418 protein-coding genes, 1 tRNA gene, 3 rRNA genes, 3 pseudogenes and 2 riboswitches (1 of these 427 only partly in view) are annotated in these 461,373 nt (G+C 71.6%); of the genes and pseudogenes, 158 read left to right on the plus strand and 267 right to left on the minus strand.

Features of this window, described 5'->3' with window-relative positions; all coding sequences use genetic code 11:
* Positions 1-132 precede the first annotated feature (132 nt).
* A pseudogene (locus IW248_RS12990) lies at positions 133-585 on the minus strand (type VI secretion protein); the annotation flags it as partial.
* A gap of 262 nt (positions 586-847) precedes the next feature.
* On the opposite strand from IW248_RS12990, the gene IW248_RS12995 reads away from it, so the two are divergent.
* The 3 genes from IW248_RS12995 to IW248_RS13005 are packed head-to-tail and all read left to right on the plus strand — an operon-like array spanning position 848 to position 2,649.
* Positions 848-1,531: a hypothetical protein gene (locus tag IW248_RS12995; RefSeq protein ID WP_196927206.1), complete on the plus strand. Its 684-nt coding sequence runs from the start codon at positions 848-850 to the stop codon at positions 1,529-1,531.
* Positions 1,532-1,540: 9 nt separating this feature from the next.
* Positions 1,541-1,858 (plus strand): hypothetical protein, encoded by a 318-nt coding sequence (locus IW248_RS13000; RefSeq protein ID WP_196927207.1) that lies wholly within the window; start codon positions 1,541-1,543, stop codon positions 1,856-1,858.
* Between the two features lie 41 nt (positions 1,859-1,899).
* Positions 1,900-2,649 (plus strand): DEAD/DEAH box helicase family protein, encoded by a 750-nt coding sequence (locus tag IW248_RS13005; RefSeq protein WP_196927208.1) that lies wholly within the window; start codon positions 1,900-1,902, stop codon positions 2,647-2,649.
* Between the two features lie 12 nt (positions 2,650-2,661).
* Here the strand turns inward: IW248_RS13005 and IW248_RS13010 are convergent, their stop codons facing one another.
* Positions 2,662-3,081 (minus strand): hypothetical protein, encoded by a 420-nt coding sequence (locus IW248_RS13010; RefSeq protein WP_231396297.1) that lies wholly within the window; start codon positions 3,079-3,081, stop codon positions 2,662-2,664.
* A 275-nt stretch (positions 3,082-3,356) separates the two neighbouring features.
* Here IW248_RS13010 and IW248_RS13015 point away from each other — a divergent pair, with 275 nt between their 5' ends.
* Positions 3,357-3,614, plus strand: coding sequence for a transcriptional regulator (locus IW248_RS13015; RefSeq protein WP_196927209.1), 258 nt, complete (start codon positions 3,357-3,359; stop codon positions 3,612-3,614).
* A gap of 377 nt (positions 3,615-3,991) precedes the next feature.
* Here the strand turns inward: IW248_RS13015 and IW248_RS13020 are convergent, their stop codons facing one another.
* Entirely contained in the window at positions 3,992-4,609 is a 618-nt protein-coding gene (locus tag IW248_RS13020) for a hypothetical protein (protein ID WP_196927210.1), read from the minus strand.
* 52 nt (positions 4,610-4,661) lie between these two features.
* On the opposite strand from IW248_RS13020, the gene IW248_RS13025 reads away from it, so the two are divergent.
* Positions 4,662-5,204, plus strand: a complete 543-nt coding sequence (locus IW248_RS13025; RefSeq protein WP_307787928.1) for an HAD domain-containing protein — start codon at positions 4,662-4,664, stop codon at positions 5,202-5,204.
* A gap of 169 nt (positions 5,205-5,373) precedes the next feature.
* Here the strand turns inward: IW248_RS13025 and IW248_RS13030 are convergent, their stop codons facing one another.
* From IW248_RS13030 to IW248_RS33510, 5 genes are all read right to left on the minus strand, one after another.
* A complete protein-coding gene (locus IW248_RS13030) occupies positions 5,374-5,742 on the minus strand; it encodes a hypothetical protein (RefSeq protein WP_196927212.1) in 369 nt (122 codons plus the stop codon).
* Positions 5,739-7,316, minus strand: coding sequence for a hypothetical protein (locus IW248_RS13035; RefSeq protein WP_231397154.1), 1,578 nt, complete (start codon positions 7,314-7,316; stop codon positions 5,739-5,741). The genes IW248_RS13030 and IW248_RS13035 overlap by 4 nt, the downstream gene beginning before the upstream one ends.
* A gap of 361 nt (positions 7,317-7,677) precedes the next feature.
* A complete protein-coding gene (locus IW248_RS13040) occupies positions 7,678-9,036 on the minus strand; it encodes a WXG100 family type VII secretion target (protein ID WP_196927213.1) in 1,359 nt (452 codons plus the stop codon).
* Between the two features lies 1 nt (position 9,037).
* Entirely contained in the window at positions 9,038-9,631 is a 594-nt protein-coding gene (locus IW248_RS13045; protein WP_196927214.1) for a hypothetical protein, read from the minus strand.
* Positions 9,632-9,664: 33 nt separating this feature from the next.
* Positions 9,665-11,095, minus strand: coding sequence for a S8 family serine peptidase (locus IW248_RS33510; RefSeq protein ID WP_196927215.1), 1,431 nt, complete (start codon positions 11,093-11,095; stop codon positions 9,665-9,667).
* Between the two features lie 162 nt (positions 11,096-11,257).
* Here IW248_RS33510 and IW248_RS13055 point away from each other — a divergent pair, with 162 nt between their 5' ends.
* The 6 genes from IW248_RS13055 (at position 11,258) to IW248_RS13080 (ending at position 15,864) form a co-directional block, all read left to right on the plus strand.
* Positions 11,258-11,446, plus strand: coding sequence for a hypothetical protein (locus IW248_RS13055; RefSeq protein WP_196927216.1), 189 nt, complete (start codon positions 11,258-11,260; stop codon positions 11,444-11,446).
* Positions 11,447-11,706: 260 nt separating this feature from the next.
* Positions 11,707-12,444, plus strand: a complete 738-nt coding sequence (locus IW248_RS13060) for a hypothetical protein (RefSeq protein ID WP_196927217.1) — start codon at positions 11,707-11,709, stop codon at positions 12,442-12,444.
* Entirely contained in the window at positions 12,437-13,015 is a 579-nt protein-coding gene (locus IW248_RS13065) for an XF1762 family protein (RefSeq protein ID WP_196927218.1), read from the plus strand. The genes IW248_RS13060 and IW248_RS13065 overlap by 8 nt, the downstream gene beginning before the upstream one ends.
* Before the next feature lie 91 nt (positions 13,016-13,106).
* Complete coding sequence (locus IW248_RS13070; protein ID WP_231396298.1) at positions 13,107-14,093, plus strand: tyrosine-type recombinase/integrase; 987 nt, start codon at positions 13,107-13,109, stop codon at positions 14,091-14,093.
* A gap of 476 nt (positions 14,094-14,569) precedes the next feature.
* Positions 14,570-15,067 (plus strand): hypothetical protein, encoded by a 498-nt coding sequence (locus tag IW248_RS13075; protein ID WP_196927219.1) that lies wholly within the window; start codon positions 14,570-14,572, stop codon positions 15,065-15,067.
* A 230-nt stretch (positions 15,068-15,297) separates the two neighbouring features.
* Positions 15,298-15,864 carry a hypothetical protein gene (locus IW248_RS13080; protein ID WP_196927220.1) on the plus strand — a complete coding sequence of 189 codons (567 nt, stop codon included), beginning with the start codon at positions 15,298-15,300 and terminating at the stop codon, positions 15,862-15,864.
* A gap of 401 nt (positions 15,865-16,265) precedes the next feature.
* On the opposite strand, the gene IW248_RS13085 is transcribed toward IW248_RS13080, so the two are convergent.
* The 12 genes from IW248_RS13085 to ald form a co-directional block, all read right to left on the minus strand.
* Positions 16,266-17,222: a tyrosine-type recombinase/integrase gene (locus tag IW248_RS13085; protein ID WP_196930170.1), complete on the minus strand. Its 957-nt coding sequence runs from the start codon at positions 17,220-17,222 to the stop codon at positions 16,266-16,268.
* 468 nt (positions 17,223-17,690) lie between these two features.
* On the minus strand, positions 17,691-18,014 hold the full coding sequence (locus IW248_RS13090; protein ID WP_196927221.1) for a hypothetical protein: 324 nt from the start codon (positions 18,012-18,014) through the stop codon (positions 17,691-17,693).
* A gap of 114 nt (positions 18,015-18,128) precedes the next feature.
* Positions 18,129-18,506 carry a hypothetical protein gene (locus tag IW248_RS33070; protein WP_231396299.1) on the minus strand — a complete coding sequence of 126 codons (378 nt, stop codon included), beginning with the start codon at positions 18,504-18,506 and terminating at the stop codon, positions 18,129-18,131.
* Between the two features lie 331 nt (positions 18,507-18,837).
* A tRNA-Pro gene (locus tag IW248_RS13100) sits at positions 18,838-18,911 on the minus strand.
* A gap of 211 nt (positions 18,912-19,122) precedes the next feature.
* A complete protein-coding gene (gene der, locus IW248_RS13105) occupies positions 19,123-20,529 on the minus strand; it encodes a ribosome biogenesis GTPase Der (RefSeq protein WP_231396300.1) in 1,407 nt (468 codons plus the stop codon).
* Positions 20,526-21,206: a (d)CMP kinase gene (cmk, locus tag IW248_RS13110; protein WP_124815513.1), complete on the minus strand. Its 681-nt coding sequence runs from the start codon at positions 21,204-21,206 to the stop codon at positions 20,526-20,528. The genes der and cmk overlap by 4 nt, the downstream gene beginning before the upstream one ends.
* 195 nt (positions 21,207-21,401) lie before the next feature.
* Positions 21,402-22,172, minus strand: a complete 771-nt coding sequence (locus IW248_RS13115; RefSeq protein WP_124815515.1) for a pseudouridine synthase — start codon at positions 22,170-22,172, stop codon at positions 21,402-21,404.
* Entirely contained in the window at positions 22,159-23,103 is a 945-nt protein-coding gene (gene scpB / locus IW248_RS13120; RefSeq protein ID WP_196927222.1) for an SMC-Scp complex subunit ScpB, read from the minus strand. The genes IW248_RS13115 and scpB overlap by 14 nt, the downstream gene beginning before the upstream one ends.
* Positions 23,096-24,091, minus strand: coding sequence for a segregation and condensation protein A (locus IW248_RS13125; protein ID WP_372432261.1), 996 nt, complete (start codon positions 24,089-24,091; stop codon positions 23,096-23,098). The genes scpB and IW248_RS13125 overlap by 8 nt, the downstream gene beginning before the upstream one ends.
* Before the next feature lie 41 nt (positions 24,092-24,132).
* Positions 24,133-25,056 (minus strand): ParA family protein, encoded by a 924-nt coding sequence (locus IW248_RS13130; protein WP_124817891.1) that lies wholly within the window; start codon positions 25,054-25,056, stop codon positions 24,133-24,135.
* Between the two features lie 180 nt (positions 25,057-25,236).
* The gene (locus IW248_RS13135) at positions 25,237-26,202 is read right to left on the minus strand and encodes a site-specific tyrosine recombinase XerD (RefSeq protein ID WP_196927224.1); all 966 of its coding nucleotides are present in this window, start codon (positions 26,200-26,202) and stop codon (positions 25,237-25,239) included.
* A 38-nt stretch (positions 26,203-26,240) separates the two neighbouring features.
* Positions 26,241-27,356 carry an alanine dehydrogenase gene (gene ald, locus IW248_RS13140; protein WP_196927225.1) on the minus strand — a complete coding sequence of 372 codons (1,116 nt, stop codon included), beginning with the start codon at positions 27,354-27,356 and terminating at the stop codon, positions 26,241-26,243.
* Between the two features lie 226 nt (positions 27,357-27,582).
* Here ald and IW248_RS13145 point away from each other — a divergent pair, with 226 nt between their 5' ends.
* Positions 27,583-27,924 (plus strand): TM2 domain-containing protein, encoded by a 342-nt coding sequence (locus IW248_RS13145; protein WP_307788375.1) that lies wholly within the window; start codon positions 27,583-27,585, stop codon positions 27,922-27,924.
* Between the two features lie 83 nt (positions 27,925-28,007).
* Here the strand turns inward: IW248_RS13145 and IW248_RS13150 are convergent, their stop codons facing one another.
* The 9 genes from IW248_RS13150 to recN all read right to left on the minus strand — a co-directional run bounded on the left by IW248_RS13150 (position 28,008) and on the right by recN (position 40,750).
* A complete protein-coding gene (locus tag IW248_RS13150; protein WP_196927227.1) occupies positions 28,008-28,613 on the minus strand; it encodes an NUDIX domain-containing protein in 606 nt (201 codons plus the stop codon).
* Positions 28,610-30,361: a CTP synthase gene (gene pyrG / locus IW248_RS13155; protein WP_196927228.1), complete on the minus strand. Its 1,752-nt coding sequence runs from the start codon at positions 30,359-30,361 to the stop codon at positions 28,610-28,612. Before pyrG ends, IW248_RS13150 begins: the two co-directional genes overlap by 4 nt.
* A gap of 163 nt (positions 30,362-30,524) precedes the next feature.
* A complete protein-coding gene (locus IW248_RS13160; protein ID WP_231396301.1) occupies positions 30,525-32,939 on the minus strand; it encodes a hypothetical protein in 2,415 nt (804 codons plus the stop codon).
* On the minus strand, positions 32,939-34,108 hold the full coding sequence (locus IW248_RS13165; RefSeq protein WP_196927229.1) for a glycosyltransferase family 4 protein: 1,170 nt from the start codon (positions 34,106-34,108) through the stop codon (positions 32,939-32,941). The genes IW248_RS13160 and IW248_RS13165 overlap by 1 nt, the downstream gene beginning before the upstream one ends.
* A complete protein-coding gene (gene murJ / locus IW248_RS13170) occupies positions 34,105-35,787 on the minus strand; it encodes a murein biosynthesis integral membrane protein MurJ (RefSeq protein WP_196927230.1) in 1,683 nt (560 codons plus the stop codon). Before murJ ends, IW248_RS13165 begins: the two co-directional genes overlap by 4 nt.
* A 1-nt stretch (position 35,788) precedes the next feature.
* The gene (locus tag IW248_RS13175; protein WP_196927231.1) at positions 35,789-36,655 is read right to left on the minus strand and encodes a hypothetical protein; all 867 of its coding nucleotides are present in this window, start codon (positions 36,653-36,655) and stop codon (positions 35,789-35,791) included.
* 67 nt (positions 36,656-36,722) lie between these two features.
* Positions 36,723-37,667 carry a copper transporter gene (locus IW248_RS13180; RefSeq protein ID WP_196927232.1) on the minus strand — a complete coding sequence of 315 codons (945 nt, stop codon included), beginning with the start codon at positions 37,665-37,667 and terminating at the stop codon, positions 36,723-36,725.
* 27 nt (positions 37,668-37,694) lie between these two features.
* A complete protein-coding gene (steA, locus tag IW248_RS13185; protein WP_124773929.1) occupies positions 37,695-38,873 on the minus strand; it encodes a putative cytokinetic ring protein SteA in 1,179 nt (392 codons plus the stop codon).
* A gap of 119 nt (positions 38,874-38,992) precedes the next feature.
* A complete protein-coding gene (gene recN, locus IW248_RS13190) occupies positions 38,993-40,750 on the minus strand; it encodes a DNA repair protein RecN (RefSeq protein WP_196930173.1) in 1,758 nt (585 codons plus the stop codon).
* Between the two features lie 89 nt (positions 40,751-40,839).
* Between recN and IW248_RS13195 the strand changes: the two genes are divergently transcribed.
* On the plus strand, positions 40,840-41,859 hold the full coding sequence (locus IW248_RS13195; protein WP_196927233.1) for a helix-turn-helix domain-containing protein: 1,020 nt from the start codon (positions 40,840-40,842) through the stop codon (positions 41,857-41,859).
* A 78-nt stretch (positions 41,860-41,937) separates the two neighbouring features.
* Here the strand turns inward: IW248_RS13195 and IW248_RS13200 are convergent, their stop codons facing one another.
* The 5 genes from IW248_RS13200 to IW248_RS13220 form a co-directional block, all read right to left on the minus strand.
* Entirely contained in the window at positions 41,938-45,657 is a 3,720-nt protein-coding gene (locus tag IW248_RS13200; protein WP_196927234.1) for a S8 family serine peptidase, read from the minus strand.
* A 158-nt stretch (positions 45,658-45,815) separates the two neighbouring features.
* Positions 45,816-46,700 carry an NAD kinase gene (locus IW248_RS13205; protein WP_196927235.1) on the minus strand — a complete coding sequence of 295 codons (885 nt, stop codon included), beginning with the start codon at positions 46,698-46,700 and terminating at the stop codon, positions 45,816-45,818.
* Positions 46,701-46,809: 109 nt separating this feature from the next.
* Positions 46,810-47,670, minus strand: coding sequence for a TlyA family RNA methyltransferase (locus IW248_RS13210; protein WP_196927236.1), 861 nt, complete (start codon positions 47,668-47,670; stop codon positions 46,810-46,812).
* A gap of 38 nt (positions 47,671-47,708) precedes the next feature.
* On the minus strand, positions 47,709-47,996 hold the full coding sequence (locus IW248_RS13215; RefSeq protein WP_196930468.1) for a hypothetical protein: 288 nt from the start codon (positions 47,994-47,996) through the stop codon (positions 47,709-47,711).
* Positions 47,993-48,571 (minus strand): phasin family protein, encoded by a 579-nt coding sequence (locus tag IW248_RS13220; RefSeq protein ID WP_196927237.1) that lies wholly within the window; start codon positions 48,569-48,571, stop codon positions 47,993-47,995. Before IW248_RS13220 ends, IW248_RS13215 begins: the two co-directional genes overlap by 4 nt.
* Positions 48,572-48,682: 111 nt before the next feature.
* Here IW248_RS13220 and IW248_RS13225 point away from each other — a divergent pair, with 111 nt between their 5' ends.
* Entirely contained in the window at positions 48,683-49,021 is a 339-nt protein-coding gene (locus IW248_RS13225) for an SCP2 sterol-binding domain-containing protein (RefSeq protein WP_124815234.1), read from the plus strand.
* 13 nt (positions 49,022-49,034) lie between these two features.
* On the opposite strand, the gene IW248_RS13230 is transcribed toward IW248_RS13225, so the two are convergent.
* Together IW248_RS13230 and IW248_RS13235 are read right to left on the minus strand one after the other, a co-directional pair.
* Positions 49,035-50,066 (minus strand): HAD-IIA family hydrolase, encoded by a 1,032-nt coding sequence (locus tag IW248_RS13230; protein ID WP_196927238.1) that lies wholly within the window; start codon positions 50,064-50,066, stop codon positions 49,035-49,037.
* Positions 50,063-51,067, minus strand: coding sequence for a tetratricopeptide repeat protein (locus IW248_RS13235; protein WP_307787930.1), 1,005 nt, complete (start codon positions 51,065-51,067; stop codon positions 50,063-50,065). Before IW248_RS13235 ends, IW248_RS13230 begins: the two co-directional genes overlap by 4 nt.
* On the opposite strand from IW248_RS13235, the gene IW248_RS13240 reads away from it, so the two are divergent.
* Entirely contained in the window at positions 51,056-53,059 is a 2,004-nt protein-coding gene (locus tag IW248_RS13240; RefSeq protein WP_196930469.1) for a hypothetical protein, read from the plus strand. The two genes, IW248_RS13235 and IW248_RS13240, sit on opposite strands and share 12 nt — an antisense overlap.
* Before the next feature lie 90 nt (positions 53,060-53,149).
* Here IW248_RS13240 and rrf read toward each other — a convergent pair.
* From rrf to tyrS, 4 genes are all read right to left on the minus strand, one after another.
* A 5S ribosomal RNA gene (gene rrf / locus IW248_RS13245) occupies positions 53,150-53,266 on the minus strand.
* An 86-nt stretch (positions 53,267-53,352) separates the two neighbouring features.
* A 23S ribosomal RNA gene (locus tag IW248_RS13250) occupies positions 53,353-56,464 on the minus strand.
* 389 nt (positions 56,465-56,853) lie between these two features.
* Positions 56,854-58,370 (minus strand): 16S ribosomal RNA (locus IW248_RS13255).
* Together the 16S, 23S and 5S rRNA genes form the textbook arrangement of a ribosomal RNA operon.
* 643 nt (positions 58,371-59,013) lie before the next feature.
* On the minus strand, positions 59,014-60,306 hold the full coding sequence (gene tyrS / locus IW248_RS13260; RefSeq protein WP_196930175.1) for a tyrosine--tRNA ligase: 1,293 nt from the start codon (positions 60,304-60,306) through the stop codon (positions 59,014-59,016).
* A 100-nt stretch (positions 60,307-60,406) separates the two neighbouring features.
* Here tyrS and IW248_RS13265 point away from each other — a divergent pair, with 100 nt between their 5' ends.
* Positions 60,407-60,796: a PaaI family thioesterase gene (locus tag IW248_RS13265; protein ID WP_196927239.1), complete on the plus strand. Its 390-nt coding sequence runs from the start codon at positions 60,407-60,409 to the stop codon at positions 60,794-60,796.
* Positions 60,797-60,818: 22 nt separating this feature from the next.
* On the opposite strand, the gene IW248_RS13270 is transcribed toward IW248_RS13265, so the two are convergent.
* From IW248_RS13270 to IW248_RS13290, 5 genes are all read right to left on the minus strand, one after another.
* Positions 60,819-62,150, minus strand: a complete 1,332-nt coding sequence (locus IW248_RS13270; RefSeq protein WP_124818802.1) for a hemolysin family protein — start codon at positions 62,148-62,150, stop codon at positions 60,819-60,821.
* Positions 62,151-62,354: 204 nt separating this feature from the next.
* Positions 62,355-62,996, minus strand: coding sequence for a YgjV family protein (locus IW248_RS13275; RefSeq protein ID WP_124818800.1), 642 nt, complete (start codon positions 62,994-62,996; stop codon positions 62,355-62,357).
* Positions 62,997-63,005: 9 nt separating this feature from the next.
* Positions 63,006-63,506 carry a GNAT family N-acetyltransferase gene (locus IW248_RS13280; RefSeq protein ID WP_196927240.1) on the minus strand — a complete coding sequence of 167 codons (501 nt, stop codon included), beginning with the start codon at positions 63,504-63,506 and terminating at the stop codon, positions 63,006-63,008.
* Positions 63,507-63,552: 46 nt separating this feature from the next.
* A complete protein-coding gene (locus IW248_RS13285) occupies positions 63,553-65,025 on the minus strand; it encodes a serine hydrolase domain-containing protein (RefSeq protein ID WP_124818796.1) in 1,473 nt (490 codons plus the stop codon).
* Positions 65,026-65,074: 49 nt separating this feature from the next.
* Entirely contained in the window at positions 65,075-65,578 is a 504-nt protein-coding gene (locus IW248_RS13290; RefSeq protein ID WP_196927241.1) for an ArsR/SmtB family transcription factor, read from the minus strand.
* A gap of 137 nt (positions 65,579-65,715) precedes the next feature.
* Between IW248_RS13290 and IW248_RS13295 the strand changes: the two genes are divergently transcribed.
* On the plus strand, positions 65,716-66,588 hold the full coding sequence (locus IW248_RS13295; RefSeq protein ID WP_196927242.1) for a universal stress protein: 873 nt from the start codon (positions 65,716-65,718) through the stop codon (positions 66,586-66,588).
* On the opposite strand, the gene IW248_RS13300 is transcribed toward IW248_RS13295, so the two are convergent.
* The 5 genes from IW248_RS13300 to IW248_RS13320 form a co-directional block, all read right to left on the minus strand.
* On the minus strand, positions 66,581-67,216 hold the full coding sequence (locus IW248_RS13300) for an FMN reductase (protein WP_196927243.1): 636 nt from the start codon (positions 67,214-67,216) through the stop codon (positions 66,581-66,583). The two genes, IW248_RS13295 and IW248_RS13300, sit on opposite strands and share 8 nt — an antisense overlap.
* A complete protein-coding gene (locus tag IW248_RS13305) occupies positions 67,213-68,355 on the minus strand; it encodes an LLM class flavin-dependent oxidoreductase (RefSeq protein ID WP_124818788.1) in 1,143 nt (380 codons plus the stop codon). The genes IW248_RS13300 and IW248_RS13305 overlap by 4 nt, the downstream gene beginning before the upstream one ends.
* Before the next feature lie 150 nt (positions 68,356-68,505).
* On the minus strand, positions 68,506-68,781 hold the full coding sequence (locus IW248_RS13310; RefSeq protein WP_112584619.1) for a ubiquitin-like small modifier protein 1: 276 nt from the start codon (positions 68,779-68,781) through the stop codon (positions 68,506-68,508).
* 2 nt (positions 68,782-68,783) lie between these two features.
* Positions 68,784-69,869: a WD40/YVTN/BNR-like repeat-containing protein gene (locus IW248_RS13315; RefSeq protein WP_196927244.1), complete on the minus strand. Its 1,086-nt coding sequence runs from the start codon at positions 69,867-69,869 to the stop codon at positions 68,784-68,786.
* Positions 69,870-69,957: 88 nt separating this feature from the next.
* Positions 69,958-70,599 carry a DNA-3-methyladenine glycosylase gene (locus IW248_RS13320; RefSeq protein WP_196927245.1) on the minus strand — a complete coding sequence of 214 codons (642 nt, stop codon included), beginning with the start codon at positions 70,597-70,599 and terminating at the stop codon, positions 69,958-69,960.
* Between the two features lie 158 nt (positions 70,600-70,757).
* On the opposite strand from IW248_RS13320, the gene IW248_RS13325 reads away from it, so the two are divergent.
* Positions 70,758-71,198: a DNA-binding protein gene (locus IW248_RS13325; protein WP_124818783.1), complete on the plus strand. Its 441-nt coding sequence runs from the start codon at positions 70,758-70,760 to the stop codon at positions 71,196-71,198.
* 77 nt (positions 71,199-71,275) lie between these two features.
* Entirely contained in the window at positions 71,276-71,629 is a 354-nt protein-coding gene (locus tag IW248_RS13330; protein WP_124818781.1) for an MmcQ/YjbR family DNA-binding protein, read from the plus strand.
* 43 nt (positions 71,630-71,672) lie between these two features.
* Here IW248_RS13330 and argH read toward each other — a convergent pair whose 3' ends face one another.
* The 9 genes from argH to IW248_RS13375 form a co-directional block, all read right to left on the minus strand.
* Positions 71,673-73,136, minus strand: coding sequence for an argininosuccinate lyase (argH, locus tag IW248_RS13335; protein ID WP_196930176.1), 1,464 nt, complete (start codon positions 73,134-73,136; stop codon positions 71,673-71,675).
* Positions 73,137-73,150: 14 nt separating this feature from the next.
* Complete coding sequence (locus tag IW248_RS13340) at positions 73,151-74,356, minus strand: argininosuccinate synthase (protein WP_124818779.1); 1,206 nt, start codon at positions 74,354-74,356, stop codon at positions 73,151-73,153.
* A complete protein-coding gene (locus IW248_RS13345; protein ID WP_124818777.1) occupies positions 74,353-74,868 on the minus strand; it encodes an arginine repressor in 516 nt (171 codons plus the stop codon). Before IW248_RS13345 ends, IW248_RS13340 begins: the two co-directional genes overlap by 4 nt.
* Complete coding sequence (gene argF / locus IW248_RS13350) at positions 74,865-75,833, minus strand: ornithine carbamoyltransferase (RefSeq protein ID WP_196927246.1); 969 nt, start codon at positions 75,831-75,833, stop codon at positions 74,865-74,867. Before argF ends, IW248_RS13345 begins: the two co-directional genes overlap by 4 nt.
* Complete coding sequence (locus tag IW248_RS13355; RefSeq protein WP_196927247.1) at positions 75,830-77,107, minus strand: acetylornithine transaminase; 1,278 nt, start codon at positions 77,105-77,107, stop codon at positions 75,830-75,832. Before IW248_RS13355 ends, argF begins: the two co-directional genes overlap by 4 nt.
* On the minus strand, positions 77,104-78,009 hold the full coding sequence (argB, locus tag IW248_RS13360; protein ID WP_196927248.1) for an acetylglutamate kinase: 906 nt from the start codon (positions 78,007-78,009) through the stop codon (positions 77,104-77,106). Before argB ends, IW248_RS13355 begins: the two co-directional genes overlap by 4 nt.
* Positions 78,010-78,064: 55 nt before the next feature.
* Positions 78,065-79,237 (minus strand): bifunctional glutamate N-acetyltransferase/amino-acid acetyltransferase ArgJ, encoded by a 1,173-nt coding sequence (argJ, locus tag IW248_RS13365; protein ID WP_124818771.1) that lies wholly within the window; start codon positions 79,235-79,237, stop codon positions 78,065-78,067.
* 55 nt (positions 79,238-79,292) lie between these two features.
* Positions 79,293-80,294, minus strand: a complete 1,002-nt coding sequence (argC, locus tag IW248_RS13370) for an N-acetyl-gamma-glutamyl-phosphate reductase (RefSeq protein WP_196927249.1) — start codon at positions 80,292-80,294, stop codon at positions 79,293-79,295.
* 112 nt (positions 80,295-80,406) lie between these two features.
* The gene (locus IW248_RS13375; RefSeq protein ID WP_196927250.1) at positions 80,407-80,730 is read right to left on the minus strand and encodes a hypothetical protein; all 324 of its coding nucleotides are present in this window, start codon (positions 80,728-80,730) and stop codon (positions 80,407-80,409) included.
* A gap of 241 nt (positions 80,731-80,971) precedes the next feature.
* Between IW248_RS13375 and IW248_RS13380 the strand changes: the two genes are divergently transcribed.
* Both IW248_RS13380 and IW248_RS13385 read left to right on the plus strand, forming a co-directional pair.
* On the plus strand, positions 80,972-82,138 hold the full coding sequence (locus IW248_RS13380) for a helix-turn-helix transcriptional regulator (protein ID WP_196927251.1): 1,167 nt from the start codon (positions 80,972-80,974) through the stop codon (positions 82,136-82,138).
* Positions 82,139-82,148: 10 nt separating this feature from the next.
* Positions 82,149-82,859 carry a 5-formyltetrahydrofolate cyclo-ligase gene (locus IW248_RS13385; RefSeq protein WP_196927252.1) on the plus strand — a complete coding sequence of 237 codons (711 nt, stop codon included), beginning with the start codon at positions 82,149-82,151 and terminating at the stop codon, positions 82,857-82,859.
* Between the two features lie 744 nt (positions 82,860-83,603).
* Here IW248_RS13385 and IW248_RS13390 read toward each other — a convergent pair.
* The 11 genes from IW248_RS13390 to IW248_RS13440 form a co-directional block, all read right to left on the minus strand.
* A complete protein-coding gene (locus IW248_RS13390) occupies positions 83,604-83,945 on the minus strand; it encodes a hypothetical protein (RefSeq protein ID WP_196927253.1) in 342 nt (113 codons plus the stop codon).
* 141 nt (positions 83,946-84,086) lie between these two features.
* The gene (locus IW248_RS13395; protein ID WP_196927254.1) at positions 84,087-84,383 is read right to left on the minus strand and encodes a hypothetical protein; all 297 of its coding nucleotides are present in this window, start codon (positions 84,381-84,383) and stop codon (positions 84,087-84,089) included.
* Positions 84,384-84,608: 225 nt separating this feature from the next.
* Positions 84,609-87,155 carry a phenylalanine--tRNA ligase subunit beta gene (gene pheT / locus IW248_RS13400; protein WP_196927255.1) on the minus strand — a complete coding sequence of 849 codons (2,547 nt, stop codon included), beginning with the start codon at positions 87,153-87,155 and terminating at the stop codon, positions 84,609-84,611.
* A gap of 40 nt (positions 87,156-87,195) precedes the next feature.
* On the minus strand, positions 87,196-88,263 hold the full coding sequence (pheS, locus tag IW248_RS13405) for a phenylalanine--tRNA ligase subunit alpha (RefSeq protein ID WP_196927256.1): 1,068 nt from the start codon (positions 88,261-88,263) through the stop codon (positions 87,196-87,198).
* A 219-nt stretch (positions 88,264-88,482) separates the two neighbouring features.
* On the minus strand, positions 88,483-89,280 hold the full coding sequence (locus tag IW248_RS13410) for a TrmH family RNA methyltransferase (protein ID WP_231396302.1): 798 nt from the start codon (positions 89,278-89,280) through the stop codon (positions 88,483-88,485).
* An 83-nt stretch (positions 89,281-89,363) separates the two neighbouring features.
* Positions 89,364-89,756 carry a 50S ribosomal protein L20 gene (gene rplT, locus IW248_RS13415; RefSeq protein WP_030488429.1) on the minus strand — a complete coding sequence of 131 codons (393 nt, stop codon included), beginning with the start codon at positions 89,754-89,756 and terminating at the stop codon, positions 89,364-89,366.
* Positions 89,757-89,788: 32 nt separating this feature from the next.
* Complete coding sequence (gene rpmI / locus IW248_RS13420; protein WP_007458415.1) at positions 89,789-89,983, minus strand: 50S ribosomal protein L35; 195 nt, start codon at positions 89,981-89,983, stop codon at positions 89,789-89,791.
* Between the two features lie 20 nt (positions 89,984-90,003).
* Positions 90,004-90,654, minus strand: a complete 651-nt coding sequence (gene infC, locus IW248_RS13425) for a translation initiation factor IF-3 (protein WP_124818759.1) — start codon at positions 90,652-90,654, stop codon at positions 90,004-90,006.
* A 583-nt stretch (positions 90,655-91,237) separates the two neighbouring features.
* Entirely contained in the window at positions 91,238-91,711 is a 474-nt protein-coding gene (locus IW248_RS13430) for a PH domain-containing protein (protein WP_196927258.1), read from the minus strand.
* Between the two features lie 250 nt (positions 91,712-91,961).
* On the minus strand, positions 91,962-92,807 hold the full coding sequence (gene hisG, locus IW248_RS13435) for an ATP phosphoribosyltransferase (RefSeq protein WP_030488425.1): 846 nt from the start codon (positions 92,805-92,807) through the stop codon (positions 91,962-91,964).
* 49 nt (positions 92,808-92,856) lie between these two features.
* Complete coding sequence (locus tag IW248_RS13440) at positions 92,857-93,120, minus strand: phosphoribosyl-ATP diphosphatase (protein WP_030335709.1); 264 nt, start codon at positions 93,118-93,120, stop codon at positions 92,857-92,859.
* Between the two features lie 133 nt (positions 93,121-93,253).
* On the opposite strand from IW248_RS13440, the gene IW248_RS13445 reads away from it, so the two are divergent.
* From IW248_RS13445 to IW248_RS13455, 3 genes are read left to right on the plus strand one after another with little or no spacing between them, the layout of a single operon-like run.
* Positions 93,254-94,117: an ABC transporter substrate-binding protein gene (locus IW248_RS13445; RefSeq protein WP_196927259.1), complete on the plus strand. Its 864-nt coding sequence runs from the start codon at positions 93,254-93,256 to the stop codon at positions 94,115-94,117.
* On the plus strand, positions 94,114-94,959 hold the full coding sequence (locus tag IW248_RS13450) for an amino acid ABC transporter permease (RefSeq protein ID WP_196927260.1): 846 nt from the start codon (positions 94,114-94,116) through the stop codon (positions 94,957-94,959). Before IW248_RS13445 ends, IW248_RS13450 begins: the two co-directional genes overlap by 4 nt.
* Before the next feature lie 3 nt (positions 94,960-94,962).
* On the plus strand, positions 94,963-95,706 hold the full coding sequence (locus tag IW248_RS13455) for an amino acid ABC transporter ATP-binding protein (protein ID WP_269155077.1): 744 nt from the start codon (positions 94,963-94,965) through the stop codon (positions 95,704-95,706).
* 36 nt (positions 95,707-95,742) lie between these two features.
* On the opposite strand, the gene ribH is transcribed toward IW248_RS13455, so the two are convergent.
* From ribH to rpe, 7 genes are all read right to left on the minus strand, one after another.
* Positions 95,743-96,243 carry a 6,7-dimethyl-8-ribityllumazine synthase gene (gene ribH, locus IW248_RS13460; protein WP_196930178.1) on the minus strand — a complete coding sequence of 167 codons (501 nt, stop codon included), beginning with the start codon at positions 96,241-96,243 and terminating at the stop codon, positions 95,743-95,745.
* 2 nt (positions 96,244-96,245) lie between these two features.
* Positions 96,246-97,511, minus strand: a complete 1,266-nt coding sequence (locus IW248_RS13465) for a bifunctional 3,4-dihydroxy-2-butanone-4-phosphate synthase/GTP cyclohydrolase II (protein WP_124821270.1) — start codon at positions 97,509-97,511, stop codon at positions 96,246-96,248.
* Positions 97,508-98,191 carry a nicotinamide riboside transporter PnuC gene (gene pnuC / locus IW248_RS13470; RefSeq protein ID WP_196927261.1) on the minus strand — a complete coding sequence of 228 codons (684 nt, stop codon included), beginning with the start codon at positions 98,189-98,191 and terminating at the stop codon, positions 97,508-97,510. Before pnuC ends, IW248_RS13465 begins: the two co-directional genes overlap by 4 nt.
* Entirely contained in the window at positions 98,191-98,835 is a 645-nt protein-coding gene (locus IW248_RS13475; protein WP_196927262.1) for a riboflavin synthase, read from the minus strand. The genes pnuC and IW248_RS13475 overlap by 1 nt, the downstream gene beginning before the upstream one ends.
* 1 nt (position 98,836) lies before the next feature.
* A complete protein-coding gene (gene ribD, locus IW248_RS13480) occupies positions 98,837-99,898 on the minus strand; it encodes a bifunctional diaminohydroxyphosphoribosylaminopyrimidine deaminase/5-amino-6-(5-phosphoribosylamino)uracil reductase RibD (protein ID WP_124821267.1) in 1,062 nt (353 codons plus the stop codon).
* A 167-nt stretch (positions 99,899-100,065) separates the two neighbouring features.
* Positions 100,066-100,236, minus strand: a riboswitch (FMN riboswitch).
* A gap of 78 nt (positions 100,237-100,314) precedes the next feature.
* The gene (locus tag IW248_RS13485; protein ID WP_124821266.1) at positions 100,315-101,271 is read right to left on the minus strand and encodes a response regulator; all 957 of its coding nucleotides are present in this window, start codon (positions 101,269-101,271) and stop codon (positions 100,315-100,317) included.
* Between the two features lies 1 nt (position 101,272).
* Entirely contained in the window at positions 101,273-101,953 is a 681-nt protein-coding gene (rpe, locus tag IW248_RS13490; protein WP_124821265.1) for a ribulose-phosphate 3-epimerase, read from the minus strand.
* 254 nt (positions 101,954-102,207) lie between these two features.
* Here rpe and IW248_RS13495 point away from each other — a divergent pair, with 254 nt between their 5' ends.
* Entirely contained in the window at positions 102,208-103,101 is an 894-nt protein-coding gene (locus IW248_RS13495) for a septum formation family protein (protein WP_196927263.1), read from the plus strand.
* Between the two features lie 82 nt (positions 103,102-103,183).
* The gene (locus IW248_RS13500) at positions 103,184-104,074 is read left to right on the plus strand and encodes a septum formation family protein (protein WP_196927264.1); all 891 of its coding nucleotides are present in this window, start codon (positions 103,184-103,186) and stop codon (positions 104,072-104,074) included.
* Between the two features lie 50 nt (positions 104,075-104,124).
* Here the strand turns inward: IW248_RS13500 and IW248_RS13505 are convergent, their stop codons facing one another.
* The 4 genes from IW248_RS13505 to IW248_RS13520 all read right to left on the minus strand — a co-directional run bounded on the left by IW248_RS13505 (position 104,125) and on the right by IW248_RS13520 (position 109,570).
* A complete protein-coding gene (locus IW248_RS13505) occupies positions 104,125-105,603 on the minus strand; it encodes an RsmB/NOP family class I SAM-dependent RNA methyltransferase (protein WP_196930180.1) in 1,479 nt (492 codons plus the stop codon).
* Positions 105,558-106,484, minus strand: coding sequence for a methionyl-tRNA formyltransferase (fmt, locus tag IW248_RS13510; protein WP_196927265.1), 927 nt, complete (start codon positions 106,482-106,484; stop codon positions 105,558-105,560). Before fmt ends, IW248_RS13505 begins: the two co-directional genes overlap by 46 nt.
* Before the next feature lie 5 nt (positions 106,485-106,489).
* On the minus strand, positions 106,490-107,047 hold the full coding sequence (gene def / locus IW248_RS13515) for a peptide deformylase (protein WP_196927266.1): 558 nt from the start codon (positions 107,045-107,047) through the stop codon (positions 106,490-106,492).
* Positions 107,048-107,134: 87 nt separating this feature from the next.
* The gene (locus IW248_RS13520; protein WP_307787935.1) at positions 107,135-109,570 is read right to left on the minus strand and encodes an ATP-binding protein; all 2,436 of its coding nucleotides are present in this window, start codon (positions 109,568-109,570) and stop codon (positions 107,135-107,137) included.
* 298 nt (positions 109,571-109,868) lie between these two features.
* Here IW248_RS13520 and IW248_RS13525 point away from each other — a divergent pair, with 298 nt between their 5' ends.
* Entirely contained in the window at positions 109,869-111,149 is a 1,281-nt protein-coding gene (locus IW248_RS13525) for a chymotrypsin family serine protease (protein ID WP_196927268.1), read from the plus strand.
* Between the two features lie 80 nt (positions 111,150-111,229).
* Here IW248_RS13525 and IW248_RS13530 read toward each other — a convergent pair whose 3' ends face one another.
* The 15 genes from IW248_RS13530 to pyrR form a co-directional block, all read right to left on the minus strand.
* Positions 111,230-112,213, minus strand: a complete 984-nt coding sequence (locus IW248_RS13530; protein WP_196927269.1) for an AAA family ATPase — start codon at positions 112,211-112,213, stop codon at positions 111,230-111,232.
* A gap of 201 nt (positions 112,214-112,414) precedes the next feature.
* Positions 112,415-114,388 (minus strand): primosomal protein N', encoded by a 1,974-nt coding sequence (locus IW248_RS13535; protein ID WP_196930181.1) that lies wholly within the window; start codon positions 114,386-114,388, stop codon positions 112,415-112,417.
* On the minus strand, positions 114,385-115,578 hold the full coding sequence (gene metK, locus IW248_RS13540; protein WP_124821257.1) for a methionine adenosyltransferase: 1,194 nt from the start codon (positions 115,576-115,578) through the stop codon (positions 114,385-114,387). Before metK ends, IW248_RS13535 begins: the two co-directional genes overlap by 4 nt.
* An 87-nt stretch (positions 115,579-115,665) precedes the next feature.
* A complete protein-coding gene (gene coaBC / locus IW248_RS13545) occupies positions 115,666-116,874 on the minus strand; it encodes a bifunctional phosphopantothenoylcysteine decarboxylase/phosphopantothenate--cysteine ligase CoaBC (RefSeq protein WP_196927270.1) in 1,209 nt (402 codons plus the stop codon).
* Between the two features lie 14 nt (positions 116,875-116,888).
* Positions 116,889-117,152, minus strand: a complete 264-nt coding sequence (gene rpoZ / locus IW248_RS13550) for a DNA-directed RNA polymerase subunit omega (protein WP_030335666.1) — start codon at positions 117,150-117,152, stop codon at positions 116,889-116,891.
* Positions 117,153-117,216: 64 nt separating this feature from the next.
* On the minus strand, positions 117,217-117,750 hold the full coding sequence (locus tag IW248_RS13555) for a nucleoside/nucleotide kinase family protein (protein ID WP_196927271.1): 534 nt from the start codon (positions 117,748-117,750) through the stop codon (positions 117,217-117,219).
* Between the two features lie 25 nt (positions 117,751-117,775).
* A complete protein-coding gene (gene mihF, locus IW248_RS13560) occupies positions 117,776-118,093 on the minus strand; it encodes an integration host factor, actinobacterial type (RefSeq protein WP_030335662.1) in 318 nt (105 codons plus the stop codon).
* Between the two features lie 178 nt (positions 118,094-118,271).
* The gene (gene pyrF, locus IW248_RS13565) at positions 118,272-119,108 is read right to left on the minus strand and encodes an orotidine-5'-phosphate decarboxylase (protein WP_196927272.1); all 837 of its coding nucleotides are present in this window, start codon (positions 119,106-119,108) and stop codon (positions 118,272-118,274) included.
* Positions 119,109-119,181: 73 nt separating this feature from the next.
* Positions 119,182-120,456, minus strand: coding sequence for an adenosylmethionine--8-amino-7-oxononanoate transaminase (locus IW248_RS13570; protein WP_196927273.1), 1,275 nt, complete (start codon positions 120,454-120,456; stop codon positions 119,182-119,184).
* A gap of 238 nt (positions 120,457-120,694) precedes the next feature.
* The gene (locus IW248_RS13575) at positions 120,695-121,741 is read right to left on the minus strand and encodes a quinone-dependent dihydroorotate dehydrogenase (protein WP_196927274.1); all 1,047 of its coding nucleotides are present in this window, start codon (positions 121,739-121,741) and stop codon (positions 120,695-120,697) included.
* Positions 121,738-125,085, minus strand: a complete 3,348-nt coding sequence (gene carB / locus IW248_RS13580) for a carbamoyl-phosphate synthase large subunit (RefSeq protein ID WP_196927275.1) — start codon at positions 125,083-125,085, stop codon at positions 121,738-121,740. Before carB ends, IW248_RS13575 begins: the two co-directional genes overlap by 4 nt.
* Positions 125,078-126,241 (minus strand): glutamine-hydrolyzing carbamoyl-phosphate synthase small subunit, encoded by a 1,164-nt coding sequence (gene carA, locus IW248_RS13585; protein WP_196927276.1) that lies wholly within the window; start codon positions 126,239-126,241, stop codon positions 125,078-125,080. The genes carB and carA overlap by 8 nt, the downstream gene beginning before the upstream one ends.
* Positions 126,241-127,572: a dihydroorotase gene (locus tag IW248_RS13590; RefSeq protein WP_196927277.1), complete on the minus strand. Its 1,332-nt coding sequence runs from the start codon at positions 127,570-127,572 to the stop codon at positions 126,241-126,243. The genes carA and IW248_RS13590 overlap by 1 nt, the downstream gene beginning before the upstream one ends.
* A complete protein-coding gene (locus IW248_RS13595) occupies positions 127,569-128,495 on the minus strand; it encodes an aspartate carbamoyltransferase catalytic subunit (protein ID WP_124821248.1) in 927 nt (308 codons plus the stop codon). The genes IW248_RS13590 and IW248_RS13595 overlap by 4 nt, the downstream gene beginning before the upstream one ends.
* Complete coding sequence (pyrR, locus tag IW248_RS13600; protein WP_124821247.1) at positions 128,492-129,076, minus strand: bifunctional pyr operon transcriptional regulator/uracil phosphoribosyltransferase PyrR; 585 nt, start codon at positions 129,074-129,076, stop codon at positions 128,492-128,494. Before pyrR ends, IW248_RS13595 begins: the two co-directional genes overlap by 4 nt.
* A gap of 288 nt (positions 129,077-129,364) precedes the next feature.
* On the opposite strand from pyrR, the gene bldD reads away from it, so the two are divergent.
* A complete protein-coding gene (gene bldD / locus IW248_RS13605; RefSeq protein ID WP_007458348.1) occupies positions 129,365-129,853 on the plus strand; it encodes a transcriptional regulator BldD in 489 nt (162 codons plus the stop codon).
* A 90-nt stretch (positions 129,854-129,943) separates the two neighbouring features.
* Here the strand turns inward: bldD and nusB are convergent, their stop codons facing one another.
* The 5 genes from nusB to IW248_RS13630 are packed head-to-tail and all read right to left on the minus strand — an operon-like array spanning position 129,944 to position 133,532.
* Complete coding sequence (gene nusB, locus IW248_RS13610) at positions 129,944-130,354, minus strand: transcription antitermination factor NusB (protein ID WP_184188983.1); 411 nt, start codon at positions 130,352-130,354, stop codon at positions 129,944-129,946.
* A gap of 23 nt (positions 130,355-130,377) precedes the next feature.
* The gene (gene efp / locus IW248_RS13615) at positions 130,378-130,935 is read right to left on the minus strand and encodes an elongation factor P (protein WP_007458344.1); all 558 of its coding nucleotides are present in this window, start codon (positions 130,933-130,935) and stop codon (positions 130,378-130,380) included.
* Positions 130,936-130,979: 44 nt separating this feature from the next.
* Entirely contained in the window at positions 130,980-131,447 is a 468-nt protein-coding gene (aroQ, locus tag IW248_RS13620) for a type II 3-dehydroquinate dehydratase (protein WP_124821246.1), read from the minus strand.
* On the minus strand, positions 131,444-132,523 hold the full coding sequence (gene aroB / locus IW248_RS13625; protein WP_196927278.1) for a 3-dehydroquinate synthase: 1,080 nt from the start codon (positions 132,521-132,523) through the stop codon (positions 131,444-131,446). The genes aroQ and aroB overlap by 4 nt, the downstream gene beginning before the upstream one ends.
* A 10-nt stretch (positions 132,524-132,533) precedes the next feature.
* Positions 132,534-133,532 (minus strand): helix-turn-helix transcriptional regulator, encoded by a 999-nt coding sequence (locus tag IW248_RS13630; RefSeq protein WP_196927279.1) that lies wholly within the window; start codon positions 133,530-133,532, stop codon positions 132,534-132,536.
* A gap of 79 nt (positions 133,533-133,611) precedes the next feature.
* Here IW248_RS13630 and IW248_RS13635 point away from each other — a divergent pair, with 79 nt between their 5' ends.
* Positions 133,612-134,340, plus strand: coding sequence for an alpha/beta fold hydrolase (locus tag IW248_RS13635; protein WP_196927280.1), 729 nt, complete (start codon positions 133,612-133,614; stop codon positions 134,338-134,340).
* Between the two features lie 100 nt (positions 134,341-134,440).
* Here IW248_RS13635 and IW248_RS13640 read toward each other — a convergent pair whose 3' ends face one another.
* From IW248_RS13640 to IW248_RS13745, 22 genes are all read right to left on the minus strand, one after another.
* Positions 134,441-134,944, minus strand: a complete 504-nt coding sequence (locus IW248_RS13640) for a shikimate kinase (protein WP_124821242.1) — start codon at positions 134,942-134,944, stop codon at positions 134,441-134,443.
* The gene (aroC, locus tag IW248_RS13645) at positions 134,944-136,122 is read right to left on the minus strand and encodes a chorismate synthase (protein ID WP_196927281.1); all 1,179 of its coding nucleotides are present in this window, start codon (positions 136,120-136,122) and stop codon (positions 134,944-134,946) included. Before aroC ends, IW248_RS13640 begins: the two co-directional genes overlap by 1 nt.
* A 94-nt stretch (positions 136,123-136,216) precedes the next feature.
* Positions 136,217-137,140 carry a glycosyltransferase family 2 protein gene (locus IW248_RS13650; protein ID WP_196927282.1) on the minus strand — a complete coding sequence of 308 codons (924 nt, stop codon included), beginning with the start codon at positions 137,138-137,140 and terminating at the stop codon, positions 136,217-136,219.
* On the minus strand, positions 137,137-137,811 hold the full coding sequence (locus IW248_RS13655) for a glycosyltransferase (RefSeq protein WP_196927283.1): 675 nt from the start codon (positions 137,809-137,811) through the stop codon (positions 137,137-137,139). Before IW248_RS13655 ends, IW248_RS13650 begins: the two co-directional genes overlap by 4 nt.
* Entirely contained in the window at positions 137,808-138,287 is a 480-nt protein-coding gene (locus IW248_RS13660) for a glycosyltransferase family 28 protein (RefSeq protein WP_124821238.1), read from the minus strand. Before IW248_RS13660 ends, IW248_RS13655 begins: the two co-directional genes overlap by 4 nt.
* Positions 138,288-138,501: 214 nt before the next feature.
* Entirely contained in the window at positions 138,502-139,764 is a 1,263-nt protein-coding gene (locus tag IW248_RS13665) for a hypothetical protein (protein WP_196927284.1), read from the minus strand.
* On the minus strand, positions 139,761-140,663 hold the full coding sequence (locus tag IW248_RS13670; RefSeq protein ID WP_196927285.1) for a sulfotransferase domain-containing protein: 903 nt from the start codon (positions 140,661-140,663) through the stop codon (positions 139,761-139,763). Before IW248_RS13670 ends, IW248_RS13665 begins: the two co-directional genes overlap by 4 nt.
* Before the next feature lie 8 nt (positions 140,664-140,671).
* Positions 140,672-142,231 carry a lipopolysaccharide biosynthesis protein gene (locus IW248_RS13675; protein ID WP_196930182.1) on the minus strand — a complete coding sequence of 520 codons (1,560 nt, stop codon included), beginning with the start codon at positions 142,229-142,231 and terminating at the stop codon, positions 140,672-140,674.
* A 65-nt stretch (positions 142,232-142,296) separates the two neighbouring features.
* Positions 142,297-143,544, minus strand: coding sequence for an O-antigen ligase family protein (locus tag IW248_RS13680; RefSeq protein ID WP_231397186.1), 1,248 nt, complete (start codon positions 143,542-143,544; stop codon positions 142,297-142,299).
* 113 nt (positions 143,545-143,657) lie between these two features.
* Positions 143,658-145,259 (minus strand): lipopolysaccharide biosynthesis protein, encoded by a 1,602-nt coding sequence (locus tag IW248_RS13685; RefSeq protein ID WP_196927286.1) that lies wholly within the window; start codon positions 145,257-145,259, stop codon positions 143,658-143,660.
* The gene (locus IW248_RS13690) at positions 145,252-145,803 is read right to left on the minus strand and encodes an acyltransferase (RefSeq protein WP_124823102.1); all 552 of its coding nucleotides are present in this window, start codon (positions 145,801-145,803) and stop codon (positions 145,252-145,254) included. Before IW248_RS13690 ends, IW248_RS13685 begins: the two co-directional genes overlap by 8 nt.
* Before the next feature lie 95 nt (positions 145,804-145,898).
* The gene (locus IW248_RS13695; protein WP_196927287.1) at positions 145,899-147,836 is read right to left on the minus strand and encodes a hypothetical protein; all 1,938 of its coding nucleotides are present in this window, start codon (positions 147,834-147,836) and stop codon (positions 145,899-145,901) included.
* 221 nt (positions 147,837-148,057) lie between these two features.
* Positions 148,058-149,764, minus strand: a complete 1,707-nt coding sequence (locus IW248_RS13700; RefSeq protein ID WP_196927288.1) for a glycoside hydrolase — start codon at positions 149,762-149,764, stop codon at positions 148,058-148,060.
* Between the two features lie 139 nt (positions 149,765-149,903).
* Positions 149,904-150,731, minus strand: a complete 828-nt coding sequence (locus IW248_RS13705) for a shikimate dehydrogenase (RefSeq protein ID WP_196930185.1) — start codon at positions 150,729-150,731, stop codon at positions 149,904-149,906.
* A 102-nt stretch (positions 150,732-150,833) separates the two neighbouring features.
* The gene (gene mltG, locus IW248_RS13710; RefSeq protein ID WP_196927289.1) at positions 150,834-152,030 is read right to left on the minus strand and encodes an endolytic transglycosylase MltG; all 1,197 of its coding nucleotides are present in this window, start codon (positions 152,028-152,030) and stop codon (positions 150,834-150,836) included.
* On the minus strand, positions 152,030-152,488 hold the full coding sequence (gene ruvX / locus IW248_RS13715; protein ID WP_184184558.1) for a Holliday junction resolvase RuvX: 459 nt from the start codon (positions 152,486-152,488) through the stop codon (positions 152,030-152,032). The genes mltG and ruvX overlap by 1 nt, the downstream gene beginning before the upstream one ends.
* 72 nt (positions 152,489-152,560) lie before the next feature.
* Entirely contained in the window at positions 152,561-155,239 is a 2,679-nt protein-coding gene (alaS, locus tag IW248_RS13720) for an alanine--tRNA ligase (RefSeq protein WP_196927290.1), read from the minus strand.
* The gene (locus tag IW248_RS13725; RefSeq protein WP_124823093.1) at positions 155,236-155,541 is read right to left on the minus strand and encodes a hypothetical protein; all 306 of its coding nucleotides are present in this window, start codon (positions 155,539-155,541) and stop codon (positions 155,236-155,238) included. The genes alaS and IW248_RS13725 overlap by 4 nt, the downstream gene beginning before the upstream one ends.
* 29 nt (positions 155,542-155,570) lie before the next feature.
* Positions 155,571-156,035, minus strand: coding sequence for a DUF948 domain-containing protein (locus IW248_RS13730; RefSeq protein ID WP_196927291.1), 465 nt, complete (start codon positions 156,033-156,035; stop codon positions 155,571-155,573).
* Positions 156,036-156,184: 149 nt separating this feature from the next.
* On the minus strand, positions 156,185-156,883 hold the full coding sequence (locus tag IW248_RS13735; protein ID WP_196930186.1) for a hypothetical protein: 699 nt from the start codon (positions 156,881-156,883) through the stop codon (positions 156,185-156,187).
* Positions 156,884-159,399: 2,516 nt separating this feature from the next.
* Positions 159,400-160,938 (minus strand): replication-associated recombination protein A, encoded by a 1,539-nt coding sequence (locus IW248_RS13740; protein ID WP_196927292.1) that lies wholly within the window; start codon positions 160,936-160,938, stop codon positions 159,400-159,402.
* Positions 160,939-161,012: 74 nt separating this feature from the next.
* Positions 161,013-161,234, minus strand: coding sequence for a hypothetical protein (locus tag IW248_RS13745; RefSeq protein WP_196927293.1), 222 nt, complete (start codon positions 161,232-161,234; stop codon positions 161,013-161,015).
* A 140-nt stretch (positions 161,235-161,374) separates the two neighbouring features.
* Between IW248_RS13745 and IW248_RS13750 the strand changes: the two genes are divergently transcribed.
* Positions 161,375-162,115 (plus strand): GNAT family N-acetyltransferase, encoded by a 741-nt coding sequence (locus tag IW248_RS13750; protein WP_196927294.1) that lies wholly within the window; start codon positions 161,375-161,377, stop codon positions 162,113-162,115.
* A 4-nt stretch (positions 162,116-162,119) separates the two neighbouring features.
* On the opposite strand, the gene IW248_RS13755 is transcribed toward IW248_RS13750, so the two are convergent.
* The 4 genes from IW248_RS13755 to aspS form a co-directional block, all read right to left on the minus strand.
* The gene (locus tag IW248_RS13755; protein ID WP_196927295.1) at positions 162,120-163,415 is read right to left on the minus strand and encodes an MFS transporter; all 1,296 of its coding nucleotides are present in this window, start codon (positions 163,413-163,415) and stop codon (positions 162,120-162,122) included.
* Positions 163,412-164,020, minus strand: a complete 609-nt coding sequence (locus IW248_RS13760; RefSeq protein WP_196927296.1) for a winged helix-turn-helix domain-containing protein — start codon at positions 164,018-164,020, stop codon at positions 163,412-163,414. The genes IW248_RS13755 and IW248_RS13760 overlap by 4 nt, the downstream gene beginning before the upstream one ends.
* Before the next feature lie 65 nt (positions 164,021-164,085).
* Entirely contained in the window at positions 164,086-164,898 is an 813-nt protein-coding gene (locus tag IW248_RS13765; protein ID WP_196927297.1) for an SDR family oxidoreductase, read from the minus strand.
* Positions 164,899-165,001: 103 nt separating this feature from the next.
* Positions 165,002-166,807 carry an aspartate--tRNA ligase gene (aspS, locus tag IW248_RS13770; protein WP_196927298.1) on the minus strand — a complete coding sequence of 602 codons (1,806 nt, stop codon included), beginning with the start codon at positions 166,805-166,807 and terminating at the stop codon, positions 165,002-165,004.
* A 154-nt stretch (positions 166,808-166,961) separates the two neighbouring features.
* Here aspS and IW248_RS13775 point away from each other — a divergent pair, with 154 nt between their 5' ends.
* Positions 166,962-167,696 (plus strand): DUF998 domain-containing protein, encoded by a 735-nt coding sequence (locus IW248_RS13775; protein WP_196927299.1) that lies wholly within the window; start codon positions 166,962-166,964, stop codon positions 167,694-167,696.
* 94 nt (positions 167,697-167,790) lie between these two features.
* Positions 167,791-168,414: a DUF998 domain-containing protein gene (locus tag IW248_RS13780; protein WP_196927300.1), complete on the plus strand. Its 624-nt coding sequence runs from the start codon at positions 167,791-167,793 to the stop codon at positions 168,412-168,414.
* A gap of 96 nt (positions 168,415-168,510) precedes the next feature.
* Here IW248_RS13780 and IW248_RS13785 read toward each other — a convergent pair whose 3' ends face one another.
* Both IW248_RS13785 and IW248_RS13790 read right to left on the minus strand, forming a co-directional pair.
* Positions 168,511-169,557 carry a S1 family peptidase gene (locus tag IW248_RS13785; RefSeq protein WP_196927301.1) on the minus strand — a complete coding sequence of 349 codons (1,047 nt, stop codon included), beginning with the start codon at positions 169,555-169,557 and terminating at the stop codon, positions 168,511-168,513.
* 301 nt (positions 169,558-169,858) lie between these two features.
* Entirely contained in the window at positions 169,859-170,335 is a 477-nt protein-coding gene (locus IW248_RS13790; RefSeq protein ID WP_196927302.1) for a winged helix-turn-helix transcriptional regulator, read from the minus strand.
* 55 nt (positions 170,336-170,390) lie between these two features.
* Here IW248_RS13790 and IW248_RS13795 point away from each other — a divergent pair, with 55 nt between their 5' ends.
* Positions 170,391-170,897: a PaaI family thioesterase gene (locus tag IW248_RS13795; protein ID WP_196927303.1), complete on the plus strand. Its 507-nt coding sequence runs from the start codon at positions 170,391-170,393 to the stop codon at positions 170,895-170,897.
* A gap of 151 nt (positions 170,898-171,048) precedes the next feature.
* Here the strand turns inward: IW248_RS13795 and IW248_RS13800 are convergent, their stop codons facing one another.
* The 3 genes from IW248_RS13800 to IW248_RS13810 form a co-directional block, all read right to left on the minus strand.
* Positions 171,049-171,990: an acyl-ACP desaturase gene (locus IW248_RS13800; protein WP_196927304.1), complete on the minus strand. Its 942-nt coding sequence runs from the start codon at positions 171,988-171,990 to the stop codon at positions 171,049-171,051.
* A gap of 70 nt (positions 171,991-172,060) precedes the next feature.
* Positions 172,061-173,389 (minus strand): histidine--tRNA ligase, encoded by a 1,329-nt coding sequence (hisS, locus tag IW248_RS13805; protein WP_196927305.1) that lies wholly within the window; start codon positions 173,387-173,389, stop codon positions 172,061-172,063.
* Between the two features lie 72 nt (positions 173,390-173,461).
* Entirely contained in the window at positions 173,462-174,172 is a 711-nt protein-coding gene (locus IW248_RS13810; RefSeq protein ID WP_124823030.1) for an MBL fold metallo-hydrolase, read from the minus strand.
* A gap of 271 nt (positions 174,173-174,443) precedes the next feature.
* Between IW248_RS13810 and IW248_RS13815 the strand changes: the two genes are divergently transcribed.
* Both IW248_RS13815 and IW248_RS13820 read left to right on the plus strand, forming a co-directional pair.
* On the plus strand, positions 174,444-175,328 hold the full coding sequence (locus IW248_RS13815) for a peptidylprolyl isomerase (RefSeq protein ID WP_196927306.1): 885 nt from the start codon (positions 174,444-174,446) through the stop codon (positions 175,326-175,328).
* Between the two features lie 58 nt (positions 175,329-175,386).
* Positions 175,387-176,229: a peptidylprolyl isomerase gene (locus tag IW248_RS13820; protein WP_196927307.1), complete on the plus strand. Its 843-nt coding sequence runs from the start codon at positions 175,387-175,389 to the stop codon at positions 176,227-176,229.
* Between the two features lie 94 nt (positions 176,230-176,323).
* Here IW248_RS13820 and IW248_RS13825 read toward each other — a convergent pair whose 3' ends face one another.
* The 8 genes from IW248_RS13825 to ruvC form a co-directional block, all read right to left on the minus strand.
* Positions 176,324-178,846, minus strand: a complete 2,523-nt coding sequence (locus IW248_RS13825) for a RelA/SpoT family protein (RefSeq protein ID WP_124823027.1) — start codon at positions 178,844-178,846, stop codon at positions 176,324-176,326.
* A 197-nt stretch (positions 178,847-179,043) separates the two neighbouring features.
* A complete protein-coding gene (locus IW248_RS13830) occupies positions 179,044-179,610 on the minus strand; it encodes an adenine phosphoribosyltransferase (RefSeq protein WP_196927308.1) in 567 nt (188 codons plus the stop codon).
* A 78-nt stretch (positions 179,611-179,688) separates the two neighbouring features.
* The gene (gene secF / locus IW248_RS13835) at positions 179,689-180,885 is read right to left on the minus strand and encodes a protein translocase subunit SecF (RefSeq protein ID WP_196927309.1); all 1,197 of its coding nucleotides are present in this window, start codon (positions 180,883-180,885) and stop codon (positions 179,689-179,691) included.
* Between the two features lies 1 nt (position 180,886).
* Positions 180,887-182,788: a protein translocase subunit SecD gene (gene secD, locus IW248_RS13840; RefSeq protein ID WP_196927310.1), complete on the minus strand. Its 1,902-nt coding sequence runs from the start codon at positions 182,786-182,788 to the stop codon at positions 180,887-180,889.
* Between the two features lie 276 nt (positions 182,789-183,064).
* Positions 183,065-183,421 (minus strand): preprotein translocase subunit YajC, encoded by a 357-nt coding sequence (yajC, locus tag IW248_RS13845; protein ID WP_124823024.1) that lies wholly within the window; start codon positions 183,419-183,421, stop codon positions 183,065-183,067.
* Positions 183,422-183,542: 121 nt separating this feature from the next.
* Positions 183,543-184,610, minus strand: a complete 1,068-nt coding sequence (gene ruvB / locus IW248_RS13850; RefSeq protein ID WP_196927311.1) for a Holliday junction branch migration DNA helicase RuvB — start codon at positions 184,608-184,610, stop codon at positions 183,543-183,545.
* Positions 184,607-185,209, minus strand: a complete 603-nt coding sequence (ruvA, locus tag IW248_RS13855; RefSeq protein ID WP_196927312.1) for a Holliday junction branch migration protein RuvA — start codon at positions 185,207-185,209, stop codon at positions 184,607-184,609. Before ruvA ends, ruvB begins: the two co-directional genes overlap by 4 nt.
* The gene (ruvC, locus tag IW248_RS13860; protein ID WP_124777804.1) at positions 185,206-185,733 is read right to left on the minus strand and encodes a crossover junction endodeoxyribonuclease RuvC; all 528 of its coding nucleotides are present in this window, start codon (positions 185,731-185,733) and stop codon (positions 185,206-185,208) included. The genes ruvA and ruvC overlap by 4 nt, the downstream gene beginning before the upstream one ends.
* 567 nt (positions 185,734-186,300) lie before the next feature.
* Here ruvC and IW248_RS13865 point away from each other — a divergent pair.
* Positions 186,301-187,083: a 3-hydroxybutyrate dehydrogenase gene (locus IW248_RS13865; protein ID WP_124817383.1), complete on the plus strand. Its 783-nt coding sequence runs from the start codon at positions 186,301-186,303 to the stop codon at positions 187,081-187,083.
* Between the two features lie 14 nt (positions 187,084-187,097).
* On the plus strand, positions 187,098-189,017 hold the full coding sequence (locus IW248_RS13870; protein ID WP_124817381.1) for a helix-turn-helix domain-containing protein: 1,920 nt from the start codon (positions 187,098-187,100) through the stop codon (positions 189,015-189,017).
* Positions 189,018-189,063: 46 nt separating this feature from the next.
* Here the strand turns inward: IW248_RS13870 and IW248_RS13875 are convergent, their stop codons facing one another.
* From IW248_RS13875 to IW248_RS13885, 3 genes are all read right to left on the minus strand, one after another.
* Entirely contained in the window at positions 189,064-189,672 is a 609-nt protein-coding gene (locus tag IW248_RS13875) for a TetR/AcrR family transcriptional regulator (RefSeq protein ID WP_124817379.1), read from the minus strand.
* An 11-nt stretch (positions 189,673-189,683) separates the two neighbouring features.
* The gene (locus IW248_RS13880) at positions 189,684-191,252 is read right to left on the minus strand and encodes an MFS transporter (protein ID WP_196930188.1); all 1,569 of its coding nucleotides are present in this window, start codon (positions 191,250-191,252) and stop codon (positions 189,684-189,686) included.
* Between the two features lie 84 nt (positions 191,253-191,336).
* Positions 191,337-192,008, minus strand: coding sequence for a transcriptional regulator (locus tag IW248_RS13885; protein WP_307787939.1), 672 nt, complete (start codon positions 192,006-192,008; stop codon positions 191,337-191,339).
* A 201-nt stretch (positions 192,009-192,209) separates the two neighbouring features.
* Here IW248_RS13885 and IW248_RS13890 point away from each other — a divergent pair, with 201 nt between their 5' ends.
* On the plus strand, positions 192,210-192,947 hold the full coding sequence (locus IW248_RS13890; protein WP_196927313.1) for a GDSL-type esterase/lipase family protein: 738 nt from the start codon (positions 192,210-192,212) through the stop codon (positions 192,945-192,947).
* Here IW248_RS13890 and IW248_RS33515 read toward each other — a convergent pair.
* The 4 genes from IW248_RS33515 to IW248_RS13910 all read right to left on the minus strand — a co-directional run bounded on the left by IW248_RS33515 (position 192,864) and on the right by IW248_RS13910 (position 196,560).
* Positions 192,864-194,138 carry an FAD-dependent oxidoreductase gene (locus IW248_RS33515; protein WP_196930190.1) on the minus strand — a complete coding sequence of 425 codons (1,275 nt, stop codon included), beginning with the start codon at positions 194,136-194,138 and terminating at the stop codon, positions 192,864-192,866. The two genes, IW248_RS13890 and IW248_RS33515, sit on opposite strands and share 84 nt — an antisense overlap.
* Positions 194,131-194,694 carry a TetR/AcrR family transcriptional regulator gene (locus tag IW248_RS13900; protein ID WP_196927314.1) on the minus strand — a complete coding sequence of 188 codons (564 nt, stop codon included), beginning with the start codon at positions 194,692-194,694 and terminating at the stop codon, positions 194,131-194,133. Before IW248_RS13900 ends, IW248_RS33515 begins: the two co-directional genes overlap by 8 nt.
* Positions 194,695-194,821: 127 nt before the next feature.
* On the minus strand, positions 194,822-196,198 hold the full coding sequence (locus tag IW248_RS13905; RefSeq protein WP_196927315.1) for a permease prefix domain 1-containing protein: 1,377 nt from the start codon (positions 196,196-196,198) through the stop codon (positions 194,822-194,824).
* Positions 196,195-196,560 carry a PadR family transcriptional regulator gene (locus IW248_RS13910; RefSeq protein ID WP_196927316.1) on the minus strand — a complete coding sequence of 122 codons (366 nt, stop codon included), beginning with the start codon at positions 196,558-196,560 and terminating at the stop codon, positions 196,195-196,197. The genes IW248_RS13905 and IW248_RS13910 overlap by 4 nt, the downstream gene beginning before the upstream one ends.
* Positions 196,561-196,711: 151 nt before the next feature.
* Here IW248_RS13910 and IW248_RS13915 point away from each other — a divergent pair, with 151 nt between their 5' ends.
* On the plus strand, positions 196,712-196,999 hold the full coding sequence (locus IW248_RS13915; RefSeq protein ID WP_231392589.1) for a hypothetical protein: 288 nt from the start codon (positions 196,712-196,714) through the stop codon (positions 196,997-196,999).
* Between the two features lie 78 nt (positions 197,000-197,077).
* Here the strand turns inward: IW248_RS13915 and IW248_RS13920 are convergent, their stop codons facing one another.
* The 3 genes from IW248_RS13920 to IW248_RS13930 form a co-directional block, all read right to left on the minus strand.
* Positions 197,078-198,253, minus strand: coding sequence for an alcohol dehydrogenase catalytic domain-containing protein (locus IW248_RS13920; RefSeq protein WP_231396306.1), 1,176 nt, complete (start codon positions 198,251-198,253; stop codon positions 197,078-197,080).
* A complete protein-coding gene (locus IW248_RS13925) occupies positions 198,250-199,704 on the minus strand; it encodes an aldehyde dehydrogenase family protein (protein ID WP_196927317.1) in 1,455 nt (484 codons plus the stop codon). Before IW248_RS13925 ends, IW248_RS13920 begins: the two co-directional genes overlap by 4 nt.
* Positions 199,705-199,785: 81 nt before the next feature.
* Positions 199,786-200,445 (minus strand): TetR/AcrR family transcriptional regulator C-terminal domain-containing protein, encoded by a 660-nt coding sequence (locus IW248_RS13930; RefSeq protein WP_124817364.1) that lies wholly within the window; start codon positions 200,443-200,445, stop codon positions 199,786-199,788.
* Positions 200,446-200,640: 195 nt separating this feature from the next.
* On the opposite strand from IW248_RS13930, the gene IW248_RS13935 reads away from it, so the two are divergent.
* Positions 200,641-201,813, plus strand: a complete 1,173-nt coding sequence (locus tag IW248_RS13935) for an acyl-CoA dehydrogenase family protein (RefSeq protein ID WP_124817362.1) — start codon at positions 200,641-200,643, stop codon at positions 201,811-201,813.
* A gap of 61 nt (positions 201,814-201,874) precedes the next feature.
* Here the strand turns inward: IW248_RS13935 and IW248_RS13940 are convergent, their stop codons facing one another.
* The 4 genes from IW248_RS13940 to IW248_RS13955 all read right to left on the minus strand — a co-directional run bounded on the left by IW248_RS13940 (position 201,875) and on the right by IW248_RS13955 (position 208,943).
* Positions 201,875-202,912, minus strand: a complete 1,038-nt coding sequence (locus IW248_RS13940; protein WP_196927318.1) for an aminotransferase class V-fold PLP-dependent enzyme — start codon at positions 202,910-202,912, stop codon at positions 201,875-201,877.
* Between the two features lie 202 nt (positions 202,913-203,114).
* Positions 203,115-205,298, minus strand: a complete 2,184-nt coding sequence (locus tag IW248_RS13945; protein WP_307787940.1) for an FUSC family protein — start codon at positions 205,296-205,298, stop codon at positions 203,115-203,117.
* A gap of 110 nt (positions 205,299-205,408) precedes the next feature.
* Positions 205,409-206,821 carry an FAD-dependent oxidoreductase gene (locus IW248_RS13950; protein ID WP_196927320.1) on the minus strand — a complete coding sequence of 471 codons (1,413 nt, stop codon included), beginning with the start codon at positions 206,819-206,821 and terminating at the stop codon, positions 205,409-205,411.
* A 73-nt stretch (positions 206,822-206,894) separates the two neighbouring features.
* Positions 206,895-208,943, minus strand: coding sequence for a serine/threonine protein kinase (locus IW248_RS13955; protein WP_196927321.1), 2,049 nt, complete (start codon positions 208,941-208,943; stop codon positions 206,895-206,897).
* 246 nt (positions 208,944-209,189) lie between these two features.
* Here IW248_RS13955 and IW248_RS13960 point away from each other — a divergent pair, with 246 nt between their 5' ends.
* The 3 genes from IW248_RS13960 to abc-f all read left to right on the plus strand — a co-directional run bounded on the left by IW248_RS13960 (position 209,190) and on the right by abc-f (position 212,861).
* Positions 209,190-209,717, plus strand: a complete 528-nt coding sequence (locus tag IW248_RS13960; RefSeq protein ID WP_196927322.1) for a hypothetical protein — start codon at positions 209,190-209,192, stop codon at positions 209,715-209,717.
* A 115-nt stretch (positions 209,718-209,832) separates the two neighbouring features.
* Complete coding sequence (locus tag IW248_RS13965; RefSeq protein ID WP_196927323.1) at positions 209,833-210,705, plus strand: DUF4231 domain-containing protein; 873 nt, start codon at positions 209,833-209,835, stop codon at positions 210,703-210,705.
* Between the two features lie 518 nt (positions 210,706-211,223).
* Positions 211,224-212,861: a ribosomal protection-like ABC-F family protein gene (gene abc-f, locus IW248_RS13970; RefSeq protein ID WP_196927324.1), complete on the plus strand. Its 1,638-nt coding sequence runs from the start codon at positions 211,224-211,226 to the stop codon at positions 212,859-212,861.
* 45 nt (positions 212,862-212,906) lie between these two features.
* Here abc-f and dnaE read toward each other — a convergent pair whose 3' ends face one another.
* The gene (gene dnaE, locus IW248_RS13975; protein WP_196927325.1) at positions 212,907-216,437 is read right to left on the minus strand and encodes a DNA polymerase III subunit alpha; all 3,531 of its coding nucleotides are present in this window, start codon (positions 216,435-216,437) and stop codon (positions 212,907-212,909) included.
* A 144-nt stretch (positions 216,438-216,581) separates the two neighbouring features.
* Here dnaE and IW248_RS13980 point away from each other — a divergent pair, with 144 nt between their 5' ends.
* The 3 genes from IW248_RS13980 (at position 216,582) to IW248_RS13990 (ending at position 218,373) form a co-directional block, all read left to right on the plus strand.
* Entirely contained in the window at positions 216,582-217,202 is a 621-nt protein-coding gene (locus IW248_RS13980) for an L-threonylcarbamoyladenylate synthase (protein ID WP_124822282.1), read from the plus strand.
* A gap of 98 nt (positions 217,203-217,300) precedes the next feature.
* Positions 217,301-217,840 (plus strand): RNA polymerase sigma factor, encoded by a 540-nt coding sequence (locus IW248_RS13985; RefSeq protein WP_196927326.1) that lies wholly within the window; start codon positions 217,301-217,303, stop codon positions 217,838-217,840.
* The gene (locus tag IW248_RS13990) at positions 217,837-218,373 is read left to right on the plus strand and encodes a hypothetical protein (protein ID WP_196927327.1); all 537 of its coding nucleotides are present in this window, start codon (positions 217,837-217,839) and stop codon (positions 218,371-218,373) included. Before IW248_RS13985 ends, IW248_RS13990 begins: the two co-directional genes overlap by 4 nt.
* Before the next feature lie 17 nt (positions 218,374-218,390).
* On the opposite strand, the gene IW248_RS13995 is transcribed toward IW248_RS13990, so the two are convergent.
* Positions 218,391-219,803: a serine/threonine-protein kinase gene (locus IW248_RS13995; protein WP_196927328.1), complete on the minus strand. Its 1,413-nt coding sequence runs from the start codon at positions 219,801-219,803 to the stop codon at positions 218,391-218,393.
* Positions 219,804-219,923: 120 nt separating this feature from the next.
* Between IW248_RS13995 and IW248_RS14000 the strand changes: the two genes are divergently transcribed.
* The 8 genes from IW248_RS14000 (at position 219,924) to IW248_RS14035 (ending at position 228,120) form a co-directional block, all read left to right on the plus strand.
* Positions 219,924-220,517 carry a hypothetical protein gene (locus IW248_RS14000; RefSeq protein ID WP_196927329.1) on the plus strand — a complete coding sequence of 198 codons (594 nt, stop codon included), beginning with the start codon at positions 219,924-219,926 and terminating at the stop codon, positions 220,515-220,517.
* A 131-nt stretch (positions 220,518-220,648) separates the two neighbouring features.
* Entirely contained in the window at positions 220,649-220,990 is a 342-nt protein-coding gene (locus tag IW248_RS14005; protein WP_124822287.1) for a PadR family transcriptional regulator, read from the plus strand.
* Positions 220,987-221,937 (plus strand): permease prefix domain 1-containing protein, encoded by a 951-nt coding sequence (locus IW248_RS14010; protein ID WP_196927330.1) that lies wholly within the window; start codon positions 220,987-220,989, stop codon positions 221,935-221,937. The genes IW248_RS14005 and IW248_RS14010 overlap by 4 nt, the downstream gene beginning before the upstream one ends.
* Before the next feature lie 122 nt (positions 221,938-222,059).
* Positions 222,060-223,397, plus strand: coding sequence for a sensor histidine kinase (locus tag IW248_RS14015; protein WP_196930192.1), 1,338 nt, complete (start codon positions 222,060-222,062; stop codon positions 223,395-223,397).
* On the plus strand, positions 223,394-224,098 hold the full coding sequence (locus IW248_RS14020) for a response regulator (RefSeq protein WP_124822290.1): 705 nt from the start codon (positions 223,394-223,396) through the stop codon (positions 224,096-224,098). Before IW248_RS14015 ends, IW248_RS14020 begins: the two co-directional genes overlap by 4 nt.
* A gap of 81 nt (positions 224,099-224,179) precedes the next feature.
* Positions 224,180-225,073, plus strand: coding sequence for an ABC transporter ATP-binding protein (locus tag IW248_RS14025; RefSeq protein WP_124822291.1), 894 nt, complete (start codon positions 224,180-224,182; stop codon positions 225,071-225,073).
* On the plus strand, positions 225,070-226,131 hold the full coding sequence (locus IW248_RS14030) for an ABC transporter permease (protein ID WP_196927331.1): 1,062 nt from the start codon (positions 225,070-225,072) through the stop codon (positions 226,129-226,131). Before IW248_RS14025 ends, IW248_RS14030 begins: the two co-directional genes overlap by 4 nt.
* 177 nt (positions 226,132-226,308) lie before the next feature.
* Positions 226,309-228,120, plus strand: coding sequence for a carbohydrate binding domain-containing protein (locus tag IW248_RS14035; RefSeq protein WP_196927332.1), 1,812 nt, complete (start codon positions 226,309-226,311; stop codon positions 228,118-228,120).
* 74 nt (positions 228,121-228,194) lie between these two features.
* Here IW248_RS14035 and IW248_RS14040 read toward each other — a convergent pair whose 3' ends face one another.
* Positions 228,195-229,223, minus strand: coding sequence for a helix-turn-helix domain-containing protein (locus tag IW248_RS14040; protein ID WP_196927333.1), 1,029 nt, complete (start codon positions 229,221-229,223; stop codon positions 228,195-228,197).
* A 253-nt stretch (positions 229,224-229,476) separates the two neighbouring features.
* Here IW248_RS14040 and IW248_RS14045 point away from each other — a divergent pair, with 253 nt between their 5' ends.
* Entirely contained in the window at positions 229,477-230,451 is a 975-nt protein-coding gene (locus IW248_RS14045; RefSeq protein ID WP_196927334.1) for an RICIN domain-containing protein, read from the plus strand.
* Between the two features lie 12 nt (positions 230,452-230,463).
* On the opposite strand, the gene IW248_RS14050 is transcribed toward IW248_RS14045, so the two are convergent.
* The 4 genes from IW248_RS14050 to IW248_RS14065 all read right to left on the minus strand — a co-directional run bounded on the left by IW248_RS14050 (position 230,464) and on the right by IW248_RS14065 (position 233,126).
* On the minus strand, positions 230,464-231,081 hold the full coding sequence (locus tag IW248_RS14050) for a ribonuclease FAU-1 family protein (protein WP_307787942.1): 618 nt from the start codon (positions 231,079-231,081) through the stop codon (positions 230,464-230,466).
* A 111-nt stretch (positions 231,082-231,192) separates the two neighbouring features.
* Positions 231,193-231,945 carry a YebC/PmpR family DNA-binding transcriptional regulator gene (locus IW248_RS14055; RefSeq protein ID WP_112583375.1) on the minus strand — a complete coding sequence of 251 codons (753 nt, stop codon included), beginning with the start codon at positions 231,943-231,945 and terminating at the stop codon, positions 231,193-231,195.
* Positions 231,946-232,168: 223 nt separating this feature from the next.
* The gene (locus IW248_RS14060) at positions 232,169-232,465 is read right to left on the minus strand and encodes a hypothetical protein (protein ID WP_196927336.1); all 297 of its coding nucleotides are present in this window, start codon (positions 232,463-232,465) and stop codon (positions 232,169-232,171) included.
* A 1-nt stretch (position 232,466) separates the two neighbouring features.
* Complete coding sequence (locus IW248_RS14065) at positions 232,467-233,126, minus strand: NADPH-dependent FMN reductase (protein ID WP_196927337.1); 660 nt, start codon at positions 233,124-233,126, stop codon at positions 232,467-232,469.
* A gap of 104 nt (positions 233,127-233,230) precedes the next feature.
* Here IW248_RS14065 and IW248_RS14070 point away from each other — a divergent pair, with 104 nt between their 5' ends.
* Positions 233,231-234,082: a helix-turn-helix transcriptional regulator gene (locus tag IW248_RS14070; RefSeq protein WP_231397203.1), complete on the plus strand. Its 852-nt coding sequence runs from the start codon at positions 233,231-233,233 to the stop codon at positions 234,080-234,082.
* A 16-nt stretch (positions 234,083-234,098) separates the two neighbouring features.
* Here IW248_RS14070 and pdxT read toward each other — a convergent pair whose 3' ends face one another.
* The 6 genes from pdxT to pgsA form a co-directional block, all read right to left on the minus strand.
* The gene (gene pdxT, locus IW248_RS14075; protein WP_196927339.1) at positions 234,099-234,704 is read right to left on the minus strand and encodes a pyridoxal 5'-phosphate synthase glutaminase subunit PdxT; all 606 of its coding nucleotides are present in this window, start codon (positions 234,702-234,704) and stop codon (positions 234,099-234,101) included.
* Positions 234,705-234,771: 67 nt separating this feature from the next.
* The gene (gene pdxS / locus IW248_RS14080) at positions 234,772-235,689 is read right to left on the minus strand and encodes a pyridoxal 5'-phosphate synthase lyase subunit PdxS (protein WP_196927340.1); all 918 of its coding nucleotides are present in this window, start codon (positions 235,687-235,689) and stop codon (positions 234,772-234,774) included.
* 149 nt (positions 235,690-235,838) lie between these two features.
* Complete coding sequence (locus tag IW248_RS14085) at positions 235,839-236,342, minus strand: hypothetical protein (protein WP_124823307.1); 504 nt, start codon at positions 236,340-236,342, stop codon at positions 235,839-235,841.
* Between the two features lie 81 nt (positions 236,343-236,423).
* Complete coding sequence (locus IW248_RS14090) at positions 236,424-237,584, minus strand: glycosyltransferase family 4 protein (RefSeq protein WP_196927341.1); 1,161 nt, start codon at positions 237,582-237,584, stop codon at positions 236,424-236,426.
* A gap of 16 nt (positions 237,585-237,600) precedes the next feature.
* Entirely contained in the window at positions 237,601-238,533 is a 933-nt protein-coding gene (locus IW248_RS14095) for a phosphatidylinositol mannoside acyltransferase (RefSeq protein ID WP_196927342.1), read from the minus strand.
* Between the two features lie 43 nt (positions 238,534-238,576).
* Positions 238,577-239,206, minus strand: a complete 630-nt coding sequence (gene pgsA / locus IW248_RS14100) for a phosphatidylinositol phosphate synthase (RefSeq protein ID WP_196927343.1) — start codon at positions 239,204-239,206, stop codon at positions 238,577-238,579.
* Positions 239,207-239,455: 249 nt separating this feature from the next.
* Here pgsA and IW248_RS14105 point away from each other — a divergent pair, with 249 nt between their 5' ends.
* Complete coding sequence (locus IW248_RS14105) at positions 239,456-241,612, plus strand: elongation factor G-like protein EF-G2 (RefSeq protein ID WP_196927344.1); 2,157 nt, start codon at positions 239,456-239,458, stop codon at positions 241,610-241,612.
* A gap of 166 nt (positions 241,613-241,778) precedes the next feature.
* On the opposite strand, the gene IW248_RS14110 is transcribed toward IW248_RS14105, so the two are convergent.
* Positions 241,779-242,837, minus strand: coding sequence for an aldo/keto reductase (locus IW248_RS14110; protein ID WP_196927345.1), 1,059 nt, complete (start codon positions 242,835-242,837; stop codon positions 241,779-241,781).
* Positions 242,838-242,936: 99 nt separating this feature from the next.
* On the opposite strand from IW248_RS14110, the gene IW248_RS14115 reads away from it, so the two are divergent.
* Positions 242,937-243,419: a hypothetical protein gene (locus IW248_RS14115; RefSeq protein ID WP_231396307.1), complete on the plus strand. Its 483-nt coding sequence runs from the start codon at positions 242,937-242,939 to the stop codon at positions 243,417-243,419.
* 49 nt (positions 243,420-243,468) lie between these two features.
* Here the strand turns inward: IW248_RS14115 and IW248_RS14120 are convergent, their stop codons facing one another.
* Positions 243,469-243,981, minus strand: a complete 513-nt coding sequence (locus IW248_RS14120) for an HIT family protein (protein ID WP_196930193.1) — start codon at positions 243,979-243,981, stop codon at positions 243,469-243,471.
* Positions 243,982-244,157: 176 nt separating this feature from the next.
* Here IW248_RS14120 and IW248_RS14125 point away from each other — a divergent pair, with 176 nt between their 5' ends.
* Entirely contained in the window at positions 244,158-244,886 is a 729-nt protein-coding gene (locus tag IW248_RS14125) for a D-Ala-D-Ala carboxypeptidase family metallohydrolase (RefSeq protein ID WP_196927347.1), read from the plus strand.
* 43 nt (positions 244,887-244,929) lie between these two features.
* Here the strand turns inward: IW248_RS14125 and thrS are convergent, their stop codons facing one another.
* Positions 244,930-246,939: a threonine--tRNA ligase gene (thrS, locus tag IW248_RS14130; RefSeq protein WP_196927348.1), complete on the minus strand. Its 2,010-nt coding sequence runs from the start codon at positions 246,937-246,939 to the stop codon at positions 244,930-244,932.
* A 202-nt stretch (positions 246,940-247,141) separates the two neighbouring features.
* Between thrS and IW248_RS14135 the strand changes: the two genes are divergently transcribed.
* The gene (locus IW248_RS14135) at positions 247,142-248,035 is read left to right on the plus strand and encodes a DUF1775 domain-containing protein (protein ID WP_196927349.1); all 894 of its coding nucleotides are present in this window, start codon (positions 247,142-247,144) and stop codon (positions 248,033-248,035) included.
* Here IW248_RS14135 and IW248_RS14140 read toward each other — a convergent pair.
* Positions 248,015-248,935: an ADP-ribosylglycohydrolase family protein gene (locus IW248_RS14140; protein ID WP_196927350.1), complete on the minus strand. Its 921-nt coding sequence runs from the start codon at positions 248,933-248,935 to the stop codon at positions 248,015-248,017. The genes IW248_RS14135 and IW248_RS14140 overlap by 21 nt on opposite strands.
* A 73-nt stretch (positions 248,936-249,008) precedes the next feature.
* On the opposite strand from IW248_RS14140, the gene IW248_RS14145 reads away from it, so the two are divergent.
* Both IW248_RS14145 and IW248_RS14150 read left to right on the plus strand, forming a co-directional pair.
* A complete protein-coding gene (locus tag IW248_RS14145) occupies positions 249,009-249,698 on the plus strand; it encodes a response regulator transcription factor (RefSeq protein ID WP_124817935.1) in 690 nt (229 codons plus the stop codon).
* A 29-nt stretch (positions 249,699-249,727) separates the two neighbouring features.
* A complete protein-coding gene (locus IW248_RS14150) occupies positions 249,728-251,131 on the plus strand; it encodes a HAMP domain-containing sensor histidine kinase (RefSeq protein ID WP_196927351.1) in 1,404 nt (467 codons plus the stop codon).
* A 256-nt stretch (positions 251,132-251,387) separates the two neighbouring features.
* On the opposite strand, the gene IW248_RS14155 is transcribed toward IW248_RS14150, so the two are convergent.
* Both IW248_RS14155 and IW248_RS14160 read right to left on the minus strand, forming a co-directional pair.
* Complete coding sequence (locus IW248_RS14155; RefSeq protein WP_196927352.1) at positions 251,388-252,410, minus strand: adenosine deaminase; 1,023 nt, start codon at positions 252,408-252,410, stop codon at positions 251,388-251,390.
* Entirely contained in the window at positions 252,407-253,201 is a 795-nt protein-coding gene (locus IW248_RS14160; RefSeq protein WP_196927353.1) for a trans-aconitate 2-methyltransferase, read from the minus strand. Before IW248_RS14160 ends, IW248_RS14155 begins: the two co-directional genes overlap by 4 nt.
* An 84-nt stretch (positions 253,202-253,285) precedes the next feature.
* Between IW248_RS14160 and IW248_RS14165 the strand changes: the two genes are divergently transcribed.
* Both IW248_RS14165 and IW248_RS14170 read left to right on the plus strand, forming a co-directional pair.
* Positions 253,286-254,269: an aldo/keto reductase gene (locus tag IW248_RS14165; RefSeq protein WP_196927354.1), complete on the plus strand. Its 984-nt coding sequence runs from the start codon at positions 253,286-253,288 to the stop codon at positions 254,267-254,269.
* A 7-nt stretch (positions 254,270-254,276) separates the two neighbouring features.
* Positions 254,277-254,468: a hypothetical protein gene (locus tag IW248_RS14170; protein ID WP_196927355.1), complete on the plus strand. Its 192-nt coding sequence runs from the start codon at positions 254,277-254,279 to the stop codon at positions 254,466-254,468.
* 122 nt (positions 254,469-254,590) lie between these two features.
* Here the strand turns inward: IW248_RS14170 and IW248_RS14175 are convergent, their stop codons facing one another.
* The 7 genes from IW248_RS14175 to IW248_RS14205 form a co-directional block, all read right to left on the minus strand.
* Entirely contained in the window at positions 254,591-254,794 is a 204-nt protein-coding gene (locus tag IW248_RS14175; RefSeq protein ID WP_030338233.1) for a cold-shock protein, read from the minus strand.
* Positions 254,795-255,082: 288 nt separating this feature from the next.
* Positions 255,083-255,355: a DUF4235 domain-containing protein gene (locus IW248_RS14180; RefSeq protein ID WP_124817926.1), complete on the minus strand. Its 273-nt coding sequence runs from the start codon at positions 255,353-255,355 to the stop codon at positions 255,083-255,085.
* Entirely contained in the window at positions 255,352-255,726 is a 375-nt protein-coding gene (locus IW248_RS14185; RefSeq protein ID WP_196927356.1) for a DUF3618 domain-containing protein, read from the minus strand. The genes IW248_RS14180 and IW248_RS14185 overlap by 4 nt, the downstream gene beginning before the upstream one ends.
* Positions 255,723-256,157 carry a phage holin family protein gene (locus IW248_RS14190; RefSeq protein ID WP_196927357.1) on the minus strand — a complete coding sequence of 145 codons (435 nt, stop codon included), beginning with the start codon at positions 256,155-256,157 and terminating at the stop codon, positions 255,723-255,725. The genes IW248_RS14185 and IW248_RS14190 overlap by 4 nt, the downstream gene beginning before the upstream one ends.
* Positions 256,158-256,362: 205 nt before the next feature.
* The gene (locus tag IW248_RS14195) at positions 256,363-257,550 is read right to left on the minus strand and encodes a mechanosensitive ion channel family protein (RefSeq protein ID WP_196930194.1); all 1,188 of its coding nucleotides are present in this window, start codon (positions 257,548-257,550) and stop codon (positions 256,363-256,365) included.
* Positions 257,551-257,633: 83 nt separating this feature from the next.
* Positions 257,634-258,455, minus strand: coding sequence for a DUF1206 domain-containing protein (locus IW248_RS14200; RefSeq protein ID WP_196927358.1), 822 nt, complete (start codon positions 258,453-258,455; stop codon positions 257,634-257,636).
* A 59-nt stretch (positions 258,456-258,514) separates the two neighbouring features.
* Positions 258,515-258,880, minus strand: coding sequence for a hypothetical protein (locus tag IW248_RS14205; protein ID WP_196927359.1), 366 nt, complete (start codon positions 258,878-258,880; stop codon positions 258,515-258,517).
* 96 nt (positions 258,881-258,976) lie between these two features.
* On the opposite strand from IW248_RS14205, the gene IW248_RS14210 reads away from it, so the two are divergent.
* Both IW248_RS14210 and IW248_RS14215 read left to right on the plus strand, forming a co-directional pair.
* Positions 258,977-260,203 carry a cysteine desulfurase-like protein gene (locus tag IW248_RS14210; RefSeq protein ID WP_196927360.1) on the plus strand — a complete coding sequence of 409 codons (1,227 nt, stop codon included), beginning with the start codon at positions 258,977-258,979 and terminating at the stop codon, positions 260,201-260,203.
* Entirely contained in the window at positions 260,200-260,487 is a 288-nt protein-coding gene (locus IW248_RS14215) for a GNAT family N-acetyltransferase (RefSeq protein ID WP_196922212.1), read from the plus strand. Before IW248_RS14210 ends, IW248_RS14215 begins: the two co-directional genes overlap by 4 nt.
* A gap of 10 nt (positions 260,488-260,497) precedes the next feature.
* Here IW248_RS14215 and IW248_RS14220 read toward each other — a convergent pair whose 3' ends face one another.
* Entirely contained in the window at positions 260,498-261,988 is a 1,491-nt protein-coding gene (locus IW248_RS14220; RefSeq protein WP_196927361.1) for a glycoside hydrolase family 3 protein, read from the minus strand.
* Positions 261,989-262,205: 217 nt separating this feature from the next.
* On the opposite strand from IW248_RS14220, the gene IW248_RS33520 reads away from it, so the two are divergent.
* The 4 genes from IW248_RS33520 to IW248_RS14235 all read left to right on the plus strand — a co-directional run bounded on the left by IW248_RS33520 (position 262,206) and on the right by IW248_RS14235 (position 265,666).
* Positions 262,206-262,331 (plus strand): hypothetical protein, encoded by a 126-nt coding sequence (locus IW248_RS33520; protein ID WP_255750123.1) that lies wholly within the window; start codon positions 262,206-262,208, stop codon positions 262,329-262,331.
* Between the two features lie 87 nt (positions 262,332-262,418).
* Entirely contained in the window at positions 262,419-263,369 is a 951-nt protein-coding gene (locus IW248_RS14225; RefSeq protein ID WP_196927362.1) for a TIGR03557 family F420-dependent LLM class oxidoreductase, read from the plus strand.
* 73 nt (positions 263,370-263,442) lie between these two features.
* Positions 263,443-265,074, plus strand: coding sequence for a RecQ family ATP-dependent DNA helicase (locus IW248_RS14230; RefSeq protein ID WP_196927364.1), 1,632 nt, complete (start codon positions 263,443-263,445; stop codon positions 265,072-265,074).
* An 88-nt stretch (positions 265,075-265,162) separates the two neighbouring features.
* On the plus strand, positions 265,163-265,666 hold the full coding sequence (locus IW248_RS14235; protein WP_196927367.1) for a hypothetical protein: 504 nt from the start codon (positions 265,163-265,165) through the stop codon (positions 265,664-265,666).
* On the opposite strand, the gene IW248_RS14240 is transcribed toward IW248_RS14235, so the two are convergent.
* Positions 265,656-267,245 carry an MFS transporter gene (locus IW248_RS14240; protein ID WP_196927370.1) on the minus strand — a complete coding sequence of 530 codons (1,590 nt, stop codon included), beginning with the start codon at positions 267,243-267,245 and terminating at the stop codon, positions 265,656-265,658. The two genes, IW248_RS14235 and IW248_RS14240, sit on opposite strands and share 11 nt — an antisense overlap.
* A gap of 82 nt (positions 267,246-267,327) precedes the next feature.
* Between IW248_RS14240 and IW248_RS14245 the strand changes: the two genes are divergently transcribed.
* Complete coding sequence (locus tag IW248_RS14245; protein WP_196927377.1) at positions 267,328-268,089, plus strand: TetR/AcrR family transcriptional regulator; 762 nt, start codon at positions 267,328-267,330, stop codon at positions 268,087-268,089.
* 10 nt (positions 268,090-268,099) lie between these two features.
* Positions 268,100-269,134: an AraC-like ligand-binding domain-containing protein gene (locus tag IW248_RS14250; protein ID WP_196927382.1), complete on the plus strand. Its 1,035-nt coding sequence runs from the start codon at positions 268,100-268,102 to the stop codon at positions 269,132-269,134.
* A 155-nt stretch (positions 269,135-269,289) separates the two neighbouring features.
* Here IW248_RS14250 and IW248_RS14255 read toward each other — a convergent pair whose 3' ends face one another.
* Genes IW248_RS14255 through IW248_RS14290 form a run of 8 tightly spaced genes read right to left on the minus strand, consistent with a single transcriptional unit; the run spans position 269,290 to position 277,926 of the window.
* On the minus strand, positions 269,290-270,273 hold the full coding sequence (locus IW248_RS14255) for a DNA topoisomerase IB (RefSeq protein WP_196927384.1): 984 nt from the start codon (positions 270,271-270,273) through the stop codon (positions 269,290-269,292).
* Entirely contained in the window at positions 270,257-271,219 is a 963-nt protein-coding gene (locus tag IW248_RS14260) for a glycosyltransferase family 9 protein (protein ID WP_196927385.1), read from the minus strand. The genes IW248_RS14255 and IW248_RS14260 overlap by 17 nt, the downstream gene beginning before the upstream one ends.
* Positions 271,216-271,917, minus strand: a complete 702-nt coding sequence (locus tag IW248_RS14265; protein ID WP_196927386.1) for an SDR family oxidoreductase — start codon at positions 271,915-271,917, stop codon at positions 271,216-271,218. The genes IW248_RS14260 and IW248_RS14265 overlap by 4 nt, the downstream gene beginning before the upstream one ends.
* Entirely contained in the window at positions 271,914-273,374 is a 1,461-nt protein-coding gene (locus tag IW248_RS14270; protein ID WP_196927387.1) for a PfkB family carbohydrate kinase, read from the minus strand. Before IW248_RS14270 ends, IW248_RS14265 begins: the two co-directional genes overlap by 4 nt.
* A gap of 16 nt (positions 273,375-273,390) precedes the next feature.
* Entirely contained in the window at positions 273,391-274,080 is a 690-nt protein-coding gene (locus IW248_RS14275; protein ID WP_372432321.1) for a D-sedoheptulose-7-phosphate isomerase, read from the minus strand.
* Positions 274,080-275,297 (minus strand): glycosyltransferase, encoded by a 1,218-nt coding sequence (locus IW248_RS14280; RefSeq protein WP_196927388.1) that lies wholly within the window; start codon positions 275,295-275,297, stop codon positions 274,080-274,082. Before IW248_RS14280 ends, IW248_RS14275 begins: the two co-directional genes overlap by 1 nt.
* Positions 275,282-276,256 (minus strand): glycosyltransferase, encoded by a 975-nt coding sequence (locus tag IW248_RS14285; RefSeq protein ID WP_196927389.1) that lies wholly within the window; start codon positions 276,254-276,256, stop codon positions 275,282-275,284. Before IW248_RS14285 ends, IW248_RS14280 begins: the two co-directional genes overlap by 16 nt.
* Positions 276,253-277,926: an HAD-IIIA family hydrolase gene (locus IW248_RS14290; RefSeq protein ID WP_196927390.1), complete on the minus strand. Its 1,674-nt coding sequence runs from the start codon at positions 277,924-277,926 to the stop codon at positions 276,253-276,255. Before IW248_RS14290 ends, IW248_RS14285 begins: the two co-directional genes overlap by 4 nt.
* 155 nt (positions 277,927-278,081) lie before the next feature.
* Between IW248_RS14290 and IW248_RS14295 the strand changes: the two genes are divergently transcribed.
* The 3 genes from IW248_RS14295 to IW248_RS14305 all read left to right on the plus strand — a co-directional run bounded on the left by IW248_RS14295 (position 278,082) and on the right by IW248_RS14305 (position 280,443).
* Positions 278,082-278,528, plus strand: coding sequence for an SRPBCC family protein (locus tag IW248_RS14295; RefSeq protein WP_196927391.1), 447 nt, complete (start codon positions 278,082-278,084; stop codon positions 278,526-278,528).
* Entirely contained in the window at positions 278,525-279,526 is a 1,002-nt protein-coding gene (locus tag IW248_RS14300) for an SDR family oxidoreductase (protein WP_196927392.1), read from the plus strand. The genes IW248_RS14295 and IW248_RS14300 overlap by 4 nt, the downstream gene beginning before the upstream one ends.
* A 149-nt stretch (positions 279,527-279,675) precedes the next feature.
* Positions 279,676-280,443: a polyprenol monophosphomannose synthase gene (locus IW248_RS14305; protein ID WP_196927393.1), complete on the plus strand. Its 768-nt coding sequence runs from the start codon at positions 279,676-279,678 to the stop codon at positions 280,441-280,443.
* A 49-nt stretch (positions 280,444-280,492) separates the two neighbouring features.
* Here IW248_RS14305 and IW248_RS14310 read toward each other — a convergent pair whose 3' ends face one another.
* Complete coding sequence (locus tag IW248_RS14310) at positions 280,493-282,100, minus strand: phytoene desaturase family protein (RefSeq protein WP_196927394.1); 1,608 nt, start codon at positions 282,098-282,100, stop codon at positions 280,493-280,495.
* A gap of 72 nt (positions 282,101-282,172) precedes the next feature.
* Here IW248_RS14310 and IW248_RS14315 point away from each other — a divergent pair, with 72 nt between their 5' ends.
* Entirely contained in the window at positions 282,173-283,606 is a 1,434-nt protein-coding gene (locus IW248_RS14315) for an aldehyde dehydrogenase family protein (protein ID WP_196927395.1), read from the plus strand.
* Between the two features lie 69 nt (positions 283,607-283,675).
* Here the strand turns inward: IW248_RS14315 and IW248_RS14320 are convergent, their stop codons facing one another.
* Entirely contained in the window at positions 283,676-284,077 is a 402-nt protein-coding gene (locus tag IW248_RS14320) for a ChaB family protein (protein WP_196927396.1), read from the minus strand.
* Positions 284,078-284,253: 176 nt separating this feature from the next.
* Here IW248_RS14320 and IW248_RS14325 point away from each other — a divergent pair, with 176 nt between their 5' ends.
* The 4 genes from IW248_RS14325 to IW248_RS14340 all read left to right on the plus strand — a co-directional run bounded on the left by IW248_RS14325 (position 284,254) and on the right by IW248_RS14340 (position 286,649).
* Entirely contained in the window at positions 284,254-285,240 is a 987-nt protein-coding gene (locus IW248_RS14325; RefSeq protein WP_196927397.1) for a YihY/virulence factor BrkB family protein, read from the plus strand.
* Between the two features lie 114 nt (positions 285,241-285,354).
* Positions 285,355-285,771, plus strand: coding sequence for a DUF2795 domain-containing protein (locus IW248_RS14330; RefSeq protein ID WP_124816596.1), 417 nt, complete (start codon positions 285,355-285,357; stop codon positions 285,769-285,771).
* A gap of 55 nt (positions 285,772-285,826) precedes the next feature.
* Positions 285,827-286,288 (plus strand): SRPBCC family protein, encoded by a 462-nt coding sequence (locus tag IW248_RS14335; protein ID WP_196927398.1) that lies wholly within the window; start codon positions 285,827-285,829, stop codon positions 286,286-286,288.
* A gap of 100 nt (positions 286,289-286,388) precedes the next feature.
* A complete protein-coding gene (locus IW248_RS14340; RefSeq protein ID WP_196927399.1) occupies positions 286,389-286,649 on the plus strand; it encodes a hypothetical protein in 261 nt (86 codons plus the stop codon).
* Here IW248_RS14340 and IW248_RS14345 read toward each other — a convergent pair.
* On the minus strand, positions 286,607-287,908 hold the full coding sequence (locus IW248_RS14345; protein ID WP_196927400.1) for an MFS transporter: 1,302 nt from the start codon (positions 287,906-287,908) through the stop codon (positions 286,607-286,609). The genes IW248_RS14340 and IW248_RS14345 overlap by 43 nt on opposite strands.
* A gap of 158 nt (positions 287,909-288,066) precedes the next feature.
* Here IW248_RS14345 and IW248_RS14350 point away from each other — a divergent pair, with 158 nt between their 5' ends.
* Positions 288,067-288,276, plus strand: a complete 210-nt coding sequence (locus IW248_RS14350; RefSeq protein ID WP_196927401.1) for a hypothetical protein — start codon at positions 288,067-288,069, stop codon at positions 288,274-288,276.
* Here IW248_RS14350 and IW248_RS14355 read toward each other — a convergent pair.
* Complete coding sequence (locus tag IW248_RS14355) at positions 288,273-288,722, minus strand: hypothetical protein (protein WP_196927402.1); 450 nt, start codon at positions 288,720-288,722, stop codon at positions 288,273-288,275. The genes IW248_RS14350 and IW248_RS14355 overlap by 4 nt on opposite strands.
* 163 nt (positions 288,723-288,885) lie before the next feature.
* Between IW248_RS14355 and IW248_RS14360 the strand changes: the two genes are divergently transcribed.
* Positions 288,886-289,239: a DUF6401 family natural product biosynthesis protein gene (locus IW248_RS14360; RefSeq protein WP_124816584.1), complete on the plus strand. Its 354-nt coding sequence runs from the start codon at positions 288,886-288,888 to the stop codon at positions 289,237-289,239.
* An 87-nt stretch (positions 289,240-289,326) separates the two neighbouring features.
* On the opposite strand, the gene IW248_RS14365 is transcribed toward IW248_RS14360, so the two are convergent.
* Positions 289,327-290,136: a mechanosensitive ion channel family protein gene (locus tag IW248_RS14365; RefSeq protein WP_124816583.1), complete on the minus strand. Its 810-nt coding sequence runs from the start codon at positions 290,134-290,136 to the stop codon at positions 289,327-289,329.
* 188 nt (positions 290,137-290,324) lie between these two features.
* On the opposite strand from IW248_RS14365, the gene IW248_RS14370 reads away from it, so the two are divergent.
* The 3 genes from IW248_RS14370 (at position 290,325) to IW248_RS14380 (ending at position 294,571) form a co-directional block, all read left to right on the plus strand.
* The gene (locus tag IW248_RS14370) at positions 290,325-292,463 is read left to right on the plus strand and encodes an ATP-binding SpoIIE family protein phosphatase (protein WP_196927403.1); all 2,139 of its coding nucleotides are present in this window, start codon (positions 290,325-290,327) and stop codon (positions 292,461-292,463) included.
* 28 nt (positions 292,464-292,491) lie between these two features.
* Positions 292,492-293,169: an HAD family hydrolase gene (locus IW248_RS14375; protein WP_196927404.1), complete on the plus strand. Its 678-nt coding sequence runs from the start codon at positions 292,492-292,494 to the stop codon at positions 293,167-293,169.
* Between the two features lie 106 nt (positions 293,170-293,275).
* Entirely contained in the window at positions 293,276-294,571 is a 1,296-nt protein-coding gene (locus tag IW248_RS14380; RefSeq protein WP_196927405.1) for a cation:proton antiporter, read from the plus strand.
* Positions 294,572-294,581: 10 nt separating this feature from the next.
* On the opposite strand, the gene IW248_RS14385 is transcribed toward IW248_RS14380, so the two are convergent.
* Entirely contained in the window at positions 294,582-295,541 is a 960-nt protein-coding gene (locus IW248_RS14385) for an NAD(P)/FAD-dependent oxidoreductase (RefSeq protein WP_196927406.1), read from the minus strand.
* An 83-nt stretch (positions 295,542-295,624) separates the two neighbouring features.
* On the opposite strand from IW248_RS14385, the gene IW248_RS14390 reads away from it, so the two are divergent.
* Positions 295,625-295,843, plus strand: a complete 219-nt coding sequence (locus IW248_RS14390) for a DUF3072 domain-containing protein (RefSeq protein WP_091402204.1) — start codon at positions 295,625-295,627, stop codon at positions 295,841-295,843.
* 116 nt (positions 295,844-295,959) lie between these two features.
* On the opposite strand, the gene IW248_RS14395 is transcribed toward IW248_RS14390, so the two are convergent.
* From IW248_RS14395 to IW248_RS14405, 3 genes are all read right to left on the minus strand, one after another.
* Positions 295,960-296,460 carry a metallophosphoesterase family protein gene (locus IW248_RS14395; RefSeq protein ID WP_196927407.1) on the minus strand — a complete coding sequence of 167 codons (501 nt, stop codon included), beginning with the start codon at positions 296,458-296,460 and terminating at the stop codon, positions 295,960-295,962.
* A 112-nt stretch (positions 296,461-296,572) separates the two neighbouring features.
* Positions 296,573-299,449 (minus strand): ricin-type beta-trefoil lectin domain protein, encoded by a 2,877-nt coding sequence (locus IW248_RS14400; RefSeq protein ID WP_196927408.1) that lies wholly within the window; start codon positions 299,447-299,449, stop codon positions 296,573-296,575.
* 152 nt (positions 299,450-299,601) lie between these two features.
* Entirely contained in the window at positions 299,602-301,431 is a 1,830-nt protein-coding gene (locus IW248_RS14405) for a glycoside hydrolase family 15 protein (protein WP_196927409.1), read from the minus strand.
* A gap of 111 nt (positions 301,432-301,542) precedes the next feature.
* Here IW248_RS14405 and IW248_RS14410 point away from each other — a divergent pair, with 111 nt between their 5' ends.
* Positions 301,543-302,130 (plus strand): YflT domain-containing protein, encoded by a 588-nt coding sequence (locus tag IW248_RS14410; protein WP_196927410.1) that lies wholly within the window; start codon positions 301,543-301,545, stop codon positions 302,128-302,130.
* 55 nt (positions 302,131-302,185) lie between these two features.
* Here IW248_RS14410 and IW248_RS14415 read toward each other — a convergent pair whose 3' ends face one another.
* On the minus strand, positions 302,186-302,773 hold the full coding sequence (locus tag IW248_RS14415; protein WP_196927411.1) for a DUF1684 domain-containing protein: 588 nt from the start codon (positions 302,771-302,773) through the stop codon (positions 302,186-302,188).
* A 33-nt stretch (positions 302,774-302,806) separates the two neighbouring features.
* Positions 302,807-303,376: a TetR/AcrR family transcriptional regulator gene (locus IW248_RS14420; RefSeq protein ID WP_124823266.1), complete on the minus strand. Its 570-nt coding sequence runs from the start codon at positions 303,374-303,376 to the stop codon at positions 302,807-302,809.
* 60 nt (positions 303,377-303,436) lie between these two features.
* Between IW248_RS14420 and IW248_RS14425 the strand changes: the two genes are divergently transcribed.
* Positions 303,437-303,925, plus strand: coding sequence for an FBP domain-containing protein (locus tag IW248_RS14425; protein WP_196927412.1), 489 nt, complete (start codon positions 303,437-303,439; stop codon positions 303,923-303,925).
* Between the two features lie 47 nt (positions 303,926-303,972).
* Here IW248_RS14425 and IW248_RS14430 read toward each other — a convergent pair whose 3' ends face one another.
* Positions 303,973-304,506: a GNAT family N-acetyltransferase gene (locus IW248_RS14430; protein ID WP_196927413.1), complete on the minus strand. Its 534-nt coding sequence runs from the start codon at positions 304,504-304,506 to the stop codon at positions 303,973-303,975.
* 157 nt (positions 304,507-304,663) lie between these two features.
* On the opposite strand from IW248_RS14430, the gene IW248_RS14435 reads away from it, so the two are divergent.
* On the plus strand, positions 304,664-305,146 hold the full coding sequence (locus IW248_RS14435) for a MarR family winged helix-turn-helix transcriptional regulator (RefSeq protein ID WP_196927414.1): 483 nt from the start codon (positions 304,664-304,666) through the stop codon (positions 305,144-305,146).
* Positions 305,147-305,157: 11 nt separating this feature from the next.
* Complete coding sequence (locus tag IW248_RS14440) at positions 305,158-306,147, plus strand: pirin family protein (protein WP_196927415.1); 990 nt, start codon at positions 305,158-305,160, stop codon at positions 306,145-306,147.
* Between the two features lie 66 nt (positions 306,148-306,213).
* On the opposite strand, the gene IW248_RS33525 is transcribed toward IW248_RS14440, so the two are convergent.
* Complete coding sequence (locus tag IW248_RS33525) at positions 306,214-306,342, minus strand: hypothetical protein (RefSeq protein ID WP_256441970.1); 129 nt, start codon at positions 306,340-306,342, stop codon at positions 306,214-306,216.
* A 134-nt stretch (positions 306,343-306,476) separates the two neighbouring features.
* On the opposite strand from IW248_RS33525, the gene IW248_RS14445 reads away from it, so the two are divergent.
* Positions 306,477-308,066: a phospholipase D family protein gene (locus tag IW248_RS14445; protein ID WP_196927416.1), complete on the plus strand. Its 1,590-nt coding sequence runs from the start codon at positions 306,477-306,479 to the stop codon at positions 308,064-308,066.
* On the opposite strand, the gene IW248_RS14450 is transcribed toward IW248_RS14445, so the two are convergent.
* Entirely contained in the window at positions 308,015-308,764 is a 750-nt protein-coding gene (locus IW248_RS14450) for a hypothetical protein (RefSeq protein ID WP_124823272.1), read from the minus strand. The two genes, IW248_RS14445 and IW248_RS14450, sit on opposite strands and share 52 nt — an antisense overlap.
* A 378-nt stretch (positions 308,765-309,142) precedes the next feature.
* Here IW248_RS14450 and IW248_RS14455 point away from each other — a divergent pair, with 378 nt between their 5' ends.
* Positions 309,143-309,967: a SigB/SigF/SigG family RNA polymerase sigma factor gene (locus tag IW248_RS14455; protein WP_196922151.1), complete on the plus strand. Its 825-nt coding sequence runs from the start codon at positions 309,143-309,145 to the stop codon at positions 309,965-309,967.
* 114 nt (positions 309,968-310,081) lie between these two features.
* On the opposite strand, the gene IW248_RS14460 is transcribed toward IW248_RS14455, so the two are convergent.
* The 3 genes from IW248_RS14460 to IW248_RS14470 are packed head-to-tail and all read right to left on the minus strand — an operon-like array spanning position 310,082 to position 312,853.
* Positions 310,082-310,672: a GNAT family N-acetyltransferase gene (locus IW248_RS14460; protein WP_196927417.1), complete on the minus strand. Its 591-nt coding sequence runs from the start codon at positions 310,670-310,672 to the stop codon at positions 310,082-310,084.
* Positions 310,669-312,180, minus strand: coding sequence for an APC family permease (locus tag IW248_RS14465; protein WP_196927418.1), 1,512 nt, complete (start codon positions 312,178-312,180; stop codon positions 310,669-310,671). Before IW248_RS14465 ends, IW248_RS14460 begins: the two co-directional genes overlap by 4 nt.
* Positions 312,181-312,226: 46 nt before the next feature.
* Positions 312,227-312,853, minus strand: a complete 627-nt coding sequence (locus IW248_RS14470; RefSeq protein ID WP_124823276.1) for a GOLPH3/VPS74 family protein — start codon at positions 312,851-312,853, stop codon at positions 312,227-312,229.
* A gap of 183 nt (positions 312,854-313,036) precedes the next feature.
* On the opposite strand from IW248_RS14470, the gene IW248_RS14475 reads away from it, so the two are divergent.
* From IW248_RS14475 to hrpB, 3 genes are read left to right on the plus strand one after another with little or no spacing between them, the layout of a single operon-like run.
* Entirely contained in the window at positions 313,037-313,861 is an 825-nt protein-coding gene (locus IW248_RS14475; RefSeq protein WP_276314663.1) for a helix-turn-helix domain-containing protein, read from the plus strand.
* 41 nt (positions 313,862-313,902) lie between these two features.
* Positions 313,903-314,103, plus strand: a complete 201-nt coding sequence (locus IW248_RS14480; RefSeq protein WP_196927419.1) for a DUF397 domain-containing protein — start codon at positions 313,903-313,905, stop codon at positions 314,101-314,103.
* Between the two features lie 28 nt (positions 314,104-314,131).
* The gene (gene hrpB, locus IW248_RS14485) at positions 314,132-316,672 is read left to right on the plus strand and encodes an ATP-dependent helicase HrpB (protein WP_196927420.1); all 2,541 of its coding nucleotides are present in this window, start codon (positions 314,132-314,134) and stop codon (positions 316,670-316,672) included.
* Positions 316,673-316,680: 8 nt separating this feature from the next.
* Here the strand turns inward: hrpB and IW248_RS14490 are convergent, their stop codons facing one another.
* Entirely contained in the window at positions 316,681-317,406 is a 726-nt protein-coding gene (locus IW248_RS14490) for a PP2C family protein-serine/threonine phosphatase (protein ID WP_124820596.1), read from the minus strand.
* A 262-nt stretch (positions 317,407-317,668) separates the two neighbouring features.
* On the opposite strand from IW248_RS14490, the gene IW248_RS14495 reads away from it, so the two are divergent.
* Positions 317,669-320,278: a glycoside hydrolase family 9 protein gene (locus IW248_RS14495; protein ID WP_196927421.1), complete on the plus strand. Its 2,610-nt coding sequence runs from the start codon at positions 317,669-317,671 to the stop codon at positions 320,276-320,278.
* Between the two features lie 65 nt (positions 320,279-320,343).
* Here the strand turns inward: IW248_RS14495 and IW248_RS14500 are convergent, their stop codons facing one another.
* Positions 320,344-321,000, minus strand: coding sequence for an HAD family hydrolase (locus IW248_RS14500; RefSeq protein WP_196927422.1), 657 nt, complete (start codon positions 320,998-321,000; stop codon positions 320,344-320,346).
* A 216-nt stretch (positions 321,001-321,216) separates the two neighbouring features.
* Here IW248_RS14500 and IW248_RS14505 point away from each other — a divergent pair, with 216 nt between their 5' ends.
* The 3 genes and pseudogenes from IW248_RS14505 (at position 321,217) to IW248_RS14515 (ending at position 324,921) form a co-directional block, all read left to right on the plus strand.
* On the plus strand, positions 321,217-322,131 hold the full coding sequence (locus tag IW248_RS14505; RefSeq protein ID WP_196927423.1) for a hypothetical protein: 915 nt from the start codon (positions 321,217-321,219) through the stop codon (positions 322,129-322,131).
* A 158-nt stretch (positions 322,132-322,289) separates the two neighbouring features.
* A pseudogene (locus IW248_RS14510) lies at positions 322,290-323,539 on the plus strand (HNH endonuclease signature motif containing protein).
* Positions 323,540-323,667: 128 nt separating this feature from the next.
* Positions 323,668-324,921: an MFS transporter gene (locus IW248_RS14515; RefSeq protein ID WP_196927424.1), complete on the plus strand. Its 1,254-nt coding sequence runs from the start codon at positions 323,668-323,670 to the stop codon at positions 324,919-324,921.
* A 3-nt stretch (positions 324,922-324,924) separates the two neighbouring features.
* Here the strand turns inward: IW248_RS14515 and IW248_RS14520 are convergent, their stop codons facing one another.
* From IW248_RS14520 to IW248_RS14545, 6 genes are read right to left on the minus strand one after another with little or no spacing between them, the layout of a single operon-like run.
* Positions 324,925-325,182, minus strand: coding sequence for a UBP-type zinc finger domain-containing protein (locus IW248_RS14520; protein ID WP_124820593.1), 258 nt, complete (start codon positions 325,180-325,182; stop codon positions 324,925-324,927).
* Positions 325,179-326,750 carry a Na+/H+ antiporter gene (locus tag IW248_RS14525; protein ID WP_196927425.1) on the minus strand — a complete coding sequence of 524 codons (1,572 nt, stop codon included), beginning with the start codon at positions 326,748-326,750 and terminating at the stop codon, positions 325,179-325,181. Before IW248_RS14525 ends, IW248_RS14520 begins: the two co-directional genes overlap by 4 nt.
* Positions 326,751-326,787: 37 nt before the next feature.
* Positions 326,788-327,753 carry a TIGR03885 family FMN-dependent LLM class oxidoreductase gene (locus IW248_RS14530; RefSeq protein ID WP_124820591.1) on the minus strand — a complete coding sequence of 322 codons (966 nt, stop codon included), beginning with the start codon at positions 327,751-327,753 and terminating at the stop codon, positions 326,788-326,790.
* Between the two features lie 52 nt (positions 327,754-327,805).
* On the minus strand, positions 327,806-329,221 hold the full coding sequence (locus IW248_RS14535) for an NADP-dependent succinic semialdehyde dehydrogenase (protein ID WP_196927426.1): 1,416 nt from the start codon (positions 329,219-329,221) through the stop codon (positions 327,806-327,808).
* A gap of 12 nt (positions 329,222-329,233) precedes the next feature.
* Positions 329,234-329,497, minus strand: coding sequence for a DUF6343 family protein (locus tag IW248_RS14540; protein ID WP_124820589.1), 264 nt, complete (start codon positions 329,495-329,497; stop codon positions 329,234-329,236).
* A gap of 52 nt (positions 329,498-329,549) precedes the next feature.
* Entirely contained in the window at positions 329,550-330,368 is an 819-nt protein-coding gene (locus IW248_RS14545) for an NmrA family NAD(P)-binding protein (RefSeq protein WP_196927427.1), read from the minus strand.
* 130 nt (positions 330,369-330,498) lie between these two features.
* On the opposite strand from IW248_RS14545, the gene IW248_RS14550 reads away from it, so the two are divergent.
* Together IW248_RS14550 and IW248_RS14555 are read left to right on the plus strand one after the other, a co-directional pair.
* On the plus strand, positions 330,499-331,092 hold the full coding sequence (locus IW248_RS14550) for an antibiotic biosynthesis monooxygenase (protein WP_124820587.1): 594 nt from the start codon (positions 330,499-330,501) through the stop codon (positions 331,090-331,092).
* Positions 331,093-331,212: 120 nt separating this feature from the next.
* Entirely contained in the window at positions 331,213-332,064 is an 852-nt protein-coding gene (locus tag IW248_RS14555; RefSeq protein ID WP_124820586.1) for a GDSL-type esterase/lipase family protein, read from the plus strand.
* Positions 332,065-332,080: 16 nt separating this feature from the next.
* Here the strand turns inward: IW248_RS14555 and IW248_RS14560 are convergent, their stop codons facing one another.
* From IW248_RS14560 to IW248_RS14570, 3 genes are all read right to left on the minus strand, one after another.
* Positions 332,081-332,836 carry an EcsC family protein gene (locus tag IW248_RS14560; protein ID WP_196927428.1) on the minus strand — a complete coding sequence of 252 codons (756 nt, stop codon included), beginning with the start codon at positions 332,834-332,836 and terminating at the stop codon, positions 332,081-332,083.
* A gap of 49 nt (positions 332,837-332,885) precedes the next feature.
* Positions 332,886-333,032, minus strand: a complete 147-nt coding sequence (locus IW248_RS14565) for a hypothetical protein (protein WP_167493040.1) — start codon at positions 333,030-333,032, stop codon at positions 332,886-332,888.
* A gap of 106 nt (positions 333,033-333,138) precedes the next feature.
* Positions 333,139-333,999 (minus strand): peptidase M23, encoded by an 861-nt coding sequence (locus IW248_RS14570; RefSeq protein WP_196927429.1) that lies wholly within the window; start codon positions 333,997-333,999, stop codon positions 333,139-333,141.
* Positions 334,000-334,420: 421 nt separating this feature from the next.
* Here IW248_RS14570 and IW248_RS14575 point away from each other — a divergent pair, with 421 nt between their 5' ends.
* The 4 genes from IW248_RS14575 (at position 334,421) to IW248_RS14590 (ending at position 337,546) form a co-directional block, all read left to right on the plus strand.
* On the plus strand, positions 334,421-335,341 hold the full coding sequence (locus IW248_RS14575) for a proteasome assembly chaperone family protein (protein WP_124820583.1): 921 nt from the start codon (positions 334,421-334,423) through the stop codon (positions 335,339-335,341).
* A 37-nt stretch (positions 335,342-335,378) separates the two neighbouring features.
* On the plus strand, positions 335,379-336,176 hold the full coding sequence (locus tag IW248_RS14580; protein WP_196927430.1) for an exodeoxyribonuclease III: 798 nt from the start codon (positions 335,379-335,381) through the stop codon (positions 336,174-336,176).
* Positions 336,177-336,193: 17 nt separating this feature from the next.
* On the plus strand, positions 336,194-336,511 hold the full coding sequence (locus IW248_RS14585) for an antibiotic biosynthesis monooxygenase family protein (RefSeq protein ID WP_196927431.1): 318 nt from the start codon (positions 336,194-336,196) through the stop codon (positions 336,509-336,511).
* 159 nt (positions 336,512-336,670) lie between these two features.
* Positions 336,671-337,546 carry an alpha/beta fold hydrolase gene (locus IW248_RS14590; protein WP_196927432.1) on the plus strand — a complete coding sequence of 292 codons (876 nt, stop codon included), beginning with the start codon at positions 336,671-336,673 and terminating at the stop codon, positions 337,544-337,546.
* Positions 337,547-337,584: 38 nt separating this feature from the next.
* Here IW248_RS14590 and IW248_RS14595 read toward each other — a convergent pair whose 3' ends face one another.
* Together IW248_RS14595 and IW248_RS14600 are read right to left on the minus strand one after the other, a co-directional pair.
* On the minus strand, positions 337,585-338,319 hold the full coding sequence (locus IW248_RS14595; protein ID WP_231396311.1) for a class F sortase: 735 nt from the start codon (positions 338,317-338,319) through the stop codon (positions 337,585-337,587).
* An 8-nt stretch (positions 338,320-338,327) separates the two neighbouring features.
* Positions 338,328-338,915: a hypothetical protein gene (locus IW248_RS14600; RefSeq protein ID WP_196930197.1), complete on the minus strand. Its 588-nt coding sequence runs from the start codon at positions 338,913-338,915 to the stop codon at positions 338,328-338,330.
* Between the two features lie 130 nt (positions 338,916-339,045).
* Here IW248_RS14600 and trmB point away from each other — a divergent pair, with 130 nt between their 5' ends.
* The 4 genes from trmB to IW248_RS14620 all read left to right on the plus strand — a co-directional run bounded on the left by trmB (position 339,046) and on the right by IW248_RS14620 (position 344,289).
* Positions 339,046-339,753, plus strand: a complete 708-nt coding sequence (trmB, locus tag IW248_RS14605) for a tRNA (guanosine(46)-N7)-methyltransferase TrmB (RefSeq protein WP_372432338.1) — start codon at positions 339,046-339,048, stop codon at positions 339,751-339,753.
* Between the two features lie 112 nt (positions 339,754-339,865).
* Positions 339,866-342,379, plus strand: a complete 2,514-nt coding sequence (locus tag IW248_RS14610) for a DEAD/DEAH box helicase (protein WP_196927434.1) — start codon at positions 339,866-339,868, stop codon at positions 342,377-342,379.
* A 156-nt stretch (positions 342,380-342,535) separates the two neighbouring features.
* Complete coding sequence (locus IW248_RS14615; RefSeq protein ID WP_196927435.1) at positions 342,536-343,180, plus strand: hypothetical protein; 645 nt, start codon at positions 342,536-342,538, stop codon at positions 343,178-343,180.
* A gap of 206 nt (positions 343,181-343,386) precedes the next feature.
* Positions 343,387-344,289: an endonuclease domain-containing protein gene (locus IW248_RS14620; RefSeq protein ID WP_196927436.1), complete on the plus strand. Its 903-nt coding sequence runs from the start codon at positions 343,387-343,389 to the stop codon at positions 344,287-344,289.
* Between the two features lie 112 nt (positions 344,290-344,401).
* On the opposite strand, the gene IW248_RS14625 is transcribed toward IW248_RS14620, so the two are convergent.
* The 4 genes from IW248_RS14625 to IW248_RS14640 are packed head-to-tail and all read right to left on the minus strand — an operon-like array spanning position 344,402 to position 348,423.
* Positions 344,402-345,349 (minus strand): ABC transporter substrate-binding protein, encoded by a 948-nt coding sequence (locus IW248_RS14625; protein ID WP_196927437.1) that lies wholly within the window; start codon positions 345,347-345,349, stop codon positions 344,402-344,404.
* Complete coding sequence (locus IW248_RS14630; RefSeq protein WP_196927438.1) at positions 345,349-346,251, minus strand: ABC transporter ATP-binding protein; 903 nt, start codon at positions 346,249-346,251, stop codon at positions 345,349-345,351. Before IW248_RS14630 ends, IW248_RS14625 begins: the two co-directional genes overlap by 1 nt.
* A gap of 19 nt (positions 346,252-346,270) precedes the next feature.
* A complete protein-coding gene (locus IW248_RS14635) occupies positions 346,271-347,380 on the minus strand; it encodes a FecCD family ABC transporter permease (RefSeq protein WP_307787954.1) in 1,110 nt (369 codons plus the stop codon).
* Positions 347,377-348,423, minus strand: a complete 1,047-nt coding sequence (locus IW248_RS14640; RefSeq protein ID WP_196927439.1) for a FecCD family ABC transporter permease — start codon at positions 348,421-348,423, stop codon at positions 347,377-347,379. The genes IW248_RS14635 and IW248_RS14640 overlap by 4 nt, the downstream gene beginning before the upstream one ends.
* A 141-nt stretch (positions 348,424-348,564) precedes the next feature.
* On the opposite strand from IW248_RS14640, the gene IW248_RS14645 reads away from it, so the two are divergent.
* Positions 348,565-348,924 carry a YciI family protein gene (locus IW248_RS14645; RefSeq protein ID WP_196927440.1) on the plus strand — a complete coding sequence of 120 codons (360 nt, stop codon included), beginning with the start codon at positions 348,565-348,567 and terminating at the stop codon, positions 348,922-348,924.
* Positions 348,925-348,936: 12 nt separating this feature from the next.
* Here IW248_RS14645 and IW248_RS14650 read toward each other — a convergent pair whose 3' ends face one another.
* Both IW248_RS14650 and IW248_RS14655 read right to left on the minus strand, forming a co-directional pair.
* Entirely contained in the window at positions 348,937-349,329 is a 393-nt protein-coding gene (locus tag IW248_RS14650) for a cytidine deaminase family protein (protein WP_196927441.1), read from the minus strand.
* 156 nt (positions 349,330-349,485) lie between these two features.
* The gene (locus IW248_RS14655; RefSeq protein ID WP_196927442.1) at positions 349,486-351,531 is read right to left on the minus strand and encodes a hypothetical protein; all 2,046 of its coding nucleotides are present in this window, start codon (positions 351,529-351,531) and stop codon (positions 349,486-349,488) included.
* A gap of 643 nt (positions 351,532-352,174) precedes the next feature.
* Between IW248_RS14655 and IW248_RS14660 the strand changes: the two genes are divergently transcribed.
* Complete coding sequence (locus IW248_RS14660; RefSeq protein WP_307787955.1) at positions 352,175-353,173, plus strand: helix-turn-helix transcriptional regulator; 999 nt, start codon at positions 352,175-352,177, stop codon at positions 353,171-353,173.
* 118 nt (positions 353,174-353,291) lie between these two features.
* On the plus strand, positions 353,292-357,362 hold the full coding sequence (gene hrpA / locus IW248_RS14665) for an ATP-dependent RNA helicase HrpA (protein ID WP_196927443.1): 4,071 nt from the start codon (positions 353,292-353,294) through the stop codon (positions 357,360-357,362).
* Between the two features lie 55 nt (positions 357,363-357,417).
* On the opposite strand, the gene rfbB is transcribed toward hrpA, so the two are convergent.
* Both rfbB and IW248_RS14675 read right to left on the minus strand, forming a co-directional pair.
* A complete protein-coding gene (rfbB, locus tag IW248_RS14670; protein ID WP_196927444.1) occupies positions 357,418-358,458 on the minus strand; it encodes a dTDP-glucose 4,6-dehydratase in 1,041 nt (346 codons plus the stop codon).
* A 165-nt stretch (positions 358,459-358,623) separates the two neighbouring features.
* The gene (locus IW248_RS14675; RefSeq protein ID WP_196927445.1) at positions 358,624-359,553 is read right to left on the minus strand and encodes a LysR family transcriptional regulator; all 930 of its coding nucleotides are present in this window, start codon (positions 359,551-359,553) and stop codon (positions 358,624-358,626) included.
* Between the two features lie 35 nt (positions 359,554-359,588).
* On the opposite strand from IW248_RS14675, the gene IW248_RS14680 reads away from it, so the two are divergent.
* The 3 genes from IW248_RS14680 to IW248_RS14690 are packed head-to-tail and all read left to right on the plus strand — an operon-like array spanning position 359,589 to position 363,020.
* Positions 359,589-360,320, plus strand: coding sequence for a succinate dehydrogenase cytochrome b subunit (locus IW248_RS14680; RefSeq protein WP_196927446.1), 732 nt, complete (start codon positions 359,589-359,591; stop codon positions 360,318-360,320).
* Between the two features lies 1 nt (position 360,321).
* Positions 360,322-362,259: a fumarate reductase/succinate dehydrogenase flavoprotein subunit gene (locus tag IW248_RS14685; protein ID WP_196927447.1), complete on the plus strand. Its 1,938-nt coding sequence runs from the start codon at positions 360,322-360,324 to the stop codon at positions 362,257-362,259.
* Complete coding sequence (locus tag IW248_RS14690; RefSeq protein ID WP_124818571.1) at positions 362,256-363,020, plus strand: succinate dehydrogenase/fumarate reductase iron-sulfur subunit; 765 nt, start codon at positions 362,256-362,258, stop codon at positions 363,018-363,020. Before IW248_RS14685 ends, IW248_RS14690 begins: the two co-directional genes overlap by 4 nt.
* A 357-nt stretch (positions 363,021-363,377) precedes the next feature.
* Here IW248_RS14690 and IW248_RS14695 read toward each other — a convergent pair whose 3' ends face one another.
* Entirely contained in the window at positions 363,378-363,533 is a 156-nt protein-coding gene (locus IW248_RS14695; protein WP_196927448.1) for a hypothetical protein, read from the minus strand.
* A 592-nt stretch (positions 363,534-364,125) separates the two neighbouring features.
* On the opposite strand from IW248_RS14695, the gene IW248_RS14700 reads away from it, so the two are divergent.
* From IW248_RS14700 to IW248_RS14715, 4 genes are all read left to right on the plus strand, one after another.
* Positions 364,126-365,310, plus strand: a complete 1,185-nt coding sequence (locus tag IW248_RS14700; RefSeq protein ID WP_196927449.1) for a zinc-dependent alcohol dehydrogenase — start codon at positions 364,126-364,128, stop codon at positions 365,308-365,310.
* Positions 365,311-365,365: 55 nt separating this feature from the next.
* Positions 365,366-366,295, plus strand: coding sequence for an SDR family NAD(P)-dependent oxidoreductase (locus tag IW248_RS14705; RefSeq protein WP_196927450.1), 930 nt, complete (start codon positions 365,366-365,368; stop codon positions 366,293-366,295).
* Positions 366,296-366,407: 112 nt separating this feature from the next.
* Positions 366,408-367,412, plus strand: a complete 1,005-nt coding sequence (locus IW248_RS14710; protein WP_231396312.1) for a serine hydrolase — start codon at positions 366,408-366,410, stop codon at positions 367,410-367,412.
* A 113-nt stretch (positions 367,413-367,525) separates the two neighbouring features.
* Positions 367,526-368,674 (plus strand): MBL fold metallo-hydrolase, encoded by a 1,149-nt coding sequence (locus tag IW248_RS14715; RefSeq protein ID WP_196927452.1) that lies wholly within the window; start codon positions 367,526-367,528, stop codon positions 368,672-368,674.
* 37 nt (positions 368,675-368,711) lie between these two features.
* On the opposite strand, the gene IW248_RS14720 is transcribed toward IW248_RS14715, so the two are convergent.
* Positions 368,712-370,223, minus strand: coding sequence for a deoxyguanosinetriphosphate triphosphohydrolase family protein (locus tag IW248_RS14720; RefSeq protein ID WP_196927453.1), 1,512 nt, complete (start codon positions 370,221-370,223; stop codon positions 368,712-368,714).
* 117 nt (positions 370,224-370,340) lie between these two features.
* Here IW248_RS14720 and IW248_RS14725 point away from each other — a divergent pair, with 117 nt between their 5' ends.
* The 7 genes from IW248_RS14725 (at position 370,341) to IW248_RS14755 (ending at position 378,441) form a co-directional block, all read left to right on the plus strand.
* Positions 370,341-372,815, plus strand: a complete 2,475-nt coding sequence (locus IW248_RS14725) for a Tex family protein (RefSeq protein ID WP_196927454.1) — start codon at positions 370,341-370,343, stop codon at positions 372,813-372,815.
* A gap of 293 nt (positions 372,816-373,108) precedes the next feature.
* Complete coding sequence (locus tag IW248_RS14730; RefSeq protein ID WP_196930200.1) at positions 373,109-373,993, plus strand: aminoglycoside phosphotransferase family protein; 885 nt, start codon at positions 373,109-373,111, stop codon at positions 373,991-373,993.
* Between the two features lie 24 nt (positions 373,994-374,017).
* A complete protein-coding gene (locus tag IW248_RS14735; RefSeq protein WP_196927455.1) occupies positions 374,018-374,485 on the plus strand; it encodes a hypothetical protein in 468 nt (155 codons plus the stop codon).
* Between the two features lie 260 nt (positions 374,486-374,745).
* A complete protein-coding gene (locus IW248_RS14740; protein ID WP_196927456.1) occupies positions 374,746-375,933 on the plus strand; it encodes a DegT/DnrJ/EryC1/StrS family aminotransferase in 1,188 nt (395 codons plus the stop codon).
* Positions 375,930-376,580: a sugar transferase gene (locus IW248_RS14745; RefSeq protein WP_196927457.1), complete on the plus strand. Its 651-nt coding sequence runs from the start codon at positions 375,930-375,932 to the stop codon at positions 376,578-376,580. The genes IW248_RS14740 and IW248_RS14745 overlap by 4 nt, the downstream gene beginning before the upstream one ends.
* Complete coding sequence (locus IW248_RS14750; protein WP_196927458.1) at positions 376,577-377,224, plus strand: NeuD/PglB/VioB family sugar acetyltransferase; 648 nt, start codon at positions 376,577-376,579, stop codon at positions 377,222-377,224. The genes IW248_RS14745 and IW248_RS14750 overlap by 4 nt, the downstream gene beginning before the upstream one ends.
* Positions 377,221-378,441 carry a glycosyltransferase gene (locus tag IW248_RS14755; protein ID WP_196927459.1) on the plus strand — a complete coding sequence of 407 codons (1,221 nt, stop codon included), beginning with the start codon at positions 377,221-377,223 and terminating at the stop codon, positions 378,439-378,441. Before IW248_RS14750 ends, IW248_RS14755 begins: the two co-directional genes overlap by 4 nt.
* 58 nt (positions 378,442-378,499) lie before the next feature.
* On the opposite strand, the gene wecB (IW248_RS14760) is transcribed toward IW248_RS14755, so the two are convergent.
* From wecB (IW248_RS14760) to IW248_RS14770, 3 genes are read right to left on the minus strand one after another with little or no spacing between them, the layout of a single operon-like run.
* On the minus strand, positions 378,500-379,624 hold the full coding sequence (gene wecB / locus IW248_RS14760) for a non-hydrolyzing UDP-N-acetylglucosamine 2-epimerase (protein WP_196927460.1): 1,125 nt from the start codon (positions 379,622-379,624) through the stop codon (positions 378,500-378,502).
* A gap of 22 nt (positions 379,625-379,646) precedes the next feature.
* Positions 379,647-380,771, minus strand: coding sequence for a polysaccharide biosynthesis C-terminal domain-containing protein (locus tag IW248_RS14765; RefSeq protein WP_196927461.1), 1,125 nt, complete (start codon positions 380,769-380,771; stop codon positions 379,647-379,649).
* The gene (locus IW248_RS14770; protein ID WP_269155078.1) at positions 380,765-381,805 is read right to left on the minus strand and encodes a polysaccharide biosynthesis protein; all 1,041 of its coding nucleotides are present in this window, start codon (positions 381,803-381,805) and stop codon (positions 380,765-380,767) included. Before IW248_RS14770 ends, IW248_RS14765 begins: the two co-directional genes overlap by 7 nt.
* Before the next feature lie 270 nt (positions 381,806-382,075).
* Here IW248_RS14770 and IW248_RS14775 point away from each other — a divergent pair, with 270 nt between their 5' ends.
* The gene (locus IW248_RS14775) at positions 382,076-383,332 is read left to right on the plus strand and encodes an O-antigen ligase family protein (RefSeq protein ID WP_196927462.1); all 1,257 of its coding nucleotides are present in this window, start codon (positions 382,076-382,078) and stop codon (positions 383,330-383,332) included.
* A gap of 17 nt (positions 383,333-383,349) precedes the next feature.
* Here the strand turns inward: IW248_RS14775 and IW248_RS14780 are convergent, their stop codons facing one another.
* From IW248_RS14780 to IW248_RS14790, 3 genes are read right to left on the minus strand one after another with little or no spacing between them, the layout of a single operon-like run.
* On the minus strand, positions 383,350-384,723 hold the full coding sequence (locus IW248_RS14780) for a glycosyltransferase family protein (protein WP_196927463.1): 1,374 nt from the start codon (positions 384,721-384,723) through the stop codon (positions 383,350-383,352).
* Entirely contained in the window at positions 384,710-386,119 is a 1,410-nt protein-coding gene (locus IW248_RS14785) for a lipopolysaccharide biosynthesis protein (protein ID WP_196927464.1), read from the minus strand. Before IW248_RS14785 ends, IW248_RS14780 begins: the two co-directional genes overlap by 14 nt.
* Positions 386,120-386,127: 8 nt before the next feature.
* Positions 386,128-387,072: an NAD-dependent epimerase/dehydratase family protein gene (locus tag IW248_RS14790; protein WP_196927465.1), complete on the minus strand. Its 945-nt coding sequence runs from the start codon at positions 387,070-387,072 to the stop codon at positions 386,128-386,130.
* A 227-nt stretch (positions 387,073-387,299) separates the two neighbouring features.
* Between IW248_RS14790 and IW248_RS14795 the strand changes: the two genes are divergently transcribed.
* Together IW248_RS14795 and IW248_RS33085 are read left to right on the plus strand one after the other, a co-directional pair.
* Positions 387,300-388,535, plus strand: a complete 1,236-nt coding sequence (locus IW248_RS14795; RefSeq protein WP_196927466.1) for a glycosyltransferase family 4 protein — start codon at positions 387,300-387,302, stop codon at positions 388,533-388,535.
* A 136-nt stretch (positions 388,536-388,671) separates the two neighbouring features.
* A complete protein-coding gene (locus IW248_RS33085) occupies positions 388,672-389,973 on the plus strand; it encodes an O-antigen ligase family protein (protein ID WP_196927467.1) in 1,302 nt (433 codons plus the stop codon).
* Between the two features lie 44 nt (positions 389,974-390,017).
* On the opposite strand, the gene IW248_RS14805 is transcribed toward IW248_RS33085, so the two are convergent.
* The 3 genes from IW248_RS14805 to IW248_RS14815 all read right to left on the minus strand — a co-directional run bounded on the left by IW248_RS14805 (position 390,018) and on the right by IW248_RS14815 (position 394,034).
* Entirely contained in the window at positions 390,018-391,295 is a 1,278-nt protein-coding gene (locus IW248_RS14805; protein WP_196927468.1) for a glycosyltransferase family 4 protein, read from the minus strand.
* A gap of 2 nt (positions 391,296-391,297) precedes the next feature.
* The gene (locus IW248_RS14810; RefSeq protein WP_196927469.1) at positions 391,298-392,398 is read right to left on the minus strand and encodes a glycosyltransferase family 4 protein; all 1,101 of its coding nucleotides are present in this window, start codon (positions 392,396-392,398) and stop codon (positions 391,298-391,300) included.
* Between the two features lie 175 nt (positions 392,399-392,573).
* Positions 392,574-394,034 (minus strand): lipopolysaccharide biosynthesis protein, encoded by a 1,461-nt coding sequence (locus IW248_RS14815; protein ID WP_196927470.1) that lies wholly within the window; start codon positions 394,032-394,034, stop codon positions 392,574-392,576.
* Between the two features lie 815 nt (positions 394,035-394,849).
* On the opposite strand from IW248_RS14815, the pseudogene IW248_RS33090 reads away from it, so the two are divergent.
* Positions 394,850-395,407: pseudogene (locus IW248_RS33090) on the plus strand (glycosyltransferase); the annotation flags it as partial.
* 20 nt (positions 395,408-395,427) lie between these two features.
* On the opposite strand, the gene IW248_RS33530 reads toward IW248_RS33090, so the two are convergent.
* Both IW248_RS33530 and IW248_RS14825 read right to left on the minus strand, forming a co-directional pair.
* Positions 395,428-396,126, minus strand: coding sequence for an acyltransferase (locus IW248_RS33530; RefSeq protein ID WP_196927471.1), 699 nt, complete (start codon positions 396,124-396,126; stop codon positions 395,428-395,430).
* Positions 396,126-396,680 carry a DapH/DapD/GlmU-related protein gene (locus tag IW248_RS14825; protein WP_231397247.1) on the minus strand — a complete coding sequence of 185 codons (555 nt, stop codon included), beginning with the start codon at positions 396,678-396,680 and terminating at the stop codon, positions 396,126-396,128. Before IW248_RS14825 ends, IW248_RS33530 begins: the two co-directional genes overlap by 1 nt.
* 352 nt (positions 396,681-397,032) lie before the next feature.
* Between IW248_RS14825 and IW248_RS14830 the strand changes: the two genes are divergently transcribed.
* From IW248_RS14830 to IW248_RS14850, 5 genes are all read left to right on the plus strand, one after another.
* Complete coding sequence (locus IW248_RS14830) at positions 397,033-398,172, plus strand: DegT/DnrJ/EryC1/StrS family aminotransferase (RefSeq protein WP_307787959.1); 1,140 nt, start codon at positions 397,033-397,035, stop codon at positions 398,170-398,172.
* A gap of 233 nt (positions 398,173-398,405) precedes the next feature.
* On the plus strand, positions 398,406-400,277 hold the full coding sequence (locus IW248_RS14835; protein WP_196927473.1) for a polysaccharide biosynthesis protein: 1,872 nt from the start codon (positions 398,406-398,408) through the stop codon (positions 400,275-400,277).
* 158 nt (positions 400,278-400,435) lie between these two features.
* On the plus strand, positions 400,436-401,854 hold the full coding sequence (locus tag IW248_RS14840; RefSeq protein ID WP_196927474.1) for a lipopolysaccharide biosynthesis protein: 1,419 nt from the start codon (positions 400,436-400,438) through the stop codon (positions 401,852-401,854).
* Between the two features lie 17 nt (positions 401,855-401,871).
* A complete protein-coding gene (locus tag IW248_RS14845; protein WP_231396313.1) occupies positions 401,872-403,203 on the plus strand; it encodes a glycosyltransferase in 1,332 nt (443 codons plus the stop codon).
* A 21-nt stretch (positions 403,204-403,224) separates the two neighbouring features.
* Positions 403,225-404,418 carry a glycosyltransferase gene (locus IW248_RS14850; RefSeq protein ID WP_196927475.1) on the plus strand — a complete coding sequence of 398 codons (1,194 nt, stop codon included), beginning with the start codon at positions 403,225-403,227 and terminating at the stop codon, positions 404,416-404,418.
* Here the strand turns inward: IW248_RS14850 and IW248_RS14855 are convergent.
* A complete protein-coding gene (locus tag IW248_RS14855) occupies positions 404,376-405,713 on the minus strand; it encodes a hypothetical protein (RefSeq protein WP_307787961.1) in 1,338 nt (445 codons plus the stop codon). The genes IW248_RS14850 and IW248_RS14855 overlap by 43 nt on opposite strands.
* Before the next feature lie 484 nt (positions 405,714-406,197).
* Here IW248_RS14855 and IW248_RS14860 point away from each other — a divergent pair, with 484 nt between their 5' ends.
* A complete protein-coding gene (locus IW248_RS14860) occupies positions 406,198-408,198 on the plus strand; it encodes a heparinase II/III domain-containing protein (RefSeq protein ID WP_196927476.1) in 2,001 nt (666 codons plus the stop codon).
* Positions 408,195-409,382, plus strand: a complete 1,188-nt coding sequence (locus tag IW248_RS14865; RefSeq protein ID WP_196927477.1) for a glycosyltransferase family 4 protein — start codon at positions 408,195-408,197, stop codon at positions 409,380-409,382. The genes IW248_RS14860 and IW248_RS14865 overlap by 4 nt, the downstream gene beginning before the upstream one ends.
* Before the next feature lie 24 nt (positions 409,383-409,406).
* On the opposite strand, the gene IW248_RS14870 is transcribed toward IW248_RS14865, so the two are convergent.
* Entirely contained in the window at positions 409,407-411,575 is a 2,169-nt protein-coding gene (locus IW248_RS14870; RefSeq protein ID WP_196927478.1) for a Gfo/Idh/MocA family oxidoreductase, read from the minus strand.
* A 178-nt stretch (positions 411,576-411,753) separates the two neighbouring features.
* Here IW248_RS14870 and wecB (IW248_RS14875) point away from each other — a divergent pair, with 178 nt between their 5' ends.
* Positions 411,754-412,836, plus strand: a complete 1,083-nt coding sequence (wecB, locus tag IW248_RS14875) for a non-hydrolyzing UDP-N-acetylglucosamine 2-epimerase (RefSeq protein ID WP_196927479.1) — start codon at positions 411,754-411,756, stop codon at positions 412,834-412,836.
* A gap of 58 nt (positions 412,837-412,894) precedes the next feature.
* Entirely contained in the window at positions 412,895-413,806 is a 912-nt protein-coding gene (locus IW248_RS14880) for an NAD(+)/NADH kinase (protein ID WP_231397250.1), read from the plus strand.
* A 35-nt stretch (positions 413,807-413,841) separates the two neighbouring features.
* Here the strand turns inward: IW248_RS14880 and pgm are convergent, their stop codons facing one another.
* Both pgm and glgC read right to left on the minus strand, forming a co-directional pair.
* A complete protein-coding gene (gene pgm / locus IW248_RS14885; RefSeq protein WP_196927481.1) occupies positions 413,842-415,485 on the minus strand; it encodes a phosphoglucomutase (alpha-D-glucose-1,6-bisphosphate-dependent) in 1,644 nt (547 codons plus the stop codon).
* A gap of 31 nt (positions 415,486-415,516) precedes the next feature.
* Positions 415,517-416,749, minus strand: a complete 1,233-nt coding sequence (glgC, locus tag IW248_RS14890; RefSeq protein WP_124823459.1) for a glucose-1-phosphate adenylyltransferase — start codon at positions 416,747-416,749, stop codon at positions 415,517-415,519.
* Between the two features lie 70 nt (positions 416,750-416,819).
* Here glgC and glgA point away from each other — a divergent pair, with 70 nt between their 5' ends.
* Complete coding sequence (gene glgA, locus IW248_RS14895) at positions 416,820-418,037, plus strand: glycogen synthase (RefSeq protein WP_231396314.1); 1,218 nt, start codon at positions 416,820-416,822, stop codon at positions 418,035-418,037.
* Positions 418,038-418,050: 13 nt separating this feature from the next.
* On the opposite strand, the gene IW248_RS14900 is transcribed toward glgA, so the two are convergent.
* Both IW248_RS14900 and IW248_RS14905 read right to left on the minus strand, forming a co-directional pair.
* A complete protein-coding gene (locus tag IW248_RS14900) occupies positions 418,051-418,995 on the minus strand; it encodes an inositol-3-phosphate synthase (RefSeq protein WP_196927482.1) in 945 nt (314 codons plus the stop codon).
* 120 nt (positions 418,996-419,115) lie between these two features.
* Positions 419,116-420,294, minus strand: coding sequence for a helix-turn-helix domain-containing protein (locus tag IW248_RS14905; RefSeq protein ID WP_307787963.1), 1,179 nt, complete (start codon positions 420,292-420,294; stop codon positions 419,116-419,118).
* A 445-nt stretch (positions 420,295-420,739) separates the two neighbouring features.
* Between IW248_RS14905 and IW248_RS14910 the strand changes: the two genes are divergently transcribed.
* Positions 420,740-420,967, plus strand: coding sequence for a winged helix-turn-helix domain-containing protein (locus tag IW248_RS14910; protein WP_196927483.1), 228 nt, complete (start codon positions 420,740-420,742; stop codon positions 420,965-420,967).
* A gap of 344 nt (positions 420,968-421,311) precedes the next feature.
* Here the strand turns inward: IW248_RS14910 and IW248_RS14915 are convergent, their stop codons facing one another.
* Together IW248_RS14915 and IW248_RS14920 are read right to left on the minus strand one after the other, a co-directional pair.
* A complete protein-coding gene (locus IW248_RS14915; RefSeq protein ID WP_196927484.1) occupies positions 421,312-421,767 on the minus strand; it encodes a type II toxin-antitoxin system VapC family toxin in 456 nt (151 codons plus the stop codon).
* Positions 421,757-421,996, minus strand: coding sequence for an AbrB/MazE/SpoVT family DNA-binding domain-containing protein (locus IW248_RS14920; protein WP_196927485.1), 240 nt, complete (start codon positions 421,994-421,996; stop codon positions 421,757-421,759). Before IW248_RS14920 ends, IW248_RS14915 begins: the two co-directional genes overlap by 11 nt.
* Positions 421,997-422,143: 147 nt before the next feature.
* On the opposite strand from IW248_RS14920, the gene IW248_RS14925 reads away from it, so the two are divergent.
* Both IW248_RS14925 and glgB read left to right on the plus strand, forming a co-directional pair.
* The gene (locus IW248_RS14925) at positions 422,144-424,354 is read left to right on the plus strand and encodes an alpha-1,4-glucan--maltose-1-phosphate maltosyltransferase (RefSeq protein ID WP_196927486.1); all 2,211 of its coding nucleotides are present in this window, start codon (positions 422,144-422,146) and stop codon (positions 424,352-424,354) included.
* The gene (glgB, locus tag IW248_RS14930) at positions 424,342-426,444 is read left to right on the plus strand and encodes a 1,4-alpha-glucan branching protein GlgB (protein WP_196927487.1); all 2,103 of its coding nucleotides are present in this window, start codon (positions 424,342-424,344) and stop codon (positions 426,442-426,444) included. The genes IW248_RS14925 and glgB overlap by 13 nt, the downstream gene beginning before the upstream one ends.
* A 43-nt stretch (positions 426,445-426,487) precedes the next feature.
* Here glgB and IW248_RS14935 read toward each other — a convergent pair whose 3' ends face one another.
* Entirely contained in the window at positions 426,488-427,483 is a 996-nt protein-coding gene (locus IW248_RS14935; RefSeq protein WP_231396315.1) for an alpha/beta fold hydrolase, read from the minus strand.
* 83 nt (positions 427,484-427,566) lie between these two features.
* Here IW248_RS14935 and IW248_RS14940 point away from each other — a divergent pair, with 83 nt between their 5' ends.
* On the plus strand, positions 427,567-428,214 hold the full coding sequence (locus IW248_RS14940; RefSeq protein ID WP_307787964.1) for a TetR/AcrR family transcriptional regulator: 648 nt from the start codon (positions 427,567-427,569) through the stop codon (positions 428,212-428,214).
* A gap of 7 nt (positions 428,215-428,221) precedes the next feature.
* Here IW248_RS14940 and IW248_RS14945 read toward each other — a convergent pair whose 3' ends face one another.
* On the minus strand, positions 428,222-429,262 hold the full coding sequence (locus IW248_RS14945; protein ID WP_124823489.1) for an App1 family protein phosphatidate phosphatase: 1,041 nt from the start codon (positions 429,260-429,262) through the stop codon (positions 428,222-428,224).
* A 125-nt stretch (positions 429,263-429,387) separates the two neighbouring features.
* Here IW248_RS14945 and IW248_RS14950 point away from each other — a divergent pair, with 125 nt between their 5' ends.
* From IW248_RS14950 to IW248_RS14965, 4 genes are all read left to right on the plus strand, one after another.
* Positions 429,388-431,007, plus strand: coding sequence for an ArnT family glycosyltransferase (locus tag IW248_RS14950; RefSeq protein ID WP_196927489.1), 1,620 nt, complete (start codon positions 429,388-429,390; stop codon positions 431,005-431,007).
* Between the two features lie 65 nt (positions 431,008-431,072).
* The gene (gene yaaA, locus IW248_RS14955) at positions 431,073-431,870 is read left to right on the plus strand and encodes a peroxide stress protein YaaA (RefSeq protein WP_196927490.1); all 798 of its coding nucleotides are present in this window, start codon (positions 431,073-431,075) and stop codon (positions 431,868-431,870) included.
* A gap of 106 nt (positions 431,871-431,976) precedes the next feature.
* Positions 431,977-432,693 (plus strand): hypothetical protein, encoded by a 717-nt coding sequence (locus IW248_RS14960; protein ID WP_196927491.1) that lies wholly within the window; start codon positions 431,977-431,979, stop codon positions 432,691-432,693.
* Positions 432,694-432,766: 73 nt separating this feature from the next.
* Positions 432,767-433,714 (plus strand): TAXI family TRAP transporter solute-binding subunit, encoded by a 948-nt coding sequence (locus IW248_RS14965; RefSeq protein WP_372432356.1) that lies wholly within the window; start codon positions 432,767-432,769, stop codon positions 433,712-433,714.
* A 10-nt stretch (positions 433,715-433,724) separates the two neighbouring features.
* Here the strand turns inward: IW248_RS14965 and IW248_RS14970 are convergent, their stop codons facing one another.
* The 3 genes from IW248_RS14970 to IW248_RS14980 form a co-directional block, all read right to left on the minus strand.
* Positions 433,725-435,155, minus strand: a complete 1,431-nt coding sequence (locus IW248_RS14970; protein ID WP_196927493.1) for a sensor histidine kinase — start codon at positions 435,153-435,155, stop codon at positions 433,725-433,727.
* A gap of 9 nt (positions 435,156-435,164) precedes the next feature.
* Positions 435,165-435,821, minus strand: a complete 657-nt coding sequence (locus IW248_RS14975; protein ID WP_124822714.1) for a response regulator transcription factor — start codon at positions 435,819-435,821, stop codon at positions 435,165-435,167.
* Positions 435,822-435,918: 97 nt separating this feature from the next.
* On the minus strand, positions 435,919-436,230 hold the full coding sequence (locus IW248_RS14980; protein ID WP_124822713.1) for a hypothetical protein: 312 nt from the start codon (positions 436,228-436,230) through the stop codon (positions 435,919-435,921).
* A gap of 113 nt (positions 436,231-436,343) precedes the next feature.
* Between IW248_RS14980 and IW248_RS14985 the strand changes: the two genes are divergently transcribed.
* Positions 436,344-436,682 (plus strand): DUF952 domain-containing protein, encoded by a 339-nt coding sequence (locus tag IW248_RS14985; protein ID WP_196927494.1) that lies wholly within the window; start codon positions 436,344-436,346, stop codon positions 436,680-436,682.
* A 73-nt stretch (positions 436,683-436,755) separates the two neighbouring features.
* On the opposite strand, the gene IW248_RS14990 is transcribed toward IW248_RS14985, so the two are convergent.
* From IW248_RS14990 to IW248_RS15000, 3 genes are all read right to left on the minus strand, one after another.
* Positions 436,756-438,513, minus strand: a complete 1,758-nt coding sequence (locus IW248_RS14990; protein ID WP_196927495.1) for a CDP-glycerol glycerophosphotransferase family protein — start codon at positions 438,511-438,513, stop codon at positions 436,756-436,758.
* Between the two features lie 357 nt (positions 438,514-438,870).
* The gene (locus IW248_RS14995) at positions 438,871-440,970 is read right to left on the minus strand and encodes a DUF6077 domain-containing protein (protein WP_196927496.1); all 2,100 of its coding nucleotides are present in this window, start codon (positions 440,968-440,970) and stop codon (positions 438,871-438,873) included.
* Positions 440,971-441,094: 124 nt separating this feature from the next.
* On the minus strand, positions 441,095-441,733 hold the full coding sequence (locus IW248_RS15000) for a TetR/AcrR family transcriptional regulator (RefSeq protein ID WP_196927497.1): 639 nt from the start codon (positions 441,731-441,733) through the stop codon (positions 441,095-441,097).
* A 180-nt stretch (positions 441,734-441,913) separates the two neighbouring features.
* On the opposite strand from IW248_RS15000, the gene IW248_RS15005 reads away from it, so the two are divergent.
* The 4 genes from IW248_RS15005 (at position 441,914) to IW248_RS15020 (ending at position 446,986) form a co-directional block, all read left to right on the plus strand.
* Positions 441,914-442,807, plus strand: a complete 894-nt coding sequence (locus IW248_RS15005) for an ABC transporter permease (RefSeq protein ID WP_124822709.1) — start codon at positions 441,914-441,916, stop codon at positions 442,805-442,807.
* A 34-nt stretch (positions 442,808-442,841) separates the two neighbouring features.
* A complete protein-coding gene (locus IW248_RS15010) occupies positions 442,842-443,618 on the plus strand; it encodes an ABC transporter ATP-binding protein (protein WP_112585647.1) in 777 nt (258 codons plus the stop codon).
* 146 nt (positions 443,619-443,764) lie between these two features.
* Entirely contained in the window at positions 443,765-445,282 is a 1,518-nt protein-coding gene (locus tag IW248_RS15015; protein WP_196927498.1) for a bifunctional cytidylyltransferase/SDR family oxidoreductase, read from the plus strand.
* A 33-nt stretch (positions 445,283-445,315) separates the two neighbouring features.
* Entirely contained in the window at positions 445,316-446,986 is a 1,671-nt protein-coding gene (locus IW248_RS15020) for a CDP-glycerol glycerophosphotransferase family protein (protein WP_196927499.1), read from the plus strand.
* Positions 446,987-446,990: 4 nt separating this feature from the next.
* On the opposite strand, the gene IW248_RS15025 is transcribed toward IW248_RS15020, so the two are convergent.
* The 5 genes from IW248_RS15025 to IW248_RS15045 all read right to left on the minus strand — a co-directional run bounded on the left by IW248_RS15025 (position 446,991) and on the right by IW248_RS15045 (position 452,037).
* Entirely contained in the window at positions 446,991-447,737 is a 747-nt protein-coding gene (locus tag IW248_RS15025) for an alpha/beta fold hydrolase (RefSeq protein WP_196927500.1), read from the minus strand.
* A gap of 136 nt (positions 447,738-447,873) precedes the next feature.
* Entirely contained in the window at positions 447,874-448,722 is an 849-nt protein-coding gene (locus IW248_RS15030; RefSeq protein ID WP_196927501.1) for a C39 family peptidase, read from the minus strand.
* Between the two features lie 232 nt (positions 448,723-448,954).
* Positions 448,955-449,096, minus strand: a riboswitch (cyclic di-AMP (ydaO/yuaA leader).
* Positions 449,097-449,380: 284 nt separating this feature from the next.
* Complete coding sequence (locus IW248_RS15035) at positions 449,381-450,151, minus strand: hypothetical protein (protein WP_196927502.1); 771 nt, start codon at positions 450,149-450,151, stop codon at positions 449,381-449,383.
* A gap of 132 nt (positions 450,152-450,283) precedes the next feature.
* Positions 450,284-450,709 carry a hypothetical protein gene (locus IW248_RS15040; protein ID WP_196927503.1) on the minus strand — a complete coding sequence of 142 codons (426 nt, stop codon included), beginning with the start codon at positions 450,707-450,709 and terminating at the stop codon, positions 450,284-450,286.
* A 92-nt stretch (positions 450,710-450,801) separates the two neighbouring features.
* Positions 450,802-452,037 (minus strand): acyltransferase family protein, encoded by a 1,236-nt coding sequence (locus IW248_RS15045; protein WP_196927504.1) that lies wholly within the window; start codon positions 452,035-452,037, stop codon positions 450,802-450,804.
* Between the two features lie 300 nt (positions 452,038-452,337).
* Here IW248_RS15045 and IW248_RS15050 point away from each other — a divergent pair, with 300 nt between their 5' ends.
* Positions 452,338-453,501 (plus strand): glycosyltransferase family 2 protein, encoded by a 1,164-nt coding sequence (locus IW248_RS15050; protein ID WP_196927505.1) that lies wholly within the window; start codon positions 452,338-452,340, stop codon positions 453,499-453,501.
* A gap of 133 nt (positions 453,502-453,634) precedes the next feature.
* Positions 453,635-454,687, plus strand: coding sequence for a pseudaminic acid synthase (gene pseI / locus IW248_RS15055; RefSeq protein WP_196927506.1), 1,053 nt, complete (start codon positions 453,635-453,637; stop codon positions 454,685-454,687).
* Between the two features lie 30 nt (positions 454,688-454,717).
* Here the strand turns inward: pseI and IW248_RS15060 are convergent, their stop codons facing one another.
* Genes IW248_RS15060 through IW248_RS15075 form a run of 4 tightly spaced genes read right to left on the minus strand, consistent with a single transcriptional unit; the run spans position 454,718 to position 457,451 of the window.
* Positions 454,718-455,206 carry a hypothetical protein gene (locus tag IW248_RS15060; protein ID WP_307787965.1) on the minus strand — a complete coding sequence of 163 codons (489 nt, stop codon included), beginning with the start codon at positions 455,204-455,206 and terminating at the stop codon, positions 454,718-454,720.
* Positions 455,190-455,945, minus strand: coding sequence for an SDR family NAD(P)-dependent oxidoreductase (locus IW248_RS15065; protein WP_196927507.1), 756 nt, complete (start codon positions 455,943-455,945; stop codon positions 455,190-455,192). The genes IW248_RS15060 and IW248_RS15065 overlap by 17 nt, the downstream gene beginning before the upstream one ends.
* Positions 455,938-457,203, minus strand: a complete 1,266-nt coding sequence (locus tag IW248_RS15070; protein WP_196927508.1) for an AMP-binding protein — start codon at positions 457,201-457,203, stop codon at positions 455,938-455,940. The genes IW248_RS15065 and IW248_RS15070 overlap by 8 nt, the downstream gene beginning before the upstream one ends.
* The gene (locus tag IW248_RS15075) at positions 457,200-457,451 is read right to left on the minus strand and encodes an acyl carrier protein (protein WP_231396317.1); all 252 of its coding nucleotides are present in this window, start codon (positions 457,449-457,451) and stop codon (positions 457,200-457,202) included. The genes IW248_RS15070 and IW248_RS15075 overlap by 4 nt, the downstream gene beginning before the upstream one ends.
* Positions 457,452-457,524: 73 nt before the next feature.
* On the opposite strand from IW248_RS15075, the gene IW248_RS15080 reads away from it, so the two are divergent.
* Entirely contained in the window at positions 457,525-458,061 is a 537-nt protein-coding gene (locus IW248_RS15080) for a GNAT family N-acetyltransferase (RefSeq protein ID WP_307787967.1), read from the plus strand.
* 102 nt (positions 458,062-458,163) lie between these two features.
* On the opposite strand, the gene IW248_RS15085 is transcribed toward IW248_RS15080, so the two are convergent.
* A complete protein-coding gene (locus tag IW248_RS15085; protein ID WP_196927509.1) occupies positions 458,164-459,900 on the minus strand; it encodes a hypothetical protein in 1,737 nt (578 codons plus the stop codon).
* A 366-nt stretch (positions 459,901-460,266) separates the two neighbouring features.
* On the opposite strand from IW248_RS15085, the gene pseB reads away from it, so the two are divergent.
* Both pseB and IW248_RS15095 read left to right on the plus strand, forming a co-directional pair.
* Positions 460,267-461,250 (plus strand): UDP-N-acetylglucosamine 4,6-dehydratase (inverting), encoded by a 984-nt coding sequence (gene pseB, locus IW248_RS15090; protein ID WP_196927510.1) that lies wholly within the window; start codon positions 460,267-460,269, stop codon positions 461,248-461,250.
* Positions 461,247-461,373, plus strand: the 5' end (the start) of a protein-coding gene (locus tag IW248_RS15095; protein ID WP_196927511.1) for a DegT/DnrJ/EryC1/StrS family aminotransferase. Its footprint extends 1,031 nt past the window's final position; only the first 127 of its 1,158 coding nucleotides appear in the window; the start codon lies at positions 461,247-461,249; its stop codon lies beyond the right edge, outside the window. Before pseB ends, IW248_RS15095 begins: the two co-directional genes overlap by 4 nt.

The raw sequence follows: 461,373 nt of genomic DNA on the forward strand, positions 1-461,373 counted from the left end.
ATGTAGGTCTCCTAGCTGCGCTGTTGGGTGAGCAGCGACTGATTTGCAGGCTGCCCGCAACGACCATGTCCGGGCCGGACCGCCGACCAGGGCGCGAACCCACTCCGGTGTATGGAGCAGGAGGCTCCGACGTCATTCGCTGCGGCGGGATGGACTCCCCCGTTCGCTGACGGCGAGACGCTTGGCGAGCTGCTCGATGGCGGTCGGGTCTGTCGCACTCCCGCTCGCAGCAGCACAGGCGGCCCGGATGTGCGTGGCGGCGCCGACCACAGGGCGGGGTGGCCGGGTGTGCAGGGTGAACGACGCGGTCTCCCGGTTGCCGATGACCAGCCTCGCGGCTGCCTGGTAGGCGTCCAGATGGCTCAGATCGTGTTCGGACAGTTCGGGGAACATGTGCCGGGCCATCTGGTGCGCATCTTCGGGCGCCACGTTGAAGGTGATCTTGTTGCGGGCGTTCGCGCTCAATGCGAGCTGGGTGGGTCGTGGCAATTGAGCGAGGTCCTGGTGGGCCAGCACCAGGCTCAGGCGGTAGCCGCGCGCTTCGGCAAGCATGTCGTCCACCGAGCCGGGCAGATTCAGAACGTTGTGGCGGGACCCCGCACGGAGATCGCCAACAGGGTCCGTTTCGACAGCTCAACAGTCTGTTGGCTGGCGTTGGGTAGAAACCTTGCCAACGGAGTGCGTCCGGCTTTCGCCGTGGGAAATCGGCTCGGGCCCCGGGGCGTCTCTGCCGCGACAATGTCCTCGCCATGGCGAGACGTCCAGCCCAGCGCCCGGGGTCCCCCGGATCTTGGTCATTCACGTACCGTGGTCCTACCTCGCCGTGGCGGGCGCATCACGGAAAGCGTTGGCCGAGCAGGAAGCCGGGGGGCGAATGCAGCAGGGCAGCAGGCATGAACGCCTTAAACTGGCGAGTCTGGACTTCCTGGGCGACGATTCCGCCTTGCGCGAGCAGGCCGATCGTGCGCTGCGCGGGACGGGACGTGAAGTGCGACCCGAGGAGCGCTCCGGGGCGGACCAGACCGGCTCCGTCCGCGTGGTGGTCGACACCCAGCGAGAGGTCTCAGCTGTCACGATCGCTCGTGACTGGCGCAGCCGGGTCGGCCCCAGCGGGTTCGCCGATGCGCTCTTCGAGGCGTACGCCGACGCCGTGCAGGCTGCCCTCGAACTGGCGGCTCTCCTTCGTCTGCAGGCGGAGGAGAGTGGTCCTGCATCGCCGGAACGGGAACCGCTGGACAGGAGCCCCGAGCGGGACGTCGACGAGCACACCTGGCTGCGCGACACCTGGCGAACGCTGTCCGCCCTCGACGCAGAGCTCGACGCTGCGACTCGCCTGCCCAAGCGGACGGACGAGTCGAGCATGTCGAGCCCGAACGGCTGTCTGACGTTGCACATCCGCGGCGGCGGCATCACCGGCATCACCGGCGACGTCAGGCGGATCGCACAGGCAGACGCGGGTCAGCTGCAGTTCGAAGCCGGTTCCCTCTTCCGCGCGTTCGAGCTGGCCAGCGCCAGACGGACTGGATCGTGAGGTAGTGAGATGGCTGAACTGAACGTCATCACCGATTCGCTACGTGATGAGGGAGCTAAGTGGCTGATGCTGTCGGACCGGGTCGCCGCCATCAAGGTCGCTGCGGAGCAGCTGCACCTCGACCCATCAGCCTTCTTCATCGGTGACGCGAATGTCCTCATCCACTCACTGGCATACAGGGATTTCCACACCTTCATGGTCGCCGTTCTGAATGGGGCGGTGACGGAATTCGAACAGGTGGGCGAGGCCCTGCGGCACATCGCCGACGAGTACGACCGGGCCGACGAGGTCGTCTCACTCGACCTCAACAAGATCTACAAGGCCTAGCGACCGACCGCGCGACGTTCGGAGAGGGCACGGAGCACCCCATGCAGCCAGGCACCACTGATCTCGAGTACGGGGAACCGTTCAACAAGGCGTTCGACCACATCCGCGCCGGCATCGACACGGCGATCGCCACGTTCAACGAGATCGTCGAGCACGTCCAGCAGTGGAAGTGGCTCCTCGGACCCGCAGCACTCCTGTGGATCAAGCACAGCCTGGACAGCACCAAAACGGCACTGAACGCCGTCCTCGACCGAGTCGAGCAAGCCTTGGAGCACCAACTGCCGGTGCTCTCGCTGATCGAGGTCAGCTTCCGCTGGGTCAACGACGTGAAGACCCCGGTCTCCGATCTTTCTTCCGCCACCACCGACCCGGCGAACGAGAACCTGCCCAAGTGGACCGGCGACGCCGCGAGTGCCTACAACGCCAAGGCACTCAAGCAGAAGGCCGCGGTCGACGAGTCCGTCGTCAAGTCGGAGTTCATCAGCCAGTGGCTGTTCACGATCGCCAAGGCGAACGTCGACTACGCCGTCGAACTCGCGAAGATCGTCACGGGACTGGTCGGCAAACTGGCGCAGGCCGCGGCCGAAGGGGCAACCGTCATCGACCTACCGTGGGCCATCTCCACCCTCGCCGAGTCGGTCGGAGACCTCGTCACCGCCGGCCTGGACGTTCTGCTCACCATCGGCCAACGCTTCATCGACGCGCTGGGCAACATCCGGGACATCGCCACGCAGGTCGGCGACCACTCGAAGCTACCCGGTGGGCGGTGGCCCGAGGCCGTCCGCGGATGACCAACGGGCACATCACACCGTGGGTACGGCCGCCTGGGTGGCCTTGAGCAACGTCAGCGCCTTCGGCGCGAGCGTTTCGGTGGCGGCGTACGAAGCACCGCCGACGGCCAACCAGACCTTCACCACCAGGTTGCCCGTGCGCGCCCGGACCATGTACTCGGCGTACTTGAAGCCGGGCTCGGAACGCCTGGTGTAGGCCTCGGCCTCGTCGCCCACACCGGTGATGACGCCGGCTGGAGTCATCACCGTCACCTGCGCCGTGCCACGGTAGAGCAGCCGAGCCTCCTGCTCGCTGACTGGCGTGGACGCCTCCACCCGCAGGTTCGCCTCGTGCCCGTCCTTCGTCCGCATCTCGAACAGACACGACGCACCCGGCTGCCCCAGCGGTGGCTTCGGATCGGTGCGGGCCACCGTCAAAGACAGCTCCGCCAACGGCCGAAGATCAGTACGCTTACACAGGTCCAGGTCTTGAGCGCGGTAGACAGGGCCGACCGAGGCTGCAGGTGCGGTGGAGGCAACGCTGCTCGTGGCCGCCCCGGCGGTCGGCGCAGCCTCCGGAGCCGAGGCACCGTCACAGGCGGCAGTGGCGAGTACCGCAACGAGCGCCACGACAAGTCGAGTAACACCGGCCGACGCAGACACGTCCCGAACATACCGGCTGCGACGCTGGCGAACTGCCCGAGCGACGAGCCACTATGGTGCCGGGTATGACCGCCGCAGAGACCCCGGAGCAGATCGCCCGGACCCGGATGGTCACCGCCCGAGCGGTCCTGCAGGGCCAAGCCGATCTTCGGACGTACCCCTATCGTCTCTTGGCCGTGGTCTCCCATCACGGCGTCAGCGGCGACAAGGTCAGCGATGCGGTTGCTGCCGCCGAGGTCCTCGGCCAGTTCGGCTGGGACCTCGTCAACATCTCGGAATTCGCCTCCAACAAGATCGTCTACGCCTTCCTGCGGAGACGGTGACGATGACTCCCGGACCCTGCTGACCTGACGCAGCTGAGCAGGTGACCGGCATCGGACCGATGCGTTCCGTGGATCTGCTGATCGCACTACTGGCGTGTCGAGCCGCCCAGCGATCTACAGGAGGTCAACGATCACCCGGAGCGAGGCCCGGAGGGGTGGATGCGGTGGAACGGGCCTTCGACAGGCCAGAACTGATGGCTGTCCCTGCCCGCAGGTCGCGTTGGACGCCTGCGATCGGCCCTTGGGGCCCCGTCCAGTACGGGCACGTCCCGTTGACCGAGCCGTCGGGAGCCTCGACAGTTGGCGCGCGGTCAGTTGGACACCGGAAGGGCTACGACGGCGGCATGGGTCGAGGTTGCTCCGGCGCGCCGAACGGATCAGAGGAAGTCCCGCCAGAACGCCACCGTCGCCCTCGGGTTCCAGCGCTGATCTGTCCTGTCCATACCCGGCCCGCCGAACTCCTGATGGATGTAGTCGACCAGGTCCATGCCGTAGTAGATGATGTCGGTCTGGACGATCGAGAGGACTGGGTGCCCGACGGTTCCACGCCCGGCGGGCAGGAACCGATGCCCGTAGACGGGTACCAGCCGTGGCGCCTGCGCAAGCTTGAGCCGCGCGGTCTCCAACGCCTCATCGCGGCCTGCCGGCCGATCGCCCCAGGTGTCGTGCCATACCGTGTTGTGTTCCACGTCGAAGAGCACCCCTTCCACGGGCCACTCCAGGCGCTCCCGAATGGCACCGGGGTCACCGCTGCGCCAGTCCGGCCAGGGCCTCTCCCACGCATAGGACACGCCCTCCTCCGGCTCGAACGGGACGTTCAGCGGCAGCCCCGCCGCAAGGAACGCCCGATGGTCATCGGCGAACTCGAAGCCGTACGTCCTCTCAATGCGATCGAACTCCTCATCCGTCAAGCCCGGCGCGATCTCACAACACCCGTTCTGCGCGAGTCGACGCGCCGCCTCCATGCCCAGTCGAGCACCATCACCGTTGATCACGCCGGCACGATAGTGCTTCGGGCCGGCCAGGATGAACCGCTATCGTGCTGCCGTGACCGGCTCTGCAGAGCGTCCGCTGCTCTTCCTCGATGTTGACGGACCCCTCATTCCGTTCGGTGGACCGCAGCAATACCCCACTTGCGATACGGGCACTGAACCACGAGAGACCAGCTCGAATCCGCTGCTGGGCAGGATCAATCCCGAACACGGACCCCGGTTGACGGCGCTACGGTGCGATCTGGTCTGGGCCACGACATGGATGGACGACGCAAACGAGACCATCGCGCCACGGATCGGTCTGCCGCAGCTGCCGGTGGTGATCTGGCCGGAGCCGACCGACACCGACGAGCAGGACGAGCGGAACGGGCTGCACTGGAAAACCCGCGCCCTCGTTGATTGGGCCGCAGGCCGCCCCTTCGCCTGGGTCGACGACGAAATCACGAACACCGACCGAGCCTGGGTGTCAGCACATCACGCAAGACACGCCCTGCTTCATCGCGTCGATCCCCGTCAGGGTCTCACTGATGCTGACTACGCCGCACTCATGGACTGGCTACACAGGATTCACGACACACCGCCGCGTGACGTGGCCTGAATCCCCAACCAGAGTTGGGTGCCGCGACACACCGACGACTCAAAGTCGAGAGCCTCACTAGGCTCACCCAGATACCGGGCCCGCCGCCGCTGGTCCGACATGAGCCCAACACCGTGCGGTTAATCCTGCGTCCGGCTGCTGCGCCTTCCATCCAGCTGAAGGCTGAGGCTTACCTCTGCGGACGGGCGTTGATCTGCTCGACCGGTGGAAGCCGCCGAACGGGTTCGTCACCGATGGAGTAGACCTCCAGGCAGCACAGATAGCCCTCACCATCGACGAGCAGCACAATGCCGGCGTAGAACTCGTCGTCGCTGATGTCAGCCGACACTGGCGCACCGGACAACACCGGAGCCGGCGCTGCGGCGCGGTCCACAGCAAGGTTAACGGTCACGCAGCCGCAGTCGCACCGACCCTCGACAGTGGCGAACGGCAACTGCGCACGCAACTCGTCGCGCCCGGGGAACGGCACGGACAGCAGCCGCACGACGACGTCCCGCTCGACGTCGCTGAGCGGGCGAGGCATGTCGTCGCCGGTCAAAGCGCCGCCTGATGGGGCAGGCCGGCATGGAACCGCAGCAGCCGGACCTTGTCCTCATCGAGGATCGGGCGGGCACGTTCGATCAGCTTGTCGAGTTCGGCGGCACGATCGCCCGATGGCCCGTGATAGGTCGTGGCCGCCTGCCGATTGAGCCACGCGCTGATGTCCGCCCGCGCACCCGCGCGCAACCGGTCGTCGGGATCATCGATCAGCCGTAGGTTGGTGGCCAGCCGCTGCCAGGCGTTGGCCAAGGTCAGTAGCCGGTAGCCCGCGAACCGGACATGCGGCGCGTTGCCCGGCCTGAGGAGGGCCTCGAGCATCTCCGGGTCAAGGACGCCGAGGTCGTGTCGCAGGGCCGCCACTATCTGGCGGGTCACCGCACCAGACTCGTCGCGCAGCAGTGGCACCAGTTCCGCTGGCCGGGTCACGCCGAGGCGACGCAATGCTCGGACCGCTTCGACCCGACCACGCGAACGTGGATGCGCCAGCCACCGTCGAACCAGGCCGGCATCCTCGACGCCACCGGTCTCGCCCAGCCCGGCGATCACCCCCGGCGCCGGCGGCTCCCGTCCAGCAAGCAGGCGATAGAACTCTGCCGGATCCGCGCCGCTGCGGCGCAGCCCGGCCTGAGCGATCGCCCGCACCAGCGGATGCCGATCCGGCAACGCCGCCTCAGCGGCACCCAGATCCCCGACCGCAGTCACGGCCTGCAGCGCCTCAGCCCGAACCAACGCAGTACGGCTGACCAGTAACCCCCGCAACTGAGCCGGGTCCGTCGCGGCCTGAACGGCCCCTCGGGCACACAGGGACCGGATCGGCAGGTCGTCATCCTTCATCGCGGCCGTGATCAACCGGCTCACGCTCAACAGGCCACCGGCCGTCGCGGCGCGGTACGCCGCCCGCCGGGTCCGACGATCCCGCGCCGCCAGCAACGGCTCCAAGTCGTCCAATGGCAGGTCCCGCAGGACACCTTCGACGCGCTCGGCCAACCAGGCGCCCTGACCTCGACCGCGCAGCGCGAACGCCATCTCCGTGAGCTGGGTCAACGACCCCCGCGATGACGACAGCCGACCATCCACCGCCGCCCGTGCCCGCTGGCGTACCTCGGCCACCCAGTCGGCGGTCCGAAGCGCGAGCACCGACAGCGCAGCCGGGTGCGCGTGCTTCGTCAGGTGAACGACCGCCGCTTCGCGGATCCGCCCGTCACGGTGGCAGCCGGCTACGACCAGGCGGAGTACCTCCACCTCACCGTCAGCCAGCTCCGCCGCAAGGCTCCGCGACCAGCGCGTCGCCGACCACCACCGCTCGCGCAGCGCTTCATCCACCGCCAAGCACCACCGCGCCTCAGCGGAACCAAACGCATCCACAGCCGCGGCCCGCAGGCCCGGCTCACCGTCGCGGGCCACCGTCAGCAACACGGCAGAGAACTCTGCGGGGCTAACGCTTCGATCGGCACCGCCAGCCCGCGCCCACTCGATGGCCGGCAGCTCAGGCAGGTAGTCACGTTCAGGCGACTCGCTCGAGCTGGCAGACATAGCTCGCAGCCAGCGCCGCAGCGCTTTGCCCAGCGACATCGCGTCCACCGACGCCCCCGTTCCCACCGCAGGTCACCATGATCGCAGCCATTCTGTCGCCCATGAGCCGACCGAGCGACCGCATTCACCCGTAGCCCACGGCGACTCCGCAGCGGGTGGCAACCAACCGTCAGACATGGCCCGAACCAGATAAATGACCTTCGAGGTACGGAGAAGGCGGGTCAGCCGCCGTTGGGCCGAAACTCGCCGTCGTTGGGTGACGGCGCCCCCGCTGTTGGGCTGACCTGACGGGCACGTCGGTATCCCTGTTCTCCGGATGGGTCTGCCGCGATCATTGTCGGGCACGACCCCAGAGACGACCGCTGCCGTCAACGTGCGGAGCACTGGTCGATGGCGAGCCTCAGCGCAACACGCCGTCCGTGCCGTCGTCGTCCGCGCCCCATACGTCGTCGTCTTCGCTGAGCCAGGTGCCGTGTTGGGACTCTTCGTTGCCGTCGTCGGCCCCACCGTTCGTCCCGGTCAGGCCGCCCCGGACGCCACCGCCGACCGCCCGGGCACCCGTGCTGCCGGACCCACCCCGGCCGCCCGCGCCGACCATGCCAGGCCCCATCGCCGCACCGCCCCTGCTGGACGGACCATTGGCACCGCGCCCGGCACCACCGGTACCAGCCGCGCCACCCGTCATCGGCGACATGCCGAGGCTGACCGGGCGGCCCAGGGAACCACCGCCCGGAATGGGGGCACCGGCCGCGCCCAGGCCTGCCGTGCCACCAAGGCCGCCGCCCCCGGCTCCCAGGCCGGTCGCGCTGGGCACGCCCCCGCCGGCACCAAACCCGGAGTTCACGCCGGTGAGGGTTCCCGTACCTGCGCCTGCGCCGGCCAGGCCACTGGTGTACTCGCCGGGCAGAGCGCCGTCACCGAGGTCGTTGCCGACGCCCGAGGGCTTGCCGCTGCCGCTTGGGGCGTTGCCGTCGTAGCCGCCAGTGCCAGAGGAGAGGTCCGGGTGGGTGCCCGAGCCGAAACCTGCCCCGCCGGAGCTGACGTGACCGGTTCCCAGAGAAGGTTCACCGCCGAGACCGCCGGTTGAAGGCCCTCCACCGAGGCTGGCCGCCTGGCCGGCACCACCGGTGTCCGTCGGACCTTCCAGGTCCACCCCGCTCGGGCCGCTGCCTGTGCGCTTCTCCGACAGAGCACCGCCCGGGGTCTCCCGCTCCCGGGCTGCGTAGTCGACGCTGACCTGGTCGTAGGCTTTGCGCGCGTCCTCGGTGTTGTTGTTGAAGAACTCGCCGATCCGGTCGTTGAGCTGGCCGAGCTTCTCCATCGGCCAACTACCCGCGAAGTCGGCCCGGATGCTCGCCTCGAACAGCCCCGTGTCGATGACTATGGCACCGTTGCGGGCCGCCGCCAGGTCACCCACGCACCCCTGTGGGACCGGCATCGCGTTCTGCGCACGCTCCAGATCCTGCGCGGCGGTTTGCAGCACGGTCACGATGCTGTGCTGACCGCTGCCCGACTCCCGGGCACCGTCCACAATCGTCTCGGCTTGCCTGGCCAGCGCTTCCATGTGCGTGCGAAACGCGTCATACGCCGGGCCCTTCCAGCTCTCGCCGAGGTCGAGGACGTCGGCGTCCACCAGGCGTTTGACCTCCTCGATGTTGCCCAGCAGCGCCTGCCAGCCCAACGCGGCGCTGGTGATGTCGGCCGGCCGGCCTGCGACCAGCACCTGCCGCGCCATTTCCTCCCAGCTCGGAGCGCTCACGTCAAACTCCTTCCGCGCTGCTGCCCGGAGCGGGGCCGCCGGCCCTCAGGGCGCGCTGCATCTCCTGCGCTGACATCTTGTTCGCGTCCTCGGCGGTGTCGTACTTACGCTTGACCTCGCGCAGCGCATCGGCCGCCCGGTACAGGTCGTTGGAGAGACTTGTCAGCGACTCCGAGGTGGTCCGGTGCAGACCATGGTGAGCGGCGGCAAGGCTCAGCCCTTTGGGAAAACCGCCCAGCGCGCCGCCGGGGCTGGCCAGTGCCGCTTCGCCGCCGAGCAGGTCCTTGATCTCCTCCATGTCGACGGCGAGCCGGCGCAGGTAGCTTGCGTGGCGCTCGATGTTGTCGGCGGCCGCTTCCAGACGGTCCGCCTCCCACTCGGTGACGTCGCGCTGACCGGGCCCGCCCACGAGCTGTGACGGCGCCGATCCTGCGCCGGCGCGGACGTCATCCTGACGGAACCCCACGGCCGGCCCATGCGCAGCCACCGTGGCAATGGGCCGCAACGGGCTGCCCGCCAGCATCGCGTCGGCGACGCCGGGCGGCACCCGTATCCAGCCCTCCACCTGCGGCGGGCTGTTGCCCTCGTCGCTCATCTCCGTCCTCCCCGTTGATCGGTCGGTGGTGTGTCAGCGCTGGTGCGGGCCGCCCAAGCCCTGGCGCGGCGCGGTCCCGGGCTGCCCCGATCCACCTGCCTGCCCCGACGCGGGCGGAGGGAACGGGGGTGAGGGCTGAGGTGGATGCGGATGCTGCGCAGAATCCGACCGCGGGGGTGGCGAACCTCCCGGCGGACCGTAGCCGGGCGGCGGGACGGCCGGGTGCCCGTATCCGGGCGGCGGGAACCCCGGACCACCGACCAGCGCTCGGCCCGGTTCGGGTCCGACCGGCGGCGCGGTGCGACGGCGCCGGCGGCGGGCGACGACTACGGCCAGCACCGCCGCGCCGATGACGACGGCCAGGCACAGCACGCCCGCCACCACGATGCCGGTCTTGTTCTTAACCTTGATGGCGACAGCCGGCCCTTCGGTCTGCTCGCCCTTCGGGGCGGTCGTCGCTTCACCCGGCAGCGCGCCGGCAGCCAGCAGCGGGTTGCCGTCTACGGCTGGCACCGGGCGCTGCAGCGCGGCAAGCGCGTCCACGGCGCCGAAGCCGAACTCCGGATCCCGACCCGGCACCCCCGCGTCACGGGCCGTTCGGATAAGGCGATTGATCACGTTCGCCGCGTCCAGGTCCGGGTAGCGTGACCGCACCAGCGCGGCCACACCGGCGAGGATGGCGGTCGCCTGACTAGTGCCCGAGGCAACCGCGTAACCGTTGTCCTGCACCGCCGTCGGCACGGGAGCGATGATGTCGTCGCCCGGGGCCGCGAGGACCACTTCAGGGCCGGCGACCGAGTAGCGGGCGAGGCCTCCCGATCGGGTTGTCGCATTGACCGCAATCACGCCGGGTGTGTTGGCCGGAGAGTTGACCGTTCGACCGCCCGCGCCGGTCGCCGCGACGAGCACGACGTTCTTGGTCAGGGCGTACTGGACCGCCTCGACGATCCGGACGTTGGCGGGCTGCTCGAAGCCGATGGACAGGCTGATCACGTCGGCTCCGGCGTCGGTGGCCCAACGGATGTCGCGTGCCACCTCACCGTCGTAGGCGTTGCCCTCGCTGCCGCTCAGCGCGATCGGCAGGACCTTCGCCTCCGGCGCGATCCCGAGCTGCCGGTTCCGGTCGCCGCCCCGCCCGACGATCAGGCCGGCCATCGACGTGCCGTGGCCCTCCTTCGTGTCCCGGTCGATCCGGCCTTGCGGAGATCCCGCCGGGGCAGCACCGGGACGGCCGGCCAGTTGGCCGGCGAGCGCCGGATGCGTCGCGTCGACGCCGCTGTCGATGACAGCGATCGTCACCCCACGCCCCTTGGTGATCTCGTGGGCCCGCGGGATCTGCAGCGCGTCGATATACCACTGCAGGCCGCGTACCGTGTCGGCCGCCGACGCTGGAGCTGGCACGCCCACCACCCCGGACCCGACCACCGCGCCGATCATCGACACGGCGACGGCGAACCTCAGCACCGATCGGCGACCTCTACCCGTACGCACGGCACTCCCCGAACCTCGACGACTCGCTACGCGTGCGGCTTCGGTCCGGCTCGAGCCGGACCGAAGCCGCACGTCTGATTTTCTCAGCCCCGCACCTTGGTTGGCGTTGCTCATCTCGGTGGAGACGTTCTTTGCATGGGCAGCGCCGACGGCGCCGCCAATCTCGTTCAGGATCTTGCCGACGTCCCGGACGGCGGTGTAGTCGCTGCTCCGACCTCGAACACCACGTTCACGCCCTTCCGTCTCTTGTGGCGGCGGATCCGCGACGCGAACCTCCACCGCATGGCCGCAACCAACCCGGCCGCGGCGCAGGTGAGACGCTAGCGCAACGCGTCAAGATCTCGCCACCCTGTGTGACCAGCTGAGCCGGCGCGACACCTCGTGCAGGTGATCCGACGGTCGCCATCCACGCCAGACTCGTCGGCAACCCGCCGCAGCAGTCCGGTACCACCGCCGGACCGGAGGTTGGCCAACCGTTGGCCAACGGTTGGGTAGCCAACGCGCTGCTCTCCCAGCAAACCCGCCGTCACGACCGCTCTTGGTGGTCGTGAGCACGGGCCAGCCGGTGTGGAAGCCACCCACCGATGACCAGATCCTCCGCGACACCCGAGAATCCCAGCGGGCCGGACCCATCGTCCCGAGACGGCAGACCCGACCCATACGCCGACAGCTCCACCTTCGGCCACCACCGCGACTTCCTTCACGTCGACGTCATCGTCGGTGGCTCGCCGATCTGGATCTCGGTGTGGCGCAGCGGCGCCCTTGGCGAGATCAGCGAGTCCACCTTTCGTCGCCTGCTGGCGCGTCGGATCATCGCCGTTTACAGCCGGCGCGGCGCGACCGTGGTCGACTTCGACGGCGACCCAACCGTTCGCGACGAGAGCATTGCCGCGGGCCGCACCTACCGCCCAATCACCCATGCTGCGGATCTGGCCGGCCTCGACACCATGGAGCAGGTCGACCTGGTCGTACTGCGCTGGCCGCGACCCCAGCCGCTCGCGCGACCCAGGCCGGTCGACGGTGCGGTGGCCGACCTCTTCCGTGCTCTCCGCCTGGTCATCACCCCGGACGGCTTCGCGGTCCTCATCGTCGAGCAGCGTCCGACCCAACCGGTGCCGACCGAGGTCGTGCACCTGGCCGGGCTTGTCCCCGAGGCTCACGCCGGTGGGATGAGCTACCTCCAGCACGTCCTCGCGATCACTCCACCCGTAGGCACGGCAGCGGACAGCGCAGACGCCGCACGGTCCGTGGCCAGCCAGCACGGCTCACCGACTCACCTGCACCTGCTGGTCTTCGTCGTACGAGCAGGCCGCCGTGACTGACCAGCCGGAACCTGCCGCCCACTATCGTCGGTCGCGTCGCCGCCCAGCCCGTCCGCGGGTACGGCCGATCAGCTACCGGCAGGCGTGCGCCTACATCAGCGCCCACCACCAGCAGCTCGAACGACCGCAGGGACACACGTTTTCCCTCGGACTGACCAACCACGCCGGCAACCTCATCGGGGTCGCAATGGTCGGCCGTCCCGACGCCCGCCACCACGACGACGGCCTGACCGCCGAAGTCACCCGCCTGGTGACCGACGGGCCACGCAACGCGTACTCGGTCCTGCTCGCCGCCGCGTGGCGAGTCGCCCGACGCATGGGCTACCAGCGCATGATCACCTACACCCGTACCGACAGGCCCGCCGCCGACCTACGGGCCGCGGGTTGGAAGGTCGTCGTCGAGGCGCCCTCCGCACCAGGGTGGAATCGGCTCGGCCGGCGCCGAGCGGCGCGCAGCACCGGCGACGGGACCCGCAGTCACTGGCAGGTCACCACTGAGGACTGGCGCACCCGAACCGAAGCCGCTGACCGCGTTCCCCGGCGCGCCAGAGAGGGACGGGGCCTACGGTGACCGGCCATACCGCGGCCGCGCACGTACCGGCGGATCGGTTGCTTCACCACCGCGACGGGCCCATCGGCACCCTGCGGCCGGTCCTCGACGAATGCTCGACCTGGAGCGTCACCTCATGCCAATAGATGCAGGAAAGATGCTTGCTGGTCTGCCCGCTCCGTGGCGCGGTTTCCTGGAGGACTGGCATCGGTCGTTGCGGTCCGGGAACTATCCGGAGACGACCCGCTACAACTATCTGCTCGCCGCGGCACAACTGGCCCGCTACTTGCAGGACCGCGCGAAATCGGCACCTGACACGGCAGAGGCAGCACACGATCCCACTGCCGTAGCCCGGGCACACGTGGAGGAGTTCCAGGCGTGGATGGTGGAGACCCGCTCACCCGCGACCGCCCTGAACAAGCACAAAGCTCTGCAGCAGTTCTTCGAGTGGCTCGCGCTCGACGTGGAGGAGATCGATCGGTCGCCGATGGAGCGCGTTCGGCAGCCCAAGACGCCGCAGAAGCTGATCCCAATCATGCGCGACGACGACACGCGACGCATCCTGGATACGTGTCGCGGCAGAGCGTTCGTCGACCGGCGAGACGAGGCGATCATCCGCCTGCTGTACAACACGGGTGCGCGGCTGTCCGAGGTCGCCAACCTTCATGTTGACGATGTCAGCCTCGCCGACACAGACACTATCCGCTACCACGGCAAGGGCGCCAAGGACCGCCGGGTGCGGCTGGGACCCAAGACCGCTCGCGCCATGAGCCGCTACCTCCGAACGCGGTCCCAGCACAAAGGATCACTCCTTGCCGAGCTCTGGCTCGCGGACCGAGGCACACGGGCACTCGCCGCCAACGGCATCAAGCTCATGCTGAAACGTCGCGGCCAGCGCGCCGGCGTCGCGAACGTCCACGCCCACCGCTGGCGGCACAACTTCGCCCACGAGTGGAAACGCGCCGGCGGCGACACGGGCGACCTGATGCTGCTGCTCGGTTGGACCTCAGACGACATGCCCCGGCACTACGGCGCGAGCGCAGCGGCCGAGCGCGCCCAGGAAAGCCAATCCCCTGTCGGGATCGGTGAGCGTGTCTGAACCCGAAGAACAGAAAGCCGGGTCGACGGGGCTGACACCGGAGCAGCGTCGACGCCGGGCACGCATCGCCGCCCACGCATCCTGGGCCAAAACGACCGACCGCCGCGCTCGCACGGCAGCTGGGACGCAGGGCTTCCTCGATCGCTTCGAGCGACAGGTCGATCCCGAGGGGGTGCTCGATCCAGATGTACGCGCGGAAATGGCACGACACGCCAGGACGGCGTACATGTTGCAGCTGGCGGAACGGTCCCGAAAGTCCCGCCGGCGGCGTACAAATCCGAGTGCATAGGCAGGTACGCCGCGATGTACAAGGATCGGCATGGCAAAGGGCTCCCCGGACGGCTGTCCACGGACCCCATCGCCGCGCGGGAGGCGGTGCCGTCGGTCACGCTGAGTCGAGGCATCGCGGACGCACAGGTGGATTCGACCAAAATGGACCCGTGGCCTTGTACGGCTGATCGGGCAGAATGCCCTACGTGAGCGCGCCAATATCACGCCGGGTCGAGGAGAGGGCCGTTCGGCTCGACTACGGGCAGTTCTGCCTTTGCGGTAATCCATCACCCGATGCCGACTACATGACCCTGCTCGAACAAGCGATCAACGGCTCAGGCGTCGCGGCAGACGACCACGGGGTCATCGTCATCTCCCCTCACCAGAACAACTTCGAGATGCCGTTCCGTCTGGAGCTGTGGGACGATCGGCCGCTCGATGATCATGAGGATTGGGAGGAGGTCTTCGAGGCCAACCTCCTGGTGGTCGATGACGTGCTTCGCTACTTCAGCCCCACAGACGCCGTCGCCGACTTCGAGGTGCCGAGCGGTCGGTATGCCGCACGAATATCAGGCCAGGGGTTCGTCAACCGAGGCTGGCCCGGCTCGATCACCCCCGGAGACAGATGGCGGGTGCAGCTCTGGCCGTCTGCCGGCGATATTCCCGTGCGCCGGATCAAGGAGTGGCATCATCCTGCCACCTGAAAGCGACCCCACGTACGGGCCGAGACACCCCTCCGAAGATGTGATGAACAGGCGCGTAGCGCCAGAAAGCACGGCCGGACCGTATCGATGACCGACACTCCCCTTAACGCCGGCCGGCGCGACCAGCCCGTGACATCCTCCGCAGCGCACGAGCGGCGGCAAGAGAGTGGACTCGATCTTGAGAGACAGCCCTCGCGACGGAGTGGTTCCCGTGGCCTACCTTGTAGGTCATGCTGGCTGCGGACTCTCCGACGATCACCGACTGGATGCAAGGTTGGGGCAGTATTCTCGGCCTGCTCGTTTCGACCGGTGCACTCATCTTTACAGGTTTACTGCTGCGCCATGAAATAGCGGTCCGCCGGGAGGAGAAGGCCGACGATCAAGCGGCGCAAGCGCGGTTAATCATTCCGAGGCTGCACGGTGCAGAATTTAAGGGAGAGCAGGGTCGGGCATTAACCGCTGTCAAGTGGGTCGTTCAAAACCATAGTGAGGCCCCCGTCATGGCCGTACTCGTCCGCGTTTATCCTAAAGGAGCATTTGATCGAGGACGGTATCACAAAGCCAAGTATGTCCTGGAACCACACGCTAAGCAGGACGGCTGGTGGGAACTCCCTGAAGTGATCCCGTGGCCTCCGGAGCAGATCGAACCGCCACTCGGCGGACTATCCATAGACGCGCAGTTCGTGGACTCTAGCGGGCTGCAGTGGAGACGAGTGCGGCTCCATCCCCCTCAGCGAATCATCGGCGAGGCCGCAGCGGGCTACCACCCGCGAGATGTGACCCACCTTCCAGATTAGGGGAAGACATACCGGCCGGCCGAGCAGTCAGTCGCCGTGTCGGGCGACGAGGGTGCGTGAGTAACGGCGGCGACGGTGACTGCGCAGACGCACTGTCGCCAGGATGGTCGAGTGCACCCAACTCGGCAGATCCGAACGCCGAGCTGCGCGTCGCTGCCTGGCCACCGGTTTACGCGACGTCACCAATCGGTACTACGACCGGTCCTACCACTGGCGTCACGAACTGCCGATCAGCGGTAGGCCGGCTACTCCAACGAAGCTCTGTACGGCCAGTCGTAACGGAACCTGCACCGGAGCCAGTACGCCAACCCCAGCCCGCCCCGACTCGGATCACCGGTCGACGACGAGAGCAACACGGTCGGCCAAGCCGGCACTCGAATCGACCGACCGTGTTGCCCGCGCTACACCCCTTCCCCGATGCCCAGTTGCACCTGAATCTCCTGGGCCCGTTCGGCCGCCGCGCTCGCGCCGTAGTGGCGAGGCATATCCTCCGAGGTCCAGCCCAACAGCAGCATCAGGTCACCGGTGTTCCCGCCGGCACGCTTCCACTCGTGGGCGAAGTTGTGCCGCCAGCGGTGGGCGTGCACATTCGCAACGCCGGCGGCGAGGCCCAACCGCTTCAGACGAATCTTGATGCCGTTGGCCGCCAACCTCCGCCCACCGCGGTCGGCGAGCCACAGATCCGGCAGCTCCGAGCCCTTGTGCTTGCCTCGCGCGCGGAGGTAGCGGCTGATGGCCCGTGCCGTCTTCGGTCCGAATCGCACCCGGCGGTCCTTGGCCCCCTTGCCGTGGTAATGCACCGACTCCGTGTTCAGGTCAACGTCATCGAGCAGCAGGTTGCCGACCTCCGACAGACGCGCTCCGGTGTTGTAGTACAGGCGAATGATCGCCTCGTCGCGCAGGTGCGGAAAGGTCTTGCCCTTACAGGCGTCGAGGAGCTTCTTCGTGTCCTCGTCCCGGATGATCGGGATCAGCTTCTGTGGCGTCTTGGGCTGTCGGACCCGATCCATTGGAGAGCGGTCGATGTCCTCCTCAGTCAGCAGCCATTTGAAGAACTGCTGCAGACCTTTGTGCTTGTTCAGCGCGGTCGACGCGGACCGGGTTTCGATCATCCATGCCTGAAACGCCTCCGCGTGTCCCCGGGTCACCTCGGTGGGGTCCTCCGCGGCGTCGGCGGCATCGGGGTCGGGCGAGTGCTCGGCCAGGTATCGGGCTAGTTGCGCCGCGGCGAGGAGGTAGTTGTACCGGGTCGTCTCCGGGTAGTTGCCCGCCCGCAGCGTCCGGTCCCAGTCCCGGAGGTATCCCGCCCAGGTCGAGGACAGGTCGGTGGTGAGCTTGTTCAGGTCCAGTAGAGCCATGTCGGTCACCCGTCGAGTCAAGGGGTCGATAAGCGGCGTACTCGACCTCGACGAACCACCATGAACACGAAAAAGAGGGTTCCCACAGGCTCTGACCTGTGGAAACCCTCTCGCTGTCGGGACGGCCGGATTCGAACCGACGACCCCTTGACCCCCAGGACGCTTCGCCACACGTCCACGCACGCGGCACACGCTATCCCCAAGATCAGGCCGTGCGGTCAACGTTGTACCGCGCGCCATCGCGCAGGCCGTGTGGTCCCTACATGGTCCCCGGGACGCCGACACGCTGGATGACCGCAGCGCACGGTTTGGAAACTGTGGTCACGGCCTCATCCCGCCCGGCAGTGATCTGGCGTGACCTGGACCGCCAGGCTTGCTGGCTCGTCAGGAGCTGACCGCCGTTGACCCTCGGCTCCCGCTCCATGGGGCACGCAACGGGCACGGGCAGCGCGGCGGAGGAGGCTCCGGTCATGTGTCGATGTTCATCGGCATGTACGCATCGTGGGTGGCGTAGTGAATGACGGCCGCGCAGGCATTGCCGGCAGTGGGCCTGCGGCCCTTCCTCCATTCCGACCACACGTCGACCGCCTCACGCGCAAGTTCGACCTCAAGGAGATGCGGGAGTTCGGTGGGTGACTCACCGCCTGGCCCCTCGATCGCGGCAACAGCGTCCGACTCAGGTGACCACGGACGAGCCGCGTAGAGGGTCGCGTCGTCCGGCAGCTCGGCCAGGCGCTCAATCAGTTGCAGGAGCGAACCATGCACACCTTCAGTATGGAAGAGCGCGCCCAACCGGTCGTGATGCCCGAAACGCCTGCGGCCGGTGGTTTGCCCGGCTGCGTTCCGTGCCCCCCTCGTGCCCGCTGGGTGCCACGGTTGCTGGCCACAGATGGCCCGTGCTGACCTTCAGACTCGGTCGTCGTGACCGGCGGCGGGGCGGAGGTGCTCCCACTGTGGGTCGTAGCAAACAAGCCCGTGATCGGCGGCCATCTGTGCCGCTCCGGCCGATACCTCGTCGGACCGGTTGAACGGGATCGTGAGGTAGAGCATCGGGCCTGACGCCTCGTCTATGAGCCCTTCGGACAGGGGATAGAGCTGGGCGTCGTGGCCATAGAGGTCGGGCCACCGAGCTGCCACAGCATCGACGTAGGCGCGGATGCGCGGCGTGGGCCGCAGTTCCTCTTCGCTCTCGAAGTACTGCTCGTAGAGGGCTTCGTATGCCTCAGCGGCCGCTTCGTCGTCGGCGGGCAGGTCGCCCTCCCACACCGCCAAGTCGTAACTCATGCGGGGAGTCTGCCACTGCTGGCGGATCTCTGAGGAGGGCCGGGGTTCGGGGAAGAGCCCCGAGGTCTTCTGATCCTTGCGACTCTCAAGCGTGGCCGACCGGCCCGGCCGATGCCGGCCGGAGGTCGCCAGCAAGCCGGGACCGGACCAGCGCGGCCCGCTTGCGGACCGCCTTGATCCAGAGAACGAGCGATTCGGCAGCCATCCCGGCTGGACACTTCAGACTTGACCGTCGGTCAAGCAGCGCCAAGCCAACTCCAACTTGACTAATCTTGGTCCCCAAAACGGCGAAAGGGCCGAACCGATTTCCGGATCAGCCCTTTGACCTGCGTCGGGACGGCCGGATTCGAACCGACGACCCCTTGACCCCCAGTCAAGTGCGCTACCAAGCTGCGCCACGTCCCGCCCCCGCGTGGTTTCCCCCGCGGCAGCCGGTACAGCTTAGCGCAGCAGCTCCGGCCCGTCCGCACAGGCCCCACCGGCGTCGCGACGTAGCCGAACCACCCCACAAGGAGCCACCGCACAACCCCTAAAGCGTCCTAGGAGGGTGAGGTTGGGCAGGCCGATGCCGGATGGGCAGGATCGCCCATCCGGCATCGGGAGAACTGGAACCGCGTCAGCCGTGCGCCTTGCCTCGGCCGCCGGGGCCGAGCTTCTTGCGCGGGCGGACCGAGATTTCGATGGGGCTGCCCTCGTACCCGAATTCCTCGCGGAGCTTGCGCTCGACGAAGCGCTGGTAGCCGGCGTCCAGCGGGCCCGTGGTGAAGAGCACGAACCGTGGCGGCGCGACACCGGCCTGGGTCGCGAACAGGATCCGCGGCGCCCGTCCACCACGTACCGGGTGGGGGGTGGCCTGCACCAGCGCGGTCAGCCACTGGTTGAGGTGCGCGGTCGGCACGCGGGTTTCCCAGCTGGCCAGCGCCTTGTTCAGGGCTGGGGCGAGCTTGTCCACGGCACGGCCGGTCATCGCGGACAGGTTCAGCCGGATCGCCCAGGGGATGCGGCGCAGTTCCCGGTCGATCTCCTTGTCCAGGTAGTACCGACGGTCGGCGTCGACAAGGTCCCACTTGTTGAACGCGATGACCAGCGCCCGGCCCGACTCGGTCACCATCGACAGGATCCGCTGGTCCTGCTCGCTGATCGGCTCACTGGAGTCCAGCAGCACAACGGCCACCTCGGCGGCCTCGATCGCGCCGGCGGTACGCAGGCTGGCGTAGTACTCGGTGCCGCTGGCCTTGCCGACCCGCTTGCGCAGCCCGGCCGTGTCGACCAGTTGCCAGGTCTGGCCGCCGATCTCGACCAGGCTGTCCACCGGGTCCACAGTGGTGCCGGCCACCGAGTCGACGACCGCCCGCTCCTCGCCGGAGAACCGGTTGAGCAGGCTCGACTTGCCGACGTTCGGCCGTCCGACCAGTGCCACCCGGCGCGGTCCACGCGGACGGTTCTCCACGATCGCCGGTGCCTCCGGCAGCGCGGCGAGGATGGCGTCGAGCAGGTCGCCGGAGCCGCGTCCGTGCAGCGCGGACACCGGGAACGGCTCACCGAGGCCGAGTGACCACAGCGACGTGGCCTCCATCTCGATGGAGGTGTTGTCGGCCTTGTTCGCGATCAGGATCACCGGCTTGGCGCTGCGCCGCAGCATCTTCACCGCGGCTTCGTCCACGTCGGTGGAGCCCACCATCGCGTCGACCACGAAAAGGACCACGTCGGCGGTGACGACAGCCGTCTCGGCCTGCGCCGCGATGGCCGCGGCACGGTCCTTCGCGTCGGGTTCCCAGCCGCCGGTGTCCACGACGGTGAACGCGCGGCCGTTCCACTGCGCGTCGTACGGGACCCGGTCGCGGGTCACACCGGGGACGTCCTCGACGACCGCCTGCCGGCGGCCGATGATCCGGTTGACAAGCGTCGACTTGCCCACGTTGGGGCGGCCGACGACGGCCACCACCGGCTGCGGGCCGCTCGGTTCCTCGACGATGACGGCGGGCTCACGCAGCTCGACCCAGCCACCACCATCGCTACTCATGCCACGCCCCGCTCGGTGAGCAGGTCGCGCAGCCGCGCCACGACCTCGTCGATGCCCAGCTCCGTGGTGTCCAGCACCACCGCGTCGGGCGCCTGGGCCAGTGGGTTGACCTTGCGGGTCGAGTCGAGACGGTCCCGCCGCGCCAGGTCGGCGGCCGTGGCCGCCACGTCGGCGGAGTCCTCGGCACTGCGCCGGGCGGCACGGGCCGCCTCGGAGGCGGTCAGGAAGACCTTCAGGTCAGCGTCCGGCGCGACGACCGAGCCGATGTCGCGACCCTCGACCACCATCCGACGAGCGTTGGCGATCATCTCGCGCTGCCGGGTGACGAGCAGCTCACGAACAGCCGGCACGGCGGCGACGGCGGAAACCGCGCCGGTCACCTCCGGGCCCCGGATATCCGCGTCCACGCCCACGCCGTCGACGGTCACGGCGTACCCCTGCGGGTGGGTGCCGATGTGCAGCTTGACCTCGCTGGCGACCTTCGCCACCGACGCGGCGTCGGCGAGGTCCACGCCGGAGCGCAGCACGGCAAACGTGATCGCCCGGTACATCGCCCCGGTGTCCAGGTAGCGCGCACCGATCGCGACGGCGAGCCGCCGCGACACGGTGGACTTACCCGAACCGGACGGCCCGTCCACAGCGACCACACATCGCCCGGCCCGTACGTTTTCCTCCACCGTGTCCTCCTCAGCCCGTACCTCACGGATCGCCCGGTGATCTGGCGCCGCAAGCGGTTTGTCAATCGTCATCAATCATGCCCGGGTCCTCTGGCGAACCCACGCGCGACGCCGCCGGAGGCGACCCACGCCACCCCGGCGGCCGCGTCTCGGCCGTTGCGAAGCCTACCGGCAGCCGTACCCCGAACTCGGGGGTCAGTCACCCACCGCGTTGAACAGGGCGGCGACCTCGGCGTTGGTCAACCGCCGGATCCGCCCGGTCCGCAGTTCACCCAGCCGGATGGGCCCGATCGAGGTACGCACCAGCCGGGTGACCGGGTGGCCGACCTCCTCCATCAGCCGCCGGACGATGTGCTTGCGGCCCTCGTGCAGGCTCAGCTCCACCTGGGCGGATTTACCCAGAGTGTCCACCACCTTGAACGAGTCGACAGTGACCGGCCCGTCCTCCAGCTCGACGCCGGCCAACAGCCGCTTGCTCAGGTTGCGCGGAATCGGCCCGACCACCTCGGCCAGGTAGGTCTTCAGCACCTGGTACGACGGGTGCATGAGCTTGTGCGCGAGGGTGCCGTCGTTGGTGAGCAGCAGCAGCCCCTCGCTGTCCGCGTCGAGCCGCCCGACGTGGTAGACCCGCTGCTCCAGCCGGGCACCGATGAAGTCGGCCAGCTCGTTGCGGCCCTTGTCGTCCGCCATGGAGGTAACCACCCCACGCGGCTTGTTCATCGCCACGTAGACCAGGCGAATGTCGACCTGGAGGCGCTCCCCGTCGACGTGGATCACGGAGATGGCCGGGTCGACCTTGTCGCCGAGCTTGGCGACCCGCCCGTCCACGGTCACCCGGCGGCGGAAGATCAGATCCTCACAGGCGCGCCGGGAACCCACGCCGGCGGCGGCGAGCACCTTCTGCAGGCGCTCAGCCCCCTCGTAGACGGGCGCGTCGGCTTTGGGGGAACGGTTATCGGGTCGCATCAGCAAGCTCTTCTACGTCGTCGGGCAGGAAGGGTGCGAGGGGCGGCAGCTCGTCGACGGTGTTCAGCCCGAGCTTCTCCAGGAACAACGTGGTGGTCCGGTAGAGGAACGCCCCGCTGTCCGTTTCGGTGCCGCACTCCTCTATGAGGCCACGGGTGACCAGCGTACGGATGACCCCGTCGCAGTTCACACCCCGGATGGCTGAGATTCGCGAACGGGTCACCGGCTGCTTGTACGCAACCACGGCGAGCGTCTCCAGCGCCGCCTGGGTCAGCCGCACGGACTGCCCGTCCAACACGAACCGCTCAACGTACGTAGCGTATTCCGGCCGGGTGTACAGCCGCCACCCGCCGGCCGCCCGGCGCAGCTCGAACCCGTGCCCGGCCGCTGTGTAACCGGCGGCGATCTCGTCGAGCATCGGCCCGACCCGCTCGGCGGGCTGCTCCAGCACCTGGGCCAACACCAGCTCGCTGACCGGCTCGTCGACGACCAGCAGGATCGCCTCCAACGCCCCGCGCAGCTCGGTGTCGGACAGTTCGGGCGCGGGCTCCGGCGCGGCCGTCGCCCGCCGCCGCCCCGCCAACTGCCGCCGGGGTACGTCCCCAGCGGCCGCGTCCGGCTCCCCCACCGTCGAGCCCGTCCCCGACTCCGAGCCCGACGCGTCCGAGCCCGACGCATTCGCGTCCGGCTCGGCGGAGATCTTGGAAGGTTCCGGCCCCTGGAGGGGCACGTCCCTTCCAAGATCTTCCTGTTCCGACGGTGGAGCGATGGCCGGGACCGGCGATGGGGTCGACTCGGCCCGCGGGAGGTCGGTGTTGTCGGGGGTGTTCTCGGGGGTGTCCTCGGCGGCGGGCGGGCGGAGGCGGTCCCACGGGGGGACCCAGGCTGCCGCCTGGTCGGCCAGCGAGTCCCGGCGTTCCTCGTCACTCATCCCGCGCACCCTCCGTCGTCCCCGCCCCGTCCGGCCCGCCGGCCTCCCCCACCGAACCAGGCCCAGGTCCCACCGGCCCAGGCTCCGGCGGCGCAGGCCCAAGCTCCACCGACTCAGGCCCAGGCTCCGGCGGCTCCGGGTCGGCCGGGGCGCCGGCGTACTCGTCGACGTGCAGCTCGGTGTCGCCGTCGGTCGGGCCGGTCCAGCGCACGGTCAGCTCCTCCAGGGCCTGCTCCTGCACGAAGGACACCAGGCCCTCCCGGTACAGCTCCAGCAGCGCGAGGAACCGGGCCACCACCTCAAGGGTGGCCTCGCAGTCGGCGCAGAGCAGCGAGAACGTGGCCGTCCCGGCCCGGCGCAGCCGGGCGGCGAGGATCGCCGCGTGTTCTCGGACACTGACCCGGACCATGTGGATGTGGGCGATGGAGACTTCCGGCACCGGTTTCGGGGTCATCGCCTTCACGGCAAGCCTCAGCAGCCGCTGGGGGCCGATGCCGAGCACCAGGTCGGGCAGCGCCTCGGCGTACCGGGGCTCCAGGCTCACCGCGCGCGGATACCGTCGGCCGCCGACGGCTTCCAGCTCGGCGATGTGCGCCGCCGCCTCCTTGTACGCCTTGTACTGCAACAGCCGGGCGAAGAGCAGGTCCCGTGCCTCCAGCAGGGCGAGGTCCGCCTCGTCCTCGACCTCGGCGGAGGGCAGCAGCCGGGCGGCCTTCAGGTCGAGCAGGGTCGCGGCGATGAGCAGGAACTCGCTGGCCTCGTCGAGGTCCCAGTCGTCGCCCATCGCCCGGATGTAGGCGATGAACTCGTCGGTGACCGTGTGCAGGGCCACCTCGGTGACGTCGAGTTTGTGCTTGCCGATCAATTGCAGCAGCAGGTCGAACGGGCCGGTGAAGTTGGCGAGCCGGACCGTGAACCCGGCGGGCTGCACACCGTCGACCACGGCCGGAGCGGCGGTCGCGGGCGGGTCGAGGGGTGGCGCGGTCACCGGACGACCGTAGTCCACGAGGCGGGCACCGGGCGTTCCGGCTACCGCTCCGACTGGGCGGCGATCACCTCGCGGGCCAGCTGACGGTAGTTACGTGCCCCGGAGGAGGCGGGGTCCATCGTGGTGATGGGGGCACCGGCCACGGTGGACTCGGGGAACTTGACCGTCTTGGTGATGACCGTCTGGTAGACCTTGTCGCCGAACGCCTCCACCACCCGCTGGAGGACCTGGCGGCAGTGTGTGGTGCGGCTGTCGTACATGGTGGCGAGGATGCCTTCGAGTTCCAGGTCGAAGTTGAGCCGCTCGCGCACCTTGTCGATGGTGTCCAGCAGCAGTGCCACACCGCGCAGGCTGAAGAACTCGCACTCCAGCGGGATGAGCACACCGTGCGCGACGGTCAGCGCGTTGATCGCCAGCAGGCCGAGCGACGGCTGGCAGTCGATCAGGATGTAGTCGTACTCCTTGCGGACCGTACGCAGGACCCGGGCCAGGGCCATCTCCCGGGCGACCTCGTTGACGAGCTGGATCTCGGCGGCGGAGAGGTCGATGTTGGCCGGCAGCAGGTGCAGCCCCGCGACGTCGGTCTTGATGACGACGTCCTCGGCGAGGATGTCGTCCTGCATGAGCAGGTTGTAGATGGACAGGTCGAGGTTGTGCGGGTTGACGCCCAGCCCCACCGAGAGCGCGCCCTGTGGGTCGAAGTCGACCAGCAGCACCTTGCGGCCGTACTCGGCGAGGGCGGCACCCAGGTTGATGGTGGTCGTGGTCTTGCCGACGCCACCCTTCTGGTTGGCCATCGCGATGATGCGCGCGGGGCCGTGCCGGTCGGTGGGCATCGGCTCGGGAATGGGCTTGCGCATCGTGTAGGCAGCCGGGTCCGCGGGACCGAGGTCCGCGCCGAGCGTGGCCTGCTGCTCGCGGAGCTCCGACGTCCAGGTCTCGGCACGGTCACCGTTGCCAGCCATGTGCTCGTTGCCCCCTCCCGACGACCCCACCCGGCGTCGGAGCCGTCCGACGTCCTTCGCGGCGCCGCTGCGCACCCCGGTCGTGTCGCCCCAGGAGGTCCGCGCCGATGCCGACTGTACGCCACCGACCAGCAGGGGGTTCGGCACCGGCCCGGCGTGTCGGCGCCGACCGCGACCCGTTCAGCCCCGGGCGCGCGGATGCGCGGTGGCGTACACCTCGCGCAACCGCTCCACCGTGACCAACGTGTAGACCTGGGTGGTGGTCACCGACGCGTGGCCGAGCAGTTCCTGGACCACCCGAACGTCGGCGCCGCCGTCGAGCAGGTGGGTGGCGTACGAGTGGCGCAGGGTGTGCGGCGAGACGGCGGCGGGCCCGTCGACGGGGAGCCCGGCCCGGTCGGCGGCGCGGCGCAGGATGCCCCAGGCGCCCTGGCGGGACAGCGCGCCGCCGCGGGCGTTGAGGAACACCGCCGGGGTGCCCCGGCCGGCGGCGGCCAGCCCGGGACGGGCCCGGACCAGGTAGGCGCGGACCGCCTCGACGGCGTACCCGCCGATGGGCACCAGCCGCACCCGGCCGCCCTTGCCGCGCAGCAACACCGTGCCCTCGTCGGTGTCGAGGTCGTCCACGGCGGCGCCGACCGCTTCGGAGATGCGCGCGCCGGTGCCGTACAGGAACTCCAGCAACGCCCGGTCGCGCAGCGCGAGGGGCGCGTCGTCGCCGGTCGCGGTGATCGGGCCGGCGGTTTCCAGCAGCCGGATCACGTCCTCGACCGGTAGCGCCCGGGGCAGCCGCCGGGGCGGCGTGGGCGGGCGGACGTCGCGGCTCGGATCGGCGCCGGCCAGGCCCTCGCGCAGCGCGAAGCGGTGCAGGCCGCGGACCGCGCTGGCCGCGCGGGCGGCGGAGGAGACGGCGAGGGGCGGGTGCGCGTCGTCGCCGGCGCGTAGCCGCGCCAGGTGCGACTCGACGAGGCCGGCGCCGACCGACGCGAGGTCGGCGACGCCGGCGTCGGCCAGGGTCGCGAGATAACGGTCCAGATCCCGACGGTACGAGGCGAGCGTGTTCGCGGAGAGGCCACGTTCGACGGTCAGGTGGTCGAGGTATCCGCGGACGGCACGGCGCAGCGCCGGCGTGGGTGGTGTGTCCACGCCGGCGGAGTCCGTGCCGCCGGTCAGCCCGCCACCGTTCAGGCCAGCGCGTCGGCCAGCGGGAGCACGTCCATGCCGTGCGCCTCGGCGACCGGGCCGTAGGTGACCTGACCGGCGTGGGTGTTGAGGCCCAGCGCCAGTGCCGGGTCGTTGCGCAGCGCCTCGCGCCAGCCCTGGTTGGCCAGCTCCAGGGCGTACGGCAGGGTGACGTTGGTCAGCGCGTACGTGCTGGTGTTCGGCACCGCGCCGGGCATGTTCGCGACGCAGTAGAAGATCGACTCGTGCACCTTGTAGACCGGGTCGGCGTGCGTGGTGGGACGCGAGTCCTCGAAGCAGCCGCCCTGGTCGATGGCGATGTCGACGAGCACGCTGCCCGGCTTCATCCGGGAGACCAGCTCGTTGGAGATCAGCGTCGGGGCCTTCGTGCCGGGCACCAGCACCGCGCCGATGACCAGGTCGGCGTCGAGCACGGCCCGCTCGACCTCGTACGCGTTCGACGCGACGGTCTGCAGGTGGCCCCGGTAGATCGCGTCGGCCTGCCGCAGCCGGGCGACGTTCTTGTCCAGCAGCAGCACCTCGGACTGCAGTCCCAGCGCGATCGCGGCGGCGTTCATGCCGGAGACGCCGGCGCCGATGACCACGGTCTTGGCCGCGTACACGCCGGAGACACCGCCGGGCAGCACACCGCGTCCACCGCCGGTGCGCATCATGTAGAAGGCGCCCATCTGCGGGGCGAGCCGGCCGGCCACTTCGGACATCGGGGCGAGCAGTGGCAGCGACCGGTCGGGCAGCTCGACGGTCTCGTACGCGATGCCGGTGACCCGGCGGTCGATCAGCGCGTCGGTGCACTCCTTGGAGGCGGCCAGGTGCAGGTAGGTGAAGAGCACCTGCCCCTCGCGCATCCGGTGGTACTCCTCGGCGATCGGCTCCTTGACCTTGAGCACCAGCTCGGCGGTCTCCCACACCTCGTCGGCGGTGGCGAGGATCGTCGCGCCGGCGGCGGCGAACTCCTCGTCGGTGATGCTGGAGCCAACCCCGGCGCCGGACTCGACGAAGACCTGGTGGCCGCTGCGGGTGAACTCGTTGACGCCCGCTGGCGTGATCGCCACGCGGTACTCGTGGTTCTTGACCTCGCGTGGGATTCCGACCTTCACGATGCAGACACCTCTCTTCGGGGCTGCTCTCCCCCGACTGCTCGGTGCCACGACGGCCCCTTTGCCGCCGCGGTACACCGGTCCCGCGGCGGCAGTCTAGGCGCGCCCGGCGCCGCCGCGAGCCAGCACAGTGGCATCCGGTGCGCGGGTGTCCTGACGAAGTGTCAGGGCGCCGCCCGGGTTCGGCGGCCGAGCGTCACCTCAGCCGACAGGACAGTGTTTCACCATTATCGTCCCATCTGCCGGACGGCGGTGCGGACAGCCGACCAGTGGATCACTAATGTGTCCGCCCATGACCACTCCTCCTTACCAGCCCGGTTACTCCCAGCCGGGGTACCCCCAGGGCGTTTCCGACAAGAGCAAGCTCGTCGCGGGCGTCCTCGGCATCCTGCTGGGCACCTTCGGCGCCGGCCGGTTCTACACCGGCCACACCAAGATCGCTGTTCTCCAGCTCGTCGTGAGCCTGGTGACCTGCGGCTTCGGCTCTCTCTGGGGCCTCATCGACGGCATCCTCATCCTGGTCAACGGCGGCACGGACGCGCAGGGCCGCCCGCTGCGCGACTCCTAGACCAGACCACGAGAGGGGCCCCGCGGCTGACCGCGGGGCCCCTCTTCGCGTACTTTCCTCGCCGGCTGGACCGGCGGCGACGCTCAGCGCCGCAGCGGCGCGTCCGCCCGGCGCAGCTGCGTGAAGCCGGTGTCCCGGGCGCGGGCCGCGGCCAGCAGCCCGGCCACCGCGGACGCGTTGGTGATCTCACCGGCCAGGACCATGGCGACCGCCTCGTCCAGGTCGATCCGGACGACCTGGAGGTCGGCCTCCTCGTCGTGGCGCTCGTGCCGCTCGTCGGCCGGCACGTCGCCGAGATCCCGGGCCAGGAACACCCGGACGATCTCGTTGGTGAACCCCGGCGAGCTGTGCAGGTCGACCAGCACGTCGACCCGCCCGGCCGTGAGGTCGGCCTCCTCGGCCAGCTCCCGCATGGCCGCCGCCGGCAACTCCTCGCCGGAGACGTCCATCAGACCGGCCGGCAGCTCCCACAGGTGCCGCCCGACCGGGTGCCGGTACTGCCGGATCAGCACCACCTGACCGGCGTCGTCGAGCGCCACCACGGCCACCGCCCCGACGTGCCGGACGAGGTCACGCAGCCCGGTCCCACCGCCCGGCATGGTCACCTCGTCGGTGACCACGTCGAAGATCCGCCCCCGGTACCGCTCCTGCCGGGAACGCACCTCGTACCGGTGCTCCACCGCACTCACGAGGAGGACGACGCCTTCGTCGCGGCGCCGTTGCGGGCGGCCTTGCGCGTCGTCGGGGCCTCCGCCGCCGCGTCCAGGTCGACCGGCAGCTGGTCGGCCTGCGAGTACGCCACCACCGCCTTGACGAACGAGGCGAACAGCGGGTGCGGGCGGGTCGGGCGGCTCTTCAACTCGGGGTGCGCCTGGGTGGCCACGAAGAACGGGTGCAGGCTGCGGTCCAGTTCGATGAACTCGACCAGCCGGCCGTCCGGCGAGGTGCCGGAGATGTGCAGGCCCGCCTTGGTCAGCGCGTCCCGGTAGGCGTTGTTCACCTCGTACCGGTGCCGGTGCCGCTCACTGATCTCGGTGCTGCCGTACGCCTCGGCGACGATCGAGCCCTCGGTCAACGTCGCCGGGTACGCGCCCAGCCGCATGGTGCCGCCCAGGTCGCCCCGGCCGGCGACGATGTCCTCCTGGTCGGCCATCGTGGCGATGACCGGGTGGGCCGCCTGCTCGTCGAACTCCAACGAGTTGGCGCCGTCCAGGCCGGCCAGGTGCCGGGCCACCTCGATGGTCATGCACTGCAGGCCGAGGCAGAGGCCGAGCAGCGGGATGCCGGCCTCGCGGGCGTACCGGGCGGTGCCGATCTTGCCCTCGATGCCGCGGACGCCGAAACCACCGGGGATGAGGACGCCGTCCACGCCGGCCAACGCCGCGGCGGCGCCGGCCGGGGTGACGCACTCGTCGCTGGGCACCCAGCGCAGCTGCACCCGGGCCCGGTGGCCGAAGCCCGCCGCCCGGATCGCCTCACTCACCGACAGGTACGCGTCGGGCAGGTCGACGTACTTGCCGACCACCGCGACGGTGACCGTGTGCCGGGGCCGGTGCACCCGCTCCAGCAGGTCGTCCCAGCTGGCCCAGTCCACGTCCCGGAAGGAGAGGCCGAGCCGACGCACCACGTACGCGTCGAGCCCCTCCCGGTGCAGCACCTTCGGGATGTCGTAGATGCTCGGGGCGTCCGGGGCGGCGACGACCGCCTCGGTGTCCACGTCGCAGTAGAGCGACAGCTTCTCCTTGAGCTTCACCGGGATCTCCCGGTCGCAGCGGAGCACGATCGCGTCCGGCTGGATACCGATGTTGCGCAGCTGCGCCACCGAGTGCTGGGTCGGCTTGGTCTTCAGCTCACCCGAGGGCGCCAGGTACGGCACCAGCGAGACGTGCAGGTAGAAGCAGTTGTCGCGGCCCAGGTCGTGGCGGACCTGACGGATCGCCTCCAGGAACGGCAGCGACTCGATGTCGCCGACCGTGCCACCGACCTCGGTGATCACCACGTCGGGGAGTTGGCCGTCCTCGTCCGGGTCGGCCATCGCCAGGATCCGCGACTTGATCTCGTTGGTGATGTGCGGGATGACCTGGACGGTGTCGCCCAGGTATTCCCCCCGGCGCTCCTTGGCGATCACGTCGGAGTAGATCTGGCCGGTGGTGACGTTCGCCTTGCCGGACAGCGCCCGGTCGAGGAACCGCTCGTAGTGCCCGACGTCGAGGTCGGTCTCGGCGCCGTCCTCGGTGACGAAGACCTCACCGTGCTGGAACGGGTTCATCGTCCCCGGGTCGACGTTCAGGTAGGGGTCGAGCTTCTGCATCACCACGCGCAACCCGCGCGCGGTCAGCAGGTTGCCGAGGCTGGAGGCGGTGAGGCCCTTACCCAGCGAGGAGGCGACGCCCCCGGTGACGAAAATGTGCCTGGTCGTCCGTGCTGATGGGGCCAAGGCCTGCTCCCGTGTCGTCTGTCGCGGTCATGCAGACCGCCGTGCTTGATCAGCAAAGTGATCACGCGATCCACGGGATTCGACGGTAACACCTCCCGGGCGGGTACCCGCAGGCCGCACCCCGGCTGCGACACCTCCGGGCCATCCGGGCGAGGCCCGACGGTCAGGACGCGGCAACCTCCGTCGATGACCGGGAGACCTGCCGGGGCGGCACGGGCACCGTCGGCGCGGCGTCCGGCGTCGACCCGCTCGCGGTCGGGTCGGCCGGTTCGTCGGCGTCCCCGCGGCGGTCGCCCGGAGTGTCCGACGCCGGTTGCGTGACAGTCGCCGGCGCGCTCGCGGGTGGGCCGCTGATCGGACGGGGGTGCACGGCGCCCAGTGGCCCACCGCCGCCGGTCGGGCCGTCACCCCCACCGACCGGGCCGACCCCGCCCGAGCCGGAGTCGTCGTCGGCGCCGTTGGCGCGGGAGCGGCCCGGTGCCGGGCGGGTCCGGTCCGCGGCGTGCCCGAGCACCCGCAGCGACGCCAGGGCGGCCATCGGCACCACCAGGGCCACGGCAGCGCCCATCACGTCCAGTGCCGCGCCGTCGAGCACACCACCGAGCACCGCGGCGACGACCGTGCCGGCCAGCGCGGCCCGGACCGCCGGGTAGATGCCGAACAGCCGCATCAGCCCACCCCACGGCTGCAACAGCGCGAACCACACCAACAACCCGCCGGTCAACGCCAGCACGGTCAACGGGCTGTTGACCAACGTCTCGAAATTCTCCGTGCTGGACCGGTGCACGGCGAACCCGCCGGTGCCGTCGCCGAGCGCGGAGAGGAACCGGCCCAGACTGCCCCGCTCCGCCGCAGGACGCCGCAGGTCCACCACCGCGAACCCGATACCGACCGCGAGCGCGGCCATGGCGGCCCAGGCCAGCCGGCTGATCGTCAGCCAGCCGCCGGCGCTGATCACGGCGGCGACGCTCACCCCGGCGGTGAGCGCGATCGCGCCGACCGGGTCGGCACCCAGGTACGGGCTGCCGACCACCACCACGGCGAGACCACCCACCGCCACCATCACCGCCGGCCGCCAGCCCCGGTGCACCCGTTGGGCGAACCAGCCGCCGGTGACCAACGCGCCGGCGAGGAACACTCCCAGCCCCACCGTGCTCAGCCCGGAATACCGGCCGCCCTGCAACGCGGAGTAGCCGACCACGCTGTTGAGCTGGAGACGGGACCCGGTGAGCACGTCCAGCCCGACCACGAGCGTGGCGAGGCCGGCCACCGCGCCGACCGGCCCGAGGGTCTTCGCGTACCCGGGCGCGAACCGCACCGCCGCGGTGCCGGCGGCCACCAACAGCGCGGTCACCCCGGCGAAGATCCACCCGGGGTGCTCGCTCCGCCACCAGGGCACCGCGTCGGCCAGCAGCGCCGCCGGCACAGTCAACGCCGCGGCGACCAGCAGCAGCTCCACCACCGCCACGATCCGCCCGGAGACGGGCGTCGGGCCGGCCGGGCCGGCGTGCGGGCGGGCCCGGCGCAGCAGTGGCAGGATCGCGACCGCCAGCAGCACCTGCACCCCGGCGAGCAACGCGAAGAACACACCGGAGACCGAGCGCTGGGCAGCCGCCTCCCGGTCGGCGTTCGCCGGCGCGTCGACGGCCTCGGTCAGGTCGGCGGGACGACCGCCGACGCTGAGCGCCGGACGGCCCAGGAAGAGCCGTTCCGGCATCGGCCGGCCCAGCGCGGCGAGGGCGGTCGGCGCGAGGTCGACAAGTTGCAGGTAACCGTCCCGGCCGGTGCTGGCCGAGGTGAGCCACCCCCGCTCCCAGCCCGGCCCGTCGGCGACCGCCACGTGCAGCCGCGACGACTGGGTGGTGTCGGAGATCCCCGCGACCAGCACCAACGACCGTGGGGGTCGCGCCGCCAGCACCCGGGCCAGCTCGGCGTCCGCCGCGCGGGCCTGCTCGGCGCGGGTCGCCGGGTCGGCCCCCCCGACCGTGCCGAGGTCGACGATGCTCAGCACACACGAGCCGAGCAGCGGCCGCGGGTCGGCCGGCAGCGCCGAGGCGTACCTGTCGACGCGGCCGAACGGTCGGGCGGCGGCCACGGCCGCGCCCGGGCCCACGGCGACGGAGCACCGCACCGACTCCGACAACGAGCCGGGCATGGCGCCCCAGGGCAGCCGCTGCTGGTTGTACTGGACCACGCTCTCCTGGTCGGGCAGGTTCGCGCCGATGCCGTCCGGTTGCTCCACCGTCACCGCCGCCGCCGGACAACCATCGGCCGCCCGGCTGCCGTTCCACGCGGCGAAGCTGCCCGCGCCCAGGGTCAACCAGCCGTCCACCGGGCAGGTGGGCCGGTGCGCGGAGCGCACGGACAGTGAGCCGATTGAGCCGTCCTGGGCCATCCGCCACAGCGTCGGGGTGCTCTGCGGATCCACGTCCTCCCAGCGCAGCCCGGCGATCCCGGCGAGCACCACGAAGTCGGCGGTGCGTTGCGGGGCGCCCTGGGGTGGGCGGGCGGCGAGCGCGGTGACGCCCAGCGCCACCACGATCACTGTCAACAGGGCGGGGGCGATTCGGCGCAGCATCACCGGTGTCCCGTTCTCGGGGCGTCGGAGCCCGGGGCGGTCGCCGGACCGCCGGGGTTCCCGGTCAGCTCGGCGTAGAGGGCGACGAGCGCGGCGACGGTGTCCTCCTCGGTCGGCCACGTCGCCGCCCGTGCGGAGCCCCGCCGGCCCAACTCCGCTCGCGCCGCCGGGTCGTCCAGCAACCCGCGTACGGCCGCGTCGACCGCGTCCACGTCGCCGGCGGGCACCAGCGTGGCGGCGTCGCCGACCAGGTCCGGGAGACCGCCGACAGCGGTGGCCACCAGTGGCACGCCGGCGCGCAGCGCCTCCTGGGCGAAGAGCTGCCGCGCCTCCCAGTCGCTGGTCACCACCGCCAGGTCGGCGCCGGCGAGCAGATCGGCCACGTCGGTGCGGTGCCCCAGCAGGGTCACCGGCGCGCGGGCGGCGGAGGTCCGTGCGGCGAGCGGCAGATAGGCCGGCCCGCTGCCCGCGATCACCACGACCGGCGGCGGGGTACGCGTACGCCAGCGGGCCGCTGCGTCGATCAGCACGTCGTAGCGCTTCTGCGGGTGCAGTCGACCGACCGAGACGATCAGCGGCTGGTCCGGGCGGACGCCGAACTCGGCGCGTACCGCCGCCGGGCGTCGACGCGGCGCGGGCAACGTCGGCGCGGCGACCGGGGCGAGCCGGGCGTCGGTGGCGCCCACCTCGGCGGCCCGTCGCACCAGGTCCGCGGAAGCGCCGAGCGCCACCCGGACGCCCCGGGCCACCACCCGTTCGACGAGCCGGGACACCCCGCCCCGCAGTCCCCCCGCGAGCACCGCGTTGTGCCAGGTGACGACGAGCGGGGCGGTCGGACGGGCCAGCACGGCGACCAACCCGGCCCGCAGGCCGTGCGCGTGCACCACGTCGACCCCGGCCGCGGTGAGCGCCCGACGCAGCGTGAGGACCGCGCGGGCGTCGGCCGGAGTCGGGCTGGCCGGGATCTCCACCGGCTCGAACCGCGCACCGACACCCGTGAAGTCGAACTGTTCCTGGGTGGCGGCGGGCCCGCAGACCAGGACGGTGGCGCCGCCCGCGACGAGGCCACGGGCCAGCGAGCGGACGTGCTGGCCGACGCCACCGGTGCTGGACGCGAGCACCAACGCGACGGTGCCCGACCATCCGGTGGGCAGAGCTGGCTCAGTCATCGCGTCGCCGTCTCCTTCCCGTCGCCCCGCTGCGCGGAGCCCGCGTCCGGCGGCGCACCGCCGGACGGCCCCCGCCGGCCCAGGCGCCGTAGCACCCCGGCGAGCAGTGGCTGTACGTCCCGCCGGTCGACGAACCAGACCACGGCGAGGAACACCACCCCAACCAGAACCCCGGACAGCATGCCCTGACCGAGCGTCGCCGCCATCGTCGGGGTGCCGCCGTCCGACTGGTCGAGCCAACGGGTGAGGCCGAACCCGGCGAGCCCGGCGAGCACACCGGCGAGGCCACCGGACGCCCCGGCCCGGGCCGCGCCGGCCAGGGCGGGACGGCCGGCGCCGCGCCGCACCGCCAGGAGCAGCAGGGCGCCGAGCACCAGCATCCCCACCGAGTTGGCCGACGTCACAGCGAGCACCCGGTCGGCGGTGGGCAGCAGCACCGTCAACGGCAGCGCCACGGCCGGGACGACAAGCCAGCCGACGGTGATCGCCACCGTCGCCGACCGGGTGTCGCCGCGTGCGTACAGCGCGCGGGACAGCACCGCGAACAAGCCGTAGCCGAGCAGACCCGGCGCGAACCCGCTGATGGCCGCCGCGGTGGACGCCGGATTGTCGGGATAGAAGAGGGCGGCGATCGGCTGCGCGGTACCGATCAACGCCGCGACGCCCAGGCAGCTGAAGAGCAGCACGCCCCGCACCGCGCCGGAGAGGGTCCGTCGATAACCGTCCTCGTCACCGGCGGCGCTCGCGGTGGCCAGCGTGGGATAGGACGCCACCGCCAGCGGCACGGCGAGGACCGCCCACGGCAGCAGGTAGATCGCCTGGGCCAGGTTGAACACCTGCGGGGAGCCGGTGGGGCCGCCGGAGACCCGGTTCAGCACCACCAGGAGCGCGACCTGCTGTGCGGCCACCGTGACCGCGCCGGCCGTGGCGAGCCCGCCGATCCGCGCCCGCGCGTCAGGGGTGAAGGCGTACCCGAATCGGGGCCGTACCCGCAGCCGCCGCAGCGGGATCAGCAACGAGAGCGACAGCACGACCACGCCCAGTGTGGTGCCGCCGGAGAGGAGCAGTTCGCCGCTGCGGCCGACCTGGGCCACCGACACGCCCCGCCCCTGGGCGGCGCCGAAGGCCACGTAGACGACGACCACGGTGAGGCTGGACAACAGCGGCGCGATGACCGGCCAGGCGAAGCGTCGGTGCGCCTGGAGGACGCCGGTGAGCACGATGCCGATCCCGTAGAGCGGCAACTGCGGAGCGAACACGCGCAGCATCCGGGCGCCGGCGGCGAGTTCCGCCGGCGATCGCCCCTCGCTGATCAGCGAGATGATCGGGTCGGCGAACAGGACGACGAGCACGGCGAGGGGAACCAGCAGGCTCACCGTCCAGGTGAGCAGGGCGCCGGTGGTCGCCGCGACCGTCCGCCGGTCCTCCGCCGCGACCGCCCCGGCCAGCAGTGGCACGACCAGGCTGGCCAACGCCCCGCCCGCGACGATCTCGAAGACGATGTTCGGCACCGTGTTGGCGATGACGTACATGCCGCCCAGGTCGCTCTGCTCGACCACCCAGGTGAACACGGCGGTGCGGCCGAAGCCGGCGAGTCGGCTGGCCACGGTGAGGACGGCGATGAGCGCGGCTGCCCCGGCCAGCCGGCCGGCGCCGGCGAGGGGTGCCGGTCTGGTCACGTCAGTCGGCGCGTCGGCCCAGTGCGTCGAGCTCGCGCAGCCCCGGGGTCCGCTGGATCACCGCCGTGAAGCTGACCTTCTCGCTGGCGGCGGTGAGCCCGGCGAGGACGGCGAGCAGACCGGCCCGGCCGAGCGGGCCGGTGCGGGCGGCGAGGGCGACGCCGAGCAGCGCCCCGAGCGCGTTCGCGCCACTGTCGCCGAGCATCACGTCCTCGGCCAGGTCGTCGCGGAGCAGGCCGGCGGCGGCGCCGGCCGCGCCCGCGGCGATCCCGCCCTGCGGGCCGCCGGTCAGCGGCGCGGCGAGCAGCAACCCGGACTTGATCGCCCGGCCCGGCCGCAGGTCGAGCAGGTTGAGCAGGTTGGCCGTGCCGGCGATCACGCCGGCGCCGAGCAGCACGTCGACACCCCGGCCGAACGCACGATGCCGCTGTCGGCGCGGGTGCGCGGCGACCCGGGGGTCGGCGGCGAGCAGCGCGGCGGCGCCCAGCCCGGCGGCGCCCACCCCGACGATCTTGACCAGACCGGCGGTGACCCGCCCTTCGCGCAACGCGGCGAGGTGCCCGGCGAAGCCCTTGGCCGTCTTCTGCTCCGGCCGCGCGCCGACCACGTCGTCGTACAGCCCGACGCCGCCCGCGCCGAGACCGGCGACCAGGGCGGCCCCACCGGCGGCGCCGCCGGTGGCACCGAACGCGCCGGCGGCGGCCGCTCCGGCGGCGAGCGCCGGCCCGGCGGCCAGGCTCACCGTGCGGCCACGGAAGTTGGTGCGCTCCAATGCGGGCCCGGCCGGCGAGGTACGCGCCTCACGAAGCGCGTAGCGGGCCGCAGCGGCACCCGCGCCGGCGATCAGCAGCCGGCCCAGCGTGCTCACGCCGCCACCTCGCTCGCTCGGTCAGGCGCCACCAGCTCGGATCCGGACACGGGGGTACGTCGTTCGCTCACTGGGGCAGTCTAGGCAACAGGCCGGAGGCCGCGTTGTCGCCGACGCCGTACTGCCCGGCCTTCTTCTCGGTGAGTTGCTGCACCAGGGCGAGGGTGGTGACCACCTGGCCCTGCACGGTGTTGGCGTTGTCGACCGTGGAGATGGTCTGGGCGAGCACCGGGTCGCCGCGCACCACACCGACCAGGTTGCCGCCGACGGAACCGTTGCCGGCCACCACGATCGAACCGGTGCGGTCGAACTGCTCCGCGATCTTGACCACCGACTCGTCGCGCCGGTCGGAGTCCTTGTCGACGTACGGCTGGCCGCTGACCACGACGACGGCCTCCGCCGAGGCGGTGACCTTGTTGCTGTCGGTGGTCAGGTAGCCGGCGTTGTTGTAGGCGGCGAGCACCGCCCGCCGGTCGGCGTCGCTGACCGGCGCGACGCCCTGGGCCCGGTCCAGCAGGACGCTGGCCAGCAGCGCGCTGGAGGTCTCCACGCCGTGCCCGTTGCCCGGCAGGCCGGTGGTCTGCGCGGTCGGGCGGGCCGCGGTGACGGCCAACTCCAACAGGTTGGAGTTGTTGTCCGGGTTGATGAACTTGTCCTGCAGCTCGACCTGGCCGGTGATGGTGGCCCCGGCGAGCTGGAGCTTCTTGAGCACGGCCTCCGTGTGGTCGCGCCCGTTGGGCAGGCTGAGCACCACGACCCGACGCCCGGTGAGGGTGTTGGGCAGGAGGAGCTGGGAGGTCGCCTCGGCGAATTCCTCTTCCAGCGCGAGTTGCTTCTCCATGTTGCTGACCGTCTGACGCCAGTGTTGGTTGTCCTTGCGCAGCCCGGTGACCTGCCCCTCGAGCGAGTCGGCGACGGGGCCGTTGAGGGCGGCTGTGCCGACCACCAGACCGATCGCCAGAGCCAGGAAGACCGCGGTGAGGGACACCACGTGGTAGCGGAAGTTGATCACGCTTGCAGCCTCTTGATCGGTCGGGAACTAGAAAAGCCGGTACAGCTGGAACACGAAATTGTCCCACCACTCGGCGACCACGCCCAGGTACGCCTTACCGACTGTCGACACGGCCACCGCGGACGCCATCGCCGCGATCGCCGACAGGACGAGCAGCAGCAGCGACGAGCCGGAGATGCTCTGCCGGTAGAGCCGGCTCACCCCCTTGGCGTCGACCAGCTTGCCGCCGACCTTCAGTCGGGTCAGGAACGTCGAGGCCATCCCGCCGCGCCCCTTGTCGAGGAACTCGACGAGGGTGGCATGGGTGCCGACGGCGACCAGCAGCGAGGCGCCCTTCTCGTCGGCGAGCAGCATGGCGAGATCCTCGCTGGTCGCCGCGGCCGGGAAGGTGATCGCCGGCACACCGAGGCCGTTGACCCGGGGCAGGCCGGGCGCACGCCCGTCCGGGTACGCGTGCACGATCACCTCGGCGCCGCAGCGCAGCACGTCGTCAGTGACCGAATCCATGTCCCCGATGATCATGTCGGGGGTGTAGCCGGCCTCGACCAGGGCGTCCGCGCCACCGTCGACGCCGATGAGCACCGGCTTGAACTCCCGGATGTACGGGCGCAGCACGTCCAGGTCGGCCTTGTAGTCGTAGCCGCGCACCACGATCAGGCAGTGCCGGCCCTGGATCTGGGTCTCGATGTCCGGCACCCCGACACCGTCGAGCAGCAGGTCGCGTTCCTGGCGCAGGTAGTCCATCGTGTTGGCGGCGAACGCCTCCAACTGCACCGACAGACCCTCCCGCGCGTCAGCCATCGCCTTGCCGACCGACTCGGCGTCCTGCAGGCTGCCGTGGGCCACCGGCTCGTCACCGGCGAAGACCGTGTTGCCCTCGATGCGCACCTGGTCGCCCTCGCGGATGCGTTCGAAGACGCCCTCACCCAGGTCGTCGAGGAGCGGAATGCCGGCGGCGATCAACACCTCCGGGCCGAGGTTCGGGTAACGGCCGGAGACCGAGGGCTTGGCGTTGAGCACCGCCGCGACACCGACGGCGACGAGCGAGTCGGCCGCCACCCGGTCCAGGTCGACGTGGTCGATGACCGCTATGTCACCGGGGCGCAGCCGACCGACCAGGCGTTTCGTCCGGCGGTCAAGGCGCGCGGTGCCGAGGACTCTGCCCGGTTCGGAGTTCCGGTTCCGGCGCAACGTGGGTAGACGCATCGTGACCATCCTGGCATGTGAGGCAGGCTTTTCTGTCGCGACATGCCTGAGCAGGGCCGCCTACCCAGGGAAGCACACGTCGGCACAAGCCGGTGTGCTTGCGCTCACAATACGCGGCGTCACAGCCGCCTTTCCTTGGCGGCCACGGCCAGAAGCTCCTCGGCGTGGGCGATACCCAGATCTGAATCGGGCAAACCCGCCAGCATGCGCGCCAACTCCCGGGCCCGCTCGGTGTCCTCCACCACCCGCACCCCGCTGGTCGTCACCGCGCCGCCGGTGTCCTTCGCCACCACCAGATGCCGGTCGGCGAACGCGGCCACCTGCGGCAGGTGCGTGACCACCAGCACCTGGTGACTGCGAGCCAGCCGGGCCAGCCGACGGCCGATCTCCACCGCCGCCTGACCGCCGACCCCCGCGTCGACCTCGTCGAAGACCAACGTGGGCGGGCCGCCCGAGCCGGCGAACACGACCTCGATGGCGAGCATCACCCGGGACAGCTCACCGCCGGAGGCGCCGCGCTGCAACGGCAGCGACGGCGCGCCCGGATGGGCCAGCAACCGCAGCTCCACCTCGTCACCGCCGTCCGGTGTGACACCCACCTCGACGCCGTTGACCGACAGCGTCGGCTCGGCACGCCCGGCCGGACGGGGCAGCACCGCCACCTCGATCCGCGCGTGCGGCATGGCCAGCCCGGCCAGCTCGACGGTGACCTGGTCGGCGAAGCGGACCGCCGCCTCCTGCCGGGAGGCGGACACCCGCCCGGCGAGGTCGGCCACCTCGACGGCGAGCCGCTGGCCCTCACGCTCCAACTCGTCGAGCACATCGTCGGACATGTCCAGGTCGGACAGTCGGGTGCGCGCCCGATCGGCCCAGGCGATCACCCCGTCGACGTCGTCGGCGTACTTGCGGGTCAACGCGCGCAGCGCCGCCCGCCGCTCGTAGACGTGCTGCAACCGGGCCGGGTCCGCGTCCAGCGTCGCCAGGTACGCCGACAGCTCCGCGGACACGTCGGTGACCAGCGTGGCCGCCTCCTCCAGGCGGGCCGCCAGCTCACCGAGCGCCGGATCGGTGCCGGACTGCGCCTCCAGGGTCCGCCGGGCGGTGCCGAGCAGCACCGCCGCGTCCGGGGTCTCGTCGGCGGCCTCCGCGCCACCGGCCACGCACTGCTGGGCGATCTGCGCGGCCGTCCGCAGGCCCTCGGCGTGCTCCAACCGCTGCGCCTCGGTCTTCAGCTCGTCGTCCTCACCGGGCTGCGGATCCACCCGGGTGATCTCGTCGAGGCCCAACCGCAGCAGGTCCGCCTCCTGGTTGCGCTCGCGGGCGTTGCGCCGCCGGTCGGCCAGGTCGTCGACCACCCGACGCCACCCCGTGTACGCCTCGCGCAACGCGTCGAGCAGCTTCTCGTGCGCCGGGCCGGCGAACCGGTCCAGTGCGGCCCGCTGCTCCGCCGGGCGCAGCAGCCGCAGCTGGTCGGACTGGCCGTGCACGGCGACCGCCTGCTCGCCGACCTCACCGAGCATCGACACCGGCATGCTCCGGCCGCCAACGTGGGCACGCGAGCGCCCCTCCACCGTCACCGTGCGGCTCAGCAGCACCGAGCCGTCCTCGTCGGGCTCGCCACCGGCCTCGGTGATCCGCGCGTGCACGGCGTCGGCGACCCGCCCGCGCAGCCGCAGCCGCCCCTCCACCACCGCGCGGCCGGGTTGGGCGCGGACCCGCCCGGCGTCGGCCCGGCCGCCGAAGAGCAGGCCGAGGCCGGTGACCACCATCGTCTTGCCCGCACCGGTCTCGCCGGTGATGACGTTCATGCCGCCGGTCAACGGCAGCGTGGTGTCCTCGATGACGCCCAGTCCGGTGATGCGCAGCTCTTCCAGCACAGCCACCGACAGTAGACGCGAGGCACGACAATTGACCAGCCGACGGGCCCGGGTACGGCCCGCACCCGGCCGACGTACAGTTCTGCCCCGTGTTGGACGTGATCGGCCTGACCCCGGCTGAGGAGGAGCTTTACCGCTGCCTGCTCCAGCTCACCACGGCCCGCATCGACGAGTTGGTCCGTCGCCTGCACCGGCCCCGTGAGCAGGTCGTCGCCCAGGTCGAGGCACTACGCGGCAAGGGCCTCGTGCAGCGCAGCGACAACGACCCGGACGCCCCGCTGCGCCCGACCGCCCCGGACGTCGCCCTCGGCGGGACGCTGCTGCGCCGCCAGGAGGACCTGGAGTCGGCCCGCCGACTGGTCACCCAACTGGCCGAGGAGTACCGCTCCGGACTGCGTCGACACCACGTCGACCACCTCGTGGAGGTGATCACCGGCGCCCGGGTTCTTCGGGACCGTCTGCGCGACCTGCAGAACTCGGCGCGTACCGAGGTGCTCTGGTTCTGCCGGGCCAATCCCCTGGCCATGGCCGGCCCGGAGAATGTCGAGGAGTTCGACGCGCTGGCCCGTGGGGTGAGCTACCGGGCCATCTACGAACGCGACCTGCTGCTGGAGCCGGGCGCGTTGGCCGACCTGGCCAAGGGCGTCGCCGCCGGTGAGCAGGCCCGCGTCCTGGACCGGCTGCCGGTCCGACTGGCCATCGTGGACGCCCGCACGGCCATCTGCCCGTTGGTGCCGGACCGCGACGGCGGCGAACCGAGCGCCGCCGTGATCGGCCGCAGTCAACTGCTCGACGCGCTGCTCGCCCTGTTCGAGAGTCACTGGCGGGTGGCCACCCGGCTGCGCCTCGACAATCCCCTCACCGTCGCGGCCCCCGAGAGTCGGCGGCCGGAGCCCGCGGACCATCCGGGCGACGGTTACCAGCCCGACGCCGACGAGGCCCGGCTGCTGTCGCTGTTCGTGGCGGGCGTACCGGACAAATCCATCGCCTCCCAGCTCGGGGTGAGCCGGCGGACCGTGCAACGGCGCATCGCCGACCTGATGGCCGCCGCCGGCGTGGACACCAGGCCCGGGTTGGCGTTCCAGGTGGCCCGACGCGGCTGGCTCTGACGCGTTAGGGCCCGCCGTCGACCGACGGCGGACCCTCGACCGGCAGGGCGGGACGGCCAGGCCGCCCCGCCCGCCCGATCAGCGCAGCCCGTACGCCTGGAGCACCGTCTGCTCGACGGTGTTCCCGGCCCGGTCGGCGGCGTGCACCCGCAGCGACACCGTTCCGCGTCCCGCCGGGACGGTAGCGGTGTACCGGGTGCCCGACCCCGTGGTCGGCGCGTTGCGCCAGGTGACACCGCCGTCGAAGGAGACCTGCACCCGGACGCCGGCACCGGTCGGCGTCGGCACCCCGGCCGGCTGCCGCAGGGTCAGCCCGAGCTGGTGCGGCCGGTTGCCGCGTACGGTGCCGAGCAGGTCGGCCGGCACCCGGTAGTCCACCTGGAGCAGCGACAACGCCGTGGCGGCGTCGCCCGCCGGTCGGGCCGAGGTGAACTCCCAGGCCGTCTCGGTGCGCGTGCCGTAACGCCACTCGGCCGAGGACCGCTGGGTGGTCACGTCCAGGCGGTAGCGGGCGGCCCCGGCGGTCGTGGGCACCGACTCCCAGCGGTCGGAGAGGTCGGCGATCTGCTGTCCGTTGCGGCTGACCCGCACCGTGACGGTGTCCGACTCCTCGCTCTCGCCGGCCACGCTGTAGTGCCCGTCGGCATCGACGAAGTCGGGCACCCGCAGCTCCAGGTTGTCACCGGTGCGGGTGGGCACCGGCGCCCCGCTGGCCGGGACGGCCGGGCGGAGCACCGGCGCGTGCCAGGTCTCGGTCACCCGGTCGTCGGCGGCGTAGCGCCGGGGCTGCTGGGTCAGACCACCGGCCAGCTGCCCCCACTGCATGAACATCTGCTTGTGCAGCACCCGTTGCTGCCACCAGGAGTCCCCGGCGCTGACGAACTCCTGCCGGGTGGTGCCGTTGCGGACCATGCGCTGGTCGTCGTTCCAGGCGTACTCCTGCCACGGACGCCAGCCGAACCGCTCCTCGGTGGCCCAACCCGCACCCGTGTCGCCGTAGCTCGCTGTCACCTCGGCGGTGTTCTTCGCGGTCACCGTGTGCACGACGCGCTCCGGCACCCGGCCCTTGGACACCTGCCACACGTCGTACAGGTAGGGGCTGTCCACGGTCAGCGTCAGGTCCAGCGTCGCCCGACCCTTGCGCGCCGCCGCGATCAGCCGCTGCCCGTCGTCGTACGCGACCGCCATCGACGGGATCGGCAGCCGCTCTCCGGTGGGCCGCCAGACCGTCCACGCGCTCTGGTCCTCCGGCCGGACGATCAGCACCGCGGCGGCGCCGGCTGCCGCGGCGGCGGCCACCTGCTCCTCTTCCGAGCGGTTCGGGTCGGCGCCGAGCAGCACGGCGGCGCCCCGCACCCGGGTCAGCTCGGCGGGGGTGCCGGTGCCGGCCCAGACCAGCGGCAGCTTCCGCCGACCGGTCGGTGCCGGCGACGTGCCCAGCAGGTTGATGTCCGACGGACCGGAGACCCCGCTGATCTTCGCGTCCACCATGGGCGCGACGAGCTGCCACCGCGAGGCGAACTCGAACTCGCCCTGGCGCACCTGGCGGGTCGGCGTGACGTTGACCTGCTGAACGGTGCTGTAGGCCATCACACCGTGGTCGATCTGCCGGCCGTTGCCCAGCACCCGGTGCACGTAGTAACTGAGCGTGGCCCGCTGCTCGCTGGGCTTCGGCGTCTCGATCCGCACCGGCGTGCCCTTGCGCGCGTCGAGCACCACTGTCAGGTCCCGGTCGACTGTCACCTCCGGCTCGATGATCTGGGTCATCTGCTCGTCCAGGGGGACGCCGTGCGTCATCAGCGCGGTCAGCACGTACGTGCCCTCCTCGACCTCCAGGGTGCCCTCGCCACCCCACATGCCCCAGAAGTCCGACTCAGGCTGCTCACCGAAGACGGTCAACCCCGGCGAGAGGCCCGGCTGACCCTCCCGGTCCAGCAGCTTGATGGTGAGGTGGTGCACGGGACCGCTGACGGTGAGCCCGACCGGGGTGCGCACGGCGACGCCGTCCGTGCCCGTCGCCACCAGCCAGCCACCGTGCGGGCCCCGGTCCAGCTTCGCCGGGTCGGCGCGCAACGGCACGGCCACGCTGCCGCCCGCCGGCACGGGCACCTCGCCGGAGGTCACGGCGACCCCGTCGGGCTCGGCCACTCCGGTGTCCAGGTTGCGCAGTTCCAGGGCCAGTCGCAGGGTCCGCGCGGTCTTCGTGCCGTTGGTGTACGTCACGGTCCGCTCGACCGCCGCACCGCCGGTGGAGATCCGGCCGAAGTCCGCGGTGGCCGAGGCGTACACCTGCTGGCCGAGCGCCCGCGCCACGTCGACCCGACCGCCACCCTGCTCGAAGACGGTCAGCGCCGGGTTCGCCTTCGTGGTGCTGACCAGCGCGTCCTTGAGCTTCGCGGCCGGCCAGTCGGGGTGTTCCTGGGCGAGGATCGCCGCCGCCCCGGCCACGTGCGGGGTGGCCATCGAGGTGCCGGACGCGGTGGTGTACGCGTCGTCCACCGGCGTACCCATTGTGGTGCCGGCGGCCCGGGCGGCGACGATGCCGACGCCCGGCGCGGTGATCTCGGGCTTGAGGCCGTTGTCGCCGAGGCGCGGGCCCCGGCTGGAGAACTCCGCCAGGTTGTCGGCACGGTCCACAGCGCCGACGGTGAGCGCCGCCGCGGCCGCGCCGGGCGCGCCGACGGTACGCGCGGCGCCCGAGTTGCCGGCGGCGACCACGAACAGCGCGCCGGTCTCGGCGGTCAGGTCGTTCACCGCCTGGCTCATCGGGTCGGTGCCGTCGGTGGGGTCGCCACCGAGGCTCATGCTGACCACCTTCGCGCCGGAGTGGGCGGCCCACTCCATACCCGCGATGATGGACGAGTCGTAGCCGGAGCCACCGTCGTCGAGCACCTTGCCGACCAGCAGTTGCGCGCCGGGCGCGACGCCCTTGCGCAGCCCCGCGGACGCCGCCCCGCTGCCGGCGATGGTGGCGGCCACGTGGGTGCCGTGGCCGTGCCCGTCACGGGCGCTGCCGCTACCGGAGAAGTCCTGCGCCTCGACGATCCGACCGGCCAGGTCCGGGTGGGTGGCGTCGACGCCGGTGTCGAGCACCGCCACCTTCACGCCGGCGCCGTCACGCCCGGCCGCCCAGGCGATCGGGGCGCCGATCTGCGGCACGGAGTGCTCCAGCGTCGGGCGGACCTTCCCGTCCAGCCAGATACGGGCGATGCCAGCACCCAGCCGGGGCGCGGCGGCAGTCGTGGTCCGGCTGGCCGGCGTACCGGCGAGCGTGGTCCACAGGCCGCCGAGGGCGCCCTTGCCGACTCGCAGCGCCGCGCCGTTGATGCTCTCCAGCGGCCGGGCGTCGGTGGCACCGGTGAGCGGCTTGACCCGCCCGGCCGCCTGCTCCTGGTAGCGCACGATCAGTGGCAACGCGCCCTGCGCGGCGTCGCCGTATCCGTCGGCGGCCAACTCCTGCACGTCGAACAGGTTGGCGTCGAGGACCCCGCTCGAAACGTAGGGCAGGGCGTCGCTGGGCAGCACCCGCAGCCGGCCGTCGACCTCCAGGGTCTGGAAGATGACGCGTTCGCGCCCGGGTCCCGGGCGGACGGTGGCGGCGACCCGGCCCGGCGCCGCGGGCGCGAGCTCGACCTGGTCGCCGGTGATCAGGGTGATGCGGACGGGTGCGTGCTGGGCGGGCGTGCCCGACGTCGGGCCGGTGGGCCGGGCGGGCGGGCCGGCGGACGCCGGTGCGGCGACGCCGACCACCAACGCGCCGACCGCGCCGACGGCGAGCCAGCGTGGGGACCAGTGCATGCGATGGGCTCCTCTACTCCGGAAGACCCGCCATCCGTAGATGAGGGCCGATCGGAGTCTGCGTCGGAGCCTGTCACCAGGTCACTAGTCGCCCGCCGCCGCAGCGGCGACATGTCGTCAGGTGGACAACCCACGTCCACCGACTGTGTGCGCCACGGTCACCGGCGGCTGCCGCGCCAACCGTGCACCGGGAGGGCGAACTTGGCCACCAGCCGGTCGGTGAACGGGCGGGGGCGCAACCGCACGATGCGCACCGGCAGTGCGCCCCGGCGCACCGTCACCCGCGCGCCGGGTGGCAGGTCGTAGACCCGCCGGCCATCGCAGGAGAGCACGGCGAGGGTGGTGAACGGGTCGACGGTGATCACGAAGGTGGACGTCGGGGCCGTGACCAACGGGCGGCTGAACAACGCGTGCGCGCTGATCGGCACCAGCAGCAGCGCCTCCACCTCCGGCCAGACCACCGGGCCGCCACCGGAGAACGCGTACGCGGTGGAGCCGGTGGGCGTGGCACAGACGACACCGTCGCAGCCGTAACGCGACAGCGGTCGGCCGTCCACGTCGACGAGCAGCTCGAGCATCTGGGCCCGCTCGCCCTTCTCGATGCTGATCTCGTTGAGCGCCCAGGACTCGATGGTCGGCCCACCGTCGAATTCGGCAGTGACGTCCAGGGTCAGCCGCTCGTCGACCGTGTAGTTGCGGCCGACGACGTCCCGGACGGCGGTGTCCAGGTCGTCGATCTCCGCCTCCGCCAGGAAGCCGACCTTGCCGAGGTTGATACCGAGCAGCGGCGCCTTCGCCGGCCGGGCCAGCTCGGCGGCGCGCAGGAAGGTGCCGTCCCCACCGAGCGCGAAAACGATCTCGGCGCCCTCGGCGGCCTGCGGGCCGGCCACCGGCACCACGCCGGGCAGGTCGAGGTCGTCGGCCTCGTCGGCGACCACCCGTACCTCGAAACCCGCGTCGATCAGGTCCGCGGCGACCGACCGGGCGTGCTCCGTGCTGCGCCGACGGCCGGTGTGGGTCACCAACAACGCGGTCCGGCTCATCGGCCCACCCGCCCACGTCGGACCGGGCGGCGTCGCGCCACCGGCGCGATCGCCTCGGCACGGCCGCCTGTCACCGCGCGGCCCATCGCGGCGCCCTCGCTGCGCACGTTCACCCTGCGACCTCCTCCGCCGCGACGTCCGACACGTCGCCGGCCCTCGTCGAGCCGTCCGGCCCGGCCGCCACCACGGCCCGCACCCGCTGTGGGTCGGCCGCTGGTGCGCCCCGGCGCAACCATACGAAGAACTCCACGTTGCCGCTCGGCCCGGGCAGTGGGCTGGCCGCCACGTCGGCCAACCCGAGGCCGAGCCGCGCCGCCGTCGCGGCCACGTCCAGCACCGCTTCGGCGCGCAACTCCGGATCACGGACCACACCGCCGGCGCCGACCCGGTCCTTACCGACCTCGAACTGCGGCTTGACCATCAACGCCAGGTCACCGTCGTCGCGGGTGCAGCCGGCCAACGCCGGCAGCACCAGCCGCAGCGAGATGAACGACAGGTCGGCCACCGTGAGGTCGACCTGGCCACCGATCGCGTCAGCATCGAGGGTACGGACATTGGTGCGCTCCAGGACGCGGACCCGCTCGTTCGTGCGCAGCGGCCAGGCGAGCTGCCCGTAGCCGACGTCCACGGCCACCACCTCGGCCGCGCCGGCGCGCAGCAACACGTCGGTGAACCCACCTGTCGACGCTCCCGCGTCCAGGCAACGCCGCCCGGCCACCTGCAACCCACCGGGGGCGAACGCGGCCAGCGCGCCGGCGAGCTTGTGCCCGCCCCGGGAGACGTACTCCTCGGCCGGGTCCGCGCCGGTCACCAGGAGCGGATCGGCGGGGTCGACCATCGCGGCCGCCTTGCGGGCGACCACGCCCCGCAGTTGGACCCGGCCGGCCTCCACCAACGCGGCGGCCTGCTCACGGGAGCGGGCCAGACCGCGGCGGACGAGTTCGGCGTCCAGCCGGTTACGACGTGCCATGGGTGGTTCTCCGGTCTGCTCAGGCCTGGTCGTCCCGCTCAGGTCTGGTCGATGGTGGCGAGGGTTTCCCGCAGCGTCTCGTAGGCCGCCTCGTACTGGGCGATCTGGTCGGCGGGGGCGAGCGTCGCCGCGTTGGCGATGGCCCGCACGGCGGCGTCCACCGCCGGATGCCGCGTCTCGTCGTCCCCGAGGTCCGGCGGCGGCCCGGGGCGGGCTGGAAACGACCCGCCGGCCGGCGGCGCGGGCCGGGCCGGGAACGAGCTACCGGCCGGCGGCGCGGGCCGGGCCGGGAAGGACCCCCCGGGCGGTGGACCGGGCCGGCTCATTCGGCGTCGTCCGGCGGCTGCTTGCGGACCGCCTTCTTGGCGGGCATGACCTTCTTGGCGGGCATGACCGCCGGCGTCGGGACGTCCTCGTCGGCGGTCCGGCTGATCGTCGCCGGCGGCTTCTTGGCGACCGCCTTCTTCGCCACGGCCTTCTTCGCCACCGGCGCGGAGACCGGGGCACCGGCCGAGCCGTCGGACGGCACGAGACCGCTGCCCGGCCGCGCGGCGACGGCGGAGGCGGGCTGCGCCGTGGGGCCGGCGGCCGGCTCGGCGGACCGCGCCTCCCGTAGCTGCCGTTCCAGGTCGTGCACCCGCCGGGTCAGCTCGGCCACCTCGTCGGCGGTGGCCAGACCGACCGCGCCGAGGGCCCGGTCGACCTCGAAGCGGACCAGCTTGGTCAGCGCCTCCCGGTTGGCGGCCCCGGTGGTGACCAGCTCCTCGCCGAGGGCCTGGAGTTGGGCGGCGGTCGCGCCGCCGGAGCCGACGAGGCGACGTGCCACGTCCTGGGCCTTCTTCCGGGGCGCCTCCGCAAGGCCCATGGCCAGCTCGAGGTAGGCGCGCCACGCGTCCTGCATGCCTGAGTCCTTCCACGGGGCGGGGTGTGCAGGTGTCACGCTACCGGGCACCCCCGACCGACCCGTGCGGTACGGTGCCGAGGACGGCGTGGCGATCAGCGAGGGGGAGATGTGGCCAGCGTGGACGAGTGCCGGCAGGCGTTGCAGGAGCTGGCCGCCCGGTTGGATCGCAACGCCGAGACGGTACGCGAACGGATCGACCTGGACCGGACGCTGGCCTGCCGGATCACCGACCTGGACACCGCGTTCCACGGCCGGATCACCGGCGGTCGGCTGGTCGAGCTGACCGACGGCGACAACCCCAAGGCCAAGATCGCGCTGAGCACGTCCAGTGACGACCTGCTGGCCCTGGTCCGGGGCGACCTGGACGTCACCAACGCGGTCACCTCCCGCCGGGTGTCGATCAAGGCCAACCCGTTCGACCTGCTCAAGTTGCGCAAACTGCTCTGACGACCGCGCCGGGTCACGCCGCCGCGGTCAGACCGAAACTCTCCACCGCGCCTGTCGCGTCCGGGCCCACCGGGCGGATCTTCGGCAGCGCCGGCACCGGCGCCGACCAGGCCACCGCGCAGAGCGCGGCCAGGGCGTCCAGCTCGCGACCGGCCCCGGCCAACTCCAGCGTGCCGTCCCGGTCGGTCACGGACCAACCGCCAGCGTCCGCCGGGCCCGGGACCCGCACGGCAGCGGCCGGGTCGAACAACCCCGCCAGGTCCCTCGCGACGTACGTGGGACGGCGCTGCGGCTCGGCGGCCAACAGATCCGGTACGCCGCTGACGCCGGTCAGCACGAGCAGGCTGTCCAGCCCAGCCCGGCGGGCACCTTCGATGTCGGTGTCCAACCGGTCACCCACCACCAGGCTCCGCCCACCGCCACTGCGCCGGGCGGCGGTCTCGAACAGCGCCGGCTCCGGCTTGCCGACCACCACGTCGGGGTCCCGCTCCAGTGCCGTACGCAGCACGGCGACCAGCGAACCGTTGCCGGGCAGTGGTCCCCGCCCACTGGGCAGGGTCCGATCGGTGTTGGTCGCGATCCAGATCGCACCCGCCCGCACCGCGATCGACGCCTCGGCCAACTCGGCCCAGCCGACCTGCGGGCCGTACCCCTGCACCACCGCTGCCGGCTTCTCATCGGCCTGGGTGACCGGGTTCAGACCGACCGCGCGCAGCTCCGCGCGCAGCGCCTCCGCGCCGACCACCAGCACCGACGCGCCGGCGGGCAGCCGGTCGCGCAGCAACTCGGCCGAGGCGGCGGCGGAGGTGAGGACCTCCTCCGGCCGGGCCGGCACACCCATCCCGGTCAGCAGGTCCGCGACCTCACTGGACCGGCGGGACGCGTTGTTGGTGGCGTACGCCACCGACCGTCCCTCGGCATGCAGCCGGGCCACCGCCTCGACGGCGCCGGGGATCGGCCGGTCGATCAGGTAGATCACGCCGTCCAGATCGAAGACGACCAGGGTGTACCCGTCGACCAGCCGCTCCCCCACGCCCGCGCTCACCGCTGCGTCGAACCCGACTCGTCGTCCCGGGCCGCCACGGTCCCGTCGGCCTTCGCCGCGTCGCCGTTCGCCACGTCGCCGGAAGTCACGCCGCTGTCGCCAGCGGTGTCCGCGTCGGCGTTGCCGCTTCCGCTGGGGTGACGGTCCTCGTCCTCGTCGTCGAAGCCTTCGTCGTCACCGGGACGGCCGACAGCGTCGTCCTCCTCGTCGTCGTCGAAGTCCTCGTCGTCCTCGTCGTCGTCGTCGTCGTCGTCGTCGTCATCGTCGTCATCGTCGTCGTCGGCGGCGGCGGCGGCGGCGGCGGCGTCTTCATCGTCGTCGGCGTCTTCGTTGCCGGCCAGGTCGGCGTCGGGTCGGGCCGGCACCGCGCCAGGAGCGCCCGGGCCTGCGGCGATCTCCTCTTCGGTCTCGTCCTCGTCGTCACCCTCGATGACCACACCGTCGAGTTCGAGCAGCCGCTCGGCGGCGTCGGTCTCATCCTCGGTGTCCACGTCGGCAGCGCGGGAGAACCATTCACGGGCCTCCTCGCGCCGACCCACCGCGAGCAGCGCATCGGCGTACGCGTACCGCAGCCGGGCCGTCCACGGCACGGTGGCCTCGCTGGTGAGGTCCGGGACCTGGAGCATCGCGACCGCGGCGTCCTTCTGCCCGAGGTCGCCCCGCGCGCCGGCGGCGACGATCAGCAGTTCGATCGCCACGGCCTGGTCCAGCTTCTCCCGGTCCGCGCCACGGAACAGGTCGATGGCCCGCTCCGGTCGGCCGAGAGCCCGCTCGCAGTCCGCGAGCACGGCCAGGTGGCTCTGCAACCCGCTCATCCGGTGGTACGTGCGCAGCTCGGCGATCGCCGACTGCCACTCCCCCGCGTGGTACGCGGCCAGGCCGACCGCCTCACGGACAGCGGAGATGCGCGACGCGAGCCGCCGGGCGGCCAGCGCGTGCGCCAACGCCTCGGCCGGGTCCTCGTCGATCAGCTGCCCGGTGGCGACCAGGTGCCGGGCCACCGTCTCGGCGACCGGCTTGTTCAGCGAGAGCAGCTCAGCGCGGACGTCCTTGTCGAGGTCCGTCGCGACGATGTCGTCCGGCAGCGCCGGGGCCGAACTACGCCCGCCCTCGTACGACTCGGAGCCACCCGCGCGGTCGTCGCGACGGAACTCCCCCTCGCGACGCGGCCGCTCGTCGGCCCGGAAGCCGCCGGTACGCTCTCCGCCCCGGTAGCCGCCCTCGCGGTCACCGCCACGGGAACCGCCCTCGCGGGGGGCGCTGGAACGCGAGCTGTCCCGGTCCCCACCACGGAAACCACCCTCACGGCGGTCGCCACCGCGGAAGCCACCGTCACGGGGAGCACTGGAACGCGAGCTGTCCCGGTCGCCACCACGGAAGCCGCCTTCACGGGGGGCACTGGAACGGGAGCTGTCCCGGTCGCCACCGCGGAAGCCGCCTTCACGGGGGGCACTGGAACGCGACCCATCGCGGTCGCCGCCCCGGAAGCCACCCTCACGGCGGTCGCCACCGCGGAAGCCACCGTCGCGATCACCTCCGCGGAAGCCACCTTCACGGGGGGCACTGGAACGCGAACCGTCCCGGTCCCCACCACGGAAACCACCCTCACGGCGGTCGCCACCGCGGAAGCCACCCTCACGGGGGGCACTGGAACGCGAACCATCGCGGTCGCCGCCCCGGAAGCCACCCTCACGACGGTCACCGCCGCGGAAGCCACCGTCGCGATCACCTCCGCGGAAGCCACCCTCACGGGGGGCGCTGGAACGGGAGCTGTCCCGGTCGCCGCCACGGAAGCCGCCTTCACGGGGGGCGCTGGAACGGGAGCTGTCCCGGTCGCCACCACGGAAGCCACCTTCACGGGGGGCGCTGGAACGGGAGCTGTCCCGGTCGCCACCACGGAAGCCACCCTCACGGCGGTCGCCACCACGGAAACCACCGTCGCGGTCACCACCACGGAAGCCACCCTCGCGAGGCGGGCCGGAGCGAGTGCGGTCGCCACCCTGGTACCCGCCCTCACGACGGTCACCACCGCGGAAACCACCCTCGCGGGGAGCGCTAGAACGCGACCCATCACGGTCGCCGCCGCGGAAACCACCCTCACGCGGAGCGCTGGAACGCGACCCATCACGGTCGCCACCACGGAAGCCACCCTCACGGCGGTCGCCACCACGGAAACCACCGTCGCGGTCACCACCACGGAAGCCACCCTCGCGAGGCGGGCCGGAGCGAGTGCGGTCGCCACCCTGGTACCCGCCCTCACGACGGTCACCACCGCGGAAACCACCCTCACGGGGAGCGCTAGAACGCGACCCATCACGGTCGCCGCCGCGGAAACCACCCTCACGCGGAGCGCTGGAACGCGACCCATCACGGTCGCCACCACGGAAACCGCCCTCACGGCGGTCGCCACCACGGAAACCACCGTCGCGGTCACCACCGCGGAAACCACCCTCACGCGGGGCGCTGGAACGCGAGCTGTCCCGGTCACCGCCCCGGAAGCCACCTTCACGCGGAGCACCCGAGCGCGAACCATCACGGTCGCCACCGCGGAAGCCACCCTCGCGGGGAGCGCTGGAACGGGACCCATCACGGTCGCCGCCGCGGAAGCCACCCTCACGGGGAGCGCTGGAACGCGAGCTGTCCCGGTCACCGCCACGGAAACCACCGTCACGCGGGGCGCTGGAACGCGAGCTGTCCCGGTCGCCGCCACGGTAGCCGCCCTCACGCGGGGCGCTGGAACGGGACCCATCACGGTCGCCGCCACGGTAGCCACCCTCGCGCGGAGCGCTGGAACGCGAGCTGTCCCGGTCACCGCCACGGGAGCCAGAATCGCGGCCGCCGGCGTATCCGCCTCGGGCGCCGCCACCACTGTCGCGGTCTCCCCGGTACGGGGGCCGGTCTCGGTCATCGCGGCGCTGGCCGCGGTCGCGTCCGCCCGCGCCGTCAGTACGGTCTTCGTAACGACGGGGACGGTCTCCGCCCTGCGGTCCTGAACTCACAGGTACATCCTTCCTGATTGCGCCACCAATGGCGCTACGCAGTCGAGGGCCGACCCGGATGGGGCGGCCCTCGACTGGAAGATTGTCCGGCGGCGTCCTACTCTCCCACACCCTCACGAGTGCAGTACCATCGGCGCTGGAGGGCTTAGCTTCCGGGTTCGGAATGTAACCGGGCGTTTCCCCTCCGCCATGACCGCCGTAACTCTATGAACATGTCAAACAACCCCGGGCATAATGTCACGGGTGTTCGCTTGTTCAGAGTTGCACAGTGGACGCGTAGCAGCTTAGTAGTCAAGTCCTCGGCCTATTAGTACCGGTCAACTGAACCCGTTACCGGGCTTACATTTCCGGCCTATCAACCCAGTCGTCTAGCTGGGGGCCTTACCCCACCAAGGTGGGTGGGATACCTCATCTTGAAGCAGGCTTCCCGCTTAGATGCTTTCAGCGGTTATCCCTTCCGAACGTAGCTAACCAGCCGTGCCCTTGGCAGGACAACTGGCACACCAGAGGTTCGTCCGTCCCGGTCCTCTCGTACTAGGGACAGCCCTTCTCAAGTATCCTACGCGCACGGCGGATAGGGACCGAACTGTCTCACGACGTTCTAAACCCAGCTCGCGTACCGCTTTAATGGGCGAACAGCCCAACCCTTGGGACCTGCTACAGCCCCAGGATGCGACGAGCCGACATCGAGGTGCCAAACCATCCCGTCGATATGGACTCTTGGGGAAGATCAGCCTGTTATCCCCGGGGTACCTTTTATCCGTTGAGCGACACCGCTTCCACTCGCAAGTGCCGGATCACTAGTCCCGACTTTCGTCCCTGCTCGACCTGTCAGTCTCACAGTCAAGCTCCCTTGTGTACTTGCACTCAACACCTGATTGCCAACCAGGCTGAGGGAACCTTTGGGCGCCTCCGTTACCTTTTAGGAGGCAACCGCCCCAGTTAAACTACCCACCAGACACTGTCCCTGAACCGGATAACGGTCCGAAGTTAGATACCCAAATCAACCAGAGTGGTATTTCAAGATTGCCTCCACCCATACTGGCGTATGGACTTCACCGGCTCCCACCTATCCTACACAAGCTAATTCGAGTACCAATGTCAAGCTATAGTAAAGGTCCCGGGGTCTTTCCGTCCTGCCGCGCGTAACGAGCATCTTTACTCGTACTGCAATTTCGCCGGGCCTGTGGTTGAGACAGTGGGGAAGTCGTTACGCCATTCGTGCAGGTCGGAACTTACCCGACAAGGAATTTCGCTACCTTAGGATGGTTATAGTTACCACCGCCGTTTACTGGCGCTTAAGTTCTCCGCTTCGCCCCCGAAAGAGCTAACAGGTCCCCTTAACGTTCCAGCACCGGGCAGGCGTCAGTCCATATACATCGAATTACTTCTTCGCATGGACCTGTGTTTTTAGTAAACAGTCGCTTCCCCCTGCTCTCTGCGGCCATACAACGCTCCACCCGCGCGGGGCTTCACGTCTCCGGCCCCCCTTCTCCCTAAGTTACGGGGGCAATTTGCCGAGTTCCTTAACCACAGTTCGCCCGATCGCCTCGGTATTCTCTACCTGACCACCTGTGTCGGTTTGGGGTACGGGCCGCTAAGAACTCGCTAGAGGCTTTTCTCGGCAGCATAGGATCACTGACTTCACCTGAATCGGCTCGGCATCACGTCTCAGCCTTCATGTGTTGCGGATTTGCCTACAACACGGCCTACACGCTTACCCCGGCACAACCACCGGCCGGGCTCAGCTACCTTCCTGCGTCACCCCATCGCTTGACTACTACCCATCAGGTTCCCACGCTCCCTCAGATCAGTCCGAAGACCTCACCAAGTTCGGGCGGTTAGCACAACGAGGTTCATCAGGGACGCTCTTTCGCGGGTACGGGAATATCAACCCGTTGTCCATCGACTACGCCTCTCGGCCTCGCCTTAGGTCCCGACTCACCCAGGGCGGATTAGCCTGGCCCTGGAACCCTTGGTCATCCGGCGGAAGGGTTTCTCACCCTTCTTTCGCTACTCATGCCTGCATTCTCACTCGTGCCGCGTCCACAACTGGGTCACCCCGCTGCTTCACTCGCGGCACGACGCTCCCCTACCCATCCACACACCTGCACAAGGAATCAAGTCCAAGCGAGGTTAAAATGTGAATGCCACAGCTTCGGCGGTGTGCTTGAGCCCCGCTACATTGTCGGCGCGGAACCACTTGACCAGTGAGCTATTACGCACTCTTTAAAGGGTGGCTGCTTCTAAGCCAACCTCCTGGTTGTCTATGCGACCCCACATCCTTTTCCACTTAGCACACGCTTAGGGGCCTTAGCTGGTGATCTGGGCTGTTTCCCTCTCGACTACGAAGCTTATCCCCCGCAGTCTCACTGCCGCGCTCTCACTTACCGGCATTCGGAGTTTGGCTGATTTCGGTAAGCTTGTGGGCCCCCTAGACCATCCAGTGCTCTACCTCCGGCAAGAAACACGCGACGCTGCACCTAAATGCATTTCGGGGAGAACCAGCTATCACGGAGTTTGATTGGCCTTTCACCCCTAACCACAGGTCATCCCCCAATTTTTCAACATTGGTGGGTTCGGCCCTCCACGCGGTCTTACCCGCGCTTCAGCCTGCCCATGGCTAGATCACTCCGCTTCGGGTCTAGGACACGCGACTGAATCGCCCTATTCAGACTCGCTTTCGCTACGGCTCCCCCACACGGGTTAACCTCGCCACATGCCACTAACTCGCAGGCTCATTCTTCAAAAGGCACGCCGTCACCCCGTAAGGCTCCGACGGATTGTAGGCGAACGGTTTCAGGTACTATTTCACTCCCCTCCCGGGGTACTTTTCACCATTCCCTCACGGTACTTGTCCGCTATCGGTCACCAGGAAGTATTTAGGCTTACCAGGTGGTCCTGGCAGATTCACGGCAGATTTCAGGGGTCCGCCGCTACTCGGGAACACCCACAGAAGGTCAGCAACTTTCACCTACCGGACTTTCACCGTCTACGGTCAGCCATTCCAGACTGTTCGACTAGCCACTAACTTTGTAACTTCTCAAACAAGTGTCAGCTTGTTTAGCAGGGTCCCACAACCCCGACCACGCAACCCCTGACAGGTATCACACGCAGCCGGTTTAGCCTCGATCCGCTTTCGCTCGCCACTACTCACGGAATCACTAAATTGTTTTCTCTTCCTACGGGTACTGAGATGTTTCACTTCCCCGCGTTCCCTCCACACACCCTATGTGTTCAGGTGTGGGTGACACCACATGACTGGTGCCAGGTTTCCCCATTCGGACACCCTGGGATCACAGCTTGGTTGACAGCTCCCCCAGGCCTATCGCGGCCTCCCACGTCCTTCATCGGCTCCTGGTGCCAAGGCATTCACCGTTCGCCCTTGACAACTTGACCACAAAGATGCTCGCGTCCACTGTGCAATTCTCAACAAACGACCAACCCACAACCCGATCCGCCCCACACCAAAACCCAGTCCCAAGGGGACCAGCGGTATGTGGGGCCAGGCCATGCCTGGCAGACTTCCAGCCCCCACAACGGGAGGCTGGCCAAGTCTCTGAAACAACAACCAATGGTTGTTCCTTCAGGACCCAACAGGGTGCTCACATTCTCCCCCAGCCGCACCAACAGCAACCGTTCCCACCAACCCGAAAGTTAGGCTGTACTAAGCGCCGCCGGCCGTTGCCAGGGCAAAACTTGCCAGTGTCTCCGCCATCTGAGCACCCCGACCCAACATACGTGGGCCGCGGGCTCCTTGCACCCTTTCAGGTGAAGGTGCTCCTTAGAAAGGAGGTGATCCAGCCGCACCTTCCGGTACGGCTACCTTGTTACGACTTCGTCCCAATCGCCAGCCCCACCTTCGACGGCTCCCTCCCACAAGGGGTTGGGCCACCGGCTTCGGGTGTTGCCGACTTTCGTGACGTGACGGGCGGTGTGTACAAGGCCCGGGAACGTATTCACCGCAGCGTTGCTGATCTGCGATTACTAGCGACTCCGACTTCACGGGGTCGAGTTGCAGACCCCGATCCGAACTGAGACCGGCTTTTTGGGATTCGCTCCACCTCACGGTATCGCAGCCCATTGTACCGGCCATTGTAGCATGCGTGAAGCCCTGGACATAAGGGGCATGATGACTTGACGTCATCCCCACCTTCCTCCGAGTTGACCCCGGCAGTCTTCGATGAGTCCCCGCCATAACGCGCTGGCAACATCGAACGAGGGTTGCGCTCGTTGCGGGACTTAACCCAACATCTCACGACACGAGCTGACGACAGCCATGCACCACCTGTGACCGCCCCCGAAGGACCTCACATCTCTGCGAGTTTTGCGGCCATGTCAAACCCAGGTAAGGTTCTTCGCGTTGCATCGAATTAATCCGCATGCTCCGCCGCTTGTGCGGGCCCCCGTCAATTCCTTTGAGTTTTAGCCTTGCGGCCGTACTCCCCAGGCGGGGCGCTTAATGCGTTAGCTGCGGCACAGGAAACCGGAGAGGTCCCCCACACCTAGCGCCCAACGTTTACAGCGTGGACTACCAGGGTATCTAATCCTGTTCGCTCCCCACGCTTTCGCTCCTCAGCGTCAGTATCGGCCCAGAGACCCGCCTTCGCCACCGGTGTTCCTCCTGATATCTGCGCATTTCACCGCTACACCAGGAATTCCAGTCTCCCCTACCGAACTCTAGCCTGCCCGTATCGACCGCAGGCTTGGAGTTGAGCCCCAAGTTTTCACGGTCGACGCGACAAGCCGCCTACGAGCTCTTTACGCCCAATAAATCCGGACAACGCTCGCACCCTACGTCTTACCGCGGCTGCTGGCACGTAGTTGGCCGGTGCTTCTTCTGCAGGTACCGTCACTCTCGCTTCGTCCCTGCTGAAAGAGGTTTACAACCCGAAGGCCGTCATCCCTCACGCGGCGTCGCTGCATCAGGCTTCCGCCCATTGTGCAATATTCCCCACTGCTGCCTCCCGTAGGAGTCTGGGCCGTGTCTCAGTCCCAGTGTGGCCGGTCGCCCTCTCAGGCCGGCTACCCGTCATCGCCTTGGTAGGCCATCACCCCACCAACAAGCTGATAGGCCGCGAGCCCATCCCAAGCCGAAAAACTTTCCACCACCAGCCATGCGGCCAGAAGTAATATTCGGTATTAGCCCCCGTTTCCGAGGGTTATCCCAAAGCTTGGGGCAGGTTGCTCACGTGTTACTCACCCGTTCGCCGCTCGAGTACCCCGAAGGGCCTTTCCGCTCGACTTGCATGTGTTAAGCACGCCGCCAGCGTTCGTCCTGAGCCAGGATCAAACTCTCCAACAAAAAATTAGTTGAACAGCATCCTGACAACAAACAAATGTTGCCAAAGGAATCCCAACCAGCCAGCAAAAACTGACCAGTCCGGGGTATAAATCATAATTGGCACTGGCTTTACAAGCACCCTGTTGAGTTCTCAAAGAACAACCACACACCGACCAGAAGCCCCACCACAGTGGAACCCCAACCGGGGCTATTTCCCGCTCATGTCCGGCGCTTTCAGCGCCAGGCACTTTTACTACGTTACCCGCTCGTTTCCGCCGTGTCAAACCGATATTTCGCGGTTCGTCGTGCTTCACCCGAATAACGCGGGCACCATGTCGCAACCGGCTTGCGCCGCTCTCGTCATGGATTCGGTAGGCCGGCCGTCGCGATTTCTCGCGACCCGCCCGGTGCCCTACCGGTTCGTAACCATACCCGGTCGGTTTCGCCGCGCCAAATCCGCCTCGCGGCGTTTCTGGTGGCACCTCCCGGACGGGGTTCCCGGTGGGCGTGCCCACCCGGCCCCCAGGCCGTTGGCCGGCGCTCCGGCCGTCTCAGGCTTTCGCCTGTTTCGTCCGTTCCGCGCTGGCAGAGAGAAAGTTACGCGTCCGGCGGGATGATCGTCAAATCCGCCGGACGCGTCCCCCGTCACATCGTCGACGGACGGCTATTCACCCAGCTCAACGCCCGCGAACGAACGCTTCCCGCGTCGCAGCACCAGGTATCGCCCATGCAGCAGATCGGCCGGCGACACCCCAGCGTCCACGGCGGTCACCCGATTGTTGTTGACGTAGGCGCCGCCCTCGGCGATCACCCGACGGGCCTCCTTGAGACCACTCACCAGCCCGGAGTCCCGCAGTAGACCTGCCACATCCGGCAATTCGCCGGAGAGGCGTACGAGACCCGCCTCGGTCAGGGCTGCGCGCAGAGTCTCCGGCGCCAGCTCGTCCAACGATCCGCGGCCGAAGAGCGCCTGGCTGGCGGCGATCGCCTGCCGGGTCTCGTCGGCGCCGTGCACCAGGGTGGTCAGCTCCTCGGCGAGCGCCCGCTGCGCCAGACGGGCCGCTGGCCGCTCGGCGGTGGCCTTTGCCAGCTCTTCCAACTCGTCGCGGCTGCGGAAGCTGAAGTACCGCAGGTAGCGGTCGACCTCCTGGTCCTCGACGTTGAGCCAGAACTGGTAGAAGGCGTACGGGCTGGTCATCGTGGGATCCAGCCAGACGGCGCCGCCCTCGCTCTTGCCGAACTTCGTGCCGTCGGCCTTGGTGACCAGGGGGGTGGTGAACGCCTGCACCGGCCCGGCACCTCGGCGCCGGACGTAGTCGACGCCGGCGGTGATGTTGCCCCACTGGTCGGAGCCACCGAACTGGAGCTGACAGCCGTGCCGGCGGTGCAGCTCGTAGAAGTCGTTGGCCTGCAACAGCTGGTAACTGAACTCGGTGAAGCTGATGCCGGTCTCCAGCCGGGCCCGCACCACCTCCCGCGCCAGCATCTTGTTGACCGGGAAGTGTTTGCCCACGTCGCGGAGGAACTCGACGATCGACATCTCGCCGGTCCAGTCCAGGTTGTTGACCAACTGGGCCGCGTTGTCGCCGGTGTACGACACGAAGGGCGCGAGCTGCTCGCGGATCCGCTCGACCCAGCCGGCGATCACGTCGAGTGGGTTGAGTGCGCGTTCGGCGCTCTCCTTCGGGTCACCGATCTGACCGGTGGCCCCGCCGACCAACAGCAGCGGGCGGTGGCCGGCGAGTTGCAGCCGGCGGGCCATGAGGACCTGCATGAGGTTGCCGACGTGCAGGCTCGGAGCGGTGGGGTCGAAGCCCACGTAATAGGTGGCGACCGCTCCACCGTCGAGCAGCTCGCGCAGCTCGTCGAGGCCGGTCGAGTCCTGTATCAGGCCACGCCAGAGCAGGTCGTCGGTCAGGGAGTCCCGCCCGGGCGGCGGAGGGCTGCTGTCGGTCACGGTCACCAATTCTCCCCCATCGCCGGCACCGAGCCGTACCGGGTTTGGCGCAACCCGCCCCGGCTAGGCTTGCGCCCCGTTGATCGAGGAGGGCTTTGCCATGGAGATTCCGGATCTGACGGGCGGTTTCGTCGCCCTGCTCGGCCTCAAGTTCGAGGAGGCGAGCGCCAACCGGGTGGTCGTCAGCTGGCAGGTCCGCCCCGAGCTGCACCAGCCGTTCGGCATCCAGCACGGCGGGGTGTACTGCGCCGTCGTGGAGTCCGCGGCCAGCGTGGGCGGCGCCCTCTGGTTGGCCGACCGGGGCACGGTGGTCGGGGTGTCGAACCAGACGGACTTCCTACGCGCCGTCCGGGACGGCGAGCTGACCGCCGTCGGCACCCCTGTGCATCGGGGCCGCAGCCAGCAGCTCTGGCAGGTCGAGATCACCGACGCCGACGAGCGGCTGGTCGCCCGTGGTCAGGTCCGTTTGCAGAACCTCTCCCGCGACTGAGCGACGGCGTACGCCGGATGGCTCAGCTGCGGGCCTCGTCCAGCACCGGCTCCGCGGCCTGGTCGGCGTCGGTGTCGGTGTCATCGGGTACCCGGCTCAGTCGTACCTCGGTGATCGCCCGGTGGTCGATGCCGGCCACCACCAGCACCCAGCCGTCCAGCGTGACGTCCTCGCCGGCGACGGTGGGGATGTGCCCGAGCCGGGCCAGCACCAGCCCGGCGACGGTCGTGTAGTCACCGGCGGGGCGCGACGGCAGCTCCACGCCGATGTCCGTGAGGTCGTGCACCGGGAAGGTGCCGGGCAGCAGCAGCGCGCCGTCGGGGTCGCGGCGCACCGAGCGCACATCCCGGTCGGTCTCGTCGTAGATCTCGCCGACGATCTCCTCCAGAATGTCCTCCAGTGTCACGATGCCGTCGACGGCGCCGCGCTCGTCCACGACCAGCGCGATGTGCTGACGCTCGGCCTTGAACTGGCGCAGCGCGTCCACCACCGGTAGCGAGTCGGGCAGCAGCATCGGCGGTCGGGCGATCTCGTCGACCGGGCGGTCGTCGGGCACACCCACCAGGTCACGCAGGTGGATCACCCCGGCCGTGTCGTCCAGGCCGCCGTGGCGCACCACCGGAGCACGGGAGTGCCCGGTGGCGGCCAGCACGAGCCGCGCGGCCTCCGCGGTGGTCCCGCTGTCGAGCGTGAAGACCTGCAACCGGGGTACGAGGACAGCCCGCAACCGCCGGTCGGCGATCTCCACGGCGCCCGCGATGATGGTGCGCTGTTCCTTGGTGAAGCCGTGGTTGCCGGCGACGATGTCGCGCAGTTCGTCCGGGCCGATCTCCTCCGGCTGGTGTTTGGGGTTGAGCCCGACCAGGCGGACCACCACGTCGCTGGTGGCGCCGAGCGCCCAGACGGCCGGCCGGGTGAGGCTCGCGAGCAGGTCGAGTGGGCGGGCCACCAGCAGCGCCCACCGCTCGGCGGACTGCATGGCGATCCGCTTGGGCGCCAGCTCGCCGAAGACCAGGGTGACGAAGGTCAGCGCCAGGGTGACCATCACGATCGCCGCCGTCTCGGCGGCGCCGCCGAACACCCCGAGCAGGGGCACCAGGGGTTTGGCCAGCGAGACCGCCGCGGCGGCGGAGGCCAGGAAACCGGCGAGGGTGATGCCGATCTGGATGGTGGCCAGGAAGCGGTTCGGGTCCTTGGCGAGCCGGGCCAGCACCCGCCCGGCCCGGCTGGTGCGCTCCAGCCGCTGGATCTGGCTGTCCCGCAGCGACACCAACGCCATCTCGCTGCCCGCGAAGAGCGCGTTGATCACGACCAGGACTCCGACCAGGGCCAGTTGGCTCCCGTAGCTCTGCACGCCCGGTTCGCTCCCTCGTGGTGGTGGCACCGGCCGCTACGCGCGGCACCCGCCGGTCGGCGAGCCCGCCCGGCGTAGGCGTTGTCTTTGCCCCGTCCGGCGCCGGCCGAATCCTGCCTCGGCGACGCTACGCCAATCGGGCGTCAGCGACGCCACGTCGAATCGGGCGTCAGCGACGCCGCGCTGAATCGGGCGTGGACGGCGCTACGCCGTCGCGGTGCTCGGTGACGCCGGCAGGTCGAGGACGTACGAGTCGCCCTCCGGTCGGAAGCCGAGACGGTGGTAGTAGGGGGCGACCATCCGGGGCGGGCTGACCACCCGGTGGAAGCCGCGCTCGGTGAAGAGGTGGCTGCGCCGGTAGACGAACTCGCCCGGGGTGAAGTCACGGAACTTCGGGGTCACGTAGTCCAGATCGATCTGGGCGACACCGGGCGCCTCGGCGTGGGACAGCACCACCCCGACCACCTCGTCGGCCGTGACCACGAGGAACGCCGAGCGCCCCGACGCGGCCGGGTCCCAGTGGAAGTCGGGGTTGAACCGGGCGATGTCAGTGGCGTGCACCCGCAGCGTGTGCGCGAGGAACTGGTCCCCGACACCGACCTCCACCACCTGGTAGGTCTTCTCGTCGTGCCGGGTGGCGAGCATCCCGCGCAGGTACCAGATGTTGATCACCGCGAGCACGACGTTGAGCCCGACCCCGGGCCAGACCTCGATCGCGGCGTTGTAGCCGATCAGCACGAAGCAGCCGACGAGGTTGAGCGCCCGCAACCGCAGGATGCGCGACTGCAGCAGCGACCAGACCAGCACCGCGGAGCCGGCCCAGCCGACGAGATCCAACCAGTTCACGTCGCGAGACTAGTGCCCGCCCAGGTCAGGGCCATCGGCGGGCAGCTCGAGCAGCCACTCCTCGACGTCTTCGCCGCGGCCGTTGGCGTACCCCGAGTCTTCACCGACCACCACGAACCCGCACTTGCGGAGCACCGCGAGGGAGGCGGCGTTGTCCTTGGCGGCGCGGGCGTGGATCGGCCGGGGCAGCTCGCGCAGCAGGGCGGCCAGGGCCGCCGTGGCGTGACCCCGGCCCCAGCGCGCCGGGTCGATCCAGTAGCTGACCTCGGTCTGCCCCTCGACCGGAAAGGCGCTCACGTAGCCGACCACGTCGCCGTCGACCTCGACGGTGCGGACCAGGTTCGCCGGGTTGGTGAGCACCCGGGCCCAGTGCGCGGCGAACTCCCGGTGGTCGGACGGGTCCTTGGGGCCGAACGCGGCCATCCGGTTGGCCTCCGGGTCCTGCTGGTGCAGGAAGAACTCGACGAGATCGTCCTCACGGACCGGGCGTAGCAGCAGTGCGGAGGTCATCCGGCGAGGGTACGCAACCGCTGTGACACGAGGCGGCGGCGCGGACTCAGGCGACGACGGCCGCGACGGCCAGCGCGGCGGCCACCAGGGAACTCGCCACCGACAGCACGCGACGCCACGGCACCTTCGCGTCGACCGTCGGCAGTGCGCGCCACCGGGCCGCCGCCTGGGCGATTCCCACCGCGGACAGACCGGCCCCGACCGGCCACAGCCAGGCCGGCACCACCGACCAGTCCCCCATCCGGTGCCCCAGGGCGAGGTAGGCCACCCCCCACACCGTCGCGGCCAGCAGCGTCACCCGGTCCAGTTCGCGGCGGCGGGCGGTGCCGAGCAGTGACAGGCCGCCGAGGAAGGTGAAGGCCACCGCGAGGCCGATACCAATCCAGACCGGGGCGACCGGGGCTGCCGCCTCAGCCTCCTCCTGCGGCACTCCGAGCAGCCGCAGACCGATCGGTTCCACACCCTTGTCGGTGTTGCCGAGCACCACGACCGCTCTGCCGGTGGCCCGTTCGAAGCCGACGTATGACCGGAATCCGCTGGTCGCGCCGTTGTGCCACACCACCTCGCGGTCACCGTGCCGGGTGGTGAACCAGCCGTACCCGATGCGGGTGTCGCCGTCCTCGCGGAAGCGGGCGGTGGCGGCGTCGGCGCCCGACGCGGTGCCCGCGAGGGTCGCGGCGGCCAACCGGGCCAGATCCTCCGCCGTGGACCAGGCGCCGGTGCCGGCCGGGGCGTACCCGGCGCCCGTCCACGGGTCGAGCGGTCTGCCGGCGGCCCGACTGCCGTGGGCGCGTTCGGCCGGCAGGCCGTCGGCCTGGGCGGCGACCACGGTGGCGGTCATGCCGAGTGGCCGCAGCAGCCGCGCCTGGAGCAGGTCGGGGTATGCGACGCCGGCCTTCGCGGCGAGCGCGTGGCCCAGCACTGACACCCCGAAGTTGGAGTAGTGGACCTCACCGCGCCCGTCACCGGGGGTGGCCCGGTCGGCGGCAGCGCGGACGGTGTCGACGTCCTGCTCGGCGTACGGGTTGCCACCGGAGACGTTGGACCACAGCATGCGTGCCCAGGCCAGCGGGGAGCCGAGGGCCACCCGGGGCAGGCCGGCACGGTGGCTGGCCAATTCGGCGAGGGTCACGTCGCGGGCGGGACCGGTGGTCGTGGGCCAGGTGGCGCCGAGCGTGTCGTCGGGATGGACGTTGCCGGCGGCGGCCTGGTCGGCGAGGAGCATGCCGGTGAACGCCTTGGTGACCGAGCCGATCTCGAAGGGGGTGCCGGGCTCGACGGGTCGACCGGCGGGATCCCGGTCACCCAGGCCGGCGGTGCGGATCCGGCCGTTCTCCACCAGGGCGACGGCGAGCCCCCGGTGCCCCGACGGATCGGACGCGGCCGACCGTGCGGCTGCGGCCAGGTCGCGATCGCCACTGGTCTGCGCGCCCAGTCGGGGCACACGGGGCATCAGCGCCACCCCGACCAGGCCGGCGATCAGCGCGACGACGAGGGCGGTGACGGTCGTTCGGCGCATTGTTGTTCCTCCGTGGGGGTGGTCGGATGCGCGGCCGAGCCGCGTCTGGTCAACGGCCAGCGGCGGTGAGGATGGCCAGCAGCGGCACCACGCGTTCGGCCGGGACCGCGTACCGGCCTCGGCCGGCGCTGCGCAGCCAACCGGCGGCGGTGATCTGGCGCAGGTGGTGATGCAGTTGGCCGGTGGTGCCCAACTCCTCGATCTCGGCCAGCTCGCTGGTGCTCTGCCGACCGCCGAGGACCTCCCGTAGCAGCCGCAGCCGCACCGGGTGGGCCAGCGCGGAGAGGGTGCTGGCCAGCTCGGTCCAGTCGGCGGAGAGCAGGTCGTCGACGGTGCGGCCGTACTGCCAGTCGTAGTGCTGGTCGGCGACGCGGACGGTGCCGGTGTAGAGGACCGCGCCTGTGCCGTCGGCCGGCAGTCGTTGCTTGAGGCCGTCGAGGGCCCAGAAGGTGCCCTCGGACGGGGTCGGCGTTGGCGCTGGCGCCGTCGGACGCTCGATCAACGCGGCGACCTGTGCTTCCAATGCGGCGAGCCGCTCCTCTAGAGAGGTCATCCGTCGATAATACGAACATACGTAGTTACGTGCAAACGCCGAGCCAGTGCGCCGCCAGGAACGCCAGGCCCGGCGCGTCCGGCCCCGCCGGTGCGGCCGAGCGGTCGACAATGACCTGACCGACCCAGGGAGCACCGATGAACCGACCTGTCGTGGTGGGCGTGGACGGATCGCCGTCCAGCCTCGTCGCCGCCGGGCACGCGGCGCGGACCGCGCTGCTCCGGTCCCGACCCCTGCTGCTGGTGCACGGCTACCTGCATGCGTCCGGCTACGGCGTGCCGCTCAACCCGTACGACCTCGGGGTGCCCGTGCCCTCGGAGGAGGCGCAGGAGATGTTGGAGCGCACGGCGGCCGAGCTGACCGGCCGGTGGCCCGGCCTGGCCGTCGAGGTGCGTCAGGTCGCCGGCGGCCCGGGGGCCACCATGATCGAGGAGTCCCGCCGGGCCGAGCTGGTCGTGGTGGGCAGCCGCGGCCTGGGCGGGTTCGCCGGGCTGCTACTCGGCTCGGTCGGCGCGCAGGTGGCCGCGCACGCGCACTGCCCGGTGCTGGTCGTCCGGCCGGACGAGCAGCCGATCCCGGTGGACGACCCGGTGCTGGTGGGCGTGGACGGGTCCGAGTCGTCCCGACTCGCCGTCGGCATCGGCGCCGACGAGGCGGCGCTGCGGGACGTGCCGTTGGTGCTGGTGCACGTCGGCCCCGCGGACGGGGACCGGACGGTGCCGGAGGAGATCGAGGAGTCGCAGGCCGCCTACCAGGCCGAGGCGGTGCGGCTGCTGGCCGACGCCTCCGCCGCGGTGCGCGCCGAGCACCCCGACCTGGTGGTGCGGGAGCATCCGGTCCGGGCGGCCGGCGCGGCCCAGGGGCTCATCGAGGCCAGCGGCGCGGCGTCGCTGCTGGTCGTGGGCACCCGGGGCCGGGCCGGGTTCGCCGGTCTGCTGCTCGGGTCGGTCAGTCAGGCGGCGATCCAGCACGCGCACTGCCCGGTGCTGGTCGCCCACCCGGTCAGCTGACCGGCGTGCCGTCACCCCGGCCGAGCATCTGCAGGAAGTCGGTGGTGAGGGCGAACGGGTCGGCCGGCCCGGTGGCCGGCGGCCGGTGCTCGATCTGGTCGGCCAACTCCCCGGCGGCGCGCCGGATCCGGTTGCGCAACGCGCCATCGGCGGTGCCGTCGGACCAGTCCTCCGGGGCAGCGAACACCGCGGTCGGGACCACCACCGACCGGAGGTAGGCGAACATCGGGCGGACGGCGTGCTCCAGAGCGAGGGAGTGCCGGGCGGTGCCGCCGGTGGCGCCGATCAGCACCGGCCGGTCGACAAGCGACTCGGCATCCAGCACGTCGAAGAAGGACTTGAACAGCCCGTTGTACGAGGCGCTGAAGATCGGGGTGACGGCGATGACCCCGTCCGCCCCGGTCACCGTGTCGACGACCTCGCGTAGCGCTGCCGGCGCGAACCCGGTGAGCAGGTTGTTCACCACGTCGTGGGCGTACTCCCGCAGGTCGACGACGTGCAGCTCCACCTCGGAGCCGCGCCGGACCAACTCGTCGCGGGTAGCCGCGGCGAGCTGGTCGGCGAGCAGCCGGGTCGACGAGGGCTGACTCAGCCCCGCCGAGACGACGGCCAGGGTGCGGTGGGTCATCGGGTCGCCCCCTCCGGCGCCTTGCCGGTCACGTCGTCGACGGCGTGCACGGTGCTGTCCTTGGCGCCGCCCGCCGCGGCGACCAGCGAGGCGTGCGTCGGCGCCGCCGGCACGTGCGCCGGACGCAGCGCGTCGAACTCCTTGCGCAGCACCGGTACGACCTCCTCGCCGAGCAGGTCGAGCTGCTCCAGCACGGTCTTCAGCGGCAACCCCGCGTGGTCCATCAGGAACAGCTGCCGCTGGTAGTCACCGACGTACTCCCGGAAGCCCAGCGTGCGGTCGATGACCTGCTGCGGGCTGCCCACGGTCAGCGGGGTCTCCCGGGTGAAGTCCTCCAACGACGGCCCGTGCCCGTAGACCGGGGCGTTGTCGAAGTACGGCCGGAACTCCCGGACCGCGTCCTGCGAGTTGCGGCGCATGAACACCTGCCCGCCGAGGCCGACGATCGCCTGGTCGGCGGAGCCGTGGCCGTAGTGCGCGTACCGCTGGCGGTAGAGCGCGACCATCCGCTGGGTGTGCTCCTTGGGCCAGAAGATGTGGTTGGCGAAGAAGCCGTCGCCGTAGTACGCGGCCTGCTCGGCGATCTCCGGGCTGCGGATCGAGCCGTGCCAGACGAACGGGGGCACGCCGTCGAGCGGGCGCGGCGTCGAGGTGAACGACTGCAGGGGCGTGCGGTACTTGCCCTTCCAGTCGACCACGTCCTCGCGCCACAGCCGGTGCAGCAGGTCGTAGTTCTCGATGGCCAGGGGGATGCCGGCGCGGATGTCCTTGCCGAACCACGGGTAGACCGGGCCAGTGTTGCCGCGGCCCATCATGAGGTCCACCCGGCCGTCGGACAGGTGCTGGAGCATCGCGTAGTCCTCGGCGATCTTCACCGGGTCGTTGGTGGTGATCAGCGTGGTGGCGGTGGACAGCAGCAGCCGCTCGGTGCGCGCCGCGATGTGACCGAGCATGGTGGTGGGTGACGACGGCACGAACGGCGGGTTGTGGTGCTCGCCGGTGGCGAAGACGTCCAGGCCGACCTCCTCGGCCTTCACCGCGATGGCGACCATCGCCTTGATCCGCTCATGCTCGGTCGGCTCCCGACCGGTGGTCGGATCGACCGTGACATCCCCGACGGTGAAGATTCCGAACTGCATGACCAGCTCCTCGCGTGTCAACCGGGTGCCGTCGTGGTACCCGGACGCAGCTCTCAACTTATTTGACGACGCAACTATTCCGTCGGCGGGACGCCTCGCAGTGGCGCCGATCACCCTCGACAACCGGACATCGGGCCGGGAACTCCCCGCTCAGCCGCCCGCCACCGAGGGCAACACCTGCACCTCCGCGCCGTCCTTCACGGGAGTGGCCAGACCGCCGGAGTGCCGGCAGTCTTCTCCGTCGACGAAGACGTTGACGTAGCGGCGCAGCTCACCGCGCTCGTCGCGAATGCGCCGGGCCAGCCGGGGATGCGCGACGGCCATCTCGTCGAGGACCGCCCGCAGCGTCCCCGCGGCGGTGACGTTCAGGCGACTCGCGCCCCCGGCCTCGCCGCGCAGCGGGCCGGGCAGCAACACGGTGACCACGCTCAGACCTCCGCGGCGCGAACGCAGAGCACGTCGGGCAGGTGCGCCGCGACCGACGACCAGGAGTCACCCTCGTCGCGGCTGGCGAAGACCGAGCCGGAGCGGGTGCCGAAGTAGACCCCACCGGGGCTGGCGTCGTCGGCGCACATCGCGTCACGCAGCACCGCCGGATAGAACGGGCCCTCGGGCAGCCCGACCGACAGCGGCTCCCACTTGCCGCCGGCGTCGGCGGAACGGAACACCCGGCAGCGGTGGTCGGTCGGGAACCGCTCGCCGTCGGCCACCAACGGGAAGGCCCACACCGTGCCGCCGCGGCCCGGGTGGGCCACCATCGGGAAGCCGAAGTCGCTGGGCAGCCCATCGGCGATCGAGGACCAGGTGCGGCCGTCGTCGTCGGAGCGGTAGACGCCGTGGTGGTTCTGCGCGTACAGCCGCTCGGGGTTGCCGGCGTCCCGGGCGACCTTGTGCACGCACTGGCCGAACTCCGGCCACTCGTCGGGCATGAAGTAGGCGCGGATGCCGGTGTTGCCCGGCGCCCAACTCGCCCCGGCGTCCTCCGAGCGGTAGACCCCACCTGTGGACATGGCGACCAGCAGCCGAGCCGGGTCACGCGGGTGGGGCAGCACGGTGTGCACTGCCTGACCGCCGAAGCCGGCCTCCCACTGAGGGCGGTGCGGGTGGTCCCAGAGGGAACGGACCAGCTCGAAGCTGCGGCCACCGTCGGTGGACTTGAACAACGCCGAGGGCTCGGTGCCGGCCCAGACCACGTCCGGCTCGTCGGGGCCGGCCGGCATCAGCTGCCAGACCCGCCCGAGGGAGACGCCGGTGTCGGCCGGGAACGCGACAGGCGCCTCGTCGGGCTCGTCCCAGGAGGCGCCGAGGTCGTCGCTGGTGGCGACACTGGGACCGAAGTGTGAGCTGGTCATGCCGGCAAGCAGCCGCGGGGTGGAACGACGGGTGTCGACCGCGACCGCGTAGACACCGGTCATCGGAAAGTGCGGACCGGTGATCTCCCAACTGCGCCGGTCATCGGTGCTGGTGGCGAGAAACAATCCCTTGGCCGTGCCGATCGCGAGCAGCGTTGCCATGACGTCCTCCGAACCGTCGGTGAGCAGGTTCGGTGATTATGGCCACACCCCCCGACAACCTCCGCCGCCCACACGCCGGAGGGGCTGCTCAGCGCCGGATGCGGGGCACGTGTCGGCGGTACGCGCTGACCGTGGGGTCGCCGTCGAGCCAGAACCGCCAGGGCAGGTCGTGCGCGCCGGTCACGCCGACCCGGGGACCGGCCACCACCGTCTCCGGCCGCACCGGTCGGGCCGGGGGCCGCAGGCGGACCGGGCCGTCGCCGAGCAGGTGCGCGCCGTACGCCTCGCGGTCGATGCCGAGCGCGGAGCAGAGCCGGGCGGGCCCGCGGGCGAGGTCCACGTCCCGCCGGATGGCCGGCCGGCGCTCCCGTGCCGTGGTCAGCCCGTCGACCACCTCACCGGCGCGCAGCAGCACGGCGGACGCCTCCCCCTCGACCCCGGTGACCACGTTGACGCACCAGTGCATCCCGTAGGTGAAGTAGACGTAGGCGTACCCGGCCGGGCCGAACATCACGGTGTTGCGTGGAGTGCGGCCCCGATGGGCGTGCGAGGCGGGATCGCCGCCACTTCCCGCGTACGCCTCGACCTCGGTGATCCGGACGGTGACCCCGCCGGCGTGCAGCTCGCAGCCCAGCAGGCCACGCGCCGCCGGCAGCAGTGGACCGGCGAGCAGGTCCGCCAGCGCCGCCAGGTCGGCGGCGGTGCTGCGGTCGCCGGACGACAGGGCCATGTCCCCGACGGTACCCATCCCGCCGCACCGGCACCCGGCCGGGCGCACCGACCTCTCAGCGCTCGTGCCGGTCACCGTGACCTGTTCCAAGGCCCTCGAGTGCCGCCAGCCTTCAACACTTCGTTGACAATTAGGCGTTCATAGGGTGTGCTCGGGGTATGACGACCGAGGACATCTTCACCGCACCGGACCCGGGCCGGGCCCGTGCCCATCGGACGTACGAGGCGTTGCAGCGGATCAGCGAGCGGCACGCCGGCACCGACACCCAGCGGGGCCGCTGGGCCCACCCGTACGTGCTGGACCCGTGGGAGGCGGTCGCCCTGGTCACCGCGCTCGCCGCCGGCGGGGCCGAGCGCGAGCCCGCCGAGGAGCCGATCGACGCGGCCGACCTCACCGCCGCGTTGACCCTGCTGCCCCACGTCCGCGCCGAGCTGGACGCCCTGGAGGCCGGCCTGTTGACGTTGGCCCGCGACCGGGGGCTGACCTGGCAGGCGATCGCGTACGGGTTGGGGCTGGGCAGCGCACAGGCGGCCCGGCAGCGCTACGAGCGGGTCGCCGCCCGCTCGGCCGAGCAGACCACCGGATCCGGCGCGTCCTGAGCCGACACCCGGATCGGCACGCCGCCAGTGCGACGGCGGTCGGGCGGGCACACTGTGCGCACGACGAGGAGGCACCCATGGAGCGCGCGGAAATGCTGGCGTACTGCCTGGCCAAGCCGGGAGCGTGGCTGGACCAGCCGTGGGAGGGCGACGAGGTGGTGAAGGTCGGAGGCCGGATCTTCGCGTTCCTCGGCAGCGACAGCGGCAAGCCGACGGTCGGCATCAAGTGCGGGCCGACCCGGGAGGTGGCCGACGAGTGGCTGCACCGACACCCCGACGACGCCAGCGTGATGGCCTACATCGGCAGGTCCGGGTGGAACACGCTGCGCCTGGACGGCGGGATCGACGACGAGGAGCTGACCGAGGCGGTCGACTCGTCGTACGACATGGTGGTGGCCAAGCTCCCCAAGCGGGAGCGCCCGACGGCCTGAACCGCCGCGGCGCCGGCGGCCAGCGCCGACGCCACGGCACAGCTCAGCGCGGGACGACCCGTTCGGTGGCCCACTCCCGCCAGCCGGCCAGCCGGTCCGCCGCGGCGGCGAGCTGGTCGGCGACCGGACCGGGGCCGGTGGAGCCGGGGGTGGTCCGGGCCGCGAGAGCCGAACGGACCGAGAGCACGTCGCGCACCGACGGGTCGAGGTGCCCGCTGATCGTGGCCAGGTCCTCGTCGGAGACGTCGTTCAGCTCGCACTCCCGCGCCGCGCAGAGCGCCACCAGCTGACCGGTGATCTCGTGCGCGTCGCGGAACGGCACGTTGCGTCGGACCAGCCAGTCGGCGACCTCGGTGGCGAGGGAGAAGCCGACCGGGGCGGCGGCGGCGAGGCGGTCCACCCGGACCGTCATCGTGGAGATCATTCCCGCCAGGGCCGGAAGCAGCAGCTCCAGGGTGTCGACCGCGTCGAAGGCCGGCTCCTTGTCCTCCTGCATGTCCCGGTCGTAGGTCATCGGCAGGCCCTTGAGCATGGTGAGCACTGTCATCAGGCCGCCGACCAGACGCCCCGACTTGCCCCGGGCCAGCTCGGCGATGTCCGCGTTCTTCTTCTGCGGCATGATCGACGACCCGGTGGCGAACGAGTCGTCCAGCTCCACCCAGCCGAACTCGTGCGAGGTCCAGAGCACCACCTCCTCACCGAGCCGGGACAGGTGCACCCCGATCAGGGCGGTGGTGAAGAGGAACTCGGCCACGAAGTCCCGGTCGGCGACGGCGTCCATCGAGTTGGCGAACGACGTACGGAAGCCCAGCTCCTTGGCCACCGCCACCGGGTCCAGCGGAAGCCCGGAACCGGCCAGGGCGCCCGCGCCGAGCGGGCTGATCGCCGCCCGGTGGTCCCAGTCGCGCAGCCGCTCCAGATCGCGCAGCAGCGGCTGCACGTGGGCGAGCAGCCAGTGCCCGAAGGTGACCGGCTGGGCGTGCTGGAGGTGGGTCATGCCCGGCGCGGCGGTGTCGATGTGCCGCTCGGCCTGCTCGACCAGCGCCTCCGCCAGCTCCACCAGGCGACTGGCCACGCCCCGGGCGTGATCGCGCAGGTAGAGCCGCAGGTCGGTGGCGACCTGGTCGTTGCGCGACCGACCGGCGCGCAGCTTGCCACCAAGGCTGCCGAGGCGCTCCAACAGACCGCGCTCCAGCGCGGTGTGCACGTCCTCGTCGTCGATGGTGGGACGGAACGATCCGGAGGCGCAGGCGGCCTCCAGATCGTCCAGCGCCGCCAGCATCCGACCCAGCTCCTCAGGGTCGAGCAGGCCGGCGCCGGCCAGGACCCGGGCGTGCGCCCGGGAACCGGCGATGTCGTACGGGGCCAGGCGCCAGTCGAACTGCACGCTCACCGACAGTCGGGCGAGCGCCTCGGCGGGGCCACCCGCGAACCGGCCACCCCAGAGGCTCGTCCGGTTGGTGGCGGCGCTGTTCTCGGTCAGGCTCTTGTCGTCCACCCCGCCCATTGTGGTCCCCATGGTCAGTGGCCTCCCAGCCGGGCGTCCCGAGCGGCGGCCATCCGACTCGGCAGCCCCCACAGCTGCACGAAGCCCTTCGCCAGCGACTGGTCGAAGGTGTCGCCGGTGTCGTAGGTGGCCATCCCGAAGTCGTAGAGGCTCGCCTCGGAGCGCCGGCCGGTCACCGTGGCCCGGCCGCCGTGCAGGATCATCCGCACCTCGCCGCTCACGTGCCGCTGCGCGTCGTCGATGAACGCGTCCAGCGAGCCCTTCAGCGGCGAGAACCACAGCCCGTCGTAGACGAGCTCGCCCCAGCGCTGGTCGACGCCCTTCTTGAACCGGGCCAGGTCCCGCTCGACGGTCACCGCCTCCAACTCCTGATGGGCGGTGATCAACGCGATAGCGCCGGGCGCCTCGTACACCTCGCGGCTCTTGATGCCGACCAGGCGGTCCTCGACCATGTCGAGCCGGCCCACGCCCTGGGCGCCGGCGCGTCGGTTGAGCTCCAGGATCGCCTGGTACGGGGTGACCGTCTCACCGTCGATCGCCACCGGCACGCCGCCGTCGAAGGTGATCACGACCTCGTCGGGGTCGCGCTCCTGGGTCGGGTCGGAGGTGTACGAGTAGAGGTCCTCGACGGGGGCGTTCCAGATGTCCTCCAGGAAGCCGGTCTCCACCGCGCGACCCCACAGGTTCTGGTCGATGGAGTACGGCGACTTGGCCGACACGTCGATCGGCAGCCCCTTCTCCTCGGCGAAGGCGATCGCCTTGTCCCGGGTCCAGGCGAAGTCCCGGGCCGGCGCGATGATCCTCAGGTCGGGGGCGAGCGCGTTCAGGCCCACCTCGAACCGGACCTGGTCGTTGCCCTTGCCGGTGCAGCCGTGCGACACGATCGTGCCGCCGTGCTTGCGCGCAGCGGCCACCAGGTGCTTGACGATCAGCGGCCGGGACAGCGCCGACACCAGGGGGTAGCGGTCCATGTAGAGGGCGTTGGCCCGGATGGCCGGCAGGCAGTAGTCGGCGGCGAACTCGTCGCGCGCGTCCACCACCTCGGACTCGGCGGCGCCGCAGTCCAGGGCACGCTGACGGATGGCGTCGAGGTCCTCGCCGCCCTGCCCGACGTCGACCGCGACCGCGATCACCTCGGCGCCGGTCTGCTCGGACAGGTACGGAATGGCGACGGAGGTGTCCAACCCTCCGGAGTACGCGAGCACGACCCGCTCGGTCATGGCGTGGTGTTCCCTTCGACTGTGTCTTCCCGGCGGGCCCAGCCGGCGAGCTTGTCTCCGAGTGCGGCCCCGCCGAGGGCCTCACGGGCCACGACGAGGATGGTGTCGTCGCCGGCGATGGTGCCGACGATCTCGGGCAGGCCCGCCCGGTCCAACGCGCTGGCCAGGTACTGGGCTGCTCCCGGCGGTGTCCGCAGCACGGCGATGTTGCCGCTGGAGTCGACCCCGTTGAGCAGTTCGCGCAGCAGCCGTACCAGCCGGGCCGGCGCGGCCTCGGCATCGCGCAACGGGCGCTGCCCGTCCTCGGGGATCAGGTAGACGGCCGGGCCGTCGCCGCCGCGCACCTTGACCGCGCCCAACTCCTCCAGGTCCCGCGAGAGGGTGGCCTGGGTGACGCCCACGCCGTCGGCGGCGAGCAGGTCGGCCAGTTCGGTCTGCGACCGGATGGCCCGGTCGCGGATCAGCTCCACGATCCGGGCGTGCCGGGCCGCGCGGGTCAGCGGCGCGGTCATCGCGGCCCGCCGGTGGCGGTGCCGCCGGTCGCGGTGTCGCCGGTCGCGATTTCCAGCAGGAACGTCAGCAGCGCTTTCTGCGCGTGCAGCCGGTTCTCGGCCTGGTCGAAGATCGCGCTCTGCGGCCCGTCGAGCACCTCGTCGGTGATCTCCTCGCCGCGGTGCGCGGGCAGGCAGTGCAGCACTATCGCGTTCGGCGCGGCCTGGCCGAGCAACTCCTTGTTGACCTGGTACGGCAGGAACGGGGTGATCCGGTCCAACCCGTCGGCCTCCTGCCCCATCGACGTCCAGGTGTCGGTGGCCAGCACGTCGGCGTCGCGGACCGCCTGGGTCGGGTCGGTCAGCACCCGCACCGACCCGCCGGTGTCCGCCGCGATCCGGGCCGCTCGTTCCACCACGGCCGCGTCCGGTGCGAACCCGGCCGGGCCGGCGATCCGCACGTGCATCCCGGCCGTCGCCCCGGCCAGCAGGTACGACTGCGCCATGTTGTTCGCGCCGTCCCCCACGTACGCCAGGGTGCGGCCGGCCGTGCCACCGCACCGCTCCCGGATGGTGAGCAGGTCGGCCAGCAACTGGCACGGGTGGAAACCGTCGGTGAGCGCGTTGATCACCGGCACGCTGGCGCCCGCCGCCACCTCGGCGATGCGCTCGTCGCCGTGGGTACGCAGCACGATCGCCGCGACGTAACGGGACAGCACGCGACCCGCGTCCGCGAGGGACTCGCCACGGCCGAAGTGGGTGACCTGGGTGTCCACGACGAGGGGGTGCCCGCCCAACTCGGCGATCCCGGCGTCGAACGAGATCCTGGTCCGCAGGCTCTGCTTGTCGAAGAGCACCGCCACCGAGCGGGGGCCGACCAGCGGCCGGTGGCCGAACCGGTCCGCCTTCATCCGCGCCGCCAGGTCGAGGACCGCGAACTGTTCGGCGGGCGAGAGGTCGTCGTCGCGCAGGAAGTGCCGGGTCATCGAGTCGTCCCCGTCGTGGTCGTGGGTGTCGGCGTCGAGATCTTGGAAGATTTCGGACCCTGGAGGGGCGCTTTCCCTCCAAGATCTGCGTCGGTTCCGGCGGCGGCCGGGGCGGTCGCGTCCAGTGCGGCGGGCAGCGCCGCGAGGAAGGCGTCCGCCTGGGCGGCGGTGAGGATCAGCGGCGGAGCCAGCCGGAGCGCACCCGGCTGCACCGGGTTGACCAGGAAGCCGGCTTCCCGCAGGGCGTCGGCCAGCACCGACGCCACCGGCGCGGTGAGCGCCACGCCGAGCAGCAGACCGGCACCGCGTACCTCGGCGATCAGCGGGTGGCCCAACGCCTCGATGCCGCGACGCAGCCGCTCACCGACCCGCTTGACGTTGTCGAGCAGGCCCTCGTTGGCGATGGTCGCCACCACGGCGAGCGCCGCCGCGCAGCTGACCGGGTTGCCGCCGAAGGTGGTGCCGTGCGAGCCGGGGGTGAGCAGGTCCTCGGCGGGGCCGAAGGCCAGCGTCGCGCCGATGGGCAGCCCGCCACCCAGCCCCTTGGCCAGGGTGACCACGTCCGGCTCCACGCCCTCGGCCTGGTGCGCGAACCAGTGCCCGGTACGCCCGACGCCGGTCTGCACCTCGTCGAGGACCAGCAGCGCGCCGTGCCGGGCGGTGATCCGCCGGGCCGCGGCGAGATAGCCGGCCGGCGGGACGAGGACGCCGTTCTCACCCTGGATGGGTTCCAGGATCACCATGGCGGTGGCGTCGGAGACGGCCGCGTCGAGGGCGGCGACATCGCCGTAGTCGACGTGGGTCACCTCGCCGGGCAGCGGCCGGAACGGGTCGGCCTTGGCCGGTTGGCCGGTCAACGCGAGGGCGCCCATGGTGCGGCCGTGGAAGCCGCCCCTGGTGGCCACCACGTGGGTACGGCCGGTGCGCCGGGAGAGCTTGAACGCCGCCTCGTTCGCCTCCGCGCCCGAGTTGGCGAAGAAGACCCGACCGGGTCGGCCGGCGAGCGCCAACAGCAGCTCGGCGAGGGCGACCGGCGGCTCGGCCACATAGAGGTTGGAGACGTGCCCAAGGGTCGCGACCTGCTTTGACACCGCCGCCACCACCGCCGGATGGGCGTGACCGAGGGCGTTGACCGCGATGCCGCCCACCAGGTCGAGGTACTCCCGGCCGGCGTCGTCGACCACGACGGCACCGGCGCCGGAGACCAACGCCAACGGCGGTGTGCCGTAGTTGTCCATCATGGACTGCTTCCACCGCTGCGCCAACGTGCTCATGTCGCGTCCGTCCCGTCTCCCGGCACCACCATCGTTCCGAACCCTTCCGAGGTGAACACCTCGAGCAACGTGGAGTGCGCCACCCGACCGTCGACGACGTGCGCGGCGGGCACTCCCCCACGCACCGCCCGCAGGCAGGCCTCCATCTTCGGCACCATCCCCGACTCGAGGCGGGGCAGCAGCTTGGCCAGGTCGTCCGCGGCGATCTCGGACACCAGGCTTGTGGTGTCCGGCCAGTCGGCGTACAGACCGGCCACGTCGGTGAGCACCACGAGCTTTCGAGCCCGCAAGGCGATGGCCAACGCCGCGGCGGCGGTGTCCGCGTTGAGGTTGTGCAACACGCCCTCCACGTCCGGCGCCACCGTGGAGATCACCGGAATCCGACCGGCCTCGATCAGGTCGGTCACCGCGGACACGTCGACCGACTCGACGTCCCCGACCTGACCGACGTCGACCGGCACCCCGTCCACGTACGCCGGACGGCGCACCGCGGTGAACAGCCGGGCGTCCTCCCCGGAGAGGCCGACGGCGTACGGACCGTGCGAGTTGATCAAACCCACCAACTCCCGGCCCACCTGACCGACAAGCACCATCCGGACCACGTCCATCGCCTCGGCGGTGGTCACCCGCAGACCACCCCGGAACTCGCTGGCGATGCCGAGGCGACCCAGCATCGCGGAGATCTGCGGACCACCACCGTGCACCACCACGGGCTTCAGGCCCGCAAAGCGCAGGAAGACCATGTCGGCCGCGAACGCCCGCTGCAACTCCGGATCGGTCATCGCGTTGCCGCCGTACTTGACCACGATCGTCGAGCCGGAGAAACGCGCCAACCAGGGCAGCGCCTCGATCAGCGTCTCCGCCTTGACCTGGGCGCGAGCCAGGTCGCTGCTGAGTGTCACCGCGCCGGCCTTTCGTTCGCGACTGCGGGACTCCGCTGCGCTGCGTTCCTCGCGCTCACGTCGAGTACGCCGAGTTCTCGTGGACGTACGCGTGGGACAGATCGTTGGTCCAGATCGTGGCGGCCGACGTGCCCGCGTGCAGGTCGATCCGGATGGTCACGTCCCGCCCGGTCAGGTCGACCTTCGAGCGGTCCTCGGCGGCGGCGCCACCCCGGCACACCCACACCCCGTTGACCGCCACGTCCACCTCGTCCGGCTCGAACGCGGCGGCGGTCGTGCCGACGGCGGCGAGGATCCGACCCCAGTTGGGGTCGTTGCCGAACAGCGCCGTCTTGACCAGGTTGTTCCGGGCCACCGTACGGCCCACCTCGACCGCCTCGTCCTCGTCCGCCGCGCCGACCACGTCGATGGCGACCTGCTTGGTGGCGCCCTCGGCGTCGGCCACCAACTGCTGGGCCAGGTCGTGACAGGCCGCGGTGACGGCGGCGGCCAGCTCGGCCGGCGTCGGCTCGATGCCGCTCGCGCCGCTGGACAGCAGCAGCACCGTGTCGTTGGTGGACATGCAACCGTCGGAGTCGACCCGGTCGAAAGTGATCCGGGTCGCCGCGCGCAACGCCTCGTCCAGCGTCGCCGGCCCGGCCACCGCGTCGGTGGTCAGCACGCACAGCATGGTGGCCATCCCCGGCGCGAGCATCCCGGAGCCCTTGGCCATGCCGCCGACCGTCCAGCCGCTCCCCCGGGCCACAGTGGTCTTCGGCCGGGTGTCCGTGGTCATGATCGCCTCGGCGGCGGCCGGGCCACCGTCACGGGACAGCCTGCGGATCGCCGAGCGGACGCCCGGCAGCAGCTTCGGCATCGGCAGCCGCTCACCGATCAGGCCGGTCGAGCAGACCGCGACCTCACCGGCACCGAGGATCAACCGTGGGCTGACCGAGGTCAACGCGGCGGCGGTGTGCTCGGCGGTGGCGTGCGTGTCCTGGAAGCCGGCCGGGCCGGTGCAGGCGTTGGCGCCACCGGAGTTGAGCACCACGGCGCGGACCACTCCGCCCTGCACGACCTGCTGGCTCCAGAGCACCGGCGCGGCCTTGACCCGGTTGGTGGTGAAGACACCGGCTACGCCGGCGTCCGGACCGTCGTTGACCACCAGGGCGACATCCGCGCCGCCGCTGGCCTTGAGGCCGGCGGCCACACCGGCCGCCCGGAACCCCCGAGGGGTGGTGACACTCACGGCGCCTGCCTTTCGTTCGCGACTGCGGGGCTCCGCTGCGCTGCACTCCTCGCGCTCACGGCGCGGTCCCCCAGATCGACAGGCCCGTCGTCTCCGGCAGGCCGAGCATCAGGTTGGCGTTCTGTACGGCCTGACCGGCGGCGCCCTTGCCCAGGTTGTCCAACGCGCTGAGCACGATCAGACGACCCGAGTCGACGTCGACGGTGGCCTGCAGGTGACACGAGTTGGAGCCCAGGGTGGCGGCGGTGTGCGGCCAGCGGCCCTCCGGCAGCACGTGCACGAACGGCGCGTCCGCGTACGCCCGCGCCAGCACGTCCTGCGGGTCGACGCCGCGCGCCGGCACCGCGGTGACCGTGGCCAGGATGCCGCGCGGCATCGGCGCCAGGACCGGGGTGAACGACAGGCCGGTCGCACCGGTGGCCTGCTTGATCTCTGGGACGTGCTGGTGGGTTCCCACCCGGTACGGCGACAGGTCGCCCATCACCTCGCTGGCCAACAGGTGCGGCTTGGCCGCCCGGCCGGCCCCGGAGGTGCCGGAGGCGGCGACCACCACCACGTCGGCGGGGCTGGCCGCGCCGTCGGCGATCAGCGGCGCGAGGGCCAGGGTGATCGCGGCGGCGTAGCAGCCGGTGTTCGCCACCCGGGTGGAGTCGGCGATCAGCTCCCGCTGGCCGGGCAGCTCGGGCAGGCCGTAGGTCCACTGCCCGGCGTGCGTGCCGCCGTAGTACTGCGCCCAGGCGTACGGGTCGGCCAGCCGGTGGTCGGCGCCCAGGTCGACGATCCGCACCTCGGCCGGGAGCTGTGCCGCGAGGGCCGCCGACTCGCCGTGCGGCAGGGCCAGGAAGACCAGGTCGGCGTCGGCCAGGGTGGTTGGATCGGTCTTGCCGAGCACCAGGTCGAGCCCGGTGAGCTGCGGGTGCACCACGTCGACGCGGTGCCCGGCCTGGCTGTGCGCGGTGGCGGCGACCAGGTCGAACTCCGGGTGCCCGGCGATCAGGCGCAGCAACTCACCCCCTGCGTACCCGCTCGCTCCGGCGACCGCGACTCGGATCCCCATACTCACCTCCGCATGACTATGCAGCGAAGATTAACAAGGACGACACAGAACTGCAAGTTAATACACTGCGCTGCATGATGATGTAGTCCCAATTCCGATGAGCCAGAGCCTTTCATGCTTCTGGCTCATCGGGCTGCGGAGAGCCGATCTCAGTCCTCCGGTAGGAACGGGTGTGTCGGGCCGGCCAGCCAAGGAATCGATCAAACATGTCACTGGCGCACCCGGTGGTGGTGGGGTTGAGCTTGTGCAGGTCGTCGATGGCGTGGTGAAGCAGACTTGCCAGGTAGAGGAACAGGCTGACCGGGTTGCCGTCGTACTCGGTGACGAGAGCGAGCTTCGCCCGCCCACAGGGCCAGGGTTGGCCGCAGGCACGGCAGAGCCAGATCGGGCGCAGCGCGGTGTGCTCTCGGGGCCGTTCTCGCTCCTGGGCGCTCACTTCTTTCCCCGCTCAGTAGGTCGGGCTTGGAGTGGCAGCGGAACGGGCGGGAGCCCACGTAGTCGCCACACCTTGCACAGCGGCTTCCGCTCTCACCCGTTCCGGCCATGCGTCTACACAAGCCCCGGCGCTCGCTGGTGCCCAGCGCGGCAACGGCGCAGAACTGACGCATCCCCATTGCGTCACATGGCGTGAGCTGGATGAATGGACCGTGACGGATGGAGGTGAAGGGAGGCGGTACGTGGCGGACAGGCGTCGGCATCGGCTTGCCCAGCGCCGTAAGACGATCGGGCTGAGCCAGGAACGCCTCGCCGAAGCCCTCGGCGTCGACCGCTCCACCATCGTGCGGTGGGAACGGGCGGAGACTGACCCGCAGCCCTGGCACCGGCCGCGTCTCGCTGCGGCCCTCAAGCTGTCGATCGAGGAACTGGCCGACCTTCTGGCCGACGTCGGCCAGGCACCGTCACCGCCCGACGAGCGTCTCGGCTACGTGCTGCGCAACCCCGGCCGCGCCGACCTGATCGCTGTGGCGTACCTGAGGGAACGCGTGCAGCGCCTCGACGAGCACTACGACCAGACGCCCTCGACGCTCCTGCTCGCCGAGGCCGGACAACTACATGGTCAGGCAATCTTCCTTCGCCAGCACGCCAGCAACGGGCCGGTTCAGCGCGAACTGGCGGCAGCAGTCGCCGAGTCCGCGACGTTGATGGGTCAACTCGTCTGGGACGCCGCGCAGCGGCGCGACCATGTCTCCAGCGCCGCCTACTTCGACCAAGCGATCAGCGCAGCCCAGGAAACGCGGGACGCGGTCACCGAGGCTAACGCGTTGCTCCGCAAGAGCTACCTCGCCCTCTACGGCACCAAGCAGCCCCACGCCGGCCTCGTCCTGACGACCCGCGCAGCCGCCGTCAGCAACAGGGACAGTCACGTCATCGCCGGCCTCGCCCAACTGCATCGGGCCGAGGCACACGCGATGCTCGGTCAGGCCGCGGACCGCTCCAACGCTCTCGGTACCGCTGAGGCTCACTTTGCCGCCGTCGACGACCGAGATCCAGCCACCGACATCTTTTGCCCCAGCCACTACACGAGGCTCGCGGGCTCCTGCTGGCTCTCTCTCAACAAGCCAGACCAAGCGGTGCCAGCGCTAGAAAACGCCCGACAACTGATCGCCGCACGCCGCAAATCCACGGCCGTCATCCTCGGCAATCTCGCCCTCGCCAGCATCCTCCAACACGACATCGACGCCGCGACGTCCTACCTGCATCAGGCTGTCGACGTCATCGAGCGGACCCGTGCCGGCGGTGGACTCAACCTCGCCTTCGCCGCCGCCCGACAGCTACGCCCCTGGCGCAACGAGCCCTCGGTCCAGGACGTGAACGACCGACTCCTCACACTCATGAGCCCGTAGGAGCACCAACGTGACCGACATCGACCGCGCCAAACACGCCGTTCGGCAACACGTTTGGGACCTCCTCGAACGTCAAGGTGTCGTCCCACCCGGCGTGCACGGTCACATCCCTGACTTCGTCGGCAAGGAAGGGGCCGCAACCCGCCTCGCGGAACTGGACGTCTGGAAGAACGCCCGAGTTATCAAATGCAACCCCGACCGGGCACAGCTTGCCGTCCGGGTACGAGCCCTGCAGGAAGGCAAGCTGCTCTACATGGCAGTCCCGAAACTCGCTACACCCAAGCCCTTCTATCTGCTCGACCCCGCCAGCCTCACCGCACCAATCGAGACCGCAGCTACGAGTAGCGGTGCACCGCAGGTCGCTCCCACCGTGGGACCCGCCGAAATGCGTCCGGTGGACCTCATCGTCTGTGGCAGCGTCGCTGTCAGCCGCCAGAGCGGCGTGCGGGTCGGTAAGGGCACCGGCTACTCCGACCTGGAGATCGCCCTCCTCACCGAGGCCGGACTCGTCACCACCGAGACCGCCATCGCCACCACGATCCACCAGACCCAACTACTTGAGGATGTGCTGCCCGACACGGACCATGACTTCAGCGTCGACTTCGCGATCACGCCGAACGAGGTAGTGGCTTGCAGACCCGACCGGGGACGGCCGTCCGGCATCATCAGATCAAACCTTCTTCAAGATCAGCTCGACAGCATTCCTATACTGCGCGCCTAGCGACCTTTCGCCACAGGACGTCAGAAGGCCGAGGGCTGTCTCGCTAACGGTGTTTCCGGCGATCTTGTTCAGTAGGTCAGCGGCTGGGAAGCGGTCGCTGAACGGCCAGCTCGTTGGGAAGATGGCCACCGGCCTTGACCGGCCGCCGGTAGCGGGCGTCCAACGGCACCGCCAGGACCCCCGCCGTTCGCAGAAACACGGTCAACGGCGGGGTGTGTGCAGCCAGGCTCGACGATCTCCCACTCGACGTCGGTCAGGTCAGACGGGTACCGCCGCACACGATCCATACCTGCTTACCGACCGAGCTACACCCATCGACCGGACCCACTGCGCGACACACCCAACCGACCCACAGACCAAGCGCGCCCTTAGAGAGAAGATACGTTCGAGTCGTGGCGTTATCAGGGCGTCTGACAAAGTCCGATGAGAAATCGACGTAGCCACACCGGGGCTCGGTGTCTTGTTCCACTGCAACAACTTCAGGTGTGGAACCAACCCAGCCTCACCCTGCTACTGCACCGTCGCCCCGAGCGGCTAGCGCCGCGTTGATGAGTGCCTCAGGTATAACGCACCCACCGCGAGGACCAGGGAGAGACAACCTAGTGCCCCTGTGATCCACACCTGGTGCTGCTCATGCGGACGGAACAGCGGGGGAACTGACAGGATGAACGCGCCTGCCGCCAAGGCCATTCCGATGAGTAGCACCGCAGGAAGCAGGTTAGACATATTGCGCATGTCAAATCCTTACTTGAAGCAACTTGCGATTGCTGTGATGGAAGCACCGCCGATAGTGGCGTAGGCAGCGATGCACGCAATACAGAACGGGACACCGCCACCGACGCAATACCTCGTGCTTTGGGCTTCGTGCGACGTATCCGTCGAGCTGTTCTTCTGCAACTGAGCATCAGACATGTAGGGCATCTGTGTCCTGGCTGCTGATGAGTTGCCATCGCTGTAGCTGGTGATGTTGAAGTTCCCGGCGGCGTTCTCACTGATGTACGTCTCGGTGTACTGGACGATACTGCTTTTCTCGTCGAAGAGGACAATGAAGTTACTCGTCAGGCTGTAACCGGCGCCGATGGGCACGATCGCGGCCGGTAGGTGCCCTGCTCTGACGGGGTGGCGTAGACCTTGGCATCTGATGTCTTGAGCGCACTCTTCGCGACGCGAGGGGTGACCAGACGGCTTTTCATCGCCGCGGCCACATCGGTCAGGGCTTCCGCCCCGTCAACCCAGCCGACCCAACGTCCTCGCCCGTTCCACCCCTACCTGCGGCAACGCCTCACCGATGGCGTCCACCACACCGCCGACCTGCACACCGAGATCCTTGCCTGCGGCCAACAGGGCAGCCTGCGCGCACTGCAAGACTGGCTCACCACCAACCTCGCCGACGCCCGCAACCGCTGCCCGGACCTCGACGCCGTCGCCGACCTCGCCCGCCGGTTCACCGCACTGGTCCGCCACCAAGGCACCGGACAACACCTCGACGCCTGGATTCACCGCGCCCGACACGGCACGGCGCATGGTGGTTCATCTATCCGCCGCACGCGGCACGCGCCCAACGGGGCGTGGCCGGTCCAACGGCTTCCGAGCACCCGCCGAGCGACCACTCACCATCGACGTACACGAGAAGGGCCCCGACCCGGTGTGAACCACCAGGTCAGGGCCCTTTTCGTTGGTGCGCCGCCAGGGACTCGAACCCCGAACCCGCGGATTAAGGGATCGCGGGGCGGGGACGGGCCGGTCCGGTTACGCGCCGCGCAGGGTGGCGCCGAGGCGTTCCGCCGCGACGGCGACCGCCGCGTCCCGTGCCGCGACCGCCTCCTCGACGGTGAGCGTCCGGTCCGGTGCCCGGAAGGTGAGCTTGTACGCCAGCGACCGGCGACCGTCACCGAGCTGTGCGCCGGAGTACACGTCGAACAGCCGCACGTCCTCCAGCAGCTCACCGGCGCCCGCCTCCAGCGCCCGGCGCACCTGCTCCGCCGGCACCGAGTCGTCCACCACCAGGGCCACGTCGATCAGCGCCGGCGGGAAGCCGGAGACCGTCGGCGCGGGCGTCACCGGGGTGGGCGGCAGCGCGTCGAGGTTCAGCTCCATCGCGCTGGTGCGGCGGGGCAGCTCCAGCGCCGCGACCACCACCGGGTGCAGTTCGCCGGCGTGTCCGACGACCGAGTCGTCGACCCGCAGCTCGGCGCAGCGGCCCGGGTGCCACGGGGCGTACTCGGCGGCGCGCACCTCGACCCGCTCGTCGGGGACCCCGGCGGCGGCCAGCACGTCACGGGCCGCCTCGATCGCGTCCGCCCAGCCGGCCGGTCGACCCGGCCCCCACCAGCCGGCCGGGTCCAGGTCGCCGGAGAGCACCACCGCGACGTGCACCGGCTGCGCCGGCACCACCGCGTCGGCGGCCGCGAACTCGGCGTCGGTGGGGCGCCGGTCCACGCCCATCGCCGGCGGGCTGCCGGCGCCGATACGCGGGTGGAAGACCGCACCGATCTCGTAGAGGGCGAGGTCGCGGTGACCCCGGCCGAGGTTGCGCTTGAGGATGCCGAGCAGCGGGCCGAGCAGCGTGGTGCGCAGCAGCGGCTCCTCCTCGGACAGCGGGTTGGCCAGCCGCACCGCGGGCCGACGCGGGTCATCGGCCGGCAGGCCGAGCTGGTCGGCCAGCTCCGGCGACACGAACGGGTGCGCGAGCACCTCCACGTATCCCCGCTCGGCCAGCGACCCGGCGACGGCCCGGCGGCGACGCTGCCGCGGGGTCAGACCGCTGCCCGGAGGCGCGGTCGGCAGCACCGACGGCACCTTGTCGTACCCGTCGAGGCGGACCACCTCCTCGACCAGGTCGGCCGGGTCGGTCAGGTCGGGCCGCCAGGTCGGCGGGGTGACGCTCAGCACCGCGCCGACGCCGCTGGCCACGCCGACCGTGCCCGGGTCCTCGGACAACCGGTCCGCGCCCTGCGCGACGGTGCAGCCGACCCGCTCCAGCAGGGCGACCACCCGCGCCGGCGGGTACTCCACGCCGACCCGCCGGGTCGGCAGGTCCGCCGGAAGACTGATCGGAGTACGCGGCCGAACGTGGTCGATGTCCAGGATCTCCGCGCTCGGCGTGCCGCCGCCGTGCTCGGTGAGCAGCCGCACGGCACGCTCCAGCGCGACAAGCGCCACGGCCGGGTCGACGCCCCGCTCCCAGCGCTTCGCGGCCTCGCTGAACAGCTTGTGCCGGCGGGCCGTGCGCCCGACCATCGCCGGGTCCCAGTGTGCCGCCTCGAAGAGCACGGTGGTGGTGTCGGCGACGACCTCGCTGGTCTCGCCGCCCATCACCGCGGCGAGGGAGATCGGACCAGTGTCGTCGCAGATGACCATGTCGTCGGCGGTGAGCACCCGGTTGACGCCGTCGAGGGTGGTCAGCTTCTCCCCCGCCTCGGCGCGACGGACCACCAGCGGCCCGACGATCCGGTCGGCGTCGAAGGCGTGCATCGGCTGGCCCAGCTCCACCATCACGTAGTTGGTGATGTCGACGGGCAGCGAGATGCTGCGGATGCCGGCGGTGACGAGCCGCTGCTGCATCCAGGACGGCGTGGGCGCGCTCGGGTCGACCCCGCGCACCAGGCGGGCCGTGAACCGGTCGCAGCCGACCGTGTCGAGGACCTCCACCGGGTACGCCGGCGTCTCGGTGCCGCCCGGGGCCGGCGCCAGGGCCGGGTCGCGCAGCGGCACGTCGAACGCGTGCGACAGCTCCCGGGCCAGGCCGCGCAGGCTCAGCGCGTACCCCCGGTCGGGGGTGATCTCCAGGTCGAGCGCGACGTCGTCGAGGCCGACCACCGGGCGCGCGTCGTCACCCGGCTTGGCCGTCACGTCCGGCCCCAGCACGATGATGCCGGAGTGGTCGTCACCCAGGCCCAGCTCCTTGGCCGAGCAGATCATGCCCGCCGAGTTGTGCCCGTACGTCTTGCGGGCGCCGATGGCGAAGCCGCCGGGCAGCACGCCACCGGGCAGGATCACCACCACCCGATCGCCCTGGGCGAAGTTACGCGCCCCACAGACGATCTCCTGCGGCTCGCCGGTGCCGTTGGCGGCACCCACGTCGACCCGGCAGAACCGGATCGGCTTCTTGAAGCCGGAGAGCTCCTCGATCTCACGAACCTCACCGACGACCAACTGGCCGGTGACGGTCTCGGCCAGGTCCACCACGGACTCGACCTCGATGCCGAGGTTGACCAGGGCCTGCTCCAGGTCACCGGTGGGCAGATCGGCGGGCAGGTCGACGTACTCCCGCAGCCAACTGACAGAAACTCGCATGACTTCAGACCACCGTTCCCGTGTCTCGTACCCGCATCGCCTACGCCCCGGTCCCGAGCGCGCGGCTGAACCGCACGTCGCCCTCGAAGAGATGGCGGATGTCGCTGACCCCGTGCCGGACCATCAGGGTCCGGTCGATGCCCATGCCGAAGGCGAATCCGGAGTAGACCTCCGGGTCGACGCCGCAGGCGCGCAGCACCCGCGGGTTGACCATGCCGCAGCCACCCCACTCGACCCACTGCGGGCCGTCACGGTGCTCCGGGAACCACACGTCGAACTCCGCCGACGGCTCGGTGAACGGGAAGTAGTGCGGCCGCCACCGGGTCTTCGCCTCCGGGCCGAACATCGCCCGGGCGAAGTGGTCGAGCGTGCCCCGCAGGTGCGCCATCGTGATGCCCTTGTCGACCACCAGACCCTCGGCCTGGTGGAACACCGGGCTGTGGGTGGCGTCGATCTCGTCGGTGCGGTAGACGCGGCCGGGCACGATCACGTAGATCGGCGGCTTGCGGCTGAGCATGGTGCGGGTCTGCACCGTCGACGTGTGCGTTCGGAGAACAAGACCCGAACCCTCCGGTGCGATGTGGAACGTGTCCATCAACCCCCGCGCCGGGTGGTCGGCGGGGATGTTCAACGCGTCGAAGTTGACCCACTCCAGGTCGACCTCGGGCCCCTCGGCCACCTCGTAACCCATCCCGACGAAGAGATCGCTGATCGACTCCATCAGGGTGCTCAACGGGTGCCGGGCGCCACGCGGACGCCTGTCGTAGGGCAGTGTGACATCCACCCGCTCCTCGACCAGCACCCGCTGGGCCTGCTCGCGCTCCAGCACCTCGGCGCGGTCGGCGTACGCGGTCTCGATCGCCCGGCGGGCCTCGTTGACCCGCTTACCGGCGTCGGACTTCGCGGCCGGCGGCAACGCGCCGATCTCCCGGCGGGCCAGCGAGATCGGTGACCGGTCACCCAGGTGCACCGAGCGCAGGGCGGTCAGCGCGTCCGGGTCGGTCGCCGCTGTGAACGCCTTCGTGGCGTCCGCGACGGCCTCGTCCAGGGCGGCGGGGTCGAGCAGGGCGACCTGCTTCGGGTCGTACGGATCGTTGCGGTAGCTCATGGCGTACGGGCACTCCCTCACGGCGGCGCCAGCCCTCAGCGGGGCGGCTAGGCGAGTCTACGGACGCGCGGCTGTGCCGCAGCCCGCCGGTAGGAGTTGCGCAGGGAGCAGGTCAGGCCCGCCGCCCGCCGACACCGGCGGGCTGGCTAAACGAACGCCGTGTCGCGTTCATGGACGGACGCTCTCCCCTGCTGTCAGTCGCGCCGGAGGCAATCACCCTCAGCGCTGCGCTCTCGCTGAAGCGTACAGGCAGACCGCCGCGGCGGCAGCCAGGTTCAGGCTCTCCGCGCGCCCGTACAGCGGCACCCGCACCCGGGCGTCGGCGGCGGCGCTCAACTCCTCGGGCAGGCCGTGCGCCTCGGAGCCGAACAACCACGCGGTGGGCGCGACGAGCCGACCGTAGTCGGTCATGTCGTCCAGGTCGCTGTCGCCGTACCCAGTGGTTGCGAAGATCGACAGCCCGGCGGCGCGCAGCGCGTCGACCACCGCGACCGGGTCGCTGGCGCGGACCACGTCGACGTGGAAGAGGCTGCCGGCCGAGGCCCGCACACACTTGCCGTTGTACGGGTCGACGGCGTCTCCGGCGAAGACCACAGCACCCGCACCGGCCGCGTCGGCGGTGCGCAACACCGTGCCGGCGTTGCCCGGGTCGCGGATCTCGGCGAGCACCGCCACCAGCCGGGGCGCGCCCGCGAGGGCCTGCTCCAACGAGACGTCCAGGTGCCGGCAGACCGCCACCAGCCCCTGCGGTGCGACCGTCTCGGCCAGCGCCGCGATGGCGTCGTCGGTCACCTCGGAAACCGGCACGTCGGCACGGGCCGCCGTGGCGGCCAACTCCGGATACCTGTCGAGCGCGGTGGTCGTACCAAACAGTTCGGTGACCACGCCCGGCCGCGCGAGGGCCTCGCGGACCGCCTGCGGGCCCTCGGCCAGGAAGCGGCCGGTGGCGTCGCGGTCCCGGCGGCGTTGCAGACGGCGGGCGGCGACAACCCTGGGGGTACGCGGGGTGAAAGCCATGATGTGCGCTCCTCCGGCACGATTGAGGCGCCCCCCGGACGGCGATGCCGACACGGGAGACGCCTCGCTCTGGTGCGTGGGGATCAGGCGGCCTGAGCCGCCGCGCCGCCGGTGCCCTCGGCCGTGACCGCGGCCCGGGCCAGCTCGACGATCGCCGCGAAAGAGGCGGCGTCGTTGACAGCCATGTCGGCCAGGATCTTGCGGTCGACCTCGATGCCGGCCAGACGCAGGCCCTGGATCAGACGGTTGTAGGTCATCCCGTTGGCCCGGGCGCCCGCGTTGATCCGCTGAATCCACAGCTGCCGGAAGTCGCCCTTGCGGTCGCGACGGTCCCGGTAGGCGTACTGCATCGAGTGCAGCACCTGCTCCTTGGCCTTGCGGTACAGGCGGGAGCGCTGACCGCGGTAACCACTCGCGGACTCCAGCAGGGTACGACGCTTCTTCTGGGCGTTTACAGCCCGCTTGACGCGTGCCATCTCAACTCCTAATTACGTAAAGGTGGCGCGCGTCAGCGGCCGAGCAGCTTCTTGATGCGCTTGACGTCGGCCTTGGCCAGCACGACCGTGCCGGTCAGCCGGCGGGTCTGGGTGGAGGGCTTCTTCTCCAGGTTGTGGCGGAGGCCGGCCTGCTGGGCAACGATCTTGCCCTTGCCGGTCACCTTGACCCGCTTACCCATACCCGTGTGGCTCTTCATCTTCGGCATGTGGAACGTCTTCTCCCCTGTTACTCGCCGCTGGTGTCGGCGGCGAGGCCGGTGTCACCGGCTGCTGCGGTCTCGCTGACCGCCGCGGTCTCATCGGCTTCCGGAGCGGCGGACTCGTCCCCTGCCCGGTCCCGAGGTCCGCCGCGAGACGCCGTGGCGGCGACCGCGGAGGCCTTGACGGCCCGATGCGGGGCGAGAACCATGATCATGTTTCGACCGTCCTGCTTCGGAGCGGCCTCGACGTATCCCAGTTCCGTGATCTCGGACTCGAGCCGGCGCAGGAGCCGGTAACCCAGCTCCGGGCGGCTCTGCTCGCGACCGCGGAACATGATCGTCACCTTGACCTTGTCGCCCGCCTTGAGGAACCGCACCACGTGACCCTTCTTGGTCTCGTAGTCGTGCGGGTCGATCTTCGGCCGAAGCTTCATTTCCTTGATGACGGTCTGCTGCTGATTACGCCGCGCTTCGCGCGCCTTGAGTGCGCTCTCGTACTTGAACTTGCCGAAGTCCATGAGCTTGCACACCGGCGGGCGCGCCATCGGCGCAACCTCGACCAGGTCCAGATCGACGTCCGCGGCCAGCTGAAGAGCGCGCTCCAGCGGGACGATGCCCACCTGCTCACCCTCTGGGCCGACCAGTCGGACCTCACGTGCCCGGATCTGCTCGTTCACGCGTGGTTCGACGCTGATGGGGCCTCCTCGAGTCGTTTCTGCTCTGTCGCCGACCCCTGCGGCTCCCAGGAGGGAACCGACCCGAAAAGCAGAAGGCCCCGGCGTATGCCAGGGCCCGCTCGACCGGTCAGCACGATCACAAGGATCGCGCATCCGGCACCGGGACATGCCCGGAACCGGTGACCGGACCCGGCCACCGTAGCGGTGACTCGGGTGGGAGCAGGCGCCCCGCTTTCAAGGCTGTCTGCTCGCACGCGGAGACAGCCTGGTCGACTCGATAACACTACACCGGCGCCCCGGCCACCCCCAAACCGGGCACGACCTGCGCTCACACCGGCGCGCCGCGCCCCGCCCCGCGCCGCCGCCCCGCGCCGCCCCGCCGCCTGGTGAGATCCGCGCACTTTCCCCGAAACTGCTGCCTCAGGATGTCGGGAGGCAGCAGTTTCGGGGAAGTTGTCCAGATCTTGGCGTGGGTGCGCGCGCCCGTGGTGGGCGGTTCGGTCGCCGGCGGTGGCGGTGGCGGTGGCGGTGGCGGTGGCGGTGGCGGTGGCACGTGATTTTGTGGGTGGGCGGTTTCGCCGGGTCAGCGGCCGACGGCGCGTTCGGCGAGACGGGCCTGGTGGGCCTCGTGCAGCCGGCGCAGCGCGCGGACCCCGTCGACGGCCAACTCCTTGTCGGCGGCCTGCAACGCGACCATCGGCAGCAGGTCGTCGTCGTGCAGCTCCAGGCTGGCCCACGGCGCGCCCCGGTCGAAGCGCACGCCCCGGACAACCTCCCAGGGCAGCTCGTAGGAGCTGATGACGTTACGCACCCGGATGCCCCGCGCATCCGCCTCCACCCGGGGGCGGGTGAACAGCAGGAACCCCAGCGCCCCGAAGACGCCCAGGCCGATCATGGCGATCTGGTCGCCGCGCTGGAAGCTGCCGTAACCATCGCCGGTCGGGCCACTCAGCGACGTGGCGACCAGACCGAACACCAGTACCAGGACAACCGCCGCCGACCAGCAGACCACGCGAATGCGGCGGGGCTTCAGGCGGACCAGCTCGGTTTCACTCACCCCACCAGTCTGCCACCCACACTCCCCCATCAAACGCACCACCCGCCGAGCCACCACCGGAGAACCGCGAGCCCCTGTGCCCCCTGGCGAGCGGAAGGGTCGCCGATCTTGCGGTTTCGGTTGTCGGTACAGGGTGATATGCGCCTTGTGTCGGTGCAGAAAGTGCAAGATCGCGGAGCGAGGTATCACCGGAACAGGGGTGCCCCTGGCGCGGACACCCCGGTCCAGCGGCGCTCGGGACAGGGGACGGTCAGAGGCGACAGGCGTGGATGTTGGTGACGAGGATGGCGCGGGCGCCCAGCTCGTACAGCTCGTCCATGATGCGGTGCACGTCGTCGCGGAGCACCATCGCCTGCACCGCCACCCAGCCCTCGCGGTGCAGCGGCGACACGGTGGGCGACTCGATGCCCGGGGTGAGCCCGCTGGCCCGGTCCAGCAGACCGGCCGGCACGTCGTAGGCGAGCATCACGTAGCGGCGGGCCACCAGCACGCCGTGCAGGCGGCGCAGCAACTGCTCGGCCTGTGGTTGTGCGGGCGCGCCGGCGCGCCGGACCAGCACCGCCGACGAGCGCAGCAGCGGCTCACCGAAGACCACCAGGCCCGCCTGGCGCAGGGTCGCGCCGGTCTCCACAACGTCCGCGATCACGTCGGCGACGCCGAGGCGTACGGCGTTCTCCACGGCGCCGTCGAGGCGGATCACGTCGGCCTTGACCCCCACCTCGCCGAGGTGCCGCTCGACCAGCCCCGGGTACGCGGTGGCGATCCGGTGACCGCCGAGCTCCTGGACGGAGGCGATGTCGTCGGGGCGGGCGGCGAAGCGGAAGGTGGCCCGGCCGAAGGCGAGGTCGACGACCTCCTCGGCCGGCGCGGCCGAGTCGATCAGCAGGTCCCGGCCGGTGATCCCCAGGTCGAGGTCGCCGGAGCCGACGTAGGTGGCGATGTCCTTCGGGCGCAGGTAGAAGAATTCGACGTCGTTGGCCTCGTCCCGGCAGACGAGGTCCTTGGGGTCGGTGCGCTGGCGGTAGCCCGCCTCGCGCAGCATCTGGGCGGCCGGTTCGGCCAGGGTGCCCTTGTTGGGAATGGCGACACGCAGCATGACGGAGTGCTCCTTCGATCCGGATGGCGATCAACGGGGTTGGGGGCACTCACAGATGTCGGTAGACGTCCTTGAGCTCGAGGCCACTGGCGAGCATCAGCACCTGGACCTGGTAGAGCAGTTGGGAGATCTCCTCGGCGGTGCGCTCCGGCCCCTCGTGCTCGGCGGCCATCCACGACTCGGCCGCCTCCTCGACGACCTTCTTGCCGATGAAGTGCACGCCCTTGTCCAGCGCGGCGACGGTGCCCGAGCCCGGGGTGCCGGCGGCGGCCTTGGCCTGCAGCTCGGCGAACAACTCCTCGAACGTCTTCACGGGAAACGATTCTTCCAGCCACCCGGCCGGCACCCCGCGTCCGGGTCCGCCGGAATCCAGCAAGCGGACAATTTCCTACCAACATGGTGGGACAATTGTCGATCGACGCCCATGGAGCTCTACGCTGTCCGCCATGGCCAGCCGCTCACGTCTCCTCGCGCTCACCCTCGCCGGTGCCGTCGTCGTAGCCACCGCCGGATGCGCGCCACAGAAGGAGCTACCAACCCCCACCGTCACCACGGGGCTGTCCTGCGCCAAGGACAGCCTGCCCACCCGTACGCCGGGCAAGCTCACCATCGCCACCGACCAGCCCGCGTACGAGCCGTGGTTCTCGAAGGACAAGCCGGAGAGCGGCGAGGGCTTCGAGTCCGCCGTCGCGTACGCGGTGGCCGAGAAGCTCGGCTACGCCCGCGCGGACGTGGCCTGGACCCGGGTCAAGTTCGACACCGCGATCGCGCCGGGGCCGAAGGACTTCGACTTCGACATCAACCAGTTCTCCATCACCGAGGAGCGCAAGCAGGCGGTCGACTTCTCCGCGCCGTACTACCTGGTGCGGCAGACCGTCATCGCGTTGAAGTCCTCGAAGATCGCCGGCCGGAAGTCGCTAGCCGAGCTGCGGGACGCTCGGCTCGGCGCGCAGGTCGGCACCACCAGCTACCAGGCGATCACCGACGTGATCAAGCCGGCCGCCAAGCCGCAGGTCTACAACAGCAACGACGACGCCAAGAAGGCCCTGCAGAACGGGCAGTTGGACGGTCTCGTGGTGGACCTGCCGACCGCCTTCTACATCACCGGCGCGGAGATCACCGACGCGACGATCGTCGGGCAGGTGCCGCAGGTCGGTACGCCCGAGGCGTTCGGGTTGCTGCTGGACAAGAACTCGCCGCTGACGTCCTGCGTGAGCGGGGCGGTCGGTCAGCTCGCCGCGGCGGGCACGCTGAAGGAGCTGGAACAGAAGTGGCTCGCGCAGGTGGCGGGGGCGGCCGAGCTGCGGTGACTCTTCTGGATCACGTGCCGTCCGAGGCACAGCTGCGGCGGTCGGCGTACCGGCGGCGGCAGACCGTCTACAGCGTGCTCGTCGCGGCGTTCTCGACGGCGGCGCTCGGCACGCTGCTGGTGATCGCGGTGACCGGGGCGCCGGGCTGGGACCGGGTCCGGCGGTCGTTCCTGGATCCGGAGATCGCCCGCGACGCGCTGCCGACGGTGCTGAGCGGGCTCTGGCTCAACGTACGGCTGCTGGTGTGCTGTGCGGTCGGCGCGCTGCTGGTCGGATTGGTGATCGCCGTGCTGCGGACGCTGCGCGGGCCGGTCTTCTTCCCGGTCCGCGCGCTGGCCGCCGGCTACACCTACACGTTCCGCGGCCTACCGCTGATCATCGTGCTCTACCTGCTCACCCTCGGCGTGCCGGGGCTGCGGTTGCAGGGCATGCCGCCGGTGCTGGTGCTGGGTGGGGTCGCGTTGGTCCTCACCTACGGCGGCTACCTCGCCGAGGTGTTCCGGGCCGGCATCGAGTCGGTGCACTCCAGTCAGCTCGCCGCCGCCCGCTCGTTGGGCCTGACCTACCGGCAGACGATGCGGCACGTGGTCCTGCCGCAGGCCGTCCGTCGGGTGGCACCACCGCTGCTCAACGACGTGGTGGCGTTGCAGAAGGACGTGGGCCTGGTGTCACTCGCCGGGCCGATCGACGCGGTCCGCGCCGCCCAGATCGCCACCGCCCAGACGTTCAACTACACGCCGTACGTCGTGGCCGGGGTCCTCTTCGTGCTGCTCGCGATCCCGCTGATCGCGGTCACGGACTGGGTGACGCTACGCGCGGCCCGCCGACAGTCGGGGGGCTGACCCATGGCGTTGTTGCAGTGTCGGGGCCTGCGCAAGGAGTTCGGCGGGCACGTCGTGCTCGACCAGCTCGACCTGACCGTCGCCGAGCACCAGGTGGTGGCCCTGATCGGCGCGTCCGGGTCCGGCAAGTCGACACTGCTGCGCTGCGTCAACCTGCTTGACGAACTCGACGACGGCACCATCGAGTTGGACGGGGAGGACATCTCCGATCCCCGGGTGGACCCCGACCAGGTCCGGCGGCGGATCGGCATGGTGTTCCAGGCGTACAACCTCTTTCCGCACCTGAGCGTGTTGGACAACATCACCCTCGCGCCGCGGCGCGTACACCGGCGGGCCCGGGCGGAGGCCGAGGCGCAGGCCCGCGAACTGCTCGACCGGGTGGGGCTCGGCGCCAAGGCGAACGCCTACCCGGACCGGCTCTCCGGCGGGCAGCAGCAGCGGGTGGCGATCGTCCGGGCGCTGGCCAACTCACCTCGACTGATGCTGCTCGACGAGGTCACCTCCGCGTTGGACCCGGAACTCGTCGGCGAGGTGCTGTCGATGATCCGGGACCTGAAGGCCGACGGCATGACCATGGTGCTGGCCACCCACGAGATGGGCTTCGCCCGGGAGGTCGCCGACGAGGTGTGTTTCCTCGACGCCGGGCGGGTCGTCGAGAGCGGCCCGCCCGAGCAGGTGCTCGGCGAGCCGACGCAGCCCCGTACCCGGCAGTTCCTGCGCCGGATCATCGAGGCCGGTCGGCTGTGAGGGCCCGCTTCAGAGACGGCCGAGGCCGACGGCGGCTCAGCCGCTGAAGCCGACCCGCTGGGCGTTGCCCGCCGCCACGGTGCGCACGGCCAGTGCCGCGTCGAGCGCCGCGACGGTGGCGGCCCAGCCCTTGTCCTCCGCGGACCCGGGCAGACCGGCGCGGTCGCGGGCCTGCTCGATGGTCTCCACGGTCAGCACCCCGTGCGCCACCGGCTTGCCCTCGTCCAGCGCCACCCGGGTCAGCCCGTCGGTGACCGAGCGGCAGACGTAGTCGAAGTGGGCGGTGGCCCCGCGGATCACGACGCCGAGGGCGACCACGACGTCGCAGCGGCGGGCGAGGGCCTGTGCCACCACCGGCAGCTCGACCGACCCGGCGACCCGGGCCACCACGGAACGGGCGCCACACGCCTCGGCGGCGGCAACCGCACGCTCCAGCATGTGATCGGTCAGCTCGCCGTGCCAGCGGGCGGCAACGACCCCGACGGTCAGCCCCGCGGCGTCGACCGCCTCGACTCCCGGCTCACCGAAACCCGCCATCGTCATGCTCCGATCTCGTCGTTGGCGACCGGACGCCCCAGCGGCGCCTCGGACACCTCGTCCAACTGGTCCAGCAGGTGACCCATCCGGTCCCGCTTGGTGCGCAGGTAGCGCATGTTCTCCGGGTGCGCGCCGACCGGCAGCCCCTCGCGGCCGGTGATGGTCAACCCGTACCCCTCCAGCCCGGCCCGCTTGGCCGGGTTGTTGGTCAGCAGCCGCATCGAGCGCACGCCCAGGTCGTAGAGGATCTGCGCGCCGGTGCCGTAGTCACGGGCGTCGGCCGGCAGGCCCAGGTCGAGGTTGGCGTCGACGGTGTCGCGGCCGGAGTCCTGCAACTGGTACGCCTGCAGCTTGTGCAGCAGCCCGATGCCACGCCCCTCGTGCCCCCGGACGTAGAGCACCACGCCCCGGCCCTCCTGCCCGACGCGAGCCAGCGCGGCGTCCAACTGCGGCCCACAGTCGCAGCGCAGCGAGCCGAACACGTCCCCGGTCAGGCACTCGGAGTGCACCCGGACCAGCACGTCCTGGCCGTCACCGAGGTCACCCAGCACCATCGCGACGTGCTCGGCGGGGTCGTGCTCGGCGCGGTAGCCGAGCGCCCGGAACACCCCGTGGCGCGTTGGCATCCGGGCGTCGGCGACCAGCTCGACCTGCTTCTCGGTACGCCGCCGGTAGGCGATCAGGTCGGCGATGGTGATCAGCGTGAGGCCGTGCTCGGCGGAGAACTTCTCCAGGTCCGGCAGGCGCATCATGGTGCCGTCGTCGTTGACCAGCTCGCAGAGCACGCCCGCCGGACGCAGCCCGGCCAGCCGGGTCAGGTCGATGCCCGCCTCGGTGTGCCCCGGGCGACGCAGCACCCCGCCCTCGCGAGCGCGCAGCGGCACCACGTGCCCGGGCCGGGACAGGTCGGTCGGGTCGGTCGCCGCGTCGGCGAGCAGCCGGCTGGTGTGCGCGCGGTCGGCCGCCGAGATGCCGGTGCCGACCCCCTCCCGGGCGTCCACTGTCACCGTGTACGCGGTGCCACGCCGGTCCTGGTTGGTGTGGTGCATCGGCGGCAGGTCGAGCCGGTCGGCCTCGCTCTCGGTCAGCGCCACGCAGACGTACCCGGAGGTGTGGCGCACCATGAACGCCATCAGCTCCGGCGTGGCCAACTCGGCCGCGAAGATCAGATCGCCCTCGTTCTCCCGGTCCGCGTCGTCGACCACGACGACCGGCCGGCCGGCCGCGATCTCCGCGATCGCCTGCTCAATATCCCCAAAACCGGTCACGCCAGGGCCTCCGTGTAGGTGGGCGTACGGACGGTGGCCGTCGCGCGCGAGGTGCGCCACCAGGCGGCGAAGCCCCAGACGCAGAGGGCGCCGTAGATCAGGTACATGACGGCCGACGGGTAGAACCCGCCGCGCAGCAGCAGCGGCACGCCGACCGCGTCCACAGCGATCCAGAGCAGCCAGAACTCCACCCAGCCGCGGGCCATGCCGTAGGTGGCCAGCAGGCTGCCGGTGAGGATCCAGGCGTCGGGCAGCGGGCCCCACGAGCCCAGGGCCTTAAGTAGCGGGTACGCCGCGGCGGTGCCGATCACGGCGGCCACCAGCAGCAGCAGTCGTTCCCGTCCGGTGGCCCAGCGCGGGACGACCGCCGCCTGCCCGGCGTCGCCGCGACGGTTGCGCTGCCAGCGCCACCAGCCGTAGACGCTCACCGCGAAGAAGAACACCTGTCGGCCGGCCTGCCCGTACAGGTCGTGCTCCTGCGGGGTGGCGAACACCCCGCCGAGGAAGACGGTGAGGAGTAGCGCGTTACCGATCATGCCGACCGGCCACGCCCAGACCAGCCGGCGCAGCCCGAGCAGCGCCGAGACCAGCCCGAACGTGTTGCCGACGATCTCGCGGGCCAGCACCGGCGAGCCGGCGACCTGCACCTGGGCGTCCAGCAGCCAGCTGAGCGGGCCCATCAGGCCACCCCGCCCGGTGTCGAGGCCACCCCGCGAGCGTCGGCGTCGGTGACCCGGTCGCCGAGCAGCCGCTCGACGTACTTGGCCAACACGTCGACCTCCAGGTTGACCGGGTCGCCGACGCCCTTCGCGCCGAGCGTGGTCAGCTTCAGCGTGGTCGGGATCAGCCCGACGGCGAACTCGTCCGCGCCGACGGCGGCCACTGTCAACGAGACGCCGTCGATGGTGATCGAGCCCTTCTCCACCACGTACCGGGACAGGGCGGCGGGCAGTCGGAACCGGACGGTCTCCCACTGCTCGGCCGGCTCCCGGGAGATCAGTTCACCGACGCCGTCGACGTGGCCCTGCACCAGGTGCCCGCCGAGGCGACTGCCGAGCGCGGCGGCTCGTTCCAGGTTGACCGGGTCGCCGGGGCGCAGGGCGCCCAGCGCGGAGCGGCGCAGCGTCTCCCCCATCACGTCGGCGGTGAAGACCCCGTCGGCCACCTCCACGACGGTCAGGCAGACACCGTTGACGGCGATCGAGTCGCCGTGCCGGGCGTCGGACGTGACGAGCGGGCCGCGTACGCCGAGCAGCGCCGAATCTCCCGCCGTCGGCGCGACCCGGACGATCTCGCCCAATTCCTCAATAATGCCGGTGAACATCTCAGCCCTCCCTTTTGCGGGGCAAAGCGGTGATCCGAAGATCCGGACCGATCTGCGTAACGTCGACGAACTCCAGATCGATGGCCTCAGCGATGGTGGTCACTCCCGCGTCGACCAGAGCGGTCGGGCCGGCGCCGAGCAACCGCGGCGCGACGTACCCGACGATCTTGTCGACCAGGCCGGCCCGCAGGAACGCGCCGGCCAGTCGAGGGCCGCCCTCCAGCAGCACCGCGCGGACCCCACGCTGGTGCAGCGCCGCGAGCAGCGCCGACAGGTCGACCCGGCCGTCCGCGTCAGCGCCGACCTCGTCGGCGGTCGCGATCCACGTCCGCGCGGCGCCGTCGCGGACCAGGGCGTCAGCCGGGGTACGCCCCGAGCTGTCCACCACCACCCGCAGCGGCTGCCGGATGGCCAGGCTGCCGTCGCGAAGGTTGCGGGCGGTCAGCCGGGGGTCGTCGGCGAGCACGGTGCCCACCCCGGCGACGACCGCGTCGACAGTGCCCCGCAGCGCGTGCACGTCGATCCGGGCCGCCTCCGAGGTGATCCACATGCTGGTGCCGTCCGCCGCGGCGGAGCGGCCGTCGAGCGTGGCGGCGTACTTCCAGATCACATACGGCCAGCCCCGGCGCATCGAGGTCAGCCAGGCGACGTTGCCGGCCTCGGCCTCCTCGCCGCGTACCCCCAGATCGACCCGGACCCCGGCGGCGCGCAACGTGGCGGCGCCCCCGGAAGCGACAGGGTTGGGGTCGGGCACGGCGATGACCACCCGGCCCACCCCCGCCTGGACGAGCGCGGAACTACAGGGGCCGGTGCGGCCGGTGTGATCGCAGGGTTCCAGAGTGACGACAGCGGTGCCGCCCTTGGCCCGCCGCCCGGCCTGTGCCAGCGCGACGATCTCGGCGTGCGGTCCGCCGGCGTACGCGTGGAAGCCCTCGCCCACGACCTCGCCGTCCTCGTCGAGCAGCACGCACCCGACCACCGGATTGGGGCTGGTGGTGCCGAGCCCGCGCGCGGCCAACTCGATCGCACGCCGCATCGCCTCATCAACGGAGACGCTGGCCATCGCCCTGCCCCTGCCCTCTCACTCGCCGATCCGCGCGCGGGCGGTCAGGGAGGCGGTGGCCATGGGGCCACGGGCAGGCGGTGGCGGATTCCGGGAACGGCACAGCCGGCCCCGGAGGGTCGGGACGGCACGCTGAAGCCAGCGGCCGGCTCGGACCCGTCCGTCCCGCGCGCTGTCTCCCATCCGGACTTTCTGGGCGCGGACGAACCGCCCCCAACCGTCGGCCCCGGATTTTCACCAGGTCCACCGGACAGCAGAGCCGTCCGGGTCGCGGGCTGACCACGGTTGGACCGTGGATCACCGCCGGTTCGGAATTTCACCGAGTCCCGCCAGCGCGTGGTGGGTACACGGGAAGTCTTACACGCCGATGCGACTCTGCCGCCACCTAGGCGAGCTACTTCACAGCGGTATCACGCTCAGGTGACGCCGCGACGCCGGTCCACCGCCACGTACGAACCCGGTTGACTCTTGGCGACCGTCTTCATCTCCGAGGCCACCGCGATCGCTTCGAGGGGGTCGGTGAACCGCTTGCCGTCGTCGGAGAGGGACACCCCGATGGAGAGCGTGACCAGGGCCGCGCGCCTGATGTTGCCTCGTCGGTCCTTCAGCTCGACGAAGCCGCGCTCCCGATCGGTCGGGTCGTAGAGCGTGTCGGCGGCGTTCTCGAAGTCGACGACCGCCCGGGACGTCAGTGGGCGCACCTGGTCCGGGGCGCAGACGATGACGAAGTCGTCACCGCCGACGTGGCCGAGGAAGGCCGGCGGCAGGCCCACCGCCACGACCGCCCGGTGCAGGCTGCGGGCCAGCGCGGAGATGAAGTCGTCGCCGCGCACGAAGCCGTACCGGTCGTTGACGCTCTTGAACCGGTCGATGTCGACGTAGCCGACCGCGTAGTCCACGCCGTTTCGGACCCGGTCGCTGATCTCCCGACGGATCCGGCTGTTGCCGGGCAGCCCGGTCAGCGGGGAGACCTCCCGGAACTCCTTGTTGCGGCGCAACGTGGACGAGACCCGAGCCACCAGCTCGGCGGTGTCGAACGGCTTGACCAGGTAGTCGTCCGCACCGGCGCTGAGCCCGTGCACCTTGTCGACGGTCATCCCCTTGGCGGTCAGCATGATCACCGGAAGGGCGGAGGTCATCGGGTCCGCGCGCAACCGCCGGGTCAGCTCCAGCCCGTCGATCCGCGGCATCATGAGGTCGACCACCGCCAGGTCCGGCCGCTGGCGCTCGATGACCTCCAGAGCCTCCTGACCGTCGCTGGCGTGGATCACCTCGAAGCCGTGCAGCCGCAGGTTGAACTCGACGAAACGAGCGATGTCCTCGTCGTCGTCGACGACGAGAATGATGTCCTTGCGGTCGACCTCGGGCTCCACCTCAGGCCCCGGGAGCCGCGCGTTCCGCCAGTGCCCGCAGGTGGCGTACCGCCTCCGCCGGATCGGCGGCCCCGTACACGGCGGTGCCGGCCACGAACGCGTCGGCACCCGCGGCGGCTGCCTGCTCGATGGTGTCGGCGGCGATCCCGCCGTCCACCTCGATGCGCAGCTCCAGGTGCCCGGCCGACACGTGCCGCCGGGCCGTCTGCACCTTCTCCAGCATCTGCGGAATGAACCGCTGCCCACCGAAGCCGGCCTTGATCGTCATGATCAGCAGGGTGTCGAAGCTGGGCAGCAGGTCCAGGTAGGGCTCGATCGGGGTGTCCCGATCGATGGCCAGGCCCGCCTTCGCACCGGCCGAGCGCAGATCCTTGGCCAACGCCACCGGGTCGTCCGACGCCTCCGCGTGGAAGGTGACGTTGTACGCCCCCGCGTCGGCGTACCCGGGCGCCCACCGGCGCGGGTCCTCGATCATCAGGTGCACGTCGAAGGGCATCGCCGTGACAGCGCGCAGGCTCTGCACCACGGGCAGCCCAATGGTCAGGTTCGGCACGAAGTGGTTGTCCATCACGTCGACGTGCAACCAGTCCGCGGCGTCCTCGACGGCACGGACCTCTTCGGCGAGTCGGGCGAAATCGGCGGCCAGGATGCTCGGCGCGACGATCGGCGGCGGTACGGTCACGGGGCCAGTGTACGAACGTGGCCACCCGCCACCCGCATCGCGCCACCTTCGGGGACGCGCTGTGACCCAGTAGTGACCAGTGGTGCAGAATTGGGCGCTCCGGACCCCCGAATCCGGACGAACAGACATCAGCGACTGGCCGATCGACGGAAACGCGACGACACTCCAACCGGGACGGTGCCATAGGCTGCACGCCCGCCGGGGTTTCGCCGCGGGGCGCGGTGACCGGCCGCCAGCTCCCGGGAGGGCGGACGATGCGACGGTGGCTTCCAGCGCTGGTGCTGGCCGGCGTCACCACGATGCTGCTGCTGACCGGCTGCGCGCCGGCGCGGGGCGCGGACGGTGATCTCACCGACGACTGGCCGACGCTGCGGGTGCCGAAGCCGTTCACCCCCGCCACCGACACCTGTCTGCCGCGGATCGCCACTGTGGTGCAGGCCAGCACGTACGAGACGGTGGACTGCGCGCGTAACCACCTGGCCGAGACCATCCACGTCGGCACCTTCGTCGGGCCCGACGCGCTGACCGAGACCCGACCGGAACCCGGGTCGTCGGCGCTGCGCACGGCTCGCGCCGAGTGCGACCAGCGAGCCCGACAGGTGCTCGGCGGTGACTGGCACACGGCCCGACTCGCGCTGTCCCTCGCGCTGCCGTCCGCACCCGCGTGGACCGGCGGCGCCCGCTGGTTCCGCTGCGACCTCAGCGAGACCGGCAGCATCGACAACACCCGCGCGGTGAACCGCACCGGCAGCCTTCGCGGAGCCCTGATCGGCGACACGCCCCTGACGCACCGCTGCTTCGATCCCAAGCTGATCGGCGACAACCTCAACTACATGGCGCCGGTGCTCTGCACCGAGCCGCACCGCGCCGAGTTCGTGGGCGTCTACGAGGAGGGGGACCTGAGCTGGGCGGACTTCGCCAAGTCCGCCGAGCAGGCGCACCGGCGCTGCATGGCGCTGATCGCCGAGTACGCGGCGGTACCCAACAACAGCGAGCTGCCGTACCGGGCCGGGTCCATCTACTACCCACCCTCGCAGCGGGAGTGGGAGGAGGGCGACCGTGGAGTGCGCTGTTTCCTGTGGAGCGACGACCGCAAACTCACCCGCTCCATGCGCGGCGCCGGCCCGGAGGGACTGCCCGCGATCTGAGCATCGGTGCCGTATGCTGCTGCGCCGTGGCGCTATCGACCGGCTGGGTCCGGTCGGGGGCCAGCAGCGGCGGGAGGTCGGGATGCGACGGTGGTTGGCGGCGTTCGCCGGGGGTGGGGCACTGGCCCTGGCGCTGGCCGGGTGCGGCGCACCCGCCGGACTCGACCGTGACCTCATCGACGACTGGCCGGCGCCCGTCGCGGCGCAGCAGTTCGTCCCCGCCGCCGACGTCTGCCACCACAGCTCCCAGCAGGTCGGCTTCCTGACCGGCTACAACCCGACGGCGTGCACCGAGTCGCACCGGGTGGAGACCATGCACGTCGGCACCCTCACCGGCCCGGGCGCCACGGGCGGCACTCCCCCGCAGCCCGGCTCGGCCGGCATGCGGGCCGCACAGGCCGGGTGCGACACCGCCGTCAACAAGGCGGTGGGCGCCGACTGGCGTTCCGGGCGGCTCGGCCTGACCGTCGTGCTGCCGTCACCGCAGGCCTGGTCGGGCGGGGCCCGCTGGTACCGCTGCGACGTCACCGAGATCGCCAGCATCGACGACACCGCCGTCGACCTGCGCACCGGCAGCCTCCGCGGCGCGCTGTCCGGCGCGGCGCCGCTGGCGTACCGCTGCTTCAACCCGAAGCTGGTCAAGGACGACATCGACGAGATGAAGCCGGTCTCCTGCACCGCCAAGCACCACGCCGAGTTCGTCGGCGTCTGGCAGGCCCCGGACGTCAGTTACGCCGAGTTCACCCGCAGCATCAAGCAGACCCACCGGGCCTGCCAGACGATGATCGCCAAGTACGCCAAGGTTCCGGACAACTCCCAGCTCGACTTCCGCGCCGGGACGATCTACTACCAGCCGTACGAGGAGGAGTGGCGCAACGGCAACCGGGGCGTGCAGTGCTTCCTCTGGATCTCCGACCGGAACCTGACCCGGTCGATGAAGAACGCCGGCACCAAGGGTCTTCCGGTCACCTGAGCGCCGCGTCCGGCCAGTCGGGTCACCGACCGGCCGGACGCAGGGTCGGGTCAGCCTCGGCGCAGGACGGCGAGGAACATCGCGTCGGTGCCATGCCGGTGTGGCCAGAGCTGCACGGTCGGCCCGTCGCCGAGACCGGGCATGCCGGCCGGCAGCAGCGGCCGGGCGTCCACGAAGTCCACCGGAACCCCGCTGCGGCGGGCCGCCTCGGTCACCGTCACGTGCGTCTCGACGGTGTGCGGCGAGCAGGTGACATAGGCGACCAGGCCACCCGGGCGGACCGCCCGCAACGCCGCGCCGAGCAACTCCCGTTGCAGCCGGGTCAGCGGCGGGAGGTCGGACGGCTGGCGACGCCAGCGCGACTCCGGCCGACGACGCAGCGACCCCAGCCCGGTACACGGTGCGTCGACCAGCACCCGGTCGAAGTGCTGCTCCGGCAGCTTCGGGTCGCCGCCGACCTCACGGCCGTCCATGGTCAGCACGGCCACCGGCAGGTCCCGGGTCGCCAGGGAGACCAGCCGGGCGCGGTGCTCGGCCACCTCCACCGCTGTCACCCGGGCGCCCCGCTGCGCGGCCAGCGCGCCGAGCAGCCCGGCCTTGCCACCCGGGCCGGCGCACAGGTCCAGCCAACGCCCGTCCGGGCCGTCCAACGGCGCGTCGGCGAGCGCTGTCGCCACCAACTGGGAGCCCTCGTCCTGGACGTGGGCCCGGCCGTCGACCACCGCCGGGATGTCACCCGGCGCGCCACCGGGCAGATAGACGGCGTACGGCGAGAAGGCACCGGGCGCACCGCCGACCTGGTCGGCCAGCTCGACCGGGTCGATCAGCCCCGGCCGCGCGCACAGGTGCACCGGCGGGCGCTCATTGTCCTCGATCAGGAGGCGCTCCGTCTCACCCAGATCGCCGCCGAGCGCCTCGGAGAACGCCCGCACGATCCACTGCGGGTGGCTGTACGCCAACGCGAGGTGCCCGACCGGGTCGGTCTCCATCGGTGGGGCGAGCTTGGCCACCCAGGCGTCCGCGTCACGGGTGGACACCTCGCGCAGCACCGCGTTGGCGAAGCCGGTCGCGCCCGGTGCGACCGAACGGACCAGATCCACAGTCGACGAGACCGCGGCGTGCGCCGGCACCCGGGTGTGCAGCAGCTGGTACGCCCCGATCCGCAGCGCGTCGCGTACCGGCGGGTCGATCCGGGCCACGTCCCGGCCGGCGGCGTCGGTCAGGATCGCGTCCAACGTGCCCAGGTGGCGCAGGGTGCCGTAGGTCAGCTCGGTGGCGAAGGCCGCGTCCCGACCGAACAGCCCCTCCTCCCGCAGGATGATGGGCAGCACCAGGTTGGCGAACGCGTCGTCACGGTGCACCGCCGCCACCGCCTCGTACGCGGCGCGGCGCGGTCGGTCCAGCGGTGGTCGGACCGGGCGACGATCCCCGCCACGGCCCGTCGACGGGCCGGAGCGCGTCGGTCGGGTTCCCTCCGGTGCCGTCACGCGAAGTCCTCTCCAGTGCCGACCCGGACGCCGCGCGCCCAGTCGGTAGCGTCCATCGCCCGCTTGCCCGCGGCGCGGACCTCACCGAGACGTACCGGCACTGTCGCCGTGCCGGCCAGCACCCGGGACTTCTCCACCAGCAACTCCCCCGGCTTCAGCTCGGGGCCGTCGGGCACCGGGACGACCGGGCCGAGCTTCACCCGCTCGTCGCGGAACGTGGTCCAGCCGCCCGGCGCCGGGGTGCAGGCCCGGATCCGCCGATCGACGGCGAAGGCCGGGTCACTCCAGCGCACCCGCGCGTCGTCCACGCTCAGCTTCGGCGCCAGCGACACCCCGTCGGCGGGCTGCGGCTCGGCGCGGGCGGTGCCGTCGGCGATCGCGTCGAGCACCGCCACCAGCAGCCCGGCGCCGGAATCGGCGAGCCGACCCAACAGGTCACCGGAGGTGTCGGCGGCGCGGATCTCGTCGGTCAGTGTGCCGTAGACCGGGCCGGTGTCCAGGCCCTCCTCCAACTGGAAGACGCTGGCCCCGGTCAGTTCGTCACCGTGCAGCACGGCATGCTGCACGGGCGCGGCGCCACGCCACGCGGGCAGCAGGGAGAAGTGCAGGTTGATCCAGCCGTGCCGGGGGATCTCCAGGGCCGCCGGTGGCACCAGCGCGCCGTAGGCGACCACCGGCACGCAGTCCGGCTCCAGCTCGCGCAGCCGATCGAGGAACTCCGGCTCGCGGGGACGGGCCGGCGTGAGCACCTCGACGCCGTGCTCGTCGGCCCACGCGCCGACCGGGGAGCGGGACAGACCCCGCCCACGCCCGGCGGGCGCGTCGGGCCGGGTGACCACGGCCACCAGCTCGTGGCGGGAGGCGGCGACGGCGGCCAGTGCGGGAACGGCGACGGCCGGCGTACCGGCGAAGATCACGCGCATCCGGGTCAGCGCCCCAGACCGAAGGGGTCGCTGATGTGCGGGCTGAGCTTTACCGTGGGCGGGGCCGCCGCGTCGTACCACTCGGCCTGGCGGATCACCTTCATGGCTTCCTTGCGTCCCTCCGGGTCCAGTCGGTCCAGGAAGAGCACCCCGTCGAGGTGGTCGGTCTCGTGCTGCACGCAGCGCGCCATCAGACCGGTGCCGACGATCTGCATCGGGTCGCCGAACGAGCTGAAGCCCTTGGCGACGACATTCTGCCGACGCTTGGTGTCGAAGTAGAGCCCGGGGATCGACAGGCAGCCCTCCGGGCCGTCCTGCTCCTCCTCGTCGGGGAACTCCAACACGGGGTTGATCAGGTGCCCGAGGACGTCGTCGACGTCGAAGGTGAACACCCGCAGGCTCACACCGAGCTGCGGCGCGGCCAGGCCGGCGCCGTTCTGCTCACGCATCGTGTCGGTGAGGTCGGCGACGAGCCGACGTAGCTCGGCGTCGAAGTTGACCACCGGATCGGCCGGCGTGCGCAGCACCGGATCCCCAAACAGACGGATGGGCTGGACGGTCACGCGGGACGGCTCCTTCTTGCGGTGGGACGAGCTATGCGGTGACCAGTCTACGGAGTGCCCGGCTGGACACCGGCCAGCGCACCTCGGTCACCCACCGCCGGTGTGCCCAGCGTCACCGGCGGGCAGCCCGGCCAGCAGGTCACGCACCCGCTCGGCGTCCGGGTGGCCGAGATCGTCGAGGATGGCCAGGGCACGCCGCCACGTACGCGCGGCAGCGGCGGTGTCCCCCACCGCCTGCCAGCTCTGGCCGAGCCGGGACAGGGTGTCCGCCTCGTCGTAGCGGTCGCTGACCCGCCGGTACAGCCCGAGCGCCCGCTGGAAACAGCGGATCGCCGCACGGTGGTCACCCAACCGGGCGTTTATGAAGCCGAGGCTGTCCCAGGTGTTCGCCTCACCGTGCCGGTCACCTGTCGTCCGCAGCAACGCCAACGCCTCCTGGCAGTGCGCGAGCGCCGGCTCGTACTGCCCGAGCTGGGCGTGCGCCCAACCCACCGCGTTGCGGGCGCTGGCCTCCCCGGAGACGTGGCCGGCGGCCCGGTACAGCGCCAGGGCCCGCTCGCTCTGCTCCAGCGACTCGGCGTGCCGGCCGAGTCCGTCGAGCATCGCGCCGAACGCCCGGTGGGTGCGCGCCTGCCCGGTGTGGTCCCCCAGCTCCGCGAAGATCACCAGGGCCTGGCGGTAGTTTGTCGCCGCCTCGTCCACCCGACCCAGCCGGGACAGCACCCGGGCGAGGTCACGGTGGGCGTTCGCCTGCCCGGGTCGGTCGCCGGCCCGCCGCGCCCCGGCCAGGGCGTTCCCCTGGGCCACCGCCAGGTCCGGCCAACGTCCCCGGCGTTGCAGGAAGTCCACGAGTGTCCAGGCCAACTGCCAGGCGTGGCCGTCGAACCCGGCCCGCCTCGCGTGGGCGACCGCCGCCAGCAGCACCGGATACTCGACGCTGAACCAGGCGAGCGCCTGACCGTGGTCGGTGATCTCCTCGGGCACCACGCCCGGTGCGGCGGCAGCGAGGGTGACCGGGTCCCGGCCCGGTTGCAGCAGCAGCGCCGCCGCGTGCGCGGTGTGCAGGTAGTGGTCCAGCCCGCGCCGGATCGCGGCCCGCCGGGCCGGTGCCGGTTCGAGACGTTCGACCTGCTCGGCCGCGTACGCCCGGAGCAGGTCGTGCGCGCCGAACCGGCCGGGGGCGTGCTCGGTGACGAGGTGCGCGTGGGCCAGCTCGGCCAGCAGTCGGGGCGCCTGGGCCCGGGGCAGCCCGGCCAGACTGGCCGCCGCCGCGAACCCGATGTCCGGCCCCGGATGGCAGCCGAAGAGCCGGAACAGGCGGGCCGCCTCCGGCGTCAGGCTCCGGTACGACCAGGAGAAGACGGCCTGCACGTCGGTGCCGGCGTCCCCTCCGTCGAACGAGTCGAGTGGTCGCGGCGCCGCCCGCAGTTCGGCCGCGAGGGTGGCCAGCGGGAACGTCGGCTTCTCCGCACCTCTCGCGGCGAGCACGGCCAGCGCCAACGGCAGCCGCGCGCACCGCTCGATGATCTCGTCCACCGCCTGCGGCTCGGCCGCCAACCGGTCCGGGCCGAGCCGTCGGGCCAACAGTTGCCAGGCCTCGGCGGTGGTGAGCAGGTCGACGCCGATCGGCCGGGCGCCCTCGGCGGCGATCAGGCCGGCGAGCCGGTTGCGGCTGGTGACCAGGACCAGGCAGCTCTGACTGCCGACCAGCAGGTGCCGTACCTGGTCGGCGTCACGGGCGTTGTCCAGCAGCACCAGCATCCGGCGGCCGGCGAGCAGGCTGCGGTAGAGGCCGACCTGCGCGGGCAGGTGGGTGGGGATTCGTTCGGGCGGCACCTCGAGGGCCTCCAGGAAGCCCCGAACCGCCTCGACGGCCGTCACCACAGTTCCGCTGGAGTCGAACCCCCGCAGGTCGACGTAGAGCTGGCCGTCCGGGAAACGGTCGGCGACCCGGTGCGCCCAGTTGACCGCGAGGGTCGTCTTGCCGACCCCGGCCGTGCCGGACAACGTCATGACGGTGACCGACGCCACGCCGTCGTCCCCGGGTGCCACCGCGCGAGCGCACTCGGCATCGAGCTGGGCGAGTTGGGCCGCGCGTCCGACGAACCCGGGCAGTGCCGGGGGCAGTTGGCGGGGCACCGGGAATCGGGGGGACGTGGCACCGGGGCGCGGGCCGCCCGCCCGGGCCCGAACGACAGCCCGCCCGGTGGTCGCGTGGTCCCGGTTCGGGCGTCGACGTCGCTCCTCGACCCGGTCCCGCGCGGTGGCCAGCACCCCCTGCTCGGCGGGGGTCGCGCCGAGCAGTCGGATGAGGGCGTCGAACCGCTCCGGCGGCGGCAGGATGTTGCCGGCGAAGTACTCCCCGATGATCCCGCGCGACCAGCCGGTCTTCGCGGCCAACTGCCGGTACGTCAGCAGGGTCTCGCCCTGTTGCCGGGCCTCGCGGCGACGCAGCTGGCGCAGCAACCCGGCCAGTTCCGGCAGTGTCTGTGCCTCGCTGGCAGCGCGGGCCAGCTCGAACACCGCGGGTGACCCATGTGACGTCTGATGAGTGCCGGACGGTATCCACTGCTCGGACATGCGGCCCCCACCCCCGGTGATCCGGCCCCCCGGATACGCACGGGCAGGGTAATTCCGGGCCGGCGCCGCTCGATAGAAGATTGCCAATGTATGACAGTTCCACTGCGGAGCGTCACCCCGTCCGGCGGTGTCCAACGGTGTCCAGTCCCGTCCAGGATCCGCCCCGTGGTGCCAACGCCCCTGCCACCGTCCTGGTGCGGGCCCAGCCCGCTCCACGATCCCCTGGGGGAAGAGGTACCCGATGATCCGTCCACACCCGACCACCCGACGCCCCGTCATGATGCTGCGTCGACTCGCCGTCACCGCGATCGGTCTCACGCTGCTCGCCGCGGGCATGACCGCCACCCCGGCCGCCGCCGCACCGGGCGGCAAGGCCGCCACCACCGGATCCTTCGTCGACAACACACCGGTGCCCGGCGGCTTCGCCTCCTGGTCGGAGCTGCTCGGGCTGCAGCAGCGCATGAACACCGCCGCCGCACGGATCACGAAGGCCGCCGAGCGCAACGCGAACTCCGGCTTCGCCGGAATCGTCGCCGATCCCACCACCCGGCACCTCCAGGTCTACTGGAAGGGCGAGCCGCCGGCCAACCTGGTGGCCACCACCCGGGCCACCGTCGCCACCAAGGTGCTGTCCGCCCCGTACTCGCAGCGGGAACTCGTCGCCGCGGCCGACCGGCTGCGGGCCAAGGTCGGCAACCAGATCACCACGGTCGGGCCACGCGCCGACGGCGCCGGCCTGCTCGTCGGCACCCAGGACGGTCTGCTCGGCGCGTCGGCACTCGCCGGCGTCCCGGTGACCGTGCAGACCGGGGTCGCCGCCGCGCCGGCCACCCGGTGGGACGACTCGGCGCCGTGGTGGGGTGGCGCCGCGTGGCGCAACACCGCGACCGGCGGTGGCTGCTCGACCGGCTTCGGCGTCTACCAGGGCGGGGTGACGCGGGTGCTCTCCGCCGCGCACTGCGCCAACATCAACGTCCTGGCGACCGACCCGACCGGGCAGACGATCGGCACCGTCGGCACCCGCAACGTCGGCACCGACACCCTGCTGCTCAACGGCAGCGGCGGTGGCCGGGTCTTCAACAACAGCACCAATGCGGCCGGCCAGGTGGTCAGTGAGTTCAACAACCAGGTGATCGGCGCGACGGCCAGCCAGGTCGGCAACTGGGTTTGCACCTCCGGCGCGTACTCCGGCACCCGCTGCTCGATCCAGGTGAAGGCCCGCAACCTGTGCATCAACGTGCGCAACTTCGGCACGGTCTGCGGTCAGGTGCAGGCGGAGAACACCACCCGCACCAACGCCGTCGGTCAGGGTGACAGCGGCGGCCCGGTGGAGATCGTGAACGCGGCGAACACCCTCCAGGTCTGGGCGACCGGGACCAACACCGCCATCGACGACACCAACACCTCGGTGGCCTGTACCGGCTACGTCCCCACCGGTCGGGTCTGCGCCTGGCGGTTCTACTACGAGGACATCTTCTCGGGCATGGCCGGCGTCGGCGCCTCGGGCGTCGTCCTCGGCTGAGCCGTCCCGGCCACCGCCGTACGACTCAAAGGCCGGGCCGGCGCGCGTACCCCGCGCGTCGGCCCGGCCTCGCGCCGGGTTCAGACGCTGGCGCCCGGGTCCCCCGCGAGCACCGCGTCGCCGCGCAGCAGCGCCGGCTCGGGCAGCGGCAGCTGGATCTTGTGGGCCGCCTCCCAGTCGTAGATCAGGCCGGGGCGCACCTGGGCGGCGAAGTAGTCGATCGCGGTCATCCCACCCACGACCGGCTCGTCGACCTCGGCGACCAGTTGGGCCGGGACCAGGGAAAACCCGTTCTGCAGCGCGGCGCTGAGGCGGCGGTGACCGTCGACGACGAAGAAGTACTCGCCGGTGAACCCGATCTTCAACGGCTCGAGGGCCTCGTCGCCGGCCTCGGCCACCCCACCGACGAAGTCGGTGTCCCACAGACCCCGCAGGGTGGCGATGTCCTCGGTCGGGTAGACCCGGGCCGGGTCCAGCAGCAGCAGCGGCGGCGCGTCGCGCAGCACCTCGGCGCCGAGCGTGCCCTCGTACGCGGCCACGATGTGCTCGATCACCTCGCCCGCGGACGCCCGGGTGGTGTCACAGATCAGGTCATAGTTGCGCAGACGGGCCTTGTCCACCCCGTAACGGATGATGAACCGGCTCCGCTCGCTCGAGCTGCGTTCACGGAGCTTGGCCTTGGCCTCGTCCAGGGAGGCGTAGCTCTCCGCCGGCCCGGAAGGCCGGGCGAGAACCCGACGGGCCGCCTCACCCGGCTCGGTGATCATGTGCACCTTGAGCGCGTCGGTGAAGAAGTGCCAGGCCAGCCGGGAGTCCATCACGAGGCGCTCACCGGAGGCGGCGATGTCCCGCTGGAGCTGGTCGACGTATCCGTCCACGGCCTGGTCGAGCTCGGCGTGCAGGTTGAGCTGCAGGGCGGTCATCTGCCGCTGCTGCGCCATCTCCCGGTAGAGGTCCCCCACGCTGACCCGGCGCATGCCGAGCCGCTTGGCGATCTCGACCGACACGGTGCTCTTGCCGCTGCCGAGGTCGCCGTTGAAGACGATCGATTGTCCAACGGTCACGACTGGTCCACCCCTGATCACCGGCTCATTGACATCATCGACCTCGCGCGCGGCTGACGCTCCGTGGCGACCTGGAGCCCGTCGTACGCCTCGGCATGACGGGCGATGCTACCACTCGGACGCCACCGCTCTGCCGGACGCGGTGTGCGAGGACCACCCCAGCGGGAGAGGTCCGTCACCGCCGGCACCGGCCGAAACTCCTCAGAACAGGCTCAGCGGATCGACCTGGAGACGAACCGGATCGGCGGCCTTGCGGGCGGCCCGAGCGCCGGCGGCCGAGTGCAACGCCTCGGCGAGCGCGGCAGCCCGGGCCCGGGGCACCCGAACCAACATCCGCTCCCGACCCTCCTCTGCCGGCACCGGCCCGAGCACCTCGGCGTCGTCCGGCAGCCGGGCCGCGGCCAGCAGGTCCGCCACCGCCTCGGCCGCGCCGGTGACGCTCGCCATCCGTACGGCCGGGGGGAAGCCCAGCTCGCGGCGCTCGGCCAACTCCCGACCGGCGAACCAGCCGGCGTCCCAGCGCAGCAGCGCCTGCACCGGGGCGAGCGCGCCGTCGGCGACCACCACCACCCGACCGGCCGGCGCCGGGCGGGCCAGCGCCGCAGCCGCCAGCCAGCGGCGCAGCGCCTCCTCGCCGGCGCGCAGGTCGGCTCGCGTCAGCAGGGCCCACGAGTCGAGCAGCAGCACCGCGCCGTAGCCGCCCTCGGCGACCGGCTCGGCGCCCGGGGTGGCCACCACCAGGGCCGCGCCGCCGGGCACGTCGGTCAGCACCTCCTCGCGCCCGGAGGTGCGCACCGGGACGCCGGGGAACGCCCGGCCCAGCTCCTCGGCGGTCCGCCGGGCGCCGGTCACCGCGGCCCGCAGCCGTCGCCCACCGCACTCCGGACAGGCGTACGCGGCGTCCACCCGGGCGCACCACCGGCAGGACGGGGTGCCGCCGGCCGAGGGCAGCGCGAGCGGGCCGGCGCAGTGCGCGCAGCGGGCCGGGGTGCGGCACTCGGCGCAGGAGATCGACGGCAGGTAGCCGCGTCGGGGCACCTGCACCAGCACCGGCAGGTCCTGCCGGAGCGCGTCACGGGCGGCCGTCCAGGCCAGGCTGGGCAGCCGGGCGGTGGCGGCCCCGGGGTCACGGGCCAGTTGCGGGTCGTCTCCGGTCGGTGCGATGGCCGGGATCCGCGCCCGCACGGTGGCCCGGTCGGCGACCACCTCCGGGGCCCAGCCGGTCTCCACCAGCAGCTGCGCCTCGGCCGTCCGGGCGTACCCGCCGACCAGCGCGCCGGCCTCGGCGAGGTGGGCGCGGGTGAGCAGCACGTCGCGGGCGTGCGGGTAGGGCGCCCGGGGTTCGGAGTGCAGGTCGTCGCCGTCGTCCCAGACGGCGACCAGGCCGAGACTGCCCACCGGGGCGAACATCGCCGCCCGGGTGCCGATCACCACCGGCACCTGTCCACGGCGAGCGGCGAGGAACGCCCGGTACCGCCGGGCCGGGCCGAGCGCGGCGGAGAGGCTGACGTGTCGCCCCGGGCCGAGCACGCCGGTGAGCGCGGCGTCGAGGCGGTCGAGGTCACGCGCGTCGGGCACCACGACCACCGCGCCGCGCCCACCGGCGACGGTGGCCGCCACCGCGTCGGCGTAGCGGGCCGCCCAGTCCTCGCCGGGCAGCGCCGACCAGACCGCGCGGGGCGCCCGGCCGTCGGCGAGCGCCCGCAGCAGGGCCGGGCCGGTGGGGTAGTCGCGCCACCCGCGCGGGTCGACCGCCCCGGTGGGGACGGCCGGCGTGGGCTGGTCGTCCTGGGGCTCCTTCTCCACCCGCGCGTGCCGGGGCGGCACGGCGAGCCGGAGCACGTCGGCGAGGCTGCCCGCGTACCGGTCGGCGACCGCCCGGGCCAGCCGGGCGATCTCGGGGGCCAGCACCGGCTCCGGCGAGACCACCTTCTCCAGGTACGCGAGGCGGCCGGTGTGGCCGGAGTCGTCGGCGCGCGACAGCAACCACCCGTCGACGAGCTGCCCGGCGAAGCGCACCTTCACCCGGGTACCGGGGACCGCCACCTCGTCCAGCTCCGCCGGCACCAGGTAGTCGAACGGCCGGTCCAGGTGCGCCAGTCCGACATCCACGCAGACGCGCGCGACCGGCGACCCGTCCGCGGGTCGCCGGTCGCTGCGCTTGGTGGCGGTCAGGCTCCCGCGGCCGACTTGAGGTCGGCGGCCCGGTCGGTGCTCTCCCAGGTCAGGTCCGGCAGTTCCCGGCCGAAGTGGCCGTACGCGGCGGTCTGCTGGTAGATCGGGCGGAGCAGGTTGAGGTCCCGGATGATCGCGGCCGGACGCAGGTCGAACACCTCGGTGACGGCCTTCTCGATCGAGGAGACGGGCACGGTCTCGGTGCCGAACGTCTCGATGAACAGGCTCACCGGGTGCGCCTTGCCGATGGCGTAGGCGACCTGCGCCTCGCACCGCTCGGCCAGGCCGGCGGCGACCACGTTCTTGGCCACCCAGCGCATCGCGTACGCGGCCGAGCGATCCACCTTGGACGGGTCCTTGCCGGAGAACGCGCCACCACCGTGGCGGGCGTACCCACCGTAGGTGTCAACGATGATCTTGCGGCCGGTCAGCCCGGCGTCACCCATCGGGCCGCCGATCTCGAACCGGCCGGTCGGGTTGACCAGCAGCCGGTAGCCGTCGGTGTCCAGACCGAGGCCCTCCAGCTCCGGGGCGATCACGTGGTCGCGCACGTCCGGGGTGAGCAGCGAGTCCAGTGAGATGTCGGCGGCGTGCTGGCTGGACACGACAACGGTGTTCAGCCGGACCGGGCGCAGCCCCTCGTACTCGATGGTGACCTGGGTCTTGCCGTCCGGCCGCAGGTACGGGATCGTGCCGTCCTTGCGCACCGCCGAGAGGCGGCGGGCCAGCCGGTGGGCGAGCGCGATCGGCAGCGGCATCAGCTCGGGCGTCTCCGAGCAGGCGAAGCCGAACATCATGCCCTGGTCACCGGCGCCCTGTGCGTCGAGCGCGCTCTCCGACGCCCCGGTCCGCAGCTCGAAGGCGTTGTCGACACCCTGCGCGATGTCCTCGGACTGCGCGCCGATGGACACGCTGACCCCGCAGGAGGCGCCGTCGAAGCCCTTCTTCGACGAGTCGTAGCCGATGTCGAGGATGGTCCGGCGGACGATCGTCGGGATGTCGGCGTACGCCTTGGTGGTCACCTCACCGGCGATGTGCACCTGACCGGTGGTGATCATGGTCTCCACCGCCACGCGGCTGTGGGGATCCTCGGTCAGCAGCGCGTCGAGGATGCCATCGCTGATCTGGTCAGCGATCTTGTCCGGGTGGCCTTCCGTGACCGATTCGGACGTGAAGAGACGGCGTGTCACGGCACTCCTAAGCGTGTGAGGTCGTTCCGCGGCAGTCTAATCACCACTGCGGCCGGTGTCGGGATCGGTCGCGCCCTGTTCCACCCGTCAGGAGCGGCCGGGCAGCCGCGCCACGACGAGATCCCAGACGGCGTCGGCCACGGCCTCCTTGGCCTGCTCGGGCAGCCGGCTGACCGAACCGTCCGCGCCGATGACCGTCACCGTGTTGGTGTCGGCGCCGAAGACCAGGTCCGGACCGACCTCGTTGACCACGACCAGGTCGGCCCGCTTCCGGGCGAGTTTCGCCCGACCGTTGGCCTCGGCATCGCCGGTCTCGGCGGCGAACACCACCAGCACCTGTTCTGGTCGCTTGCGCTGGCCGAGCTCCGCCGCGATGTCCGGGTTCGTGACGAGCTCGATGGTGGGCGCGACACCGTCGTCCGACTTCTTGATTTTGCCAGGCGCGTACGTCGCAGGCCGGAAATCGGCCGGAGCCGCCGCCATCACCACCGCGTCGGCCTCGACGGCGGCCTTGACCGTCGCCTCCCGCAGCTCGGCGGTGGTGCCCACCCGGATCAGGTCGACGCCGGCCGGGTCGGCGAGGCCGACGTTGGCCGCGATCACTGTGACCCGGGCGCCCCGGGCCACCGCCGCGCGGGCGAACGCGTACCCCTGCTTGCCCGACGAGCGGTTACCGAGGAAGCGGACCGGGTCCAGGGGCTCGCGGGTGCCACCGGCGGTGACGACCACCCGGCGACCGGTCAGGTCGGCGGGGGCAGAGTCGCCGCGGGCCAGGAGCCGACCGGCGACGGCGAAGATCTCCGCCGGATCGGGCAGCCGACCCTTGCCGGTGTCGGCGCCGGTGAGCCGGCCGACCGCGGGCTCGATGACCCGGACACCCCGGGAGCGCAGCGTGGCGACGTTGGCCACGGTGGCCGGGTGCTCCCACATCTCGGTGTGCATGGCCGGGGCCAGCAGGACCGGGCAGCGGGCGGTCAGCAGGGTGTTGGTCAGCAGGTCGTCGGCGAGGCCGTGCGCGGCCTTGGCGAGCAGGTCGGTGGTGGTCGGCGCGACCACCACCAGGTCGGCCTGCTTACCGAGCCGGACGTGCGGCACCTCGTGGACGTCGGTCCAGACGTCGTCGGCGACCGGTTGACCGGAGAGCGCGGCCCAGGTCGGCGCTCCAACGAACCGGAGCGCCGACGCGGTCGGCACGACCCGAACCCGGTGACCCGATTCGGTGAAGAGTCGCAGCAGCTCGCACGCCTTGTAGGCGGCGATGCCGCCGCCGACCCCGAGGACGATCGAGGCGGACATCGGCCAGCGGGGGCTTACGGCTGGTCGGTCGGCTCGGCGGTGAGCAGGCCCGAGTTGATCTCGCGCATGGCGATCGAGAGGGGCTTCTCCTGCGGGGTGGTCTCGACGAGCGGACCGACGTACTCCAGCAGACCCTCACCGAGCTGGCTGTAGTAGGCGTTGACCTGGCGCGCGCGCTTGGCGGCGAAGATGACCAGCGCGTACTTCGACGTCGTCTTCTCGAGGAGCTCGTCGATCGGCGGGTTGGTGATGCCTTCGGGGTTGGCGATGGATCCCACGAATTAACCTCTGCGTCTTTCGAGCCGCGCGGACGCGGTGCTGAGTCTCAACGGCGGCCGGCTGTCAGCCACGCAGGCGTGACCAGGCCGGATCCGGATAAGAAGAACCGAGTAAGCCTACCAGCTCGTCGACCACCCGTTCGGTGTGGTCGTGCGTCAGCGTGTGCTCGACGATGGCGACCACCGTGGCGTCCGGCGCGTACCCGGGTGGGCTCAGCAGCACCAGCCGGGCATCGGGCAGGCGCGCCCGGACCAGTGGGGCGCCGCGCAGGTCGAGCGGGAGCAGCACCGGCTGCCCGGCGTCGAGCCGAGCGCGCAGTGGTGGGTACGGGGTGCCCCGGCGGTACGAACCGATCCGGGACCACTCCAGCAGCTCGCCGTCGACGATCCGTCGATCGAACTCGGCGGGGGCGAGGAAGACGCGGTCCACCCCGTCGATCTCCGACACCCGGCGCGGCCTGCTGGTCGCCGCGACCGGGATCCACACGGACGGAGAACGCGCCCGGACGAGCTCGACGACACTCTCCCTGCCGGAACCCGAAGGTCCAGCCAGGACAGTGAGCCGAGCCGCCGGGCGCGCCTCGTCATCCGTGCTCACTGCTTGTTTCTACACGCTGCCAGGTTCAGTTGGCGGCGAACTCTCCAAGCAGTGCCTTGCGCTGCTGCTCGCCGAGGCCGCGCAGGCGACGGCTGTCGGCGATCTTGAGCTTCTCCATGATCTGGGTAGCCCGGATCTTGCCGATGCCCGGCATCGCCTGCAGGACGGCCGACACCTTGAGCTTGCCGACGACGTCGTCGCTCTCGGCCCGCTCGAGGACAGCACCGAGGGTGGTCTTGCCCTGCTTGAGCTGCTCCTTCAGCTGAGCACGGGCCTTGCGGATCTCCGCGGCCTTCTCGAGCGCGGCAGCGCGTTGTTCGGGGGTCAGTGACGGGAGCGGCACCAGTTCTCCTCAGGTCCCTATCGCGGCGGGCGGGGCGCACCGCCGCATCTGTGAAACGTGGTGTCGCTGTGAACCAAGGGGTCCATGGTTCCCAGCGCGGGGAAAACTAGCGGCCAACGGAGCTTTCGGCAACGTGGGGGCCGCATGATCACCGTAGAGTGACCGACCCGTCAGTCAGTCACCGGGCAGGCAGGACGGCCCGGCAGTCGACCAACACGCGGTCCGCGGCGGCCCGCAGCGCGGCCACGTCGGGGCCGGCCGAGAGCACTTCCCGGGAGTACGACGGGAGCACCGAGGCGAGGCTCGAACCGAAGACGGTACGCAGATCGGCTGCGCCGGCACCCTGCGCGCCGAGCCCCGGAGCGAGCAGTGGGCCCCCCACACCGGAGAGGTCGTGACCGGTGTCACCGATGGTCGCGCCGACCACCAGACCGAAGCTCCCGAGCGGAGACGCACCCATGTTGAGCTGGGAAATCTCGTCGATCACGGTCTGCGCCACGGTGCGACCGTCGGCCGTGACGGCCCGCTGCACGGCCGCGCCCTCGGGGTTGGAGGTGAGGGCCAGCACGAACACCCCGCCGCCGTGCTCGGCGGCCAGCTCGAACATCGGCGCCAGCGAACCGACCCCGAGGTAGGGGCTCGCGGTGACCGCGTCGACATACATGGGGCTGGATGGGTCGAGATACGCGGCGGCGTACGCGCTCACCGTCGAGCCGATGTCGCCGCGCTTGACGTCGAGCAGAACGAGCGAACCGGCATCGCGTAACTGTCGGATAGTTGACTCAAGAATCGCCACACCTCGGGATCCGAACCGCTCGAAAAAGGCCGACTGAGGCTTGACTACCGCAACCCGGTCACCGAGGGCTTCCACGACGGTCCGGCTGAACCGGTCGAGCCCGTGAACGTCGTCCGGGAGGCCCCACTGAGCCAGCAGACCGGGATGTGGGTCGATGCCCACACAGAGCGGGCCCCGCTCAATGACCGCCCGGTGCAGCCGGGTACCGAAGCTCTCCATCGGAGTGTTCCCCTCTTCTCGTCCGGGCGGCTGCCCCGCCCGGGTAACCCGTCGACCCGGTGACCGGACCGACTCAGCCAGCCGCCACCGCCGCCGCCACCCCGCTCGTGATCCGGGCCAGGTCGACGTCGTCGGTGACGTACGGCGGCATCGTGTAGATCAGGTCGCGGAACGGACGCAGCCACACCCCCTGGGCGACCGCGGCCGCGGTCGCGGCCCCGAGGTCGACCTCGTGATCGAGCTGGACCACGCCGATCGCACCGAGCACCCGTACGTCGACCACGCCCGGGGTGCCACGCAGCGGCTCCAGGCCGGTTCGCAGGCCGGCGCCGACCCTGGCGACCTGGCCGGCCCAGTCCCCGGCCCGCAACAGCCCGATGGAGGCGTTCGCCACCGCGCAGGCCAGGGGGTTGCCCATGAACGTGGGACCGTGCGCCAGCACGCCGGTCGCCGAGATGCCCCGGGCGACCTGCGGGGTGCACAGGGTCGCCGCGAGGGTCAGGTACCCGCCGGTCAGCGCCTTGCCCACGCACAGCACGTCCGGCGTCACCCCGGCGTGCTCGGCGGCGAACATCTCACCGGTACGGCCGAACCCGGTGGCGATCTCGTCGAAGATCAGCAGAATCCCGTGCGCGCGGGTCACCTCGCGCAGCACCCGCAGGTAACCCGGGTGGTGGAAGCGCATCCCGCCGGCGCCTTGGACGACCGGCTCGACGATCACGGCGGCCAGCTCGTCGGCGTGCCGCTCGACCGTCTCCACAAGCGCCGCCACGTACGCGTCGTCGGGCGGATCGGTGAAGCCGCCCGGCGGCACCGGGGCGAACACCTGCCGGGGCAGCACGTCGCCCCACAGGTGGTGCATCCCGCCCTCCGGGTCGCAGACGCTCATCGGGTGGAACGTGTCGCCGTGGTAGCCACCCCGCCAGGTCGCCAGCCGGCGCCGCTGGGGCCGCCCGACGGCCCGCTGGTACTGCAGGCACATCTTCACCGCCACCTCGACGCTGACCGAGCCCGAGTCGGCCAGGAACACGTGCTCCAGGCCGTCCGGGGTCAGCTCGACGAGGGTCCGGGCGAGCCGCACCGCCGGCTCGTGGGTGAGCCCGCCGAACATCACGTGACTCATCCGGCCGAGCTGGTCGGTCACCGCCGCGTCCAGCACCGGGTGCCGGTACCCGTGGATGGCCGCCCACCAGGACGACATCCCGTCCACCAACTCCCGGCCGTCGGCCAGGGTCAGTCGTACCCCCTCGGCGCCGCGCACCACGTACGGCGGGTTGGCCGGCGGCAGCGCGGCGTACGGATGCCAGACGTGCGCCCGGTCAGCGGCCAGAATCTCCTCGGGTGTCACGCGTACTCCTCTGCGCCTCAAGCGGTCCGGACGGCGGACGTCCTGCGGCCGGGTCGAACCTCTCCGCCGCCGCCTTTGCTCTGCACCCGCGGATGCGACACCCGTCGGCCGGGTGTCGCGCTCCGGGTGGTGGTGCACCCTGGGGTGCAGAGCAAAGGGGCAACAACGGGCGTGGGCTGCTCGACGCGGAGCGGGCTCGGCACCCGGTTGGGCCGGGCCAACACCGGGCCGAGGGCGGTCACCGGCCGGCGACCGCGTCCGGTGCCGCCGTTGTGGCCACCGCGCGGGCGGCGGCGCGGACCAGGGCCGGTCCTCGGTAGATGAAGCCGGTGTAGAGCTGCACCAGGGCGGCGCCGGCGTCGAACATCCGCGCCGCGTCGTCCGGGTCCAACACGCCGCCGACGCCGACGATCGGCAGCCGGCCCTCGGTCTCCCGGTGCACGAAGGCGACCACGTCGCGGGCCCGCCCGGTGAGGGGCCGACCGGAGAGGCCACCGGCCTGCGCGCCACGCTCGACGTCGACGTCGGCGAGCCCGTCCCGGGACAGGGTGGTGTTGGTGGCGATCACCCCGGCGGCGCCTCGGGCCAGGCAGACCTCCAGCAGTTCGGCGATCGCCGCCTCGGTCAGGTCCGGTGCGATCTTGACCAGCACCGGCTTCTCCCCCACCAGGGCGCCGAGCAGCGCGTCCAGGTGGCTGCGGTCCTGCAACGACCGCAGACCCGGGGTGTTCGGTGAGGAGACGTTCACGGCGAAGTAGTCGCCGTGCCCGCGCAGCGCCCGGTACGAGGCGAGGTAGTCCTCGACCGCCTCGTCGAGCGGCGTCACCTTGGACTTGCCGAGCGAGATGCCCAGCGGCACCCCGAGCGGACGTGGCAGCGCGGCCAGCCGGGCGGCCAGCGCGGCGGCCCCGGCGTTGTTGAAGCCCATCCGGTTGACCACCGCCTCGCTGGCCGGCAGGCGAAACAGCCGGGGCCGGGGGTTGCCCGGCTGCGCGTGCGCGGTGACCGTGCCGACCTCCACGAAGCCGAAGCCGAGCGCCGGCCAGGCCGGCAGCGCCGCGCCGTCCTTGTCCATCCCCGCGGCCAACCCGACCGGATTGGGGAACCGCACACCGAACACCGTGCGCGGCGCGTCGACCGCGTACCGGGCCCGCAGCGCGGCCAGCGCGGCCGGCCGCCGCGACAGGGCCGCCAACCGCCGCAGCGTCCACTCGTGCGCCGCCTCGGCGTCCCCGCCCCCGAGCCGGAACAACAACGGCCGTACCGCCTGCTCGAACACTGTCACTGGGCCGCCCGCAGGATGGCGTGCAGGTCCTGCAGGGGGCGGACCTGCATGTCGCCGCGGATCCGCGCCTCGATGCCCATGACCGCCGCCGCCGCGCCGGGGACCGTGGTGATGCAGGGGATGTCCGCGGTGACCGCCGCGCTGCGGATCTCGTAGCCGTCGGAACGGGCGCTGGCGCCCGAGCCCTGCGGCGTGTTGATCACCAGCGCCACGTGGCCGCCGCCGATCAGCGACACCGCGTCGTCGCCCGCACCGGCCTGGTAGTGCTTACGGATCTGCTCGCAGGCGATGCCGTGCCGGCGCAGCACCTCCGCCGTGCCGGCGGTGGCGACGATCTCGAAGCCCAGATCGGCGAGCCGCTTGATCGGGAAGATCATGCCGCGCTTGTCCCGGTTGGCCACCGAGACGAAGATCTTCCCGGCGGTCGGCAGCGACCCGTACGCGGCCGACTGGCTCTTGGCGAAGGCGTGCCCGAAGTTGGTGTCGATGCCCATCACCTCGCCTGTCGACTTCATCTCCGGCCCGAGCAGCGAGTCGATCCCCTTGCCCGCGCGGGTCCGGAAACGCTTGAACGGCAGCACCGCCTCCTTGACCGCGACCGGCGCGTCCGCGGGCATCGTGCCCCCGTCACCCGTCGCCGGCAGCAGGCCCTCGGCGCGCAACTCGGCGATGCTCGCCCCGAGCGCGATCCGGGCCGCCGCCTTGGCCAGCGGCACCGCCGTGGCCTTGGAGACGAACGGGACGGTCCGCGACGCGCGCGGATTGGCCTCCAACACGTAGAGCACGTCGTCCTTGAGGGCGTACTGCACGTTGAGCAGGCCGCGGACGCCGACGCCACGCGCGATGGCCTCGGTGTAGCGGCGCACCTCGACCAGGTGCGAGCCCGCCAGGGTGATCGGCGGGAGCGCGCAGGACGAGTCGCCGGAGTGGATGCCCGCCTCCTCGATGTGCTCCATCACGCCGCCGATGTAGACCTCACCGTCGGCGTCGCACAGCGCGTCCACGTCGATCTCGATGGCGTCGTCGAGGAACCGGTCCACCAGCACCGGGTGGTCCGGGGAGATGTCGGTGGCCCGGCCGATGTAGTCGCGCAGCGTCGGGTCGTCGTAGACGATCTCCATGCCCCGCCCGCCCAACACGTACGACGGCCGGACCAGCACCGGGTAACCGATCTCGTCGGCGATCGTCTTGGCCTCGTCGTACGAGGTGGCCATGCCGTGCGCCGGCGCGCGCAGCCCGGCGCGGGCCAGCACCGCGCCGAACGCACCCCGCTCCTCGGCCAGGTGGATCGACTCCGGGGAGGTGCCGACGATCGGCACACCGGCGTTCTTGAGCCGCTGCGCCAGCCCCAGCGGGGTCTGCCCGCCGAGCTGCACGACCACCCCGACCACGCCCGGCCCACCGGCCGCCCGGCCGGACGAGTCCTCCGCGTGCCAGACCTCCAGGACGTCCTCGAAGGTCAGCGGCTCGAAGTAGAGCCGGTCGGCGGTGTCGTAGTCGGTGGAGACCGTCTCCGGGTTGCAGTTGACCATGACGGTCTCGTAACCGGCCGACCGCAAAGCCTGGACCGCGTGCACGCAGGAGTAGTCGAACTCGATGCCCTGCCCGATCCGGTTCGGGCCGGAGCCCAGGATCAGCACCTTCGGCTGGTCCGACGGCACGACCTCGGTCTCCAGGTCGTACGTCGAGTAGTGGTACGGCGTGGTCGCCTCGAACTCGGCCGCGCAGGTGTCCACGGTCTTGTAGACCGGGCGCACGTCGAGGCGGTGCCGCAGCGTCCGTACGCCGTCCTCGGCGGCCAGCTCCGGGCGCAGCGCGGCGAGCTGCCGGTCGGACAGACCGGCCCGCTTGGCGCGGCGCAACAGATCGGCGTCGAGCACCGGCGCGTCGACGATCTCGGCGCGCAGCTCGACCAGCGCGGCGATCTGGTCCAGGAACCACGGGTCGATCCCGCCGGACGCCTCGGCGACCTCGGCGATCGACGCGCCGAGGCGCAGCGCCCGCTCGACGGTGTACAGCCGGCCGTCGTGCGGGATCCGCAGCGCGGCGAGGGTTTCCGCCAGGGTGACGCCCGCCGGGTCCGGCACACTCCAGAAACCGGCTGACTTGGTTTCCATCGAGCGCATCGCCTTGTTCAGCGCCTCGGTGAAGTTGCGCCCGAGGCTCATCGCCTCGCCCACCGACTTCATCGTGGTGGTCAGCTCCGGGTCCGCGCCGGGGAACTTCTCGAACGCGAACCGCGGGATCTTCACCACCACGTAGTCGAGGGACGGCTCGAACGCCGCCGGGGTCTTCAGGGTGATGTCGTTGGGGATCTCGTCGAGGGTGTAGCCGATGGCCAGCTTCGCGGCGATCTTCGCGATCGGGAAGCCTGTCGCCTTGGAGGCCAGCGCCGAGGACCGCGACACCCGGGGGTTCATCTCGATCACGACGATGCGGCCGTCGACCGGGTTGACCGCGAACTGGATGTTGCAGCCGCCGGTGTCCACCCCGACCTCGCGCAGCACGGCGATGCCCAGGTCACGCAGGCGCTGGTACTCCCGGTCGGTGAGCGTCATGGCCGGGGCCACTGTGACGCTGTCGCCGGTGTGCACGCCCATCGGGTCGATGTTCTCGATCGAGCAGACCACCACCACGTTGTCGTGCCGGTCGCGCATCAGCTCGAGCTCGTACTCCTTCCAGCCGAGCACGCTCTCCTCGATGAGCACCTCGTGCACCGGGCTGGCGGACAGGCCGTCGCCGGCGATGCGGGCCAGGTCCTCCGGGGTGTGCGCCATGCCGGAGCCCAGGCCGCCCATGGTGAACGACGGCCGGATCACCACCGGCAGGCCCAGCTCGGCGACTGTCGCCTCGACCTCGTCCATCGAGTGGCAGACCCGCGAGCGGGGCACCAGCCCGGTCGGGTCGTCGACGCCGAGCCGTACGCCGGCCTTCGCCACGATCTCCTTGAACAGCTGCCGGTCCTCGCCCCGGTTGATGGCGTCGATGTTCGCGCCGATCAGCTCCACGCCGTACTTGTCCAGGACGCCGGCCTCGTGCAGGGCGACGGCCGTGTTCAGCGCGGTCTGCCCGCCGAGGGTCGCGAGGATCGCGTCCGGGCGCTCCTTGGCGATGACCAGTTCCACGAACTCCGGGGTGATCGGCTCGACGTAGGTCGCGTCGGCGAACTCCGGGTCCGTCATGATCGTCGCCGGGTTGGAGTTGACCAGGCTGACCCGGATCCCCTCACTGCGCAGGACCCGGCACGCCTGGGTGCCGGAGTAGTCGAACTCGCAGGCCTGCCCGATGACGATCGGCCCGGAGCCGATCACGAGAATGTGCTTGAGATCGGTCCGCTTAGGCATTGCTGCGCCCCTTGCTGTGGGTCCGACCCTCGATCAAGTCGGCGAATCGGTCGAAGAGGTAGTCCGCGTCGTGCGGGCCGGCCGCCGCCTCCGGGTGGTACTGGACGGTGAACGCGGGCAGGTCGACGGCCCGCAGCCCCTCGACCACGTTGTCATTGAGGCAGACGTGCGACACCCGTACGCCACCGAAGTCGGTGTCGATCACCTGGTCGGGGACGACAGCGCCGTTGCCCGAACCGGGGACCTGCACGGCGAAGCCGTGGTTGTGGCTGGTCACCTCGACCTTGCCGGTGACCCGGTCGAGCACCGGCTGGTTGATCCCCCGGTGGCCGTAGCCCAGCTTGTAGGTGCCGAAGCCGAGCGCCCGACCGAGGATCTGACTGCCGAAGCAGATGCCGAACAGCGGCACCTCCCGCCGCAGCGCCTCCCGGGCCAGCTCAACCGGGGCGTCGGCGGTGGCCGGGTCACCCGGGCCGGGCGACAGGAAGATCGCGTCGGCGCCGGTGGCGAGCATCTGCTCGATGCTCGACGACGCCGGCAGCACGTGGGTGGTCACCCCACGGGTCGCCAGCCGGCGCGGGACGTTGCGCTTGATGCCCAGGTCCAGGGCGGCCACTGTGAACCGGTGCTCACCCACGGCCTCGACGACGTACGGCTCGGCGGTGCTCACCTCGGCGGACAGGTCCGCGCCGACCATCTGCGGCGCCTGGCGGACCCGGGCCAGCAGGCTCTGCGGGTCGTTGTCGATGCTGGAGATGCCCACCCGCATGGCGCCCCGCTCGCGCAGGTGCCGGGTCAGCGCCCGGGTGTCCACCCCGCTGATGCCCACCACACCCTCGGTGGCGAGGCGGTCCTCCAGGCCACCGGTGGCCCGCCAGTTCGAGCCGATCCGGGCCGGGTCGCGCACGACGTAGCCCGCCACCCAGATCCGGCCGGACTCGTCGTCCTCGCCGTTGACACCTGTGTTACCGATGTGCGGCGCGGTCTGCACCACCACCTGACGGTGGTAGGACGGGTCGGTCAGCGTCTCCTGGTAACCGGTCATGCCGGTGTTGAAGACCGCCTCGCCGAAGGTCTCCCCGACACTGCCGTACGCCTCACCGGGAAACGTGCGCCCGTCCTCGAGCACCAGGATTGCGGGTCTGCGCTTGACCATTACTTGACAGCCTTTCCGTCCAGGACCGTCGGCTCGCCGCGCAGGAAGGTCGCCACGATGCGACCCGGCAGCGTCATGCGGGCGTACGGGGTGTTGCGACTGCGACTGGCCAACTCCGCCGGCTCGATGGTGCGGCGGGCGGCCGGGTCGATCAGGGTCAGGTTGGCCGGCACACCCGGCGCGGGGTCGACGCCGTGCCCGGTGAGGCCGGCGATCCGTGCGGGGGTGCGCGACATCCGCTCGGCGATCAGGTCCCACTCGGGGCCGAGCACGTCCAGCGCGATGGAGAGGGCCGTCTCCAGACCGAGCATCCCCGGCCGGGCGTACGCCCACTCGCACTCCTTGTCCTCCACCGAGTGCGGGGCGTGGTCGGTGGCGATCACGTCGATCACCCCGTCGGCGAGCGCGGCGCGCAGCGCGGCGACGTCCGAGGCGGTGCGCAGCGGCGGGTTCACCTTGAAGACCGGGTCGTAAACTCCGGCTGGGCTCCAGTTGTTCGCGAGTGCGGGGCTCGCAAGCTCACTCCTCCCGCTCACGACTTCGTCGGTGAGCAGCAGGTGGTGCGGGGTCACCTCGGCGGTCACGCGTACCCCGCGTGCCTTTGCCTGGCGCAGCACCTCGACGCTGCCGGCTGTGGAGACGTGGCAGACGTGTAGTCGACTGCCCACGTGCTCGGTGAGCAGCACGTCCCGGGCGATGATCGCCTCCTCGGCGACCGCCGGCCAACCGATCAGGCCGAGCCGGGTGGAGACCTCGCCCTCGTGCATCTGGGCGCCCTCGGTGAGCCGGGGCTCCTCGGCGTGCTGGGCGATGATCCCGTCGAACGCCTTGACGTACTCCAGGGCCCGGCGCATCAACTTCGGGTCGGCGACGCAGTGCCCGTCGTCGGAGAAGATCCGAACCCGGGCCGCCGAGTCGGCCATCGCGCCCAGTTCGGCCAGCCGCTCGCCGGCCAGCCCGACGGTGACCGCGCCGATCGGCTGGACGTCGACCAGGCTGGCCTCGCGGCCGAGCCGCCAGACCTGCTCGACCACGCCGGCGGTGTCCGCCACCGGGGAGGTGTTGGCCATCGCGCAGACCGCCGTGTAGCCGCCCAGCGCCGCCGCCCGGGAACCGGACTCGACGGTCTCGGCGTCCTCCCGGCCGGGCTCGCGCAGGTGGGTGTGCAGGTCGACGAGGCCGGGCAGGGCGACCAGGCCGGTGCCGTCGACGACTGTGGCGTCCGGCGCGTTCAGGCCGGAACCGACCTCGGCGACCACGCCGTCGCGGATCAGCAGGTCGGTCGGCGCGGCGCCGACGACACTCACGCTGGTGATCAGGTACGCGGTCACCGGTTGTTCCCTCCGAGCAGCAGGTAAAGGACAGCCATCCGCACGGAGACCCCGTTGGTGACCTGTTCGACGATTGTGGAGCGGGGTGAGTCGGCGACCTCGGGGGTGATCTCCATCCCCCGGTTCATCGGGCCGGGGTGCATGACGATCGCGTGCTCGGGCAGCCGGCGCATCCGCGGCCCGTCCAGCCCGTAGCGGCGGGCGTACTCGCGCGCGGAGGGGAAGTAGGAGTCGTTCATCCGCTCCCGCTGCACGCGCAGCATCATCACCACGTCCACGTTGGGCAGGACGGAGTCGAGGTCGTAGGAGACGTCGGTGGCGGGGGCGAGGGCGCCCGCGATGTCGACCGGGATGAGGGTCGGCGGGCCGACCAGGGTGACCTTGGCGCCGAGAGTGGAGAGCAGCAGCACGTTGGAACGGGCCACCCGGGAGTGCAGCACGTCCCCGACCACCGCGACCGACAGGCCGGCGAGCCGGCCCAGCCGGGCCCGCATGGTGTACGCGTCCAGCAACGCCTGGGTGGGGTGCTCGTGGGTGCCGTCACCGGCGTTGACCACCGACCCGTCCACCCAGTTGGCCAGGCGGTGCGGCGCGCCGGAGGCGGGGTGTCGGACGACCACGGCGTCCGCGCCCATGGCCTGCAGGGTCAACGCGGTGTCCTTCAGGCTCTCACCCTTGGTGACGCTGGACCCCTTCGCGGAAAAGTTGATCACGTCGGCGCTGAGCCGCTTCGCCGCCGCCTCGAAGGAGATCCGGGTACGCGTGGAGTCCTCGTAGAAGAGGTTGACCACGGTCCGTCCGCGCAGTGCGGGAAGCTTCTTGATCTCCCGGCCGGCGACGGTGGCCATCTCGGCGGCGGTGTCCAGGATCTCGGTGGCGGTGTCGGCGTCCAGGTCCCCGCCGGAGAGCAGATGCTTGATCATGAGTGGGTTCCCCCGTAGAGCTTGACCTCGTCCGTCCCGTCGATCTCGGCGAGCGTCACCTTGACGCTCTCGGCGAGCGCCGTCGGGATGTTCTTGCCGACGTAGTCGGCGCGGATCGGCAACTCCCGGTGGCCCCGGTCGACCAGGACGGCGAGCTGCACCGACGCCGGACGGCCCACATCGTTGAGCGCGTCGAGCGCGGCCCGGACGGTGCGGCCGGAGAAAAGCACGTCGTCGACCAGGATGACCCGTTTGCCGTCGATCCCGCCGGACGGCAGCTCGGTCGGTCCCACCGCGCGGGTGGCGTGCCGACGGAGATCGTCGCGGTACAGGGTGATGTCGAGCACACCGACCGGGACGGAGACGTCCTCGAAGGTGCTGATCCGGTCGGCGAGCCGCCGGGCGAGGGGGGTGCCCCGGGTCGGGATCCCCAGGAGCACCGTGTTCGCGGCGCCCTGGGTCTTTTCCAGGATCTGGTGGGCGATGCGGTCGACCACGCGTTGCACGTCGGCGCTGGCGAGGATCACCTTCACCGAGGGTTGTCGCGGTGGTGACGAGCGGGCAGCCGGTGGGTATGCCACGGCGGACCTCCTTCCCCGCCTCACGGGACGGGTCGTTAAAGGATGTCGGGCACCTCCGGCCGGACCGCTCAGCGGACCTGGGCCGGGGCTTCCGCCACGTTACCAGTGGTCACCGGGCCGATGGACGGCGGCCGCTGACCACCCGATCAGGCGCCGGAAAAGGGGATAACTTCCCGGACGCTCCCCAACGGTAGGGTCACGACCACTTGACCACGTGTCGCATTCCCCGTACCGTCACGCTCCGTAGCGATCGACGGGAGAACCCCGAGCAGCACTGGGAGTGTCCGAATGCCCTCTGAATACGCCAAGTCTCTGGGCGCCCGCCTGCGCTCCATCCGCCAGCAGCAGGGTCTTTCCCTGCAGGGTGTGGAGGAGAAGTCGAACGGGCGGTGGAAGGCCGTGGTGGTCGGCTCGTACGAGCGTGGCGACCGGGCCGTGACGGTGTCCCGTCTGGCCGAGTTGGCCGAGTTCTACCGCGTACCCGTCTCGGAGCTGCTGCCTGACGGCAGTGGCGTCCGTCACGAGCCCACCAGCAAGATTGTCCTGGACCTGGAGCGGCTCTACGACGAGGCCTCCGAGGACCTGGCCTACGTCGCCCGCTACGCCCGCGCCATCCAGCAGCAGCGCGGCGACTACAACGGCAGGGTGCTCTCCATCCGCGCCGACGACCTGCGGGCGCTCGCGATCGTCTACGACGCCTCACCGTCGGGTCTGATCGAGCGGCTCACCGAGCACGGCGTGCTGGTGGCCGACCCCCGGGCGTTCTTCGCCTCCTGATCTGCCGTCTCACCTGATCTACCGCTTCACCGAAAGGGCCCGTGCCAACCGGCACGGGCCCTTTCGCGTTGCGGCGTTCGGTGCTGACGCTCAGCGGGTGGCGTACTCGGCGATCCGGCCGAGCACCCCGTTGAGGAAGCGCGGCGAATCGTCTGTCGACATCTGCCGGGCCAGCTCGACGGCCTCGCTGATCGCCACCGCGTCGTCGATCTCGTCGACGTAGAGCAACTCGTAGACGGCGATCCGAGCCAGATTACGGTCGACGACAGGCATCCGCTCCAGCGTCCAACCCTCGGCGTAGCTGGCGATCAGCTCGTCGATCCGGTTGAGGTGCTCGGCGACACCCTCGACCAGGCCCACCGCGTAGCCCAGATGCTCCGGTCGGGGCTGCTCGATCCGCTGCACGTAGCCGGCGAGCACCTCCACCGGAGGCTTGTCCCGTAGGTCGGCCTCGTAAAGGACATCCAGCGCCCGCTTGCGCGCCTTGCGGCGCGCCGGCATCTGCTGCTTGGAACCCTCAGCCATCAGGCGCGGCCGAGGTAACGGCCGTCGCGGGTGTCGACCTTGATCTTCTCGCCGGTGGTGATGAACAGCGGGACCGGCACTGTGGCACCGGTCTCCACGGTCGCCGGCTTGGTGCCGCCGGTCGAACGGTCGCCCTGCAGGCCCGGCTCGGTGTAGGTGACCTCCAGCACGACGCTGGTGGGCAGCTCGATGTAGAGCGGCACACCCTCGTGCTGGGCGACTGTCGCCTCCGCCTCGGGCAGCAGGTAGTTGGCTGCCTCACCGACGGTGCCACCGGGCACGGTGATCTGGTCGAAGGTCTCCAGATCCATGAAGACGAAGTCCTCACCGTCGGCGTACAGGTACTGCATCGTGCGCTTGTCAACGGTCGCGGTTTCGACCTTGGTGCCCGCGTTGAAGGTCTTGTCGACCACCTTCCCGGACAGCACGTTCTTCAGCGTGGTGCGCACGAAGGCACCACCCTTACCGGGCTTGACGTGCTGGAACTCGACGACGGCCCAGAGCTCGCCGTCCAGGTTGAGTACCAGGCCGTTTTTGAGGTCGTTGGTGGAGGCCATTTCCTGCCTTGATCATCAATTGGCGGACAGACCTTACGAGTCTACTAGCTGCGTCGAATCGCCCGGTCCCCGCTCGGGGCGGCCTCTCGACGGGTGGCCAGATGGTGCAGAGCAAGACGATACCCGTCGATGCCCAAACCGCAGATCACCCCGGTCGCCACCGCCGACACCACCGAGTGGTGCCGGAACTCCTCGCGGGTGTGGATGTTGGAGATGTGCACCTCGACAAGCGGCCCGCGCAGCATGGCGCAGGCGTCCCGCACCGCGTACGAGTAGTGCGACCAGGCGGCCGGGTTGAGCACCACCGGGGCGCCCTCGTCGGCCGCCGTGTGCAGCCAGCCGAGCAGCTCGTGCTCCGCGTCCGTCTGCCGGACCGTCACCTCCAGCCCCAGCTCCCGACCGGTCGTCTCGCAGAGCGCCACCAGGTCCGCGTAGGTGGTCGCGCCGTACACGTCGGGCTCGCGGGTGCCCAGCCGACCCAGGTTCGGCCCGTTCAGGACGTAGACCTTCATGAGCTGGTCACCTCGCCGTAGGCGGCCTCCAGCAACGCGTCGTCCGGGCCCTCCAGCATCGCCGGACGGGCCAGCCCGTCGAGCACCACGAAGCGCAGCCGGCTGCCCCGGGTCTTCTTGTCCACCCGCATCGCCGCCAACAGCTGCGGCCAGGCGTCGGCCGGGTAGCTCACCGGCAGGCCCAGCGCGCTCAACGTGACCCGGTGCCGCTCGGCGGTCGGCGCGTCCAGCCGCCCGGCGAGGCGGGCCAGCGTGGCGGCGTACACCAGACCGACGGCGACGGCGTGGCCGTGCCGCCAGCGGTAGCCCTCGTTCTGCTCGATGGCGTGGGCCAGGGTGTGACCGTAGTTGAGCACCTCCCGCACGCCCGACTCGCGCAGGTCGCCGGCGACCACGTCGGCCTTGACCCGGATCGCCCGCTCGATCAGCTCCCGGCTCACCGGCCCACGGGGGTCGGTGGCGGCCTCCGGGTCGTTCTCGATGAGATCCAGGATCGTCGGGTCGGCGATGAACCCGCACTTCACGACCTCGGCCAGACCGGCCGCCAGGTCGACCGCGGGCAGGCTGTCCAGTGTGGCCAGGTCGGCCAACACCCCGACCGGCGGGTGGAACGCGCCCACCAGGTTCTTGCCGGCGGCCGTGTTGATGCCCGTCTTGCCGCCCACCGCGGCGTCGACCATGCCCAGCAGCGAGGTCGCCACCGGCACCCAGCGCACCCCCCGCAACCAGCAGGCCGCGACGAAGCCGGCCAGGTCGGTCACCGCGCCGCCGCCCACCCCGACCACCGCGTCGGTACGGGTGAAGCCCGCCGCCCCGAGCCGGTCCCAGCAGGCGGAGGCCACGTCGATGTGCTTGCCCGACTCGGCGTCGGGCACCTCGATCGGCAATGGCTCGACGCCGGCGGCGCGCAGGCGCTCACCGAGCGCGTCCGCGAGGGCCTTGAGCGGAGGCGCGTGCAGCACCGCCACCCGCGTCGCGCCGGGCAGCAGGCCAGGCAGCGCGCCCAGCAGGTCACGTCCCACCAAGACGTCGTACGGCCGCTCGCCGCCGACCGGAATCCGGGTCACCTCGTCCATCGCCGGCAGCCTAGTCCAGCGGGACCCGCGGCGAGGGCGGCTGTCCACCTGCTGGCCGGGCGGCCCAGCCCGCCAACCGGCGAGCGTGCTCGGCCACCGCGGCGCGCAGCGCGTCCGGATGTCGCACGGTGAAGGGGCAGCCCAGCCCGGCGAGCAGCGCCGCCATACCGGGCAGGCTCTCCGCCCGGGCCCGCAGCAGCACCCCGTCGGAGGTGGCGGTCAACTCGGCCACGCTGGGCGGGATGCGGCGGCGGGCGGCGACCATGTCGGTCTCCAGCACGACCTCCACCTCGTGCGCGTACGGCACGCCGGCCAGCGACCTGGTCACCCAGGCCACCGCCTCGAAGCCGTCCGGCACGGTGAACGTCGCCACGCCGGGCGTCACCGCGCCGATCCGGTCCAGTCGGAAGGTGCGGATCTCCCCGCGCCGGTGGTCGTGGCCTGTGACATACCAACGGCCGGAGTGGAAGACCAGCCCGTACGGGTCGAGCTCGCGGTGCGACTGCTCGCCCCGCCAGGAGCGGTAGTCCAGTGCCACCCGCTGCCGGTGCCGGGTGGCCGAGGCCAGCGCGAGCAGGGTGCCCGACGTCGGTCCGCGCTCCGGCTCCGGGCGACGCAGGGTGAAGCCCAGGTGCTCCTGAACGGCGGCGAGCCGGTCGGCGAGCGCCGCCGGCAGCACCCGGCGGATCTTCGCCAACGCGGTGGCGGTGGCGGGTTGCTCGGTGGCGAGCCCGACCCGTTCGGCGACGACGAGGCCGAGCAGCACGGCCACCGCCTCGTCGTCGGTGAGCATCAGCGGTGGCAGCTTGTAGCCGGAGTGCAGCCGGTAGCCGCCGTGGCGGCCCCGGTCGGCGGTGACGGGGATGCCCAGCTCGACAAGCGTGGTCGCGTACCGGCGCACGGTCCGCTCGTCCACCCCGAGCCGGCCGGCGAGTTCGGCGGCGGTCGACCGGTGCCGGGTCTGCAGCAGTTCGAGCAGGGCCAGCACCCGCCCTGCGGGATGTGACACGGGCCACTCCTCCAAACCGGGCGGATCCTGTCCGGTTTCGATCGTACGGTCTGTCGGTAACCGAGAGAAGGAGCGACAGATGGCGACATTCGTGCTGGTGCCGGGATTCTGGCTGGGTGCCTGGGCGTGGCGGGACGTGACCGTCGCGCTGCGGTCGCAGGGGCACGAGGTCCACCCGATGACACTGACCGGGGTGGCCGAGCGCGACCACCTCGCCGGTCCGAACGTCAGCCTGGACACGCACACCACCGACATCATCCGGCTGCTCGAGGTCGAGGACCTGCGCGACGTGCTGCTGGTCGGGCACTCCGGCGGCGGCATGCCGGCCGCCCAGGCGGCGGACCGCGTTCCGGACCGGATCGCCCGGATCGTCTACGTGGAGAGTGGGCCGTTGCCGGACGGCACGGCGCAGTTCGACACGGTGCCGCCGGAGGAGCAGGAGCGGCTACGCGCCGCGATCGGCACCGGGCACCTGCTGCCGCCGCCGGCCTGGGACCCGGCCGCCGACCCGACCAACCTGGCCGGCCTGGACGAGCCGACGCTCGCGCTGCTGCGCTCCCGGGCCACCCCGCAGCCGCTGCGGGCCGCCACCGACCCGGTCCGACGCGCCGGTGGGCGCCCGGTGCCGACCGCGCTGGTCGCCAGCACCTTCCCGCTCAGCGTGGTGCGGCAGATGATCAGGGAGGAGCATCCGTTCTTCACCGGTCTGGCCGACGGCCAGCTGCACGAGCTGCCCACCGGGCACTGGCCGATGCTCAGCGAGCCGAAGGCGCTGTCCGACGTCCTGGACCTGATCGCCCGCGGCTGAGGACCACCCACCGCGCCGATCTTGCAGCCTCGGTTGCCGAGATGCGGTGAATGCCCCTTAGAGACAGCAAGTGCAAGATCGGCGCGGCAGGGTGGTGGCGTCAGCGCGGGAGCAGGGCGGCGATATCGGCGACTACCTGCGCCGGCGGCCGGCCGTCGGTGACCACCGTCTCGGTCGCCACCTCGGCGTAGAGCGGCCGACGCTGGTCCAGCAGGTGCTTGAGGGTGGCCCGCGGGTTGATCGCCAGCAGCGGCCGGCCGGCGCCGAGCCCGACCCGCCGCACCGCGTCGGGCAGCTCGACCGAGAGGTGCACCACCCGGTGCCCGATCAGGGCCGCCCGGGTTTCCTCGGCCAACACCGCGCCGCCGCCGAGGGCGAGCACGCCCGTGCCGGCGGCAAGCGCCGCGGCCACGGCGGCCCGTTCCAGGGTACGGAAGTGCGCCTCACCCTCGTCGATGAAGATCTCCGGGATCGGCTTACCGGCCATCTGCTCGATGTCGGCGTCGGTGTCGCGGAACTCCACGCCGAGGGTGGCGGCGAGCGCCCGCCCGACGGTGGTCTTGCCGCAGCCGGGCGCGCCGACGAGCACGACGACCGGTGCCATCAGCGGATGACCAGCGCGTCGAGGTAACCAGCGAGGTTGCGACGGATCTCGGCGATCGAGTCTCCGCCGAACTTCTCGGTGGCCGCCTCGGCGAGCACCAGCGCCACCATCGCCTCGGCGACCACCGCCGCGGCGGGCACCGCGCAGACGTCGGAGCGCTGGTTGATCGCGGTGGCCGCCTCGCCGGTGGTGACGTCCACGGTGGCGAGCGCCCGGTTCAGCGAGGAGATCGGCTTCATCGCGGCGCGGACCCGCAACGGCTCACCGGTGGTGATGCCACCCTCCAGCCCGCCGGCCCGGTCGGTGACCCGGCGGACGCCGGTGGCCGACGGGATGATCTCGTCGTGCGCCTCCGAGCCGCGGGACCGGGCCTGCTGCCAGCCGTCGCCGATCTCCACGCCCTTGATGGCCTGAATGGACATCAGCGCGGTGGCCAGGCGGGCGTCGAGCTTGCGGTCCCACTGCACGTGGCTGCCCAGCCCCGGTGGCACCCCGTACGCCAGCACCTCGACCACGCCGCCGAGGGTGTCGGCGGCCTTCTTCGCGGCGTCGACCTCGGCGACCATCAGGGCGCTGGCCTCGGGGTCGAGGCAGCGCAGCGGGTCGGCGTCGATCCGGGCGGCGTCGGACGGCGTGGGACGCAGCCCGGGCTTGGCGGCCACCGGGCCCAACTCGATGACGTGCGAGACGATCTCGATGCCGAGCGCCTGACGGATCAGTGCCTTGGCGACCGTGCCGACGGCCACCCGGGCGGCGGTCTCCCGTGCGCTGGCGCGTTCCAGGATCGGCCGGGCGTCGGTGTGGCCGTACTTCTGCATGCCGGCCAGGTCCGCGTGGCCGGGCCGGGGGCGGGTCAGCGGGGCGTTGCGGGCCTGCCGGGCCAGCTCGTCGGGGTCGACCGGGTCGGCGGCCATCACGGTCTGCCACTTCGGCCACTCGGAGTTGCCGACCCGGATCGCCACCGGGCTGCCCAGGGTGACACCGTGCCGCAGGCCGCCGAGCAGCTCGACCTCGTCCCGTTCGAACGCCATCCGGGCGCCCCGGCCATAGCCCAGCCGCCGACGGGCCAGCTCGTCGGCGATCTCGGTGGTGGTCACCTCAATGCCGGCCGGCACCCCCTCCAACATCGCGACGAGGGCGGGACCGTGCGATTCACCTGCAGTCAGCCAGCGCAACACAGCGATCAGTCTGTCACGGCGGGCCACCGCCCCGGCGCGCTCCCCGGGGCGTCCCGCCCAGCGGACGCCGCCGCCCGCTCACGCGGGCGGCGGCTCAGATCCCGCGACCGCGCTTGTGCAGGGTGCGCAGCACCGCGTCGGCCCGGACCACCCGACCGGCGACGGCGAGGGCCAGGTAGGCGCGCGGCTCGCGGGGGTTGCTCCGCAGGGTGCGCCGGGCCCAGCGCAGCGCGCCCCGACGGTCGCCGGAGGCGGCCTGGGCGAACGCGATCTGCCCGGCCACCCGGGCCTCGCCGGCCGGTTGACTGGCGAACTCCGGGTAGCGCCGCAGCAACCACTGCAACGCCTCGGAGATGGTGTCCCAGCGCTGCGCGAAGTACGAGCGCTTGTGCCAGCGGACCAGCACCGACGGCGTCCGCAGGTTGATCAGGGGCGCGCTGCGCGCGGCCCGGAGCAGGAACTCGTAGTCCTCCGCGTAGCTGCCTGGGATCTCCTCGTCGACCAACCCGAACCCGTTGCGCAGCGCGCTGGCGCGGATCAGGAAGGTCGACGGGTGCAGCTCCGTCATCCGGTCGCGGAGCAGGTCGTCCAGGGTGATCCGGTCCTTGTCGAGCACCCGGTCGACGCTGTGCCCGTCGTAAATGACGCGGATGCCGCAGCAGACGAACTCGGCGGCCGGATCGCCGGCCAGCGCGTCGACCTGGGCGACCAGCTTGGCGGGCAGCCACTCGTCGTCGTCGTCGCAGAACGCGACAAGCTCACCCTCCGCCGCGAGGGTGCCGCTGTTGCGGGCGCCGGCCAACCCGGGGGTACGGGCGTTGCGGATCACCCGTACCGCGCGGGTCGGGCCGTCCCCCAGCTCGGTCAGCGACTCGTCCGGCTCGGACTGGTCGAACACCACGACGACCTCGATCGGGCCCGGGTAGTCCTGCGCCAGGATCGCGCGCACCGCGGCCCGCAGCAGCTCGGGGCGGTCCCGGGTGGGCACCACGACGCTGACGCTCGGCTGCTCGGTCATCGAGTCTCCTTCGTACCCGGACGCGTCCGGGACCAGGCCCGCCACCGGGATGGGCGCGGGGTCGAGCGGGCCACCAGGTCGTCGACGATCTGCCCGACCCGGGCCACCGCCGCCCGTCGTGCCTCGTGGGCCTCCGGGTCGGCGGCCACCGCGTACCGGGACGGGTCGGCCACCCCGGCGGCCAACGCGTCGTGCAGCGCCTCCCGGGTCTCGCAGAGCGCCACCAGCCCGGCGGCGCCGAGCCGGCGGGCGAAGAGAAGCTGGTGGTTGTCGACGTGCTCGCCGCGAGCCGGATCGCGGGGCACCACGATCGGCAGGTGGCCGTGCCGGCGGGCCTCCAGGATGGTCGCCGGACCACCGTGGCAGACCACCAGGTCCGCATCGATCATCGCCTGTTGCAACGTGTCGTGGCCGAGGAACGGCACCGCGCCGGGCAGTTGGGGCGCGTTCGTGTGCCCGTGCTGCACGGTCAGCCCGATCGGGCCGGCGGCCTGCGCGTGCCAGTGCGCCAACCAGTCGACGAGCCGGTCGAAGGGGTGCTTGTCGGTGCCCACCGCGACCAGCAGTCGGAGCTGGGCGACCGCCGAGCTGTCGCGCTGGCGAGGCAGCCGGGCCGCCTCGGTGCTCGGCCAGGGCTGCGGACGTCGGGCGGTGCCCGTCTCCCCCGTCACAGCAGCGTCCCGACGACTGTCGCCTCGGGGTACTGCCGGCGCTGCTCGTCCCACTGCACGAGCATCGCGGACAGGAACGGCCGGCAGAGCCGAGCGGTCAACGTCGGGGTGTCGATCCGGTCGTACACCTCGATGTAGACGGTCGGGATGCGCCGCAGCCGGGCCAGCACCACGAACGGCACCGCCACCCCGGCGCCGGTGGTGACCACGGCGGCGACCCGCCGTGCCCGCAGCACCCGCCAGGCCAGCAGCGCGTTGCGCAGCAGGTTCGGCACGTTGCGGGTGGTCGGGTGGTGCGCCGGAACCAGGTCCTCGCCGGCCAGCAGCGACACCGCCTCCGGGGTGTCGAAGGTGACCCAGCAGCGCCGCCACTGTTCGTACCAGGGCCGCAGGGCCAGTAGTTGGGCCAGATGGCCGCCGCTGGAGCCGACCAGCAGAAGCACCGGCGCCCCACTGTCGTCGTTGTTCGTGTCCACGCGACTCCCCACAAGTTCGCTTGGAATTCCGGTTCACGCCAGGCAGAAGCAGATCACACGATTCACGGTCGTTGAATAGCGCGACCGGCCGATATGACGATCTCCTCGGCGGGCGGTTCGGTTCGCCGAACGTCCGAGGCCCATCGATCGTCATCACCACCTGCGATTTTGTCGTTACTCTGCGGCGCGCCTTCGCCGCCGCGATTCCTCCCGATCAGCCGCTATGTCTTTTCTCGATGACGTCCAAAAGTGCGGGATGCAGTGCGGCGTTCCAGCCCGCGCCCGCGTCGGCCAGCCGCCAGGTCCGCAACCACATCTCCACCAGGTACGCGTCGGCGACGAGCCGGCGCTGGGCCGCGTCGAGGCCGAGCCGCTCGCCGTGCCGGCTCAGATACCCGTCCACGGCCGACGCGGCGGCGTCGGCCGGCTCCCCCCGCAGCACGAGTGCCCGCTGGAACGCGTCGTGCGCCAGATCGAACCCGACGGGCACGTCCGGCCCGCTGTGCTCCCAGTCCCAGGCGACCAACCGACCGGCGTGCCAGCCCAGGTTCCAGGGCACCCAGTCACCATGCCAGTGACCGAACTCGACACTGGTGTCGCCATGCCGGCTGGCCAGCGCGGAGACCGCGGCGACCGCCCGCGCACCGGCCGGCTCGGTCGCCGCGGCCCGGCCGGCCTGATCGGCCAGCCGGTGCAGGAAGGTCGAGTCGACAAGCTGTCGAGGTGTACCCGCCGGACCGCCACGCCGGGCGACCGCTAGCAGCGCGGCGATCCGTGGTGGGTCGTCCACCGGCACACCGCGTACCGCCGGGGGCAACGGCTCGATCACCGCGACCACCTGGCCCGCCCACGACGTCTCGGTGAGCAGCCTCGGCGGCGTCGGGTGGTCGGCGACGCCGACCACCGCGCGCAACGCCCGCAGCGCCGCCGCCTCCGCGCTGACCAGCGCCCGGGTCGCGTCGTTCCAGCCGATCTTCGCGTAGCCACGCGGGCGCCCGTCGGCGCTGAAGAGTTGCAGGGTGGGCTTGCCGTTCGGGTCGGGTGGACGGACCCCGAACGCGGCCAGCAGCGGCGTGTCACCCAGGTCGGCGGAGAGCCGCTCGCTCAGCAACAGCTCCGCGGCCGGCACGCCGGCCGGCACCGAGACGGTCAACGTCGGAAAGGGCGCGAGCCCCACCCGACCGAACCGGGCCAGCCCGCCGAGCACCGCCCGCAGCGCGCGCACCTTCGGTGGCCGCAGGGCGTTGTACGCCAACAGGGACGCCGCCCCGGCCCGGGGCGCGCCCAACGGCACCAGGAACCGGGCCCGGGCGACCGACGGCACCACCGCGTACCGGGCCACCACCTGGTGACCGGCCGGCGGGGCCCCGTCCACGGTCAGGCCGACCCGGTCGTCCGGGAAGACCGCACGACTCACCCAACCGAGGCCGTCCACCCGGGAACGCGGGTCGGTGGCCGGGCCCACCCGGGTCGTCACGCCGCCCGGTCCGCCCAGTCGAGGTCCAGCCCGAGCCGCTCGCGCAACGCGTCGTTGTACGGCCGGTAGTAGTCGGTCAGCTCGGCGCGCACCGCCGGCTCCAGCGGTGCCGAACGCCGATCGTTGTAGACCTTGAAGTTGGGCAGGTCGTACGCCGGCAGACCGAGGAAGTCCAGGGTGCGCCGGTAGGTCGCGCGGGAGTCGCGGTACAGATCCTCGCTGGGCAGGAAGAGAATCTGCTCGCGGTCGAAGCGCTCCAGCCACGGCTCCAGATGCTCCAGATAGCGTCCCCGGGCCCGGTACGTGTACCAGTCGTACGGCTCGCTGAACGCCTCCGGTTCGGCGATCAACCGCTCCCGCTCCCCCGCCGTGCGCTCCGGCTCGGCCGCCAGCGCGGCGGCGAAGTCCAGTGGTTCGATGCCGTGGGTGCGGCGTTCCTTCCAGTGCGAGTACGCCCGCTCCACCGGGTCCCGCAGCAGCACGATGAGCTTCACCGTCGGCATCAGCGCGGCGACGCGCTGCGCGGCGAGCGGGTGGAACATGTACAGCGGGGCGGCCTCACCGACGCGGGCCGGCCCCCCGTGCCGCTTGGCCAGGGCCTCGCGGTGCCGCTCGGTCGGGAAGTGCGAGCGGTACCAGGATTCGCCGCGACCCCAGTGCTCCTCGAAGTAGTGCGCCGACTTGGTGTTCCACGCGGGGAAGAGCCGGGGCACCAACGGGTGCTGGATGAGGTAGTTCCACAGGGAGGTGGTGCCACCCCGTTTGGTCCCGATGATCAGGAAGTCCGGCAGCGGCCGGCGATCGCTCGTGCGAACGCCGTAGTCGACAAGCGACTCCTTCACCCGGGTGGTCACCTGGGTCGGAACCAACTGCTTGACCCGGTCACGGATGGACGCCACGACGGACCTCACCTACCTCTCGTCGATGCCGAGGTGGTCTCGGCGGCCGCGGCCGCGTTGTCCCCTCCACGGATCTGCCTCATGGTCCCCCGGATGCCGGCGCGCACCCGGGGCAACGTCAACATGCCGACGCAGCCGGTCAGCAGCACCACAAGCGCCACCGCGAGGCCGGGCAGGCCGCGACCGCCCACCAGCACGCCGGCGCCGGCGGCCAGGCCCACACCGGCGATCGTGGCCGCCGCGGCACGCGCCATCGTGGCGTCGAACAGCGGCTCCCGCACCACCGACCGGGCGAACCCGGCGGCGGTGAGGTTCTCGGTGGCGATACCGGCCGCCCAGGCCACCGCCGCGCCCGTCGCGCCGTAGCGGGGGATCAGCCACAGACCCAGCGAGACGGTCACCGTCAACCCGGCCACGGTGGCGACCAGGTGCAACCCACTGCGCCCGCCCATCAGGAGCAGGCTCTGCACGTTGCCCACGCCGGTGTTGACCAACATCGCCAGCGCGAGCACTGTCATCGCCGGCACACCGGCGGTGAACTCCGGCCCGAACAGTTGGAGGAAGGCCAGCGCGAAGACCGCCAGCAGCAGGTACACCGGCCAGGACAGCACCAGCCCCCAGGTGGTCAACTGCCGGTGCACGGCCGCCGCCGCGGCCCGCTCGCCCCGCCCCAGCAGCCGGGACAACTGGGGAGACACCGCCACCCGCAGCCCCTGCATGGCCAACTGACCGGCCAGCACGTACCGGCCGACGGCGCCGAACACGCCGGCGTCCGCCGGCCCGGCCAGCACCGAGGTGAGCAGCACACCCACCCACATGCTGCCGGCGTCGATGGCCGCCGAGGCAGCCCGGGGCAGCGCGAAGCGCCAGAACGTCGACCAGTCGGCGCGGCGCGGACGCAGCGGCGCGCCCCGGCCCAGCCCGAGCGGGCCGGCGACCAGGGTGAGGCAGGCCAGCAGCGCCAACGCCGCCGGCACCAACCAACCGGTCATGCCGGCGAGCAGGCCACCACCCGCCAGCGCGGCGGCGCCGACCAGCACCGGGCGGGCAACCGGCAGCAGCAGGAACTGCACCCCGACGTACGCCCGGATGGGCCGCACGCAGCGCAGCGCGGCCAGCAGCAGGGTCATCGCGACCACCACCGGAACCGCGGCGAACGTGACGGTGAGCAGCGCGTCCCCGCTCGCGCCGGAGCCGCGCAGCAGCCGGGGCGCGAGCGTGTCGGCGGCCAGCACTCCCGCGCCGGCGACCAGCAGCCCGGTCAGCAGCGGCGGGATCAGCGCCACCGGGAGCACCCGGGCCGCGTCACCGCGCACCCCGAGGCTGCGGCGGGGCAGCGCCCACATCAGACCGGTCTCCGCGCCGAGCGTGCAGATCGCGGTGGCCACTGTGACGACCCCGATCGCGGCGAAGAACGCGCCCGCGCCGGCCGTGCCGTACCCCCGGGTGATCACGACGGCCAGCACGAACCCGAACAGGCCACTGGTGGCCGCGCCGAGCAGTCCGGCCACGCCGCTACGCGCGCTGCGGCGGGTCTCGGCCGAGCCGGCCTCCCCGGCGGGCGACAGCGTGGCCTGGTCCTCGGGCGTCGACCGGCCCCCGCCGGCGCCGGCCGGCGGTCGGGTGGCGGCGGTCACGCGGGCACCGGCGCTCTCCGCGCGGCCGTCGGCGACGACCCGGCCAACCGGGTCAGCCGTTCACGCTCGGTCAGCGCCATCGCGAAGGCGACCGCGAAGAACGCGACAGCCAGGTTCTGGTTCGCCATGCCGTAGAACGGGACCTGCACGAGGCAGACCACAGGCACCACAGCCAGCCACTGCCCGGCCGCCGAGGTCGCCCGCGCGCAGATCACCGCGGCGGCGACGAACCACGCCAGGAAACAGATGAGCGCGGGTACGCCATGGCTGAACAGCACCATCCACAGCTGCCCCTGGGTGCCGATCGGCGCGGCCGCCGACACGGTGTCGACGTTCACCGGAGCGCCGTAGCCCAACCACGGCGACTCCTGCACCCGGCGGATCACCTCCGTGTAGAGCGAGAGCCGGTCGGTGTTGGTGTCGCTGGAGTCGACCCGTCTGCTGATCAGCTCGGTGATCGGAATGAACAGCGTGGCCAACGCGCCGATCACCACCACCCCGACGATGGACGCGGCCACCCGGACGTTGCCGCGCAGGCTGGCCCGCACCCCGAGCACCGCCAGCCCGGCGCCGAGGCTGAGGAACATCGCCCGGTTGAGGGTGAGGAACGCCGGCGCCAGCGACAGCGGCAGCGACGCCAGCAGCGCCCAGCGCAGCAACCCGCGCCGGCGCAGCATCGCGAAGGCCACCACGCAGGGCAGGGTCATGGCGTACGCGCTGCCGTAGTTGTTGGTGTACGCGAACGGCGCGGCCGGTCGGTAGATCGGGTTGAGCGAACGGGCGCTGAACTCAGCGGTGGTGAGGTGCACCATGTCCTGGATGAACGGGGTGCCGGCCACCCCGCCGGGCAGCAGCACCTCCATCGGGGTCGTCATGGCCAGCCGGGGCACCAGCACCCCGAGCCAGCCCAGCGCCACGAGCCCGAACCAGAACGCGCAGAGCGGGGTGAGCACCGCCACCAGGCTGGCGCGTTCCCGGGCGGCGGCGTAGACGTAGACGCCGACCACCAGCGCGGTCAGGTAGAACGCCAGCCGCAGGGCGAACGTGAGCAGCGACGCGGGCGACGACAGTTGGGTGGCGCTGACCACCACGATGGCGAGGAACAGCAGCCAGATGCCGGCCGCCGGGGGCAGCGGCACGCGCCCCCGGGTGAGCAGCAACGCGAGCAGCAGCGCACCCAGCAGCGGCCAGCCGAGGTAGAACGCACCGAGCAGCCACCAGAGCGGCACCAGGCCGAACATCATCGACAGCGGCCAGAGCGGCAGTTGCGGCGGCGCGAGCGCCGGCACCGGCGCGACCTCCTGCGGAGCGCCTCCGGGCGGTGGTTCGGTCGCCGGGGCGCGGGTCACCGACACGCTCAGGCCCGGCCGTTTCGCGTGAGCACGAAGCCCAGCGGGGTGACCCCGGCGGCACGCAGCCTCTCCACCAGGCGTCGCAGGTCGCTCTGCCGGGTGCGGTCCCGCTCGACGACCACCACCGCGCTGCCCTGCCGGGCCACGGCCACGCCACGCTCGTCGGACTCCGCCGGAGGGGCGTTGAACAGGACCAGCCCGTGATCCGCACCCTGCCGCCAGGTGCCGAACCGGACGCTGCCCACGCCCACGGCAACCTCGTCCGGGGTGACGACGCGACTGTTCTCCGGGCGCGCGGACGACACCCGCGGCAGCGTCAGCGTGGCGTCCGGGTCGGTGGACGGGCGGGCGCCGGGCGGGTGCGGGGAGGGTCGGCGGGCGGCCGTGCTGTCCGTGGTGGCGGCATCGACGGCCGCTGTGCTGCCGGCCGGCCGGGGCTTGGGCACCAGCGGTCGGGACGGGTCGATGGGCAACCGTCCCCGGTCGGCGAGCACGCTGGCGCGCAGCCGCTCGATCCGTCCGCTGTCGTCGGCGACGAAGACCTCCCGGCCGTCGACGGCGAGCGCCACCGCGAGCCCGGCGGTGAGCGCTGTGGCGTCCTCCCGGGCGGTGACCAGCGCGACCCGGGCAGGCTGCCGGACCCGCTCGGCGACCGCCATCGCCACGTACCGGACGTCGGCGTCGACCGCCCGGGGGCTACCCCGGAACGCCGGTCGGCGCACCGTGCCGAGCAGCGGAAGGCCGGAGGCCTCCCGACCGTCGGCGACCGAGCGGACCCGCCGGTCGGTCGACTCCCACAGGTACGCCAGCACGACGCCGACCAGCGCGCCACCGAGCAGGCCGGCGACCAGGTACAACGGCCGGTGCCCGGCGGAGGTGACAAGCGCCTTCTCGGCGGTCTGGGTCACCCAGCCGGGGTTGACGTCGACCGCCGCGATCTCGGTACGGGCGGCGTTGAGCTGGGTGAGCTGGTTGTTGATGCCGGCCAGCTCGGCCACCAACGCGTCACCCGCGGCGGTGTCCTTGGCGGTGTTCGCCCGCTTCTGCAACGCGACCTGCTGGGCGACGACCTTGGTGATGCTGGCGTCGTAGGAGCGCAGCATCTCGGCGCGCTGCTGCTCGTACATGGTCCGACGCACGTTCAGGTATGCCTCGGCGGCCATGTTGGCGCTCTGCACGGCCCGGTGCGCGTCGCCCGCCTGGTAGGTGAAGCGCAGGATCTGCCCACCGGTGGGCACCTCGACCTCGAGCGCGTTGCGGATGTCACGCGGGTCACCGCCGGCCGAGTCGGCGAGCCGCTGGACCACCTCGGTGCCGGTGGCGATGCCGCTCTCCACGTTCATGTTGACCGCACGGTCGGCGCCCGCGCCGCTGGGGGTGAAGGCGTCGGTCACCACCGGCCGGACCGCGACCACGGCGCTCGCGCTCATCGCCGCCGGCACCAGCAGCACGTAGCCGAGCGCGAGCAGCAGACCGACCGTGGCGACCGCCCCCACCAACCGCAACCGGTGCATCGGCACCCGCAGCAGGTCGGTCAGTGTCACGGCACGCGAGGTGCCGGAGGACGGGCCGTCCGTGGGCCAGGGAGCGGGCGCTGCATCAGTCATGGAACTTCTTCACCGTCTGTTGAGGATTGCCGACGACCACGACGCCGGGTGGTACGTCCGTGCGGACCACCGTCGCCGCGCCGACGACGCTGTCCCGGCCGACCCGTACGCCCTTCAGGACCAGGGCGTGCGCGCCGACCCAGACGTTGTCCTCGAGGACGATCGGGGCCCGGGTGAGCGGGCTGGGCGGCGCGTGCCGCTGCTCCGGGGGCAGGTTGTGGAAGTCGTTGTCGAGCAGCTCGCAGTCCGACAGGAGGCACCGGTCCCCCACCGTCACCGACGTCCAGGTGCCGATCCAGGTGGCGTTGAGCAGGCAGTCGGCGCCGACGCGGACCTCGCCGGGGCCGGCGAAGCGGACGAGCTTGTTCAACCGGGTGCGGTCACCGATGGTCACGCGCACCCCGCGCCGCAACCGGATCCGACCCCGGATCTCCACGTCCCGACCGAGCGTCAACCGTCGGTAACGGAGCTTGTACCAGCCGCGTTTGACCGCGAAGACCAGACGCACCACGCGTCCCGTTCGGATGCCAGCGGCGCCGAGCAACGACCCTCCCCCACCGTCGCGGGCCGGCGGCGGTGGTGCCCGCCACCGGCCCAACGTGAACAATCTACCGATGCTCCGTCACGAACGGTTGACCCTTACTGTACGGAGAAGAACGTCGATGGAGTAGACCAGGACAACTCGGGCGTCGCGGTGCTGACGACTGTCGCCGTGGTGCCGTTGACCACCACGGTTGGCGCGGCCGTCGGGTCGAACGGCACGCTGCGCAACGAGCCGTCGGTTGCGCCGTAGACGATCCGGCCGCCCACCCAGGCCATGCCCCGCACCGCGGACCAGGTCACACCCGTCGTCGGCAGGGTGAACTCGGTGGCACCCAGGTAGTTGCCGTCGATCTCGAAGTAGCGGTAGTAGAGGTTGTTGGCCCCGGTACGGGTGTAGTAGAGCCGGCCATCGAGGAAGAAGGCGCCGGTCAGCAACGCCGGGTTGTACCAGTCGTTGTAGCCGGACGCCTCCCACGGCGAGCCGATCGCGCCCCCGCCGAAGAGCGAGATGTCGATCCGGCTACCGGTGGGCGTGCCGGCCACCGTGTGCGACCAGTAGATCCGGTCGTCCACCCGCCAGGTCGCGCCGGCCGCCGTGTACGCGGGCTGGCTGACGCTGGTCGCGGTGCCCAGCGTGGTGCCGTCGAACGGCACCTTCGCCACGGTGCCCGAGGCGGTGCCCACGTAGAGGTTGCCGGTGGTGGCCGACGGCGGGTTCTTCGCGGTGAAGGTGCGTCCGCCGGCGAGCGGGAACATGCCGAGCCGCCCGTGGTACTCCTCGCCCATGCCGTCGGAGTTGTGCCCGAAGTAGAGGCCGTCCGAGCCGCGCCAGAGCACCGGCACCGACGAACCCCAGTTGCTGGTGCCCGACGGCATCGAGGCGCTGCCGCTACGGCGCGGGTTCCAGTTCACCGGCATGCCGGTCGCCGGACTGACGGCCGCGATGCCGAGCCGGTCGACAGCGCCCGGGCCGGCGTTGTCGCTGGCGTTCGGGTTGTTGACCCAGCGGAAGTGCCCGCCCAGGTAGATGACATTGTCCGCCACCTCGACCGAGGTGATGGTGTCGTTGCCGGTGAAGTCGACCCAGGTGGCGAGCTGGCCAGTGCCCCGCGCGGCGGTCTCGAAGCGGACCAGGGCGTCGCAGTACGCGGTCGGCCAGCCGGCGCCGCCGTTGGTGCCGACCACGAACCAGCTGCCGTCGGCACCGAACTTCACGTCCTGCACGTAGTGCACGAAGGTCGTCGGCGACGCGCACGGCGGGACGAACTTGTCGGTGCTCCAGTCGAGCACCGTCGGGGTCCCGGAGACGTCCACCAACGCCATCTGGTTGCGCGGCAGGTCGTTGACGAGCGTGAAGTTACCGCCGACGACAAGGGTGTCGCCGTCCGGCGCCACGTCGATGGTCCAGACGTACGACGTGGTGCTGTGCCGCCCCACTGTCGCGTCGATGCTGAAGCTCGGGTCGATCGCGCCGGTGGTCGCGTTGAGCCGGCCCAGACCAGCGTGCGCGGTGCCGTTGAGCCAGTTGAACGCGCCGGCCACGTACAGCCAGTTGCCGTGCAGCGCCAGGTCACGCACCGTGCCGCCGTCGGAGCGCCCGACCCAGCTGTCGATGATCGCGCCGGTCGACGGGTTGAGCGCCACCAGGTTCTTCCGGGAGACGCCGTTGACGTTCTTGAAGGCGCCGCCGACGATCAGCGTGCCGCCGGGGCCGGCGAGGAGGGTGTTGACCGCGCCGTCGAGCACCGGCAGGAAGGTGGTCGACATGGTGCCGGTGGTCCGGTCGTACGCGAAGAGGTACCGCTGTGTGATCCACGCGGAACTGGCGGTCTGCCGGAGCTGGGTGAAGCTGCCGCCGACGAAGACCGTGTTGCCCACCTGCGCGAAGGCACGGGTCTCACCGTCTCGCGCGTGCGGGGTCGCGTCGGCGGGGTTCGCCGACACCAGGGTCGCCGTCACCGGGACCGGAACCACCGCGGCCGACGCGGTCGTGGGCACACCCAGAGCGGCGGCGATGATCGCCAACGCGACCATCCCCGCCCGAGTACGACGTCGTCGTGCGGAACGCCACAAGTGCGAGAGTTTGGGCACGCTGCGCCTCCAGATTGGATAAGAACCCGAGGTAGCGTGCCTCGTCCAGCCTGGTTAACAAAATCCGCCGATTGGGCGGTGCATGAATCCGCAAGCCGACAGAACGCCGGAGGATCGGGTGTCCGACCCCCGGCGAACGCCGTTTTGTCAGTTCATTTGGGTCCTCAGCGGCTACCCCCGGTGGGTTGCCGCAGGTACGAGTCCTTGCCAGCCTGCGCGAAGCCGGCCACCGCCGAGGCGTCGTGGTTCATCGTCATGTCACAGGTCGACGTGCGGCTGGTCATGCCTGCCGAGTTGAAGTAGATCGCCGCCTTGATCTTCGGGTGCGCCTTCAGCGCCGCCGGGAACTCCTGGAACCAGCGCTGCTTGGCACCGGGATCGCTGGAGTCGAAGTTGGTGCCGAACTCGGCGAGCATCCGGGGCTTGCCGGCACCGATGCCGTTGTCGTCCAGCCACCGGTAGAAGCCACCGACAGTCGTGCTCGGGCTCTTCCACACCGTGCTGCCGTTGCAGACGTGGAAGTTGTACGGGTCGTAGGCGACCCAGTCGACGTACCGGTCACCGGGGTACAGGCCGGCGTACCGCGAGTAGTGCCCGGACCAGCCCATCATCGTCCAGACCCAGACCGCGTTGGTCGCGCCGGCGCTGGCGAACCGCTCGTGCACATAGCGCCAGGCGCGGACGAAGTCGGCGTCGCTGCCCTTGTTCGGCTCGTCCTCCGGCTCGTGGTCGAAGCCGATGAACACCGGCACCCCGGCGGCCCGGATCCGGCCCGCGACCGCGTCGATGGTCTCGTCCTGCTTGCCGCCGTAGACATCGGACCACTTGAGGGTGGTGCCGGCGGAGAAGTCACGGGACTCCCAGGCGAAGAACATCAGCCGGCCTTCGCGCATCTGCTGCGACTCGTACGTGTCGGGGAAGGCGCCGTTGCTGCCGGAGTTGGAGAAGTCGTGGTAACGGTGCACGATGTCGAACTTGCGCCCGACCTGCGACTCCACGTCGGTGACGGCCTTGCCGTGGTCCCAGCCGCCGGCCGCCCCGGCGGGCGAGTACATGCCCCACCAGGCGCCACAGGACGGGACGAGCTTGTCCGAGACGGACCCGCACTTGCCGGACGGCAGGGTGCCGCTGGCGCTCGGCGTCGCCGTCCGGGTCGGGGCGATGGTCGGCGACGGCTTCGGTGCGGCGGTGGTCGGCGACGCGCTGGGCGACGGCGGGGGCGCCGGCCGGGTGGTCGTCACCGGCGAAGGCTTGGCCCCGAGGTCGTAGCTGATCAGCAGGCTGGGCCGCAGGTCCGGGTTGCGGTTCTCGGCCGACGCCCAGTAGATCCGGCTCTCCAGCCCGCTTTGCGCCAGGGACACCGTCCAGCTGCCGTTGCCGGTGACCAGCTTGGAGACGTCCCACTCGTTGAGGCCCTTGGACACACTCGTCACGCTGTCCAGTGCGGCGCCGGCCGACGTCAGGGGAGGCCGCGACTCGCGGGCGCTCAGCGGCGAGGCGTGCGCGGTCACCGTGGCCGCGAACTGCTGCCAGGCGTGCACCCGCAGCGTCGCCCGAATGTTGACCGCAGCAGCCGGAACCGTGGTCACCGCGAACTCGATGACCGCCTCGCGGCCACCACGCGGGTTGCCGTCGCAGCGCGTCGCGCAGGTGGCCAGCGTCGTCTTGGCCGCGTTGTCACCGTCCTGCGACACAGCGGTCGCGGTGGTGTCCGCCGCCGCCCGCATCGACAGATCGTCGCTGGCCAGCAGCGGCATCATGGTCGCCACGATGCCGGCCACCACCGAGCCACCGACCACGCCGATGGCAATCGCCTTACGCCGGGGTCCGGAACGGAACCGGGTGATGCGGTGCAGTCCGTGCCTGGTCAAGGAAACTCCCTGTGTCTGCGTCCATAACGGTGAGCAGCGTATCGATGACCAGGGCACGTCGCAGGTAGGACAGTTTCCCGTAAGCGCGTCTTAACCGTCAGCTAAGAAAGCCGCGACTCTGGACTGTCCGTCCGGCGGGTCAGCCGGCGCGCGCCGCCGCCAGCGCGGCAGCCATCGCCGCCCTCGGCGCGGTAACGCCTGTGAACTGCTCGAACTGCCCGATCGCCTGGGCCAGCAGCAGGTCCAGACCGGAGACGATGCGGCAGCCGGCCGCGTCGGCGGCCGTCGCCAACGGTGTCGGCCACGGGTCGTAGAGGGCGTCGAAGAACACCGCGCCCGGCCGCCAGGCAACCGCGCCGGCCAGTGGGTCGGCGACCCCCTTCGGCACCGTGGAGACGACCACGTCGGCGGTGGAGAACCGCCGGGGCGCGTCGGCCCATGGTGCGGGCGCCAGCGCGACACCCAGGGCGTCGGCCACCGGGAGCAGCTCGTCGACCGCCTCCGGTCGGCGGGCCACCACGGTCACCGACGAGCAGGCCAACTGCGCGGCGGCGGCGAGCGCGGCGCGGGCCGTCCCGCCGGCACCGAGCACCGTCACGGCGGCACCGGCGCTCACGCCGGCGTCGGTGAGCACCCGCACCATGCCGGCGACGTCGGTGTTGTCCGCGTACCAGGAGCCGTCCGGACGGCGTACCAACGTGTTGGCCGCGCCGACGGCGGCGGCGACCGGCGACGCGGCGTCGGCCACGGCGAGCGCCGCCTCCTTGCCCGGCATGGTCACCGACAACCCGGCCCACTCCGGGCCCAGGCCGGCGACCAGATCCGGCAGCTCCGCCGCCGCGCACTCGATCCGGGTGTACGACCACCCGGTCAGCCCGGCGGCGACGTAACCCGCGGTGTGGATCACCGGGGAAAGGGAGTGCGCGATCGGCTTGCCCAGCACTGCGGCCCTACGCGTCGCCACGATCACCGCCGGTCAAGGTCGACATCATTTCTCCGCTCTCCCCCACACGCCGGGATCGACTCCAACCAGCAATGGGAGGGGAGCCCTTACGCGGCACCCGGCCGGTCAGATGATGCCGGCCTCCCGAGCCTTGTTCTCGTTGCGCTTCTGCTGCTCGTACGTCTCGGCGAACTCCGAGTGGCCCTGCTTGTCGATCGCCACGAAGTAGAGCCACTTGCCGGGCGGCGGGTCCATCGCCCCCTCCAGGGCCTGCTTGCCGGGGTTGTTGATCGGGGTGGGGATCATGCCGCGCAGCTTGCGGTTGTACGGGTTCTTCTGGTCGTCCAGCTCGGCCGCCGTCATCTGCTTGGACGACTTGGTCGGCTTGCCGATCGACTCCAGGTAGTAGTTGACAGTGACGTCCATCTCCAGGCAGTTACAGTTGAACTCGCCGTACACCCGGTTGTAGGCCACCCGGGCGACCTTGCCCAGGTCGTCCTTGTTGCCGGCCTCGGCCTGGGCCAGCGAGGCCACGATCAGCGCCTCGTACGGGCTGACCTTGCGCTCCTCCTGCACCCGGTCGGCGAACTTCATCTCTCCGCTCACCGAGAGGAAACGGTTCACCATCAGCTTGAGGATGCTCTCGGCCGTGGACTTCGGCGGGATCTCGTACGTGTCCGGGTAGAGGAAACCCTCAATGGACTTGACGACCTTCTTGCCGTCGTCGCGCTTGAACCACCAGTCCGGGACGCCGAGCGCCTCCGGGTCCTTCGCGGCGGCCTGGAAGTCCTTGACCGGGATCTTGGTCTTCTCGGAGAGCAGCTTGTAGATGTTGAAGCTCGTGCGGCCCTCGGGGATGGTCAGCCCGTTGACGATCTTGTTCTTCAGGTCGAGCATCGCGGTCACGGCGTTCGCGCCGCTCATCTGCTTGCGCAGCTTGTACGTGCCCGGCTGGATGTTCTTGCTGCGCGAGTTGGCCTCGGCCGCCTCGATGAAAGCCTTCTGGCTCTTCACCACGTCGGCCGCCACCAGGGCGTCGGCCATGTCGGCGATCAGCGCGCCGCTCTTGATCTCGACGGTGATCTCACCGGCCCCGCTGCCGTCGTAGTCGGGGGTGACGAAGTAGTTCTGGATGCGGTCGAAGCCGTAGAACGCGCCGCCGCCGATGCCGCCCAGCAGGAACAGGGCCATCAGCAGGGCCAGGAATGTCTTGCCCCGGCTGCTGCCGCCGGAACCGCTCTTGCGCTTGCGGAAGCCGCGCCGGTGCCGACCCTTCTCCCCCCGCTCCGGCTCGTCGAACCCAAGATCCAGATCGTCGATCATTACGTCCGCCTCCGCTGCGCGTCCAGCCAGCTCTGCAGGATCTCCACCGCGGCCGCCTGATCGACAACCGCACGTTGACGTTTACCTCGGACGCCACGCTCGGCAAGCCTACGAGAAGCGACCACGGTCGACATCCTCTCGTCAGTGAGCGTTACCGGGACAGGCGCTATCACATCGACCAGTCGGTCAGCGTACGCCTTCACGTGGACGGCCGCAGGGCCGTGCTTGCCGGCGAGATTGACCGGAAGACCGACGACAACCCCGACGGCCTCGTGCTCGGCCACCAACGCGGCAAGCTCGGCGAGGTCGCTCGGCACCGCGTCCGGCGCCGCCGTGAGATCGCGGGCCAGGGTGACCAGCGGCGTTGCCAAGATCCCGTCCGGATCCGAGCGAGAGATACCCACTCGCACCTGACCGACATCCACGCCGATCCGCACGCCGCGCGTCAACTCAGCCACCGACGGTCACCGCCGGCCGGGTACGAGTCAGGGCGGACCACATGGCCCGCCCTGACTCACAGTGATGGTCACTCACGCCTCAGTGATCGCCTTCTCGACGGTGAGCAGCAGGTTCGGCGCCTCGGCCGCGGGCAGACCGCCGCCCTGGGCCAGGTCGGGGCTGCCACCGCCGCGCCCGGAGAACGCCGCCTTCACCAGGTCCGACGCGGCCAGGCCGCGACCCCGCGCCGCCGCGTTGACCGCCACCACCAGGGACGCCTTACCGTTCGACCGCGCGGCCACCGCCACGACCGCCGGTCGCGCCGGGTCGATCTTGCCGCGGATCTCCTGGGCAAGCGTGCGCACATCGTTGCCGGCCGCGCCCTCCGGCGCCTCGGTGCCCACGTACGCGACTCCGCGCACGTCCTTGGCCTGCGCCGCGAGCGCCGCCGCGCCACCCAGCACCAGCTGGGCGCGCAGCTTCTCCAGCTCCTTCTCGGCGTCCCGCAGCTGGGTGACTGTCTGCTCCACCCGGTCGGCGACCTGATCGTTGGGCACCCGGTACAACTCGGCCAGCCGGGACACCAACAGGTGCTCCTTGGCCAGGAAGCCGAAGGCGTCCATGCCGACCAGCGCCTCGACCCGACGGACACCGGAGCCGATCGACGACTCGGAGAGGATCTTCACGAGGCCGAGCTGGGCGGAGCGGGCCACGTGCGTGCCGCCGCACAGCTCCCGGGCGTAGTCACCCACCTCGACGACCCGCACCTCCTCGCCGTACTTCTCGCCGAAGAGCGCCATCGCGCCGATCCGCCGCGCCTCGTCCAACGAGGTGATGAAGGCGTGCACCTCCAGGTCGGCCAGGAGCACCTCGTTGACCTGCTGCTCCACGTCACGCAGGACGCTCGGCGACACCCCGGTCGGGGTGTTGAAGTCGAACCGGAGCCGACCGGGGGCGTTCAGCGACCCGGCCTGTGTGGCCGACTCGCCGAGGAAGTTGCGCATGGTCTGGTGCACCAGGTGCGTCGCGGTGTGCGACCGGGAGATCGCCCGACGCCGGGTCGTGTCGATCTCGGCGAAGCCGGCCTCACCGGCGCGTACCTCGCCCCGGATCACCCGGGCGCGGTGCACGATCAGGCCCGGCACCGGCTGCTGCACGTCGAGCACCTCGACCTGCCCGCCACCAACCGTGATCATGCCCTGGTCGGGCTGCTGACCACCGCCCTCGGCGTAGAACGGTGTGGTGTCCAACACCAGCTCGATGGTGTCGCCCTCGGTCGCCGCCTGGCGCGGGCCGTCGGCGCCGAGCAACGCCCGGACCGTCGACTCGCGGGACACCTCGCTGTACCCGGTGAACGTCACCGGCCCGCCCGCGTCCAGCACCGACCGGTACGCCGACAGGTCGACGTGCCCCGTCTTGCGGGCCTGCGCGTCCGCCTTCGCCCGGGTCCGCTGGTCGGCCATCAGCCGCCGGAAACCCTCGTCGTCGACCGTGAGGCCCTGCTCCGCGGCGATCTCCAGGGTCAGATCGATCGGGAAGCCGTACGTGTCGTGCAGCTGGAACGCCTTCGCCCCGGACAGCGCGGAGCCACCCGCCGTGCGGGTCTCCGCGATCGCGGTGTCCAGGATCGTCGTCCCGGCACGCAGCGTCGACAGGAAGGCTTCCTCCTCCGCGTACGCGTAGTCCGCGATCCGGTCGAAGTCGGTCGCCAGCTCCGGGTACGACGGCGCCATGCAGTCCCGGGCCACCGGCAGCAACTCGGGCAGCGCCCGGTCCTGCCAGCCCAGCAGCCGGATCGACCGGATCGCCCGACGCATGATCCGGCGCAGCACGTACCCGCGACCCTCGTTCGACGGGGTCACCCCGTCGCCGATCAGCATCAGCGCGGTCCGCACGTGATCCGCGATCACCCGCAGCCGGACGTCGTCCGGGTGCGACTCGCTGGCCACGTGCCCGGAGTGCGCGCCGTACCGCTTGCCGGTCAACTCGGCCGCGCGGGCCAGGATCGGCCGGACCTCGTCGATCTCGTACAGGTTGTCCACACCCTGCAGGATCGAGGCCATCCGCTCCAGGCCCATGCCGGTGTCGATGTTCTTCGCCGGCAGGTCACCCAGGATCGGGTAGTCCTCCTTGGTCGTGCCCGGACCCCGCTCGAACTGCATGAAGACGAGGTTCCAGTACTCCATGTACCGGTCCTCGTCGACCGCCGGGCCGCCCTCGCGGCCGTACTCCGGGCCCCGGTCGTAGAACAGCTCCGACGACGGACCGCACGGCCCGGGAATGCCCATCGACCAGAAGTTGTCCGCCTTGCCCCGGCGGACGATCCGCTCGGCGGGCACCCCCACCGACCGCCAGATCTCGTACGCCTCGTCGTCGTCGAGGTAGATCGTCGGCCAGATCCGCTCCGGATCCAGCCCGTAACCACCCTCGGCGATCGGCTTCGTGGACAACTCCCAGGCCAGCGGAATCGCGCCGGCCTTGAAGTAGTCACCGAAGGAGAAGTTGCCGTTCATCTGGAAGAACGTGCCGTGCCGGCTGGTCTTGCCGACCTCGTCGATGTCCGGGGTGCGCAGGCACTTCTGCACGCTGACCGCCCGCTGGTACGGGGGCGTCTGCTGACCCAGGAAGTACGGGACGAACTGCACCATGCCGGCGTTGACGAACAGCAGGTTCGGGTCGCTGATGGCGGGCAGCGGAGCGGACGGCACCACGGTGTGGCCATTCGCCTCGAAGTGCGCGAGGTACCGCCGCTTGATCTCCGCCGTCTTCATCGCTGGTGTTCCTCCGGAAAGATTTCTCGATCGCCGATGCGCGGGTCTTCCCGCAGGTCGGCGAACTTGTCGTCGAACGCCTCGCCCTGGGCGAACGCGTGGTGAATCTCCTGCTCGCGTTCGGCCATCCCGACCCGGACGTCCTCCACGAAACTACGCAGCGACTCGACGAGCCCGCCAGCGGATTCCGTCAGCGAGCTGGCGATGCCCGCCGGCGTGTACGACTGCGCGGTCCGGGTCGCCTTGCGGACCACGACCACACCGACGGCCACCCCGATACCGAGCCAGAACAAGCGCCTCATGTCCCGCTACCCCCTGGTACGCCGGTCGGTCAGCTGTTGCCGCGTCGCGCGGCCCGTCGCTGCTGCTTGATGGTGTCGCGTACCTCACGCTCGGTCTCGGCGTGCCGGCGGCCGGCGGCGGCCTTACGCACGCCGTAGCCGAACGCGGCCACCTTGACCAACGGGTTGGCGGCCGCGGCGGAGACGACGGTGGCCAGGTTCGCGACGTTGGCGGTGACGTTCTGCGCGTGGCTGGTCATGGTGTCGACCTTCGCCAACTGGAGGTTCACACCGTCGAGCGAGGTCTGCACCTGCTCCAGCGCGATGTTGACGTTCTTCACAGTGGTGTTCACGTCGCCGAGCAGCGGTGCGGTCCGATCATTGAGGTCGTTGATCATGCGGGTGGTGGCGTCAACCGTGTGCCGCAGCCGCAGGATGGGCAGCGTCAGGATGAGCACCAGCACCGCGAACGCGGATGCCGCGACCAGCGCCGCGATCGCTAAAATGTCGCCCACGCCTGTCCTCCTCAAGCAGAGTTCCGCAGGACCCGACGTCCCCGGAACGCACAACCATGGCACCCGTACCGGTCGCCGAGCCGTCGGCAGTCACCGGTGGCGGGCGTGCCCGCCAGCCCCAGACCCTACCGTCCGTGATGGAGGCCGCCTCAGGACGGTGAGGGTGTCAGCTCACCCAGCGGGTCCGCACTGACCGTCGGGAACGGATCCTCACCGGTCAGTGACGGGTCGGTGGTCGGCTGCGGCCTGGTCCGCTCGTCGTCGATCGCATTGCGCACCTTCACCGACACCAACGAGCCGGTGCACTCGGTCGCAGCGGCCGACGGGTCGGCGGACGGGTCGGCTGCCGGGTCGGCGGACGGCACGACTGCCGGCTCCCCGTCGACCGGCGGCGGCACGCAGGTCGGCTCGCGTACCCACAGGTCGAGGGTCAACTCGTCGCGACGCCAGCAGGTGTAGCTGCCCTTCGTTTGCTGCTCCGGGCAGCGGCTCACCTTCCACGGCCGCCACCCGTCCTGGCGCAGCGCGTCCTCGTAGGCCTGCGCCGTCTCCTTGGGCGCCTTCTCCGAGGTCACGGTGCGTTCACGCAGCCGGCAGTCGAGCAGGCACCAGCGACTGCCACTGACGTCGTCGACAGTCTTCGCGGCCGCCCAGCCGGGCACGCCGAGCTGGTCCAGGTTGTCGAAGACCGGGTCACGGCTCAGCGTCCGGATGCCGAAGAAGAGCGGCACCGCACCGAGCAGCACGACGCTGACCAGCACCAACACCGCCGCGCGCAGGCGGCGTCGTTCACGGGTCTGCCGGCGTTCCTCGGAACGGGCACCCGGCGTGGCGTCGTCGTCCGGCACGTCCTGACCGGCCGAACGCAGCGCCGGTCCGTCGGAGGGCTCCGGTGCCGGCCGGTCGACCGGGCCGGACGCGGACGGCACCACGGCTGCGGCGCGGGCCACGCCGACGGGCTCGCCGGCGCGTCCGGGCGGCGGCACGGGCGCGACACCGCTCGGCTCGGCACGACCGGGCTCCCGATTCGGAGGCAGGGCACGTCCGGCGGCACGGTCGGCCGGCGCGGGTCGACCGACCGGCGCACCACCACGGGCCGGACCGGCCGGCCCCGGTTCACCGACCGCCCGGTCGTCGGTGGGCGGCTGCGCGCCGGGCGGGCGGACGGCGGCACGAGCCGGACCGTCCGGACGTGAACGTGGCGGACCATCCACACCCGGCGGCACCGCCGCACGAGCCGGGCCGTCCGGACGGGTCGCGTCCCGGGGTGCCGCCTCGACACCGGGGCCGGGACGCGGTGGGCCGTCAACGCCACGGCGCACGGCGCCGGGTGCGGGCGCGTCGCCGGGGATGGGTCGGGCCCGGCCGGGTGGGGCGGAGCGGACGGCCCCCCGAGCCGCGGGACCGGCGGCGGGTCGCCCACCGGTGTAGGGGTCGTCGCCGTGGTCGCCGGCCGGCCCGGGTCGACCGGAGCCGGCCGTACCCTCCTGGCCGGGCTCGGCTGGTGGGCGACGTCGTCGGCCGGCCGGATCCGGGGTGGGCGGTGCGTCCGGGCCGGGCCCCTCCACGGCACGGCCGCGCCGACCGGTGGGGTCCGGAGTGGGTACCGCCGCGGCGCCCCGCCCACGGGCGGGCCGTTCACCGGGCGCCGGCGGATAGGGCAGTGCCTGCTCTCCGGTGGATCCCGACGCGTCGGGCCGGACGGCGCGACGACCGGTCGGTGCGTCCGCGCCCGGGTCGACCGGCGGGCCGGCGGGCCGGCGGGCGGCGGTGCGCTCGGCGGCCGGGTCCGGCACGGCGAGTCGACCGGACGCCTGGTCGGCGAGGTCCCCCGGCCCGGCGGCCGGCGCCGGGTGGCGACCCCCGGCCGGCGGGCTGCCGTCTCGACGGTTGACCACCGGCAGGCCGGGGTCGGTGTGTGGCAGGCGGCCGGCCTGCCGGAGCCAGTCCGCGGGCCGCTCCGGGCGGTCCCGGTCCAGGCGGGGTTCGCCAGCGGGTGGCGTTCGGCGTTCCTGCTCGTCGGAGACGACCCGGCGGCGACCGGTGCCGTCGGCGGGGCCGACGGTGGGGCCGACGGTGGGCAGTGCGCCGCTGTGCGCGCCGGTCGCCTCGGGCACCGACGACGCGTTGCCCGAGCGGGGCACGGGTGGCGCGTTGCCCGAACGGGGCACCGGTGGGGCGTTACCCGAACGGGGCACGACCGGCTCGTCCGGTTCCGCGGCGCGGCGACGCCCGCCGGCTGCCGGACGGGCCCGCTCGGCGGCGCGCTGCCCGGTGGGCTCGGGAGCACCGGGGTCGGCCGGTCCCGGGCGACGCCGGGCGGTACGCGGGTCACGATCGATGGCGGGGTCGGGCCGCAGGCCGTCCTCGGTCGGCGGCACGACGCCAGCCGGCGCGCCGTCGAAGCGGGCCGGGCCGGGGGCGGCCGCTGCTCCGGCGGCCCGCGCGGGGTCGGGTGCCGGGCCGGCGGCGCGTCGACCGCCGGGCGTGCCGTCGGCGGGCGGCCGGGCACGGCCGGGCTCGACCGGCTGCTCCGGGCCGGGTCGGCGACCCGGCGGGCCAGCGTCCGGACGGCGCAGCGGCGGCATCGCGTCGGCATGCCCACCGGGTGCGGCGGGGTCCTGGTGACGGCCCGGCGGAACAGCGGCGTCCGGGCGACGGCCCGGTGCAGCGGCGGCGTCCGGGCGACGACCGGCCGGGGCGCCCGCGGCCGGTGGGCCCGAGGGTGGGCCGGGAGGGGCCGCCGCACCGCGAGCGCGGACCGGGCCGCCGGGGGCGTCCGGTGCCGGGCGAGGCCCCTGCGGGCCGGCCGGGTCACCCCCGCCCGGGCGAGCGGGGGGTGACGACTGTGGTACGGCAGCGCGGGCGCCGGGCACCTGTTGCACGCCGCGGCGCGGCGGCTGCCCGGGTGCGCCGGGGCCCCCGGCGGGTGGCCGGTCATCCGGGCGGCGGCCCACTGGCGGCGTCTCCCCCGGCCAGGGGCCGTCGACCGGCCGACGGGCGGCGGCACCCGGGTCACCCTGGCGCGGGGCCGGCGGCGTCGAGGACTCCGGCGCACTGCCGCGCGCGCCGGCCGGCTCTGCCGGCGAACGGGGGGTGGGCTGTGCCGGCGGCCCGGAAGGGTCCGCCGGCGGCATGCCCCCGCGGGGCCGGTTCGGCTCCGCCGGTGCGCCGTCCGGGCCCAGCTCGGTGCGTTGCTCCTTGGCTGAGCGTAGGTCGTCGATCCAGCCGAACTCCTCGCCGGCGACCGGCTCCGCCGGCTCGGGCTCAGCCGCCCGGCCGCGACCCCAACGGCGGGTCTTGGCGCGGGGATCGCGCCGCTCGTCCGGGCCCTCGTCGTCCGGGCGGTCCCCACCACGCGATCTCACTGTTGACCCTCTCCTGCGGCGTCGGTGCCGCTGTCCTGCATCGTGCCGGGGGCACCCTTGCCGGTCGTCGGACGGACGGCCCCCGGGGATAGCGCTGGCGCGGTCTGCGCCGTTACGGACGGCTCGGATGTCGACGTCTCCGGGCGGGCGGCCGGGGCCGGCAGACCACGCACGATCCGGCGTAGCAGCGGCAGCCGACTGGCCACCGACCGCTCCGCGCCGTGTGGGCTGGGCTGGTAGTAGTCGGTGCCGACCAGGTCGTCCGGGACGTACTGCTGGGTGACCACGCCGCGCTGGTCGTCGTGCGGGTAGCGGTAGCCGGTCCCGTGGCCCAACCCTCGGGCGCCGGAGTAGTGCGCGTCGCGCAGCCCCCGCGGCACCGACCCACCGCGACCGGCCCGGACGTCGGCGATCGCGGCGCCGATGGCGGTGGTGGCCGAGTTCGACTTTGGCGCGGTGGCCAGGTGGATCACCGCCTGGGCGAGGTTGAGCTGCGCCTCGGGCAGCCCGACGTACTCGACCGCGTGCGCGGCGGCGGTCGCGACGCTCAGCGCCCCGGGATCGGCCATGCCCACGTCCTCGCTGGCGAAGATGACCAGACGACGGGCGATGAACCGGGCGTCCTCACCGGCGACCAGCATCCGGGCCAGCCAGTGCACGGCCGCGTCCACGTCCGAGCCACGCATGCTCTTGATGAAGGCGCTGACCACGTCGTAGTGGGCGTCGCCGTCGCGGTCGTAACGCACCGCCGCCACGTCGACCGCCTGCTCGGCGGTGGCGAGGTCGATCCGCCCGCTGCCGAGGGCCGTGGCGGAGGCCGCCGCCGCCTCCAGGGCGGTGAGTGCCTTACGGACGTCACCGGCGGCCAGTCGGACCAGGTGGTCCTCGGCCTCGGTGGTCAGGGCGAGTGCGCCGTCCAGGCCACGCTTGTCGGCGACCGCGCGGCGCAGCAGGCCCCGCACCGCCTCGTCGTCCAACGGTTGCAGGGTGAGCAGCACGCACCGCGACAGCAGCGGTGAGATGACCGAGAAGTACGGGTTCTCGGTGGTCGCCGCCAGCAGGGTGACCGTACGGTCCTCGACGGCGGCGAGCAGCGAATCCTGTTGGGTCTTGCTGAACCGGTGCACCTCGTCGATGAAGAGCACTGTCTGCGGGCCGCCGGAACGGCGCTGGCGGCGAGCCGCCTCGATCACCGCCCGGACGTCCTTCACACCTGCGGAGAGCGCCGACATGGCGACGAAGCGGCGATCGGTCGCCCCGGCCACCAGGTGCGCGACGGTGGTCTTGCCGCTGCCCGGCGGGCCCCAGAGGATCACCGACATCGGAGCCCCGCCGGAGACGAGCTGCCGCAGGGGTGCGCCGGGAGCGAGCAGGTGCTCCTGCCCGACCAACTCGTCGAGGGTCACCGGGCGCATCCGGACGGGCAGGGGCGAATCGTCGGCCACCGCGGTGAAGCCGTCGACACCGGCGGGACCGGCGGGCGCGCTGCGCGACCCGGCGGGTTCACCGAGGGAGAAGAGGGCGTCGGACTCCATCACGAAGACAGTACCGGGCCGGGCCCACGACGCCTGAATCGCGCCGCGGGCCCGCCACCGGTGATCGGTTCCGGTCAGCCACGCCCGGGGCGACGGCCCCGGTACCAGCGGCCGCCGCCACCGCTGCCACCGCCGCGCGGGCCGCTGCCCACGCCGCCCAGGTAGAGCGAGAGGAGAAGCAACCCGATGAGCACGAGGGTGTTCCAGTTGAACAGGTCGGGTGCGCCGAAGTCGGTGTCGAGCAGGTCGAGCAGCAGGGCAAAGCCAAAAACGATGGCCGCGAGAATGGCGAGCATGTCGGTCCTCCGGTGGGGGTTCCCAGTAGGTCGGCGCGTGATGTACCCAATCGGTCGACTCGCCAATCTCCACGGTGGAGGTGGCCACGCCGCGACGGCCCGGCGGCGGCGTTCGACAGTCGGCTCCTAGGCTGGCTGCCATGATCATCAATGATCAGGTGCTCCCGGACCGGAGCGCCATCCTGGCCGTGACCGGCCACCACCCGTTCGTCCGGCACATGCTCTGGCACGGAGTGCCCGCGCGCGCCTACCAACGCGATGACGCGGTGCTCTTTCTGTTGCCGCCCGAGCACGTCCCCGCCGGCGGTGCGATCGGCCCGGCCGGAACGGCGCTGGAGATCTGCGTCGCGCTGGCCGCCGACGGGGTGCTGCGCACCGGGCAGGCACTGCACCTGCCGCGGCTGGAGCCCGACGTGGTGTCGCAGCGACTGGCGGTGGTCGAGCACGCCGACTGGGACTTTCACTGGACCGGCACGGCTCCGCCGATCCAGCCGGACGAGGAACGGGTGGTCCGGCTGACCGAAGCCGATCACCCGGCGCTGGCGACGCTGATCGACGAGGCGTTCCCGAGCACCACCTCCCGGCCGGGCGACCCCAGAGTGGTCGACTGGTACGGGATCTGGGCCGGCGGTCGGCTAGTGGCGTGCGGCGCGGACCGCAGTCGGGGCGACATCGGCTTCCTTGCCGGCCTGACCGTCGGCCCCGACCAGCGGGGTCAGGGGTTGGGTGCGGCGCTGACCGCCGGAATGACCCGGGCACTGCTGGCCCGATACGACACCGTCGGGCTCGGCGTCTACCCGAGCAATGTCGGGGCGGTGCGGCTCTACCGCCGGCTCGGCTTCACCAACATCCACCCGATCAGCACGCTCCGCCTCGCCTGATGTTCTACTGGGTGGCTTGCCGCTCGGCGGGTGCGAGGACCGCGGTCGGCTCGACGGCGGGGGCGGATCGCCGGCCGGCCAACCAGGCGGGCAGGTAGAGCGGGGCGGCGACGGCCAACACCACAGCGCCGACCACCATCGCGGTGCTGACGCTGGTGGCGGCGGCGAGCGCGGTCAGCACCACCCCACCGAGCGCGCCGGCCGGCTGCGCCATCATCGAGTTCAGCGAGAGCACGCTGGTCCGGTACGGGCCGTCGACCTGCCGGTGCAGCAGCCCACTGTGCAACGGGTTGGACGCGCCGTGCACGGCGTAGCAGGCCAGGTAGGCCACCAGCACGCCGATCGGCCCGGCGAACAACCCCATCCCGACCACCGTCACGCCCTGGAGGATGCGCAGCAGGGCCGCACCCGGCGCGGCGCCGAACCAGCGCAGCAGCAGTGGGGTCAGTGCCGCACCGGCGGCCGAGGCGATCCAGGCGGCCGAGTTCGCCGGCCCGAGCAGCGCCGCCGCGCGTTCCGGGTTACCGATCACCTCGGCAAGCCGGACCGGCAGGAGCGACTCGAAGGTGACCATGCCGAAGCCCCAGAACAGTTCGACGGCCACCAACGCCAGCAGCACCCGGGAGCGGCGCAGCAGCCCGACGGCCTGGCCGATCATCCGGGGCGCCTGGACCACCGAGGCCCGCAGCGCCGCGGCCCCGCTCGCCGGCCGCTCTTCGGCGAGCAGCACGACCAGCGCGACGAGCGCTCCCGCCTGCGCGACGATGGCGGCCAGCACGGGCACCGTGAGCGCGGTGACCGGGCCGATCGGGCCGAGCGCGATGAGACCGCCGCTGAGCAGGGCGCCCGCGCCGATGGCCCCACCGACGACGGTGCCGGCGTACCCGAGGCCGCGCTCGTACTCGGCCTCCGGATCGGCGGCCAGGGTGGCGTCGACGTACCAGGACTCCAACGGGCCGCTGTCCAACGCTCGATAGACGCCCTGCAGGGCCCAGACCACGAAGAACAGCCAGAACGAGTCGGCCACCGCGAACAGCGCCAGCGAGGCGAGGTTGAGCACTCCGGCGGCGAGCAGCACCGGTCGGCGGCCGAGCGCGTCGGCGAGCCCGCCGGTGGGCAACTCCAGGGCCAACACCAGCAGCCCCTGCGCCGTGCCGACCAGCCCGATCTGCGGCAGCGACAGGCCGCGCTCCTGCATCAGCAGGATCATCACCGGGATCATCAGACCCGTGGGCAGCCAACGCAGACCGTAGAGCGTGAGGTAACGACGCCGGACCTGACGTACGGTCAGCGCGCTCATGCCAGACCCTCGCGCAACGGGTAGGCCGCCATGAACACCTGTACCGGCTTGGCCTCCGGGTCGACGGCGTCGGTGGAGTCGGCCTCGCGGTGGTAGCGCTCCAGCACCTGCCACATCTCCGTCTTGAGTTCCTCCAACCGGGCCGGCGGGATGGTCATGAAGATGTCGCTCATGCCGAAGCCGTCCCGCCAGGCCGGGGACCACTCGTGCTGGGTCGCGAACCAGCGCTCGGCGGTCTCGACGAGGAGCCGCACCTGGTCGCCCTGGATCCACTCGATCGCGGCCCGTGCGTCGGGGTCGTCGTCGAAGTCGGTCGGCTCCCAGTTGGTGACGTCGTGAGCCGCCTGCCACCAGCGCTGCCGCCCACCGCCCCGGTCGGGGTCCTCGATGACCAGCCCGACCTCGGCGAGTTGCCGCAGGTGGTAACTGGTGGCGCCGGTGTTGGTGCCGAGCAGTTCCGCGAGGGTGGTGGCGGTGGCGGGCCCCTTCACACGCAGGGCGCCCACCAGCCGCATCCGTAGCGGATGTGCCAGTACCCGGACCTGCCGCTTGTCGATCCGCACCTCGCGCGGTGCCGGCCGCGGGGTCGCTTCATCGTTCGCCATGACCGCACACTATCTCTGCACACTTTCTATGCACAAGAGTTGTGCATAGAAAGTGTGCATGATTCTCAGGGTGCCAGGAGTTCGCGTACCCCCCGCAGTCGGGTCCGCAGCAGGCCGGCGGCGCGAGAGCTGTCGAGGCGTACGTCGAGGGGGCGGACCAGGCCGGTGGCCGCGCTGGTGGTGGTCTTCAACCCGGTCGGGTCCAGGCCATCCCGCTCGGCGACCAACAGGCCCAGTTCCGCCCGGCTGACCGCGTCCGGGCCGGCCACGTTGAGCAGACCGGCGTACGACGAGGCGACCAATTCCAGCACGGCGTCGGCCAGGTCGGCGACGTCGACCGGGCAGCGCAGTTCGTCGCTGAACAGGGTGGCCCGGCCGGCGAGCGCGTCCCGGCAGAGCTGGATCTGCTTGCTGCCCTCCCCCATGATCAGGGAGGTCCGCACCACGGCCGCGCCCGGATCGATCGCCCGCACGGCGGTCTCGGCGGCGGCCTTCGCGGCACCGTACGCGTGCACCGGCGTGGGTGGTTCGTCGTCGGCGTACGGCACCTGTCGACCGGCGTGCAGCGCGTCACTGGACACGTGCACCAGCCGGGCACCCACCTCGGCGGCGGCGAGCGCCACGTGGGCGGCACCGTCGGCGGTGACCGCCCAGTCCCCGTACCGATAGGGGGTGCCGACCACGGCGTCCGGCCGCACCTCGGCGACCAGCGCGCGCACGGCGGCCCGGTCGGTCACGTCCAGCCGACGTGCCGCAACCCCCGGCACGGCGATCTCACCGGAGTGAAAGGTCCCGACAACCGACCACCCGGCCCCGACGCCCCGGAGACAGACCGACCGCCCGAGTAACCCACTACCCCCGACAACAAGCACCCGCATCCCAGCCCACTCCCCTACCACCGCCGCCGTCGATCATGAGGTTAACGAGCGACACGCCGAGGCGTGGGCCCGTCAACCTCATGATCGACGGCGCGAAGGGGGGTCAGACTGGGTCTGCTACCGGGGCTGCGGGGCCTGCCGTTCCTGCGTGGGCGGCGGGCGCTGGCTTGGGCTTGGCGTCGATGCCGGCCTCGGTGCGCTGCTGGGCGGTGATCGGGGTGGGGGCGCTGGTCAGCGGGTCGAAGCCACCACGGGTCTTCGGGAAGGCGATGACCTCACGGATGGAGTCGGCACCGGCGAGCAGCATGCAGACCCGGTCCCAGCCGAAGGCGATGCCGCCGTGCGGCGGGGCGCCGTACTTGAACGCCTCCAGCAGGAAGCCGAACTTGTCCTGCGCCTCCTCGGGAGTGATGCCGAGCAGGTCGAAGACCCGCTTCTGCACGTCACCCCTGTGGATACGGATCGACCCGCCGCCGATCTCGTTGCCGTTGCAGACGATGTCGTACGCGTACGCCAGGGCCCGGTCCGGAGCCTCCTCGAACCGGTCGACCCACTCCGAGTTCGGCGAGGTGAACGGGTGGTGCACAGCCGTCCATCCGCCCTCGTCCGTGCGTTCGAACATCGGCGCGTCGACCACCCAGCAGAACGCCCAGGCGCTCTCGTCGATCAGACCGGACCGCTTGGCGATCTCGACGCGGGCCGCCCCGAGCAGCTCCTGTGCCTCCCGGGTGGTGGCGCTCGCCGCGAAGAAGACCGCGTCACCCGGCTTGGCGCCGACCGCGTCGGCGAGCCCGCCCAGGTGCTCGGCGGAGAGGTTCTTCGCCACCGGGCCGCGCGCCTCGCCGGTCTCGGCGTCCAACACCACGTACGCCAGGCCGCGGGCGCCACGCGCCTTCGCCCAGTCCTGCCAGCCGTCCAACTCCTTGCGGCTCTGCGCCGCGCCGCCCGGCATCACCACCGCGCCGACGTAGCCGCCGGCGTCGATCGCCCCGGCGAAGACCCGGAACTCGGTGCCGCGCAGGTACTCGGTCAGCTCGGTCAGCTCGACGCCGTAGCGCAGGTCCGGCTTGTCCGAGCCGTACCGGGCCATCGCGTCGTGCCAGGTGATCCGCGGGATCGGTCGGGTGATCTCGTGCCCGGCCAGGTCCTTCCAGAGTGACGAGACGATCGCCTCGCCAAGGTCGATCACGTCGTCCTCGGTGACGAACGACATCTCGATGTCGAGCTGGGTGAACTCCGGCTGCCGGTCGGCGCGGAAGTCCTCGTCGCGGTAGCAGCGGGCGATCTGGTAGTACCGCTCCATGCCGCCGACCATCAGTAGCTGCTTGAACAGCTGCGGCGACTGCGGCAGCGCATACCAGCTGCCGGGCTGCAGGCGCACCGGCACCAGGAAGTCGCGGGCGCCCTCCGGCGTCGAGCGGGTCAGCGTCGGCGTCTCGATCTCCAGGAAGTCCCGCTCGTGCAGCACGCCCCGGGCGAGCTGGCTGGCGCGCGAGCGCAGCCGCAGCGCGTTCGCCGGGCCACTGCGGCGCAGGTCCAGGTAGCGGTACCGGAGTCGGATGTCGTCGCCGGCCTCGACCTGGTCGTCCACCGGGAGCGGCAGCGGCGCCGCCTCGGAGAGCACCTCCAGCTCGACCGCTGTCACCTCGACCTCGCCGGTGGGCAGCTCCGGGTTCTCGTTGCCGTCCGGCCGGCGGGTCACCTCGCCGACGACCTTCACGCAGAACTCGTTGCGCAGCGCGTGCGCGTCCTCCTCGCGGAACACCACCTGGACAACACCGGAGCCGTCGCGCAGGTCGACGAAGATGACCCCGCCGTGGTCACGGCGGCGGGCAACCCAGCCGGCGAGCGTCACCGTCGAGCCGGCGTCCGCGGCGCGCAGGCTTCCGGCATTGTGGGTACGGATCACGGCTGGCAACTCCTCATCGTGGAACAGTCCTCACCGGCATTCTGTCAGGGGTGACCGCCCCGCCTCCGGGCACCCGGCAGGCCGGCACGATTCGCTGGTGGGGTGGACCGGCGAACCCGACTCCCCCGGCAGCCGCGCCGGTTAACGTGGCGAAATGCGGCCCGTACCGAACTGGGCCGTCGCCACGGCGGCGGCGGCGCCCGTGCTGCTGGTGGCCGGTTGGACAGTGGCGCAGGCCCGACAACCCGTCGGGTACGACCCGGTCCGGGACACCATCAGCGAGCTGGCTGGGCAGGACGCCACCGATGCCTGGATCATGGTGGTGGCCCTGGTGCTGCTCGGCTGCTGTTACCTGTCGGTCGCCGCCGTCCTGCACGCGGCCGGGCTGCCCAGCCGCTTCCTGCTCGCGATCGGTGGCGTGGCCACCATCGCGCTTGTCGCCTTTCCCCGGCCGCCGGTCGGCGGCTCGCTCAGCCACGGCATCGCGGCGACGGTGGCGGTCCTCGCCCTGGTGCTCTGGCCGGCCGGCTCGGCACTGCGGCTGCCGCGCGGCCACGACACCGCGCACCCCACCCGACCGGAGCCGCCCTGGGCGTTCCGCCGGGCGGTGGGGCTGAGCGCCACGCTCGTGCTGCTGGCGCTCTTCGGCTGGTGCGCGTTCGAGGTGACCAGCGGATCCCGCACCGGATTGGCCGAGCGGGTGACGGCGGTGGCGGTCTCCCTCTGGCCCCTACTGGCGGTTGTCTCCGCCCGGCAGGCGCACCTCGCCTGGTCGACCGGCGGCACCGTACGCGTCGGCACGGACCTGCCGACCATCGGCGTCGTACCCCCGGATCCTCTCGGCCCACCGAGTGGGCCCGCTCCCGGGCGACCCGACCGACTTCCGTGAGTCGCCGCCCCGCCTGCTCTGGTGTCCGCGACGGCGGACCGTCAGTTCGCGCGCGGCCCGGGAACTCCGCTCGTCGTCCCGCTAAGATCGCCCGATGTCCGCCGTTCCCCGTTGGGCCCTGCTGTCCGCCGGCGGCGCACCGCTGTTCCTCATCGGCGGCTGGACACTGGCGCAGGCCGCCCAGTCCGACGGATTCGACCCGGTGCGGCAGACCATCAGCGCGCTCGCCGCCACCGGTGCGGACCATCGCTGGATCATGACGATCGGGCTGGCCGGGCTCGGCCTCTGTCACCTGACGACCGCGCTCGGCCTGGTCAGCGCCGCGCCTGCGGGCCGAGGGCTGCTCGCGCTGGGTGGGCTGGCGACCCTGGTCCTGGTCGCGTTCCCGCAGAACCCGGGCGGCGGCTCGACGACGCACGCCGTGGCCGCAGGTGTGGCGTTCGGGGCGTTGGCCGTCTGGCCGGCCCTGGCGGTGCCCCGTCGAGCGACGCCGTCCCTCGACCGGGAGCACCGGCACCCGCCGGCTCCCGTACGCCGGGTGGCGCTCACGGCGGCGGCGCTCCTCCTCGGGCTGGTCGGCTGGTTCGGCGTCGAGTTCTTCACCGACGGAACATGGATCGGGCTGACGGAGCGGCTGGCGGCGGCGGCCGAGGCGGGCGTACCGCTGGCCGCCGTGCTGGTCTCCCGGCGGCGGCCGAAACCGTCCGGGACCGGCTGACCGCCACCGCGAGCCGCGCGGTGCCGGCGGGTTCGGCGGCCGTCAACGCGACGCGGGCCGCCGGAGTGTTCCGGCGGCCCGCGAGCGGTGCGTGGATCAGAAGACGCTCACGCCGTAGCGGCTGAGCGCCTCGGTGACCGGCTGGAAGTAGGTCGTGCCACCGGTGCGGCAGTTGCCGCTACCACCGGAGGTCATGCCCAGGGCGGTGCCGCCGGCGAACAGCGAGCCGCCGCTGTCGCCCGGCTCGGCGCAGACGTTGGTGCGGATCAGACCGGAGACCGAGCCCTCGGCGTAGTTCACAGTGGCGTTTGTCCCGTTCACCGTGCCGCCGCGCAGGCCGGTGGTGCTGCCGGAGCGCTGCACCGACTGGCCGACGGAGGCGTTACCAGCGCCGGTGATGTCCCGGTAGCTGCCGTTGTAGAGGTAGACGTTGCCGGCGGCGTTGGCCGAGTTGTTGTGCCGCACGATGCCGTAGTCGTTGCCCGGGAAGCTGGTGCCGGTACGGGTGCCGAGCAGCGCGGTCTGGGCGGAGTTCGAGTACCAGCTGGCCGAGATGTTGGTGCAGTGCCCGGCCGTCAGGAAGTAGTAGGTGCTGCCACTGCGCACGTTGAAGCCGAGCGAGCAACGCCCGCCGCCGCCGGCGTAGATGGCCTGGCCGCCGGAGATCCGGGTGCTCAGCACGCCCGCCTCGGCCTCGACCCGGACCGCGCCGTTGGCCCGCGCGGCGGCGGCCTTGACCCGCTCCAGCTTGGCCCCGGTGACGGTGCTGTCGACGGAGACGACGACCTGGTTGGTGACCGGGTCGCTCCACCAGGCGGTGCCTGGAATCTTCGCGGAGCGCTCCAGGTCGACCGTGGCCCGGTTGAGCTCGGCGGCGCCGCGGGTGACGTAGCGGACGACGGCGCCGGCCTTGCTCGCCTTGCTGGCAGCGGCCGCGTCGGTCACCGTGACGACGGATTTGCCGCTGGCGTCGATGTACGAGCCGGCGGAACGGTCGCCGAGTTCCGCGGAGATCGCGGCGGCGGTGTCGGGCGACGCGGCGGGAGCGGCCTGAGCGGGCGCGCCGATGAGCGAGCCGACGACCAGGGTTCCGGAAACGGCGACTGTAGCCGCAACACGGAATGAGGACCTCGTGGGTCGCATGTAACAACCTCCTGGGCGGGGGAGCGGGTCTGGCCGGGGGCGGCTGACCCGAGGGCAACCCGGCCGATCTGGGGAAACCGGCCGGATGAGAGTGAAGTATTCACATCCTTAAGATCATTGACAAGGCTTGGATTCGCCCGGATTTACCGATCTTGATCGGCCACCTGGCCGCAACACCTCTGACACGCTGATGAACAGCCACCGTCACACCCAACCGAGATGCGATCCACTGTGGGCGAGCACGGTCATCGATGCGTGCCGGCGCTGGGCGGCGGAACGGCGCGGGGGTGGGCCCCGCGCGTCAGGGGGTACGGCGACGGGCGCCGGGGCCCGGACTGGGCACCACGTCACGTGGCCGGCCCACGTCGTGCCCGTCGACGCAGCGCAGTTCGGCGCGCACCTCGGCGCCGCAGTCGCGGTGGGTGACGCTGAGCGGCGGACCCTCCGCGTCGGCGAGATACCGGTCGCCCCATCCGAGGACGGCGACCAGGACCGGCCACAGATCCAGGCCCTTCTCCGTCAGCCGGTACTCGTGGCGCAGCCGACTGCCGGGCTCCCGGTACGGTTCGCGACTCAACACGCCCTGCTCCACCATGCTGGCGAGCCGGTTGGTCAGCACCTGACGCGGAATGCCGGTGCGCACCCGCATGTCGTCGAAGCGGCGTACGCCGGTGAACACCTCGCGGAGGACCACAAGCGTCCACCGCTCACCGAGGATCTCCATCGCGCGGGCGATGGTGCAGTTCTCCACTGACCAGTCCAGAGCCGCGGGTCGCATCCGCCCAGGCTAGATCTCGTTGACAGACTCAGCAACCTGCTGCCAGGCTGCGTCCATGACGCAGACGCAGGAACCAGTGCGCAGCCGTACCTTCTCCTGGGCGGACCCGTCGGTCAACGCCGCCCAGGTCGGTCAACGTGGCGGCCTCGACATGCTCCGGGCGATGATCGCCGGCGAACTGGCCGCGCCGCCGGTGATGCACCTTCTCGACATGAGCCGGATGGAAGCCGACGAGGGTCGGGTCGTCGTCGAGTTGACCCCGCAGGAGTTCCACTACAACCCGCTCGGCAGCGTCCACGGTGGCGTGCTCTCGACCCTGCTGGACACCGCCGCGGCGTGCGCCGTGCACACCACCCTGCCCGCCGGCGTCGGCTACACCTCGCTGGACCTCAACGTGAAGTTCCTCCGCCCGGTCACCGTCGACAGCGGCACCCTGCGCTGCGAGGGCACGGTGCTGCAACGCGGCCGCCGCACGGCCCTGGCCGAGGCCCGCATCACCGACGCCAGCGCCCGCCTGATAGCCCACGCCACCAGCACCTGCCTCCTCCTCCCCCTCCCCTAACCCCCGTCCCCCAACCCCCCACCAACCCCCCACCCAGTGAGTTGATCATGGGGTTGGCGGGCGATTCGAAGATCGAATGACCCGCCAACCCCATGATCAACAATGGTCAGGGTGGGGTGGGGTCAGGGTGGGGTGGGGGTGGGGGTGGGGTTTAGCGGAGGGCTAGGCGGGCGGCTCGGGCGTCGCGCTTTTCCTCGAAGCGGTTCGCGGCGCGGTCCAGGTTCTCCAGCTGGGCGGCAAGCTGCTCGCGGGCGGCCTCGCCGTCGGCGTTGAGGCCTGTCACGTTGAAGACGTCCCACTGGCGCAGGACCGGCTGCAGCACGTCGTCGCGGTGCTGGCGCAGGTCGTAGATGCCGGCCAGGGCGATCGCCACCGACTTGCGGGCGAAGCCCTCGATGCCGCTACCCGGCATCTGGAAGTCGGCCACCACGTCGGCGACGGCCCGCATGGCCTGGCTCGGGGCCAGCTCGAACGAGGCCGCGAGCAGGTTGCGGTAGAAGACCATGTGCAGGTTCTCGTCGGCGGCCACCCGGGCCAGCAGCGCCTCGCAGGCGGGGTCGCCGGTGGCCTTGCCGGTGTTGCGGTGCGAGATTCGGGTGGCCAGTTCCTGGAACGAGACGTACGCCAGTGAGTGCAGCACCTCGTCGCCGTGGGCGTTGGTGTAGCCCTCCGACATGTGCGTCATCCGGGCCCGCTCCAACGCCACCGGGTCGACCGCCCGGCTGACGGTCAGGTAGTCGCGGATCGCGACGCCGTGCCGACCCTCCTCGGCGGTCCACCTGTGCACCCAGGTGCCCCACGCGCCGTCGCGACCGAACAGGGTGGCGATCTCGTGGTGGTACGAGGGCAGGTTGTCCTCGGTCAGCAGGTTCACGATCAGCGCGGTGCGGGCCACGTCCGGGATGGTGGAGTCGGTCGGCGACCACGCCTCGCCGCCGAGCGGCCCGTCGAAGGTGCGCCCTTCGCTCCACGGCACGTACTCGTGCGGGAACCACTCCTTGGCGAGCGAGAGGTGGCGGTCCAGGTTGCGTTCGACAACCGGCTCCAACTCGACGAGCAGCGCGGTCTGACTCAGTGTGGTGCTGACGGTCACGAGAAACTCCCTACGGTGGCGTAACTTACGCTACCGTAGGTCCCCGTGGCCGTCAGCGCCAGTGGGGAACTCAACCGACCGTCGGCTTGAGGTCCGCCGACGGTGGCATCCACTCCTCGGCACCGGCCGTGACCTGCTCACCGGAGCGGATGTCCTTCACCTCGTCCGGCGCCCCGTCGGCACCCGGGAACCAGACGTACGGGATGCCCCGCCGCTCGGCGTAGCGGATCTGCTTGCCGAACTTCGCCGCGCTCGGCGAGACCTCGGTGGGGATACCGCGCCGCCGCAGCGCCGCCGCGATCCGGTCACTGGTCGGGCGGTGTTCCTCGTCGGCCAACGCCACCAGGACACAGGTGGGCACCGAACGCGAGACCGACAGCTCCCCCGCGCCGAAGAGCAGCCCGAGCAGCCGGGTGACACCGATCGAGATCCCCACCCCGGGGTACGAGACAGCGCCGGCGCTGGCCAGGTTGTCGTACCGACCGCCGGAGCAGATCGAGCCGAAGCGCTCGTAGCCGCGCAGTTGGGTCTCGTAGACGGTGCCGGTGTAGTAATCCAGACCACGGGCGATGCGCAGGTCCGCCACGCAGAGGCCGGGCGAGTGCTCGGCGGCGGTTTCCACCACCCGGACCAGCTCCTCGATGCCCTCGTCGAGCAGCGGGTCGCTCACCCCGAGCGCCCGCACGGCGTCGGCGAACGACGCGTCCGGGGCGGAGATCTCGGCCAGCGCCAGGCACGCCTTGGCCTGCGCCTCGCTCGCACCCGCGGTCTGCGCCAGCAGCTCGGCCACCTTGGCCGGGCCGATCTTGTCGAGCTTGTCCACGGCGCGCAGCACCGTCTCCGGGTCGGTCAGCCCGATGCCCCGGTAGAAACCCTCGGAGATCTTGCGGTTGTTGACCTGGATCGTCACCGGCGGGATCGGCAACGAGCGCAGCGCGTCCCCGATCACCAGGGGCATCTCGGCCTCGTGGTGCGCGGCCAGGGTGTCCCGGTCGACGATGTCGATGTCGGCCTGGACGAACTCCCGGTAGCGGCCCTCCTGCGGCCGCTCACCCCGCCACACCTTCTGGATCTGGTAGCGGCGGAACGGGAAGCTCAGCTTGCCGGCGTTCTCCAGCACGTACCGGGCGAACGGCACGGTCAGGTCGAAGTGCAGGCCGAGCTGATCGTCCGTGCCGGCGCCCTCGGCGTCGGCGTGCAGTCGCCGGATCACGTAGACCTCCTTCGAGGTCTCGCCCTTGCGCAGCAGCTGGTCCAGCGGCTCCACGGCGCGGGTCTCCAGCGGCGCGAAGCCGTACAGCTCGAAGGTGGCCCGGATCTTGTCGAGCACGAACTGCTCGATCATCCGCTGGCCGGGGGTCCACTCCGGGAAGCCGGAGATGGGCGTGGGCTTGCTCATCGGCGTACTCCTTGCGGTTCCGCGCCCGCGGCGCGGTGGTGTCGTGGGTCCGCGCGTGGCGCGGACGAAGATCTAGAGGCCCCGGGTGGGAGCGGCCGGCGACGTGCCAGCCACCTCGATGAGGTACGGGTTGCTGGCGCGCTCGCGGCCGATGGTGGTGCCGGGGCCGTGGCCGGGCAGCACGACGGTGTCGTCGGCCAGCGGAAGGATCTTGTCGCGCAGGCTGGTGAGCATGGCCGACATGCTGCCGCCCGGCAGGTCGGTGCGACCGATCGACCCGGCGAAGAGGACGTCGCCGGAGAGGCACAGCTCGTCGGCCTCCCAGCTCGACCCGGCGCCCGGCAGCCGGAACAGCACCGACCCGCCGGTATGGCCCGGGGCATGGTCGACGGCGATCTCCAGGCCGGCGAGCGTGAGGGTGGCGCCGTCGGTCAGCTCCGCCACGTCGTCGGGCTCGGTGTAGCTCAGCCGGCCGCCGAAGAGCGACGTCAGGTCGGTCGAGAGGCCCTTGGACGGGTCGGCCAGCATCTCCCGGTCACCGGGGTGCACGTACGCGGTGATGCCGCGCGCGCCGCAGACCGGCGCGACCGAGAAGGTGTGGTCGAGGTGGCCGTGGGTGAGCAGCACGGCGGCCGGATGCAGGCGGTGCTCGGCGAGCAGCGCGTCGAGCTGGTCGAGCACCCCGATGCCGGGGTCGACCACCACGCACTGCTCCCCCGGCGCGGTGGCAACCACGTAGCAGTTGGTGCCGAAGGCGTCCGCGGGAAAGCCGGCCACGAGCACGGGCGCTGTCCTTTCCGTCGAGCAGCTGTCGTCCTTGCACAGCAGCCTATCGGGCGCGCCGAGCGAGTTTGTCGCGTCCGTCCCGCGCGCCCCGTGGGGCACAGTGACAACCTCCGATAAGCGCTGCTCGGGATGGGGTGGACCTCGTACACCACATTCCCAGTCACTAGCCGTACACTCTGGCGGGCGTGAGGCGCGGCACACGTGACGCCCGGACGGGCCGGGGCGACCGGCCGCCGGCGACGACCAGGTAGAGGAAAGGGGAGCACCTGTGGCTTCCAGCAGGGACCGGCAGCGCAAACTGGCGCGGGCCAAGCTCGACCGGCAGTTGGCTCGTCGGGCCGCCTCCACGCGGCGCCGACGGCAGATCCAGGCCGGAGTTGGTGCCGCCCTGATCCTCGTGCTGGTCGTGGCCGGCTCGGCCTGGGGGCTCGGGGCGTTCGACTCCGACCCGAAGCAGAACACGGCCGCGGCGGACACCTGCCTCTGGACGCCGCAGGACGCGACGGCCAACACCAACCTCAAGGACGTCGGCACGCCGGCCACCAAGGATCTGCCCACCGACGGCACCCGCGCGATGACCGTGACCACCAACCAGGGTGCACCGATCACCGCGGAACTGAACCTGACCAACTCCCCGTGCGCGGCGGCGAGCATCGCCCACCTGGCCAGCCGGTCGTTCTACGACAACACCAAGTGCCACGAGATCACCGCCGAGGGCGCGCTGCGCTGCGGCGACCCCAGCGGCACGGGTCTCGGTGGGCCGACCTACTCGTTCTACGACGAGGAGGTGCCGACCGTGCCGTCGGCCTCACCGTCGGCCAGCCCGGCCCCCGGCCAGCCGCCCACGTACCCGAAGGGCACGGTGGCGATGATCTCCAACCCACCGGGCAGCAACGGCAGCCAGTTCCTGATGTTCTTCAAGGACTTCACCACCGCCGACCCGAAGTACCCGGTCATCGGCCGGGTGACCGGCGGGCTGGACGTGGTGGAGAAGATCGGCGCCCTCCCGACCGTGGACAATGGGACCGGGGCGAAGGTCAAGCCCAACACCGATGTGACGATCCAGAGCCTCACAGTCGGTGAGCCGGCCACCGGTGCGGCACCGGCGCCGTCGGCCTCCGGCACCCCGGCCAGCAGCCCGAGCGCCGGCTGACCGGTCGCCCCACCCAATTACTCGGCACCCAGCAGCAGATAGCCAGGAGGATCCAGGCGTGACGTCCACCAGAGAGCGGCAGCAAGCGGCGGCACGACGCGCCCGGCTCGAGAAGGAGATGGCCGAGCGCGCGGCCAAGGCCCGCAAGCGCCGGCAGACGACGGCGATCATCAGCGCGGGTGCCGCACTGGTGCTCGTGGTCGCCGGCACCGTCTGGCTGGCGGTGAGCCTCGGCGGCGACGACGACAAGTCCGGCACCACCACCGCGGCGCCCGGCGCGTCCGAGTGCGTGTACAACGCGCTGCCCACTGAGCAGCGGCCCCCGCAGATCAAGGACGTCGGGGTGCCGAGCAACCAGCAGTCCGGCACCGGCGTGCAGACCATGACGATCGACACGAACCTCGGCCCGATCACCGCCAAGGTCGACCGGTCGCTGGTGCCGTGCACGGCGGGCAGCTTCACCCACCTCGCGGAGAAGAACTTCTTCGACAACACCAAGTGCCACCGCCTCGTGACCGAGGGCATCAAGGTGTTGCAGTGCGGTGACCCCAGCGCCACCGGCAACGGCTGGCGCCCCACCGACGGTCAGGGCGGCCCGAGCTACCGCCTGCCCGAGGAGAACCTGCCCACCGACAAGCGCCCGCCGTACCCGGAGGGTGTCATCGCGATGGCCAACTCCGGCCAGCCGGGCAGCACCGGCAGCCAGTTCTTCATCGTCTACGGCGACTCGCCGCTGGACCCGGCCTACACGGTGCTGGGCTCCATCACCGGCGGTCTGGACCTCGTCAAGGACGTGGCCAAGGCCGGCGACGACGGCGCGTTCGCCCAGCAGGCCGGCGGCGGCCACCCGAAGAAGGAGGTCATCATCAAGGACCTCACGATGAGCAACCCGCAGGGCTGACCCCCGCGCGCACGACGAAGCGCCCGCCGGCTGAGCCGGCGGGCGCTGTCGTTTCCGGGGTACGCGTCGAGCCCCGCGACCGATCAGGTGGGCGTCAGGCGCCGGAGGTGACCCGGTAGGCGTCGAAGACGCCGTCGACCTTGCGGACCGTGGCCAGCAGGTGGCCCAGGTGCTTCGGGTCGGCCATCTCGAAGCTGAACCGGCTCACCGCCACCCGGTCGCGGGTGGTGGTGACGGTGGCGGAGAGGATGTTGACCCGCTCCTCGGAGAGCACCCGGGTGACGTCGGCCAGCAGCTTGTGCCGGTCGAGGGCCTCGACCTGGATGGCCACCAGGAACGTCGAGGCGGAGGTGAGCTTCCAACTCACCTCGACGACCCGCTCGCTCTGCGCCCGCAGGTCCTCGGCGTTGGCGCAGTCGTCACGGTGCACGCTCACCCCGCCGGAGCGGGTGACGAAGCCGAACACCGAGTCCGGTGGGACCGGGGTGCAGCAGCGAGCCAGCTTGATCCAGACGTCACTGACGCCCCGGACCACCACGCCCGGGTCGGCGCTGCTCTGCCGGCTGCGCGGCGGCCGGGTGGCGACGGCGGTCTCGGCGATGTCCTCCGCCGCGCCCTCCTCGCCGCCGTACGCGGCCATCAGCTTCTGCACCACCGACTGCGCGGAGACCTGGCTGTCGCCGACCGCGGCGTAGAGCGAGGCCACGTCGGCCAGGTGCAGGTCGCGGGCGATCGACATCAGCGCGTCGGAGGTGAGCATCCGCTGCAACGGCATGCCCTGCTTGCGCATCGCCTTGACGATCGCGTCCTTGCCGGCCTCGATCGCCTCCTCGCGCCGCTCCTTGTTGAAGTACTGCCGGATCTTCGTCCGTGCGCGGGGGCTCTTGACGAAGCCCAGCCAGTCTTGCGTCGGGCCGGCCGTCTCGGACTTCGACGTGAAGATCTCGATCACGTCGCCGTTGGACAGCGTCGACTCCAGAGGCACCAGCTTGCCGTTGACCCGTGCCCCGATGCACTTGTGCCCCACCTCGGTGTGCACCGCGTACGAGAAGTCCACAGGCGTCGACCCGGTCGGCAGCGGGATGACGTCACCCTTCGGGGTGAAGACGTACACCTCCTGGCTGGACAGGTCGAAGCGCAGCGCGTCCAGGAACTCGCTCGGGTCGGCCGCCTCGCGCTGCCAGTCGAGCAGCTGCCGCAGCCAGGTCATCTCGTCGATGTGCGCGGGCGGGCCGACGATCTGGGTGCCCTTGTGCTCCTTGTACTTCCAGTGCGCGGCGATGCCGAACTCGGCGGTGCGGTGCATCGCGTACGTGCGGATCTGCATCTCCACCGGCTTGCCGGTGGGCCCGATGACAGTCGTGTGCAACGACTGGTACATGTTGAACTTGGGCATCGCGATGTAGTCCTTGAACCGACCCGGCACCGGCTGCCAGTTGGCGTGGATGACGCCCAGCGCCGCGTAGCAGTCGCGAACCGTGTCGACCAGGATGCGCACGCCGACCAGGTCGTAGATGTCGTTGAAGTCGCGACCCCGCACGATCATCTTCTGGTAGATCGAGTAGAGGTGCTTCGGCCGCCCGGTGGTCTCCGCCTTGATCTTGGCGGCCTTCAGGTCGGTGCCGACCTTCTGCGTCACCTGCCGCAACAGCGACTCGCGCTGCGGCTGGTGCTCCCCGATCAGCCGGTTGATCTCCTCGTAGCGCTTCGGGAACAGCGTGCCGAAGGACAGATCCTCCAGCTCCCACTTGATCGTGTTCATACCGAGCCGGTGCGCGAGGGGCGCCAGGATCTCCAGCGTCTCCTTGGCCTTCTGCTCCTGCTTGGGGCGGGGCAGGAAGGTCAGGGTACGCATGTTGTGCAGCCGGTCGGCCAGCTTGATCACCAACACCCGCGGGTCCTTGGCCATGGCCACGACCATCTTGCGGATCGTCTCGGCCTTGGCCGCGTCGCCCAGCTTGACCTTGTCGAGCTTGGTGACGCCGTCGACCAGCAGGGCGACCTCACCACCGAAGTCGGCACGCATCTGGTCGAGGGTGTACTCGGTGTCCTCGATGGTGTCGTGCAGCAGCGCGGCGACGAGCGTGGTGGTGTCCATCCCCAGGTTGCCGAGGATCGTCGCCACCGCGAGCGGGTGGGTGATGTAGGGGTCGCCGGACTTGCGGTACTGCCCGGAGTGCCACCGGGCGGCCGTGTCGAAGGCGCGCTGGAGCAGCCGGGCGTCCGCCTTGGGGTGGTTGTCCCGGTGGCTCGCGATGAGCGGCTCCAGCACCTCGCTGACCTGAGAGGTCTGCCAGGGCGCGTTGAACCGGGCCAACCGGGCCCTGACCCGCCGACCGGTGGGCGCGTTGGACAGCCCGAAGCCACCGCTTGGTGACGGGTCGACACCGGCGTCGGTCGGGAACGGCACCACGACGCCATCGGCGCCGGGGGACGCCTCGGCACTCGGCGGGCCGCTGGTCGGACGCACCGCGCTCTCGCCGGAGGCCCTGCCGGAGCCGTTGCCGGTGCCCGTCACCCGGGCCGGCGCGTCGCCTGTCCGGTCGGTCACCGAGCCGTCAGCGTCGCCTGTCGGGTGCACCGTGCCCTCCGCCGGAGGGACGACATCGTGGGACACCGGCCTCCTCACCGCTCGCCGGAAACACGCCGACCGAACATCGGCCGACCTGGTCTCGCCCGCCGGACGGGTTACCGCCGGCGTCAGCAAAGGGCAATGCTACCCGCACGGACGGTCCCCTGCCGCTCCGCCGGACGGTCGGCGCCGGGTCCGTCCGACGGGTCGGGGATCAAACGGTCAACAGAGTCTCGACCGGCTCAAACGGTCAGCAGGGCGTGTACGGGACGTGGTGCCAGTCGCTCACGCCCGCCCAGGAAACCGAGCTCCAGCAGCACGGTGAAGCCGGTGACGGTGCCGCCGGCCCGCTCGACCAGGTCCAGTGTCGCCTCGGCGGTGCCACCGGTGGCCAGCACGTCGTCGACCACCAGCACCCGGTGCCCGGCGGTGAAGGCGTCCTCGTGCACTTCCAGGGTGGCCTCGCCGTACTCCAGCGCGTAGGAGACCGAGTGCGCCGGGCGGGGCAGCTTGCCGGCCTTGCGCACCGGCACCACGCCCACCCCGGTCGCGTACGCGATGGCCGCCGCGACGACGAACCCACGCGCCTCGATGCCGACCACCACGTCGAAGCTGTCCCGCCCGTGGTACGCGATGACCTCGTCGATCACCTCACGGAAGACCTTGCCGTCGGCGAACAGTGGCATCAGGTCCTTGAACAGGACGCCGGGCTTGGGAAAGTCGGGCACGTCCAGCACCCGGCTGGCAACCAGTCGGGCGACCTCCGGGCCACTGTCCCCGCGCGCTGCGGTGCTGTGCGTCTCCGTCACGGCTGTTTCGCTCTCCTTCGACGACGAACGGCGTCCGGCAACAGCATGCCGGACGCCGTTCGGGTGTTTCCTGTCGGGTCAGCGCCGCTTGGCGCCACCCGGCCGGTTGCCGCCGCCACCCGGGCGACCGCCCCGGGCGCCGGTGGCCCGCTTGCCCGCCGGGCGAGCGCCCACCTTGGGGGCGGCACCGGCCAACGCGGCGGCGTCCTGGTCGACCGGCTCGTCGGTCGCGTCGGCCTGGTCCACCGGACCGGCGGCACCCTTACCGGTGACCTCGCCGCGGCTGACCGCGCCCCGCCGGGTCAGGACGCGCTTGTTGTGCGCCTGGATCCGCGGGTCGTAGTTCTTCAGCAGCGCCAGCAGCGGGGTGGCCACCAGGATGGAGGTCAGGAACGCCACAGCCATACCGACGAACAGCACCAGACCGAGGTCCTTCAGCGTGCCGGCGCCGAGCAGGCCGGCACCGATGAAGAGCAGACCGCCTACCGGCAGCAGGGCGACCACCGAGGTGTTCAACGACCGCATCAGGCTCTGGTTGACGGCCAGGTTGGACGCCTCGGCGTACGTCTGGTTGTTGTTGGCGGTGATGCCCCGGGTGTTCTCCTGGACCTTGTCGAAGACCACCACCACGTCGTAGAGCGCGAAGCCCAGGATCGTCAGGAAGCCGATGATCGTCGACGGGGTGACCTCGAAGCCGACAAGCGAGTAGATGCCGGCGGTGAGGATCAGGTTCGTGATCAGCGAGGCGACCGCAGCCACGGCCATCCGCCACTCGAAGCGCAGGATCAGGTAGACCATCACCAGCGCGATGAAGATGACCAGACCGAGCACCGCCCGCTCGGTCACCTGGCTGCCCCAGGCCTCACTGACCTGGTTGCTGCTGATCTGGTCGGCGTTGATGCCGAGGTCCTCGGCGATCTGGGCCTTGACCGCGTTGGCCTGCTCGACGGTGAGCTGCGGCGTGCGCAGCTCGTAGGAGTCGCCGCCCGTGCCGCCGACCTTCTGCGTGGTGGCCACCGTGACGCCGGTGTTCTCGGCGGCGAGGGCCGAGTTGACCTCCCGCTCGGCGTCGTCCAGGGTGCCGACGCTTGCCGGCACCTGGAACGAGTTACCGCCGGCAAACTCGATGCCCAGGCTGAACCCACGGATCGAGAAGCTGAGGATCGCGATCAGGACCAGGACCCCGGCGACGCCGAACCAGAGCTTGCGCCGGCCGACGATGTTGAGACCGGCCTCGCCGTTGTAGAGGCGGCTCGCCAGACCGTTTTCAGCCATCTCAGGCCTCCTTGGCGCGCGGGTTGCGGGGCTGAGTCGGCTGGTTGCGGGCCGGCAGTGCCCGGCCCAGACCGCTGACCCGCGGGGACAGGAACGCCCGGGTCCGGGCGAACATCGTCATGATCGGGTGCCGGAAGAGGAAGACCACCACCAGGTCGAGCACGGTGGCCAGGCCGAGCGCGAACGCGAAGCCCTTGACCGTGCCGACCGAGACCACGTAGAGCACCACTGCGGAGAGCAGGGTGATCGCGTTGGCCGAGATGATCGTCCGACGGGCCCGGATCCAGGCGCGGGGCACCGCGCTACGCGGACTGCGCCCCTCCCGGATCTCGTCTTTCAGTCGTTCGAAGTAGATGACGAACGAGTCCGCCGCCACACCGAGCGAGACGATCATTCCGGCGATGCCGGCGAGGGTGAGCGTGAAGCCGATCTGCCGGCCGAGCACCACGAGCGCGCCGAAGACCAGCAGCGCGGAGAGGATGAGGCTCAGGAAGATCACCGAGCCGAGCAGCCGGTAGTAGAAGAACGCGTAGACGATGACCAGCAGCATGCCGATGCCCGCGGCGAGCAGACCGGCGCGCAGGTGGCTGGCACCCAGCGTGGCAGTGACGTTCTGCGCCTCCTGCTGCTCGAAGGTCACCGGCAGCGCGCCGTAGCGGAGCTGGCCGGCGAGGGTGCTGGCGTCCTTCTGGGTGAAGGTGCCGGTGATCTGGGAGTTGCCGGTCAGCACGCCCTGGATCTCCGGGGAGGAGACGATCTCGTTGTCCAGGACGACGGCCACCCGGCACTTGCCGTCCTGACCCAGCGCGGTCGCGTCGCAGGCCTGGCCCTCGTTGTTGAACGCCTCACGAGTCAGCGAGGTCCACTTGCCCTGGCCGTCGCCGGTGAAGTCCAGGCTGACCACCCAGGCGTTGGTCTGGTCGAGCACCGCGTCGGCGTCGGACACGTCGGTGCCCAGCACCTTGGCCTTGTCGAGCAGGTACTTCGACGCGCCGTCCTCGCAGGACACCACCTGCTGGTTGGCGTCGGAGATCGACGCCGGGGGGCGCTGGTCGAGCTGCGTACAGCCGATCGTCGGCACGTTGAACTGCATCTGCGCCGGGAGCACCGCGATCTCCTGCGGAGACAGCGTGCCGAACGGCTTGAGCTTCTCGGCCAGCGACGGGTCGGCGGTCAGGTCGGCCGGGGCCTGCAGCCCGTTGGCGGCCTGCCACGCGGCTGCGCCGATCTTCTGCTCGACGGCCTTGCGCTGCTCCTCGATGCTGGCCGGCACCGGCTCGGCGCTGGCGCTGGGCGCGGCGGCGCTCGGCGAGGCCGTGGCGGACGCGGAGGGGGTAGGCGTGGCGCTGGGCGACGCCGGGGCCATTCCGCCCTGACCGCCGCTGGGCGACGAGGTCACCTTCGGCGAGGCGCTGCCCGTCGGGGTCGGCGTCGCGCTGCCGGTCGGGGCGGCGCTGCCGGACGGGACCGGCGTGGCGGCGGGCGGCGCCTCGGCCACGCCACTGCCGGAGGCGGCCTTGAGCACCTTGCGGAAGCGCAGCTCGGCCGCGCTGCCCACGTCGGTGAGATCCCGGTTCTCACCGGGCAGGGAGATGACGATGTTGCGGTTGCCCTCGGTGACCACCTCGGCCTCGGCCACGCCGAACGCGTTGACCCGGCTCTCGATGATCTCGCGGGCCTCCTCGAGGTTCTCCGCCGTCGGGGGCTTGCCGTCGACGCTGTTGGTCGCCTCCAGTGTCACCCGCGTGCCGCCGATGAGGTCCAGGCCGAGCTTGGGCTCGAGCCGGTCCTTCCAACTGCCGCTGGCGCCAGCGAAGAACACCAAAAGATAGAGGACCACGAAGATGAACCCGAGCACGGCGAGCTGCCGCCCGGGGCGCATCTGTCCCTGAGGTGGTGCCACGGCTGTCCTGTCTCCCTGTACGGTCGCGCCGCTGTCGCAGCGGCGGCGGTGTCGGGCCGGGGGTCCCGCCCGACGGGGTCTGCCTTGAGCCGACGGAATGCCGACACGAGGACCGGGCACCCCGGCGCGGAACGCCGACGGTCACGGGAACGTGCCGACGCCCGGCGTCGACCCAACTATCCAGTTTTCACGTCTCGCCCGCTGCCCCGTTCGGGCGCGACGACCCGGAAGTCGGCCGACCGGCCGTACGCCGGACTCGCCGCTCCCGGGGGAGGATCACTCCTTGACGGTGTCCGCGTCCTCGGTGACCGGCTCGCTCGGCAGCTCCGCGCGGGTGACCACCCGCGCGATGGCCGGGCGGGCGTAGCGGGTCTGCACGCCCGGTGCGACCTCGATCAGGACGGTGTCGTCCTCGATGCCGGTGACCGTGCCGTAGAGCCCACCGATGGTCACGACCTCATCGCCGGGCCCGAGGTTGGACTGCATCGACTCCGCCTCTTTGCGGCGCTTCTGCTGGGGCCGGATCATCATGAAGTACATGACACCGAAGAGCAGGGCGATCATCAGGATCGGCGTGATACCGCCGGCCCCGCCACCCGCTGCTGCGTAATGCACGGTTACTGACCTTCCCATTGGCCACCTGCCCGGCACGAGGGTGCCGGAGCGGAGGCGGATTCTCACGTCCTGTACAGACCGCGGCGAAGTCTAAACCCTGCACCTGAGAACGCCGAATGCGGCACAGATCACGTTCACATCACGGCTGATCGACATCCAAGGAGAACAAGTCGGGCACAGGTGGACTATCCATACCAAATGTACCATTCGGCGGTGTGCGCCCCAGATGGCGCCAGGCGCCCTCGGTCGCCACCCGACCCCTGGGCGTACGGGCCAACAGGCCGGCCCGCACCAGGAACGGCTCGCACACCTCCTCCACCGTGTCCGGCTGCTCCCCCACCGCCACGGCGAGGGTGGACAACCCGACCGGGCCGCCCCGGAACGAGTCGACCAACGCGGTCAACACCGCACGGTCCAGCCGGTCCAGGCCGAGCGCGTCCACGTCGTACACGATCAGGGCCGCACGGGCGGTGTCGAGATCGACCACCCCGTCCGCCCGAACCTCGGCGTAGTCGCGGACCCGGCGCAGCAGCCGGTTGGCGATCCGGGGAGTGCCCCGGGACCGACCGGCGATCTCGGTCGCACCCTCGGGGGTGATCGGCACACCCAGGATCCGCGCCGAACGGTGCAGCAGCGTCTCCAGATCCGCCGGAGCGTAGAAGTCGAGGTGCGCGACGAAGCCGAACCGGTCCCGCATCGGCCCGGTCAACAGGCCCGAGCGGGTCGTCGCGCCGACCAGGGTGAACGGCTCGACGTCCAGCGGAATCGCCGTCGCCCCCGGGCCCTTGCCCACCACGACGTCGACCCGGAAGTCCTCCATCGCGCTGTACAGCAACTCCTCGGCCGGCCGCGCGATCCGATGGATCTCGTCGATGAAGAGCACGTCGCCCTCGGCCAGGCTGGTCAGGATCGCCGCCAGATCACCAGAACGCTCGATCGCCGGACCGCTCGTCACCCGGATGCCCGCGCCCAGCTCGGCGGCGACGATGTTGGCAAGGCTCGTCTTACCCAACCCGGGTGGGCCGGAGAGCAGGATGTGATCCGGTGGCGACCCCCGCCGCATGGCCCCCTGCAACAACAGGTCGAGCTGGTCGCGCACGCGGTCCTGGGCGATGAACTCGGCCAGCCGCTTCGGCCGCACCGTGGCCTCCGCGTCCAGGTCGGCGTCGCTGACGTACGCCGACACGAGCCCCTCGGTCTCGCTCATCGGGTGCGGCCCAGCAGGCGGATGGCCTGCTTGAGCAGGACCGGCACCGGCGGCGTCGGGCCGTCGATGGTCTCCGCGACGGCGGCCACCGCCTGATCGGCCTGACCGGCGGACCAGCCCAGGCCGACGAGCGCCTGCCGGACCTGGTCGGGCCAGGCGCCAGCGGTCACCCCGCCCACGCCGTCGGCGCCGATCGGCACCGGGCCGATCCGGTCACGCAGCTCCAGCACCAGGCGTTCCGCACCCTTCTTGCCGATCCCGGGTACGCGGGTCAGGGCGGCCGTGTCGGCGTTGGCGATCGCCTTGCGTACCGCGTCGGGGGTGTGCACCGCCAGCACCGCCTGGGCCATCCGCGGGCCAACCCCGCTGGCGGTCTGGAGCAGCTCGAACAGCGACTTGGCGTCGTCGTCGGCGAAGCCGTAGAGGGTCAGCGAGTCTTCCCGCACGATCAAGCTGGTGGCGAGCCGGGCGACCTGGCCGACCCGCAGCTCCGCGAGGGTCCCCGGGGCGCAGTGCACGGCGAGCCCCACCCCGCCGACCTCGATCACGGCCTGGTCCGGACCCGTCGCGGTCACCGTGCCGCGCACGCTGGCGATCATCGCGTTCCTCCTCGTCGTGCCCGGTCGGCCGCGGCGGCCAGCTTGGAACGGGTCCCGCCGCGCCACACGTGACAGATGGCCAGGGCCAGCGCGTCGGCGGCGTCCGCCGGCTTCGGCGGCTCGGCCAGCCGCAACAGCCGGGTCACCATGGCGGTCATCTGCGCCTTGTCGGCCTGACCGGAACCGGTGACCGCCGCCTTCACCTCGCTCGGCGTGTACGTCTGCACCGGCAACCCGGCCCGCGCCCCGGCCAGCACGGCGATTCCACTGGCCTGCGCGGTGCCCATCACGGTGCGGACGTTGTGCTGGCTGAACACCCGCTCGACGGCGACGCTCTCCGGTTCGTGCTTGGCGACCAGCTCGGTCAGCGACCGGTCCAGGTGCAACAGGCGCAGCGCCAGGTCGTCGGCCGGGTCGGTGTAGACCACGTAGTAGGCGACAAGTGTGCAGGGCCGGCCGGGCACACCCTCGACGACGCCCACCCCACACCGGGTCAACCCCGGATCGACACCGAGCACGCGCACGCCGCCCCCTCCCCGACCGTCAGCAGTACGTGTGTTCGACACTAACCGGCGTGCTTCCCACCAGCCCCACGGGACACGCCCTCCGCGCTCCACCCCCCGCCCCGGCCCCGCGCCCCGGGCCCCCGCACCAAGATCCGAGCAACTTCCCGGATGTTGCTGCCTCCGGCGCGGATGAGACAGCAGCATCCCTGATGTTGCGCGGATCTTGAGGACGAACTCGGTTGCTGAGAGCGCGGGAGCGAGGTCCGGGGCACGCGCAGCCGTCAAGGTCACGCTCGAACCCGGTTGTAGTGGGCACGAGGCGCCTGGATGCCACTACAACCTGGATACTGCGCGATCTTGACGGCCGCGAGCCACGGCGGGACCGGAAAGGAACTGGCGGCGGGGCGGACGCGGGCGGCGCGCGCGGCACGGCACGGCGCGGCACGGGAGGGGCGGCGAGCGCGGCAGGCGGCGGGATGGGGTGGGAGCGGGCGGCGGGGGCGGGTGGGGCCACACAGCTTTGGTACGGAGTATGTGTCGCTGGCCCATGTGCCGGGGAGCACACAGCTCGTAACTTCTTGCGCCATGACGGCAGAACCCGTGGTGGTCCCCCACGTCGTACAGGTCGACCTCTCCGGTCGGACCGCCCTGGTCACCGGGGGCGGCGGCGGCATCGGGCGGGCGTGTGCCCTGCGGCTGGGCGCGGCCGGTGCCAAGGTGCTCGTGGTGGACCGCAACCTGGAGGCCGCCAAGGCGGTGGCCGCCGAGGCCGGCGGCCGGGCCGAGGGCGTCGACCTGTCCGACGCCGCGGCGGTGGACTCACTCGACGTGGACGTGGACATCGTGGTGAACAACGCGGGGCTCCAGCACGTCGCGCCGTTGCAGGACTTCCCCGTCGAGCGCTTCGAGTACATCCAGCGGGTGATGGTGGAGGCGCCGTTCCTGCTGATCCGCCGGGCGCTGCCGCACATGTACGCCCGGGGCTGGGGGCGGATCGTCAACATCTCCTCGGTGCACGGGTTGCGCGCCTCGCCGTACAAGGCGGCCTACGTCTCGGCCAAGCACGCTCTGGAGGGGCTGTCGAAGGTGGTCGCGTTGGAGGGCGCCGCGCACGGGGTGACCGCCAACTGCATCAACCCGGCGTACGTGCGTACCGCCCTGGTGGAGAGCCAGATCGCCGACCAGGCGGCCAGTCACGGCATCGACGAGGCCGAGGTGATCGAGAAGATCATGTTGGCCCGGGCCGCGATCAAGCGGTTGATCGAGCCGGAGGAGGTGGCCGAGCTGTTGGCGTACCTCTGCTCGCCGCCGGCGGCGTTCATCACCGGCGCGTCGATCGCCCTCGACGGGGGCTGGACGGCCAACTAGTGGGGCTGAGCACAATGTCGACCATGTCATCGCCGGTGGAGTTCCTGGAGCTGCTCGCCCGAGAGGCCGCGGCGGTCGAGTTCGAGGGACCGCTGGTGGCGGCGCGGGCCGCCGGGCTGCCGGCGGACCGGCTGGCCGAGCTGGAGCAGGCCAAGTCGGTGGCGTTGCGGGTCCGCGCGCTGCTGGAGCGTCGGCGCCGCCGGGAGAGCGAGTTGTCCGGCCTGTACGACACGGTCAGTGACCTGGCCGGGCTGCGCGACCTGGACGACGTGTTGCGGGCGATCGCGCACCGGGCCCGTCACCTGCTCGGCGCGGACGTGGCGTACATGACGCTCAACGACGACGAACGCGGCGACACCTACATGCGGGTGACCGACGGCTCGGTCTCGGCCCGTTTCCAGCGGCTGCGCCTGCCGATGGGCGCCGGTCTCGGTGGTCTGGTGGCCCAGTCCGGCGCCCCGTACGTCACCGCCAACTACGGCGAGGACGCGCGTTTCCACCACACCGGCGAGATCGACGCCGGGGTGGGCGAGGAGGGGCTGGTGGCGATCCTCGGGGTGCCGCTGCGGCTCGGCTCCACCTCGATCGGGGTGCTCTACGCGGCGAACCGTTCGGCCCGGCCGTTCGTCCGGGAGGAGGTGGCGCTGCTGGTGTCGCTGGCCGCGCACGCCGCGGTGGCGATCGACACCGCTCGCCTGCTGACCGAGACCCGTTCGGCGTTGGCGGAGTTGTCGGCGGCGAACACCACCATCCGGGCGCACAGCAGCTCGGTGGAGCGGGCCGCGGCGGCACACGACCGGATGACCGCGCTGGTGCTGCGCGGCGGCGGTGTGGAGGACGTGGCGGCGGCGGTGACCGAGGTGCTGGGCGGTGCGCTGCTGGCGCTGGACGCCGAGGGTCGCCTGCTGGCCCGGGTGGGTGAGATCGAGGAGCCGGACCGCGCGGACATCGTCGAGGCGGTGGCCGCGTCCCGGACCGAAGGGCGCAGCGTACGCCGGGGTCCGTTCTGGTACGCGGCAGTGGTGGCCGGCGCGGAGAACCTGGGCGCCCTGGTGTTGCGCCCGGACGACGAGTTGGTCGACGCCGACCAGCGCATCCTGGAGCGGGCGGCGTTGGTGACAGCGCTGCTGCTGCTGTTCCGCCGGACGGTCGCGGAGGCGGAGGGGCGGGTGCGTGGCGAGTTGTTGGACGACCTGATCGCCCGCCCGTTGCGCGACACCGACGCGCTGCGCAGCCGGGCCCGTCGACTCGGCGTGGACCTGGACGCGCCGCACGTGCTGGTGGCGGTGGGCGACGACGCGATCGCCGCGACCGGCTCGGCTCGGCAGCGGGTGCTCTCCTGGGCCACCACGTACGCCTCGGCGCGCGGCGGTCTGGCCGCGGCGCGCGATGGCCGGGTGGTGCTGATGCTGCCGGGGTTGGACGCTGGCGGCAGCGCACGCGCGGTGGCCCGGGACCTGTCCCGGGTGACCGGCCGACCGGTGACCGCCGGGGCGAGTGGCCCGTCGAACACGCCGGCGGCGTTGGCCGGGACGTTCCAGGAGGCGGACCGGTGCCTGACGGCGTTGGGCGCGCTGGGCCGTGCCGGGCAGGGCGCGAGCACTGCGGAGTTGGGCTTCGTCGGGTTGTTGCTGGGGACGGTCGGTGACCGGGGTGAGAAGGACGTGACCGAGTTCCTGAGCGCCACCGTCGGGCCGGTGCTCGACTACGACGCCCGGCGGGGCACGGCTCTGGTGAAGACGCTGGAGGCGTACTTCGGGGTGGGTGGCAGCCTGGCCCGGGCCGCCGAGCAACTGCACGTGCACGTCAACACGGTGACCCAGCGGTTGGAGCGGGTCGGGCAGTTGCTCGGCGTCGACTGGCAGCGGCCCGAGCGGGCGTTGGAGGTGCAGCTCGCACTGCGTCTGCACCGGCTGCGCGCACCAGCCGCCTGAGCGAGGCCGGCCGGCGGCACGAACGCCGCCGACCGGGCGCTCGACGTCAGCGGGCCTGGATGCCGTCCAACACGGCGTCGACGACCCGTTCGGGCAGGGTCTGCTCGTCCAGGTCCGGATTCCACTGCAGCACACGCTGGATCAGCATCGGCCCGGTGAGCAGCGCCATCGTCACCTCGACGTCGATGTCGGCGCGGAGCACCCCCTCGTCGATGCCGCGGCGCAGCACCTCGCGCATCAGCTGACGCCGGGGCGAGATGATGTTCTGGTAGAGCTGGAACTGGTCCGCGCTGCGGTTCACGGCGGGCGCCAGGCAGGGCATGATCTTGGCCGCTCGCGGGTCGACGTTCTTGCCGATCGCACCGACCAGCAGCACCAGGTCGTCGCGGACGGAGTGGCCCGCCGGCTGCGCCATGACGCCTTTGAGTCGTCGCAACGCGTCCAGCAGCAACGCGTCCTTGCCGGCCCAGCGGCGGTAGATGGTGGCCTTACCCACCCCTGCGCGGGTGGCGATCGCCTCGATCGACAGCGCCTCGATGGTGCTGCCCTCGGCGAGCAGGTCGAGGGTTGCCTCGATGATCGCCTCGTCGGCGCGGATGCTCCGCGGTCGCCCGGGCGACCGCGGAGCATCGGCAGTGGACGTCATGTCCGCCATTGTCCCCGGACCTATGCCGTGCCGGCCAGTTCAGGCTCGGCGACCGGAGCCGCCGGAGCGACGCTCGTGTCCTCCTTGCCCGGCATCCAGCGCAGCACCACGATGATCCCGAGCGCGGCGATGACCGCGGAGAGCCCGGCCGCCCAGTGCATGGCGGTGACGAAGGCGTCGTTGGCCGCCGAGATCAGCCCCGGTGCCGCCGGGCCGAGCTGGCCCGCCGCTGCGTACGCCCCGGAGATCGACTCGTTGGCCGCGTCCTGGGCCTGCGTGGGCAGGCCGGTCAGCGCGTCACCGATGTCGCTGCGGTAGACCGCGGAGAGCACCGAGCCGAGGACGGCCACACCGAGCGCTCCGGCCACCTGGCGGATGGTGTTGCTGACCGCGGAGCCCACCCCGGCCTTCTCCCGGGGCAGCGCCGACATGATCGACTCGGTGGCCGGCGGCATGATGTTGGCCATCCCGGCGCCCTGGATGAGGAAGACGAGCAGCACGATCCAGATCGGGGTGGAGGCGCCGATGAAGACGAAGGCACCCAGGGACACCACTGTCAGCGCCAATCCGACGGTGGCGACGGCCTTACCGCCGTAGCGGCGGACCATCGCGGCGCTGCGCGGCGCGAAGATCAGCTGGGCGCCGGCGAAGGGCAGGAAGAGCAGACCGGTCTGCAGCGGGCTGTAGTCGCGCACGAGTTGCAGGTAGAACGAGCCGAAGAACATCGAGCCCATCGCGGCGAAGAACACCAGGCCGACGATGGCGACCGGCGCGGCGAACCGGGGCACCTTGAACAGTCGGACGTCCAGCGACGGGTGGTCGCTGCTCCGCTCGTGCTGCACGAACCAGCCCAGCACCGCGAGGCCGACCAGGATCGAGCCCCACGCCAGCGGGCGGCCGAAGCCGTGCTCGCCGCCGTCGATGATGCCGTAGGAGAGGGCGACCAGGCCGACCACGGAGAGCAGGACGCCGAGCACGTCGATCCGGCTCGGCCGCGGGTCACGCGACTCGGGGACCAGCAGTGCCACCAGAACCACGCCGGCGATGACCACCGGCACGTTGATCAGGAAGACCGAGCCCCACCAGAAGTGCTCCAGCAGCGCGCCGCCGAGGATCGGGCCGATCGCCACGGCGAGACCGACCGCGCCGGCCCAGACACCGATGGCCCGACCACGCTCGCGCGGGTCGAAGACGTTGGAGATGATCGAGAGCGTCACCGGCATGATGGCCGCGCCGCCGACCCCCATCAGGGCGCGGGCCGCGATGAGCTGTCCGGGGCTCTGGGCGTACGCGGAGAGCAGCGACGCCAGGCCGAACAGCAGCAGACCGATCATCAGGAAGCGCTTGCGGCCGGCGCGGTCGCCGAGCACCCCGAAGGTGAACAGCAGCCCGGCGAAGACGAGCGTGTAGGAGTTGATGGACCACTCCAGCTCGCCCTGGCTGGCGCCGAGGCCGTGCACCGGGTCGGCCAGGGTGCGCAGGGCGACGTTGAGGATCGTGTTGTCGAGGACGACCACGAGGAGGCTGATCACCAGCACCCCCAGGATCGCCCACCTCCTCGGGTGTCCCGTGTTGTTGTGCAGCTCCATGCCTGGCTTTCCCCCCACGATGATCACCCGCGACGAAATACGATACGGGTCAGACTCGTAACGCGGATCAGCCTACGACGGGTATTAACGATACGGGACCGATCCGTATCGTATGTGGTGGACGTCACGCTTCGTCGTGACCGCCACACAGGCGGCGACGGCGTCCGTCAGCGCGCCGAGTCGGATCGCCGGCCTACCCAGCGGCTCGATCCAGCCCGGCCCCGCGCCGTACACCCGAAGGAGCGGGAACTCCCGGGCGAAGCGCACCAGGCGATACGCGCGGCCGGTGAGCGGCGTCTGCGACCAGAGCACGACGGCGCGCGGGCGCCCCCGGTACACCGCGCTCGTGAGGGCGGACCAGGGCAGCGCGGGGCCGAGATTCAGACAACCCCTGCCCTCCTCGCGCAGCGCGGCGGCAAGGGCGTGCAGACCAAGGCAGTGCGCCTCCTTCTCGGCGCCGGCCAGCAGCACCCCGCCGGTGGGCAGTGACCGGCCCGGCTCCCGGCGGTACACGTCCAACCCGACCCGGACGCCCTCGCAGAGGGCGTGCTCGATGACGACCTCGGCAGCGGTACGCCCCGACAGCCGGGCCAGCAGCGGACGACAGACCTGCTCCCAGAGCGCCGGCACGCCCCACGCCTCGGCCAACTCCAGCATCAGCGTGGCGACGGCGTTGCCGTCCAGGTCCTCGGCAGCCAGCGAGACCTGCTTGTGCGCGATCTCCACGGTCTCCGCCGGCATCGGCTCGGTCAGCACCACACGTACCCCCGGATAGACAATCCCTGTCCGGGGGTTCGCTGAAACGGGGCGCGGTGGATGCGCCGGCGCGGGATTTACGCATAGATATGCTCGGGGCGTGTTCTCCACCTGCCCGTGCGCCTGTCTCGACTGTTCACCACTCGGGGGAAGTCGGACCCTCCCGGTGGCCACATGCCGCCCGACAGTCGGATGAGCGGGGTGAGGCTGCCGCCAACGGAGGAGCCCGGCGCGACGGGATCGCGGCGCGACCTGCGGGTGTGCTTCTTCGGTGACTCGTTCACGGCGGGGGTTGGCGATCCGTCCGGTGTCGGCTGGGTGGGGCGCGTGGCCGCTGCCGCCCGTGCGCAAGGCCATGATCTGACCGTCTACAACATGGGGGTTCGCCGGGACACGTCCCTGGACGTGGCCCAACGTTGGCTTCCTGAAGCCCGCGTCCGCCTCAAGGACGGGCAGGCTTTCGGGGTCGTGTTCGCGTTGGGGACCAACGACGTGGACATGCAGCTCGGCCAGGTTCGTGTCCCGCCGGACCGATCACTCGCGATGCTTGCCGCGATGCTCGATGACGCCCACGCCGCCCTGTGGCACACGCTTGTTGTGGGGCCGCCGCCGGTGTTGGACCGGCAGGCAAGCAAACGGGCAGCCGATCTCGCCGCCGCGATGGCGCAGGTGTGCACCACCCGAAGCGTGCCGTTCGTCGATGTCACGGAGCTATCAGCAGACCCGGTCTGGAGCCAGGAGATCGCTGCGGGTGATGCCTATCATCCGTTCGCGGCTGGTTATGCCAGCCTCGCCGCCCTGGTAGAGCCGGTTCTCCTGCGGTGGCTGGCCGGCATGCCAGCCGACCTGAGCTCGTCAGATGGCGGCGGCCCGCTCCCACCGGCGGGGAGCACTGATCTTGGCCCAGCTCGGGCCGAAGGTCATCCGGCGCAGCGGTGACACCATGCCGCAGAGGCTGAACCAGCCACGAGTCAAGCCCACGTTCACCGGGTTGCTCATCATGCCCTGTTGAAGGGTCCGCATGGCCAGTTCGACGGCCTCGAAACCGTACTCGCGCATCTCGGTCTCATATTCGCCGATCGCGTCCAGCAGCGGCAGGTGACAGGTGCCGGCCAGGGACAACTGGCGGGTGAGCAAAGCGGCGTCGCGCAGTGCGGTGTTGGCGCCGTTACCGCCGGCCGGTGGCATACCGTGCACGGCGTCGCCGAGCACGGTGACCCGTGCGGGCGCCCAGGGCGCGGGACGGTCGGACGCCTGGAACGGAAACACACTCACGTCGTCTGGTGGACACTCGTCGATCAGTCGGCGCAGCGCGGGGTGCCAGTCCGTGATCAGCCCGGCGACGTACGCCTTCAACTGTGCGCCGTCGAGGCGCTCCGGACGCGAGGGGAACAGTTCGTTGCGGGCGACGAACGCGCACAGCAGATAGTCGTCCCCCACCGGCTTCTGGCGTTCGAACACGGAGGTGAACAGGAAGTGCGGCGCACCGGTCAGGACGAGGTTCATGCCTTTCCCCAGCCGGGCTGGTAACCAGGCTCGGGTGCCGTCGTTCAGCGGCAACTTGAGCCCAACGCCCACCGCACCGGTATCCCGCTGGGTGGCGGTCGGCAGGTACTGCGCGCGTACCCGGGAGTTGATCCCGTCGGCGCCGACCAGGACGTCGCAGGTGGCGGACGTTCCGTCGGCGAAGTGCGCGGTGGGGCGACCGTCGGCGGTGAATTCGTAGCGTTGGAATGTCTTGCCGTAGTGGACGACGTCGTCGAGTCCGTCGAGGAGAACGCCGCGCAGCGTCTGACGGTCGACCGGGTAGGCCCGTTCCGCGGGGTCGGGATCGTCGGGATACATGAGCGCGTCCTCGACGAGGACCAGCGTGCGCAGGTCCGTGCCCAGGAAGCCGAAACCGCCGCCGGGGCGGCCCACGCTGTCCGTGAACGCCTGCCAGTGCCGGTCGGGCAGGCAGGCACGCAGCGACCGGCTGCCCGCCGGGTTGATCGCGAGCCGATAGCGGTCCACCCGGTCGTCGCGGCGCCGGTCACGCTCGTACACGGCGACGTTGATGCCGTGTTTGCGCAGACCCTGGGCGAGCGCGAGGCCGCCGATGCCACCGCCGACGATGAGTACGTCAGTCATGCGTGAGCCTTTCTGGTGAGAAGAGGTCGCACAGTTGGTTGACAACCGACTCGGCCTTTTCCGGACGCAGGCGAATGCCCTTGACGGTGGCGATCACCAGTTCGACGCTGGCAGCGACGTCGAGGTTCACCGACCAGACGTGGTGCTCGATGCCTTCGGTGAAGATCGCCGCCAGCGCGTCGCGCCAACCCTGTTCGTCGCGCTCGATATCCACCCCGGTGGACTCCTCACGTCGAGCGCGAAGATCGAGCTCATCGAGCACGACGAACAACTCGGGTCGTTCCGCGACGGCTCTGGCGATCTCGCTGAGGTGTTGCCGCAACCGGGCGGCGGGTTCCAGATCGTTGTGCATTGTCGCCTCGAATTGGCTGGTCACGTGCTCGAGCACCGCGGCGATCAGATCGGCCTTGGTCCGGAAATAGTGGTGCAGGGTGGAGTGGTCAATGCCTGCCGCGGCAGCGATCGGTCGCAGCCGGAACCCTTCGAAGCCGCTCTCGGCGATCGCCGAGAAGGCCGCGTGCACCAGGGCCTGCCGGCGGTCGAGCTGTTCAGTCATCCCCAGCCATTCCTCAACCAAGCGGTTGGTTGATAGTTCAGCATCTGTGTGGCCAGGTGTCAACCACATGGTTGGTAGGTACCTCCCGGCCCGGGTCGGACGGGCCGTCCTCCGTCGAGCGCGCCGACTAGGCGAAGCTGAACAGTGGCGGGAAGACGAGGACCACGATCCAGGCCCACGCGGCGTACACCGGCAGGTAGCCGGTCTGCCACCGTTCGAGCGCCGCGAAGGGCGTGCGCCGGCGGACGAAGGTCAGCAGGAGCCACGCCGACCACGCGAGGTTGACCAGGAGGATCACGTTCTCGCCGAGTGCGGCCGCCCGGTTGGGCGTACTGCCGTAGTCGTCGGTGATGCGCCCGGTGATCTCCACCAACACCAGCACGTCGATGGCCAACGCACTGACCACCAGCGCGAGTTGGAGCTTGTCGAACGGGCCGGGCGGGGCCAGCGGATCGCGGGCCGAGAGTGAGTAGAGCAGCAGCCCCAGCACCACGACCAGCAGGAGGTCGAAGAGGAGCAGCGCCTCGCGCTCGACGTCGATGCCGTGGCTGGTCCAGACGACAGCGACGAGGAAGGCGAGCAGGGCTGCCGTGAAGAGCGGGGTGAACAGCCGGGTGAGGACCGGCGCGATGTTCTCGACGACACTCTGCTTCGCCTCGACGAGCCACCCGGCCACGACGACCGCCGCCGCGGCGCCACAGGGCAGCAGCCACTGCGAGATGAACTCCTCCGGGACGATTCCGATGGCCGCGAAGGTGTTGAACAGGAACGCGGAGAGCACGCCGCCGCCGAGGGCCATCAACACCAGATAGATGAACCACTCGCCGGTGAACCGGATGAAGTCCATGCGTCGACGGGACGAGCGCCAGTCGTCGGCGACATAGGCCAGACCGACCACGAGCCACAGGGCGATGGGAAGGTGGACGCCTGTGACGACCACGGACTGTGAGTCGTCCGCCAGGGGGTAGGCGTTGGCCGCCACGGCGCCGAGAACGAAGAGCGCCACCAGTACGGCTATCACCGACCGTTGGGCTCCCCGGCGCCAGGCCAGGAACGCCGCCAGCCAGGGCAGCGCGAACAGTGTGGCGTTGCGCGCGTAGAACGAGCCGTCGTCGGCGAAGCTCAGCCCGAACAGCGCCGGCACCTTGACGGACGCCACAGCACCCGCCGCGCAGCCGAGCATGACCCACAGGGTCCGCCGGGAGCGCGTGCCGGCGACCGGGCTGTCGGAGTCGCCGGTCAGCACCAACTGCTTCCACAGCCGATCCGAGTGCTCCCGCGCGAACTCGCGGGAGAGTTCGTCGAGGCTGCCCATCCGTTTCACCGCGACCAGGAACGCCTCGTCCGGGCTCAGGCCAGCCGCGACGAGTTCGTCCACGGAGCCGCGAAGGTGGTCTTCCAACTCGTCGGCGTCCACCGCCTGCAGCTCCCTGCGGCGCAGCACGTACTGGCGCCACTGCGCGAACTGCGCTTCCAACTCCGCTGGCCCGTCGTGCGCCGTCATGCGAGGCCCCCCAACCCGTTGACCGCCAGTGGCGTGCGGTCGTGCCAGAGTTCCCTGAGCGCACCCACGACGGTGTCCCACTGCCGGCGCTGCTCGGCCAGCTCAGCCAGGCCCCGGTCGGTGACGCGGTAGTACTTGCGCTTCCGCTCGCCGGCGACCGACTGCCAGCTCGACTCCAGATGGCCGAGCCGCTCGAGCCGGTGCAGCAACGGGTACAGCAGTCCTTCGGTCCACTCCAGCTCACCCCCGGACAACTCGTTGATCCGCCGCAGGATGGCGTAGCCGTAGCTCTCGCCCTCGGCCAGGATGCCGAGCACCATCGGTGTCGCCGAGGCGGCGACCAGATCCTTGGTGACCTTCACGAAACCTCCTGCCCCTAAACCTAGAAGTACGATGCATAGTACTGCTAGGCATAGCTCCGGGCGCAACGCCCGGACGAGAGGTCGACCAAATCGCCGTTACGGGCTGCTGTGGTGCCGCAAACGGCCGCGGTCCGGGTTAGCCTTGGCGCATATGGCTACCTTTCGCAGCGCCTCAGTGCTCCTTTCCTCGGACGGCACCAGGACCCCCGGCACCGCCGCCCTCTTCGCCGAGCCAGCCCGCAGGGGTGGGACTCCCCCGTGGGCGGGCGACTTCCGGCCCGCCAACAGCGCCGGCAACGGCCCCAAGAACGCGGTCGGAAAGACCTTCACCCTGGAGCTGCCCGACGGCAGCACCGGCAAGGTCGTCGTCCAGGGCCTCAAGAGCGGCAAGGGCGGCGTCGTACTGGCGCTGATGGGCGAGGACGCCCCGCCCTTCTGACCAGTCGCACGACTCTCGTCGCCCGGGTGCCCGGGGATGACCCTTCCCGGGTCAGCCCAGGGCACCTGGCCAACCACGTCAGTCGAGCGTGACCACCCAGCGAGCGCCCTCGCCCCGGGCGATCCGGTCGAACGCCGCGGGTGCCTCGTCCAGCGGAATCGTGCCGCTGACCAGCACCCGTAGATCCAGTGCGCCGTCGGCCAACTCGGCGGCCAGCACCGGCACCTCCCGGTCCGGGTCGGACGAGCCGTACACCGAGGAGCGCAGCGTGCGCGCGGAGTGGAAGATGTCCAGCGCGCCGAGGCTGACCATGTCGTCCTTCGCGCCCATGCCGACCACTGTCACCGCTCCCCCACGCCGGGTGAGCCGCCAGGCGGCACGGATGGTGGCGGCCCGACCGACGCACTCGAAGGCGTGATCGACACCCCGGCTCTCGGTGCGCGCCCGTACCTCCTTGGAGAGCCTGTCGTCGGAGAGCAGGAAGTCGGTCGCCCCGGCGGCGAGCGCCAGGTCCCGTTTCGCCTCCGCGACGTCGATGGCCAGGATCGTCGTGGCACCGGCCCGGCGGGCCGCGCTGAGCACGGCGAGCCCGACTCCACCGAGCCCGACGACCGCCACCGACTCGCCGGGCGCCACCAGGGCGGTGTTCCGGACCGCGCCGACGCCGGTGAGCACCGCGCAGCCGAGCAGCGCGGCCTGCTCGGGCGGCAGCCCGGCGGGGATCGGGATGACGGCACGCTCGGGGACCACCACCGCCTCGGCGAGCGCGCCGAGGCCGAGGGTCAGGTGCAGCGGGACTCCGTCGTCGGTCTCGCCACGCGGCACGGTCGGGGCCGTGGTGTCGGCGCAGAGCCACGGCTCCCCACGCCGGCACCACCAGCAGGACCGGCAGGCCGGCGCCCAGTTGAGCACCACCGGTGTGCCGACGGTCAGTTCGCTGCCCGGCCCGACCTCGGCCACCACTCCGGTCGCCTCGTGCCCGAGCACCAGCGGGAACCTCGCGGCGAGGGTGCCGTTGACCATGGACAGGTCGGAGTGGCAGACACCGGCCGCCCTGATCGTCACCCGCACCTCGCCGGGGCCGGGCGCGGGCAGGCGTACCCGCTCGACCCGCAGTTCGGCACCGGACCCGCGCGCGACGAGCGCGCGAACGGTGACCGGCGCGGGCGCCGGCTCGGCGCCGCCGCCCGGCGCGGCCGGGAACAGCTCGGCGCGGCCCGCGGGCGCGGCCGGGGACAGCTCAGGGTCGGTCATCGCTGGATCGCCTTCAGTTCGCAGAACTCGGCCAACCCGTGCACGCCCAACTCCCGGCCCAGGCCGGACTGCTTGTAGCCGCCGAACGGGGCGAGCGGGTTGAACGGGGCACCGTTGATGTCGACAGCGCCGGTGCGCAACCGCCGGGCCACCGCGAGTGCCGCGTCGGTGTCGGCGGACCAGACCGCGCCGGCCAGCCCGTACTTCGAGTTGTTGGCGATGGCGACCGCCTCGTCGGTGTCGGCGAACGGGATGACGGCGAGCACCGGACCGAAGACCTCCTCCTGGGCGAGCGCGCTGTCGGGGTGCACATCGGCGAAGACGGTAGGTGCGACGAAGTGCCCCCGGGCCGGCACCGGGGCGTCGGGCCCACCGGCGACCAGCCGGGCACCGTCGGTCAGGGCGCGGTCGATGTGGCCGCGTACCCGCTCGGCCTGAGCGGCGGAGACCAGCGGGCCGAGCCGGGTCGCCCTGTCGAAGGGGTCGCCGAGGCGGTAGCCGGCCACGGCCGTGGCGATGAGGTTGAGGGCTTCGTCGTACCGGTCGCGGTGCACAAGCATCCGCGTCCACGCGGTGCAGGTCTGCCCGGAGTTGAGCAGGGCGTTGCCGACGCCCACCTTGACGGCGGTGGCCAGGTCGGCGTCGGGGAGGATCACGTTCGCGGACTTGCCGCCCAGCTCCAGCGCGACCCGGGCGATCCGGTCGGCGGCGAGCCGCATGATCCGCGCCCCGGTGGCGGTGGAGCCGGTGAACGAGACCAGGTCGACGTCGGGGTGGCCGGCGAGAGCCTCGCCGACCACCGGCCCGGTGCCGGGGACCAGGTTGAGCACCCCCGGCGGCAGCCCGGCTTCGGTGACCGCGTCGAAGAGCAGGTACGCGGTCAACGGGGTCAGCTCGCTGGGCTTGAGCACCACCGTGCAGCCGGCGGCCAGGGCGGGCGCGAGCTTCGCCAGCACCTGGTGCAGCGGGTAGTTCCACGGGGTGATCGCGCCGACCACGCCGATCGGCTCGCGGACGACCAGGGAGTTGCCGATGCTCTCCTCGACCGGTGCGCGGGCGGCGAGCGCGACGTGGTCGCGCAGCACTGTCAACGGCAGCCCTACCTGCACCCGGGTGGCGAGCTTGAGCGGCGCGCCCAGCTCCACGGCGATGGTGCGGGCGACGTCGTCGGCGCGGGCGCTGAGCGCCGTGTGCAGCCGGTCGAGGTGGGCGGAGCGTTCGGCGGGAGTGGCGGCCGACCAGCCGGGAAACGCGGCGCGGGCCGCGGCCACGGCCCGATTCACGTCGGCCGGGGTGCCGGCGGGCACCTGCCCGGCCAGTTCCCCGGTGCTCGGGTTCTCCACGTCGATCAGATCCACGTCGGCGGGGGACGTCCACTTCCCACCGACGTGCAGGTGGCGCCGGAGGCGCAGGGAGTCGGGCAACTGCGACGGCGGGGCGGCGAGGTCCATGTCATCCCTTCGAGGGCGGGCGATGGGCGATGGCGACGGGGGTCGCGACGGGCGATGAAACTAGCGCTGGGAGTTTGGACGCTACCCGTTGGGCCGGGCGGACTCCACCGTGTCGTCGACGGTGCGGGCGTACTCGGCGGCCAGACCGTGCAGCAGGGCGTCCAGGCCGAGCGCGAAGGCGCCCTCGTCCACGCTCTGCTGGTGCTCGGCGAGCCGGTGCGCCTGGCGCAGGTGGGGGTAGTGCGCCGCGTACAGCTCCGGGTCCTCGACGAACCCGCGGGCGAACGAGCCGAGCGCCGACCCGGCCACGAAGTAACGCAGCGCCGCGCCGATGTGGGTGGCGCGGGCCGGCGGCCAGCCGGCCCGGACCAGGCCGCCGTAGACCGCGTCGGCCATGGCGAGGGCGGCCGGTCGACGACCCGGCCCCTGCGCCAGGTACGGCACGATGTTCGGGTGCGCGGTGAGCGCCCGCCGGTACGACCATGCCCAGTCCCGCAGCGCGGTGACCCAGTCCCGGCTGGCGAAGCCGCCGGTGTCGACGGCACCGGTGACCGTGTCGGCCACCGCGTCGAGGATCTCGTCCTTGGTGGCGAAGTGGTTGTAGAGCGAGGGACCCTGCACGCCGAGCGCGGCGGCGAGTCGGCGGGTGGAGAGCGCACCGAGCCCGTCGGCGTCGATCAGCGCGAGTGCCGTCTCGACGATCCGGTCGCGGGTGAGCAGAGGTCGTCGAGGTCGGGGCATGTCAGAGCTCCTCGGTCTGCGGTGTCCCTCCCCGTGGGAACCACCTGTTCACGCACCCTATCCGGGGCCGTCTCCGCGCAGGCGTCACCACGTCGACCGGGAAGGGGTCTGGACGAAGGAAAACTTACACCGCTAGTTTAGGAGAGACCGCTGCGGCCCGCAGCGGCGCACCGCCACGTCGACCGAGGGGGAACCGTGGACTTCGCACTGTCCGACGAGGAACGAGCCGTCCGAGACACCGTGCGCGCGTTCATAACCCGCGAGGTGATGCCCCTGGAAGCGGAGGTGCTCCGCCGGGAACGGGCGCACCAGCCGGGCCTCGACCACTCCGAGGTGCGCGAACTGCAACTCAAGGCGCGCAAGTTCGGCTTCTGGGGCCTGGCCACCCCGGAAGAGTACGGCGGGATGAACCTGCCAGCCGTACTCCAGTCGTTGATCTGGACCGAACTGGGCCGCACGTTCGTCCCCTTCCGCTTCGGTGGCGAGGCGGACAACATCCTGTTCCACGCCACCGAGGAGCAGAAGCGGGAGTTCCTCGTCCCGACCATCGAGGGCGAGCGACGCTCCTGCTTCGCGATCACCGAACCGGGCGCCGGATCGGACGCGGCCAACATCCGGCTGTCCGCCCGCCGGGACGGCGACGACTGGATCCTCGACGGTGAGAAGACCTTCATCACCGGCGGTCACGACGCCGACTTCGCCATCGTGGTCGCGGTGACCGACCGGGAGAAGGGCGCCCGCAACGGCGGCGCCACCGCGTTCCTGGTGGACCGGTCGATGGGCTGGCGTTCGGAGTTCATCCAGACGATGGGCGAGGGCGGGCCCGCCTCGCTCATCTTCGACGGCGTACGCGTGCCGCACCGCAACATCCTCGGTGAGATCGGGCAGGGCTTCACGCTCGGCATGGAGTGGATCGGCAAGGGCCGCTACACCATCCCGTCGCACGCCATCGGCATCGCCGAGCGGGTGTTGCAGATGGCCATCGAGTACGCCAACACCCGGGAGACCTTCGGCGCGAAGATCGGCACCAACCAGGCCATCCAGTGGATGATCGCCGACTCGGAGACGGAGCTGGAGGCGGCCCGGTGGCTGGTGCTGCGCTCCGCGTGGACTGTCGACGCGGGCCTGGACCCCCGGCACGCCTCGTCGATGGGCAAGCTCTACGGCGCCGGCATGGTCAACCGCGTGGTCGACCGGGTGCTCCAGATCCACGGCGGCATGGGCTACACCCGAGAGCTGCCGATCGAACGCTGGTACCGGCAGGTCCGGCTCTACCGGATCTTCGAGGGCACCGACGAGATGCAGCGGCTGATCATCTCGCGGGACCTGCTGCGCGGCTACACGAAGATCGGCGGCCACCTGGCCTGAACCCAGGTGTCCGTCTCCTGACCTGACCGGCCGGCCGTGCCCCGCGACGGGCGCGGCCGGCCTATCCGGTCAACGCGGTCAGCGCGGCGTCCACGTCGGCCTCGGTGGAGTAGATGTGGAACGAGGCTCGGACCCGTCCGGCGCGCACCGCCGCCCGGATGCCGGCCGCCGCGAGGCGCTGCTCCGCGTCGGGCACGTCCACGCTGACGATGGCGCTCTCCCCCGGTGGCCGGCCCAGCCCGGTCAGGAACCGGTTGGCCAGCGCCACGTTGTGCGCCCCGATCGCCGGCACGCCGATCTCGGCGACCACCTCCAGGGCGGGCGCCGCGCCAACCCAGCTGAACCAGGCCGGTGAGATGTCGAACCGGCGGGCGTCGTCGGCCAACCGCAGTGGCGGGCCGTAGTACGAGGCGTGCGGGTCGCCGCCCGCGTACCAGCCGGCCGCGTCGGGGCGCAGCCGCTCGCGCAACGCGGGGGCCAGATAGGCGTACCCGGTCCCACGCGGATTCATCAGCCACTTGTAGCCGCCCACCGCCACCGCGTCGGCCTGGCTGCCGTCGAACGGCAGCCAGCCGCACGCCTGGGTCGCGTCGACCACCACCAGCGCGTCGTGCGCACGGGCCGCGGCCACGATCTCGTCGTACGCCGCGACCGCCCCGTCGGCCGACTGCACCAGGCTGAACGCGACCAGGTCGGTGTCGGCGTCGATGGCGTCGACCAGCGACTCCAGCGGCACCGTGCGGACCGTGACGCCCCGCTCCTCCTGGACCAGCCAGGGGAAAAGATTCGAGGTGAACTCGACCTCGGGGACCACCACCGTGGCACCGGCCGGCAGCGCCGCCGCGACCGGCGCGAGGAGCTGGGAGACGGCCGCGCCGACCGCCACGTCACCGACCGGCACCCCGATCAGGCCGGCGAGGGCGGCACGAGCCCGATGCGTCGACTCGCCCCAGCCCTCCCACGACGTACGGCCGACCCGCCACGCGCCCAGGGCCTCCTGTAGTGCCGTCCACGCCGGCTCCGGCGGCAACCCGTAGCTGGCCGTGTTCAACCAGCCCGGCTCCGGCTGCCACAGCTTCTGCGCCTGCTCGATCTCCATGCCCTCGACGCTAGGCGGCGTGGCCACGAACGGGCACGACCAATCGGCGACCGGTGGCGCGCTCCCGGGGCTCCGAGCCGCGTCAGCAGGGCATTAGTCCCTGAAGAGCGTGATGACTGTGAGACATCACAATGACTCACAGTCATCACGCTCACGAGCACCCGGCCGGGCCGGGTGCCGTTGCTCAGCGAGCAGGGGCAGCTCACAGTCCGTCGATGGTCGGCCCACCGACAGCGGGCGGGTGGATCCGGGCGAGGCTGTCGGCGAGGCCGGCGAGCCACCTGTCGACCTCCACCAGGTGCCGGACCGACTGACTGTCGGCCCCGCCGAGGAGCGGACGGATCCGGTCCAGCTGGTCGACGCAGGTGGTCGAGACCGGCGCCCGGTCCGATGTCCGGCCGTGGGCGACCTCGTCGGCGAGGGTGTCGTACGCCGATCGCAGGCGCCCGGCCGACTCCCGCAGCAGCGCCGCGGCCTCGGGCCAACCGGCGAGGCTGCCGGGCGGGTTGCGCCGCAGCAGCGACTCCGCGCCGGGCACGACATGGTGCCCGGCGCTCAGGACGGCATCCCAGTTCACCTGCTGACGGTGCGGGTCGTGCCGCTCCGAGTGGTACTGGCAGTAGGACGAGTCGATCAGGACCATCCGGCGACGAAGCCTGCTCAGGGCGCGGTCGGGTGGCGGAGCAGCGCCGAGCAGCGCCTGGACCGTCTGTTCGACAGCGTCCGCGCTGGCCGCCAGGTAGCGGGTGCCGTTGTGCCGCAGGTCGTGGCCCGCGCCGCGCGGCCACATCGCCACACCGGCGAGCACGCCGATCACCGCGCCGAGCAGCACGTCGACGAGGCGAGCCTCGGCGAGCCGCCACCCTTCCGGGCTGAGCTGGGCGAAGACGACAGTCAGCAGCACTGTGAACAGCGCCTGCTGCCACACCGGACCCAGCAGGCGGCCAACGCCGAAGGCCAGCAGCAGGGTGATCGGCAGAACGATGGCGTACACGATCGGCTCGTCGACGACCAGCATCACCCCGCCGCTGACGACCGCACCGACGATCGTGCCCAGCACGGCGGGCCGCAGCGCGGTGCGGGTGTCGGCGGCCGAGGTCCGCAACACCGTGAGGGTGGCCAGCAGCACCCAGAAGCCGTGGGTCAGCTGCAACACTCCGGCGGCCACCCGGGCGATGGCGAGCGCCACGGCCAGCCGCAGCGAGCTGTGCAGGTGGGCCGAGCGCGGCGCCAGGTGGGAGCGGAACTGCCACCAGTACAGCGTCCACGGGCTGTGCCGGGCGTACTCGAACAGCCCGGAGGAGGCGTCGCCGCCGTCGAGCCGCGCCCCGGTGGCCACCCGGCAACCGACGGCGAAGACCCGCACCTGGTCCGCGAGGGCCAGCGCCGTCGCGTCCCGACACAACCGGGGTACGTCCGGCCTGTCGCGGACGTTGCCCGTTCCCACGGGGTACGCCGCCTCGGCTCGTCCGACCGCCACGTCCAGGTCGGCGGGGTCCGCCGCCGTCGCACCCGGCAACAGGCTCCGGCCGGCGGCGCGGGTCGTGTCCGCGCACGAGCGCAGCAGACGCCCCGCCGCCAGGTCCGGGATCGGCTCCGGCGGGGCGTCCGCCGCCAGCCGGTCGGCCTCGGCGAGCACCTCCCGCAACGCGGCCGCGCAGATCCGCAACGCCCGGTCCTGAGCGCCCGCCGCGGTGGGCGCCCACGCCGGAGGGCTGCGGCTCAGCTCGATCGCCGCCACCGCGTCGTACGCCCGCTCGCGCCGCGCGTCCCGATCACCCGCGGCGACGGGCGGGTCGGTCAACCGCTCGGCGGCGGCGTCGAGGAAGGAGGCGACGCCGTCCGCCGCCGCGGCGAGGCGCTGCCGGTAGGAGACCGGCACCGGGTCGGGCCAGAGGAACACCTCGGCCGCGGCGAGCAGCACGACGGCGAGCGTCACCCCACCGAGTCGCTCCGGCAGGGCGCCCGGCTGGTACGGCGGGAACGACGCCAGGATGTAGAAGAGTTGGAACGCGCTCGCCAAACCCACCAGGCGCGGGTTGCCGACTCCGGCGAACGCCACGACGAACCCGACGACCAGCATGCCGCCGGCGGCCGCCCACGTGCTCCACGCCAGGAGCGAGCCCACCGCGATCAGCGCCCACACCGCCGGCAGCGACAGCAGAAGGATCCGCGCCCGCTGCGGCGCCGGACCGGGCAACTGCGCGAACGACCCGGCGGCGATGGTGCCGAACAACCCGTACGTGGCGAGCGTCGAGCTGCCCACGCCGTACCGGCAGCCGTAGAAGACGACGGACGCGACGAGCGTGAGTCGTGCCGCGCGTCGCAGGATGGCGTCACCCGGGTCACGGCGGCGAAGCCGGCCAAGGAGGCTGGTTCCGAGCACGACCGCTCCCCCGGTTCGTCGCAGCACCCCTCCCCGGCCCACCATTCTCCACCGCGCCCCGCCACGGGCGGCGGGTTTGCCGACGAATCACCGCCACGAGCGGACCAGCATCACCGCCGCGAGCCGCCGAGCAGGCCGAGTCGGAGGGCCCGGAACAACGTGCCGGGGCGGCTCAGTGCGGCCGGGTGGTCGAGCATGGTGGTGACCCGGCCCAGCCGGGCGTTGAGCACCGGATCGGTCAGCGACGCCCGGAAGAGCAGGTCTCCGAACCACTTGGTGACCTTGTAGCCGGGCGGGTACGGCCCGTCCACGTGCGGCAGCTCGATGTCGGCGGTGGTGGAGATCTGCCAGGCGGCGTCGACCACCACGCGGACCTGCTCGAAGTACGCGCGCGCGGGCTCGTCGTGCGGCTTCGGACCGGACCGCAGGTACTTCGACAGGCAGGAGGCGTGCAGTGTCGCGGAGGTCATGCCCTGGCCGTACACCGGGTTGAAGGACGCGACCGCGTCGCCGGCGGCGACCAACCCGGCGGGCAGGCGGTCGAGCTTGTGGAAGTCGCGGCGTCGGCTGTCCGCCTGGTGGTACGTGACCACCCCGCCGAGCATCTCGCCGTGTTCGGCGATGTCTCCGAACATCTGCGGGTAGTGCTCCCGGCAGCGGGCGGTGAAGTCGGCGACGTCGCGGCTGGGCCGGTCCCCGTCGTAGCCGGCCACCAGCATGATCCAGCGGTCCCCCTCGACCGAGTTGATCCCACCGATCCGGGCGGTACGCCCCTTGCCCGCCATGGTGTGGAAGACCGCCACCCAGGCGTCGCTGACCTTCTCGTCGCGTTTGAAGAGCGCCGTCGCGTAGTTCAGTTTGATCGGCATGCGGTGCAGCGGTGGGCGCGGCCACCCGTGCTCGGCCAGCCAGTCGCTCAACCGGCTGGACCGCCCCATCGCGTCGACCACCAGGTCCGCCGCTTCGACGATGGGCTCGGCGCCGCCCTCGGGCAGGTACCGGGCGCCGGTGACCCGCCGCTCGTCGAAGAGCAGGCCCTCCGCGCGGCCGTACACCATGCGGATGTTGTCGACGGCGAGGGTGCGCCGCCGGACCAGCGCCTCCAGGAACGGACGCGTGGTGATCAACGCGGGCCCGGTGCCGGTCGGCGCGGGCGGTAGACCCAACATGCCGTTCACGAAGACCTTCGCCGTGCCCGGGTCGTTTGGCGGCGGCGGGGCGCCGAGCGCGAGCGCCTCGTCGGCGATGCCGGGAAACCACCGCTCCAACTGGACCTGACCGGCGGGAAGCAGCGCGTGTACCTGGCTGCCCTGGGGCACACCCGGCCGTGGGCCGGCGTCGACATCGGACGGATCCCGTTCGACGATCAGCACCTCCTCGGCGTGGTCGCTCAACACCCGGGCCGCCAGCAACCCGGCCATGCTGCCACCGAGCACCACCGCACGTCGCATGACCACTCTGGTCTCGGCGGGTGGCTCGGCCGTCGCTATCTCGGCGAAGAGCCGGGACGGAGAGGCGGACATGCGATCACTCCTCGAACGGTCGGGAAACCTCGGCATCCACGACCGTAACCACCGCAGCCCCTGCCGTCAGCGCTCAGTTGGCCCGCCACTTCTGGTTGGCGTTGCCGGTGCACTGCCAGATCTGCAGCCGGGCACCGTTGTCCGGGTTCGAGTCGAGCACGTCGACGCACCTGTCCGCCCTGGTGTTCACCAGGTCGTACGCCTTGTTGAGGGTGAACCTCTGCGACGCCGCACCGGAGCAGTTGGCCAGTTGGACGGCTGCCCCGTCCTCAGTGGAGTGGCCGGCGACATCCAGACACTTGCCCATCGAACGAACCGTGCCGTCCGCCGGGAAGGTCCACAGCTGCTTCGCGGTCCGCCGACAGTCCCAGATCTGCAGCCGCGCGCCGGCGACGGCGTTGCCGTCCGGGATGTCGATGCAGCGGTCACTGGCGAAGCTGGAGATCTGCTTGCCGGCGGGCGTGCTGCCCTGCGTCGGAGACGGCGGCGGGGCAGCCGGCTGCCGCGTCGGATCCGCCGGGCCGGTCGTCGTGCCGCTGCCCGCCCCGGGCGACGGCGGCCCCGCGCTCGCCGACGGTGGCGGTCCGGCGGGTCGGGACGGCGGGACGCCGGCGAGCGGCAGGCCTTGGAAACCATCCGTGATCAGCGCGAAGACGGCCGCGCTCGCGGACCATTCGGCGGCGGAGGTGGTCCAGTCGATCGAGTACGCGTGCCCGTTGTGGCCGACGAACGCACGGCTCAGCGTATGGATCGGCGTGCCGTCCTCGTCGGTGTACGTCCACTCCCATTCGGCGGCCCGCAGCTGGTATCGCAAAGTGTCGAGGCGTACCTGCCGGTAGTCGGCGTACCCTGCGCGTTGCGCACCCTCTCGCTCGCGCAACTCGGCGACCAGGTCCGCTGGGATGGACCGAAGCTCGTCGACGACGAGCACGCGACTGCCGTCCGGCTCGCGGAACGCGGCGCGCTCACCGTCGCGCCGCGCCTGCCAGCCGTCCGGCACCGGTACGAGGAAGCGGGGATCGTCACGGTAGTAGCGCCAACCCGCCGGCGCCGGTGGCAGCACCCTGGACACCGGCGTCTCGGCGATCGGCGACGGGTTCACGGCGGGCGCCGCCCCTCCGCCGTCACCCGCGCCACGGAACAGCCCGCCGTTCAGCAGGGCCGCGGTGACCAGCAGGACGACGAGCAGCGCGGCGGCCCCGATCGACCCGATCAGCCGAGCCCGACGCTTGCGACCCGCCTCAGACCTCGGCGCGGCGGGGACAGCCGGCGACGCGGGGGCAGCCGGCGCGGCGGGCGGACCGGGCTCGGCGGCCTGACGCAGGAGCCGATCCGCCTCCTCGGCGCTGATCCGCTGATCCGGCTCGCGGCGCAGCAGTCCTTCCAGGAGCGGCGTCAGCCGGCCTGCTCGTTGTGCCGGCGGTGGCGGCTCGGTGGCGAGGGCTGCCAGCGTGGCGATCGGAGACGAGCGGTGGTAGGGGGTGCGTCCCTCGACCGCCGCGTAGAGGGTGGCGCCGAGCGACCACAGGTCGGCCGCCGGTCCCACGTCGCCGTCGGTGGCCCGCTCGGGCGCGAGGAACGCCGGCGAGCCGAGCACCATCCCGGTCTGGGTCATCCGTGGGTCGCCGGGGAGGGTGGCCAGACCAAAGTCGGTGAGCACCACCCTGCCGTCGTCGCCGAGCAGCACGTTGGCCGGCTTGACGTCCCGGTGCAGTACGCCGGCCCGGTGTGCGGCGCGCAGCGCACCCAGAATGCCGAGCCCGATCCGCGCCGCGCGGTCCGCCGGCATCGACCCCTCGGCTTCGAGCACCTGTTGCAGGGACCGGGACGGCACGAGTTCCATCACGATCCAGGGATCGCCGCCCGCGTGCAGCACGTCGAAGACGCGTACCACATTGGGGTGGCCCAGGCGGGCGACGGCCCGCGCCTCGCGCATGGACCGTTCGCGCATCTCCCGGCGTTCGTCGTCACGCAGACCGGGCGGTGCCACCAACTCCTTGATGGCGACGTCGCGCTGGAGCATCTCGTCGCGGGCCTGCCACACGCGGCCCATCCCGCCCTGACCGAGCGGACGGACCAGCCGATAGCGATCGGCAATCAACTGTCGAGAGGCTTCTGGCACGACAGGAAGGTACCCGGCGAGGTTTACGTGCCCAATTTCTGTGGCAGCTGGAAAAGCGGCAGTCGGATATGTCACATGCAAGATCGACTGCTGACCGATCGTTCATTTGGACATAACTCCGCTATAGGCACGAGCGCTGTCGCCCACCGCGATGTTACCAACGCGTATATCGGTAATCTGCTATGAATATCGAATGAATTCGAATTCCGCCGAACGGCGGACCGGTGGGGCTTCCTGTGCCTGACGTTGGTCCTGTCCGCCTGCACGCCGGCAGGTGACTCGCGCCAGCACAGCACGCCGCCGGCCGACGGAGCGGAGCCGTCGACGGGCACCAGCGGCGGTGGGCCGCCCTGCACACCATCGGTCGATGCGCTGCCGGCGCCGCCGGCGAACTACCGGCTGGTGGGCAAGGACGTGGCGGTGCCCGACGCCCCCGTGCTGTCGCCGGAGGATTCCGGGGAGGCCGATCCGGCGGCGCGACTGTTCGCCAAGTGGGGGCTCGTCGTCCGCGCCGGCCGGGTCGTCGACCTGCGGGTGGCACCGGGCTGGCAGGACAAGGCCCGGCTCGGCTGGGGCGGCACCGGCACGCCCGCGGCGGCCGCCACGGTGCACGCCTGCGCGCCGGAGGGTGGGCAGGCCCAGTGGCTGGCCTTCGTCGGCGGCACCTGGGTCGCGCGGACCGCCTGCGTCCCGCTCATCGTGACGTCGAACGGCCAGGACGACCGCGTCAACCTCGGCATCGGCGTCCCCTGCGACAAGACCACCACGCCCTAGCGCCGCGCGCGCGGGCCGCCCCTGTGGACGGGGACGTCTACTGTCTACACCGCCTGTACCGGCATCGCCGCTCAGCCCGCGGGCGCCCTGGACGTTCTGTCGAGAGGTCAACGACATGCTGAAGGCCGAGGATCTTCCCCCGTTTCAGCGCGCCGTGTCCTACGAGTCGCAGCGCGGCCAACGCGTGTACGCGACCCTGATCGGGCTGCGGCTGTCCCTGCTCCTGGTGGCCGCGGTCGCGGGGGTCGCCACGTGGAAGCTCGACGATTTCGCCCCGGGCCCGGCGCTCGCGGCGGGCGCGTTCGCCGCCACCTCGATCGTCGAGGTCTTCCTCCTCACCAATCGTCCCAATGAACGGTGGTACGTCGGCAGGGCCCTCTCCGAATCCATCAAGTCACTCACGTGGCGATTCACCATCGCGGCCGACCCTTTTCCCCGATCTCGGAGTGACTCGGACAGCGCCGAAGAATTCACCCTCCGACTGTTGGGCTTGACCCGGGACATGTCGGCCGCCGGTTTGGCGGCACCCGCGGTGACTGGGCAACAAATCACGGAGGGAATGCGGACACTGCGCGCCGCGTCCCTCGCGGAGCGCCGCGCCGCGTACCTGACCGGCCGTCTCGAGGCTCAGCGAGCCTGGTACGCCGAGCGATCCCTGTCGAACAGGGCGCGGGCGACCCGCTGGTCGGTCAGCATGCTCGTGCTGGAGATCGTCGGGGTGACCCTGGCGGTGTCGAGGGCTGCCGGGCTGACCGACCTCGACCTGCTCGGAGTGGCCGCCGCAGCCGTCGCGGCCGTCGCGGCCTGGACGCAGACGCGGCAACACGCCGCGGTGGCGACCGCCTACGCCCTGGCAAGTCAGGAACTTGCCGCCATGGGGTCGCTGGCCACCCGGCTCGGCTCGGAAGCCGAGCTGTCGCGGTTCGTGAACGACACGGAGACGGCGATATCCCGGGAACACACGATGTGGCGAGCACGTCGACGCTGACACCTGGACGCACCGGCCGCCGCCACTGATCAACTCGGTTTTCAGGAAGTCGCGGTGTGCGGGCGGCTCGGATGCCCCGATTTTCAGGAAGCGGAGTGGATCACGGCGTGGACCGGGGTCGGGGCGGCCGAGGTGACCGCGTCGGGGCTCCGCGCCCCGCGCCCATCGTCAAGATCCGAGCAACTTCCCTGTTGTTGCTGCCTCCGACACGCGTGAGACAGCAACAACCCTGAAGTTGCGCGAATCTTGACGATGGGCGCCGTTGCGAAACGGTCGCCGGCCGGGAACCCGGTGGCGGGGTGGAGATCCGTTGTTAGACTCGGCGGGTTGGGTTAGCGGCACGACCAGGGAGACCAGACATGGCGGGTGACGACGACATCTCCGGGTGAGACCGGATGTGTTCGGCCATCGGTTCGGCGCGCGTACGCGCAGCCGCCGAGGCCATGTCGTCGTTCCACCGGTTCCCGTTGTCGTCGGGCGGCTGAGGCGCGCCCACCCCACCCTTTGAGGTCACTCGCATGTCTGATGCGTTCATTGTCTGCTCGAACCTGTCCTTCTCCTGGCCGGACGACACACCGGTCTTCTCGGAGCTGTCCTTCACCGTGCCGGGCGGCCGCACCGGCCTGGTCGCGCCCAACGGCGCCGGCAAGAGCACCCTGCTGCGGCTGATCGCCGGGGAGTTGCGGCCCAGCGACGGCGGCGTCACCGTCGACGGTGTGCTCGGCTACCTCCCGCAGACGCTGCCACTGGCCGGTGACCTGAGCGTGGCGCAGGTGCTGGGCGTGGCCGAGCGGATTACGGCGCTGCACGCCATCGAGGCCGGCGACGCCAGTGAGGAACACTTCGCCACGATCGGCGACGACTGGGACATCGAGGAGCGCACCCGCTCGGAGTTGGACCGGCTCGGCCTCGGTGAGCTGTCGCTCGACCGGCGGCTGCACACCCTCAGCGGCGGTCAGGTGGTCTCCCTCGGCCTGGCGGCGCAACTGCTGCGCCGCCCGGACGTGCTGCTGCTCGACGAGCCGACCAACAACCTGGACGTGGAGGCCCGACACCAGCTCTACGACGTCCTCACCGACTGGTCCGGGTGCCTGCTGCTGGTCAGCCACGACCGGGAGCTGCTGGACCGGATGGACCGCATCGCCGAGCTGGACCAGGGTGAGATCCGCTGGTACGGGGGCAACTTCACCGCGTACACCGAGGCGGTGCAGGCGGCGCGGGAGGTGGCCGAGAGCAACCTGCGCAACGCCGAGCAGGAGGTCAAGCGGGAGAAGCGGGAGATGCAGCAGGCCCGGGAGCGCGCCGACCGGCGGGCCAGCAACGCCTCCAAGAACCTGAAGAACGCCGGCCTGGCCCGGATCGTCGCCGGCGGGCTGAAGCGCAGCGCGCAGGAGTCGGCGGGCAAGGCGCAGGAGACGCACGCCGGCCGGCTCGGGCAGGCGAAGGCCCGACTCGACGAGGCGGGGCGGGCGGTACGCGACGAGGACCGGATCACCGTCGACCTGCCCGACACCAGCGTCCCGGGCGGGCGCACGGTCTTCTCCGGCCAGGGGATGCGGGCCCGCTTCGACGACCGGGACCTGTTCGGCGGCGACGGCGCGGACCTGGTGATCCGGGGGCCGGAACGGATCGCGCTCACCGGGGCGAACGGCGTCGGCAAGTCGACCCTGTTGCGCCTGGTCAACGGTGATCTGGACCCGGCCGGCGGCGAGATCCGGCGGGCCGACGGGCGGATCGCGTACCTGTCGCAGCGGCTGGACCTGCTGGACCTCGACCGCACTGTGGCGGAGAACTTCGCCGCGTACGCCCCGAACCTGCCGGACGCCAAGCGGATGAACCTGCTCGCCCGGTTCCTGTTCCGGGGCGCCCGGGTCAACCTGCCGGTCGGGGTGCTGTCGGGTGGCGAGCGGCTGCGCGCGACCCTCGCTTGTGTGCTCTGCGCCGAACCGGCGCCGCAACTGCTGCTGCTCGACGAGCCGACGAACAACCTTGACCTGGTCAGCGTCGGCCAGTTGGAGAGCGCGCTGTCGGCGTACCAGGGGGCGTTCGTGGTGGTCAGCCACGACGAGCGGTTCCTCGCCGAGATCGGCGTGCAGCGCTGGTTGCGGCTGGCCGACGGCCACCTGCGGGAGATCAGCGCCCCCGACCGGGGCTGAGGCCGTCGGTCCGGCCGGCGCGCGCCGGCCGGACCGCGGCCGCGCTCAGCTCACGTTGGCCGGGCCGAGGACGCTCTTCAGGTCACCCATCAGGGCGGTCGTCGCCGCCACCCGGAACGGACCCAGCCGCAGGGTGGTGGTGCGCCCGCCGTTCTGCAGTTTGACGTGCACCTCGGTGTCGCCGGGGTGCAGCACCAGGGTTTCCTTGAGCTTCTCCACGAGCGGTGGTGTGCACCTGTGCACCGGGATGGTGAGGGTGACCGGCTTGTTGGTGGCGCTGGTGCTGACGTCCGGCATGGACATGTCCATCGCCATGATCCGGGGGGTGTCGTCGCGACGGTCCACCCGGCCCTTGACCACCACGATGGCGTCCTCGGCGATGTACTGCCCGATCACCTCGTAGGTGTTGGGGAAGAACAGCGTCTCCACCCCACCGGCCAGGTCCTCCAGGGTGGCCGACGCCCAGGCCCGGCCCTGCTTGGTGACCCGGCGCTGCACCCCGGACAGGATGCCGGCGAGGGTGACGACTGCGCCGTCGGGCACCGCGCCCTCCTCGGCCAGGGAGGCGATTGTGGTGTCGGCCGCCGCGTTGAGAATGTGCTCCAGGCCGAACAGCGGGTGGTCGGAGACGTACAGGCCGAGCATCTCCCGCTCGAAGGCCAGCTTGTCGCGCTTGTCCCACTCGCTGTCGCCGATGGTGGGCATCACAGTGGTGCTGCCGGTGTCGGCGTCGCCGAAGCCGGCGCCGAACAGGTCGTACTGGCCGACGGCCTCCTTGCGCTTCACGTCGGCGTACGCGTCGATGGCGTCGGCGTGCACCGCCAGCAGCCCCTTGCGGGGGTGGTCGAGGGAGTCGAACGCGCCCGCCTTGATCAGCGATTCGATTGTCTTCTTGTTGCAGACCACCGCGTCCACCTTGGACAGGAAGTCGTAGAAGTCGCCGTACTCGCCCTTCTCCTCCCGGCAACGCATGATCGAGGCGACCACGTTCGCCCCGACGTTGCGCACGGCGGCCAGGCCGAAGCGGATGTCCTTGCCGACCGGGGTGAACGGCCCGGCCGAGGTGTTCACGTCCGGTGGCAGCACCTGGATCCGCATCCGGCGACACTCGGCCAGGTAGAGCGCCATCTTGTCCTTGTCGTCACCGACGGACGTCAACAACCCGGCCATGTACTCGGCCGGGTAGTGCGCCTTCAGGTACGCGGTCCAGTAGGAGACCAGGCCGTACGCGGCGGAGTGCGCCTTGTTGAAGGCGTATCCGGCGAACGGCACCAGGACGTCCCACACCGCCTGGATCGCCTCGTCGGAGTAGCCGCGCTCGCGGCAGCCGTCCCGGAACGGGATGAACTCCTTGTCGAGGATCTCCTTCTTCTTCTTACCCATGGCCCGGCGCAGCAGGTCCGCCTGACCGAGGGTGTAGCCGGCGAGGATCTGCGCGGCGCGCTGCACCTGCTCCTGGTAGACGATCAGGCCGTGGGTGGGCTCCAGGATCTCCCGCAGCGGCTCCTCCAACTCCGGGTGGATCGGCGTGATCTCCTGGAGCTTGTTCTTGCGCAGCGCGTAGTTGGTGTGCGAGTCGACGCCCATCGGACCGGGCCGGTAGAGCGCCAGGACGGCGGAGATGTCCTCGAAGTTGTCCGGTTTCATCAACCGCAGCAGTGACCGCATCGGCCCACCGTCGAGCTGGAACACGCCCAGGGTGTCACCGCGGGCCAGCAGCTCGTACGCGGCCTTGTCGTCGAGCGGCAGGCCCAGCAGGTCGAGCTTCCGGCCGTGGTTCAGCTCGATGTTCTTGACCGCGTCGTCGATGATCGTCAGGTTGCGCAGGCCGAGGAAGTCCATCTTCAGCAGCCCGAGCGACTCGCAGGTCGGGTAGTCGAACTGCGTGATGATCGCCCCGTCGGCGTCGCGGCGCGTCAACGGGATGTGCTCGATGATCGGCTCGGCGGACATGATGACGCCGGCGGCGTGCACACCTGTCTGCCGGATCAGCCCCTCGATGCCCTTGGCCGTGTCGATCACCTTGCGGACATCCGGGTCGGAGTCGTACAGGCCACGGATCTCGCCGGCCTCGGCGTAGCGGGGGTGCTTGTTGTCGAAGATGCCGGTGAGCGGGATGTCCTTGCCCATCACTGCCGGCGGCATCGCCTTGGTGATCCGGTCACCGACCGCGTACGGAAAACCGAGGACCCGGGCCGAGTCCTTGATCGCGGCCTTCGCCTTGATCGTGCCGAAGGTGGCGATCTGGGCGACCTTGTCCTCGCCCCACTTGTCCGTGACGTACTTGATCACCTCGCCGCGCCGACGCTCGTCGAAGTCGATGTCGACATCCGGCATCGAGACCCGCTCGGGGTTGAGGAACCGCTCGAAGATCAGCCCGTGCTGGATCGGGTCGAGGTCGGTGATGCCCAGCGCGTACGCGACGAGCGAGCCGGCGGCCGAGCCACGGCCCGGACCCACGGCGATGCCCTGGTTCTTCGCCCACTGGATGAAGTCGGCGACCACCAGGAAGTAGGACGGGAAGCCCATCTGGTTGATGACGCCCAGCTCGTACTCCGCCTGGACGACGTGCCCCTCCGGGATGCCGTTCGGGTAGCGGCGGGCCAGGCCGGCGAAGGTCTCCTTACGGAACCAGGACTCCTCGGTCTCACCCTCGGGCACCGGGAAGCGCGGCATCAGGTTGTGGAACTCGAACATCCCGGCCGGGTCGACCTTCTCGGCGACCAGCAGGGTGTTGCGGCAGCCCTCCTGCCACAGCTCGGACGAGTCCACAGCGCGCATCTGGTCGGCGCTCTTGACGAAGTAGCCGCCGCCCTCGAACCGGAACCGGTTGGGGTCGTCGATGTTGCTGCCGGTCTGCACGCAGAGCAGCACGTCGTGGGCGGTGGCCTGCGCCTCGTGGGTGTAGTGCGAGTCGTTCGTGACGACCGGGGGGATGTCCAGCTTGCGGGCGATCTCGGTGAGCCCCTCGCGGACCCGGCTCTCGATGGAGAGGCCGTGATCCATGATCTCCAGGAAGTAGTTGTCCTTGCCGAAGATGTCCTGGTAGCTGGCGGCGACCTTGAGGGCCTCGTCGAACTGGCCCAGCCTCAATCGGGTCTGCACCGCGCCGGACGGGCAGCCGGTGGTGGCCATGATCCCCTCGGCGTGCTCGGCGATCAGCTCCATGTCCATCCGGGGCCACTTGACGTAGTGCCCCTCCATCGAGGCGCGCGAGTTGAGGGTGAAGAGGTTCTTCAGGCCCCGCGCGTTCTTCGCCCACATGGTCTTGTGGGTGATCGCGCCGTTACCGGAGATGTCGTCGCTCTTCTGCTCCGGCCGACCCCACTTGACCCGCGCCTTGTGATAGCGCGACTCCGGCGCCACGTACGCCTCGACGCCCAGGATCGGGGTGATCCCGGCGGCCATCGCCTGGTTGTAGAAGTCGTTCGCGCCGTGCATGTTGCCGTGGTCGGTGATCGCCACAGCGGGCATGCCCAGCCGCTTGGCCTCGGCGAACAGGTCCTTCAGTCGGGCCGCTCCGTCGAGCATCGAATACTCGGTGTGCACGTGCAGATGCGCGAACGAATCAGCCATGCGTGGCGCCCCCCGGCGGTGTGGATCTTGTTGGTCGGAGCCGACCGGGACCTACCCTACCGAGGTGATCTCGGCGGCTCCACCGTCCGCGCCGAGGGTGGCCCTCGTCTCCTGATCGCCCCAGCATGGGCCTAGGCTCGGAGGATGGCGAGGTACTACGACGTGCACCCGGAGAACCCCCAGCCCCGGATCATCGGCCAGGTCGCCGACCTGATCCGCCGTGGTGGGCTGGTCGCCTACCCGACGGACTCCTGCTACGCGCTCGGCATCCAGCTGGGCAACCAGGACGGGCTGGACCGGATCCGGCAGATCCGCCACCTCGACGACCGACACCACTTCACGCTCGTCTGCCGGGACTTCGCGCAGCTCGGCCAGTTCGTCCAGATCAGCAACTCGGTCTTCCGCCTGGTCAAGGCGTCCACCCCGGGCAGCTACACCTTCATCCTGCCGGCCACCAAGGAGGTGCCCCGCCGGATGCTGCACCCGAAGAAGCGGACCGTCGGCGTGCGGGTACCCCGGCACACAGTCACCCAGGCGCTGCTGGCCGAGCTGGCCGAGCCGCTGGTGTCCAGCACGCTGGTCCTGCCCGGTGACGAGGAGCCGATGACCCAGGGCTGGGAGATCAAGGAACGGCTCGACCACCAGCTCGACGCGGTGCTCGACGCCGGCGACTGCGGCAAGGAGCCGACGACCGTGATCGACCTGTCCGGGCCCGAGCCGGAGATCCTGCGCCGAGGTGCCGGGGACGTGTCCCGCTTCGAATAGCGCGCGGAACCGCGTCGGGTGCCGGACCGAACGGGGCCGCCGCGGCGGCGCCGGTCGTACGCTCAGGGATCGGCACCGGCGAGCATTGGACACCCGGCATGCCCGACGCGGACGACATCAACGCCCTGGCCCGGTCCGCCGCACACGGCGACCCGGCCGCGCTGAACGCCCTGCTGGTCACGGTGCGCCCAGAGGTGCTGCGGCTGTGCGCCCGATTCCTGCCCAGTCGGGAGGACGCCGAGGAAGCCTGCCAGGACACGTTGCTGGCGCTGGCCGCCGGCATCACCAGGTTCGAGGGGCGCTCCTCGTTCCGCACCTGGCTGCACCGGCTGACCGCCAACCGGGCCCGCTCCACGTACCGCACGCTGCGCCGCCGCTGTCGACTGGAGGCCGAGGGCGTGCCGCTGCCCGACCAGGCCGACCCCCGACGGACCAGCGTGGTCGCGGGCACCCGCCTCGACCTGCTCGACGCCTTCGACTCGGTGCATCCCGATCTCGCCGAGGTGGTCGCCCTTCGCGATGTCCTGGGGCTGAGCTACCCCGAGATCGCCGCCCTGCTCGACGTGCCGCTGGGCACTGTGAAGTCCCGGTTGCACCTGGCCCGGCGCCAGGTCCGGCAACGACTCGGCGCCGAATGAGCCGGGCGTCGTTCCGCCGGCTCGTCGTCGTCCTCTCGACCGTCCTGGGGGTGGCCGCCTGCGGCGCCGACGCCGTCTCACCACTGCCCGTCCAACCGCCCGGCCCGACCCGTTCGACGCCGACAGCCGCCGCGACCGCCGTGATCCCCACGCCCACCGGGTCGCCGTCCCGACCGCCGCCGACCAGCGCGCGCCCGGTCGCGGCACCACCCGCACCCACCAGAACCAGGGGTACGCCCCGAACGACTCCCCCGCCGACCGACGCGACACCTGCCTGCCAGGGCGCGGTCCGCTACGACCTCCCGCTCGCCGAGACCGAGATCGAGCTGCTGAAATCGCTCTGCTTCGCCACCGGCGCGGTGCTCCGGATCCAGGGCATCGGGCCCGGCCTGGTCACAGTGGACCGCCCGGAGTTGGTGTCGCAGCACTACGAGGCCGGGGTGGTGGACATCCGCTTCGTCCGCCCCGGCACCGTCGACGTCACGATTCCGAAGGACGACCGAGAGCACACCATCACCGTGGTGGTCCGCTAGGGCGGGTTCGGCCGCACCTAGCGCAGATGTACGCCGGCGAGCAGGGTGTCCACGAAGGCGGGTCCGCCGTCCGCGGGCGGGGCGATCTGCACGTACACCAGGGCGGGTCGGCCGGGGTGCAGGGCTGCCGACTCGATGATCTGTGGACGACCCCGGTCGCAGCGGTACGCCACCACTGTCCACTCGACGCCGGCCTGCCGGGTGGCGCGGGCCGGCGCGGGCGTGCAGTCGCCGTGGGTGCGCTCGGCCAGGAACCCGGCCGGCGTGGTGCGTGCCGCCGTGCTGGCGGAGAGGCCCACGAACGCGCCGGGCAGGCGGGGGTCGGTGGCCCACCGGCGGGGTTGCGGTGACATCACCAGCGCCGGTTCGGGATCACCGTCGGCACCGTATTGACCGGCCCAGGTGGCACCCGTGGCGGACCAGCCGGGCGGCAACGCCACTGTCAACGGCCCGGCCGTGTACGTGCCGACGACCGGCCGAGCAGACCCGACGCCACCTGCCTCGGCGCCCACCGCACCCACCGCGGCGACGGCCACCACGGCGGCCCCGGCCAGCCGCAACCGGCGGCGCGCCCTCACCCGGGGTGACGGCTGTCGCCGCACGGGACCGGCCGCCGCAGCCGGGGCGCTCGCGCGGACCAACGCGGCGTGCACCGTCGCGGCGTCGGGGTAACGGTCGGCCGGGCGGTGGGCGGTGGCCCGGGCGAGCACCGCCGCGACCGCCGGGGGCACGTCGTCCCGCAGTCGGAGTTCCGGTGGGTGCCGAGGCGGATCTGATCTGGTCGGGTTCGCGCCGGTGGGGTCGGCGGCCAGCAGTCGGATGCCGAGGCGGCCGAGCCCGTACACGTCGGCGCGGGTGTCGACCACCGCGCCCGGATCGTCCTGCTCGGGGGCCATGTAACCGGGGGTGCCGGCGCGGGCGGTCAGCCCGGAGGCGGCGGCGAGCGCCTTGGCGAGGCCGAGGTCGGCGATCAGCACCTGTTCCGCGCCGTCGGGTCCGGCGGAGCGGAACAGGATGTTGCCCGGGGTGAGATCGCGGTGCACGACGCCGTGCCGGTGCAGTACGGCGACCCCGGCGCAGATCTCACTGAGCAGTCGCAGCGCCGTCGGCGCGGGGATCTCGTCAGCGGCCAACCGGTCGCGCAGGCTGCCGCCGTCCGCCCAGGCCAGGACCGCGTACGGCCGGCCGTCGGGCAGCTCACCGACGGCGTGCACCCGGATCAGTCGCTCGTGCTCCAGCCGGCGCAGCAACCGGGCCTCGTCGAGGAAGCGTTCCCGGACCCGTAGGTCGTGGCTCCAGTTCTCGGCCAGCACCTTGATCGCCACGTGCGCGTCGAGCGCCTGGTCGTAGCCCAGCCAGACCATCGCGAACGAACCGACGCCGAGCAGTCGCTCGACGGCGTAGGGCCCGATCCGCAGTGGAGCCGTCACGGTGTCACCCCCGGCCGGCGTTTCTCTGCAGCGTAGACCGGGCCGGTCGGAATCCCGACGAACCGTTGGCCCTGGCGCGGTGACTAACAGGGCAGGAGACCCATCACCGAAGGAGCCACCATGAACCGTCCCGCGATCCTCCTCACCACCGCCGCGTTGGCGCTCGGCACCCTCGTCCCGGCGGCCGTCGCCGGTCCGGCGGCGGCGTCGGCCGGCGGCGCCGCGTACGCCTCGGCGCCCGGTCCGCTCGCCGTCGCTGTCGGGCACAGCCACCCGGAAGTGCTCAGCGTTCGTGGCGCCGGCGTGTACCGCATCGGCGCCAGCCTGGCGGCGCTCACCAGGAACGGGCACGTCGGCTGGACCGCGCCGGGTTGCGACGGGGTGGTGCACACCGGCGTGACCGGTTCCTGGGCGGGCGTGCTGCTGCTGGCCTTCCGCGACGGGCGGCTGGTGGAGGTCGGTACGGCCACCGCGCCGCCGCGCTCTCCCGCCGGCGCCACTGTCGGCATGTCCTTCGACGAGTTGGAGTCGATCTACGGCCGGCGGGGCTCGTTGATCCGCAACGACGCGGGGGACGCCGAGGCGTACCTGGTCCGGGTGGGGTCGCGGGTGGAGCTGTTCACCGGGCACCCGATCCGGCCGGGGGTGGGCTACTTCCAGGTCGGCCCGGCCAGCTTCGTCGAGCGGAACTTCCGGCAGGGCCCGTCCTGCTGACTTTTTCCCAGGTACGGGGCGTCCGGTCTCGACCGGGCGCCCCGTACGTCGTGTCGGCCCGAACGGAGGTTGGGCGGACACGATGATGTCGGCGTAGACAACACTGTGTGCCACACAGTATAGTGTGACACATGGTTAGCGAGGACGTTCTACGGACGCACCTACAGGAGTTGCGTCGAGGCACCGTCGTGGTGGCCAGCCTGGTCGCGCTGCGCCGACCGGACTACGGCTACGCACTACTGCAACGGCTCACCGACCACGGCTTCCCGGTCGACGCCAACACGCTCTACCCGCTGCTGCGCCGCCTGGAGGACCAGGGGCTGCTGACCAGCGAGTGGAACACCGCGGAGAGCCGACCGCGCAAGTTCTACCGGACCAGCGACGAGGGCGAGTCGATGCTGAGCCGGCTCCTCGACGACCTCGCCGCCGTACAGACCTCCGTCACCGGGCTGATCCAAGGAGTGGACCGATGAACACCCTGACCGACCGCTACCTCGCCGCCACCCTGCGCTCGGTGCCCACCCAGCGCCGCGACGAGATCGCCACCGAGCTGCGGGCCTCCATCGACGACATGATCGAGGGTCGGACCGATGGAGGGCAGGACACCACCACCGCCGAGCGGGAGGTGCTCACCGAGCTGGGCAACCCCGACGTGCTGGCCGCCCGGTACGCCGACCGCCGGCTGCAGCTCATCGGCCCGACCTACTACCTGCTCTGGCTGCGACTGCTGAAGCTGCTGCTCAGCTTCATCCCGGCGCTCGTCGGCACGATCGTCACAGTGGTCGAGGCGGCCGAAGGAAAGGGCTTCGGGGCGATCGGGCCGGGCATCGTCGCGGCGATGCAGGTGGCCGTGCAGATCACCTTCTGGCTCACACTGACCTTCGCCATCATCGAGCGCACCCAGACGGCCGTGGACGTGCCGGAGTGGACGGTCGACCAACTGCCCGACGCGCCGGCGCGACGAGGCATCCCCCTCGCCGACACCATCGCATCCGTGATCATGCTGGTGCTGACCATCGCGTACCTGCCGTTCCAGCACTACCACTCCTGGGTGCGCGGCACCGACGGCGAGAACATCCCGATCCTCGACCCGGCTCTGTGGTCGTTCTGGCTGCCGGCACTGATCGTGGTGCTGGCGCTCAGCGTGATCTTCGAGATCGTCAAGTACCGGATCGACCGCTGGACCTGGGCCCTGTTCGGCATGAAGGCGCTGCTCAACCTGGCGTTCGCGGTGCCGCTGGCATGGCTGGCGCTCTCCGACCGACTGCTCAACCCGGCCCTGGGCGAGCGCCTGAGCTGGGTGGCGGAGGCAGGCAACCGGGACTCCCTCGGCCTGGCCATCGCGGTGGGCGCGGCCGCGGTCATGGTCTGGGACCTGGTCGACACAGCCCGGAAGGCCCGCCGGCAGACGATCGCATGAGCGACACCAGAGGAGGCGGCCCGGCGCGTACCCCGCGCCGGGCCGCCGCCCGTCGACGCGACCGCGCGGGAACCGGCGCGCCCGGTCGACAGGGCTGGTGGGCGGCGTGGCATCGTTCCCGGATGACAGTGGCACCGCGAGAGGATTGGCGTCGCCCGGGTCCAACGGCGGAGCAACGCCGAAACGACCTCTGGATCGGCCTGGGGATGACCGGGCTGGCGTTGGTCAGTCTGACCCTGGCCCGTAGCACCGGCGCGTTCCTGCTGGGCCCACCGCCGTCCGGGCCGGAGCAGCTGTTCTGGACCGTCGCGGTGACCCTCCCGTTGATCTGGCGACGACGCTGGCCGACCGCGACGGTGCTGGTCGTCGCTGTGGCGTTCATCGCCGCGCAGGCGCGCTCGGCCCCGGAGAGCCAGTTCTCCTCCTGGGCCCTGTTCTGCGCCCTCTACACCGTCGGCGCGTGGGGGCAGGACCGCCAACTGTCCCGCCGGCTGCGGATCGGCGTGATCGCCACGATGTTCGCCTGGCTCGGGATCTACTACGCGGTGATGATCGACCACATTCCGGCGGACACCTTCGCCGACGCGGTCGGGCCGGTGCCACCGGTGCTCGCCGCGATGGTCAACGGGGTGCTGCTCAACGTGCTGGTCTTCGGTTTCGCGTACTTCTTCGGCGAGACCGCATGGGTGGCCGCGCGCCGCGAGCACGAGCTGCGCGCCCAGGCCGAGGACCTGCGCCGGTCGCAGGCCGAGGCCCGGGAACGGGCGGTGCTCGGTGAACGCGTCCGGATCGCCCGCGAGCTGCACGACGTGGTCGCCCACCACGTGTCGGTGATGGGCGTACAGGCATCCGCCTGCCGACGCGTGTTCGACCGCGACCCGGGCAAGGCCCGCACCGCGCTGACCGCCATCGAGCAGAGCGCCCGTACCGCCGTCGACGAGCTGCGTCGGATGCTCGGCGTGCTGCGGACCTCCGCCGGCACCGACGCCGCGCCGCCGGTGGCCGGCGGCGTCGAACGGATCGACGAGCTGGTCGCGCGGGCTCGGACCGCCGGGCTGACGGCCACCCTCGGGGTGTACGGCGACCCGGTCGCGTTGCCCGACTCGGTCTCCCAGACGGCCTACCGGGTGACGCAGGAGGCGGTGACAAACACCCTGAAGCACGCCGACGCGGCCCTGCTGGACGTGCGGGTCCGGTACCTGGCCCGCGAGGTGGAGGTCGACGTGACCGACGACGGGCGGGGCGGTGGCCGGGCCGACACCGTCGGGTTGGGCCTGATCGGGATGCGCGAACGGGTCACCGCCCACGACGGCGACCTGGAGGCCGGGCCGCGAGCCGGCGGCGGCTGGCGGGTACGCGCCCGCTTCCCGCTGGCGGCGTCGGCGGACCCGCCGGTCGGCTCGCAGCGGGAGCCGAGCGACGAGCCCCGGGTGGCCGCCGGCACGGAGAGTTCGGCATGAGCGCCGCACCAGACGCGGGCCAGCCGGTCCGGGTGCTGCTCGCCGACGACCAGCACCTGGTCCGTACCGGCTTCCGGGTCATCCTCGAGGTGGAGGACGACATCGAGGTGGTCGGTGAGGCCGCCGACGGCGAACGGGCCGTCACCATGACCCGAGCCACGGCCCCCGACGTCGTACTCATGGATGTGGAGATGCCCGGGATGGACGGCCTGGAGGCCACCCGGCAGATCGTCGCCGACGGCCCCGGGGCGCCCGCGGTGCTGATCCTCACGACCTTCGACCGCGACGACTACCTGTTCGCCGCGCTGCGTGCCGGGGCCAGCGGCTTCCTACTCAAGAACGGCACGCCGGAGGAGCTGATCGAGGCGATCCGGGTGCTGGCCAGGGGCGACGGTCTACTCGCCCCGGAGATCACCCGCCGGGTGATCTCCACCTTCGCCCGACCCGGCGACCCGACGGGCACCGCCCACCGAGGCCCGGACGCCGATGCCGCGCTGGCCGAGCTGACCCCGCGCGAACGGGAGGTGCTGATGCTGCTCGCCGCCGGGTCGAGCAACGCGGAGATCGCCGCGACCATCCACCTGGGGGAGGCGACGGTGAAGACGCACGTGAGTCGCGTACTGGCCAAACTCGGCCTGCGCGACCGGGTGCAGGCCGTGGTGTTCGCGTACGAGAACGGGGTGGTCCGGCCCGGCGGATGACGGGCGTCCGCCGCGAGGTGGACCAGCCCGCTCACCCGTCGGGCGGACGGCGCGGCGGCGTACGCGATCTAGCGTGAGTGCGTGACCAGAACGCTTCGCCTCGACGGCGTCGACCGCAGCTTCGGCGACCGTCAGGTGCTCAGGAACGTGTCCTTCGAGGTGGCCGCCGGTCGGATGACCGGTTTCGTGGGCGCCAACGGCGCCGGCAAGACCACCACCATGCGGATCATCCTGGGTGTCCTCGCCCCCGACGCCGGCGAGGTGAGCTGGGGCGGCACGACGCTGACCCGGCAGGACCGTCGGCGCTTCGGCTACATGCCGGAGGAGCGGGGCCTCTACCCCAAGATGACCACCCGCGAGCAGGTGACCTACCTGGGCCGGCTGCACGGGTTGGACGCCGCCGCGGCACGGCGTTCCACCGACGCGCTGCTGGACCGGGTCGGGCTCGGCGAGCGCGGCGACGACCTGCTGGAGACGCTGTCGCTGGGCAACCAGCAGCGCGCCCAGATAGCCGCCGCGCTGGTGCACGATCCCGAGGTGCTGGTGCTCGACGAACCGTTCTCCGGCCTCGACCCGCTGGCCGTGGAGACCGTCGTGGCCGTGCTGCGGGAACGGGCCGCGGCCGGCGCGCCGGTGCTCTTCTCCAGTCACCAACTCGACGTCGTGGAGCGCCTCTGCGACGACCTGGTGATCATCGGGGACGGGGTGATCCGGGCCGCCGGCAGCCGGCAGCAGCTGCGCGACTCGTACACAGTGCCCCGCTTCGAGCTTGTCGTGGAACACGACGCCGGCTGGGTACGCGACCACCCCGGGGTGACAGTTGTCGAGCTGGACGGCGCCCGTGTGGTCTTCGACCTGCCGGCCGGCACCGACGAGCAGCCCGTGCTGCGGGCGGCCCTCGCGCGCGGTCCGGTCCGCGCCTTCCGCCCGGTCAGCCCCTCGCTCACCGAGATCTTCCGAGAGGTCACCCAGTGAACGTCACCCAGGCCACCCGGCTGGTCGCCGAACGCGAGATCCGGGTCAAGCTCCGCGACCGCACCTTCCTGTTCGGCACGCTGTTCTTCCTGTTGATCGCCGCGGCGGGCACCATCCTGCCGCCGCTGTTCTCCGGCGGGCCGTCCACAGTGGCGGTGACCGAGAGCTTGGCCGCGCCGCTGCGCGCCGCCGGGCTGGAGGTCCGGGTCGTCCCCGACGACCGGGCCGCCGAGCAGGCCGTCCGCGACGACGACGTGGACGCGGCGGTGGTCACCGGACCGGCCGTCCTGGCCATGGACGACGCCCCGGACGACGTGGTGAAGGCCCTGAGCACCCAGCCGACAGTCCGTCTGCTCGACCCGGACGCGGTCGACCCGGTGGTGGCGTTCCTGGTGCCGTTCGTCTTCGCGTTCGTCTTCTTCCTCACCTCGCAGACGTTCGGTGTGCAGATCGCGCAGAGCGTCATCGAGGAGAAGCAGACCCGGATCGTGGAGATCCTGGTCGCCGCCGTGCCGGTCCGGGCCCTGCTGGCCGGGAAGGTGGTGGCCGGGGCCATCCTGGCGTTCGCGCAGATCGCCCTGATCGCGGTGGTGGCGGTGCTCGGGCTGCAGATCGGCGACAGCGGAGGTCTGCTCAGCCTGCTCGCCCCGGCGATCGGCTGGTTCGTGCCGTTCTTCCTGATCGGCTTCGTGCTGCTCGCCGCCATGTGGGCGGCGGCCGGCGCGCTGGCCAACCGGCAGGAGGACATCGCCGCCGTGTCGACGCCGGTGCAGCTCGCCGTCATGCTGCCGTTCTTCGCGGTGATCTTCCTGAACGACAACGCCACAGCGATGCGGGTGCTCTCCTACCTGCCGTTCTCGTCGCCCACGGCCATGCCGCTGCGGCTGTTCACCGGCGACGCGGCCGGGTGGGAACCGATCGTCTCGCTGGTCATCCTGGTGCTCGCCGCCGGCGCGTTCCTCGCCGCCGGCGCCCGGGTGTACGAGGGGTCGCTCCTGCGCACCAACGGTCGGACCTCGCTGCGCACCGCCTGGCGGGAGCGGGAGACCATCGGCTGAGCACGACGGCTCGCCCGCGCGGGCGTCGGTGTCCTGATCGGATGCCGGCGCCCGCTGCTGTGCGGCACGGTTCCGAGCGCTGTTCGGTGGCCGCGAACAGCGAGAACGCTCCTACGTTGAGCCGATCCTCACGGCAACGACCTGGTCGTCGCCGGTCCCGGACCGGAAAGGCTCTCGATGTCCCCACCGATCAGCCCGCGGCACTACGACTTCGCACGGCAACTCCGTCGTCTGCTCAGCATGGTGCTCGCGGTCGCCCTCGCCAGCACCCTCACGGCCCTCGTCCGGCCCGCGCCGGCCACGGCCGCCCCGGGCGACCTCATCCTCAACGGCACGTTCGACAACGGCAGCACCCAGCCCTGGTGGACCCGGCTCGCCTCCACCAGCACGACCGTCAACGCCGGGCAACTGCGCGTCCGCACCAGCGCGACTGTCGGCAAGCCCGTCTGGGAGGACCTGGTCGGTCACTTCGAGTTCGGGGTGACGGCCGCACAGCCGTACCGGTTGCAGTTCGACGCCTCCGCCGACGTCAACCGCTCCCTGCGCGTCTCGGTCTCCCGGGCGGACACGCCCTTCACCTCCGCCGTCGACCAGAGCGTCGCGCTGACATCCTCGACCCGCCGGTTCACCTTCGACTTCGCGTCCCCGTTCGGCGACCCGAAGGCGGTGCTGCTGTTCCACTTCGGCGGCCAGGCCGCCTCGACGGTCCGGTTGGACAACATCTCGCTCACCCCGCTGGCCGTGGACCCGGCCACCGACCCGATCCTGTACTGGAACGGCATCCTGCTGGCCACGTACCGGGCGCTGGACCTGCCACCCACCGACTCGTCCCGCGAGGCCGCCATCCTGCACGCGGCGATGCACGACGCCGCCGTCTCGGTCACCGGAGTGGGCAACCCCTATCGGGTACGGGTGCCGGTCAGCTACCCCGGCACCATGGACAACGTCGTGGCACCGTCCCTGCACGCGGCCATCGACAAGGCGGCGTACGACGTGCTGACCGCGCTGTACACCCGGCACGGTCGTTCCTTCACCGTTGCCCTCGGCGACGCCGTCAAGCGCCGGCCGTCCGGTGTCAACGACGCCGAGGTGGCGCGCGGCGAGACAGTCGGCGCCGCGGCAGCCGCCGCCAACCTCCAGGCCCGCGCCAACGACGGCTCCGACAACACCACCGCGTACCCGGTGCAGGAGAACGTCCCCGGCGCGTGGCGGCCGACCAACGGCAAGGCGGCGGTCAGCCCGAACTGGGGCCTGGTCACCCCGTTCGCGCTCACCTCGGGCCGGCAGTTCCGGCCCGGCCTACCGGCCGGCGCCACCAATTACGAGGACCTGCTCGGCAAGGAGGAATACGACACCCAGGTGCGGGAGGTCCGCGACTACGGCGGTCAGGAGTCGTCGCTGCGGACCGACGACCAGACGCAGATCGCGTTCTTCTGGGCCAACGACCTGGGGGGCACGTACAAGCCACCGGGTCAACTCTTCACGCACACCCGGACCGTGTCGGAGCAGCGTCAGCTCGGCATCCTGGCCAACGCCCGGCTCTTCGGGCTGGTCGCCCTCTCCCTCGCCGACGCCGCCATCGCGGCCTGGGACGCGAAGTACCAGACATCGATCGACCTGTGGCGGCCGGTCACCGCGATCGAGGCGACGGAGGGCACTGGTTGGCAGCCGCTGTCGAAGACCCGCGAGGGCGTGCCGTACACGCCGGCCTTCCCGGCCTACATCTCCGGGCACGCCACCTTCGCGGGGGCCTGGTCCGCGGTGATGAAGGGATTCTTCGGCACCGATGCGATCGCCTTCGACGCCACCACCGACGATCCGCACGCCGTGGACGTGGTCCGGCACATGACCGGCTTCGACCACGCCGCCGAGGAGAACGCGCTGAGCCGGATCTACCTCGGCGTGCACTACCGGTTCGACGCGGAGGCCGGGCTCGCCACCGGACGTTCCGTGGGCGCGTACGTGTTCGCCAACCGCCTGCGACAGTGAATCGTCGGTCGGCGTAACGGGGGGATGCTCCCCGTCCGGTTCGTGGACCGGGCGGGGAGCCTCACGCGTGACCGCTACGCGGCGCAGTTCCAGTGGCCGAAGTCGCCGGTACGGGACCAGACCTCCCGCGCCGCCCTGATGTTCCACGCCGCGTCCAGCGCCGTCTGGCGGTCCACGCCGAACCGGGACACCTCCATGTCGCTGAACTGGAACAACCCCCAACGGCGCGATCCGTCCTCGACGACCTCCACCCGGTACGGATCCAGCCCGGACAGGCAGCGCGCCACCTGCACCGCCCCGGCCGGGTCCTCCGGGAACGTCCGCCGCAGATGTTTGCCGATCCGGTCCTCCGACCAACTGGGGGGCACCTTGCGATCGCCCGCCAACTCGTCGAACAACCGCTCGTCAGCTGTGCCACTGACCGGCAGGCCACCAAGCGCCTGGAACACCATCACCCGGCTGGTGGTGTCCGGGCCGAACCAGCCGTCGACCGGGACGGTGAGCCCGTCGGCCACCAGGTGCTCCTGAAGGCTCAGCACACAGGGGCCGTACATGCCCTGGCGCAACACCTCGGGGCAGCCGACGGTCGACGCGCTGTCCACTGTGGGAGGGGCGAGGGGTCGCAGCGCCCCGGACGCCCCGACCGTCAGGACGCCCAGCACCGCCAGCAGCGCCAGCCGAAGCCAGCGACGGGCCGGCCAGGGCGCTTGGGGTCGCGGCGGAACCGAGCCGACGCTCGGGCGGATGTCCGCGGTGACGGTCGTGGACGAGCTGGCAGGGGTCCGTTCCTCGTCGCTCTCCCCCCGACCCCGCTCGCCGAGGTGCGCCTCGAGGTCCCGCCGTGTCTCCAGCCACCTCTCGACCTCCGCCGCCGGAGTACCGCAGGCGGCCAGCAGCGCGACGACTGTGCGTTCCCGGGGCAGCGTCGTCCGCCCCAGCATCGTGGCGAGGGTGCTCGGTGGCAACCAGTGCCCGGCCGCCGAGGCGCGGCGGGCGAGTTCCCGATAGGTCAGGCCGGAACGCCTCCGCACGTCCCTGAGCATCGCCACGTACTCCCCCGCCGTGGCCGCCTGTGGCACCGGATCCCGGACAGCGTCATCCATCGAATCTCCCCGTGTCGTTGATGTGGTCGAGCCCGGACCACTGCCGGCGCGAGCCCGTCGGCCGTACACCGGTCAGCGGCGCGGCCGTCGATAAAAGACGCTAGATAGGCAGGTGGGCGAGGACAATGCCCTGGTCGCCGCGCTGCGCTGTCCGGGCAGCTCACGGGCCCTTGTCCGGATCTTGTCCGACCATCTCGGACAGTCACCCGGACCCCGCTTGCCTTCGCGTCCGCGCTGTCTGGAGAATCGTGCGATGACCACGGGGGAGCTACGACCGGACGAGGCAGCCGACCCAGCCGAGTTCATCGAGATGTTGCGTGACCTCAAGGACCGGTCGCGGCTGACCTACCGGCAGCTGGAGCAGCGCGCCGCGGCCGCCGGTGACGTGCTGGCCCGCAGCACCGCCGCCGACATCCTGCGCCGGTCCAGCCTGCCGCGACCCGAGGTGGTGGCCGCCTTCGTGCGGGCGTGCGGCGCGGAAGATCAGGTCGATACGTGGCTACGGGCCCGGCACCGTCTCGCGGCAGGTCAGTTCGCCCCGCCGTCGTCGGCAGCGGAGCCACCGCCGGTCGACGCGGTCACGACAGTGGCCCCGGAGGACCCTGACCCGGCCCGCCCACGCTGGTTCGCGCGGCCCGCGCCGCTGGCGCTGCTCGTCGTCGCCGCCCTGCTGGCCACGCTCGGCGTGGGCTTCTGGATCGAGCGACGCGACGACGAGCAAGGAAAGGCCCCATCGGCGGGTGACGGTGCCCGTTCGCCGAGCGCGGGGCTCAGCCAGATCCGCCCCGTCCGCAGCCCGCACCTCTGCCTCACCGAGGGTCGCGATCGCACCGGCCAGTACACCAAGGAGATAGCTGTCCAGCGGCCCTGCGGGGAGGCCACCCCACCGGACACCTCGCTGGAACCGGTGGCCGACGGAATGTTCTTCATCCACTGGGTCCACCCGGTGCTCGGGAAGGGCTGCCTCACCGTCCGCGACGAGGATCCCGGCCGGGACCTGCTCGAACCCTGGAACGAGGAGGATTGCAGCGCGGACAGGCCGAAGCAGGTGTTCCACTTCGAACCGGCCGGGGCGACGCCCGGCGCGTACCGCATCCGGCCCGACCGTAGCGAGTTGTGCGTCGGCCTGCGCGACGACGACAGCGACGTGTCCGACGCGGCGCTGGTCGAGCCGTGCACCGGCGGCCCGGATCAGGTGTTCCTGGTCAACGCGCTGCCCGGGAACTGACCTCGGCCCCGCTCAGCGTGCGGGCGGCACCCGGTCCCAGCCGGCGGGCAGCGGAGGCGCCGTCCAGGCGGGGTCGGGCCGCCAGGTGGCCCACGACGGGTCCCACCAGCGCTCACCCCCGTCGAGCAGGGCGGCGATCCGGTCACCCTCGGCCTGGATGGCGTCCCCCATGCCCGGGTAGCGCCCCTCGACGAGGCGCTGGGCGAACATCTCCACGTCCTTCCAGACGTACCGGTCGGCGTCCGCGGCCCACCACAGGTCCAGTTCGTGGTCCAGGGTGTCCACCCCGATCGGCGTACGCCGCACCGGGTCCTGCAGGTTGAAGTACCAACCGGCGAAGTCGCGGCCCGGCCCGGTCCAGAACACGTCGATCGAGTGCGCCTCACCGGGGCGTTGCAGCATCAACTTGCCGTGCCCGGACCAGGAGCGTTGCCCCGCCGCCTCCCACGGGTGCCGTCCGCACGGGAAGACGCCGGTCTCCGGGAAGCCGAACTCGGCCCCCGGTGGGAGGTAGAGGGCGAGCAGGTCAGGCGAATCCTCGACACAGATCGTCGGGCAGCCGAACCAGACCTCACCCCGGAGCACCTCACGCCGCACCACAGTGTCACCAGTCGAAAACCGCTCCCCCACCAAGCCCTCCAACCCTCACCGCGATCTTGCACTTTCTGTTGACGATTTGCCGCGAGCGACCCGGTCTGTCGGGTCAGAAAGTGCAAGATCGCGGCGGGGGTGGGAGTGAGGTCAGGCGTCTACGGCTGCCATCACGTCGTCGCTGACGTCGAAGTTCGCGTAGACGTTCTGGACGTCGTCGCAGTCTTCCAGGACGTCGATCAGCTTGAAGATCTTGCGCGCGCCCTCTTCGTCCAGCGGCACGTTGACGCTGGGGATCAGGGACGACTCGGCCGACTCGTACTCGATGCCGGCGTCCTGCAACGCCGTCCGCACGGGGATCAGGTCGGTCGGCTCGGAGACCACCTCGTACGCCTCGCCGAGGTCGTTGACCTCTTCGGCGCCGGCGTCCAGGACGGCCAGCATCACGTCGTCCTCGCTGGTGCCCTCCTTGGGGACGATCACCACGCCCTTGCGGGAGAACATGTACGACACCGAGCCGGCGTCGGCGAGCGAGCCGCCGTTGCGGGTCAACGCGGTGCGCACCTCGGTCGCCGCCCGGTTGCGGTTGTCGGTGAGGCACTCGATGAGCATGGCCACGCCACTCGGGCCGTACCCCTCATACATGATCGTCTGCCAGTCGGCGCCGCCGGCTTCCAGCCCGGAGCCACGCTTGACGGCGCGGTCGATGTTGTCGTTCGGCACCGAGCTCTTCTTCGCCTTCTGGATGGCGTCGAAGAGCGTCGGATTGCCGGTGGGGTCGCCGCCGCCGATCCGCGCGGCCACCTCGACGTTCTTGATCAGCTTGGCGAACATCTTGCCGCGCTTGGCGTCGATGACGGCCTTCTTGTGCTTGGTCGTCGCCCACTTTGAGTGGCCGGACATCTTCTACCTCCGTTGCTACCCGCCGTCTGCATCGACCGCACCGCTCACGCCCCGCTCCCGCCGGCGCACGCGGAGGTGCCGGTCAGCTCTGGTGGAAGCCGTGGCGGGCAGATGGCCCTGCCGAATCTCCGCAATCCTACCGACGTCCCCCGGGTCGCTGTCATGCACCGCGCGCGGCGACCTCCCCGTACGACCAAAACGGGCATACGGCCGGAAAACGGAGTCACATCACGAATCCGTACGACCCCGTCACCGTGCACTCGACCATCGACAGCTCGTCGCACCGATCATCCAGCCCGGCCCGGTAGCGCTGAAACGACTCCATAGCGGGCAGCGGGCCGGGCAGGTCCGGGCCCTGCGCGACCTCGACGAAACTCCGACCACCGTCGAGCCGCACCGTCAGGTAGCGCAGCCCGGCGGGCTTGGTCCGGGCCAACTCCTCGTGGACGGCCCCGAGCAGCCGCAGATGTTCGGCCAGGTGCTCGGGACGCACCCGGTACCGGATCAGGATGGTCTCCATCTCAGCCCACCAGCTCCGCGGTGCCGGCCGCCACCCGTGCCGGGTCGACCGGACGCAGCGCTCGGGACCAGGTCACGACCTCGGCGAGCATGGTGGACAGCTCCGCCTCCCGGCCGTCACCAGGCGCGAAGCGGCCGGCGGTCCGGTCACCCGGGTCGGCCCCGGTGAAGTCGAAGTCGGTGAAGATCGACAGCGCCACTCCGGTCGGCACCACCACCGTCCGTACCTCGGTCAGAATCGCCCGCAGGTGGTCGGCTGCCCGGTTGCCACCCTGCACGCCGTAGCTCAGCACCCCGGCCACCTTGTCGGTCCACTCCGCGTACAGGTAGTCGATCCCGTTCTTGAGCGCGGCCGGGATCGAGCGGTTGTAGTCCGGGGTCACGAAGACGAAGGCGTCGCAGGCGTCCACCACCGCCGCCCACCGCCGGGTGTGCGGGTGCCGGTAGTCGCCGAACAGCGCCGGCACCGGCTCGTCGAGCAGTGGCAAGTCCTGCTCCGCGAGGTCGACAAGCGTGCAGACGGCGTCCCCGGCGCGTACCGCCTCGTGCCGCTCGGCCACCTCCATCGCCCAACTGGCGATCGCCGCGCCGCGCCGGCCGGGACGGGTGCTGCCCACGATCAGCCCGATCCGCAGCGGTCCTGTGCTCTGTGTGTCAGTCATGACCACGATCCTGTGGCCGACGGGACGGGCCGGGGAGACCGCCGCGAGGATGGCCCTGCCAGGGCCACCCACCGGCCAGTGCCGGCTGCCAGACTAAGTCGGTGATGGACGGAGAGCTGGGCGCGTTCCTGCGCAGTCGCCGCGAGGCACGGCAGCCGGCCGACGTCGGCCTCGCCGAGGGCCCCCGCCGACGCACCCCCGGGCTGCGCCGGGCCGAGCTGGCGACGTTGGCGCAGGTGAGCGTCGAATACCTGACCCGGCTGGAGCAGGGTCGCGACACCCGGCCGTCGCCGGAGATCCTCGCCGCGCTCGCCGACGCGCTGCGCCTGGACAGCGCCGACCGCGAACACCTGCGCCAGCTCGCCTCGGCTCAACACGCCCGACAGCTCTGCGCGGGCGACCGTCCGACGGTGTCCCGCACCGTCCGGCCAACGGTCCGCGCGATGCTCGACGCGCTGCGCGACACCCCGGCGTACGTGCTCAACCGGCTCGGCGACGTGCTGGCGTGGAACGAGCCGTTCGACGTGCTCGCCCGCCCACTCGGCCTGCTGGACGGGTCGCGACCGAACCTCATCTGGTTCGTGCTGACCGACGAGCGGGCTCGTGAGCACTATCCGCAGTGGTCGTCGCTGGCCGACCAGCAGGTCGCGGAGCTGCATCTGCTGCGTCGGGGCGATCCGGCCAGCGACGCCTTCGCCGAGCAACTGGCCCGTACGGTGGGTGCGCCGTTCGTCGACAGGTGGCGGCGGCGACCGGTCACCGCCGCGCGTGGCGGCCTGCTGACGGTACGCCACCCGGCGGCGGGGCTGTTGCGCCTCAACGTCGAGACCCTGGAGTTGGCCGAGGCCGATCCGCAGCGACTTGTGGTGCAGTTGCCCGCCGACGCCGCCACGGCGGCCGCGCTCGACCAGCTGGCGGGCCGCCGCCCGGGGCACCTGCGGGCGGTCGCCGGCTGAGCGACGGGTCCCCCGGTCAGGAGGTGGCCCGCACCAGGTCCACGAAGTACGCATGCACGCGCAGGTCGCCGGTCAACTCGGGGTGGAACGAGGTGGCCAACAGGTTGCCCTGCCGCACCGCCACGATCCGGTCGGCGGCCGGGCCGTCGGTCACCGTCCCGATCACCTCGACTCCGGCGCCGACCCGTTCCACCCAGGGCGCGCGGATGAACACCGCGTGGAACGGCTCCCCCGGCACACCGGCGACGGTCACCGGCGCCTCGAACGAGTCGACCTGCCGGCCGAACGCGTTGCGCCGGACGGTCATGTCGATGCCGGCGAAGCCCCGCTGGTCGGGTCGGCCGTCGAGCACCTCGGTCGCCAGCATGATCATCCCGGCGCAGGAGCCGTAGACCGGCATGCCGTCGGCGATCCGCTTCTCGATCGGCTCGCGCATCTCGAAGATGTCGGCGAGCTTGCTGATGGTGGTGGACTCGCCGCCGGGGATGACCAGGCCGTCAACCGCGGCCAGCTCCGCCGGACGGCGGACCGGGCGGGCGTCCGCGCCCGCCGCGGCCAGCGCCGCCACGTGCTCGCGGACGTCGCCCTGGAGGGCGAGCACACCGATCACGGGTACGGCCACGTGTCCGTCACCAACCCTTCTTTCGCTCGCGACTGCGGGGCTCGCAAGAGCGGCTCACTCCTCGCGCTCACCAACCGCGTTCGGCCAGGCGGTGCGGCTGCGGGATCTCGTCGACGTTGATGCCGACCATCGCCTCGCCGAGACCCCGGGAGACCTTGGCCAGCACGTCCGGGTCGTCGTGGAAGGTGGTGGCCTTGACGATGGCGGCGGCCCGCTGAGCCGGGTTGCCCGCCTTGAAGATGCCGGAACCGACGAAGACACCCTCCGCGCCGAGCTGCATCATCATCGCCGCGTCCGCCGGAGTGGCGATCCCGCCCGCGGTGAACAGCACCACCGGCAGCTTGCCGCTCTCGGCGACCTCCTTGACCAGCTCGTACGGGGCCTGCAGCTCCTTGGCCGCGACGTACAGCTCGTCGGCCGGCAGCGAGGCGAGCCGGCTGATCTCCTGGCGGATCTTCCGCATGTGGGTGGTGGCGTTGGAGACGTCACCGGTGCCCGCCTCGCCCTTGGAGCGGATCATCGCCGCGCCCTCGGTGATCCGGCGCAGCGCCTCGCCCAGGTTCGTCGCGCCACAGACGAAGGGCACTGTGAACGCCCACTTGTCGATGTGGTTCGCGTAGTCGGCCGGGGTCAGCACCTCGGACTCGTCGACGTAGTCCACGCCGAGCGACTGGAGGATCCGTGCCTCCACGAAGTGACCGATGCGGGCCTTGGCCATCACCGGGATGGAGACCGCCTCGATGATCCCGTCGATCATGTCGGGGTCGCTCATCCGGGACACCCCGCCCTGCGCGCGGATGTCGGCGGGCACCCGCTCCAGGGCCATCACCGCGACGGCGCCGGCGTCCTCAGCGATCTTGGCCTGTTCGGCGTTGACGACATCCATGATCACGCCGCCCTTGAGCATCTCGGCCATGCCGCGCTTCACGCGGGCGGTGCCGACGACGGGGGCGGTACCGGCGTTCGAGACGGTGTTTTCGGGCACGGGTCATCGCTCCTTGGACGTGCTCTGGGGGTGGCAGCGAAATGCTACGCGCGGTTCAACGCCGTTCCGACAGCCAATCAGACCCCCGGTGGCCTGCACTGTGGCAGTGGTCACCGGCCCGACGTGGCAGCCACGACGACCGTCGGAGATCAGGCGGCGGGGACGTCCGCCGGGACGACGAGGGTCGGGTCGTCGATGTCGAAGTAGCGCGGCCACTGCCGGCCCCGCCCCATCCGCAACAGCCGCACCAGCGGCCGGCTGCGCGCCGAACGGGCGTCCCGGACCAGGTCGGTGTGCACCTGCCGGGACAAGGCGAGCCGACGGCTGGCGGCGATGACCGCCGCGCAGCTCGGATCGTTCGGGTCCAACTGGACGCTCCGCAACTGCCGGGTGAGGTCGTTCTCCGCCGCCTCCCGCTCGTCCGGGCTGGCGTCCAGGGCGATCCGGGCCGCCGCGTACAGCTCGACCCCGAAACGCCGCTCAGCCAGGACGGCGGCTGCCGCCGCGCGGCGCAGCAGGTGGGCGTCGAGGGCCCGGGCCGCCAGCTCCGCCCGGCCCTGCAGCCGTTCGACCCGGCCGGCGGTCCAGATGAGGTACGCCGCGACCAGCCCCACGACCACGCTTCCGGCCACCACCCACCACATGTGCGGCATCGTAGTGCTGCTCCGTTTCGTCCGATTGGGCGCGGCCGGACCGGTCCCGCCGGTCACCACCGCACCATCCGTCACACCGGCTCAGCCCAGCCCCACCCATTCCTGGTCGATGACCCGCCCGTCGGTTGCCTCGATCGCCGCTGCGTATACCTCCAGAACGCGCCGAGCAACCACCGGCCAGTCGAAATTAGCGACCACCTGATCGCCGCAGGCACTCAGCGTGGCCCGCCCGGCCGGGTCGTCCAGCAGCTCACTCAGCACGTCACGCAGCCCCACCGAGTCGCCCGTGGGGAAGAGGCGACCGGCCCGCCCACCGTCGAGGACCCGCCGGAACGCGTCCAGGTCACTGGCGACCACAGTCGTACCCGCCGCGAGGGCCTCGGTGAGGATCATTCCGAACGACTCGCCGCCGGTGTTCGGTGCGACGTAGAGGTGCGCGCTGCGCAGCATCCGCGCCTTGTCCGCTTCGCTGACCAGGCCGAGGAACGTGATCCGCTCATGCAGTTCGGCGGGGAACTGGTCGTACAGGTCGTCGGGGTCACCCGGGCCGGCGACGAGCAACCGCAGACCGGGCCGGGTGGCGGCCAACGCCACGAACGCGTCGCGCAGCACCGGGAAGCCCTTGCGAGCCTCGGTGAACCGGCCCAGGAAGCCGAGCGTGCCACCGGTCCCGGCCGCGCACTCCCCCGGCCAGCCCGGCAACGGCTCGGCGTCGGCGAACTTGGCCACCGCCACCCCGTTGGGGATCTCCACCGCGCCGCCGTCCATGTGCTCGACCTGCACCTTGCGGGCCAGCGCGCTCACCGCGATCCGGGCCGTGATCCGCTCCAACACGATCTGGAGCACACCCTGCGCGGCGGCGAGGACCCGCGAACGGGTCATCGCGGTGTGGAACGTGGCCACCACCGGGCCACGGGCGGACAGCACGGCCAGCAGGGACAGGCTCAGCGTGAGCGGCTCGTGCACGTGCAGCACGTCGAAGTCGCCGTTGGTGATCCACCGCCGCACCCGGGCGGTCGACACCGGGCCGAACGCGATCCGGGCCACCGAACCGTTGTACGGCAGCGGAACGGCCCGCCCGGCGGACACCACGTACTCCGGCAGCGGCGAATCCTCGTCGGCAGGCGCGAGCACGCTGACCTCGTGGCCCAGCGCGATCAGCGCCTCGGCGAGGTCCATGACGTGGTTCTGCACCCCACCGGGCACGTCGAAGGAGTACGGGCACACGATGCCGATCCGCATGCGTCAGCCCACCTCCTCAGGCCTGGCCGGGGGCCGACGAGGACCGCGCCGCGCCCTCCCCTGACCTCGCCTGGTCCAGCCACATCCGCTGCAACATGTGCCAGTCTTCCGGATGTTGGGCGATACCCGCCGCCAGACGGTCGGCGATCAGCTGGGTCAGCGATCGGACCCGCTGGTCCAGCGGCCCCACCTCGGGCCCCGGCACCGGCAACGGACCAGCCAGCGACGCACAGGCGGCGTCCGGTTCGTACCACAGCGAGGCCACGTAGAGCGGCGCACCGGTGTGCAGCGCGAGCAACGCCGGCCCGGCGGGCATCCGGGTCTTCCCACCGAAGAAGTCCACCTCCACCCCCCGGGCGGAGAGGTCCCGGTCGGCCAGCAACGGCACCACCGCACCGGCCCGGAGCCGGTCCAGCAACACGTCGAACGCCGGACGCGGCCCCCCGTGGGTCGGCAGGATCTCCATCCCCAGACTCGCCCGGAAGGCCAGGAAGCGCTTGTACACGCCCTCCGGCTTGAGCCGCTCCATGACCGTGGTGATCGGCCAACCGGTGGCCGCCACCCAGGCGCCGGCGGCATCCCAGTTGCCGGCGTGCGGCAGCGCCACCACCGCGCCCCGTCCGGCGGCCACGTCGGCGGCGAGCAGCTCGGCGCCGTCGAGCCGGAAGGCGGACAGGATCTGCGACCGGCTCAGGGCGGGCAGCCGGAACGCCTCCATCCAGTACCTGGCGTAGGAGCGCAACGCGCGCTTGACGAGATCGTCCAACTCGGCGTCGGGCAGCTCCGGGCCGACCACCCGGCGCAGGTTCGCGCGCAGTCGGGCCGTACCCCCGCCACCGGCGCGATGGGCGCGGTCCGCGCCCGCCCGGAACGCCGCCGCCACCAACGGCCGGGGTAGCGCGCGGACCACCCGCCACCCGGCCATGTAGCCCAGCTCGGTGAGGTTCACGCGACTCGGCCGCCGGTCTTCCGACGGGTCGCCGGCACGCCCCTCACGCCTGGCCGTCCGGCTGGAGCTGCTGGGCCTGGCGGTAGACGTGCGCCATCCGCTGCCCCACCGTGAAGATCGACACGGCGGCGAGCAGCCAGAGCGCGATCTCCAGGGCCGGATCGACACCGACGCCGGTGAGGATCCCGCCGACCCCGACGATCAGCAGCCGCTCGGTGCGCTCGGCGATGCCCACGTTGCAGGTCATGCCGAGCCCTTCGGCGCGAGCCTTCACGTAGGAGACCAGGCTGCCGGCGGCCAGGCAGACCAACGCGGCCGCCACCCCGGAGTAGTTGCTCTGCGTGGCCAGCCAGTACGCGACCGCGCCGAAGACGGCGCTGTCGGCCACCCGGTCCATGCTTGAGTCGAGAAATGCCCCGAACTTGGTGGAGCCACCGCTCATCCGGGCCATCGTCCCGTCGAGCAGGTCGGTGAGCGCGAACAGGGTGACGATCAACGCGCCCGCGACCAGGTGGCCGCGAGCACCGAAGCCGAGCGCGCCGACGAGCACACCAACGGTGCCCGCGACGGTGACGGCATTGGGGGTGACGCCCGCGCGCAGCAGGGCGCGGGCAATCGGCTCGACGACGCGGGTCATCCCCGCGCGGGCCGACACTTGGAAGATCTTCGCCATGGCGGTCCCCACGATAACGGTCCGCCCAGCTCCGGCGATACGGACGGTACCGCCGACCCGCCCGGGGGAGGCTTGTGCCTACCCGGCAACGGGTGTGAGATCGAGCCGGGAGGTGAGCCAGCTCACCCGTCCACCCGTCCCGTTCCCGCTGTGCAGCAGACCACCGGAGGATGACGCCGCGCACTCGCCCCGGGCCGCTACCCGTCGCGCGGCGGTCGCCACCACCACCGGCTGAGGGAGGTGCGCCCCATGGCGCAGAAGAGTCACGACAAGGGTTCCACCGGCGGCACGCCGGTGGTGACCGAGCCCGAGCGCGTTCGCAACGTGGTGCTCGTCGGGCACTCCGGGGCGGGCAAGACCACACTGGTCGAGGCCCTGCTCGCGGCGACCGGCACGATCGGCCGCGCCGGCGCCGTGGCCGACGGCACGACTGTCGGCGACCACGACCCCGCAGCCGTACGCCAGCAGCGCTCGGTCAGCCTGTCCTGCGCGCCGCTGCTGCACAACGGCATCAAGGTCAACCTCCTGGACACCCCGGGGTACGCCGACTTCGTCGGCGAGCTGCGCGCCGGGCTGCGGGCCGCCGACGCCGCGCTCTTCGTGGTTTCCGCCGCGGGCGGGATGGACGCGGCCACCGTGGCGCTGTGGGAGGAGTGCGCCGCCGTCGACATGCCCCGCGCGGTCGCGGTCGCCCGACTGGACCAGCCCCGCGCCGACGTCGACGAGACCGTGGCGCTCTGCCAACGCCTCTTCGGTGACAACGTGATGCCGCTCTACCTGCCGATGCTCGGCGACGACGGGGTCTCCACCGAAGGTCTGCTCGGCCTGATCACCCGCCGGGTCTTCGACTACAGCAACGGGCTCCCCGCCGACGTCCGCGACCCGGACCCGGAGCACCAGCGGGCCATCGACGAGTCCCGCGACGAGCTGATCGAGGGGATCATCGCCGAGAGCGAGGACGAGACCCTCATGGACCGCTACCTCGACGGCGAGGAGATCACCGACGAGGTGCTCATCGACGACCTGGAGAAGGCCGTCGCCCGGGGCCACTTCTACCCGGTGGTGCCGGTCTGCGCCCAGACCGGTGTCGGGCTGGACGTGCTGCTGGAGGTGCTGACCGCCGCGTTCCCGTCGCCACTGGAGCACGAGCTGCCGGCGGTGACCGGCGTGGACGGCTCACCGCGTCCACCGCTGAGCTGCGACCCGGCCGGGCCACTCGTCGCCGAGGTCGTCAAGACCACCGTCGACCGCCACGTCGGTCGGGTCTCGCTGGTCCGGGTCTTCTCCGGCACGCTGCGCCCCGACCAGACCGTGCACGTCTCCGGGCACGGCATGGCCGAACGCGGGCACCCCGACCACGACGCCGACGAGCGGGTCGGGCACATCTACACCCCGCTCGGCGCCACAGTGCGTGAGGTGTCGCTCTGCGTGGCCGGCGACATCTGCGCGATCACCAAATCGGGCAGCGCCGAGACCGGCGACACCATCTCGACAGCTGACGACCCGCTGCTGATCGCTCCCTGGGAGATGCCGGAGCCGCTACTGCCGGTGGCGATCGCCGCCCGTAGCCGCGCCGACGAGGACGCCCTGGCCCGCAACCTCTCCCGCCTCGTGGCCGGCGACCCCACGCTGCGGCTGGAGCGCAACCCGGAGACCCACCAGCTGGTGCTCTGGTGCATGGGCGAGGCACACGCCGACGTGGTGCTCGACCGGCTACGCGCCGGCGGCGTCGAGCTGGACACCGAGCCGGTCAAGGTGTCGCTGCGCGAGACGCTGACCGTGCCCGCGAAGGGGCACGGCCGCCACGTCAAGCAGTCCGGCGGCCACGGCCAGTACGCGGTCTGCGACATCGAGGTCGAGCCGCTGCCCCGCGGCAGCGGCTTCGAGTTCGTCGACCGGGTCGTCGGCGGGGCGGTGCCGCACAACTACGTCCCGTCCGTGGAGAAGGGCGTCCGCGCCCAACTGGAGCGCGGGCTGGTCGCCGGTCACCCGGTGGTGGACCTGCGGGTGACTCTGGTCGACGGCAAGTCGCACAGCGTCGACTCCTCCGACGCGGCCTTCCAGACCGCCGGCGCGCTGGCGCTGCGCGACGCCGCCGAGCGTGGCCAACCGGCCCTCCTGGAGCCGATCGACGAGGTCACCATCCGGGTTCCGGACGGCTCGGTGGGCACGGTGATGGGCGACCTGTCCGGCCGACGCGGCCGGGTGCTCGGCACCGAACCGGACCCGGACACCGAGGGCCGCACCCTCGTCCGCGCCGAAGTGCCGGCCACCGAACTGCTGCGGTACGCCGTCGAGCTGCGCTCCATGACGGCCGGCACCGGTACCTTCCGCCGCCACTTCGTCCGCCACGACCCCATGCCCGCCCACCTGGCCGACCAGACCCGCAAAGAACAACTCCCCTAACCCCCACCGCGCCCGCGATCCGCCCGGCCCTCGCGATCCGCCCGACCCCCGCGATCTTGCACTTTCTGTTGCCTCTATGTCGGTATTGCAGCATAAGTACCCGCAGAAACTGCAAGATCGACGCGGGGCGCGGGGCGGGGGGCGGGGCGGGGGCGGGGCGGGTTGGTTACGGGTGGACTGTGGGGTGGGTGGGGCGGGGCCAGTGGGGGCGGTCGGCGTCGCGGAGGGCGGCGGTGCGGACGGCGGCGAGCTGACGCTCCACCTCGACGAACTGGTCCGCCGGCAGCGGGCCCCGGTGCAGCGCTGCGGCGTTCTCCTCGACCTGGGCGACCGTACGGCAGCCCGGGATCGGGATGGTGCGACCGCTGCGCGCCCAGATCCAGCCCAACGCGCCCTGGGCGAGGGTGCGCCCGTCGGCGGTGAGCGCGGCACGGACCGCGCCGACCCGGCGCAGCCACTCCGGTGCCGGCCGACCGCCCCGGAACCACTCCAACCAGCCCGGGGCCAGCCCGCGTACGTCGTCGCGGGGCAGTGTCGACCCGGCCGAGTACTTGCCGGTGAGCAGCCCCATCCCGAGTGGACCCCGGTTGACGCTGGCCAGGTCGTACTTGTCGCAGACGGCGAGCAGCTCGGGGGCGTCGCGCAGCACCGACAGGGTGTGTTGCACGGCGGTGGCACCGGCGGCGGCGTGCCCGAACGCGGCAGCCCGGTCGGGGCGGTCGGTGCTCCACCCGTACGCGCGGACCAGACCCTCGGCCACCAGGTCCTCGCAGGTTCCGATCAGCGCCTGCGCCCTCGGCACCGACAGGTCGGCCAGGTGCAGCTGATAGAGGTCGATCCGGTCGGTGCCCAACCGGCGCAGCGAGGCGGTCACGGCACCGCGCAGGTACGCGGGCGACGCGTCCTCGCCGGTGGCCTGCCGAGCGGCCTCGTCGAAGGTGTAACCCCACTTGGTGGCGATCACGGCCTCGTCGCGGCGACCGGCGAGCGCGCGACCGAGCACCCGCTCACCGTGCCCGGCCCCGTACGTGTCGGCGGTGTCGAAGAGGGTGATGCCCAGATCGAGGGCCCGGCGTACCGCCCGCACCGACTCATCGTCGTCGACAGCGCCCCAGCCCAGCGGCTGGGCGCCCTCCGCCCAGGGCCCGCTGATCGCCCAGCACCCCATGCCGAGGGCACTGACCTCGATGCCGCTGCGGCCCAACGTGCGTGTCGTGACTGCCATCGGCCGATCGTGCCACCTCGCGCGGGCCGGGGCGTAGCAGATCCTGCGGTCCGCCATGCGGGCGCACGGCGACGGTCACGGTGCGGCATGATCGACGCCATGCGACGGCTCGGTGTGGACATCGGCGGTGTGATCATCGAGCCGGCCGACGACGACGCGGACACGTCGTTCTTCGGCGCGCACTACCTGCGTACCCCGGCCGTCGTCGGGGCGTTCGACGCGCTCGCGGCACTCGGCCCGGCGTTCGACGAGGTGCACCTGGTGTCCAAGTGCGGGGAGGCCACCGAGCGGCGTACCCGTGAGTGGTTGGCCCACCACGACTTTCCGGCCCGCACCGGCATCGCCGTCGAGCGGGTGCACTTCTGCCGCACTCGACCGGACAAGGCGCCGATCGCTCGACGCCTCGGCCTGACCCACTTCGTGGACGACAAGCTGGAGGTGCTCGGCTATCTCGACTCGGTGCCGTACCGCTTCCTGTTCCGACCTCGCAGGGCCCAGGTCGCCGCGCACGCCGCGCTGCTGCCCCACGTACACCGGGTGGAGAGCTGGTCGGAGCTGACCCCGCTGCTGCGCGCCGACTAGCCGGACCGGTGCGGGCGCCGCGCAGCCCGTGCGGCGCGGCCGGCGGCGGTCAGGACGGCCAGGCGCGGGCGAGCAGGTCGCGGGTGTCGCCGAGCAGCTGCGGCAGAACCTTCGTGCGGCCGATCACGGGCATGAAGTTCGCGTCGCCGCCCCAGCGTGGCACCACGTGTTGGTGCAGGTGCGCGGCGATGCCGGCGCCGGCCACCCCACCCTGGTTCATGCCCAGGTTGAAACCGTGCGCGTTGCTGACCTTGCGGATCACCCGCATGGCGGTCTGGGTGTACGACGCCAGTTCGGTGGTCTCCGGCACGTCCAGGTCGGTGTAGTCGGCGACGTGCCGGTAGGGGCAGACCAACAGGTGCCCCGGGTTGTACGGGTAGAGGTTGAGCACCACGAACACGTGTTCGCCGCGGGCCACCACCAGGCTCTCCTCCGGGGGCAGCTTGGGCCCTCGACAGAAGGGACAGCCGGTGGGCTTCTCGTAGCCCTCGGCCGGGCGGTCCTCGCCGGAGATGTAGGTCATCCGGTGCGGCGTCCAGAGCCGCTCCAGGCCGTCCGCCATGCCACCGATGTCCGTGTGCCGTTCCGCCCCTGTCACGAGCCGATCCTACGGAGCCGCGCGGGCCGGCCGCGACACCGCCGTCGCGGAAACTCGTTGTTGCAAGTTCTTGACGGATCATTGCCGAAGCCTGAAACTTCCATGCATCCACGTACTTCCATGCATTGATGGAGGGCTCCATGTTCCGACGGCTCGGCAGGTTCCTCGCGGCACTTGCGCTGACCGCCGCCACCACAGTGGCCGGCGTCACCCTCACTGCCGGCGCGGCCCAGGCGGACGGCTGCTACACCTGGGGACGCACCCTGGCCCAGGGAGCGTCCGGGGAGGACGTCCGGCAACTCCAGATCCGGGTCGCCGGCTACCCCGGCTACGGCGCGGTGCTCACCCTCGACGGCGCGTACGGCCCGGCCACCCGATCGGCGGTGATCCGCTTCCAGCAGGCGTACGGGCTGCCCGCGGACGGCATCGCCGGCCCACAGACGTTCAACCGGCTCTACGCCCTCCAGGACGACGACTGCACCCCTGCCAACTTCAGCTACCCCGAGCTGAACAAGTGCAACAGCGACTGGTCCGGCGGCGCGGTCTCGGCGAGCACCGCCCGGTTCAACGCCCTCGTCTCGATGTGGAAACTCCAGGCCATGCGGCACGCCCTCGGGGACGTGGCCATCGCGATCAGCAGCAGCTTCCGCAGCTACGCCTGCAACAGCGCGGTCGGCGGAGCGTCGAACAGCAGGCACCTGTACGGCGACGGGGTGGACCTGGTCGGGTCCCCGTCGTTCTGTCGGCTGGCGCAGCAGGCCCGCAACCACGGCTTCGGGCAGATCCTCGGCCCCGGCTACCCGGACCACAACGACCACACCCACGTGGCGGCGGTCGGGGGCTGGTCAGCACCGAACTGCGGCATCTGACCCCCGGCGCCGCCCCGGGGCGTCGACCCCGGGGCGGGCGCCGCTACTCCGCGGCGGCGGAGGGGCCGATGTTGGTCCGCGAGCTGACCACGTCCAGCACGTGGGTCACCGCCTCGGCGATCGGCACCCCGTTGCGCTGGGAGCCGTCGCGGTAGCGGAAGGACACCGTGCCGGCGGCCACGTCGTCGTCACCGGCGATCACCATGAACGGGATCTTCTGCTGCTGAGCCGTCCGGATCTTCTTCTGCATCCGGTCGTCACCCGCGTCCACCTGGGCCCGGATGCCCTCGGCGCGCAGCGCGGCGACGAAGCCGTGCAGGTAGTCGGTGTGGTCCTCGCGGATCGGGATGCCCACCACCTGCACCGGCGCCAGCCAGGCCGGGAACGCGCCCGCGTAGTGCTCGGTGAGCACCCCGAAGAACCGCTCGATCGACCCGAACAGCGCACGGTGGATCATCACGGGCCGCTGCCGGCTACCGTCGGCGGCCTGGTACTCCAACCCGAACCGCTCCGGCTGGTTGAAGTCGACCTGGATGGTGGACATCTGCCAGGTCCGGCCGATCGCGTCGCGGGCCTGCACGGAGATCTTCGGCCCGTAGAATGCCGCGCCGCCCGGGTCGGGCACCAGGTCCAGGCCGGAGGTCGCGGCGGCGGTCCGCAGCGCCTCGGTGGCCTCCGCCCAGTCCTCCTCGGCGCCGATGAACTTGGGCGAGTCGTCCCGGGTCGACAGCTCCAGGTAGAAGTCGTCGAGGCCGTAGTCGCGCAGCAGGTCGAGCACGAAGCTGAGCAGCGCGGACAACTCGCCGGCCATCTGCTCGCGGGTGCAGTAGATGTGCGAGTCGTCCTGGGTCAGGCCACGGACCCGGGTGAGGCCGTGCACGACGCCGGACTTCTCGTACCGGTAGACAGTGCCGAACTCGAACATCCGCAGCGGCAGCTCCCGGTACGACCGCCCGCGCGACCTGAAGATCAGGTTGTGCATCGGGCAGTTCATCGCCTTGAGGTAGTAGTCAGCGCCCTCCAGTTGCATGGGCGGGAACATGGTGTCCGCGTAGTACGGCAGGTGACCGGACGTCTGGAACAGCTGCGCCTTGGTGATGTGCGGGGTGTTGACGAACTCGTACCCGGCGGCCTCGTGCCGCTGGCGGGAGTAGTGCTCCATCTCGCGGCGGATGATGCCGCCCTTGGGGTGGAAGACCGCCAGGCCGGAGCCGATCTCGTCGGGGAAGCTGAACAGGTCGAGGTCCGCGCCGAGCTTGCGGTGGTCGCGCCGGGCGGCCTCCTCCAACAGCTTCAGGTACGCCTTGAGCTCGTCGCGGGTCGGCCACGCGGTGCCGTACACCCGCTGTAGTTGAGGGTTCTTCTCCGAGCCCCGCCAGTACGCGGCGGCGGAGCGCATCAGCTTGAACGCGCCGATCAGTCGGGTGGTCGGCAGGTGCGGGCCCCGACACAGGTCCGACCAGCAGACCTTGTCCTCCTTGGCGTCGAGGTTGTCGTAGATGGTCAGCTCGCCGCCGCCCACCTCCATCACCTCGTCGGTGTCCAGGCCCTCGCCCTTGACCTCGATCAACTCCAGCTTGAACGGCTCGTCGGCCAGCTCGGAGCGCGCCTCGTCCAGGCTGCCGAAGCGGCGGCGACGGAACCGCTGCCCGGACTTGATGATCTCCTGCATGCGCTTCTCGAGCTTGCTGAGGTCATCGGGCTGGAACGGCTTGTCGACGTCGAAGTCGTAGTAGAAGCCGTTCTCGATGGGCGGGCCGATGCCCAGCTTGGCCTCGGGGAAGATGTCCTGCACGGCCTGGGCGAGGACGTGCGCGGTGGAGTGGCGCAGCACGTTGAGCCCGTCGGGCGAGTCCAGGCTGACCGGCTCGACGACGGTCTCCTCGGCCGGCGACCAGTCCAGGTCGCGCAGCTGACCCTGCGGGTCGCGGACCACGACGATCGCCTTGGGGCCGTTCGCGGGCAGTCCGGCCGCGGCCACCGCGTCGGCCGCCGTGGTCCCGGCGGCGACGACGACAGGGTCGGCCACGGCGGGGGTACGGGGTGCGGACACGGTGACTCCTCCAAGCGGTGCGAACAAGCGGTACGAAACGGTGCCGATCCTCGGCTCCTGCCGATGCTATCGGTCGCCCCGCCCCCGACCGGGAACGGCACCTTCCTTACCGCCGGCGTTGAACCTTTCGCGCCTCGCAGCCGAACTAGAAGGTGTGGCCGGAAACCGGTGCCGGCCGCGTCGACACGGATGGGGGCACGAGATGGCGAGCACGCACGGCGGTGGCCGTCGGCGGCGGATCGTGGCGGCGACCGCGGTGACCGCCGCTGGGCTGCTGCTCTGGCCCGGCGCGGCACACGCGGTGGACGTGACGACCACCCCGACCGAGGCCCGGCAGGGCGATGCCGTACGGCTGGAGTTCACAGTGCCGGAGGAACGGGCTGGCACCAAGACCAACCAGATCGAGGTCCGCCTGCCGGCCGACGCGCCGATCGCCGAGGTCTATCCCATGTCGGTGAACGGCTGGGCGCCCCGGATCAGCTCCCGCACCCTGGACAAGCCGCTGGCCGGTATCCACTCCTCCGGGGTGACCACTGTGACCACGGCGGTGACCTGGGTACGGGTCGGTGCGAGCGATCCCGGGCCGGCCCGGTTGGCGCTCTCCATGGGGCCGATGCCGCAGGCCGAGCGGCTCACCTTCGAGGTCGTCCAGACGTACGCCGACGGGACTGTGGTCCGGTGGGCGGACGCGGCCGGCGCGCACCCGGCTCCGGCGCTCACCCTGCTGCCGGCGGCGCCCGGCGCGGCGGGTCCGGCCGCACACGGCGGGCACGGCGCCCCGGCGGCTGGTGCGCCGGCCGCTCCGGACAGCGGTGTGGACGCCGCGCCGCCGGCCCGGGCGGGTGGTGCCGACGAGGAGTCCGGCAACGCCGACGGGATGCTGGCCGCCGGCCTGCTGGCCGGGCTGGGCGGTGGCGCGGCGATCGGCTGGCTGGTCAGCCGGTGGCGCCGACGCAACCCGGACGAGGCCGTCGCGCTCGCCGACGTGACCGGCGACCCGGACGAGACCGCGACGCTGGCCGAGATAACCGGCCGCGGAGACGACGCCGCAACGCCCGAGCCGCAGCCCGTGGGGTCAGGGCAGCCAGGTAGGTAGCGGCTCGCGGGCGGACAGCCACGCCTCGGGCACCCCGCCCGGGGTACCGACGCCGGTGTGCGCCGCCACCACCGCTCCCGCGATGGCGGCCGTGGTGTCCATGTCCCCACCGGCCCGTACGCACGTCTCGATGGCCGCCGGATAGTCGTCGAGGTGGGTGGCTGCCACCCACAGGGTGAACCCGACGGTGTCCTGGGCGGTCACCCGGGAGCCGTTGCCGAGCGCCGCCACCACCCGGGGTAGTGGCCGGCCGAGCAGCCCGGCTGCCCGGTTCACGCCCCGGTGCACCTCGGTGCCCGGATCGAGCGCGGCGGCGATCCCGGCGAGCAGCCGCTCCGGGGCCGGCCGGTGCCCGTCGAGGCGGGCCCGGGCGGCCAGCGCGGCGGCGACGGCAACGGCGACCGCGCCGGCAATCCCCTCCGGGTGCGCGTGCGTCACCTCGGCGGAGGCGCGGGCCTGCGCCGCGGCGCGCGCTGTCGAGTCGGCGAAGTACGCGCCCAGCGGGCCGACCCGCATCGCCGCGCCGTTGCCGCAGGAGCCCTGCCCGTCGAAGGCGGAGGCGGCGGCCAGCGGCCACGGGGTGCCGGTGCGGATCAGCCCCAGGATCAGCATCGCGCCCGCGCCGTAGCCTCGGCTCGGGGCGCACCGTTCGGCGAAGGAGAGAGCCAGCCGGTCCCGGTCGATGCCGCCGGAGTCGGCCAGTTGGGCGAGGACCGAGCAGGCCATCTCGGTGTCGTCGGTCCATTCCCAGGGCGCCGGCGGCAGGGCGTCGGCGGCGAGATCCACGGGCGCCGGACGCGGCAGGAAGTACTGCGCGCCGAGGGCGTCGCCGGTGGAGAGACCGGCGAGGCTGTCCCGGGCGAGCGCCAGGCGGGCATCGGCGAACAGGGTGAACGGCATCGTCGTACCAGCTTGCCCGGTCGCCAGGCACGTCGCAACGCGATCAACTTGCCAGGCCAAGTACGGTCTTGTCGTGGCCTCCGTGCTCCTGGTCGAAGACGATCACGTCGTACGCGGCGCGATGCTGCGGTCCCTCACCGACCGGGGGCATGCCGTGCACGCCGTGGGTACGGCGTTGGACGCCCTGCGTCGGGTCGCCGCGGAGACACCCGACCTGGTGGTCCTCGATCTCGGCCTGCCCGACCTGGACGGCTCGGACGCGCTGCGGATGCTGCGCGGCATCACCGACGTTCCGATCATCATCGCCACCGCCCGCGACGACGAGCAGTCGGTGGTCAAGCTGCTGCGCGCCGGCGCCGACGACTACATGGTCAAGCCGTTCACCGGGGCGCACCTGGACGCGCGGATCACCACAGTGCTGCGCCGGGCCGGCCGGGCCAGTCGGTCCGTGCAGCCCGCTGTGCACAGCGTCGGCGGGCTGCGGGTGGACGTGGGCGAACGCAGCGCCCAGCTCGACGGGGAGTCGCTGGCGCTCACCCGCAAGGAATTCGACCTGTTGGCGTATCTCGCCGCACGACCTGGGCGGGTAGTGTCCCGCCGGGAACTTTTGGAGGAGGTATGGCGGCAGCCATCGGTCGGCGAGGATCAGACCATCGACGTTCACCTGTACTGGCTCCGCAGAAAGATGGGCGAGTCCGCGGCGAAGCCGCGCTACCTGCGCACCGTGCGGGGGGTCGGGTTCCGGCTGGTGGCACCGGACTGAGGACGGCGCTGGCCCTGCTCACGGCCGGCATGTGCAGTCTCGTCGCGCTCGCGTTCCTGATCCCGCTCGGGCTCAGCCTGCGGGAGCAGAGCCGCGACGAGGCGATCGCCGATGCGGCGCGGCGCAGCGCGCTGGTGACCGGCGCGCTGGCGGTGAGCACCGACCCGGCGGTCGTCGAGCGTGCCGTGGTGGCCAGCGCCGAGGGCGCTCCCACCCGACCCGTGGTGCACGGGTTGGGGCTGGACGAGTCCGCCGGTCGGGCCAGCGGCGACGACCTGGACCGGGCCCGCTCGGAGCGCCAGTCGTTGGTTGTCGACGTCGACGGGGGTGTGGCCCGGCTCGACCCGGTCGTCCTCGGTGACCGGACGGCCGTGGTCGAGGTGTTCCTTCCGGAGTCGACGCTGGGCGAGGGTGCTGGCGGCACCTGGCTGCTGCTGTTCGCGGTCGGTGCGGCGATGGCCGGCGCGGCGGTGCTGGTGGTCGACCGGGTCGCTGCCCGCGCGGTGGACTCGACCCGGGGTCTGGTCAAGGCCGCGCTCTCCATCGGCGACGGCGACCTCGGCGTACGCGTCGAGCCGACCGGTCCGCGCGAGCTGGCCGAGGCCGGGTACGCCTTCAACCGGATGGCGGACCGGCTGGACGCCGCCCGCACCGACGAGCGGGAGTTGGTGGCCGACCTGTCGCATCGTCTGCGTACCCCGTTGACGGTGCTGCGCCTGGACGCGGAGGCGTTGGAGTCCGACGACACGAGCGTGGGTTCGTTCAGCCCGGCGGAGTTGGACCGGCTGCGCGGGATCCGGCGGATCCGGCAGGCGATCGTCACCCTGGAGGGTGAGATCGACGTGTTGATCAAGACCACGCGCAAGTCGGTGGCGCACGAGGCCGGGCCGGCCATGTGCGACGTCAGCGAGGTGGTCCGGGACCGGATGGTGTTCTGGGCGGCGCTGGCCGGCGACCAGAACCGACCGCAGCGGGTCAACGGCGCGCAGCTGCGCATCCCGGCTCCGGTGCCGCGGGCCGAGCTGGCCGCCGCGCTGGACGCGGTGATCGGTAACGTCTTCCGCTACACCCCGCAGGGCACCGCGTTCGAGGTGGCCGTGTCCCGGCGCGACGGTTACGTGGCGATCCGGATCGACGACGCCGGCCCCGGCATCGCCAACCCGGACCGGGCGCTGCGCCGGGGCACCAGTGACCAGGGTTCGACAGGGCTCGGCCTGGACATCGCCAAACGGGTGGCGTTGCAGGCCAACGGCTCGGTGAGCATCGACCGGGCCCGGTTGGGCGGGGCCAGCGTGGTGATGCTGCTGGCCGACCCGGAGGCGACGCCCCGACAGGTCAGCCGCTTCGGTCTGGTCGGCCGGATGGCGCGCGAGGCCCGGGAGACGAAGGCCACCGGTCGTCGCTGGCCCCGCCAGCGCCCCACCGACGACTGACCCGGCCGACCCCGGGGCTGTGCGCCGGCGCAAGTCTTCCTTAGATCGCGGTTAACGACCGCGTTGGATCGGCCACGGGCTGACAGGATCACCACACGAACCCACCAGTTCCACCGGCCGAGCGCACCACGCACCCACGGCCGGTGGAGCCGCGCGCGCGGCGGGAGTCACAGGTCCCCCCACACCCACGCTCCCGCCGCGCGCCCTGCTCGACCGACCGGTTCAGCCGACCGACCGGTTCAGCCGACCGACCAGCTCAGCCGGCGGTGGCGAGGTACGCGTCGATCTCGGTGAGGATCCGCTGCTGACCGGTGAGGTCGAGGAAGGACGCGGTCACCGCGTTGCGGGCCAGCCCGGCCAGACCCTCGGCGCCGACGCCGAGCAGGCGGGCCGCCACCGCGTACTCGTCGTTGAGGGTCGTGCCGAACATCGGCGGGTCGTCGGAGTTGATGGTGACCAGCAGCCCGGCCTCGACCAGCCGGGGCAGCGGATGCTCGTCGAGGGTCGCCACCGCCCGGGTGCGGACGTTGGACGTCGGGCAGATCTCCATCCCGATCTGGCGCTCGGCCAGGTACGCGAGCAGTTGCGGGTCCTGCGCGGCGGAGATGCCGTGCCCGATCCGCTCGGCGCCCAGCTCGTTCAGCGCGTCCCAGACGGTCTGCGGTCCGGTGGTCTCCCCGGCGTGCGGCACCGAGCGCAGGCCGGCGGCGCGGGCCTGGTCGAAGTAGGGCCGGAACTGCGGTCGGGGTACGCCGATCTCCGGGCCGCCCAGACCGAAACTGACCAGCCCGTCCGGACGCTGGTCCAGCGCGATGCGCAGCGTCTCCTCGGCTGCCGGCAGGCCGGCTTCGCCGGGGATGTCGAAGCACCAGCGCAGCTCGATGCCGAAGTCGGCAAGGGCGCGCTTGCGGGCGTCCTCGATGGCCTCGCAGAACGCCGGCGCGGGAATGCCCCGTCGGACGTGCGAGTACGGGGTGATGGTCAGCTCCGCGTACCGGACCTGTTGGCGGGCCAGCTCCCGGGCCACCTCGTGGGTGAGGATCCAGACGTCCTCCGGGTCGCGGATGAGGTCCACGACGCTCAGGTAGACCTCGATGAAGTGCGCGAAGTCGCGGAACTCGAAGTAGTCGGCGAGCGCGTCCGGGTCGGCCGGCACGGGGGTGCGTCCCTCGTGGCGGGCGGCCAACTCGGCGACGATCCGGGGCGAGGCGGAGCCGACGTGGTGCACGTGCAGCTCCACCTTGGGCAGGCCGGCGATGAAGGTGGGCAGGTCGGTCACGGGTTCTCCTGGGCATGGTCGCCGGTGCGGGCGACGACGAAGACGCGGCGGAACGGGAAGTACACCTGACCCTGCCGCACCGGGTACGCCGCGGTGAGTCGTACTCCCAGTTCGGCTCGGAAGGCGGACCAGCCGGCGGCGTCCAGTGCGGCCCGGACCGGGCGCAGCGCGGTGCCCTCCATCCAGGCCAGCACCGGGTGCTCGGCGGCGGGTCGAGCCGGCAGCAGGTGCACGTAGGTAGTCTCCCAGGCGTCCACCGCGCAGCCGGCGGCGGTCAGCAGCGCCGCGTAGTCGGCCGGGTCGTCGACCGGGTCCGCGCGCAGCAGTGGGGCTACCGTGGCCCGCCAGGTCGGCAGGTCGGCGACCTCGCGGAGGGCGCGGTGCGAGTCGGCGGCGAAGTTGCCGGGGACCTGCATGGCGAGCCAGGCGCCGGCGGGCAGTTCGGCGGCCCAGCGGCGCAGCAGCTCCTGGTGGCCGGGGACCCACTGCAGCGCGGCGTTGCTGACCACCACGTCCTCGTCGCCGGCGGGACGCCAGTCGCGCAGGTCGGCGACCGCGAAGTCGGCAGGCGCGTCGAGGGTCTCGGCCCGCGCGATCATGTCGGGTGAGGAGTCGAGGCCGAGCACCCGGCTCGTCGGCCAGCGCTCGGCGAGGGTGGCGGTGAGTTGGCCGGGGCCGCAGCCGAGGTCGACCACCGTGCGCGGTCGCTCGGCCGGGATCCGTGCGACGAGGTCGTGAAACGGCCGGGACCGCTCGTCGCCGAAGCGCAGGTAGGTCGTCGGATCCCACATGGTCGCCCCCCAAACCGTACGTGCGTACTGCTAAAGGTACGGCTCGCGTGGCAGCGTGGCAACCCGATCACTAGGCTCGGGGGCATGGAACAGCGTAGCTTCAACCGGCTCGGCCGGACCGTTGGCGCGGTCGGCCTGGGCGCGTGGCAACTCGGCGCCGACTGGGGCACCGTCAGCGAGGACGACGCGATGGCGGTGCTCGCCGCCGCCGTGGACGCCGGGGTCACCTTCCTCGACACCGCCGACGTGTACGGCGACGGCCGCAGCGAGCAGCTGATCGGCCGCTTCCTGCGCACCCGACCCGACGCCGGGCTGACCGTCGCCACCAAGATGGGCCGCCGCGTCGAGCAGCGGCCGGAGGCGTACACCCTGGCCAACTTCCGGCAGTGGACCGACCGCTCCCGGGCCAACCTGGGAATGGACACCCTGGACCTGGTCCAGTTGCACTGCCCGCCCACCGCGGTCTTCTCCTCCGACGAGGTCTTCGACGGCCTGGACACCCTCGTCGCCGAGAAGGCCATCGCCGGGTACGGGGTCAGCGTCGAGACCTGCGACCAGGCCCTCACCGCGATCGCCCGACCGGGGGTGGCGAGCGTCCAGATCATCCTCAACGCGGTCCGCCACAAGCCCCTGGAGCGTGTGCTACCGGCCGCGGCGGCAGCCGGTGTCGGCATCATCGCCCGCGTGCCGCTCGCCAGCGGCCTGCTCTCCGGCCGCTACGACGAGCACACCGAGTTCCCCGCCGACGACCACCGCAACTACAACCGGCAGGGCGCGGCCTTCGACGTCGGCGAGACGTTCTCCGGAGTCGACTTCGACAGGGGTCTGGCCGCCGTACGCCGGCTGGCCCCGCTTGTCGACGCGGACCGCACGATGGCGCAGTTCGCGCTGCGCTGGGTGTTGGACCAGGCCGGCGTCACAGTGGTCATCCCCGGTGCCCGCGACGCTGACCAGGCCCGACGCAACGCCGCCGCGGCGGCCCTGTCCCCGCTCACCGACGAGCAGTTGGCAGCCGTGCGCGAGACCTACGACGAGCTGATCCGCCCGCAGGTGCACGACCGGTGGTGACGACGCGATGAGGGGCTGGCTTCCGCTCACCCTCGGCCTACTGGCCGTGGTGATCGGTGCGGTGTGGACAGTGCAGGGCCTCGGCTACGTCAGCGGCAGCGTGATGACCGACCAGAAGATCTGGGCGGTGGTCGGCCCGCTCGTGACGCTGGCCGGGCTGGTGGTGCTCTGGCTCGGCCTGCGCTCGCGTCGACGCTGACCGCTCGCTCCACCGGCGAGCCTGAGCAGGCGAAAGCCCCGCATCCCAAGCGGGATGCGGGGCTTTCACAGTGACCCTTGGGCCGGATCGTCCCACTGGCCGGCGGGGGCCGGCCGTCTCACTCAGATGGGACGGACCTGCTCAGCCTGCGGGCCCTTCTGACCCTGAGCAATCTCGAACTCCACCCGCTGGTTCTCCTCCAGCGAGCGGTAGCCGCTGGTCTGGATGGCCGAGAAGTGGACGAACACGTCAGCACCCCCACCATCGACGGTGATGAAGCCGAAGCCCTTGTCAGCGTTGAACCACTTCACGGTTCCCTGAGCCATGTGTATCTCCCTCTAAAAACTGGCGGCCGTGCACGCCGTCCGGCCGATTGGCCGTTTTTGAGCAGCGGCGCCTGAGGCGGCCCCACGAAGGAGACTTCTCTCAACCCACGCCATCTCGCAACAGCGGGGACCAGCAAATCACGGACGCAAAAAGTCTGTCACGACCTCTCCGACGAATTTCTCCGACATGTGACCTGACGGATGCCTCAGGTGCGCTGGGCGGCGCACGATGCCATGCGAAAGCCCCCTTCCCATCGATGCGGGAAGGGGGCTGAAGTCGCTGCCTGATCAGTCCGGCCAGCTGCCGGTCATCCGGCGGACGCCGACCGCGCCGCCCCGGTCCACGGCGGCCCGGACGACCGCGAAGATGGCGCCCTGCAACGCCGCGGCGGCCAGGATCTCGCCCCAGCCGCGATCCTCGTCGGTCGCGTTGGGCGCCTCACCGTCGCCCGCGGTGGCCTTCCAGACCTGCCGGAAGATCGCCCCGGCCACAGTGCCCGCGGCGATACCCAACAGCACGCCGACCGGCCGGTATGCGACCCTGCCGATGCTCTTACTCACCTACGCCTCCCCCGCACGATCATCAGCACCACCACGGTGGCCACCGCACCGGCCGCGATGGCCGCCCACGGCACCGGGTTGCGGCGCACCAACTCACCCTTGTCGTACGCCTGTGCGCGTACCAACTCGCCCTTCTCGTACGCCTGCGCCCGCGCCATCCCGGCGCCACGCGCGGCCTGCCCGCGAACCCGGGCGACGGTCTGCGCCGCCTGCTCACGCATCCGCTCCTTGGCCTGCTCGGCGGACTCCTTGAGACGCGCTTTGACGTCGGCCTTCGCGGCCAACGCCTCCATCGTCTCGCCCAACTCGACCCGGGTACGACGGATCTCCTCGCGGAGGGCCTCCGTGTCGCCGGTCCCGTTACCGGTCATTGCCGCCCCCTGTCCTTCACCGCGGCGGTGACGGTGTCCATGTCTGCCCGGAGGCTACGGACCGTGGCCGCCGGCACCGGCGGGACGGCACGGCTGACCTGCTTCTTGCCCACCAGGGCGAGGATGCCGGCCACCAGGAAGCAGGCCACCGCCACGATCAGCGCCGCGGCCCAGGCGGGCAACACCAGGTCGAGCAGCAGGATCGCCGTGGCGACCAGCGCGCCCAGACCGAAGAACGCGAGCGCGCCACCGCCGCCGAACAGGCCGATCCCGATGCCCGCGTGCTTACCCTTCTGGGTCAACTCCGCGCGGGCCAGCGTCAGTTCGTCCCGTACGAGGCGGGAGATCTGCTCGGTGGCCCGCTGCACCAACTCGGCGGTGGAGGGCTCGCTCCCGTTCGGGGATGTGCGGGCTTTCGCCACGTCAGCCATGCTGTCCTCCTTTCCTCATCACCGCGCTGTATGCCCGAAGTCGTCGCTCGTCAATCCTAGAGCGCGCCAACCAGCTCACCGTCCCCGTTGTCCGACGCCGCGCCGCCGATACGAGGCCAGCCGCCGTGATCACGCCAGAGACGTCCGGCAGCACATCCCCCACCCAAGCCCGACCAAACCTCTCGCAACGGGGCGGGATGGCGGGTCAGGGGCGGGTCTCCTCGGGGCCGACGAAGGCTTCGCTGCGGGCGTCGCCGTCGTCGCTACCGCCGAAGACACGGGCGTCGTCGGGCGCCTCGGTGTCGGACAGGCGGCGTGCCGGCCGCCTCGGCTGCACCCACTGCCAGGACAGGTTGCTGGTGGAGTCGCCCAGCTCGGTGCGCAGCCGGGGCATCGCGGTCGGGCGGTTGTCCCGGATCCAGGCGACCAGGTGCTCCCGGACGAGGCAGCGCAGGTCCCACAGACTGCCCGCGTCGGCGGCGCTGACCAGCGCGCGCAACCGCACCATCCCGCCGGTGGCGTCGGTGACCTGGAGGACGCAGACCCGCCCGTCCCACAGCTCGGTGCCCTCGACGAGGCGGCGCAGCTCCTCGCGCATGGTCTGCACCGGCACCGCCCAGTCCACGTCGAACTCGGCGGTGCCGAGCACCGCCGCCTCCGTCCGGGTCCAGTTCTGGAACGGCTTGCTGGTGAAGTACGAGGTGGGCAGGATCAGCCGTCGGTCGTCCCAGATCTGCACCACGACGTAGCTGAGGGTCAGCTCCTCGATGCGACCCCACTCCCCCTCGACGACGACCACGTCGTCGAGCCGGACGGCGTCGCTGAAGGCGAGCTGGAGGCCGGCGAAGACGTTGCCGAGCAGGCTCTGCGCGGCGAGCGCGGCCACCACACCGAACACACCGGCCGAGGTCAGCACGCCGGCGCCGATGCCCCGCACGCTGGGGAACGTCATCAGCATCACGCCCACGGTCAGGATGACGATCACCGCGATGGTCAGTCGGCGCAGCATCACCACCTGGGTCCGGACGCGTCGGGCGTGCCGATTGTCCGGTACGTCGACCCGGAACCGGGCCAGTGCGGTGTCCTCCACGACGATCAGCAGACCGGCGACCAACCAGGCCATGGTGGCGATGACGCCGAGGATGAGCAGGTGCAGCAGCAACCGCCGCCAGCTCTCGCCGACCGCGTAGCCGGTGCTGAAGCGGACGGCGAACTGCACGGCCAGGACCGTCGCGGCGACCTGGAACGGGCGGTGTGCGTGGTCGGTCAACTCGGTCAGCAGCAGTGACCGGCGGCCGAACCGCCGGGTCATCCGGTGGACGACCTCGACCAGGAAGAGAGCGACCGCCGCCGCGACGAGCGCGGCGACGGCCGTTTCGAGATAGTTCTGCACGGCTTCGGTGCTCCCCTTCGACCAGGCGTCGGGCACTTCGGGCAAAAGCCCAAGAGTGCCCGACGGCCCGGGAATCGACCAGTTCAGACCTTGCGGTACCGGGACTGGAGGAAGCAGTAGACACCGAAGGCGGCGATGCCCAGGGCGACAAGGGTCAGCAGGAACGTGCCGTACGACTGCTCACGCAGGGTGTGCAGCGCGGCGTCCAGACCACGGGCCTTCTCCGGGTCGTAGTTCACCGCAGCCACGATGACCAGCAGACCGGCGATGCCGTACGCGACGCCCTTGGCGACGTATCCGGCCATGCCCAGCCGGCGGGCGAGCTGGCGGGTCTTCGGGCTCATCTCGCCGGTCTTGAGGTGCTTCTCGAACTTCTTCCGGGCACCGTAGATCACCAGACCGATGCCGATCGCGGCGACGACCAGCCCGGCCAGGCCGACCAGCCAGCGGCCACCGCTGGAGGTCATCAGCTTGCCGGTCAACGCCTCCTGCTTGTCGGCGCTGTTCGACCCGGCGTCGGAGAAGACCTTGAAGGCGGTCCAGGCGAAGTAGAGGTAGACGATGGTCCGGCCGGCCGAGGCGAGCCGTTCCATGACCCGCTCCTTGCCGCGCTCGGCGCGGTGCCCGACCGCCGCCTCCAGCGCCTGCCAGATCGCCATCGCGAGCAGGCCGACCGCGACGGCGATGACCAGGAACTTGCCGAGGGGCTGTGCGGAGAGGGTGCGCAGCGCGCCGGACTGGTCGCCGTCGTCGGACGACGTGCCGAACGCGATCTGCAACGCCAACCAGGCGAAGAGGAGGTGGACGATGCCGTAGCCGATGAAGCCGGCCCGGGCGAGAACTTCCAGCCACCGGCTGTCCGCCGTTCGGGAGGCGGTGGCTTCGGCGCTACGGGTGAGTGACATGGCGTCACAATCTCCGATTCTGAAGATTCCCAAACGTCGGCCACCGCCGCCCGCCCGGATCAGCTGCCCGGGTTGCGTGCTACGCGGATCTTGACCTGCTGGTCGGTCACGCTGTCCAGGGTGACAGCGAAGCCGCCGGCCTCGGCGGCCTGCTGGCCGGTGGTGAGGGTGAGCTGCTCGCCGGCGACCTCGACGGTCACCTGGTCACCCTCGGCGCCGACCAACTTGGCCTCGACGCCCAGGATGGTGGCGCTCGCGTCGACACCCCGCTCGAAGGTGACAGTGCAGGCGTCCAGCCCGCAGTCGGTGGAGGCGCCCTGGGAGCTGCACCCGGCGAGCACGGCGAGGCCGAGCGCCAGACCGGCGAAGAGACCGGCGGCGCGGCGGACGGAGGGAATGGGCACGGTGGCGGGTCGGTTCGTCACCCCGCCAAGAGTACGAGACATCCGCGACGGCACCGCCCAACAGTGATCACCTGGCGGCCGACCAGGGTACGAGGAGCACCGGCTAGGGTCCGGGACATGCCGTTCGACATCGCCCGCACCCGGGCCGCGTACCCCGCCCTGACCGAGGGCTTCGTCCACCTCGACGGTGCCGGGGGCACCCAGACCGCGGCCGGTGTGATCGACGCGGTCACCGACGCCATGCGGTCGGCGGTCGGCAACCGCAGCGCCGCCAACGTCGCGGGCCGCCGGTCGTTGGAGCTGGTGGCCGAGGCCCGCTCGGCGGTGGCCGACCTGCTCGGCGGCGACCCGGCCGGGGTGGTTCTCGGCCCGAGTGCGACAGCGCTGACGTACACCCTGGCCCGGACGCTCGGCGCGGCCTGGCGCCCGGGGGACGAGGTGGTGGTCTCCCGGCTCGACCACGACGCGAACGTGCGGCCGTGGGTGCAGGCCGCCGAGGCGGCCGGCGCGACGGTGCGCTGGGCCGAGGTCGACAGGCACACCGGTGAGTTGCCCGCGGCCCAGTACGCGGACCTGGTCGGTGAGCGGACCCGGTTGGTCGCGGTCACCGCCGGCAGCAACGCCATCGGCACCATGCCGGACGTGCCGGCGATCGCCAAGGCCGCGCACGCGGTCGGCGCGTTGGTCCACGTCGACGGGGTGCACTCGGTTCCGCACGGCCCGACCGACCTGAGCTCGCTCGGCGCCGACGTGCTGGTCACCAGCGCGTACAAGTGGTCCGGGCCGCACCTGGCGGCGATGGTGGCGGACCCGGCCCGGTGGGCGGCGCTGCGCCCGGCGAAGCTGGTGCCGTCCTCCGACGCGGTGCCGGACCGGTTCGAGTACGGCACGCCGAGCTTCCCGCTGCTGGCCGGTGTGACCGCCGCGGTGGACCACCTGGCGGGGTTGGACCCGGACGCGGTCGGGGACCGGCGGGCGCGGCTGCGGGCCGGGCTGGCCGCCGCCCAGGCACACGAGGAGGCCCTGCTGGACCGGCTGCTCGCCGGGTTGGCGCAGCGGCCGGCGATCACCGTCTACGGCTCGCCGGCGCGGCGCTGTCCGACGGTCTCGTTCCGGGTCGCCGGGATGTCGCCGGCTGCCACCCAGGAGGCGTTGGGCGCCGCCGGGTTCTGCCTCTCCGTCGGCGACTACTACGCCTACGAGTACTTCCAGCTGATGGGTCTGCGCGACAGCGGCGGCGCGGTGCGGGCCAGCATCTATCACTACAACACGGCCGACGAGGTGGACCGGTTGCTCGGCGAACTCGACGCGCTGGCCGACCCGGCGGGGAGAATGGCCGGATGAGCACCCTGGTCGAGGACAACCCGGCGAAGCACCGCTTCGAGATCCTGGTCGACGACGCGCTGGCCGGCTTCACCGCGTACCTGCCGCGCGGGGAGGTCCTGGTCTTCACCCACACCGAGGTGGACCGGGGCTTTCAGGGCAAGGGGGTGGGCGGCACGCTGATCCGCGGCACCCTGGACCAGCTCCGGGCACGCGGCACGAAGCTGGTGCCGCAGTGCCCCTTCATGGCCGCGTTCATCGACAAGCACCCCGAGTACGCCGACCTGGTCGCCGACCTTCCGTAGGGCGGGCCCGTCAGCGGGCGCCGGTGAGCACCTCGGCGGCGGCCCGTCCACTGGCCCGGGTGGCGCCGTGGGTGGCCAGGTGCACCGCCCCGGTGACCAGCTCGGGCACGCCCAACTCGACAACTACCGCGTCGGGTCGGACGGCCAACGCGCGGTGCACTGCGGCGCGCATCCAGTCGTGCCGGTGCAGGTCGCGGACGACCAGCACCAGGGGGCGGGCGTCCGCCCCGGCGCCCGGGTCCGCCGGCACGTCGGGTTCGGCGTAGCGGACCGTGCTGGTGCCGGGCAGCAGCTCGCCCAGTGGCCCGCCGATGCCCCACGGGGTCTCGGCGCCGATGGCGATGTTGCGCAGCGGCTCGAACTCGACGACATGTGCCGCGCGGGTCAGGGGCAGCGCGACAGTCGTACCGGGGCCGGCGGTGACCCGGACGGCCCGGCGGGCGGCGACCAGCCCGACGTCGGCGGCGCCACGCGCTCCGGCCAGGCCGGCGCTGCGGGCCGCCACCGTCCAGGCGGCGAGTTGACCGACGCGCTTGGCGGCCTCGGCGAGACGTTCCTCGGGCAGCTCACCGGAGATGACGGCGGCCACGATGGCGTCGCGCAGCTCACGGGCGGCCTGCTCGTCGGCCCGTTCGCCACCGATGCAGATCGCGTCGGCCCCGGCGGCGAGGGCGCGGACCGTCGCTCCGGCGAAGCCGTACCGGTCGGCGACCGCGCGCATCTCCACCGCGTCGGTGACCACCACACCGGAGAAGCCCAGCTCGTCACGGAGCAACCCACCCAGGATGCGTTGACTCAGCGTCGCCGGAAGGTGCGGGTCGAGCGCGGGCACCAGCAGGTGGCCGGTCATGACCGCCTGCACCCCGGCGGCCACGGCGGCGCGGAACGGGGCCAGTTCGCAGGCGTCCAGCCGGTCCCGGTCGGCGGTGATCCGGGGCAGGTCGTGGTGTGAGTCGACGCGGGTGTCGCCGTGCCCGGGGAAGTGTTTGGCGCAGGCCGCGACGCCGCCGGCCTGGAGCCCCCGGACCCAGGCGGCGGTGTGCCGCGCGACAAGCGCCGGGTCGGCGCCGAAGGAGCGGACGCCGATCACCGGGTTCGCCGGGTTGGAGTTGACGTCGGCGTCCGGGGCGTAGTTGAGGGTGACGCCCGCCGTGGCCAGCTCGACGCCGAGGTCCCGGGCGACGGCCTCGGTCAGCGCCGGGTCGTCGACCGCGCCGAGGGCGAAGTTGCCGGGCCGGGAGCTGCCGTGCACCGACTCCAGCCGGGTGACGTCGCCGGCCTCCTCGTCGATCGCCACGATGACGTCCGGCCGTTCCGCGCGCAGCGTCGCGGTGAGCGCGGCCACCTGCTCGGTGTCGACGACGTTGCGGGCGAAGAGCACCACCGAGCCGAGACCGTCGCCGAGCCAACGGCACACCCACTGTGGTGGGGTGGTGCCGACGAAGCCGGGTTGCAGGACGGCGGCGGCGAGCGCCGGGAGGTGCCCGGTGGTCGTGGTCACGCCGCCCCCTCGCAGTGATCCATATCGATCACCGGCGACGGTGCGCCCCCGTCGATCCGCTGGTTGCGCTCGCTCATGCGGCCCCCGTACCCCATCTCTCGCGCGCCCTCGGCGCACCGCCACCGGCAGGCGGTCCTGCCATGGTCACACTGAGCGATTCAATAGTCAATAAACCTTACAGTTGCCGGGCGGGCCGTTCCCCGGGGAGAGTGCGGGGATGGATCCCGTCCTGCTGGCCGACGCGACGAGCCCGGCCGACATCCCCGGCGTACGCCTGCTCGGCCTGGTGGTCGGCGCCCTGCTGCTCCTCGCCGCGATCCGGGCGATGTTCGGCCGACGCTGACCCGCCGCACGTCGAGAACCGGTGTGACCGGGCACCACCGGGGTACGGCTCTCCCATCAGCAGGTCCGCGTGCCGAAGGGGTAAGCCATGAAGATCGGATATTTTCTGTCCAGTGAGGAGTTCACGCCGGCCGAGTTGCTGGAGCAGGCGCGCGGTGCCGAACGGGCCGGCTTCGAGGCGCTGTGGATCTCCGACCACTACCACCCCTGGGTGGACGCGCAGGGCCAGAGCCCGTTCGTCTGGTCGATGATCGGCGCGGTCAGCCAGGTCTGCTCGCTGCCGGTGACCACGGCGGTGACCTGCCCGACCCTGCGGATCCACCCGGCCGTGATCGCGCAGGCGGCGGCGACCAGCGCGGTGCTGCACGGTGGACGGTTCGTGCTCGGCGTCGGCACCGGCGAGGCGCTCAACGAGCACATCTTCGGCGACGCCTGGCCGCAGGCCGACGTCCGGCTGGAGATGCTGGAGGAGGCCGTCGAGGTGCTGCGCGCGCTGTGGGGCGGCGACTTCGTCAGCCACCACGGCAAGCACTACACGGTGGAGCAGGCGCGGATCTACACGCTGCCCGACACTCCCCCGCCGATCTACGTCTCCGGCTTCGGGCCGAAGGCCATCGACCTGGCCGCCCGGATCGGCGACGGCTACGTGAGCACCATGCCCGACGGCGAGATGGTCCGGCGCTTCCGCGAGAACGGCGGCGGCGACAAGCCGTGCCAGGCCGGCTTCAAGGCGGCGTACGCGGACAGCGCGGAGGAGGGGTTGCGCATCGCGTACGAGCGCTGGCCCAACGCGGGGGTGCCGGGTGAGCTGTCCCAGGTGCTGCCCTCGCCGCGACACTTCGAGCAGGCCGCCGAGCTGGTCAAGCCGGAGATGCTGAAGGAGGCGTTCGTCTGCGGCAACAGCGCCGACGCGCACCTGGAGATGATCGACAAGTACGCCAAGGCCGGCTTCGACGAGGTCTACGTGGCCAACACCGGCCCGCACTACCAGGGCCTGTTCGACCTCTACCAGCGCGAAGTCCTGCCCCGCCTGCGCTGAGTCGCGGATCGGCGAGCTCATGATCGTCGGAACGCGTTTCGGCGGTCATGGGCTCGGGTACCTCCGGCCCTCGATGAAACTGTCCACGCACTCGATGACGTTGCGCCGCGCGGCCCGCAGCCTTTTCGGCTGGAAGGCGCTGCGGCCCAACCAACTGGCCGCCATGCGCGCGGTGATGAAGCGACGCGACGCGCTTGTGGTGTTGCCCACCGGCGCCGGCAAGTCGGCGATCTACCAGATCCCGGCCAGCCTGATCCCCGGCCCCACAGTGGTGATCTCCCCGCTGCTGGCCCTCCAGCAGGACCAGATCGCCTCCCTCAACGAGCGGCAACGCCCGGAGCTGCGGGCGGTGCGGATCAGCTCGAACGAGTCGGCCACCCAGCAGGCCGAGGCGATCACCGAGATCCGTGAGGGTCGGGCGGAGTTCCTCTTCATCACCCCGGAACAGCTCAGCAACCCCCAGCGGATGGCCGAGGTCGCCGCGCTGAAGCCGGCGCTTGTGGCGATCGACGAGGCTCACTGCATCTCCGCGTGGGGGCACGACTTCCGCCCCGACTACCTGGCGCTCGGGCACCTCATCGACGGCATCGGTCGACCGCCGGTGGTCGCGCTGACCGCCACCGCCTCCCCTCCGGTACGCGACGACATCATCGCCCGGCTGCGGCTGCGCGAGCCGGAGGTGGTGGTCTCCGGGCTGGACCGGCCGAACCTGTTCGTCGAGGTCGCGCACTGCCCCACCGAGGACTACCGGTGGCGGCGGCTGATCACGCTGCTGCGCGACGACGAGCGGCCCGGGATCATCTACGTGCCGACCCGTCGCGCCGCCGAGGAGTTGGCCACCCGGTTGACCGACGCCGGCTTCCCGGCGCAGTTCTACCACGGTGGGATGGCGGCCGGCGCACGTCACGAACTGCACGAGGCTTTCCTCGCCGACCAGGTCCCCATCATGGTGGCGACCTCGGCGTTCGGAATGGGCATCGACAAGCCGAACATCGCCTGGGTGGCGCACATGGCGCTGCCCGACTCGCCGGACAGCTACTTCCAGGAGATCGGCCGGGCCGGGCGCGACGGGCAACCGGCCCGGGTGCTGCTGCTCTGGCAGGCCGAGGACGTGGGCCTGCAACGGTTCTTCAGCGGCGGCCTGCCCGACGTCGACGAGCTGCGCGACCTCGCCGCGCTGCTGCGCCGCAAGCCGGCCACCAAGACCGAGCTGCGCGAGACCACCGGTCTCGGGCCGCGCAAGCTGGGCCAGTACCTCTCCCTGTTGGAGCAGGTCGGCGCGGCCGAGCCACGCGCCCGGCAACGCATCGGCGCTCCCCGTTACTCACCCACCCCGACCGACGCCGCCGCGGCGGCGCTGGCCGAGGCGGAGCGCCAGCAGACGGTGACCCGGTCCCGCACCGACATGATGCGGGCCTTCGCCGAGACCCGGGCCTGCCGGGGGCAGACCCTGCTGGCCTACTTCGGCGAGCAGATGACGCACGTCTGCGGCCACTGCGACAACTGCCACAACGGCACCAGCGTGGCCGACCAGGGAGCGGTCGGGCCGTTCCCGGTGCACAGCCAGGTGCGTCACCCGGAGTGGGGGCCCGGCCTGGTGCTCTCGTACGAGGAGGACAAGATGACGGTGCTCTTCGACGAGGTCGGGTACAAGACGTTGTCGGTGCGCGTGGTGTCCGAACAGGGCCTGCTGACCCTGGACTAGCCTGACCCGGGCACCGTTGTCGGGCCCGGTGGATCGACCAAGCAGAGCACCGATTGACCAAGTTGAGCAGGGCGGAAGGGGCGTTGCCGTGATCGAGCAGCCGGCGTACACCGGGTTCGGTTTCTCCGACGGGGAGTGGGGGTTGCTGGTCGGCCTGCCGCAGTCGGTGCTGACGGCCGCGAGCGCCGCCGAGTCCGACGGCACCCGCCGGACCATGGCGGAGAACGCGGCCGGGCTGGAGACCATCGCCACCGGCCGGGAGTCGGCCAGCCCGCTGGTCGCCGCCGTGGCCGGCGAGATCGTCACCCGGGTCGGCGACCCGGAGACCGGTGAGGAGTTGCCGGCCATCGCGCCCACCGACCCCGGGGCGTACATCGACGACGTGCTGCTGCGGGCCGGCCAGGCGGCCGAGCTGCTGGCCGGCCGCGTCGACGAGGGTGAGGCCGGCGCGTACAAGCACTGGCTCGTGAAGATCGCCGAGCAGGTGGTGGGCGCCGCGTCCAGCGGTGGGCTGCTGGGCATCGGCGGCGAGTCGGTCAGCGACTCCGAGCGGCGATTCCGCGACCGGCTCGCGCACGTGCTCACCGACTGAGCGACGACAACGACGTGTCGGCCGGACCGGTCGGCTCGGCGGCCAGCGCCGTCGGGTCGGCCGGTCGGATGCCGCGCAGCGCGACCAGGGCGGTGATCGCCCCCAGCAGCATGACCGCCATGGCGGCGTACGCTGCCAGGTGCAGCCCGTCGGTGAACGCGACAGCTGCGGCGTGCCGCACCGCGTCGGCCAGATCCGCCGGCAGCCCCTGGGCGACCGCGAGCGCGCCGGCCAGGGTCTCCTGGGCCGCGGCGCCGGCGTCGGCGGGCAGCCCGGCCGGCAGTCCGTCAACGATCTCGCGGCGGTAGACCGCCGCGCCGACGCTGCCCAGGATCGCCATTCCCAACGCACCACCCAGTTCGCTGCTGGACTCGGTGAGCGCCGACGCGACACCGGCCTGCTCGGGCGGCGCCGCGCCGAGGACCAGTTCGGTGACGAGGGACATCACCATCACCAGGCCACCCGCGTAGACACTGGCGCCGACGAGCAGCAGCCACAGCGGCGTCTCCGGCGTGACCCGGGTCAGCACCACGAAGCCGAGCACGGCGATCCCGAACCCGGCACCGATCAGGTACGCCCGTTCGACGCGCTGGGCGAGGGCGGCGGCGGCCGGTGCGATTCCGCCCACGGCGAGGGACGGCACGATGCTCCACAGTGCCGCGCGCAGCGGGCTCAGGCCGAGCACCAGCTGCAGGTGCTGGGTGGTGAAGATGGCGAAGCCGACCAGGGCGAACATCGCCACCAGGTTGACGGCGAGCGACCCGGCGAAGCCGGGACGGCGGAACAACGCGAGGTCGACCATCGGGTACGCCCGGGTCCGCTGCCGGTGCAGGAAGAGCGCGCCCACCAGTAGGCCGCCCACGATGGCGAGGACCCGCACCGTGCTCAGGCCGTCGCGGGCCATCTCCTTGATGCCGTAGATCACCGGCAGCAGCGCGCCGAGCGACAGCACCGCGCTGATCAGGTCGAACCGCCCGGCCGCCGGGTTGCGGAACTCGGGCACCAGGAGCGGGACGAGCAGGAGCAGCATCAGCATCGCCGGGATGTTGATCAGGAAGATCGAGCCCCACCAGAAGTGTTCCAGCAGGATGCCGCTGAGCACCGGGCCGATGGCGATGCCGCCGGTGAGGGTGGCGGTCCAGATGCCGATGGCGGTGCCACGCTGCTTGGCGTCGTGGAACATGTTGCGCACCAGGGCGAGCGTCGAGGGCATCAGGGTGGCCCCGCCGACACCGAGCACGGCCCGCGCGGCGATGAGCGTCGCGGTGCTGTCGGCGTACGCGGCCAGCAGCGACGCCGCACCGAACGCGGTGGCGCCGACCAGCAGGAGCCGCCGTCGGCCGATCCGGTCACCCAGGGCGCCCATGGTGATGAGCAGCCCGGCCAGCACGAAGCCGTAGATGTCGAAGATCCAGAGCTGCTCGGTGGCGGTGGGGCGCAACTCCGCGCTGATGAACGGGACGGCGAAGTAGAGCACCGACACGTCCATCGAGACCAGGAGCAGCGGCAGCATCAGCACCGTGAGCCCGATCCACTCGCGCCGGCCCGCCCGCGGTGCCGGTGTGGTGGTGGTCGTCATGATCAGTTTCCCTTCTGCGTATGTCGTACGCTGTTATGCGTAGACCATACGCAGAACTAGGATGGCGGGGCAAGGAGGAAATGTGGCGGCGAAGACAGACGACGGCGGGCCCGTACTCCCGCCGGCCATCGAGAGCGTGTGGGGGCTGCGGGAACGCCCACCCAAGGGCCCTCGGCCGGGAATGAGCGTGCCCACCATCGTGGACGCCGCCGTACGCGTGGCCGATGCCGACGGCCTGGCCGCCGTCTCGATGAGCCGGGTGGCCAAGGAGTTGGGCGCCGCGACCATGGCCCTCTACCGGTACGTCGGCTCGAAGGACGAGCTGCTGATGCTCATGGTGGACACCGGGTACGGCCCCTCCCCCGGTCCGCCCGCTGCGGAGGACGACTGGCGCACCGGCCTCACCCGGTGGGCCTGGGCCGAGCACGAGGTGCTGCGGCGACGGTCCTGGCTGCTGCACGTCCCGATCAGCGGCCCACCGATCACCCCGCAGCAGCTCGGTTGGATAGAGGACGGGCTGCGCTGCCTCGACGGCACCACGCTCGCCGAGGGCGAGAAGATGTCGGTGCTCCTGCTGATCACCGGGTACGTCCGCAACGAGGCCACCCTCACCTCGCAGATCGCCGAGGGCACCCGGGCGGCCGGCGTCGAGCCCAGCGAGATGATGCCCGCGTACGGTCGGCTGGTGGCCCGGCTCATCGACCCCGCCCGCTTCCCCGCGCTGCACCGGGTGCTCAGCGCCGGCGTGCTCTACCAGGACGACAACCCCGACGACGAGTTCGTCTTCGGCCTGGATCGGATCCTCGACGGCGTCGAGGCGCTGATCCAGCGCCGGGCGGGCTGAGGGAGCCCCGATGCTGCCGAGAGCAACGATCGACACCACAGTCCTGCCACCTGGCGAACGGTTCGGCATGTGGCTGGACCTGGTGGCGCGCACCTCGGCGCCGCTGCGCATCCAGTCCGCGCACAGCGACGACTTCGCCGCCCGCGCCGACTTCCTCGACCTCGGCCCGATCCAGCTGGTGCAGTACGAATACCCGTCGCTGGACGCCACCCGGACCCGGAAGCTGGTCCGTCAGTCCGACCCGGAGTTGTACATCCTCGCCCTCACCACCGGCGGCATCGGCACATCCAGCCAGGACGGTCGGCGCAGCGAGATCCTGGCCGGCGAGTTCACCTTCTACGACGCGTCCCGGCCACACGACGTCTGCCACCACGCGACCGAGCCGGATCGGAACCAGGCCACCTCGATCATCACGCTGATCCCGCACGCCGCCCTGCCCCTGCCACCACAGCGGATGGCCGCCCTCTACGGCGGCCGGATGTCCGGCAGCGAGGGCATCGGGGCGCTGCTGGCGCAGTTCCTGCTCCAGGTGACCGGGCACCCCGAGCAGTACCATGCCGCCGACACCACCCGGCTGGGCGCGGTGGGGCTCGACCTGGCCACCACAATGCTCGGCCGGCACCTCGTCGCCGAGGACGCCGTGCCCACCGAGGTCCGCCGCCGGGCGCTGCTCACCCAGGTGCAGGCGTACATCCACCGCAACCTCGGCGAGGCGACGCTCGGCCCACAGGTCGTCGCCGACGCCCACCACATCTCGGTGCGGTCCCTGCACCGGTTGTTCGAGGCCGAGGACACCACTGTGGCGTCGTACATCCGGGACCTGCGGCTGGCCCGGTGCCGGCGCGACCTGACCGACCCGGCGCTGCGCAACCTGCCGGTGCAGACCGTCGCGGCGCGGTGGGGGTTTCCCGACAAGGCCCACTTCAGCCGGGCATTCCGGGCCGCGTACGGAACCACAGCGCAGGAACACCGTGACAGCGGCTCGGATTTGGCGCAGATCGTCAACCGCCAGGCGTCCACCGTCAACTCGCTGCCGGCAGACTGACACCAACGCGGTCTGCCATCGCCTGGTGGGCCGCCAACGGGGGCCGTGGCGAGGCGCCCGCCGCGCGAGCGGCGGGCGGCCGCCCGGTGGCACCCCACTGACGCCCGAGGCTCCGGTCCCGTCGCGCTTCCCCCCAGAATCGTCGACGGGGCCGGTCAGGACTTCTCCAGCAGCTCCAGCACGACCCGCTCCGCCTCCTCGCGAGGCGCCCGCGGGTCCACCGACACCACCACCCCGTCGTGATAGAGGTCGACCACCCGGGGGTCCACGTACGACGCACGAGCAACCGTCGGCGTGTTGCCCAGCAGTTCCGCCACCGCACGCATGACGGCGACCACCGACCTGCGCCGGGCGGTCACCGAGCGCGCCGGGCCCGCGGTGGCCAACTCGGTGGCCGCGAGCACTGTGGCGTGCCAGGTGCGGAAGTCCTTCGCGGTCATCTCCCCACCGCTGGCGTCGCGCAGGTAGCCGTTGACCTCGTCGCTGCGCACGTCGCGCCACTCCCGGCCGTCCCAGTAGCCGAACAGCCGCTCCGCCCGTCGCCGACGCCGGCGCAGATTCATCAGCACCTGGCACAGTTCCGGATCCTCGATCCGGCGTACCTGCTCGATGCCCCCCTTCGCGGGAAACACGAACACCACGCAGCCGCCCCGGGACCGGGCATGCTCGGGGCGCAGGGTGGACACCCCGTACGTCGGGTCGTCGCCGTTCGCGTACTGGTCGCTGCCGACCCGGAACATCCCCATGTCCAGCAGTCGGGCCACCGTCGCCAGCACCCGGTCCCGTCCCAGTCCAGGGCCGTCCAGGTCCCGCCCCACCCGCTCGCGCAGCACCGGCAGCCGCCGGGCCACCTCCAACATGTGGTCGAACTTCGCCTCGTCCTGCTTCTCCCGCCACCGCGGGTGGTAGACGTACTGCTTGCGCCCGGCCGCGTCGATCCCGATCGCCTGGATGTGCCCGTTCGGATGCGGCGCGATCCAGACGTCCTGCCAGGCCGGGGGGATGACCAACTCCCGCAGCCGGGCCAGGACATCCGGATCCCGCACCGGAGCCCCGGACGGGTCGACGAAGAGCCAGCCCCGCCCGCGCCGACGCCGTCCGTACCCCGGTCGACCCGGGTCGCTACGCCGCAACCGCACCGGAAACCCGCACCACCCTCAGCACCTCGGCCACGGCGGCCAGCACCTCGTCGAGGCGCAGAGCAGCCATCGTCGGGTGGCTTCCTACCCCGTCCCAGCTGGGCCAATCCGCCTCGCCGGCCCAGAGCACCCGGTGCCGCGGCCGGTCCGGTGGCGGCCCCCAGTGCGCCGGTGGCACCGGCCCGAAGAGGACGACCGACGGGGTTCCGTACCCGGTGGCCAGGTGGGCGACGCCGGTGTCCCCGCTGACCACCAGCCGGGCGTCGGCCACCAGCGCGGCGAGCGCGCCGAGGTCGGTCCGGCCGGCCAGCACCGCGTCCGGGGTCAGGCCCGCCGCGTCGGCCACCCGGGCCGCCAACGCACGTTCGTCGGCCGAGCCGGTGAGCAGCACCCGGTGTCCCTGGTCGGTCAGCGCCCGGGCCAGTGCGGCGAACCGCTCGGCGGGCCACCGCTTGGCCGGGATCTTGCTGCCCGGGTGTAGCAGTGTGACACCGCTGGGCAGTCCCGGCAGTCCGGCCGACCCGGGCCGACGCAGGCTGAGGTCGGCGCGGTCGGCCGGGATGTCGTACCAGGACAGCAGCCGGCACCACCGGTCCACCTCGTGCTCGTCGCCGTCCCAGGCCGGGCCGTCGGCCCACCCGGCGTCCAGGTTGGCGAAGGCGATCAGCCGGGCGGGCCGGGTGGCCGTGAGCAGCCGGTGCGACTGCGGGCCGCGCCCGTGCAGGTTGACCGCCACCCGCGGGGGCGACCCGATCCGGAGGGGTCGGTCCAGCCCGGTGGTGTCGACCAGCCGGTCGACGCCGCCGACCAGGTCGACGAGCGGGGCCAGCCAGGCGGGAGCGGCGAGGGCCAACTCCCGCGCGGGGTACGCGGCCCGCAGCGCCCGCAGCGCGGGCACCGCGGTCACCAGGTCGCCGACGCCGAGGGCGCGCAGCACGAGGATCACGGGTACGAGGTCTCCTGCTCGGCGCAGACCACCATCTCGCGCACCGCGCAGCCGGGCGGCTGGTTGAGCGCGAACATGATCGCGGCGGCGGTGTCGGCGGGCTCGTTGAGGATCGCGTCCGGCCCCGGCTTGTACTGCGGGTCCCGTTCGTCGAAGAACGCGGTGCGCATACCGCCCGGGATGAGCAGGGTGACGCCGACCTGACCGGCCAGCTCGGCGGCGAGGGCTCGGGTGAACCCCACCACCCCGAACTTCGCCGCGCAGTACGCCGTGGCGTCGCTGACCGCCTTGACGCCCAGGGTGGAGGCGACAGTGACGATGCGGCCCCGCGAGGTCAGCAGGAACGGCAGCGCGGCCCGGATCACCGCCGCGGTGGCCAGCAGGTCGACGGCGACGATGCGGTCCCAGGTCTCCCCCGGTAGGTCGGCGAGTCGGCCCGGCACGTCCGTGCCGGCGGCGGTGACCACCGCGTCCAGGCCACCGGCCTGCTCGGCGAGATGCTGGGTCGCCACCTCGGCGGCTCGCGTGTCGGCCAGGTCGCACTCGGTCCAGGACACCCCGTCGACAGGTGGCTGCCGGTCCAGCACGAGCGGTCGGCCACCGGAGGCGGCCACTGCGGCGACCACCGCGGCGCCGAGCCCGCTGGCGCCGCCGGTGACCAGCACGGTGGGCCCGGCGCCGGGCCGCGTGGCGGTCATCGGGTCCGCCCCGCGAGCGTGCGGACGATCAGGTCGGTGGTGGAACGACCGTCCAGGTAGGGCACCACCACTGTGTTCCCACCCCACCGGCGCAGGACGTCCGCCTCCGGCAGGGTTGCGGACGCGTCCCCACCGCCGGTGGCGTAGTCGCCGCCCTTGACCCAGACGTCGGGGCGTACCCAGGACAGGGCCGCGGCCGGGGTCGGCTCGTCGAAGATGAGGACCGCGTCGACGCAGCTCAGGGCGGCCAGCAGTCGGCTGCGGTCACCCTCGGACTGCACCGGGCGATCCGGCCCCTTCAACCCGGCCACACTGTCGTCGGAGTTCAGGCAGACGATCAGGCAGTCGCCGAGCTGCCGGGCGGCCTCCAGGGTGGCCACGTGCCCGGCGTGCAGCAGGTCGAAACAACCGCCGGTCGCCACCACAGTGCCACCCGCGGCGCGTACCTCACCCAGGAGTGCGGCGACGGCCGCGACCCCCACCCGGTCAGCCACCGCACCACCGCGTGGTCCGGGCTGGAGGGCCCGCGAGCCCGGCCCGCTCCTGGTCCGCACCGGCGGCCCCGACGGAGGCAGCGCCGCGGCCACTCCCCCACCCGCCACGTACGCGGAGGCCTCGGCGACCGCCACCTGCACGGCCTCGGAGACCAGCGCGCCCTGGGCCAACGCCAGGCTGGCCGCCGCCGCGAACCGGTCACCGGCACCGCAGGTGTCCCCCTCGGCACTACCCGGCGTCGGCACCACCAGCGGCGTCGACCCGGCGTGGCAGAGCAGCGCGCCGTCACCGCCAAGCGTCACCGCGACCGCGCCGGCCCGCCAGCGCCGCCGGAGCCCCTGGGCGCCGCGCGACGCGGTGGCCAGTCGGGAGGCACCGGGCAGCGCGGGGACCAGCTCGCGCACCTCGGACTCGTTCGGGGTGGCCAGGTGTACGCCGGGCACCGCCGCCGGGCCGCGCGGATGCGGGTCCCACACCACCGGCGCGCGGGTGGCGGCCAACGCGTCCCGCAGCGCGGGCTGCCGGGCCACCCCTCGGCCGTAGTCGCTGACCAGGACCGCCGACGCCGCGGCGATCACCCGGAGCACCTCGTCGGAGGGCTGACCCGGCTCCCCGGACGTGCCGCCCCGGTCGTGCCTCAGCAGCACCCGCCCCCGGGCCCGCAGTCGGATCTTCTCCGGCGTCGCCCCGGAGAGGGCCAGTGGGTAGACCTGCACGCCGGCCGCGGTGAGCAGAGCGCTCAGCCGGGCCCCGCCGGCGTCGTCGGCGAGCGCGGTCACCAGCACCACCTCGGCGCCCTGCGCGGCGGCGAACACCGCCGCCAGCCCGGCGCCCCCCGGTCGGTCGGTGGCTGCGGTCTCGTCGAGCACCGGCACCGGGGAGTCCGGGCAGAGCCGGTTCACCACACCTTCCACATCCCGGTCGAGCAGGGTGTCCCCGAGCACCACCACCGGTCCCCTCACGCTTGCCTCCTCATCCTCACGCGTCGACCTGCTGTCCGGTCCCGCCGTCGAGCACCACCTCGACCCCGGCGCGCACCGGCGCCGGCTCCCCGGGCGCGGGGTAGACGACCGCCGGGTCGGCGACCGCCGCCAACGCGGCGGGCAACTCCTGTTCGAGGTACTCGCAGAGCAGATGACTGGTCACCAGGTGCAGCTCCTGGACGACCTGGGTGTCCGGGGACGCGACGGCCAGCACGTCGTCGCAGACGTCGGCGAGCGGATTGGGGGTGGCGCCGGTGAGCGCCCAGGTGGTCACACCGACGTCGCGGGCGGCCTGTGCGGCGGTGACCAGGTTGGGGCTGGTTCCGCTGGTGCTCAGCAGCAGCAGGACGTCGCCGGGGCGGCCGTGGGCGCGCACCTGGCGGGCGTACACGTCGGCGTAGCCGTAGTCGTTGGCGATGGCGGTGAGCGCGCTCGTCTCGGCGTGCAGGGCGATCGCGGACAGCGGCTGACGGTCGTCACGCAGCTTCCCGACCAGCTCGGCGGTGAGGTGCTGGGCTTCGGCGGCGCTGCCGCCGTTGCCGGCCACCAGCAGGCGCCCCCCGGCGGCCAGCCGGTGGGCCAGGTCCGCACCCCAGCGCGCCAACTGTCGCTCACACCGCCGGTACGGCACCAGCGCCGCGGCGAGATTCGTCAGGTGGGTGTCGAGCAGGCTGCCCGTCGGCATCAGGCCACCACCCGGGTCGGCCGGCGCACGGCGGCGACCTCGCTGTAGACCTCGACCAGCCGCTCGGCGGTGGCCGCCCACGAGTACCGCGTCCGAGCCCGCTCCCGCGCCGCCGTCGCGTACGCGAAGCGCCTGATCCGGTCGTCGAGCAGCCCCTGGATCGCGGTGGCCAGGGCGCGCGGGTCCCGGGCCGGCACGAGGTCGCCGGTCGTCCCGTCGACCACTGTGTCCCGGATGCCGCCCACGGCCGTGCCGACGACCGGCACCCCACAGGCCATCGCCTCCAGCGGGGTCAACCCGAACGGCTCGTACCAGGGCGCCGCGACCAGCAGGTCCGCCGAGCGGTACCAGCGGCCCATCTCCTCCCGGGGCACCGCGCCGACCAGGTGCACCCGATCGGCGACCCCGCACGACTCCGCGAGGGCCCGCAACCGGCGGGCGTACGGGTCGGTCTCCAGCAGCCCCTCGGGTGGGCCGCCGACGACCACGCACTCGGCATCCGGAACGAGCGCCATCGCGCGGATCACGGTCTGGAAGCCCTTGCGCTCGACAAGCCGACCCACGGTGAGGATCCGGGCCCGGCCCGGTTCCCGGTCGGCGGCCGGTCCGAGCGGGGCGAAGGTGCTGAGGTTGACCCCGGAGGGCACCACTGTCATCCGGGACCGGGGCACACCCATCCGGACCAACTCGCCCACCTCGTCGCGGCACTGCGCGACGATCCGGTCCACCGAGCGGCCCAGCTCCCGCTCGTAGGAGACCCGTCGGGCCGGGCTGGTGTCCTGCACACCCTGGTAGCGGCGCTTCACGGTGCCCAGCGCGTGGTACGTCTGCACCACCGGCACCCCGGTCTGCCGACCGGCGGTCAGCCCGGCCAGACCACTCATCCAGAAGTGCGCGTGGATCACCTCGGGCACCCAGTCGCCGCCGCGCCAGCGCTCGATCAGCCAGTTGCTGAACTCCCGCATGTGCGGCAGCAGCGCGTCCTTGGCCACCGGCTCGGCCGGGCCGGCCGGCACGTGCACCACGTCGTACCCGTCCGGGCTGCGGACGGTCACCGGCAGGTCGGGCGCGTCGCGGCGGGTGTAGACCCGCACCTCGTGCCCGGCTGCGGCGAGCGCGGCGGACAGCTCCGCGACGTGCGTGTTCTGGCCGCCTGCATCCTCCCCTCCGAGGACGGCGAGCGGGCTGGCGTGCTCCGAGATCATCGCGATCCGCATACTTCCTCCTCCAGCAGCCGGTCCCAGTCAGCGAGGAAACGGTCGAGGCCGTACCTGTCGCGCGCGGCGGTTCGTGCCGCCGCTCCGGCCTGACGCGCGGTCGCCGGTTCGCTGATGAACCGGCGGGCGGCGTCGAGCAGGGTGTCGGTCCGGGTGGCGAGCGTCCCCGCCTCCGGGGGCACCGCCATCACCGCCTCGGTGGTGGCGAGCGCGACGACCGGCATGCCGATCGCCATCGCCTCGATGAGGCTGAGCCCGAGGGAGGTCCACCGGCACAGGTGCAGGTACGCCCGCCGCCGGGCCAGTTCGGCGTGCATCCGGTCCTGGGGCACGTCGTCGTGGCTGGTGAGCCGGTCGGCGGGCAGCCCCAGGTGGTCGGCCAGGCCGGCGACACCCATGCCGAAGACGTCCAGCGGCGCGATCTCGGCGAACTGGGGCAGCAGATCGGTGCCGGTGACGCGACCTCGCCGTACCGGCTCGTTGATCACCACGGCGAGGCGGTCCAGCTCGCCCGTGTAGGACACGGAGGGGGCGACGATGCCGTGGTCGACCACAGTGGTGCGGGTGGCGCCGGTGTCCCAGAAGATCTGGTTGAACCCTGTGACGTGGGCGATGAGCAGGTCGTCGCGGTCGGCCATCGGGTGCCGCGTGTTGGGCACGTCGCCCTTGGGGGTGTTGTGTTCGACGTAGATCGCGGGGAGGTCGCGGCCGGGGCGGCGACGAAGCCACTCCTCGGCCCGGTCGATCTCCTCGGGTCGTTGCAGGATGACCAGGTCGACGTCGGTGCCCGGCAGTTCCTCCGGGCTGACCTCGACCGCGCTGTCCGGCCACGGGTAGGTGCGGGCCCGGCCGAGGCCGTACGGGCCGCGGTCGGGTGTGGTGGGAATCAGGTAGCGGTGGGCGCCGTGCACGAACGACGTGGTCCAGGAGCCGTGCACGTGCCAGAGCAGGATGTTCATCGGCCGCCACCACCGACGGCGAGCGTCCGGAGCGCGTCGACCACCTCGTCCGGGTCAATGCCACTGAGGCAGGGGTGCCCGGGGACGGGGCAGCTGGCCGCCCGGGTGTCCCGGCAGGGCGCGGCGGCGTCGCCGAGCCGCACGGTGGGCACCCGGTAGGGCCCCCACTGTCCGAACGGGACGGTCGGGGCGAAGAGGCTCACGACGGGCACGCCGGCGGCGGCCGCCAGGTGCGCGGGCCCGGTGTTGCCGACCACCACCGCGCTGGCGTCCGCGACGATCGCCGCCAGCCCGGCCAGGTCGGTGCGGCCGCCCAGGTCGGTGCCGCCGGCCGCGGCGACACCGGCGGTGACCGCGCGCTCGTCCGGGCCGCCGGTGACGAACACCCGGTGCCCGGCGTCGGTCAGCGCCCCGACGATTCGGGTCGCCACCTCGGGCGGGCAGGCCCGGCTCGACGCGGCCGACCCGGGGTGCAGCACCACGTACCCCGGGTCGCCGAGGTCGACCGGGCGCGGCGGCACGGCGTCCCGGCGGAGCCGGAGGACTGGTTCGTCGCCGTCGGGCAGCCGGTGGCCGGCGGCGGCGGCCAGGGAGAGGGCACGTTCAGGCTCGGGGACGCCGACCGGCACCCGGTGCCGGATGTCCAGCAGCGAGCCCGGGTAGTCGTCGCTGATCGCCGCGATCCGGCCGATCCCCGCCATCCGCAACAGCAGCGCCAGCGGCAGCGCGGACTGGTGGAACGAGGTGAACACCACGGCCTGGTCCGCGCCGACCCCGCCCAGCCGCGCGGTCAGGCTCCGCACGGCCTCCGGGTCGACCGGCCCCGGCGTGGGGTCGATCCACGGCAGCGGATGCTCGATGATCTCGTCGACGCCGGGCAGCAGGTTGGCGGCGGCACGCCCGCGCGGCCCGCACAACAGCACCACCCGCTCCGCCCCGGCCGCGACAGCGCGGATCGCCGGCCCGGTGACCAGCACGTCACCCGCGGAATCCGAGCGGACCACGAGCGCCGTCCGTACCGGTTCGGTGGGCAGAGCCGAGGGCTGTACGGCCTGTTGGCGGCGCAGGATCTCCGCCACCGCCGCCGGCAGATCGGTGGCCACCCACCCGGCGGCGGCGATCTCCTCCGGCCGGGTGACCGGGGTGGGCACCAGCACCCCCGCGGCCCCGGCGGCCAGCGCGGCGGCGACGTCCCGGCCGATGTCGCCCACCAGCACGCACCGGGACGCGGTCGTGCCCAACTCGCGGGCGGCGGCGTGCACCAGACCGGGCGCCGGCTTGCGGCAGTCACAACCGTCGGCGTCGTCGTGCGGGCAGACCAGCCACGCGTCGAACCGGCCCAACAGCTCCTCGACCCGGGCGTGCACCGCCCGCATCTGCTCACCTGTGAAGTAGCCCCGGGCCAGGCCCGACTGGTTCGTGACGACGGCCAGCCGCAGCCCGGCAGCGCGCAGACGGTCCAGCGCCGCCCGCGCGCCCGGCACCGGCCGCACCTTCTCCGGGTCGCCGTTGTACGGCACGTCCTCGATCAGGGTGCCGTCGCGGTCCAGCAGCACCGCGTCGTACAGGATGGGTCGAGGGCTTGCGACAGACCCGGAACCAGCGCGGTCAGCAGTGGCGTACACCTGGGCTGACCTGCGCTGATACGGATCCTCCTGGTCCTGTCGCACAGCCGGCGGGTTCCCTGCGCCCCGAGGAGTAAACGTCGTCGTGGAGGCGGTGGGCCAGCGCCGCCAGCGATGCCCCGGGTCGGCCTTACCCGCCGGGCCGGAGAAGCTAACCCCGCAGCCGTTAGCCCGTGCCGTGCCCCGGGTATGGGATCCCGGTGGCGATTGTGGAGAAAGTGATCGACGCTCCCCCGCAGCAGGTGTTCGACGTGCTCGCCGACGGGTGGACGTACAGCGACTGGGTGGTCGGCACGGCGCACATGCGGGACGTGGACGACGCCTGGCCCCGCGTGGGCAGCCAACTGCACCACCGTGCCGGGCCCTGGCCGCTCTCCCTGCAGGACGCCTCGACGGTGCTGGTCTGCGAACCGCCTCACCGGCTCGTGCTCAAGGCCGGGCTCTGGCCGGCGGGCGAGGCGATCGTGGCCTTCACGCTGGAACCCGTGGGCGCGGGCGCCACGCGGGTGCGTCTCGGGGAGGACTTCGCCGCCGGCCCGCTGCGCTGGGTCCACAACAAGGTCAACGATCTGGTGCTGCACCGGCGGAACCGGGAGACGCTGGCCCGACTCGCCGACATCGCCACCCGACAGAAGGGGGCGTCGTGACCCGGACCGTTGTGGTGACCGGCGCGAGCGCCGGCGTCGGCCGGGCCGTCGCCCACGCGTACGCGGCACGCGGCGCCCGGCTGGCGCTGCTGGCTCGGGGCGAGGCGGGTCTGGTCGCCGCCGAGCGGGAGTGCCGACTGCGCGGCGCGACCGACGTGCGCGTGTACCGGGTCGACGTGGCCGACGCGGGCGCGGTGCAGCAGGCCGCCGACGACGTGGTGCACCGCTGGGGCGGCATCGACGTGTGGATCAACAACGCGATGGCGTCGGTGTTCGCGCCCGCCTGGGAGATCCCGGCGCGTGAGTTCCACCGGGTCACCGAGGTCACCTACCTGGGCACGGTGCACGGCACCCTCGCCGCGCTGCGGCACATGCGGGCGCACGGGCGGGGCACGATCGTGCAGGTGGGCTCGGCGTTGGCCTACCGGGGCATCCCGCTGCAGTCGGCGTACTGCGCGAGCAAGCACGCCGTCCAGGGGTTCAACGACTCGCTGCGCGCCGAGCTGCTGCACGACTGCCCGGGGGTGAAGCTGTCAATGGTGCAGCTGCCCGCGCTCAACACGCCACAGTTCTCCTGGGTCCGTACCCGGCTGCCCCGGCATCCGCAGCCGGTGCCGCCGATCTTCACTCCCGAGCTGGCCGCCCGGGCCATCGTCTGGACCGCCGACCGCGGCACCAGGGAGCTGAACGTGGGCGGCCCGACCTGGCAGGCCCGGCTGGCCGACGCCCTGTTCCCCGGCCTGCTCGACCGGAAGCTGGCCCGCGACGGCTACGACAGTCAGCAGACCGGTGAGAAGATCGATCCGGCGACCTGGCGGGACAATCTGGATCACCCCGGCGACGCGGACACGGACCGGGGCACGGCGGGTGTGTTCCTCGAACAGGCGCGGGACCGTTCCGCGGCGCTCTGGGTCGGCACGCACAAGCCGGCGCTCACCGGCGTCGCGTTCGCCATCGCGGCGTTCGCCCTCACCGCTGTCGCTCGCCGTCGGCGTTGACCACCGCAACGTCCCTGACCAGGTCTTCGACACCCGCCCACGGGGGCGGCGAGGGTCCGCAACGCCCGGAAGGGGTGCCTCCCTCGGAGCGAATGCGGCAACTGGATACCCTTTACACGACCCTTGTCCGCAAACCGAGGATGACCGACATGATCAAGCCGGTGCAGTTGCCGTCGCCGTGGCGGGACGCACGACTAACCGTCGTCGTGCCCACTTACAACGAGGCGGGCAACCTCCCGGCGCTGGTCGAGCGGTTGCTCGCGCTGCCGCTGTCGGGGCTGCGCATCCTCGTCGCCGACGACAATTCCCCCGACGGCACCGGGGAGGTGGCGGACAAGCTGGCCATCGAGCACCCCGACCGGATCGAGGTCGTGCACCGCGCCGGCAAGGAGGGCCTCGGCCGGGCGTACGTGGACGGGATGAGTCGGGCGATCGAGGGCGGCGCCGAGTACGTGGCGCAGATGGACGCCGACCTCTCGCACCCGCCGGAGGCGCTGCCGGGCATGCTGGGCGCGCTGCTCTCCACCCAGGCCAGCGTGGTGATCGGTTCCCGGTACGTGCCCGGTGGCGAACTGGACGAGAACTGGCCGCTCTACCGCCGGGCGCTCAGTGGCTGGGCGAACCTCTACGTGCACACGCTGCTGCGGGTACGGATCCGGGACCTCACCGCCGGCTTCAAGATCTGGCGGGCCGACGCCCTGCTCGACATCGACCTGGAGCGGGTGCAGTCCAACGGCTACAGCTTCCAGGTGGAGATGCACTACCTCGCCACCAAGCTGGGGCACATCATCCTGGAGGTGCCGATCCGCTTCGAGGAGCGGCGCGACGGCGTCTCCAAGATGACCACCGCGACCAAGGTGGAGAGCGCGCTCATGCCCTTCCGCCTCCGCAGCAAACACCGCAACATAACCAGCTGACCCGCACGCCCCACCCCCGCCTGAGTGATCAGGGGTGGGGGCGGGGCGGTCAGGTGGGATAGATGGCGCGGTGCGCGGTGGCGATGGCTGCGGCGTAGGCGCGACCGGTGAGCGCGCGGTCCCGGGCCAGCGCCGCGCGGGCCGCGTTCGCGCCCGGCGCGCCGTGCACACCGCCGCCGGGGTGCGCCGACGCGCTGGCCAGGAAGAGCCGGTCCACCGGGGTGTCCGCCCGGCCCAGGCCAGGGATCGGACGCAGGAAGAGCTGCTGGTACGCGGCGGCGGTCCCGCCGCCGAGCGCGCCACCGACCAGGCTCGGGTTGCCCTTCTCCAGGTCGGCCGGCCCGGCCACGTGTCGACCCACGATCAGGCGCCGGAAACCCGGGGCCGCCGCCTCCAGCACGTCCTCCATCCGCTGCACGTGCCCGGCGACCTCCTCGGCCCGCCAGTTCCGCCGGAACGGCAGATGGGTGTACGACCAGAGCGACTCGGTGCCCGGCGGGGAGTGGCTCGGGTCCGCCACCGACATCTGCCCGACCAGCAGGAACGGGTCGCGGGGCAGCTCGCCACGGGCCAGCTCGCCGGCGTAGTGGGTGAGCCCGTTGAGGTCCGCGCCGAGGTGCACAGTGCCGGCGCCGGCCAGTTGCCGGTTGGTCCAGGGCACCGGCGCGGAGAGCGCCCAGTCCACCTTCAGCGTGGAGCCGTCCCACCGGAAGTGCGCCAGGTCCTCCACCAGCCGGGACGGCAGTGCCGCCGCGCCGACCAGGTCGAGGTAGAGCGCCGGCGCCGGGACGTCGGCGAGCACGGCCCGCCGGGCCCGCCACAGCGTGCCGCCGACGGTCCGCACGCCCATCGCCCGACCCCGGGCGGTGAGCACCCGGTCGGCCCGGGCACCGTAGACGATCGCTCCGCCTTGCGCCTGCAGCCGATCCACCAGCGCGTTGGTGACCTGCTGGGCGCCGCCATTGGGCACCGGCCAGCCGACCTGCTGGCCGAGCATGGCCAGCAGCCAGCCGTACACCCCGGAGCCGGCCTCCTCCGGGGAGAGGTCGGTGTGCAGGGCGCAGCCGGCCAGCAGGGCCGGCCCACCTGCACCGTCGAAGAGTTCGTCGCCGAGTTTGCGGACCGGCACGACGAGCCGCCGCGCGAGTCGCAGCGCGCCGGCGACGTGCAACCGACGCAGCAGACCCAGCCCTCCGCGTACCGGCGGGAACGGCGAGGTGATCGCCTCCAGCATCGGCTCGGCCACGTCGAGCCAGTCGGTGTACGCGTTGAGCCAACGCTTGCCGTCCCCGGGTGCGAACTGCTCCAGCGACGCGGCAGTCACGTCCGGGTCCCGATTGATCACCGCGGCTCGACCGTCCGGCAGCAGGTGTGCCAGCACGTCCGGCGAGTGCCGCCAGGACAACCCGTGCCGGCCCAGGTCGAGGCCGCCCAGCACCGGCGAGGCGTACCCGAGGGGGTAGAACGAGCTGTAGAGGTCACTCAGGTAGCCGGGCGCGGTGACCTCGGCGGAGCGGACCGCGCCGCCGGGCACTGCTGTCGCCTCCAGCACCACCACGTCCCAGCCGGCGTCCGCCAGCAGGTTCGCCGCCACCAGGCCGTTGTGCCCGGCGCCGACGATGACGGCGTCCGCGCTCTGCGCGACGGTGGTTGTCATCGGATCCGCCTACCCGGCGCGCAACGGGGCGAAACGCGTTTGCCTCGCCGGGGCCGGGGCATCCAGCGCCGCATGTACACGGTTGCGCAGCTGGTGGGCGGGGTGTGGGGTGCGGGCGGCGACGGCGGCGAACTGGTCGTGCGTGACCCGGCGGACGACACGCCGGTGAGCACGGTGCCGGTGGCCACGGCCGACGAGGTGGGCAAGGCGACCCAGGCGGCCCGCAACGCGGCGGCCCAGTGGGCGGCGACCGCGCCGGCCGAACGGGCGGCGGCGCTGCACCGGGCCGCGGACGCGGTGGCGGCGGTCATCGACGAGTTGGCGGCGGCGGTCACCGCGGAGATGGGCAAGCCGTTGGCGGACGCCCGCGGCGGCGTCGAGGCGGGGATCGGCACCCTACGACAGTATGCGGAGCTGGCACCGCTGCGCGGTGGGCGCACGCTGAACGGCGAAGCCGACGCGCTCGACTTCCTGACCCCGCAGCCCCGCGGGGTGGTCGCGGCGATCACCCCCTGGAACGACCCGGTGGCGGTCTCCTGCGGGCTGCTCGGCGCGGCCCTGGTGACCGGCAACGTGGTGCTCTACAAGCCGAGCGAACGGACACCGGCGACCGGCTGGCTGCTGGCCCGAGCACTGGATCAGGCGCTGCCGGCCGGTGTGTTGTCGCTGCTCACCGGCGGTCCGGAGGTGGGCGCCGCGCTGGCGGCGCAGGAGGTCGACGTGGTGGCGCACGTGGGCTCCACCGCGACCGGGCGGGCGATCGCCGCCGCCGCGGCCCGCACCGGCGCGAAGCTGCTCCTGGAGAACGGGGGCAGCGACCCGTTGATCGTGGACGCGGGCGTCGACCCGGAGTGGGCGGCGGAGCAGGCCGCGCTCGGGGCGTTCGCCAACGCCGGGCAGATCTGCGTTGCGGTGGAGCGGCTCTACGTGCACCGGGAGGTGGCCGACGACTTCGTGGCCGCACTGGTACGACGCGCCGAAGCGCTGCGGCTCGGGCCGGGCCGGGACCCGGGCACCGAGCTGGGCCCGCTGGTCGACCGCCGGCACCGCGACCACGTGCACGGGCAGGTGGCGGCAGCGGTGGCGGACGGCGCACGGGTGCGGGTGGGCGGTGAGGTGCCGGACGGACCGGGGGCGTTCTACCCGGCCACCGTCGTCACTGACTGCCGCCACGACATGCCACTGGTCCGGGAGGAGACCTTCGGGCCGGTCGCCCCGGTGGTGGTCGTCGACTCGTTCGACGAGGCGCTGCGCTGCGCGGCGGATTCCCCGTACGGGTTGGCCGCGACCGTGTTGACCCGTTCGATGAGTCACGCGCAGCGGGCCTGGCGGGAGCTTCCGGTCGGCACCGTCAAGGTCAACGCGGTGTTCGGGGGTGCGCCGGGTGGGGCCGCGCATCCGCGCCGGGCCAGCGGGCAGGGCTTCGGGTACGGCCCGGAGCTGCTGGACGAGTTCACCGCCACGAAGGCGGTGCACATCGAGGCGCCGGGCGGCGGGCACTGGTGAGCAGTGCGGGCGGACGCAGGGGTGGCGCGTCCGCCCGTACCGCGTCGGTGTGTTCCGGTGCGACGGCGATCAGTCGCCGCGGGCCTTGCGGGTGGCGCGGTCGTTGGCCTTCTCGATGGCCGTGACCAGCTCCGGTTTGGTCATTCCGGACCGGCCGGGTACGTCGAGTTTGCGGGCCACCGACATCAGGTGGTCCTTTGTGGCGTTGGCGTCCACGCCGCCCGCCGTGGGGGCCCGTCGTTCCGGTCCGCCACCGGCGGCCTGCTGGTCGCTGGGGCCCTTGCGGCCCTTCGGCTCCCAGTGGTCGCCCACCTTCTCGAACTGGTGCTTCACGGCGGCGAAGGCGGTGCGGTGCGACCGCTCCCCCTCGCCGTAGGTCTCCACCGCGGAGTCGTGCGTCTTCTCCCACGTGCGCTGCGCCTTGTCCGGGGAGCGCCGCAGCGTGCTGGGCAGGTCCTCGCGCCCGGGCATCTCGTCCTCCTCCGTGTCGACGGGGTTCCTGTGACCGTTCCCCAGTGACGTGGCGGCAAACCATAGCGGCGCCGGCCGGGCGCTGGGCGGGTTTGTCGATTTCGGCATCCGGGTACCGCCGGGCCAGGCCAGACCGGACGACCGGTCATCCGGCGGCCGGGGCGCAGGGAGCGGGCATGACGACCACGGAGCCCGGTACGACGCTCGACGGCACACCGGGCACCCCGGTGCCCCGACGGATGCGGCAGCTGAGCTGGCGAACCTGGCGCGGGGTGCTGGTTCGCAGCGTGCAGAACTTCGTCAACGACAACTGCTCCGACTGGGCCGCCGCACTCACCTACTACGGGGTCCTGGCGCTCTTTCCGTCCGCCATCGTGGTGGTGGCCCTGGTCGGCCTGGTCTCCAGTGGCGAGCAGACCGTCGACACCGTTGTCGACCTCGCCAACCAGGTGGGCGCCGGGGCGGTCCTGACCGACGACGAGAACGGCGTGATCGGGGTGATCCGGACGGTGGTGCTCGACCAGAGCAACCCCAAGCTGCTGCTCAGCTTCGGCCTGGCCGGCGCGCTCTGGTCCGCGTCGGGTTTCATCGGCGCGTTCACCCGGGCCTCCAACGCCATCTACGGGGTGACCGAGGGCCGCCCGGTCTGGAAGCTTCGGCCGCTGCAGATCGGCCTGGCGGCGATCACGCTGGTGCTGCTCGCGGTGGTCGCCCTCGGCCTGATCGTCAGCGGGCCGGTCACCGACGCGGTCGGCGACCTGATCAACGCCGGCGGCCTGGCCCGCACGACCTGGAGCGTGGCGAAGTGGCCGGTCCTCGCCATGATCATGATGGCGCTGCTGTCCCTGCTGTTCTGGATCGCGCCGAACGTGCGCCAGCCCCGGTTCCGCTGGCTCACCCCGGGCGGCGGGGTGGCACTGGTCTCCTGGGCGGCGGCCTCCTTCGGCTTCGGCCTCTACGTGGCCAACTTCGGCTCGTACGACACCACCTACGGCAGCCTCGGCGCGGCCATCGCGTTCCTGGTCTGGCTCTACCTGTCCAACTCGGCGCTGATGCTGGGCGTGCAGATCAACGCCGAGGTGCAGCGCGGGCGGCAGTTGCAGGCCGGCGATCCGGACCCGGAGGAGCCGGTGCTGCCGCCGCGCCGGCCGGCCGACGACTGAGCCCTCGTTACCGACCCGGATGTCCGGTCCCCGGCCGGAACGAGAACCGGGCCGAGGGCCGGTTCGTGGCCCGGTGCCGGTTTATCGGGTGGGGTGCCGGGTAGCGCAGAAGGCATGGAGCGTGGCAACAGCAAGCACGGACCGAGGATCGACGAACAGATGAGTCAGGAGGTCAGCGGCCTCGTACAGGGGCCGGGGACCGGTGGCTCTCGGGTCGACGAGTCGCGGGTGCCGGAACCGGCTGGCGAGGACCAGCCGGAGACGACCACCGCCCCGGCCGGCGACCTGCGCACCGGCACCCCACAGGGCATGAGCTCCACGGATGTCGAGCAGCGCAGCCGGCTCGGCCGGTTCATCTCGATGAGCGCGCTGCCGGGCGACCGTCTGGTGCTCATCGCCAGCGCCCGTGAGAACGAGGCGCCGGACGACATCGTTCGGGCGCTGGAACGGCTGCCCGAGGGCACCGTCTACCAGACGGTGTCCGAGGTGTGGGCCGCGCTGGGCAACAAGAACGAGACAACTCGCTGGTGAGAGCAGGATCGCCCCCGATCCGGCAATCCGCCAGCGGCTGAAGGAGGTTCCCCAGATGAGTGGCGTTACCGAACATGTGGACGTGTCCGTGCCCGTACGCACCGCGTACGACCAGTGGACGCAGTTCGAGGAGTTCCCCGAGTTCATGGAGGGTGTGCAGGAGGTCCGGCAGCTCTCCGACACGATGACCCACTGGACTGTGGACATCGCCGGGGTGAAGCGCGAGTTCGACGCCGAGATCACCGAACAGCTCCCCGACGAGCGGGTCGCCTGGCGTTCCACCGGCGGCACCCAGCAGGCCGGCGTGGTGACCTTCCACCGGCTGGACCAGGACAAGACCCGGGTCACCCTGCAACTCGAGTTCGAGCCGCACGGTGTGGTCGAGCAGGCCGGCGACAAGCTCGGCATCGTCGACCGGCGGGCCAAGGGCGACCTGGAACGGTTCAAGACCTACATCGAGCGGCGTGGCCAGGAGACCGGCGCCTGGCGCGGGCAGGTGGACCGTCCGCAGCCGTGACCCTGAGCAGTTGGTTACCCGAGATGGCCGCCGGGATCCCGGCGGCCATCGCCGTGTCCGAGCCCGTTTGCGATCATCGGGCCCGGGTACGGCTGTAGGTATGACCGACGACAACATCAGGGTGTGGCGGGACGAGGAACGGCTTCCGTTGGAGGAGTTGGAGCGCGCCGTGTCGGGCTCCAGCCTCGACGGGCAGGCCGACGACGTGACGGGCAACGACGCTGGTGAGGAGGCCACGTTCGGGCACGGCCCGGCCGCGTCGGACCGCGACGGGGCGGTCCGGGGCAACAGCCGCGAGGACACCGACCCGCAGCGCGCCTACCGCCCGTCCACCACCGGCCGCACCGGACCGGACGTCTGACCCTCGTTCCCGGGCTGGGCGGGCAGCACCGGCACGGAGGGCCCGGCGGTGGGTCGACGGGCACCCCACTCGTAGAGCCCGATCAGCGCCAGCGCGAGCACCAGCAGGGCCGAGCCCAGCACTTGCACCGACGTGTTGCCGATCAGCACGCCCAGCCCGGCCGGGACGAGCGCCGCACCGACGCCCGAAGCACCGATCTGCAGCCCGATGGCCCGGTCCGCGTGCTCGGCGCCGACCCGGTCGGCGGTGGTCAGGGTGAGCAGCGGAAACACCGGGGCGGCGGCGAAACCGACAACGACCAGGCCGAGCACCGCCAGGACGGCCGGCCCGGGAACGGCGATCAGCGCCGCGCCCACGGCCATTCCGGCCAGGCTGACGCGCAGCACCAGCCCCGCCCCCAGGCGCTCGGCCACCAGACCCTGCACGATCCGGCCGACGAAGAGGCTGCCCCAGTACGCGGAGACGCAGCCGCCGGCCAGCGCCGCGCTGAGCCCGCGCCCCTCGGTCAGCAGCAGGAACGCCCACAGCCCGGCGGACACCTCGATCGCCACGTACAGCGCGAAGGCGAGTGTCCCCGACCAGACCGCCGACAGCCGTAGCGTGTCCAGAACCGGAACCCGGACTGCCGGGGCGGCGGGTCCGGTCTGGACCGCGACGCCCGCCTCAACGCTCACCGCGGTGCTGGCCGGGACGTCACGGCGCCAGGCCCGCACGGTGAGCACGAACGCGATGGCGAGGACGAGTTGGGCGGCGGCCACGATGCCGTACCCCCAGCGCCAGGCGAGACCGGCGCTCAGCGCCGCGGTCATGATCAGTGGACCGATGGCCACGCCGAGGCCGAAGAAGGCGTGCAGCCAGTTCATGTGGCGGGCCCCGAAGGCCCCGGCGGCGTACGCGTTGAGCCCCGAGTCGACCGCGCCGGACCCGAGCCCGAGCAGCAGCGCACAGCCGACCAGCACCGCCAGCACCGGGCTCACCGCGTAGCCGGTCAGCGCCAGGCTGGCCAGCAGGGTGCTGCCGGCCAGGAGGACGCCCACGCCGACCCGGGCCAGGGTGAAGCCGGCCAGCACGCTGGAGGTGAGGTAGCCGACGGTGCCGGCGGTGAGCACCCACCCGACGGCCTCGGTCGGCACGTCGAAGTCGCCCCGGATCGAGGGCCAGCCCACGCCGAGCAGGCCGTCGGGCAGACCGAGACTGACGAACCCGAGGTAGGCCAGCAGGAGCAGCGAGGCGCGGGGACGCGCGGGCGCGGTGGACACGGGTCACCATCCTGCCGCAACCGCACCCTAGCGGCGTCGGCACCCGCTCGCTCGCCGCGCAAGGAAGTCGTGTCCGTACGGTCGAGAAAACGGACAGCTCATCCAGAATCGGCCGATCGGAGGACGGCAAGCCAGCGGGTTCGCGTAAGAATTTCGGGATGCATCAAGGCTCCGGAATCCTCTCCACGCGTCAGCGCCGGTTCGCCTGGCTCGGCTTCCTGCTCGCCGCGCTCCAGGCACCCGTGTCCGCCTGGCTCGTCACCGACGAGTCGTGGCTGTTCAGCCTGTGCGTCGCGCTGATGGTGGCCACCGTGATCATCGCTGACGACGCGGCCCGGCGACGCCCGGCCAACGCGACAAGCGACTAGCCCCCGCCGCCCGGCCGGGCCTCGTGGCCCGGCCGGCCCCGGCTCCGGCGACGTTCCTTCATCTCCGCCTCGTAGAGGTGGCGCCGCCCGCCCACCAGCTCGTCGCGGGCCTGCTGGTCCACCTCCCGGAACAGCGCGTGGTAGCCGTCGTCGAAGTCCTCGACGATCTGGAACGTCCACCGTCCGGCGATGGCGTTGCGGCCGCGCAGCTCCGTGGCGATCCGGTCCGCGAGGTGCGGATGCCCGGCAGCGCGAAACTGCTCCACCACGTCGTCGAGCATCAGGTCGGCACGGCCGATCAACTGGTGCATCGAGTAGAGGTGCCCCCGGGCCCGCTCCACACACTCCAGCGCCTCGCTGAGCTTGCCGAGCGCGGCTACCGTCGCGTCGCTGACCCCGTCCGGCCGCCGGTGCCACTCGTCGGGTCCGTCCACCTGCTGCCCCATCCGTGCCTCCCTGCCGTGTGCCGTCATCAGTGGGTGGTTCTCCTGCTGCCCCGTCTGTGCCGGATCAATCCCCGAGGTCAGCGGCGATCACCGCAGTGGCGCAGCCGACATCCACCGAGCGGACGAGGTCGACCCGGTCACCCGTCGGTTAGCCTCGGTCACCATGCGTGTGTCCTTCAACCGGGTCGCCTCCCGTACCGCCGTCGACTCGGCGCGGTCCACCCTGGCCGCCCTCACCGTCTCCGTGGGCACTCTGGGGCTCGCCGCCGCCGCCGCACGACCGGGGCTGCTGGCCCTCGTCGACCAGCACGCGGCAGCCGTTCGGGACAGCCTCGACGGGGACCGCACGCCGCTGACCTCCGCAGCGCTCGCCGGCTACGCCGAGGGGGTACGCGCCGCCGCCCTGGAGCACGGGTGGACGCCGCCCAACGGGCCGGTGGACTGGAGCCACCCGGAGTGGCTGCTCACCCGCCTGGTCGCGGTCTGCGCGCTGGCTCGCGCACTCGACCGGCACTGACACTCGACCGGCGCTGACACGCGAGGGGGAGGGCACCCCGCGCGGTACGCGGAACACCCTCCCCACCCGTCGTGCCGTTACGCCCCGCTACGAGCGGTACTGCTGGGCTTCGTCCACCCGAGGCATGGCCTGGGTGCGGTCACCCCCGCGGTCGGCCATCTGCCGTTCCACGTCGCTACGCCCGGCCGCGTTGGCCTGACGCTGCTGCTGCACCGCCCGAGCCTCCCGGGCCGCCCGGTCCAGCCAGCCGTCCCAGCGGTTCTGCATCGGCTTCACGAGACCACCGCCGACGCCGACGATCAGGATGCCGGCCACCGTGGCGAGCACCGCGATCAGCACCGGAGTCGTCACCGTGGTGGCGATACCCACCTGGTTCAGAGCGGCGATCACACCGAGCGCGATGATGAAGATCGCCGTCAGGTCGGCCAGGACCTTGCCGTACGAGAGCCCTCCCAGCGCCCCGGTGACCAGATCCCGCACAGCGTTGGCGATCGCGGCCGCCACCACCACGATGACGATCGCGATGAACGCGCGCGGCAACCAGGACACCACGCCGCTGATCAGGTCACTGATCGCGTTGGGCCCCCAGACTCCGAAGGCGAACTGCAGCGTGAACAGCAGTACGGCGTAGTACGCCAGTCTGGCCAGAATGTCGCTGGCGTCGTACTTCGTTCTCTCCAGGGCCCGTTTGATGCCGCCGCGTTCGACCGCCTGGTCGAAACGCACCCGTTCCAGCACCGTATCCACGATCTTGAGGACGGCTCTGGCGATGAGCCAGCCGACCACGAGGATGACGATGAAGGCCACTGCCTTCGGGATGAAGAGCAGCACCGACCTCCAGGTGTCGGCGATGGCATCGCCGATGTCGGCCTGCCGGACCGCGAGGGTTTTCAGCATGATGTCCCTCCTGTCGCATGGACTGCGCCGGGCGCATACCCGGCAACCGGTCCGGCAGTCCGCGCAGCGCGCGGCGTTTTTTGCGACAGACCTCCGGACAGGGGCCCTGAACTGCCCGAACGTCCGCCGCGACGCGGCCCGCCGCCGTGGTCGGATGCCTTTTCCGATAGGCCGACTAGGCTGCGAACATGCCAGGAACGGTCGGGCGGGTCCCCACGCCAGCAACTCCGGGCCCGGGCGCACCCACCGGGTCCGGCCCGGCCGTCGGCGTACGGGCCCACGACTGGGCCGACACGCCGCTGGGGCCCGCCGACGGGTGGGACGTCGCCCTCCGCGCCGTGGTGGAGCTGATCCTCGCCTCGCCGATGCCGATGGCCCTGGCGTACGGCGACGACCTCGTCCTGCTCTACAACGCCGGCTACGCCGAGCTGCTCGGCACCAAACACCCGAGCGCCCTCGGCCGCCCGGCCGCCGAGGTGTTCGCGGAGATCTGGGCGCTGCCCGGCGTCGGTGCGGTGATCGAGCGCTGTTACCGGCAGGGCGTGCCCTTCCTGGAGAAGGAGTCCACCCTGCCGCTGGTCCGCGGGCACTCCGCGACGGTGGAGCAGGCGGTCTTCACCAGGGGCTACTCGCCGGTGCGCGACAGCGCCGGGCAGATCGTCGGTGTGTTGACTGTCGCGGCCGAGACCACTCACGTCACCGAGCAGTTGCAGAGCCTCAGCGAGGTGGCCGCGGCGCTCGCCGGCACCCTCACCCTCGACGACGTGGCCCGGGTGGCGCTGCGGTACGCGATCACCACGTTCGACCCCGACCAGGCCTCGTTCGCTGTCGACGAGGGCGGCGGCGGCTGGCGCATGGTGCGTCGGGTCCGTGGCGAGTTGCTGGACGAGGCCGACGAGCGTCTTCCCCCGCTCTGGCGGCGCGCGCCGGCGGACTGGGTGGCCCCCGTGGTGCAGGCGGCACGCTCCGGCGGCCCGTCGTTCACCCGCGACGGGCAACCACTGCGGGACACCGCAGTGGACCGCCACGACCAGAAGGTCCAGGCGATGGCGGCCCTGCCCCTGGGCACCTCGGTGGTGCGCGGCGGGCTGGCGGTCGGCTACCAGGTCCCGCACACCTGGTCACCCGCCGAGCGGGCGCTGCTGGCCGCTTCGGCCGAGCTGATCGGCCAGGCCGCGGAACGGGCCCGCCGGTTCGAGACCCAGCACGGCACGGCCCAACTGTTGCAACGCAGCATGTTGCCGGAGCACCTGCCGGATCTGCCCCGGTTGCGGATCGCGGCCCGGTACGACCCGGGCGTGGACGGCAACGCGGCCGGCGGAGACTTCTACGACGCGTTCCTGCTGCCCAACGGCTCGCTCGGCGTGGTGCTGGGCGACGTCGCCGGGCACGACGTGCAGGCCGCCGCGCGGATGGGGCAGGTCCGGGCCGCGCTGCGCGCCCTGGCCCTGGCCGACCCGACGCCCGACGCGGTCCTGGCCGGCCTGGACCGGCTGGTGACCAGCCTCGGCGCGGAGGCCGGCACGCACGAGTTGTTCGTCACAGTGGCGTTCGGGGTGATCGACGCGGAGCGGCGGGAGCTGACCCTGTCCAGCGCCGGCCATCCCGCGCCGCTGATCCGCCGCGGCGACCCGGATGGTCGGTTTCACGCCGAGTACGTCGACGTCCCGGCCGGACCGCCGCTGGGGCTGGGCGTTCGACCGGGCACCACGACTGTCGCGTTCCGACCCGGTGACACGCTGCTGCTGTTCAGCGACGGGGTGGTGGAGCGTCGCCGGCAGAGCCTGAGCGCCGGGCTGGCCACCCTGAGCGACGCTGTCGCCAAGGCCGGCAGTGGCGACCCGCGCGCGCTGTGCGCGGTGGCCACTGCGGCGGTTCCCGGCGGCACCGAGGACGACGTGGCCGTGCTCGCGGTCGAGCACGCCCTCAAACCGAGTCGTTCGGCGAGCATGGAGGTGCCCGCCGAGCCGACCGCGCCCAGCCGGGTCCGGCACTGGCTGACCGGCCAGCTCACCGAGTGGCAGGTGCCTGAGTCGGTGATCGGGGCGGCGGTCCTCTGCACCAGCGAGCTGACCACCAACGCGTTGCTGCACGCCGGCACGGCCGCCCGGGTGGAGATCGATCTCAGCGCTGAACGGCTGCTCGTCTCGGTCGCGGATTCCGGCACCCGGGGCACCGTGACCCGGGCTCGTACCGACACGTTGAGCAGTCGTGGGCGCGGCCTCGGCCTGATCGAGGAGCTCAGCGACGCCTGGGGCACCGACCCGTCGGTGCGCGGCTCCACGGTCTGGTTCGAGATCCTCACGCCGCCGGCCGCGCACCCCTGAGACCACCGCAACGGTGTGGAGGGCATTCATGGCTACCGAGCGGCCCGCCGGAGTCCTCTTCGACGTCGACGGCACCCTGGTCGACACCACCTACCTGCACACAGTGAGTTGGTGGGAGGCGTTACGGCAGACCGAGCAGCCGGTGCCGATGGCGGTGGTGCACCGCTCGATCGGGATGGGATCGGACAAACTCCTGGACCACCTCCTCGGCCCGGAGCGGGACCGCGACGCCGACTCGAAACTGCGCGACGCGCACGACACCCTCTACGCCGAGTACTGGGAACGGCTCACGCCGCTGCCCCGGGCGGCAGACCTGTTGCGCGCCTGCGCCGAGCGGGGCTTGCGGGTGGTGCTCGCCACCTCCGCCTCGGAACCCGAGGTGGCCGCGCTGCGTCAGGCGCTGGCCGCCGATGACGTGATCGACACGGTCACCTCCTCCGCGGACGCCCAGCAGAGCAAGCCGGCACCGGACATCCTGGTCGCCGCGTTGGAGCAGTCCGGGTTGACCGCCGAGCGGGTGGTCTTCGTCGGCGACTCGGTGTGGGACGTCGCCGCAGCCGGGGCGTTGAACATCCCGTGTGTGGGCCTGACCTGCGGTGGCACCAGCCGTGGCGAACTCGCCGGCGCGGGTGCCGTGGCGGTGTACGACGACCCGGCCGCGCTGTTGCACGAGTTGGCGGACTCACCGCTCACCCGGCCCCGGTGAGGATCACTCGGGTCCACCGGCACGGACGCGCATAGCCGGAGCCCTTGCGGGGCAAGGTCTGTCACCACCTGCCCGCGCCGCGCGGGTGCGGCTGAAGGGTGGTGCCGTGGAGCCGGTAGATGTGGCGTTCGCGCTTGTGGGCCTGGGCGCTCTGCTCGCGGGCATCCTGCCGCGGGTGCTGGAGCAGCGCCCGCTGTCCATGCCGATCGCCTTTCTCGCCCTCGGCATGCTGGTGTTCCTGCTGCCGGTCGGGCTGCCGTCACCGGACCCCCTGGCCCACCCGGAGCTGACCACCCACCTCACCGAGATCGGGGTGATCGTCGCGCTGATGGGCGCCGGGCTGAAGATCGACCGGCCGTTGAGTTGGCGGCGGTGGTCGTCCACCTGGCGGCTGCTGGCGATCGCGATGCCCCTGTGCATCGCGGCGGTGGCCCTGCTCGGCTGGTGGTGGGCGGGGCTCGTGCCGGCCGCCGCGCTGTTGTTGGGCGCCGCGCTGGCGCCCACTGATCCGGTGCTCGCCGCCGACGTGCAGGTCGGCGAGCCGACCGACGTGGAGGATTCCGAGGACGAGGTCCGCTTCGCGTTGACCTCCGAGGCCGGCCTCAACGATGGGCTGGCGTTCCCGTTCGTCTACGCCGCCATCGCCATCGCCTCGACCAGCCTCGCCCCGGGCGACTGGTTGGCCGAGTGGTTCGCCGTGGACGTGCTCTGGAAGATCGGCGTCGGCGTCGGCGGTGGCCTGCTCATCGGCTGGCTGCTCGGCAAGCTGTTCTTCCGCGCGCCCAGCGAGCTGCGGCTGGCCCGGCACGCCGAGGGCTTCCTGGCGTTGGCCGCCACGTTCCTGGCGTACGGGCTGGTGGAGGTGGTCGGTGGGTACGGCTTCCTGGCGGTGTTCGTGGCCGCCCGGGCCATCCGGGCCGCCGAACGAACCCACGAGTTCCACTCGGTGCTGCACGACTTCGCCGAGCAGGTCGAACGGCTGCTCACCCTGGTGCTGTTGCTGCTGCTCGGCGGCGCGATCGTGGGTGGCCTGCTGGGTCCGCTGACCTGGCCGGCGGCCGCCGTCGGGCTGGCGCTGGTGTTCCTGGTGCGGCCGCTGATCGGCTGGTTGTCGCTGCGCGGCGCCCCGGGACGCCCGGCCGAGCACTGGGTCATCTCGTTGTTCGGCATTCGCGGCGTCGGCTCGTTCTACTACCTCGCGTACGCCACCACCAAGGCCGACTTCCCGCAGGCTGAGCTGCTCTGGGCGACCGTTGGTCTGGTGGTGCTCGTCTCCGTCGTGGTGCACGGCATCACGGCGACCCCGGTCATGCAGCTGCTGGACCGGGAGGGCGAGCGGACCTCCGACCCGGCCGAGCGGGACGCCGACGCGCGGCCCGTCGCGGCAGCCGGGCACCCCTGAGCGCCCGTGCTCAGGCCAGGCGGGTGGCCAGGGCGCGGCCCAGGTCCCGGCCGGAGCGCCAGGCGCTCTGCACCCGGGGTTTGCCGAACGCGTCGCCGGCCAGGCCGATCCCGTCGGCGTCGAGGTGGTGCGTGGCGTCGGCGGCGTCGCTTGTCGGCTTCGCGTACGTCCAGCGGTGGACGTGCACGTCGACGGCCGGCTCGGGCAGCCCGAGCAGATCCCGGACGGCCTGCTCGATCGCCGGGCCGGCCCCGGTGGGTTGGGCCAGGTGCCCGGCCGCGAACCCCGGCACGGTGTGCGCGACCAGCACCGGCGCACCGTCACCGCGCCGGTCGCCGTCGTCGCAGACGAGGTTGAGGACCGGGTGCTCATTGACGAACGCGCCCCGGAAATCCGCCCAGCGCCGGGTCGGGAAGCGCAGCACCGCGGCCAGAGACGGCGACCAGCGCTGCGCCTGCACGACCCGGGTGGCGTCGGTCAGGGCCGGGTCGAGCAGCAGGGCGGCCTGCGGGCCCGGCATGGCCAGGGCGACGGCGGCGCACGGTTCCCCGTCCACCACCGGGCCGGGCTCCACGGTGAGTACCAGCCGGTCGACGGTCACCGGCACCGCGACGGCCAGGTGCTCGACCAACGAGCGCAACCCACGGGGTGCGGCGAAGCGCATCGGCCCAGGCACGTCGTGGTTCCCGCTCCGGTCGTACGCCTGGAAGGTGTCGGTCCACTCGCGGACCAGCCCGGCGGCGCGCCACTGGTCGACCAGAGCGGCGAAGTCCGGGTCGGTGGCGGTGAAGTAGGCGGCGCCGATGTCCGCGGGCCGGCCCTGGAAGCGTTTGCTGGCCATTCGGCCACCGCAGACGTGCCCGCGTTCCCGGACCTGCACCGGCACCCCGGCCCGGGTCAACTCGACAGCACAGGCCACCCCGGCGATCCCCGCCCCGACCACCACGACCTTCGACCGGTCCACGCTCATCTGGTGATCGTAGGTGGCGGCGTGCGGGCATGAACCACCGGCGATCGGGGTACTGGCACACCTGTTCGAAAGAAAGGGTGATGATGATGACGGACCGCCGTACCGAGCAGGCCGACCAGAACGCCGCGATCAAGGACCCGGACGAGTGGGTCACCGGCGACGAGCCGCCGACCGCCGCTCAGGAGTCCTACCTGAGCACGCTGGCCCGGGAAGCCCACGCCGACCTCCCGGACGACCTCACCAAGGCCGAGGCGTCCAAGCGCATCGACGAACTCCAGGCCGAAACGGGCCGAGGCCAGTAACCCCTCCGCGATCTTGCACTTTCTGTCGCGACAAAAGTGCGCACAAGGCACGAACCACCGACAGCAAGTGCAAGATCGCGGGGGCGAGGGCGGGGCGCGAGGGCGGGACGGCGGGGTTAGGGGCGGGGCAGGTGGTGTCGGCGTACCTCGGTCAGGGCGCCCTCGTTGATCTCGGCGGTCAGGTAGGTGGCGTGGGGTTGGGAGCGGCGGTCGGTGGGCGAGCCGGGGTTGAGCAGGCGCAGCCCACCGGGCGCCTCGGTGTCCCAGGGGATGTGCGAATGCCCGAAGACCAGCAGGTCGACGTCGGGAAAGCGGGCCGCACACCGCTTCTCGCGACCGGTCCGTGGCCCGGTCTCGTGCACCACAGCGACCCGCAGGCCGTCGAGCTCAACCCGGGCCACCTCCGGCAGCCGGGCGCGCAGCGCCGGGCCGTCGTTGTTGCCGCACACCCCGATCAGCCGACGCGATCGCGCGGTCATGGAGTCGAGCAACGCCTCGTCCACCCAGTCGCCGGCGTGTACCACCACGTCGGCCGCCTCGATGGCCGCCCAGAGGGGCCCGGGTAGGTCCCGGGCCCGCTTCGGTACGTGGGTGTCCGCCGTGAGCACCAGCCGCATCCCGGCATTCTCCCCCAACCTCACGATCACTTGATGCTGAGTAGCTGCAGGAGCCTTTCCACAACTACTCAGCATCAAGTGATCAAGGAGCAACGAGCCGGTCAGGGGGCGGTCACGGCAGGGTCCACCGTTGCGCTCCGGTGCCGTTGCAGGTCCAGATCCGCAGTTGCCGACCGTCGGTGAGGTCCGAGTTGGGAATGTCCAGGCAACGCCCGGACTGGGGGTTGCGCAGGCTGCCGTCCGGCTGGGCGGCCCACTGCTGGGCCCCGCTGCCGTTGCAGTCGTAGAGCTGCACGAGCGTGCCGTCGGTGGTGCCGCTCGCCTTCACGTCCAGGCACTTGGCGAGCCCACGCACCGTGCCGTCGCCGGGCAGGGTCCAGCTCTGCGCGGCGGTGCCGTTGCAGGTCCAGGTCTGCACCTTGGTGCCGTTCGCCGTCTGGCCGGAGGCGATGTCCGCGCACTTGCCGAGGGCCGTCACCGCACCGCTGCGCGGCCCGCCGGTGCCGACGCCCGGGCCGGTGAAGGTGTAGCTGTCCACGTCCAGCAACGCCCCGCTGCCGCCGGTGACGACCAGGTACAGGTCGTGGGTGCCGTCGTCGGGCCCTGTCACCGTGGCGCTCAGCTCGGTGTAGTTGTCCCAGCCGCCGGTGTTCGGCACCGCGATCCGGGCGACCTCGGTACCGGTCGGTGAGTCGTACCGGAAGGAGAGGGTGCCCCCGGGGCCGCCGGAGGAGACGCGGGCGCGCACACCGGTGATTCCCTTGAGGCTCACCGCGTGGTGCCGGACGCTCTCGCCGTTCTGGACGTCACCCAACCGCTTGCCGCCCTCGGCCGCCGCCTGGTCGATCACCTTGGGGCCGTTGAGCTGGACGAAGTGCTCGGCCTGCCACTGTTTCGGATAGAGGCTGATCTCCTGCTCGCCGGTGAGTGCCGCCGAGCCGGTCGCGCCGCGATCGGTGTAGCTGCCCCGCAGGACGAAGAACAGCACCGAGTCGGGGCCGGCGTGCACGGGGCCGGTGTTGAAGGTCGCGCCGCAGCCGGTCCCCTCCCCCTCCTCGTGGGCGTGTTCCTGGTGGCCGAGCGCGGCCCGGACGACCACCGCCGAGCAGGCCGGCGCGCCGTCCTGCGGGTCACTGGCGGAGGCACCCACCGTCAGGTCCTGCCCCCAGTCGAAGAGCCCGCCGGCGGGCAGGCCGGTCAGCGTGACCGTCGGCCGGTTGTTGCCGACCACCACCGACACCACTGTGGTGGCGCTGCGGCCGGTGCCGTCATTGACGGTGAGCCGGGCGCTGTAGCTGCCGTTGGCGGAGTACGTGAAGGACGGGTTCGCGGCGGTCGAGTCGGTGCTGCCGTTGTTGGTGAAGTCCCAGGCGTACGTCAGCGGGTCGCCGTCCGGGTCCGAGCTGCCGGCGCTGGAGAAGGTCACCGAGAGCGGGGCGAGGCCGTTGTCCCGGTTGATCGTGGCCCTGGCCAGCGGCGATCGGCCACCCTGCACGTAGTTGATTTTGTAGAGACCGGCGTCGGCAGCGCCGGAGAAGTAGCCGCTGCCGTACTCCAGCAGGTAGAGCGAGCCGTCCGGGCCGAACTGCCAGTCGATCGGGTGGACGAGTTGCATGCCGGCGAGCACCGGCTCGATCACGGTCGGCGTCCCGGTGGACGGGTTGCCGTTGTCGAACTGGACCTCCTTGATCCAGTTTCGGCAGTACTCGGAGATCAGCCACTTGTTGTCGTAGTAGGCCGGCCACTTGACGTCCGAGACGAGGTTCGGGTCGTAGTGGTAGACCTCGACGTGGTTGGGTGACCCGCACCCGCCCGGGTTGTCCAGCGCCGGCCAGTCCTCACTGCCGCCGTGCTGTTCCCAGACCAGCGCCGGCTTCGTCGCCGGAAGCTGCTGGAGACCGGTGTTGCGGGGGGAGTTGTTGACCGGGCCGGTCGAGCCGCCGCAGGGGAACCAGCCGCGCGGCGTGGCGGTGGCGAAGTCCCAGTCGTTGTAGGCGACGTTCGGGCCGCCGCAGTACGGCCAGCCGTAGTTGCCGGGCCCGTTGGCCCGGTTGAACTCGTCGTACGCCGCCGGGCCACGGTTGGCGAGGTCGACGCCGGCATCCGGGCCGACCTCACCCCAGTAGAGGGTGTTGTTCGCGGTCCGGTCCACCCAGATCCGGTACGGATTGCGCACGCCCATCACGTAGATCTCCGGGCGCGTTCGCGCGGTGCCGGCGGCGAAGAGGTTGCCGGCGGGGACGGTGTAGCTGCCGTCGTTCTCCGGGTGGATCCGGTTGATCTTGCCGCGCAGGTCGTTGGTGTTGCCGGAGGTGCGCTGGGCGTCGTACTGCGCGTTGCGGTTCGTCCGCTCGTCGATCGGGGCCATTCCGGCGGAGTCGCCACCGGAGTTGGTGTTGTCGCCGACGGCGAAGTACAGGTTGCCGGCGGTGTCCCAGCTCATCGAGCCGGCGGAGTGGCAGCAGAGGTCCCGTTCGGTGGGCCACTCGATGAGCACGTCCTCGCTGCCCGCGTCGAGCAGCAGTGTGGACGGGTTGAAGGTGAACCGGCTGATCCGGTTGACCAGTGGGGTGACCTTCGGCGAGTAGAAGAGGTAGACCCAGCGGTTGCTCGCGAAGCTCGGGTGCAGGGTGATGCCGATCAGGCCGTCCTCGAAGCGGGCGTCCAACGCCAGGGTCAGGGCCACAGTGGTGGACCTGGTCGCCGGGTTGTAGAGGCGGACCTGGCCACCGCCGCTGCTGGTGCCCCGGTTGATGTAGAAGACCTTGCCGTCGGGGGCGACGGCCAGTTCGATCGGTTCGCCCATGGAGAGACCGCCGTCGAGGGCGACCTTCTCGAAACCGATGGTGGCGGGCGGCGCGAGGGCAGCGGCCTGGGCCGGGGACGCGGCGGCCGGTAGAACGCCTGCCTGCGGGACGAGGCAGAGGGTGACCAGGACGGTGAGCACTGTGGTGGCGCTGACGAGACGTCGGCGCGGTGTGCGGGACACGAGACCTCCAGCTGTCCGGGGGATCTCGGTGCCGCTCCCGCCGACTGGAGGAGCACCGCAGGGTGTCCCGGACATTAACGTCTTTCACTGGAGAGCGATAGAACTTCGCGTCAACAGATGGAAAGTTGTCACTATCTAGACGAAAGTCCGGCTCACTGGCGCACCGGCGAGAAGTACGCCGGGGGCATTCCGCACTGACGCAGCGTCGGGTCCCGCTCGACGTCGGTCAGCACACCGGCAGCGTTGATCAGGCCGATGTGGGAGAACGCCTGGGGGAAGTTGCCCAACTGCTCCCCGGTCAGCGGGTCGATCTGCTCGGCGAACAGGCCGAGGTCGTTGACCCGCTCCGCCAACCCCCGGAACAACTCGTGCGCCCGGTCCCGCTCACCGGCCAGCGCCAGGCAGCACACCAGCCAGAACGAGCAGATCAGAAACCCCGCCGGGTCGCCGTCCCAGCGCCGCAGCAGGCCGTCGTGGGAGAGCCGCTCCTCCACCTCGCGGATCGTCGAGCGCATCCGCGGGTCGTCGGCCCGCACGAATCCGACGAGCGGCATCACCAACACCGACGCGTCCAGGTCGTCGGACTCGAAACTCCCGGTGTACGACTGGAGCCGCTCGCTCCAGCCCCGTTCGAGGACCTCCGCGCGGACCGCGTCGCGAGCGGCCGCCCAGCGGGCCACGTCCTGCGGCTCGCCGAGCTTGTCACCGAAGCGGACCGCCCGATCCAGGGCGACCCAGCACTGCACCTTCGAGGACACGTGGTGGTGCTGGATGCCGCGCTCCTCCCACATGCCCGCGTCGGGCAACGCCCAGTCCCGTGCGGCCTGGTCGGCGAGCACCCGGAGAACGTGCTGTACCTCCGTGCCCAGCGGCTCCAGCTTGTCGCGCATCAACCAGGCGGCATCCATCGCCTCGCCGAAGATGTCGGTCTGCCGCTGCTGCCACGCGTCGTTGCCGATCACCACCGGTGGGCTGTCGCGGTAGCCGCCGAGCTGTTCCAGGCGGTGTTCGGTCAGGTCCCGCTCGCCCAGCACCCCGTACATGATGGGCACCGGTTTGTCGTCGACACGGCCCATCGCCCGACCCAACCAGGCGAACTGCCGCTGCACCTCGTCCAGGCACGTCGTCCGCCACAGTGCCCGCAGCGTCAGGCTGAAGTCACGCACCCAGACGTAGCGGTAGTCGTAGTTGCGGTCCCCGCCGAGTTTTTCCGGCAGCGAGGTGGTCACCGAGGCCACCACCGCGCCGCTGGGCCGGTACGTCATGCCCTGCACCACAAGCCGGCTGCGCCGCACCTGCTCGGGGTAGAGCCCGTCGTACGGGTGTTGGGCCGACCAGGAACGCCAGCCGGCGACGGTGTCGGCGATGGTCTGGTCGGCGTCCGGCACCTCGGGCAGCGGAGCGTCGTAGGTCGGGGCGTACCCGAGGGTGAAGTTGTGTTTCGTGCCGGCGCGGGCGGTGAACGCCCCGGTGGCCTCGCCATCGCCGGCGGTCAACCGCACGCTGCCGCGCAGGGTGAGCCGGGCTGCCCCGGCGATGGCCTCCAGCATGTCCTCGTGCTCGATCAGGTACGCGATGGTGCGGCCGTACTCGAAGCGCGGCCGGTACTGCACCCGCATCGGCACCGAACCGGACAGCCCCTCCACCGAACGGACCAGCACCTGCGGCGAGTGCAGGCCGATGTCGTGACCGCGCGAGCCGGGCTCGAAGGCGAGCGCGTCGGTCAGCGCGACCTCTCCCTGCGCGGTGCGGAAGACCGTCCGCAGCACCAGCGTGTCCTCGAGATAGCAGCGTTCGACCCGGTAGTCGCCCTCGGGCTGGATCGACCAGTGCCCGGCGTTGTCGTCGAGCAACCGCCCGAACACCGACGGGGCGTCGTACCGGCCCGGGCACCACCAGTTCACCGAGCCCGAGGCGTCCACCAGCGCCGCGCTGCGGCCGTCGGCGAGGAAACCGTAGTCGCTGATCTGTCCGCTCTCCACCTGACTGGCTACCCGGGGAGTCCGCGCCCATTCCCCTCCTACCCGGCAACGGGCACCGCGTTACCGGTCGGCCTGGACGGGAACCCGGGGAGCTGACGAGGGAGGATGCTCATGACGTCAGCTTCGGGGCCGACCGCCGCCTGGCGGTCCGGCACACAGGGTGGCGACCTGCTTCCATCCGGGCCGGCCGGCCGCCTTGCCACACCGGCCGGGGACGGCCACGGGCCGGAAGGCGGCCCGCCGACCGTGACGATCGGCTCGTACCCGGACTATCCGACCGCGCAGCGGGTCGTTGACCACCTGGCCGACAACCGCTTTCCGGTGGAGCACAGCGCCATCGTCGGCACCAACCTCACCCTGGTGGAGACGGTGCTCGGGCGGATGACCACCGGTCGAGCCGGCCTGCTCGGCGCCGGCACCGGCGCCTGGTTCGGGCTCTTCATCGGCCTGCTGTTCGGCATCTTCACCGTCGGCAACTGGCTGGCGGTGATCCTGGTCGGGCTGGTCATCGGTGCGATCTGGGGCGCCGTGTTCGGCGCTGTCGCACACGCGATGACGGGCGGGCAGCGCGACTTCACCTCAGCCAGCTCACTGCGCGCCGGCCAGTACGCGGTGACCGTCGACGCGCAGCTCGCCGACCAGGCGCGACAGCTGCTCGGTCGGATGCAGGTGCCCGGACGGGCGGCCGCCGACCGCTGAGCGACGACCGACCGCCCGTCCCGGCAGCATTCGGGGCGGGCGGCCGTCTCGTCGTTCAGTCGTGGTACGCCAGCTCGCCGGCCCGCAGCGGCAGGTCGATCCGATTCTCCGGAGGTGCCAGCGGACAGGCCCAGCGGTCGTCATAGGCACAGCTCGGGTTGTAGAGGTAGTTGCCGTCCAGCCGGACCCGGTCGCCGGGCAACAGCTCGACGCCCCGGCCGAAGGTGCCCTTCACCGTGTCGGTGAGGTACCGCCCTCCCCCGTAGCTCTCCCGCCCACAGGTGCCGTCCCGCAGCGGAACGAACAGCCCACCCCCGTACGCCTCGATCCACCACAGGGTCAGCGGCCCCCAGGGCGTCTCGGCCACCGCGACCCGCCGGTACGCGACCACCCCGTCCGGGCCGCCGGTGTCGATCCGCAGCTCGCCGCTTGCCGCTCGCAGGGGCGCCTCGACCACGGCCTCGGGATTGGGCGGGAAGTAGCGCACCCCGGAAAAGCCGGCCCGCTCCGCCGCGGGGATCGGGCTCTGCGGGTGGGTGGCGAAGAGGTCGTCGCGGCCGGCGCGGAAGCCGGCCAGGTCGACGTCGGACAGGTACAGCCGGGCGACCCGCTCCCGCCAGTCGGCCAATTCCAGATCATCCACGCCACCGAGCCTATGCCGTGGCGCTGCGGCACCTCAGCGCGACGGCCAGTTGGTCAGGACGGCGTCGAGCGCGTCCAGGGTGCGCGACCACGAGTCGTCGGTGGGGCGCGGCGTGTGTCGGAAGCTGCCGGTCTTCTCCAGGCTCACGAACCCGTGGAACGTGCTGTGCATCATCCGCACCGCGTCGGTCTGGTCGGGTTCGGAGAGACGGTAGCCGCGCAGGATCGCCCGGGTCATCTCGGCGTGCCGGATGCCCGCGCTGGCGGCGGCGGTCTCCGGGTCTAGGTCGATCTGCATGGCGGCGTAGCGGCCCGGGTGCTCTCGCGCGTAGTCGCGGTACGCGTCGGCGAACGCCACCAGGGCGTCCTTGCCGGCCCGGCCGGCGAGCGCGGCGGCGACCCGGTCGGCCAGCTCCGCCAGGGCCAGCAGGGCGATGCGGACCCGCAGGTCGTGTGCGTTCTTGAGGTGGAAGTAGAGGCTGGCGTCCTTCACCCCGAACTGGCGCGCGAGGGCGGCAACCGTGACGTTCTCCACGCCCACCTCGTCGGCCAGCTCGGCTGCGGCCAGCGTCAGGCGCTCCACGGTCACCCCGGCACGTGCCATGCAGCACACTCCCCACCTAGCCGTAATAATCACTTGCCTAGGGGAGCTAGGCTACTACCTATGTTGGTCCTGACCGAATCCGCCATCCGCGCTTCCTTCGTCAACTGCTCCAAGGGCGAGGCGAAGCGGCTGGCCGTACCGAACGATCTTGAAATGCGCCAGTGGGACGACCTCGACTTCCTCGGCTGGCGGGATCCCTCCGCGCCACAGCGGGCCTACCTGGTCGCCGAGACCGACGGCAAGCTGGCCGGGGTGGTGCTGCGGGCCGCGACGCACCAGATGGGGCGCGTGCGGCACAGCATGTGCTCGTTCTGCCTGACCACCCACCTCGGCGGTGGCGTCTCGTTGATGACCGCCCCCAAGGCCGGTCCGAGCGGACGACAGGGCGACTCCGTGGGCACGTACCTGTGCTCCGACCTGGCCTGCTCGCTGTACCTGCGGGGGAAGAAGCACGCCGGGCCCCCCGCGCCGGAGCCGCTGCCCCTGCCGGAGCGGATCGAGCGCGTCAAAACCGCCCTCGCGACGTTCCTCCGCAAGGTCACCGAGTGACGGTTTGAGGCGACCGGGCGCGGCCGGTGCGTGTTCGAAGCCCGGCCCTAGCGGTCGGTGGCCAGTCGGGCGTGCAGGTGCTCGTCGTAGCGGCGGCCGTCGCCGTACCGGTACGACTCGCGCAGTGTGCCCTCGGCCGGGTAGCCGGCCCGGTCGGCGACCCGGCAGGACGCCGGGTTGGCCACCGCGTGGCACAGCTCCACCCGGTGCAGTCCGAGATCCGCGAACGCCCAGTCGGTGAGTCGGACGACGGCGCGCACCGCCACCTGACGTCCCCGTGCCGCGGGCACCGTCCAGTAGCCGATGGACGCGTCGCCGTCGTGGATGCGGTGCAGCGACACCGAGCCGAGCAGTTTGCCGTCGCCCGCCGCGGTGACCGCCATCGAGGCATGGCCGCCGGTGGACCAGTCGGCCCGGCGGCGCACCCAGAGCAGTGCGACCTCGTCGTCGATCGGGCCGCCGCCCTGCGGGTTCCACTGGGCGATCGCCGGGTCGCGGAGGGCGTCGCGCACCGCCGGGGCGTCCTCGTCTCGCCAGGGGCGCAGCAACAGGTCGGCGGCGGCGAGTTCCACGTGTTCCACGAGGCCGGAGTCTGGCACAACCAGCCGCCTCCGCGCCGCCGTATTACCGCAGACTTCCTTCAAAGCTGCACGATCTGCGGGCCAGGGCGCGGAAAAGTGATGCAGGCAACGCTAGAGCTTGTTAGTTAAATTTTGAACGAGTGCTATCGTCAGGGGCATGACCGAGAGCCTGGACAGCACCCGAGAGGCCGCCTGGCGCGCCTACATCGAGGCCAGCCAGCGTCTCTACACCCAGTTGGAAGAGGAGCTGCGGGTCGACAGCCACCTCAGCTTCGCCGACTACCACGTGCTGGTCCTGCTCTCCGAGGCACCCGGGCAGCGGCTCCGGATGGGCGAGCTGGCCAGCCGGCTGATCTTCTCGCCCAGCCGCCTCACCTACCAGGTCTCCTCCATGCAGCGTCGTGGCCTGGTCAGCAAGGAGCCCTGCCCGGACGACCGGCGCGGCAGCGAGGCGGTGCTCACCGCCGCCGGGCTGCTCGTCCTGCGGGAAGCCGCACCCCACCATCTGGCGTCGGTGCGTACCCATCTCATGGACGACCTCGACGATGCCGAGGTCGCCTGCCTCACCCGGGTCTTCGACCGGCTTGGCGAGCGCCTGCGGGCGTCGCGGGTCAGCTCGACCACCCCCGCCTCACGCTAGGAGCCCTCGACATGCCCGCGATCACCGTCGACAACGTTCTCGTCCTGCCCCGCCTGCCCCGACTCGACGAGACCACCACCACGATCCGCCCGGTCCGCACGGTGACCACGGCGCCCAGCGGCTTCGAGGGTGAGGGCTTCCCGGTCCGTCGCGCCTTCGCCGGGGTGTCGACCACCGACCTGGACCCGTTCATCCATCTCGACCAGATGGGCGAGGTCGACTATCAGCCGGGCGAGCCGAAGGGCACGCCGTGGCACCCGCACCGCGGCTTCGAGACCGTCACTTACATCATCGACGGCGTCTTCGACCACCAGGACTCCAACGGCGGTGGCGGCACGATCACCGACGGCGACACCCAGTGGATGACGGCCGGCAGTGGCCTGCTGCACATCGAGGCGCCGCCGGAGCACCTGGTGATGAGCGGCGGGCTCTTCCACGGCACCCAGCTCTGGGTCAACCTGCCCCGCTCGGCCAAGATGAACCCGCCCCGCTACCAGGACATCCGAGGTCGCGAGTCGGCGCTGCTCACCACGCCCGACGGCGGGGCACTCATCCGGGTCATCGCCGGCGAGGTCGCCGGACACCGCGGCCCGGGTTCGACATTCACCCCGATCACCATCACGCACGTGACGGTGCAGCCCGGGGCCCAGGTCGACCTGCCCTGGCGGCCAGAGTTCAACGCCCTGGTCTACGTGCTGGGCGGCCGCGGCACTGTCGGCGCCGACCGCCGACCGGTCCGTACCGGCCAGCTCGCGGTGCACGGCCCGGGTGACGCCCTACGCTTCAGCGCCGACACCGCGCAGGACAGCAACACCCCGGCGCTGGACCTCTACATCATGGGTGGTCAGCCGATCCGGGAGCCGGTGGCACAGTACGGCCCATTCGTGATGAACACCCGAGACGAGCTGCTCAAGGCGTTCGAGGACTTCCAGGCCGGTCGCCTCGGCGTGATCCCCACCGAGCGGCTCCCGCACACCGGCGGCCAGGGCACCCGGCCCTGACCACTGCCGACCGCTGAGATCGGGCGCCGACGCCCTCCGTAGACCCCGGGGGGCGTCGGCGCCGCCTCACGAGACCGCGAAAATCCCGGCGACGCCCAAAATCACCATCACCAACACCGCTACCAGCGCACCCCGTTCGCTCTCCACCGCCGGCTCGCGGTTCTCGGTCACGGGATTCGTCGTGTCGCGGGGCATGGTGTGGCCTCCTCGGCTGTTGTCGCGTCGCTTCCGATGGCGTTGGCCAGGTCACCTGTCTGTCGGCCTGGCGTGCGGACCCGCGTCGGGGGTCCTACCGTGAGGACGTTGCCGACCTCCAGGGGGGCTGGACGGTGCCATTGCAGGACTGGTTTCTCACCGCAGAGGAACGCGCCAACCCGGTGTCTGGCATACCCGTATGGACCACGGGAAACCTCGCCGAGCCGTTGATTCACGGTGCCGCGTACTTCGACCGGCTGGTCGACGAAGTCGAGGCCCTGGGCCCCGGCGACCACCTGTTCTTCACCGACTGGCGGGGTGACCCGGACCAGCGGCTGCGCCCGGACGGTCCGACCGTGGCCCAGCTCTTCGCGCAGGCCGCCCAACGCGGCGTGGTGGTCAAGGGGTTGATCTGGCGCTCGCACCTCGACGTCCTGGCGTACAGCGAGGCGGAGAACCGCGACCTCAGCGAGACGATCTCGGCCGCCGGTGGGGAGGTGCTGCTGGATCAACGGGTCCGGCGCGGCGGCTCGCACCATCAGAAGCTCGTGGTGCTGCGGCACCTGGGCGCGCCCGAGCGGGACGTCGCCTTCGCCGGCGGGATCGACCTGTGCCACAGCCGCCGCGATGACGCCGCTCACCACGGCGACCCGCAGCCGGTGCAGATGTCACCCCGGTACGGGCCCAATCCGCCCTGGCACGACGTGCAGCTCGCGGTGCGCGGTCCGGTGGTCGGCGCGTTGGACACCCTGTTCCGGGAACGCTGGACCGACCCGATGCCCCTGGACTCGGAGAACCCGATTGCCTACCTGCGGGACCGGCTGCGCGGCTCGGACCTGCGCCCCGACCCGCTGCCCGAGCAACCCGCCGATCCGCCGCCCTGCGGTCCGCACCAGATCCAGGTGCTTCGCACCTACCCCGCCGTCCGGCCCCGCTACTCGTTCGCACCGGACGGGGAACGGACCGTGGCCCGGGGTTACACCAAGGCGGTACGCCGTGCCCGCCGACTCATCTACCTGGAGGATCAGTACCTCTGGTCGGCCGAGGTCGCGGACCTGTTCGCGCACGCGCTGCGGGACAACCCGGACCTGCACCTGATCGCCGTCGTCCCCCGCCACCCGGACGTGGACGGCAAGCTGGCGTTGCCGCCGAACATGGTCGGGCGCGAGCAGGCGCTGTCACTGTGCGAGCGGGCCGCACCGGACCGGGTGCACGTGTTCGACGTGGAGAACCACGCCGGCGACCCGGTCTACGTGCACGCGAAGGTGTGTGTGATCGACGACGTCTGGGCCAGCGTCGGCAGCGACAACTTCAACCGGCGGTCCTGGACGCACGACAGCGAGTTGTCCTGCGCGGTGCTCGACGACACCCCGGACCAGCGGGAGCCCACCGACCCCGCTGGGCGGGGCGACGGCGCGCGGACCTTCGCCCGGGACCTGCGACTGCGGCTGTGGCGCGAGCACCTGGACCGTGACCCGGACGGCGCGGACGACGCCGACCTGCTGGACCCGGCGGACGCCGTCGCGGCCGTCACGGCCGCCGCCGACGCGCTACAGCAGTGGTACGACGACGGTCAGGAGGGAGAACGACCGCCCGGACGGCTGCGGCCGCACCGCCCCGAGCGGCTGCCGTGGTACACCCGGGCCTGGGCGCTGCCGGTGTACCGGCTGGTCTACGACCCGGACGGCAGGCCGCTGCGCGCGAGACTGGCCGGCACCTGGTGAAGCTGTCGGGCCGGCTCCGGCGCGGCGACCGCGTGCACGTTCAGCCCGCCGGGGTAGGCGAACGACGAGCGCGGTGAGTAGTAGCCGAAACCGATGGTCAGCGGGTTGGCCGGGCGCAGCGCGTAGATCGGGTGGCCGGGCTGGAGGAACTCCACCGACTCGATCTCGAACGGGGCGACCGGCTCGGCGACGAACGGGTAGACCGAGCTGATCAGTTGGCCGTCGCGCCGGGTGAAGTAGCGGTGGTGCCCGCTGCTGATCACGTGCCCGGTCTCCCCCACGCGACACCGTGCCCGGAGCAACGTCGTGCCGTCGATCTCCGTCTCGGAGAGCAGGTCCTCGCCCTTCACGTCGATCCGGGTGCGCCCGGCGAGCACCGGGGCGCCGCGGGCGACCGCGTACTCACGGACCCGCCGGCTGGAGGCCACGTAGTGGGTCCACCAGCCACCCGGGTTGAGGCCGCCGGGCGCGTCGACGCCCAGGAGCGAGACGCCGAGGTAGGTCAGCGAGTACGCGCCGAAGCCGGAGGTCTGCGTCTCGTCGTCGACGACGTACTGGTTGAGGAAGACCTGCCGGTCGGGGCGGGGGCAGAGCCCCGGGGGGACCAGCGCGGCGACCGCGTCGGGATCCGCCGGCAGCCAGCTGAAGTAGAGGGTGCGACTGTTCACAACGAGCTGGGGAGCGGCTGGATCGAGCACGGTGCCTCCGAACCGGGTGTCGTACACGCGACGCTACGGCCGGTCCCGCCAGCGGGACAAGGACGGATAGTCGACACTCCTGCCGACTTGTCGGATTTCATGTTGACCAGTCGACGCAGCTGGGGGACCCGATCGGTCGGACCGATCGGCCGACCGGGCAGCGACTCACAGCGGGAAACCGGGTAAGGGTCCTCACAGCCACCTCAAATTCTGGCTGATTTGCCTGCTTTGTGGTGTGACACGCCTTAAGTACATCAACCTTTCGGCTAGATTTCGGGGAGACGATCAGGTTAAGGTGACTCCCGAACGGCCCAATGGAAGCTAAACCAAAGCGTCACGTCTTTTTTGTCAGCGGACGAGGTGCAGGGAGGACCACCCATGACCGCGCCAACGATCACCGAGCAGCCGAGCGCCGCCGTCAAGGCCACCACCAAGCTCGACCCGCGCGCTCTCACCGACAGCGCCGCCGACCTGCTCAACGCCATGGCGGCGCTGCCCGCCAACCACCCGTCGCGCGCCGCGCTGCGGGACCGGGCGATCGAGGCCTGGCTGCCGCTCGCCAACCACCTGGCCCACCGCTACAGCGGGCGCGGCGAGCCGAACGACGACCTGGCGCAGACCGCCGCGATCGGCCTGATCAAGGCCATCGACAAGTTCGACCCCTCCCGCGGTGTCGACTTCGCCGGTTACGCGATCCCCACCATCATCGGCGAGCTCAAGCGCCACTTCCGGGACCGCACCTGGGACATCCGGGTGCCCCGCCGGCTCCAGGAGCTGCGGCTGGCCATCTCCGACGCCAACAGCTCGCTCCTGCAGACCCTCGGCCGCTCGCCGACGGTCGCCGACATCGCCGCGCACCTCAAGCTCACCGAGGAAGAGGTGCTGGAGGGCCTGGAAGGCGCCCGCGCGTACAACGCGGTGTCGCTCTCCACCCCGACCGGCGACGGCGAGCGCGCCACCGAGCTGGGCGACATGCTCGGCGGCGAGGACAGCGAGTTCGAGCTGGCTGAGCTGCGGGTCGCGCTCGGCCCGGCACTGGCCACCCTCGACGAGCGCGAGCAGAAGATCCTCACGCTGCGCTTCTACGGCAACCTGACCCAGTCGCAGATCGCCGACCAGATCGGCGTCTCGCAGATGCACGTCTCGCGGCTGCTGACCCGGGCGCTGACCAAGCTGCGCGGCCAGCTCGACGGCACGTACTGACCAGTTCACGACGGAAGGGCCGGGTCCGTGGACCCGGCCCTTCCCTCTGTCCGTGTTGTCACGTGAGCGTGACAGTGTGACAGCGCGACCGCTGCGCGTACCGGTGCTGTCGCGTCAGCGGCCGACCGGCTCCCGCCACATCGGCCAGAACGGCGTGCCGTCGGGCACCCGGAACGGCTCGCCGGCCAGGTAACCGTGCTTCGCGTACAGGTCCCGGCTGCGCGGACTGCTCGCCTCCAGGTACGCCGGCATCCCGTTGGCGTCCAGCCAGGCGTGGTGGTGCCGCATCAGCGCGCTCCCCAACCCCTGCCCCTGCCGGTCGGGCTGGGTGGCCAGGAACGCGAGGTGGTGGTGATCCGGATGCGGGTGGTTCGCCGCGAACAGCTCGTCCAGGTGCTGGAACCGGTCGGTCCACTCGCCGCAGGCGGCGGCCAGTCGGGCGTCGTAGTCCGCCGGCGGCGGCGCCGGTTCGCCAACCGACGGAAGCCAGACCGCGACCGAGGCCCGGTCCGCCGTGGCGTGGACCATGCCGTGCCGCATCGCGTGCTCGACCAGGATCTCGAAGTCTCCGGCCAGCACGGCCTCCCGCTTGCTCGCGTCCGGGACGAGCCAGTACGTCACCTTCAGGACGGTGAACGCCTCGGCGATCCGACCCGCCACGAGGGTGGTCTCCTCCGGTCCGAGCCGTTCGATGACCACGCTCATCGGGTCACCTCCACGGCGACCGGCGCCTCCGGCTTGACGGCGGCTGCGGCGCTCGCCGCGCCCAGGCCGATCCGGGCGTACGTGTCCGGGCGGTTGCTGCGCAGCAGCAGGGCCCAGCCGATGCCCAGCAGGGCAGCCACCGGGTACGCGGCGGGCAGCGCCCACCGCAGCGTGGAGTCCGGCGCGACGCCGAGCAGGTTGGCGAAGTTCGACACGGCCAACCAGATGATCACGAAGAGCGCGATGGTGGCCAGGCCGGGTGCGATGGCCCGCCGCCAGAGGTTCTCGCCGCCGCCGGAGCGGGCGAAGTAGGCGATCACCGCCACCGAGGTGGTGGCGATCAGCAGCAGGACGCCGAAACCGCCGGTGGTGCCGACCCAGAAGAACAGTTGGACCACCGGGTCCCAGCCGTTGACCGCGTACAGCAGGATGACCAGCAGTCCGAGGACGCTCTGCGCCACCGAGGCGGCCCGCGGCGCCCCGGTACGGGCCGAGGTCTTCCCGAACACCGCCGGCAGCACCCGCTCCCGACCGAGCGCGAACGTGTAGCGGGCCGTGGTGTTGTGGAACGAGATCATCGCGGCGAGCACCGAGGTCAGGAAGAGCACCTGCCCGATGGTGACCGCGGTGTCGCCGAGCTGTGCGGCGGCCAGGTTGAAGATCAGCCCGACGCTCTGCTCGCCGGCCTCGGCGACGATCCGGTCCTGCCCCACGGCGACCGTCATGGTCCAGGACGACAGCGCGTACAGCCCGGCGATGATCGCCACCGAGAGGTAGGTGGCCAGCGGCACCGTGCGCTTCGGGTCCTTGCTCTCCTCGCTGAAGACCACCGCCGACTCGAAGCCGACGAAGCCGAGGACGGCCAGCACCAGCACCGCGCCGACGCCCGGCACGAAGAGGTTGTCCGGTGAGAACGAGGCGAAGCTGACCTCACCGTCGGCCGGGTTGCCGATCTGCCCCAGGTCGAAGACGAGGACCACCACGATCTCGGCGACCAGCAGCGCGGCCAGGACCATGCCGTTGAGGTCGACCCGGAGCAGGCCGAGTATGCCGACCAACGCCCATGCCACCAGGGCCACGACGGCCCAGTGCGGGTGCCCGCCGAAGAGCCGGTCGAGCACCGGCTCGGCCGCCACACCGATCGTGCCGTAGAGCCCGACCTGCAGCGCGTTGTAGGCGATCAGCGCGACCCAGGCCGCGCCCACGCCGGCCGGCCGGCCGAGGCCGCGGGAGATGTAGGCGTAGAAGGCGCCGGCGTTCTCCACCCGGCGGGACATCGCCACGTAGCCCACCGAGAACAGGGCGAGCACCGCGGCGATCAGCAGGAAGGCCAGCGGGATTCCGGTCACCCCGATGACGCCGTAGCCGGTGGTCACGACGCCGGCCACCACTGTCAGCGGCGCGGCGGCGGAGAGGACGAAGAAGATCACCGAGGGGATGCCGAGGCGGCCTCGGGCCAGGGCTTCGGAGACGTTGCTCGGTCGGTCGACTGTCGATGTCGGGGGCATACGACTACTCCGATTGGTCGAGGGGAGGGTTGGGTAACCGGCGGGATCAGGGAATGCCGCGCAGCACGGCGGCCCCGACGGCGGCCTCGGTGTGCCCGACGAGTTCCTTGAGGGGTGCCGGCAGCGCGGGGATGAGGACGTTCAGCCGGTGGTGCGCGCGAGGGCCGGCGCTCCACAGCACCTCTCGGGTCAGCCCGGCGGCTACGACCAGGCCGAGCAGCAGGGCGTCCGGCACGCCCGGCGGGTCCGGACGGTCCAGCAGGGCCCGCAGCCGGGTAGCCGGCCAGGCCACCGCGTTGAGGTCGATCGGCAGGTAGCTGACAGTGGTACGCAGCAGCCGGCGACTCTCCTGGCGGCGCAGCACGCCGGCGCGGGCCAGCCGCTCCCCCACCGAGGCCGTCGCGCTCTGCGACAGGAAGCTCAGCCAGGTGCGCAACTCCCGGTGTTGGGACTCGCCGATCAACTGGTCCAGCACGGTGTGTGCCAGCGCGTCCGCTGGCGGGCGCCGGTCGATGACGGTGACCTGCCCGGCCGTCACGGTGATGTGTCCATAAAGGATCAGCTCGCCGAGCAGCCCTCCGGCCAGCCCGAGCCCGGTCGCCGCCGGGTGCAGCTTGGCCTTGCCACGACTGTCGTTGTGTGCGATCAGGAAGAACTCGTCGGCGATGAGCAACGGTCCTCCCGCACAGGTGTGTCCACAGTGATCGCGACCGGGAAAGGATGCACCGACAGCTACTGCAACGCAACTCCCAGATTTGAAAGTTGCACTCCGTGCAGGCGCGACCTGCGGATCTTGTCGTGGCAGACTCGGACGGTGACCGCCATTCCCACCATCCGACCCGCCGCCAGCCCGACCGTGCGGCGGCGCCGCATCGCGCGGGAACTCCGCCAACTCCGGGAACGCGCGGGCATGACCCTCGATGTGGCCGCCCGTCAGCTCGACATGTCGAAGAGCAATCTCTCCCGGATCGAGACCGCGCAGATCGGCATCAAACCGCGCGATGTCCGGGCCGCCCTCGCGCTCTACGAGGTGACCGGTTCGGATGCCGAAGCGCTGATCGAGATCGCCCGGGGGGCACAGCAGCGCGGCTGGTGGCAGAACTACAGCGACGTGCTCCCCGAGTGGTTCGAGTTCTACGTCGGGCTGGAGGCCGAGGCGGCGACGCTGCGCACCTACGAGGCCGAGTCGGTGCCCGGGCTGTTGCAGACCGAGGCGTACGCGCGGGAGATCTTCCGGCGCACCGCCGGCGAGGACGGCCTGGAGCGCAAGATCGCCGCCCGACTGCACCGGCAGGAGGTGCTGCGCCGCGAGGACCCGGTCGACCTGTCGGTGATCATCAACGAGGCGGTGCTCCTGCGCCCGGTCGGCGGCCCCGCGGTGATGGCCGAACAGTTGGTCCACATGAGCCGAATCGCGCAACTACCCAACGTGACAATTCAGGTACTTCCTTTCGCGGCCGGCGGGCATCCGGCCATGAGCACCCCGTACGTGATCCTCCACTTCGCCGACGCCGCCGACGCGTCAGTGGTTTACCTGGATAACCTCACGATGGGACTGGCTCTGGAGGATGCCGATCATGTGCTCGGGTATAGCCTTCTGCACGAGGAGCTGTGCCGGATGGCGCTCGATCCGACGGCGTCGATGACCCGTCTTGAGCAGGCTTCTCGTAACTTTGCGTGACCGCGTCTGCGGCACGCCGACGCAGACGAGAGGCACCGCGGATGACGGCGTACGACCTGACCCGAGCGGACTGGCGCACCAGCACGCGCAGCAGCGGCAACGGCAACTGCGTGGAGGTCGCGACAGTCGACGGTCAGGTCGCCGTCCGGGACAGCAAGGACCGCTCCGGCCCGGTGCTCGCCTTCGGCGCGGCGACCTGGCGGGCCTTCCTGCTCGGCGTCGGCGAGGTCCGTCGCTCCTGACTCGCCCGCGCCGGTGCGAGACTGGGCCGTGCTCTCCGACGTAACACTTGACCTGCCGGTCCGTCCGGTGCTGCCGGCGCTGGTCGCAGCACTCGACGCGGCCGGCGCCGGTGTGCTGGTGGCCCCGCCGGGCACCGGCAAGACCACCCTCGCGCCGCTGGCCGTGGCCGACCGGGTGACCGGTCGGGTGGTGATCGCCCAACCCCGCCGGGTGGCGGCTCGTGCCGCCGCCCGGCGAATGGCCGAGCTGCTCGGCGAGCGGGTCGGCGAGCGGGTCGGCTACGCGGTGCGCGGCGAGCGCAAGGTGGGCCCGGCCACCCGGATCGAGGTGGTCACCACCGGCCTGCTGGTCCGACGGCTGCACCACGACCCGGAGCTGCCCGGCACGGGCGCCGTGCTGCTCGACGAGTGCCACGAACGTCAACTCGACGCCGACCTCGCGCTGGCCTTCACCGTGGAGGCGCGCGCCACCCTCCGGCCGGACCTGTGGTTGCTGGCGATGTCGGCGACCCCGGACACCGACCGGTTCGCCGCGCTGCTGGGCGGGTCCGCCCCGGCCCCGGTGGTACGGGCCGACTCGGCGTTGCATCCGGTGCAGCGGATCTGGGTGCCCCCGGCACGCCCCATCGCTCCGCCCGGGGCCGGGCCGGTGGACCGGGCCCTGCTCGACCACGTGGCCGCCACCGTCCGGCGGGCGCTGCGCGAGCACGACGGCGACGTGCTCGTCTTCCTGCCCGGGGCCGGCGAGATCGCGGGGGTCAGCGGCCGCCTGAGCGACCTGCGGGACGCGGTCGCGCTGCTGCCGCTGCACGGCCGTCAACGCGGCGCCGAGCAGGACGCCGCCCTGCGGCGCGCGGACCGGCGGCGGGTCGTGCTGGCCACCGCGTTGGCCGAGACCAGTCTGACCGTCCCGGGCGTGCGGATCGTGGTGGACGCCGGGCTCTCCCGGGTGCCCCGGATCGACCTGGCCCGTGGGCTGGGCGCGCTGGTCACCGTGCCGGTCTCCCGCGCCGCCGCCACCCAGCGGGCCGGCCGGGCCGGCCGGGAGGCCCCCGGGTACGTCTACCGCTGCTGGTCGGCGGCGACCCATGAGCGGCTGCCCGCCCGCGCCGAGCCGGAGATCGCCACCGCCGACCTGACCGGTTTCGCGCTGGAGCTTGCCGCCTGGGGCCGACCGGACGGCGTCGGGCTCGCGTTGCCCGACGCGCCGCCGGCCGCCGCGATGACCGTGGCCCGGGACACCCTGGAGACCCTGGGCGCGGTCGACGCCGACGGTCGGATCACGGCGCGGGGGCGTTCGATCGCCGCCGCCGGGGCGCACCCACGGCTGGCCCGGGCGCTACTCGACGGTGCCGGTCGGGTCGGCGCCGACCGCGCCGCCGAGGTGGTCGCCCTGCTCGCCGAGGAGAGCGCTGCCGGCCCCGGTGACGATCTGGTCGCCGGTTGGCGTCGGCTGCGCACCGGCGTCGACGCGGGCGCGACAGCCCGCTGGCGCACCGAGGTACGCCGGCTGCGCGCCGCGCTGCCGACCGGCCCACCGTCGAAGGGCCGCTCCGATGCCACCGGCCGCGCCGGCTCGGGCGGGCTGAGCGACGATCTCGCCGCCGGGCTGCTCGTCGGTCTGGCGTACCCGGAGCGGTTGGCCCGGGTGCGGCGGCCGGGCGGTTCGGCGTACCTGATGACCGGCGGGACCGCCGCGGAGCTGGCGGCCGGCTCGGGGCTGGTCGGGTCCGACTGGCTGGCGGTGGCTGTCGCGGACCGCACCCCCGGCGCGCCGTCGGCCCGCGTCCGCCGCGCCTCCCCGGTGGACGAGGCGACGGCCCGGGAGGCGGCCGGTCCGTTGCTGCGCACGGCCCGCGAGGTCGGCTGGTCCGATGGGGACGTGGTGGCCCGGGAGGTGACCCGGCTCGGCGCGATCGAGTTGGTCCAACGGCGGCTGGACCGGCCGGACCGGGCGGAGGTGGCCGCCGCGTTGCTGACCGGCCTGCGTCAGGACGGGCTGGGGCTGCTGCCCTGGACGCCGGCGGCGCGGGCGCTGCGCGAGCGGCTCGCGTTCCTCCGGCACCACCTGGGTGATCCGTGGCCGGAGGTCGACGACGACTCGTTGCTCGACGCCGCGCCGAGTTGGTTGGGCCCGGAGCTGGCCGCCGCGCGACGCCGGGCCGACCTGGCGCGAGTGGACGTCTCGTCGGCGCTGCGTCGGCTGCTGCCCTGGGCGCAGGCCGCCCGCCTCGACGAGCTGGCCCCGGAGCGGATCGAGGTGCCGAGTGGTTCTCGGATCCGGTTGGACTACAGCGACCCGGCCGCGCCGGTGCTCGCCGTGAAGCTCCAGGAGACGTTCGGCTGGCCGGCGGCCCCCCGCATCGCCGACGGTCGGGTGCCGGTGCTGCTGCACCTGCTCTCCCCCGCCGGCCGGCCGGTGGCGGTCACCGCGGATCTGGCGTCGTTCTGGCGTACCGGCTATCCGCAGGTCCGCTCCGAGCTGCGCGGGCGCTATCCCCGGCACCCGTGGCCGGAGGATCCGGGAACGGCGACACCTACCCGGCACGCCACGCCACGTCGGCGCTGAGCGCCGGCCTACTCCTCGACGACGTCGGCCACCACGACTGTGACGTTGTCCGGCGCGCCGGCGCGCAGGGCCAGGTCGATCAGCTTGCCGGCGCAGGCGCCCCGGTCCGGATGGCCGCTGAGCACCTCGGTGAGGGTGTCCGGGCGGACCACGTTGGAGAGGCCGTCGCTGCACAGCAGCCACCGGTCGCCGGCCCGGGGCACCATCGTCGCGTACGACGGGGAGACCTCGTCGCCCTGCAGCGCCTGGGTGACCACGGCGCGGCGCGGGTGGCTGCTGGCCTGGTCCGCAGTGATCACGCCCTGGTCCACAAGCATCTGGACGAACGTGTCGTCCCGGGTGATCTGCTTGAGCACGCCCTCGCGGAACAGGTAGGCCCGGGAGTCGCCGACGTGCGCGAGGGCCAGGCAGCTGCCGGTACGGGCGAAGAGCAGGGCGGTCAGCGTGGTGCCCATGCCCTGGCGCTCGGGATCCTCGGCGACCGCCTGGCGGATCCGGGAGGTGGCCAACGCGATGCCACCCTCGAGCGCGGCCACCAGGGCGTCCTCGGGTGTCTCCACGTCCAGCGGGGCGACCGCGTCGATGGTGAGGGCGCTGGCCAGGTCGCCGGCGGCCATCCCGCCCATGCCGTCGGCGACGGCGACGAGCCAGGTGCCGGCGTGCAGGGCGTCCTGGTTTCCGCTGCGGATCAGCCCACGGTCGCTCGTTCCCACGGAACGCAGCTTCAGGGTCATGGGAGGCAGCCTGCCAGGCGAAGGGCGCAGTTGTCTCTAGGAGATCAGGACGACGGCGCGTGGCGCGGCCAATCTCACGTTCGGGTGGCGGCGCGTCCCGGGGCGCCCGCGGCGCTGACCGCCCTCGTCGGACGCCAGAACCCATCCAACCAGATCAATTGACATGACGCACCGGCACTGGAAACATCGAGCCGATACCTGGGAGCGCTCCCAGGATCTCCCCGCCACCACCGTCCCACCTCCCGTCCCGGAAGGACTCCCCGTGACGTCATCCCGACGCCGCCTCCTGTTGGCTGCGGCGACCACTCTGGCCCTCACCGGCGCGGGCGCCGGCGCGGCCTACGCCGACCCACCACCGGACGCCCCCGAGCAGATCGACAACGGCGACTTCAGCGCCGGGGTGAGCCCCTGGTTCTCCTTCGGCACCGGCGCGCTGGCGGTCACCGACGGCCAGCTCTGCACCACAGTCGCAGGCGGGCTGGCCAACCCGTGGGACGCCGGCATCGGCCAGGACGGCGTGCCGCTGATCGCCGGCGCCGAATACACCCTCGGCTTCGCGGTCTCCGCCACCCCCGGCGCCGCGGTCAAGGCCGTCTTGCAGCTCGGCAGCGCCCCGTACACCACGTACGCGGCCGTGGACGCCACCGCGACCGGCACCCTCCAGCGGGTCGAGCAGACCTTCACCGTGCCGGACGACAACCCCAACGCCCAGCTGATCTTCCAGGTCGGCGGTTCGGCCCAGGCGCAGACCATCTGCCTGGACGACGTCTCGCTGCGCGGCGGCGAGCCACCCGAGCCGTACGAGCCGGACACCGGGCCACGGGTGCGCGTCAACCAGGTCGGCTACCTTCCCGGCGGCCCGAAGAACGCCACAGTCGTCACCGAGGCCACCGCACCGCTGCCCTGGCAGCTGCGCAGCGCCGCCGGCGCCGTCGTGGCCAGTGGCACCACCACCGCTCGCGGCGTCGACGCCGCCTCCGGGCAGAACGTGCAGACTGTCGACTTCTCCGGCTACCGCACCCCCGGCGCCGGGCTCACGCTCACAGTGGACGGCGAGACCAGCCACCCGTTCGACATCTCCGGCGCCATCTACGACCAACTGCGCTCCGACTCGTTGCAGTTCTTCTACGCCCAGCGCAGCGGCATCGCCATCGACGGTGACCTGATCGGCGACGAGTACGCCCGACCCGCCGGCCACCTCGGCGTCGCACCCAACAAGGGCGACACCAACGTGCCCTGCCAGCCGGGTGTCTGCGACTACTCCCTCGACGTGCGCGGCGGCTGGTACGACGCCGGCGACCACGGCAAGTACGTGGTCAACGGCGGAATCGCCACCTACCAGCTGTTGAACACCTTCGAGCGGACCAGGACGGCGGCCACCGCCAACGGCGGCGCGGAACTCGCCGACGGCACGCTGCGGGTGCCCGAGCGCGACAACGGGGTGCCGGACATCCTCGACGAGGCCCGCTGGGAGCTGGAGTTCCTGCTGCGCATGCAGGTGCCCGCCGGCAAGCCGCTCGCCGGCATGGTCCACCACAAGATCCACGACCAGAACTGGACCGGTCTGCCCCTCGCTCCGCAGGACGACCCGCAGCCGCGCGAGCTGCACCCGCCGTCGACCGCGGCCACCCTCAACCTCGCCGCCACCGCCGCCCAGTGCGCCCGGCTCTTCGCCCCCTACGACGCGGCGTTCGCGACCCGTTGCGGCACTGCCGCGAAGACGGCCTACGCCGCGGCCAAGACCCACCCGGTGCTGTACGCCAGCCCGACCGACGGCACCGGCGGCGGCGCGTACGACGACAGCAACGTCACCGACGAGTTCTACTGGGCGGCGTCCGAGCTGTACCTGACCACCGGGGCGCAGAACTACCTGGCCGACCTGACCGCCTCGAGTCACCACACCGGAAACGTGTTCGACGCACGGGGCTTCGGCTGGCAGAGCGTCGCCGCGCTGGGCCGCCTCGACCTGGCCACCGTGCCGAACGGGCTGCCCGCCGCCGATCTGGCCCGGGTCCGCTCCTCGGTCACCGCCGCCGCCGACACGTACCTCGCCGAGCTGCGCCAGCAGGCGTACGGGCTGCCGATGCCCGGCGACGCCAACAGCTACTTCTGGGGCGGCAACAGCAACGTCATCAACAACGCCGTGGTGCTGGCCACCGCCTTCGACCTGACCCGCAACCCGGCCTACCGCGACGGCGCCGTACAGGCCATGGACTACATCCTCGGCCGCAACGCCCTGAACATCTCCTACGTCACCGGGTGGGGAGAGCACGCAGCGCAGAACCAGCACAGCCGGATCTTCGGCCACCAGCTCGACCCGAACCTGCCCCGACCGCCCGCCGGCTCCCTCGCCGGTGGCCCGAACGCGGCCCTCCAGGACCCGTTCGTGGCGCAACTGCTCGCCGGTTGCGAGCCGATGTTCTGCTACATCGACGACATCAACTCGTACTCGACAAACGAGGTGGCGATCAACTGGAACTCGGCGCTGGCCTGGATCTCGTCGTTCCTGGCCGACCAGGGTGACGCCGGGGCGGTGCCGGCCACCACCTGCACGGCGCGCTACACCAACTACGGCGCCTGGCAGGGCGGCACCGGGTTCACCGGGCAGCTGACCATCCAGAACACGGGTACCGCGACCGTCAACGGCTGGAGCGTGCGCTTCGCGTTCACCGGTGACCAGCGGGTACGCGAGGCGTGGCTGGCGAAGGTCGCCCAGTCGGGCGCGACGGTGACCGCCCGCAACGAGTCGTACAACGCCAAGATCGCACCTGGCGGCACTGTGACGTTCGGCTTCAACGCGACGACAGGCGGGGGCGCCAACCCGAGCCCCGGCCTGGTCACCGTCAACGGAGCGGCCTGCTCGCTGAGCTGAGCCTGGTCCTGGTGGCCGCCCGGGGAAGGCGGCCACCAGGACCGCACGATCGCGCGGCCGGTGGGTCAACCACCGGCCGCGTTGTGTTTCGCGACCAGGCCGGGGAGTTCGTCCAGCGAGTCGATCCGGAACAGGCACCGCTCGGCCACGGTCGAGGGGTCGAGGATGTGCCCCCACGGACCACGCCGGATCAGGCACGTCTTCATGCCGGCCTCCAGGGCTGGGCGTACGTCGTTGTCGGGCCGGTCGCCGACGTACAGGATCGACGACGCGACACCACCGCCCGCGTCGACGACCCGCTCGAAGAACGCCGGCGCCGGCTTCGCGACGCCCCAACCGTGCGACGTGCCGATGACGTCCACGGGGAGGTCGAGTGCGCGCAGGGTCGCCTCCGCATGAGCCGGCTGGTTGCCGGCCAGGCCCACGAACAGGCCCTGGTCCTTCAGGGACTCCAGGCATCCCCGCGCGTCCGGGTAGAGATCCTCCTCGGCGAACGACTCCGGCTGGCCGGCAGCCGCCCGACGTTCCAGCTCGGCCGTGAGATCAAAATCGGGCCGGAAGACCCGGAACGTCTCCTGATAGTCCAGACCCCGGGCGATCACCGCGCCGAAGACCGCCGAGAACGTGTGCCGCGGCACGCCGAGCCAGTCGGCCCAGGCGGCGAACTCGTGAGACTCGTCGAGAATCGTCCCACCAACATCGAAGAAGATCGCCTCAATCACGTCGCATCCCCCGTCACCGTCGCGATGTCGGTGGATCATAGATGGCGATCATCCCGATTGGGCGGCCCCGAGTTGCCGCCGGACGACAGCGGATGACCGATACGGCGGGCCGGCGGGCCGTCTCCTGATGGTGCTTTCGAGCTGATGCCGTAGACGATTCACCGCTCGCTACCAAACTCGGTGGAATCGACGCTCCGGGTGAGCCATGGTGATGCCATGGATGGCGGCGAACTGGCTGGCGCGGAACGTCGGGTGTGGGCGGCGATGCCGACGGGGACGCGGACCGCGCTTGCCGGGCTGTCCGGCGCGGACCTGCGCAGTCTGCTGTTGAGCGTGGCCCACGACCGGGCGGCGACCATCCGCCCGTCCGAGGTGGTACGCCGCTGGCGCGAGGACCGCTTCGTCCGCCCGGCCGGTACCGATCCGCGCGTGCTGGCACGGGTGGAGGCCCGGATGTGGCAACTGCTGCCCGCCGACGTCGCCGGAGTGGAGCTGTCGCCGGTCGTACCGCTCGGCACCTGCTCGGCGGTCGCACCGGTCAGCCAGAACAGGATCGTCACCACGGCGCGCGCCAGCGAGGTGCTGAGCGACCCCACAAACGCCCTCGCCGTCGAGGCGGCCTTGCGTCGCCGCCGACAGGGCGAGGTACACCTGGCCGCCGCCCATCGGGTGCTGCGGGCGCAGGACTTCGGCGGCGACGCGTCGGCGCACTTTCGGCTCTTCGCCCTGGTGTCCAGCGCCCGGGACACCGGCTCGGGCGGCACGCAGGCCCGGCTGCTGGTCCGGCACCTCACCTACTGGCGGACCGTCCTCGCCGAGCTGGCGCCTACCGCCGCGGCTCAGTTGCACGTCACGACCTTCGACGATCGGGTCGTCCGGGAGCGGCTGGCCGACACCGTCCGTCCGGCACTCGATGGAGGCGCGGTGCCACTCGTGGACGAGCCGGAGAGGTCCCGCGGTCGTGGCTACTACACGGGCTGCGCCCTGAGGATCACCCTCCTGGGCGGCGGCCTGGAGATCGGCGACGGCGGCCTCACCGACTGGACCGCCCGGCTGCGCGGTGACGCGAAGGAACGCTGCCTCGTCTCCTGCCTCGCCACCGAACGTCTTGTGGACGGCATCAACCGCTGAGCCCGGCACGTCGGCGCCTCCGAAGATCAGCTGTCGCCCCCGGGCGAGCCGCCCACCGTCATCGCCCACCCTCGCCGCTCATCGTCGTCGCCCGGAGCCGCCAAACCTCGCCCACCGCGGGCCGGAAAAGTGTCGTACACCTGTTCTATTGTCGGTCCATGTTGGAGGCGTTGGCGCAGGCGGAGGCGGCAGTCGCCGGCTGCGTTGACGCGTCGGCGTGGGCTCTTCCGGAGCAGGACCTCGTCGCGGCACTCGACGCCGCGCACCGGCTCGAACAACGCCTGGCCATGGTCAAGCTTGCCCTTGTGCGGGAGCTGGACGGTCGAGGCATCGCGACCGCGCAGGGCGCGTCCTCGACGGCCGTGTGGCTACGGGACCGGCTGCGCCTCGGGGTTGGTGCCGCCCGCCGTCTGGTCGAGCTGGCCGCGACGCTCGATGCCGCCCCGGCCGGTGTGCGGGACGCGCTGGCCGGCGGAGCGGTCGACGTGGAGCAGGTCCGGGTCATCGCCGAGACGATCAGCACAGTGCACACGGCCGCCGGCGCCGAGGCGGCCGAGAAAGCGGTGGGCGTCCTGGTCGAGTGGCCGGGCAGTTCGAGCCGACCCTGCTGCGCAAGCTGGGCACCCGGATCCTCGACCACGTCGCCCCCGAGGTCGCCGATGCCGCCGCCAAGGCGGCGATGGAGGCCGAAGCCCGCCGAACCTGCCGAGACCGCCATGTGACGCTGTCCGAGCTGCGGGACGGCCGACTGCGACTGTCCGGCATCCTCGACGGCGAGGCGGCCGGTCTGCTGCGCGCCGCGATCGACCCGCTGACCGCACCGTCCGGCCCAGACGATCCGCGTTCTCCCGGGCAACGCCGGCACGACGCGTTCGCCGACCTCTGCCGGCTTGCCCTGCGCACCGGTGACCTGCCCGAGCACGGCGGCGAACCCGCGCAGGTCGTCGTCACCACCAGCTTCGAGACGTTGGCCCGGCGGCTCGGCGCCGGCACTCTCGACACCGGCCTGCACCTCACCCCGGAGACGGTCCGCCGCCTCGCCTGCGACGCCGCGATCCTGCCCGCCGTCCTTGGCGGCAGCGGCCAGACGCTCGACGTGGGCAGGCAACGCCGGCTCATCACCGGTCCCCTGCGACGCGCTCTGGTCCTGCGCGACCGCGGCTGCGCCTTCCCGGGCTGCGACCGCCCGCCCCGCTGGTGCGACGCCCACCACATCCACCACTGGGCCGACGGCGGCAGCACCAGCCTGACCAACGCCGTGTTGCTCTGCGGCCACCATCACCGACACGTCCACCGTGGTGAGTGGACCGTCCGGCTCGGCGGCGACGGTCGCCCCGAGTTCATTCCGCCGGCATGGCTAGACCCCGAACAGCTCCCCCGCCGCAACCAGTACCACCGACGAACGTGACCTCCCCAAGACCGTGTGTCCTGCCGATCAGGAGGTGACGGGCCGCCGTGGCTAGGGCGGCACGGAATGTGACGGGCACCGCACTACGCGGGGCATCGATGAGCAGGCGGCGGCTCTAAGGTCGGCGAATGGGCACCACGGCGGAGGTCCGCGACCGCTGGCGGTCGCTGTCGCCGCTGCCGCCGCCCGGTCGGCTACGCATCCTGTCGCTGGCCACCCTCGCCAACACGATTGGCACGGGGCTGTGGGTAACGGGTGCGGCGCTCTTCCTCACCCGCGCCGTGGGGCTGACCCCGACGGAGGTGGGGGTCGGGCTCACTCTCGCCGGCCTGGTCGGGCTCACTGCCAGCGTGCCGCTCGGCGGGCTCGCCGACCAGCGTGACCCCCGGAGCCTCCGCGCCGTCCTGCAACTAGCGCAGGCCGCCGTCGCCGCCGCGTACTTGCTGGTCGACTCTTTCCCGGTCTTTCTGGTGGTGGCCACACTGGACGCTCTGCTGATCTCCGGCAACCTCGCCGTCCGCGCCGCGCTGGTCGCCGCGGTGGGCGGCCCGCAGGGCCGGGTGCACGCCTTTGCCACCCTACGCGCGGTGGCCAACCTGGGCGTGGCGCTCGGTGCGGGGCTGGCCGCGTTCGCGCTGGTGGTGGATACCGGGTGGGCGTACCGACTGCTGGTGCTCGGCAACGTCGCCACCTATCTGGTTTCGGCGGCGCTGATCATGCGACTCCCGGCGTACCCGCCGGCCCGGCGACCCGTGCGTCGGAGAGCCGGCCGGGCGCTGCGCGACGGGCCGTTCCTCGCGGTCGCCGGGGCCTCGGCGGTGCTCTCCGTACACCACGTGGCGTTGACGCTGGTGCTGCCGCTGTGGGTGGTGGCGCACACCGATGCGCCTCTGGTGACGGTCTCCGCCCTCCTACTGGTCAACACACTGCTCACCGTGCTGCTCGCCGTACGGCTCAGCGGGAGCGCCCGGCACGCGGTGCCGGCGGCGACGACGATGCGCCGGGCGGGATTGGTGCTCGCGGCCGGGATGCTGCTCTGGGCCGCGAGCGCCATCGTGCCCACCACTGTGGCGGTCGGCCTGCTGCTGGGCGCGACGGTGATCTACACCCTGGGCGACCTGTGGCACGCCGGGGCCGGGGCGACGCTGGCCTACGACCTCGCCGCACCGGACGCCCTCGGCGCCTACCAGGGGGTCGACGGACTGCTCGCGGGGCTGGTCCGCGCGGCGGGCCCGGCCCTGCTGACCTGGTTGATCATCGACGGCGGCCCAGTCGGCTGGCTGGCGCTGGCGGGGTTGCTCGCGCTCACCGGCCTCGCCGTGCCACCGCTCACCCGACGCGCCCTGGCCGACCGCGCCGACCGGTCACCGCACCCGGGCTGACGGTCAGCCGATCTCCTCGTCGACGAAGCACCAGCGCCAGGCTTCGCCCGGCTGGGCCGAGCGGATCACCGGGTGGCCGGTGGACGCGAAGTGCTTGCTGGCGTGCTGGTTCGGCGACGAGTCACAGCAGCCGACCTGCCCGCAGCTCAGGCAGGTGCGCAGGTGCACCCAGTAGGTGTCGCCGTCGGCGACGCAGTCCGCGCACTCGTCGGGGGTGCGTGGCTCGGCGGCACCGGCCTCGGTCAGGTGCTGACAGCTCACTTCTCAACCTCTCGCAGCAACGACTCTTCCAGGTCCAGGTCACGATAGGCACGCACCAGGACCTCCTCCGGAATCCGACCGGAGTCCCGGGCAGCCCGGAACACATCCCGCTCGGCGTCGATCATCTCCTGTCGCAGCCGACCGTACGCCTGCGACGGGGTCTCCCGCTCGTCGCCGCCGAGGCGTTCCCACGCCATGTTGGTGCGGTCCTCCACCGCTCGACGCAGCCGGTCCACCACCGCATCCGGTGCGCTGTCGGCCATCTCGTCGAGGCGGTCCTGGGCGGCCTTGCTGGCCTGCTGCTGCACTCCGGCTGCGGAGAGCGCGTCCTGCACCGGGTCGTCCTGCGGCAGCTTCAAGCGGCGGGCGACCAGCGGCAGGGTGGCGCCCTGGCCGACCAGGGTGAAAACGATCACGGCGAAGGCCAGCCAGATGAACAGGGCCCTGGGGTACGGCTCGTCGCCGGCCAGGGTCAGCGGCAGGGCCAGCGCGGCGGCGAGGGTCACCACGCCCCGCATGCCGGCCCAGCCGATGATGATCGGGAACTTCGGTGACGGTCGGGCGTCACGGCGGCGGACCCGGGGCACCAACCGAGCCAGGTAGGTGGCCGGGAAGAGCCAGACGAACCGGGTCAGGAAAACGGCGGCGAGCACCGCGAAGGTGATCAGGATGAGCGAGCCGATCGGCTCGTCGAGGTCTCGGAGCACCTCCCGCAGTTGGAGCCCGACCAGCAGGAAGACCAGGCCCTCCAGCAGGAATCGGACCAGCCGCCAGAACGCACCGATCTGCAACCGGGACGCCGCCGACAGCAGTTGGGGCAGTTTGTGCCCGAGCACCAGACCGGTGACGACCACCGCGACCACACCGGAGGCGTGCAGGTGCTCGGCGGTGAACACCACAGCGAACGGGATGATCAGCGACAGCGCGTTGTCCAGCAACGGGTCGGTGATCCGCCGGTGCAGGAAGCCGAACACCAACGCCCCGAGCGCCCCGATCAGGATGCCGCCGCCGGTGGACCGCAGCACCTCGATGGCGATCTTGTCGGTACCGACGGCCGAGCCGACGGTGGCCATCGTCGCGACCCGCAGCAGCACCAGCGCGGTCGCGTCGTTGACCAGGCTCTCGCCCTCCAGGATGGTGACGACACGGCGGGGCAGCCCGACCCGGCGGGCGACGGCCGTGGCGGCCACGGCGTCCGGCGGGGCGACCACCGCGCCGAGGGCCAGGCAGATCGCGAACGGCAGCTGCGGCAACAACAGGTGCAGCACCAAACCGACCACGAACGCGGTGAACAACACCAGGCCGACCGCGAGCAGCAGGATCGGCCGGATGTTGTTCTTGAACGCCGGCACCGAGGTCTCCAGCGCGGCCACGTAGAGCAGCGGCGGCAGGATCCCGACCAGCACCAACTCCGGGTCGAGTTCCACCTGCGGGAAGCCCGGCACGAACGACAGCGCCAGGCCGAGGACGACCAGGACGATCGGGGCGAGCAGGCCGAGCCGGCGGGCCAACGCGGCGCCCAGGGTGGCGATCGCCAGGAAGACGACGACCGGAAACAGGCTTTCCATGGGGTACGAGCCTAGGGGTACGCCTGTCCGGCCTCGATCAGCCGCCCGGGCGCAGCTTCGGCAGCACCTCCGCGCCGAACGCGTCGATGAAGCCGCGCTGCTCCTGCCCGACGTGGTGCAGGGCGATCTGGTCGAAGCCGAGTTGCGCGTACCCCTCCAGCCAGCCGACGTGGCGGCCCAGGTCCGCCGACACGTTCACCACCTCGGCGACCCGCTGCGCCGGCACGTCGGCGGAGACCGCGTCGAAGTGTTCGACGGTCTCCAGGTCCCAGCAGACCGGCGGGGCGAAGACGTTGCTGCGCCACTGGTCGTACGCGAGCGCCTCGGCCTGCGCCTGCTCCGGCGCCCAGGAGACGTGCACCTGAAGGTGCAGCGGCCCACGCCCGCCCGCGTCCCGGTACGCGTCGATCATCTCGCGCAGGTGCGCCACCGGGGCGTTCACGGTGATCAGCCCGTCCGCCCACTCGGCGCACCAGCGGGCGGTGGCCACGCTGACGGCGGCGCCGACCAGCGCGGGCGGCTGTTCGGGGCGGGTCCACAGCCGGGCGCGATCCACCCGGACCAGACCGTCGTGGCTGACCTCCTCGCCGGCGAGGAGGGCACGGATCACGTCCACGCACTCGCGCAGTCGGGCGGTGCGTACGTCCTTGCGCGGCCAGGCGTCGCCGGTGATGTGCTCGTTGCTGGCCTCGCCGGTGCCCAGGGCCGCCCAGAACCGGCCCGGGTACATCGCGCCGAGGGTGCCGATCGCCTGCGCGATGATCGCCGGGTGGTATCGCTGGCCGGGTGCGTTGACCACGCCGAACGGCATGCCGGTGGCCTGCAACGCGGAGCCCAGCCAGGACCAGGCGAAGCCGGACTCGCCCTGCCGGGCGCTCCACGGCGAGAAGTGGTCGGAGCACATGGCGGCGTCGAAGCCGGCCCGCTCGGCGTGCATCACCGCCTCCAGGAGGGCGCGTGGACCGATCTGCTCATGCGAGGCGTGGAACCCGAACGACGTCATGGGCACACTTCCTACCCACGACGGCACCGGCTGACGCGTGCCGCGCCCCGAACTACTCGGCGTGCGCGCCGGCGCCGGCCGAGGCGGCGCCCTCGCCCACCCAGACCGTCTTGGTGTTGCAGAACTCGCGCATGCCCAGCGCCGACAACTCCCGCCCGTAACCGGAGTTCTTCACACCGCCGAACGGCAACTCCGGGTAGGAGGTGGTCATCCCGTTGATGAAGACGTTGCCGGCGTCCAGGTCGGTGGCGAAGCGCTCCTGCTCGCCCGGGTCCCGGGTCCAGGCGTTCGAGCCGAGCCCGAAGCTGGTGCCGTTGGCGACCTCGATGGCCTCCTCGTACGACGAGACCCGGAACAGGCCGGCGACCGGGCCGAAGACCTCCTCGGACCACATCCGCATCTGCGGGGTGAGGTCGGTGACCACGGTCGGCGGGTAGAACCAGCCGTCGCCGGTCGGCGGCTCGCCCCCGCAGAGGACTGTCGCGCCGTTGTCCACCGCGTCACGGACCTGGGCGTGCACCTCGTCGCGGCCACGCTCGCTGGCCAGCGGCCCGACGTCGGTGTTCGGGTCCATCGGGTCGCCGACGCGCAGCGCGGCCATGTTGGCGGCGAACTTCTCGGCGAAGGCGTCGAACACGTCGGTGTGCACGATGAACCGCTTCGCGGCGATGCAGGACTGGCCGTTGTTCTGGCAGCGGGCGGTGGTGGCCACCTCGGCGGCCCGGTCCACGTCGGCCGAGGGCATCACCACGAAGGGGTCGCTGCCGCCGAGTTCGAGGACGGTCTTCTTCAGCTCCCGCCCGGCGATCTGCGCGATGGACCGGCCGGCGGGCTCGCTGCCGGTGAGCGTCGCGGCGCGTACCCGGGGGTCGCTGAGGATGTGGTCGACGGCCTCCGAGCCGACGAGCACTGTGGTGAAGGCCCCCTCGGGGAAGCCGGCCCGCCGGAACACGTCCTCCAGCAGCAGCGCGGTCTGCGGCACGTTCGAGGCGTGCTTGAGCAGGCCGGTGTTGCCCGCCATCAGCGCCGGGGCGGCGAAGCGCATCACCTGCCAGAGCGGGAAGTTCCACGGCATCACCGCGAGCACCACGCCGATCGGCTGGTAGCGGATGAACGCCCGGGTCGCCTTCACGGCGGCCGCGTCGGCCGGTTCGTCGGCGAGGAACGCGGGGGCCTTGTCGGCGTAGAAGCGGGCGGCCGTGGCGCACTTGGTCACCTCGGCCTGCGCCGAAACGTACGTCTTGCCCATCTCCGTGGTCATGATCCGGGCGATCTCGTCGCGCTCGGCGTCCAGCAGGTCGGCCGCGGCGTTCATCCACCGGGCGCGCTGGTCGACGGTCGTCCCCCGCAGCTGCTGGAACGCGAGGTCGGTGCGCTCGATGGCGTCGTCGAGTTGCTCGGTGGACATCGCCTCATAGGTCTTGAGCACCTGTCCGGTGGCGGGGTTGGTCGTGGCGATGTGGGGCATCTCGTCCTCCTGTCACTCGAACAACGAGTGTCGTACGCCCGGCTCCTCGCGGCGGCGGGCGGCGCGGCGGCGCTGGATCACGACCAGGTCGACCACGGCGACCACGGCGAAGATCGCGCAGAGTACGCCGAGCCAGACGATGCCGGCCCAGAACGCCAGCACCGCGAAGAGCACCATGATCACCAGCCCGAAGCCGGCGAGGGTGAGCCGAAGGTTCAACGCGCTGTTCGCGTGGCCGACCGTGCCACGGGCGCGCCGGGGCTGCGATCTCGTCATGCCCAGGGACCTACCCCCGATCGCCAGCGTTAACCGGTCTCGGACACCTCGGTCAGTCGCGCCAGGCGCCGTGCGACGCCGCCGCGGCGGCGTACGCCGAGAAGTCGCGTGGGTCGCGACCGGTCAGCCTGCGGACGGTGTCGGTGGGCTCCGCGTGGCCGAGGTCGCGCAGGGCCGTGAAGGCCGCGATCTGTTGCTCGATCTCCTCGGCGGGGACGCCCAGCGGACCCAGCGCGGCCCGGTAGTCGTCAGCCGTGCCGAGGTGACGCACCGGTCGGCCCGCCGCTCGGCTGATGGTCTCGGCCGCCTCCGCGAAGGTGATCGCCCGGGGCCCGGTGACCTCGTAGACCTGGCCGTCGTGCCCGGGCTCGACGAGGGCGGTCACCGCGACGGCGGCGATGTCGTCGGCATCGACGAACGCCTGGCGTGCCGCGCCGACCGGCACGGCGATCTCCCCGGCCAGCACCGCCTCCCGGAACACTCCCTCGTCGAAGTTCTGGTCGAACCAGTCCGCTCGCAGGATCGTCCAGTCGGCGCCGGCCTCACGAACCGTCCGTTCCGCGGTCAGCAGGCGCTCGTCGCCCATCGCCTCGATCGCCCGGCTGGAGAGCAGCACCACGTGCCGCACGCCCTGATCGATGGCCAACCGGACGAGGGCCGGCTCGACCGGCTGGCCGTCCGGTGCCATCAGGTAGACCCCGGACGCGCCGGCCAGCGCTGGCGCCCACGTCGACTCGACCGACCAGTCGAAGCGCACCGGGCCGTTGCGGGAGGCCGCGCGGACCCGGACGCTCAGCGCCCGCAGCCGGTCGGCCACCCGTCGCCCGGTGGTGCCCGTCGCACCGAGCACGAGGATCGCTTCGTCAGCCATGCCCCGAGTAGAGCATCGACCCCCGACAGGTTCCGGCCGATCGCCGGCGAGGCCGGGCGGCACCGGGCGCGCTGGTGTGCTCGATTACATCCGTTCGCGCCGCGGCCCCTGTCGACCGCAGGATGGGCGCATGTCGATGACCCTCGCCGTGCCGGTGACCGTCTCCATCGCCCGCCGCGTCGACCCCGGCCGGGCCAGTGAGATGGTGGCCTGGATGCGGGCCGGCACCGCGCTGGCCGAGGCGTTCCCCGGCTTCCTCGGCGCCGGCTGGGTGCAGAGCGGCCCCGGTTCGTCGGAGTGGCACATGCTCTACCGCTTCGCCGACGCCGAGACGCTGCGCCGGTGGGAGGAGTCGCCGCAGCGGCACTGGTGGCTCAGCTCGGCGCAGGGCATCGTCGAGCACACCCGGGTCGAGCGGCGGACCGGGATCGAGGGCTGGTTCGACAGGCCGCTGGAGCACTCGGTGGACCCGGTGGAGCCGGCTCCACCCGCGTCGCCGCCCCGGTGGAAGCAGGCGGTGACCATCTGGCTGGCGTTCTTCCCACTGAGCCTGACCGCCACCCTGCTGACGAGCCGCTTCCTCGACGCGGTGCCGCTGGCGGCCCGGGTGCTGCTGATGACGCTCTGCCTGACCCCGCTGATGACCTATCTGGTGCTGCCCCGGATCACAGGGGCGTTGCACTGGTGGCTGCACGGCCAGCCGGCGCCCTGGCGGGGCTTATAGCAGCCCGGCGGCTCTCGCGTCGGCGCTCTGCCGCATACCCGACAGCAACTTCCCGGCAAGCCCCGTCCTGCGCATAGAGTTACCGCGCTGTCGCTCTGTGCTGCGGGAACGGGAGACGTCATGCCTCGACGCTGGGTCGCCGCCCTGGCCTGTCTCGCGGCGCTTGTCGCGCTGGCCTGCGAGGGCGGCAACTCCGCGAAACCCCGCCCCACCACGAGCGCCGCGCCGTCGAGCGGGCCCGGCGGCATCGCCGCCCTCGGCGACTCGATCAGCACCGGCTTCGCCTCCTGCCTGGTGCTCACCTCCTGCGAACGCAACTCCTGGTCGACAGGGGACGGGCTGCGGGTGCAGAGCCACTACCGGCGGCTGCTCGAACAGAATCCGGCGATCCGCGACCGGACGTACAACCACGCCCGTCCCGGCGCCCGCGCGGACGCCCTGGAAGGTCAGGCCCAGGCGGCGGTACGCGACCGCGCCGACTACGTCACAGTGCTGATCGGCGCCAACGACGTCTGTCGGGGCGGGGTGGACGCGATGACGCCGGTGGCGCGGTTCCGGGCCGACGTCGACCGGGGGCTGCGGGTCCTGCGGACCGGCCGGCCGAAGGCCCGGGTGCTGGTGGTGAGCATCCCCGACCTGTACCGGCTCTGGGAGGTCGGGCACGACGACGCCCGGGCGACCCGCGCGTGGCGGCGGGGCATCTGCCCGGCCCTGCTGGCCGAGGCGACGTCGACAGCGCCCGCTGACCGGGCGCGCCGGGCCGCCGTCCGGGACCGGATCAACGCGTACAACGTCGAGTTGAAAGCGGCCTGCCGGGCGTACGGATCACGGTGCCGGCACGACGGTGGCGCGTTGCACAAGGTCCGGTTCACCCTGGACCTGCTCAACCCGCTGGACTGGTTCCACCCCAACGCCACCGGCCAGGGCCGGATCGCCGAGGTGACCTGGCGCTCCTCCGGCCTGGCCAACTGACGACCCGGGCAGGCCGTCAGGGCCGGCGCGGCTCCGGGACGGCGCTGCCGCGGGAGCGGTAGAGGGCCCGGGATCGCTGGGCGAGATCCTTTGTGGCCGACGAGTTGGCCCAGGTGCCGAGCACGATGGCCGCACCGGGGACGATCTTGGCGACCATTCGTTTCGCGGCCCGGACGCCGGCCATCTGGGCCAGCCGGATGCCGAGTTGCAGCATGACCCGACCGAGCGGACGCTCGCCGCCCAGGCCGAAGAGCGCGTCGGCGCGTTCGCGGCCGGCGGCCACGCCGAGCGCCAGCCGGGCGCTCTCGGCGACCTTGTGCACGCGCTGGAGCACCAGCAGGTCGGTGGCGCGATCACTGTGCAGGGGGTCGATGTCGTACGCGGCGGCGATGTGCAGCACCATCCGCGCCTGGGTCCAGGCCAGCACGCCCACGTCGATCACGGCGCCGGGCAGCCCGGCCACGCCGGAGACCGCGCCGGACAGCCGGGCCAGGTTGACGAACTTGCGGGCCGCCTGGTCGGCGAGGGCGTCGGCGGAAACCCCGGGCTGCTCGGCCCGGGCACGGCCGACCCACTGCGCGGCTTCCGGCCCGAGGCGGCGCACCGCCTCCAGGGCAAGGTGCTCCGGCGCGTACTGCGGGTCGTCCCGCATCCGGTCCCAGAGCCGGGCCGGCGGACCCTCGGGGGCGTCCACCGCCCCGGCTGGCAGGTCGACGGACGGCTGCGGAGTAGGGGTGGCGGGCTGGCCGCCGGCGGGCGGGGTGTCGGTCACCAGGTCTCCCCAGGGGTGGAAACGGTGGACAGGGCGGCCGATGGAGCGGTCAGCGGCGGCGGTTGGACAGTCGAGCCGCCAACCCCTTCAGCTTCTGCTGGTTGCCCGGCTTGGCCATCTCGCGCCGGCCCCGGTCGACCAACTGCTGCCCCTTCGGCGATTTCAGAAACGCGCTGATCCGCTGCATCAGTGACATAACGTCCTCCTGTCGATGATCCCGTACTCATGTGTACCCCGAACCTGCAACACATGTACCCGGGACGCGACAGCCTCAACCCTGACTGTCCATAGTGGGCGGTAGGTTACCGCCCCGCCGGCACGATGGCGTCAACGACCCGGGTGGCCCGCCACTCGTGCTGCTGGTAGTGCTCGGGGTACGCGGAGACCTGCACCGCCTGAGCGGCGTCGGTGAGCCGCATGCGCTGCCAGCCGGGCACCTGCTCCAGCGCGGTGAGGAACTGCCGGGTGGCGAACTCGGGGTCCATCAGCCGCCCGACCGGGCCCCAGCCGCTGCTGGAACGCTGCTGGAACAACCCGACCGAGTCATGGTCCCAGCCGACGCCCTGGTGCGGATAGTCCTGCGACTCGGGGAGCACGCCGCTGGCCACGTTGTAGAGATTGCTCTCCTGCATGGCGGTGGCCACCGCGATCACCAGACCACGGCGCGGCACCCCCATCTTGCGGCCGGCGCGGACGATCGCCTCGGCGTTCTCCATCTGGTCGTCGTCCAGCCCTGCCACGGGCGCCGGGTCGGTCGGGCGCGCCGGGGCGACCTTGCGGGCCGGCGCGCTGGTGTCCGGGTCGGCGGGGCTCGCCGCGGCGGACTGGGCGGCGGCGGAGGTGCTCGGGGCAGCCGTACGGTCGAAGCCACGGGAGGCGCGCTGCTGCTCGGCGCGCTGCGCCAACTCGGAGCTGGAGAGCGATCCACTCCGGGTCGCCGCGTCGGCGTCCTCGTTGCGAACCTGGACGACGGCGGTCAGACCGAGGCAGCACACCACGCCGGTGGCCAGCGCCAGTTGCGCCCGACGTCGACCGGTCAGGTCCCGGGCGTACGCCCGGAGCCGGCTCGCGGTGGTTGTCCGTTCGGTTGAGGTGCCATCCTCCGTATCGGCAGTGGGCCTGCTCGGGGCGTACGGGTCGTCGAGAGTGCCGTCGTCACGCATCAACCGAGGCTAGGCAGGTGAAAACCCTGATCACGCACGGTGATCACGTGGTGATCGACACAGATTCGACAGGGACTGGTGGACGCCCCGGGAGGGTCGACCCGCCCGGGGAACGGACCTCGCGTACCGGATGAAGCTGGCGCCGCACGCGGACCGGCACGGCCCATGACAGGGCCGGACATCCGGCCGTCGAGTCTGACATGATCGACAAACTCGGCCTTTGGGCCGAACCGCCCCTCGGCTGATCGGCCAGGAGGCTCCGGCCCGGTGGCGTAAACAGGCGATTAGTCCGGTCATGCCCACCAGCCGGCCAACGGATCGCCCGGCGCAGGAATGCGCCAGGATGGCGGGTACGTTGCCCGAACGGGTGCCCTCCGTCGCGAAGGCACCCCGCAGGCACATTTCAGGGAGGTCCGCACCGGTGCTCGACCCACACGAGCTCTACCAGCTCACCGACGATCTGCCCGACCTCGGGCAGCCGGTCCTGATCCAGGCCCTCACCGGGTTCGTGGACGCCGGAAACGCCAGCCGACTGGCGCGTGAGCAGCTGCTCACCTCGCTGGAGGGTCGGCCGATCGCGACCTTCGACGTCGACCAGCTCTTCGACTACCGATCGCGACGACCGGTGATGACCTTCGTCGAGGACCACTGGGAGAGCGTCGACGCGCCCAAGCTGGAGCTGCACCTGCTGCACGACGACGACGAGACGCCGTTCCTGCTGCTCACCGGCCCCGAACCAGACCTGCAGTGGGAGCGTTTCGTGGCCGCCGTCGCCGGGCTCGCCGCCCGGCTGGACGTCCGGCTCACAGTGGGCCTCAACTCGATCCCGATGGCGGTCCCGCACACCCGACCGACCGGGGTGACCGCGCACGCCACCCGCCCCGAGCTGATCGGCGGCTACGAGCCCTGGCTGCAACGCGTCCAGGTGCCCGGCAGCGTCGGTCACCTGCTGGAGTTCCGCCTCGGCGAGCAGGGCCGCGACGCGCTGGGCTTCGCCGCCCACGTGCCGCACTACGTGGCGCAGACCGAGTACCCGGCCGCCGCCGAGGTGCTGCTCACGTCGGTGTCGCGCAGCACCGGGCTGCTGCTGCCCGGCGACGGGCTGCGTTCGGCTGCCGAGGTGGTCCGGGTGGAGATCGACCGGCAGGTGGCACAGACCGAGGACGCCGCGGCCCTGGTCCAGGCCCTGGAGGAGCAGTACGACGCGTTCGCCCGGGGTCGAGGCGAGAAGAGCCTGCTCGCCCCGGACGCCGGCCCGCTGCCCACGGCCGACGAACTCGGCGCGGAACTGGAACGATTCCTGGCCGAACAGACCCGTCCCGGCGACACCCCGGGCAGCTGACAGGGCATCGCGGCGGCGGATGCGGCAGGCTGAGGGCATGCGCCTGGCGACCTGGAACGTCAACTCGGTGAAGGCCCGCCTACCCCGGCTGCTGGAGTGGCTGGCCGACACCGGGCCGGACGTCGTCTGCCTGCAGGAGACCAAATGCCCGGACGGCGCCTTCCCGGTGACCGAGGTGGGCGAGTTGGGCTACACCGTGGCCAGCCACAGCGACGGCCGGTGGAACGGGGTCGCCATCCTGTCCCGGGTCGGGCTGGATGACGTCCGGGTCGGGTTCGCCGCCGAGCCCGGCTTTCCCGAGCCCGAGGCCCGCGCCATCTCCGCCACCTGCGACGGGGTGCGGGTCTGGTCGGTGTACGTGCCCAACGGCCGGACACCTGACGACCCGCACTACGCGTACAAGTTGGCCTGGTTCGCGGCGCTGCGCGACGCGCTCGACGCCGAACTGGCCGGCGGGTTGCCACTGGCGGTCTGCGGCGACTTCAACGTCGCCCCGACCGACGCCGACGTCTGGGACCCGGCGGTCTTCACCCACTCCACCCACGTCACCCCGGCCGAGCGGGCGGCCCTCGCGGCGCTGCGCGACCTGGGGCTCAGCGACGTCGTACCGACCCCGATGAAGGGCCCGCACCCCTTCACCTACTGGGACTACCGGGCCGGCATGTTCCACCAGAACAAGGGCATGAGAATCGACCTGGTGTACGCGTCCGCGCCGTTCGCCCGAGCGGTCCGCTCCGCGTACGTGGACCGCGAGGCCCGCAAGGGCAAGGGCCCCTCCGACCACGCGCCGATCGTGGTCGACGCGGACCTGGTCCCGACGGTCGAGGCGTTCTGAGTGGCTAGGGTGGGCAGATGGCAGTCGTGAAGATCAACGCAATCGAGGTCCCGCCCGGCAGCGGCGCGGAGTTGGAGAAGCGGTTCGCCGCCCGGGCCGGCGCGGTGGAGAACTCCCCCGGCTTCCTCGGCTTCGAGCTGCTCCGCCCGGTGGCCGGCGAGACCCGCTACTTCGTCTACACGAAGTGGGAGAGCGAAGAGGCGTACCAGGCGTGGGCCGCCGGGCCCTCGCGCGCCGCCCACGCCACCGCCCCCGGCGACAAGCCCCGCCCACCGGTCTCCAGCGGCGCCAGCCTGCTGGAGTTCGAGGTGGCGCTGCACGTCCCCCAGCCCTAGCTGCGCCGAGGATCCCGCACCACCGCCAAACCGGGCCGGGCCGGATGTTTCCGTTGATAGCGTCGAAGCGGCCCGGGCGGTAGCCGGCCATCAGTCGCCCTGCCTGCCGGCACCTGCCGTTCCCGCCGGGCGGTCCCAGGAGGGTGCGGGGGTCTGGCTATGTTCGACGGCTTCGAGGAATTCGACATCGAGACGTCCGGCGCGACGATCCACGGACGCCGGGGCGGAAGTGGGCCGCCCGTTCTGCTGCTGCACGGCATTCCCGAGACGCACCTCATGTGGCACCAGGTCGCGCCACGGCTCGCCGAGAACTACACAGTCGTCGCCACCGACCTGCGGGGCTGGGGCGACAGCGGCAAACCGCCGAGCGCCGCGGATCACGAGCCGTACGGCATGCGCGCCATCGCCCGCGACCAGATCGAGGTGATGCGGAGTCTGGGTCACGAGCAGTTCCGGCTCGTCGGCCACGATCGTGGGGCCCGCTGCGCGTACCGTCTCGCGCTGGACGCACCGGACGTCGTCACCCGGCTGGCGGTCATGGACGTCGTCCCCATCGGGGACGTCTACAACCGCGCCGACAAGACGTTCAGCCTCTCCTACTGGGTCTGGTCCTTCCTGGCGGCGCCCGCGCCGGTGCCCGAGCAGTTCATCAAGGCGGCGCCCGCGGTGCTCGTCGACTTCATGCTCGACACCTGGCCCACAGTGAAGGACGCCTTCCCCGCCGAGGTACGTGCGGCGTACGTCAGGCAGTTCAGCGACCCGGCCACCGTGCACGCGATCTGCGAGGAGTTCCGCGCCGCCGCCACACTCGACTACCAGCAGGACGAGGCGGACCGAGGAAAACGGAAGATCGCCTGCCCGGTGTTGTTTCTGTGGAGCCAACAGGGCCAGGTCGCGAAGCTCTACGACGACCCGCTCGCGATCTGGCGGGAGTGGGCCGACGACGTACGCGGCGAGCCGGTCCCGGTCGGGCACTTCATCCCGGAGGAGGCCCCCGACGAGACCACCCGCCAGCTCCTGGCTTTCCTGAGCTGACGCCGACGCTGGCCCAGCCGGCCTGGCCGGCGTCGGTGTCAGGACTTGCGGGAGGACTGGAGGGTGGCGAAGGCGATGACGTTGTCGGCGTAGCCGGTGCGGCCTCCGATGAACTGCCCACCGCAGGTGATCAACCGCAGCCCGGGTGGCCCGTCGTGGCCGTAGATCCGCTCGGCGGGCAGCTGGTCCTTCGGGAAGTGCTCGACGGTGTCGACCCGGAACACCACCACCGACTCGTCCGCCCGGGCCACCTCGATCAGGTCGCCGGGGTGCAGCTTGCCCAGGTCGTAGAAGACCGACGGGCCGGTCTTCGTGTCCACGTGCCCGACGATCACCGCCGGGCCGGGCTCACCTGGTGTGGGCCCTCGGTCGTACCAACCGGTCTCGTTGTGCCGTTCCAGCGGCGGTACGGCGATCGAACCGTCCCGTGCCTGCCCGACGGGTGCCACCGGCGCGGCCACCTTGATCGTCGGCACCGAGAGTCGCACCGGACGACTGGCCGACAACCCGACCGACTCACTGCGGGCGGGCCGGTCGCCGCCGGTCGGGGCCAGGTCGAACGGCCCGATCGAACGGCCCAGCCCCGCCCCGGTGGCGAAGACCCCGGCCAACACCAACACCACGGCCACCGGTACGGACCAGGGGCTGCGGCCGGATGGACGACGACTACGCCGGGGGGCGACGGCGGTCGGCGGACGCGCCGCCACCGACGGGCGCTCGGGATCCGACGGGCGTGAACCGGCCGGCGGCGGCGTGGGGCGGAAGATCTCCATGACGGGCCTCAGCGACGCGCGCCGACTCGGGGACGGCGGAACGCCATCACGGCGAGGATCAGCCCGGTGATGGTCAGTGCCGCGCCGCCGGGCAGCAGCAGCTTGCCGGTCAGCCCGCCGCTGCCTCCCCCGAAGCCGGTTGCCGGACCCCGACTTGGCTGGACGGGGATCTTCTTGACCACCTGGAGCATGGTCGAGGCGGTCTCGCCGTCGCGGCACTCCAGCTTGACCCGGTAGTTGCCGGGGCGGGTGCGCTCGCGGACCATCGGCGCGGCGGTGAGCACCCCACGCTGCGGTTGCACGCCGACCGCCCCGAAGGCGTCGGACTCCACAGTTGCGCCCACCGAGTTGTCCCGACAACTGGCCCGGATGCCGACCAGGTAGCCGGGCTGCACAGTGCTGGGGCTCACCTCGACGAAGATGTCCACCGACGGCGCCGGTTGCGGCGCGCCACCGGGCGGCCCTTCGGGCTGCGGCGCCGACGCGGCACCAACAGCCCGCTCAGGCGCCGCGAGGGCGGGCGTGGCGGCCAGCAGGGGGGCGGCGAACACGGCCACCAGCGACAGGGTCACGACGCCGCGGGTCACTGTCACGATGCCCCCTCTCGACGCCGTGCGGCCGGGCCGGGCAGTGGAGCACCCGACCTGCCGTACCAGTTGGATCCTCTCATTTCCGGTCGCACATCACATCCGATCCGTCGGCGGCGTCGCGTACGCTCGGGTCGCTGTGACCGCCACCGACCATGACCCCGCCGTCCCGCCCGTGAGCCGGACGATCCGCACGTTCCACCCCCGCCGGGGTCGGATGAGCGACCGGCAGACCGACGCGCTGAGCCGGCTCTGGCCCGTGTACGGCCTGGATGTGCCGGACGGACCTGTCGTGCCCGTCGACCTGGCCGACCTGTTCGGTCGCCGGGCGCCCGTCGTGCTGGAGATCGGCTCGGGCATGGGCGACAGCACCGCTGCGATGGCCGCCGCCGACCCGGATCGAGATTATCTGGCGGTCGAGGTGCACACGCCGGGAATCGCCAACCTGCTCCACCTGGTGGAGCGTGGTGGCCTGCGCAACGTACGGGTGGCCGAGGGCGACGCGTTGTCCCTGGTCAGCGGCTTGCCCGAGGGCGTGTTGGACGCCGTGCACGTCTTCTTCCCGGATCCGTGGCCGAAGTCCCGCCACCACAAGCGGCGGATCATCCAGCCGACGCACGTGGCGCTGCTGCGGTCCCGGCTGCGCCCCGGCGGCGTGCTGCACTGCGCTACCGACTGGGCCGAGTACGCCGAGGCGATGCGGGAGACGCTGGAGGCGGACCCGGAGCTGGTGGACGCGTACGGCGGCTTCGCGCCGCGTCCGGCGCACCGCCCGGTGACGAAGTTCGAGCGGCGGGCGATCACGGCTGGTCGGCCGGTCGCGGACCTGTTGTACCGCCGACGGTGACCGGCGAAACGCCCGAACCGGAACGGGGCGGGGCGTTCGGGACGCCCGGACGGGAGTCCGGTGCGGGCCGGGTTGGCGTACCGGGGCATGATCCAGGCACCATGGACAGGCTATGACGCTCACCGCCGCGCTGCCGACAAGCGCCGACCCCGACACCCTCTTCGACGCGTTCGCCGGCTGGGCGAAGGAGCGCGGCCTCGACCTCTACCCGCATCAGGAAGAGGCGGTCATCGAGATCGTCTCCGGCGCCAACCTGATCATGAACACGCCCACCGGCTCGGGTAAGAGCCTGGTGGCGATCGCCGCCCACTTCGCGGCCCTCGCCGACAGCCGGACGACCTTCTACACCGCGCCGATCAAGGCGTTGGTGTCGGAGAAGTTCTTCGCGCTCTGCGAGGTGTTCGGCGCCGAGAACGTCGGCATGCTCACCGGCGACGCCAGCGTCAACGCCGACGCCCCGATCATCTGCTGCACCGCGGAGATCCTGGCCAACCTGGCGCTGCGCGAGGGCACGAAGGCCGACGTCGGCCAGGTGATCATGGACGAGTTCCACTTCTACGCCGAGCCCGACCGGGGCTGGGCGTGGCAGGTGCCGATCATCGAGCTGCCGCAGGCCCAGTTCATCCTGATGTCCGCCACCCTGGGGGACACCACCCGCTTCGTCGACGACCTGAGCCGGCGCACCGGGCGGCCCACCGCCGTCGTGCGCACGGCGGAGCGGCCGGTCCCGCTCATCTTCTCGTACGCGATGACGCCGCTGCACGAGACGCTTGAGGAGCTGCTGGAGACCAAGCAGGCCCCGGTGTACGTGGTGCACTTCACCCAGGCCGCCGCGCTGGAACGCGCCCAGGCGCTGACCAGCGTCAACGTCTGTACGCGCGCCGAGAAGGACATGATCGCCGAGGCGATCGGCGGTTTCCGGTTCACCGCGGGCTTCGGCAAGACGCTGTCCCGGCTGGTCCGGCACGGCATCGGCGTGCACCACGCCGGCATGCTGCCCAAGTACCGCCGCCTGGTGGAGACCCTCGCCCAGGCCGGCCTACTCAAGGTCATCTGCGGCACCGACACCCTCGGCGTCGGCATCAACGTGCCGATCCGCACAGTGCTGTTCACCGGCCTGTCCAAGTACGACGGCGTCCGTACCCGGCTGCTGAAGAACCGCGAGTTCCACCAGATCGCCGGGCGGGCCGGCCGGGCCGGCTACGACACCATCGGCCGGGTCGTGGTGCAGGCCCCGGAGCACGTCATCGACAACGAGAAGGCCCTCGCCAAGGCCGGCGACGACCCGAAGAAGCGGCGCAAGGTGGTCCGCAAGAAGCCGCCGGAGGGTTCGATCGGCTGGGGCCAGCCCACCTTCGACCGACTCGTCGACGCCGAGCCGGAGCCGCTGACCTCAAGCTTCCAGGTCAGCCACTCGATGCTGCTCAACGTCATCGGCCGGCCCGGGGACGCGTTCACAGCGATGCGGCACCTGCTCACCGACAACCACGAGGAGCCCACCGCGCAGCGCCGGCACATCCGCCGGGCCATCGCCATCTACCGGGCGCTGCGGGCCGGCGGCGTCGTCGAGGAGCTGCCCGAGCCGGACGAGACCGGCCGGAGGATCCGGCTCACCGTCGACCTCCAGCTCGACTTCGCCCTCAACCAGCCGCTCTCCCCCCTTGCGCTGGCCACCATCGAGCTGCTCGACGCCGAGTCCCCGTCGTACGCCCTGGATGTCCTCTCCGTCGTCGAGTCGATCCTCGACGACCCCCGACAGATCCTCTCCGCGCAGCAGTTCAAGGCGCGCGGCGAGGCGGTCGCCGCCATGAAGGCCGAGGGCATCGAGTACGAGGCGCGCCTCGAACTGCTCGACGACGTGACCCACCCGAAGCCCCTGGCCGAGCTGCTGGAGGCCGCGTACGAGATGTACCGGCAGGGGCACCCCTGGGTCGCCGACCACCAGCTCTCCCCCAAGGCCGTCGTCCGCGACATGTACGAGCGGGCCATGACCTTCACCGAGTACGTGCAGTTCTACGGGCTGACCCGCTCGGAGGGCCTCGTCCTGCGCTACCTGGCCGACGCGTACAAGACGCTGCGCCAGACAGTGCCCGAGGACGCCAAGACCGAGGAGCTGATCGACCTCATCGAGTGGCTGGGCGAGCTGGTCCGCCAGGTCGACTCCAGTCTCATCGACGAGTGGGAGCGGCTGCGCAACCCGTCCGACGTGGCCGAGGTGGCCCAGGCGCACGCCGCCCTGACCGACCGGCCACCGGCGGTGACCCGCAACGCTCGGGCGTTCCGGGTGCTGGTGCGCAACGCGCTGTTCCGCCGCGTCGAGCTGGCCGCGCTACGCCGCTGGGACCTGCTCGCCGAGTTGGACGCCGAGGACGGCTGGGACTACGACGCGTGGGCCGACGCGCTCGCGCCGTACTTCGAGGAGTACGACTCGATCGGCGTCGGGCCGGACGCCCGAGGGCCGGCGCTGCTCATGATCGAGCAGGGCCGGGAACGGTGGACCGTCCGCCAGAGCTTCGACGACCCCAACGGCGACCACGACTGGGGCATCAGCGCCGAGATCGACCTGGTGGCCTCGGACGAGGTCGGCGCCGCGGTCGTGCGGATCACCGACGTCGGCCAGCTCTAGCAAGCGTCTCCAAAGGGGGTCGTCCGTACGCCGGACGGCCCCCTTTGTCGCGTCTTCCGCACGCCCTCTTTCGCTGGGCGATGTCAGACCCGTCGATTAGAATGTATGTACTAATCGAGTTCCTGACCTGCAGGATTACGACTCGGGAGGACGCCCGTGACCGCTCCCGCCTCCACGCCCCTCACCCCCTACGCCACGCTGCTCGGCTTCACCCGCTACGTCGACCGCACCGGCCCCACGAAGGCGACCTTCGTGGGCGGGCTGCGCAAGCAGCGAGCCAGCCGATCCGGCTTCAACCCGCACGGCCAGTTCGTCAAGGCGCTCAAGGCCGACATCGCCTTCCACACCGGCGGCACACACCTCGCCGGGGTGGTCGACGTGGTCAAGCCACGCTGGCGCCCGCTCTATCAGGCGCTCGTCCCCGGCGCCACGACCTGGCTGCACTCCCTCGGTGAGCCGGCCGCCGTCGACCTCGCCCAGACCCGCGACGCCCTGGCCATGCTGGGCGACCTGCCCGTCAAGATCAACCCCCACTTCGGGGTACGCCACGCCGACGGCCGCGCCGAAGCGGTCCGGTTGCACTTCGACGAGGCGCCACCGAGCGAGGAGTCGGTGCTCGCCACCCTGCACCTGATGGCCCGACACATGGACGCGGTGCTCCCGCACGCCGAGCCGGTCCTCGTCGACGTCCGCCGCGGCCAGGCCCACCGCATGCCCACCGATGCCAAGCCCGACCAGATCGAACGCTGGCTCTCCGGCGAGGCCGCCGCCTTCCGCGCCATCTGGTCCACCGCCGCCTAACCCCACCCCCACCCCTGCGCCACTGCGCGCCCGCCTGGCAAGATCGCGCTCGATCCAGGATGTAGTGGCCTCCGCTTCTCGGGAGGCCACTACATCCATGTTCGGGCGCGATCATGGGGACAACGGCGCGCACCGACGCCGATGCGGTGACCGTGGTTATCCACAGGGGCAGCGTGACGCGAGGGTGTTCGGCCAGCCTGAAGCCCATGCCGAAAGTTCCTCGTCGGCCGCCGCAGTTGCGAGGTCGAGTCTTTCGCGGCTCGACCGCCGTCTCGCGAGGCCTACTGACCCGCAATGACCTCCGCAGCTCGGCGTGGCGACCGCTCTTCCGCGACGTCTACGCCGATGCCCAGGTCACAGTCACTCACACCATCAGATGCGCCGCCGTCGGACGCTGGTTGGTCCCGCCCGACGCAGCCATCGCAGGGCGCGCTGCCGCCGGTCTCTACGGATGCGCCAAGCCGATCGCGAACGAGCCAGTTGACGTCCTCGTTCCCGTCGCCACCCGGATCGGCCCGACCGCGGGCATCCGGGTCCACCACGGAGAGATCGACCCCGGCGACACCGCGGTCCGGGCTGGGGTCAGGGTGACCAGCCCGGCGCGTACGTGCTGGGACCTGGCCCGTTGGCTCGACGTGATCGAGGCGGTGGTCGTCATCGACGCCCTGCTGGCGAGCCGGCAGACCACCGTGCCAGCCCTGCGCGAGTACGCGCTGAGCCGGGCCGGACGACGCGGCTGGCGCTCGCTGCTACGCGCGGTCGACCTGGCCGACGCGGGCGCGGAGTCCCCTCAGGAGTCCCGGACACGGGTGCGGCTGGTGCTCGCCGGCCTGCCAAGGCCGGAGACGCAGTGGGTCGTGGCCGAGCACGGCCGATTCGTGGCCCGGCTGGACCTCGCCTGGCCACAGTTCAAGGTCGCGGTGGAGTACGACGGACTCTGGCACGACGACCCCGAGCAGTTCCATCGGGACCGCCAACGCCTCAACCGACTGCTCGGCGGCGACTGGCTCGTGCTCCACGTGACGGCCAGGCGTTTCCGGGAGGACTTCGACGGGTTCCTCGCCGAGGTCCGAGCCGCCCTACGGGCACGCTCACGCTTCCCCCGCTGACGATGATCGCGCTCGAACATGGAAGTAGTGGCCTTCCTCGACGGGGAGGCCACTACTTCCTGGATCGAGCGCGATCATGAACGGGCGAGGTCCGCGCGGGGCGCGTGGGGGGTCAGGCGGCGGGGAGGTACTTGGTCAGGTCGTCGAGGATCTTGTTGGCGGCGCCGACGCCGATGCCGGTCATCCAGACCTCGTCGGAGACGGGGTACGCCTTGCCGGCCTTGACGGCGTTGAGGCCCTTCCAGAGGGTCCCACCGGCGACCTTGGTCTGCTCGGCGGCGGCCTTGTCGCCGTACGCGGTCACGAAGATGACGTCACCGTCGACCTCGTTGATCCGCTCGGGGCTGACCAGGTCGAAGCGCTTGTCCTCCTTGTTGGCGAGCAACTGCCGCTCGGGGCGGCCCAGGCCGGTGTCGCCGATGACGATGCCGGAGAACGAGTCGGGGCCGTACACCCGGATGTTGCCGGGCAGAAACCGCACGATCGACACCTTGCGCGCGGCGGCGTCGCCGAGGGTCGCGCCGAATTCCTTGGCCCGCTTCTCGTACGTGGCGAGCAGATCCTTGGCCTGCTGCTCACGGCCGAGCGCCTTGCCGTCGAGGAGGAGGTTGTCCTTCCAGGTGATGCCCACCTTGTCGGTGAACACGGTGGGCGCGATGGCGGCCAGCTCGTCGTAGAACTTCTCCTGGCGGAACTTGCTGCCGAGGATGAGGTCCGGCTTCAGTGCGTTGATCGCCTCCAGGTCGGGCTCGGTGAGCACCCCGACCTCCTTGATGCCGGCGAGCTTGTCCGCGCCGAAGTAGGTCGGCCAGCTCTTCGCCTCACCGGCGGTGGCGGCGCCCACGGGCGTGATGCCCAGCGAGAGCGCCGTGTCGATCTTGTCGGTGTCGAGCACGACGACGCGCTTGGGCTCGGCCGGGACCTTGGTGGTGCCCATGGCGTGGGTGATCTCCCGGGTGTCCCCGGTGGTGGTGCCGGCGACCGGGTCGCTCTCACCGCAGGCGGTGAGTCCGACGCCGAGGGCGGCGGCCGCGGCGAGAGCGGCGACGAGACGACGCATCAGAGTCCTTTCGAGGGGTACGAGCCGGCGAGCGGGTTGGCCGCGTCGCCGGTGGCGGGTCGGGCGTCCGGTACGGACGCCGTCGACGGAGAGGGGTCACCCGCGGCAGCGGGCGGGGCGGAGTTGCCACCTGTGTACGCGGGCACCACCAGCGGTGCGCCGGTCACCGGGCAGGGCACGACCACGCAGGCCAGCCCGAAGACGTCGCGGACCAGGTCGGCGGTGAGGATCTCCCGGGGCGGTCCGGCGGCGACCACGGCGCCGTCGCGCATCGCGACCAGGTGGTCGGCGTAGCGGGCGGCCTGGTTCAGGTCGTGCAGCACGGCGACCACTGTGCGACCCCGCTCGAACCGCAGCCGGTGCAGGAGATCAAGCACCTCCACCTGGTGGGCCAGGTCGAGGAAGGTGGTCGGCTCGTCCAGCAGCAGGGCGTCGGTGTCCTGGGCGAGGGTCATGGCGATCCACACCCGTTGCCGCTGCCCGCCGGAGAGGCTGTCCACCGGCCGGTCGGCCAGGTCGGCGACGTCGGCGAGGGTCATCGCCTGGTCCACCGCCGCGCCGTCCTCCGACGACCACTGTCGCCACCACCGCTGGTAGGGCTGCCGGCCGCGCCCGACCAGGTCCGCCACCGTGACGCCCTCGGGCACCAGCGGGCTCTGCGGGAGGACGCCGAGGCGGCGGGCGACCTCCCGGGTCGGCAGGTCACGGATGGCGGTGCCGTCCAGCAGCACCGTGCCTCGGCGGGGGGTGAGCAGCCGGGCCATCGTCCGCAGCAGGGTGGACTTGCCGCACGCGTTGGGTCCGACGATCACGGTGAACGCGTCGGTGGGCAGGTCGAGGTCGAGCCCGTCGAGCACGGTCCGCTCGTCGTAGCCGGCGACCAGGTCGCGGGTGGAGAGCATCACACGACTCCTTGGAAGGTCACGACGACCGCCGCCGGCCGCGCAGCAGCAGGAAGATCAGGTACGGGCCGCCGATCGCGGCGGTCAGCACACCGGCGGGTAGTTGGGTGGGTGCGAACAGCCGCCGGCCGGCCAGGTCGGCCAGTACCAGCAGGAGCGCGCCGAGCAACGCCGCGCAGACCAGCGGTGGTCGTTCGACGCGTACCAGCCGTCGGGCCACCTGCGGGGCGACCAGGGCCACGAAGTCGACGGCGCCGACCTGGGCGGTGACCATCGCGGCGACGAGTACGCCGGTGCCGGCGAGCCCGATCCGGCGGGCCACCGGGCGCAACCCGACGCCCCGGGCGGTGTCGTCGTCCAGGGCGGTGCTGTTCAGCGCCCAGCCGGCCCAGGCCAACACCGGCAGCAGCACCAGCAGGGTGCCGGCGATCCAGGCGGCCTCGGTCCAGCCCTTGCCGGCCAGGGTGCCGATCAGCCAGATCTGCGCGCGCAGCCCGTCGATCGGGTCGGCGGTGAGCATGACCACCTCGGTGAGCGCCCGGAAGCCGAACGCGACAGCCACCCCGGCGAGCACGAACCGCTGCGCGGCCAGCCCGTGCCGGGCGCCGAGGGCGAACAGCAGCACCGCCGCGAGCAGCCCGCCCACCAGGGCGGTGGGCGCCACCAGCACCGCGGCCATTCCGCTGGTCAGGGCCACGGTCGCGGCGAGGCCGGCGCCCTGGGTGATGCCGATGACGTCCGGGCTGGCGAGCGGGTTGCGCGCCACGCTCTGGATCAGCGTGCCGGCCACGCCGAAGGCGGCGCCGGCCACGGCCGCCAGCACGACCCGCGGCAGCCGAAGATCAAAGACGACGAGGTCGTACGGGGTGCCGGCACCGGAGAGGGCACGCAGCACGTCGGCCGGGGCGACGTACGGGGTGCCCAGCGAGAGGCTGAGCACGACGGCCAGCAGGAGCAGCACGGTCAGCACGGCGACCACCAGGACCGCGCGACGGCGGATCAGCAGGCTGACCGGGCCGATCCGCAGCAGTGAACGCCCGGGCAACCTCGCACGGTCGGCACCGGCCGAGCCGGCGGCCGCGACGGCGGACGTGTCAGCGGGGCCGGAGGGATGGCGGGTGGTGGTCACGCGGTCACCACCCGGGCGCGGCGGACCAGCACGGCCAGCAGTGGCGCGCCGATCAGCGCGGTGACGATCCCGGCCGGTATCTCGCCGGGCGGGGCGACGAGCCGACCGACGATGTCGGCGGCGAGCAGCAGCGCCGGCCCGAGCAGGGCGGAGACGGCGAGGGTCCAGCGGTGGTCCGCGCCGACCAGGGCCCGCGCCAGGTGCGGCACGGCCAGCCCGACGAACGCGACAGGTCCGGCGGCGGCCACCGCGGCGCCGGTCAGCAGCACGGCGGCGAGGCCACCACCGAGGCGGACCAGGCCGATCCGGTGGCCGAGCCCACGGGCCACGTCGTCGCCGAGGGCCAGCGCGTCCAGACCGCGGGCCACCAGGGCGGCCAGCACCAGGCCGACGAGGACGAAGGGCAGCACCTGCGCGGCGACCGACAGGTCCCGGCCGGCCAGCCCGCCGACCACCCAGAAGCGGTACTCCTCGAAGGTGCGGGCGTCGATGCTGAGCAGCGCGTACACCCCGGAGGCCAGGCTGGCGTCGAGCGCCGCGCCGACCAGCGCGAGGGTGACCGGGCTGGCGCCCTCGCGGGCGCGGGTGGCGATGGCGAAGACCAGCAGCCCGGCGATCAGGGCTCCGGCGATGCCGAACCAGACGTACCCGGCGAGCGTGCCGACGCCGAAGACGGAGATCGCGAGGACCACCCCGAACGACGCGCCCGCGCTGATGCCGAGGATGCGCGGCTCGGCGAGGGGGTTGCGGGTGAGCGCCTGGAACAGCACGCCCGCCACGGCGAGCGCGAGCCCGACGGCGAGGCCGAGCGCGGTCCGTGGCATCCGCAGCTCACGGACGATGGTGCTGGCGTCGCCGCCGTCCGGCGCGACGAGCGCGTGCCAGACCTGGTCGACGCCGAGTTGTCGGCTGCCGAGCGCGAAGCTGGCCAACACGGTGAGCAGCAGCACCAGCGCGGCCCCGACGGTGACGGCCACGCGGCGGCCGGCGGGTCTGCCGGACCGGTTGCGGGCCGGAGCCGGCCGGCTGACGAGGGTGGTCACGAGTCTCCTGCACGTTCGCGCTTAGGTTCGCCTAACCTTAACCGAGCCACCGAAGGTCACCTAAGTGGCGCCTATCGATCCGCGACCGGCTGACCAGGGCGGACGCCCGCGCGGAGGGGCCGGCGCACCTAGGGTGAGAGCATGCGATTCGACCAGCACACGGTCGTCCTGCTGACCCGGCCGTCGGATCCGCCGGAGCTGCCGCAGGACGCGATCGACCGGTTGCGGGACGCGCACCTGGCCCACCAGGCGGGCCTCGTGCGGCAGGGGCTGGTGCTCGCGGCCGGGCCGTTCCTGCACCCCGACGACGATGAGCTGCGGGGCTTCGTGGTGCTGTCCATCGCCCCGGACGAGGCACGCGCGCTCTTCGCCAACGACCCGGCCGTGCGGGCCGGTCGCCTGGTCGCGCGGGTCACGTCGTGGCTGCTTCCGGAGGGCACCCTGCGGTTCGAGAGCGTGCCGGTGCCGCAGTCGATGCTGGAGGCGGCCTCCGGGGACTGACGCCGGGCCCGGTCAGTCGGCCGAGCCGCTCCCGGTCTCCGCCGGCAACTCAGCGAGCGGGACCACCCGCAGGGCGTCCATCGGGCCGACGATCACCCGCAGCTCCGGGAAGTGGTCCCGCAGCACCTGCCGACACCTGTCACAGGGCGCGACGACCTCGCGGCCACGGTCGGCGACAGTGACGATCGTCTCCAGCGCGGTGACGCCCTGGGTGGCGGCCGTGCCGATCACGACCAGCTCGGCGCAGGCCCCTCCGGTGGCGTGCTGGACGTTCACGCCGGTGAAGACCCGGCCGCCCGCGGTCCGGGCCGCCGACGCGACAGTGTGGTGCTGGCTGCGGCAGCGCAGTTTGGCGACAGCCGTGGCGGCCTGCACCAAAGCTCGGTCGGTGTCCCGAATCGTCATCGATGTTCCCGTGGCTCGTCGTGGCCCTCGACTTTAGCGGGGCAGCCTGCTGTCATGCTTCGTCGCTTCGCGGTCCCGGGACGAACGCCGGACCGGTTCGGGGAACGCCTGGAGTGCGCCCTGAACCGGTCCGGCTGAACAAGAGAGATTTGCTGGTCAGCCGTTCGGGATGACGTCCAGGAAGCTGGCGGTCACGTCGATGTATGACTGCTGTTCGGCGGGGAGGGCGTACCATTCATCGCCGCTGAGGTAACGCTTCGTGCCGTTGCTCACCAGGAAGATTGACCCGTTGGCGACATCCCGCAGGTGGACCGTACCGCCGGGGACGGCGCCGAAGCCGTTCAGCAGGCCACTCGGAACGCTCATCATGACCGGGCGGCCAAGGCTGGCCCACTCCTCGCCGGTCAGGTAGTGCCGGGCCCCGTTGATCACCTGGTAGAACGCACCGTCAGTGACGTCCCGCAGGAAGGTCGCCCCGGCCATGGGCGTACCGGCCGGAAAGCGCTCGAGGAACCCGCTCGGAACGGTGAGGTGGGTCGGGTTTCCGAGCGCGGTCAAGTCAGCGCCGCTCAGCCAGTGACGCGTGCCACCCACGATGAGGTAGAGCGCTCCATCTGACACGTCGCGCAGAATGCTGCCATCGGAAGGAACGGAGCCGAGGCGTCCGACAAACCCAGCCGGTACGTCTGTGGTCGGAGGGTTACCGAGCTGAGCGTATTCGGCGGAGGTGAGCCAGTACTTCGCTCCGTTGACCACCACATAAAGGGATCCGTCGGTAACGTCACGCATGAATCCGGCAGAGGGAACGGTGGAAGTGATGGTCTCCAGTAGGCCAGCCGGCACATTGGTCGCTGGCACACTGTCCAACTGCGAGTACTCAACCGCGCTGAGGTAATACTTTGCGCCGCCCACGATCTGGTAGATTGCCCCGTCGGCCGAGTTGCGCAGGAAAGACCCGTCGGCAGGGACAGCGCCTGCCCGGTTGATGAAACCGGCTGGCACGTCGGTTGCACTCGGACTACCCAACGCGGCGAGCTCGGCACCGGTCAGGTAATACTTCGCACCCCCGACGACCTGGTAAATGGCGTTGTTGACCGGATTGCGGAGGAAGGTGTCGTCGACGGGCACAGACCGGGTGATCGAGTCGATGAAGCCGGCCGGCACATTGGTTGCCTTCGGGCTGCCCAACGCTGCGTACTCGGCGCTGCTCAGGTAGTACTTCGCACCCCCGACGACCTGGTAGATGCTGTTGTTGGCAGGGTTGCGCAAGAAGGTATTGTCCGCCGGGGAACCGTCGAATCCATCAACCATACGGGTCGGCACGTCGGTGAATGCGGGTTTGCCGAGCCCGGTCCACTCGGCCGCCGACAACGGGTACTTCGCGCTTCCGACAATGAGGTGGATTGCGCCATTCGTGGTCCGGACGAAAGTTCCATCGGCGACGATGCTCGGCATCTGAACGAAGGTGCCCGCCGGGACGCTCGTGTAGGCCGGAGAACCGAGAGCTGCGTACTCGGCACCCGTCAGCTCGAACGGCACACCACCGACCACGACGCTGATCGAGCCGTCGGGCTCGCGGAGGATGCCCGGGTTCGGCGCAGGCGGTGCGGGCGGCGGCGTGTCCTCGGCGATCTTCTTATATCGGATCGGACGGTATGTTTGCATCTCGGACCAGGAGTTCTTCCCGAGGTTGCCGTAGTTGCTGGCCGCAGAGGGATTTCGGACGGTCTCGCCGGTTTGGTTGAAGGAGTACACCCAAGCCCCGTCGCTTTTGCGCGACGGGTTCACCCAGCCAACGAAGAGTTCGATGTGCCCCGACCGCAACAGCGCGTCACCCCGCCTCAGGTCGTTGAGTCCAGGCAGGTAGAACTTTCCCGACCAACTCGCGAACGTGCTCGTGGTCCGCGACGAGGGGAGGTGCCAAGCCATCGACACCAGACCGGAGCAATCCCTGCGGTACGTCCTGCCCTGTGGGTCCGGGGCCCACGTCCCGGTCTGGGTGTAGGTGAACCTGCCGGTTACCCAGAACTGGGACCGCGTGGTCGTCTCGGATCGGGCGATCGAGCCATCGACGTTGGACGCGGCCGAGGCGGCCTGAGGGCCGGCCGTCACCGCCGAGAGTAGGCCCGAAAGCATACCGATGGCGAGCGCTCCGGAGACAAGACGGGTCCGCGCCCCGGTGCGGAGTGACAATTGGTTCATCAGAGGCCATCCTTGTGGAAGAGAGAGATTTAATGAGATATAAGCGTCAGGATTGTCCGGCACGCAACGCTTAAGCACCAGCGGGCAAGTAGAGCCGCGAACAGATTCTGTCGGCAGTCAGGGCAGCGACGTGATGCCCTGCAGCGCAAATAAATAGGGTGATGTCGAGGACACCGTAATCGCTATCAGCCCGGACGTGTACGTGTTCGAGTGCGTCCTCGAGCTCAGCGCATTGCGTCACTAGCGTGCGCACCTCTCGGAGAGACAGCCCCGCCACCGAGGTTGGGGTCGGCATCAGCCTCACCAACACGGCATACATGGCGAACGCTTCGGCTCCAGCGGGGCCCTCATCCCCATTCCGCCCCGCCACGTTCCAACATCGGAAATAAGAGCGAATGAACCACCATGAGGGCGTGCACCATCACAGCCACCTTCCATAAGGGAATTCGACGAGAACTACCAGCAATTTGCGTTTCGCCGCTCTCGCCGCTGGAACAACATTCCCAGTGAAAACGCTGGTTCGTCACTAGCCGAGGGCTGAGAGCTAGCTGCCTGGCAATTTGCTCTCATCGGCAAACAGCCTCAAATTCGGACAAAGAGGCCGGGGTTGCCCAGTGCCCGGTACCACCGTCAGAATTTGGGCGTGGGTCAACGGGGAGCTCAGAACATCGATTCACTCGGCATCACCAGCGACGCGCTTGCCGTCTACCGGGTCATGCTTCAGGAGCGCAAATGGGGGCTGACCGAGATCGCCACGCATCTGGCACTCACGGCCGACCAGGTTCGGGATTCACTCGACGAACTCGCCGAACACCGCCTCCTGCGCGAAGCCAGCCCGGGAGTCGATTTGGACCCGGTGCGACCAGCCGTCGGATTGTCCGGGCTTCTCGCCCGCGCGGAGGCCGAGATGCGACGTCGACGAGAGGCGCTCGACCAGGCCGCTGCCACCGTCGCCGCGATCGTCGCGGAACACGACGCGAGCGTTGACCGCGACACCATCACCCGGCTGGAGGGCGTCGACGCGGTCCGCGAGCGGCTCGCCGAGTTGGCGGCGGAAGTCCGGGGCGAATGCCTTTCCTTGAACCCCAATGCTGCACAGACACCTGCGGCGAAGGCGGCGAGCCGGCAGCTCAACCAGGGACTACGAGCCCGGGGAGTTGCCATTCGGTGCGTCTACCAGGACAGCTTCCGCAACCAGCCGAGCATCGTGTCTTACGCGCGATGGCTGACCGAGGTCGGCGGCCAGGCGCGAACGATTCCCTCGGTGCCGGTGATGATGGTGATCTTCGACCGGCATACGGCGCTGCTGCCGCTGGACCCGAACGACAGCAGCAAGGGCGCTCTCGACATCCGCACCCCGGGCGTGGTAGCCACCGCGTGCGCTCTCTTCGATCACCTGTGGCTGACAGGCACTCCGTTCGGCCAACCCGCCGAGGAGGGCGAAGTCGACCTCGACCCGGTGCAGCGTGAACTACTCGAACTCCTGTCGGCCGGACACACCGACGAGATGGCGGCCCGCAAGCTAGGCATCTCGTTGACCACGGTCCGCCGGATCATGGCAACGATCATGGAGCGGCTCGGGGCCCGGAGTCGATTCCAGGCCGGAGTCCGAGCACGCGAGCGTGGGTGGCTACGTACCTGATAACCCTGCCTCGTCGAGAGACGAGTGCCACCGGTGCGAGCCGGGTACCGCTTCTCACGGCACCGACGGCGTAACCCGGGGGCGGCGCGCCGCCGGGCTGCCTATCCTTGGGCACGACATGCAGAATCCAACCGCCTCCGTCGCGTCCGACCCCGTTCGCGAGCTGCACCGCCGCCTCACACCTCTGATGTTCCGCGACCAGCGCCGGCTCCAGCGGCGCCTCGACGGTGCCCGTAAGCTGCGCGACCCGCAGCGTCGGGAGGCGGCGCTGACCGAGATCACCGCCGACCTGGTCCGGGCCGAGCAGCGGCTCGCTGCCCGCCAGGCGGCGGTGCCCGTGATCACGTACCCGGTGGGTTTGCCGGTCAGTGAGCGCAAGGACGACATCGCCGCCGCCATCCGCGACCACCAGGTGGTGATCGTGGCCGGCGAGACCGGCTCCGGCAAGACCACCCAGATTCCCAAGATCTGTCTGGAGTTGGGGCGCGGGGTGCACGGCCTGATCGGGCACACCCAGCCCCGACGGTTGGCCGCCCGCACGGTGGCCGACCGGATCGCCGACGAGCTGGGCACCGAGTTGGGCGACGTGGTCGGCTACAAGGTGCGCTTCACCGACCAGGTCAGCGAGCGCAGCCTGGTGAAGCTGATGACCGACGGCATCCTGCTGGCCGAGTTGCAGACCGACCGGATGCTGCGCCAGTACGACACGTTGATCATCGACGAGGCGCACGAGCGCAGCCTCAACATCGACTTCATCCTCGGGTACCTGCGGGAGCTGCTGCCCCGACGACCCGACCTCAAGGTGATCATCACCTCGGCGACCATCGAGACCGACAGGTTCGCCCGGCACTTCGCGGGCGCACCCACTGCCGACGAGCCGGAGGGCGTGCCCGCGCCGGTGGTCGAGGTGTCGGGGCGCACCTACCCGGTGGAGGTGCGCTACCGGCCCCTCGTCGAGCTCGCCGACGGCGAGGAGGACGGCGACGCCGACGAGGAGAACGTCCGCGACCAGATCCAGGCGATCGGCGACGCCGTCGAGGAACTGGCCGCCGAGGGGCCCGGCGACATCCTGGTGTTCCTCAGCGGTGAGCGGGAGATCCGGGACACCGCCGACGCGCTGGGCAAGCTGGTGCAGACGAAGCGCTCGCTGCTCGGCACCGAGATCCTGCCGCTGTACGCACGGCTGTCCAGCGCCGAACAGCACCGGGTCTTCGCCGCGCACTCCGCACGCCGGGTGGTGCTCGCCACGAACGTCGCGGAGACCTCGTTGACCGTGCCCGGGATCAAGTACGTGGTGGACCCGGGCACCGCCCGCATCTCCCGCTACTCCAGCCGGCTCAAGGTGCAGCGGCTGCCGATCGAACCGGTCTCCCAGGCGTCGGCCAACCAACGCAAGGGCCGCTGCGGCCGTACGTCGGACGGCATCTGCATTCGCCTCTACGACGAGCAGGACTTCCTGTCCCGGCCCGAGTTCACCGACCCGGAGATCCTGCGGACCAACCTGGCGTCGGTCATCCTCCAGATGACAGCGATCGGGCTCGGCGACCTCGCCGCCTTCCCGTTCATCGACCCACCGGACAAGCGCAACATCACCGACGGCGTCAACCTGCTGCACGAGCTGGGCGCGTTGGACCCGACCGAGGCCGACCCGGCGAAGCGGCTCACCGCGCTCGGCCGGCGGCTGGCCCAACTGCCGGTCGACCCGCGCCTGGCCCGGATGGTGGTCGAGGGCGAACGCAACGGGTGCGCCACCGAGGTGCTGGTGATCGCCGCCGCACTGTCCATCCAGGACCCTCGGGAGCGGCCGGCGGAGAAGCAGGCCCAGGCGGACCAGGCGCACGCCCGGTTCGCCGACAAGGAATCCGACTTCGTCGCGTACCTCAACCTGTGGCGTTACCTGCGTGAGCAGCAGCGGGAGCTCTCCTCCAGCGCGTTCCGCCGGATGTGCAAGGCGGAGTACCTGAACTACCTGCGGATCCGCGAGTGGCAGGACATCGTCAGCCAACTGCGGCAGGTGCTGCGTACCCCGGCCGACGGCGACCGGCGTGGCGGGCGGCCGGCGCGCGACACCTCGGACGACGCGGACGCCGGCCGGGGTGCGAGCCGCCGGGGTGGCGCGGACCTGCCGGAGGAGATCGACACCCCGAAGGTGCACCAGTCGCTGCTGCCCGGCCTGCTGTCGCACATCGGCCTCAAGGACGCCCAGAAACACGAGTACCTGGGGGCGCGGGGCGCGAAGTTCGGCCTCTTCCCCGGGTCGGCGTTGTTCAAGAAGCCGCCGCGCTGGGTGATGGCCGCCGAGTTGGTGGAGACCTCCCGGCTGTGGGGCCGCATCGCCGGCCGGGTCGAGCCGGAGTGGGTCGAGCCGCTCGCGCAGCACCTGGTCAAGCGCAGCTACAGCGAGCCGCACTGGGAGAAGAAGCAGGCCGCGGTGATGGCCTACGAGAAGGTCACCCTGTACGGCGTGCCGCTGGTCAGCTCCCGCACTGTCAACTTCGGGCGGATCGACCCGACGCTGAGCCGGGAGCTGTTCATCCGGCACGCCCTCGTCGAGGGCGACTGGCAGACCCACCACCAGTTCTGGACGGACAACAAACGGCTGCTCGCCGAGATCGAGGAGTTGGAGAGCCGGGCCCGACGCCGGGACATCCTGGTCGACGACGAGACCATCTTCGGCTTCTACGACCAGCGGATCCCGGCCGACGTGTCCTCCGGCCGGCACTTCGACAGCTGGTGGAAGAAGACCCGCCGCGAGCAACCCGACCTGCTCACCTTCACCCGCGACCTGCTGGTCAACGACGGCCGGCCGGGGGTGGACGAGGACGACTACCCGGACGAGTGGCAGGCCCACGGGGTGAGTCTGCCGCTGACCTACCGGTTCGAGCCGGGCACGCCGGACGACGGCGTCACAGTGGACATCCCACTGCCGCTGCTCAACCAGGTGCCGGCGGAGAACTTCGACTGGCAGGTGCCGGGGCTGCGCGAGGAGACGGTGATCGCGCTGATCCGCTCGCTGCCCAAGGCGATCCGCCGCAACTTCGTCCCGGTGCCCGACTACGCGCGGGCCGCCCTGGCGGCGATCGCTCCCGGCGAGGAGTCGCTGCTGGACGCGCTCACCCGGCAGTTGCGCCGGATGACCGGGGTGACAGTGCCCCGCGACGCCTGGGAGCCGGGCAAGCTCCCGGCGCACCTGCGGGTGACCTTCCGGGTCCTCGGCGACGACGAGAAGCCGGTCGCCGAGGGCAAGGACCTGCCGGCCCTGCAACGTCAGCTCCGCCAGGAGGTACGTCAGGTGGTGGCGGCCGCCGCTCCGGAGGTGGCCCGGACCGGGCTGCGGGAGTGGAGCATCGGCACGCTGCCACGGACCATCGAGCAGGTCCGCGCCGGGTACGCGGTCACCGCGTACCCGGCCCTGGTCGACGAGGGTTCGACGGTCGGGGTGAAGGTGTTCGACTCCCCCGCCGAGGCGGAGGCGGCGCACTGGGCCGGCACCCGCCGGCTGCTGCGGCTCACCGTGCCGTCCCCGGCGCGGTTCCTGCAGGGGCGACTCGACAACGAGGCGAAGCTGGCGCTGAGCCGCAACCCGCACGGCGGCGTCCAGGAGTTGATCGAGGACGCGGCGGGCGCGGCCATCGACCGGTTGATCGGTGCGGCCGGCGGGCCGGCGTGGGACGCCGACGGTTTCGCGGCCCTGCGCGAGAAGGTCCGCGCCGACCTGGTCGACACAGTGGTCGAGGTGATGGACCGGGTCCGCCGGGTCCTCGCCGCCGCGTACGCCGTCGAGCAGCGGCTCGGCGCGACCCGCAACCTCACAGTGGTGGCGGCGCTGGCCGACATCCGCGGCCAGCTCGCCGGGCTGGTGCACGCCGGGTTCATCACCGAGACCGGGTACGCGCGGCTGCCCGACGTGCTGCGCTACCTCACCGCCGTCGAACGTCGACTGGAGCGGCTGGGCGGCAACCCGCAGCGGGACCGCCAGCAGCAGGACCGGATCGCTGTGGTGCAGAAGGAGTACGCCGACCTGCTCGCCAACCTGTCGCCGGCCCGCCGGCAGGAGACGGCCGTCCGGCAGATCCGCTGGATGATCGAGGAGTTGCGGGTGAACGTCTTCGCCCAGGCGTTGGGCACCCCGTACCCCGTCTCCGAGCAGCGGATCTACCGCGCGATGGACGACGTCGAGGGCCGCTGATCCGACCCGGCCCGACCCGACCGTGCGGGCCGGGCCGGGCCGGGCGGCGGACGGGTCAGTGTGCCCGGACGGACAGCGACCGGCTGGCCGGCACGCCGCGCACCGAGCTGGTCAGCGCCGCACTGCGGGGTTCCGTGGCGGTGGGCGCCCACCAGGCGCGGTTCTCCCGGTACCAGTGGAAGACCTCGGTCAGCCCGTCCTCGAACCGGATCTGCGGCTCGAAGCCGAGTTCCTCGGAGATCTTGCGGTAGTCCAGCGAGTAGCGCTGGTCCTGGACCTTGCGGTCCGGCACGTGCCGGACCCGTTCCCAGCCGGCGCCGGCCAGCCGCAGGATCCGCTCGGTGAGCGCCCGGTTTGTCAGCTCGATGTCGCCACCGATGTTGTAGACCTCGCCGGCGCGGCCCTTGGCCAGGACCAGCGCGATGGCGCGGCAGTGGTCGTCCACGTGCAGCCACTCACGCACCGCGCTGCCGTCGCCGTGCAGGGTGATGTCCTGGCCGGCGAGGAGGCTGGTGACGAACCGGGGGATGACCTTCTCCACGTTCTGGTACGGCCCGTAGTTGTTGGCGCAGCGAGTGATGGAGACGTCGACGTCGTACGTGCGCCAGTAGGAGCGGACCACGTGGTCGCTGGCCGCCTTCGAGGCCGCGTACGGGGAGTTGGGTTCCAGCACGCAGGTCTCGTTCCAGGAGCCCTCGCTGATCGAGCCGTACACCTCGTCGGTGGACACGTGCACGATCCGGCCGACGGCGCTGCGCGCACAGGCGGCCAGCAGGTGGTACGAGCCCATCACGTTGGTCTCGAAGAACGGCGTCGGATCGTCGATGGACCGGTCGACGTGTGACTCGGCGGCGAAGTGCACGACCGCATCGTGCCCGGGCACCACGTCGGCGAGCAGTTGCCGGTCGCAGATGTCCCCACGCACGAACGTCAGGCGGGGGTGCACGGCCGGCAGGTTGGCCCGATCACTGGCATAGGTCAGCTTGTCGATCACCGTCACGTCGCAGTGCTCGAACCCGACGTAGCGCCCGGCGAGCAGACTGCGCGCGAAATGCGACCCGATGAAGCCAGCGCCGCCGGTAACCAGGATCCTCATGTGTGGCCTCCCTGCCGGCGAGAAACGCGCACCGGTGAGCTCTGCTGAGACGAATGGGGCTTTTGCCCCGTGCAAGAACCCACCTTAGGTGACCACAACTGACACTGAGAGTGATACTGCGTCCTTAAGGATGAATTAACCCAACGGGTCGACTACCGGACCGAATCAGAGCGGATCCACACCGGGCGGGAGCTCGTCCCGGTCGATCGCCGACTGGATGTAGTCGAGGAGAATGCGCCGAAGCTCCCGACCGGCGTGGGTGGGCACGACGTCGCGTCGACGGGCCACCGCGATGGTCCGCCGCACCCCGGGCGGCGCGAGCGGGGTGATCCGCACGCCCGGACGGCGGGCCAGCACGATGCCGGGCACGAGCGCGATGCCGAGCCCCGCCTCGACGAAGCTGAGCACCGCATCCATCTCGCCGCCGTCCACCGCGAAGGTCGGCTCGAAGCCCGCCTCCCGACACGCCTGGATGGTCGCGTCGCGCAGGTCGTACCCCTCCCGGAACATCACCATCGGCTGGTCCCGCAGGTCGGTGATGCGCAGCTCCCCGGTCGTCGACGCGGTCGCCACCTCCCCCACCGACGCCACCACCAGGCTCTCCCGCAGGATCGGGTCGACGCGCAGCCCCGGGTCGGCCCCCTGCGCCGGCATGATGATCAGGGCCAGGTCGAGGTCGCCGCGCACCAGGTCACGCACCAGGTCCTGGGAGCCGCCCTCCTCGACGCGCAGGTCGATGGTGGGGTGCGCGTCGCGGAACCGGCGCAGCACCGGCGGGGCGAGTGAGGTGGCCAGACTGGGGGTGGCCCCGAGCCGGACCCGACCCCGTCGCAGCCCGACCAACTCCTGGACCTCCCGGGTCGCGGTCTCCACGTCGGCGAGGATGCGGGTGGCCAACGGCAGCAGCACCTCACCCGCCGCGGTGAGCGCGATGTTGCCCCTTAGCCGCTCGAACAGCGGGGCCCCGAGGTCGGCCTCCAGAGCGTGAATTTGCTTACTGAGCGAGGGCTGCGTGATGCCCACGATGTCGGCGGCTTGGGTGAAATGTCGTACTTCGGCCACCGCGACGAAGTACCGGAGCTGATGGAGCTGCATCTAAATAGCCTACGGCTATCAACACTGCGAGTTTGATGCATTGGACGACTGATCCAAGTGCTCCTAGCGTCGGTCGTGTGGTAATCACGAAAACTCGGTCGCCCATCCGCTCGAACGTCGGCCTCAAGGCCGTCATGGCGGTGACGGGCATCCTGCTGGCGCTGTTCCTCATCGCCCACATGCTCGGGAACCTGAAGGTGTTCACGGGGGAAACCTCGTTCGACCACTACGCGCACTGGCTGCGCGACATCGGCAAGCCCCTGCTGCCCGGCGTCTGGTTCCTCTGGATCCTGCGCACCGGGCTGGTGGTGGCGGTCGTCGCCCACATCGTCGCCGCCACCGTGCTGGCCAGGCGCGCCCGCGCCGCCCGCCCGGTCAAGTACGCCCACCGCAAGAAGGTCAACGGCAGCTACGCGGCCCGCACGATGCGCTGGGGTGGAGTGATCATCCTGCTCTTCGTGATCTACCACCTCCTGGACCTGACCACCGGCACGCTGAACCCGGTCGGCGACGCCAGCAAGCCGTACGGCAACGTCGTCGCCGACTTCGCGCCGGAACGCTGGTACGTCACGCTCTTCTACACGCTCGCCATCCTCGCGGTGGGCTTCCACCTGCGCCACGGCGCGTTCAGCGCGTTCCGCAGCCTCGGCCAGCAGACACCGCGCGGCGAGCGCAGGGCGCGTACCGCGGCTCTGGTCTTCGCCGTGCTGCTCTGCGCCGGGTACCTGGTGGTCCCGTTCGCCGTACTCACCGGATTGGTGTCCTGACATGGAACTCTTCACCGAGGGCGACCCGATCGCCGACACCAAGGCTCCCGCCGGCCCGGTCGAGAAGCGTTGGGAGACCCGGCGCTTCGAGGCCAAGCTGGTCAACCCCGCCAACCGCCGCAAGATGACCGTGATCGTGGTCGGCACCGGCCTGGCCGGCGGCTCGGCCGCCGCGACCCTGGCCGAGCAGGGCTACCACGTCAAGTCCTACTGCTACCAGGACAGCCCACGCCGGGCGCACTCCATCGCGGCACAGGGCGGCATCAACGCGGCGAAGAACTACCGCAACGACGGTGACTCCGTACACCGGCTCTTCTACGACACCGTCAAGGGCGGCGACTTCCGCTCCCGCGAGTCGAACGTGCACCGGCTCGCCGAGGTGTCGGTCAACATCATCGACCAGTGCGTCGCCCAGGGAGTGCCCTTCGCCCGCGAGTACGGCGGCCTGCTGGACACCCGCTCCTTCGGTGGCGCCCAGGTGCAGCGCACCTTCTACGCCCGGGGCCAGACCGGCCAGCAGTTGCTGCTCGGCGCGTACCAGGCCCTCGAACGGCAGATCGGCCTGGGCAACGTCGAGATGAACACCCGGCACGAGATGCTGGAGCTGGTCCTCGTCGACGACAAGGCCCGCGGCATCGTCGTCCGGGACATGGTGACCGGCGAGATCAGCACCGAGATGGCCGACGCCGTCGTGCTCGCCTCCGGCGGCTACGGCAACGTCTTCTACCTCTCCACAAACGCCAAGGGCTGCAACGTCACCGCCACCTGGCGCGCGCACCGCAAGGGCGCGTACTTCGCCAACCCCTGCTACACGCAGATCCACCCGACCTGCATCCCGGTCTCCGGCGACCACCAGTCGAAGCTGACCCTGATGAGCGAGTCGCTGCGCAACGACGGCCGGGTCTGGGTGCCGAAGACCAAGGGCGACGACCGCAGCCCGAAGGACATTCCCGAGGCCGAGCGGGACTACTACCTGGAGCGGATCTACCCCTCCTTCGGCAACCTGGTCCCCCGCGACATCGCCTCCCGCGCCGCCAAGAACGTGTGCGACGAGGGGCGGGGCGTCGGACCCACCAAGCTCGGCGTCTACCTCGACTTCGCCGACGCGATCGGCCGACTGGGCCGCAAGGCCATCGAGGCCAAGTACGGCAACCTCTTCGAGATGTACGAGCGGATCACCGGCGAGGACCCGTACGAGGTGCCGATGCGCATCTACCCCGCCGTGCACTACACGATGGGCGGCCTGTGGGTCGACTACGACCTCCAGTCGAACATCCCCGGCCTGTTCGTGATCGGTGAGGCGAACTTCTCCGACCACGGCGCGAACCGACTCGGCGCCTCGGCGCTGATGCAGGGCCTCGCCGACGGCTACTTCGTGCTGCCCACCACCATCGCCAACTACCTGGCCTCCGGTCCACTGGAGAAGGTCGACGCCAGCCACCCGGCTGCCGTCGAGGCGCGCACCGACGTCGAGGACCGCGTCCAGCGGCTGCTCGCTGTCGACGGCGACCGGACCGTGGACTCGTTCCACCGGGAACTGGGCCAGATCATGTGGGAACACTGCGGCATGGAACGCAGCGAGGCCGGGCTGCGCAAGGCGATCGACGAGATCCGCGCCCTGCGCGAGCAGTTCTGGCAGCGGGTCAAGGTGTCCGGCACCGGCGAGGAACTCAACCAGTCGCTGGAGAAGGCCGGCCGGGTGGCCGACTTCTTCGAACTGGCCGAGCTGATGTGCATCGACGCCCTGCACCGCGAGGAGTCCTGCGGCGGCCACTTCCGGGCCGAGCACCAAACCCCCGACGGGGAGGCGCAGCGCGACGACGACCGGTTCGCGTACGTGGCGGCCTGGGAGTTCACCGCCGACGGCGAACCCTCGGTGCTGCACAAGGAAGACCTCAAGTTCGAATACGTCCACCCCACGCAGCGGAGCTACAAGTGAACCTGACCCTGCGCATCTGGCGCCAGAAGGGCCCCGAGGACAAGGGTCGGATGGTGACCTACCCGGTCAACGACGTGTCCCCGGACATGTCGTTCCTGGAGATGCTCGACGTGCTCAACGAACGGCTGATCCTGTCCGGCGAGGACCCGGTGGCGTTCGACCACGACTGCCGCGAAGGCATCTGCGGCATGTGCGGCCTCATGATCAACGGCGACGCGCACGGGCCGCAGCGCGGCACCACCGCCTGCCAGCTGCACATGCGGCAGTTCTCCGACGGCGAGACCATCGACATCGAGCCGTGGCGGGCCAGCGCCTTCCCGGTCGTCAAGGACCTGGTCGTCAACCGGAGCGCCTTCGACAAGATCATCGCGGCCGGCGGTTACGTCACCGCGCCCACCGGCAGCGCGCCCGAAGCCCACTCCACCCCGGTCGCCAAGGCCAACGCCGACGCCGCCTTCGAATCAGCGGCCTGCATCGGCTGCGGCGCCTGCGTGGCAGCCTGCCCGAACGGCTCCGGCATGCTCTTCACCGCCGCCAAGCTCACCCAGCTCTCGCTCCTGCCGCAGGGCCAACCCGAGCGCTACACCCGGGTGATCGGCATGGTCGACGCGCACGACGAGGCCGGCTTCGGCGGCTGCACCAACGCCGGCGAATGCACCCCGGCCTGCCCGAAGGGCATCCCGCTGAACACCATCGGCCGCCTCAACCGCGACTACCTCACGGCCACCGCCAAGGGAGCCAACAACACCCCCGGTTCCTGAGGTTCGCCGCAGGACCGCCGTACCCCGCGCTTTCCTGGGGGTACGGCGGTCCTGGCGTTTGGTCTTTGGTCTTTGGTCTTTGGTCTTTGGGCTTTGGGCTTTGGGCTTTGGGCTTTGGGCTTGGTCTTTGGTTGCGGTGGGGGCTGGGGCGACCGTCCCCGGCTCCGGGCGGTCAGGCTTGATCCCTGCGCCGGGGACGGTCGCCCCAGCCCTGACCCTGGTCACGGCTCGTCCGCAGGTTGCGCTCCTGCTGGGGTACGCCGACAGCTCCCAACCACGGACGCGCCCATGAACCCAGCCCAGGGGGACCACCCGCGCACTCCGGCCCCCGCATTCCGACACCCGCCTCGCCCCGCCTCAACCCGTCGCGCCCCGCCCCAGCGCGCCTCGGACCGTCGCGCCTCGGACCAGCGCGCCTCGGACCGTCGCGCCTCGGACCAGCGCGCCTCGGACCGTCGCCTCGCCGTGCGCGTCGCCCGCCTCGGCCCGCCTCGGCCCGTCGCTTTGGCCCATTGCGTGGCAGTGTCCTCTCGCCACGCCGCCCCGTCCGTCCCGCCTCCTCGCACTCCGTCTCCCCGGTCGCACTCCACCTCCCCTGCCGGACCTCGCCTTGCCCTCTCGCATCGCGTGATCCACTCGGGTTTCAGGAAGTCGGCCGGTCGCCGGGCCTCGGATACCGCGACTTCAAGGAACGCGAGTGGATCAACTCGATCTCGGCCGACATGAGCCGCGTCCCAGCGCGACAAACGGGCCGGCGCAGGAACCACACGGGCAGCCACCCACGGGCTGAGCGCACAGGTCGGCCCAGAGAGCACAGGCAGCGACCGGCCGCTTGCGGGCTCACGGGCCTCGCGGGGAACGCACGGACGGACGCCGTCTATGAGCGGCTGGGGGCGACCGTCCCCGGCGTAGGGATCAAGCCTGACCGCCCGAAGCCGGGGACGGTCGCCCCCAGCCCCCACCGCAACCACCGACCAGCCCGAAGCAAGCCCGAGAGACAAGCCCGAGGCAAGCCCGAAAGACAGGACCGGAGACAGGCGGCCGGTTCAAGTGCCCGAGCCCGGGTAGCAGTCTTGCGAGACGGCAGGGAGAAGGGACGAGGGACATGAAGGCGCTCACCTGGCAGGGCAAGCGAGACGTACGGGTCGAGGAGGTCCCGGACCCGCGGATCGAGGAGCCGACCGATGCGATCGTGAAGATCACCTCTACCGCGATCTGTGGTTCCGACCTGCACCTGTACGAGGTGCTCGGGCCGTACCTGAAGCCCGGTGATGTCCTGGGCCACGAGCCGATGGGCATCGTCGAGGAGGTCGGGTCGGAGGTGACCGGGCTCAAGCCGGGCGATCGGGTGGTGGTGCCGTTCAACATCGCCTGCGGCAGTTGCTGGATGTGTGCGCGCCAGCTCTACGCCCAGTGTGAGACCACCCAGGTCACCAGCGAGGGTAAGGGCGCGGCCCTGTTCGGGTACACCTCGCTCTATGGTTCGGTGCCGGGTGGGCAGGCCGAGTACCTGCGGGTCCCGCAGGCGCATTTCGGGCCGATCAAGATTCCGCAGACGGGCGCGGACGAGCGCTACCTCTACCTGTCCGACATTCTGCCGACGGCCTGGCAGGCGGTGAGGTACGCGGACACCCCGCCGGGCGGCACCCTGGCCGTCTTCGGTCTGGGCCCGGTCGGGCAGTTCTGCGCGCGGGTCGGCCGCCACCTCGGCGCGGGACGGGTGATCGGGCTGGACCTGGTGCCCGAGCGCCTGGAGTTGGCCCGCCGGCACGGCATCGAGGTGCTCGACGTCAGCGAGCTGTCCGACGTGCCGGGTGCGTTGATCGACCTGGTTGACGGGCGCGGCCCGGACGCGGTGATCGACGCGGTGGGGATGGAGGCGCACGGTTCGCCGGCGGGGAAGTTGGCCCACGCCGCGGTCGGGTTGCTGCCGGACAAGCTGGCCCAGACGATGACCGACCGGGCGGGTGTGGACCGGCTGTCCGTCCTGCACGCCGCGGTCAAGGGGGTCCGCCGCGGCGGCACCGTGTCGATCTCCGGCGTGTACGGCGGCGAGGCCGACCCGATGCCGCTGATGGAGATGTTCGACCGTGGTGTTCAGCTGCGGATGGGGCAGTGCCACGTGCGCCGGTGGACCGACGAGATCCTGCCGCTGCTCTCCGGTGACGACGACCCGCTGGGCGTGGAGGACCTGCGTACCCACCGGGTGCCGCTGGCCCGGGCGCCGCAGGCGTACGAGATGTTCCAGAAGAAGGAGGACGGCTGTATCAAGGTCGTCCTCGAACCATGAGTGCGAGGAGTGAGCCGGGGTTGCGAGCCCCGCAGTCACGATTGCAGCCGGTGCCGTGAGCCGGGTGGTCGTGATCGTTGGTGCGAGCAGCGGGATCGGCCGGGCGACGGCCCGGGCGTTCGCCGAGCGCGGCGACCGCCTGGTCCTCGCCGCTCGCGCCACCACGACCCTGGCCGAGGTACGCGCGGAGTGCGCCGACGTCGACGTGCTGACCGTGCCGACGGACGTGACCGAGCCGGATGCGCTGGACGCGCTCGCGGGCGCCGCTGTCGACCGCTTCGGCCGCATCGACGTGTGGGTGCACACGGCGGCGGTGATGGCCTACGGGCGCTTTGACGAGCTGCCGGAACGGGTCTTCGACCAGGTGGTACGGACGGATCTGCTCGGCGCGGCCGGCTCGGCGCGGGTGGCGCTGCGGCACTTCCGGGCCACCGGGGCCGGCACGGTGATCCTCACCGGTTCGGTGCTGGGGCACATCACCGCGCCGTACATGAGCGCGTACGTGGCGAGCAAGTGGGGGTTGCAGGGTCTGGTCCGGACGGTGCAGCAGGAGTTGCGCGACAGCCCGGAGATCCGGCTGTGTCTGGTGAACCCGGGCAGCGTGGACACTCCCGTCTACCAACAGGCGGCCAACTATCTGGGCCGGGTCGGGCGACCTCCGGCCCCGGTCGCCAGCCCGCAGCGGGTGGCCAGGGCCATCGTGGGCTGTGTGGACCGACCCCGTCGGGAGGTCTCCGTGGGTCGGCTCAACGTGGTGCTGCGTGCCGGCTTCACAGTGCTGCCGGGGGTCTACGACGTACTCGTCGGACCGTTGATGCGGGCGGCCGGCCTGAGTGGACGCTCGGTCGCCGCGCACGACGGCAGCGTCTTCGCTCCAAACCCGGCCGGCGAGGCGGTACGCGGCGGTCACCTGCCCGACGTGCGGAAACTCCTGTTCGGACCGGTTGGCGCTGCGCACGCCGCACTGCGCCGACGGTTCGGCTGACCTGTTCGGAACTGTTCGGGACATGTTCGGGGGCCTCATGCGTCGATCAACTCGCCTAGGGTGGTGGGCCAGCAAGCGCTCTGGCACACCACGATCGGGGAGACGATTGACCATGCGACTGAACCGCAGAACGGCACTCGGGTTGGGCACTGTGGCCACCGCCGGCACGGTGTTGGGCGCCGCCGTCCCGGCGAGCGCCGCCGAGGCCACCGAGGCGTCGCCGACCACCCCCGCTCGGGCCGCCCGCCGGGTCGCCTCCGTCTTCACCAAGCACAGCGCCGCGGCCGGCGGCAACTGGCAGGCGTACGTCAGCGTCGCCGACCCGGCCGGCACGCCGGTGGTCGCGGTGGAGGCTGACGCGGATCGGCGGATCGAGGCGTACAGCGTCAACAAGATCGCCGTTGCCACCGCGGTGCTCGACAAGGTCGATCGGGGGCTGCTCACCCTGGACCAGCAGGTCGAGGTGAGCGCGGCGATCGTCGTGCCGGGCGGTGACGGCATCTTCAGCCTGGACGGCGCGTACCCGAGCCTGGTGACCATCGGGCACGTGCTGGCCAACCTGCTGACCGTCTCGGACGACACGGCGGTGCGGTTGTGTGGGCTGGTCGCCCCGGCCGCCGAGATCAACTCCATCCTGGTCGCCAAGGGCTTCCCGAACACGCAGGTCCAGCCGGTGGCCAACCCGAACCGGTTCTTCCTCGGCACCAGCACGCCTCGGGAGACGCACGACCTGCTGCGCGCCCTGGTCGCTGGCACGTTGCTCTCCCCCGCCTCGACGACGTACCTGTTGGGCATCCTGCGCTCCCCGGTGGCGTTCACCGACGGCATCCGGCGCACGATGTCCTCCGACGAGCGGGCCCGGATCGCCACCAAGGCCGGCTGGTACGCCGACGCCCGGCACGAGGCCGGTGTGATCTTCGACCGCTCCGGCGCGGCGGTGCTCACCTACGCGCTCTTCGCCGACGGGCAGGCCAACCCGGAGGACTTCGGCGCGACCCACCCGGCGGTGCAGGCCCGAGCCGCCATGGGGCCCAAGTTCCTGGCCGCGGTGGACCGGATCGCGGGCGTGGGCAAGACGTTCCGGATCACCGCCCGACGCCCCAGCAACGGCGGCTAGATCCCGTCCCGGGTCGGTCGCCGCTGCCGGCGACCGACCCGGCGTGGCGACCGCCGAGGCACGGGTCGGCTCGGGTGACTACCGTGTAGGGCGGACACGTCGGAGGGACGGCAATGGCGCGAGCGCAGAGCACGGACGTTGAACGGTCGCTCGGGCGGCGGATGCGGGGCGCGGCTGGCCTGGCCGCGCTGGCCGGCCTGGCCTGGGTCGCCCGGGATGTGCCGGCGGCGCTGGGTGGCCGGCTCAGCGGGGCGCGGGCGGAACGGGCGGCACGTTCGCCGCAGTTTCGCGAGGGCACCTTCCACAACCGGGCCGGCACCCGCACGATGATCGCCGAGCCGGGGCGCAACCTGGTCCGCGAGCTGATCTTCGGCAAGCAGAAGCGGCGTCCCACCGCGGCCGTGCCGCTGCTGCGCCCCAGCGCCGGCGCGGCGGAGGCCGCCGACACCGCCGACGAGCTCAACATCGTCTGGTACGGCCACGCCTCGACGCTTATCGAGATCGAGGGCCGGCGGGTGCTGCTCGACCCGGTGTGGAGCGACAGGTGCTCCCCCTCGGGTCTGGTCGGCCCGCGCCGGCTGCACGAGCCACCGGTCGGCATCGACGAGCTGCCCCCGCTGGACGCCATCCTGATCTCGCACGACCACTACGACCACCTCGACATGGCCACCGTGCGGGCCTTGCTCGCCGGGCAGTCCGCGCCGTTCCTGGTGCCGCTCGGCGTGGGCGCGCACCTGGACCGCTGGGGCGTACCCGCCGAGCGGATCATCGAACTGGACTGGTCCGAGTCGCACCAGGTCGCCGGCTTGGAGATCACCGCCACCGCCGCGCAGCACTTCTCCGGTCGTGGGTTGCGCCGCGACGGCACGCTCTGGAGTTCGTGGGTGGTGGCCGGGGCTCGCCGCAAGGTCTTCTACACCGGCGACTCCGGTTACTTCGACGGGTACGCCGAGATCGGCGCCGAGCACGGGCCGTTCGACGTGACGCTGATGCAGATCGGGGCGTACGACCGGGCCTGGCCGACGATCCACATGTTCCCGGAGGAGGCGGTCAGCGCCCACCTCGACCTGCGCGGCGGGCTGTTCCTGCCGGTGCACTGGGCGACGTTCAACCTGGCCCTGCACGACTGGTCCGAGCCGGTCGACCGGTTGTGGGCCGAGGCGAAGGCCCGCGACGTGCGGCTCGCCGTGCCCCGGCCGGGCGAGCGGGTGGTGGTCGACGAGCCGCCCGCCGTCGACGGTTGGTGGCAGGCCATCGCCTGAGCAGGCCATCGCCCGAGCAGGCCGTCGCTGAGCCAGATCAGAGCACGAACGCGTCGGTCCAGAGCGCGCCGGACCGGCCGGAGAGCGCGTCCAGCATGGCGACCGCCTGACCGTCGGTGAGCTGCGCGACGAAATCCACGATGGCTCGCCCCCGGGCGCGACCGATCCGGTCCGGGGTACGCGGGTGCAGCTCCGCCTCGGCCAACTCGACCAGGTCGTGCAGCCGGCGGGGCAGCCGGGACTCCTCCTCCGGGTCGAGCAGCCACTCCCAGAGCGCCTCGACCAGGGTGCCCAGCAGTCGGGCCTGGCCGCGCTGGTGCAGGGCGAGGTCCGGGCGGGCCAGCACGAACCGGTGGTGGACGAACTTGAGCACCTGCACCTCGTGCCACTGCGCGCAGCCGAGCAGCACGTGCCCGGAGCGCACCGACGGTTGGTCGGTGACCGTGATGGCCTCGACGAAGCGGGTGGACCAGCGGGCGGAGAACCGCGCCACGTACTGCTCGGCCTCGATCGAGCCGTCGAACGGCATCGCGAGCAGCCCGTCCACCAGTTCCTCGCGGACGTGCTCGACGGCGGCGGCGAACGCGTCGTCGTCGGCGATCCAGGCGTCCTTGCGGTGCAGCTGCCGGCGTAGCCGCTCGATCGCCGCACCGGGTCGCCGGGCCGCCGTGGCCAGCGCCGCGTCGGTGATCGCCCGGAAGTGCCCGCTCTCGCGCTGCCAGGCCATCAACTCCGCGGAGACCGAACCCTGCTGGAGCACGCCGACGCGGTAGAAGTCCTCCACGTCGTGGATGGCGTACGCGATGTCGTCGGCGGTGTCCATCACGGACGCCTCCACGGTCTGCTGCCAGTCCGGGATGCGGCCGGCGAACGGCTCCCGGGCCTGCCGCAGGTCGTCCAGCTCGGTCCGGTATGCCCCGAACTTCGACGAGCCGCTCTCCGGGTCGTCCGGTGGCGGGGTGGCGCCGCGCGGCGGGGGATCCATGGTGCGCGGGTGCGGGTCGGGGTGGTCCAGGCGGGTCCACGGGTACTTCAACATGGCCGCGCGGACCGCCGCGGTCAGGTCCAACCCGGTGGTGGCCGCGCCGCGGATCTCGGTGCTGGTGACGATCCGGTACGACTGCGCGTTGCCCTCGAAACCGTCGGAGAGGCCCAGGCGCTGGCGGGCCAGCCGGTCCAGCACCCGCTCCCCCAGGTGCCCGAACGGTGGGTGGCCGAGGTCGTGGGCGAGCGCCGCCGCCTCCACCACGTCGGGGTCACAGCCGCCGAGCTTGTCCAGCAGGTCACGCCACCGCTCGTCGGCGTTCAACCGCTCGGCGACCGCCCGGGCCACCTGGGCGACCTTGAGGCTGTGGGTGAGCCGGTTGTGCACCAGCAGCCCGGAGCCGACCGGGCTGATCACCTGGGTGACGCCGCCGAGGCGGGCGAAGAACGGCGAGCCGACGATCCGGTCCCGGTCGGCGCGGAACGGGTTGGCCGTGAGGTCACCGAGGGCCCGGGCGCTGCCGCCGAAGGGCCGCCGGGCGCGCGGCTCCGCAGCAGATTCCATGATCGCCACGCTAGCGCAGGCCCGACGGGGACGCCGCAGGTCACCCCGGTCGGGCGCGGTGGTTCGGTCCCCCGCCCCGGCCGGGCGCGGCGACAGCGCGCCGGCCCGCCCGGCAGAATGCAGGCGTACCCGCTCTTTGAAGGCGGATCGAGTCGAAGGCGGATCGAGATCGTGACCCAGTCTGTTCATCAGCGGATCGCCGACGAGCTCGGCGTGGCCGAGCGTCAGGTGCGGGCGGCCGTGGACCTGCTCGACGGCGGTTCCACAGTGCCGTTCATCGCCCGCTACCGCAAGGAGGCCACCGGCCTGCTCGACGACACCCAGCTGCGCACCCTGGAGGAGCGGCTGCGCTACCTGCGCGAGCTGGACGAACGGCGGGCCGCGGTACTGGAGTCGATCCGCGGCCAGGGCAAGTTGGACGAGGCCCTGGAAGCGCAGATCATGGCCGCCGACTCGAAGTCCCGGCTGGAGGACATCTACCTCCCGTACAAGCCGAAGCGGCGGACCCGGGCGCAGATCGCCCGCGAGGCCGGGTTGGCGCCGCTGGCCGAGACGCTGCTGGCCGACCCGGGTCAGGACCCGCGGGCCACCGCCGCCGGGTTCGTCGACGAGGAGAAGGGCATCGCTGACGCCGCCGCCGCGCTCGAGGGCGCGCGGGCGATCCTCATCGAGACCTTCGCGGAGGACGCCGACCTGATCGGCACGCTGCGCGAGCAGATGTGGTCGCGCGGCCGGCTGGTTTCCCGGGTACGCGAGGGTCAGGAGGCGGCCGGCGCCAAGTTCGCCGACTACTTCGACTTCTCCGAGCCGTATCCGAAGTTGCCCTCGCACCGGATCCTGGCGATGTTCCGGGGCGAGAAGGAGGGCGTGCTCGACCTGACCATGGAGTCGGAGGAGGCGGGCGAGGCGGACGCCGTGCCGACCGGCCCGACCCGGTACGAGGCGGCCATCGCCGGCCGGTTCGGGGTGTCCGACGCGGGCCGCCCGGCCGACCGCTGGCTGTCCGACACGGTCCGCTGGGCGTGGCGTACCCGGATCCTCATCCACCTGGGCGCGGACCTGCGGATGCGGCTGTGGCAGGCGGCCGAGGAGGAGGCGGTCCGGGTCTTCGCCACCAACCTGCGGGACCTGCTGCTCGCCGCGCCGGCCGGCACCCGGCCCACGATGGGCCTGGACCCGGGCCTGCGGACCGGGGTGAAGGTGGCAGTGGTGGACGCCACCGGCAAGGTGATCGCCACCGACACCATCTACCCGCACGAGCCGCGCCGGCAGTGGGACGCGTCGGTGGAGACCCTGGCCCGGCTGGCCGGGGCGCACGGGGTGGAGCTGATCGCGATCGGCAACGGCACCGCCTCCCGCGAGACCGACAAGCTCGCCGGCGACCTGATCGCCCGGCACCCGCAGCTCAACCTGACCAAGGTGATGGTCTCCGAGGCCGGCGCATCGGTCTACTCCGCATCCGCGTACGCCTCGCAGGAGCTGCCCGGGATGGACGTGTCGCTGCGCGGCGCGGTCTCCATCGCCCGCCGCCTCCAGGACCCCCTCGCGGAGCTGGTCAAGATCGATCCGCGGTCGATCGGCGTCGGCCAGTACCAGCACGACCTGTCCGAGGTGAAGCTGTCCCGGTCGCTGGACGCGGTCGTGGAGGACTGCGTCAACGCGGTCGGGGTGGACGTCAACACCGCCTCCGCGCCGCTGCTGACCCGGGTCTCCGGGATCGGCGCCGGCCTGGCCGAGAACATCGTGCTGCACCGGGACGCCAACGGGCCGTTCCGCTCGCGTACCGAGCTGAAGAAGGTGGCTCGACTCGGGCCGAAGGCGTTCGAGCAGTGCGCCGGCTTCCTACGCATCCCGGACGGCGACGACCCGCTGGACTCCTCCAGCGTGCACCCCGAGGCGTACCCGGTGGTGCGCCGGATCCTCTCCACCACCGGCCAGGACCTGCGCTCGGTGATCGGCAGGAGCGGCATCCTGCGAGGGCTGCGGGCCACCGACTTCGTCGACGACCGGTTCGGCCTCCCCACCGTCACCGACATCCTCGCCGAGCTGGAGAAGCCGGGCCGGGATCCCCGCCCGGAGTTCCGCACCGCCACCTTCGTCGAGGGGGTGGAGAAGATCGGCGACCTGACGCCGGGCATGGTGCTGGAGGGCGTGGTCACCAATGTGGCCGCGTTCGGCGCGTTCGTCGATGTCGGTGTGCACCAGGACGGTCTGGTGCACGTCTCGGCGATGTCCCGGACCTTCGTGAAGGACCCCCGCGAGGTGGTGAAGTCCGGCGACGTGGTCAAGGTCCGGGTGCTCGACGTGGACGTACCCCGCAAGCGGATCTCGCTGACCCTGCGCCTGGACGACGAGCCTCCGGCCACCTCTGGTGGCGGCGGTGGTGGTGGTGGTCGGACCAGCCAGGAGGGGCGTGGCGGCCCGGCGCAGCGCGCGCCGCAGGGCGGTCGCGGCAGCGGGCAGAGCGGTCGCGAAGGCCAGGGCGGTCGCGGCGGGCAGGGCGGTCGTGGCGGCGGGCAGCAGCGGCAGGGCGCAGCGGCGCCGGCCAATGACGCGATGGCCGAAGCCCTGCGCCGCGCCGGCCTGGCCTGACCCGTTCAACACGTCAACCCCGCGCCGTCTCGTCGATCATGGAGTTGTGGTGGGTGACGAACCGCCCGAATAACGCCAAACCAGGCACCACAACTCCATGATCGACGAAGCCGAGCTACCCGTCTCCGCCGATCTTGCACTTACTGTCCCGACATAGCCGGCGTTCCGCCTATATCGACGACCGAAAGTGCAAGATCGGCGCGGGCAAGGGGCGCGGCGGGCGGCGGGGGGCGGGGGGCGGGGAAATGTGCTCGCGTGGCTGCGGGATTCGGGGTGATGATCTCGCGGTGAGGATGCACGCCGATCAGGTGGACGTGAGCGTGGACGTGGTTTCCGCGCTGGTGGCCGAGCAGTTTCCGCGGTGGCGGGGCCGGCCGATCCGGCCGCTGCCCTCGACCGGCACGGTCAACGCCCTGTTCCGGCTCGGCCCGGACATCGTGCTGCGGTTCCCACTGCTCCCCTCGACCGACCCCGAGCTGCGTGCCGAGTTGCGGCGCGAGCAGGAGCACGCCGTGCTGCTCGGCGGGCACCTGCCGGTCGCGGTGCCCGAACCGCTCGGCCTCGGCGAGCCGGGCGACGGCTACCCCGGGCCGTGGACGGCGTACCGGTTCATTCCGGGGGAGACGGCCCAGCCCGACCGGGTCGGCGACCTCGACGTCTTCGCCCGTGACCTGGCCGACGTGGTGACGGCCCTGCGCGGCATCGACACCGGCGGGCGGGTCTGGTCCGGGAACGGACGCGGCGGGCGGCTGGCCGCCGAGGACGCCGACGTGCGGGCCGCGCTCGCGGTCAGCGGCGCGCTCACCGACATCACAGCGCTCACCGAGGTGTGGGAGCGGTGCCGGGACGCGCGCCGCGACGACCCCGCCGACCGGTGGATCCACGGCGACCTGATGCCTGGCAACCTGCTGGTCCGCGACGGCCGGCTGGCCGCTGTCATCGATCTGGGTGCGGTCGGTGTGGGCGACCCCGCGGTGGACCTGATGCCGGCGTGGAACCTGTTCGACGCGGGTTCCCGGGAGACGTACCGGCGGGCGTTGGCCGTGGACGACGCGACCTGGCAGCGGGGACGCGGCTGGGCCCTGGAGCAGGCGATCAACGCGCTGCCGTACTACGTGGAGACCAACCCCGTGATGGCCGGCATCGCCCGGCACACGCTGCGGGCCGTGCTCGACTGAGTCGGCTCGCGTACCGTCGGCGTCGTGGGTGAACGGGACGGCCGGGAGTGGCGGGATCAGCAGCGGCACGCGGTGCGGGCGCACGCCGACGCGGACGACCGGCGGCGGGCCGCCGAGCAGGCGCAGGCGGCGGAGCTGGTGGCCTGGTTCGTGGCCGAGGCGACCCGGCGAGGGCTGCCCACCACCCGCCTGACCGCGCGGGGATATGACGGACGCGGGCGCTACCGCACCCGGCTGACCGGCTGGTACGTCGACCGGGCGGAGTCCCGGGCGGTGGACGTGGACGGTCGGTTCCATCTGCTGACCGTGCCGGGCGGCCTGCGGGCCCTGCTGTTCGGCGTCGACCCACAGCCCAGCCCGGCGCCGCTGGTCGTCGGGGCGGGTGGTCGCGACGGCGAGTCGATCCCGTTGCGCACGTTGCTCAACCGGCTGCTGGACGACGGGTCCGGCGAGCCCGGTTCCACCACCGGCCCGGCAGCGCCGGGAGCCTGAGCGGCCCGGCCGGACGACAACTTTCCCGGACCCGGCCCTCCGGAGGCGATCACCCCGGGGTTCGGCACTCGTTCTTCCTGTGTACGCGTCGCGCGTGCAGGACCGGCAGCACCGCAGCCGGGCGGGGGCGGTGACCGGTTCGGGCGACGGGGGCCATTCGGGTTGATCCGACACGTAATTGGCCAAACCTCTGCTGCGGCGTTATAAGCCCTGTTATAACCATTGTGGTCTTTTGTCACGTCCGATCGGAGGCGCCGTCCGTGGACCTGATCCACCACCGTCCGCCCGTAGCGCGGCGCAGCGGCGGCCCGGCCGTCACCGACCCGGTCTACCTCTCCCCACCGGACATCGGCGCGCTGGAGGAGTCCTACCTCCTGCGCGCCGTCCGCGCCGGCCGCTTCGACCCCGACGGGCCCGAGTTGGGCGCGTTCGAGCGGGAGGTCGCCGCCCGGGTCGGCGTCGGGTACGCGCTGGGGCTCTCCTCCGGCACCGCCGCACTGCACATGGCGCTGCTCGCCGTGGGAGCCGGACCGGACAGCGTGGTGGTGGTGCCCACGCTCACCTTCGCCGCCACGGCCAACGCGGTCACCTACACCGGCGCCGAACCGGTCTTCGTGGACTGCGACGCGGCCACCGGCAACCTCGACGTCGGCCTGCTCTCCGCCCTGCTCGGCCAACTGACCGACGCCGGGCGACGGGTCGCCGCCGTGCTGGCCGTCGACATCAACGGCCGCTGCGTCGACTACGACCGACTGTTGCCGCTCTGCGCGGCCAGCGGCGTCCCGGTGGTGGAGGACGCCGCGCAGGCGCTCGGCTCCACCTACCGTGGCCGGTGCGCCGGCACCTTCGGCCGGGTCGGGATCTACTCGTTCAGCCACAACAAGATCATGACCACCTCGGCGGGTGGGATGCTGGTCTCCGACGACGCCGCGCTCGTCGCTCGGGCCCGCCACCTCGCCACCCAGGCCCGCGAGCCGGTGCCGCACTACGAGCACCGCGACGTCGGCTACAACTACCGGCTCAGCACGTTGCTGGCCGCCCTCGGCCGGGCGCAGCTCAGCAGACTGGACACGATGATCGCCCGACGGCGGTCGCTACGGGACCGGTACGCGCGACTTTTCGCCGCCGTGTCGGGCACCCGGATCCTCGGCGCCGGCGACCCCGGCTCGAACTGTTGGCTGACCTCCCTCGTGGTCGAGCCGGAGCGGGCCGGCTGGCACGCCGGGGACCTCGCCGCGCACCTGGCCGGCCTCGGGGTGGAGAGCCGGCCGATGTGGAAACCGATGCACCGCCAACCGGTGTACGCCGACCGGCAGGTCGTCCTCAGCGGCGCCGCCGATCAGCTCTTCGCCACCAGCCTGTCCCTGCCCAGCGGCTCCGCCCTCAGCGACGAGCAGGTCGAGCGCGTCATCGGCGGGATCGCCGAATTCCTCGCGGAGCGCCGATGAGCCGGCCCTATGACGCCGCCAAGCGGGTGTTGGACGTGCTCGCGGCCGCCATCGGTCTGCTGCTGGCCACCCCGGTGATCGCCGCTGTGGCGTTCGCCGTCCTGATCACGATGGGTCGGCCGGTGCTGTTCCGACAGGCCCGGCCGGGGCGGCACGGGCAGCTGTTCGAGCTGGTCAAGTTCCGGTCGATGACCGTCGGCGGCGAGGGCGGCGCACCGGCCAACGACGGCGCCCGGCTCACCCGGTTCGGCCGGTGGCTGCGCACGACCAGCCTGGACGAACTTCCCCAACTGTGGAACGTGCTGCGCGGCGAGATGAGCCTGGTCGGGCCGCGCCCGCTGCTGCCGGCGTACCTGACCCGGTACACCCCGGAGCAGTTCCGCCGCCACGACGTCCGCCCCGGCATCACCGGCCTCCAGCAGGTGTACGGGCGCAACTCGCTGAGCTGGGAGGAGCGCTTCGCCCTCGACGTGCGGTACGTGCGGCAGCGCTCGCTGGGGCTCGACCTGCGCATCCTGCTGCGCACGGTACGCACCGTGCTGCTGCGGGAGGGGATCACCGCTTCCGGTGCGGCCACCGCCCACGAGTACCTGGGCCCGTCCGAGCTGGCCGGTGCCGGCGCCGGGCCGGCGGAGGCCCGGCGGTGACCCTGGACATCGTCATCGTCGGCTGCGGCGGGCACGGTCGGGAGGTGCTCGGCATCGTCCGTGCCGTCAACGCCGCCGCCGGCGACGGGCCGCCGTGGCGAGTGCGGGGATTCGTCGACGATCGGCCCAGCGAGGTCAACCTGAAGCGGGTGCAGCGGCTGGAGGTGCCCTACCTGGGCGGCACCGGCCGCCTCGCCGAGCAGCCCGCCGGCACGTACCTGGCGTTGGGCATCGGGGAACCGGCGGCCCGCCGGGCGGTGGACGCGCGGCTGGCCGGGTACCGGCTGCCGGCCGCCGTGCTGGTGCATCCGGATGCCACCCTCGGCCCGGACGCCGTCTACGGCGAGGGCCTGATCGTGTTCCCCGGGGCCCGGGTCACCACGAACGTCACGCTGGGCCGGCACGTGCACCTCAACCAGAACAGCGCTGTGGCGCACGACTGTGAGCTGGGTGACCACGTCTCGGTCAACCCGCTGGGGGCGGTCTCGGGTGACTGCCGGTTGGGCGACGGCGTGCTGATCGGGGCCGGGGCGGTGGTGTTGCAGAAGCTGCGGGTGGGCGCCGGCGCCACCGTCGGCGCGGGGGCCTGCGTGGTCCGGGACGTGCCGGCCGGCACGGTGGTCAAGGGAGTCCCGGCCCGGTGAGCGCCCTCGGCGGCTCCGGTGGCCCCGGCGTGGGTCACCCGTTCGGGGTCCGCCGGCTGCGCATCGCGGTGCTGGTCAAGACGAACGCCGGCGGCCTGTGGCTGCTGCCGCAGGTCGAGGAGTTGCGCCATCGCGGGCACGAGGTGACAGTGGTGCTGCCCCGGGGGGCCGGTCGGCTCACCGACGAGCTGGAGCGGCGGGGCTTCGAGGTGCTCAGCTGCCCGTACGACTTCACGATCGGCTGGCACGTGCCGATCGGGCTGCTGCGGCTGCGCGCACTGCTGCGGCGGCTGCGACCCGACGTGGTGCAGTACCACCTGATCGCCTCGGCGTACGCGGTGCGACTGGCCACCCTGGGGCTGCCGGTGCGCCGGGTGCACATGGTGGCCGGTCCGGCGTACCTGGAGTCCCGGCTGGTCCGCTCGGTGGAGCGGTGGATGTGGCAGCTGGACGACGTGGTGATCTGCGGCTGCCGGTACGCCTCGGCCCGGTACGGTGAGCTGGGTTGCCCGCCGCAGCGACGGCCGGTCGCGGTGTACGGGGTGGACACCGACGCGTTCAGCCCGGAGGCCACCGGCCCGGACCAGCGGGCGAAGCTCCGCGCCGAGCTGGGCATCGACCAGGCCGCGTTCCTGGCGGTGATGGTGTCCTACGTCCACCCGCCCAAGCGCCTCGTGCACTCCGGTCGCGGTGTGAAGGGGCACGACGTGCTGCTGGCCGCGTGGCGGACGTTCCGCCGCCGGCACCCGGACGCGCACCTGCTGCTGGTCGGAGGTGGCTGGACGGCCGCCGGGGAGAGCTACCGGCGGCAGCTCGGCGAACGGTTCGGCGTGGCCGACGATCCCGGGGTGACCTGGGTGGAGTCGGTTCCGGACGTGCGCCCCTGCTACGCCGCCGCCGACGTGAGCGTCTCGCCGTCGCTGTGCGACAGTCCGGGCACGGCGGTCGAGGCCGGCTCGATGGGTGTGCCGAGCATCGTCAGCGCGGCCGGCGGACTACCCGAGGCGGTCACCGAACGCTCCGGGTGGGTGGTGCCCGCGGCGGACCCGACAGCCCTGGTGGACGCGCTCGACGCGGCGTACCGGGGCTGGGTCACCGGAACGCTGACCCTACGCGGCCGACTGGCCCGTCAGCACGTGCTGGCGTCCTTCGACGACCTGCGGGCGGCGGCCGAGGTGGCGGACATCGTGGAGGACGTGGCGGCCCGCCGACGGTGAGCACGACGGCGGGCGGCCGGTGGCCGGTCTTGCCGGACCACCGACCGCCCGCCACGGGTCAGTGCCGGATGCCGGCCCAGTCGTGGTGGCGCCGCACGGTGGAGAGGATGAAGTCGACGACCCGCCGGGAGGTGTCCGGCACCTGGTAGTCGACCGGGCAGGGCACGCCCTGCGCGGCCACCTGCGCCACGGTCACCTCGACGGCCTCGACCACACCCTGCGGGTCGAGGCCGGTCATGATGATCCCGCCGGCGTCGAGCGCCTCGGGGCGTTCGATCGACTCGCGCAGGGTCACCGCCGGGAAGCCGAGGATGGCGGCCTCCTCGCTGATCGTCCCGCTGTCCGACAGCGTGCAGTACGCCATGGTCTGCAGGTGCACGTAGTCGAGCAGGCCGAACGGCTCGTGGAAGGCGATGCCGTCCAGCGCGGTGGCGTCCGGGGCCAGCGCCTCCAGCCGCTTACGGGTGCGCGGGTGCGTGGAAACCAGCACCGGCAGACCCCAGCGGTGCCGGACCGCGACCAGGCAGTCCAGCAGCCGCTGGAGCCGGTCGGGTCGGTCGACGTTCTCCTCCCGGTGCGCGCTGACCAGGAAGTAGCCGCCCCGGTCGAGTTCCAACTGGCGCAGGATGCCGGAGCTGGCGATCGGCTCCCGGTAGTGCTCCAGCACCTCGCGCATCGGCGAGCCGGTGTGCAGGATCCGGCGCGGGTGCAGGCCCTCGGCGAGCAGGTTGCGTCGGGCGTGTTCGGTGTAGACCAGGTTGAAGTCCGCGACGTGGTCGACCAGCCGCCGGTTCGTCTCCTCCGGCACGTTCAGGTCGAAGCAGCGGTTGCCGGCCTCCATGTGGTAGACCGGCACCCGCATCCGCCGGGCCATCAGCGCCGCGATGCAACTGTTGGTGTCGCCGAGGACGAGCAGCGCGTCCGGCCGCACCTCGGCGATCGCCGCCTCCATGCCGACGAGGACCCCGCCGAGCACCCTTCCCAGCGACGAGGTGTCGACGCGGAGGAACCGGTCGGGCTCCCGCAACCGCAGTTCGGTGAAGAACACGTCGGAGAGGGTGGTGTCCCAGTTCTGCCCGGTGTGCACCAGCACGTGCTCGACGGTGTCGTCGAGCCGGCTGAGCACCCGGGACAGTCGGATGATCTCGGGACGGGTGCCGACGACGGTCATCACCCGGGTCATGTGGTCTCCCTCTGCAGGTCACTCACCGGACGCCGGCCGGCACCCGGTGTTCGTCCCCGACCGGCTCTGGCCACGTGTCGGGCCGCTCCGGGTCGAACAGCTCGTTGGTCCAGAAGAGGGTGAGCAGCTCGTCGGGGCCGGTGTTGGTGATGTTGTGCGCCCACATGGTCGGCATGTCGATCACGACCGGTTCGTCGCCGCTGACCGGGAACCGGACGACGTCGGTGTCGCCGACCCGGCGCAGGCTGATGTCGGCCGAGCCGCGCAGCACCACGAACCGTTCCACCTTGGCCAGGTGGAAGTGCTCGCCGCGGGTGACGCCGGGCCGGGTGGTGGAGCAGAACGTCTGCCCCGCTCCCCCGTGCGCCTTCACCGTCTCGACGAGCGCGCCCCGGGCGTCGGCCCGGGTCGGCAGGGCGAGCGGATAGTGCGCCGGGAAGCAGTGCGACCGGTAGGTGTTGAACAGCCGCACGTCGTGCCGGTCGCGCAGTGCCGGAATCTCGCCGGTGCGGTAGACGTCGGCGTACGAGGCGAGCTGGTCGGCGAGGTCACGGACCCCGGTCCGCAGCGCCGGCATGGCCGGATCCCAGGAGCCGCCCGCCGCGACGCCGGCCAGCCGGGCCGCGGCGTCGGTGACGTGCACCAGGTCCATCTCACGGTCGGCGTGCACCTCCGGCTGGCCGCCCTCGGCGAGCACCCGGCAGAAGGTGGCGACCGCCGAGTTGTACCAGGGCCGCCCGTGCTCGCCGTACAGGTTGGGCAGCAACAGGTCGTCCAACGGAACGCCGGTGTCGGCGAGGATGCCGGCGGCGGTGGCCTTGGCGTCGCCGTACGGGGTGCCGTTGCCGGCCTGCACCGAGTTGGCGAAGACCACCCCGATCGGCGGATCCGGGCAGGCCCGCAGACCGTTGGCGAGCTGGGCGGCGAGGTGGACGTTGCCGGCGGCCACGTCCGCGGGTTCACCGCGGTTGACCCCGGCCAGGTGCAGCACCCGGTCCACTCCGGCGATCTTGCGGGCGACCACCGCCGGGTCGGCCAGGTCGGCGCGGGTAAGCACGGTCGGCTCGGGCCAGCCGAGCGCCCGCAGCAGGACCCGCACGTGCCAGCCGAGGAAACCGCCGGCACCGGTGACGGCGAGGCTCAGCACGCCAGCACCGGGTCGCGCAGCGCCAGCTCCGCCCGGATCTCGGGCAGCGTCTTGAGCAGCTCCACCACCTCGGGTACGCCGAGCCGGGTGGCGTTGGCCGAGTTGAAGTCCTCGTGGGGCACCTCGCCCAGCTCACCCTCCGAGACGTAGAGCGCGTAGTTCAGGTCCCGGGCGTCCAGAGGCACCCGGAAGAAGTCACCGAAGTCGTCGGCCTGGGCCAGCTCCTCCCGGCTCGCGAGGGTCTCGTGCCACTTCTCGCTGTGCCGTACGCCGATGACCTCCAGCTTGAACGGCACGTCGAAGAGCTGGCAGATCGCCTCGGCGAGGTCGCTGATGGTGCAGGCGGCTGCCTTGCGGATGAACACGTCGCCGGGGCGGGCGTGGTGGAAGGCGTGCTCGACCAGGTCGACCGAGTCGGCCAGCGACATGAGGAACCGGGTCATGCTCGGCTCGGTGACGGTCGGCGCGCGGCCGGCCTTGATCTGCTCGATGAAGAGCGGGATCACCGAGCCGCGCGAGTACATGACGTTGCCGTACCGGACGCAGGAGACGGTGGTGGCGCTGTTCGGGTTGTTCCGGGCGTACGCCTGGGCGACCTTCTCCATCAGCGCCTTGCTCATGCCCATCGCGTTCACCGGGTAGACGGCCTTGTCGGTGCTGAGCACGACCACCGAGCTGACCCCGTTGTGGGCGGCGGCCTCGACCACGTTGCCGCTGCCGAGGATGTTGGTGCGCACCGCTTCGAGGGGGAAGAACTCGCAGGACGGCACCTGCTTGAGTGCCGCCGCGTGGAAGACGAAGTCGACGCCCCTGGTGGCCCGCAGCACGGTGTCGACGTCGCGGACGTCGCCCACGTGGTAGCGCACCCGTTCGTCGCCGAAGGAACGCCGCATGGCTTCCTGCTTGGCCTCATCCCGGCTGAGGATCCGCACCTCGGCGACGTCCCGGTCGAGCAGACGTCGGGCCATGGTCTGTCCAAAGGATCCGGTCCCGCCGGTGATCAGTACCCGGCGGCCCGCGGTCATCACGCTCATTGGTTCTCCCGTTCGTCACCCGACGGGCGGTTGTCACCCGCCAGCCCGGACGCAGCGCTGCACGCTGCCGCGCGGGCGCCGATCTCCGGTGCCCAGGCGAAAGCCCCACCGGATGCGGCACCCGGGTCAACGAGAGGTGGGAAGCCCGGATACGTGTTCAACCCAAACACCCCAAACAAGCACCAGCTGGCGCAAAATTGCGTCGAAAAGGTCCGTGTTTGTCGGGTGAATTCGGCACTTCGTCGGCCTTCACCTGATAGAAACGGTTCCGTGCCGCTCCCTCTCTCGACCGGTCGCGCGCGCCCCCAGCCCCGCCCGTGCGGACCCAGCGGCAGCCTCCCCGCCGTCCTGGTGCTCTGCGTGGTCGCCTTCATGGCCGCCCGCCCACCCTGGTGGTCCTTCAACTACGCCGCACTGCTGGCCCTGCTGGCGATCGGCCTCAGCGGCCGACTGCCCCGGCTGCGCGCCGTCGACACGCTCGCATTGCTCCTCGCGTTCTGGGCCGCCGCCAGCCTGCTCTGGAGCAGCCGCACCGACCTCACCCTGCCCGCCGCCTACCGCTACCTCTCGGTCTGCCTGCTCCTGGTGGCCTGCCGGCACGTCGTCCGTACTCGACGGGACCTGCTGCTGGTCGGCTGGGCCTACCTCGCCGGCTGTGCCGTCATCGCCGTCGAGGTGGTCACCGGCGCGCGCTCGCAGGGGGACGTGCTGCTCTTCGCCCACCGCTACGGCGTCGACGGCAGGGAGGTGAACCTCACCGCGTACACCCTGGCCGTGGGGGTGGTGGTGGCCCTGGTGCTCGCCTCGGCGGGCGCGCACCGGCGGTCGCTGTGGTTGGCGCCGCTGGGGCTGATCGCGCTGCTCGGGTACGCGGTGCTGCTCACCGGCTCGCGTGGCGCGGCCATCGGCGTGCTGCTCGGACTACTCACCGCACTGGCGGCGCACCTGCTGCCCCGACTCACGGGGGTCGCCGTCGCCGGGATCGCCGGGATCGCGGTGCTGGCGGTGCCGTTCGGGATGACCCCGCAGAACGAGATGCTCTGGCTCGACGGGCTGTACGGCAGACCCACCGGCGACATCTCCGGGCGGCTCTCCATCTGGCCGTACGCCCTGTCGACCTGGTGGGAGTCACCGCTGACCGGCTCCGGCGCCGGCGTGTTCATCTCCACCAACCCGTACGAGATCGGGCCGCACAACCTGCTGCTGACCGTCGGCAACGACCTGGGTCTGGTCGGGGTGCTGCTCTACTTCGGGACGATGGCCGCGGCGCTGGTCACCGCCGCCCGCACCGGTCGGACGGCGTTACTGCTGGCCTGCGCGTTCACCGCCGCCATGCTGCCGATCTGGTTGACCGGTCAGTGGGAGACCGCGCTGGGCTTCTGGCTGGCCCTGGGCCTGCTCACCGTGCTCCCCGGGATCTGGGGTCCGGAGCGGGCGCGCGGCGTCGCGCCGCGACATGCCCGCTCCCTCCTGCGCTGGACGACGCCGGCGCCGATGGCCGGCGCCGGCAGGTTCAGCCGCCGCTGACCGTCGGGCGAGGCCGGTCAGCCGGCGTCCACGCCCCGCAGCGTCGTCCCCGAGCCGGACCGGGGCGCCGGTGGCCGGGCCACCCGGCGGTGGGCGGCCTCCCGCAGCACCTCGGCGAAGCGGGCGGCCACCCGGTCGGTGCGGTGGTGCCGCACCGCGTACGTCAGACCCTGCCGGCCCAACCGGTCCCGCAGCTCGGCGTCGGCGCAGAGCGCGCCGATCGCCTCGGTCAGGGCCGCCTCGTCGTCGACGCCGACGACCCGGCCGGCGTCGGCCGCCGACAGGTGGGCCATCGAGGCCAGTTCGGCGGGACCGAACCCGAGCACCGGCCGGCCCGCCGCCAGGTACTGCGGGATCTTCGTGGACAGCGAGTAGCGGGTGTACCGGCGAAACTCCTCGGCGAACGCCTCGACGTGCACCAGCACGTCAGCTTGCCGGAGCACCCCGGGAACCTCGCCCGCGCTCAACGACCGGCCCAGCCGAACCGCGGGCAGCCCGGCGAAGACACCGTCGTACTGGGCCAGGTTGGTCGCCGGGGCGTGCACTGTCAGCCGGGCCGGTGTGCCGCGCTGCGCCAGCCGCTGCACCACCTCGCCGATCCGGCGCAGCGAACGCCACCGGTCCAGGTGCAGCCCACCCACGTAGACGAGATCGACAGTGCCGTCCGCCGACAGTGGCGACGCCGGCTGGTCGGGGTCGGCGAAGTCGGACGGGGACACGCAGTTGCCGAACGCGGCGAACGGCAGCCCGTACCGCTGCTCGAACTCGCGGGCCATTGCCTCGCTGATCCCCATCCCGTACGACGAGTGCCGCATTACCTCCCGCATGCCGGCGAGGACCGCGAGCCGGGGGACACCGAGCACCTGCCCGTTGGCGTACAGGGTGCTGGGCCAGTCGTCCATGAAGTGCGGCACCAGCGGCGCGTCGCACTCCTGCGCGGCGGTCACCGCCAGGCGCATCATCCGGATGCTGCCCAGCGTCGCGTAGACCACGTCCGGACGTTGCTCCCGCAGCCAGCCCCGAACATCGACGGGCACGCGGACCGGGCTGAGATCGACGAAGGCCCGCAGTTGCGCACGCAGCCGGGCGCGCACCGGGCCGGGCAGCGGGTCGACGGCCTCGGCCGCCGGAACGCCGGCCGGGTCGGGTCGGCGGGTGCGTTGCCGGAGCCGGAACAGGTGGTACTCCACCGGGGCGTTGCGCGGCGCGAAGCGGGCGAACGTGCCACGCACCTCCGCACCGGGGCTGGCGTCCTCGGTGTACAGCTGGGCGAGCCGGTCCGGTGGCCAGCCGGCGAACAGGTTCGACAGGGTGATGCCGGTGCCGGTGGTGCGGTCGAAGACGGCGGCGCTCACCACCAGGACCCGGGGATACTCCTCAACGGACGGCATGGGCGACGACTCCCTCCTGTTCGGTGGCCGGGCGGCGGTGCCGGCGCAACGTCCGGTGATATCCGTAGAGCGCGGCCGGCACGACGGTCAGCGCGTAGCCGAGCGCGCCGACCCAGGGCACGGCGGCGACACCGAGCCGGCCGGCCGCGTACCACTTGCCGAGCGCCGACAGCAGCAGGAACGCCCCCCAGCCGACGAGCTGCGGGACGATGACACCGTCGGCGTTCTGCACCATGAACCGTGGCGACAACGCGGCCTGGAGCAGCCACCAGACACCCAGCCCGGCGAGCAGCCAGCGGTCGTCACCCATCGGCACCGGCAGCCAGGCGGCGAAGATCCGGTCGCCGAACGCCACAAGCACCGCGATGGGCAGGCCGGCGGCGAGCACCGACAGCACTGTCATCCGTCGGGTCGTTCGCCGTACCCAGTCCAGGTGGCCCTGGGCCAGGGCCTCACCGTTGGCCGGCCAGAGCGGCACGTTGACCAGGACGACGAGTTGGCCGAGCTGGGACAGCAACTTCGCCGGCACCACGTACCCGGCCACCGCGGACAGGCCGAGCGCGTGCGCGATGATCAGCGTGTCGGCGTTGGTGGCGCACGAGATGACCACGGTCAGCACGAAGAACAACCCACTGAGCCGGGTCAGTTCCAGGGCCGCGCCGGCCTGGACGGCTCTCGGCGTGGGTCGGATCCGCGGCTCCTGCCGACCGAAGAACCAGAGCGTGTTGAGCAGGTTGATCAGCAGCGGCGTGGCGACGGACACGGCGATCACGAGGATCGGCGACAGGTCGGCCCAGACCACCCCGAGAACGGCGGCGAGCGCGCCGAGGCTGCCGGCGGTCTGCCAGACGTTGCTCGGGCCGACCTGCTGGTAGGCGTACTGGACACGGGCGATCAGGGACAGCGGCACGTTCAGCGCGAACCCGGTGAGACAGATCAGCGAGATCATCCGGGTCTGCTCCGGGGTGACCTGCCCGGTCACGTTGAACAGCGACGACCACGGCACGACCCCGGCGGTGAACCAGAGCAGGCCGGTCAGCGCGAACGCCAGCACCGTCAGGGTCAGGTACGCGCTGGAGATGTAACGGCGGGCCAGTGTGGTGTCGCCGTGGGCGTAGCAGGAAGCCAGCTTCGTCATCAGACCGCTGCCGAGCCCCAGGTCGGCGAAGGCCGCCATGCCGGCCAGCGACGCGACAGCCATCCACAGCCCGTACAGGTCGTTGCCGAAGAAGGGCAGCGTCACCGGGACCAGCACGATCGGCACGATCAACCCGGCGGCCCGGCTGACCAGCGCGGTGGTGATGCCGGTGACCAGCCGTCGGCTGCGCGCCGAGCGGCCACGCCACCCGCCCGGCATACCGGCCCGCCGGGTCCGATCGACGACCCCGGACGACATGACGCGGCCTACTGGCCGGTGAGCACGCGACCGGACATCCAGGACACGGTCTGCTCCAGGCCGGTGCGCAGCGGCACCTGTCGCACCGAGGGGAACAGCTCCCGCAACCGGCCGCAGTCGGCCTGCGAGTCCCGTACGTCGCCGGGACGCGGTGGCTCGTGCACCACGGGCAACGGCCGGCCCATGATGTCCTCCAGTTCGGCGATCATGTCGAGGAGGGAGACCCGTACGCCGAAGGCCAGGTTCACCACGTCGGTGGTGGACACCCGGCGGACGATGGCGTCGACGAGCACCGTGGTGACGCTGCCGACGAACGTGAAGTCGCGGGTCTGTCGGCCGTCACCGTGCACCCGCAGCGGCTCGCCGGCGAGGGCTGCGGTGACGAACCGGGGCAGCACGGCGGCGTACGCGTGGTGCGCCGCCTGCCGTGGGCCGAAGACGTTGAAGAAGCGGAACGGCAGCACGCCCATGTCGTAGCAGGAGGCGTAGGCGACCGCGTACGCCTCGGCGGCCAGCTTGGACACCGCGTACGGGGAGACCGGGATGGGGCGGAGCCCCTCCTGCCGGGGCAGCACCGGGTTGGCGCCGTACACCGACGAGGACGAGGAGAGGATGACCTGCTGCACGCCGTGCCGGCGGGCGGCCTCCAGCACCATCAGCGTGCCGGTGGCGTTGGCGTGGTGGCTGGGCAGCGGCCGGTCGATGGAGCGCGGCACCGAGCCGAGGGCGGCCAGGTGCACCACGCTGGCCGCTCCGGCGAACGCCTCGTCGAGCAGGTCGGGGTCGAGCACGGTCCCCTGGTGCAGCCGAACGGGTTGGCCGTGCAGGTTGTCCAGCAGGCCGGTGGAGAGGTCGTCGACGACCACGATCTCGGTCACCTGTGGGGTTTCGTCCAGCGCCCGCACCAGGTTGGCGCCGATGAACCCGGCTCCCCCGGTCACCACTACCTTCACGAGGTCTCCCCTTCGGCCCGTCGGTGGCGGCCCGGCGTCGGCTACCCAGTGGGACAACGAGCGCTTCCGGTGCAGGTCACGCACCGGAACGCGTGTCCCGTTTCACTTCCGCCCGTTCTCAGCCCTAGTGGGCGAGTTGGGGGCAGTGGCCCGTTTGATGTGGTGAGCTGACCCTGCGGACAGCAAGCCGGTGCGAGGCCCGGCCGACCCGGACGGGAGTGCCGGAGATGCGAATCGGACTGATCAGCCAGTGGTACCCGCCGGAGAGCACCTTCGTGCCGGGTCAGCTGGCCACCGAACTGGCCCGGCGCGGGCACGAGGTGCGCGTGTTGACCACCTTCCCGAGCCTGCCGCTCGGGCGGATCTACCCGGGCTGGCGACAGCGGTGGAACCACCTGAACACCGACGGCGGGGTGACGGTGCGCCGGGTGCCGGCGTATCCGAGCCACGACCGTTCCGGCCTGCGCCGGGCGGTCAGCTACCTGTCGTTCGCGGCCACCAGCACCCTCGCCGCCCCGCGACACCTGCGCGGCGTCGACGCGCTCTACGTCTACCACCCACCGCCCACCTCGTACGCTGCCGCCGGGCTGCTGCGCCTGCTGCGTGGCGTACCGGCGGTGCTGCACGTCCAGGACCTGTGGCCGGAGTCGGTGACCGCCTCGGGGATGGCCCCGCCGGGGCTGGCCGGCAGAGCGCTGGACCGCGTCCTCACCGCGTCGATGCGTCGCATCTACCACTCCTGCGCGGGCATCGCGGTGATCGCGCCCGCGATGGCGGAGCAGGTGGTCGAGCGCGGCGTCGACCCGGGGGCGGTGCGCACCGTCTTCAACTGGACCGACGAGGCGCTGTTCCGGCCGGTGCCGTGCACCGACGCCGCCCGGGCGGCGATCGGCCATCGGGGACGGACCACCGTGATGTTCGCCGGCAACCTGGGGTTGTTGCAGGGCGTGGACGTGGCGATCCGGGCGGCGGCGGCCGCGCCGGACGCGGTGGATCTGGTCTTCGTCGGCACCGGGCTGGGCGCGGAGCAGGCCCGCAAGCTCGCCGACGAGTTGGGCGCGGTCAACGTCCGGTTCCTCGGCCGGCGTCCGGCGGCGGAGATGGCCGAGCTGTACGCCGCCGCCGACTACCAGTTGGTGATGCTGCGGGACCTTCCGTGGCTGCGCGGGACGGTGCCGTCGAAGTTGCAGGCCGCGCTCGCCTGCGGCGTGCCGGTGTTGATGTCGGCTGATGGCGACGCCGCCCGGCTGGTCAGCGCCGGCGGGGCGGGCCTGGTCTGCCCGCCGGACGACTGGCGGGCGTTGGCCGACCAGTTCGTGGCCGCGGCCCGGGTGTCCACCGAGCAACGGCTCGCGATGGGTTGTCGGGGTCGCCAGCTCTACCTGGACCGGATGTCGCTGCGGGTCGGCGTCGACCAGATCGAGGATCTGTTGAGCAAGGCCGCGGCGCGTGGTCGAGGCTGACGCCCCTTCGTTGAAATGCCCGATATAAACCAGTTGTTGGGCAAAGTAGAGGTACCTCCCTCAATCTCCACCTAGGCTCGTTGCGGCACGGTACGGCACCCGCCGGCCGGATCACCGCTCGGCAGGAGGAGAGCCTGTGGCTCAGGGGTACGGCGCAGCACGGTCCATCATGGAGCCACCGCCCGGACGCTCGGCAGGCATCACGCCGACCCCGTCGCCGATCGGTCAGCCCCGGCCGGCCCGCCCCGCCACGACGCCCGTCAGCAGCCGGTGGAACCTGGCGTGGTTGAGCGTGCTGCCCATCTGCCTCGCCGCCGTCCTGGGTCCGGTCAACCCGAACCTGGTCTACCAGGGTGGGCTCTGGCTCGCCGCCGCCGCGCTGCTGACCAGCGGCCGGATCCCCCGCATCGGCCCGGCGGACTACCTGGCGATCCTGATCTGCTGCTGGGCCACCACCACGCTGATGTGGACCCGGGACATCGACGGCAGTCAGATCGCGGTACGCGCCTGGTGGACCATGGCCCTGCTGCTGATCGCCGCGCGTCACGTGCTGTCCAGTCGGCGCCGCGTACTACTGGTCGCCGGCGCCTTCCTCGGCGGCGCGGGCTGGACCGCCATCCAACTGATCCGGGCCAGCCGCCTGGACGAGACCGCGCTACGCGTCTCACTGGAGGGCGTGGGCGTCAACTACACCGCGTACTGCCTGGCCACCGCCGCCCTGGTCACCGTCCTGCTGGTGCTGGCCCGGGCCGGGAACCGCCTGGTCCGCGCCGGGCTCTGGCTGCTGCTGCCACTGTTCGGCTACGCGACGATGCTCACCGGCACGCGCGCCAGCCAGGTCGCGCTGGCCGCCGTCGTGGCGTACCTGATCGTGGACCGGCTCGCCGGGCGGACCTGGGCCTTCGCCGTCGGCGCCTCGGCCGTCCTGCTGGCCCTCGTGCCGTTCGGGCACCTTACGCGCTACCAGCCACAGTGGTTGGCGACCGTGTTCGACCGTCCCCTGGACGACCTCTCCGGGCGGCTGGCCGTCTGGCCGGTCGCCGAGGCGTCGTTCTGGGACTCGCCGCTTGTCGGAATCGGTGTGGGCGCCTTTCCGAGCACCAATCCGTACTACGGGGTGGGTGCCCATTCGTTGCTGCTCACCCTCGGCAACGACCTCGGCCTGATCGGGATCGCGTTGTTCGCGGCGCTTGTCGGCTTCCTCATCCGGGACGCGGCACCCGGACTGGGCCGCCGGCACGGGACGCTCGTCGGCGTGCTGATCGTCGGATGGACGCCGATCTGGCTCAGCGGGCACTGGGAGATCTCACCTGTGGCGTGGCTGATGCTGGCCCTGTGGTCCCGGCTGCCGGTGGCACTGCTGGAGCCGGCCGCCGAGAAGCCACCGGCCACGCCGAACAGCGGCCCGAACCGACCACTTGTGGGCCTGGTGCGCTGAGCGGACTCGGCGGCGGCCGGGGTCAGGTGCTGCGGGGCTGCGGGTCAGCCGACCCGGTCCGGGGCGAACGCCCCCGCGTCGGCCGGGGCGGGCCGCGGGCCGGTGAGCCCGGTCAGGTCGGCGAGGAAGTCGTGCATCCGCCGCCCCTGGGCCGCCGGGCTGCGGGTCTCCCGCACGAACCGGGCGCCACCGGCACCCAGCTCACGGGCCGCGTGGGGCGGCAGGCGCAGCACCCCGGCGATGGCGGCGCGCAGCCCCTCGGCGGTGTCCGGCTCGGCGAAGGACAGCCAGGGGTCGTACACCGCCGGGATGCCCGGCAGGCGGGTGCTCACCACCGGCACACCGGCCGCCAGGTACTCGATGATCTTCGACGGGAACGACCAACGGACGAAGTCCTGATCCACCGGGCGGGGATTCACCAGCACGCTCGCCCGGGACAGCCGGGGCAGCAACTCGGCCCGGGGCAGCAACTGCGGGGGCGCGATGCGCCGGTCCGTGGCGGCCCGCTCCCGCAACCAGCCCTCCAGCTCGCCCCGCCCGTACACGCACAGCCGCAGGTCGTCCCCGGGCAACTCGCCGAACGCCTCGACGAGCCGGTCGACGCCGTAGGCGCGGCTCAGACCGCCGGCGTAGACGATGTCCCGGGTCACCCCGATGGCACCCGGCCGGGCATCGTCGACGGTGGCCGGCCCGGCGGCACAGATACCCTCTAGCACCAGCCGCGGCCGGCCGGGGGCGAAGTCGTCGGCCAGCGCGGGCGTCAACGCGATCACCCCGGAGCAGCGGGCGAGCGCGGCCCGGACCAGCGCCACGTCGAGCCCTCGCAGCAGCCGGACCACCCGGCCGTCGGTGGGCAGCGCGACACCCGGCGGGTCGGTGAGCACCGGCACCACCCGTACGCCACGCCGCCGTGCACGCAGCACACCGAACCACAGGAAGGGCGAGTGCACGCCGTGCACCAGCAGCACATCCGTCCGCTGCCCGCGCAGCTCCCGGCTCCCGGTGCGCCACGCCGCCACGAACCGGGTGAGGTGCTTGAGGCCGAGCAGGTTGACGAACGCCAGCAGGTGGCCGTCCACGTCGTCCTGCCGGAATCGGCCGGGACGGAAGCGGATCTGACGGTTGCTCGGCCAGGTGGACACCGGGGCGGCGGAGAGCAGGTGCACCGGACAGTCGGCGGCGCGCAGGCTGCGGACCAGACTCCAGGCGAAGGTGTGCGTCTGGGTGGGCATGATGGTGTCCCGGGCGATGATCTCGGCCAGCAGGTCGTCCGGCACGGTGAAGCCCAACAGGGTGACCCGAGGGCTGCGGTGGTCGGCCATCCTCACTCCCCGATGATGCGTTGGTAGACGCTGTCGAGCGAACCGAGCATGGCGTCCAGGCTGTAGCCCTCGGCCACCACCTTGCGACCCAGCTCTCCCAGGTGGCGCCGCTCGGCCGAGTCGTCCAGCAGCGGCGACAGCGCCCCGGCCAGCGCTTCGGGATCACCCGCCGGCACCAGCCGCCCTCCGCCGGAGCGCAGCACCTCCACGTTGCCGCCGACCGCCGACGCGATGACCGGCAGTCCGTGCGCCATGGCCTCCAGCAGCGCGTTGGAGAGGTTCTCGTGCAGGGTCGGGAAGACGAAGAGGTCCGCCGCGGCGAGCAGGTCCGGCACGTCGAGTCGGTTGCCGAGCAGACGTACCTCGACCTCTCCGCTGTCGGCCAGGGCCGCGGCGACCCCCGCCCGGTCGGGGCCGTCACCGGCGACCAGCAGAACCCGGCGGACGCCGGACTGTCCCGGCCGGCGCACGGTGGACGGCGGCAGCCGGCGCATCGCGTCGGCGAGGACGCCGTAGCCCTTCTCCCAGGTCAGCCGGGACACCGCGATCATGGCGACGTCGTCGGGGCGCAGGCCCAACTCGGCGCGGACCCGGTCCCGCGACGCGCGGGGGTGGGCCGGCAGCGGCACCCCGTTGGGGATCACCCCGATGAACTTCCCGCCCAGCTCGCGCAGGAAGTCCCGGCGGGCCGCGTACTCGCAGACGGTGCCGACGTGGCTGGCCATCCGCAGTGTCGCGGGTTCGGCGCCGTGCACGAGCAGCCGGCGGCGCCAGGGCCGGCCGGGCTGCCGCAGGTCGCGTACGGTGCCGTGCACGGTGACCAGGATCCGGCGGCAGCCGGCGAGGCGGGCGGCGAGCACCCCGTGCAGACCCTCGTTCTGCAGACCCCGCACGTGCACGAGATCGGGGCGGACCCGCCGCAGCAGGCGCACCCATTCGCGCAGCAGCGGCACGTTCAGGCTGCCGTTGCCCGCGCTCTGGTGCATCCGGACGAACTCGTACCGGTCGGCCAGCGGCGAGGCGAGCACGCGCTGCACGGCGGTCAGCGGGCCGTTGGCTCCCGGAACACCGGCCGAGTGCTGCACCACCACCGGCCGCGTCACGACGCGACTCCGACCGACGCCGGGCGGCGTCGGGTGTCGCGCACGGCGAGACGCTGCATGACCCCCCATTCCGACGGTGGCGCGATGACGAGCCGGTCCGGATGTGCGGACCGCACCACGGGTGGTAACTGCGGCACGAGCGGCGAGGTGACGCCGACCCGCCGCGCCCGAACCCTCACGGCCCCCCGACCGTCGCGGTCGCGACGCCCCTCTCCGCCCATTTCGACCCGCCGGCCAGCACCCGGCGGTAGCCGACCACGGCGGCCGGCAGCACCGTGAGCCCGTAGGTCGCGGCCGAGGCGAGCGCCACCCCGGGCAGGCCCACCCGGTCGGCCAGGACGATCTTCAGGGGTACGGCCAGCAGCAGGCAGCCCGCCCAGCCGACGAACTGGGGTCGGAGCAGGCCGACGCTGTTCTGCACCATGAACAGCGGGGCCGCCACGGCCAGCAGCACCGACCAGGCGGCGAGCCCCGCGAAGAGCATGGGAGACACCGGCGGGAGGTCGGCCGCGCGTACCCAGAGACGCAGCACGTCGTTGCCGACCAGCACGAGAGCGAGGCCGGGCAGGGCGACGACGCCGGCCGACAGGCCCACCATCCGGAGAGTGACCCGCCGCACCCAGGCCAGGTCCCCCCGGGCCAGCGCCTCGCCGTTGGCCGGCCAGAACGGCAGGTTCACCAGCGTGACGAACAGGGTCAGCAGGGCGAACATCCGCAGCACGACCGCGTAGGTCGCGGCGGCGGGCAGCCCCAGCACCCGGCTGATCAGGAAGCCGTCGAGGTTGAGCACCACCGAGCAGAGCACCGAGAGCAGGAAGAACCGGGCGCCCAGCCGGAGCAGACTCCGGGCCACCGCCGCGCGCACGTGCCGGGCACGGGGCCGTAACTCCCGGTCCTGCCACGCGAAGTAGCACACCGAGTTGGCCAGGTTGACCACCGGCACCGCGAGCACCGCGGCGGCGACGACAAGGACGTGACCAGCCCCGGTGGTGACCGCGGCGTAGACCAGGGCGACCGAGACGAGGCTGCCGCCGGCCTGCCACAGGTTGCTCTGGGCCACCTGCTGGTGGGCGTACTGGACCCGCTGGATCAGGGCGAGGGGGATGTTGACCAGGAAGGCGCCGAAGCAGAGCAGCACCACCGGCCGGGCGTCGCGGGCCACCGTCGGGTCCACGGCGTTCAGCAGCGCCGGCCAGGGCACCCACCGCAGGGTCGCGACCAGCACCACCATCAGCAGTACGGACAGCGCGCCCAGCAGCGCGTACGCGCTGGAGATCTCCCTGGCCGCGGCGGGCCGTTCGCCGGTGCCGCGCAACCTCGCCAGCCGGGTCAGCAGCCCGTTGCCGAGCCCGAAGTCGGCGAAGAGCGCCATGCCGGTGAGCGACGTGACCGCCATCCAGAGCCCGTACCGCTCCGCGCCGAGGCTACGAAAGGCCAACGGGGTGATCAGCAGTGGCGCGGCCAGCCCGACCATCTTGCCGGCCAGCGCGGACACGATGCCGCCGGCGAGCGCACGGCTGCGGGACCTTCCCGTGCTCGGCGGCTCCGGCGGGGCGGCACCGCCGAGGGGCGGCGGCCGGTTCGCCACGACCAGACCGGGCCCGACCGGCGCCTCGCTGGTGGTCGGTCGTCGCATGCCGTGTCGCCTCCAGGCCCCGTCGACAGGTCAACGGGTTCAACGAGGACGGTCGAGCATGGTTGCTATCAGTAGTCGTAGGATTACTGAAAGTACTGTGATTGCCACCCCGACACGAGCGCGCGAGCGGCGCCGCGCCGGCCACGGCCATTTAGACTTAACGGCCATAACGGGGCTGACTACCTGATTCTTCGGAGGGGCAGAGCGTGGGCGTGCCGACCACCATCGCGGGCCTGATCCCGGCCCCGCGGTCCACCGCGACGCCACAGGTGCTGGCGGTGGCCGCGTACCGGTTCCCGCACGGGGACGCGATGTCCAACCGGCTGCTGCAACTGGCCCGCTCGGCCACCCCGCCCGGTGGCGTGACCCTGGTGGTCAACGACTGGCCGGACGACGGGTCGCGACCGCCCGCCACGTGCGACCTACCCCCGGGCGTCAGACTGATCACGCTGCCCCGCCGACGCATCGGCGGCGGACTGCCGGGCCGCTGGCTGCACCGGTGCACCCGCCCCCTGCGGGTCCTGGCCGCCCTGCGCCGCGCCGGCATCCGCCCGGGTGACCTGGCCGGCGTCCACCTGCCGCTCAGCCTGTGGGGCCTGCTCACCTGGATGGTGCTGCGCACGGCGGTGCGCTGCCCGGTGACAGTGGACGTGCTGGAGCGGCACGACCGGGCCCAGTTCCCACGGGGTTGGCTGACGCCGTACTTCGTCCGGCACCGCTGGGCGTTCTTCCTGGCCGGGCGACTCGCCGACCGGGTCATCGCCATCTCCGAGACGCTGGAGCGGCACTTCGTCGGCCAGGGCCGGGCGACGCTGATGGTGCCGCCCCAGGTGGACTGCGCCGACTACGACAGCCCCGCGCCGCCCTCGCTCGACGACGGGCTCCGGCTGCTGTACGCGGGCTCGGCCGGCGCCAAGGACCAACTTGCCGTGGTGCTGGGAGGCATCCGCGGCCTCGCGCCCGAGCATCGGTCCCGGGTGCGCCTGGTGATCGCCGGGCTCACCCGCGAGCAGGCCGGCAGCCTCTCCGACCTGGACGATGCCGACCCCGACGACCTCGACGGGCAGGTGGTCTTCCTCGGCCGGCTGCCCCGTGACCGGGTGCTCGCCGAGCTGCGGCGGGCACACTTCTCGGTGCTGGTCCGCCCGCCGGTCGGGTACGCGCAGGCGGGCTTTCCGTCCAAGGTGCCGGAGAGTCTGGCCGCCGGCTGCCCCGTGCTGCTCAACCACACAAGTGATCTGCGCAGGTACATCCTGGACGGCCAGGAGGGCATCGTTCTCGACGGCGCCGGGGCGGACGACGTCCGGCGCGGGCTGGAACGGGCGCTGTCGCTCGACGATCCGGCCTGGCGGGCGATGAGCCGGGCCGCCCGCGAGCGGGCACACTGCTTCGACTATCGCGCCTGGAGGCCGCTGGTCAGCGACTTCGTCACCGGCGTCGGGCGCGGTTCGGGCACCGGCAGCTCGGCCAGACCGGCCAGTTCGGCGGAGGTCAGCCGCCGCTCCGACGGGTAGAGCTGCCGCTCGTGGTCCTGGATGGTCTCCAAGGACCACCGCAGTCGGATCACCCGGGCCGGATTGCCGGCGGCCACCGCATACGGTGGCACCGACCGGGTGACGACGGCTCCGGCGCCGATCACCGCGCCCCGGCCGATGGTCACGCCGTGCAGGATCACCGCACGGGTGCCCACCCAGACGTCGTCACCGATGGTCACGCCCCGGTCGTGGCTGTCGTCGCCGGGCTTCTTGCCGACCGCGATCATCGGTACGCCGACCTGGTCGATGCGGTGGTTGCCGCCTCGGATGGTCACCTCGGGGCCGAACATGACGTTGTCGCCGATTCGGATCCGCGCCCGGGCCGCCATCAGAATCGGCCGGTACCCGAGGTCCACGTTGTGTCCGACCTCGATCGTCTCGCAGGTGTAGACGCCGTCGGGGTCGAAGGTGAAGTTGTCGCCCCGGGCGGCGAACCGGCCGGCGAGGGCGAGACCCCGGATGGCCCGACGGGCCCGGGCACCGGCGCCCTCAAGACGGTGCAGCGCCATGAACAACGCGCCGAGCAGGGCGCCGGGTCGGCCGGCCGTCACCCGCATCAGAATCCCGCCCGGCCGGCGGCGAGCTGCTCGGGCACCCCGTAGATCCGGCGGATCACGGCGGCCTTCTCGGCGGCCGGCAGGTGCCCGCAGCCCAGGGACCGGGCGCGCATCCGGTCGAGATAGTCGTCGACGCTGCGGATCACCCGGGCCGGGACGCCGGCGGCGACGCTGTTGGCCGGGATGTCGCGGGTCACCACCGAACCGGCGCCGATGACGCATCGGTCGCCGATCGTGACCCCGGGCAGGATGGTCGTCCGCACGCCGAGGTAGACGTCGTCCCCGACGGTGATCGGCGCGGTCCACTCCAGATCGGGCACCTCCTTGCGGAGGATCAGCGTGCCGCCGTCGTGGGTGATGAACTGGACCCCGGCGGTGACGTAGACGTTGTCGCCGAGGGAGACGAGCCACGGCTCGGAGCCGAACATCGCCCGGTCGACGCCGTAGAACCGGACCCGGCCCCGCAGGTCGACGCCGAGGGACCTGGCGAATCCCTCCGGGTCCCGGGCGGCAGCCCGCCGGTCCCGCAGGGCGTTCGCCACGCCGCGCACCATGCTCAGCAACGCTGTCTCCGTTCCCTCCGTCGGTGGGTGATCACGCGGTCCGAAGTGTAAATTCACCAACTTGCGCACATTGCCACAATCACGAAATTATGGACAAAGACCCCAGTAGTACGAATATTGCTTACGTTTTCCGCCAGCCACGCGCTCACCCTGAGCGCTCCACCCGGCGTGAACGGGTCACGATCTGGCCGTATCCGGCCGGCGATTCCGAGGTTGACCGGTACGACGCGGCGTTCCGACTGGAACTAAACGACGTTTGCGCAGTCCGTCACTGATACAACGGTTACATGCTTTTTGTCCACAAATCCCCGAACGTCCATACGCATCGGCGCCGGAAGATCTCGTGACCGACACCGTGCACCTCTCACCGCCCGACATCGGGCCGCTCGAGGAGTCGTACCTGATCGCCGCCCTGCGCTCGGGCTGGGCCGCGCCGGCCGGGCCGGACCTGGAGGCATTCGAGCAGGCGATCGCCCGACGGGTCGGCACCGACGGCGCCGTCGCCGTCAACTCGGGAACGGCAGCCCTGCACCTGGCCCTGCTGGGTGTCGGCGTCGGGCCGGACGACGTGGTCATCGTGCCCACGCTCACCTTCGTCGCGACGGCCAACGCGGTCCGGTACATCGGCGCCCGCCCGGTCTTCGTCGACTGCGACCCGCGGACCGGCAACGTGGACGTCGACCTCGTCGACGAACTGATCCGGCGGCTGCGCTCGCGCGGTGAGCGCGTCGGCGCGATCGTCCCGGTGGACATGTTCGGCAGCTGCGCCGACTATCGCGCGCTGACCCCGGTCTGCGTCGAGGCCGGGGTGCCCCTCGTGGAGGACGCCGCGGAGGCACTCGGCGCCAGCCACGACGGCCGGCCCGCCGGCTCCTTCGGGCGCGTCGGTGTGCTGTCCTTCAACGGCAACAAGATCATGACGACCTCCGGCGGTGGAATGCTGGTGTCCGACGACACCACACTCCTCGCACGGGCCCGCCACCTCGCCACCCAGGCCCGCGAACCGGCACGGCACTACGAGCACCACGAGACGGGTTACAACTACCGACTCAGCAACCTGCTCGCGGCGCTCGGCCGCGCCCAGCTGCTTCGGCTGGACGGGATGATCGCCCGACGTCGCCACCTGCGCGACAGCTACGCCAAACTCTTCGCCCCGGTGCCGGGCGTGCGACTGCTCAACGCCGAGGACACCGAGTCCAACTGTTGGCTCACCGTCATCACCGTCGAGCCGGACCGCTGCGGTTGGCGGGCGGACGACCTGGCGGTCCACCTGGCCGAGCGGGACATCGAGACCCGCCCGGTGTGGAAGCCGATGCATCTACAGCCCGTACACCGCGGAGCGGAGGGCCTGCTCACCGGCGCTGCGGAGCGACTCTTCACCGACGGCGTCGCCCTGCCCAGTGGGAGCGCCCTGACCGAGCCGCAGACGGCCCGGGTGTTTACGGCAATCGATGAATTCCTCGGCCTCCGGGTGCGGGGATAGTCGCCCCCTGGACGCCGGAGGCACGGCCGAACTGGCACGGATGTGGGCCGATCAGGTGGCGATGAGGGACGTACCGGCTCGCTGGGCTCCGCCGACACAGGCAGGAAATCGCGTCGATAGCCGAAAAACGACCATCGTCTCCCAGTTTGCCTGTAACAAGGACAAAAGGCGTGCTACAGCCCTTCTGTCATGAACGGCGGAAGCGGTCGGGACACGGGCAGGGGAGCCAGGACATGCCGCAGGACACCGAGCACACGGACCACGCGCAGCGGGGGCGGCGGGCCAGGGCCCGCCGCCGCGCCGCCGCGTTCCTCGCCACCGACACCACCGCCTGGATCGGCGGTTTCGTGGCGGCCGCGTGGACCCGATTCGAGTTGGACCTCCCCCCGGGCCAGCTGGGCCGGGCCGCGGCGGTCGGCGTGCTCGCCGCAGTCGTGTACGTGGCAGTGGCGGCGGTACGTCGGCTGCACTCCGGACGCCACCCCCTGGGCAGCCTCCAGGAGGTCCAGGGTGTCGCCGGCACCGCCATCACGACGGCCGCCATCGTGCTGCTCGGGCTACTGCCCAGCGACCAACGGCCGGTGCCGGCGAGCACCCCGCTGGTCGGCGGCGCCCTCGCCCTGCTCCTGATGCTCGGGGCCCGGTTCGCGTACCGGCACCGCCGGGACCTGTCCCTGCGACCGGACGTCCGATCCTCGACACCGGTGTTGCTGTTCGGGATCGGCGACGCCGGACAGGAGTTGCTGCGCGCGCTGCTCGGCGATCCGCGTGGCAGATACCTCCCCGTGGGGGCCCTCGACGACGACCCGGACAAGCGCGACCTGCGCATCCGCGGAGTGCGGGTGCTCGGCGGGCGGCACGACGTCGGCCGAGCCGTCCGCCGCACCGGCGCGAGGGCTGTCATCTTCTCGGTGGCCAACGCCGACGCCGCGCTGATCCGTCAGATCCGCGAGGCCACGCTGGCGGCGGACGCGGTGTTCAAGGTGCTGCCCCCGGTGCGCGACCTGCTCGACCACCGGATCACCGTCACCGACGTCCGGGACGTGCAGATCGGCGATCTGCTCGGGCGCCGCCAGGTGGTCGGTGACCTGCCGTTGAGCACGAACAGCCTGGCCGGACGGCGGATCCTGGTCACCGGTGCCGGCGGATCCATCGGCTCAGAACTCTGCCGCCAGGTGATGAAGGCCGGGCCGGGTGAGCTGATGATGCTGGACCGCGACGAGTCGGCCCTGCACGGCCTTCAGATGTCACTCGCCGGACGGGCCCTGCTGGACGGTCCCGAGCTGATCCTCGCGGACCTGCGGGACGACGAGGGCATCCGTCGGATCATCCGGGAACGCCGACCGGAGATCATCCTGCACGCGGCGGCGCTCAAGCACCTGACGCTGTTGCAGCGGCACCCCGGCGAGGCCGTCATGACGAACGTGTGGGGCACCCTCTCGGTGCTGGACGCCTGCCAGGACGTGGCCCGGTTCGTCAACATCTCCACCGACAAGGCGGCCAACCCGATCAGCGTGCTCGGGTACTCCAAGCGGATCACCGAGCGACTGACCGCGCACGCCGCCTCCCGCTTCCCCGGGACCTTCCTCAGCGTCCGGTTCGGCAACGTGTTGAGCAGCCGCGGCTCGGTGGTGACGGCCTTCCAGCGGCAGATCGAGGACGGGAAACCGCTGACCGTCACCCACCCCGAGGTCACCCGCTACCTGATGACCGTCCAGGAGGCCGTGCACCTGGTGCTCCAGGCCGCCGAGATCGGGCGGGACGGGGAGGCGTTGGTGCTGGACATGGGCGAGCCGGTCCGCATCGCCGACCTCGCCCGGCAGATGGCCGAGCAGGCGTCGAGCACGGCCCCGATCGTCTACACCGGCCTGCGCCCGGGAGAGAAGCTGCACGAGGACCTGCTCGGCTCCGGCGAGACCGACACGCGGCCGTTGCATCCGTTGGTGTCCCACGTGACAGTGCCGCCGCTGGACCCGATGGAGGTGAGCGGGCTCGACCCGTACGACGACACGGCGAAGCTCATTCAGCACCTCGCGCTGCTCAGCACCCAGCCGAGCGATCCGACGGTGGGTGATCCGATGGGCGTCCCGCTGAGATCGCGCTGATCGGGCCCGGCACGGCACGGCACGGCCGGTGGACGGCGCATCCAAATCCCCGCACCGACAGTTATGTCATGAGGATCCCCACGCGAGGCCGCGTCGCGGCATTCGCACCGCCAGGCACGTCTTTCCGGCGCTCGCCCCGAGATCGATAGGACCGACAATTGCGGGCCCCCGACGGCAGGTTCGAGCGGCCGGAACAGCCGGACCTCGCGGCTGTGGGGACCGGCCGGGCCGTCCAGACGGTCGAGCCGCCCGCGCCGGATGCCCCCGCTCCCCCGAGCTCGCGTCGGGGTCGGCGGCTGCTGTCCTGGATCGCCACCGCGGCGCTGAGCCGAGCGGTCAGCGCCCTCGTACCGCTCGTTCTCCTGCCGGTGACCCTCTCCTACCTCGGCGCCGATCTGTACGGTCTCTGGGCCGCTGTCCTCGCGGTCACCGGGATGGTCGCCTTCGCGGACCTGGGCGTCGGCCTCGGGCTCATGACCAGGCTCGCGCCGTGTCGGGTGAGCGGCGACTCGGACACCGCCCGGCGTTACGTCTCCAGCGCCTACGCGGCGGTCTGCGGCATCGCGCTGCCGACGTGTGGTCTGCTCTGGCTGCTCGGTGGGTTCGTCCCGTGGCCGCTGCTGTTCAACGCCACCGGAACTGCCGCGCGCGACGCCCGCCTCGTCGCCCTGGTCTGCCTGACCGCCTTCCTGCTCAACATCCCACTGTCGTTGGTCGCCCGGGTGCAGTACGCGTACCAGCAGGTGGCCGTCAGCAACGTCTGGCAGGCGGCGGCGAGCGCGCTCTCGCTCCCCCTCGCGCTCGGCGCGGTGTTCGCGGACCTTCCTCCGATCGCGGTCATCGCCAGCATCGCGATCGCCCCGTTGCTGGTCAACATCGCCAACACGGTGTGGACGTTCGGATGGCGCCTGCCGCAGCTCGCACCCCGTCCGAGATTCGTCGACGGCCGCGGAATACGCGACCTGTTCGCCCTCGGTGGCCTGTTCTTCATGGTGACGCTGCTGATGGTGCTGGCGGACAACGCCGACCCGTTGATCATCGCGCACCTCCTGGGCCTGGCCAGTGTGACCGCGTACGCGGTGCCGGCCAAACTGTTCACCCAGCTCGGCGCGCTCGTGACGTTGGTGAACCAGCCGCTGTGGCCGATGCACGGCGAGGCCCTGGCACGCGGGGACCTCGCCTGGGTCCGCCGGACCGTTCGCCGGATGACTGTCGTCTCCACCCTCATCGCGCTACTGCCGTCGACCTTCCTGGTGCTGTTCGGCGAGCAGTTCTTCGCCGCATGGCTGCCGATTCCGATCGGGAACCGCTCACTGCTGGTGGGCCTCGCCTGCTGGTGGCTCGTGCTGGCGGCGATCTCTCCGCGGTTCATGGTGCAGAACGCGGCAGGCGTCGTACGCCCCCAGCTGTGGGGTTATCTGCTCTACCTACCGCTGTCCGTTGTCGGCAAGGTGCTCGGCGTGCACTGGCTGGGACTGTCCGCCGCGCCGTTCATCGCGGTCGGCGTCTACAGCCTGACGGTCGTCCCGGCTGCCATCTACGGCTATCGGCGGGCGCTCACCGTGCGGCCCACCTGAGAGAGGCGAATGCACTGATGTTGTCGCAGGAGGAATTTCCCCGGGTGCTGGTGGTGAGCCACACGCCCTTCAGTCGGATCAGCGGCACCGCCATGACGCTGTCGAACCTCTTCTCCGGCTGGCCGAAAGACCGCCTCGGGCAGGTGCACACCGGCAACATCACGCCGTCGACCGAGGTGTGTGAGAACTACTTCCACTTCCCGCCGCGGGACCATTACCTGCCCGTCCAGTACTACGCCATGCGGATGCTGGGTTGGAACGGGCGGACGCCGCTGCAACAGAGCCGGCCGATCGCCGCCGTGCACGCCGCCGCGGAGAGCCGTCCCGCGATGGCCAAGGCGTACGCGCAGCTACGCGCGACCGCCGATCTCAGCCCCATCCGTGTGCCCGCGACGCTCACCAGGTGGATGCGAGACTTCCGTCCCGACGTCGTCTACTCGATGCTCGGCAGTGTGCGGCTGACGAGGATCACCGCTCTCGCGGCGCGCACGTGCGGCGTCCCGGTCGTGCCGCACTTCACCGACGACTGGCCGGCGACGTTGTACGGCAACGGCGAACTCCTCGGGCGGGCCAACCGAGCAGTTCAGGAGGCCATCGCCCGGCTCATCCGCCTGGCTCCGCTCGGCATGGTCATCAGTGAGCCGATGGCCCAGGAGTACGCCCGACGGTACGGCATTCCGTTCAGCCCCTTCGTGAACTGCGTCGACGAGACCTACTTCGCCGCCGTTCGGGACGAGACGGATCAGCGACCGACGACGGAACTGGCCTATGTCGGCGCCCTGCACCTGAACCGTTGGAAATCGCTACGTGACATCGGCGCGAGCCTGGACAGGTTGGCCGAGGACGGCCTGTCGGTCCGGCTGACCATCCACGCCCCCGAGCGGGACCTCGCCCAGTACGGCAAACACTTCGCCCATCTGGGGCGGGTGCGGCTCGGGCCGTCACTCGCCAGCGACGAGGTGCCCGCGGCGCTGCGGGCCGCGGATGTCCTGGTGCACATCGAGTCCTTCGACGAGGAGATCCGGCGCTACACCCGCTACTCGGTGTCGACCAAGATTCCCCAGTACCTCGCCTCGGGCCGTCCCATTCTCGGCTACGGTCCCGCCGAGGTGGCGTCGATGGCGCACATCCGCACGGCGAACGCCGGGGTGATCGTCGGTACGAACGACACGGCGGCGCTGGCCGGCGACCTCACGAGGCTCTGCCGTGACCGGGCGCTTCGCAGCAGGCTCGCCCGTAACGGGACCGACTTCGCGCGCCAGGAGCACGCGAAGGACAGCGTGGCGGCACGGTTCGCCGCCACGCTCCGCTCGGCGGCGGACGGCGAATCCGTCCGGCAACTGACCTAGAGGCGAGTCGAGGTGCTGCGAATGAGACGGTCGGGTTGGGTCGCCTGCGTGGGCCCGTTCCTCTTCCCGTGGGGCGAGGCGGGGTCACGACGGGTCTACGGCCTGGTGGCGTCGTTGGCCGCCGCCGGCTACGACGTGGTGGTCGCCGGCGGCGCTGCCGAGCCAGACACCGTCACCCCGCTGCCGGGCGTCGACGGACCGGGTTCGATCTCGTACGTCGGCCTCGCGGAGAAGCCGCCGCCGGAGGCCGGGCCGCTCGCCAGTTCGATACAGACCCTGGTGCGCTGGGGGCAACGGACGGTCCGGTGGCTCGACGCCCAGCCGACCAGGCCCTCGCACGTTCTGGTGCACGGTGGTCAGGCCCAGTACATGTTCCACCTTCAGCGGTGGTGCCGTCGCCACGACGTGCCGTTGATCGTCGACGTCGTCGACTGGTTCAACGGGCACCACGTGCGCGGCGGTTACCTCGGCCCGCTGCACGCCAGCATGAAGCTCGCTCTGCGCCACTACTACCCGCGGTGCGACGGCGTCATCGCGATCAGTTCCTACCTGGAAACCCACTACCGTCGAAGCGGCAAGCCACTCCTGCGCGTGCCGCCCACCCTCGACGTCAAGAGCCTGACCGTGGACGCCCGGCAGACGGCGGCGGGCTCGTCCGGGCTCACGCTCGCGTACGCCGGCAATCCCCACGGGAACAAGAAGGACCTCCTGGGCACCGTCATCGAGGCGGTGAGCCGCGTCCAGCGCGAAGGCGCGAGCGTCGAGTTGCGCATCTACGGGCCGACCCCGGACGAGGCACGCCGGCTCTTCGCCGACCGGCCGTTGCCCGACGGTGTGCGGTGCCTGGGTCGCCTACCGCAGGCCGAGGTGGCGAACGCCCTACAGGGGGCGGATTTCACAGTCCTCATTCGGCGCCCGGAGCGGGCGGCCGACGCGGGCTTCTCGACGAAGTTCTGCGAGAGCCTGGCCAGTGGTACGCCGGTGATCGCCAACCTGACCAGCGACATGGGAAGGTATCTGCGCCCCAACCTTGAGGGGTTGGTCTGCCGGGACCACACGGTGGCCGAGGTCACCGAGGCGGTTCGCGCCGCCGCCCGGTTGAGCGACGCGCAGCGCACAGTGATGCGCCAGGCCGCGCGCAGCCAGGCGCTCGAGTCGTTCGACTATCGGGCCTACGCCGAGCCGATTGGCAGGTTCTTCCGGAACTGGGGCTGACGGTCCTGGGCCTCCGCGGGCTGCCGGTGCCCGCCGGTGAGCGACAGCATCGCGGACAACGCGAGCAGGGTGGCCATCCCGACGATGGATTCCGGCGCCATGCCGAGCTGGTTGTTCGCCGGCACGTAGACGATGAGGATGCAGAGCTGCGCGAAGATCAACGTCGGGATGACCCGCCGGGAGGACACCGCCGCGCGCCAGGAGCCGGCAAGGAGCCAACCCACCAGCCCCATGAACAACGCCGCACCGGGGAATGTGAGGTCGGAGGCGAGCCAGGGATAGATGGTGGCCCAGTACATGCGCGCCGGCCACCCCTTCTCGTGCTCGGTGCGGTCGGGGAAGGCCGGGTGTTCGGTCAGGTCCGCCCCGAACGTCTGCTCGGCGAAGATCGCCGCGGACGGTGCGCTGCCGAGACCACGGGACCATTCGAAGGGCACCTGCAGGTTGTAGGAGAGCCCGAGGTAGCCGTGCGTCGGGTAGCCGATCACGTCGGCGATACCCTCGGCCATCGGCTTGCCGACGACGCGTTCCACCGACGGGTTCACCTGCACCAGGGCGCCCGTGGTGCCGAACTCGGTCGCCCGCGCCGCGTGGCTGTAGGTCATGTAGATGGCCAGCAGCGCGAACGCCGCGCCGACCAGCACGAGCACCCCGCGACGCCGCGAGCGCGTCCGGGACCGACGCCGGACCGACGCGCGGGCGATCAGCATCCCCGCCGCCAACATGATGACGACGTCGCCGAGCCCTTTCGTGGTGCCGATGAAGAGGTAGAACGCCATGTGCAGCGCCGTGCCGACGATGCCGGCGAGCCGCAGCCAGGTGGGCAGACTGCGCCACTGGACCACCAGCAGCGGCACGAGTGCCACGCTGAGCACGCCGAGCGGAAACAGGACGTTCATCCACGGGCTCGTGGTCCCGACACCCTGCTGGTAGATCTCGAACTTGTTCTGATAGCCGGCGGCCGGCGTCCGAATGCTCGTCCACACGCTCTGCGGACCGGTGGCGCCGAATTCGGCCAGCCGGGTCAGACTCACCACGATGTAGTAGACGGAACTGGCCAGGACCAGTTGCCGCACCTGTCGGATGCGATCGACCGAGTGGGTCGCGACAGCGACGGCGGGTGGGCGGCGTGCCATCTGCGCCACGTATCCACCGGCGAAGAGAGCTGTCGCCGCGAACACGAAGACGCAGAGCTGGAACGGGTTGTCGACCCGCCGGGACAGCCCGGTCAGCCAGAACGCGCCGAACGTGCCGAGCAGCCAGGCCAGGGCCAGCCACAACGGGAGCCAGGTCACCGTCGGAGAGGCCGGTGTTCCGGTGTGGACCGCCACCCGGCCCGCGCGACCGTCACGCGGCTGCGCCGGCGCGAGCCTCCCGTCGTCGCCGTCGCCCAGTGTTGACCGGCGCCGAGCACGGCTTGTTCCGTCAACGGCGGTCAGCACGGCCCACTCCCGGCGGGCCGCTCCGGCGATCGGGCAGCACCGAGCCACCGCGAGTCACCCCGAGGAGCACTCTGCGATTCCCCACGCCACACCTCCGAAGACACACCACGCGCAACGACCTCACGACCGACCAGGCAACGCGCGACACGGCCGGTGTGACCTCGAATCGGGAATTCCTGAACACGTGGTCAGAGTCCGTTCTAATTGCGCGAATCCCCCTTTACAAGCTGATATCGTCGGCCGCATTGCTTCGAGCTGCCCTGAGTTCGGCATCCGCGAACAACTCGCATCCACCCAGACCGCGATCGCCTCCGTCGCCGCGCCCAAGGGGAAGCTGATGGTGAAGAACGCTCTTCGTGGGATCGCCGCGGACCTGCGCGCCCTGGGCGGCTCGGCGCCGCTGCGCGCGGCGTACGAGGCGTCCAAGCGCACCGGTTTCCACGCCGTCCTGTTCCGCGCCGAGACCCGCCGCCACCACCCGGCCGCACCGGTGGCGCTGACGAACCTGCTGCCGCTCGGCGACGAGGCGCGGCAGCGCTGCCTCGACGACGCCGGACGCGTGCTACACGACGGGCTACGGGTCTTCGGCGGCCGGGTGACCACGGGCGTGTCGACGCCGTGGTGCACCGACCCGCTGACCGGGCGGCAGTGGCCGGCCGGCGAGCCGTGGTGGCGCATCGACATCCGGTCCGAGGCACGGCTGTCGGACGTGAAGCACATCTGGGAGGCGGCACGCCACCGCGACCTGGTCGTCCTGTCCCGCGCCGCGCGACTCGACACCGACGGGCCCTGGCAGGACGGTCTCAACGACCTGCTGCGGTCCTGGTGCGACGAGTGCCCGCCGGAGCAGGGCGTGAACTGGTACTCAAGCCTCGAACTCGCCCTGCGCGCCATCGCCTGGAACCAGATCCTGACGCTGGTCGGCGAACGGCTTCCGCACGACGTGGCGAGCGCCATGGACCGGCTGCTGCTGGCCAGCGCCCGGCACCTGATGGTCGAGCTGCCCTACACGGTGAGCAGCATGCGCAACAACCACATGCTCGGCGACGCGCTGGGGCTGATCCTGCTCTCCCGGATGTACCCGACCGCTCCACGCGCCCGCTGGTGGGCGCGCACCGGCGAGAGGATGTTCGCGACCCAGCAACGCCGGCACTTCGGTCCCGACGGCCGCATGATCGAGGACTCGGTGTCGTACCACCGCTTCGTCCTCGAAATGCTCACCGTGCGGATGCTGCTCGGCGGCGCACCGTCGAGCGTCCGGCGTGACCTTCGCGCGGCCAGCCTGCACCTGGCCCGGCTCGGCGTGTTCGACGGGGACGTCCCGCAGTACGGCGACTGGGACGAGGGTCGGGTGCTCGCGTCCTCGGGTGACCCGCTCGACGTGTCCGGCTCGACCGCGCTCGGGCTCGCGCTGTGCGGTGAGCGACTCCCGGCCCGGTGGTACGCCGAATTCGACGAACTGGCGTGGTACGCGCCCGCGCCGGACACCACAGTGGACGAGGTCACCTGGAGCCTGCCGGCTCGGTCCTCGGCGACGACCTCCGGAGGCATCGCGGTGGTCGACCGGGGGCCGTGGCGGGTGTGGTTCAAGGTGGACGGCGGCGCCTCGCACGGCCACGCCGACCTGACCTCGGTCTGGATCACGCACAACGGCCGGTGGCTGATCGCCGACCCGGGCACGGGCACCTACAACGGGCCCCTGGAGGTCCGCAACGGGCTGCGCACCTCCGCCGCGCATCCGGTGCGCCGGCCGGACGGGCAGGACCAGCTCGTCCCCCATCGCGCGTTCCGCTGGCTGCACGCCGGACGTGGGCACCTCGGCCCGCCGCTCGACCTGCCGGATCGGACAATCCTCTTCGGTTGGCACGACGCGTACGAGCGCGGCGAGCGCCCCGTCCGGGTCGGCCGCGCCGTCGTGGTCGCCGACGAGTACGTGGCGATCGTCGAGTTCGCCGACCCGCAGGCCGCCGTCGGGTCCTGGTCGCTCACCGTTCCGTTGCACCCCGACGTGGCGGTGCGCAACGACACGCTCGTGGCGGGTGAGAGCAAACTCCACCTCTTCGGGCTGGACGGTCACGAGGCGGTGCGGGGGCGGTCGGCGCCGTTCGCGGGCTGGCACAGCCGCACGTACGGTCGCTGGGAGCCGGCGACGTGGATCACGGCCGAGAGCCGGGACGACACAGTCGTGTGGGGGCTCGGCACGGTAGCCGGACCGCGGCCCGAACCGGACGCCCTCGACGGCCTGGGATTCGAGGTGACCTGGAGCGACAGCGGGGCGTCCCTCGCCGTCACGCATCTCGCATCCGGGACGGTCCACCACGTGCGAGCGCCGCGATGACACACCGCAGGGTCCTGGTGCTCAACCACTTCGCCGTCCCCCCGGGCTATCCGGGCGGCACCCGGCACGTCGAGCTGTTCAGCCGGCTGCCCGGCTGGACGTACGTGATCCTCGCCGGTCGCCGCAACATGATCACCGGGGCGCTGCAACGTCCGGAGCCGGGGTTTCATCTGGTCGCCGTGACGCCCTACCGGGGCAACGGCCTGGGTCGGGTGCTGAACTGGGTGAGCTACGCGGTGACGGCCACGGTGGCCGGTCTACGCCAGCCTCGCCCCGACGTGGTCTACGCGTCCTCGCCGCATCTGCTGGCCGGCCTTTCCGGCTGCGTCGTGGCGGCACTGCGGCGCACGCCGTTCGTCCTGGAGGTTCGGGACCTGTGGCCACGCGTGCTCGTCGAGATGGGCACGTTGTCGGAGACGTCGGTGGCGAACCGTGCGCTGGAGCGCCTGGAACGGTTCCTGTACCGGCGCGCCGACCGGATCGTGATCATGGCGCCGGGCGTACGGGCGGCCATCGAGGCCACGGGCGTGGCACCGGACCGGATCGCCTTCATTCCCAACGCGGCCGACCCCGACGACTTCACACCGAGCGTGGGGCGCGACGAGCTGCGCCGCCGGTACGGCTTCATCCGCCGCACCGCCGTCTACGCGGGGGCGCACGGCCCGGCCAACGGGCTCGACCTGCTTCTGGCCGCCGCCGAAGCGGTGCCCGAGATCGACGTCGTGTTGGTGGGCTCGGGTGTCGAGAAGTCGCGCCTGCGGGCGAAGGCGCTCGGCATCGGCAACGTGCGGTTCCTCGACCCGGTTCCCAAGACCGAGATCCCCGACCTGCTGCACGCCGCGGACGTCGGCCTGCATGTGCTCGCCGACGTCGAACTGTTCCGGGCCGGCGTCAGCCCGAACAAGGTGTTCGACTACATGGCGGCCGGGTTGCCGATCCTGACCAACAGCCCGGGGATCGTCGGTGACCTCGTCATGGGCGCGGCCGCCGGGTACGTGACCCCGCCGGGCAACCTCGGCCACGGTCTCACCCAGATGGTGCAGGCGAGCCCGGACGGGTTGACGAAGATGGGTGCGGCCGGCCGGTGTTGGATCCGTGAGCACCAGTCCCGCACGGCGATGGCCCACGCGCTCACACACCTTCTCGCCCCGCTGGTCGACGGCGCGGGTGACGTACCGCGCTGATCCGGCACCGCCGGTTCCACCCGGTCAGAGGGCGAAGCCGGCGCGCACAGCGCTGTCCGCGTCGAGTTGCGTGGGCAGGCGCGACGAGTGTTCCTCGATACCCGTCAGGGCAGCGACAGCGGACAGCGCCGCCCTCGTCGTACCGAACGAGGCTTCCAGGTGGCCCTCGTCGGACGCCTCGCCGACGACGACCCGGCGCGTGTGGGCGAGCAGGTCCCGGTGTCCCTTGCCGCCGGGGACCCGCTTCACCTCGCGGCCGTCGATCTCCAGGCGCTGGAAGTCGTCGATCAGTATCGTCCGCCCTCGACCGAGGACCTCCAGGCGTTCCTTGGGTGTGCGCCGGTGCCCACGGGTGGAGTAGGTGATCGTCGCGGTGGACCCGTTCGGGTATCCGAGCAGGACGCTCACGTCCTCCTCCAGGCCCGGTTCGCCACGGCCGCTGCCGTGCGCGGACACGACCCGGGGCTGCTCGCCCACCAGCCACGACGCGAGGTCCAGGAAGTGGCACACCTCGCCACGGACGCGCCCGCCCTGGCGCCGGTCGTGGTACCAGTGCGAGTCGGGCAACTGCCCGGCGTTGACCCGGTAGGCGACGGTTATCGGCCCGGACCCGGCCGCCAGGGCCTCGCTGGCCTGGACCACCATGGGCGCGTACCGGCGGTTGAAACCGACGAACAGGTGACCGGCGTTGCGCTCGTAGGCGGCCGTGACCTGGTCGAGCTCGTCCTGCGTCAGCGCGAGGGGCTTCTCCACGAAGACGTGCTTGCCGGCGTCGAGCGCCTGCACCACCAGGCGGGCGTGCGAGTCGTGACGGCTCAGGACGAACACCACGTCGACGTCGTCGCGGACCAGCAGGTCCTCGACCGTCGGCGCCACCACGGCGATGCCGTTGCGCTCCGCGGCGTGGCGCGCCGACAACCCTCTGGCGGACGTGATGGCGGCGAGGTCGTCCGCCCAGCCCGCCTCCTTGAGCGCGGGCAGGAACGTGGCCTTGGCGTAGTTTCCCGCCCCGATCAGGCCGGCCCGTGGCGACGCCGAGGTGCGGCGCGGCCGAACCGTGATCGTCTGCCGGGACACCTGCGCGGGCGCCGAGTAGCTCAGCTGCACGGCGAGCGAGCGCGGATCGGACGCCAGCACCTCGTACGCCGAGGTGGCCTGCTGCACGTCGAAGACGTGCGTGACCAGGTCGTCGACCGCGACCCGCCCGCTGGCCACCAGGTCGAGGTACGCCTCGATGTTGCGTCGCGCCGTCCAGCGCACATGGCCGATCGGATAGTCGACGCCCCACTCCTCGTAGGCGCGGTCGTAGCGGCCTGGGCCGTAGCTGCGAGCGAACCGTAGGTCCAGCTCACGTTCGTAGAACCGCCTCCGGTCCAGGTCCAGGCCGACGTCGCCGACCACTACCAGCCGGGCACGGTCGCGGGCGATCTCGGCGCTTCGCGCGACCGGCTCGGACGAGGTCGTCGCCGCCGTGATCAGGACCGCGTCGACACCTCGACCACGGGTCAGTTCCCTGATCTGCTCCGTGGTCGCCGCACCCGCCTCGACGAGACCGACCGCACCGCCACCCCCGGCCAGCTCGGCGGTCCACTGGCGCAGGTCGATGCCGATCACGTTGAGCCCCGAGGCGAGCGCCAGGCGCACCGTCAGTTGCCCGACCAGGCCGAGGCCGACGACGGCCACCGAGCCGCCCAGGCCCACCTCGGCTTGGCGCAGGCCCTGCAGGGCGATGGCCGCCACCGCGCCGAAGGCCGCCGCCTGGTCCGACACCGACTCCGGAACGGGTACCGCGAGCAGGCCCGGCACCGCCTGGTACTCGGCGTGCCCGGCGGACGCGGTGGCCACGCGCATTCCGGGTCGGATCCCGTCGGCAGCGGCGCCGGCGGTGACGACGACACCGGCCGCGCTGTACCCGAGCGGCATGTCCTCGTCGAGCCGACTGCGCACAGCGGCGAGTGTGGAGCGCACCCCGCCGGTGCGGGCCCGGTTGACGACCTGGCGGACCAGGTCCGGGCGGGCCCGGGCCTTGCGCAGCAGGCTCGCGGACGCCAGCTCGCGTACGGCGCGCTCGGTCCCCGCCGACAGCAGGGACCGACGTGTGGCGACGAGCACCTCGGTGGCGCCGGGCTCCGGCTGCGGAACGTCGACGACCTTCAACTCGCCGGCGGACACGGATTGGACGATCTGCTTCATGCAGGCCCGCCTGCCTTCAGGGAGTAGGAACATCGCTCGCGGCAGGGCGCCCCTCGGGCAGCGCAAACCGCGACGCATCCGTCATTCGACATTGTATAGAGAGCACAGGCATCAAACTGGATAACTTGTACTATTGCCGCGTCGCCCCTGATTTGCGTCGGCTTCCACGAGGAGACACATGCCAGCCGGGATCGTTCTGCACGTCACTGGCGCACGCCCCAACTTCCCCAAGGCCGCGCCCGTGATCCGCGCGCTCGACCGGCACGGCGTCCGGCAGCGCCTGGTCCACACCGGACAGCACTACGACGAGCGGATGTCCGAGGTCTTCTTCCGCCAACTGCGTCTGCCCGAGCCGGACATCAACCTCGGCGTGGGGTCGGGCAGCCACGCCAGCCAGACCGCTCGCGTGATGACCGGCCTGGAAGAGTTGATGGTCGCCGAACGCCCGGCGCTCACAGTCGTGTACGGCGACGTCAACTCCGCGCTCGCCGCCGCCCTCGTCGCGTCCAAGCTGGACATTCCGGTCGCCCACGTGGAGGCGGGCCTGCGCAGCTTCGACCGGTCCATGCCCGAGGAGATCAACCGGGTAGTCGTCGACCACGTGTCCGACCTGCTGTTCGCCACCAGCCCCGACGCCGTGTCGCACCTGCACCACGAGGGCATCGCGGCCGAGAGGATCCACCTGGTCGGCAATCCGATGATCGACACGCTGCTGGCCAACCTCGACCGCTTCGACGTCGCGGGTGTCCGCACCGCCCTGTCGCTCCCCGAGCGTTACGTGGTCGCGACGCTGCACCGGCCCGGCAACGTCGACGACGCGGCAGACGTCGTCGATCTGGTGAAGGCCATGCACGCCGTGGCCGACCAACTGCCAGTCATCCTGCCGTTGCACCCACGCGGCCGGCAGCAGCTCGAGAACGCGGGCCTGCTCTCCCACCGCGCGCTCCGGGTCGTCGAGCCGCTGGGCTACCTCGAGTTCGTCAGCCTGGTCCGCGGCGCGGTGGTCGTCGTCACCGACTCCGGCGGCGTGCAGGAGGAGACGACGATGCTCGGCGTGCCCTGCCTGACCCTGCGGCCCAACACCGAGCGCCCGATCACCATCACGCACGGCACCAACCGCCTCGTCACCCGGTCGACGCTCGCCGACGCCGTGGCGAGCATCGTGGCCGCGGGAAGACCCGCCAGGCGTCAGACACCGCCGTTGTGGGACGGCGCGGCCGGCGAACGGATCGCGGAGATCATCGCGAAGCTGCTCGGCTAGCCGCCCCGAACGCCGGGTGCGGTCGCCCCCGATGTGATGAGCTGTACGGGTGTCGGGGCTGGGACTTGTGCTGCACCCCACCCGGGATGTCACCGAGGTGGTCAGCATCATCGAACGGTGGGCGAAGCGTCACCACAAGACGCTGTTCGTGCGCGAGGAGGACCAGCACCGCGTCTCGTCCTGCATCGAACCGATCCCGGCGGACGAGGTGGCGGCCCGCGCCGACGCCCTGATCAGCGTCGGCGGCGACGGCACCATGTTGGGTGCGCTGCGCTCCGCCGTCCTCGACCCGAAGCCGGTGCTCGGCGTACACCTGGGTCATCTGGGGTTTCTCGTCGAGATCGAGCCGCCGGAGCTGCCCGACGCGCTGAGCCGGTTGCTGTCGAAGGAGTTCACCATCGAGTCGCACGCCTGCCTCGCCTGCGACGTGTGTGGCGACGACGTGGTGGCGTTCAACGACATCGCGCTGCTGCGCCAGCCCGGCTCCGGCTTCGTCAGCGTCACCCTCGCCATCGACGGCCAGCAGTACGGCTACTACCGCAGTGACGCCGTGGTGGTCAGCACCCCGATCGGATCGACTGCCTACAGCTACGCCGCCGGTGGTCCACTGATCTCCCCCGCCGCCGACTCGGTGGTGATCACGCCGTCGGCGCCGATGGCCGGCATCTCCCGGTCCGTGGTGCTCTCACCGGACGAGAAGATCCGGTTGGAGCTCCGACCCGACTCGTCGCCGGTCGTGGTGGAGATGGACGGGCTGGTGTTCCGCGACGCGGCGACGGAGGGGGCGGTGGACATCACGTACCGCCGCAACGCCGGCCTGGTGGTCCGTTTCGACCCGCTGCGCTACCAGGAGCGCAACCAGTTGAAGATGACCCTGCTCGACCTGCCGTTCCTTCCCGAACAGCTCCGCGAGTTGCTCCCCGAGGAACTACGCCGACGCACCCAACAGGAAATCCCCCCACCCTGCTGACCCATCCCACCCTTCACCCAGTTAATCAAGAGGGCTCAGGACTGGGCCAGGGCCTGGTCTACCAGGGCTTTGGCCTCCTCCTGGATCTTCTTGAGGTGATCGGGGCCCTGGAACGACTCGGCGTAGATCTTGTAGACGTCCTCGGTGCCGGACGGGCGGGCGGCGAACCAACCGGACTCGGTGCTGACCTTGAGGCCACCGATCGGTGCGCCGTTGCCGGGGGCGGTGGTCAGCGTCGCGGTGATCGGCTCACCGGCCAGCTCGGTGGCGGTGACCTGATCCGGGGAGAGCTTGCCGAGCACGGCCTTCTGCTCCCGGGTGGCCGGGGCGTCGATCCGGGCGTACGCGGGCGCGCCGAAGCGCTCGGCCAACTCCGCCCAGTGCTCGCTCGGGCTGCGCCCGGTGGTGGCCTGGATCTCGGCGGCGAGCAGACAGAGCAGCAGGCCGTCCTTGTCGGTGGTCCAGGTCGAGCCGTCGCGGCGCAGGAACGACGCCCCGGCGCTCTCCTCACCGCCGAAGCCGACGGCGCCGTCCAGCAGGCCGGGCACGAACCACTTGAAGCCGACCGGCACCTCCAACAACGGCCGGCCCAGGTCGGCCGCGACCCGGTCGATCATCGACGAGGAGACCAGGGTCTTGCCCACCGCGGCGGCCGGACCCCACTCGGTGCGGGTGCGGAACAGGTGACGGATCGCCACTGCCAGGTAGTGGTTGGGGTTCATCAGCCCGGCGTCCGGAGTGACGATGCCATGCCGGTCGGCGTCGGCGTCGTTGCCCGTGGAGATCTGGTAGTCGGCACGCGCGGCGATCAGCGACGCCATGGCGTTCGGCGAGGAACAGTCCATCCGGATCTTGCCGTCGCCGTCCAGGGTCATGAACCGCCAGGTCGGGTCGACAGTCGGGTTGACCACTGTCAGGTCCAGCCGGTGTCGCTCGGCGATCTCACCCCAGTACGCCACGCTCGCCCCGCCCAGCGGGTCGGCGCCGATCCGGATCCCCGCGTCGCGGATGGCGTCGATGTCGATCGCCGCTGGCAGGTCGTCGACGTAGTTGGCGAGGAAGTCGTACTCCCCGGTGGTGTCGGCGGCCCGCGCCCGCGCGTAGGTGATCCGGCGGACCTCCTTGAGCCCGGCGGCGAGGATGCTGTTGGCCCGGTCCTGGATCCAGCGGGTCACGTCGGTGTCGGCCGGCCCGCCGTTTGTGGGGTTGTACTTGAAACCGCCGTCGTCGGGCGGGTTGTGCGACGGGGTGATGACGATGCCGTCGGCGAGCCCACTGGTGCGACCCCGGTTGTGCGTGAGGATCGCGTGCGACAGCGCCGGGGTCGGGGTGTAGCCGTCCCGGCTGTCCACCAGCACGGTGACCCCGTTGGCGGCGAGCACCTCCAGGGCGTCCACCGCGGCCGGCGCGGAGAGCGCGTGCGTGTCCCGGGCGAGGAACAGTGGCCCGTCCAGCCCCTGCTCGCGTCGGTAGTCGCAGAGCGCCTGGGTCACCGCCAGGATGTGGTCGGAGTTGAACGCGTTGCGCAGGCTGGAGCCGCGGTGGCCGGAGGTGCCGAACGAGACCTGCTGCGCCGGGTCCGCGGGATCCGGATGTTCGGCGTAGTAGGCGGTCACCAGGCGCGGCACGTCGACCAGGTCGGCGGGCTCGGCGGGCTGGCCGGCACGGGGGTGGGTCACTGCGGGAACCTCCTCGGGGAGTACGTGTCGGTCACGGCTCGACCTTCTGGCCCTTGCCGATCACCACGATGCCGTTGTCGGAGACGGTGTAGCGCTGCCGGTCCTTCTCCAGGTCGACGCCGATCTCGGCGCCCTCCGGGACGAAGACGTTCTTGTCCAGGATGGCCCGCCGGACCACCGCGTGTCGGCCGATCTCCACACCCTCCATCAACACCGAGCCCTCGACGTGCGCCCAGGAGTGCACACGCACCTTCGGCGAGACGATCGAGTTCTCCACCAGCGAGCCGGAGATCACCACACCCGGGGAGACCATCGAGCCGACCGCCCGGCCGACCCGCTCACCCCACTGGTGGACGAACTTCGCCGGCGGCCACGGCGGCTGCTCCGTGTAGATCGGCCAGTCGAAGTTGTACATGTTGAAGACGGGGTGCACGTTGATGAGATCCATGTGCGCGTCGTAGAACGAGTCGAGCGTTCCCACGTCCCGCCAGTAGCCGCGATCGCGGTCGGTGCTGCCGGGCACCTCGTTGTCGCGGAAGTCGTAGACGTTGGCCTCGCCACGCTCGACGAGCATCGGGATGATGCTGCCGCCCATGTCGTGCTTGCTGGTCTTGTCTTCCGCGTCGCGCTCGACCGCCTCGCAGAGCGCCCGGGTGGTGAAGACGTAGTTGCCCATCGAGGCGTAGATCTCGTCCGGTGCGTCGGGCAGGCCGACCGCGTCGGTGGGCTTCTCACGGAACGCCCGGATCCGCTTGCCGTCCTCGCCGACCTCGATGACGCCGAACTGGTCGGCCATCGACAGCGGCTGGCGGATGCCGGCGACGGTCACCGCCGCGCCGGAGGCGATGTGGTCCTCCACCATCTGCCGCGGGTCCATCCGGTAGATGTGGTCGGCGCCGAAGACGATCACGTAGTCGGGCTGCTCGTCGTTGATGAGGTTGAAGCTCTGGTAGATGGCGTCGGCCGAGCCGGCGAACCACCACGGGCCACGACGCTGCTGCGCGGGCACCGGGGTGACGTAGTTGCCGAGCAGCGTGGACATCCGCCAGGTCTTGGTGATGTGCCGGTCGAGGGAGTGGGACTTGTACTGGGTCAGCACGACGATCTTGAGATAGCCGGCGTTGGCCAGGTTGGAGAGGACGAAGTCGACCATGCGGTACATCCCGCCGAACGGGACGGCCGGCTTGGCCCGATCCGTGGTGAGTGGCATCAGGCGCTTGCCCTCCCCACCCGCCAGGACGATCGCGAGCACCTTGGCAGCCATGCCCCGACGCTATCCACCCGCGTCGCACTTCACCACTCGTACGGGGAGTCTTCTGCACTAGGGTGCGCACATGACCGACTCCTCCCCGGCCACCGGATCCCTGCGCGTCGATCTGCTCACCCGCGAGTACCCACCGGAGGTCTACGGCGGCGCGGGCGTGCACGTCGAGTACCTGGCTCGGGAGTTGCGCCACCTCACCGACGTACGCGTGCACTGCTTCGGTCTGCCGCGCACCGAGCCGGGCGTCACCGCGTACGCCGAACCGCCCGGCCTGACCGGCGCGAACGCCGCGCTGCGCACGATGGGCGTGGACCTGGAGATGGCCGCCGGCGCGGCCGGCACCGACGTGGTGCACAGCCACACCTGGTACGCGAACCTGGCCGGCCACACCGCGAAGCTGCTGCACGGGGTGCCGCACGTGGTGACCGCGCACAGCCTGGAGCCGTTGCGGCCGTGGAAGGCCGAGCAGCTCGGCGGGGGTTACGCGCTCTCCTCCTGGATCGAGCGCACCGCGATGGAGGCCGCCGACGCGGTGATCGCGGTCAGTGGCGGGATGCGCAACGACGTGCTCACCGCGTACCCGCAGATCGACCCCGCCCGGGTCCGGGTGGTCTACAACGGCATCGACACCATCCAGTACACCCCGGATCAGGGCACCGACGTGCTCGACCGGCTCGGTGTCGACCCGTCCCGCCCCAGCGTGGTCTACGTGGGCAGGATCACCCGGCAGAAGGGGCTGCCGTACCTGCTGCGGGCCGCCCGGGAGTTGCCGGCGGACACCCAGCTCGTCCTGCTCGCCGGCGCGCCGGACACCGCCGAGATCGCCGCCGAGGTGGAGGGGCTGGTCGCCGAGCTGCGGGCCAACCGCTCCGGCGTGGTCTGGGTGGCCGAGATGCTGCCCAAGCCCGAGGTGATCCAGGTGCTCACGCACGCCACCGTCTTCGCCTGCCCGTCGATCTACGAGCCGATGGGCATCGTCAACCTGGAGGCGATGGCCTGCGAGACGGCAGTGGTGGCGACGGCGACCGGTGGCATTCCCGAGGTCGTGGCCGACGACGAGACCGGCCTGCTGGTGCCGATCGAGCAGGTCACCGACGGGTCGGGGACACCGTTGGAGCCGGAGAAGTTCGTCGCCGACCTGGCGGCGGCGATCAACACGCTGCTCGCCGACCCGGCGCGTACCGCGCGGTTCGGCCAGGCCGGCCGACGGCGTGCGGTCGAGCACTTCTCCTGGGACGCCATCGCCCGGCAGACACTGGAGGTCTACCGCTCCGTCGGCGCGGCCTGAGAGAGCGCCAGGCTCAGATCGCCGTTCCCGGCGGCGACTTGAGCAACGGCGTCGCCTCGGCGGCATGACCACCACGCCCGTTCCGTAGCGCGCTGGCCGCGATGCGGATCAGGTCGATGTTGACCCCGGCGGCACCACTGGGATCGTGCACCTTCAGCTTCACGTCGAGGCTCACCGCCGTCTCGCCCCAACCCTGCGCCTCCAGGTTGAGGTGAGCCACCTTCTGCGACGCGAGATGCGGCAGGTAGCCGAGCGGGGCCACCTCCACCCTGTCGGCCGCCGAGAGGGCGTTGAGCTTCGACTGCTTCTTGGTGTTGGGGTTCTCGACCAGGTTGCGGAAGTCCTCGGTGCCGCCCAGATTGACCTGGTAGGAGCTGACCAGTGTGAGACCCCGCTCCGCCAGCAGCCGCAGCAACGCGTTGTGCAGCACCGAGGTGCCGAACTGGCTGGCCAGGTCGTCGCCGAGCAGCGGCAGACCGGCCGCCTCGAAGCTGGCCAGCAGCTGCGGATCGCGGGCGACCGGGTCGGCGGTCGTGTTGATGAAGGCGACACCCGCCGCCTGCGCTGCCGCGGCGTACGCCCGGGCGGTCTCTGGCCGGCCACTCGGCGCGGAGTAGAGCAGCACCTCCGCCCCGACCAGCGCCGCTGCCACCCGCTGCACCTCGCTCGCGTCGACCAGGCCCTTGGTGACCGGCACGCCCGCTTTCGGCAGGTCGCAGTTCAGCCGAGGGAAGTTGTTGGGCGCCAGGAAGATCGCCTCGGTCAGGTCCCGACCGATCTTCTCCGCGGAGGTGGCGAAGGCCGCCACGACGTCGATGTCCCCCACCCCGAGACCGTCGATCATCGGCCGGCGGATTCCGACCAGGCTGCCGCTCTGGCGGTAGAGAGCGAGCCCCTGCACCAGTGCCGACGTGTTGTTACCGACGCCGACAACCGCGACTTTCACCCGTTCGATCATGGCCGGAGGCTACGGCACCTCCGGGTCGGTGAGCTGCCCCAGCGGGACCATCCGGCGACGACGGTCAATCCCCCGCAGGTCCAGCGCGCTGACTGACTCCCGGGGACCAACTGACGGCCGTCAGGCGACGCCGAGGGTGGTGGCGAGCTGGACGATGCCGGCGGGGGCGTCGGCGGACCGCCACACGACGGCGACCAGCTTTCGTACCGCCGGACGGTCATGCACCTCGCTGTGGGCGGTGCGTTCCGCGTCGAGCAGCGTCCGGCCAGCCCGAAGCATGTCGCCGGTCAGGGCGTATGCGCGGGCCACATCGAGGAGGTACGCGGCACGATGCTCGGGCGGCAGCCACCGCCATTCCTCGCCGGCCACCAGCCGCTCGTGCCGAACCGTGGCCGTGCTGACGTCGCCAAGGGCCGCCTCGGCCACCACCCGGGCAGCCTCGACCAGCGCCCGGCCGAAACCCCCGCCAGCCCTGTTGCTGTCGCCACCGAACTCCTGAGCGATCTCCGTGGCCTGATCGAGCGCTCGGCGGGCGCGGGGTTGGTCCTTGCCGCCCGCTGCGGCGAGCGCAGCCTGGATCAGTAGCGTGCCCCGAAGCGATGAACCGACCGGAGAGTCATCGCCGGCCCGCAACGCACCGATGCGGTCCGCGGCGACGAGCGCGGCCTCCAGGGCGGACCGCCGTCGACCACGGGACCGCAGGGCCTGACACAGTGCCACCGTGGCGACGCCGGCCAACTGCGGGTCGTCGGTCGCCAGGGCGACGGTCATTCCACGGTCGGCGGCCAGCCAGGCCAACTCCCCCTGGTCGACCTTGACCAGCGCCAACGCGGTGAGCGCATACACCCGCACCAGCAGCGCGTCCGTCGCGCCGGGGAGAGCTATCTGCGCTCCGCGGACCGCGTCGAGCAGGCCGGGCAACAGTGCCAGCAACGCCGGGTACCGGGCATGCCGATAACTCTGCTCGGCATGCTCCAGCCGGGCAGCCAACTCCTCCACCAGCGGCGGCCGGTCCGCGCCCGGTAGGTGGTATCGGGCCAGCGCCGTCCGGACCCCGTCGACCCCGGCAGCGACCGGAGCCGGCCGCACGGGCCGGGCCGCCAGCAGGACCTCCACGTCGATGCGCAGCGTCTCGGCGACCTCCCGGAGGTTGGACACCCGCTCCAACCGACGTACCCCCCGCTCGACCTTGTCCACCCAGCTCTTGGACTTGCCGAGCCGGTCGGCAAACTGCTGCTGCGTCATGTTCCGCCGTACCCGCCACTGCGCGACCCGGCGACCCACCGGCAGCTCGTTCACCGCCGGCCCGTCGCGCTCACCGCAGCACCCCAACCACAAACAGCACGAGTACGACCACAGCGATCGCGATGCCGTAGGAGTACTGCCCCCGGGTCAGCGGCGCCCGCGCCGACCGGGGCGGACCGGGCACCCGATCCCCGTCCGGCTGCGGAGGCCGCGCCCCCGCAATCGGGTATGCGGGCGGCAACGACCCATCCGGCAAACGCTCGTCCAACTGAGCCTCCTCCTCGGTGAGAGATCGCGGGCGATGAGAGATGCAGGTCGGGGGCGGCTCACGCGGGGAGCCGTTGCGCCTCGCCACCCGGCCGATCGGGACACTCCGCTGCTGACGAGAGGATCCCTGCCACCTCCAACTTAGAAGGCAGTGCCTTCACAGTCAACAGAGCATGCACGGCATGTCACCCCTGGTGCGAAGATCGGGGCGCTGACGAGAGGTGGCGCCACCATGCCGCAAGCACCGCTGTACGAGCAGATCATTGCTGACGTCGTGGCCTCGGTCCGCGCCGGCACGTTGCAGCCGAACGACAAGTTGCCGTCGATCGCGGAGATGGGCGAGCAGTACCAATCAAGCGCCTGGCCGGTGCGGTACGCCCTGCGGATCCTGGAAGAGCGGGGCTGGATCGTCACCCGGCAGGGCAAGGGGTCGTTCGTGGCATCGAACCCGCCCGCCTGACTCCGTTCGAGCCCCTCATCCGGCCTAGATCCACTCGGGTTTCAGGAAACCGTCGCATCCGGGTCGCGCCGACTCCGCGCTTTCATTGAACGCGTGTGGATCTTGCCGGCAGCACCGTTGCATGACGCTGGCTGTTCGTCAACGCCCGCACCACCTCGTCGATCATGGAGTTGTGGTGGGCGACGAAGTGCAAGTTATAGCGTCAAAACAGGCACCACAACTCCATGATCGACGAGGCTCACCTCGATCTTGCAGTTTCTGTCGTCCAAATGCACGGGATGCGCTTTATGTCGCGACAGTAAGTGCAAGATCGCGGAAAGGGCGCAGCGACGGCCTCGTTGCGGTCAGTCTTCTGGCGTGGTCAGCGCCAGGGTCGGGAAGTACGTGCGGTATCGCGTCCCGTCACGGGTCAGCAGGTTGTACCGGCACACGGCCGCATGCGCGCCGATGTAGAAGTCGGCCAGCGGCGACCGCTTCGCGCCGCCCAGCCTCCGATATCGCGCGTACGCCTTGCCGGCGAGGAAGCCCGCCAGGTAAGGCAGCTCCTCGCGAAGGAAATCCCCCGCCGGCAACGCCTCGTCCAACTCTTCGATGCGATCGAAACGGACCGACACCTCGGCGTACACGATGGGATTGATCACCAGGTTGCCCGCGTCGCGGGCCTCGGCGAGGGCGGTCCCGGACCACTCCGCCCACTTGGGGTCATCGGTGAGGATGTCCAGCAGCACGTTGGTGTCGACCAGGGTCGTCACCGCGTCGGGCGGACGCGGCGGCACTGCGCGGAGCCGGTCACTCGCCACGCAGCATCTCCATCAGCTCTTCGGTGGACATGTGCTCGGTCTCCTTGGCGCTGCCCCGACCGCGCATGTGACCGACGAGGCGTTGACCCCGGGTTTCGGCACCGTGGACCCGGACGATGCGGAGGGCCCCGCCCTCCTCCACCACGTCGACCTCGTCGCCCTCGTGCAGGTTGTATCGAGCCCGCAGCGCCGCCGGGATCGTCACCTGGCCCTTGCTGTTCAACCGCATGCTCTGAACCTCCGTCACGTAATACCAACGATACGTGTTACACCTCGACACGCGGTCTGAGCGAATGTCACCACGCGGGACCAGCGGGTGGGATGGACCAGCGTGCTTGGCCGCGCGCGAACGGATCTCGCGCAGTAGGTTGGCGGGGTGACTGGACGGTTCCCGATCGAAGACGTCTCCCCCGTCGTCTCGTGCGGGCGATACCCGGCCAAGGCGGTGGTCGACGAGCCGGTTCCGGTGTCGGCGCGCGCCTACCGGGAGGGGCACGACGCGCTGGGCTGCAACGTGGTGTGGGCCGGTCCGGACGGCGCGAGCCGGCCGTTCACCCGAATGCGCCCGGGCGAGCCCGGCCAGGACCGCTGGCACGCCACCATCGCACCGGACGCCGTCGGCTCGTGGACCTTCTCCGTGGAGGCGTTCCAGGACCCGTACCTGACCTGGCAGAACGCGGTGACGAAGAAGATCGCCGCCGGGCAGGGGTCGGAGGACCTGGCAAACGACCTGGCCGAGGGCGCGCGGGTGCTCGCCGCCGCCCGGGGCCTCGTCCCGGCCGCCGATCGCCCCCGGGTCGCCGACGCGCTCACCGCGCTTGTCGACACCGACCTGCCGCTGGCACAGCGGGTCGACAGGGCGCTGGCCCTGGCCGACCTGCTCTGGGAGCACCCGGTACGAGAACTGGTCACCGTCGGCGACACGTACTCGATCTGGGTTGACCGCAAGCGGGCGCTCTACTCGGCCTGGTACGAGTTCTTCCCCCGCTCCGAAGGGGCGGCGGGCGGCCGGTCCGGCACCCTCGCGACCGCCACCGAGCGGCTGCCGGGTGTGGCCGCGATGGGCTTCGACGTGCTCTACCTGCCGCCGATCCACCCGATCGGCCGAGTCAACCGCAAGGGCCGCAACAACGCGCTCACCGCCGGGCCGACCGACGTGGGCTCGCCGTGGGCGATCGGCGCCGCCGAGGGCGGCCACGACACCATCCACCCCGATCTGGGTACGCCGGCGGACTTCCGGGCCTTCGTCCAGGCGGCTGCGGCACAGGGCCTGGAGGTGGCGATGGACCTGGCGTTGCAGTGCGCGCCGGACCACCCGTGGGTCACCGAGCACCCGGAGTGGTTCACCACCCGGGCCGACGGCAGCATCGCGTACGCCGAGAACCCGCCGAAGAAGTACCAGGACATCTACCCGGTCAACTTCGACAACGACCCGGAGGGCATCCGGGCCGAGGTGCTGCGGGTGGTGCTGCACTGGGTCGGCGAGGGCATCCGGATCTTCCGGGTGGACAACCCGCACACCAAGCCGTTCGACTTCTGGCACCGGCTGATCGCCGAGGTGAAGGCGGTCGACCCGGATGTGCTGTTCCTGGCCGAGGCGTTCACCAGGCCGGCCATCATGCACGGCCTCGGCAAGATCGGCTTCACGCAGTCGTACACCTATTTCACCTGGCGCACGACGGCCGCCGAGATGCGGGCGTACTGCGAGGAGCTGATCGAGGCGGCCGACTACATGCGGCCGAACTTCTGGCCGAACACCCCGGACATCCTGCACGAGTCGTTGCAGCACGGCGGCCCACCGATGTTCAAGATCCGGGCGGTGCTGGCCGCGTTGCTCTCCCCCTCCTGGGGCCTGTACGCCGGTTACGAGCTGTTCGAGCACGTGGCCCGGCCGGGCGCCGAGGAGTACCTGGACAACGAGAAGTACGAGCTGCGCCCCCGGGACTGGGCCGGCGCCGAGGCGCAGGGTCGCTCGCTGGCGCCGTTCCTGACCATCCTCAACCGGGTACGTCGCGACAACCCGGCCCTGCACCAGCTCCGCAACCTGCGCTTCCACGAGATCGACAACCCGGCGCTGCTCTGCTGGTCCAAGCACGACCCGGAGACCGGCAACACGGTCATCGTGATCTGCTCGTTCGACCCGCGCATCGTGCAGTGGGGCAACACCACCCTCGACATGCCGGCGCTCGGCTTCGACTGGCACGAGCGGTTCACCGTGCACGACGAGCTGACCGGCACCAGCTACGACTGGGGTCAGCGCAACGCGGTCCGGCTGGATCCGTACCTGCAACCCGCGCACGTGTTGACAGTGCGTCGTCCGACCCCACCGAGCGTGCCGCAGCCGGCGGGCGCCGAGCCGGCGGACCTCACCGTCGCCGACGTGCCGGACGACCTCTCCGGTGGCACCGCGCCGACAGCGCCCGCACCGGCGGCACCCGCACCGGCAGCACCCGCACGGACAGCTCCCGTACCGACTCCGCCCCGCCGGTCGGGCCCGGTTCCGACCCCGCCGCGCCGAGCGGCCACCCGCCCGTCCGCCCCCGCACCGACCGACGCCGCCCCGAAGGACGCCCGATGGACCAGCTGATCTCCGGTGCGACGCACGACCCGCACGCGCTGCTCGGCGCGCACCCCGCCGACTCCTCGACGACGATCCGCACGATGCGCCGGGGCGCCGGCGACGTCGTGCTGCTCGTCGGCGACGAGCGGCACCCGATGAAGCGGGTGCACGACGTGGGCGTCTTCGAGGCGCAGGTCGACGGCACCGTGCTCGACTACCGGGTGGAGGTCGACGGCACCGCCCACGACGACCCGTACCGCTACCCGCCCACAGTCGGTGAGCTGGACCTGCACCTGATCCGCGAGGGCCGGCACGAGCGACTGTGGGAGGCGCTCGGCGCCCGGGTCTTCGACGAGGGCGTCGCGTTCAGCGTCTGGGCACCGAACGCCCGCGGGGTCCGGGTGGTCGGCGACTTCACCGGCTGGTCACCCGACGACGGCTGGCCGATGCGGTCGCTCGGCTCCAGCGGCGTGTGGGAACTGTTCGTCCCCAACGCCCGGGTCGGGGCCCGCTACAAGTACCGGGTGCTGGGCGCCGACGGGCAGTGGCGGGACAAGGCCGACCCCCTTGCCGCGTACGCCGAGGTGCCGCCGGCCACCGCCTCGGTGGTGCACCACTCGACGTACCTGTGGGACGACGCGGACTGGCTGGCCCGGCGGGCCGAACGGCAGCCGCACCAGGAGCCGATGAGCGTCTACGAGGTGCACCTCGGTTCGTGGCGGCCCGGCCTGGACTACCGCGAGCTGGCCGAGCAGCTCACCGCGTACGTCACCGAGCTGGGCTTCACGCACGTGGAGTTCCTGCCCGTGATGGAGCACCCCTTCGGCGGTTCCTGGGGCTACCAGGTGACCGGCTACTACGCGCCGACCTCCCGGTTCGGCGACCCGGACGATTTCCGCCACCTCGTCGACCGGCTGCACGCCGCCGGCATCGGCGTACTCCTGGACTGGGTGCCCGCGCACTTCCCGAAGGACGAGTGGGCCCTGGCCCGCTTCGACGGCACCCCGCTCTACGAGCACCCCGACCCGCGACGCGGCGAGCACCCCGACTGGGGCACGTACGTCTTCGACTTCGGCCGCAACGAGGTCCGCAACTTCCTGGTCGCCAACGCGCTCTACTGGTGCGACCAGTTCCACGTCGACGGGCTGCGGGTCGACGCGGTCGCGTCGATGCTCTACCTGGACTACTCCCGCAACCACGGCGAGTGGGCCCCGAACAAGTACGGCGGTCGGGAGAACCTGGAGGCCATCGCGTTCATGCAGGAGGTGAACGCGACCGTCTACAAGCACCACGCCGGCGTCGTCATGATCGCCGAGGAGTCCACCGCCTGGCCGGGTGTCACCCGCCCCACCGCCGACGGGGGGCTGGGCTTCGGCTTCAAGTGGAACATGGGCTGGATGCACGACACCCTGCTCTACACCTCGAAGGACCCGATCTACCGCCAGCACCACCACCACCAGCTCACCTTCTCCCTGGCGTACGCCTGGAGCGAGAACTACGTGCTGCCGATCAGCCACGACGAGGTCGTGCACGGCAAGGGCTCACTGGCCGGCAAGATGCCCGGCGACACCTGGCAGCGGCTGGCCAACGTGCGGGCGCTGCTGGCGTACATGTGGGCGCATCCCGGCAAGCAACTGCTCTTCATGGGCTCCGAACTGGCCGACGACCGGGAGTGGAGCGAGGAGCGCGGCCTCGACTGGTACCTGCTGCACGACCCGGCCCGCGCCGGCGTGCAACGGCTCGTCGGCGACCTCAACCGGGTCTACCGGGACACCCCGGCGCTCTGGGCCCAGGACACCGAACCGGCCGGGTTCCGCTGGATCGCGGGCGACGACGTCGCCAACAACACAGTGTCGTTCGTCCGGATCGCCCCGGACGGCTCGACGCTGGTGTGCGTGGCGAACTTCTCCGCCCAGCCGCTGCATGACTACCGGATCGGCCTGCCGGCCGGTGGGACGTGGCAGGAGGTGCTCAACACCGACGCGCAGCACTACGGCGGGTCGGGGGTGGGCAACCTCGGCGAGGTACGGGCCGAGGACGTGCCGTGGCACGGGATGGTCGCCTCGGCGGCCCTTCAGGTGCCGCCGCTCGGTGCCGTCTGGCTGCGTCAGGGCTGACGCGACCGGGGCATGCCGGCCGGCGCCTGTGGCGCTTCGCCGGTCAGTTGAGGAACGCGGAGATGTCCGCGGCTATCTCGTTCGGGTACTCGCCGTTGATGGCATGCGACGCGTCCGGGTAGGTCTTCACGGTGCCCTGGGTCAGGGACCGCTCGGCCAGCTTCGCGGCCTCGCCCGCGTCGTGCAGCCGGGACTTCCCCGCCATCAGGACGAGCACCGGGACGCCGACCGCCGCGAGTTGGTCCTCGGACGGCCGTGTCGGGGCGGACAGTTTCACCACGTACGCCTGCATGCCGGCCTCGATCATCCGGGCGACCGGTACGTCCTCCACCGGGGCGCCGTTCGCCGTCCAGCTGGCGAAGCTGTCCCGCCAGGATCGGGGCGCCCAGCGGACGCTCACCGGGATGGACCGCAGCACCACCTCCGTTGACAGGTCAGCGAAGACCAGGACCGGATCGAGCAGGACGACACTCCCGACCTTCTGCGGCCGGTGCACCGCGAGATTCATCGCCGTCCAGCCGCCGAACGACACGCCGACCAGGTGGATCGTCGGCTCGGGTAGCGCCAGCAGGACCTCGTGCAACCACTGCGCGTGCGCGGTCGTGTCCTTGATGGGGCGCTGCTGGATGCTCATGCCCGGCTCACCGAGCAGGTCGACTGTGTAGACGTTGCGCGACCGCAGCAGCGACGGCAGGTTGTCCGCCCAGACCGGTGACGCCGACGCCCGGCCGGGCAGAAGCAGCAGGGGCGCGGCCGCCGGGTCGGTGCCGCCGCTGAAGTGGTAGAGCCGTACGACGCCGTATCCGGTCCGGACGTCGAGGGTGCGGTCGGGCTCCGGCAGGTCCGCCATCGCCTCCCCGTAGGCACTGACGAAACGATCCTGGGACTCCGTCGACGTGAAGTAGCCGACGGGCGCCGGGTCGCGCAGCGCGTACGCGATCGCCACAGTGATCACCGCGAGCACCGCGGCGGCCCGGAGAAGGCCGCTCCGATGCGCGCGCAGGAACCCGCCCACCCTCCGCACGACATTCATAACCATGAGGTCAGATTACTAACCGCATGGTAGAAAATACAACCGTCAGGTCAGAGAGCGGGTGGCGAAGGGGCCGGTACGGTAAGCGGGTGCACCCGAACGACGCCACGTCAGCGCAGGTCCGCGCCGCCAAGCCACTCACGATCACCGAGCAGGCGCGACGGGCGCAACTCATCGGCGTGACCATCGACCTGGTGGCCCGACACGGCTATCCGGGCACCTCACTCGCCCGGATCGCGGAGGCGGCCGGCATCTCCAAGGCCGCCGTTCTCTACCACTTCCCGTCCAAGGACGCGGTCGTGCGATCCGCCTACGCCTCGGTCCTGGAGTCCCTCACCACGTACGTCGGCACCGAAGTCGGGTTGCGATCCGGCGCGTCCGCCGTGGAGGCCTACGTCCGGTCCCTGGTGGCGTACCTGCGGGACCACCCGGACCACACGCGGATGATCGTCGAGGCGTTGAGCGAGGAGACCGGCATCGGTGACACACCGAACGCCCGCAGCCGGCGGGAAGCGGTCGCCGGTCTGATCGACGCGGCGCGGACGGCTGGCGACTACCGCACCAGCGTCGACCCGCAGGCCACCGCCGTCATCGTCAACGGGGCCATTGACGCGATCGTGTCGGAGTGCCTCGCCGACCCCTATTTCGACAGCGGCCACGCCGCCGAAGAACTGGTCAGCATGCTCCGTCGGTCCCTCGGCACCGCAGCCCGGGGCGCCGAGGACCCGTCAACGTGACCGGCGGTCAGACCAGGCCGGCGTCGCGCAGCAGTTGCCACAGGCCGGCGCCGTCCGGGGCGGACAACCACTTCTGCCCCACCGGCCCCGACGACGGGCGGCCGGCCGGGGCGGGCAGGGTGCCGGCCAGCACCGATTGGGTCGGGGAGAGCCGGCGGATCGCCACTCCGGCGACGTTCTCCGGGTGGGCGGCGGCGAACTCCCGGTAGATCTCCTGGTCGTGCTGGCCGTCGTCGCCGACGAGCAGCCAGCGCACGTCGGGGAACTCCCGGGCCAGCCGGGCGAGGGTGACCCGCTTGTGTTCCATCCCGCTGCGGAACCAGCGGTCGGCGGTCGGGCCCCAGTCGGTGAGCAGCAGCGGCCCGGCCGGGTAGAGGTGCCGGGACAGGAAGCGGGTAAGCGTGGGCGCCACGTTCCACGCCCCGGTGGAGAGGTAGAAGACCGGCGCGCCGGGGTGCGCGGTGACCAGCCGCTCGTAGAGCACCGCCATGCCGGGCACGGCCGCGCGGGCGTGCTCGTCGAGCACGAACGTGTTCCACGCGGCGAGCAGCGGTCGGGGCAGCGCGGTGACCATCACCGTGTCGTCGATGTCGGAGATGATGCCGAACTTGACCTCCGGGTCGAGGATGCGCACCGGGGCGTCGACCGGCTCGGCGTCCGGCACGCTGAGCCGGACCGTGCCCCAACCGGGCGGCAGGTCCGCCTCGACCAGGGTGTCCACGAACCCGCTCCGGTCGGCCTGCGTCTCGTGCCGCACCCCGCCGGCCTCGATGGTCACTGTGACGTGCTTGTTGGGCAGCGTGGTGAAGCTGCGCCAGCCGCGGACCTTGTCCAGCCGACCCCGCTGGCGGGTGTCCGGACGGCCCAGCAACACCCGACACATCACCCGCACCCACCCCGGCGCGCCGTAGCCGGTGTACGCGACGATGTTGACCCGCCAGCCGGTGCGCCGCAGCCGACGCTGGACGAGCTGGTGCACGGCGTCCTCGATCCGCGCAGCCCGGTGCAGGTTCGTGACGGCCAGTTGGCCGGCGGGAGTGGGTGGCACGGCGCCAACCCTGCCACACGTCGACAGCCACGGCCACGCGAGCCAACTCGGGCTCCGCCGATCCACCTCGGCGGCCCCGCCGAACGTGAAACACTCCGGTCGGGACGACGACGGGGGCGTTGGTCGTGTCGCATCCAGAGCAGCACCGCGGGCGACGGCGTCCGCGACTCGACCGGCCGGCGCTCGTCGCGCTGCTGTTCGGGCTCGCCGGTGTCGTCTACCGGCTGGTCCTGACGCTCTTCACGGTGCCGGTGTCGAACAGCGACGAGGCGACCTTCGGCCTCGCCGCGCTGCACATCGCGCGGGGGCGGGAACACCCGGTCTTCCTCTACGGCCAGCACTACATGGGGATGTTGGAGTCGTACCTGGCCGCTCCCCTGGTGGCGGTGGCCGGGCCGAGCTGGCCGGTGCTACGGCTGCCGATGCTCGCCCTGTACGCGGTCTTCCTCTACCTGATCCACCGGTTGACCCGTCGGCTCTGCACCCCGTGGTTCGCCGCCTTCGTGGTGGGTCTGCTCGCGCTCGGGCCGGAGCGGGTGGTGCGCGACCAGCTCACCGTCGTCGGTGGGCGGCCGGAGGTGAAGCCGGCCGTGTTGCTGATGCTGCTGATCACCGTGGGGTTGGCCGCCGGCACGGTCCACCGCCGACGGCTCGCGGTCGGCCTGTTCGGGCTGCTCGTCGGGCTGGCCGTCTGGTCGGACTGGCTGATCCTGCCGTACCTCGCGGTGGCCGGGCTGGCCCTGGTGTGGGCGGTGCGGCGGGAGCTGCTCGGCTGGTCCGGTCTGCTGCTGGTGGCGGGGGTGGTCGTCGGCGTGGCCCCGATGATCGTCGACAACCTGCGGGCCGGGCCCGGCGACGACTCGCTGACGGTGTTCCGGGAGGTCAGCACCAAGGCCGGGCCGCAGCCGCCGTGGTCCGACCGGATCCGGGGCGGCCTGCTGGAGGGGGTGCCCCTGGCGCACGGGCTCTGCCCGGTGGACGGCTGCGGACGCTGGCAACAGTGGTTCGGCGTGCTGTACCCGGTGCTGCTGGTGGCCGGCGCGGCACTCGCGGTGCTCGCGTACCGCCGGGCGGCCGGGGCGCCGCGCGGGGAGCGGGTCGGGCCGGTCGTGCAGCTCGCGCTGATCGCCGGCGCGGCGTTGACACTGCTGTCGTACGTGCGCAGCCCGCTCGCCGCGACCAGCCCGCTGGACAACGCCCGCTACCTGTCGGTGCTGCAACTGTCGCTGCCGGCGGTGCTCTGGCCACTCTGGGTGGCGGCGCTGACCGCCTGGCGGGGCACCAGCAGCGTGCTGGGGCGATTCACCGGCGCGCTGTCCGCCGCCGTACTGGCCGCGCTGACAGTGACCACGCTCGTGGTCACAGTGCTCTTCGCGGCCACCGGCACCGCCGCGTCGCGGACCGAGGAGCGCCAGGCCCGGGAGTTGGCCGCCGCGCTGCGCGCCGACGGACCCCACGAGGTGTACGGGGACTACTGGACCTGCAACCGGTTGATCTTCAACACGGACGAGTCGGTGATCTGCGGGGTGCTCGACGGGGACCTGTCGCCGGGGCAGAACCGCTACCGGCCGTACTGGCGGCAGGTGGGGCGGGCCGAGCGGCCCGGCTACGTGGTGGCTGTCGACTCGCCGATGGACCGGCGGTTGCGCCGGTTGCTCGCCGACCGGGCCGACGCCTCGCCGGTGCGGGAGGTCGGCGGCTATCGCGTGTACCACCCCGACACCCCGGTACGGCCCTGGCGGTAGGGGCTGGTCGTACGCTGGCCGGGCCGGCGCGTGGGGCGCCGCCGTTTCGCCCGTCGAGGAGACCCATGCTCATCCTGCTGCCGCCCTCGGAGGGGAAGGCCGACGCCGGCACCGGACGGCGCTGGACGCCGGACCGGCTCTCGCTACCCGCGCTGAACCCGGCCCGCGAGCGGGTGCTGGACGCCCTGGTGACGCTGAGCACCGGGCCGGACGAGGAGGCCGCCCGGGCAGCGCTCGGCCTCAGTGCGGGCCAGCGGGGCGAGCTGCGGCGCAACGCCCGGCTGCGGGAGGCCGCCACCGCGCCGGCCGAGCGGCTCTACACCGGGGTGCTCTACGAGGCGCTGGACCTGGCCACCTTGTCGGCCGCGGCGCAGCGGGCGGCCCGCCGGTCGATCCTGATCAGCTCCGGGCTGTGGGGCGTGGTCCGGCTGGCCGACCGGATCCCGCCGTACCGCTGCCCGATCGGCGCTCGCCTGCCCGACGTCGGGGCGCTGTCGACGTACTGGCGCGGGGTGCTGACACCGACGGTGGACGAGGCCGCCGGGCGGGGCCCGGTGCTCGACCTGCGCTCCGGCGCGTACGCCGCCACCTGGACGCCCCGCGGTGAGCTGGCCGAACGGACGGTCACCGTGCGGGTTCTGCACGAGCGGGAGGTCGACGGCGTGCCGGTCCGCTCGGTGGTCAGCCACTTCAACAAGGCGACAAAGGGGCGGCTGGTCCGGGACCTGCTCGTCGCCGGCGCCCGGCCGCGCACCGCCGCGGAACTGGTGGGCACCCTGCGGGAGTTGAAGCACACAGTGCTGGAGCAGGCCACCGCCGCGGGCCGCGTACGGCAGGTGGATCTGGTGGTCACCGACCTGTAGCGGCGTCGCAGCCGCAAGATTTGCTCAAGGCTGGGCCGGACCGGTTCCATAACGGCGTGGCAGGGGCCACGGTAAGGCAACCCAGACTCCGACAAGGGAGCCTTCGTTGACCCGCGAACCCGCCCTGCTCGACCGGCCCCACACCCCGACCACCCCATCCCCGCTGGGCTGGTTGACACTGGGCGACGCGTTCGAGGCCGCCTGCCTGCTGCGCTGCACACCTCCACCGACCGCCGCCCGGCCCAGCGCGGTCCGTGCCGAGCACACCGCCGGGGTGGAGTTCAACAGGGAGGACGCCGCGCAGCGGATGCGGCAACTGCTCAACCGGCTGGACATCCCGGTCACCCACGAGGTGGCCGTCGGTGGCCTGCGCCGCCGCTACGAACTGCACCGGCTGTGGGTGCCCCGCGAGCACCAGGGCGCGTACACCCGGATGTTGGACGCGGGTTGGTGGCAGGGGCGGCGCGAGCTGCTCGGCGGGCCGTTGCCCGGCGCTTCGCCGGCCCGCCGGCGGTTGGTGACCCGGCTGGCGGAGGCGGCCTGGCGCTCCGCGCTGCTGGCCGCCGGGCGGCACGTCCGCCGGCACATCCTCGGTGTCCGGCTCACCGACCGGGAGCTGGCCGCGGTGCTGATCCGGGGAGCGGCCGTGCTCGACGTGCCGGCCCGGCTCCGCCCCGGCACGGGCTGCTTCCTGGTCAGCGTGGCCGACGGCCCGGACCGGCAGCGGATCCTGCGCAGCGCGGCGTTGGAGCCGGCGCGCGGGGTGAGCCCGGCCTCGGCGCGGGGCGCGGTCGTGGCACCGGCAGGTCGCCCGGTCTGCTGATCGGGTTCCGATCGTCCGGGACGTCGCCGACCCGGGCTTGCGCGCACCCGCCCGACGGCGCACAGTGCACCGCGTGAGTCGTACCCCGTCCAGCCGCGCCGGCCTGGCCGCCCTGTCGACGGTGCTGCTGATCGCGAACCTGGCCGTCGCCAGCTGCCGGGACACCCCGACCGAGCCGACGTCGATCCGGATCGCCACCGGCAGCCCCACCGCTGTCTACTACGCGTTCGGGCAGTCCCTGGCGGCCATCCTCAACCGGGAACTCCCCGACGTACGGGCCAGCGTGGTGATCACCGCCGCCTCGGCGGAGAACGTCCAGCTCGTCGGCTCCGGAGGGGCCGAGCTGGGCTTCACCCAGGCCGACGTGCTGCCCACCAGCACGGCGGGAAGCCCCACTGTCAACGCCGTCGCCCGGGTGTACGACGACCAACTGCACCTGGTCACCACGAGCGGTGGCCCGGTCCGCGGGGTCGCCGACCTGCGCGGCCGGCGAGTCTCCGTCGGCGCGCCCGGCTCGGGCACCGAGATCACCGCGACCCGACTGCTGGAGGTGGCCCGCCTCGGTGGTGACGAGGTGCGCCGCGAACGGCTCGGTCTGGATGACTCGGTGATGGCGCTGCGCTCCGGGCGGATCGACGCGTTCTTCTTCTCCGGCGGGTTGCCGGTCCGGGGCATCGAGGAGTTGGCCGAGGCCAGCGCCATCCGGATCGTGGACCTCAGCGAGTGGACCGAGCCGCTGCGCTCGCGCTACGGCCAGGTCTACGTCTCCCGGGACATCCCCCGCTCGGTGTACGGCGTGGACGCGGTGACCACGGTGGCCGACCCGAACTATCTGATCGTCCGGACCGACCTGCCGGAGCCGTTGGTCCGCGAGGTGACCCGGCTGCTGATGGAACGTCGCGCCGAACTGGCCGCCGCCCATCCGGCGGCGGGACGGATGAGCCCCCGCTCGGCGATCGTCACCGCGCCGCTGTCGCTGCACCCGGGGGCCGCCGCCTGGTACCGCGCCACCAAACCGTGACGGCCGGGCCTCAAAGCGCCGGGCTGGGTCGCAGGTCGGCAGCCGGTTCCTCCTCCGCCGGCTCCACCGCAACGGCCGGCGTCGGGAACCACAGGGCGGCGACCAGCCCCCGCGACTCCCCCGGACGCATTGTCAACCGCCCGTCCGACGCGTCGACGAGCACGGCGGCGATGGTCAGGCCGAGCCCCGCGCCGTCCACGTTCTGCGCGTCCGGGGCCCGCCAGAACCGCTCGGTCGCCTGGCCGAGCTGACTCTCGGTCATGCCGGGGCCGGAGTCGCGAACCTCCAGCGCCACCCCGCCGTCGCGGCGGGCCACGGTCACCGTCACCGCCCCGCCCGCCCCGCTGAACTTCACCGCGTTGTCGATGAGCGCGTCCAGCGCCTGGTCGACGGCGGTCGGCACGGTCTGGGCGTACGCCGGGGCGTCGGTGGTGGCCAGCCGCAACGCGACCGACCGGTGCCGGGCCAGCGGCGCCCACGCGGCCACCCGGGAGGCGGCCACCGCTACCGCGTCCACTGTGACGCGCTCGTTCTCCTCCCGTTCGGCCCGGGCGAGGGTCAGCAGGGCGTCGAGCACCAGTGCGAGCCGGTCGGTCTCCTCCAGGGCCAGCCGATGCTCGGACCGACCGTCCGGGTCGGTGAGGCTGGGCCCCAACTCCTCCACCCGCAGCCGCAGCGCGGTGAGCGGGTTGCGCAGTTGGTGGCTGGCGTGCGCGACGAAGGCGCGCTGCCGGTCCATCACGTCGGACACCACGTCGGCCATGTGGTTGAAGCTGGCCGCGAGGCGGCGCAGCTCGGGCGGTCCCAGCCGGTGCTGCACCCGGGCGCCCCGGTCGCCCTCGGCGATCTCGTGGGTGACCGCGTCCAGTTCGGTGACCGGGCGCAGCACCCAACCGGCCAGCCCGAACGCGGTCAGCACACAGGCCAGCACGGCGAGCAGGCCGGCCAGGGCGAGCAGCAGCCACCACGCGACGACAGCTCGGCGGATCGGGCCGGCCGGGGTCACGATCACGACCGCGCCGAGCACCTCACCTCCGTCGTTGATCGGCACCGCCACCACCACCGGGTCGGTCGTCCAGGGCCAGACCGACTCGGGGGCGCTGGTCTGCTGCCCGGACAGCGCGACGTCCAGCACCGTGGCGGTCCCCGGGCTGGGCTGCCACCTCGGCGACGAGACCGGGATCTTCCGATCCCGGTCGACGATCGCGGCGCCGATCGCGTACAGGTTGTCGTAGCTGGTCAGCTCCGACTCGATCGGGCCGGGCCCGCCGTCACGCAACGCCGGCCCGGCCAGCGAGGCGAACCGGGTGGCGTCGGCGAGCCGGTCGGCACGGACTCGTTCGGTCTCGCGGCTGGCCATGGTGGCGGCCAGTGGGGTCTCCAACGCGATGAGGACGAGGACCATCAGCAGCAGATAGCTGATCACCAGGCGACGGCGCACGTCAGCTCCTCACGCGTCGCGCAGCCGGTAGCCGACGCCGCGCACGGTCTCCACCAGCCGGGCGTCGCCGAGCTTGCCGCGCAGCGACCCGACGTGCACCTCGACGGTGTGCCGGTCGGCCCAGGTGGTGCCCCAGGCGTCGAGCAGGATCCGGTCCCGGGGCACCGCCACCCCGGGCTGGCGGGCCAGCGAGAGGAGCACGTCGAACTCCTTGCGGGTCAACGTGACGGCCCGGCCGTCGACGGTCACCGTCCGCGCGGCCACGTCGATGCGGACCGACCCGGCCTCGATGAGGTGCCGCTCCGGCGCGGCGTTCGCGGCGCGGCGCAGCACCGCCTCGATCCGGGCCTGCAACTCCACCATCGAGAACGGCTTGACCACGTAGTCGTCCGCGCCGAGGCGCAGACCCAGCACCCGGTCGCGTTCCTCACCCCGGGCGGTCACCGCGATGATGCCGAGCTGACTGCTGCGCCGACGCAGCTCCCGGCACAGGTCGGTGCCGTCCCCGTCGGGCAGGGTCAGGTCGAGCAGCACCAGGTCGCACGGGGCGGCGGAGAGCGCGGCGGCGACGGTGGCCGCGTGCTCGACCTCGTACCCCCGGCGGGTCAGGGCGGAGGACAGCGCGGCGGCCACCCGGCGGTCGTCCTCCACCAGCAGGATCCGCACCCGTGCCCCCGTCCGTCGCAGCGCTGTTCTGCGAATGGTGGCAGAAGCGCGCGCGGACCGGGAGGCCACCCGCCCGCGCTGGGCGGGCTACCTGCCGCTACAGGCCGAAGGTGTCGTCGGCGACGGCGTCCCGGACGCCGTCGGTGAAGCCGCGGAAGCCCGGGTCCTCGTGGCTGGCCGGCACGCTTGTGACGTTGACCCCGCCGGCCTGGGTGACCGCGTCGACCAGAGGCGGGAAGTCGATCTCGGCGTCCTGGAAGGCGTCGTCGTCCGCCTCGGCCAGGTTGATCACGTGCTGTACGTCGTCGGACGGGGTGTCCGGGTCCTCGGCCCACTCGCCGCCGGCCCGGTAACACTCGTCGTACAGCGCACGCTGGCTGTCGGTCCAGTCATCGTCGTAGCTCTGCATCGCCCATCCCTCCGCGGCCCTTGACCTGAGCATGCCCGGCGGGAGGCGACGGGCGCGGCGGTACCGGCGAAAACCGGGCGAGCGCGCCCCCGGCGGCCCCGTACGCTGCTGTGATGATCTACAAACTGCTGTCGAACGCGGAATGGGACGACGCCCTCGCCGCCGGCGCCTTCGCCGGCTCCGCCGTGGACCGGCAGGACGGGTTCATCCACCTCTCCGGGGCCGACCAGGTGGTGGAGACGGCGCGGCGACACTTCACCGGGGCCACCGGGTTGACAGTGCTCAGCGTCGAGGAGGAGCTACTGGGTGACGCGCTGCGGTGGGAGCCGTCGCGCGGCGGGCAACTCTTCCCCCACGTGTACGGCCCGCTGCCGGTCGCGGCGGTGGTCGAGGCGCGGGCGTTGCCGGCGGACCTTCCGGCCGCCGATGCGGTAGCCGCCCTGCTGGGCTGACCAGGTAGCCGCCTGACACGGCCGCGCCCGGCCCGACAGTGTCGGGCCGGGCGCGATGCCGTGGAGACGGAGCTCAGTGGCAGAGCCGGTCGATCTCCTGCTGGAACCGGTCCATCGGGTTCGCCTCGGCGGGGCCGAGCAGGTAGGTCTTCAGGTCCCGGCGGGCCTCGGTCATCGGGTCGTCACCGGCCCGGGTGACCGTCACGATCTTCTCCAGCTCGCCGCAGTCCTTGGAGAGCAGGTACGCGGCCCGAGCCGTCGGGTACTCGCGGCGGAACTCGTCCTCGGACAGGCCGGCCGGGTTGGCCACCACGTACGGCCGCTGGCTCTGCACGAAGTCGGACACCACACTGGACACGTCGCTGATCAGCAGGTCGGTCTGGTTGAAGCAGTCGAACAGCGCCGGCGTGCGGCCGGTGACCACCAGGTGCGCGGTGCCGTCCAGCGAGGACGCGTCCGGGTTGCCGCCGGCGGCACGGATCGCCGTCAGGATCCGCTCGTGCACGGCCTTCGCCGCCTTGGACCGCGACCCGGTGAGCGGGTGCGGCTTGTAGATCAGGCGGACCCGGGGATTCGTGACGAGCAGCCCCTTGACGATCCGCTCACCCATCAGCACCAGCGAGGTGTGGTACGGGTCGTCGTCGAGCCAGCCCTCCCAGGTGGGCGCGTAGAGCACTGTGAACGGCCGGTCCACCGACTCGGCGCCGAAGGTGTGCACCCCGGCGAGCTGCGGCCGACCGATCTCGACGATGTCCGAGTCGAGCACACCCACGCCGGCCCGCGCGTAGCGCTCCCGACCGGCCAGACCGGCGACCCAGACCTCGTCGTACACCTTGCTGTAGGGGTTGACGCTGGCCTGCTTGTCGCTGTCGCCGTGCCCGACGAAGACGTGCTTCGTACCCGGCTCGCGGAGCATGTGGATGTTCGCGCCGACGTTGGCGGCGTAGAGCGCCGCGCGGAGGCCGCCGAGGTCGAGGTTCATGAAGTCGACCCCGGCCGGTACGCAGATCACCGGCAGCCGGGTGTCGGCCAGCTCCAGGAATGCCTCCCGGCTGCGCATCAGTACCACCGCGCGCTGCTGCAGCGCCTCGGTCGGGGCGAGCCACATGTTCGCCTGGTAGACGTCCTTTGCCGGACCGGCGAAGTAGAGCCCCACCTCCGGCCGGTAGTTGTCCAGCCAACGCTGGACCGCCGGCAGAAGCGGGCCCTGCCCCGCGCCCCGACCCCGGAGCCAGGTCAGCGCGATGATGGCGCCCACCAGACCGGTCGCCACCACCGCCACCGCGGCGGCCACGAAGAACGGCGTCGCGTCGTGCTGCACCGCGGCGGCCACGCCGGCCGGCACCAGCAGCAGGTTGAGCAGGGGCATCCGGTCGCCGGCGACCGCCGCCGCCCAGGCGGGCGGCTGGGGGGTGCTCGACAGTGGACCCAGCTCGATGTTGCGCACCATGGCGGAGAGCGGGTTACGACGCTCGATCATGGTGGAGAACGCACCGGCGAAGACCGATACGACCCACACCGCGGCCGGCAGTACGAGCAGCAGGGTCAACTCGCCGCCGCTGAGCCGCACCTCGGCGACGACCAGCAACACGGCGGCGAGGTCCCGGGTCAGCTGTCGGTACGACCAGTGCAGGCCCACCTTCTCCAACAGCAGCTGGGACGGCGGTGACCAGCGGGCGACGGCGAACTCGCCGATGATGGCGGCCAACCCGGCGACGGCGAACAGGCCGATCCAACCGAATACGCCGCCGACGAGCATGACCAGGTAGGCCAGTACCAGTAGCGCACTCTGGGCGGCCACTCCGAGGCGTCCTGTCAACGTGCCGAACAACGAATTTCGCTCCCTACTAGATCGTTTACGGGCAGGGCCTGGATTCGTCACGGCATTACCCGAGGAGGGCAGACTGAGGCGTGGCGCCCGGTTCGCCGCCCATCACCCTGAGTGACTGCCGCAGAACTGGACAGCTGTCGACAGCCTGGCAGCCTCAACCCATGTCTGAACTCCCGCATGACAGCCCGCACGGCGGCGGCCGAATCCCCTACGTGCCGTTCGCGCACCTATGACCTTAACGCGAGGGGACATCGGGATGCCGCTGAGGTATCAATGCCCTCTCCGGTTAGAAACTTCGCTACCCATACGGTCCAGCGCGCTCCGTCACGCGTTGTGAACGGGCGTGGGCGCCAGGCCTCATCCGCGACGGAAGCAGGTCATCGCTCCCGGCCGCCCGCGAGTGGCGAACTGCTTGAAACCCAACTGCGGAGCCAGGTCCCGGGCCACCTGGTTACTCGTGTAGACACAGATCGTCGTGACATTGAGCCGCTCGATCGCTCCGGCCAGCTCAGGCACCGGCGCGAGCTCGGGCTTGCCGTTGGCGAGCGCGACCAACTTCAGCCGGTCCTGAGCGAACGGCGAGTCGATGCCATAGTCAGGCAGGTAGCGGTCGTTGGGGCTGACCACCCGCATCCTGCTGGTCACCATCGGAGCGGTGTGCATGAGGGTGGACGGAGCCAGCACCACGCCGTCGGGCCGATCGAGCCGGGTCATCCAGAAGACGATCGATTTGCGCTGCTGGGGCAGCTTCCAGACCGGCTGTTCGTGCACTGTCACATAGCTCTTCGGCGACCACATGGGCGTGCCGAAGAGGGCGAAGCTGGCGACCAGTGCCGCCGCGATCGCGGCGCTCCCGAACACCCGCAGGCGCGGCAGGTCGACGGTGCAGAGGATGCCGATCACCGCCGGGAGGGCGAACATCCACGGCATCCGCCAGAGCACGACGCCGATGCCGGTCAGGCTGTTGAGCGCCTCGAGGACACCGGGGAAGAGCAGCACGCTCATCGCCAGTGTGCTGCCTGCGACGAGCAGTTGGGGCGTCCGCCGACGAGCGATCAGGGGACCGAGCCACAAGGCCAGGCCACCGATCACGCCGAGCACACCGAACAGGATTGTCCGCCGGTAGGTGACCTCGGCGTCGTAGAAGGCCGCGGCGGCATTCTCGGTGATCGGACCGGCGTTGAGCCGCGACCAGATCGTCGCGCCGATGGGGTAGACCAGCGCCGCCGCCCCAGCCAGGATCGCGTCCCGCCACCGGCCGACCAGCATCATCGCGAACACCGCGCCGCCGACCAGCAGCGGAAGGACGATGGCGGAGGTGGTGGAGAGGCCGGTGGCCACGATGGAGAGCGCTGCGACGAGTATCAGCGCTCGGCGGGACCGCGAGTCGAACCACTCGGTCAGGTAGACCCACATCAGCGGAACGACTGCCGCCACGAACATGGTCTTGCCCTGGTGCAGCCTGGTCAGGTGGAAGGTGCCGAGGGCAGCGTCCTCGCCGGCGACCAGGTAGAGGTAGGCCACAGCGACAGTGAAGGCGAGCACGGCCCGGCGCGGCGCCCAGCGCTGCACCAGCCGCCACAGGGCCAGCACCGCCACGACAGACATGACCGGCGTCACGATGTACCACGTGGCGGAGGCGGCGTGCAGGTTGAAGACGTGGGCAAAGGCGCCGTAGAAGACCTCGATCGAGGGCACTGGCGGCTGGGAGTTCATCGCGGGTGCGACGCCGTCGGTGAACAGGAAATCCCGCAGTGGCACCTCGTCGCGTTCCGCCACCCAGACCGACTTACCGAGGAAGAAGGCGTCGTCGACGGAGTTGCGGGCGAAGAAGAGCCCCGAGATTGCGGCCAGGACGGCAACGATCAGGGCGTACGCCGACGAGAGCGGGGTCGCGGCGGCCGCCGGGGCGTCGCCGGCCGGGGTTGCGAGCCAGCGACGCCGGACGAGGAACATGGCCCCCGCCGCGGCGAGAGCGCCGAAGCCACCCGGGATCCACCACGGGATTCCTTCCCCGACGCCGTCGTCGACCGTGGTCAGCCCCGCCGTGACTGCGGCGACCGTGCCCGCGCCGAGCACCAGGGCGAGCAGAGGACGCGGATACGCCGGGGCGGCGCCCTCGACGGCCTCACGAACACGACCCGCGGCGGCCGACGCACGGCCCCGGCGGCGCCACCACAGCGAACCGCCGAGCGCTACCAGGCAGCCGCCGATCCAGATCAGGAACGTCGTCGACGGCGCCAGGCCGAACAGGAAGGCCAGGTGATAGAGAACGGTCCAGAGCGCGAACGCCACCACGGCGCCATCGGTAAGCAGCACCGGTGCGGCCGCGACCAGCGCGCGGACCCGGGCTGCCGGGGCCCGGCCGGAGCCGTCGGGGGGCTGGGGAGCCTGGTCGGACCTCGGTGCTGGGTCCGAACCGGTGGGCGCGACGGCGATGCTGTCGACGTTGGCCACGGGTGTCCTTCTCGTCTGGGGAGCAGGGCGGGCTTCGGCACGGTGACGGCCGGGTGTCAATGGGGCAGCGTAGCGGAGACCGGTAGCTGAACCGTTTTGCGTCTGGCGGGTGTCGCCGGCGTGGTCAGCCCGAGATCGGAGCCGCCCGGGGACGGGGCAGGACGCTGTCGGCGCCGAGCCCGGCCGCCACGGATTCGACCAGGTTGTCGAGGTAACCGTCGGTGAGCGGGAGACGGGCGATGGCGAGCCGCCAGTAGAGCGGACCCACGACGAGGTCGATGGCGGCGTCCAGCTCGGTGTCGGCGGGCAGTTCGCCACGCTGCACGGCACGGGTCACCAGGCGACCGCCGATCTCCTGCTGCCGGGCATGCAGCACCTGACGCAGGGTGGAGTCGATGCTGGGGTTGCGGGCGGCCTCGGCCAGCAGGTCCGGGATGATCTGCGACGCCAGTGGGTGCCGGAGCGCGTGCGCCACCGCCTGGAAAAGCAACGCGAGATCACCGCGCAGCGTGCCGGTGTCCAGGGCGGGGAGCTTGCCGTGTGCCGCGGCGGCGACCATCTCCAGCACCAGGTCGAGCTTCGAGCTCCACCGTCGGTAGACCGCCGTCTTGCTGACGCCGGCCCGCCGGGCCACCGCCTCGATGGAGAGCCGGCCGTAGCCGACCGCGGCGAGTTCCTGCATCAGCGCGCGGCGGATCGCCGTGGTGATCTCGTCCCGCAGCACTGCGGCGCCGGCCGGCGCCCGCCTCTTTTCGGTAGTCATCGAGGGCTCTTATCGCAGGTCACGCCGGCTAGCGTAGCGCAACGACGGTACGGTTGCGTCCCGACGTGTTTCGGACTACTGTCCTCGCAGCGACGAGGCGGCGCCCCGCGCAAATTTCCCACTAGGATTCGATCGTCGCGAGCAACCCCCGTCTGCACGAAAGATCGGAGCGCCATTTCCATGGCCACCACCGCGCTGGTCGACCCCGCCACGGGCCTGACCCAGGCGCAGCTGGCCGCTCGGCACGGGCTACGGGTCGCCGGTGAGCGACCCAGCCTCGTCGAGTACAGCCGCCGACTATGGGCCTACCGGCACTTCATCGCCGCGTACGCCAACGCCAAGCTCGTCGCCTCGTACAGCAACGCCAAGCTGGGTCAACTCTGGCAGGTGCTCACCCCGCTGACCAACGCGGCGGTCTACTACCTGATCTTCGGGGTGGTGCTCGCACAGAACAGCATCCCGAACTTCATCGCGTACCTGACCACAGGGTTGTTCATCTTCAACTTCACCCAGAGCGCGGTCCTGGCCGGCACCCAGTCGATCAGCAGCAACCTGGGGCTGATCCGGGCGCTGCACTTCCCCCGGGCCAGCCTGCCGCTGTCCACCACGATCACCCAGTTCCAGCAACTGCTGGCCTCGATGGTGGTGCTGATCGGCATCGTTCTGGTCACCGGCGAGCCACTCACCTGGGAGTGGTTGCTGCTGGTGCCGGCGCTGCTGCTGCAGGCGGTGTTCAACGCCGGTGTGGTGCTGCTGGTGGCCCGGCTGGGCGCCAAGTCGAGCGACCTGAAGCAGGTCATGCCGTTCATCATGCGGACCTGGATGTACGGCTCCGGCGTCCTCTACAGCGTCAGCCTCTTCGACCGGCTGCCCGGCTGGGCGACGACGCTGGTGCAGTACAACCCCCTCCTGGTCTACATCGAGCTGGCGCGGTACACGCTGCTCGAGGAGGCACCGCTGCTCAACGAGTCGCTGACCCAGCTCTGGCTGGTCGGCGCCGGTTGGGCGCTGGTGGCCGGCATCGGCGGTTTCATCTACTTCTGGCGCGGCGAACAGGAGTACGGCCGTGGTTGAGCACTTCGACGCCCCCATCGAGGCGAGCGCGACGATGACCCGGACCCAGGAGCGCATCCCGACAGTGGTCGTGGACGACGCGCACATCATCTACCGGGTGCACCAGGGCGCGGCCGGTGGCACCACGCCGGTGGCGGCGCTGCGCCGGCTGGTCAAGCGCACCCACGCGCCGAACGTCCGGGAGGTGCACGCGGTCAAGGGCATCTCCTTCACCGCGTACCGGGGCGAGGCGATCGGGCTGATCGGCAGCAACGGCTCCGGCAAGTCCACCATCCTGCGGGCCATCGCCGGCCTGCTGCCGGTCAACCGGGGCGCCATCCACACCCAGGGGCAGCCGTCGCTGCTGGGCGTCAACGCCGCCCTGCTCAACGACCTCTCCGGGGAGCGCAACGTCGTTCTCGGGTGCCTGGCAATGGGCATGCACCCCGATGACGTGGCCAAGCAGGCCGCGGGGATCATCGACTTCTCCGGGATCAACGAGCGGGGTGACTTCGCCAGCCTGCCGATGCGGACGTACTCGTCCGGCATGGCGGCCCGGCTGCGGTTCTCCATCGCCGCCGCCAAGAAGCACGACGTGCTGCTCATCGACGAGGCGCTCGCCACCGGCGACAAGGGCTTCCGCAGGCGCAGCGAGCAGCGGGTGCGGGAGCTGCGGGAGGGCGCGGGGACGGTGTTCCTGGTCAGCCACCAGCTCTCCTCGGTACGCGACACCTGCGAACGGACGATCTGGCTGGAATCGGGCGTCATCCGAATGGACGGCCCCACCGACGAGGTCATCCGGGCGTACGAGGCGTACGCGAACAGCAAGTAGAGTTCCGTCGAACGTCCGGCATCGACATGGCACCCGAGGACCGCGTCGCCCGCGTTGGGGCGGCGCGGTCCGCGCGTTAAGGTTCATTCCGTCGCCGCTCGGGCGGAACCTTCCGTTAACGCATCCCTGAGAGTGAGGATCCGGCAATGACGCAGGACCAGACCACTGGCCCGGACGCCGAAGCGGAGACCCCGACGCCATGGCGGCCCTCGCGGACAGTGGCGGTGGTTCTGGCCGGAGGCACCGGGACGCGGCTGGGTCTCGGCATCCCGAAGCAGCTGCTGAAGATCGCCGGTAAGCCGATCATCGAGCACACCCTGGCGGTCTTCGAGACGGCACCGGAGATCGACGAGATCATCGTGCTGATGGCCACCGGCCACGTCGAGGACGCCCGGCAGATCGTCGAGAAGGCCGGCCTGCGCAAAGTCACCAAGGTGATCGAGGGCGGTGACACCCGCAACGCCACCACCCGGATCGCTCTGGACGCGGTCGGCCCCGAAGACTGCAACATCCTCTTCCACGACGCGGTGCGCCCGCTACTCAGCGGCCGGATCGTGCGTGAGTGCGTCAACGCGCTCTGGAGCTACGACGCCGTCGACGTGGCCATCCCCTCCGCGGACACGATCATCCAGGTCGACGACAACGACTGCATCACCGACATCCCGGTGCGCTCCCGGCTGCGCCGGGGCCAGACCCCGCAGGCGTTCCGCTCCCCCACGATCCGTGCCGCGTACCGGATCGCCGAGGACGACAGGGACTTCGCCGCCACCGACGACTGCGGCGTGGTGCTGCGTTACCTCCCCGGCACCCCGATCAAGGTGATCGACGGTTCGGACGAGAACATCAAGGTCACCCACCCGGTCGACGTGCACCTGGCGGACAAGCTCTTCCAGCTCGCCGCGGCGCAGGCGCCCCGGCTGACCGACCACCGCAGCTACAGCGAGGAGCTGACCGGCCGCACCATCGTGGTGTTCGGCGGCAGCTACGGCATCGGCCACGAGTTGACCGAGCTGGCCCGACGCTACGGCGCCCAGGTCTTCCCGTTCAGCCGTTCCAGCACCGGCACCCACGTGGAGCGGGCCGAGGACGTCGAGGCCGCGCTGACCACCGCCTTCGAGGCCACCGGCCGGATCGACCACGTGGTGGTCACCGCCGGCATCCTGGAGAAGGGCGCCCTCGCCGAGATGGACGAGGAGACCATGGACCGGCTGCTCCAGGTCAACTTCGTCGGCCCGGTGACCATCGCCCGCCAGTCCCTGCCCTACCTCCAGCAGACCAAGGGCCAGCTGCTGCTCTACACCTCCAGCTCCTACACCCGGGGCCGGGCCCGCTACGCGCTCTACTCGGCCACCAAGGCCGCCCTGGTCAACCTCACCCAGGCGCTCGCCGACGAGTGGGCCGACGTCGGCGTCCGCGTCAACTGCATCAACCCGGAGCGCACCGCCACCCCGATGCGGACGCGGGCCTTCGGCGAGGAGCCGGAGCACACCCTGCTCGCCGCGGAGGCCGTCGCCCAGTCGTCGCTGGACGTGCTGATCTCCGACCTGACCGGTCAGGTGATCGACGTACGCCGGGCGCCCGGTGACGGGCCCACGCCGAGCGTGCCGACCCAGGCCGGGTCGGGTCGGGTCGAGGCACCGGCCGGCGCGACGTCCACGAACTGACGCCGACGGCTGCGGAACCACGAACGGAGCGACATGCGCGGCGAACTGGTCCGAAAGCTGGCCGCCCGGTGCCTGACCACCGGGTTGGCCGTGCTGGCCTTTGTCGTGCTGGCGCTCACCGGCGCCACCGGTTGGGGGCTGGCACTGGCCGTCGCCGCGCTGGCCGCCTCGGCCGCCGAGCAGCGGATCCGGCCCAGCGCCGACCTCGTGGCGGAGACCACGTTGATCGCCGCCGCGATCCTGGCCGGTTACTCCCGACGACTGGATGACGGGCTCAACCTCGCGCTGGTCGCCACCGGGCTGGTCCTGCTGGGGCTGGTGCTGCTGGTGGGGCCGCTGCGCACCGCCGGCAGTCTGGAGATCCGGACGGTCAACCTGCCGGTCCGCGCGTGGACGCCGCTGATCGCCGACCGGCTCGGCACGGCCCTGCTCGGGCTGCTCGCCGCCCTGGCGCTCGCCGCAGCGCTCGCCCTGCCGGCCGGCGTGGCGCTCGCCGCCAGCCTGCTGGTCGGCGCGGGCGCCGGCGCGGTCGCACTGGACCTGGCCCGGCGGCGGTTCCGGCCGAGGGCCGGCGGCGGATCGGTGGCCGCCGCGCTGCGCCGGTACCAGCCGGAGTTCCTGCTCTACTTCTCCGCGCCCCCCGGGTCCGAATACCAGGTCACCATGTGGCTGCCGTACCTGGAACGGATCGGCCGGCCGTTCCTGGTCGTGCTGCGCGAGCCGGAGTTCCTGGCCCCGATCGCGGCGGCCACCGACGCGCCGGTGGTCTACTGCCCCACCCTGGGTGCGCTGGACGAGGCGTTGGTGCCGAGCCTGCGAGTGGCGTTCTACGTCAACCACGGTGCGAAGAACAGCCACTGCGTCCGCTTCACCCAGCTCACCCACATCCAGCTGCACCACGGCGACAGCGACAAGGCGCCGAGCGCCAACCCGGTGTCGGGGATCTTCGACCGGATCTTCGTGGCCGGGCAGGCGGCGATCGACAGGTACGGCCGCGCCGGGGTGCAGATCCCGGCGGACAAGTTCGTGGTGGTGGGTCGCCCGCAGGTCGAGTCGATCGAGGTACGCCCGGAGCCCGCGCGAGGGCTGGCGCACCCGACGGTGCTGTACACGCCGACCTGGACCGGGCACCACGCCGACGCCGACTACTGCTCGCTGCCGGTGGCCGAGGAGCTGCTGCACCGGCTGCTGGAGCGCGGCGCGACGGTGATCCTGCGGGCCCACCCGTACACCGGGCAGAACCCGGCGTCGGCCCGCCAGCTGGGCCGCCTGACCGAGCTGCTCGTCGCCGACCGGGCCCGCACCGGCCGCCAGCACGTGGTCGGCGCGGCGGCCCGGGAGCTGAGCCTGACCGAGTGCGTCAACTCCTCCGACGCGCTGGTCTCCGACGTGTCCGGCGTGATCTCGGACTTCCTCTACTCCGGCAAGCCGTACGCGGTCACCGACATGGGCGACGAGGGCGACCGGTTCGTGGAGCGGTTCCCGCTGGCCGGGTCGGGTTACGTGCTGCGCCGGGACATGTCCAACGTGGACGAGGTGCTGACCGCACTGTTGGACACCGACCCGCTGGCCGAGGCCCGCTGGGCCACCCGCCGCCGCTACCTGGGTGACTTCCCGGCCGAGTCGTACGCGGAGGTGTTCCTGACCGCCGCCCGCCGGGAGCTGGCGCCCGCGGAGACACTTACCGCGTCGGCGTCGGCCTAGCCGCTCAGCGGTACCTGTCGAGCAGCGCCAGCACCGCGGCCGGGTCCTCCACGTGCGCGTTGTGGCCGAGACCGGGCAGCGTGGCGACAGGTACGCCGTACTCCTTGAGTTGTTCGTCGGTGACCATCGGGTCGTTCTCCCCGCGCGCCAGGACCACCGGCACGTCGGTCGCCGCGAGCAGCGCGGCCAAATCGGGTTCGCCGACGGCGAAGGCGGTCGGGTCCATGGCGAGGCGCCAGCGGCCGTCGACCTGCCGCAGACCGGCGTCCACCACCGGATGGTCCGGTGACAGCAGGCCGGCCAGTCCGGAGACACGCAGGTAGCGGCGAGCCGCCTCGGTGCGGCTGGCGAACCAGCTCACCGGGCGGGCGGCGACCTCGGCGGCGCGGGTCAGCTCCGCAGGTGACCACAGCGCCTTGATGCCCAGCCCGACCACCGCGTCCACAGGCGTTCCGGCGTCACGGGCGGCCAGCGCCAGGCCGACCACCCCACCCAGCGAGTGCCCGAGCACGACCAGCCGGTCGTCGGGGGCGAGGGCCTGCGCGACCTGCTGGGCGAGGCCCACAAAGGAGTACGACGGCAGCGGCGGCGCCCAGCCGTGGCCGGCGAGGTCCGGTGCCAGCCACCGACCGGGCCAGTGCTGCTCGAGGTACGGCGCCCAGGGCAACCACACGTCCCCGGTCGCGCCCATGCCGTGCAGTAGCAGCAGGACCGGCCTGCGGCCGGCGTGACCACCCGTTTTCTCCACCACGGCCGCAGTCTCCCACGGTTCACGGCCCGCCACGAGAGTCGTCGATGACGGCGTACGCCCGGCTGCCACGCGTGCAGACGCCGCGGGCGCCGGCTCCTTGTGGGAGACGGCGCCCGCGGCGGTCGGTGTGCCCGGGTCAGGCGGAGTAGCCCCGGCTGGTGATCCAGTTGGCCAGGTCGATCGTGGTGACCCAGTACGACGGGTCGGCCGGGTTCGCCGAGTCGGCGATCCGCACGGTGCGACCGTTGTCCTTGTAACCCACGACGGCGATGTAGTGCCCGCCGCCGTAGGAGTGCCAGCCGCCGTCGGTGTCGGTGGCGTCGCCGACGACGTTCGCCACCACGCCGCGGCCGTCGGTGATGGCCTTCACGACGTCGGCCTGGAGCCGGTCCATCTGTGCCGGGCTGGGCGCGCCGGGGAACATCCGGGTCCGGTACGGGGAGCCCTTCACCTCGGCGTTGAGCGCCCGGGTGGTGTCCTCGGCCGAGTTGGTGCCCATCTCGGTGGTGCCCAGCTCGGCGCCGAGCTCCTCCTGGGTGCGGTCGATGCCGGCGGCGCTGAGCGCGTTCCGGGTGGCCGCCGGGCCGCAGTTGTAGTAGGTGTTCTGCGCCTCGTAGTCGTAGTCGAGCACCTTGGTCGCGGGCGGCTTCGGCCGCTCCGGCTTCCGGGTCAGGTCCGGGTTGCTGCTGGCCTTGGCGGCGGGTGACGCGGCGCTGGTGGCCGGGGCGGCCGTGCTCGGCGTGGCGCTGGCCGAGGGGGACGCGTCCCGAACGTCACCGCGGGAGGCGGCGACGTCGCTGCGCATCTCGGCGGCCGTGGTCGCGGTGCGCTGGCCGGCCGGGGCGTCGTCGGCCGTGGTGAGCAGGGCGCCGGTGGTGGTGGCGATCGCGAGGGCCGCGGCGGAGGCGGCGACGATCTGGTACGGACGCTCGGTGGCGAGGCGGCGGAGCTGACGCTGCAGGGTGTGCTTCACGGGGTCCTCCACGGATCGGGGGGAGAGCGGCACACCGGGGCCGGACCGGTATCCGGGCAGGCGCCAGCGCGCGGACCGTGGCCCGCGGATGGTGAACCGCTCAGGGGAACGCCCGGAGTGGCCGGGCGGGAAAGGCGATGACCCGGGGGTCAGCTCACCGTCACTGGACGAATGAGCGGGCGCACCGCCGCGCCGTGGAGGCGAGGGAACAACCGAGGGGTGGAAAGGTGCTGCACGAGGAGTTGACTCCTTCCGACACCGCCTACCGGGTTAGCTGACGGATTCGGGCGGGAAGATCGCCCTACCGCGGGCCGTGGCTCGCGGATTCACCCCGGACTTACTGATGGGTCCCCGGTTCGTAGATCACGATTGAGCGGGTCGATGCGGCGTCGCGTCTTGCGATCGGTTACCGCACCGGACGGGACGACACTACTGGCCACTTCGCGCCCTGCCAAGCCAGGTTCACCTGCGTAAACCCCAATTGGCGCGCCAATTTCTGCGCGTATTGCAGATGATGTGACTCGATGGGACAACCGGTTACGGTGACGCCTCCGGGCGACAACCGGACAGGCCGGAAAGAACGCGACCACAATCGCGGGAACAATGACGCCGATCGCGCCGGACGTCCGGTTCAGCAATTCGGTGACCGGCCTCACATCACGGATCGGGCTCAACCCACCCGGGCCGGCCGCCACCGTGCCACGACGGCGGGACGCAACGCCCTGGCCACCGTCCGGCGGGTGGGCGCCGGGGTCGGGCGCAGCCGGGCCTCCGCCACGTACGCCTCCTCGGCGAGGGTGCGAGCCGACTCGGCGGCCAACTCGGCGTCGCGCCAGGCGGCCCGCTCGCGGCCGGTGGCCACCTGGTAGTCGACCAGCCGCGCATCCCGGATCACCCGGCTGATCAGCGCCTCCTGCTCGACCGGGTGTCGTCGGGGATCCCAGCCGTGCCGGTGCCCGAACACGTCGCCGAGCTGAGCCATGGTCAGATCGCCCCGCCAGTACGCCGCCATCGCCGCGCGGTGCAGATAGCGCTCCCGGGCCGCGTACTCGGAGGGGGTGTGCGGAGTCTGCGGAGTGGGCAGTGCGCCGGCGCCCGCGAAGCGACGCGCGGCGGTGTCCGCCTCGTCGTACCCGATCCAGGCCCGCTCCATCTGCTCCTGAGCGGCCAGCCAGGCGGCGCGTCGCCGCCGGGCGGTGGTGGCCGCGCCGGCCGCGGCGACGGCCACCTCCTCGGCGTAGCGACGCCTGTCGACGGCCTCGGCGGCGGCCAACTCCCGCACGGTGGGCACGGCCGGGGGCCGGTCGTCGGTGGGCTGGTCCCGTTCGGGGCGGGCGGCCAGCACGGTGAGGAGGCCCAGGGTCAACAGGAACAGGGTCGACCAGATGGCGGCGGCCTGCGGCACCTCGGTCACGAACTGGTAGAAGACGACGGTCTCCATGGTCGGCACCTCGGGGAGAGAGCAGTGCGATGGGAGCCGCGCCGGCCAGCGGGCCACGGAGGACCACGGGTCGGCGTGGTGGGAAGCGGGTGAGTCGACAGGGCGCGGTGACGGGACGGTCGTCCCGGTGGCTCAGCGCCGGGGTGGGGCCCGGGATGCCCGGCCGCTCGCAGCGTCGACGAGGGGCAGCCGGTCGGACTCCGCCGCGCGGATCGGCAGCGCGCCCGCCGCGATGGTGCCCTGATCAGCGGGGAGCGCCGCCGACGTGTCGACCGACCATGCTGGAACCGACTCCTCGGCGGCCTTCGACGGTATCGCCGGGCACGCCGCACTGTGCGCCCCCACGTGCCGGCAGGAGGCCGCCAGCGGCCCGCCGGCTGGCATCACGCTCGGGGCTGGCATCGCGCTCGGGGCTGGCACCGGGCTGGGCGTTGGCGCGGCGGCCGTGGCCGGGCCCGCGCCGAGCGCCAGGGCCGCGACGACGGCGAGGCTGGTCAGCACCCGCGTCGCCCAGCGCGCCACCCACCACAGCGGACAGGTGAACGCGACCGGAAGCACGTCCCCACGCTACCGTCGCGCCGACCCGGACGCACCGACCACGGGCGTGTCGGATCACGCCGCGCCGACCCCGTTGACCAGGGTGGACGCTGTCAGCGCCGGTCGACGTACGTTGATCGACCCCCGGCCGGACCGACCTCGTCGGCGGCTCCGCCGGCCTCGTCGCGGGCGCTGCTCACGGGGTCCTGTGCGTCGTCGTGGCCGGCCGTGCGCGGTCGGGGGACGGGTGCCGGACGGGCCGGACGGCGCGGCGCGAGCCGGCGCATCATCGGGGTCTCGACGAAGCGGTGCAGCAGCCCGGCGAGGATCAGGTTCGCCACCAGGAAGCCGAGCACCACGGCCGGGCCACGCCAGCCCGCGAAGCCGATCCCCCAGGTCTCGCTCCAGCGCAGCACGCTCGTCATCACCAGCACGTGCACCAGGTAGAAGGCGAACGAGACCTCACCGAGCCAGACCAGCGGCCGGGACCGCCACGGCGAGCGCCGACCCCGCACGTCCGCGTCCGCGGCAGCGGTGATCACCAACAGGTACACGACCGCGAGCAGCGTGGTCCACAGCTCGGCGCGGATCCACTGCGCGGCCGTCACCCAGGTGACCAGGAAGATCCCGCTGGCCACTGTCAGATTGGGACCGCGCCAGAGCCCTCGGCGCATCAACTCGGCCGCCACCGCGCCCAACCAGAACTCCAGCGACCGCGCCGGCGGGAAGATCTGGGTGAACCACCACCGGCTCACCTCCGGCACCAACTCCTGCGCCGGCCAGAGCGCAAGGATCAGCAGCGGCAGCGCGACGATCAGCGCCCAGAGCGCCTTCGGCCGGGCCCGGCGCAGCAGCGGCAGCGCCAGCGGCAGGCAGAGGTAGAAGAAGAACTCGCAGGACAGCGACCAGCTGACGGTGTTGATGCTGTAGAACCAGCCCGGCCGGGGGTCCCACGCCTGCAACAGCAGTAGGTTTTCCAGCGCAGCCGCCGGCAGGACCGGGTCGGCGAACCACCAGGCGACCACCAGCGTCGCCGCGAACAGCACCAGGTGGTTCGGGTAGATCTTGGCGATCCGTCGCCGCCAGAAGGTACGCCGGGAGTCCCCCTCGCGGGCCGACCAGACCAGCACGAACCCGCTGAGGATGAAGAAGAACTGCACCCCGGAGAGGCCCAGGGTGAACAGCTCGTCGACCACGGCCTTGTAGTCCGGCTCGGCGATGATCCGCATGGTGCCCGCGTGAAAGCCGAAAACCACCAGGGCGGCGATCCACCGCAACCCGGTCAGCGAGGGCAGCCGGGGCGGGGCCGGTGCGGGCCGGACGGCCGACACCGCGGCGACGCTCGTCATGCCGGGATCCCGACGCTCGGCAGGGTCACCAGCACTGTCGTATCCTCCTCGGCGCGGCGTCGGACGCCGCGACGGCGACGCCCGCGACGGCCCGGCAGGGCCGCACCGAGGCACCCTACCGGGTCACTCCCGGGTGAACCGGACGCATCCCACCTGCCCCACCAGCCCCTCGTTCCCCGGGCCGGGAACCGCCCCGCCGGACGGCGTTAACCTTCCGCTGGGCGGGAGTTCAGAGATTCCACAATCGGCGGCAACGTCAGGTTCCGGGGCCGGCCACCCGGGTCGTCGAAGGTGGCGGACGTGGTCAATGAGCCGACGCACGCACCGCTGCTGAGCATCGTCGTGCCCGTCTACGGCGTCGAGGCGTACCTGTACCAGTGCCTCGAGTCGATCCGGGCCGACATCCCGGCGGGCGAGTCGGACGCGGTCGAGCTGATCGCCGTCGACGACGCCTCCCCGGACGGCTGCGGCGCCATGCTCCGCTCGTACGCGGCCGGCCGTGACGGCGTCCGCGTCGTGCACCTGAGCAGCAACGTGGGTCTGGGGCTGGCCCGCAACGCCGGGCTCGACGTGGCCACCGGCCGCTACGTCTGGTTCGTCGACAGCGACGACTGGTTGCCGCCGGGCACTATCGCTGCGGTGCTGGACCGGCTGCGCCAGCACCAGCCCGACGTGCTGATGCTCGACCACCTGCGGGTCCACGAGGACGGTCGGCGGGAGGTCGATGCGAGCAGCCCGCTGCTGCGCGGGATCACCGGCGTCACCCGGCTGGCCGACCAGCCGCAGCTGCTGCGGGTGCAGCACACCGCCTGGAACAAGGTGGTCCGCCGGGACTTCATGGACGCGCTGGAGCTGCGATTCTTCCCCGGCTGGTACGAGGACATCCCGTTCAGCCACCCCCTGCTGATCGGGGCCGAGAAGGTCTCCGTGCTGGACCGGGTCTGCTACCTGTACCGCCAGGGCCGCCAGGGCGCGATCACCTCCACCCGCAGCGGCCGGCACTTCGACGCCTTCGCCCAGTACGAGCGGCTGATGGACTGGGTCGCACGGAAACACCCGGACGAGCGGTTGCAGGCCGAATTGTTCGAGCTGATGATCAGCCACTACCTGGTGGTGGTGGGCAACGACGGCCGGCTGCACCCACACCTGCGGCGCGCCTTCTTCCACCGGGCCGCCGCGCACTACCGTCGGTACCTGCCCACCGGCGGCTACCCGCTGCCCCCCGGCGTGACCGGGCTCAAGCACCGCCTCGTCGGGCGGGGTGACTGGTTGGCGTACTCGGCGCTGCGCCAGGCCCACCGGGTCGCTGGTCGCCTGCGTCGGCCCGGTCCGGTGGGCGGCGCCGACAGCGATTCGGTCGCCGCCGACGAGGACCCGGGCCGAGGGGCGGGCGCCGCGCCGACACGCGACGGTGGGCTCGCGCCGGAGCGACGTGACGTGCTGGCCGCTGGCCGGCTGCCGTGAACGGCCCCACCACACCGCACGCCGGGAGCCGGGGCGGCTCCCGGCGCCCTCGTTTTCCAGGTCGTCCGCCCGCCGGGTGGACGACGACAGCACCACCGCACCCCGGTGCGGGCGTACCCGAGCAGAGGTCGGAATGACGGCGACAATCAAGATCGGACCGCACGCGGTCGGTGCCGGGGAGCGACCGTTCGTGGTCGCCGAGATGTCCGGCAACCACAACGGCGATCTGAACCGGGCGCTGGCCATCGTCGACGCGGTGGCCGACAGCGGGGCGCACGCGCTGAAGCTCCAGACGTACCGGCCGGACACGATCACCATCGACGTCGACACCCCGGCGTTCCGGATCTCCAGCGGGCACGAGTTGTGGGGCGGGGAGAACCTGTACCGCCTCTACGAGCGCGCGCACACCCCGTACGAGTGGCACGCCCCGATCTTCGAACGGGCCCGCGAGCGTGGCCTGACCGTGTTCTCGTCGCCGTTCGACGCGACAGCCGTGGAGCTGCTGGAGTCGCTGGACGCGCCCGCGTACAAGATCGCCTCGTCGGAGCTGGTCGACCTGCCGCTGATCCGGCTCGTGGCCAGCACCGGCAAGCCGATGGTGATCTCGACCGGAATGGCGACGGTCGCCGAGATCGACGCCGCCGTACGCACCGCCCGAGCCGGTGGCGCGGCGGGAATCGTCTTGCTGGCCTGCACCGCGTCCTACCCGGCGCCGCCGGCCGACAGCAACCTGCGCCGGCTGCCGGTGCTGGCCGGCGCGTTCGACGTCCCGGTCGGGCTCTCCGACCACACGCCCGGCATCGGAGTGGCGGTCGCCTCGGTGGCGCTCGGCGCCTGCTTCATCGAGAAGCACGTGACGCTGGACCGGGCCGACGGCGGCGTGGACTCGGACTTCTCCCTGAACCCGGCCGAGCTCACGGCCCTGGTCGCCGAGTCGGGCCGCGCGTACGCGGCACTGGGCGGCACCGCGATCGGCCCCACCCCCGCCGAGCGGGAGGGGCTACGGTTCCGCCGGTCGCTCTTCGTGGTCGAGGACGTCCGGGCCGGCGACCTGGTGACCGCGCACAACGTCCGCTCGATCCGGCCGGCCGGCGGGCTGGCCCCCGTGGAGATCGACCGGGTCCTGGGCCGCGCCTTCACCACCGACGTCCCCCGCGGCACCCCCCTGAGCTGGGACCAGATCTAACCCGTAGCCCTCGCCCCGTCGATCTTGCAGTTACTGTCCCGACGAAAGGCGTGTAAGCCGCGATTCGGCGTCAGAAAGTGCAAGATCGCGGGGCGGGAGGGTCGGGGCGAAGCCGACGGTGATCACCAGGTCGGCCACGGCGAGGGTCCGCCAGACCGCCGATCCGTCGGCCGGCGGACCCAGACCGTGGCGCCGCCACCAGACCGCCATCGGTACGTCGGTCAGCTTGCAGCAGCACTCGGCGCGGGTCCACCGCGCCCAGAAGTCCTGCGCGCCGAACCGGCGGGCGAGCGCCGGGGGCACCGGGGCATCGGCGCGCTCCGCGTCGATGGCCACCCGCCAACCGGGCGCCGATGGGCCGTACCAGCCGACGCACCGTCCGTCGTCGAGGTGGCTGCGGGTCACCGCGTCGGCCAGGTCGGCGGGAGCGCCGATGCGCAGGTGCCGCTCGGCGGCGACGAGCAGCCCCGGCACCGGACGCGGCCGGACCAGCCGGTCCAGGTCAGATGGCGGCGGCACCGTCCACCACGATGACCTGGCCGTTGATGTTGGTGTGCTCGCGCAGCAGCATCCGTACGACCGGGGTGACCTCCACCGGCTCGGTCAGGTGACCGGTCGGGGTGCGGCGCACGATCTGGTCGAGCTGGGTCGGACCGAGCACCGCGGACATCTCCGACGCGAAGAAGCCGGGCGCGACCGAGTTGACCAGCATCCGGCCGCCCAGTTCGCGGGCGAGCGAGCGGGTGGCGGCGTCCATGCCGCCCTTGGTGGCCGAGTACGCGACGAGGCCGGGAAAACCGCGCTGCCCGCAGATCGAGGTGATGTTGACGATCCGTCCGCGCAGTCCCTTGGCGAGCATCCGGCGGATCACCAACCGCGTCAGCTGTAGCGGGGCCGTCAGGTTGGTCTCGATGATCCGGGCGATGTCGTCGGTGGCGGTGTGCGCGTGCAGGGAGTCCTGCCCCATGGCGGCGTTGTTGACGATGCCGTCGATCGGGCCGAGACGCTGCTCCACCTCGCGGACGAAGCTCTGCGCGGCGCGCAGGTCGGTGACGTCCACCGCGCCGACGTGCACCCGGTCGGGGTGCTCGGCGGCGAGCTTCTCCAGCTCCGGGGTGATGGTGCGGGCGAACGCGGCCACCTTGACGCCCGCGTCGAGCAGGTCGGTGACGATGGCCAGGCCCAGGCCACGGGAACCGCCGGAGACGAGGACCACGGAGCTGGGCGGGACGAGCTGGGTGTCGGCGGGCTCAGACATCGCTCTTCAGGGTCTCCTTGACGGGAATGTCGGTCAGGACGCGAATGCGGCGTGGCACCGCGTGCTCGGGAAGCCGGTCGGCGCACCAGCGGACCAGTGCGGCCTCGTCCGCCACGCCGGCATCGGCGGGGGCGAGGACCACCTCGGCGACCACCATCCGCCCGAGCACCGGGGCGCGGCGGCCGGTCACGCGGGCCCAGGCCACCGCCGGATGACCGGCCAACACGCCGCGGACCACACCGGCGGAGACCTTGCTGCCACCGACGTTGATCTCGTCGGAGTCCAGTCGGCCGGTGATCAGCACTCGGCCGTCGAGCACCTGCACCCGGTCGCCGGTGCGGATCGGGCCGGCGAGACCGGCACCGTGGTACGGGGAGGTGACCACCAGTTCGTCGTCGCGGACGGAGAGCGTCGGCCGGCCCGGGGTTTCCCGGTCCAGCCAGTCGACCGGGAACCCGGCCCGCCCGTCGTGCACCACAATGGACGCCCCCACCTCTGAGGACGCGTAGATCCAGGAGATCCGGGCCGCCGGGAAGACCTCCCGCAGTTGGTCCAGGATCGCCTGGTCCACCGGTTCTCCGCCGAGGGTGATCTGACGCAGCGGCACCCGGGCCAGCGCTTCGGCGTCGCGGTAGAGGGTGCGCCGCCAGAAGGTCGGGGTGCCGGAGGCGGCGTCGACCCCGTGCGCGGCAGCGACCGAGGGCCAGTCGTCCAACTCGTCGGGCTCGACCACCACCAGGTGCTGACCGGGCTGGGTCAGCGACAGGGTGACCACCTGCCACCAGGCGTACGTGCCGGGGGCGTACGGGCAGAGCCAGGTCCGGTCGGGCTGGTCCGCCCGGACGGTGGTCAGCGTGTCGAGGGTGTGCCCGACCCGCTTCGGACGCCCCGTCGAGCCCGAGGTCAGCAGCCAGAGCCGGTGGGGCTCGGCGGCTCGCGGCCGGGCCGGGACACTCGGGCGCACGCCGTCGTCGTCGAGGACGCTGACGGTGAACCCGGCCTCCAGCAGCTCGGCACGCATCGTGGCGTCGACCCGACTGGCGGTGCTCAGCAGCAGCTCGGTGCCGTGCACGGCGTGCTGCCGCGCCGCGGTGAGCGCGTGCACGGCGGAGTGGGCGAGCACCGCCGCCGGGTCGGGCAGTGTGGGCGTCGGCAGCGAGCGCCAGGTCAGCGCGGCGCCACCGACGACGAGTCGATTGTCGACTCCGGCCGGCTCCGGGTGTGCGGGCGCGGGGTGGCGCGACGTCGCGACGGTCACTGGTGTTGAAGCTCGACGAGGAAGTCGAGGACGTCCCCGACGGTGGCGATGCGCCGCAGCCCGGGGGCGTCGAAGTTGAGCTCCTCCCCCGTCTCGTCCTCCACCCGCAGGGCCAGCTCGGAGAAGTCGAGCGACCGGAAGCCGATCTCCCGCAACTGCGTCGCGTCGTCCGCGGGCAGCTCCTTGTCCTGGTTCTTCAGCACCTGAGCCATGAGGTCGCGGATCTGCGCGCGACTCAATTCGTTCATGCGCCGCAGTCTACAACCCAACGAATGGATATCCGATTTCCCGGTAGGCCCGGGTAAGGTGCCTCGACCCGACGTGAACGGCGAGGAAAGCGAGACGTACGTGCTGCGCGAAGCGACGACGGACGACGTTCATCTGATGTTGTCCTGGCGTAATCAGGAAACCAATCGACAGGTCAGCAAGACCAGTCACGAGATCACCGCCGAGGAGCACGCCCGGTGGTGGTCGACGGTCCGCGACGACAGGTCGCGGCGAGTCCTGGTGTACGTCCGCGACGACCGGCCCTGCGGTGTGGTCACCTTCTTCGACCTGCGGTTGGATGGCCCTCGCACCGGCGCGTGGGGCTTCTATCTGGACGCCGACGGGCTGGCCGGGCGGGACGAGACGCTGCCGGCCTGGCTGGGGGTCATGCGGGAGGCCGTCGAGTACGCCTTCGACGGGCTGCACCTGGACCGGCTCGACGGCGAGGTGCTCGGCCACAATACCGTCGTACGACAGATGAACCGACGTTTCCGATTTGTCGAGGGGACACCACGACAGGAGCTGTCCGACGGTCGGGAAATCACCGTCATCCCGATTTCCCTGGCTCGGGCAGACCGCCGTCAGCGCTGATTGCCGGACACTTCTCCGCAATGGACCGGAACCATTAACCGGCCGTGCTCCCGGTGGACATCCGCCGTTCACGAATAGCGGTGTCCACCGGGGCGCGGCGGATCAGACCCGCCGCCAGGCCGCCCAGTGCTGCGCCGGGTTGCCACCGAGTCGAACGAAGCCGTACGCCGTGCCGTTCCAGTCGTCGGCCTGCCCGGGCGCCCAGCGGGCGAACACCACCTGCGCCGCGGCCGGCGGCTGCCCGACGCCGAACCACCGGACGTCGGTCCAGGTCACCTGGTGGCTGAGGTTGAACCGCAGGACGTAGTGCACGCCGGTCGAGGCCCACACCCGCTCGCCGGGGCGTACGCCGACGTCGGCCACCCGGGGTGTCGGCGCGGTGCTCGCGGCGGCCGGTTGCACGATCCGCTTGTCGATCACCTGCATGGTGACGAGGTTGACCACCACGAGGGCGCCGAGGATCGGCAGCCGCAGGCGGGGCACCCGGACCGCGGCGACGAGCAGCGCACAGCCGGCGATGCCGACCAGTGAGCCGACCACCGGTCGCAACTCCCGCCAGCCCCCGGTCAACGCCACCAGGTCCGGCGCGCTGAAACCGCCGTAGCGCAGCTGGTGGCCCTGGCTGGCCACGTACGCGAGTCGGGCCGCGACAAGCGCGCCGCCACCGACCAGCAGCGCCACCGCGACGGCCGCCCGGCGCAGCACCACCCGCCACCCGGCGGTGAACAGCACTCCCAGCCCGACCAGCAGCCAGAACGGCGCGAGCATCTGCACGTAGCGGCCGTAGATCGCGTCCAGCGGTTTGCCGGTGATGCCGGACAGGATCACCGACGCGCCGCCGGCCACCCCGACGGTCACCACAAGCGCCACACCCATCGTCCAGCGGGCCGCGTCGCCGTGCCGTGGGCGCCACAGCTCGCGCACAGCGCCGGCCCAGGCCACCCCGGCCATCCCGAACGTGATCACCACGAGGTACCAGAGCTGGGTGGTGACCGCGGCGCCCACCCGGACCACGCCCTGGGCGGAGGCGATCGCCTCGACCATGCTGCCGCCGGGGGCGCTGCCGAGCAGGTAGACCTTGCCGCCGAGGTAACGGATGGCGGCCTCGTTGACGAGCGCCATGGCGAGTACCGGCAGCAGCGCCGCGAGCACCACGGGCGGGCTGATCCGGCGGCGGACGAACAGCAGCAGGACCAGCCCGGCGTGCACGGCCACGATCACCAGGCCACGGGAGTGCAGCAGGTGGAACCCGCCGACCAGCAGGCCGACGGTGGCGGCGGCGAGCGGGCCGGGCCGGGCGATCCAGCGGTGCACGGCGAGCAGCCAGGCGACCACCAGCGGCGCCATCACCGCGTCGATCATGGCGACGCCCGCGTAGAAGGCGGTGGCCGGCAGGGTCGCCGCCGCGACCGCGCCGAGCAGCGCGTACGAGCGGCGCAGCTGGAACAGCCGGCGACCGAACAGGTACGCCAGCGGCAGCAGCGTCGAGTTCACCATCGCGTTGATCAGCTGGACGATCCGGTAGCTGTCGGTGAAGTCCCGGTCCCCGAGGAACGCCGGCGAGATCAGCATCGGGTAGCCGACCCGGCGCAAAAGGTCGTTCTCGCTGCTGAAGCCCCCCGGGCCGCCCGCGAGGGCGCGGGCGGTGTTCAGGTAGCTGTCCTCGTCGGTGTGCGCGATCGGCAGCGCGATGTGCCGGGACCACCACATCCGCCAGGCCACGCTGAGCACCCAACCGACGACCAGCAGCAGCGGCACCAGCCAACGCCGGGTGGTCGGGCCGCTCGGCGTCTCGGCTCCCACCACCGGCCGTTCGATCACGTCACTACCGGGTGCCATCAACGCCTCCAGAATTGCCGGCCGGACCGGGGCCACGCCGATCCGACGGGCCCGCCGGCCGGCGTCGGTGACGCACGGGGTGACCCGCTCGCACCGAGCCGGTGTGGATGTCAGGTGAACGCGGGACCCGGCTGCGCGCAGGGGTCGCCGGGTCGTTCGCGCGGTCACTGTAACGGCCCGATCCGGCCAGGTCAGCCCACATCCGGGGCGGTCGGAAGTGTTCGCCTACGCGGTGTCCGGCATTCACGGGAGCAGAGGTTGCGGTTCACCCGCGAGCGCCGAGGAGTTAACCCGCCATGGCTAGCGTGTCACCCCGGTCGGCCGGCCCAGGGCCGCTCGTTCATCCACGAACACGGGAGCCACACATTGAGTGAGTTGAATGGATCGTCCATTCTGATCACCGGAGGAACTGGTTCCTTCGGCAGGACGTTCCTCCGGCACATCCTCAACGAGGCCGACCCCGCCAGAGTGGTGGTGTTCTCCCGCGACGAGCTCAAGCAGTACGAGCTGCGCCAGCAACTCGGCGACGACCCGCGGCTGCGCTGGTTCATCGGCGACATCCGGGACCGGCACCGCCTCACCCGGGCCATGCACGGCGTGGACCACGTGGTGCACGCCGCCGCGTTGAAGCAGGTGGACACCGCGGAGTACAACCCCTCGGAGTACATCGCCACAAACATCACCGGCTCCCAGCACGTCGTCGACGCGGCGATCGAGGCCGGCGTCAAGAAGGTCATCGCGCTCTCCACCGACAAGGCGTCCAGCCCGATCAACCTGTACGGCGCGACGAAGCTGGTCGGCGACAAGCTGTTCGTCTCGGCCAACCACTACGCCGCCCAGCACCCCACCCGGTTCGCCGTGGTGCGCTACGGCAACGTGGTGGGCAGCCGCGGTTCGGTCGTCCCGCTGTTCCGTCGGCTGGCCGCCGAGGGCAAGAGCCTGCCGATCACCGACAAGCGGATGACCCGCTTCTGGATCACGCTCGACCAGGCCGTGCAGTTCGTCATGGACTCGTTCGACCAGATGCAGGGCGGCGAGCTGTTCGTGCCGCGTATCCCGAGCATGCGCATCCTCGACCTGGTCGAGGCCGTGGCCCCGGACGCCACCACCCACGAGATCGGGATCCGGCCGGGCGAGAAGCTGCACGAGGAGATGATCGCGCCCGACGACAGCCGGCGGACGCTGCGCGCCGACGGCCGGTTCATCGTCCAGCCCACCATCGCCACCTGGGGTTACCAGCCGCCGGTGGACTGCGACCCGGTGCCGGACGGCTTCGCCTACCAGTCGGACACCAACGACGAGTGGCTCACCGTCGAGCAGTTGCGCGACATGCTCGGCATCAACGGATGACGGGGATGCTCCCGTACGGCCGGCAGTCGATCAACGAGGACGACGTCGCGGCCGTCGCCGACGTGCTGCGCGGCGACTGGCTCACCACAGGTCCGCAGGTCGACGCCTTCGAGGCCGACCTCG

Source organism: Micromonospora ureilytica, from assembly GCF_015751765.1.
Lineage (GTDB): Bacteria > Actinomycetota > Actinomycetes > Mycobacteriales > Micromonosporaceae > Micromonospora > Micromonospora ureilytica.

Coding starts and splice junctions, on each gene's coding strand:
- IW248_RS14650 (WP_196927441.1), bottom strand. CDS start 349,329: ATGACGATTCGGGACACCGACCGAGCTTTGGTGCAGGCCGCCACGGCT.
- IW248_RS13330 (WP_124818781.1), top strand. CDS start 71,276: ATGGAGCGCGCGGAAATGCTGGCGTACTGCCTGGCCAAGCCGGGAGCG.
- IW248_RS14135 (WP_196927349.1), top strand. CDS start 247,142: ATGGCGAGCACGCACGGCGGTGGCCGTCGGCGGCGGATCGTGGCGGCG.
- IW248_RS33070 (WP_231396299.1), bottom strand. CDS start 18,506: ATGAGTTACGACTTGGCGGTGTGGGAGGGCGACCTGCCCGCCGACGAC.
- IW248_RS14910 (WP_196927483.1), top strand. CDS start 420,740: ATGCCGCAAGCACCGCTGTACGAGCAGATCATTGCTGACGTCGTGGCC.
- IW248_RS13215 (WP_196930468.1), bottom strand. CDS start 47,996: ATGAGCCGGCCCGGTCCACCGCCCGGGGGGTCCTTCCCGGCCCGGCCC.
- mltG (WP_196927289.1), bottom strand. CDS start 152,030: ATGATCGACGATCTGGATCTTGGGTTCGACGAGCCGGAGCGGGGGGAG.
- IW248_RS13745 (WP_196927293.1), bottom strand. CDS start 161,234: ATGCTCGCCATTCTCGCGGCCATCGTTTTTGGCTTTGCCCTGCTGCTC.
- IW248_RS13640 (WP_124821242.1), bottom strand. CDS start 134,944: ATGGCACCGGTCGTCGTGCTCGTCGGCGCGCCCGGCTGCGGCAAGACC.
- aroB (WP_196927278.1), bottom strand. CDS start 132,523: ATGGACGAGGTGACCCGGATTCCGGTCGGCGGCGAGCGGCCGTACGAC.
- IW248_RS13205 (WP_196927235.1), bottom strand. CDS start 46,700: ATGAGCCGGACCGCGTTGTTGGTGACCCACACCGGCCGTCGGCGCAGC.
- hisG (WP_030488425.1), bottom strand. CDS start 92,807: ATGCTGCGTGTCGCCATTCCCAACAAGGGCACCCTGGCCGAACCGGCC.
- IW248_RS13500 (WP_196927264.1), top strand. CDS start 103,184: ATGCGACGGTGGTTGGCGGCGTTCGCCGGGGGTGGGGCACTGGCCCTG.
- IW248_RS13790 (WP_196927302.1), bottom strand. CDS start 170,335: ATGCGACCCGCGGCTCTGGACTGGTCAGTGGAGAACTGCACCATCGCC.
- IW248_RS14015 (WP_196930192.1), top strand. CDS start 222,060: ATGACAGTGGCACCGCGAGAGGATTGGCGTCGCCCGGGTCCAACGGCG.
- IW248_RS14540 (WP_124820589.1), bottom strand. CDS start 329,497: ATGACGAGATCGCAGCCCCGGCGCGCCCGTGGCACGGTCGGCCACGCG.
- fmt (WP_196927265.1), bottom strand. CDS start 106,484: ATGCGCGTGATCTTCGCCGGTACGCCGGCCGTCGCCGTTCCCGCACTG.
- IW248_RS13395 (WP_196927254.1), bottom strand. CDS start 84,383: ATGCGCCGTGCCGTGTCGGGCGCGGTGAATCCAGGCGTCGAGGTGTTG.
- IW248_RS15020 (WP_196927499.1), top strand. CDS start 445,316: ATGCGCGGCGAACTGGTCCGAAAGCTGGCCGCCCGGTGCCTGACCACC.
- IW248_RS13475 (WP_196927262.1), bottom strand. CDS start 98,835: ATGTTCACCGGCATTATTGAGGAATTGGGCGAGATCGTCCGGGTCGCG.
- IW248_RS13900 (WP_196927314.1), bottom strand. CDS start 194,694: ATGACTGAACAGCTCGACCGCCGGCAGGCCCTGGTGCACGCGGCCTTC.
- IW248_RS14900 (WP_196927482.1), bottom strand. CDS start 418,995: ATGATCGAACGGGTGAAAGTCGCGGTTGTCGGCGTCGGTAACAACACG.
- IW248_RS14285 (WP_196927389.1), bottom strand. CDS start 276,256: ATGAACATCCTGCTCTGGCACGTGCACGGCTCCTGGACCACGTCGTTC.
- IW248_RS14680 (WP_196927446.1), top strand. CDS start 359,589: ATGCATTGGACGACTGATCCAAGTGCTCCTAGCGTCGGTCGTGTGGTA.
- IW248_RS14055 (WP_112583375.1), bottom strand. CDS start 231,945: ATGTCCGGCCACTCAAAGTGGGCGACGACCAAGCACAAGAAGGCCGTC.
- IW248_RS14390 (WP_091402204.1), top strand. CDS start 295,625: ATGATGACGGACCGCCGTACCGAGCAGGCCGACCAGAACGCCGCGATC.
- IW248_RS14250 (WP_196927382.1), top strand. CDS start 268,100: ATGCTGCCGAGAGCAACGATCGACACCACAGTCCTGCCACCTGGCGAA.
- IW248_RS13160 (WP_231396301.1), bottom strand. CDS start 32,939: ATGCTGCGCCGAATCGCCCCCGCCCTGTTGACAGTGATCGTGGTGGCG.
- IW248_RS14865 (WP_196927477.1), top strand. CDS start 408,195: ATGACACACCGCAGGGTCCTGGTGCTCAACCACTTCGCCGTCCCCCCG.
- IW248_RS14780 (WP_196927463.1), bottom strand. CDS start 384,723: ATGCCGTCCGTTGAGGAGTATCCCCGGGTCCTGGTGGTGAGCGCCGCC.
- yaaA (WP_196927490.1), top strand. CDS start 431,073: ATGCTCATCCTGCTGCCGCCCTCGGAGGGGAAGGCCGACGCCGGCACC.
- IW248_RS14730 (WP_196930200.1), top strand. CDS start 373,109: ATGCACGCCGATCAGGTGGACGTGAGCGTGGACGTGGTTTCCGCGCTG.
- IW248_RS15010 (WP_112585647.1), top strand. CDS start 442,842: ATGACCCGGACCCAGGAGCGCATCCCGACAGTGGTCGTGGACGACGCG.
- der (WP_231396300.1), bottom strand. CDS start 20,529: ATGAGTAGCGATGGTGGTGGCTGGGTCGAGCTGCGTGAGCCCGCCGTC.
- IW248_RS14275 (WP_372432321.1), bottom strand. CDS start 274,080: ATGCCGACGGGCAGCCTGCTCGACACCCACCTGACGAATCTCGCCGCG.
- IW248_RS33530 (WP_196927471.1), bottom strand. CDS start 396,126: ATGCGGGTGACGGCCGGCCGACCCGGCGCCCTGCTCGGCGCGTTGTTC.
- argC (WP_196927249.1), bottom strand. CDS start 80,294: ATGGGGATCCGAGTCGCGGTCGCCGGAGCGAGCGGGTACGCAGGGGGT.
- IW248_RS14795 (WP_196927466.1), top strand. CDS start 387,300: ATGCGAATCGGACTGATCAGCCAGTGGTACCCGCCGGAGAGCACCTTC.
- IW248_RS14835 (WP_196927473.1), top strand. CDS start 398,406: ATGCCGCAGGACACCGAGCACACGGACCACGCGCAGCGGGGGCGGCGG.
- IW248_RS14350 (WP_196927401.1), top strand. CDS start 288,067: ATGCATCAAGGCTCCGGAATCCTCTCCACGCGTCAGCGCCGGTTCGCC.
- IW248_RS13305 (WP_124818788.1), bottom strand. CDS start 68,355: ATGCAGTTCGGAATCTTCACCGTCGGGGATGTCACGGTCGATCCGACC.
- IW248_RS13200 (WP_196927234.1), bottom strand. CDS start 45,657: ATGCACTGGTCCCCACGCTGGCTCGCCGTCGGCGCGGTCGGCGCGTTG.
- IW248_RS14230 (WP_196927364.1), top strand. CDS start 263,443: ATGAAACTGTCCACGCACTCGATGACGTTGCGCCGCGCGGCCCGCAGC.
- pheT (WP_196927255.1), bottom strand. CDS start 87,155: ATGCGAGTTTCTGTCAGTTGGCTGCGGGAGTACGTCGACCTGCCCGCC.
- ribD (WP_124821267.1), bottom strand. CDS start 99,898: ATGGCCAGCGTCTCCGTTGATGAGGCGATGCGGCGTGCGATCGAGTTG.
- IW248_RS15015 (WP_196927498.1), top strand. CDS start 443,765: ATGACGCAGGACCAGACCACTGGCCCGGACGCCGAAGCGGAGACCCCG.
- IW248_RS14370 (WP_196927403.1), top strand. CDS start 290,325: ATGCCAGGAACGGTCGGGCGGGTCCCCACGCCAGCAACTCCGGGCCCG.
- coaBC (WP_196927270.1), bottom strand. CDS start 116,874: ATGTCCGCCTCGATCGTCCTCGGGGTCGGCGGCGGCATCGCCGCCTAC.
- IW248_RS13525 (WP_196927268.1), top strand. CDS start 109,869: ATGATCCGTCCACACCCGACCACCCGACGCCCCGTCATGATGCTGCGT.
- IW248_RS13950 (WP_196927320.1), bottom strand. CDS start 206,821: ATGTCCGCCTCTCCGTCCCGGCTCTTCGCCGAGATAGCGACGGCCGAG.
- IW248_RS13880 (WP_196930188.1), bottom strand. CDS start 191,252: ATGGAGCTGCACAACAACACGGGACACCCGAGGAGGTGGGCGATCCTG.
- IW248_RS13750 (WP_196927294.1), top strand. CDS start 161,375: ATGATCATCAATGATCAGGTGCTCCCGGACCGGAGCGCCATCCTGGCC.
- IW248_RS14150 (WP_196927351.1), top strand. CDS start 249,728: ATGTGCAGTCTCGTCGCGCTCGCGTTCCTGATCCCGCTCGGGCTCAGC.
- scpB (WP_196927222.1), bottom strand. CDS start 23,103: ATGAGTGACGAGGAACGCCGGGACTCGCTGGCCGACCAGGCGGCAGCC.
- IW248_RS14455 (WP_196922151.1), top strand. CDS start 309,143: ATGACCGCGCCAACGATCACCGAGCAGCCGAGCGCCGCCGTCAAGGCC.
- IW248_RS14305 (WP_196927393.1), top strand. CDS start 279,676: ATGATCAAGCCGGTGCAGTTGCCGTCGCCGTGGCGGGACGCACGACTA.
- IW248_RS14105 (WP_196927344.1), top strand. CDS start 239,456: ATGGCGCAGAAGAGTCACGACAAGGGTTCCACCGGCGGCACGCCGGTG.
- IW248_RS14010 (WP_196927330.1), top strand. CDS start 220,987: ATGAACACCCTGACCGACCGCTACCTCGCCGCCACCCTGCGCTCGGTG.
- alaS (WP_196927290.1), bottom strand. CDS start 155,239: ATGAAGACGGCGGAGATCAAGCGGCGGTACCTCGCGCACTTCGAGGCG.
- IW248_RS14770 (WP_269155078.1), bottom strand. CDS start 381,805: ATGAGCGTGATGACCGCGGGCCGCCGGGTACTGATCACCGGCGGGACC.
- IW248_RS14175 (WP_030338233.1), bottom strand. CDS start 254,794: ATGGCTCAGGGAACCGTGAAGTGGTTCAACGCTGACAAGGGCTTCGGC.
- IW248_RS14490 (WP_124820596.1), bottom strand. CDS start 317,406: ATGACCCTGAAGCTGCGTTCCGTGGGAACGAGCGACCGTGGGCTGATC.
- IW248_RS13265 (WP_196927239.1), top strand. CDS start 60,407: ATGGAGATTCCGGATCTGACGGGCGGTTTCGTCGCCCTGCTCGGCCTC.
- IW248_RS13780 (WP_196927300.1), top strand. CDS start 167,791: ATGTCCGCCGTTCCCCGTTGGGCCCTGCTGTCCGCCGGCGGCGCACCG.
- IW248_RS13940 (WP_196927318.1), bottom strand. CDS start 202,912: ATGGAGATCGAGCAGGCGCAGAAGCTGTGGCAGCCGGAGCCGGGCTGG.
- IW248_RS14685 (WP_196927447.1), top strand. CDS start 360,322: ATGGAACTCTTCACCGAGGGCGACCCGATCGCCGACACCAAGGCTCCC.
- IW248_RS13760 (WP_196927296.1), bottom strand. CDS start 164,020: ATGGCGAACGATGAAGCGACCCCGCGGCCGGCACCGCGCGAGGTGCGG.
- IW248_RS14590 (WP_196927432.1), top strand. CDS start 336,671: ATGTTCGACGGCTTCGAGGAATTCGACATCGAGACGTCCGGCGCGACG.
- IW248_RS13925 (WP_196927317.1), bottom strand. CDS start 199,704: ATGGACCTCGCCGCCCCGCCGTCGCAGTTGCCCGACTCCCTGCGCCTC.
- IW248_RS14695 (WP_196927448.1), bottom strand. CDS start 363,533: ATGGGCCAAAGCGACGGGCCGAGGCGGGCCGAGGCGGGCGACGCGCAC.
- IW248_RS15085 (WP_196927509.1), bottom strand. CDS start 459,900: ATGGCACCCGGTAGTGACGTGATCGAACGGCCGGTGGTGGGAGCCGAG.
- IW248_RS14190 (WP_196927357.1), bottom strand. CDS start 256,157: ATGGCTGACGTGGCGAAAGCCCGCACATCCCCGAACGGGAGCGAGCCC.
- IW248_RS13115 (WP_124815515.1), bottom strand. CDS start 22,172: ATGCGACCCGATAACCGTTCCCCCAAAGCCGACGCGCCCGTCTACGAG.
- IW248_RS14310 (WP_196927394.1), bottom strand. CDS start 282,100: ATGACAACCACCGTCGCGCAGAGCGCGGACGCCGTCATCGTCGGCGCC.
- IW248_RS14070 (WP_231397203.1), top strand. CDS start 233,231: ATGGACGGAGAGCTGGGCGCGTTCCTGCGCAGTCGCCGCGAGGCACGG.
- IW248_RS14280 (WP_196927388.1), bottom strand. CDS start 275,297: ATGCGGATCGCGATGATCTCGGAGCACGCCAGCCCGCTCGCCGTCCTC.
- IW248_RS14805 (WP_196927468.1), bottom strand. CDS start 391,295: ATGGCCGACCACCGCAGCCCTCGGGTCACCCTGTTGGGCTTCACCGTG.
- steA (WP_124773929.1), bottom strand. CDS start 38,873: ATGCGTCTACCCACGTTGCGCCGGAACCGGAACTCCGAACCGGGCAGA.
- IW248_RS14375 (WP_196927404.1), top strand. CDS start 292,492: ATGGCTACCGAGCGGCCCGCCGGAGTCCTCTTCGACGTCGACGGCACC.
- IW248_RS14090 (WP_196927341.1), bottom strand. CDS start 237,584: ATGCGGATCGGCATCGTGTGCCCGTACTCCTTCGACGTGCCCGGTGGG.
- IW248_RS13725 (WP_124823093.1), bottom strand. CDS start 155,541: ATGAGGCGCTTGTTCTGGCTCGGTATCGGGGTGGCCGTCGGTGTGGTC.
- IW248_RS14000 (WP_196927329.1), top strand. CDS start 219,924: ATGAACCGTCCCGCGATCCTCCTCACCACCGCCGCGTTGGCGCTCGGC.
- IW248_RS14620 (WP_196927436.1), top strand. CDS start 343,387: ATGCCGAAAGTTCCTCGTCGGCCGCCGCAGTTGCGAGGTCGAGTCTTT.
- IW248_RS33515 (WP_196930190.1), bottom strand. CDS start 194,138: ATGACTGACGTACTCATCGTCGGCGGTGGCATCGGCGGCCTCGCGCTC.
- IW248_RS13295 (WP_196927242.1), top strand. CDS start 65,716: ATGAACCGACCTGTCGTGGTGGGCGTGGACGGATCGCCGTCCAGCCTC.
- IW248_RS14870 (WP_196927478.1), bottom strand. CDS start 411,575: ATGAAGCAGATCGTCCAATCCGTGTCCGCCGGCGAGTTGAAGGTCGTC.
- IW248_RS13035 (WP_231397154.1), bottom strand. CDS start 7,316: ATGTCGCTGGGCAAAGCGCTGCGGCGCTGGCTGCGAGCTATGTCTGCC.
- rpmI (WP_007458415.1), bottom strand. CDS start 89,983: ATGCCGAAGATGAAGAGCCACACGGGTATGGGTAAGCGGGTCAAGGTG.
- pyrF (WP_196927272.1), bottom strand. CDS start 119,108: ATGGAGAGCTTCGGTACCCGGCTGCACCGGGCGGTCATTGAGCGGGGC.
- IW248_RS14160 (WP_196927353.1), bottom strand. CDS start 253,201: ATGTGGGATCCGACGACCTACCTGCGCTTCGGCGACGAGCGGTCCCGG.
- IW248_RS15075 (WP_231396317.1), bottom strand. CDS start 457,451: ATGAACGAATTGAGTCGCGCGCAGATCCGCGACCTCATGGCTCAGGTG.
- IW248_RS14115 (WP_231396307.1), top strand. CDS start 242,937: ATGCGACGGCTCGGTGTGGACATCGGCGGTGTGATCATCGAGCCGGCC.
- IW248_RS14465 (WP_196927418.1), bottom strand. CDS start 312,180: ATGCCCCCGACATCGACAGTCGACCGACCGAGCAACGTCTCCGAAGCC.
- IW248_RS13000 (WP_196927207.1), top strand. CDS start 1,541: ATGGCTGAACTGAACGTCATCACCGATTCGCTACGTGATGAGGGAGCT.
- IW248_RS14085 (WP_124823307.1), bottom strand. CDS start 236,342: ATGCCGCACATGTGGTGGGTGGTGGCCGGAAGCGTGGTCGTGGGGCTG.
- IW248_RS14065 (WP_196927337.1), bottom strand. CDS start 233,126: ATGACTGACACACAGAGCACAGGACCGCTGCGGATCGGGCTGATCGTG.
- IW248_RS14360 (WP_124816584.1), top strand. CDS start 288,886: ATGCGTGTGTCCTTCAACCGGGTCGCCTCCCGTACCGCCGTCGACTCG.
- IW248_RS14325 (WP_196927397.1), top strand. CDS start 284,254: ATGACGACCACGGAGCCCGGTACGACGCTCGACGGCACACCGGGCACC.
- IW248_RS13695 (WP_196927287.1), bottom strand. CDS start 147,836: ATGGTCGCGTTGGCGATCATCGCCGCCGCTCTGGGTGTGCCCACGACC.
- IW248_RS13015 (WP_196927209.1), top strand. CDS start 3,357: ATGACCGCCGCAGAGACCCCGGAGCAGATCGCCCGGACCCGGATGGTC.
- IW248_RS13340 (WP_124818779.1), bottom strand. CDS start 74,356: ATGACCGAGCGGGTCGTGCTCGCGTACTCCGGAGGGTTGGACACCTCC.
- carA (WP_196927276.1), bottom strand. CDS start 126,241: ATGGTCAAGCGCAGACCCGCAATCCTGGTGCTCGAGGACGGGCGCACG.
- IW248_RS14365 (WP_124816583.1), bottom strand. CDS start 290,136: ATGCTGAAAACCCTCGCGGTCCGGCAGGCCGACATCGGCGATGCCATC.
- IW248_RS14210 (WP_196927360.1), top strand. CDS start 258,977: ATGCCGTTCGACATCGCCCGCACCCGGGCCGCGTACCCCGCCCTGACC.
- IW248_RS13775 (WP_196927299.1), top strand. CDS start 166,962: ATGCGGCCCGTACCGAACTGGGCCGTCGCCACGGCGGCGGCGGCGCCC.
- IW248_RS13875 (WP_124817379.1), bottom strand. CDS start 189,672: ATGGCGGACATGACGTCCACTGCCGATGCTCCGCGGTCGCCCGGGCGA.
- IW248_RS13915 (WP_231392589.1), top strand. CDS start 196,712: ATGGCTACCTTTCGCAGCGCCTCAGTGCTCCTTTCCTCGGACGGCACC.
- IW248_RS13990 (WP_196927327.1), top strand. CDS start 217,837: ATGAGCCGGGCGTCGTTCCGCCGGCTCGTCGTCGTCCTCTCGACCGTC.
- IW248_RS14385 (WP_196927406.1), bottom strand. CDS start 295,541: ATGAGCGTGGACCGGTCGAAGGTCGTGGTGGTCGGGGCGGGGATCGCC.
- IW248_RS15045 (WP_196927504.1), bottom strand. CDS start 452,037: ATGACGAGCGTCGCCGCGGTGTCGGCCGTCCGGCCCGCACCGGCCCCG.
- IW248_RS14330 (WP_124816596.1), top strand. CDS start 285,355: ATGGAGCGTGGCAACAGCAAGCACGGACCGAGGATCGACGAACAGATG.
- IW248_RS14005 (WP_124822287.1), top strand. CDS start 220,649: ATGGTTAGCGAGGACGTTCTACGGACGCACCTACAGGAGTTGCGTCGA.
- IW248_RS14645 (WP_196927440.1), top strand. CDS start 348,565: ATGCGATTCGACCAGCACACGGTCGTCCTGCTGACCCGGCCGTCGGAT.
- IW248_RS14120 (WP_196930193.1), bottom strand. CDS start 243,981: ATGGCGGACGGCCTGGAGCGGCTCTGGACGCCGCACCGGATGACCTAC.
- IW248_RS13635 (WP_196927280.1), top strand. CDS start 133,612: ATGGCGACATTCGTGCTGGTGCCGGGATTCTGGCTGGGTGCCTGGGCG.
- IW248_RS13785 (WP_196927301.1), bottom strand. CDS start 169,557: ATGCGACCCACGAGGTCCTCATTCCGTGTTGCGGCTACAGTCGCCGTT.
- IW248_RS13410 (WP_231396302.1), bottom strand. CDS start 89,280: ATGGCTTTCACCCCGCGTACCCCCAGGGTTGTCGCCGCCCGCCGTCTG.
- hrpA (WP_196927443.1), top strand. CDS start 353,292: ATGCAGAATCCAACCGCCTCCGTCGCGTCCGACCCCGTTCGCGAGCTG.
- IW248_RS14460 (WP_196927417.1), bottom strand. CDS start 310,672: ATGAGCGTGGTCATCGAACGGCTCGGACCGGAGGAGACCACCCTCGTG.
- IW248_RS13060 (WP_196927217.1), top strand. CDS start 11,707: ATGACCAGATCCTCCGCGACACCCGAGAATCCCAGCGGGCCGGACCCA.
- hisS (WP_196927305.1), bottom strand. CDS start 173,389: ATGAGCAAGCCCACGCCCATCTCCGGCTTCCCGGAGTGGACCCCCGGC.
- IW248_RS14435 (WP_196927414.1), top strand. CDS start 304,664: ATGACCGAGAGCCTGGACAGCACCCGAGAGGCCGCCTGGCGCGCCTAC.
- IW248_RS33525 (WP_256441970.1), bottom strand. CDS start 306,342: ATGCCCCGCGACACGACGAATCCCGTGACCGAGAACCGCGAGCCGGCG.
- IW248_RS14035 (WP_196927332.1), top strand. CDS start 226,309: ATGTCCCCACCGATCAGCCCGCGGCACTACGACTTCGCACGGCAACTC.
- IW248_RS14125 (WP_196927347.1), top strand. CDS start 244,158: ATGTTCCGACGGCTCGGCAGGTTCCTCGCGGCACTTGCGCTGACCGCC.
- IW248_RS14630 (WP_196927438.1), bottom strand. CDS start 346,251: ATGCTCTCCACCCGCGACCTGGTCGCCGGCTACGACGAGCGGACCGTG.
- IW248_RS14715 (WP_196927452.1), top strand. CDS start 367,526: ATGGCGCGAGCGCAGAGCACGGACGTTGAACGGTCGCTCGGGCGGCGG.
- argH (WP_196930176.1), bottom strand. CDS start 73,136: ATGGGCGGGGTGGACGACAAGAGCCTGACCGAGAACAGCGCCGCCACC.
- IW248_RS14440 (WP_196927415.1), top strand. CDS start 305,158: ATGCCCGCGATCACCGTCGACAACGTTCTCGTCCTGCCCCGCCTGCCC.
- IW248_RS14550 (WP_124820587.1), top strand. CDS start 330,499: ATGTCGATGACCCTCGCCGTGCCGGTGACCGTCTCCATCGCCCGCCGC.
- rplT (WP_030488429.1), bottom strand. CDS start 89,756: ATGGCACGCGTCAAGCGGGCTGTAAACGCCCAGAAGAAGCGTCGTACC.
- IW248_RS13085 (WP_196930170.1), bottom strand. CDS start 17,222: ATGGCTCTACTGGACCTGAACAAGCTCACCACCGACCTGTCCTCGACC.
- IW248_RS14610 (WP_196927434.1), top strand. CDS start 339,866: ATGACGCTCACCGCCGCGCTGCCGACAAGCGCCGACCCCGACACCCTC.
- IW248_RS14410 (WP_196927410.1), top strand. CDS start 301,543: ATGACGTCAGCTTCGGGGCCGACCGCCGCCTGGCGGTCCGGCACACAG.
- IW248_RS13495 (WP_196927263.1), top strand. CDS start 102,208: ATGCGACGGTGGCTTCCAGCGCTGGTGCTGGCCGGCGTCACCACGATG.
- IW248_RS14170 (WP_196927355.1), top strand. CDS start 254,277: ATGAGGGGCTGGCTTCCGCTCACCCTCGGCCTACTGGCCGTGGTGATC.
- IW248_RS14020 (WP_124822290.1), top strand. CDS start 223,394: ATGAGCGCCGCACCAGACGCGGGCCAGCCGGTCCGGGTGCTGCTCGCC.
- IW248_RS14505 (WP_196927423.1), top strand. CDS start 321,217: ATGGATGGCGGCGAACTGGCTGGCGCGGAACGTCGGGTGTGGGCGGCG.
- IW248_RS14355 (WP_196927402.1), bottom strand. CDS start 288,722: ATGGGGCAGCAGGTGGACGGACCCGACGAGTGGCACCGGCGGCCGGAC.
- IW248_RS14535 (WP_196927426.1), bottom strand. CDS start 329,221: ATGCCCCACATCGCCACGACCAACCCCGCCACCGGACAGGTGCTCAAG.
- IW248_RS14335 (WP_196927398.1), top strand. CDS start 285,827: ATGAGTGGCGTTACCGAACATGTGGACGTGTCCGTGCCCGTACGCACC.
- IW248_RS14420 (WP_124823266.1), bottom strand. CDS start 303,376: ATGGCACGTGCCGGGGTGACCGTGGAGCGCCTGACGCTGGCCGCAGCC.
- IW248_RS13920 (WP_231396306.1), bottom strand. CDS start 198,253: ATGACCGACCCTGAGCTGTCCCCGGCCGCGCCCGCGGGCCGCGCCGAG.
- IW248_RS13220 (WP_196927237.1), bottom strand. CDS start 48,571: ATGCAGGACGCGTGGCGCGCCTACCTCGAGCTGGCCATGGGCCTTGCG.
- IW248_RS13740 (WP_196927292.1), bottom strand. CDS start 160,938: ATGGAGTCCGACGCCCTCTTCTCCCTCGGTGAACCCGCCGGGTCGCGC.
- IW248_RS13755 (WP_196927295.1), bottom strand. CDS start 163,415: ATGAGCGCGCTGACCGTACGTCAGGTCCGGCGTCGTTACCTCACGCTC.
- IW248_RS14565 (WP_167493040.1), bottom strand. CDS start 333,032: ATGTCACTGATGCAGCGGATCAGCGCGTTTCTGAAATCGCCGAAGGGG.
- abc-f (WP_196927324.1), top strand. CDS start 211,224: ATGTCTGATGCGTTCATTGTCTGCTCGAACCTGTCCTTCTCCTGGCCG.
- aroQ (WP_124821246.1), bottom strand. CDS start 131,447: ATGAAGGTCTACGTCCTGAACGGGCCGAACCTGGGTCGGCTGGGCACC.
- yajC (WP_124823024.1), bottom strand. CDS start 183,421: ATGGGAAGGTCAGTAACCGTGCATTACGCAGCAGCGGGTGGCGGGGCC.
- IW248_RS14935 (WP_231396315.1), bottom strand. CDS start 427,483: ATGGTTATGAATGTCGTGCGGAGGGTGGGCGGGTTCCTGCGCGCGCAT.
- secF (WP_196927309.1), bottom strand. CDS start 180,885: ATGGCTGAAAACGGTCTGGCGAGCCGCCTCTACAACGGCGAGGCCGGT.
- IW248_RS13680 (WP_231397186.1), bottom strand. CDS start 143,544: ATGATGTTCGGCCTGGTGCCGCTCTGGTGGCTGCTCGGTGCGTTCTAC.
- pgsA (WP_196927343.1), bottom strand. CDS start 239,206: ATGGCGAAGATCTTCCAAGTGTCGGCCCGCGCGGGGATGACCCGCGTC.
- IW248_RS13315 (WP_196927244.1), bottom strand. CDS start 69,869: ATGGCAACGCTGCTCGCGATCGGCACGGCCAAGGGATTGTTTCTCGCC.
- IW248_RS13865 (WP_124817383.1), top strand. CDS start 186,301: ATGACGGCAGAACCCGTGGTGGTCCCCCACGTCGTACAGGTCGACCTC.
- IW248_RS13055 (WP_196927216.1), top strand. CDS start 11,258: ATGGGCAGCGCCGACGGCGCCGCCAATCTCGTTCAGGATCTTGCCGAC.
- IW248_RS13165 (WP_196927229.1), bottom strand. CDS start 34,108: ATGACTGAGCCAGCTCTGCCCACCGGATGGTCGGGCACCGTCGCGTTG.
- IW248_RS14215 (WP_196922212.1), top strand. CDS start 260,200: ATGAGCACCCTGGTCGAGGACAACCCGGCGAAGCACCGCTTCGAGATC.
- IW248_RS13130 (WP_124817891.1), bottom strand. CDS start 25,056: ATGGCTGGCAACGGTGACCGTGCCGAGACCTGGACGTCGGAGCTCCGC.
- IW248_RS13795 (WP_196927303.1), top strand. CDS start 170,391: ATGACGCAGACGCAGGAACCAGTGCGCAGCCGTACCTTCTCCTGGGCG.
- IW248_RS13965 (WP_196927323.1), top strand. CDS start 209,833: ATGCTGAAGGCCGAGGATCTTCCCCCGTTTCAGCGCGCCGTGTCCTAC.
- IW248_RS13595 (WP_124821248.1), bottom strand. CDS start 128,495: ATGATCAAGCATCTGCTCTCCGGCGGGGACCTGGACGCCGACACCGCC.
- IW248_RS15005 (WP_124822709.1), top strand. CDS start 441,914: ATGGCCACCACCGCGCTGGTCGACCCCGCCACGGGCCTGACCCAGGCG.
- dnaE (WP_196927325.1), bottom strand. CDS start 216,437: ATGGCTGATTCGTTCGCGCATCTGCACGTGCACACCGAGTATTCGATG.
- IW248_RS13685 (WP_196927286.1), bottom strand. CDS start 145,259: ATGACTGATGCAGCGCCCGCTCCCTGGCCCACGGACGGCCCGTCCTCC.
- IW248_RS33520 (WP_255750123.1), top strand. CDS start 262,206: ATGGATCCCGTCCTGCTGGCCGACGCGACGAGCCCGGCCGACATCCCC.
- IW248_RS13870 (WP_124817381.1), top strand. CDS start 187,098: ATGTCGACCATGTCATCGCCGGTGGAGTTCCTGGAGCTGCTCGCCCGA.
- IW248_RS14920 (WP_196927485.1), bottom strand. CDS start 421,996: ATGCGGTTGAACAGCAAGGGCCAGGTGACGATCCCGGCGGCGCTGCGG.
- IW248_RS15035 (WP_196927502.1), bottom strand. CDS start 450,151: ATGGAGACCGTCGTCTTCTACCAGTTCGTGACCGAGGTGCCGCAGGCC.
- IW248_RS14785 (WP_196927464.1), bottom strand. CDS start 386,119: ATGTCGTCCGGGGTCGTCGATCGGACCCGGCGGGCCGGTATGCCGGGC.
- IW248_RS14860 (WP_196927476.1), top strand. CDS start 406,198: ATGGTGAAGAACGCTCTTCGTGGGATCGCCGCGGACCTGCGCGCCCTG.
- IW248_RS13985 (WP_196927326.1), top strand. CDS start 217,301: ATGCCCGACGCGGACGACATCAACGCCCTGGCCCGGTCCGCCGCACAC.
- IW248_RS14595 (WP_231396311.1), bottom strand. CDS start 338,319: ATGGAGATCTTCCGCCCCACGCCGCCGCCGGCCGGTTCACGCCCGTCG.
- IW248_RS14700 (WP_196927449.1), top strand. CDS start 364,126: ATGAAGGCGCTCACCTGGCAGGGCAAGCGAGACGTACGGGTCGAGGAG.
- IW248_RS13445 (WP_196927259.1), top strand. CDS start 93,254: ATGGCCAGCCGCTCACGTCTCCTCGCGCTCACCCTCGCCGGTGCCGTC.
- IW248_RS13285 (WP_124818796.1), bottom strand. CDS start 65,025: ATGCGCCGAACGACCGTCACCGCCCTCGTCGTCGCGCTGATCGCCGGC.
- IW248_RS14340 (WP_196927399.1), top strand. CDS start 286,389: ATGACCGACGACAACATCAGGGTGTGGCGGGACGAGGAACGGCTTCCG.
- IW248_RS13005 (WP_196927208.1), top strand. CDS start 1,900: ATGCAGCCAGGCACCACTGATCTCGAGTACGGGGAACCGTTCAACAAG.
- IW248_RS14825 (WP_231397247.1), bottom strand. CDS start 396,680: ATGGTGCGCGGCGTGGCGAACGCCCTGCGGGACCGGCGGGCTGCCGCC.
- IW248_RS14185 (WP_196927356.1), bottom strand. CDS start 255,726: ATGACCGGTAACGGGACCGGCGACACGGAGGCCCTCCGCGAGGAGATC.
- IW248_RS13070 (WP_231396298.1), top strand. CDS start 13,107: ATGCTCGACCTGGAGCGTCACCTCATGCCAATAGATGCAGGAAAGATG.
- IW248_RS14845 (WP_231396313.1), top strand. CDS start 401,872: ATGTTGTCGCAGGAGGAATTTCCCCGGGTGCTGGTGGTGAGCCACACG.
- IW248_RS14140 (WP_196927350.1), bottom strand. CDS start 248,935: ATGCCGTTCACCCTGTTCGCCGATGCCCGCCTGGCGCTCGCCCGGGAC.
- glgC (WP_124823459.1), bottom strand. CDS start 416,749: ATGGCTGCCAAGGTGCTCGCGATCGTCCTGGCGGGTGGGGAGGGCAAG.
- efp (WP_007458344.1), bottom strand. CDS start 130,935: ATGGCCTCCACCAACGACCTCAAAAACGGCCTGGTACTCAACCTGGAC.
- IW248_RS14745 (WP_196927457.1), top strand. CDS start 375,930: ATGAGCCGGCCCTATGACGCCGCCAAGCGGGTGTTGGACGTGCTCGCG.
- IW248_RS13280 (WP_196927240.1), bottom strand. CDS start 63,506: ATGACCTCCGCACTGCTGCTACGCCCGGTCCGTGAGGACGATCTCGTC.
- IW248_RS13080 (WP_196927220.1), top strand. CDS start 15,298: ATGCTGGCTGCGGACTCTCCGACGATCACCGACTGGATGCAAGGTTGG.
- IW248_RS13355 (WP_196927247.1), bottom strand. CDS start 77,107: ATGAGCACGTTGGCGCAGCGGTGGAAGCAGTCCATGATGGACAACTAC.
- IW248_RS14480 (WP_196927419.1), top strand. CDS start 313,903: ATGACGGCGTACGACCTGACCCGAGCGGACTGGCGCACCAGCACGCGC.
- bldD (WP_007458348.1), top strand. CDS start 129,365: ATGCCCTCTGAATACGCCAAGTCTCTGGGCGCCCGCCTGCGCTCCATC.
- IW248_RS13345 (WP_124818777.1), bottom strand. CDS start 74,868: ATGACCGCGCCGCTGACCCGCGCGGCCCGGCACGCCCGGATCGTGGAG.
- glgA (WP_231396314.1), top strand. CDS start 416,820: ATGACCGACTCCTCCCCGGCCACCGGATCCCTGCGCGTCGATCTGCTC.
- IW248_RS14200 (WP_196927358.1), bottom strand. CDS start 258,455: ATGTCACTCACCCGTAGCGCCGAAGCCACCGCCTCCCGAACGGCGGAC.
- IW248_RS14815 (WP_196927470.1), bottom strand. CDS start 394,034: ATGCGACGACCGACCACCAGCGAGGCGCCGGTCGGGCCCGGTCTGGTC.
- IW248_RS13650 (WP_196927282.1), bottom strand. CDS start 137,140: ATGACCGAGCAGCCGAGCGTCAGCGTCGTGGTGCCCACCCGGGACCGC.
- IW248_RS14315 (WP_196927395.1), top strand. CDS start 282,173: ATGTACACGGTTGCGCAGCTGGTGGGCGGGGTGTGGGGTGCGGGCGGC.
- IW248_RS14570 (WP_196927429.1), bottom strand. CDS start 333,999: ATGCGTGACGACGGCACTCTCGACGACCCGTACGCCCCGAGCAGGCCC.
- IW248_RS14725 (WP_196927454.1), top strand. CDS start 370,341: ATGCAGGCGTACCCGCTCTTTGAAGGCGGATCGAGTCGAAGGCGGATC.
- pheS (WP_196927256.1), bottom strand. CDS start 88,263: ATGAGCTACCGCAACGATCCGTACGACCCGAAGCAGGTCGCCCTGCTC.
- IW248_RS14980 (WP_124822713.1), bottom strand. CDS start 436,230: ATGCAGAGCTACGACGATGACTGGACCGACAGCCAGCGTGCGCTGTAC.
- IW248_RS14040 (WP_196927333.1), bottom strand. CDS start 229,223: ATGGATGACGCTGTCCGGGATCCGGTGCCACAGGCGGCCACGGCGGGG.
- IW248_RS14225 (WP_196927362.1), top strand. CDS start 262,419: ATGAAGATCGGATATTTTCTGTCCAGTGAGGAGTTCACGCCGGCCGAG.
- IW248_RS14625 (WP_196927437.1), bottom strand. CDS start 345,349: ATGCGTCGTCTCGTCGCCGCTCTCGCCGCGGCCGCCGCCCTCGGCGTC.
- IW248_RS14720 (WP_196927453.1), bottom strand. CDS start 370,223: ATGGAATCTGCTGCGGAGCCGCGCGCCCGGCGGCCCTTCGGCGGCAGC.
- IW248_RS14045 (WP_196927334.1), top strand. CDS start 229,477: ATGACCACGGGGGAGCTACGACCGGACGAGGCAGCCGACCCAGCCGAG.
- pseI (WP_196927506.1), top strand. CDS start 453,635: ATGACGGCGACAATCAAGATCGGACCGCACGCGGTCGGTGCCGGGGAG.
- IW248_RS14675 (WP_196927445.1), bottom strand. CDS start 359,553: ATGCAGCTCCATCAGCTCCGGTACTTCGTCGCGGTGGCCGAAGTACGA.
- IW248_RS14060 (WP_196927336.1), bottom strand. CDS start 232,465: ATGGAGACCATCCTGATCCGGTACCGGGTGCGTCCCGAGCACCTGGCC.
- carB (WP_196927275.1), bottom strand. CDS start 125,085: ATGCCTAAGCGGACCGATCTCAAGCACATTCTCGTGATCGGCTCCGGG.
- IW248_RS14395 (WP_196927407.1), bottom strand. CDS start 296,460: ATGCGGCTGGTGCTCACGGCGGACACCCACGTACCGAAGCGGGCCCGG.
- IW248_RS14580 (WP_196927430.1), top strand. CDS start 335,379: ATGCGCCTGGCGACCTGGAACGTCAACTCGGTGAAGGCCCGCCTACCC.
- IW248_RS13980 (WP_124822282.1), top strand. CDS start 216,582: ATGGCGAGGTACTACGACGTGCACCCGGAGAACCCCCAGCCCCGGATC.
- IW248_RS14515 (WP_196927424.1), top strand. CDS start 323,668: ATGGGCACCACGGCGGAGGTCCGCGACCGCTGGCGGTCGCTGTCGCCG.
- IW248_RS15065 (WP_196927507.1), bottom strand. CDS start 455,945: ATGTCTGAGCCCGCCGACACCCAGCTCGTCCCGCCCAGCTCCGTGGTC.
- IW248_RS14525 (WP_196927425.1), bottom strand. CDS start 326,750: ATGGAAAGCCTGTTTCCGGTCGTCGTCTTCCTGGCGATCGCCACCCTG.
- IW248_RS13455 (WP_269155077.1), top strand. CDS start 94,963: ATGGCGTTGTTGCAGTGTCGGGGCCTGCGCAAGGAGTTCGGCGGGCAC.
- rfbB (WP_196927444.1), bottom strand. CDS start 358,458: ATGAGGATCCTGGTTACCGGCGGCGCTGGCTTCATCGGGTCGCATTTC.
- IW248_RS13045 (WP_196927214.1), bottom strand. CDS start 9,631: ATGAGCGACGAGGGCAACAGCCCGCCGCAGGTGGAGGGCTGGATACGG.
- wecB (WP_196927479.1), top strand. CDS start 411,754: ATGCCAGCCGGGATCGTTCTGCACGTCACTGGCGCACGCCCCAACTTC.
- IW248_RS14240 (WP_196927370.1), bottom strand. CDS start 267,245: ATGACGACCACCACCACACCGGCACCGCGGGCGGGCCGGCGCGAGTGG.
- glgB (WP_196927487.1), top strand. CDS start 424,342: ATGGACCAGCTGATCTCCGGTGCGACGCACGACCCGCACGCGCTGCTC.
- IW248_RS13765 (WP_196927297.1), bottom strand. CDS start 164,898: ATGCGGGTGCTTGTTGTCGGGGGTAGTGGGTTACTCGGGCGGTCGGTC.
- IW248_RS14850 (WP_196927475.1), top strand. CDS start 403,225: ATGAGACGGTCGGGTTGGGTCGCCTGCGTGGGCCCGTTCCTCTTCCCG.
- wecB (WP_196927460.1), bottom strand. CDS start 379,624: ATGACCCGGGTGATGACCGTCGTCGGCACCCGTCCCGAGATCATCCGA.
- IW248_RS14710 (WP_231396312.1), top strand. CDS start 366,408: ATGCGACTGAACCGCAGAACGGCACTCGGGTTGGGCACTGTGGCCACC.
- IW248_RS14985 (WP_196927494.1), top strand. CDS start 436,344: ATGATCTACAAACTGCTGTCGAACGCGGAATGGGACGACGCCCTCGCC.
- IW248_RS14320 (WP_196927396.1), bottom strand. CDS start 284,077: ATGCCCGGGCGCGAGGACCTGCCCAGCACGCTGCGGCGCTCCCCGGAC.
- IW248_RS14585 (WP_196927431.1), top strand. CDS start 336,194: ATGGCAGTCGTGAAGATCAACGCAATCGAGGTCCCGCCCGGCAGCGGC.
- IW248_RS13930 (WP_124817364.1), bottom strand. CDS start 200,445: ATGCCCCGACCTCGACGACCTCTGCTCACCCGCGACCGGATCGTCGAG.
- IW248_RS14165 (WP_196927354.1), top strand. CDS start 253,286: ATGGAACAGCGTAGCTTCAACCGGCTCGGCCGGACCGTTGGCGCGGTC.
- IW248_RS13290 (WP_196927241.1), bottom strand. CDS start 65,578: ATGACCTCTCTAGAGGAGCGGCTCGCCGCATTGGAAGCACAGGTCGCC.
- IW248_RS13325 (WP_124818783.1), top strand. CDS start 70,758: ATGACGACCGAGGACATCTTCACCGCACCGGACCCGGGCCGGGCCCGT.
- IW248_RS13905 (WP_196927315.1), bottom strand. CDS start 196,198: ATGACGGCGCACGACGGGCCAGCGGAGTTGGAAGCGCAGTTCGCGCAG.
- IW248_RS14265 (WP_196927386.1), bottom strand. CDS start 271,917: ATGACCGCCACGCGGCCCGGCGCCGGGCCCACCGTGCTGGTCACCGGC.
- ruvA (WP_196927312.1), bottom strand. CDS start 185,209: ATGATCGCCAGCGTGCGCGGCACGGTGACCGCGACGGGTCCGGACCAG.
- IW248_RS13210 (WP_196927236.1), bottom strand. CDS start 47,670: ATGGCACGTCGTAACCGGCTGGACGCCGAACTCGTCCGCCGCGGTCTG.
- IW248_RS14555 (WP_124820586.1), top strand. CDS start 331,213: ATGCCTCGACGCTGGGTCGCCGCCCTGGCCTGTCTCGCGGCGCTTGTC.
- IW248_RS14425 (WP_196927412.1), top strand. CDS start 303,437: ATGTTGGTCCTGACCGAATCCGCCATCCGCGCTTCCTTCGTCAACTGC.
- nusB (WP_184188983.1), bottom strand. CDS start 130,354: ATGCCGGCGCGCCGCAAGGCGCGCAAGCGGGCGCTGGATGTCCTTTAC.
- IW248_RS14655 (WP_196927442.1), bottom strand. CDS start 351,531: ATGAACCAATTGTCACTCCGCACCGGGGCGCGGACCCGTCTTGTCTCC.
- IW248_RS15000 (WP_196927497.1), bottom strand. CDS start 441,733: ATGACTACCGAAAAGAGGCGGGCGCCGGCCGGCGCCGCAGTGCTGCGG.
- IW248_RS13320 (WP_196927245.1), bottom strand. CDS start 70,599: ATGGCCCTGTCGTCCGGCGACCGCAGCACCGCCGCCGACCTGGCGGCG.
- ruvB (WP_196927311.1), bottom strand. CDS start 184,610: ATGAGCGAGACCGAGGGGCTCGTGTCGGCGTACGTCAGCGACGCCGAC.
- IW248_RS13300 (WP_196927243.1), bottom strand. CDS start 67,216: ATGACCCACCGCACCCTGGCCGTCGTCTCGGCGGGGCTGAGTCAGCCC.
- IW248_RS14545 (WP_196927427.1), bottom strand. CDS start 330,368: ATGGCTGACGAAGCGATCCTCGTGCTCGGTGCGACGGGCACCACCGGG.
- IW248_RS14530 (WP_124820591.1), bottom strand. CDS start 327,753: ATGACGTCGTTCGGGTTCCACGCCTCGCATGAGCAGATCGGTCCACGC.
- IW248_RS14110 (WP_196927345.1), bottom strand. CDS start 242,837: ATGGCAGTCACGACACGCACGTTGGGCCGCAGCGGCATCGAGGTCAGT.
- pnuC (WP_196927261.1), bottom strand. CDS start 98,191: ATGGGCCCGCTCAGCTGGCTGCTGGACGCCCAGGTGCAGGTCGCCGGC.
- argF (WP_196927246.1), bottom strand. CDS start 75,833: ATGACCCGGCACTTCCTGCGCGACGACGACCTCTCGCCCGCCGAACAG.
- ribH (WP_196930178.1), bottom strand. CDS start 96,243: ATGGCGGGTTTCGGTGAGCCGGGAGTCGAGGCGGTCGACGCCGCGGGG.